General features: G+C 59.5%; 436 protein-coding genes, 2 tRNA genes, 2 other RNA genes, 4 pseudogenes and 3 riboswitches (1 of these 447 only partly in view). Of the genes and pseudogenes, 167 read left to right on the forward strand and 277 right to left on the reverse strand.

Annotated elements, in window-relative coordinates; all coding sequences use genetic code 11:
* Positions 1-230 (forward strand): transposase (locus tag QD357_RS02620; protein ID WP_414124014.1); only part of this gene is annotated, 230 nt, incomplete at its 5' end.
* 13 nt (positions 231-243) lie between these two features.
* On the opposite strand, the gene trpS is transcribed toward QD357_RS02620, so the two are convergent.
* Positions 244-1,263, reverse strand: a complete 1,020-nt coding sequence (gene trpS, locus QD357_RS02625; RefSeq protein ID WP_107108221.1) for a tryptophan--tRNA ligase — start codon at positions 1,261-1,263, stop codon at positions 244-246.
* A gap of 308 nt (positions 1,264-1,571) precedes the next feature.
* Entirely contained in the window at positions 1,572-4,190 is a 2,619-nt protein-coding gene (gene cckA / locus QD357_RS02630; RefSeq protein WP_107108222.1) for a cell cycle histidine kinase CckA, read from the reverse strand.
* Between the two features lie 286 nt (positions 4,191-4,476).
* Between cckA and QD357_RS02635 the strand changes: the two genes are divergently transcribed.
* The gene (locus QD357_RS02635) at positions 4,477-5,427 is read left to right on the forward strand and encodes a flagellar biosynthetic protein FliO (RefSeq protein WP_414124015.1); all 951 of its coding nucleotides are present in this window, start codon (positions 4,477-4,479) and stop codon (positions 5,425-5,427) included.
* Between the two features lie 92 nt (positions 5,428-5,519).
* Here QD357_RS02635 and dksA read toward each other — a convergent pair whose 3' ends face one another.
* The gene (dksA, locus tag QD357_RS02640) at positions 5,520-5,939 is read right to left on the reverse strand and encodes an RNA polymerase-binding protein DksA (RefSeq protein ID WP_015340076.1); all 420 of its coding nucleotides are present in this window, start codon (positions 5,937-5,939) and stop codon (positions 5,520-5,522) included.
* 280 nt (positions 5,940-6,219) lie between these two features.
* Here dksA and QD357_RS02645 point away from each other — a divergent pair, with 280 nt between their 5' ends.
* The 4 genes from QD357_RS02645 (at position 6,220) to QD357_RS02660 (ending at position 10,063) form a co-directional block, all read left to right on the forward strand.
* Complete coding sequence (locus QD357_RS02645) at positions 6,220-6,711, forward strand: SixA phosphatase family protein (RefSeq protein WP_107108224.1); 492 nt, start codon at positions 6,220-6,222, stop codon at positions 6,709-6,711.
* Positions 6,712-6,835: 124 nt separating this feature from the next.
* Entirely contained in the window at positions 6,836-8,311 is a 1,476-nt protein-coding gene (locus QD357_RS02650) for a YcjX family protein (RefSeq protein WP_107108529.1), read from the forward strand.
* On the forward strand, positions 8,308-9,396 hold the full coding sequence (locus QD357_RS02655; RefSeq protein ID WP_107108225.1) for a YcjF family protein: 1,089 nt from the start codon (positions 8,308-8,310) through the stop codon (positions 9,394-9,396). The genes QD357_RS02650 and QD357_RS02655 overlap by 4 nt, the downstream gene beginning before the upstream one ends.
* 112 nt (positions 9,397-9,508) lie before the next feature.
* Positions 9,509-10,063, forward strand: coding sequence for a hypothetical protein (locus QD357_RS02660; RefSeq protein ID WP_107108530.1), 555 nt, complete (start codon positions 9,509-9,511; stop codon positions 10,061-10,063).
* 108 nt (positions 10,064-10,171) lie between these two features.
* On the opposite strand, the gene folK is transcribed toward QD357_RS02660, so the two are convergent.
* Genes folK through folP form a run of 3 tightly spaced genes read right to left on the reverse strand, consistent with a single transcriptional unit; the run spans position 10,172 to position 11,839 of the window.
* The gene (folK, locus tag QD357_RS02665; RefSeq protein ID WP_107108226.1) at positions 10,172-10,690 is read right to left on the reverse strand and encodes a 2-amino-4-hydroxy-6-hydroxymethyldihydropteridine diphosphokinase; all 519 of its coding nucleotides are present in this window, start codon (positions 10,688-10,690) and stop codon (positions 10,172-10,174) included.
* A complete protein-coding gene (gene folB, locus QD357_RS02670; RefSeq protein WP_107108531.1) occupies positions 10,683-11,045 on the reverse strand; it encodes a dihydroneopterin aldolase in 363 nt (120 codons plus the stop codon). The genes folK and folB overlap by 8 nt, the downstream gene beginning before the upstream one ends.
* A gap of 5 nt (positions 11,046-11,050) precedes the next feature.
* Positions 11,051-11,839: a dihydropteroate synthase gene (gene folP / locus QD357_RS02675; RefSeq protein WP_210318819.1), complete on the reverse strand. Its 789-nt coding sequence runs from the start codon at positions 11,837-11,839 to the stop codon at positions 11,051-11,053.
* 178 nt (positions 11,840-12,017) lie between these two features.
* Between folP and QD357_RS02680 the strand changes: the two genes are divergently transcribed.
* Positions 12,018-12,638 carry a DUF922 domain-containing Zn-dependent protease gene (locus QD357_RS02680; protein WP_107108532.1) on the forward strand — a complete coding sequence of 207 codons (621 nt, stop codon included), beginning with the start codon at positions 12,018-12,020 and terminating at the stop codon, positions 12,636-12,638.
* 416 nt (positions 12,639-13,054) lie between these two features.
* On the opposite strand, the gene QD357_RS02685 is transcribed toward QD357_RS02680, so the two are convergent.
* Positions 13,055-13,375 (reverse strand): 2Fe-2S iron-sulfur cluster-binding protein, encoded by a 321-nt coding sequence (locus QD357_RS02685; RefSeq protein WP_107108228.1) that lies wholly within the window; start codon positions 13,373-13,375, stop codon positions 13,055-13,057.
* 151 nt (positions 13,376-13,526) lie between these two features.
* Positions 13,527-13,895 carry an Hpt domain-containing protein gene (locus QD357_RS02690; protein ID WP_107108229.1) on the reverse strand — a complete coding sequence of 123 codons (369 nt, stop codon included), beginning with the start codon at positions 13,893-13,895 and terminating at the stop codon, positions 13,527-13,529.
* 491 nt (positions 13,896-14,386) lie between these two features.
* Here QD357_RS02690 and QD357_RS02695 point away from each other — a divergent pair, with 491 nt between their 5' ends.
* Complete coding sequence (locus QD357_RS02695) at positions 14,387-21,355, forward strand: hypothetical protein (protein WP_107108230.1); 6,969 nt, start codon at positions 14,387-14,389, stop codon at positions 21,353-21,355.
* A gap of 136 nt (positions 21,356-21,491) precedes the next feature.
* On the opposite strand, the gene QD357_RS02700 is transcribed toward QD357_RS02695, so the two are convergent.
* The 10 genes from QD357_RS02700 to QD357_RS02745 all read right to left on the reverse strand — a co-directional run bounded on the left by QD357_RS02700 (position 21,492) and on the right by QD357_RS02745 (position 33,784).
* The gene (locus tag QD357_RS02700) at positions 21,492-21,821 is read right to left on the reverse strand and encodes an RcnB family protein (RefSeq protein ID WP_107108231.1); all 330 of its coding nucleotides are present in this window, start codon (positions 21,819-21,821) and stop codon (positions 21,492-21,494) included.
* Between the two features lie 230 nt (positions 21,822-22,051).
* Positions 22,052-23,662, reverse strand: coding sequence for a glycoside hydrolase family 43 protein (locus tag QD357_RS02705; protein ID WP_107108232.1), 1,611 nt, complete (start codon positions 23,660-23,662; stop codon positions 22,052-22,054).
* A gap of 133 nt (positions 23,663-23,795) precedes the next feature.
* Positions 23,796-24,827 carry an L-glyceraldehyde 3-phosphate reductase gene (gene mgrA, locus QD357_RS02710; protein WP_107108233.1) on the reverse strand — a complete coding sequence of 344 codons (1,032 nt, stop codon included), beginning with the start codon at positions 24,825-24,827 and terminating at the stop codon, positions 23,796-23,798.
* 69 nt (positions 24,828-24,896) lie between these two features.
* Positions 24,897-26,030 (reverse strand): Gfo/Idh/MocA family protein, encoded by a 1,134-nt coding sequence (locus QD357_RS02715; protein WP_414124016.1) that lies wholly within the window; start codon positions 26,028-26,030, stop codon positions 24,897-24,899.
* A 10-nt stretch (positions 26,031-26,040) separates the two neighbouring features.
* The gene (locus QD357_RS02720; protein ID WP_107108235.1) at positions 26,041-26,802 is read right to left on the reverse strand and encodes a sugar phosphate isomerase/epimerase family protein; all 762 of its coding nucleotides are present in this window, start codon (positions 26,800-26,802) and stop codon (positions 26,041-26,043) included.
* Between the two features lie 80 nt (positions 26,803-26,882).
* On the reverse strand, positions 26,883-29,345 hold the full coding sequence (locus QD357_RS02725; protein WP_107108236.1) for a beta-mannosidase: 2,463 nt from the start codon (positions 29,343-29,345) through the stop codon (positions 26,883-26,885).
* 56 nt (positions 29,346-29,401) lie between these two features.
* Positions 29,402-30,493, reverse strand: a complete 1,092-nt coding sequence (locus QD357_RS02730) for an ABC transporter ATP-binding protein (RefSeq protein WP_414124017.1) — start codon at positions 30,491-30,493, stop codon at positions 29,402-29,404.
* Between the two features lie 3 nt (positions 30,494-30,496).
* Positions 30,497-31,438 (reverse strand): carbohydrate ABC transporter permease, encoded by a 942-nt coding sequence (locus tag QD357_RS02735; protein ID WP_414124018.1) that lies wholly within the window; start codon positions 31,436-31,438, stop codon positions 30,497-30,499.
* A complete protein-coding gene (locus QD357_RS02740; protein WP_107108239.1) occupies positions 31,431-32,336 on the reverse strand; it encodes a carbohydrate ABC transporter permease in 906 nt (301 codons plus the stop codon). Before QD357_RS02740 ends, QD357_RS02735 begins: the two co-directional genes overlap by 8 nt.
* A gap of 212 nt (positions 32,337-32,548) precedes the next feature.
* Entirely contained in the window at positions 32,549-33,784 is a 1,236-nt protein-coding gene (locus QD357_RS02745) for an ABC transporter substrate-binding protein (RefSeq protein ID WP_414124019.1), read from the reverse strand.
* Positions 33,785-34,232: 448 nt separating this feature from the next.
* Between QD357_RS02745 and QD357_RS02750 the strand changes: the two genes are divergently transcribed.
* A complete protein-coding gene (locus QD357_RS02750) occupies positions 34,233-35,264 on the forward strand; it encodes a LacI family transcriptional regulator (RefSeq protein WP_107108533.1) in 1,032 nt (343 codons plus the stop codon).
* 83 nt (positions 35,265-35,347) lie between these two features.
* Here QD357_RS02750 and gndA read toward each other — a convergent pair whose 3' ends face one another.
* On the reverse strand, positions 35,348-36,775 hold the full coding sequence (gndA, locus tag QD357_RS02755) for an NADP-dependent phosphogluconate dehydrogenase (protein ID WP_107108241.1): 1,428 nt from the start codon (positions 36,773-36,775) through the stop codon (positions 35,348-35,350).
* A gap of 298 nt (positions 36,776-37,073) precedes the next feature.
* On the opposite strand from gndA, the gene QD357_RS02760 reads away from it, so the two are divergent.
* A complete protein-coding gene (locus QD357_RS02760; RefSeq protein ID WP_107108242.1) occupies positions 37,074-37,472 on the forward strand; it encodes an SRPBCC family protein in 399 nt (132 codons plus the stop codon).
* 61 nt (positions 37,473-37,533) lie between these two features.
* Here the strand turns inward: QD357_RS02760 and QD357_RS02765 are convergent, their stop codons facing one another.
* The 7 genes from QD357_RS02765 to QD357_RS02795 all read right to left on the reverse strand — a co-directional run bounded on the left by QD357_RS02765 (position 37,534) and on the right by QD357_RS02795 (position 44,820).
* A complete protein-coding gene (locus QD357_RS02765; protein ID WP_107108243.1) occupies positions 37,534-38,151 on the reverse strand; it encodes an ABC-type transport auxiliary lipoprotein family protein in 618 nt (205 codons plus the stop codon).
* A gap of 38 nt (positions 38,152-38,189) precedes the next feature.
* On the reverse strand, positions 38,190-39,560 hold the full coding sequence (locus QD357_RS02770) for an MlaD family protein (protein ID WP_414124020.1): 1,371 nt from the start codon (positions 39,558-39,560) through the stop codon (positions 38,190-38,192).
* Positions 39,561-39,568: 8 nt separating this feature from the next.
* Positions 39,569-40,432: an ABC transporter ATP-binding protein gene (locus tag QD357_RS02775; RefSeq protein WP_107108245.1), complete on the reverse strand. Its 864-nt coding sequence runs from the start codon at positions 40,430-40,432 to the stop codon at positions 39,569-39,571.
* Between the two features lie 12 nt (positions 40,433-40,444).
* Complete coding sequence (locus QD357_RS02780; protein WP_414124021.1) at positions 40,445-41,605, reverse strand: ABC transporter permease; 1,161 nt, start codon at positions 41,603-41,605, stop codon at positions 40,445-40,447.
* Positions 41,606-41,759: 154 nt separating this feature from the next.
* Positions 41,760-42,980 carry an MFS transporter gene (locus QD357_RS02785; RefSeq protein ID WP_107108247.1) on the reverse strand — a complete coding sequence of 407 codons (1,221 nt, stop codon included), beginning with the start codon at positions 42,978-42,980 and terminating at the stop codon, positions 41,760-41,762.
* A 165-nt stretch (positions 42,981-43,145) separates the two neighbouring features.
* A complete protein-coding gene (locus QD357_RS02790) occupies positions 43,146-43,952 on the reverse strand; it encodes a UDP-2,3-diacylglucosamine diphosphatase (protein ID WP_107108248.1) in 807 nt (268 codons plus the stop codon).
* A 112-nt stretch (positions 43,953-44,064) separates the two neighbouring features.
* Positions 44,065-44,820: a glycerophosphodiester phosphodiesterase gene (locus QD357_RS02795; RefSeq protein ID WP_181316062.1), complete on the reverse strand. Its 756-nt coding sequence runs from the start codon at positions 44,818-44,820 to the stop codon at positions 44,065-44,067.
* A 236-nt stretch (positions 44,821-45,056) separates the two neighbouring features.
* Here QD357_RS02795 and QD357_RS02800 point away from each other — a divergent pair, with 236 nt between their 5' ends.
* Positions 45,057-47,369: an NADP-dependent malic enzyme gene (locus QD357_RS02800; RefSeq protein ID WP_414124022.1), complete on the forward strand. Its 2,313-nt coding sequence runs from the start codon at positions 45,057-45,059 to the stop codon at positions 47,367-47,369.
* Positions 47,370-47,609: 240 nt separating this feature from the next.
* Positions 47,610-48,371: a hypothetical protein gene (locus tag QD357_RS02805; protein WP_107108535.1), complete on the forward strand. Its 762-nt coding sequence runs from the start codon at positions 47,610-47,612 to the stop codon at positions 48,369-48,371.
* Here QD357_RS02805 and QD357_RS02810 read toward each other — a convergent pair.
* The 3 genes from QD357_RS02810 to QD357_RS02820 all read right to left on the reverse strand — a co-directional run bounded on the left by QD357_RS02810 (position 48,331) and on the right by QD357_RS02820 (position 52,810).
* Positions 48,331-50,106, reverse strand: coding sequence for an ankyrin repeat domain-containing protein (locus QD357_RS02810; RefSeq protein WP_107108250.1), 1,776 nt, complete (start codon positions 50,104-50,106; stop codon positions 48,331-48,333). The genes QD357_RS02805 and QD357_RS02810 overlap by 41 nt on opposite strands.
* Before the next feature lie 166 nt (positions 50,107-50,272).
* Positions 50,273-51,100 (reverse strand): TolB family protein, encoded by an 828-nt coding sequence (locus QD357_RS02815; protein ID WP_107108251.1) that lies wholly within the window; start codon positions 51,098-51,100, stop codon positions 50,273-50,275.
* Positions 51,101-51,130: 30 nt separating this feature from the next.
* A complete protein-coding gene (locus QD357_RS02820; protein WP_107108252.1) occupies positions 51,131-52,810 on the reverse strand; it encodes an NAD+ synthase in 1,680 nt (559 codons plus the stop codon).
* Between the two features lie 188 nt (positions 52,811-52,998).
* Here QD357_RS02820 and QD357_RS02825 point away from each other — a divergent pair, with 188 nt between their 5' ends.
* From QD357_RS02825 to QD357_RS02840, 4 genes are all read left to right on the forward strand, one after another.
* Positions 52,999-54,927, forward strand: a complete 1,929-nt coding sequence (locus QD357_RS02825) for an LTA synthase family protein (protein ID WP_414124023.1) — start codon at positions 52,999-53,001, stop codon at positions 54,925-54,927.
* Between the two features lie 81 nt (positions 54,928-55,008).
* Positions 55,009-55,545 carry a DUF1003 domain-containing protein gene (locus QD357_RS02830; RefSeq protein WP_107108254.1) on the forward strand — a complete coding sequence of 179 codons (537 nt, stop codon included), beginning with the start codon at positions 55,009-55,011 and terminating at the stop codon, positions 55,543-55,545.
* A gap of 80 nt (positions 55,546-55,625) precedes the next feature.
* The gene (locus QD357_RS02835; RefSeq protein ID WP_107108255.1) at positions 55,626-55,889 is read left to right on the forward strand and encodes a CopG family ribbon-helix-helix protein; all 264 of its coding nucleotides are present in this window, start codon (positions 55,626-55,628) and stop codon (positions 55,887-55,889) included.
* Positions 55,886-56,209 carry a type II toxin-antitoxin system RelE/ParE family toxin gene (locus QD357_RS02840; RefSeq protein WP_107108256.1) on the forward strand — a complete coding sequence of 108 codons (324 nt, stop codon included), beginning with the start codon at positions 55,886-55,888 and terminating at the stop codon, positions 56,207-56,209. Before QD357_RS02835 ends, QD357_RS02840 begins: the two co-directional genes overlap by 4 nt.
* Positions 56,210-56,232: 23 nt before the next feature.
* On the opposite strand, the pseudogene QD357_RS02845 reads toward QD357_RS02840, so the two are convergent.
* The 5 genes and pseudogenes from QD357_RS02845 to rpiA all read right to left on the reverse strand — a co-directional run.
* A pseudogene (locus QD357_RS02845) lies at positions 56,233-56,655 on the reverse strand (GFA family protein); the annotation flags it as partial.
* Between the two features lie 150 nt (positions 56,656-56,805).
* Positions 56,806-58,179: a class II 3-deoxy-7-phosphoheptulonate synthase gene (locus QD357_RS02850; protein WP_107108258.1), complete on the reverse strand. Its 1,374-nt coding sequence runs from the start codon at positions 58,177-58,179 to the stop codon at positions 56,806-56,808.
* Between the two features lie 149 nt (positions 58,180-58,328).
* Positions 58,329-59,714, reverse strand: coding sequence for a glutathione-disulfide reductase (gene gor, locus QD357_RS02855; RefSeq protein ID WP_107108259.1), 1,386 nt, complete (start codon positions 59,712-59,714; stop codon positions 58,329-58,331).
* A 170-nt stretch (positions 59,715-59,884) separates the two neighbouring features.
* Complete coding sequence (locus QD357_RS02860; RefSeq protein WP_107108260.1) at positions 59,885-60,478, reverse strand: DUF2059 domain-containing protein; 594 nt, start codon at positions 60,476-60,478, stop codon at positions 59,885-59,887.
* A gap of 13 nt (positions 60,479-60,491) precedes the next feature.
* A complete protein-coding gene (gene rpiA / locus QD357_RS02865; protein ID WP_107108261.1) occupies positions 60,492-61,193 on the reverse strand; it encodes a ribose-5-phosphate isomerase RpiA in 702 nt (233 codons plus the stop codon).
* Between the two features lie 195 nt (positions 61,194-61,388).
* On the opposite strand from rpiA, the gene QD357_RS02870 reads away from it, so the two are divergent.
* Together QD357_RS02870 and QD357_RS02875 are read left to right on the forward strand one after the other, a co-directional pair.
* Positions 61,389-62,063 (forward strand): HAD family hydrolase, encoded by a 675-nt coding sequence (locus QD357_RS02870; RefSeq protein ID WP_107108536.1) that lies wholly within the window; start codon positions 61,389-61,391, stop codon positions 62,061-62,063.
* A 205-nt stretch (positions 62,064-62,268) separates the two neighbouring features.
* Positions 62,269-63,438 carry a retroviral-like aspartic protease family protein gene (locus tag QD357_RS02875; RefSeq protein WP_107108262.1) on the forward strand — a complete coding sequence of 390 codons (1,170 nt, stop codon included), beginning with the start codon at positions 62,269-62,271 and terminating at the stop codon, positions 63,436-63,438.
* A 145-nt stretch (positions 63,439-63,583) separates the two neighbouring features.
* On the opposite strand, the gene QD357_RS02880 is transcribed toward QD357_RS02875, so the two are convergent.
* A complete protein-coding gene (locus QD357_RS02880; protein WP_107108263.1) occupies positions 63,584-65,482 on the reverse strand; it encodes a L,D-transpeptidase family protein in 1,899 nt (632 codons plus the stop codon).
* Positions 65,483-65,899: 417 nt separating this feature from the next.
* Between QD357_RS02880 and fumC the strand changes: the two genes are divergently transcribed.
* From fumC to QD357_RS02895, 3 genes are all read left to right on the forward strand, one after another.
* Positions 65,900-67,291: a class II fumarate hydratase gene (gene fumC, locus QD357_RS02885; RefSeq protein ID WP_107108264.1), complete on the forward strand. Its 1,392-nt coding sequence runs from the start codon at positions 65,900-65,902 to the stop codon at positions 67,289-67,291.
* A 361-nt stretch (positions 67,292-67,652) separates the two neighbouring features.
* A complete protein-coding gene (locus QD357_RS02890) occupies positions 67,653-69,260 on the forward strand; it encodes a fumarate hydratase (RefSeq protein ID WP_414124024.1) in 1,608 nt (535 codons plus the stop codon).
* Between the two features lie 193 nt (positions 69,261-69,453).
* Positions 69,454-70,518 carry a GGDEF domain-containing protein gene (locus QD357_RS02895; RefSeq protein ID WP_107108266.1) on the forward strand — a complete coding sequence of 355 codons (1,065 nt, stop codon included), beginning with the start codon at positions 69,454-69,456 and terminating at the stop codon, positions 70,516-70,518.
* Between the two features lie 65 nt (positions 70,519-70,583).
* On the opposite strand, the gene QD357_RS02900 is transcribed toward QD357_RS02895, so the two are convergent.
* Positions 70,584-71,192 (reverse strand): pyridoxamine 5'-phosphate oxidase family protein, encoded by a 609-nt coding sequence (locus QD357_RS02900; protein ID WP_107108267.1) that lies wholly within the window; start codon positions 71,190-71,192, stop codon positions 70,584-70,586.
* A 58-nt stretch (positions 71,193-71,250) separates the two neighbouring features.
* The gene (locus QD357_RS02905) at positions 71,251-72,222 is read right to left on the reverse strand and encodes an alpha/beta hydrolase (RefSeq protein WP_107108268.1); all 972 of its coding nucleotides are present in this window, start codon (positions 72,220-72,222) and stop codon (positions 71,251-71,253) included.
* Between the two features lie 45 nt (positions 72,223-72,267).
* On the opposite strand from QD357_RS02905, the gene QD357_RS02910 reads away from it, so the two are divergent.
* Entirely contained in the window at positions 72,268-72,753 is a 486-nt protein-coding gene (locus QD357_RS02910; protein ID WP_107108269.1) for a MarR family winged helix-turn-helix transcriptional regulator, read from the forward strand.
* On the opposite strand, the gene QD357_RS02915 is transcribed toward QD357_RS02910, so the two are convergent.
* Together QD357_RS02915 and QD357_RS02920 are read right to left on the reverse strand one after the other, a co-directional pair.
* Positions 72,747-73,946: a low temperature requirement protein A gene (locus QD357_RS02915; protein ID WP_107108270.1), complete on the reverse strand. Its 1,200-nt coding sequence runs from the start codon at positions 73,944-73,946 to the stop codon at positions 72,747-72,749. The two genes, QD357_RS02910 and QD357_RS02915, sit on opposite strands and share 7 nt — an antisense overlap.
* Before the next feature lie 25 nt (positions 73,947-73,971).
* Complete coding sequence (locus QD357_RS02920; RefSeq protein ID WP_107108271.1) at positions 73,972-74,346, reverse strand: gamma-butyrobetaine hydroxylase-like domain-containing protein; 375 nt, start codon at positions 74,344-74,346, stop codon at positions 73,972-73,974.
* Between the two features lie 134 nt (positions 74,347-74,480).
* Between QD357_RS02920 and moaA the strand changes: the two genes are divergently transcribed.
* A complete protein-coding gene (gene moaA / locus QD357_RS02925; protein ID WP_107108537.1) occupies positions 74,481-75,530 on the forward strand; it encodes a GTP 3',8-cyclase MoaA in 1,050 nt (349 codons plus the stop codon).
* Between the two features lie 80 nt (positions 75,531-75,610).
* Here the strand turns inward: moaA and QD357_RS02930 are convergent, their stop codons facing one another.
* A complete protein-coding gene (locus QD357_RS02930) occupies positions 75,611-78,160 on the reverse strand; it encodes a methyl-accepting chemotaxis protein (protein WP_414124025.1) in 2,550 nt (849 codons plus the stop codon).
* Positions 78,161-78,493: 333 nt separating this feature from the next.
* Between QD357_RS02930 and QD357_RS02935 the strand changes: the two genes are divergently transcribed.
* The 3 genes from QD357_RS02935 to mobB are packed head-to-tail and all read left to right on the forward strand — an operon-like array spanning position 78,494 to position 80,593.
* Positions 78,494-79,405: a DMT family transporter gene (locus QD357_RS02935; protein WP_414124026.1), complete on the forward strand. Its 912-nt coding sequence runs from the start codon at positions 78,494-78,496 to the stop codon at positions 79,403-79,405.
* A gap of 10 nt (positions 79,406-79,415) precedes the next feature.
* Positions 79,416-80,066 (forward strand): molybdenum cofactor guanylyltransferase MobA, encoded by a 651-nt coding sequence (gene mobA, locus QD357_RS02940; protein ID WP_107108538.1) that lies wholly within the window; start codon positions 79,416-79,418, stop codon positions 80,064-80,066.
* Complete coding sequence (gene mobB / locus QD357_RS02945) at positions 80,063-80,593, forward strand: molybdopterin-guanine dinucleotide biosynthesis protein B (protein WP_107108274.1); 531 nt, start codon at positions 80,063-80,065, stop codon at positions 80,591-80,593. The genes mobA and mobB overlap by 4 nt, the downstream gene beginning before the upstream one ends.
* A 53-nt stretch (positions 80,594-80,646) precedes the next feature.
* On the opposite strand, the gene QD357_RS02950 is transcribed toward mobB, so the two are convergent.
* On the reverse strand, positions 80,647-83,118 hold the full coding sequence (locus QD357_RS02950) for an OmpA family protein (RefSeq protein WP_107108275.1): 2,472 nt from the start codon (positions 83,116-83,118) through the stop codon (positions 80,647-80,649).
* 371 nt (positions 83,119-83,489) lie between these two features.
* Here QD357_RS02950 and QD357_RS02955 point away from each other — a divergent pair, with 371 nt between their 5' ends.
* The 4 genes from QD357_RS02955 (at position 83,490) to QD357_RS02970 (ending at position 86,484) form a co-directional block, all read left to right on the forward strand.
* Positions 83,490-84,272 (forward strand): ABC transporter substrate-binding protein, encoded by a 783-nt coding sequence (locus QD357_RS02955; protein ID WP_107108276.1) that lies wholly within the window; start codon positions 83,490-83,492, stop codon positions 84,270-84,272.
* Between the two features lie 117 nt (positions 84,273-84,389).
* Positions 84,390-85,193 (forward strand): ABC transporter permease, encoded by an 804-nt coding sequence (locus QD357_RS02960; RefSeq protein WP_107108277.1) that lies wholly within the window; start codon positions 84,390-84,392, stop codon positions 85,191-85,193.
* Positions 85,190-86,020 (forward strand): ABC transporter permease, encoded by an 831-nt coding sequence (locus QD357_RS02965; protein WP_107108278.1) that lies wholly within the window; start codon positions 85,190-85,192, stop codon positions 86,018-86,020. Before QD357_RS02960 ends, QD357_RS02965 begins: the two co-directional genes overlap by 4 nt.
* Before the next feature lie 197 nt (positions 86,021-86,217).
* Positions 86,218-86,484: an usg protein gene (locus tag QD357_RS02970; protein WP_104823311.1), complete on the forward strand. Its 267-nt coding sequence runs from the start codon at positions 86,218-86,220 to the stop codon at positions 86,482-86,484.
* Between the two features lie 18 nt (positions 86,485-86,502).
* Here the strand turns inward: QD357_RS02970 and QD357_RS02975 are convergent, their stop codons facing one another.
* Positions 86,503-87,198, reverse strand: coding sequence for a DUF2270 domain-containing protein (locus QD357_RS02975; protein WP_414124090.1), 696 nt, complete (start codon positions 87,196-87,198; stop codon positions 86,503-86,505).
* 177 nt (positions 87,199-87,375) lie between these two features.
* On the opposite strand from QD357_RS02975, the gene QD357_RS02980 reads away from it, so the two are divergent.
* The 4 genes from QD357_RS02980 (at position 87,376) to QD357_RS02995 (ending at position 89,833) form a co-directional block, all read left to right on the forward strand.
* Positions 87,376-88,200, forward strand: coding sequence for a methyltransferase domain-containing protein (locus tag QD357_RS02980; protein ID WP_107108280.1), 825 nt, complete (start codon positions 87,376-87,378; stop codon positions 88,198-88,200).
* A 130-nt stretch (positions 88,201-88,330) separates the two neighbouring features.
* Positions 88,331-89,023, forward strand: a complete 693-nt coding sequence (locus QD357_RS02985; RefSeq protein ID WP_107108281.1) for a glutathione S-transferase family protein — start codon at positions 88,331-88,333, stop codon at positions 89,021-89,023.
* The gene (locus QD357_RS02990) at positions 89,016-89,360 is read left to right on the forward strand and encodes an ArsR/SmtB family transcription factor (RefSeq protein WP_107108282.1); all 345 of its coding nucleotides are present in this window, start codon (positions 89,016-89,018) and stop codon (positions 89,358-89,360) included. Before QD357_RS02985 ends, QD357_RS02990 begins: the two co-directional genes overlap by 8 nt.
* Complete coding sequence (locus QD357_RS02995) at positions 89,357-89,833, forward strand: SRPBCC family protein (RefSeq protein ID WP_107108283.1); 477 nt, start codon at positions 89,357-89,359, stop codon at positions 89,831-89,833. Before QD357_RS02990 ends, QD357_RS02995 begins: the two co-directional genes overlap by 4 nt.
* 87 nt (positions 89,834-89,920) lie before the next feature.
* Here the strand turns inward: QD357_RS02995 and ssuD are convergent, their stop codons facing one another.
* Entirely contained in the window at positions 89,921-91,096 is a 1,176-nt protein-coding gene (gene ssuD, locus QD357_RS03000; protein ID WP_414124027.1) for an FMNH2-dependent alkanesulfonate monooxygenase, read from the reverse strand.
* A 254-nt stretch (positions 91,097-91,350) separates the two neighbouring features.
* Between ssuD and QD357_RS03005 the strand changes: the two genes are divergently transcribed.
* Complete coding sequence (locus QD357_RS03005; RefSeq protein ID WP_107108285.1) at positions 91,351-92,223, forward strand: NAD(P)-dependent oxidoreductase; 873 nt, start codon at positions 91,351-91,353, stop codon at positions 92,221-92,223.
* A gap of 70 nt (positions 92,224-92,293) precedes the next feature.
* Here QD357_RS03005 and QD357_RS03010 read toward each other — a convergent pair whose 3' ends face one another.
* The 3 genes from QD357_RS03010 to QD357_RS03020 form a co-directional block, all read right to left on the reverse strand.
* Positions 92,294-92,782 carry an Lrp/AsnC family transcriptional regulator gene (locus tag QD357_RS03010; protein WP_107108286.1) on the reverse strand — a complete coding sequence of 163 codons (489 nt, stop codon included), beginning with the start codon at positions 92,780-92,782 and terminating at the stop codon, positions 92,294-92,296.
* A 66-nt stretch (positions 92,783-92,848) separates the two neighbouring features.
* Positions 92,849-93,481 carry a uracil-DNA glycosylase family protein gene (locus tag QD357_RS03015; protein ID WP_107108287.1) on the reverse strand — a complete coding sequence of 211 codons (633 nt, stop codon included), beginning with the start codon at positions 93,479-93,481 and terminating at the stop codon, positions 92,849-92,851.
* Positions 93,481-94,047, reverse strand: a complete 567-nt coding sequence (locus QD357_RS03020) for a thermonuclease family protein (protein WP_107108288.1) — start codon at positions 94,045-94,047, stop codon at positions 93,481-93,483. Before QD357_RS03020 ends, QD357_RS03015 begins: the two co-directional genes overlap by 1 nt.
* 123 nt (positions 94,048-94,170) lie before the next feature.
* Here QD357_RS03020 and QD357_RS03025 point away from each other — a divergent pair, with 123 nt between their 5' ends.
* Positions 94,171-95,700, forward strand: a complete 1,530-nt coding sequence (locus tag QD357_RS03025) for a sensor histidine kinase (protein ID WP_107108289.1) — start codon at positions 94,171-94,173, stop codon at positions 95,698-95,700.
* A 19-nt stretch (positions 95,701-95,719) separates the two neighbouring features.
* On the opposite strand, the gene QD357_RS03030 is transcribed toward QD357_RS03025, so the two are convergent.
* Together QD357_RS03030 and cobT are read right to left on the reverse strand one after the other, a co-directional pair.
* Entirely contained in the window at positions 95,720-96,112 is a 393-nt protein-coding gene (locus tag QD357_RS03030; protein WP_107108290.1) for a diacylglycerol kinase, read from the reverse strand.
* A 184-nt stretch (positions 96,113-96,296) separates the two neighbouring features.
* Complete coding sequence (gene cobT, locus QD357_RS03035) at positions 96,297-97,313, reverse strand: nicotinate-nucleotide--dimethylbenzimidazole phosphoribosyltransferase (protein ID WP_414124028.1); 1,017 nt, start codon at positions 97,311-97,313, stop codon at positions 96,297-96,299.
* A 123-nt stretch (positions 97,314-97,436) separates the two neighbouring features.
* Here cobT and QD357_RS03040 point away from each other — a divergent pair, with 123 nt between their 5' ends.
* The 4 genes from QD357_RS03040 to QD357_RS03055 all read left to right on the forward strand — a co-directional run bounded on the left by QD357_RS03040 (position 97,437) and on the right by QD357_RS03055 (position 100,141).
* Positions 97,437-98,219, forward strand: coding sequence for an adenosylcobinamide-GDP ribazoletransferase (locus tag QD357_RS03040; RefSeq protein ID WP_107108292.1), 783 nt, complete (start codon positions 97,437-97,439; stop codon positions 98,217-98,219).
* Positions 98,220-98,238: 19 nt separating this feature from the next.
* The gene (locus QD357_RS03045; protein WP_107108293.1) at positions 98,239-98,460 is read left to right on the forward strand and encodes a DUF1289 domain-containing protein; all 222 of its coding nucleotides are present in this window, start codon (positions 98,239-98,241) and stop codon (positions 98,458-98,460) included.
* A complete protein-coding gene (locus QD357_RS03050) occupies positions 98,457-99,158 on the forward strand; it encodes a TIGR02281 family clan AA aspartic protease (protein WP_107108294.1) in 702 nt (233 codons plus the stop codon). Before QD357_RS03045 ends, QD357_RS03050 begins: the two co-directional genes overlap by 4 nt.
* A gap of 110 nt (positions 99,159-99,268) precedes the next feature.
* Positions 99,269-100,141 (forward strand): DMT family transporter, encoded by an 873-nt coding sequence (locus QD357_RS03055; protein WP_414124029.1) that lies wholly within the window; start codon positions 99,269-99,271, stop codon positions 100,139-100,141.
* Between the two features lie 16 nt (positions 100,142-100,157).
* Here QD357_RS03055 and QD357_RS03060 read toward each other — a convergent pair whose 3' ends face one another.
* From QD357_RS03060 to QD357_RS03095, 8 genes are all read right to left on the reverse strand, one after another.
* On the reverse strand, positions 100,158-100,682 hold the full coding sequence (locus QD357_RS03060) for a GNAT family N-acetyltransferase (RefSeq protein ID WP_107108295.1): 525 nt from the start codon (positions 100,680-100,682) through the stop codon (positions 100,158-100,160).
* 6 nt (positions 100,683-100,688) lie between these two features.
* Entirely contained in the window at positions 100,689-102,017 is a 1,329-nt protein-coding gene (locus QD357_RS03065) for a bifunctional folylpolyglutamate synthase/dihydrofolate synthase (RefSeq protein WP_107108296.1), read from the reverse strand.
* Positions 102,018-102,157: 140 nt separating this feature from the next.
* Positions 102,158-102,919, reverse strand: a complete 762-nt coding sequence (locus tag QD357_RS03070) for an ABC transporter permease (protein WP_107108297.1) — start codon at positions 102,917-102,919, stop codon at positions 102,158-102,160.
* Positions 102,916-103,842: an ABC transporter ATP-binding protein gene (locus tag QD357_RS03075; RefSeq protein ID WP_107108298.1), complete on the reverse strand. Its 927-nt coding sequence runs from the start codon at positions 103,840-103,842 to the stop codon at positions 102,916-102,918. The genes QD357_RS03070 and QD357_RS03075 overlap by 4 nt, the downstream gene beginning before the upstream one ends.
* A gap of 404 nt (positions 103,843-104,246) precedes the next feature.
* Positions 104,247-104,501 carry a hypothetical protein gene (locus QD357_RS03080; RefSeq protein WP_107108299.1) on the reverse strand — a complete coding sequence of 85 codons (255 nt, stop codon included), beginning with the start codon at positions 104,499-104,501 and terminating at the stop codon, positions 104,247-104,249.
* Positions 104,502-104,619: 118 nt separating this feature from the next.
* The gene (locus QD357_RS03085; RefSeq protein ID WP_210318803.1) at positions 104,620-105,063 is read right to left on the reverse strand and encodes a DUF1801 domain-containing protein; all 444 of its coding nucleotides are present in this window, start codon (positions 105,061-105,063) and stop codon (positions 104,620-104,622) included.
* Positions 105,064-105,138: 75 nt separating this feature from the next.
* Positions 105,139-105,606 carry a DUF1801 domain-containing protein gene (locus tag QD357_RS03090; RefSeq protein WP_107108301.1) on the reverse strand — a complete coding sequence of 156 codons (468 nt, stop codon included), beginning with the start codon at positions 105,604-105,606 and terminating at the stop codon, positions 105,139-105,141.
* A gap of 167 nt (positions 105,607-105,773) precedes the next feature.
* A complete protein-coding gene (locus tag QD357_RS03095; protein ID WP_107108302.1) occupies positions 105,774-107,033 on the reverse strand; it encodes an extensin family protein in 1,260 nt (419 codons plus the stop codon).
* A gap of 233 nt (positions 107,034-107,266) precedes the next feature.
* Here QD357_RS03095 and QD357_RS03100 point away from each other — a divergent pair, with 233 nt between their 5' ends.
* The 5 genes from QD357_RS03100 (at position 107,267) to QD357_RS03120 (ending at position 111,802) form a co-directional block, all read left to right on the forward strand.
* Entirely contained in the window at positions 107,267-107,656 is a 390-nt protein-coding gene (locus QD357_RS03100) for an acyl-CoA thioesterase (protein WP_107108303.1), read from the forward strand.
* Between the two features lie 3 nt (positions 107,657-107,659).
* Positions 107,660-108,250 (forward strand): hypothetical protein, encoded by a 591-nt coding sequence (locus QD357_RS03105; protein ID WP_107108304.1) that lies wholly within the window; start codon positions 107,660-107,662, stop codon positions 108,248-108,250.
* A 188-nt stretch (positions 108,251-108,438) separates the two neighbouring features.
* On the forward strand, positions 108,439-110,031 hold the full coding sequence (locus QD357_RS03110) for an SEL1-like repeat protein (protein WP_107108305.1): 1,593 nt from the start codon (positions 108,439-108,441) through the stop codon (positions 110,029-110,031).
* Positions 110,032-110,125: 94 nt separating this feature from the next.
* Positions 110,126-111,307 (forward strand): SEL1-like repeat protein, encoded by a 1,182-nt coding sequence (locus tag QD357_RS03115; protein ID WP_107108306.1) that lies wholly within the window; start codon positions 110,126-110,128, stop codon positions 111,305-111,307.
* A gap of 96 nt (positions 111,308-111,403) precedes the next feature.
* Positions 111,404-111,802 carry a tetratricopeptide repeat protein gene (locus QD357_RS03120; RefSeq protein ID WP_107108307.1) on the forward strand — a complete coding sequence of 133 codons (399 nt, stop codon included), beginning with the start codon at positions 111,404-111,406 and terminating at the stop codon, positions 111,800-111,802.
* A 117-nt stretch (positions 111,803-111,919) separates the two neighbouring features.
* On the opposite strand, the gene QD357_RS03125 is transcribed toward QD357_RS03120, so the two are convergent.
* On the reverse strand, positions 111,920-112,855 hold the full coding sequence (locus QD357_RS03125; RefSeq protein WP_107108540.1) for a phytanoyl-CoA dioxygenase family protein: 936 nt from the start codon (positions 112,853-112,855) through the stop codon (positions 111,920-111,922).
* Positions 112,856-112,960: 105 nt separating this feature from the next.
* The gene (locus tag QD357_RS03130; protein ID WP_107108308.1) at positions 112,961-113,314 is read right to left on the reverse strand and encodes a DMT family protein; all 354 of its coding nucleotides are present in this window, start codon (positions 113,312-113,314) and stop codon (positions 112,961-112,963) included.
* A gap of 234 nt (positions 113,315-113,548) precedes the next feature.
* On the opposite strand from QD357_RS03130, the gene QD357_RS03135 reads away from it, so the two are divergent.
* On the forward strand, positions 113,549-114,061 hold the full coding sequence (locus QD357_RS03135; protein WP_107108309.1) for a hypothetical protein: 513 nt from the start codon (positions 113,549-113,551) through the stop codon (positions 114,059-114,061).
* Between the two features lie 142 nt (positions 114,062-114,203).
* Here the strand turns inward: QD357_RS03135 and QD357_RS03140 are convergent, their stop codons facing one another.
* Positions 114,204-115,454: an MFS transporter gene (locus QD357_RS03140; protein ID WP_107108310.1), complete on the reverse strand. Its 1,251-nt coding sequence runs from the start codon at positions 115,452-115,454 to the stop codon at positions 114,204-114,206.
* Between the two features lie 287 nt (positions 115,455-115,741).
* Here QD357_RS03140 and uvrB point away from each other — a divergent pair, with 287 nt between their 5' ends.
* The 3 genes and pseudogenes from uvrB to QD357_RS03155 all read left to right on the forward strand — a co-directional run.
* On the forward strand, positions 115,742-118,702 hold the full coding sequence (uvrB, locus tag QD357_RS03145; protein WP_414124030.1) for an excinuclease ABC subunit UvrB: 2,961 nt from the start codon (positions 115,742-115,744) through the stop codon (positions 118,700-118,702).
* Positions 118,703-118,836: 134 nt separating this feature from the next.
* Positions 118,837-119,265 carry an arsenate reductase (glutaredoxin) gene (arsC, locus tag QD357_RS03150; protein WP_181316063.1) on the forward strand — a complete coding sequence of 143 codons (429 nt, stop codon included), beginning with the start codon at positions 118,837-118,839 and terminating at the stop codon, positions 119,263-119,265.
* A gap of 42 nt (positions 119,266-119,307) precedes the next feature.
* Positions 119,308-119,492 (forward strand): annotated as a pseudogene (locus tag QD357_RS03155) (hypothetical protein); the annotation flags it as partial.
* 13 nt (positions 119,493-119,505) lie between these two features.
* Here QD357_RS03155 and QD357_RS03160 read toward each other — a convergent pair.
* Positions 119,506-120,573: a HEPN domain-containing protein gene (locus QD357_RS03160; RefSeq protein ID WP_146143994.1), complete on the reverse strand. Its 1,068-nt coding sequence runs from the start codon at positions 120,571-120,573 to the stop codon at positions 119,506-119,508.
* 251 nt (positions 120,574-120,824) lie between these two features.
* Between QD357_RS03160 and QD357_RS03165 the strand changes: the two genes are divergently transcribed.
* A complete protein-coding gene (locus QD357_RS03165) occupies positions 120,825-122,270 on the forward strand; it encodes an adenylate/guanylate cyclase domain-containing protein (RefSeq protein WP_107108313.1) in 1,446 nt (481 codons plus the stop codon).
* A 40-nt stretch (positions 122,271-122,310) separates the two neighbouring features.
* Here QD357_RS03165 and QD357_RS03170 read toward each other — a convergent pair whose 3' ends face one another.
* Positions 122,311-123,054, reverse strand: a complete 744-nt coding sequence (locus QD357_RS03170) for an ROK family protein (RefSeq protein ID WP_414124031.1) — start codon at positions 123,052-123,054, stop codon at positions 122,311-122,313.
* A gap of 158 nt (positions 123,055-123,212) precedes the next feature.
* Between QD357_RS03170 and QD357_RS03175 the strand changes: the two genes are divergently transcribed.
* The 3 genes from QD357_RS03175 to QD357_RS03185 all read left to right on the forward strand — a co-directional run bounded on the left by QD357_RS03175 (position 123,213) and on the right by QD357_RS03185 (position 126,962).
* Positions 123,213-125,621, forward strand: coding sequence for a glucan 1,4-alpha-glucosidase (locus QD357_RS03175; protein WP_107108314.1), 2,409 nt, complete (start codon positions 123,213-123,215; stop codon positions 125,619-125,621).
* A 150-nt stretch (positions 125,622-125,771) separates the two neighbouring features.
* Positions 125,772-126,311 carry an AAA family ATPase gene (locus tag QD357_RS03180; RefSeq protein WP_107108543.1) on the forward strand — a complete coding sequence of 180 codons (540 nt, stop codon included), beginning with the start codon at positions 125,772-125,774 and terminating at the stop codon, positions 126,309-126,311.
* A gap of 438 nt (positions 126,312-126,749) precedes the next feature.
* A complete protein-coding gene (locus QD357_RS03185; RefSeq protein WP_028752932.1) occupies positions 126,750-126,962 on the forward strand; it encodes a cold-shock protein in 213 nt (70 codons plus the stop codon).
* Between the two features lie 210 nt (positions 126,963-127,172).
* On the opposite strand, the gene dusA is transcribed toward QD357_RS03185, so the two are convergent.
* Entirely contained in the window at positions 127,173-128,186 is a 1,014-nt protein-coding gene (dusA, locus tag QD357_RS03190) for a tRNA dihydrouridine(20/20a) synthase DusA (protein WP_107108544.1), read from the reverse strand.
* A 236-nt stretch (positions 128,187-128,422) separates the two neighbouring features.
* Positions 128,423-129,397 carry a DMT family transporter gene (locus QD357_RS03195; RefSeq protein WP_414124032.1) on the reverse strand — a complete coding sequence of 325 codons (975 nt, stop codon included), beginning with the start codon at positions 129,395-129,397 and terminating at the stop codon, positions 128,423-128,425.
* A gap of 228 nt (positions 129,398-129,625) precedes the next feature.
* Between QD357_RS03195 and QD357_RS03200 the strand changes: the two genes are divergently transcribed.
* Together QD357_RS03200 and QD357_RS03205 are read left to right on the forward strand one after the other, a co-directional pair.
* Positions 129,626-130,321, forward strand: a complete 696-nt coding sequence (locus tag QD357_RS03200; RefSeq protein ID WP_107108545.1) for a fumarylacetoacetate hydrolase family protein — start codon at positions 129,626-129,628, stop codon at positions 130,319-130,321.
* Positions 130,322-130,336: 15 nt separating this feature from the next.
* On the forward strand, positions 130,337-130,867 hold the full coding sequence (locus tag QD357_RS03205) for a gamma carbonic anhydrase family protein (protein ID WP_107108316.1): 531 nt from the start codon (positions 130,337-130,339) through the stop codon (positions 130,865-130,867).
* A gap of 50 nt (positions 130,868-130,917) precedes the next feature.
* Here QD357_RS03205 and QD357_RS03210 read toward each other — a convergent pair whose 3' ends face one another.
* The 3 genes from QD357_RS03210 to QD357_RS03220 are packed head-to-tail and all read right to left on the reverse strand — an operon-like array spanning position 130,918 to position 133,017.
* Complete coding sequence (locus tag QD357_RS03210) at positions 130,918-131,316, reverse strand: Fur family transcriptional regulator (RefSeq protein WP_028752927.1); 399 nt, start codon at positions 131,314-131,316, stop codon at positions 130,918-130,920.
* Complete coding sequence (gene znuB / locus QD357_RS03215; protein WP_414124033.1) at positions 131,313-132,140, reverse strand: zinc ABC transporter permease subunit ZnuB; 828 nt, start codon at positions 132,138-132,140, stop codon at positions 131,313-131,315. Before znuB ends, QD357_RS03210 begins: the two co-directional genes overlap by 4 nt.
* Positions 132,133-133,017 (reverse strand): metal ABC transporter ATP-binding protein, encoded by an 885-nt coding sequence (locus tag QD357_RS03220; RefSeq protein WP_107108318.1) that lies wholly within the window; start codon positions 133,015-133,017, stop codon positions 132,133-132,135. Before QD357_RS03220 ends, znuB begins: the two co-directional genes overlap by 8 nt.
* Before the next feature lie 100 nt (positions 133,018-133,117).
* Between QD357_RS03220 and QD357_RS03225 the strand changes: the two genes are divergently transcribed.
* The gene (locus QD357_RS03225; protein WP_107108319.1) at positions 133,118-134,056 is read left to right on the forward strand and encodes a zinc ABC transporter substrate-binding protein; all 939 of its coding nucleotides are present in this window, start codon (positions 133,118-133,120) and stop codon (positions 134,054-134,056) included.
* 132 nt (positions 134,057-134,188) lie between these two features.
* Here QD357_RS03225 and QD357_RS03230 read toward each other — a convergent pair whose 3' ends face one another.
* The 14 genes from QD357_RS03230 to QD357_RS03295 form a co-directional block, all read right to left on the reverse strand.
* The gene (locus tag QD357_RS03230; protein ID WP_183937744.1) at positions 134,189-134,923 is read right to left on the reverse strand and encodes a PAS domain-containing protein; all 735 of its coding nucleotides are present in this window, start codon (positions 134,921-134,923) and stop codon (positions 134,189-134,191) included.
* A gap of 270 nt (positions 134,924-135,193) precedes the next feature.
* Positions 135,194-136,126 (reverse strand): lipid A biosynthesis lauroyl acyltransferase, encoded by a 933-nt coding sequence (locus QD357_RS03235; RefSeq protein WP_107108546.1) that lies wholly within the window; start codon positions 136,124-136,126, stop codon positions 135,194-135,196.
* Positions 136,127-136,131: 5 nt separating this feature from the next.
* Positions 136,132-137,160, reverse strand: coding sequence for a zinc-binding dehydrogenase (locus QD357_RS03240; protein ID WP_107108320.1), 1,029 nt, complete (start codon positions 137,158-137,160; stop codon positions 136,132-136,134).
* A 54-nt stretch (positions 137,161-137,214) separates the two neighbouring features.
* Positions 137,215-138,501 carry a beta-ketoacyl-ACP synthase gene (locus QD357_RS03245; protein ID WP_107108321.1) on the reverse strand — a complete coding sequence of 429 codons (1,287 nt, stop codon included), beginning with the start codon at positions 138,499-138,501 and terminating at the stop codon, positions 137,215-137,217.
* Positions 138,502-138,513: 12 nt separating this feature from the next.
* Complete coding sequence (locus tag QD357_RS03250; protein WP_107108322.1) at positions 138,514-139,719, reverse strand: beta-ketoacyl-ACP synthase; 1,206 nt, start codon at positions 139,717-139,719, stop codon at positions 138,514-138,516.
* Between the two features lie 43 nt (positions 139,720-139,762).
* Positions 139,763-140,236, reverse strand: a complete 474-nt coding sequence (locus QD357_RS03255) for a 3-hydroxyacyl-ACP dehydratase FabZ family protein (protein WP_107108323.1) — start codon at positions 140,234-140,236, stop codon at positions 139,763-139,765.
* 121 nt (positions 140,237-140,357) lie between these two features.
* Positions 140,358-140,642 (reverse strand): acyl carrier protein, encoded by a 285-nt coding sequence (locus QD357_RS03260; RefSeq protein ID WP_003495848.1) that lies wholly within the window; start codon positions 140,640-140,642, stop codon positions 140,358-140,360.
* 184 nt (positions 140,643-140,826) lie between these two features.
* Positions 140,827-141,255: a L,D-transpeptidase gene (locus QD357_RS03265; protein ID WP_107108547.1), complete on the reverse strand. Its 429-nt coding sequence runs from the start codon at positions 141,253-141,255 to the stop codon at positions 140,827-140,829.
* Between the two features lie 122 nt (positions 141,256-141,377).
* Complete coding sequence (gene cbiB, locus QD357_RS03270; RefSeq protein WP_107108324.1) at positions 141,378-142,358, reverse strand: adenosylcobinamide-phosphate synthase CbiB; 981 nt, start codon at positions 142,356-142,358, stop codon at positions 141,378-141,380.
* Positions 142,355-143,353, reverse strand: a complete 999-nt coding sequence (gene cobD / locus QD357_RS03275) for a threonine-phosphate decarboxylase CobD (protein ID WP_107108325.1) — start codon at positions 143,351-143,353, stop codon at positions 142,355-142,357. The genes cbiB and cobD overlap by 4 nt, the downstream gene beginning before the upstream one ends.
* Complete coding sequence (locus QD357_RS03280) at positions 143,350-144,657, reverse strand: cobyrinate a,c-diamide synthase (protein WP_414124034.1); 1,308 nt, start codon at positions 144,655-144,657, stop codon at positions 143,350-143,352. Before QD357_RS03280 ends, cobD begins: the two co-directional genes overlap by 4 nt.
* Positions 144,654-145,502, reverse strand: a complete 849-nt coding sequence (gene cobA / locus QD357_RS03285; protein WP_414124035.1) for a uroporphyrinogen-III C-methyltransferase — start codon at positions 145,500-145,502, stop codon at positions 144,654-144,656. Before cobA ends, QD357_RS03280 begins: the two co-directional genes overlap by 4 nt.
* Positions 145,503-145,809: 307 nt before the next feature.
* The gene (locus tag QD357_RS03290; protein ID WP_107108328.1) at positions 145,810-146,769 is read right to left on the reverse strand and encodes a nucleoside hydrolase; all 960 of its coding nucleotides are present in this window, start codon (positions 146,767-146,769) and stop codon (positions 145,810-145,812) included.
* A 213-nt stretch (positions 146,770-146,982) separates the two neighbouring features.
* On the reverse strand, positions 146,983-147,390 hold the full coding sequence (locus QD357_RS03295) for a cobalamin biosynthesis protein (RefSeq protein ID WP_107108329.1): 408 nt from the start codon (positions 147,388-147,390) through the stop codon (positions 146,983-146,985).
* Between the two features lie 350 nt (positions 147,391-147,740).
* Between QD357_RS03295 and QD357_RS03300 the strand changes: the two genes are divergently transcribed.
* The 3 genes from QD357_RS03300 to QD357_RS03310 all read left to right on the forward strand — a co-directional run bounded on the left by QD357_RS03300 (position 147,741) and on the right by QD357_RS03310 (position 149,802).
* Positions 147,741-148,526, forward strand: a complete 786-nt coding sequence (locus QD357_RS03300) for a TSUP family transporter (protein ID WP_107108330.1) — start codon at positions 147,741-147,743, stop codon at positions 148,524-148,526.
* A 101-nt stretch (positions 148,527-148,627) separates the two neighbouring features.
* Complete coding sequence (locus QD357_RS03305; RefSeq protein ID WP_107108331.1) at positions 148,628-148,993, forward strand: nuclear transport factor 2 family protein; 366 nt, start codon at positions 148,628-148,630, stop codon at positions 148,991-148,993.
* On the forward strand, positions 148,990-149,802 hold the full coding sequence (locus tag QD357_RS03310) for a helix-turn-helix domain-containing protein (RefSeq protein ID WP_107108332.1): 813 nt from the start codon (positions 148,990-148,992) through the stop codon (positions 149,800-149,802). Before QD357_RS03305 ends, QD357_RS03310 begins: the two co-directional genes overlap by 4 nt.
* Positions 149,803-149,817: 15 nt before the next feature.
* On the opposite strand, the gene QD357_RS03315 is transcribed toward QD357_RS03310, so the two are convergent.
* Entirely contained in the window at positions 149,818-150,927 is a 1,110-nt protein-coding gene (locus QD357_RS03315) for a DNA alkylation repair protein (protein ID WP_107108333.1), read from the reverse strand.
* Between the two features lie 9 nt (positions 150,928-150,936).
* Positions 150,937-151,254, reverse strand: a complete 318-nt coding sequence (locus QD357_RS03320; RefSeq protein ID WP_107108334.1) for an antibiotic biosynthesis monooxygenase family protein — start codon at positions 151,252-151,254, stop codon at positions 150,937-150,939.
* A gap of 73 nt (positions 151,255-151,327) precedes the next feature.
* Between QD357_RS03320 and QD357_RS03325 the strand changes: the two genes are divergently transcribed.
* Positions 151,328-152,062, forward strand: a complete 735-nt coding sequence (locus tag QD357_RS03325; protein ID WP_107108335.1) for a helix-turn-helix transcriptional regulator — start codon at positions 151,328-151,330, stop codon at positions 152,060-152,062.
* Here the strand turns inward: QD357_RS03325 and cobO are convergent, their stop codons facing one another.
* The 5 genes from cobO to cobU are packed head-to-tail and all read right to left on the reverse strand — an operon-like array spanning position 152,063 to position 158,659.
* On the reverse strand, positions 152,063-152,707 hold the full coding sequence (cobO, locus tag QD357_RS03330) for a cob(I)yrinic acid a,c-diamide adenosyltransferase (protein ID WP_107108336.1): 645 nt from the start codon (positions 152,705-152,707) through the stop codon (positions 152,063-152,065).
* Positions 152,704-153,303 (reverse strand): dimethylsulfonioproprionate lyase family protein, encoded by a 600-nt coding sequence (locus tag QD357_RS03335; protein ID WP_107108337.1) that lies wholly within the window; start codon positions 153,301-153,303, stop codon positions 152,704-152,706. The genes cobO and QD357_RS03335 overlap by 4 nt, the downstream gene beginning before the upstream one ends.
* Complete coding sequence (gene cobN / locus QD357_RS03340; protein ID WP_414124036.1) at positions 153,300-157,067, reverse strand: cobaltochelatase subunit CobN; 3,768 nt, start codon at positions 157,065-157,067, stop codon at positions 153,300-153,302. Before cobN ends, QD357_RS03335 begins: the two co-directional genes overlap by 4 nt.
* A gap of 9 nt (positions 157,068-157,076) precedes the next feature.
* Entirely contained in the window at positions 157,077-158,126 is a 1,050-nt protein-coding gene (cobW, locus tag QD357_RS03345; protein WP_414124037.1) for a cobalamin biosynthesis protein CobW, read from the reverse strand.
* Positions 158,127-158,131: 5 nt separating this feature from the next.
* A complete protein-coding gene (cobU, locus tag QD357_RS03350; RefSeq protein WP_107108339.1) occupies positions 158,132-158,659 on the reverse strand; it encodes a bifunctional adenosylcobinamide kinase/adenosylcobinamide-phosphate guanylyltransferase in 528 nt (175 codons plus the stop codon).
* 142 nt (positions 158,660-158,801) lie between these two features.
* Positions 158,802-159,198: riboswitch (cobalamin riboswitch) on the reverse strand.
* Between the two features lie 182 nt (positions 159,199-159,380).
* On the opposite strand from cobU, the gene QD357_RS03355 reads away from it, so the two are divergent.
* Positions 159,381-161,177: a chloride channel protein gene (locus QD357_RS03355; RefSeq protein ID WP_414124038.1), complete on the forward strand. Its 1,797-nt coding sequence runs from the start codon at positions 159,381-159,383 to the stop codon at positions 161,175-161,177.
* 118 nt (positions 161,178-161,295) lie between these two features.
* On the opposite strand, the gene QD357_RS03360 is transcribed toward QD357_RS03355, so the two are convergent.
* Positions 161,296-162,750, reverse strand: coding sequence for a cobyric acid synthase (locus QD357_RS03360; protein ID WP_107108341.1), 1,455 nt, complete (start codon positions 162,748-162,750; stop codon positions 161,296-161,298).
* A gap of 235 nt (positions 162,751-162,985) precedes the next feature.
* Between QD357_RS03360 and QD357_RS03365 the strand changes: the two genes are divergently transcribed.
* From QD357_RS03365 to QD357_RS03380, 4 genes are all read left to right on the forward strand, one after another.
* Positions 162,986-163,129: a hypothetical protein gene (locus QD357_RS03365; protein WP_181316064.1), complete on the forward strand. Its 144-nt coding sequence runs from the start codon at positions 162,986-162,988 to the stop codon at positions 163,127-163,129.
* A gap of 841 nt (positions 163,130-163,970) precedes the next feature.
* Positions 163,971-164,969, forward strand: a complete 999-nt coding sequence (locus QD357_RS03370) for an ABC transporter substrate-binding protein (protein WP_107108342.1) — start codon at positions 163,971-163,973, stop codon at positions 164,967-164,969.
* 237 nt (positions 164,970-165,206) lie between these two features.
* Entirely contained in the window at positions 165,207-166,118 is a 912-nt protein-coding gene (locus QD357_RS03375) for an ABC transporter permease (protein ID WP_107108343.1), read from the forward strand.
* The gene (locus QD357_RS03380; RefSeq protein WP_107108344.1) at positions 166,111-167,163 is read left to right on the forward strand and encodes a quaternary amine ABC transporter ATP-binding protein; all 1,053 of its coding nucleotides are present in this window, start codon (positions 166,111-166,113) and stop codon (positions 167,161-167,163) included. Before QD357_RS03375 ends, QD357_RS03380 begins: the two co-directional genes overlap by 8 nt.
* A 147-nt stretch (positions 167,164-167,310) precedes the next feature.
* On the opposite strand, the gene aac(6') is transcribed toward QD357_RS03380, so the two are convergent.
* Positions 167,311-167,754: an aminoglycoside 6'-N-acetyltransferase gene (gene aac(6'), locus QD357_RS03385; protein ID WP_414124091.1), complete on the reverse strand. Its 444-nt coding sequence runs from the start codon at positions 167,752-167,754 to the stop codon at positions 167,311-167,313.
* Positions 167,755-168,076: 322 nt separating this feature from the next.
* Here aac(6') and bmt point away from each other — a divergent pair, with 322 nt between their 5' ends.
* The gene (bmt, locus tag QD357_RS03390) at positions 168,077-169,090 is read left to right on the forward strand and encodes a betaine--homocysteine S-methyltransferase (protein WP_107108346.1); all 1,014 of its coding nucleotides are present in this window, start codon (positions 168,077-168,079) and stop codon (positions 169,088-169,090) included.
* 93 nt (positions 169,091-169,183) lie between these two features.
* On the opposite strand, the gene glf is transcribed toward bmt, so the two are convergent.
* The 3 genes from glf to QD357_RS03405 all read right to left on the reverse strand — a co-directional run bounded on the left by glf (position 169,184) and on the right by QD357_RS03405 (position 172,578).
* Complete coding sequence (glf, locus tag QD357_RS03395) at positions 169,184-170,359, reverse strand: UDP-galactopyranose mutase (RefSeq protein ID WP_107108347.1); 1,176 nt, start codon at positions 170,357-170,359, stop codon at positions 169,184-169,186.
* 85 nt (positions 170,360-170,444) lie between these two features.
* Positions 170,445-171,584, reverse strand: a complete 1,140-nt coding sequence (locus QD357_RS03400) for a DUF707 domain-containing protein (RefSeq protein WP_414124039.1) — start codon at positions 171,582-171,584, stop codon at positions 170,445-170,447.
* Positions 171,585-171,606: 22 nt separating this feature from the next.
* Positions 171,607-172,578, reverse strand: coding sequence for a hypothetical protein (locus tag QD357_RS03405; protein WP_107108349.1), 972 nt, complete (start codon positions 172,576-172,578; stop codon positions 171,607-171,609).
* Positions 172,579-172,849: 271 nt separating this feature from the next.
* Between QD357_RS03405 and QD357_RS03410 the strand changes: the two genes are divergently transcribed.
* Positions 172,850-174,061 (forward strand): glycosyltransferase family 2 protein, encoded by a 1,212-nt coding sequence (locus QD357_RS03410; RefSeq protein WP_181316065.1) that lies wholly within the window; start codon positions 172,850-172,852, stop codon positions 174,059-174,061.
* Between the two features lie 6 nt (positions 174,062-174,067).
* On the opposite strand, the gene QD357_RS03415 is transcribed toward QD357_RS03410, so the two are convergent.
* From QD357_RS03415 to QD357_RS03425, 3 genes are all read right to left on the reverse strand, one after another.
* Positions 174,068-174,790, reverse strand: a complete 723-nt coding sequence (locus tag QD357_RS03415; RefSeq protein WP_181316073.1) for a phosphodiester glycosidase family protein — start codon at positions 174,788-174,790, stop codon at positions 174,068-174,070.
* A 96-nt stretch (positions 174,791-174,886) separates the two neighbouring features.
* Entirely contained in the window at positions 174,887-175,579 is a 693-nt protein-coding gene (locus QD357_RS03420) for a 4Fe-4S dicluster domain-containing protein (RefSeq protein WP_107108351.1), read from the reverse strand.
* A gap of 101 nt (positions 175,580-175,680) precedes the next feature.
* Positions 175,681-177,258, reverse strand: coding sequence for a trimethylamine methyltransferase family protein (locus tag QD357_RS03425; protein ID WP_028752248.1), 1,578 nt, complete (start codon positions 177,256-177,258; stop codon positions 175,681-175,683).
* Between the two features lie 273 nt (positions 177,259-177,531).
* Between QD357_RS03425 and QD357_RS03430 the strand changes: the two genes are divergently transcribed.
* Positions 177,532-178,233, forward strand: a complete 702-nt coding sequence (locus tag QD357_RS03430; RefSeq protein WP_107108550.1) for a corrinoid protein — start codon at positions 177,532-177,534, stop codon at positions 178,231-178,233.
* Positions 178,234-178,296: 63 nt separating this feature from the next.
* On the opposite strand, the gene QD357_RS03435 is transcribed toward QD357_RS03430, so the two are convergent.
* On the reverse strand, positions 178,297-178,458 hold the full coding sequence (locus QD357_RS03435) for an entericidin A/B family lipoprotein (RefSeq protein ID WP_107108352.1): 162 nt from the start codon (positions 178,456-178,458) through the stop codon (positions 178,297-178,299).
* Between the two features lie 18 nt (positions 178,459-178,476).
* Here QD357_RS03435 and QD357_RS03440 point away from each other — a divergent pair, with 18 nt between their 5' ends.
* The 6 genes from QD357_RS03440 to QD357_RS03465 all read left to right on the forward strand — a co-directional run bounded on the left by QD357_RS03440 (position 178,477) and on the right by QD357_RS03465 (position 184,616).
* Positions 178,477-179,115 (forward strand): DUF1638 domain-containing protein, encoded by a 639-nt coding sequence (locus QD357_RS03440; RefSeq protein WP_107108353.1) that lies wholly within the window; start codon positions 178,477-178,479, stop codon positions 179,113-179,115.
* A 229-nt stretch (positions 179,116-179,344) separates the two neighbouring features.
* Positions 179,345-179,647 (forward strand): virulence factor, encoded by a 303-nt coding sequence (locus QD357_RS03445; protein ID WP_107108355.1) that lies wholly within the window; start codon positions 179,345-179,347, stop codon positions 179,645-179,647.
* Positions 179,640-180,218, forward strand: a complete 579-nt coding sequence (locus tag QD357_RS03450) for a methylenetetrahydrofolate reductase C-terminal domain-containing protein (RefSeq protein ID WP_107108356.1) — start codon at positions 179,640-179,642, stop codon at positions 180,216-180,218. Before QD357_RS03445 ends, QD357_RS03450 begins: the two co-directional genes overlap by 8 nt.
* Before the next feature lie 4 nt (positions 180,219-180,222).
* Complete coding sequence (locus QD357_RS03455) at positions 180,223-181,329, forward strand: methylenetetrahydrofolate reductase (RefSeq protein ID WP_107108357.1); 1,107 nt, start codon at positions 180,223-180,225, stop codon at positions 181,327-181,329.
* 104 nt (positions 181,330-181,433) lie between these two features.
* Positions 181,434-182,402: a methyltetrahydrofolate cobalamin methyltransferase gene (locus tag QD357_RS03460; RefSeq protein WP_107108358.1), complete on the forward strand. Its 969-nt coding sequence runs from the start codon at positions 181,434-181,436 to the stop codon at positions 182,400-182,402.
* 180 nt (positions 182,403-182,582) lie between these two features.
* Complete coding sequence (locus QD357_RS03465) at positions 182,583-184,616, forward strand: ASKHA domain-containing protein (protein WP_107108359.1); 2,034 nt, start codon at positions 182,583-182,585, stop codon at positions 184,614-184,616.
* A gap of 18 nt (positions 184,617-184,634) precedes the next feature.
* On the opposite strand, the gene QD357_RS03470 is transcribed toward QD357_RS03465, so the two are convergent.
* On the reverse strand, positions 184,635-185,576 hold the full coding sequence (locus QD357_RS03470) for a LysR family transcriptional regulator (protein ID WP_181316066.1): 942 nt from the start codon (positions 185,574-185,576) through the stop codon (positions 184,635-184,637).
* A 78-nt stretch (positions 185,577-185,654) separates the two neighbouring features.
* Here QD357_RS03470 and QD357_RS03475 point away from each other — a divergent pair, with 78 nt between their 5' ends.
* The 3 genes from QD357_RS03475 (at position 185,655) to QD357_RS03485 (ending at position 187,503) form a co-directional block, all read left to right on the forward strand.
* Entirely contained in the window at positions 185,655-185,900 is a 246-nt protein-coding gene (locus QD357_RS03475) for a hypothetical protein (RefSeq protein WP_107108361.1), read from the forward strand.
* Positions 185,901-185,974: 74 nt separating this feature from the next.
* Positions 185,975-186,181, forward strand: coding sequence for a hypothetical protein (locus QD357_RS03480; RefSeq protein ID WP_107108362.1), 207 nt, complete (start codon positions 185,975-185,977; stop codon positions 186,179-186,181).
* A 287-nt stretch (positions 186,182-186,468) separates the two neighbouring features.
* Complete coding sequence (locus QD357_RS03485; protein ID WP_414124040.1) at positions 186,469-187,503, forward strand: GlxA family transcriptional regulator; 1,035 nt, start codon at positions 186,469-186,471, stop codon at positions 187,501-187,503.
* Positions 187,504-187,522: 19 nt separating this feature from the next.
* Here QD357_RS03485 and QD357_RS03490 read toward each other — a convergent pair whose 3' ends face one another.
* From QD357_RS03490 to QD357_RS03530, 9 genes are all read right to left on the reverse strand, one after another.
* Positions 187,523-188,854, reverse strand: a complete 1,332-nt coding sequence (locus QD357_RS03490) for a diguanylate cyclase (protein WP_107108364.1) — start codon at positions 188,852-188,854, stop codon at positions 187,523-187,525.
* Between the two features lie 203 nt (positions 188,855-189,057).
* Positions 189,058-189,879, reverse strand: coding sequence for a response regulator (locus tag QD357_RS03495; RefSeq protein WP_107108365.1), 822 nt, complete (start codon positions 189,877-189,879; stop codon positions 189,058-189,060).
* Positions 189,880-190,057: 178 nt separating this feature from the next.
* The gene (locus QD357_RS03500; RefSeq protein ID WP_107108366.1) at positions 190,058-192,688 is read right to left on the reverse strand and encodes a mechanosensitive ion channel family protein; all 2,631 of its coding nucleotides are present in this window, start codon (positions 192,686-192,688) and stop codon (positions 190,058-190,060) included.
* Positions 192,689-192,861: 173 nt separating this feature from the next.
* Entirely contained in the window at positions 192,862-193,422 is a 561-nt protein-coding gene (locus QD357_RS03505; protein WP_107108367.1) for a DUF924 family protein, read from the reverse strand.
* Between the two features lie 74 nt (positions 193,423-193,496).
* A complete protein-coding gene (locus tag QD357_RS03510) occupies positions 193,497-194,507 on the reverse strand; it encodes a FecCD family ABC transporter permease (protein ID WP_107108551.1) in 1,011 nt (336 codons plus the stop codon).
* Positions 194,508-194,567: 60 nt separating this feature from the next.
* Positions 194,568-195,527, reverse strand: coding sequence for an ABC transporter substrate-binding protein (locus tag QD357_RS03515; protein ID WP_107108368.1), 960 nt, complete (start codon positions 195,525-195,527; stop codon positions 194,568-194,570).
* Positions 195,528-195,540: 13 nt separating this feature from the next.
* Positions 195,541-196,320: an ABC transporter ATP-binding protein gene (locus tag QD357_RS03520; RefSeq protein ID WP_414124041.1), complete on the reverse strand. Its 780-nt coding sequence runs from the start codon at positions 196,318-196,320 to the stop codon at positions 195,541-195,543.
* 9 nt (positions 196,321-196,329) lie between these two features.
* Positions 196,330-196,743 carry a DUF1636 family protein gene (locus tag QD357_RS03525; protein WP_107108552.1) on the reverse strand — a complete coding sequence of 138 codons (414 nt, stop codon included), beginning with the start codon at positions 196,741-196,743 and terminating at the stop codon, positions 196,330-196,332.
* A 107-nt stretch (positions 196,744-196,850) separates the two neighbouring features.
* A riboswitch (cobalamin riboswitch) is annotated at positions 196,851-197,068 on the reverse strand.
* A gap of 223 nt (positions 197,069-197,291) precedes the next feature.
* Entirely contained in the window at positions 197,292-198,707 is a 1,416-nt protein-coding gene (locus QD357_RS03530) for an FAD/NAD(P)-binding protein (protein ID WP_107108370.1), read from the reverse strand.
* A 652-nt stretch (positions 198,708-199,359) separates the two neighbouring features.
* Here QD357_RS03530 and QD357_RS03535 point away from each other — a divergent pair.
* Positions 199,360-200,577 carry an SfnB family sulfur acquisition oxidoreductase gene (locus tag QD357_RS03535; protein ID WP_414124042.1) on the forward strand — a complete coding sequence of 406 codons (1,218 nt, stop codon included), beginning with the start codon at positions 199,360-199,362 and terminating at the stop codon, positions 200,575-200,577.
* 32 nt (positions 200,578-200,609) lie between these two features.
* The gene (locus tag QD357_RS03540) at positions 200,610-201,470 is read left to right on the forward strand and encodes a protein-L-isoaspartate O-methyltransferase family protein (RefSeq protein ID WP_245407470.1); all 861 of its coding nucleotides are present in this window, start codon (positions 200,610-200,612) and stop codon (positions 201,468-201,470) included.
* Between the two features lie 5 nt (positions 201,471-201,475).
* On the opposite strand, the gene QD357_RS03545 is transcribed toward QD357_RS03540, so the two are convergent.
* Both QD357_RS03545 and QD357_RS03550 read right to left on the reverse strand, forming a co-directional pair.
* On the reverse strand, positions 201,476-201,946 hold the full coding sequence (locus QD357_RS03545) for an RrF2 family transcriptional regulator (RefSeq protein WP_104823420.1): 471 nt from the start codon (positions 201,944-201,946) through the stop codon (positions 201,476-201,478).
* Between the two features lie 203 nt (positions 201,947-202,149).
* A complete protein-coding gene (locus QD357_RS03550) occupies positions 202,150-203,613 on the reverse strand; it encodes an FAD/NAD(P)-binding protein (protein WP_107108374.1) in 1,464 nt (487 codons plus the stop codon).
* Between the two features lie 896 nt (positions 203,614-204,509).
* Here QD357_RS03550 and QD357_RS03555 point away from each other — a divergent pair.
* A complete protein-coding gene (locus tag QD357_RS03555) occupies positions 204,510-204,776 on the forward strand; it encodes a hypothetical protein (protein WP_107108375.1) in 267 nt (88 codons plus the stop codon).
* Positions 204,777-204,791: 15 nt separating this feature from the next.
* Here the strand turns inward: QD357_RS03555 and QD357_RS03560 are convergent, their stop codons facing one another.
* The 9 genes from QD357_RS03560 to QD357_RS03600 all read right to left on the reverse strand — a co-directional run bounded on the left by QD357_RS03560 (position 204,792) and on the right by QD357_RS03600 (position 213,910).
* Positions 204,792-205,076, reverse strand: coding sequence for a CopG family transcriptional regulator (locus QD357_RS03560; RefSeq protein WP_107108376.1), 285 nt, complete (start codon positions 205,074-205,076; stop codon positions 204,792-204,794).
* Positions 205,077-206,013: 937 nt separating this feature from the next.
* Positions 206,014-206,089: transfer RNA gene (locus tag QD357_RS03565), tRNA-Lys, on the reverse strand.
* Positions 206,090-206,214: 125 nt separating this feature from the next.
* On the reverse strand, positions 206,215-207,132 hold the full coding sequence (locus tag QD357_RS03570) for a PhzF family phenazine biosynthesis protein (RefSeq protein WP_107108377.1): 918 nt from the start codon (positions 207,130-207,132) through the stop codon (positions 206,215-206,217).
* Between the two features lie 82 nt (positions 207,133-207,214).
* The gene (locus QD357_RS03575) at positions 207,215-207,961 is read right to left on the reverse strand and encodes a DNA mismatch repair protein MutT (RefSeq protein WP_107108378.1); all 747 of its coding nucleotides are present in this window, start codon (positions 207,959-207,961) and stop codon (positions 207,215-207,217) included.
* A complete protein-coding gene (locus QD357_RS03580) occupies positions 207,958-209,070 on the reverse strand; it encodes an endonuclease/exonuclease/phosphatase family protein (protein WP_107108379.1) in 1,113 nt (370 codons plus the stop codon). The genes QD357_RS03575 and QD357_RS03580 overlap by 4 nt, the downstream gene beginning before the upstream one ends.
* 47 nt (positions 209,071-209,117) lie before the next feature.
* A complete protein-coding gene (locus QD357_RS03585; RefSeq protein WP_107108380.1) occupies positions 209,118-210,113 on the reverse strand; it encodes an isopenicillin N synthase family dioxygenase in 996 nt (331 codons plus the stop codon).
* A gap of 86 nt (positions 210,114-210,199) precedes the next feature.
* Complete coding sequence (locus QD357_RS03590) at positions 210,200-211,231, reverse strand: ABC transporter ATP-binding protein (protein WP_107108381.1); 1,032 nt, start codon at positions 211,229-211,231, stop codon at positions 210,200-210,202.
* Positions 211,219-212,913 (reverse strand): ABC transporter permease, encoded by a 1,695-nt coding sequence (locus QD357_RS03595; RefSeq protein WP_107108382.1) that lies wholly within the window; start codon positions 212,911-212,913, stop codon positions 211,219-211,221. The genes QD357_RS03590 and QD357_RS03595 overlap by 13 nt, the downstream gene beginning before the upstream one ends.
* 16 nt (positions 212,914-212,929) lie before the next feature.
* Positions 212,930-213,910 (reverse strand): ABC transporter substrate-binding protein, encoded by a 981-nt coding sequence (locus tag QD357_RS03600; RefSeq protein ID WP_107108383.1) that lies wholly within the window; start codon positions 213,908-213,910, stop codon positions 212,930-212,932.
* 174 nt (positions 213,911-214,084) lie between these two features.
* On the opposite strand from QD357_RS03600, the gene QD357_RS03605 reads away from it, so the two are divergent.
* The gene (locus tag QD357_RS03605) at positions 214,085-215,143 is read left to right on the forward strand and encodes an aldo/keto reductase (protein WP_107108384.1); all 1,059 of its coding nucleotides are present in this window, start codon (positions 214,085-214,087) and stop codon (positions 215,141-215,143) included.
* A 215-nt stretch (positions 215,144-215,358) separates the two neighbouring features.
* On the opposite strand, the gene QD357_RS03610 is transcribed toward QD357_RS03605, so the two are convergent.
* From QD357_RS03610 to QD357_RS03620, 3 genes are all read right to left on the reverse strand, one after another.
* On the reverse strand, positions 215,359-216,588 hold the full coding sequence (locus QD357_RS03610) for a PLP-dependent aminotransferase family protein (RefSeq protein ID WP_107108385.1): 1,230 nt from the start codon (positions 216,586-216,588) through the stop codon (positions 215,359-215,361).
* Between the two features lie 86 nt (positions 216,589-216,674).
* Positions 216,675-217,088: a type II toxin-antitoxin system VapC family toxin gene (locus QD357_RS03615; protein ID WP_107108386.1), complete on the reverse strand. Its 414-nt coding sequence runs from the start codon at positions 217,086-217,088 to the stop codon at positions 216,675-216,677.
* Between the two features lie 3 nt (positions 217,089-217,091).
* A complete protein-coding gene (locus tag QD357_RS03620; protein WP_107108387.1) occupies positions 217,092-217,352 on the reverse strand; it encodes a type II toxin-antitoxin system Phd/YefM family antitoxin in 261 nt (86 codons plus the stop codon).
* Positions 217,353-217,528: 176 nt separating this feature from the next.
* On the opposite strand from QD357_RS03620, the gene QD357_RS03625 reads away from it, so the two are divergent.
* Positions 217,529-218,137: a class I SAM-dependent DNA methyltransferase gene (locus tag QD357_RS03625; RefSeq protein ID WP_107108388.1), complete on the forward strand. Its 609-nt coding sequence runs from the start codon at positions 217,529-217,531 to the stop codon at positions 218,135-218,137.
* 81 nt (positions 218,138-218,218) lie between these two features.
* On the opposite strand, the gene ilvC is transcribed toward QD357_RS03625, so the two are convergent.
* Both ilvC and QD357_RS03635 read right to left on the reverse strand, forming a co-directional pair.
* Entirely contained in the window at positions 218,219-219,238 is a 1,020-nt protein-coding gene (gene ilvC, locus QD357_RS03630) for a ketol-acid reductoisomerase (RefSeq protein ID WP_107108389.1), read from the reverse strand.
* Positions 219,239-219,282: 44 nt separating this feature from the next.
* Positions 219,283-219,933 (reverse strand): TetR/AcrR family transcriptional regulator C-terminal domain-containing protein, encoded by a 651-nt coding sequence (locus tag QD357_RS03635; protein WP_107108553.1) that lies wholly within the window; start codon positions 219,931-219,933, stop codon positions 219,283-219,285.
* Positions 219,934-220,108: 175 nt separating this feature from the next.
* Between QD357_RS03635 and QD357_RS03640 the strand changes: the two genes are divergently transcribed.
* A complete protein-coding gene (locus QD357_RS03640; RefSeq protein ID WP_245407471.1) occupies positions 220,109-220,588 on the forward strand; it encodes a hypothetical protein in 480 nt (159 codons plus the stop codon).
* 25 nt (positions 220,589-220,613) lie between these two features.
* On the opposite strand, the gene QD357_RS03645 is transcribed toward QD357_RS03640, so the two are convergent.
* Positions 220,614-221,522, reverse strand: a complete 909-nt coding sequence (locus QD357_RS03645) for an AraC family transcriptional regulator (RefSeq protein WP_107108390.1) — start codon at positions 221,520-221,522, stop codon at positions 220,614-220,616.
* Positions 221,523-221,720: 198 nt separating this feature from the next.
* Between QD357_RS03645 and QD357_RS03650 the strand changes: the two genes are divergently transcribed.
* Positions 221,721-222,764 (forward strand): NAD(P)-dependent alcohol dehydrogenase, encoded by a 1,044-nt coding sequence (locus QD357_RS03650; protein WP_107108391.1) that lies wholly within the window; start codon positions 221,721-221,723, stop codon positions 222,762-222,764.
* Positions 222,765-222,917: 153 nt separating this feature from the next.
* On the opposite strand, the gene QD357_RS03655 is transcribed toward QD357_RS03650, so the two are convergent.
* Complete coding sequence (locus QD357_RS03655; RefSeq protein ID WP_414124092.1) at positions 222,918-224,180, reverse strand: NAD(P)/FAD-dependent oxidoreductase; 1,263 nt, start codon at positions 224,178-224,180, stop codon at positions 222,918-222,920.
* 298 nt (positions 224,181-224,478) lie between these two features.
* Between QD357_RS03655 and QD357_RS03660 the strand changes: the two genes are divergently transcribed.
* Complete coding sequence (locus QD357_RS03660) at positions 224,479-225,588, forward strand: sulfite oxidase (RefSeq protein WP_107108556.1); 1,110 nt, start codon at positions 224,479-224,481, stop codon at positions 225,586-225,588.
* Positions 225,589-225,695: 107 nt separating this feature from the next.
* On the opposite strand, the gene QD357_RS03665 is transcribed toward QD357_RS03660, so the two are convergent.
* Complete coding sequence (locus tag QD357_RS03665) at positions 225,696-226,160, reverse strand: Lrp/AsnC family transcriptional regulator (RefSeq protein WP_107108392.1); 465 nt, start codon at positions 226,158-226,160, stop codon at positions 225,696-225,698.
* Positions 226,161-226,320: 160 nt separating this feature from the next.
* Between QD357_RS03665 and QD357_RS03670 the strand changes: the two genes are divergently transcribed.
* From QD357_RS03670 to QD357_RS03690, 5 genes are all read left to right on the forward strand, one after another.
* A complete protein-coding gene (locus QD357_RS03670) occupies positions 226,321-227,040 on the forward strand; it encodes an aspartate/glutamate racemase family protein (RefSeq protein ID WP_107108393.1) in 720 nt (239 codons plus the stop codon).
* A 73-nt stretch (positions 227,041-227,113) separates the two neighbouring features.
* Positions 227,114-228,043 (forward strand): GNAT family N-acetyltransferase, encoded by a 930-nt coding sequence (locus QD357_RS03675; RefSeq protein WP_414124043.1) that lies wholly within the window; start codon positions 227,114-227,116, stop codon positions 228,041-228,043.
* A 76-nt stretch (positions 228,044-228,119) separates the two neighbouring features.
* On the forward strand, positions 228,120-228,626 hold the full coding sequence (locus tag QD357_RS03680; RefSeq protein WP_107108394.1) for a GNAT family N-acetyltransferase: 507 nt from the start codon (positions 228,120-228,122) through the stop codon (positions 228,624-228,626).
* Positions 228,627-228,715: 89 nt separating this feature from the next.
* Complete coding sequence (locus QD357_RS03685; protein WP_107108395.1) at positions 228,716-229,333, forward strand: TetR/AcrR family transcriptional regulator; 618 nt, start codon at positions 228,716-228,718, stop codon at positions 229,331-229,333.
* A gap of 55 nt (positions 229,334-229,388) precedes the next feature.
* On the forward strand, positions 229,389-230,603 hold the full coding sequence (locus QD357_RS03690; protein ID WP_107108396.1) for an MFS transporter: 1,215 nt from the start codon (positions 229,389-229,391) through the stop codon (positions 230,601-230,603).
* On the opposite strand, the gene QD357_RS03695 is transcribed toward QD357_RS03690, so the two are convergent.
* Both QD357_RS03695 and QD357_RS03700 read right to left on the reverse strand, forming a co-directional pair.
* Positions 230,604-231,851, reverse strand: a complete 1,248-nt coding sequence (locus tag QD357_RS03695; protein WP_414124044.1) for an FAD-dependent oxidoreductase — start codon at positions 231,849-231,851, stop codon at positions 230,604-230,606.
* Positions 231,852-231,860: 9 nt separating this feature from the next.
* Positions 231,861-232,277, reverse strand: coding sequence for a winged helix-turn-helix transcriptional regulator (locus QD357_RS03700; RefSeq protein ID WP_107108398.1), 417 nt, complete (start codon positions 232,275-232,277; stop codon positions 231,861-231,863).
* Positions 232,278-232,414: 137 nt separating this feature from the next.
* Between QD357_RS03700 and QD357_RS03705 the strand changes: the two genes are divergently transcribed.
* A complete protein-coding gene (locus tag QD357_RS03705; protein WP_107108399.1) occupies positions 232,415-233,302 on the forward strand; it encodes an SDR family oxidoreductase in 888 nt (295 codons plus the stop codon).
* A 251-nt stretch (positions 233,303-233,553) separates the two neighbouring features.
* Here the strand turns inward: QD357_RS03705 and QD357_RS03710 are convergent, their stop codons facing one another.
* A complete protein-coding gene (locus QD357_RS03710) occupies positions 233,554-234,306 on the reverse strand; it encodes a pyridoxine 5'-phosphate synthase (protein WP_107108558.1) in 753 nt (250 codons plus the stop codon).
* Between the two features lie 424 nt (positions 234,307-234,730).
* Between QD357_RS03710 and QD357_RS03715 the strand changes: the two are divergent.
* Positions 234,731-235,195: pseudogene (locus tag QD357_RS03715) on the forward strand (MerR family transcriptional regulator); the annotation flags it as partial.
* 87 nt (positions 235,196-235,282) lie between these two features.
* Here QD357_RS03715 and QD357_RS03720 read toward each other — a convergent pair.
* The gene (locus QD357_RS03720) at positions 235,283-236,410 is read right to left on the reverse strand and encodes an ATP-dependent DNA helicase (protein ID WP_107108401.1); all 1,128 of its coding nucleotides are present in this window, start codon (positions 236,408-236,410) and stop codon (positions 235,283-235,285) included.
* A 149-nt stretch (positions 236,411-236,559) separates the two neighbouring features.
* Between QD357_RS03720 and QD357_RS03725 the strand changes: the two genes are divergently transcribed.
* From QD357_RS03725 to QD357_RS03735, 3 genes are read left to right on the forward strand one after another with little or no spacing between them, the layout of a single operon-like run.
* On the forward strand, positions 236,560-236,940 hold the full coding sequence (locus tag QD357_RS03725) for a hypothetical protein (protein ID WP_104823502.1): 381 nt from the start codon (positions 236,560-236,562) through the stop codon (positions 236,938-236,940).
* Positions 236,924-237,478, forward strand: a complete 555-nt coding sequence (locus QD357_RS03730) for an RNA polymerase sigma factor (protein ID WP_107108402.1) — start codon at positions 236,924-236,926, stop codon at positions 237,476-237,478. The genes QD357_RS03725 and QD357_RS03730 overlap by 17 nt, the downstream gene beginning before the upstream one ends.
* A complete protein-coding gene (locus QD357_RS03735) occupies positions 237,475-238,272 on the forward strand; it encodes an anti-sigma factor family protein (RefSeq protein WP_107108403.1) in 798 nt (265 codons plus the stop codon). The genes QD357_RS03730 and QD357_RS03735 overlap by 4 nt, the downstream gene beginning before the upstream one ends.
* Positions 238,273-238,378: 106 nt before the next feature.
* On the opposite strand, the gene QD357_RS03740 is transcribed toward QD357_RS03735, so the two are convergent.
* From QD357_RS03740 to nthA, 3 genes are read right to left on the reverse strand one after another with little or no spacing between them, the layout of a single operon-like run.
* Positions 238,379-238,750 (reverse strand): nitrile hydratase accessory protein, encoded by a 372-nt coding sequence (locus QD357_RS03740; RefSeq protein WP_107108404.1) that lies wholly within the window; start codon positions 238,748-238,750, stop codon positions 238,379-238,381.
* The gene (nthB, locus tag QD357_RS03745) at positions 238,737-239,396 is read right to left on the reverse strand and encodes a nitrile hydratase subunit beta (RefSeq protein ID WP_107108405.1); all 660 of its coding nucleotides are present in this window, start codon (positions 239,394-239,396) and stop codon (positions 238,737-238,739) included. Before nthB ends, QD357_RS03740 begins: the two co-directional genes overlap by 14 nt.
* A complete protein-coding gene (nthA, locus tag QD357_RS03750) occupies positions 239,393-240,022 on the reverse strand; it encodes a nitrile hydratase subunit alpha (RefSeq protein ID WP_107108406.1) in 630 nt (209 codons plus the stop codon). Before nthA ends, nthB begins: the two co-directional genes overlap by 4 nt.
* A 137-nt stretch (positions 240,023-240,159) precedes the next feature.
* Here nthA and QD357_RS03755 point away from each other — a divergent pair, with 137 nt between their 5' ends.
* Together QD357_RS03755 and QD357_RS03760 are read left to right on the forward strand one after the other, a co-directional pair.
* Complete coding sequence (locus QD357_RS03755; protein WP_414124045.1) at positions 240,160-241,449, forward strand: SDR family oxidoreductase; 1,290 nt, start codon at positions 240,160-240,162, stop codon at positions 241,447-241,449.
* A gap of 2 nt (positions 241,450-241,451) precedes the next feature.
* A complete protein-coding gene (locus QD357_RS03760) occupies positions 241,452-241,928 on the forward strand; it encodes a DUF2269 family protein (protein ID WP_107108559.1) in 477 nt (158 codons plus the stop codon).
* Here the strand turns inward: QD357_RS03760 and QD357_RS03765 are convergent.
* A complete protein-coding gene (locus tag QD357_RS03765; RefSeq protein ID WP_107108408.1) occupies positions 241,920-242,513 on the reverse strand; it encodes a LysE family translocator in 594 nt (197 codons plus the stop codon). The two genes, QD357_RS03760 and QD357_RS03765, sit on opposite strands and share 9 nt — an antisense overlap.
* A 204-nt stretch (positions 242,514-242,717) precedes the next feature.
* Between QD357_RS03765 and QD357_RS03770 the strand changes: the two genes are divergently transcribed.
* Positions 242,718-243,563 carry an aldo/keto reductase gene (locus QD357_RS03770; RefSeq protein WP_107108409.1) on the forward strand — a complete coding sequence of 282 codons (846 nt, stop codon included), beginning with the start codon at positions 242,718-242,720 and terminating at the stop codon, positions 243,561-243,563.
* Here QD357_RS03770 and QD357_RS03775 read toward each other — a convergent pair.
* The 3 genes from QD357_RS03775 to QD357_RS03785 form a co-directional block, all read right to left on the reverse strand.
* Complete coding sequence (locus tag QD357_RS03775; RefSeq protein ID WP_107108560.1) at positions 243,560-244,534, reverse strand: capsular biosynthesis protein; 975 nt, start codon at positions 244,532-244,534, stop codon at positions 243,560-243,562. The genes QD357_RS03770 and QD357_RS03775 overlap by 4 nt on opposite strands.
* 155 nt (positions 244,535-244,689) lie before the next feature.
* Complete coding sequence (ilvN, locus tag QD357_RS03780) at positions 244,690-245,262, reverse strand: acetolactate synthase small subunit (RefSeq protein ID WP_107108410.1); 573 nt, start codon at positions 245,260-245,262, stop codon at positions 244,690-244,692.
* A 117-nt stretch (positions 245,263-245,379) separates the two neighbouring features.
* Positions 245,380-247,173 carry an acetolactate synthase 3 large subunit gene (locus QD357_RS03785; protein WP_107108411.1) on the reverse strand — a complete coding sequence of 598 codons (1,794 nt, stop codon included), beginning with the start codon at positions 247,171-247,173 and terminating at the stop codon, positions 245,380-245,382.
* A gap of 327 nt (positions 247,174-247,500) precedes the next feature.
* On the opposite strand from QD357_RS03785, the gene QD357_RS03790 reads away from it, so the two are divergent.
* Positions 247,501-249,549: an ATP-binding protein gene (locus QD357_RS03790; protein WP_107108412.1), complete on the forward strand. Its 2,049-nt coding sequence runs from the start codon at positions 247,501-247,503 to the stop codon at positions 249,547-249,549.
* Positions 249,550-249,555: 6 nt separating this feature from the next.
* Here the strand turns inward: QD357_RS03790 and miaA are convergent, their stop codons facing one another.
* The gene (miaA, locus tag QD357_RS03795) at positions 249,556-250,452 is read right to left on the reverse strand and encodes a tRNA (adenosine(37)-N6)-dimethylallyltransferase MiaA (RefSeq protein WP_107108561.1); all 897 of its coding nucleotides are present in this window, start codon (positions 250,450-250,452) and stop codon (positions 249,556-249,558) included.
* Here miaA and serB point away from each other — a divergent pair.
* Genes serB through QD357_RS03810 form a run of 3 tightly spaced genes read left to right on the forward strand, consistent with a single transcriptional unit; the run spans position 250,451 to position 252,510 of the window.
* Complete coding sequence (serB, locus tag QD357_RS03800) at positions 250,451-251,341, forward strand: phosphoserine phosphatase SerB (RefSeq protein WP_107108413.1); 891 nt, start codon at positions 250,451-250,453, stop codon at positions 251,339-251,341. The two genes, miaA and serB, sit on opposite strands and share 2 nt — an antisense overlap.
* Positions 251,342-251,371: 30 nt before the next feature.
* On the forward strand, positions 251,372-251,935 hold the full coding sequence (locus QD357_RS03805; RefSeq protein WP_107108414.1) for a GNAT family N-acetyltransferase: 564 nt from the start codon (positions 251,372-251,374) through the stop codon (positions 251,933-251,935).
* Positions 251,932-252,510, forward strand: a complete 579-nt coding sequence (locus tag QD357_RS03810) for a GNAT family N-acetyltransferase (RefSeq protein WP_107108415.1) — start codon at positions 251,932-251,934, stop codon at positions 252,508-252,510. Before QD357_RS03805 ends, QD357_RS03810 begins: the two co-directional genes overlap by 4 nt.
* A gap of 6 nt (positions 252,511-252,516) precedes the next feature.
* Here the strand turns inward: QD357_RS03810 and QD357_RS03815 are convergent, their stop codons facing one another.
* The 5 genes from QD357_RS03815 to QD357_RS03835 form a co-directional block, all read right to left on the reverse strand.
* Entirely contained in the window at positions 252,517-254,469 is a 1,953-nt protein-coding gene (locus QD357_RS03815) for a Do family serine endopeptidase (RefSeq protein WP_107108416.1), read from the reverse strand.
* Between the two features lie 196 nt (positions 254,470-254,665).
* A complete protein-coding gene (hflC, locus tag QD357_RS03820) occupies positions 254,666-255,601 on the reverse strand; it encodes a protease modulator HflC (protein WP_107108418.1) in 936 nt (311 codons plus the stop codon).
* On the reverse strand, positions 255,601-256,725 hold the full coding sequence (gene hflK, locus QD357_RS03825; protein ID WP_107108419.1) for an FtsH protease activity modulator HflK: 1,125 nt from the start codon (positions 256,723-256,725) through the stop codon (positions 255,601-255,603). The genes hflC and hflK overlap by 1 nt, the downstream gene beginning before the upstream one ends.
* A 161-nt stretch (positions 256,726-256,886) precedes the next feature.
* Positions 256,887-257,405: a dihydrofolate reductase gene (locus QD357_RS03830; protein WP_107108420.1), complete on the reverse strand. Its 519-nt coding sequence runs from the start codon at positions 257,403-257,405 to the stop codon at positions 256,887-256,889.
* Between the two features lie 14 nt (positions 257,406-257,419).
* The gene (locus QD357_RS03835; RefSeq protein ID WP_107108562.1) at positions 257,420-258,214 is read right to left on the reverse strand and encodes a thymidylate synthase; all 795 of its coding nucleotides are present in this window, start codon (positions 258,212-258,214) and stop codon (positions 257,420-257,422) included.
* Between the two features lie 147 nt (positions 258,215-258,361).
* Here QD357_RS03835 and ssrA point away from each other — a divergent pair.
* From ssrA to QD357_RS03855, 4 genes are all read left to right on the forward strand, one after another.
* Positions 258,362-258,733: a transfer-messenger RNA gene (ssrA, locus tag QD357_RS03840) on the forward strand.
* 120 nt (positions 258,734-258,853) lie between these two features.
* Positions 258,854-259,360 carry an SspB family protein gene (locus QD357_RS03845; RefSeq protein WP_107108421.1) on the forward strand — a complete coding sequence of 169 codons (507 nt, stop codon included), beginning with the start codon at positions 258,854-258,856 and terminating at the stop codon, positions 259,358-259,360.
* Between the two features lie 52 nt (positions 259,361-259,412).
* The gene (locus QD357_RS03850; protein WP_107108422.1) at positions 259,413-259,607 is read left to right on the forward strand and encodes a DUF4169 family protein; all 195 of its coding nucleotides are present in this window, start codon (positions 259,413-259,415) and stop codon (positions 259,605-259,607) included.
* Between the two features lie 110 nt (positions 259,608-259,717).
* Positions 259,718-259,930: a ribbon-helix-helix domain-containing protein gene (locus QD357_RS03855; RefSeq protein ID WP_107108563.1), complete on the forward strand. Its 213-nt coding sequence runs from the start codon at positions 259,718-259,720 to the stop codon at positions 259,928-259,930.
* A gap of 108 nt (positions 259,931-260,038) precedes the next feature.
* Here the strand turns inward: QD357_RS03855 and QD357_RS03860 are convergent, their stop codons facing one another.
* From QD357_RS03860 to QD357_RS03870, 3 genes are all read right to left on the reverse strand, one after another.
* Positions 260,039-263,746: an AsmA family protein gene (locus QD357_RS03860; protein WP_107108423.1), complete on the reverse strand. Its 3,708-nt coding sequence runs from the start codon at positions 263,744-263,746 to the stop codon at positions 260,039-260,041.
* A 252-nt stretch (positions 263,747-263,998) separates the two neighbouring features.
* The gene (locus QD357_RS03865) at positions 263,999-265,411 is read right to left on the reverse strand and encodes an FAD-binding oxidoreductase (protein WP_107108424.1); all 1,413 of its coding nucleotides are present in this window, start codon (positions 265,409-265,411) and stop codon (positions 263,999-264,001) included.
* Between the two features lie 143 nt (positions 265,412-265,554).
* The gene (locus QD357_RS03870) at positions 265,555-266,334 is read right to left on the reverse strand and encodes a hypothetical protein (RefSeq protein ID WP_107108425.1); all 780 of its coding nucleotides are present in this window, start codon (positions 266,332-266,334) and stop codon (positions 265,555-265,557) included.
* A 306-nt stretch (positions 266,335-266,640) separates the two neighbouring features.
* Between QD357_RS03870 and QD357_RS03875 the strand changes: the two genes are divergently transcribed.
* The 4 genes from QD357_RS03875 (at position 266,641) to QD357_RS03890 (ending at position 269,507) form a co-directional block, all read left to right on the forward strand.
* Positions 266,641-267,414 carry a transporter substrate-binding domain-containing protein gene (locus tag QD357_RS03875; RefSeq protein ID WP_414124093.1) on the forward strand — a complete coding sequence of 258 codons (774 nt, stop codon included), beginning with the start codon at positions 266,641-266,643 and terminating at the stop codon, positions 267,412-267,414.
* Positions 267,415-267,476: 62 nt separating this feature from the next.
* Entirely contained in the window at positions 267,477-268,148 is a 672-nt protein-coding gene (locus QD357_RS03880) for an amino acid ABC transporter permease (RefSeq protein ID WP_107108427.1), read from the forward strand.
* A complete protein-coding gene (locus QD357_RS03885; RefSeq protein ID WP_107108428.1) occupies positions 268,145-268,804 on the forward strand; it encodes an amino acid ABC transporter permease in 660 nt (219 codons plus the stop codon). The genes QD357_RS03880 and QD357_RS03885 overlap by 4 nt, the downstream gene beginning before the upstream one ends.
* A complete protein-coding gene (locus tag QD357_RS03890; protein ID WP_107108429.1) occupies positions 268,782-269,507 on the forward strand; it encodes an amino acid ABC transporter ATP-binding protein in 726 nt (241 codons plus the stop codon). Before QD357_RS03885 ends, QD357_RS03890 begins: the two co-directional genes overlap by 23 nt.
* A 20-nt stretch (positions 269,508-269,527) precedes the next feature.
* On the opposite strand, the gene QD357_RS03895 is transcribed toward QD357_RS03890, so the two are convergent.
* Positions 269,528-270,430 carry an AraC family transcriptional regulator gene (locus QD357_RS03895; RefSeq protein ID WP_414124046.1) on the reverse strand — a complete coding sequence of 301 codons (903 nt, stop codon included), beginning with the start codon at positions 270,428-270,430 and terminating at the stop codon, positions 269,528-269,530.
* Positions 270,431-270,444: 14 nt separating this feature from the next.
* On the opposite strand from QD357_RS03895, the gene QD357_RS03900 reads away from it, so the two are divergent.
* Positions 270,445-270,852 carry a DUF2000 family protein gene (locus QD357_RS03900; RefSeq protein ID WP_107108431.1) on the forward strand — a complete coding sequence of 136 codons (408 nt, stop codon included), beginning with the start codon at positions 270,445-270,447 and terminating at the stop codon, positions 270,850-270,852.
* A 71-nt stretch (positions 270,853-270,923) separates the two neighbouring features.
* Here the strand turns inward: QD357_RS03900 and QD357_RS03905 are convergent, their stop codons facing one another.
* Positions 270,924-271,592 (reverse strand): OmpA family protein, encoded by a 669-nt coding sequence (locus QD357_RS03905; protein WP_107108432.1) that lies wholly within the window; start codon positions 271,590-271,592, stop codon positions 270,924-270,926.
* Positions 271,593-271,795: 203 nt separating this feature from the next.
* Positions 271,796-272,809: a flagellin gene (locus QD357_RS03910; protein WP_107108433.1), complete on the reverse strand. Its 1,014-nt coding sequence runs from the start codon at positions 272,807-272,809 to the stop codon at positions 271,796-271,798.
* A 456-nt stretch (positions 272,810-273,265) separates the two neighbouring features.
* Between QD357_RS03910 and QD357_RS03915 the strand changes: the two genes are divergently transcribed.
* A complete protein-coding gene (locus tag QD357_RS03915) occupies positions 273,266-275,728 on the forward strand; it encodes an ATP-dependent helicase (protein ID WP_414124047.1) in 2,463 nt (820 codons plus the stop codon).
* 68 nt (positions 275,729-275,796) lie between these two features.
* Here QD357_RS03915 and QD357_RS03920 read toward each other — a convergent pair whose 3' ends face one another.
* Positions 275,797-276,666, reverse strand: a complete 870-nt coding sequence (locus QD357_RS03920; protein WP_107108564.1) for an amino acid ABC transporter substrate-binding protein — start codon at positions 276,664-276,666, stop codon at positions 275,797-275,799.
* 418 nt (positions 276,667-277,084) lie between these two features.
* Between QD357_RS03920 and pncA the strand changes: the two genes are divergently transcribed.
* Entirely contained in the window at positions 277,085-277,708 is a 624-nt protein-coding gene (gene pncA, locus QD357_RS03925; protein ID WP_107108435.1) for a bifunctional nicotinamidase/pyrazinamidase, read from the forward strand.
* An 81-nt stretch (positions 277,709-277,789) separates the two neighbouring features.
* Positions 277,790-278,875 carry a glycosyltransferase family 4 protein gene (locus tag QD357_RS03930; RefSeq protein ID WP_414124048.1) on the forward strand — a complete coding sequence of 362 codons (1,086 nt, stop codon included), beginning with the start codon at positions 277,790-277,792 and terminating at the stop codon, positions 278,873-278,875.
* On the opposite strand, the gene QD357_RS03935 is transcribed toward QD357_RS03930, so the two are convergent.
* On the reverse strand, positions 278,876-280,273 hold the full coding sequence (locus QD357_RS03935; RefSeq protein WP_107108437.1) for a hypothetical protein: 1,398 nt from the start codon (positions 280,271-280,273) through the stop codon (positions 278,876-278,878).
* A gap of 183 nt (positions 280,274-280,456) precedes the next feature.
* Between QD357_RS03935 and panC the strand changes: the two genes are divergently transcribed.
* The 3 genes from panC (at position 280,457) to QD357_RS03950 (ending at position 282,994) form a co-directional block, all read left to right on the forward strand.
* Positions 280,457-281,332: a pantoate--beta-alanine ligase gene (gene panC, locus QD357_RS03940; RefSeq protein ID WP_107108438.1), complete on the forward strand. Its 876-nt coding sequence runs from the start codon at positions 280,457-280,459 to the stop codon at positions 281,330-281,332.
* A 1-nt stretch (position 281,333) separates the two neighbouring features.
* Entirely contained in the window at positions 281,334-282,155 is an 822-nt protein-coding gene (gene panB, locus QD357_RS03945) for a 3-methyl-2-oxobutanoate hydroxymethyltransferase (RefSeq protein ID WP_107108439.1), read from the forward strand.
* 83 nt (positions 282,156-282,238) lie between these two features.
* Positions 282,239-282,994, forward strand: coding sequence for an aminoglycoside phosphotransferase family protein (locus QD357_RS03950; RefSeq protein WP_107108440.1), 756 nt, complete (start codon positions 282,239-282,241; stop codon positions 282,992-282,994).
* A 1-nt stretch (position 282,995) separates the two neighbouring features.
* On the opposite strand, the gene QD357_RS03955 is transcribed toward QD357_RS03950, so the two are convergent.
* Positions 282,996-283,265, reverse strand: coding sequence for a DUF2164 domain-containing protein (locus tag QD357_RS03955; RefSeq protein WP_107108441.1), 270 nt, complete (start codon positions 283,263-283,265; stop codon positions 282,996-282,998).
* 140 nt (positions 283,266-283,405) lie between these two features.
* Here QD357_RS03955 and QD357_RS03960 point away from each other — a divergent pair, with 140 nt between their 5' ends.
* Entirely contained in the window at positions 283,406-284,128 is a 723-nt protein-coding gene (locus tag QD357_RS03960) for an AzlC family ABC transporter permease (RefSeq protein ID WP_107108442.1), read from the forward strand.
* A 2-nt stretch (positions 284,129-284,130) separates the two neighbouring features.
* Complete coding sequence (locus tag QD357_RS03965; RefSeq protein WP_107108443.1) at positions 284,131-284,442, forward strand: AzlD family protein; 312 nt, start codon at positions 284,131-284,133, stop codon at positions 284,440-284,442.
* Positions 284,443-284,495: 53 nt separating this feature from the next.
* Here the strand turns inward: QD357_RS03965 and QD357_RS03970 are convergent, their stop codons facing one another.
* Positions 284,496-286,331 (reverse strand): aminopeptidase P family protein, encoded by a 1,836-nt coding sequence (locus QD357_RS03970; protein WP_414124049.1) that lies wholly within the window; start codon positions 286,329-286,331, stop codon positions 284,496-284,498.
* A gap of 338 nt (positions 286,332-286,669) precedes the next feature.
* Between QD357_RS03970 and QD357_RS03975 the strand changes: the two genes are divergently transcribed.
* Entirely contained in the window at positions 286,670-286,810 is a 141-nt protein-coding gene (locus tag QD357_RS03975) for a hypothetical protein (protein ID WP_181316075.1), read from the forward strand.
* Between the two features lie 239 nt (positions 286,811-287,049).
* On the opposite strand, the gene QD357_RS03980 is transcribed toward QD357_RS03975, so the two are convergent.
* The 4 genes from QD357_RS03980 to QD357_RS03995 all read right to left on the reverse strand — a co-directional run bounded on the left by QD357_RS03980 (position 287,050) and on the right by QD357_RS03995 (position 290,147).
* Complete coding sequence (locus QD357_RS03980) at positions 287,050-287,928, reverse strand: 50S ribosomal protein L11 methyltransferase (protein ID WP_107108445.1); 879 nt, start codon at positions 287,926-287,928, stop codon at positions 287,050-287,052.
* A gap of 20 nt (positions 287,929-287,948) precedes the next feature.
* The gene (locus tag QD357_RS03985; protein WP_414124050.1) at positions 287,949-289,097 is read right to left on the reverse strand and encodes an FAD-dependent oxidoreductase; all 1,149 of its coding nucleotides are present in this window, start codon (positions 289,095-289,097) and stop codon (positions 287,949-287,951) included.
* A 9-nt stretch (positions 289,098-289,106) separates the two neighbouring features.
* Positions 289,107-289,709, reverse strand: coding sequence for an SCO family protein (locus tag QD357_RS03990; RefSeq protein WP_107108447.1), 603 nt, complete (start codon positions 289,707-289,709; stop codon positions 289,107-289,109).
* A 174-nt stretch (positions 289,710-289,883) separates the two neighbouring features.
* On the reverse strand, positions 289,884-290,147 hold the full coding sequence (locus QD357_RS03995) for a hypothetical protein (protein WP_146143995.1): 264 nt from the start codon (positions 290,145-290,147) through the stop codon (positions 289,884-289,886).
* On the opposite strand from QD357_RS03995, the gene QD357_RS04000 reads away from it, so the two are divergent.
* A complete protein-coding gene (locus QD357_RS04000; protein ID WP_414124051.1) occupies positions 290,127-290,591 on the forward strand; it encodes a chemotaxis protein CheW in 465 nt (154 codons plus the stop codon). The genes QD357_RS03995 and QD357_RS04000 overlap by 21 nt on opposite strands.
* 265 nt (positions 290,592-290,856) lie before the next feature.
* Here the strand turns inward: QD357_RS04000 and QD357_RS04005 are convergent, their stop codons facing one another.
* The 5 genes from QD357_RS04005 to QD357_RS04025 all read right to left on the reverse strand — a co-directional run bounded on the left by QD357_RS04005 (position 290,857) and on the right by QD357_RS04025 (position 294,618).
* Positions 290,857-291,351 (reverse strand): CreA family protein, encoded by a 495-nt coding sequence (locus QD357_RS04005; protein WP_107108448.1) that lies wholly within the window; start codon positions 291,349-291,351, stop codon positions 290,857-290,859.
* Positions 291,352-291,461: 110 nt separating this feature from the next.
* Complete coding sequence (locus QD357_RS04010; RefSeq protein ID WP_107108449.1) at positions 291,462-291,908, reverse strand: SRPBCC family protein; 447 nt, start codon at positions 291,906-291,908, stop codon at positions 291,462-291,464.
* A gap of 51 nt (positions 291,909-291,959) precedes the next feature.
* Positions 291,960-292,283, reverse strand: coding sequence for an ArsR/SmtB family transcription factor (locus QD357_RS04015; RefSeq protein ID WP_107108450.1), 324 nt, complete (start codon positions 292,281-292,283; stop codon positions 291,960-291,962).
* Between the two features lie 118 nt (positions 292,284-292,401).
* Entirely contained in the window at positions 292,402-293,391 is a 990-nt protein-coding gene (locus tag QD357_RS04020; RefSeq protein ID WP_107108451.1) for an NAD-dependent epimerase/dehydratase family protein, read from the reverse strand.
* Between the two features lie 15 nt (positions 293,392-293,406).
* The gene (locus tag QD357_RS04025; RefSeq protein ID WP_107108452.1) at positions 293,407-294,618 is read right to left on the reverse strand and encodes a glycosyltransferase family 4 protein; all 1,212 of its coding nucleotides are present in this window, start codon (positions 294,616-294,618) and stop codon (positions 293,407-293,409) included.
* Positions 294,619-295,001: 383 nt separating this feature from the next.
* Here QD357_RS04025 and QD357_RS04030 point away from each other — a divergent pair, with 383 nt between their 5' ends.
* On the forward strand, positions 295,002-295,538 hold the full coding sequence (locus tag QD357_RS04030) for a GNAT family N-acetyltransferase (protein WP_107108453.1): 537 nt from the start codon (positions 295,002-295,004) through the stop codon (positions 295,536-295,538).
* 9 nt (positions 295,539-295,547) lie between these two features.
* Here the strand turns inward: QD357_RS04030 and QD357_RS04035 are convergent, their stop codons facing one another.
* Genes QD357_RS04035 through ligA form a run of 3 tightly spaced genes read right to left on the reverse strand, consistent with a single transcriptional unit; the run spans position 295,548 to position 298,429 of the window.
* A complete protein-coding gene (locus QD357_RS04035) occupies positions 295,548-295,925 on the reverse strand; it encodes a helix-turn-helix domain-containing protein (protein ID WP_107108454.1) in 378 nt (125 codons plus the stop codon).
* On the reverse strand, positions 295,925-296,221 hold the full coding sequence (locus QD357_RS04040; protein WP_107108455.1) for a type II toxin-antitoxin system HigB family toxin: 297 nt from the start codon (positions 296,219-296,221) through the stop codon (positions 295,925-295,927). The genes QD357_RS04035 and QD357_RS04040 overlap by 1 nt, the downstream gene beginning before the upstream one ends.
* Positions 296,222-296,275: 54 nt before the next feature.
* Positions 296,276-298,429, reverse strand: a complete 2,154-nt coding sequence (ligA, locus tag QD357_RS04045; RefSeq protein WP_107108456.1) for an NAD-dependent DNA ligase LigA — start codon at positions 298,427-298,429, stop codon at positions 296,276-296,278.
* Positions 298,430-298,652: 223 nt separating this feature from the next.
* On the opposite strand from ligA, the gene QD357_RS04050 reads away from it, so the two are divergent.
* Positions 298,653-299,459 carry a class I SAM-dependent methyltransferase gene (locus QD357_RS04050; protein WP_245407473.1) on the forward strand — a complete coding sequence of 269 codons (807 nt, stop codon included), beginning with the start codon at positions 298,653-298,655 and terminating at the stop codon, positions 299,457-299,459.
* Between the two features lie 81 nt (positions 299,460-299,540).
* On the opposite strand, the gene recN is transcribed toward QD357_RS04050, so the two are convergent.
* From recN to aqpZ, 8 genes are all read right to left on the reverse strand, one after another.
* Entirely contained in the window at positions 299,541-301,214 is a 1,674-nt protein-coding gene (gene recN / locus QD357_RS04055; RefSeq protein WP_107108458.1) for a DNA repair protein RecN, read from the reverse strand.
* Positions 301,215-301,226: 12 nt separating this feature from the next.
* Complete coding sequence (locus QD357_RS04060; protein ID WP_181316068.1) at positions 301,227-302,096, reverse strand: outer membrane protein assembly factor BamD; 870 nt, start codon at positions 302,094-302,096, stop codon at positions 301,227-301,229.
* Positions 302,097-302,385: 289 nt separating this feature from the next.
* A complete protein-coding gene (gene lpxC, locus QD357_RS04065) occupies positions 302,386-303,342 on the reverse strand; it encodes a UDP-3-O-acyl-N-acetylglucosamine deacetylase (RefSeq protein WP_414124052.1) in 957 nt (318 codons plus the stop codon).
* 330 nt (positions 303,343-303,672) lie between these two features.
* On the reverse strand, positions 303,673-305,424 hold the full coding sequence (gene ftsZ / locus QD357_RS04070; protein WP_107108461.1) for a cell division protein FtsZ: 1,752 nt from the start codon (positions 305,422-305,424) through the stop codon (positions 303,673-303,675).
* A 110-nt stretch (positions 305,425-305,534) separates the two neighbouring features.
* Positions 305,535-306,866, reverse strand: coding sequence for a cell division protein FtsA (gene ftsA, locus QD357_RS04075; protein ID WP_414124053.1), 1,332 nt, complete (start codon positions 306,864-306,866; stop codon positions 305,535-305,537).
* Positions 306,863-307,795 (reverse strand): cell division protein FtsQ/DivIB, encoded by a 933-nt coding sequence (locus QD357_RS04080; RefSeq protein ID WP_107108462.1) that lies wholly within the window; start codon positions 307,793-307,795, stop codon positions 306,863-306,865. The genes ftsA and QD357_RS04080 overlap by 4 nt, the downstream gene beginning before the upstream one ends.
* The gene (locus QD357_RS04085) at positions 307,783-308,709 is read right to left on the reverse strand and encodes a D-alanine--D-alanine ligase (RefSeq protein ID WP_107108463.1); all 927 of its coding nucleotides are present in this window, start codon (positions 308,707-308,709) and stop codon (positions 307,783-307,785) included. The genes QD357_RS04080 and QD357_RS04085 overlap by 13 nt, the downstream gene beginning before the upstream one ends.
* A gap of 298 nt (positions 308,710-309,007) precedes the next feature.
* Positions 309,008-309,694: an aquaporin Z gene (gene aqpZ, locus QD357_RS04090; RefSeq protein WP_414124054.1), complete on the reverse strand. Its 687-nt coding sequence runs from the start codon at positions 309,692-309,694 to the stop codon at positions 309,008-309,010.
* A 260-nt stretch (positions 309,695-309,954) separates the two neighbouring features.
* On the opposite strand from aqpZ, the gene QD357_RS04095 reads away from it, so the two are divergent.
* On the forward strand, positions 309,955-311,286 hold the full coding sequence (locus QD357_RS04095) for an MFS transporter (protein WP_107108465.1): 1,332 nt from the start codon (positions 309,955-309,957) through the stop codon (positions 311,284-311,286).
* 92 nt (positions 311,287-311,378) lie between these two features.
* On the opposite strand, the gene murB is transcribed toward QD357_RS04095, so the two are convergent.
* From murB to QD357_RS04180, 17 genes are all read right to left on the reverse strand, one after another.
* Positions 311,379-312,353, reverse strand: a complete 975-nt coding sequence (murB, locus tag QD357_RS04100) for a UDP-N-acetylmuramate dehydrogenase (RefSeq protein WP_107108466.1) — start codon at positions 312,351-312,353, stop codon at positions 311,379-311,381.
* The gene (murC, locus tag QD357_RS04105) at positions 312,350-313,765 is read right to left on the reverse strand and encodes a UDP-N-acetylmuramate--L-alanine ligase (RefSeq protein WP_107108467.1); all 1,416 of its coding nucleotides are present in this window, start codon (positions 313,763-313,765) and stop codon (positions 312,350-312,352) included. The genes murB and murC overlap by 4 nt, the downstream gene beginning before the upstream one ends.
* Positions 313,762-314,883, reverse strand: a complete 1,122-nt coding sequence (gene murG, locus QD357_RS04110) for an undecaprenyldiphospho-muramoylpentapeptide beta-N-acetylglucosaminyltransferase (RefSeq protein WP_414124055.1) — start codon at positions 314,881-314,883, stop codon at positions 313,762-313,764. Before murG ends, murC begins: the two co-directional genes overlap by 4 nt.
* A gap of 177 nt (positions 314,884-315,060) precedes the next feature.
* Positions 315,061-316,215 carry a putative lipid II flippase FtsW gene (gene ftsW, locus QD357_RS04115; RefSeq protein WP_107108469.1) on the reverse strand — a complete coding sequence of 385 codons (1,155 nt, stop codon included), beginning with the start codon at positions 316,213-316,215 and terminating at the stop codon, positions 315,061-315,063.
* Between the two features lies 1 nt (position 316,216).
* Complete coding sequence (gene murD, locus QD357_RS04120) at positions 316,217-317,629, reverse strand: UDP-N-acetylmuramoyl-L-alanine--D-glutamate ligase (RefSeq protein ID WP_107108470.1); 1,413 nt, start codon at positions 317,627-317,629, stop codon at positions 316,217-316,219.
* Between the two features lie 7 nt (positions 317,630-317,636).
* Positions 317,637-318,758, reverse strand: a complete 1,122-nt coding sequence (gene mraY / locus QD357_RS04125) for a phospho-N-acetylmuramoyl-pentapeptide-transferase (RefSeq protein ID WP_107108471.1) — start codon at positions 318,756-318,758, stop codon at positions 317,637-317,639.
* Between the two features lie 11 nt (positions 318,759-318,769).
* Positions 318,770-320,230 (reverse strand): UDP-N-acetylmuramoylalanyl-D-glutamyl-2,6-diaminopimelate--D-alanyl-D-alanine ligase, encoded by a 1,461-nt coding sequence (locus QD357_RS04130; RefSeq protein ID WP_107108472.1) that lies wholly within the window; start codon positions 320,228-320,230, stop codon positions 318,770-318,772.
* Entirely contained in the window at positions 320,227-321,690 is a 1,464-nt protein-coding gene (locus tag QD357_RS04135) for a UDP-N-acetylmuramoyl-L-alanyl-D-glutamate--2,6-diaminopimelate ligase (protein WP_414124056.1), read from the reverse strand. The genes QD357_RS04130 and QD357_RS04135 overlap by 4 nt, the downstream gene beginning before the upstream one ends.
* Positions 321,691-321,754: 64 nt before the next feature.
* A complete protein-coding gene (locus tag QD357_RS04140; RefSeq protein WP_107108474.1) occupies positions 321,755-323,506 on the reverse strand; it encodes a peptidoglycan D,D-transpeptidase FtsI family protein in 1,752 nt (583 codons plus the stop codon).
* Positions 323,506-324,039, reverse strand: coding sequence for a hypothetical protein (locus QD357_RS04145; RefSeq protein ID WP_107108475.1), 534 nt, complete (start codon positions 324,037-324,039; stop codon positions 323,506-323,508). The genes QD357_RS04140 and QD357_RS04145 overlap by 1 nt, the downstream gene beginning before the upstream one ends.
* Position 324,040: 1 nt before the next feature.
* Positions 324,041-325,066: a 16S rRNA (cytosine(1402)-N(4))-methyltransferase RsmH gene (rsmH, locus tag QD357_RS04150; protein WP_107108476.1), complete on the reverse strand. Its 1,026-nt coding sequence runs from the start codon at positions 325,064-325,066 to the stop codon at positions 324,041-324,043.
* Between the two features lie 14 nt (positions 325,067-325,080).
* Entirely contained in the window at positions 325,081-325,521 is a 441-nt protein-coding gene (gene mraZ / locus QD357_RS04155) for a division/cell wall cluster transcriptional repressor MraZ (RefSeq protein WP_107108477.1), read from the reverse strand.
* 431 nt (positions 325,522-325,952) lie between these two features.
* An RNA gene (gene rnpB / locus QD357_RS04160) (RNase P RNA component class A) lies at positions 325,953-326,352 on the reverse strand.
* A 67-nt stretch (positions 326,353-326,419) separates the two neighbouring features.
* Positions 326,420-327,613, reverse strand: coding sequence for an NAD(P)/FAD-dependent oxidoreductase (locus tag QD357_RS04165; RefSeq protein WP_414124057.1), 1,194 nt, complete (start codon positions 327,611-327,613; stop codon positions 326,420-326,422).
* 82 nt (positions 327,614-327,695) lie between these two features.
* The gene (locus QD357_RS04170) at positions 327,696-328,253 is read right to left on the reverse strand and encodes a lytic transglycosylase domain-containing protein (protein ID WP_107108479.1); all 558 of its coding nucleotides are present in this window, start codon (positions 328,251-328,253) and stop codon (positions 327,696-327,698) included.
* A gap of 267 nt (positions 328,254-328,520) precedes the next feature.
* Positions 328,521-329,282, reverse strand: coding sequence for an N-acetylmuramoyl-L-alanine amidase (locus QD357_RS04175; RefSeq protein WP_107108480.1), 762 nt, complete (start codon positions 329,280-329,282; stop codon positions 328,521-328,523).
* On the reverse strand, positions 329,279-329,986 hold the full coding sequence (locus QD357_RS04180) for a J domain-containing protein (RefSeq protein WP_107108481.1): 708 nt from the start codon (positions 329,984-329,986) through the stop codon (positions 329,279-329,281). The genes QD357_RS04175 and QD357_RS04180 overlap by 4 nt, the downstream gene beginning before the upstream one ends.
* Positions 329,987-330,272: 286 nt before the next feature.
* On the opposite strand from QD357_RS04180, the gene QD357_RS04185 reads away from it, so the two are divergent.
* The 3 genes from QD357_RS04185 to QD357_RS04195 all read left to right on the forward strand — a co-directional run bounded on the left by QD357_RS04185 (position 330,273) and on the right by QD357_RS04195 (position 333,451).
* Positions 330,273-331,484, forward strand: coding sequence for a pyrophosphate--fructose-6-phosphate 1-phosphotransferase (locus tag QD357_RS04185; protein WP_107108482.1), 1,212 nt, complete (start codon positions 330,273-330,275; stop codon positions 331,482-331,484).
* 59 nt (positions 331,485-331,543) lie between these two features.
* Positions 331,544-332,179: a LysE family translocator gene (locus tag QD357_RS04190; protein WP_107108483.1), complete on the forward strand. Its 636-nt coding sequence runs from the start codon at positions 331,544-331,546 to the stop codon at positions 332,177-332,179.
* 309 nt (positions 332,180-332,488) lie between these two features.
* Positions 332,489-333,451, forward strand: a complete 963-nt coding sequence (locus QD357_RS04195) for a transglycosylase SLT domain-containing protein (RefSeq protein WP_414124058.1) — start codon at positions 332,489-332,491, stop codon at positions 333,449-333,451.
* A gap of 10 nt (positions 333,452-333,461) precedes the next feature.
* Here the strand turns inward: QD357_RS04195 and QD357_RS04200 are convergent, their stop codons facing one another.
* On the reverse strand, positions 333,462-334,874 hold the full coding sequence (locus tag QD357_RS04200; RefSeq protein ID WP_107108485.1) for a serine hydrolase domain-containing protein: 1,413 nt from the start codon (positions 334,872-334,874) through the stop codon (positions 333,462-333,464).
* A 190-nt stretch (positions 334,875-335,064) separates the two neighbouring features.
* Here QD357_RS04200 and QD357_RS04205 point away from each other — a divergent pair, with 190 nt between their 5' ends.
* The 5 genes from QD357_RS04205 (at position 335,065) to QD357_RS04225 (ending at position 340,389) form a co-directional block, all read left to right on the forward strand.
* A complete protein-coding gene (locus QD357_RS04205; protein ID WP_414124059.1) occupies positions 335,065-336,312 on the forward strand; it encodes a DUF3419 family protein in 1,248 nt (415 codons plus the stop codon).
* Positions 336,309-336,983, forward strand: a complete 675-nt coding sequence (locus tag QD357_RS04210; RefSeq protein WP_414124060.1) for a class I SAM-dependent methyltransferase — start codon at positions 336,309-336,311, stop codon at positions 336,981-336,983. The genes QD357_RS04205 and QD357_RS04210 overlap by 4 nt, the downstream gene beginning before the upstream one ends.
* 219 nt (positions 336,984-337,202) lie before the next feature.
* Complete coding sequence (locus QD357_RS04215; RefSeq protein ID WP_107108488.1) at positions 337,203-337,994, forward strand: GH25 family lysozyme; 792 nt, start codon at positions 337,203-337,205, stop codon at positions 337,992-337,994.
* Positions 337,995-338,073: 79 nt separating this feature from the next.
* Positions 338,074-339,318, forward strand: a complete 1,245-nt coding sequence (locus tag QD357_RS04220) for a lytic murein transglycosylase (RefSeq protein ID WP_107108489.1) — start codon at positions 338,074-338,076, stop codon at positions 339,316-339,318.
* A 126-nt stretch (positions 339,319-339,444) separates the two neighbouring features.
* The gene (locus QD357_RS04225; RefSeq protein WP_107108490.1) at positions 339,445-340,389 is read left to right on the forward strand and encodes a DMT family transporter; all 945 of its coding nucleotides are present in this window, start codon (positions 339,445-339,447) and stop codon (positions 340,387-340,389) included.
* Between the two features lie 445 nt (positions 340,390-340,834).
* On the opposite strand, the gene metF is transcribed toward QD357_RS04225, so the two are convergent.
* The 4 genes from metF to QD357_RS04245 all read right to left on the reverse strand — a co-directional run bounded on the left by metF (position 340,835) and on the right by QD357_RS04245 (position 345,483).
* A complete protein-coding gene (gene metF / locus QD357_RS04230; protein ID WP_107108491.1) occupies positions 340,835-341,737 on the reverse strand; it encodes a methylenetetrahydrofolate reductase [NAD(P)H] in 903 nt (300 codons plus the stop codon).
* A 1-nt stretch (position 341,738) separates the two neighbouring features.
* Positions 341,739-342,764: a metalloregulator ArsR/SmtB family transcription factor gene (locus tag QD357_RS04235; protein ID WP_414124061.1), complete on the reverse strand. Its 1,026-nt coding sequence runs from the start codon at positions 342,762-342,764 to the stop codon at positions 341,739-341,741.
* Positions 342,765-342,957: 193 nt separating this feature from the next.
* A complete protein-coding gene (ettA, locus tag QD357_RS04240; RefSeq protein WP_107108493.1) occupies positions 342,958-344,607 on the reverse strand; it encodes an energy-dependent translational throttle protein EttA in 1,650 nt (549 codons plus the stop codon).
* A 126-nt stretch (positions 344,608-344,733) separates the two neighbouring features.
* Positions 344,734-345,483, reverse strand: a complete 750-nt coding sequence (locus QD357_RS04245) for a ribonuclease T2 family protein (RefSeq protein WP_107108494.1) — start codon at positions 345,481-345,483, stop codon at positions 344,734-344,736.
* A gap of 168 nt (positions 345,484-345,651) precedes the next feature.
* Here QD357_RS04245 and QD357_RS04250 point away from each other — a divergent pair, with 168 nt between their 5' ends.
* The 4 genes and pseudogenes from QD357_RS04250 to QD357_RS04265 all read left to right on the forward strand — a co-directional run bounded on the left by QD357_RS04250 (position 345,652) and on the right by QD357_RS04265 (position 349,714).
* Complete coding sequence (locus tag QD357_RS04250; RefSeq protein ID WP_107108495.1) at positions 345,652-346,584, forward strand: alpha/beta fold hydrolase; 933 nt, start codon at positions 345,652-345,654, stop codon at positions 346,582-346,584.
* 19 nt (positions 346,585-346,603) lie between these two features.
* Positions 346,604-346,751 (forward strand): annotated as a pseudogene (locus QD357_RS04255) (EamA/RhaT family transporter); the annotation flags it as partial.
* A gap of 102 nt (positions 346,752-346,853) precedes the next feature.
* A complete protein-coding gene (locus QD357_RS04260; RefSeq protein ID WP_107108496.1) occupies positions 346,854-348,059 on the forward strand; it encodes a CaiB/BaiF CoA transferase family protein in 1,206 nt (401 codons plus the stop codon).
* Positions 348,056-349,714 carry a thiamine pyrophosphate-binding protein gene (locus QD357_RS04265; protein ID WP_107108497.1) on the forward strand — a complete coding sequence of 553 codons (1,659 nt, stop codon included), beginning with the start codon at positions 348,056-348,058 and terminating at the stop codon, positions 349,712-349,714. The genes QD357_RS04260 and QD357_RS04265 overlap by 4 nt, the downstream gene beginning before the upstream one ends.
* An 86-nt stretch (positions 349,715-349,800) precedes the next feature.
* Here the strand turns inward: QD357_RS04265 and QD357_RS04270 are convergent, their stop codons facing one another.
* From QD357_RS04270 to QD357_RS04280, 3 genes are all read right to left on the reverse strand, one after another.
* Positions 349,801-350,145 carry a RidA family protein gene (locus QD357_RS04270; protein ID WP_107108498.1) on the reverse strand — a complete coding sequence of 115 codons (345 nt, stop codon included), beginning with the start codon at positions 350,143-350,145 and terminating at the stop codon, positions 349,801-349,803.
* A gap of 93 nt (positions 350,146-350,238) precedes the next feature.
* A complete protein-coding gene (locus tag QD357_RS04275; protein WP_107108499.1) occupies positions 350,239-350,577 on the reverse strand; it encodes a TIGR01244 family sulfur transferase in 339 nt (112 codons plus the stop codon).
* A gap of 74 nt (positions 350,578-350,651) precedes the next feature.
* Positions 350,652-351,491, reverse strand: a complete 840-nt coding sequence (locus QD357_RS04280; RefSeq protein WP_107108500.1) for a DUF4432 family protein — start codon at positions 351,489-351,491, stop codon at positions 350,652-350,654.
* 229 nt (positions 351,492-351,720) lie between these two features.
* Between QD357_RS04280 and QD357_RS04285 the strand changes: the two genes are divergently transcribed.
* Positions 351,721-353,193, forward strand: coding sequence for a L,D-transpeptidase (locus QD357_RS04285; protein ID WP_107108501.1), 1,473 nt, complete (start codon positions 351,721-351,723; stop codon positions 353,191-353,193).
* A 69-nt stretch (positions 353,194-353,262) separates the two neighbouring features.
* Here the strand turns inward: QD357_RS04285 and QD357_RS04290 are convergent, their stop codons facing one another.
* The 6 genes from QD357_RS04290 to QD357_RS04315 all read right to left on the reverse strand — a co-directional run bounded on the left by QD357_RS04290 (position 353,263) and on the right by QD357_RS04315 (position 360,929).
* The gene (locus QD357_RS04290) at positions 353,263-353,979 is read right to left on the reverse strand and encodes a ParA family protein (protein WP_414124062.1); all 717 of its coding nucleotides are present in this window, start codon (positions 353,977-353,979) and stop codon (positions 353,263-353,265) included.
* 264 nt (positions 353,980-354,243) lie between these two features.
* Positions 354,244-355,392 (reverse strand): iron-containing alcohol dehydrogenase, encoded by a 1,149-nt coding sequence (locus QD357_RS04295; RefSeq protein WP_107108503.1) that lies wholly within the window; start codon positions 355,390-355,392, stop codon positions 354,244-354,246.
* Positions 355,389-356,774, reverse strand: a complete 1,386-nt coding sequence (locus QD357_RS04300; protein WP_107108504.1) for an aldehyde dehydrogenase family protein — start codon at positions 356,772-356,774, stop codon at positions 355,389-355,391. The genes QD357_RS04295 and QD357_RS04300 overlap by 4 nt, the downstream gene beginning before the upstream one ends.
* Before the next feature lie 162 nt (positions 356,775-356,936).
* Positions 356,937-358,307, reverse strand: a complete 1,371-nt coding sequence (locus tag QD357_RS04305) for a glutamine synthetase family protein (protein WP_107108505.1) — start codon at positions 358,305-358,307, stop codon at positions 356,937-356,939.
* A 149-nt stretch (positions 358,308-358,456) separates the two neighbouring features.
* Positions 358,457-360,028 carry an amino acid permease gene (locus QD357_RS04310; protein ID WP_107108506.1) on the reverse strand — a complete coding sequence of 524 codons (1,572 nt, stop codon included), beginning with the start codon at positions 360,026-360,028 and terminating at the stop codon, positions 358,457-358,459.
* Positions 360,029-360,158: 130 nt separating this feature from the next.
* A complete protein-coding gene (locus QD357_RS04315) occupies positions 360,159-360,929 on the reverse strand; it encodes an N-formylglutamate amidohydrolase (RefSeq protein ID WP_181316071.1) in 771 nt (256 codons plus the stop codon).
* A 175-nt stretch (positions 360,930-361,104) separates the two neighbouring features.
* Between QD357_RS04315 and QD357_RS04320 the strand changes: the two genes are divergently transcribed.
* From QD357_RS04320 to QD357_RS04350, 7 genes are all read left to right on the forward strand, one after another.
* Positions 361,105-361,977 (forward strand): MurR/RpiR family transcriptional regulator, encoded by an 873-nt coding sequence (locus QD357_RS04320; protein ID WP_107108508.1) that lies wholly within the window; start codon positions 361,105-361,107, stop codon positions 361,975-361,977.
* Between the two features lie 188 nt (positions 361,978-362,165).
* Entirely contained in the window at positions 362,166-363,269 is a 1,104-nt protein-coding gene (locus tag QD357_RS04325) for an ABC transporter substrate-binding protein (RefSeq protein WP_414124063.1), read from the forward strand.
* Between the two features lie 72 nt (positions 363,270-363,341).
* A complete protein-coding gene (locus QD357_RS04330; RefSeq protein WP_107108510.1) occupies positions 363,342-364,235 on the forward strand; it encodes an ABC transporter permease in 894 nt (297 codons plus the stop codon).
* Complete coding sequence (locus tag QD357_RS04335) at positions 364,232-365,020, forward strand: ABC transporter permease (protein WP_107108511.1); 789 nt, start codon at positions 364,232-364,234, stop codon at positions 365,018-365,020. The genes QD357_RS04330 and QD357_RS04335 overlap by 4 nt, the downstream gene beginning before the upstream one ends.
* A gap of 11 nt (positions 365,021-365,031) precedes the next feature.
* Positions 365,032-366,093, forward strand: coding sequence for an ABC transporter ATP-binding protein (locus QD357_RS04340; RefSeq protein WP_107108512.1), 1,062 nt, complete (start codon positions 365,032-365,034; stop codon positions 366,091-366,093).
* Positions 366,094-366,195: 102 nt separating this feature from the next.
* A riboswitch (FMN riboswitch) is annotated at positions 366,196-366,342 on the forward strand.
* Between the two features lie 90 nt (positions 366,343-366,432).
* Entirely contained in the window at positions 366,433-366,909 is a 477-nt protein-coding gene (locus QD357_RS04345; RefSeq protein WP_107108513.1) for a 6,7-dimethyl-8-ribityllumazine synthase, read from the forward strand.
* A 59-nt stretch (positions 366,910-366,968) separates the two neighbouring features.
* Positions 366,969-367,319 carry a VOC family protein gene (locus QD357_RS04350; RefSeq protein WP_107108514.1) on the forward strand — a complete coding sequence of 117 codons (351 nt, stop codon included), beginning with the start codon at positions 366,969-366,971 and terminating at the stop codon, positions 367,317-367,319.
* 5 nt (positions 367,320-367,324) lie between these two features.
* Here QD357_RS04350 and phnF read toward each other — a convergent pair whose 3' ends face one another.
* From phnF to QD357_RS04385, 7 genes are all read right to left on the reverse strand, one after another.
* Complete coding sequence (phnF, locus tag QD357_RS04355; protein ID WP_107108515.1) at positions 367,325-368,053, reverse strand: phosphonate metabolism transcriptional regulator PhnF; 729 nt, start codon at positions 368,051-368,053, stop codon at positions 367,325-367,327.
* Between the two features lies 1 nt (position 368,054).
* The gene (locus QD357_RS04360) at positions 368,055-368,741 is read right to left on the reverse strand and encodes a class I SAM-dependent methyltransferase (RefSeq protein WP_107108516.1); all 687 of its coding nucleotides are present in this window, start codon (positions 368,739-368,741) and stop codon (positions 368,055-368,057) included.
* 160 nt (positions 368,742-368,901) lie between these two features.
* On the reverse strand, positions 368,902-369,906 hold the full coding sequence (locus tag QD357_RS04365; protein ID WP_107108517.1) for an ABC transporter ATP-binding protein: 1,005 nt from the start codon (positions 369,904-369,906) through the stop codon (positions 368,902-368,904).
* A gap of 13 nt (positions 369,907-369,919) precedes the next feature.
* Positions 369,920-370,984 (reverse strand): Gfo/Idh/MocA family protein, encoded by a 1,065-nt coding sequence (locus tag QD357_RS04370; RefSeq protein WP_107108518.1) that lies wholly within the window; start codon positions 370,982-370,984, stop codon positions 369,920-369,922.
* Positions 370,981-371,820 (reverse strand): carbohydrate ABC transporter permease, encoded by an 840-nt coding sequence (locus tag QD357_RS04375; RefSeq protein ID WP_107108519.1) that lies wholly within the window; start codon positions 371,818-371,820, stop codon positions 370,981-370,983. Before QD357_RS04375 ends, QD357_RS04370 begins: the two co-directional genes overlap by 4 nt.
* Positions 371,821-371,832: 12 nt before the next feature.
* Positions 371,833-372,786 carry a carbohydrate ABC transporter permease gene (locus tag QD357_RS04380; protein WP_183937740.1) on the reverse strand — a complete coding sequence of 318 codons (954 nt, stop codon included), beginning with the start codon at positions 372,784-372,786 and terminating at the stop codon, positions 371,833-371,835.
* A gap of 309 nt (positions 372,787-373,095) precedes the next feature.
* Positions 373,096-374,355: an ABC transporter substrate-binding protein gene (locus QD357_RS04385; RefSeq protein ID WP_183937738.1), complete on the reverse strand. Its 1,260-nt coding sequence runs from the start codon at positions 374,353-374,355 to the stop codon at positions 373,096-373,098.
* Positions 374,356-374,901: 546 nt separating this feature from the next.
* Here QD357_RS04385 and QD357_RS04390 point away from each other — a divergent pair.
* Positions 374,902-375,786 carry an N-acetylglucosamine kinase gene (locus QD357_RS04390; protein ID WP_183937736.1) on the forward strand — a complete coding sequence of 295 codons (885 nt, stop codon included), beginning with the start codon at positions 374,902-374,904 and terminating at the stop codon, positions 375,784-375,786.
* Complete coding sequence (locus QD357_RS04395; protein ID WP_183937734.1) at positions 375,783-376,547, forward strand: GntR family transcriptional regulator; 765 nt, start codon at positions 375,783-375,785, stop codon at positions 376,545-376,547. The genes QD357_RS04390 and QD357_RS04395 overlap by 4 nt, the downstream gene beginning before the upstream one ends.
* Positions 376,548-376,625: 78 nt before the next feature.
* Here the strand turns inward: QD357_RS04395 and metH are convergent, their stop codons facing one another.
* Entirely contained in the window at positions 376,626-380,402 is a 3,777-nt protein-coding gene (gene metH, locus QD357_RS04400; RefSeq protein WP_183937732.1) for a methionine synthase, read from the reverse strand.
* Positions 380,403-380,672: 270 nt separating this feature from the next.
* On the opposite strand from metH, the gene QD357_RS04405 reads away from it, so the two are divergent.
* The gene (locus QD357_RS04405; protein WP_183937730.1) at positions 380,673-381,929 is read left to right on the forward strand and encodes an AGE family epimerase/isomerase; all 1,257 of its coding nucleotides are present in this window, start codon (positions 380,673-380,675) and stop codon (positions 381,927-381,929) included.
* A 43-nt stretch (positions 381,930-381,972) separates the two neighbouring features.
* Here the strand turns inward: QD357_RS04405 and QD357_RS04410 are convergent, their stop codons facing one another.
* Complete coding sequence (locus tag QD357_RS04410; protein ID WP_183937728.1) at positions 381,973-382,461, reverse strand: heme-degrading domain-containing protein; 489 nt, start codon at positions 382,459-382,461, stop codon at positions 381,973-381,975.
* Positions 382,462-382,667: 206 nt separating this feature from the next.
* On the opposite strand from QD357_RS04410, the gene QD357_RS04415 reads away from it, so the two are divergent.
* From QD357_RS04415 to QD357_RS04430, 4 genes are all read left to right on the forward strand, one after another.
* Positions 382,668-383,642, forward strand: coding sequence for a polysaccharide lyase (locus QD357_RS04415; protein WP_183937726.1), 975 nt, complete (start codon positions 382,668-382,670; stop codon positions 383,640-383,642).
* Between the two features lie 134 nt (positions 383,643-383,776).
* Positions 383,777-384,073, forward strand: coding sequence for a hypothetical protein (locus tag QD357_RS04420; protein WP_183937717.1), 297 nt, complete (start codon positions 383,777-383,779; stop codon positions 384,071-384,073).
* The gene (locus QD357_RS04425; RefSeq protein ID WP_183937715.1) at positions 384,070-384,216 is read left to right on the forward strand and encodes a hypothetical protein; all 147 of its coding nucleotides are present in this window, start codon (positions 384,070-384,072) and stop codon (positions 384,214-384,216) included. The genes QD357_RS04420 and QD357_RS04425 overlap by 4 nt, the downstream gene beginning before the upstream one ends.
* Positions 384,217-384,374: 158 nt before the next feature.
* Positions 384,375-384,581, forward strand: a complete 207-nt coding sequence (locus QD357_RS04430) for a hypothetical protein (RefSeq protein ID WP_183937713.1) — start codon at positions 384,375-384,377, stop codon at positions 384,579-384,581.
* Between the two features lie 148 nt (positions 384,582-384,729).
* On the opposite strand, the gene QD357_RS04435 is transcribed toward QD357_RS04430, so the two are convergent.
* The 20 genes from QD357_RS04435 to QD357_RS04530 all read right to left on the reverse strand — a co-directional run bounded on the left by QD357_RS04435 (position 384,730) and on the right by QD357_RS04530 (position 407,261).
* Complete coding sequence (locus QD357_RS04435; RefSeq protein WP_183937711.1) at positions 384,730-385,590, reverse strand: sugar phosphate isomerase/epimerase family protein; 861 nt, start codon at positions 385,588-385,590, stop codon at positions 384,730-384,732.
* Between the two features lie 67 nt (positions 385,591-385,657).
* Positions 385,658-386,581 carry an ArsR/SmtB family transcription factor gene (locus QD357_RS04440; protein WP_183937710.1) on the reverse strand — a complete coding sequence of 308 codons (924 nt, stop codon included), beginning with the start codon at positions 386,579-386,581 and terminating at the stop codon, positions 385,658-385,660.
* 137 nt (positions 386,582-386,718) lie between these two features.
* The gene (locus tag QD357_RS04445) at positions 386,719-387,543 is read right to left on the reverse strand and encodes a carbohydrate ABC transporter permease (RefSeq protein WP_183937708.1); all 825 of its coding nucleotides are present in this window, start codon (positions 387,541-387,543) and stop codon (positions 386,719-386,721) included.
* Positions 387,543-388,424: a carbohydrate ABC transporter permease gene (locus QD357_RS04450; protein WP_183937706.1), complete on the reverse strand. Its 882-nt coding sequence runs from the start codon at positions 388,422-388,424 to the stop codon at positions 387,543-387,545. The genes QD357_RS04445 and QD357_RS04450 overlap by 1 nt, the downstream gene beginning before the upstream one ends.
* Positions 388,425-388,489: 65 nt before the next feature.
* Positions 388,490-389,758 (reverse strand): ABC transporter substrate-binding protein, encoded by a 1,269-nt coding sequence (locus QD357_RS04455; protein WP_183937705.1) that lies wholly within the window; start codon positions 389,756-389,758, stop codon positions 388,490-388,492.
* A 164-nt stretch (positions 389,759-389,922) separates the two neighbouring features.
* On the reverse strand, positions 389,923-391,059 hold the full coding sequence (locus tag QD357_RS04460; protein WP_183937703.1) for an ABC transporter ATP-binding protein: 1,137 nt from the start codon (positions 391,057-391,059) through the stop codon (positions 389,923-389,925).
* Positions 391,060-391,133: 74 nt separating this feature from the next.
* Entirely contained in the window at positions 391,134-392,654 is a 1,521-nt protein-coding gene (locus tag QD357_RS04465) for an alpha-N-arabinofuranosidase (RefSeq protein ID WP_183937701.1), read from the reverse strand.
* A gap of 105 nt (positions 392,655-392,759) precedes the next feature.
* Positions 392,760-393,845 carry an NAD(P)H-dependent flavin oxidoreductase gene (locus QD357_RS04470; RefSeq protein WP_183937700.1) on the reverse strand — a complete coding sequence of 362 codons (1,086 nt, stop codon included), beginning with the start codon at positions 393,843-393,845 and terminating at the stop codon, positions 392,760-392,762.
* A 292-nt stretch (positions 393,846-394,137) separates the two neighbouring features.
* Positions 394,138-394,467: a hypothetical protein gene (locus tag QD357_RS04475; RefSeq protein ID WP_183937698.1), complete on the reverse strand. Its 330-nt coding sequence runs from the start codon at positions 394,465-394,467 to the stop codon at positions 394,138-394,140.
* 71 nt (positions 394,468-394,538) lie between these two features.
* Entirely contained in the window at positions 394,539-394,790 is a 252-nt protein-coding gene (locus tag QD357_RS04480) for a hypothetical protein (RefSeq protein ID WP_183937696.1), read from the reverse strand.
* A gap of 27 nt (positions 394,791-394,817) precedes the next feature.
* Entirely contained in the window at positions 394,818-395,135 is a 318-nt protein-coding gene (locus QD357_RS04485; RefSeq protein ID WP_183937694.1) for a cell wall anchor protein, read from the reverse strand.
* A 60-nt stretch (positions 395,136-395,195) separates the two neighbouring features.
* Positions 395,196-395,828: a hypothetical protein gene (locus QD357_RS04490; RefSeq protein ID WP_414124066.1), complete on the reverse strand. Its 633-nt coding sequence runs from the start codon at positions 395,826-395,828 to the stop codon at positions 395,196-395,198.
* A gap of 138 nt (positions 395,829-395,966) precedes the next feature.
* Positions 395,967-396,620, reverse strand: coding sequence for a DUF4376 domain-containing protein (locus tag QD357_RS04495; RefSeq protein WP_414124067.1), 654 nt, complete (start codon positions 396,618-396,620; stop codon positions 395,967-395,969).
* Positions 396,607-397,059 (reverse strand): hypothetical protein, encoded by a 453-nt coding sequence (locus tag QD357_RS04500; protein ID WP_183937689.1) that lies wholly within the window; start codon positions 397,057-397,059, stop codon positions 396,607-396,609. Before QD357_RS04500 ends, QD357_RS04495 begins: the two co-directional genes overlap by 14 nt.
* Complete coding sequence (locus tag QD357_RS04505; protein WP_183937687.1) at positions 397,049-397,480, reverse strand: hypothetical protein; 432 nt, start codon at positions 397,478-397,480, stop codon at positions 397,049-397,051. Before QD357_RS04505 ends, QD357_RS04500 begins: the two co-directional genes overlap by 11 nt.
* A 4-nt stretch (positions 397,481-397,484) precedes the next feature.
* The gene (locus QD357_RS04510; protein ID WP_414124068.1) at positions 397,485-402,950 is read right to left on the reverse strand and encodes a phage tail protein; all 5,466 of its coding nucleotides are present in this window, start codon (positions 402,948-402,950) and stop codon (positions 397,485-397,487) included.
* 104 nt (positions 402,951-403,054) lie between these two features.
* Positions 403,055-403,483: a DUF6950 family protein gene (locus tag QD357_RS04515; protein WP_414124069.1), complete on the reverse strand. Its 429-nt coding sequence runs from the start codon at positions 403,481-403,483 to the stop codon at positions 403,055-403,057.
* Positions 403,480-404,100: a hypothetical protein gene (locus QD357_RS04520; RefSeq protein WP_107108567.1), complete on the reverse strand. Its 621-nt coding sequence runs from the start codon at positions 404,098-404,100 to the stop codon at positions 403,480-403,482. The genes QD357_RS04515 and QD357_RS04520 overlap by 4 nt, the downstream gene beginning before the upstream one ends.
* Positions 404,101-404,103: 3 nt before the next feature.
* Entirely contained in the window at positions 404,104-404,748 is a 645-nt protein-coding gene (locus QD357_RS04525) for a hypothetical protein (protein ID WP_107108568.1), read from the reverse strand.
* Positions 404,748-407,261, reverse strand: coding sequence for a hypothetical protein (locus tag QD357_RS04530; RefSeq protein WP_210203684.1), 2,514 nt, complete (start codon positions 407,259-407,261; stop codon positions 404,748-404,750). The genes QD357_RS04525 and QD357_RS04530 overlap by 1 nt, the downstream gene beginning before the upstream one ends.
* Before the next feature lie 61 nt (positions 407,262-407,322).
* Between QD357_RS04530 and QD357_RS04535 the strand changes: the two genes are divergently transcribed.
* Positions 407,323-407,877, forward strand: coding sequence for a hypothetical protein (locus QD357_RS04535; RefSeq protein WP_107108570.1), 555 nt, complete (start codon positions 407,323-407,325; stop codon positions 407,875-407,877).
* Between the two features lie 29 nt (positions 407,878-407,906).
* Here the strand turns inward: QD357_RS04535 and QD357_RS04540 are convergent, their stop codons facing one another.
* Positions 407,907-408,110 carry a hypothetical protein gene (locus QD357_RS04540; protein WP_146143996.1) on the reverse strand — a complete coding sequence of 68 codons (204 nt, stop codon included), beginning with the start codon at positions 408,108-408,110 and terminating at the stop codon, positions 407,907-407,909.
* 110 nt (positions 408,111-408,220) lie between these two features.
* Here QD357_RS04540 and QD357_RS04545 point away from each other — a divergent pair, with 110 nt between their 5' ends.
* A complete protein-coding gene (locus QD357_RS04545) occupies positions 408,221-408,544 on the forward strand; it encodes a hypothetical protein (protein WP_107108571.1) in 324 nt (107 codons plus the stop codon).
* A gap of 91 nt (positions 408,545-408,635) precedes the next feature.
* A complete protein-coding gene (locus QD357_RS04550; RefSeq protein ID WP_107108572.1) occupies positions 408,636-409,313 on the forward strand; it encodes a transposase in 678 nt (225 codons plus the stop codon).
* 206 nt (positions 409,314-409,519) lie between these two features.
* On the opposite strand, the gene QD357_RS04555 is transcribed toward QD357_RS04550, so the two are convergent.
* The 13 genes from QD357_RS04555 to QD357_RS04615 form a co-directional block, all read right to left on the reverse strand.
* Positions 409,520-409,825 carry a hypothetical protein gene (locus tag QD357_RS04555; RefSeq protein ID WP_107108573.1) on the reverse strand — a complete coding sequence of 102 codons (306 nt, stop codon included), beginning with the start codon at positions 409,823-409,825 and terminating at the stop codon, positions 409,520-409,522.
* A gap of 23 nt (positions 409,826-409,848) precedes the next feature.
* On the reverse strand, positions 409,849-410,250 hold the full coding sequence (locus tag QD357_RS04560; protein ID WP_107108574.1) for a hypothetical protein: 402 nt from the start codon (positions 410,248-410,250) through the stop codon (positions 409,849-409,851).
* An 81-nt stretch (positions 410,251-410,331) separates the two neighbouring features.
* Entirely contained in the window at positions 410,332-410,817 is a 486-nt protein-coding gene (locus QD357_RS04565) for a hypothetical protein (RefSeq protein WP_107108575.1), read from the reverse strand.
* A 3-nt stretch (positions 410,818-410,820) separates the two neighbouring features.
* On the reverse strand, positions 410,821-411,252 hold the full coding sequence (locus QD357_RS04570) for a phage tail terminator-like protein (RefSeq protein ID WP_107108576.1): 432 nt from the start codon (positions 411,250-411,252) through the stop codon (positions 410,821-410,823).
* A gap of 36 nt (positions 411,253-411,288) precedes the next feature.
* Positions 411,289-411,708: a hypothetical protein gene (locus QD357_RS04575; RefSeq protein ID WP_107108577.1), complete on the reverse strand. Its 420-nt coding sequence runs from the start codon at positions 411,706-411,708 to the stop codon at positions 411,289-411,291.
* Between the two features lie 249 nt (positions 411,709-411,957).
* Entirely contained in the window at positions 411,958-412,314 is a 357-nt protein-coding gene (locus QD357_RS04580; RefSeq protein WP_107108578.1) for a hypothetical protein, read from the reverse strand.
* Complete coding sequence (locus tag QD357_RS04585; protein ID WP_107108579.1) at positions 412,314-412,811, reverse strand: DnaT-like ssDNA-binding protein; 498 nt, start codon at positions 412,809-412,811, stop codon at positions 412,314-412,316. The genes QD357_RS04580 and QD357_RS04585 overlap by 1 nt, the downstream gene beginning before the upstream one ends.
* Before the next feature lie 69 nt (positions 412,812-412,880).
* Positions 412,881-413,852: a DUF2184 domain-containing protein gene (locus tag QD357_RS04590; RefSeq protein ID WP_414124070.1), complete on the reverse strand. Its 972-nt coding sequence runs from the start codon at positions 413,850-413,852 to the stop codon at positions 412,881-412,883.
* Positions 413,853-413,855: 3 nt separating this feature from the next.
* On the reverse strand, positions 413,856-414,326 hold the full coding sequence (locus QD357_RS04595) for a DUF2190 family protein (protein WP_107108581.1): 471 nt from the start codon (positions 414,324-414,326) through the stop codon (positions 413,856-413,858).
* A 27-nt stretch (positions 414,327-414,353) separates the two neighbouring features.
* Positions 414,354-415,469: a DUF2213 domain-containing protein gene (locus tag QD357_RS04600; RefSeq protein WP_107108582.1), complete on the reverse strand. Its 1,116-nt coding sequence runs from the start codon at positions 415,467-415,469 to the stop codon at positions 414,354-414,356.
* 49 nt (positions 415,470-415,518) lie between these two features.
* A complete protein-coding gene (locus QD357_RS04605; RefSeq protein WP_414124071.1) occupies positions 415,519-416,919 on the reverse strand; it encodes a DUF1073 domain-containing protein in 1,401 nt (466 codons plus the stop codon).
* 46 nt (positions 416,920-416,965) lie between these two features.
* On the reverse strand, positions 416,966-418,450 hold the full coding sequence (terL, locus tag QD357_RS04610; RefSeq protein ID WP_181316076.1) for a phage terminase large subunit: 1,485 nt from the start codon (positions 418,448-418,450) through the stop codon (positions 416,966-416,968).
* Positions 418,407-418,754 (reverse strand): hypothetical protein, encoded by a 348-nt coding sequence (locus QD357_RS04615; protein ID WP_107108833.1) that lies wholly within the window; start codon positions 418,752-418,754, stop codon positions 418,407-418,409. The genes terL and QD357_RS04615 overlap by 44 nt, the downstream gene beginning before the upstream one ends.
* Positions 418,755-419,046: 292 nt before the next feature.
* On the opposite strand from QD357_RS04615, the gene QD357_RS04620 reads away from it, so the two are divergent.
* Positions 419,047-419,739, forward strand: coding sequence for a class I SAM-dependent methyltransferase (locus QD357_RS04620; RefSeq protein ID WP_107108584.1), 693 nt, complete (start codon positions 419,047-419,049; stop codon positions 419,737-419,739).
* A 53-nt stretch (positions 419,740-419,792) separates the two neighbouring features.
* Here QD357_RS04620 and QD357_RS04625 read toward each other — a convergent pair whose 3' ends face one another.
* The 5 genes from QD357_RS04625 to QD357_RS04645 all read right to left on the reverse strand — a co-directional run bounded on the left by QD357_RS04625 (position 419,793) and on the right by QD357_RS04645 (position 421,726).
* Positions 419,793-420,458, reverse strand: coding sequence for a DUF6362 family protein (locus QD357_RS04625; protein WP_414124072.1), 666 nt, complete (start codon positions 420,456-420,458; stop codon positions 419,793-419,795).
* Positions 420,433-420,849: a hypothetical protein gene (locus QD357_RS04630; protein WP_107108586.1), complete on the reverse strand. Its 417-nt coding sequence runs from the start codon at positions 420,847-420,849 to the stop codon at positions 420,433-420,435. The genes QD357_RS04625 and QD357_RS04630 overlap by 26 nt, the downstream gene beginning before the upstream one ends.
* A gap of 55 nt (positions 420,850-420,904) precedes the next feature.
* The gene (locus QD357_RS04635; RefSeq protein WP_107108587.1) at positions 420,905-421,195 is read right to left on the reverse strand and encodes a hypothetical protein; all 291 of its coding nucleotides are present in this window, start codon (positions 421,193-421,195) and stop codon (positions 420,905-420,907) included.
* Positions 421,196-421,283: 88 nt separating this feature from the next.
* Positions 421,284-421,535 (reverse strand): hypothetical protein, encoded by a 252-nt coding sequence (locus tag QD357_RS04640; protein ID WP_107108588.1) that lies wholly within the window; start codon positions 421,533-421,535, stop codon positions 421,284-421,286.
* Positions 421,532-421,726, reverse strand: coding sequence for a hypothetical protein (locus QD357_RS04645; protein WP_181316077.1), 195 nt, complete (start codon positions 421,724-421,726; stop codon positions 421,532-421,534). The genes QD357_RS04640 and QD357_RS04645 overlap by 4 nt, the downstream gene beginning before the upstream one ends.
* 158 nt (positions 421,727-421,884) lie before the next feature.
* Between QD357_RS04645 and QD357_RS04650 the strand changes: the two genes are divergently transcribed.
* Entirely contained in the window at positions 421,885-422,676 is a 792-nt protein-coding gene (locus QD357_RS04650; RefSeq protein ID WP_107108589.1) for a S24 family peptidase, read from the forward strand.
* Between the two features lie 252 nt (positions 422,677-422,928).
* Positions 422,929-423,684, forward strand: coding sequence for a hypothetical protein (locus QD357_RS04655; RefSeq protein ID WP_414124073.1), 756 nt, complete (start codon positions 422,929-422,931; stop codon positions 423,682-423,684).
* Between the two features lie 80 nt (positions 423,685-423,764).
* On the opposite strand, the gene QD357_RS04660 is transcribed toward QD357_RS04655, so the two are convergent.
* Both QD357_RS04660 and QD357_RS04665 read right to left on the reverse strand, forming a co-directional pair.
* Positions 423,765-424,235, reverse strand: coding sequence for an MEKHLA domain-containing protein (locus QD357_RS04660; RefSeq protein WP_414124094.1), 471 nt, complete (start codon positions 424,233-424,235; stop codon positions 423,765-423,767).
* Between the two features lie 755 nt (positions 424,236-424,990).
* Positions 424,991-425,066: transfer RNA gene (locus QD357_RS04665), tRNA-Ile, on the reverse strand.
* 164 nt (positions 425,067-425,230) lie between these two features.
* Here QD357_RS04665 and QD357_RS04670 point away from each other — a divergent pair.
* Positions 425,231-425,971: an SIMPL domain-containing protein gene (locus QD357_RS04670; protein WP_107108593.1), complete on the forward strand. Its 741-nt coding sequence runs from the start codon at positions 425,231-425,233 to the stop codon at positions 425,969-425,971.
* Between the two features lie 129 nt (positions 425,972-426,100).
* Here the strand turns inward: QD357_RS04670 and QD357_RS04675 are convergent, their stop codons facing one another.
* From QD357_RS04675 to QD357_RS04685, 3 genes are all read right to left on the reverse strand, one after another.
* The gene (locus tag QD357_RS04675) at positions 426,101-426,439 is read right to left on the reverse strand and encodes a hypothetical protein (protein ID WP_107108594.1); all 339 of its coding nucleotides are present in this window, start codon (positions 426,437-426,439) and stop codon (positions 426,101-426,103) included.
* A 312-nt stretch (positions 426,440-426,751) separates the two neighbouring features.
* Positions 426,752-427,189, reverse strand: coding sequence for a secondary thiamine-phosphate synthase enzyme YjbQ (locus QD357_RS04680; RefSeq protein ID WP_107108836.1), 438 nt, complete (start codon positions 427,187-427,189; stop codon positions 426,752-426,754).
* 87 nt (positions 427,190-427,276) lie between these two features.
* Complete coding sequence (locus QD357_RS04685; RefSeq protein WP_107108595.1) at positions 427,277-427,630, reverse strand: DUF1428 domain-containing protein; 354 nt, start codon at positions 427,628-427,630, stop codon at positions 427,277-427,279.
* Between the two features lie 178 nt (positions 427,631-427,808).
* Here QD357_RS04685 and QD357_RS04690 point away from each other — a divergent pair, with 178 nt between their 5' ends.
* Positions 427,809-428,201 carry a GNAT family N-acetyltransferase gene (locus tag QD357_RS04690; RefSeq protein WP_107108837.1) on the forward strand — a complete coding sequence of 131 codons (393 nt, stop codon included), beginning with the start codon at positions 427,809-427,811 and terminating at the stop codon, positions 428,199-428,201.
* A 13-nt stretch (positions 428,202-428,214) separates the two neighbouring features.
* Here the strand turns inward: QD357_RS04690 and QD357_RS04695 are convergent, their stop codons facing one another.
* The 11 genes from QD357_RS04695 to QD357_RS04745 form a co-directional block, all read right to left on the reverse strand.
* Complete coding sequence (locus tag QD357_RS04695) at positions 428,215-429,141, reverse strand: LysR substrate-binding domain-containing protein (protein WP_107108596.1); 927 nt, start codon at positions 429,139-429,141, stop codon at positions 428,215-428,217.
* 293 nt (positions 429,142-429,434) lie between these two features.
* Complete coding sequence (locus tag QD357_RS04700) at positions 429,435-430,664, reverse strand: MFS transporter (protein WP_414124074.1); 1,230 nt, start codon at positions 430,662-430,664, stop codon at positions 429,435-429,437.
* 149 nt (positions 430,665-430,813) lie between these two features.
* Positions 430,814-431,506, reverse strand: a complete 693-nt coding sequence (locus QD357_RS04705; protein WP_107108599.1) for a B3/4 domain-containing protein — start codon at positions 431,504-431,506, stop codon at positions 430,814-430,816.
* Positions 431,507-431,589: 83 nt separating this feature from the next.
* The gene (locus QD357_RS04710; protein ID WP_107108600.1) at positions 431,590-432,399 is read right to left on the reverse strand and encodes an AraC family transcriptional regulator; all 810 of its coding nucleotides are present in this window, start codon (positions 432,397-432,399) and stop codon (positions 431,590-431,592) included.
* Positions 432,396-433,052 (reverse strand): glutathione S-transferase family protein, encoded by a 657-nt coding sequence (locus QD357_RS04715; RefSeq protein WP_107108601.1) that lies wholly within the window; start codon positions 433,050-433,052, stop codon positions 432,396-432,398. The genes QD357_RS04710 and QD357_RS04715 overlap by 4 nt, the downstream gene beginning before the upstream one ends.
* Positions 433,053-433,195: 143 nt before the next feature.
* Positions 433,196-433,489, reverse strand: a complete 294-nt coding sequence (locus tag QD357_RS04720; RefSeq protein ID WP_107108602.1) for a GYD domain-containing protein — start codon at positions 433,487-433,489, stop codon at positions 433,196-433,198.
* A 254-nt stretch (positions 433,490-433,743) separates the two neighbouring features.
* Complete coding sequence (locus QD357_RS04725; protein WP_107108603.1) at positions 433,744-434,709, reverse strand: DMT family transporter; 966 nt, start codon at positions 434,707-434,709, stop codon at positions 433,744-433,746.
* A 131-nt stretch (positions 434,710-434,840) separates the two neighbouring features.
* Positions 434,841-436,511: a DUF930 domain-containing protein gene (locus QD357_RS04730; protein WP_107108604.1), complete on the reverse strand. Its 1,671-nt coding sequence runs from the start codon at positions 436,509-436,511 to the stop codon at positions 434,841-434,843.
* 367 nt (positions 436,512-436,878) lie between these two features.
* Positions 436,879-438,942: an RNA polymerase sigma factor RpoD gene (gene rpoD / locus QD357_RS04735; RefSeq protein WP_107108605.1), complete on the reverse strand. Its 2,064-nt coding sequence runs from the start codon at positions 438,940-438,942 to the stop codon at positions 436,879-436,881.
* Positions 438,943-439,386: 444 nt separating this feature from the next.
* A complete protein-coding gene (tdh, locus tag QD357_RS04740; protein ID WP_107108606.1) occupies positions 439,387-440,424 on the reverse strand; it encodes an L-threonine 3-dehydrogenase in 1,038 nt (345 codons plus the stop codon).
* A gap of 21 nt (positions 440,425-440,445) precedes the next feature.
* The gene (locus tag QD357_RS04745; RefSeq protein WP_107108607.1) at positions 440,446-441,633 is read right to left on the reverse strand and encodes a glycine C-acetyltransferase; all 1,188 of its coding nucleotides are present in this window, start codon (positions 441,631-441,633) and stop codon (positions 440,446-440,448) included.
* Between the two features lie 168 nt (positions 441,634-441,801).
* On the opposite strand from QD357_RS04745, the gene QD357_RS04750 reads away from it, so the two are divergent.
* Together QD357_RS04750 and QD357_RS04755 are read left to right on the forward strand one after the other, a co-directional pair.
* Positions 441,802-442,047, forward strand: a complete 246-nt coding sequence (locus tag QD357_RS04750) for a type II toxin-antitoxin system VapB family antitoxin (RefSeq protein ID WP_107108608.1) — start codon at positions 441,802-441,804, stop codon at positions 442,045-442,047.
* Positions 442,047-442,469, forward strand: a complete 423-nt coding sequence (locus tag QD357_RS04755; RefSeq protein ID WP_107108609.1) for a type II toxin-antitoxin system VapC family toxin — start codon at positions 442,047-442,049, stop codon at positions 442,467-442,469. Before QD357_RS04750 ends, QD357_RS04755 begins: the two co-directional genes overlap by 1 nt.
* A gap of 17 nt (positions 442,470-442,486) precedes the next feature.
* Here the strand turns inward: QD357_RS04755 and recQ are convergent, their stop codons facing one another.
* A complete protein-coding gene (recQ, locus tag QD357_RS04760) occupies positions 442,487-444,367 on the reverse strand; it encodes a DNA helicase RecQ (RefSeq protein ID WP_107108610.1) in 1,881 nt (626 codons plus the stop codon).
* Between the two features lie 6 nt (positions 444,368-444,373).
* Positions 444,374-446,365 (reverse strand): DNA primase, encoded by a 1,992-nt coding sequence (gene dnaG, locus QD357_RS04765; protein ID WP_414124075.1) that lies wholly within the window; start codon positions 446,363-446,365, stop codon positions 444,374-444,376.
* A 570-nt stretch (positions 446,366-446,935) separates the two neighbouring features.
* Between dnaG and QD357_RS04770 the strand changes: the two genes are divergently transcribed.
* Positions 446,936-447,178, forward strand: coding sequence for a hypothetical protein (locus tag QD357_RS04770; RefSeq protein ID WP_414124076.1), 243 nt, complete (start codon positions 446,936-446,938; stop codon positions 447,176-447,178).
* Between the two features lie 344 nt (positions 447,179-447,522).
* Positions 447,523-448,425: a hypothetical protein gene (locus QD357_RS04775; RefSeq protein WP_414124077.1), complete on the forward strand. Its 903-nt coding sequence runs from the start codon at positions 447,523-447,525 to the stop codon at positions 448,423-448,425.
* Here QD357_RS04775 and QD357_RS04780 read toward each other — a convergent pair.
* Both QD357_RS04780 and QD357_RS04785 read right to left on the reverse strand, forming a co-directional pair.
* Entirely contained in the window at positions 448,406-448,858 is a 453-nt protein-coding gene (locus tag QD357_RS04780; protein ID WP_107108613.1) for a GatB/YqeY domain-containing protein, read from the reverse strand. The two genes, QD357_RS04775 and QD357_RS04780, sit on opposite strands and share 20 nt — an antisense overlap.
* A gap of 91 nt (positions 448,859-448,949) precedes the next feature.
* Positions 448,950-449,111, reverse strand: a complete 162-nt coding sequence (locus QD357_RS04785; RefSeq protein ID WP_414124078.1) for a hypothetical protein — start codon at positions 449,109-449,111, stop codon at positions 448,950-448,952.
* A 55-nt stretch (positions 449,112-449,166) separates the two neighbouring features.
* Here QD357_RS04785 and carA point away from each other — a divergent pair, with 55 nt between their 5' ends.
* Positions 449,167-450,375, forward strand: coding sequence for a glutamine-hydrolyzing carbamoyl-phosphate synthase small subunit (carA, locus tag QD357_RS04790; protein WP_107108839.1), 1,209 nt, complete (start codon positions 449,167-449,169; stop codon positions 450,373-450,375).
* Between the two features lie 201 nt (positions 450,376-450,576).
* On the opposite strand, the gene QD357_RS04795 is transcribed toward carA, so the two are convergent.
* The 4 genes from QD357_RS04795 to QD357_RS04810 form a co-directional block, all read right to left on the reverse strand.
* A complete protein-coding gene (locus QD357_RS04795) occupies positions 450,577-451,149 on the reverse strand; it encodes an EVE domain-containing protein (protein ID WP_107108614.1) in 573 nt (190 codons plus the stop codon).
* 96 nt (positions 451,150-451,245) lie between these two features.
* Positions 451,246-452,643: an MATE family efflux transporter gene (locus QD357_RS04800; protein WP_107108615.1), complete on the reverse strand. Its 1,398-nt coding sequence runs from the start codon at positions 452,641-452,643 to the stop codon at positions 451,246-451,248.
* A 145-nt stretch (positions 452,644-452,788) separates the two neighbouring features.
* Positions 452,789-454,045, reverse strand: a complete 1,257-nt coding sequence (locus QD357_RS04805) for a TCR/Tet family MFS transporter (RefSeq protein ID WP_107108616.1) — start codon at positions 454,043-454,045, stop codon at positions 452,789-452,791.
* Positions 454,046-454,207: 162 nt separating this feature from the next.
* A complete protein-coding gene (locus QD357_RS04810; RefSeq protein ID WP_107108617.1) occupies positions 454,208-455,119 on the reverse strand; it encodes a LysR family transcriptional regulator in 912 nt (303 codons plus the stop codon).
* Positions 455,120-455,236: 117 nt separating this feature from the next.
* Between QD357_RS04810 and QD357_RS04815 the strand changes: the two genes are divergently transcribed.
* Positions 455,237-456,229, forward strand: a complete 993-nt coding sequence (locus QD357_RS04815; RefSeq protein WP_414124079.1) for an aldo/keto reductase — start codon at positions 455,237-455,239, stop codon at positions 456,227-456,229.
* Between the two features lie 19 nt (positions 456,230-456,248).
* Here the strand turns inward: QD357_RS04815 and QD357_RS04820 are convergent, their stop codons facing one another.
* On the reverse strand, positions 456,249-457,184 hold the full coding sequence (locus tag QD357_RS04820; protein ID WP_107108619.1) for a neutral zinc metallopeptidase: 936 nt from the start codon (positions 457,182-457,184) through the stop codon (positions 456,249-456,251).
* A gap of 79 nt (positions 457,185-457,263) precedes the next feature.
* Positions 457,264-457,758 carry a DUF2306 domain-containing protein gene (locus tag QD357_RS04825; RefSeq protein ID WP_107108840.1) on the reverse strand — a complete coding sequence of 165 codons (495 nt, stop codon included), beginning with the start codon at positions 457,756-457,758 and terminating at the stop codon, positions 457,264-457,266.
* 85 nt (positions 457,759-457,843) lie between these two features.
* Between QD357_RS04825 and QD357_RS04830 the strand changes: the two genes are divergently transcribed.
* Positions 457,844-458,668, forward strand: a complete 825-nt coding sequence (locus QD357_RS04830; RefSeq protein WP_107108620.1) for a LytTR family DNA-binding domain-containing protein — start codon at positions 457,844-457,846, stop codon at positions 458,666-458,668.
* A gap of 171 nt (positions 458,669-458,839) precedes the next feature.
* On the forward strand, positions 458,840-461,373 hold the 5' portion of the coding sequence (gene carB / locus QD357_RS04835) for a carbamoyl-phosphate synthase large subunit (RefSeq protein ID WP_107108621.1). 952 nt of this gene lie beyond the right edge of the window; the window shows 2,534 of its 3,486 coding nt (coding positions 1-2,534); it begins with the start codon at positions 458,840-458,842; its stop codon lies off the right edge, out of view.

Genomic DNA, 461,373 nt, shown 5'->3' on the forward strand with positions numbered 1-461,373 from the left:
CCCTACGGCTTTTCCTCATCCAGCGAGGAACCTGTCCCGTCATTCCCAACAACCCGACCCGTAAACGAATCCAGCCGTTCGATCCCCAGGCCTATAAACGCAGAAACATCATCGAACGCATGTTCTGCCGTCTCAAGGACTGGCGCAGGGTCGCTACGCGCTACGACAAGCTCGCCACAAACTTCGCCGCAACATGCTATATCGCCGCAATCATCATTTGGTGGATCTGATTGCGTCTCGACCCTAGGTCAAGGAGAACAGACCTAGAGCGGCGCGCAGTTCCGTAAGGGTTGCTTCCGTCCGCTCCCTTGCCCTGAGCGTACCCTGTCGCAGCACACCCAGGGCGTAGCCAGGATCAGCGGCATAGCGAGCACGGCGCTCACGGATCGGGGCGAGCAGAGCTTGCAGAATATCTTCAAGCCGTCGTTTCACGACCATGTCGCCAAGGCCGCCCTTTCGATAATGCTCCTTCAGCTCCTCGGCGAAATCCCTATCCTCGGCAAAGGCATCGAGATAGGTGAAGACGACATTGCCCTCGACCTTTCCCGGATCAGCAGCGCGCAGATGGGCGGGATCGGTGTACATCTGTCGCACGGCTTGCCGAATATCGTCCGGCGACGCGGATAGCGGGATAGCGTTGCCTTGCGACTTGCTCATTTTGGCTTTGCCATCGATGCCTGGCAGACGACCGACGATCGGGATCATCGCCTCGGCTTCCAGAAGAACTTCGTGGCCAACCTGCCGGTTGAGGCGACGCACGATTTCGTTGGTTTGCTCGATCAACGGGGCTTGATCTTCGCCTACCGGGACGATCGTCGCCTTGAAGGCGGTGATGTCAGCCGCTTGAGCGACGGGATAGCAAAGAAACCCCGCCGGAATATCGCGTTCAAAACCGCGGAGCTGGATCTCTGTCTTGATTGTGGGGTTGCGCTCCAGCCGCCCGACGGCGACGAAGTTAAGATAGAGCACCGTCAGATCGGCCAACGCCGGCAACGCGGATTGCAGGCAAAACGTCGTCTCGGTCGGGTCGATCCCGACGGCAAGATAGTCGTAGACAACCTCCAGCACGTTACGGCGAATCTTCTCCGGATCATGCGCGTTGTCGGTCAGAGCCTGCATATCCGCCAGAAGCAGGAATTGCTGGTGAGTGTGCTGGAGGGCCACGCGGTTCCTGAGAGAACCGACATAGTGACCGAGATGGAGAGGACCCGTGGTCCGGTCGCCCGTGAGAATGACCGGGCGATTGTCGATAGGTAAAGACATTTGGTTGCTCCACAGAGGAGCCGCCGCGATCGGGGAGAGTGCCGGGAAATGACCATGCCTGCCGGATCACGGCGGCAAGGGTCGATTTCAAGAAATGACGACTGCCGCTCCTAGAAGGAGCGCCACCACATCCGGAGGCCGGTGTTCGCGAGATCGGTCATGTCGGTTTGATGCCATGGATCGAGCAAAGATGGCAATGGGAAACATCTGACTTGTGCCCCCCCCCCCCAGCGTTCAAATCTTGCGCGCGCCTTAGTTAGCAAGACGATAAAGCGCATCGAAACAGCGCTTTCTACAGCTTCCCTCACCTAGCGATCCAACGTCTCCCTGACGACAACGGCAAGCTGCTTCAGCGAGAATGGCTTCGGCAGGAAACCGAACTTGGCGTCGGCCGGCAGATTGCGAGCAAAGGCATCTTCGGCATAGCCGGACACGAAGATGAACTTCATGTCGGGATATTTCTTACGCAATTCGCGCAACAGCGACGGCCCGTCCATCTCCGGCATGACGACGTCGGACACGACGACATCCACCTGGCCGTCGAGTTCATCCATGATGTCGAGCGCTTCGACGCCGGACCCCGCCTCATAGACGGTATAGCCGCGTGTCTCGAGCATGCGCTTGCCACCCCGACGCACCGCCTCCTCGTCTTCGACGAGCAGAACGACGGCCGACTTGCCGGTGAGATCGGCAGGTTCTTCCGGCGGCGGGACGACGGCGGCGACACTTTGATCCATCGCCGAGACGTCGCGGCTCTCCGACACCTGACCTTCGATCACCGTCGGGATTTCGACGATGTGGCGCGGCAGGAAGATGCGGAAGGTCGTACCCTTGCCGACTTCGGATTCCGGATGGATGTAGCCGCCCGATTGCTTGATGATACCGTAGACCATGGCAAGGCCAAGTCCGGTGCCTTTGCCCACTTCCTTTGTTGTGAAGAATGGCTCGAAGATCTTGTCCATGATATCGGGCGCAATGCCCGTACCGGTGTCGCTGACCTCAACCAACACCATTTCCTCATGCGGCAGATAGGCGTAGTTGAAGCCGGCCACTTCCGTTGCCGACAAATTGCGGGTGCGCAGCGTCAGCGTGCCGCCGCCCGGCATGGCGTCGCGCGCATTGACGCAGAGGTTGATCAGCACCTGCTCGAACTGTGACAGGTCGGTCTTCACCGGCCAGAGATCGCGGCCATAGTCGACATCCAGCTTGACATGCGTGCCAGACAGCAGCCGGTCCACCAGCATGCGCAGATCGCCGATCACATCCGTCAGATTGAGGATCGTCGGCCGCATCGTCTGCTTGCGCGAGAAGGCCAGCAACTGCCGTACCAGTACGGCCGCACGGTTGGCGTTGCGCTTGATCTCCATGAGATCGGCGAAGCTCGCGTCCGATGGCCTTGCCTGCAGCAGCAGATGGTCCGATGACAACAGGATCGCCGTCAGCACATTGTTGAAATCATGCGCGATGCCGCCGGCGAGTGTACCGACCGCATTCAGCTTCTGCGTCTGCGCCATCTGCGTTTCCAGCGCCTTCTGCTCGGTCACTTCGACGGCATAAACGATGGCCGCTTCTTCAGGCGCTTCGTCGGTCTGATCGATGACGGCATTGATATAGAAGCGGAAATGCCGCGTGTCGTCTTTCGGATTACGCGAATCGATCGGCGGGATATCGCCCTGCCGGTCCTTGGCGGCGGCAAGCGCCTGCTCCAGCCGCGGCCGGTCAGCTTCATAGACGATGTTCTCGAGGGCGGCGCCACGCTCGATATCGTCGCGCGAAACGAGATCGGAGAAGAGCTTCAGGAAAGGTGCGTTGGTGCGCAGAATGTGACCCGCGCCATCCACGGAGGCAATCGCCATCGGCGTGTTGTTAAAGAAGCGGCTGAAGCGCATCGCCGCGACGGAGGCGGATTGATCGTTATCGCCGCCGTTCTGCCGGGTCAGCACGATGGTGCGGCTTTCACCCGGGGCGCCGTCGCGCATCGACGTGACACTGTGAACGATCTGCACCGGTAGGCTCTGGCCGTTGGCGCGGCGCAGGTCGAGATCGAGCGTCACCGTCTTTTTGAGGCCGGGTTCGGCCTGGACGGACTGGATCAGCGTCAGGCCCTCGCCGGCCACGAGATCGCCGATGGTCATCGAACCCGGCGTGAATTTGGTCAGATCGAAGCCCAGCCATTCGGCAAGCGTCGCGTTCAGATAGAAAATCTCGCCCTTGCGGCCGGCCGAAAAGAAGCCTGCCGGCGCGTGATCGAGATAGTCGATGGCGTTCTGCAGTTCCTTGAAGAAGCGTTCCTGATCGTCCCGCTCAGACGTGATGTCGGTGATCTGCCAGATATGCAGCGCCTTGCCGCGCCCCTGCTCCGGCGGCAGCACACGCGCTTTCAAGCGATACCAATGCGCGCCGTTACCATTGCCTTCCCCGGGGCCGAGCGGCTTCAGGAGCCGGAACTCTTCCGAACCCTCCTTGCCCTCGCGCAACCCATTGGCAAGACGATAGAGCGCTTCATTGGATTCGCGATTACGCGACAGCAGCGTTTCCAGCGACTGCACCTCGGTCGCCTTGGCCGCGCCAGTCAACTGACCATAAGCGCCGTTGGCATAGATGATGCGGCCCTTTTCGTCGGTGATCAGCGTGCCATCCGGATGGCTGTTCAGGAATGAACGCGCTAGGCTGTCGGACTGCGTCTGCGGCATGACCTCGACGAAGCCGATAATCGACGAGACGAGAAAGAAAATGCCGACCATGGCGAGAATGCCGAGCCCGCCAAGCACGGTTTCGTTGTCGAGCTGGTCCTTGAAGATAACAAAAGCGGCGGCGGCGGCCACCAGCACTAGGGCGAGCAGAATGATGCGCAGCACGGTGCCCGAACGAACCCCGCGATCCACCAGCGGCACGCTATACTCGTCGGACTGACGCTGCTTCGTCATAAACCCCTCGTCTCCGCCCTCTTCCTTCTCCCGTCAGGCACTTGACGGATCGCGGATTCGGACCTTTCGAATCTTCTTTAGCAATTTGCGGCATCAGCAAAAAGCTTTGCGGGGCTAGAAAGGCCTGTATTCACAAGGAAGAGCGCTGGACAAAGAACGATCTATCTTGTTTCCAGAGCGGACCTGTCCATATGATCGCCTCATATCGATACAAAGGTGAAGACGTTGGGCCGGTCGTTTTTGCGGCAAGGCTGCGACATCGGGGATAATTACGGAGTATCTCGAAATGTGGGACGAAATCGCCGGGGCCTATGGCAGTCGCTTCTTCCTCGCAGCCGGTGGGGTCGGCATTGCCCTTCTCCTATTGATCTGCATCCTCTGGATCTTCCGAAACCGCGCTCCCTCGCCTTTCGTGCGCGGCGGCAAGAACCGCCAGCCTCGCCTGCAGGTGCTTGACGCCGCCGCCGTCGACGCCCGCCGCCGCCTCGTGCTGGTACGCCGCGATGGCATCGAGCACCTTATCATGATCGGCGGCCCGACCGATATCGTCATCGAGTCAGGGATTTCCGATGCCGCCAAGGCGGGCATGCCGGCACCGACCCCGGTCGGAACGCCGCTGGCCTACGAACGCCGGCTGGAACCGGCGCAGGAAGCGCCGCGCCTCGATCATGCACCGGCGGCAGCTTCGGAACAGCCGATCCCACAGAGAGCTTCAGTCGAAGCCTATATGCCGCCGGAACCCAGCCCTGCCGTAGAACCGGCTCCTCTTCGTGCCGCACCGGCAATCGAACGCCCGCAACCTCCCGTAACACCGCAGCAGCACATGCCACAGTCGGCGGCGATGCTTGGCGAAGCGGAAGTAGCCAATATTCTCGATGCAGCTCGTCAGCACGTATTGCCACAGCAGCAGCCGGCGCGTGTCGCTGCAGCCGCGCCGCAGCCCGTCCTCCAGCCGATGGCTCCTACCGTTGCTTCGGCGGCGCCAGTGGTGGCACCGCCGCCGGTGCGCGAACCCGGCGCCGATTTCCAGAGCATTTTGGAAGCGGAAATGTCTAATAATCTCACGGCGGAACGGATCATACCGAATGTGCCGCCACAACGGCAGATACAGCAGCCAGTCGCCGCCCCGGCGCAGCGCCGCGATCCGGAACTCCCGCCGATGACCGGCGCGGATAGTGCGCTTCAGAAAGAGGTCGCACGTATTTTCGGCGAAATGAGCGTCAACCGCKACAAGTGAGGCGCCGACGGGCGTTCTGGTGGCATGAAAAAGGCACGGCGGATATCTCTGCCGTGCCTTAATTTTGCGTTCCAATCGGAGTGGTCTGAAACCTATTCGTCGCGATAAACCTTCTCGCGGCGCTCGTGACGTTCCTGTGCTTCGATCGACAGGGTCGCGATCGGGCGGGCGTCCAGACGCTTGAGACCGATCGGTTCGCCGGTTTCCTCGCAGTAACCGTAGGTCCCGTCTTCGATACGCTGCAACGCGGCGTCGATTTTTGAGATAAGCTTACGCTGACGGTCGCGAGCCCGAAGTTCGATGGCTCTGTCAGTTTCGGAAGAAGCCCGGTCAGCAAGATCGGGATGGTTTGCGCTTTCTTCGGCCAAATGGTCGAGGGTTTCGCGCGCTTCTCTTAGGATATCATTTTTCCAGGCGACTAACTTCGCTCGAAAATAAGCTCGCTGATTCAGATTCATGAACTCCTCGTCTTCCGAGGGCACATAATTGCTAAGATCGATCTTCTCACTCAACGCGATTCTCCTGAAGAACATCTCATATGGCGCGCTGTATAGCCCAACCGGTAGTAACGATTCAAGCCAAATAGACGTGGTAAACGGATTTTTAAATTTGTCATAAAAGTTGGCTAAAGGTTTATTTTTCCATTATATATTCGCGATGACGTAAATGTGATAGAACCATAACCTTCGCGTGAATGACCGCCAACCCCTCCGTATTGCCGTTCGCCCCGCAGTTGACGGCATATAGGATCAGGCGGTACGTCAAAGGCAAATCGAGCACGGGAATTCCGCTATGACCCGCATCACGCCTCCACCGTCCCGGATTTACCTGTTGCGTCATGCCAAGGCTCTGCGGCCAACACCTGGTCAGAAGGATTTCGACCGCGCGCTTAGCAGTGATGGCTATGCCGCCGCTGAAATTGTCGCCAAAAAAGCCGTCGACAAAGGCTACAAGCCGGAACTCGTCATCTCCTCGACAGCTTTGCGATGCCGCCAAACCGCCGACGCTATTCGCCACGCCATGAGCCCCTCTACCAAGTTCCGTTACGTCGACGCGCTATATGACGCCACAACAGACATCTATCTCGAAATCATCTCATCGCAGGTGACCGAGGACTCCGTCATGTTGGTCGGCCATAACCCGATCATTGAAAGTACGCTGGAAGCACTGATTGGCCATCACGCCTTGGTCTCCGCGATTCCCAAAGGCTTTCCGACCGCCGGACTCGCCGTTGTCGACTCGACGCCGTCGGGCTGGGTCCTCACGGATTTCGTCAAAAAATAGGTTCGGCAGAAAAATATCAGGTGGAGCAATGATTTTGCGGCCCTGATCCGCAAAGCGCGGTCTCTTTTCGGGCCTCCTATTGCTTCCTATATTGACGATCACGCTGTCATTCTGGGATCCCGCCTTGCCGCCAAGCCTGACCTCCTTCACAGACGACGCCCTGATCGCATTCGACAATCTCGTCGACCGCACGACTGGCCTCGTCAATCCGACAATAAGACTCGGCGTCACCGGCCTTTCCCGTTCCGGCAAGACCGTTTTCATTTCCTCCCTGGTGCACAATCTGCTGAACGGCGGTCGCCTGCCGCTGTTCGAGGCGGTGCAATCCGGCCGGGTCTCCGCCGTTCGCCTTGAGCCGCAGCCGGACGATGCAGTCCCGCGCTTTCAATATGAGGATCACATCCGCGCACTGGTGAAGGAACGCATCTGGCCGGATTCGACGCGCGCCATCTCGGAACTGCGGATCACGCTGGATTATCAGAGCGCCAGCGGCTGGAACCGACTATTTTCGCCCGGCCGCCTTTCCATCGACATCGTCGACTATCCCGGCGAGTGGCTGCTCGACCTGCCATTGCTCGGCAAGGATTTCCGCGCCTTCAGCGAGGAGACGCTGACGCTCGCGAAAACCGGCATTCGGGCGGAGCTGTCGCGTGCCTGGCTGGCGATGACGCAGTCGACCGATGCTTCAGCTTCCGCTGACGAGATGATTGCGCGCGAACTCGCCACCGCTTTCTCTGCCTATCTCAAAGCCTGCAAATCCGACGAACGTTCGTTGTCGACGTTGCCGCCCGGCCGTTTCCTGTTGCCGGGTGACCTCGACGGTTCGCCGGCCCTGACCTTCGCGCCGCTGGTGCCTCCGCCCGAAGGCAAAGCGCAGAAGGGGTCGCTCTGGGCAATGATGGAGCGCCGCTACGAGGCCTATAAGTCCGTCGTAGTGAAACCCTTCTTCCGCGAGCACTTCGCCCGCCTCGACCGGCAGATCGTTCTTGTCGACGCATTGCAGGCCATCAATCGTGGCCCGGAAGCGGTTCAGGATCTGGAACGCGCGCTGACGGATGTGCTTGCCTGCTTCCGCCCCGGCGCCAATTCCTTCTTCTCCTCCCTGCTTGGCCGCCGCATCGACCGCGTTCTGGTTGCCGCTACCAAGGCCGATCATCTTCATCACGAAAGTCACGATCGGCTGGAGGCGCTGACACGCCGCCTGGTGGAACGCGCCATCGAACGGATCGGCATGGCCGGGGCCGGCATCGAGGTCATGGCAATCGCGTCTGTCCGCGCCACGCGCGAAGCGACGGTCAAACGCGACGGTCAAACGCTTCCTGTTATCGTCGGCACGCCGATGGATCGCGAGGCGATCGGCGGCGAGACCTTCGACGGCAGTCGCAAAACGGCGGTCTTCCCGGGTGACCTTCCGGAAAATCCGCAATGGCTGTTCGATGCGTTTGAACCCGGTGCGACAAATGTCCATCTGCCCGAGGTGAGCGTCGTCCGCTTCCGCCCGCCGGAACTGGACGAGACCGGCGCCGGCATCAAACTCTCCGTGCCGCACATCCGCCTCGACCGCGCCATGCAGTTCCTGTTCGGAGATCGCCTCGCATGACGAAGCCGACCGCAGACGATCCCAAAGGCCTTTCGCGCCGTCCCGCTGCCTTTTCAGTCGAGCCGGAAATGTCGAAGGACGATTCGGCTACTAAAACAGTTGCGGAGCCGCCGCGCCGCAAGCCACAGAGTTTCGATACGGAAGTCGTCCTGACGCCGGATGAGGAAGATCCTTTCCTCAACCCTGCTCTTACCGCCTCCGATGTTGATATCGCAGTAGCCAAGCCGCGCCGCCGCGGTTTTTCCTTCGGCAAAATTGCCGCCGGCGCCTTCGGCATTCTCGTGTCTCTCGCCTTCGGTCTGTGGACCGACCAGTTGATTCGCGATCTCTTCAGTCGCGCCGACTGGTTGGGTTATACCGCCCTCGCGGTGCTCGGCGTCGGCATTCTCGCCGTCCTCGCCATCGTCATTCGCGAGACCGCCGGCATGATGCGACTTGCGGCGGTGCAGACGATCAAAGCGGAGGCCGAAGCCGCTATCGTTGAGACGCGCCCCGCGCGCGCAAAGGCACTCGTCCAACGCCTCTGCACGCTTTTAGAGGCCAATCCGGAAACGGCGAAGGGCCGCGCGACCTTAAAAGCGGCAGAAAACGATATCATCGACGCGCCGCAATTGATCGACCTTGCCGAACGGGAACTGCTCGGTCCGCTTGATCGACGCGCCCGCGCACTGATTCTCGGCGCCTCCAAACGAGTTTCGGTCGTCACGGCCGTTAGCCCCCGTGCGCTGGTCGACATTCTCTACGTGCTCTATGAATCGGCCAAGCTGGTGCGCGCCATGGCGGAGCTTTACGGCGGCAGGCCCGGCACGCTCGGCATGATCCGGCTGATGCGCGACGTGCTCGCTCACCTTGCAGTTACCGGCTCCATTGCCGTGGGTGACAGCGTCGTACAGCAGCTAATCGGCCACGGTTTGGCCTCGAAACTCTCGGCCCGGCTGGGCGAAGGCGTCGTCAATGGCATGATGACGGCGCGCATCGGCATCGCTGCGATGGATCTCTGCCGGCCACTGTCGTTCAAGGCGTTGAAACGGCCGGGAATCGGCGATTTCGCCGGAGATCTGGCGCCCAACATCACCGGCCGCTGAATGCTGCAAACGCCTGCGAAAGCGCCTTTTGCCTCCATAAGAAACCAAGCATTAACCATTCTGAGGCAAAAGTGGAAACCAGTTTCCAGTTCCTCTTCGTTAGGGAATGTCCATGTTTTCGCGCCAGTTTCTTCTTGTTTGCGGCCTTGCCGCCGCGGCTCTCTCTGCAGGTGCCTGGGTGCAGTCCGCCGATGCGGCATCCCGTGACAAGGCCTTCTTTCAGTCCGTCGCCGGCTCATGGCGAGGCCCAGGCGAGATCGTCGCCGGCAAGTACAAAGGCACGAAATTCACCTGCAATCTGACCGGGCAGCCGCTCAGCGGCAACAGCGCCGGCGTCAAGCTCGACGGAACCTGCCGCGTCGGCGTCTTCCAGCAGCCGATGACGGCGGAAATCACCCAGAGCGGTGGCAGCTATAGCGGCAAATTCCTGGACGGCGCGGCCGGCAAGGGCCTGGATGTTACCTCGGGCACGGTCAACGACGGCACCGTGGTCCTTGGTCTCAATCGCCAGAAGCTCAACGGTGCCATGATTGCCCGCGTCGCGGACAACAAGACAATGAATGTAACGATTTCCGTCAAGGTCAATGATCAGATGGTGCCTGTCATCGGTGTGACGCTGCAGCGGGCCGCTGATCTCGATCAGATGGCTGTTGGGTCAATCCAGTAACGCTTATGCACTAACAGCAAATGACGCCTCCGCCTGAAATTCAGGTCGGAGGCGTTTATTTTTTGAGCGCTGACTGGATATGCCTTGGCACATGAGATGGCACGGGCGTTACGCCGTTTTCCACCAATCGCGGTTTTCGTCCGCCACTTCTATTCCCTGCACATCCGCTTCGCCCAGCCAATCCGCCACCTTGCGTCCGCTGATCAAGAGATCGGCCCCAAAATCCGCAAGCGGCATCAGCACGAAGCCGCGCTCGGTCATGCGCGGATGCGGGATCGTCAATAGCGGTTCGACCCGAACGATATTACCGTAGGTCAGGATGTCGATATCGATCGTCCGCGGCCCCCAGCGTTCGATACGCACCCGCTTCATGTCACGCTCGATACCAAGGCAAACATCGAGCAGCACCTCCGGCGACAGTGTCGTATCGACCGCTGCACAGGAATTGTAGAAGAAGGATTGGTCCGTTTTTCCCCAGGGAGGCGTGCGGTAAAGGCGGGAAACCGCAGCGACGCGGCAGTCCGCCCGCGCATCGAGCATGCGCAACGCGCGCGCCATGGCTCGAACGGGATTGTCGAGGTTGCCGCCAAGACCGAGAGTGGCGCGCGTCAGTCCGACTTCAGGCAAAATGCTCAACGCTCACCTGCACATAATCGAGAACGCCGGGAACCGGCGCATTGGGTTTGCGCACCGTGATCTTCGCCCTCCGCACGCTCGGAAAGCGCCGGGACAATTCCTTCGCGACATCGAGAGCCAGCGCCTCGATCAGATAGCGACGGCGCCCCGTGACGATCTCTTCGATAACGCTGAAGGCAATGCCGTAATTGACGGTGTCCTCGATCGAATCCTGCGCCAATGCCTCACCGGCATCGACATCGAGCTCGGCATCGACGAAAAAACGCTGGCCAAGAAATTCTTCTTCGTCGTGCACGCCATGGCGGGCGAAGAAGGCGCAGTTCTGAAGGGTGATGGTGTAGATCATATCGCTCATGGCGTCCTGCCGCCTAATTTCGCCCGTGTCTTGAGGATAGCATCGGCAACCGCCAGGGCATCCCTGTTGATTGCGACATTGTGTACCCGAAAAATTGCCGCACCTTGCAAACGCAATATAGCACTGGTCGCAGCGGTCCCCACATCCCGATCCGGCGCTTCCCGTCCGGTAACGGCGCCCACGAATCGTTTGCGCGAGGTGCCGGTCATCAAAGGCAGTTCGAAGCGGAGCAGTGCCGTGAAGCGCGCCATCAGCTCCAGATTTTCCTCGACATCCTTGGCGAAACCGAAGCCGGGATCGAGAACGATACTCTGCCTGTTCACGCCGGCCGCTGCTGCGATATCGAGCGATCGGCTGAGAAACAGCACCTGGTCGTCGATGACGTCAGGAAGCTTTGTCCGTTCGCGACCGGTATGCATGATGCAAAGCCCGGCGCCCGTCTGCGCCGCCAGCGTTGCAATTTCCGGCTCGCGCTGCAGGCCGAAGACATCGTTGACGATGTGCGCGCCGGCACTGATCGCCAGTCTTGCGGTATCGGCACGATAGGTATCGATGGAGATCAGCGCATCCGTCTTGCCGCGCAGCGCTTCGATGACCGGCAGAACGCGCCCTTGCTCCTCGGTGGCGCTGACTGCCTCGACATCCGGCTTGGTCGATTCCCCGCCGATATCAATGATGGCTGCCCCTTCCTCCACGCAGGCAAGCGCATGTGCGACCGCCGCGTCGACCGCCTCATAGTGTCCGCCGTCGGAAAAAGAATCCGGCGTCACGTTGACGATCGCCATGATGGCGCTCCGTTCGCCGACATCGAGGCTGCGCCCATGCGCGACATGCCAGCTATGGCTGCGAAGCTCTGTCACGATCCGTCCATCCCATTGAAAATGAAAAAACCTCGCGCCGGATATTGCGCTTGCAGTGGCTATGCCGCAAGCTCCGTCGAAGTTCAACCTGGTAGCAGCACGAATGCCGTTTGCACGCCGACAGATCCGTGTCTCGCTTATCCTATTGCTTCTGTGCGGCATTTCCACCGGCGCCGACGCGGAGGTGGTCGCCCGCAAATCCGTCTCCTATTTCGATATCAAGGGCGACAGCGCCGATGCGCTCGATGCGTCATTGAATGCGCACGGGCCGGTTACGATGGGCTCCAGCAGCCGCCATCCCGGCGCAACCAAGGTTCGCTTCGGCGGCAGTGCAACATACGCAGAGCGGAACGGCCGCTGCTATATCTCCGACGTCAGGATTACGGTCGACACCGAAATCATTCTGCCGCGCTGGCGCGACCGTCGGCATGCGAGCCGGCAACTGTCGATGATTTGGGATACGCTCTCGGCGGATATCCGCCGCCACGAGGACCGGCACGCGGAGATTGCGCGCGAACATGCGCGGCGGATGGAACAGTCGATCCTTGCCCTGCCTTCCGCCAAGGATTGTGACACGCTTCAGGACAAGGCAAACGCGGTCACCACGCAGGAAACACAGTTGCATGATGAGGATCAGGCCCGATTCGACAAAATCGAGGCGATCAATTTTCAGAGCCGCATCCAGAGGCTGATGACCTATCGCAGCCAGCAAACTGGTGAATGACGGGTCGCTAAGACACTTTTTTCGCGAAAATTGCGTCCTGACCACAGCAATCTGTGTGAAAACTGTCACTATACCTGTGAATCATTCACAACTTCTCATTTTTGAACTTTACGAGAATCTGAAATAGGTTTTTCCTATCAAATATCGGGGTGATCCGCTTCGGCGGCTTATCATCGGAAGCCGGAGGGGTTTTCGCAAAGACCGATCAAAGTTCTTGCGTTGACGGGTTATTCGTCCCGCCGCGCCGTCGAGTTGACGTGTAACGCGTGCGTCCAGTGTTCTCCTGGCGCGTCCTGAAGCCGCAGGTGTTTCCTCCCTTGCCTGTTGGTGATGCGCCCGCCTTGCCTCGCTCGCTGCGACAAGCTGAGCGGGGCTTCTTTTTGTTGACGCATCCCAAATCTGCTGGGAGGTAGGCCTCAGGCTTGGCGCTCCGGAACATGCACGACGAGGCCGTCAAGCGCCTTCGTCAGCTTGATCTGACAGGAGAGACGCGAACTCGGGCGGACATCGAAGGCGAAATCCAACATGTCTTCTTCCATCGCTTCCGGGCCGCCGACCTTCTCGGCCCACTCCTCGTCGACATAGACATGACAGGTGGCGCATGCACAGGCGCCGCCGCATTCCGCTTCGATGCCTGGTACGGAATTGCGTACGGCATTTTCCATCACGGTGGAGCCCTCGTCGGCGTCGAGATCAAAACGGGTGCCGTCGAAAGCGACGATGGTCAATTTGGTCATGTGATTGAATTCCGGTATTCGTGAGTGAAGGGAGGATCCGGAATTTTTCTTCCAACAATTCCCGGGGGCAGTCAACAATTGCGCCGCCGAAACGGCAGAAACCGTTTGGCGGCGCAATGGCAAAGATCAAGTGATCGCGCGCGGCGTCAGCTCAACGCGACAACTTCAGAATGAAGTTCTCAGCCTCGATGACGCAGGCCGTGACAGCAGCCATGCGCGCGGCATCACCGACATCGCTTTCGAGCGCATTGGCGGCATCGGCCACCTTGAACGCACCGACGGCACTTGCCGCGCCCTTCAACCGATGCGATGCGGCCGCTGCACGCTTGCGATCGCCGCAGCCGATTTCCTGCAGACAGGACCGCGCCTGCCGGGCAAACATCTGAAGCACTTCCACTTCGAGCGCCTTGTCGCCCATCGTCTGCTTCGCCAGGTGAACCAGATCGATCGCCCGCTCTCGCGACGGCGCCGCACCCCGCGAATTGTCCGGAGCTTCGAACGCGATATTCAATGCTGCCATGTGCCAAGTCTCCCGTCTTATATCTATAACTGTCTCTGGGATCTGCCGTATGGTTGCGGCCAGCCGATGGCGATCCAGTTAAATTTTGGCACAGGTGGGGCCTAAATCTGCCGACATGGTTAATGCGCGTTAAACATGGCTAAATTATTAGGTTTTCAGCAAGTTGCGCAGATGAAAAGTGTTAACAATGACTTAATGGGACAAGACTCCAGCCGTGGAATTAATTGTCACGCATGGGGGAATGTGTCACTACGGTACTGGCAAATTGGGTTCATGGCACATGCCTTTGCCCAAGGGGTGGATAGTGGTAATGTTTTAATACCATTCGTTTGAAAAAGCGGATATCCACTATGAAATGTAATGGGAAATCCACCTCCGGCGTCAGTCGAGGCGGGTGACCTAACGGGAGGCAGGTTCGTCTTTTCCGGACGTTGGCGGATTTCCGGAGAAGACACGGCAGGCCCGATCGAGTTGTAACGAGGCGTAACCGTATGGCGAACAAAAAGTACATCGAGTCGATCGAAGACAAGGCCTTTCAGGCTTTGGATGAAGCTTTGCAGATCGATTTCAGTGACGAGACCTTGGAGCCTCGCAACGGTTCAACGCCTGACACCCCGGAGACAAGAGTGTCTGAGCCATCGAATCCGCCTGCAAGACAGACCCAGGATGATGCGGCACGCAAGGCAGCCGCCGCGCGGAGCGCCGCAGCGGCCCGGCCGACCGAAGTGCCGAAGAGCCCGATCTTTGCTCCGGCCAATGACGCCAACCGCGTCAGCCCGGCCAGCATCCTGAAATCCCTCGATGGCGGTTCGCAGAGCCGCGCCGTCCGTAACGCGACGATCTTCTCGCTGTTCTGGATCATCGGCGGCATCGGCCTCGCTTTTCTGCTTTACGGCTCGCAGCTCCTGAACATCCGCACGGTCGCCGATCTCGCCGCCCTTCCCGGCGTCATCGCATGCATCATCGGCATCATCGTTCCCGTCCTTCTCTTCTATGCTTTCGGCATGATGATTTCGCGGGCCCAGGATATGCGCAATGCGGCCCGCTCGATGGCGGAAGTCGCGCTGCGCCTCGCCGAGCCGGAAACCGTTGCTTCCGAACGCATCATGACCGTCGGTCAGGCGGTGCGCCGCGAAGTCTCGGCCATGAACGAAGGCATCGAGCGGACGATCGCACGCGCCACTGAGCTTGAGACGCTGGTTCATACCGAAGTCAATGCGCTGGAGCGCAGCTACGCCGATAACGAACTGCGCGTGCGCGGCCTCGTGCATGAACTCGGCTCGGAACGCGACGCCATCGTCAACCACGCCGAACGCATCCGCTCGTCGATCGTTGGTGTTCACGACCAGATCAAGGAAGATCTGTCGCTGGCGACCGAGGAAATTGCCGTGCGCCTGTCGACCTCGGGCGAAGCTTTCGCTTCCATGATCGATACGCGCGCAGCGACGCTGATGGAGAAAACCGATACCGCCGTAGAGACGCTCGGCACCCTGCTCGCCGCCAAGACCGACAGCCTGTTGCAGAATCTCAATGCGTCCGGCTTTGCGCTGAGCCAGGAATTCGATACGCGTCTTGAATCGCTGTCATCGACGCTGGCGGAACGCGGCAAGGAGCTGTTGGGCCAGTTCGAAACCCGCGCCTCCACGCTCGATGCCAACACCGACAAGCTGAACACCGCGCTCAACGAACGCGCCCGTCAATTGAACGAGACTCTGGTCGCCCGCACGCGTGAAATCAGCGAAAGCCTGACCGGCAGCGAACGCTCGATCACCGGCACACTCGACAATGTGCTCTCCAAGCTCAACAGCGCCCTTGATGAAAAGGGCGCAAGCTTCCGCCAGAGCCTGCAGTCGACTGCCGACGACACTATTATGGACATCGACCTGCGCACCGGCTTCTTCGAAGAGCGTATGCAGTCGACCGTGGCGCAGATTTCGACGGCCTTCGACGAACGCGTCTCGGAGTTCACCTCCGCTTTCGACAAGCGTGCCGGCTCGCTGGACAGCAAATTGTCGGAAAGCCTGACACGGATCAACGAAACGCTGAGCGGCGGCTCGGATGCCATCGACGGCATCCTGAATTCCAGCATCGAGCGCCTCGGTTCTTCGCTGACCGACCAGTCCTTTGCGCTGGCAACGACGCTCGCCACCAGCCAGGAAGTGCTGGAAAGCGCGATCGGCTCCAAGGCCCTCGAGATCGCCTCCGCTCTCGAGGGCGCAACGAACGGAATTACCTCGGCCCTCGCCTCCGGAACCAACGAGCTGAACTCCGCCCTTTCCTCTCATGCGGGCACCTTCACCTCCGCCGTCCAAGGCGTAACGCGTGACGTCTCCGCCGCGTTGAAGAGCGGAACCGAGGAACTGACATCCGCTTTCGCCGGCCGCTCCAACGAACTCAACGATACGCTTGCGGCACATTCGGGCGAATTCACCAAGGCGCTGCAGACGGCGACGTCGGATATCTCCTCCGCCCTCAACAAGGGCACGAGCGAGCTCACCAACACCTTCCTCGGCCGCGCCAGCGAGATCAACAATACGCTTTCGGCCCGCACCGGCGAAATCACGCAGGCGCTTGGTTCGGCGCACGAGCGCATCGACGCCGTCATGGCCGAGCGCAGCGCCTCCCTCTTTGGCGCGCTCTCGGACAACCAGTCACGTTTCGAGCAGACTCTGACTGACCGCTCCGAGGGTATCATCAATGCCGTCACCGGCAGCCATGAGCATCTGACCGCAGCCCTCGACGAGCGCACCTCGATGCTGGCCATTTCGCTGGCCGAAAACCAGCTTCGTCTTGAAAATACGCTCGCAAGCCGCGCCGATGCGATTACCAGCACCGTTGCCGAAACCCACAGCAAGCTCGCCGATACCCTGGACGACAAGGTGATGGCGCTCGCCATCGCCCTCTCCGATGGCCAGTCGCGCATCGAAGACACGTTCACGGGCCGGGCCGAAAGCCTGACCAGCGCGCTGGCGGAGACGCACGACAAGCTCACCGACACGCTCGACGACAAGACGATGGCGCTGGCCATCGCTCTCTCCGACAGCCAGGCACGCCTGGAAGACACGTTGTCCGGTCGCGTCGAGGGCTTCACCGGCGCGATTGCCGATACGCACAACGCACTGGCCAGCACCCTGGATGACAAGACGAGAGCACTGGCCGCGGCACTCAGCAATAGCCAGTCCCGTCTCGAAGAAACGCTCTCTGGTCGTGTCGAAGGCCTGACGAGCGCGATTGCCGATACGCATAGCAAACTCGCCGACACGCTCGACGACAAGACGATGGCGCTTGCCGTTGCGCTCTCCGAGAGCCAGGCCCGCCTGGAAGATACTCTTTCTGGCCACGCCGAAGGCGTCGCAGATACGCTGGACGGCAAGACCAAGGCTCTGGCGGCAGCATTGACGACCGGCCAGTCGCGCCTCGAGGAAACGCTGTCCAATCGCGCCGAAGCGATCACCAACGCCTTCACGGGCAGCCACAGCAGCCTTGCCGACGCGCTGGACGAAAAGGCGATGGCCTTGGCCATTTCGCTTTCCGACACGCAATCGCGGCTTGAAGATGCCCTTTCCAGCCGATTGGACGCGCTCTCCGATACGGTCGCTGGCACGCACGACAAGATCGTCAGCAGCCTCGACGACAAGACGCTGGCGCTTGCCATCGCGTTGTCAGACAATCAGGCTCGCATCGAGGAAACGCTGGCAAACAGCGCCGAGGCGATTGCCCACTCCGTTACCAGCGGCCATGCGGCGCTGACCGATGCGCTCGACGACAAGAGCATGGCATTCGCCATCACGCTCGCCGAAAATCAGAGCCGTTTCGAGAGTGCTTTGGAATCCCGTTCCAACGCCCTGCTCGATAGCGTCGCCGGTGCGGAATCCCGCGTCGCCGGTGCCTTTGGCGACAAGGCCGATGCCATCCGCGCCGCTTATACCGAAAATCAGGATCGTCTCGACCGCTCGCTCAGCGCTCATACCGAAGCGCTCTCCGGCCTGCTCGGCAGCAGCAGCGACCGCCTCGAAACCGTCGTTGGCGGTTCGGCCGAGCGCATCGAAAGCGCGCTCAACACCACGACGCGCCAGCTCGAAAACACGCTGGGCATCGGCCTGTCGCAGATGGACGAAAACCTTGCCTCCGCCTATGAGCGGATGCGCAACACCCTCGAGGACCGCAGCAACGCCATCAGCCTGACGCTGCGTGATGCCCATGCGCAGCTCGACAATACGCTGACTGAACAGGCAACCGCGATCGGCACCTCGATCGCCACCAGCGCCAGCATGCTGGAAATGTCGCTGGAAGATCGCGAAGCTTCGCTGCGCCAGACCATCGACGCCAGTGCAAGAGCGCTCGAGGACCGGCTGCATGGCGGCGCGGGCGATATTGCCGGTCGCATTCAGCAGGCAGCCGGCGACATCACGCGCTCGGCCGAGACATTCTCTTCCAACCTCAACCAGTCCATCGACGGCATGACCAGCCGCTTCGCCGAGACCGGTTCGCGCGTTGAAGCCAGCCTGTCCGCCCTCGAAAACCGTATCCATGATGGCGTCGGCGGCGTTGCAGCGCAGGTCGATGCTGCCGGTAACCGACTGTCCGACACGCTTTCGAGCGGCGTCACGCAGATCGACCGTAGCGGCGGCGACGCTGCGGCCCGCATTGCAGCCGCGCTCGACAATCGCCTGGCAACCATGGCGGAAGCGATCGATAGCCGCACGGCCAATCTGAGCCAGGCGCTCGAAAGCGGCAGCGCCCACATCGAAGAGCGCCTATCGACCATGGACCGCGCTCTGAATGTCGGCCTCGAAGCCGTCAACCGCACCATCGAAGGCAAGGCCACGAACCTCGCCACGACGTTGCGCACTGCCGTTGCCGATGCCGCTCAGGGCATGGACAGCGAGGCGACGCGCACGGCCGACCTGCTTGCCCGCACCGGCCAGCAATTCGCCGACGATCTCGGCAACCGCAGCGATGCCTTTACCCGCTCCATGAACGAGCGTTCCGAAGAGATCGTCACGCGCGTCTCCGAAACGCATAACCGTCTGGCGAGCCAGGCGGCTGCAGTCGCTCAGACATTCTCAGAAGCCGGCAACGCGATCGTCAACAAGGTTGCAGAGGCTGAGGGCCTCGTCGGCAACCAGGTCAACGCCATTTCGCAGGCGCTGTCGTCCGCAGAGCAGTCGCTGGAAGCACGCGGCGCCGCCATCCGCAACACGCTCGCCGGTGGCAGCGAACAGATCGCCTCCACCATGGCGCAGGTCGAGCGCTCGCTCGACGAGCGCAGCAATGCGATCCGCACCAGCCTTGAAGATCGTGCTCGCGAGATCAACTCGACGCTTGCCGATGTCGACAAGGCTCTGGAAGCCCGCGGCACGTCGATCCGTTCTTCGCTGGACGAGCGCACGCGTGAGCTGAACTCCATGCTCGCCGGCCGCTCCAGCGAGTTGTCGCGCCTGATCGATGAGAAGGCCCGCCCGATCGTCGACCGCTACGCTGCGACCGGCCAGGAAGCCGCAGCGCTCATCTCGGCCGCCGCTCAGGAAAGCAGCGATCGTTTGCGCGCCGAAAACGCCGCTCTGATCAACGCGATCGCCTCGCGTACCAATGATACGCTGGCAGCAATCTCGGCTCGCACCGAACATGCCGCCAACGCAGTCAGCGCGCTGGAGAACAACCTTCTTGCCAGCGTCAACGGCATCATCGAGCGACTGGCGGAGAACAACTCCGCGATCGCCGGCATGCTGACGAGTGCCGCCGAGGAATTCGCCACCATCGACGGCCGCCTCAACGCGACATCGGCCCGGTTCGCCGACTCCGCATCGAAGGCGGGCGAAATGGTGTCTGCCTCGACGCGGCTTCTCGAAGGCAAGGTCGACAAGCTCTCGGATGTTTCCGGCAAGACGCTGTCGCAGGTCGGCGGCATCATCGGCCGCTTCGACGAGCATTCCAAGGTTCTGTCGCAGGCCTCCCAGCTCTTGGGTGCTGCACAGTCGAACCTCGTCTCGACGCTGGAAGAACGCGAAACGGCGTTGCAGAACCTGTCCATTGGCCTGGTGCAGCGCTCAGAGGAGATCGAAAACACCATGCGCGCCCTCGGCAGCATGGTGGAAAGCGCCTTCGACCGCGCCGAACAGCGCTCCAACCAGGTCACCGGCAATCTGCGCCAGGGCGTTCAATCCTCCTTCGCCGATATCGGCCGTGTGCTCTCCGACGCGGAAACCCGCGCCGAACAGGCTGCGGAAAGCATGCGCAGCGCGCTTCAGAAGGCGGGCGAAGAAGCCAACCAGACGATAGACGGTACCTTCGCCAACGCCGAGCGTCGCTCGGGCGAGCTGACGAACCGTCTCCGCGGCGGTCTCTCCGCTTCGATCGCCGACATCGAGCATATGCTGACAGAAGCCAGCAAAACTTCGGACGGCGCAGCCCAGCAGTTGCGCGAGACACTGCGCGTCGCCGTCGACGATGCCGTCGGCCGCTTCTCGGGCGCCACCGACGAGATCCGCCGCTCGGCAGGCGACATCCGCAGGGAACTCGACCTGACCCGCAGCGAACTGAAGCGCGGCGCCTTCGACCTGCCGGAAGAGGCCAAGGAAAGCGCTGCCGCCATGCGCCGCGCCGTTGCCGAACAGATCAAGGCACTGCAGGACATTTCGCAGATCGTCGGCCGCTCGACGCAGCAGTTGGAAATCTCCGAGCCTTCGGCCCGTGCGCTGGCCGATGCGCAGCCGGCTCAGCGTCCTCGTCCGGCGGCACCTGCCCCGGCAGCGCCGGCTCCGGTTGCGGCAACTCCCCGGCCCCAGCAGCCTGCCCCGCAGGCGCCCGTTCAGCCGATAGCACAGCAACCGGCGCCGCAGCAGTCGATACCGCAGCAGCCGGTGCCTCAGCCACAGCAGCCGCCGATCGAGGCTTTGGGCCTCCGTGGCACCATCACCGAGCGTCCGGTTGCGCCGCAGCCGCGCCCGATCGAGACGCCGGCTCCGGCCCGCCAGGAAACGGCGGCTGGCGGCGGCTGGATCAGCGATCTTCTGCGCGGCGCGTCGCGCGACGACCTTGCCGACCTGCCGCCGGCCCGCCAGGCTGCACCACGCCCGCAGACGGAGGCAGCACCGGTCGCGCGTAATCCGCGGCATGTGGTCGAATCGCTGAACTCGCTTTCGGTCGATATCGCCCGGGCCATCGACCACGATGCTTCTGTCGATCTGTGGCGGCGTTATCAGCGCGGCGAGCGGGATGTCTTTACTCGCCGCCTCTACACGCTGAAGGGCCAGCAGACCTTTGACGAGATCAAGCGCAAATACGACCGCGAGCCGGAATTCCGCACCGCCGTCGATCGCTATATCGCCGATTTCGAAAAGCTGCTTGCGGACGTCGCCCGTACCGACCGTGACCGCAGCGTCACGCAGTCCTACCTGACCTCCGACACCGGCAAGGTCTACACCATGCTGGCGCATGCGGCGGGACGTTTGAGCTGATAGCTCGGATAATGCGCAAACAAAAATCCCCGGTCATCGAGCCGGGGATTTTTGATTCAAGCCGAAATACGGGGAAAATGCGTCACAAAAAGAGCGGCCCGCCGGGCCGCCTTTTCATTCCGATGTCAGACTGAGTTCAGTGAGCGACCTGCACTTTGGAGATCAAACCGCTGGTGATACCGACAAGCAGGAAGCTGTTGTGGATGCGAACCCAATGATAGCCGCGTGGCGGAGCCGACAGGTGATAACGGCGATAATCGACGCTGGCCGCGCGGCTGCGATCGGAAGCGGATAGCCGACGCCCCTTCACCCAATCGCCCTTGCGGACGACAACTTTCTTCTTGGCGCCATTTTTCTCAACGACGACAGCCTGCTTGTTCTCCGGCGCCGCACTGGCTTCGGACGCCATCGCCAGCGGGGTTGCCAGAACCGAAGCGGCGAGCAGGACGGAGAAGAGCTTTTTCATCGAATGTTTCCTCAATTTATTTTCTTATTATCTGCGGGCAGAGTTATCCTGCAAGAGGTGAAGCGAATCTGAAGAGATTGTTACAATTTTGTAATAGAAATTATGCGTTTGCGAGCATTTGTTAATCGAACAAATACGTAAGTTTAGTGACAGGCGGCAGCTCAAAAACAATCCCGCCCGCCCTTGCGAACAAAGGCAGGCAGGTGAGCGATCGACAAATCGAAAACAGTTCACAGCTCGTCGTAGTTAAACCAATCGAAATCAGCCGTCTTTGCCCGGCCTGACGTATCGAAGGCAAACATGCCGGTGAAGGCGCCCGTAAAGGAACCATGTTCGCCACGGCCGCCCTCGTCGGAAATGACGCCAGCGTCGAGGACCGGGCCGATAGCCAGCCATGCTCCCATGCCCTCGGCCTGCCAGAAAAACTGCAGGTCGTTGTCGTGGACCTCCATGGCAAGCTGGATACGTCCATTCGGAACGGAGACGCCGCCTCCGATCGGGAAGCTCAGCCGACCATTCGGGTAATCGCCGCCGCAGGTCATGATCGTGACGGAACGGCCAAGTTTTTCGTGCAGGGTGACGACAATCGCGTGCAGCTTGAACCGGTTATAGTAGTGCGTCAGGCCAGCGACCTGCTGATAGGTGTCGGGCTGAAACTCGATGACCGTTTCGGCGCGGAAGCTGTGATGCTCCTGCCGGCGGGCAACGAGTGCCTGTTCGAACCAGGAGCCGATGCTTTCTCGCGCAAATAGACGCAGGTGACCGGGCCGTTCCGTCAGGCTGAAGATGCGTTCCGGCTGCGGCGTACGCAACCACTGGAAATCCTTCGGTAGCTCGGCGCCATCGAAATTGTAGCCGCTGCGGCGCGGCTTCTCGATGGGCAGCGCGTGGCGTAGGCCCTGCACCTCGACATCGGGAACCACCGTGCCGTTTTCGAGGTAGAGCCACTCATCTTCCTTCCAGACGCATTTCTGCAGGCTGGTTTCGCGCCCGAGCGTGCAGCGGCGATGCGGCGGTAGCGGCCGGCCCGAGAGATGCGTGTGATAGAACTGGCCATCTGATGTTTCGACATATTGGCCATGCCCTGCCCGCTGCAATGCCGCTTCCGGATGATCCTTCGAGGTGATGAGATGCTTGTTCGGATGCAGCTCGTAGGGTCCATCGATATTGCGCGAACGCGCCATGGTGACGGCATGGTCATAGCCCGTGCCGCCTTCGGCCGTCGTCAGATAGTACCAACCGTTCCGCTTGAAGAGATGCGGTCCCTCGACCAAACCGAGTTCGGTGCCGGCAAAGATATTCTTGATCGGCCCCTTCAGCGATTTCGTCTGCGCATCCCATTCCTGCAGCAGAATACCGTCGAAGGCCGGCGTCTTCGGCGAGCCGCCATAGCTCTCGGTGCGGTGGTTCCACTGCATGTTGACGAACCATTTGCGGCCGTCATCATCATGGAAGAGCGAGGGATCGAAGCCCGATGAGTTGACGTAGGACCGCTCGGACCATTCGCCCTCGATCGTCGGCGACGTCACGATGTAGTTATGCGCATCCTTGAAATTGCCATCGTAGCGTTTGACGTCGGTATAGACCAGCCAGAACAGGCCATCGGCATAGGAAAGGCATGGCGCCCAGATGCCGCAGCTATCCGGCTCGCCGCGCATGTCGAGCTGCGAGGCCCGCTCCAGCGGCCGGCGCACCAGCGTCCAATTCACCAGATCGCGCGAATGATGGATCTGCACGCCCGGATACCATTCGAAGGTCGAGGTGGCGATGTAGTAATCCTCGCCCACGCGGCAGATGGATGGATCGGGGTTGAAGCCCGGCAAAATCGGGTTGCGGATCATGGAACCATCTCCTCCAGAGAACATGCAATATGCGCCGTTCGCACAGCTATGGATACGCCACCGGCAACGGCCTGCCGATCACGACGCAGACAAAGAAAAACGCCCGGAAGCTGGTTCCGGGCGTCCTGAATGCTTATTCGCGCTCGGCCGACTTGGCCCAGAGATTGATGTCAGCCTCGCGGGCGTAGACATCGATCTCTTTGAGCTCTCCTGCGGTAAATTCGAGATTGTCGAGCGCCTTGACGCAATCGACGATCTGCGACGAGCGGCTGGCGCCGATCAGTGCGGAGGTAACGCGGCCGCCGCGCAGAACCCACGCGATCGCCATTTGCGCCAGCGTCTGGCCACGCTTCTCCGCGATCTCGTTGAGCTTGCGGATATTGTCGATGATCGACGGACGGATGAAGTCGCGCTTCAGGAAATGGTTCTGGGCAGCGCGGCTGTCCTCGGGAATGCCGCCCAGATATTTCGTGGTCAACATCCCCTGTGCAAGCGGCGAGAAGACAATCGAGCCGATGCCGAGGTCTTCCAGCACGTCCACAAGGCCGTCATCCTCGACCCAGCGATTGAGCATGGAATAGCTCGGCTGGTGGATCAGGCAGGGCGTGCCGAGATCCTTCAAAATGGCTGCGGCTTCGCGGGTGCGCTGCGAATTGTAGGAGGAGATACCGACATAAAGCGCCCTGCCCGAACGAACGATATGATCGAGCGCACCGCAGGTCTCTTCCAGCGGCGTATCCGGATCGAAGCGATGCGAATAGAAGATATCGACATAGTCGAGACCCATGCGCTTCAGGCTCTGGTCGCAGGAAGCGATCAGGTATTTGCGGCTGCCCCATTCGCCATAGGGACCCGGCCACATGTCGTAGCCGGCCTTGGAGGAAATGATCAGCTCGTCGCGCAGGCCGGCGAAATCGGTGCGCAGAATTTCGCCAAAGGCGGTTTCGGCGCTGCCGGGAGGCGGACCGTAATTGTTGGCGAGGTCGAAATGGGTGATGCCGAGATCGAAAGCGGTGCGGCACATGTCGACCTTGCGATCATGCGGGGTATCACCGCCGAAATTGTGCCAGAGCCCTAGCGAAACCGCCGGCAGCTTCAGACCGGAGCGGCCTGTTCTGTTGTATTTCATGTTCGCATAGCGATCGGATGCCGGTTGCCAAGCCATAGTTCCAATTCCTCTGTGATGAAAAACGCGCGGGCTAATTACCCGCGCGCAAACTAGCTTTTCCCGCGCTCACTTCAAGAGCTCCTGCGCCTCTTCGATGCCAAGTGCGGCCGGCTGCGTGCAGGTCGTGGTCAGATCGATGAAACGGTTCTCCGCACCCGATTTCAGGATCGAGGTCATGACATCGACACCGTGCAGCGTACGGTCGAGCGAGCAGCGGGCATCGCGGCCCTCGATCAGTGCTGCCGCCATGTCGGCAAGGCCTGCCGTGCGGTAGTTGGCTCGTGCGCCGTTCGGGCTCTCCTGATTGATAATGCCGAAAGGATGCGCCCATTCATCGATTGGCTTGATGTCCTTGCTGCGGCCGCTGGCTTCGACCGTGCCGCCGAAGAAGTTTGGATCGGGCACGTAGAGCGAACCTTCGGTGCCGTAGAGTTCCATATTGGCATGGCGATGCGACCAGACATCCCAGCTTGCCGTCAATGTCACCGTTGCGCCGCTGACGAATTCCAGCAGCGCCTGGATCGTCGTCGGCGTCTTCACCGGGATGACCTCGCCGCTGCGCGGCTCGCTGGTGATGGTACGGGTTTCCGACGCCATCGACGTCATGGCGCCGACACGCTTGACCGGGCCGATCAGGTTGATGAGGTTGGCGACGTAATAGGGGCCGAGATCAAGGATCGGACCGCCGCCCGGCAGGAAGAAAAAGTCCGGGTTCGGATGCCACATTTCCATGCCCGGGCTCATGACATAGCAGGCGCCCGAGGTAATACGGCCGATGCCGCCGTCGTCGATGAACTTGCGAGCGAGCTGATGGGCGCCGCCGAGGAAGGTGTCTGKAGCGCAGCCGACGGCAAGCCCCTTTTCCTTGGCGATACGGCGCAGCTCTTCGCCCTGCTCCAGCGTCAGCACCAGCGGCTTTTCGGAGTAGACGTGCTTTCCGGCCTCCAGGATGCGCTTGGAAACCGGGAAATGCGCATCCGGGATCGTCAGGTTGACGATGACGTCGAGCTCGTCATTGGCGAGCAGTTCGTCGATCGTTTGCGCCTTCACCTGATATTCCTCGGCGCGCAGGCGCGCCGCGTCCATGTTGATATCAGCGCAGGCGAGCACTTTCAGGCCCTTGAAGAGCGGAGAAAGCTTGAAATAGGTGGTTGAGATATTGCCGCATCCGATGATGCCGACGCCAAGTTCCTTAGTCATGTGGAATGCCTCAGTAGGTCTTGAAGGATGCGATGGAACGGGTGATCAAGCGATCGATATCGCTCGGATTGTCGTGCTCGAGCACATAGTGCTTTGCCTTGGTGCCGGCGAGCGCCTTAATCAGCTTCGGCCACGGGACAGTGCCGTGACCGAGGTCGGCCCAGCCGTCTTCATCCTTGTTTTCGCCAGCCGGGGCGATGTCCTTGACGTGGACGGAGGAAATGCGCGAGCCGAGCTTTTCGATCCATGCGAAGGGATCTGCGCCGCCGCGGACGACCCAGGCAATATCAGCTTCCCAGGAGATATCCGGAGCGCCTTCGAAGATCTGTTCGATCGGCAGCGAGCCATCGGCCTGTTTGACGAATTCGAAGTCGTGATTGTGCCAACCGAACTCGAAGCCGGCATCCTTGTAGGGCTTGCTCATCTCATGCAGACGCTTGCCGAAAGCGAGCCAGCCGGCAGCATCCTTCGGGCGCTGATCGGCGGCCAAGTGCGGCGCATAGATCGAATCCATGCCGAGGACCTTGGCAACGGTCAGCGATTTCTGCACCTGCCCATCAAGGAAATCCGGGCTGAAATGGCCGCTCGCCATGGCCAGGCCGTTCTTGTCGAGCTCGGCACGCAGGCTCTTCAAACCAGCTTCGTCCAGATCGGAATAGATGCCGCCAAAACCTTCGACTTCCGCATAACCGGCCTTGCCGAGCTTTGCGAGGATATCCGAATAAGGCTGAAAATTGCGGGCGCTATAAAGCTGGAATCCAAGTTTCGTCATCGATATTTCCTCCAATGGCCTCGCGGCCGTCTGTTTTGGGCCTGCGGCCCGTAAGTCGCCACCGAAAGGCGGCTGGTATCTCAGTCCACCGATTGGCTGGACTGCAAATCGTAGAAGCGGAAGTCGGGAACGCTGCCGGCAAGCGGTTTAGCCGGCGTGAAGACGATGCGGCGGCTCTCACCGGCGGCAAGATCGAAGGCGTTGTCGGAGTAACGCCCTTCCGTCTCGCTTTCGATCATCACGAACAGCGCCAATCCCTTCGCCGTCACGGTGAGCTGCAACGTGCCGTCCTCCTCGATCTCCTCCCGTTGCACGGTAAGACCTGCGGGTTGAAGCTCCAAAGCCTTGTAGGTGCCGTGAACATAGTGCCCCTCGCCGCCCATTCCGTTCGATGCGGTGAAATGCCACGCCAACAGGCAATCGGCCGGCACCTGAGATACGTCGATCGACAGCGCGGTGACGGCCGCATCCGGCGTGCAGACCGCATGAGCCTTCGTCAGCGGCACGCGCTCGCCATCGAGCTTGAGCAGCGACACGGCAATGTCGACGGTGACATCGGCATTGGTGTCATTGACGAGCGAGAAGCGGATGGTCTGGTTGTCCTCGGAGGGAATGGCTGCGACCGAAACCGGCTGGAAGAAGCGGCGCACGAGATAATGCATCGCCTTCCAACGCCCGCCGTAATCGAGGCTCGACCAGGAAGCCACCGGCCAAGTGTCATTGAGCTGCCAATAGATGGTGCCCATGCAATGCGGCTTGAGCGACCGCCAATATTCCACCGCCGTCTTGATGGCGAGGCCCTGCTGCACCTGGCTCAGGTAGACGAAATTCGGAAAGTCCTTCGGGAAGCGGAAATAGCGGAACATCGTGCCGGCGATGCGCTCGTTGCCGCCGGCATTCTTCTGGTGCAGTTCCATCACCGGCGACGCGATATTCATATCCTTGGCGGCGGCATAGGTCTTGATGACAGGCAGCGACGTGTAGGACTGGAAACCGAATTCCGAGCAGAAGCGCGGGCGCACGGAACGGTAATTGTCGAAGGACTTGTTCTCGTGCCAGACCGACCAGTAATGCATGTCGCCGGAGCCGTCGGCATGCCAGGCGTCGCCGAAATTGAGATAGCCGGACGCCGGGCTCGACGGCCACCAGATCGCGTCCGGCGCAGCTTTCTTCATCGCCTGCTCGATCGTCCGATTCAGGCGATCGTAGGAAACAAGATAGCGGTCGCGATCCCTGCGGGATTCCTCGAACCAGGTGAGCGCCCCCACGAGCTCATTGTCGCCGCACCAGAGCACGATCGACGGGTGCGTCGCCAGGCGCTTGACCTGATAGCCGACCTCCGCTTCAACATTCCCCAGGAAATCGCCGGTCGAGGGATAAAGATTGCAGGCGAACATGAAGTCCTGCCAGATCATCAGACCCAGGCGGTCGCAGATATCGTAGAACCAGTCATGTTCGTAAAAACCGCCGCCCCAAATGCGGATGATGTTCATGTTGGCTGCAGCGGCCGACTGCAACAGGTCCTCGGTCAAAGCAGGGCTTGAACGTGAAAACAGCGCATCTGCCGGAATCCAGTTGGCGCCGCGGGCGAAGATTTCGCGTCCGTTGACCTTGAGTGCAAAACGGCTGCCCGCTTCATCCTCGTCCGTGATCAGCTCGACGGTGCGCAGACCGATCTGCCGGGTCACCGTCTCGGAATTGGTCTCGACGGAGAGCATGTAAAGAGCCTGTTCGCCGCTGCCAGCCGGCCACCAGAGCTTTGGCTTGTCGATATGGAGGACATGCGTCACCGAGGTCTCGCCGGCATTGACGCCGATGTCGAGCCGCACACGTTCATCGCCGAGCGAGAAATAGACTTGGGCTACGCCGATGCCCCTTGCGAACAGCGCCACAGTCACCATCAGGTCGACCGAGCCGTCGGTATTGTGCACCTGGCGGGTCACTACATTCTCGATGCGGGCAGTCTCGAGCTTCTTCAGCGCAACCGTGCCGTAGAGGCCGAGCGGTGCGACAGCGATATTCCAGTCCCAGCCGAAATGGCATTGCGGCTTGCGCAGCATGTTGCCGTTCGGGATTGGCGAATTGGCGGTGCTGTAGGGAATGTAGAACGGCTGCTTTGCCTGAAGTTCCGCACCCGCCTTGATGCTCGAATGCAGCACGATGCGGACGGTATTCTGGCCCGTCTTCAGTGCCTTGGAGACATCTGGGCGGTAGCGCTGGAAGCAATTGTCGCCTTCGAGGACGAGCGTATCGTTGACATAAACGCTCGCGACCGTGTCCAGATAGTCGATGTCGAGATACCAGTCGCCTTCTGCATCATCGAGCGTAAAGCTACGTTCGACTTGCCAATCTTGCTTTGCGACCCACTGCACCACCTCTTCGTTGCGGCCGAAATAGGGATCCGGAATGACGTCTGCGGCATGAAGGGCGGTATGGACGTCGCCCGGCACGGGCATGGAGATGGAATGATCGCTGTCCGGCGAGGTGAGCCGCCACTGACCAGCCAGATCGACAAAAAAAGTGCCATTAAGTGAAGACGACATCGGACCTCCAGAACCGCTGCATATGGAGGCGACAAAAGCCGCCTCCATTCATGTGATTATATTCTGAGCTCTGTCTCAGCGTCGAAGAGCGAGGCGAGCGACATATCGAAGCCGAGCTTCACACGCGCACCCGCGCTGAAGCGCCGCGCCCCGTTGATACGCACCGACATGGTGTGGCCAGCGTGCTTGAGCCAAAGCAGGTTATCGGCACCCATCGGCTCTTCGATATCGACGGTCGCATTGTGCACCTCCGTATCGGGACCCAGATCCTCGTTCACCTTGATGTGCTCGGGCCGAACCCCGAGAATGACCTTACGGCCCGGCTCCAATGCCTCGCCGGCATCATAGCCAGCGAGCGAGAAAATCACATCATTGGTGGCGAAGGCTATCTTGCCCTCGCGGCTCACCAGCTCGCCATGCAGGAAATTCATCGACGGCGATCCGATGAAGCCGGCAACGAAGAGATTGCGCGGCCTGTTGTAGATCGTTGCCGGATCGTCGAGCTGCTGGATGATGCCGCTCTTCATGATGGCGATGCGGTCGGCAAGCGTCAGCGCCTCGATCTGGTCGTGGGTGACATAGATCATCGTGTTMTTCAGCGACTGGTGCAGACGCTTGATTTCGACGCGCAGTTCCGAACGCAGCTTGGCATCGAGGTTCGACAAGGGCTCATCGAACAGGAACACGTCGACATCGCGCACCAGGGCACGGCCGATCGCTACGCGCTGGCGCTGGCCACCCGAAAGCTCGGCCGGCTTGCGCTTCAAGAGCGGCTGGATCTGCAAGATCTCAGCGGCCCGCGCGATGCGCTTGTCGATCTCCGCCTGCGGCAGCTTGGCGACGCGCAGCCCAAAGGAAAGGTTCTTTTCAACCGTCATCTGCGGATAGAGCGCATAGGATTGGAACACCATGCCGATGCCGCGATCCTTGGGCTCTTCCCAGGTGACGTTCTTGCCCTTGATGAAGATCTTGCCTTCGGTGATGTCCAGCAGGCCGGCGATGCAGTTGAGCAATGTCGACTTGCCACAGCCGGACGAGCCGAGCAGCACGAGGAATTCGCCGTCGTTGATCTCGAGGTTGAGGTTTTTCAGAACCGTGACCGCGCCGAAATCAAGCGACAGGTCTTTGATGGAAACGCTGCTGGTCATGGATCACCCCTTCACGGCGCCGGCGGCAATGCCGCKAACGAAAAGCCGTCCCGACACGAAATAAACGACCAATGGAACAAGACCCGTCAGGATCGTTGCAGCCATGTTGACGTTGTATTCCTTCACACCCTGGACAGAATTGACGATATTGTTGAGCTGCACAGTCATCGGGTAATACTCCGGCCTGGTGAAGACGACGCCGAACAGGAAGTCGTTCCAGATGCCCGTAATCTGCAGGATCATGGCAACGACGAAGATCGGCAGCGACATGGGCAGCATGATCTGCAGGAAAATCTGCCAGAAACCCGCCCCGTCGATACGCGCAGCCTTGAAAAGCTCCACGGGCAGCGATGCGAAATAATTGCGGAACAGCAAGGTCAGGATCGGCATGCCGAAGATGCAGTGCACCAGGATCAGTCCGCTGAGCGTGCCGTAGATCCCGATTTCGCGCAGCACGATGACGATCGGATAGATCATCACCTGATAGGGGATGAACGCGCCGACGATGAGGATCGCGAAGAAGAAATCCGCGCCCTTGAACCGCCAGTTGGCAAGCGCATAACCATTGACTGAAGCGACTGCGATCGAAAAGATCGTGGACGGCACGGTGATGCGTACGGAATTCCAGAACCCGCGGGAAAGACCGTCGCAATTGAGACCGGTGCAAGCCGTTGCCCAGGCTTTCACCCAGGGTTCGAACGTGATCTCCAGCGGCGGTGCGAAGATGTTGCCAAGCCGGATTTCCGGCATGCCCTTCAGGGATGTAACGATCATCACATAAAGCGGCAGCAGATAGTAGGTGGCGGCAACGAAGAGCGTGCCGTAGAGCATGATGTTGCGGCCGGAAATCGCGCGGCGCGGCTTTGCACCCTGCGGTTCCGAGAGCGCCTTGTCAGTCGCAACGGCGCCGCTGTTCGCATTCTTAAGAGTGATTGTATCAGACACGGTTGCGCCCTCCGCCGAATTCCAGATAGGCCCAGGGGATAATGACGATAGCGACGGTCACCAGCATCATGGTGGAGGCTGCAAACCCCTGACCGAGGTTCTGCGCCTGGAACATGTAGTCGTAGACGTATTTCGCCGGGACTTCCGAAGCGATGCCAGGTCCGCCGCTCGTTTGCGCGACGACAAGGTCGTAGACCTTGACGATACCGCTGGCGATGATGACCAGCGTGGTGATGAAGACCGGGCGCATCATCGGAATGACAATGAACAGATAGGTCTTCCACATGGGGATCCCATCGACGCGCGCTGCTTTCCAGATGTCTTCATCGATGCCGCGCAGGCCGGCGAGCATCAAGCACATCACAAGGCCCGTTCCCTGCCAGAGCGCAGCGATCAGCACGCCGTAGATGACGATGCTCGGCGTATAGAGCGGATCGAAGGTGAAGGTGGTCCAACCGAGCGAACGCACCACCGACTGGATGCCGAATTCGGGATTGAGCAGCCACTGCCAGACGAGGCCGGTGACGATGAAGGAGAGGGCGAAGGGATAAAGGAAAATCGTGCGGAAGGTATTTTCGAACCGGATCTTCTGGTCCATCAGCGCAGCCAGCACGAAGCCGATGACGAGACTGAAGATCAACGAAAAGATGCCGTAAACCGCGAGATTTTCAATGGACACGACCCACCGAGGTGCTGCCCACAGGCGGTAGTATTGATCCAGTCCGACGAAGCTGAGACGTGGCAGCAGCTTCGAATTGGTGAAGGAATAAACGACCGTCCAGATCGTGCCGCCCAAAAAGATGACGACAGCCGTAAGGATCATTGGAATGGATGCAATCTTCGAATTCAGATTGCGCAGATATTGATTTGGCCGGCCGGCTTTCGCTTGACCCGTCATTGTGCCTCCTCCTGAAGCGCGACTGCTTCGGTGATCAGGAACTGGTCAATGACCGCAGCTCCTGCCGCTCCCTCCTCATCGGCGGTCGACCGTCACATCCGTGTGGGCCGGCCGCCTATAAGAAGCGCTGTAATTAGCCGGGTAACATGATGCGTCCCGACCGTGATACCGACCCACAAGGGGCCGGTATCACTACAGCGAGAAGATTGGGATCAATCGGCCGCAGAGATGATCTCGACGAAGCGCTTCTGCGCCGCTTCCGGCGTCATCGAAGGACTGGCGAAGAACTCGGAGAACAGATCTTCTTTCTGCTTCTGCGTATCGGCAGAGAGAAGTTGGTCCGTACCCTGGATCACATTGCCCTTCTTCAGAATCTCCAGGCCCTTCTTCATGCAGTCGTTCGCCGCTGCGAGGTCCACATCGCCACGCACGGGCAACGAGCCCTTCTTGAGATTGAAGGCAACCTGGGTCTTCGGATCGAGAAGCGTCTTGGCGAGAGCTTCCTGAGCCTTCGACTTCGCCTCGTCCTTCAGCAGCGGGAAGTAGAATGCGTCACCGCCCGTCGAGATGATTTCGTTGACACCGAGACCCGGAAGGCAGGTGTAGTCCGTGCCGGCCTTTTGCCCTGCGAGGGCAAATTCGCCCTGCGCCCAGTCGCCCATGATCTGGCCGCCGGCCTTGCCGGTGATGACCATGTTCGTCGCCTGGTTCCAATCCTGAACGTTGGAGCCCTTGGACATCTTGCGGGCGTCGTCGGCGGCCTTGAAGACCTTCGCGATTTCCGGACCGGCCGCTACTTTGGCATCCCTGTCGCCGAATACTTTCTGGTAGGTGTCCTTGCCGGCGATCGCGACCATCAGCACGTCGAAGGCACCGGTTGCCTGCCAGGGCTGACCGCCTACAGCGAGCGGAACGATGCCTGCCTTCTCCAGCGCGGGAGCGGCGGCGACAAATTMATCCCAATTCTTCGGAACCGGAACGCCGGCCTTCTTGAAGGCGGCATTCGAAAGCCAGAGCCACTGCCAGGAGTGAATATTGACCGGTGCGCAATAGATCTTGCCGTTGATCGTGCAGGAATCGAGCAGGCTCGACGGACGGATAATGTCCTTCCAATGCTCCTGCGTTGCGACATCGGTCAGATCGCGCATGAGACCGGCCTGCACAAGCTCCTCGGCCTGACGTCCATGGTTGAATTGGGTGGCACCCATCGGGTCGCCGCCGGTGATGCGGCTGACCATGATCGGACGCGCAGTGCTGCCCGAGCCGGCAATCGCACCATCGACCCAGTGATTGCCGGTCGCGTCGAACGCCTTTGCCAATTCGGCCACGGCGGCAGCTTCACCACCGGACGTCCACCAATGCGTTACTTCAAGGTCAGTTGCCTTGGCCGCACCAAGCGGCAACGCGACGGAAGCAGCCAGTGCAACGGCCATCAAACGAATATTCATGAGTTCTCCTCCCTCACTGAAACGTTACCGGAAAAACGTAGTCTAATCATTTTCAACGCGCAACCGCCCGCCCGCAAAATTTTTCAGCAAGCTCAAATATACCACTTAAGATTACATTCCTTCTCCTAAATAAGCCAAAGTGCCCGACTATTCATCTCATCATTTCCGGGTGACGAAGCAATTTAATTTATTGATTATATTTCGTTATTTTCATCATCATTCACCAGCTCCTTTCAATTGCCTTTCGCACTTGCAAAATTTTCGGCAGGACCTGTGGATTCAACTGCCGGGTATACCGGCTCTATCGACGTCAGAAAAAGCGCTCGACTTTTCTACTGTATCGTTACAGATTTTCGAGACGAGGGAGGAGTGACCACATCGCGCATATGCTTGCAGCGCTACGGCAGGCAATATAAGCGGATGGTCGCGGGAGGCAGCATTGCAGGACATGGACAGTAAGAAGATTTCCGGCGGCGGCACGCAATCCGCCCACGAGCGACCGACGCTCAAGACGATCGCCTTCATGACCGGGCTCGGAATAACCACCGTCTCACGCGCCTTGAAAGATGCTCCTGACATCGGCGCCGAGACCAAGGAGCGCGTGCGCATGGTCGCCCGGCAATTGGGGTATCAGCCCAATCGTGCCGGCGTGCGTCTCAGGACCGGGAAGACCAACGTTATCGCCCTGGTACTCAGCATCGACGAAGAAATCATGGGCTTCACCAGTCAGATGGTCTTCGGCATTTCCGAGGTTCTGGCCGGTACGCAATATCATCTTGTCATTACGCCGCACTCGCATAGCAAGGACCCGCTGGTCCCCGTGCGCTATATTCTGGACACCGGCTCGGCCGATGGCGTCATCATCTCACGCACGGAGCCGGACGATCCGCGTGTGGAACTCATGCACGAGCGCGGGATGCCTTTCGCGACACATGGGCGCACGAATATGGGAATTTCCCACCCTTTTCACGACTTCGACAACGAGGCTTTTGCGCGCGAGGCGGTGCGTGCCCTGGTCGCCAAGGGGCGGCGGCGGATCGCGCTTTTGCAGCCGCCGGGCAAACTCACCTATTACCTGCACACCCAGATCGGCTTTCAAACGGGACTGCGCGAATGCAACGCCCAGGAGGTTCCGCTGAGAGCCAGTACCGACACGACGCTTTCCGAAATCAAGGATACGGTCGAGGAACTGATGCGTTCCCCCCATGCGCCTGACGGCTTCGTCTGTTCCAGCAGCGCCGGCGCCATCGCCGTCAATGCCGGCCTCGAAGCGGCAGGTTTCCGTCTCGGCCACGATATCGATATGGTCGCCAAGCAATCGACGGATGTGCTGAGCTGGATACGCCCGGAAATCATCTCGATCCTCGAAGATTTTCGCCAAGCCGGTCGGGAACTGGGTAAGGCGGTCATTGCGCGCATAGACGGCGTCGAGCCCGAGTTGCTGCAAAGTATCAGCCCGCCTGTCTGGCCAAAGAGCTAACGAAGCTGACCTTCACAAGAAAAAGGCCCGCCGAAAATGTCCGGCGGGCCTTTCCTTTAGTCTCTTCAATCCGAAGCGGCGGATCAGCCGTTCGCGCCGCTGCCCCACGGGCCGTGATGGATGTCCTTGCCATCGACGCGGTCAAAACCATGGGCGCCGAAGAAGTCGCGTTGCGCCTGAATGAGGTTCGCAGTGCCGCGAGCTTGGCGGTAGGCGTCGAAATAGGTCAGCGCCGAAGCCAGAGCCGGAACCGGCAGGCCGGAAGCCGTGGCCGCAGAAACAATGCGGCGCAGCGACGGGATCGATTCCTTGACCATGGCGGCGAAGGCCGGCGTCACGATGAGGTTGGCGGCATCCGGCGCCTTGGTGAAGGCGCTGGTGATTTCATCGAGGAACTGCGAACGGATGATGCAGCCCGCGCGCCAGATCTTGGCGATGACCGGCATCGGCAGCGACCAGTTGAACTCCTTCGAGGCTTCCGCCATCACGGCAAAGCCCTGTGCATAGGCACCGATCTTGGCGGCAAAGAGTGCCAGCTCCAGATCCTTCAGCAAATCGGGACCAAAGCCGATCGGGAACTTATAATCCGGCGTGCCGAAAATCTCCTGGGCGGCTTCGCGCTGCCCCTTGATGGCCGACAGGCTACGAGCTGCGACAGCGGCTTCGATAGCGGTTGCCGGGATGCCCATGTTCTGAGCCTCGATGGCAGACCATTTGCCGGTGCCCTTCTGGCCCGCCTTGTCGAGGATGACGTCGGGCATGGCATTGCCGGTCGCCGGGTCCTTGGCGGCCAGAACCTTCTCGGTGATCTCGATCAGGTAGGAGTTCAGCCGGCCCTTGTTCCATTCGCCGAAGATGCCACTGATCTCTGCGGCGCTCTTGCCGAGGCCGTCGCGCAGGATGCCGTAGATCTCGGCGATCATCTGCATGTCGGCATATTCGATGCCGTTATGGATCGTCTTGACGAAATGACCGGCGCCGTCATTGCCCAGCCAGGCGACGCACGGATCGTCCTTGTACTTCGCGGCGATCGAAGTCAGCACCTTCTCGACGCGCTTGTAGGATTCTTCCGTGCCGCCGACCATGATCGACGGACCATGACGCGCGCCTTCCTCACCACCCGAAACACCCATGCCGATGAAGGTCAGGCCGGTATCCTTCAGACGGTCGAAGCGCGAAATCGTATCGCGGAAATTGGCGTTGCCAGCGTCGATCATGATGTCGCCCTTGTCGAGATACGGCTGCAACGCCGCCATCTGCTGGTCGACCGGCTCGCCGGCCTTGATCATGATGATGATCGGCCGCGGCGGACGGATCGCTTCGACGAACTCCTCGATCGTCTTGCAGGGAATGATCTTGTCTTTCAGCGCACCGGCGTTCGCATAGAACTCATCCGTCACCTGCGGCGTGCGGTTGAACACCGCGATTTTATTGCCCTTTTCGGCAATGTTGAGCGCCAGATTCGATCCCATGACAGCGAGACCGATCAGTCCGATTTCTGCCTTTTCCACGACAATCCTCCAATGGGCTGCGTACTGCGCTGCACGGCCTGAACACGGGCAAAGGACGCAATAACACTTTGAAATGACACATAACCCGAAAAAACTGACTCCGATTTTCAGGCTCTGCGTTAGCCGATGTTGTTGCACTCCGGGCGTGAAACGGCAAGCCTTTGCCGGCCTCGAATCGTCTCCATTGCAGGACCGTGCAAGAATGCCCCAGGATTCTTCAAGAACCGGCCTTTCCATTGAGCCGGTCCGTGCCCAATTCGGTAATTCACAAAGGACAAATATACAGGAGGAGGTATCCATGTCGACCATGACCGCAAAGATCGTTCATATCTCCATCGATCGCCCTTGGAAGGAAGTTTACGGCTTTGCCGGCCGTCCGGAAAACATGCCGCTCTGGGCCTCCGGACTCGCATCGGGTTTGGAGCAGGATGGCGAGGATTGGGTTGCCAAGGGCATTCTCGGCACCGTCCGCGTCAGCTTCGCGCCTCGCAACGAATTCGGCGTCATCGATCATACGGTAACAATCGAATCCGGCTTGAAGGTTCAAAACGCGCTCCGCGTCGTGCCGAATGGCGATGGCTGCGAGGTCATGTTCACGCTGCTAAGATTGCCGGGAATGACCGACGAGCAATTCACCGCAGACGCAGCGCACATCGAGAAGGACCTTGGCACGTTGAAGTCCCTGATGGAGCGATAGACGGCTCGGTCCTTTAGCAACTTCGGTACGAAAACTGCTTCGAACCTTACCTGGATTTGCTCTAAATCGAGCGCAGCGTCCAATCGACGAGTTCGGCCGTCACGCCGGCAAAGGCCGTGTCGAGCCCTCGAACGAAATCCGGATTGCTGCCGCCGCTGACCGGCACGACCTTGCGAAAGACATTCTGCGCCTTGACCGTGCCCGAGCGGTCGTTGAGAATCTTAACCGAGATTTCGACAGCAGCCGATTTCTGGCCCGCCGCCGTATCGATCTCAAAGGACCTGATATCCGTGACGATCTGATAGTCGATCGCCAGCCCCTGCCCCGGCACGCCGACGCCGCCGAGCTTGCCGGTGTTTTCGAAGGCTTCGACCAGCTTCGACTGCACTATCCGGCTCAGCTTGTCGCTCCACTGCGACTTGCCGAGATACTGAATCTCCCGGGGCGAAACGCGGATCACGATCTGATTGCTGTCGAGCGGCTGCAGCGCGGTCGGCAGCGGGATCAGAATCTGCCGGCGCTTCATCGACGGGCCGCTCGCCTTGACCGCGGCCGTGAGATCATACGTGTCATTGACGGCGGCTGAACCGCAACCGCTAAGTAAAGCTGCAAGCAGCGGCAGAACGATCGCTGCCTTTCGATTCACTTGAAAACGCTCACCCGAAACGCAACCAACCATAGTCAGCCTATCCCTTGCAGCCCAAAAATTGCTTTTCATTAACGCCTCGCCCGGCCGTCATATTGCTTGACGGTATCGCCGCCGAAAATCAGGCGCTGCGGATTGCGGTCGAAGTTAGTGATTGTATTGTTAAGGTTATTAACCGTGCCTCGCATATCGTTGACGAGAGACTGCACGTCGCGCAGGCCGCCGCTCGAGAACTTCTGCAGGTTGTCGGCGATCGGCCCGATCCGGGCGTTGAGATTGTCCGCCATCGTCTTGAAGGATTGGAGCGTGTCCCTTGCCTCCGCAAACAGCGACTTCGTATCGCCGGAGCCGAGCAGCGAGTCGACCTTGGTGAGAATGCCGTCGACCTTGTTGGAGGCGGAATTCAGCTTGTTGGAAATATCCTTGGCATTGGCAATCGTCTGATCGATATCCTGCTGATGAGCCGCAACCGAATTGGCAACATCGCGGATAGATATCACGGCCTTTCTGGCGTCCTTGGTCACCTCGGCGATATCGTCCATCGAACCCTTCACCTTGTTGGGATCGATCTGCGCTATGATCGCATCGACGCGGTCCAGGGTCTTTTGTGCATTCTCGCCGAAGGTCGTATAGGTATCGGCGGTCTTCTTGAAGGATGCGATCGTCCCCTTCAGATCGGTCGTCGCGTCAGCCACATTGGCGGTGATCTTGTCGGCATTGTTGACGACGTCATTGATCTTGTTCGCATCGACGGCGCGCACCAGCTTCTCGATCGCATCCAGCGTCGATTCGACACGAGGCGATACGCTCTTGATGGTATCGGAGAGCTGTCCGACGCTGGCGAGGAACTTGTCGATATTGTCGGAATTGTCAGCCAGCGCCTTTGAGAACTTCTGCGCGTTGCGCACCGTATCGGTCAGCGGCCCTCGGGAGTCGGAGATGAAGCCCTGGACGTCGCCAATTGTGTCGTTGGCGCGGTTCAGGATCTTGTCGGCGGTAGCAAGCAGGTTTGTCACGCTCGACTGGTCGGCGAGCAATACTGCCCGCTTACCGGTTTCGATCGACCGCTTGAGGATGTTCTCGTCGCCATTGCGACCGCCGGAAAGCTCGATATAGGCCGCACCCGTCAGGCCCTGGATTTCCAGAATGGCCTTGGTGGACGTATAGACCGGCGCGTCGGCGCGCACTTCGGTAAAGGCCAGCGAATAGTTCGGATCATCGGCATCGATCGAAAGCCCCTGCACGGAGCCGACCTGAATGCCATTGAAGCGGACGGGCGAGCCGACGCTGAGGCCGTTTGCCGAACCAGGAATGCGAACGACCAGCTCGGCCATCGGACCGCCGCGGCCATATTCCGCCATCCAATAGACAAAGCCGAAGGCGGCTGCGATGACCAGCAGCGTGAAGAACCCGACGATCGTGTAGTTGGCTTTGGTTTCCATTGTTCCAGTTACTTCTTGCGGCTGTTGGCGCCAGCGCCATTGTCGTCGTTGCGATTCCCTATGTCCTCCCGCGGCACGATTGATCGCGCACGTTTGCCCCGGAAATAGGACTGCACCCAAGGGTCGTCGCAGGCCAGCATGTCTTCAACCGTTCCCTCCACCAATACCCGCTTCTGTCCGAGAACGGCAATACGGTCGCAAACGGAAAACAGGCTGTCGAGGTCGTGAGTCACCATATAGACCGTCAGGCCGAGCGTGTCGCGCAACTTGGCGATCAGCTCGTCGAATTCCGCTGCACCGATCGGATCAAGGCCGGATGTCGGCTCGTCCAGGAAAACGAGATCTGGGTCGAGGGCCAGGGCCCTGGCAAGGGCGGCGCGTTTGATCATGCCGCCGGAAAGCTCGGACGGATATTTATCGGCAGCATCGGCGGCCAGGCCAACCATGCGGATCTTCAGATGTGCCAGCTCGTCCATCAGGGCCTGCGGCAGATCGAGATATTCCCGCATCGGTACCTGGATGTTCTCCTTCACCGTCAGCGAGGAAAACAGCGCGCCCTGCTGGAACAGCACGCCCAGGCGCATATCCAGCCTGTTGCGCTCCGGCTCCGAGAGCTTGTCATAGTCTTCGCCGAGGATCTCGATCTTGCCGGAACGGCGCGGCAGCAACCGCAGCACTGTGCGCAGCAGCACCGACTTACCTGCGCCGGAAGCGCCGACGAAACCCAGGATTTCGCCGCGATAGATATTGAGGTTCAACTTGTCGAGCACTACTTTCGATCCGAAAGCGACGGTCACGTCCTGCGCGGAGAGTACGATATCTCTGCCCTGCTCATCCTTGTCCAACGGGATTTCCGAGTGAAGCGCGCTCATCCTTGCCGGCCCTCAGAAATCGATCGCTGCGTAGAACATCGCAAACAGCCCGTCCATCAGGATCACCACGAAAATCGATTTCACAACGGACTGCGTCACATGCTGGCCAAGCGATTCGGCGCTGCCACCCACCTTCAGCCCTTCGACCGCAGCAACGATGCCAATGACCAGCGCCATGAACGGCGCCTTGATCATGCCCGAGATGACGGTGGAGAGACTGATCGCCTCGTGCAGGCGCGAAACGAAAGTGGCGAAGGTGATGCCGGAATAGGCCCAGGCGACCACAGCCGCGCCGCCAAGCGAGGCGAAATTGGCAAGGATGGTCAACAGCGGCAACGCGACGGTCAATGCCACCAGCCGGGGGAAGATCAGAACGCCGACCGGGTTCAGACCCATGACCTTCAGGGCGTCGACCTCTTCGCGCATCTTCATCGAGCCGATTTCGGCAGTAATGGCGCTGCCTGAACGGCCGGCGATCATGATGGCGGTCAGCAGCACGCCGATTTCGCGCAATTGCAGGATACCGACGAGATCGACGACGAAGATTTCGGCGCCGAAATAGCGAAGCTGGAATGCGCCTTGCTGCGCGATGATCGCACCGATCAGAAAGGACATCAGCAGGATGATCGGCACGGCGCGCACCGCCATATGGTCGATCTGATTGACGATCGAAGCCGGCGAAACACCGCTGCCGCGCCCGAACTTGAGCTGCGCGCCGCGCACCGCCGAACCGAGTATGTACATGGCCGCGACGAGATTGCCCCATATCTCGTAAACGCTTTCGCCGATCGGTGCGAAAATCCGTTCCGCGAGCGATTTCTTTGGCTTGGGCTCCGCCGCCTCCTGGTTCGGGTCTTCGGTAAAGGCGGTAAGCAGCTCATCGATATGGGGATTGGAGCCGTCGATGCTGACCGTAACGCCGTGCGCTTCCTGGCTCTCCTTCAGGCGACGGATCAGCAGCGCCCCCGCGGTGTCGACATCGGAGAGATCAGAGAGATCGATCACCACATGATCGCCGCCATGCTGTTTCGTAAGCTGATCGATCTGCCGCAACACGCCGTGCACATTGGCACTACGCCAATTGCCTTCCAGCCGATAGCGATGCCCGTTGCCATCAGGCTCGTCATCGATCCTCGGTGCATCGGGGCTTTGTTCGGCTGCTTTCAAACTCATGCGTCTTTCAGATCTTGCGTCACAATCGCCGACTCAGGAATCCCAGCTCGACGGTAATGGTTAATATCCGAGTGCATAGGCGATTTCCATGCCGCGCCGATGTCAAAATATGCCATAGCATTTTGATATCCAAATGAATTCGTTTTGCCCGCCTTCAGGAGGCCTCGCCCGCCCTTTCGCCAAACCCGGAACTGTGGGGCTGAAGATTGCGGGCAAGCACCACCATGGCGAGGCCGAAAGCTGCAACACCGGCCATGACATAATAGCTGGAAACACCGAGCCACGCGTAGAGATAGCCGGAAGCAAGCGTCATAAGCCCGAGAAACATGCCGTTATAAAAGAAATAAGAGCCCTGGGCGGAAGCCTCCTGGGCTTCCTGCACCGAGGCGACGATACGGCGCTGAATGCCGGTATGGACGCAGGCATAGGTGCAGGAATGAAAGCACTGCAGCACGAAATAGCCGATGAAACCGAAGTTGATCGGAAACAATATCCAGCGCAGGACACACATGCTTGAGCCGAAGAAAATCAGCGTCCAGGCGCTGAAACGACGGCTCAGCATCTTCGACATGAAGAAGACCATGACCTCCGCCGCGACCCCTATGCTCCAGAGGACGGCGATCTGCGTGCCGGAAAAACCGAGCGTCCGCCAATAGATCGACGCGAAGGTATACAGCACGGCATGGCTGGACTGCTGCACCGACACACCGATCATGGTGATCAACAACTGCGGTGAGCGCAGCCCGCCGCCGGTCGGCGCCTGCAGGTTGATCGGCTGATTGCGCCGGCGTGTCGGTCCAATGCGCGGACAGAAGAAGGCCATCACCGTCGTCAGGAAAAAGCCGCCGACCATGCTGGGCAGAACCATGCTGCCACCCCATTTCTGGATCATCTGACCGCCGATAAGGGTCGAGAAGATGAAAGCAATCGATCCCCATACGCGCATCGAGCCATAATCGAAACGCCAGCGCCGCACGCCGGAAATGGCGATCGATTCCACGACGGGTAAGTAAGGCGCGTATGTCGCCCCCTGAATGCCGTAGACCAGCAGAACCGGCCAGAAATCGCTTGTCCAGTAAAGCGCGATCGCCGTCAGCAGCGACAGTGCGCCCGACCAGAACAACACATTCGCACGTTCCTCGACGCGATCGGCCAGGATGCCGACAATGGGCACGACAAGAACGCGAACCACCATCGGTACAGCGAGGATGAGACCGATCTCGCGGTCACCGAAATTCAGTCCCGCCAGCCAGACGGGGAAAAACGGCAAGGCGATCCCGTTGACGAGCAACGGAGCACAATAGGACAAGGCGGTGCGCAAACGAAAATGCGGAGGAGCGCCCTCGCCCTGGAGAGATTTTGTCGCGGGAATCATGACAGACCTGAAGGGAAACTGATTGCTCCCTATCACTCCATCGTGAATACGACTATGGCGAGAAATAGCCCGATCGAAACGTTTCAGGGAAAATATGAGGCTGCAATCAGATAACGACGATCAAAAAATGTGACGGCGCGTTATCGGATGCGTGAGCGGCGCATATTATGCCGCCCGCACCCCAAGGGTTTCCGACAGATCCTCGATGGCGGCGCCGACCGGCTGTACCTCGGTGATCGTCTGCCAGGTGATCAGCTCGAAAGTGCCGTCTTCATGCTCGGCGATCGCCGTGCAGCTTTCGACCCAGTCGCCGGTGTTGATATACCGGATGCCATCGAAATCCTCGATGATGGCGTGATGGATGTGGCCGCAGATGACGCCGTCGGCATCGTTGCGCTTGGCCTCTTCGACCACAACGCGCTGGAACTCGCCGATGAAGTTGACCGCATGCTTGACCTGAAGCTTCGCCCAGGCCGAGAACGACCAATAGGGCATGTTCAGGCGGCGGCGAACCGCGGCGAGGCCGACATTGATGAGGATCGCCATATCGTAAGCCCAATCGCCGAGATAGGCGAGCAGACGCGCGTTGCGGACGACGACGTCGAATTCGTCGCCGTGCAGGACGAGGTATTTCTTGCCGTCAGCGGTCTCGTGGATCGCCCGCTGCGCCACTTCGATGCCGCCGAAATGCATGCCGGGGAAATCGCGCAGGAATTCGTCGTGATTGCCGGGGATATAGACGATGCGGGTGCCCTTGCGCGCTTTACGCAGCAGCTTCTGCACCACGTCGTTGCAATCCTGCGGCCAGTACCAGGTGCGCTTCAGCCGCCAGCCGTCGACGATGTCGCCGACAAGAAAGATGGTGTCCGCTTCGTGATGGCGCAGAAAATCGATCAGATAGTCCGCCTTGGCTGCTTTCGAGCCGAGGTGCACGTCAGAAATGAATAGCGTTCGAAACCGCCTGACATTCATGTTTTCATTCACGAACTCTATGTCCGTGCCCTATCCTACGTTGGCTATTCCAAAACCAGACTCGTGTTTCAGGATGATGACAAATCCTGTGCGATAGGACTATCGCGCAAGATCAGCCGCGCTTTGCAGCTATGGCGAGATCTGGGCGATCGGTTGTGAAACTTGCGACACCGAGGCGAAACATCGCCTTTGCTGCCTCGCTGGTGTGAGCCGCCCAGCCGTGCACCGTCACGCCGTTTTTCCGAAAGAACTCCGTTACTTCGGCATCGATGGACTCGGCCCGCAAGGCAATCTCGCGGACGCCAAACCGGCCGAGTGCGGCAATGACGCCTCTCCAGCCGATTTGCGCGACCATCAAGGGCGAACAGAGAAAGATAAGGCCCAGAAGTTCGCCGGCATTCAGGCCACGCTCCTCCAGCGCGACGCTGAAAACCTCCAGGCGCGGGAGCGCGAAACTGGTCACCATTGTCCGCTGCAGCATGTCGGTCGCCAACAGCTCGTCCGCAATACGGCCTTCCATGCCTTCATAGGGTTTTCCGTCCGGCCTCGCCTTGATCTCCAAGCGAAGGTCGACCGCGGACGGCCCGAAGATATCGATGGTCTGGGCAAGTGTCGGAATGGTCTCGCCGCCACTGCCGATGACGATATGGCGCATCAGTTCGTCATAGCTGAAATCGGCGATCGCGCCCTTGCCATCCGTCATGCGGTCGATCAACGCGTCGTGATGGATGACAAGCTTGTTGTCACGCGTCTGGTGCACATCGAATTCGACGAGATCGACATCGAGCTTGGCGGTTTCGGAAAAGGCGAGCCGGGTGTTTTCAGGCCACAGATGCGTACCGCCGCGGTGGGAAGCGATGAGGGTCATGAGCGTTCCTCCGTTTTTGCCCTCATAGGCCAGCGCCGTGACCCCCATGTGACGCATTTTCGCCCTTCGCTTACCATCGGGTCCGGAAGTCAGCGTTTGCGGACCGGAAAAACAATTCTGAAAACGACGCGACAAAAAACCTTCTGTCCGCGTCAATTGCATACTGTGCACCCTGGGTGATTGATGTATGCAGGGGGAATCAAACGCGAGCGCGCAAGCAGGAATGGAGGAGCGTAATGGATACGCACGACACATCGAAGGCAGCCAAGAACATGGCGAGTGGCAATCTCGACGACCAGGCTCTCTTCTTTCATCGCTATCCCCGTCCCGGCAAGCTGGAAATCCAGGCGACGAAGCCGCTCGGCAACCAACGCGACCTGGCGCTTGCCTATTCTCCCGGCGTTGCCGCGCCCTGCCTTGCCATCCGCGACAATMCGGAAACGGCCTTCGACTACACCTCGCGCGGCAATCTCGTCGCGGTCATCTCCAACGGTTCGGCCGTCCTCGGTCTCGGCAATATCGGTCCGCTTGCCTCCAAGCCCGTAATGGAAGGCAAGGCTGTACTCTTCAAGAAATTCGCCGGCATCGATGTCTTCGACATCGAAGTTGCCGCACCCACCGTCGATGAGATGGTCAGCGCGATTTCCGCGCTGGAGCCGACCTTCGGCGGCATCAATCTGGAAGACATCAAGGCGCCCGAGTGCTTCGACGTCGAACGTCGTCTGCGCGAAAAGATGGAGATCCCGGTATTCCACGACGATCAGCACGGTACCGCCATCATCGTTGCCGCCGCTATTCTCAACGGGCTTGAATTGGCCGGCAAGAAGATCGAAGACGTCAAGATCGTTGCTTCGGGCGCCGGCGCGGCGGCGCTTGCCTGCCTCAACCTGCTGGTCATCCTCGGCGCCAAGCGTGAAAACATCTGGGTCCACGATATCGAAGGCCTCGTCTATGAAGGCCGTACCGAGCTGATGGACGAATGGAAGTCCGTTTATGCCCAGAAGAGCGATAAGCGCGTGCTTGCCGAGTCGATCCCCGGCGCCGATGTTTTTCTCGGCCTCTCTGCCGCCGGCGTATTGAAGCCTGAGCTGTTGGAGCAGATGGCGGAGAAGCCGCTGATCATGGCGCTCGCCAATCCGACACCAGAAATCATGCCGGATCTCGCCCGTGCCGCCCGACCGGACGCGATGATCTGCACCGGCCGTTCGGACTTTCCGAACCAGGTCAACAACGTCCTCTGTTTCCCCTATATCTTCCGGGGCGCGCTCGACTGCGGCGCCAAGACGATCAACGAGGAAATGAAGATGGCCGCAGTGCGCGCCATCGCGTCGCTTGCCCGCGAGGAGCCGTCCGATGTTGCCGCACGCGCCTATACCGGCGAAACGCCGGTCTTCGGGCCGAATTACCTGATCCCCTCGCCCTTCGACCCGCGTCTGATCCTGCGCATTGCGCCCGCCGTTGCGAGAGCCGCGGCCGAAAGCGGTGTGGCCCTGCGCCCGATTGCCGATTTCGACGCCTATATGGACGAACTCAACCGCTTCGTCTTCCGCTCCGGCTTCATCATGAAGCCGATTTTCGCCGCAGCCAAAACCGCGGAGCGCAAGCGCGTCGTCTTCTCCGAAGGCGAGGATGAGCGCGTGCTGCGCGCTGCCCAGGTTCTTCTTGAAGAAGGCACTGCGGTTCCGATCCTGATCGGACGTCCGTCCGTTATCGAGACCCGCCTGAAGCGCTATGGCTTGAAGATCCGGCCGAATACCGATTTCGCCGTCATCAATCCGGAAGACGATCCGCGCTTCCGCGAATATGTCGAGCTCTATTTCTCGCTGGTCGGCCGCAGCGGTGTCATTCCGGAAGCAGCGCGAACGATCGTGCGCACCAACACCACCGTCATCGGCGCCCTGGCGCTGAAGCGCGGCGAGGCCGATGCGCTGATCTGCGGCCTCGAAGGCCGTTACGAACGCCATCTGCGCGTCGTACGCCAGATCATCGGCAAACGCCCCGATGTTCGCGATTTCTCGGCGCTCAGCCTGCTGATCTCGCAGCGCGGCGCGACCTTCTACACCGACACCTATGTCACCTTTAATCCGAATGCCGAGGAGATCGCCGAGTCGGCGGTGCTGGCAGCCGAAGAAATCAAACGCTTCGGCATTTCGCCGCGGGCCGCTCTCGTTTCGCATTCGAATTTCGGGTCGCGGGAATCGGAAAGCGCGACCAAGATGCGCAATGCCCTGGCGCTTGTCCGCGAAATGGCACCGGAGCTGGAAGTCGACGGCGAAATGCATGGCGACAGCGCCATCTCCGAAAGCCTGCGCCGTCACGTCATGCCGGACAGCACGCTTACCGGCGAAGCAAACCTGCTGGTCTTCCCAAATCTCGACGCCGCCAACATCACCCTCGGCGTGGTCAAGACCATGACCGACGGCCTGCATGTCGGCCCGATCCTTCTCGGCACGGCGCTCCCCGCCCACATCCTGTCGCCGTCCGTCACGTCGCGCGGCGTCGTCAATATGGCGGCCCTTGCTGTGGTCGAGGCTTCCCAGCCGAATTGAGGCAACAACCTTGTCGGACCGTCTTCTGAGGCGGTCCGACGGGCTCATGGCGGTCGGTTTCCGATTGTGTCGAAAATTTGCCTGGCAAAGTCACCAAACGGCGACAAGAGGCGAAGCCATGCTCCGTCTTTGATCATTTCGCAGGAATCCTCCTACCAGAAGTGTATTTCTGATAGGGACGTTGTTAAGCTCCACGCTGTATTCTTTCTCAAAGTCGAACCGCTTTCGAAGAGCAAAATCGTGAACCGCGGCAGAAATTCCTTCTCCTGTCTTTTGTTGTCCCTCTTGGTTGCATCGCCGGCTTCGGCGCAGACGAATACGCTCTGCGACGAACTGCACGGCCGGTTTGCCAATATCACGCAGGTTGTCGGTGCCAGCGCCGAGACACGGCAGCTTTCGCGCGCTATCGCCCAACAGAATCTCATGATCCGGCAGCTAAAGAGCGATATGCGCAATCAGGGCTGTGCTTCCGACAGCAGCGTGGTGATCTTCGGTTCCGGCTCCGGGGATAGTGGCGCCTGCGATGAGATGCAGACGTCGCTGGACCGGATGCAGCAGGACCTTGGTTCACTGATGGATGAGCGCGAGTTGAGCTTGACCCGCGTCGACGCCGAAGGGGCACAACGCCGCCAATTGCTCGCTACCATGCAACGCAATGGCTGCAACGCTCCCGCGTCAGCCGAGCCGGACACTGTTATCAACACCCGGTTGAAGCAGGAGCCTTACACACCTGAAGAGCAGTCGCTGGCGCAACCCGAAAGCTCGGTCACGTCAATCGAGACGCGGAAGCCCCAGCCGGACGCGACGTTGCCGCAACGGCAGATGCCGACGACCTCGGCGCCGGCAGTCACCCAGATTCAACCCAGACAAATGCCGGCGGACCGGCCTTACGATCCCTCGGCAAACAAGGTGCGCCAGGTCGGACCGCAATTCCTCGCGACCGACCAAGGTGGCATCGATCTCAAACATCCGAAAGCGGCCGGTCCGCAGCCGGCACAATAGCCGCTTTGAGCAGCGAGACGATCGCCTCATCGCCCGTTTCCCGCGCCAGATCCCGGTACGAGAGGCCGGATGCATCTCTCACCGAACGATCGGCGCCGCGCTCCAGCAGAAAGCGCATCGCATCGACCTGAGCATTGAGGATGGCAAAGCCGAGCGGCGTCAACCAGTCGCGGTCTGCGCTCGCCTGCCCGTGTGGACGAAAATCGCCGAAGCGGACGTTGATCTGATGAGGATGTTTTTTTAGACGCGCGGCCAATTGCTCAACTTGGCCAAAGGCGGCAGCCGCAAAGACATCGAGCGGCTTCGTCTTCAGGAATTCGACCATCTCCTCCTTGCCGTTGTATTCCGCCCAATCGATCGGCGGTGAATAGTAATAGGGATCGCGGATGGTGGTGTCGGCCCCATGTTCGATCAGCAGCTTCGCCATGTCGATATAGCCATGCAGGGCAGCCTCATGCAGCGGCGTGCGGCTGGTCATGGCGTTGACGTCGAAGCCGAGAGCAAGCATCCGGCGGACCGGCTCGAAGGCATTGTCCCCCGCCGCTTCGTGCAGCATCGCGGGGTAAATCCGCTGCATCGCTTCGGGAATGTCGAGCTCACGCGCTATTCTCTTTATGTGATCTGCAAATATCCCGAGATCGACGGGCATATTACCGGTCATAATCTGGATATAAACCCAGTCCTCCGTCTTGAGCCGAACGGCAACAGCGCCCTTTTGCACAAGGTACAGCGCAAGATCCTTGTCGCCACCGATCCGTGCCCATTCAAAAGGCGTTCGGCCATTGACCGGCTTGTTAACGTCAGCCCCATGCTCGACCAGCAGCCTGACGCGCGCGCCAATGCGTTTCTCGCAGGCCCAAGCCAGTTGATAGTCGAACACCGTCTGCGAATTCGCCACCATCAGACCGTCTTCGCGCACCAGCCAATTGTTCTTGTCGACAGCGGAAAGCCCGTACTCAAGCAGCAATTCCAGGCAGGAATTGTCGGGCTCGAACATCCGGTTATAGAGCGCCTGGCTGTCATTCACCTCCGCGCCGGCGTCGAGCAAAAGGCGCGCGAAAGCCTCGCAGTCGGGATGCGGCGGCTGCCTGACCTTGCCGGCTTCTCCCTCTCCGAAAACACCGGTCAATGCCGTGAAGCGATATTGACCGCCGTCGAGGAAGAAGGCGTTGGGATCCGCTCCACGCTCTATCAGGACCCGCGCCGCCGGCAAGCTGGAGTGGCCAGGCAGGCGAGCATAGGTGGCATAGAGCAAGGGCGACCAATCGTAAGGCCCGCCTTTCCGATCAAGAAGCTGCGGCTGCCGATCGAGCCAGCGCGCCACACCGGCGGCGTCGCCAAGTGCCGCGGCAATGTAGATACTGTCCTCGGCAAGCTCAGGGTTACCCTCCAGCAATTGCCGCGCCTCATCGAAGCGTACCGGATCAGCCGGGATATGAGGGAAGTAGGAAACCGTCGCCAGCGACAGGAATTGGTTGGCGAGCTGATCGCGAGGCGTTTGCTCGCGATTGGCGCTTTCCAGATGCGCTTTGAGTTTTGTCCAGCTTGAGAAGCCATACTCGCGGGCAAGAACAAGCTGGATCTCCTGAAGCCCGACTTCGGCGGCATTGGCGAAATACGGCTGGACACGACTGCGTGCCGCTGCCTCGCCGGAATGAACGGCTTTCAGAAAGGCCTTGGCCTGTTTTTTCAGGGAATCGACGGTGGCATTGCCCGCCAGAGAGCGCGTGGTCACGAAAGACCTCCTTTCATTCACGTCCGGTATCCGCGCCCACAGACTGAAAAGAGGTGTGGCAGTCTTACGTTCTATGCATCAGGTGGGCCTTGCCCTTCCCGCGGATCGGATGCGCCCTGCGAACGATCCGGAACTTATAGCGAGCCATCTGACCTGTCCAGAGAGATCAGGCCGGCTCGTAGCGGACATAGGCGAACTCGTCACCATCCGGTGACCAGTTCGGCACATTGATCGTCCCCTGTCCGCCGAAAAGCTCGAACAGCGTTGTGAGATTGCCGCCATCCATATCCATCAGCCGCAGCCGGACATGGAGATCGCGCGGATGGTCGAAGACATCGGGGTCGTAGGAGATCAGCACGACCTTGTCGTTCTTCGGCGACGGATGGGCGAACCAGTTGCCGTAATTGTCGTTGGTTATCTGCTGCAGCCCGGTACCATCGGGATGGATGCGCCAGATCTGCATCAGGCCGGTGCGGCTGGAGTTGAAATAGATCCATTGCCCATCGGCGGAATAGTCAGGCCCGTCATTGCGGCCTTCGCCATGCGTCAGCCGCGTCTCTTCGCCGCCATCGATAGAGATCGTGTAGATATCGAAGACATCGTCGCGAATGCCGCAATAGGAAAACCGCTGCCCATCGGGCGACCAGCCATGCCAATAAGAGGGCAGATTGCGCGTCACTTGCCGTGGCGTGCCATCCTCGGCGGGCAGGACATAGATGCAGGACTTGCCATGTTCCGTCTTGTCGGAAATGGCGATCAGCGAACCGTCGGGCGATATGCCATGGTCGTTGTTGCAGAGCGTCGCAAAACCGGTATCGACTTGAACGGCCTCGGCCTTGCCATCGAGCGCGAGCCGATAAAGCAGGCCATCGCCATTCAGCAGCAGATAGCGCCCATCCGGCGAAAAATTCGGCGCCTCGACCAGCCGCTCAGTCTGCCAGACGACCCGGCTTTCACCGGTACGGATGTTGTAGATCTCGACCGAACTGCGCATTGGCTCTCCACTTGCCGCGGGGCGTAGCGATCAACGATCGCGGAACCGGTTGGTGATCGGATAGCGTCGATCGCGACCGAAATTCTTCTTGGTAATCTTCACGCCTGGCGCCGACTGGCGGCGCTTGTATTCGGCGAGATAGAGCAGATGCTCGACGCGATGGACAGTGGCAACATCATGCCCACGCGCAACGATCTCCTCGACCGCCATCTCCTTTTCCACCAGGCATTCCAGAATATCGTCGAGCACCGGATAGGGTGGCAGCGAATCCTGGTCCGTCTGGTTAGGCCGCAGCTCGGCGGACGGCGCCTTGTCGATGATGTTGAACGGGATCACCTCACCCGATGGGCCAAGCGCGCCCGGCGGCACATGCAGATTGCGCCAGCGCGACAGCGCATAGACCTGCATCTTGTAGAGGTCCTTGATCGGATTGAAGCCGCCGTTCATGTCGCCATAGAGCGTGGCATAGCCGACCGACATTTCCGACTTGTTGCCCGTGGTCACCACCATCGAGCCGAACTTGTTGGAAATCGCCATGAGAATGGTGCCGCGGGCACGGCTCTGCAGATTTTCCTCGGTGATGCCGCTGTCGGTGCCTTCGAACAGATCCGAAAGCGCTGAGGTGAAGCCGGTCACCGGCTCCTCGATCGGCACGATGTCGTAGCGGCAGCCGAGCGCCTTGGCACAATCGGCCGCATCCTTCAGCGAATCCTGCGAGGTATAACGGTAAGGCAGCATAACGGTGCGCACCCGCTCTTCGCCGAGTGCGTCGACGGCGATGGCGGCGCAGATCGCCGAGTCGATGCCGCCGGAAAGGCCAAGCACGACCGATTTGAAGCCGTTCTTGTTCACGTAGTCGCGGAAGCCCAGCAGGCAGGCGCGGTAATCCGCCTCCTCACCCTCCGGAATATGGGCCATCGGGCCTTCGGCGCAGTGCCAGCCATTGCCGTTCTTCTTCCAGGTCGTCACCGCCAATGCGGTTTCGAACTGGCTCATCTGGAAGGCCAAGGACTTGTCAGCGTTGAAGCCGAAGCTTGCGCCGTCGAAAACCAGTTCGTCTTGACCGCCAACCTGGGCGGCAAAGATGAGCGGCAGGCCTGACTCGATCACCTGCCGTAGCGCAACCTGATGACGGACATCGACCTTGCCGCGATAATAGGGAGAGCCATTCGGAACGAGAAGAATTTCCGCTCCGCTTTCAGCCAGCGTTTCGCAGATGCCGAGATCGTTCCAGATCTCCTCGCAAATGGGAATACCGATGCGAACGCCGCGAAAATTAACCGGTCCCGCAATGGTCCCTTCGTCGAAGACCCGCTTCTCATCGAACTCGCCATAGTTCGGCAGATCAACCTTGTCCCTGACGAAGATAATCTTGCCGCCATCGAGCACGGCCACCGAATTGTAGCGACCGGTCTCGTCCTGACGCGGAAAGCCGATGACGACGCCCGGCCCGCCATCGGCGGTATCGGCCGCAAGGCTCTCCACAGCCTTCCGGCAGGCGCGGATAAAGGCCGGTTTCAACACCAGATCCTCCGGCGGATAACCGGAGATGAACAGCTCCGTCAGCAGCACAAGCTGAGCGCCCTCGCGCGCCGCCTCAGCCCGCGCTTCCCGCGCTTTTGCAAGGTTGCCGGAGACATCGCCGACCGTCGGGTTAAGCTGGGCGACAGCGATGCGGATGGTCTGGGTGATGGGGCTTTGTTCTGTCATGCCATATATTTAGCGAGCGCAACCCCGTTCCGCAACCGCCTTCCGCCCTCTCCATGTGTCAAAGATCGCGGTGCTCGCAAAGGACGTATTTTACCACCGAAAAATACTAAGGGAGCCTTGCGGTTCACCTGCCGTTCATGACAGAGAGGTGACAATTATATAAAGGTTTTATTAAATTGGAGAGACCTTTGGTCGCGCTGGTCCCCAGTTCTGCGTTGGCAGGCAGATTTGCCCCTCTACAAAAGCTTGGTGCCGCGAGCCGACAACAGACGGCTTTACGTCAGCTTCTCAGCCTTATTCTGACCTTCCTGCTCGCACTTTCCACCATCGTCGTGGTCGAATGGGTCGCGCGCGGTGAGCTGACGGATCTCCCCGACTATTTCATGTCGCCGATCCATCCCGGCTTCACCACGGTCGGCATCGTCATGTTGCTGATGCTGGTGCTTGACGCCATGTTCGGCCGGGCGCACCAATCGATCTTGTTGGTTGTGCCCCTCGTCCTGGTTCCGGCCTTTATCTCCAATCAGAAGCAGCATTATCTTTCCGATCCGCTCTATCCTTCGGACTTCCTTTTTGCGCATCAGATCCTGGAACTCATGCCGGTGATCGTGCGCGAGCGGCCGTGGACGGCGGTTGCCGTCGCTCTCGGGATTATCGCCTCGATCGTCGGACTCGCCCTTCTCTGGCGCTATACTTGGCGACATGCGACAGCGCTTTCGCGCAATGCAAGGATCGCGCGGCTGTCCGTCTGCCTGCCATTCATGGCCGTCTTCGTCTCGCAGATGGATCCGACGCAAAATTCCTTCATCAGGGAAAAGCTGCGCATCATCCCCATCGTCTGGGATCAGAAGGAAAACTACGGTTACAACGGCTTCATCATCGCCTTCTCGCTGAACCTGCCGATGGCCGACGTCAAAGCGCCTGCGGGCTATGGGCAAAATGTGATCGATGCCATACCTGCCCGCAACTATGGCTATCTTTCCGGCCCACGCGAAAAACCTGACATCATCATGCTGATGAGCGAGTCTTTCTGGGACCCGACCAGGCTTTCCGGTCTGACCTTTACGCCCGACCCCATGCCGAACATCCGCGTGGCGCAGTCGGGCTATGTCTTCTCCCCCGAATTCGGCGGCATKACCGCCAATGTCGAGTTCGAAGCTCTGACCGGCTTCTCCAACGCTTTCCTGCCCTATGGCAGCATCCCCTATCAGCAATATGTCCGCCGGCCGATGCCGTCGCTGGCCACCTTCTTTCGCGGCGAAGGCTATGCCGCGCGTTCCATCCATCCATTCAGCGGCTGGTTCTGGAACCGCAACGAAGTCTACAAGGCTTTCGGTTTCGAGGAGTTCCGCACCGAGGAGACCATGCCACCCATGGAGAAGCGCGGCCTTTTCGCCTCCGACGACTCGCTGATGAAGGAGATCATGCGCGAGGGCGATGCCATGGAGCGGCCGTTCTTCTTCTTCGCCGTCACACTACAGGGCCACGGCCCGTACGAACCGCATCGCTATGCGGAAAACACGGTCGATATCAAAGGCGATCTGAGCGACGCCGATCGAGACACGCTTGCGACCTATACGCAAGGCGTGCGGGAAGCCGACCAGAGCTTGAAAATGCTGATGGATTGGGCGTCTAAGCGCGACCGTGAGACCATCATCGTCCTCTGGGGCGATCACCTGCCGCCGCTTGGCACGGTCTATCCGGATACGAATTACATGCCCGAGCAGGTGGCGACCCGAAAAGCGCCACTCGACATCATGAAGCGTGAGCACGAAACGCCACTGGTCATCTGGTCGAGCAAAAAGGGCGTGCGCAAGGATGTCGGGACGATCAGCCCGTCGCAACTGCCCTATCACATCCTCAAGACCGCCGGCTACGAGCACCCGTTCTACACCGGCTTTCTCGGCCGCCTGCAGAAGAAATACACCATCGTCGACCGTTACCAATTGGCGACGCGCGACAATCAGGCTTTTCCGGATTGGGCTCGCAAGGAGCAAAATCTCGATCCGCTGATGCGCGAGTATCGCTATCTACAGCATGACGCGATGTTCGGACACGAATATGGGCTCGACCGGTTCTTCCCGTCGCATGTCTTGCTGGCAGACCAAAGCAGCTAGACTGCGACCCTTTTTGCATTGCATTTCCTGCGGGCAGTCGAATACTTGCGGCCAAATTGACCAAGTCTTCGGAGTGTTCCCATGTATAATCTACCCAATTTCGTTCATCAGCATTTCGACAAGACGGCCGAGGAGCTCGGCGAGATCGAAAAACGCGTATTGAAAAAGGCGCATGAGCGGAAAATCGTTTCCACCGATATCAACGCCGCCTTTTCAGCCGAGGCATCCACCGGCGAACGCCTCGCAGACGGTATTGCACGCGTGGGCGGCTCCTGGTCCTTCATTCTGGCGTTCCTCGCCTTCCTCGTCGTCTGGTGCGTCGTCAACACCATCGTGCTCATGACCCGCGCCTTCGACCCCTACCCCTTCATCTTCCTCAACCTCGTCCTCTCCATGCTCGCCGCCATCCAGGCCCCGATCATCATGATGTCGCAGAACCGCCAGGCCGAACGCGACCGCTTCGAAGCTGCGAAGGATTACGAAGTCAATCTCAAGGCGGAATTGGAAGTGCTGTCCCTGCATCAGAAGATCGACTTGCATGTCCTGACAGAGCTGTCGGCGGTGCGAGAGGAAATAGCGAAACTGAACAGGCTCGTCGCACAGAAGAACGGGATTTGATGTCAAAGGCCATACTCAGGATCGGAAATTGACTTTCAGCGATCTTCTTCTATTTTGTAATACAAACGGAGGTGAAATAGATGAAAAATCAAAGAGAGCTTTCCGACCCCATCACCTTGCGGGTTCCCGCTGACATTCTTGCAGAGATTGAGGAGATCGCTGAGGTTTGCGAGCGGACGCGCAGTTGGGTTTTTGTCCGCGCGCTTAAATCATATCTCGCATCCGAAGGTCGTGAAGTATTGGAGATCGCCAAGGCTCGCCGGGAGATGGCGAATGGCGAAGCATACGATCTCGACGATGTCATCAGTGAAGTGGCGAAGGTCGTCAAAGGGGCGGCCGCTTGAAACGAGTTCGCCTTTCGGCTGGCGCCAGAGCATACATCAGGTCGGAGGCGCAATATCTGAAGGATAGAAGTCCGGCTGCAGCTCTCCGTTTTCTCGACGACCTGAATCGGCTCAAAACCAACCTGCTTCTTTTCCCGTTAATGGGCTTTCAGAGCGACGAATTACCGATCCCCGGCGTTCTGAGATTCACTATGGGAGATTATCTGGTCGACTACGAAGTCGCTGGTGATCTGATAGAGATCAGAGCTATTCGCCATGGCCATCAAAGACCTCCGGGTCTCGCGATCGATGATGATTTCGATTTCGAGGGTTCCGAATAAATTGACTGCTCACCCTCTGGTCGGTCCGAAGGCCCTGCCGTCAGCAATCCCGGCCGCCCTTGCTTGTATTGCGGCAATCCATCGCCGATCTCGTAAAAATCGCCCTTGTCGGCACAATAGATATGGTAGGCCAGCTTTAGGTCACTTGGATTATCGAAGAGGCCAGCCATGATCGAGATTTCCCCGGCGTCGTCGGCGACCCAGAAAAGTGCCGAACCGCAGGTTCGGCAGAAGCCCCGACGGGCAAAGGAGCTGGCGCGATACCAGGTGATCGCGTCTTCGCCTTCGATCGTGATGTTGTCGAGGGGAACATTGGTCGCGGCGTAGTAGAGCCCCGTCTGCTTGCGGCACTGCGAGCAGTGACAGGCGACCACCTCCCGCAATGGGCCACGTGTTTTGAAACGCACGCTGCCGCAGAGGCAAGCGCCGGTGTGATCGTCATTCATGCTGATCCCCTCTCTTTTCGCGACAACTTCGACGACGATGTCCGTCGCGTCAAATGCAAAGAAGTGAAGGACGCTTCAGCAGGATTGATTTGCACAAAAAACGGGCCGGTATGAGCCGGCCCGTTTGCAAATGATGATGACAGCTTTCGATCAGCCGTGCGCGCGCATACGCTTCTCGTCCCGGCCGCCCTTCATGCGTTCGGCGAGCAGGAAAGCAAGCTCCAGCGCCTGGTCGGCATTCAAGCGCGGATCGCAATGGGTATGGTAGCGATCCTGCAGATCCTCTGCACCGACGGCGCGAGCGCCGCCTGTGCATTCGGTCACATCCTTGCCGGTCATCTCGATGTGGATGCCGCCAGGATGCGTGCCCTCGGCGCGGTGAATCTGGAAGAAGCTTTCGACTTCCGACAAAATCCGCTCGAACGGCCGGGTCTTGTAGTTGTTGAGCGTGATCGTGTTGCCATGCATCGGATCGCAGGACCAGACGACCTTGCGGCCTTCGCGCTCGACAGCGCGAATGAGACGCGGCAGATTGTCGGCGACCTTGTCATGGCCGAAGCGGCAGATCAGCGTCAGGCGACCTGCTTCATTCTCCGGGTTCAGAATATCGATCAGGTTGATGAGATCGTCCGCCTGCAGCGAAGGACCGCACTTCAGACCGATCGGGTTCTTGATGCCGCGGAAATATTCGACATGGGCGTGATCGGCCTGACGCGTGCGGTCGCCGATCCAGAGCATGTGCCCGGAGGTGGCATACCAGTCGCCGGTGGTGGAATCGACGCGGGTGAAGGCTTCTTCATAGCCGAGCAGCAGCGCCTCGTGGCTGGTGAAGAAATCGGTCTCGCGCAGACTCGCATTGCTCTCGGCAGTGATGCCAATCGCGCGCATGAAATCCATGGTCTCGCCGATGCGATCGGCAAGCTTGCGGTAGCGCTCGCCCTGCGGGCTGTCCTTGACGAAGCCGAGCATCCACTTCTGCACGTTTTCGAGATTGGCGTAGCCGCCCATGGCGAAGGCGCGCAGCAGGTTCAGCGTCGCGGCAGACTGGCGGTAAGCCATCATCTGACGGTCCGGATTGGGAATGCGTGCTTCTTCGGTGAACTCGATGCCGTTGATGATGTCGCCGCGATAGCTCGGCAGCGACACGCCATTCTGCGTTTCGATGTTCGAAGACCGCGGCTTGGCGAACTGACCGGCAATACGGCCGACCTTCACGACGGGCAGTTGCGCACCAAAGGTCAGGACGACGGCCATCTGCAGGAAGGCGCGGAAGAAGTCGCGGATGGTGTCGGCACCATGCTCGGCGAAGCTTTCGGCACAGTCGCCACCCTGAAGCAGAAAACCGTTGCCTTCGGCGACATTGGCAAGATGCGCCTTTAAACGACGAGCTTCACCGGCAAAAACGAGCGGAGGATAGCTTGCAAGCTGCGCTTCGGTAGCCGCCAGCGCTGCCTGATCCGGATATTCCGGCACCTGCTGGATCGGTTTTTGCCGCCAACTATTCGGTGTCCAATTCTGTGCCATCTCACTCACCTGTTTTCGCACTCGGTCTTTGCCAAGTGTCTCGCCGTCATAAATAACGCGCGCTTATAAACCTTTGCCGGCTGCTTGCAAAGGCGAACCATCTATTCAAGATGGTCTTTTGTGCGCGGTTGGAATTGCTGCCTAATTCTTTATACGCGCTCGCCGTTACGGATGCGATAGCTCGGCGTATACATCGTMACCAACTCTTCGGACGCCGTCGGGTGAACGGCCATGGTGCGGTCGAAATCTTCCTTGGTGCAACCGGCCTTCACGGGAATGCCGAGCAACTGCGCCATCTCGCCGGCGTCATGGCCGAGAATATGCGCGCCGATCACTTTGCGGTCGGCGGCATTGACGATCAGCTTCATGATTATCTTCTCGCTGCGGCCCGACAATGTTGCCTTCATCGGCCGGAACTGGGCACGATAAATTTCGAGGTCCCGAAACCGCTTCGCGGCGTCCTCTTCGGTCAGGCCGACCGTGCCGATCTCCGGCTGCGAGAAGACGGCGGTCGGGATCAGTTCATGATCCGGGCGGGTCGGATTGTTCTTGTAGACGGTTTCGATGAAGCACATGGCCTCATGGATCGCCACGGGGGTCAGTTGTACCCGATCTGTGACATCGCCAAGCGCGTAGATGTTCGGCACCGATGTCCGCGAATATTCATCGACGATGATGGCACCGAGTTCGTTGACCGCGACGCCGGCAGCCTCAAGCCCGATATTCTTGGTGTTCGGCGTGCGGCCGAGCGCCAGCATCACCGTGTCCACCGTCAGCCGCTTATCGTTCTTCGTCAGAACGCTCAGGCCATCTTCCGTCTTCGTCACCCGCTCGATGATGTCGTGGCAGAGGATACGGATGCCCTTGGCCTCCATCGCCTCATGCAGGCCCTTGCGCAGGTCCTGATCGAAGCGGGATAGGATCTCGGCGCCGCGATAGATCAATGTCGTCTCGACACCGAGCCCGTGGAAGATGTTGGCGAATTCCACGGCGATATAGCCGCCGCCGGCAATCAGGATCGATTTCGGCAGCTCTTCCAGATGGAACGCCTCATTGGAAGAGATGCAGAGCTCGTGGCCGGGAAGCGCCAGATGCAGGTTCGGCGTACCACCGGTGGCAACGACGATCGTTTCGGCCGTGACGGTTTTGCCAGTCTTCAGCAGGCGGATCGTATGGGCATCGACCAGCTCGGCGCGCGTATCGAAGATCTCGGCCTTGGCATTGTCGAGCCCCTTGCGATAGAGCCCTTCCAGGCGGGCGATTTCCTTGTCCTTCGCTTCGATCAGCTTCTTCCAGTCGAATGTGCTTTCGCCCACCGTCCAGCCGAAACCGGCTGCGTCCTCAAAATGCTCGCTATATTGCGAAGCGTAGACGAAGAGCTTCTTCGGAACGCAGCCGCGGATAACGCAGGTGCCGCCATAGCGGTATTCCTCGGCGATGCCGACCTTCTTTCCGAGGGACGCGGCAACGCGTGCGCCGCGCACGCCGCCGGAACCGCCGCCAATGACGAAAAGATCGAAATCGAAGGAAGACATTCGAATACTCCTGCAGAAATGAAACGGCACGCAACGCACCGACAAAGGATCGGCACTGATATAGGATTTCGAAGGGCAAAAAGAAAAGCCCGGAACGATATCCGGGCTTTGAAATTCGAAGGTCTAGTCCGCGATCCCGAAAAATGTGGAGATCGTGGAAAGGATCAAGCTTACTTCTGCTTCGCTGCCGGCTTCTGTGCTGGAGCCGTCGCCGGTGCCTGCTGAGCGTTGTCGGTGGCGTCCGTCGGCACGGGAGCGATCGGGGCCTTCACAACCTTCTGCAGAGCGTCACTGCTTTGGTTGGCGAGATCCCGCGAGATGCCCTGCCCCCAGATATCGGCAGCCTTGTAAAGCGCGCGCGTTGCGATCGGGCCGTCCTTGAGAAGCTTCTTGCCAGCCGGCGAGTTGTAGAAATCGGCAATCGCTTTCAGTTCGTCGGTGCTAAAAGCCTTCGCATAGGTCACGGCAGCTTCCCGCTCGAGATCGGCGCGGCGCGGCGCCAGAGCAAGTGCGGTTGCATCGACGGACGAATTGATGGCGTCACCGAAGTTCGGGTTCGCCTGGATCATCGTGCTCTTCAATTGCTCGGCGAGATTCGGCAGGATGTTGTCGAACTGGTTCGTGATGCCGAGCGCGGTGATTGCCGCCCGCGCGGCCTTGATCTGCTCTTCCGAGACTTCCTGAGCGCTGGCGGAACCGAGCGCGATTCCCGAAAGAACGATGGTCGCAGCGGCAAAACGGCCAAGACCCGCTATTTTGATCATGAGTTCAGTGCTCCTATGTATTGTTCGCCTGCAACGTGCGTGCGCCGGCAGGACCGGCAATGATCGCAAGTGTCGCCATGTTGATGAAGAGCCCGTGTTCGACAACACCGGGAATCGAATGCAGCTCAATCGACAGCGCCTCTGCATCAGGAATGCGGCCAAAAGATGCGTCGATAATGAAATGCCCACCGTCGGTAAGGAAGTTACCATCGCCCGACTGGCGCAGGCTGAGCGCCCCGGAGAGGCCAAGGCGGGATGCCGCCTTCTCKATCTTGATACGCGTGGAAACGAGGCCGAACGGATTGACCTCGATCGGCAGCGGAAACGCGCCAAGCGTCTCGACGACCTTGCTCTGGTCGGCAATGACGATCATCCGGGCCGATGAAGCTGCGACGATTTTTTCCCGCAGCAAAGCACCGCCGCCGCCCTTGATCAGCCGCAGCGCGCCGTCCAGTTCATCGGCACCGTCGATGGTAAGGTCAAGCTCGGGAAGCTCATCGAGCGACTTCAGCGGCACGCCGAGTTCGACGCAGAGCTTTGCCGTACGCTCGGAGGTCGGAACGCCCTCGATCACGAGGCCAGCCTCAACCTTCTCGGCAAGCAACCGAACGAATTCTTCCGCCGTGCTGCCCGTGCCAATCCCGAGCCGCATGCCGCTTTCGACATGGGCCAGAGCCGCTCTAGCAGCTTCGATCTTCAATTGGCGGGCGTCCATGCGCCACCTGCTCCCGATTGTTACGTTGGAGTGCTGTTTACACGGCTCTCCCCGCAAACGAAAGCCAAAATAACGGCGCCTCATAGAAATCCGCGACCATATTCGGCAGGGCTTAAAGAGGCTTTGGTTGCAATTGCCAGCCTGATCTTTTAACTCGAAAAGACCTGCTTCTTCTTACCCAAAGGCTGATTGCTCGTGAAATCTCCCCTTGTCGTATTCGATCTCGACGGCACATTGATCGACACCGCGCCCGATCTCATCGCGAGCCTCAACCATACGATCGCCAGCCTCGATCTCGCTCCAGTCAATTACGAAAACCTGACGCATCTCGTCGGGCACGGCGCGCAAGCCATGATCGAACGGGCCTGCCGCCTGCGCGGCCATCCGCTCGAATCCGGCGATCTGCCGCCGCTGCTGCAGCGCTTCATCGCTTTTTATACCGACACCATGCCCGGCGACAGCAAGCCTTTCCCCGGCATCGTCAACGCCATGGATGCGCTGAAGGCCGCAGGCTTTGGTCTGGCGGTCTGCACGAACAAGCTGGAAAAACTGGCGGTGACGCTGATCGAGCGGCTGAACCTGACGCATTATTTCGACGTCATCACCGGCGGCGACACCTTCACCGTCCGCAAGCCGGATGCACAGCATCTGATCGGCACCATCGAGCGCGCCGGCGGAACACTTTCCCGCACAGTCATGGTCGGCGACAGCGCCAACGACATATTGGTCGCCCACAATGCCGGTGTGCCTTCGATCGCCGTGCCCTTCGGCTATTCCGATGTCGGCGTCGAAACATTGGGACCGAGCCGGGTCATCACGCATTACGACGAATTGACACCCGACCTCGTTCGCGGACTGCTGGCTGCATAGAGCAGCGAAACGTCAGATCGTAAAATCGCCAGCGCTGTCTTTTTTCTTAGAGTTGTAGCGGGTCTTGCGTAATTCGCGCTCCTGCGCCACAACTCATTCACGCCTCAGCTCAAACGAAACGATCGGCCGGTTTTGCAACAGATGATCCGGCTTGGTGTGCGTCGAAGATGAAGTGTACAACGCATCTCGACAGCGGAGCGCACGCTTGCTCATAGCAGACCCAGAAGACCGCAATGCCGGTAGACTGCCCTCTCGCAAAGGGCCTTTCGCACCCATCTTCCGCACCGTTCTAATTTGCATCGCGCTCTGCGCCGGCATTGCATCTTACATCTATGGCGATCGCATTATTGGTTACGCCGAGAAGGTGGTAGCAGCGAAGCCGGATCCGGCGTTGCTGGCCGTCTATAAGCAGTACGATATCGATCCGCTGCCGAATGTCGTTGCCGGTCGTAACCCGATGTCCACCTATCTTGACATGCTGCGTCGCGAGCCATGTGATTGGAACGCGCTCTACCAATTCGGCACGGAATTACAGGCACAGGGTTATCGCCACGAGGCTGCGATCGTGCTTGTGGCGTTTTCCAATAAGTGCACCCCCTCCAATGTTGCCCTTCAGAGTGCGGCGAGCATTCTTCTTAATCTGAGCGAATTCGACCAAGCGCTGAAGGTCGCCAATGACTTGATCACGATGACGCCGGGCGTGCCGGATTACCATTTCCTGCGAGCGCAAATCCGGCAAAGAGCAAAGAAATATCGCGACGCCATCGGCGACTACTATTCAGTTATCGGCCTCACAGAGAACGTGGCAAACCTGAACAGCCTCACCTATGAGGGCATTTCCGACAGCTACCGTGCGCTCGGCGACTATTGCGCGGCGATCACTCCGCTGGAGAGCTGGATCTCGATCAACCCTGATCGGAACGACACCCCTGTCGTGCGTGGCATCATCAAGAACTATGCCGCACAAGGAAAATGTACGTCCACCTATGCGACAGGCAGCGATCGTTTCCCAACGCAGGGCAAGAACGTCATCGTTGCCAAAGTGTCGATCAATGGCGTCAGTGGCAATTTCATAGTCGACACCGGCGCCGGATTCGTCAGCGTCACCAAGGCGTTCGCGTCCCGCGCCAACCTGCAAGTCGATTCCGCCAACGACATCTTGCTGCAGACGGCCAACGGCGTATCGCAAGGCACGCGAACGTCTGCGGCTCTGGTGAAAATTGGACGCGTCGAGGCTAATGACGTCGCCACCGTCGTCTTCAACGACGATATGGCACTTGGCGGTGCCATCGACGGTCTGCTCGGCCGTTCGTTCCTCTCGCGCTTTGACGTCACCTTCGGCGCCCATGAATGGCGGATCGAAACAAAGGAATAGCGCCAGCCAGCCTTTTTTTTATTTACCTCGGCTTTACACGAAACCTCTTCGCGTGCATCCACGCGAGGATTGCAGGTCCAAGCACTTAAATGACAAAAGGCGGTCCAATGGACCGCCTCTCGGTATTCTTAAAGTTCATCCGCAATCAAATCTGTGCGGTGCGCGCCTTGGTCGTCGCGTCGAGCGCCTTCTGCGTTGCCGCATCGCGATCGTAGACGTCGTTGAAATACTGCACGACGCCATCCTTGTTCGGCCAAGCCGTGAAGTAGGCGATGTAGATCGGGAACTTCTGCGGCACGGGCACGGCTTTGTTCTGGCCGGTGGCGATCTGCTTTGCGATATCATCGACCGTCGTGTTCAGCACGGCAGCAGCCATGGCACGCGGATCTGCAAGACGGACGCAGCCGTGGCTGAGCGCGCGCATATCCTTCTTGAAGAAGCTCTTCTGCGGTGTGTCATGCATGTAGATCGCATGCGAATTCGGGAAAAGGATCTTCAGCTCGCCCAGCGCATTGTCGCTGCTCGGCGGCTGGCGGACGGAGACGTTCTTCGTCGAGCCATACCAGTCAACGCTGGTGGACGCGACGGCATGGCCACCAACTTCGACCTGGTAACCCATGCGATCGAGATAGTTCGGATCGGCGCGCAGCTTCGGCAGCATTTCGTTGATGATGATCGACTGCGGAACGCCCCAGAACGGGTTGAACTCGACCGTCTGGACCTGATCTTCGAAGAAGAAGGTCTGATGCTCCTTGCCGCCCACGACGACGCGCATCGACAGTTGTTCGTGATTGTTGTTGTGGTAGTAGACCATGAAGGCCGGCTGGTTGATGAAGACGTAGCGCGGGCCGAGTTCAGTCGGCAGCCAACGCAACTGCTCCATGGCGATGACCAGTTTCTGGATCTTCGAGTCGTTGTTTTCGCCAACCATGGCGCGAACGGAAGACTGGCCGATGACGCCATCAGACGTCAGGCCCTTTTCCTTCTGGAAGTCTTCGACGAGCGTGACGAGCTCCGGCGTATAGTCCGGCGTGCCCTTGTAGGCAGCGAGCGTCACGGCGTTCTTGACCTTCAGCGCATCCGAGCCGCGATGCTGGATAGCCTTGACGATGTTGGCCATTTCCGGCGAACTGCCGCCCGGCTTTAGGGTGCCGCTCAACGAGATGGAGATGTGCGTGCTGTCATTGCCGCTTTCGGCGCGAAGCTTGGCAAGCTCAGCCTTCAGCTCCCCGAACTCCTGGTTCGAAGGGCTACGGCTGTTGAGATAGGCGGCGACATCCGGGCTTGCACGCAGCAGGCCGAGAACCGGCGTCAGATTGACGTCCTTGCGCTTGAAATCGTGATAACCGGAGATCTTGTTCGGGTCGAGACGGCCGCGGATCGTGTCCTGAACGAACATCAGCACCTTGCCGGAAAGTGCAAGTTCGAATTGCATCAACGCGCGGTCACGCATCGTCGGATCGACGCTTGCCGGATCGAAGCTCGGCGCTTGGACAGCATAGTCGGCAGGATCAAGGCCAACGGAGCCGGCATCGGCCAGAACAGCCATGGCAGCCTTCGCCTTGTCACCGACTGCGTTGTCGGCAACCCAAACGAGCGGCTTGCTCTGATCGGCATAGTAAGCCTCGAGCGCCTTGGCGACGTCATTCGTCGCCATCACGCGAGCTTCGGTCAGATAGCGACGCTGCGAAGCGCTGGTGTCGACCGCAACCGGCGTAGCGGATGCGTCGGCGACCGCGCCAGTTACCACCGGATCGGCAAAGCGGTTCGATGCCACGAGGCGCATGGGATCGGGTTTGTAGGTATAATATTTAGGCGCACTGACGCTGGGCAGCGGCTCTTTTGCCTGTACTGGCGCATCGGCGCCAAGACCAGTCGGTGCCTGATTGGCCGTGACCGGGGCGGAGATTTGCGTGCTCTGCTGGCGTCCCTGCCCGCCGCGAATGAAGTCCATGAGAGACATTGCATTTGCGGACGTCGCGCCGGCGGCGATGCAGCAGGAAAGAGCCAGAACGGATGCTGCGGCTTTGGTGACAAGTTTCATTCTCTAATCAGTCCCTGTATCAAGCGGTAGTTTCGAGACAGATGGTGCTGTTTTCCAATCAACTCGGCCGCGATGTTCCAAACACCGTTTAACCATTAGAATTAAAACGGCCAGACCCCGTCTTTCGTTCAATGCCTCAACTTTGTGTGAAAAAGCGAAAGCGAACTTCGCGGTTTAGTTCACACAAAATTATGAAATTATTAGTTAATTTTTTATTGAATTTTCGCGCGGTTTTTGAGTGGCAATAAAGACGCTCTGAAGAATATCTATCGAGCGTGTTAAAAAGAACACGGCCTTCCTTATCGTGTCAAAAACATGATAGAAACACTCATAAAATCTCCTTCCGCTGTTTCCTTGCGCATTGTTCGGACCTATATGACAGCTATCCTTTTCAACGGAAAAGCAGGACCAGGGACAATGACCTCCACCCGCACCGAAACCGACACTTTTGGCCCGATCGAAGTGGCAAGCGACCGCTATTGGGGCGCGCAGGCACAGCGCTCGCTCGGCAACTTCAAGATCGGCTGGGAGAAGCAGCCTCTGTCGATCGTACGTGCCCTCGGTATTGTGAAGCAGGCCGCCGCCCGCGCCAATGTGGAGCTTAGCCAGTTGGATCCCGCTCTCGGTAAAGTGATCGCCGAGGCGGCGCAGGAAGTGATCGACGGCAAGCTCAACGAGCATTTCCCGCTGGTCGTCTGGCAAACAGGCTCCGGCACGCAGTCGAACATGAATGCCAATGAGGTGATCTCGAACCGCGCGATTGAAATGCTGGGCGGCGTCATGGGCTCGAAGAAGCCGGTGCATCCGAACGATCACGTCAATATGAGCCAGTCGTCGAACGACACCTACCCGACAGCGATGCATATCGCCTGCGCCGAGCAGATCGTCCATCATCTGCTGCCGGCTCTGCGGCATCTGCATGCCGCCTTGGAAAAGAAGGTTTCGGACTTCGCCCACATCATCAAGATCGGCCGCACCCACACGCAGGACGCCACGCCACTGACGCTTGGCCAGGAGTTTTCCGGCTATGCCGCCCAGGTTGCGTCTTCGATCAAGCGGATCGAACTGACACTGCCGGGCCTTTGCGAACTCGCACAGGGCGGCACGGCCGTCGGAACGGGCCTCAACGCGCCGATCGGCTTTGCGGAAAAGGTGGCGAACGAGATCGCCGAGATCACCGGCCTGCCCTTTGTCACCGCGCCGAACAAGTTCGAGGCCTTAGCCGCCCATGATTCGATGGTCTTCAGCCATGGCGCCATCAATGCCGCTGCCGCCGCTCTCTTCAAGATCGCCAACGATATCCGCCTGCTCGGCTCCGGCCCCCGCTCCGGCCTTGGCGAGCTGGCTTTGCCGGAAAACGAGCCTGGCTCGTCGATCATGCCGGGCAAAGTCAATCCAACGCAGTGCGAGGCGCTAACGCAGGTCTGCATTCACATCTTCGGCAACAATACCGCGCTGACCTTTGCCGACAGCCAGGGTCATTTCGAGCTGAACGTCTACAATCCGATGATGGCCTATAACTTCCTGCAGTCGGTCCAACTGCTCGGCGACGCCGCCGTTTCCTTCACCGACAATTGCGTCGTCGGCATCGAGGCGCGCGAGGACAATATCAAGGCCGGCCTGGAGCGTTCACTGATGCTGGTGACAGCGCTCGCTCCGAAAATCGGCTACGACAATGCCGCCAAGATTGCCAAGACGGCCCATAAGAATGGTACGACGTTGAAGGAGGAGGCTTTGGCGAGCGGTCTGGTCTCGGCAGAAGATTATGATGCAATTGTTCGTCCGGAAACGATGATTGGGCCGAAGTGAATTCCCCGTTTATTGATCGTCAGGCAGGTTTCCGGCTGACGCAATGGTCTGCCGGCCCCCTCACCCCAACCCTATCCCGCTCATGCGGGGCGAGGGAGTTTACCTCGTTAAACTATGAATTTCCCAACGCCATTGTCTTGCACGGCCGTCCCCTCTGCCCGCATGCGGGCAGAGGGCTAGGGTGAGGGGGCCGGCACAAGATTTCCCCACCGGAAAATCCACCCGACCCGCGTATGCCCTATGACAACCTCCCTTTTGAAATTTCGAGATAGCATCCAACCAATTGCATTTGACCCTTGCCGGATTTAGACCGTTCGCAAACGTCTCCTCCGCCACATCAAGGCATTGAAAGGTCCCCCGCATGGCTGACGATCTCTTTCCCCTCGGCGACGACGCCACTCCCTATCGCAAGATTTCCGGCGACTACGTCTCCGTAGACACGTTCAAGGGCCAGGAAATCCTGACTGTGGACCCGGAAGGCATCCGCCTGCTCGCCGAGACGGCTTTCGCGGATATCAATCACCTGCTGCGCCCCGGTCACCTGAAGCAGTTGGCCTCGATCCTAGAAGACCCCGAAGCCACCGATAACGACCGCTTCGTTGCCTATGATCTGCTGAAAAACGCCAATATCGCCGCCGGCGGTGTGCTGCCCATGTGCCAGGACACCGGCACCGCGATCATCATGGGCAAGAAAGGCCGTCGCGTCTGGACCGAAGGCGGCKACAGCGCGGCTCTGGCAAAGGGCGTGCTCGACGCCTACGAGAAGAAGAACCTGCGCTATTCGCAGCTCGCGCCCATCAAGATGTTCGAGGAAAAGAACACCAAGAACAATCTCCCCGCCCAGATCGACATCTACGAAGAAGGCACCGACGCCTACGAATTCCTCTTCGTCGCCAAGGGCGGCGGCTCGGCCAACAAAACCTTCCTCTATCAGGGCACGCCGTCGCTGCTCACCCACGATCGCATGCTGGATTTCCTCAAGGAAAAGATCCTGACGCTCGGCACGGCTGCCTGTCCCCCCTACCATCTGGCGATCGTCATCGGCGGCACGTCGGCGGAGATGAACCTCAAAACGGTCAAGCTTGCCTCGACGCGCTATCTCGACTGTCTTCCCGCGGAAGGCTCCGAAAGCGGGCACGCCTTCCGGGATATCGAAATGGAAAAGGAAATCCATAAGCTGACGCAGAGCCTCGGCGTCGGTGCGCAGTTCGGCGGCAAATATTTCTGCCACGACGTCCGCGTCATCCGCCTGCCCCGTCATGGCGCTTCTCTGCCGATCGGCCTTGGCGTCTCCTGTTCCGCCGATCGTCAGGCCAAGGGCAAGATCACGCGCGACGGTATCTTCATCGAGCAGCTCGAAACCGATCCGTCGAAATACATGCCCGAAATCGACGAGGCCAAGCTTTCCGAATCGATGGTCCGCATCGACCTCAACAAGCCGATGGCCGAGATCCTGGCGGAACTGTCGCAGCATCCGGTCAAGACCCGCCTCTCGCTGACCGGCACGATCATCGTCGCCCGCGACCTTGCGCACGCAAAGATCCGCGAGCGCCTGGAAAAGGGTCAGGGCATGCCGGACTATCTGAAGAATCACCCGGTTTACTACGCTGGCCCTGCCAAGACGCCCGCCGGCTACGCCTCCGGTTCCTTCGGCCCGACGACGGCCGGGCGTATGGACAGCTACGTGGACCAGTTCCAGTCCTTCGGCGGCTCCATGGTAATGCTCGCCAAGGGTAACCGCTCGCGCGCCGTGCGCGAGGCCTGCAAGGCACATGGCGGTTTCTATCTCGGCTCGATCGGTGGCCCGGCCGCCCGTCTCGCTCAGGACTGCATCAAAAAGGTCGAGGTGTTGGAATATCCCGAGCTCGGCATGGAAGCAGTCTGGAAAATCGAAGTTGAAGACTTCCCGGCCTTTATAGTTATCGATAACAAGGGCAACGATTTCTTCCAAGAACTCAATCTCGGCTGACCTTTATCACTAATCACATAAAAGAAGGCGCCATCTTGGCGCCTTCTTTTTGCAAGCATTTCTTCTTCACAGTAAAGTTATTTCTCTGTCCGATTTCATGTAAGATTTTATATTCATTGCCTTAATCTTTTTCAAAGAATCTTAGGCTAAGTAAAAACAGTGCTTTCATGAAATCATTTAATGGAGTTCGCCGATGAGTACGGTGGTTGCGCCCAAGGCGCAAGTTCCCGACGTGGCAGGACAGATTACCTATGCCATGCGATCCATGGGGGTCGCGCCGATCCCGCGCAATTACGAACTTTTCTATGAAGCCTATATTGGTTCCAATCCTGCCTTGACCCGCGAGCTTGCCGCGCTTGGCAGCAACGCCACGCAGGAAGAATTGGACGCACTCGGCGCCCAGCACTTCGCCCACCATGCCGGCCGGATTTTCGACGACGCTCACACCCGCCTGATCACGGAGCTCGATGCTGTACTGCGCACGCTGCGGCAAGAACAGACTTCACTCGAAAGCTACAATCGGCTGCTGGGCGAAACGTGCGAACGTATCACGTCCAAGAACAACAACAGCGTCGACCTGCTACGCAGCGCCATCGACATGCTGGCGGAAGCGACCGGCGACACCATGGCGCACGGCGAAAAGACCGTCGAGAATGTCGCCCAGCGCAGCCACGAAATGGACCAGGTGCGCAAGGAGTTGGACGAATACAAGCGTATCGCCAATACCGACTCTCTGACGCGACTCTCCAATCGCCGCGCCTTCGATGATCGCCTGGCCACCATCTTCGACAATCAGATGGCCCGCCCCGTCACTGCGCTAGTGCTGGCCGATATCGATTACTTCAAGAAGATCAACGACACCTACGGTCATCCGGTCGGCGACAAGATCCTCGCGACCGTCGCCTCTCTCATCCGTGCCAATGTCCGCCGCGACGCCTTCGTCGCCCGTACCGGCGGCGAGGAATTCGCGCTGATCCTGGAAGGCACGCGGGAAGAGGTCATGGCGGTCTGCGAACGTATCCGCCGTGCACTCGAGGCAACGCCGTTCAAGAACTCCCGCACCGGAGTCAACTACGGGCCGATCACTCTTTCGCTCGGCATCTGCATGGCCTCGGAAGCCGGAGATCCCGGCGAACTCTACAGCAAGACCGACATTGCGCTCTATAGCGCCAAGAACGCCGGCCGTAACTGTAGCAGTATCTACCAAGACGGTATGCAGAAAGACTTCACGAAAAGCTGGCTAATCTACAAAAGCTAGAGCTGAAATCAGAACTAGAGCCAATCCGCCGGCGCCGCTCTTCCTGGCGCGCCGGCGGATTTTTATTACCACATGCTTTTGGCGGCTCGCGCCGGCCATTCGCGGTCATAGGTCTCTTGATCGAAATCGCCCTTCGCCGCCTTCAGCAACATGCCGGGCGTCGGCAGGCTCGCCGGATCGATAAATGTCTCCGTCTTCCAGAGTTCGGCACGCATCACGGCCCGCGCGCATTGGAAATAGACCTCGTCGATGGTGATCACCACGACGCTGCGCGGATGCTTGCCCTCCATCTCGAAGCTCGCCAGCAGGCTTTCCTCGATGGAGACGACCGCACGGCCATTGAGGCGCATCGTGGTGTTCGAGCTGGGAATCAGGAACATCAGCGCTATGCGGGGATCCCTGACGATATTGGCCAGTGAATCGACACGATTGTTGCCGCGCCAGTCGGGAAGCAAAAGCGTCTTGTCATCCTGCACGCGCACGACACCGCCCAAGTCACCGCGCGGTGAGCAATCCAACCCTTCCGTGCCTACCGTCGCCAGCGCCATGAAGGGCGATGCTTCGATCATCCGGCGATAAAGTGGCGTCAACGCAGTGGTCACCTTGGCGATCGATGCTTCGCTCGTGCCGCCATAGAGCTCATTCAATTCTTCAACGGAAGTGATGATCCGCATGTTACCTCACGTCATTTTGATCCGGATACCGGCGGGTTAGACGCAAGGCGTGACGCTGCTATGACACGCGCCTCACCGAGGTCCGAAGTAAGGATATAACCGTTTCACCGTCGGTTTCGAACGCATTTTCTTGAAGTGACGCCGGCGCTTCCGCCAGGAACTCGCCGATCGCGGCCAGCACGGGAGCGGCGCTGACGATACGGCGATGACCGAAGCCGTTTGCCCAGAAAAGGCGAACATGATCGCCCGCGGTGGCATAGGCGCGGGCATGATCGGCGCTGACTTCCTTGTCGTCTTCCGCATGGATGATCAGCACGGGCCTGCCGAGATCGTGAACGCTGCGTCCGGCGGCATAATCCCCGAGCGGCCTGCCGGTGACGCGACCGACCTCCGCCTCAAGCGCTGCCTGTGCCGCGGCATCAAGCTTCATCATCCCGCCGAAATCCGTGAACAGCCAGCCCATCGCGCTCGGTGCGCCGATCAGCACTAGGCGACCCGGCAGAACCGGGGCGATGCCCGGCAGAAAGCCGGCCGCGGCCAGTGCGATAGAAGCTCCGCCGAAGGAATGGCCGATCATGGCATCGAAGGCGCCAAATCGCTCCGCCGCCGCAGCGATAGCCGAAACGGCGAGGCGTACATTGAGGAAGCGCCCTGGCGAGCGGCCATGGCCCGGCAGATCGAGCGAGATCACTTCGGCACCGGTATTTGCGAGAAAGACGGCGAGTTCCGACATGTATTCGCTGCTCGATCCCCAGCCATGGACCACAAGAAAGCGCTTACGCTCGCCCTTGGCACCACCGTTTAAGCGATGGCTCATCGCCTGTCCGCCTTGGAAAGACAGCATGATCTGCTCGGCGGAATTCAGACGCGCTCTGCCCTGTGCGTGCGCAGCCTCCGCCTTGGCGCCTTGCGGCCGGCGCGACGCCGTCAGGCAGAAAAGCTTGAAAGCGGCCTTGCCGGCAAGTCGCGGCGAAATCCTGCCAAGGCTGGATAGGCCCAGCCGGGTGACCTTAAGCGCAAAGGATGGCATAGTGGGAATCCAATAATGTTCAATCATGAACAATAAAGTACAACGATGAATAAAAATCAATCCCTGCCCTGGGACCATCCGCGTTTTCGTAGCTGGATTGCCGTTGCCCGCGCCTGCCAGCTCATGCAGCAGTCGCTCGGTCGGGCGCTCGCCCATCTCGATATCAAGCCGCCGCATCTCGACATTCTCGTCAATCTCTTCCGCTTCGAAGGCATCTCGCAACAGGAATTGGCCCGCAAGCTGCTGGTCGGCCGCTCCAACATGAGCATGCTATTGCCGCAAATGGAGAAACGCGGCCTGATCGAACGTCGGGGCGACAAGCACGACAAGCGCGTATTGCGGCTTTATCTGACCGGCGAAGGCCGGCGCGTGACAGAAGAAGCGATGGCCATCCAGACCGACCTCATCGACCGCATGCTCTCGGACGCGCCGCTCAACGAATGCGAAATCATGACGGCGCACATGGAGCGGATCGTCAGCCTGTTGCTGCAGGACGAGCGCGAGCCGCTGGAAACAATCGGCGATCAGTGATTGCTTGACCGGCGGCCCAACGGCACTGTACGGTTCAGCGAGGCGAATTCCCATATTGCCACGACGAGAAGTACGGCCGTGGCGAGGATGCCGAGTTGGTAGACATCGATCTGGGAGAGCGCGAGAACCAGTAGCGCTAGCCCCGCAAGACCGGCAATGTGCGACAGCGGAGGTCGGCCGGTCGTCGCCCCTTTGAACCAGAGATTACCGATCAGGAACACCGCCGGCCCGCCAAGGATCGCCGCTCCCGCATTCATGTCGGCCGGGTCATGGGGATGGGAGAATAAGAACTCATGGCCGACGACGCTCAGAATGATGCCGGCCAGAATTGGAATATGCGCATAGGTAAAAGCCTGTCGCGCCAGGCTGCCGGGTGTCTCATCCCGTTCGATACGCTGGGCGGCGCGTTCATGGCCGAATCGGAAATAGATCCACCACATGGCGACCGTGCCGACGAAGACGGTGACGAATACCGCAACGATCAGCGGCGAAAGCGGCTGTTCGGCAAATGTCTTGCCCGCCTGCAGGATCGCCTCGCCGAGGCAGATGATGATGAAGAGCGCACAGCGCTCGGCGAGATGTGCACCGGAAACATCCCAATCCGCAGCGGTCGACTTGCCAAGGCCAGGCACGGCGAAGCCGAAGGCGGGTGCGGCATATTCGATCGCGAGTGCTGCGAGCCATAGCGCCACCCGCGTCTCGCCTTCCGTTACGGCGCCGGAAACCCAGAAGATGCCAGACAGTATCAGCCAGCAGGTGATACGGACGAAATTCCGATGATTGGCAGGGCTGACGTCCTTGAGGGCATAGACGGTAAACAGCGAGCGGCCAACCTGCATGAACACATAGGCGCCGACGAAGAAAACGGCCTTCTCACCAAAGGCATCCGGAATAGAAGCTGAGAGAACCAGCCCGGCGAACATCAGCACGAAAAGCATGATGCGCACCGGCATACGATCGGGATCGAGCCAGTTCGTCACCCAGACGGTGAATATCCATACCCACCAGACGGCAAAAATCAGCATGCCTGCTTCGAGAGCGCCGAGGGGCGTGAAATGATCGCCGAGCGCATGCGAAAGCTGGGAGATGGAGAAGACGAAGACCAGATCGAAAAACAACTCGACGAAAGAGACCCTGCTTTCGTTTTTGCTGCCTTTGGCGCGCAACCAGCTTCCCGGATCCCCACCTGCCATGCCGGCCCCCTTGCTACTGACAGTGCTAGTGCGGCTTACCCGCCACGTCGCGGCTCAAGCCCTTTTCCTTCAGTTCAGCCTCATAGGCAGCGAAAAGCTCGGAAGCTTTTTCGCCAAGTTCGCGAAGATAGGCCCAGGTAAAAATGCCGCTGTCATGCATATCGTCGAAACCGATGCGGACGGCATAGTTGCCGGTCGGCGTCATGGACATGATGCCGACATTGCGTTTGCCGGGCACGGTGATCTTTTGCCCCGGCCCATGTCCCTGCACCTCGGCCGATGGCGACAGCACGCGCAACATTTCCGCCGACAGATCGAAGCTCGCGCCGTCATTGAAGCTCACCACCAAGTGATGGCGGTCCTTCGACACTCTCAATTCGGTTGGCCAGACGTCGCTCATCGATTTTCCCATGCGTTTCAATGCGTCCAGGAGAAGTAGGCCGCCAGTCGCTCACGCGCAAGTGCATTCGAAAATGCATTTCCCTTGACGCAACAATCGCCTATGCACACATTAACATGACAACGGAGGTTTTCGTGAACAGCATTGTCGGTACGATAGGCAACGGATCGCCGCTGGTGGCGGATGCGTCACCGATGATCGACCCCTTCGGGCGGGCGGTCACCTATCTGCGCGTCTCCGTGACCGACCGCTGCGATTTCCGCTGCACCTATTGCATGGCGGAACACATGACCTTCCTGCCGAAGAAAGACCTGTTGACGCTGGAGGAGCTGAACCGGCTCTGTTCCGCCTTCATTGCCAAAGGCGTCCGTAAGATTCGACTGACCGGCGGCGAGCCGTTGGTGCGCAAGAACATCATGTTTCTGGTGCGCGAGCTCGGCAAGCGCGTTCAAAACGGTGGGCTCGAGGAGCTCACGCTGACCACCAATGGTTCGCAGCTCTCCCGCTATGCCGAGGAACTCTATGATTGCGGCGTGCGTCGCATCAATGTCTCGCTCGACACGCTCGACCCGGACAAATTCCACGCCATCACCCGCTGGGGCGATTTCGCCAAGGTGATGGAAGGGATTGACGCCACCCAGAAGGCCGGCCTGAAGATCAAGCTCAATGCGGTGGCGCTCAAGGACTTCAACGAGGTGGAGATACCCGAGTTGCTGCGTTTCGCCCATGGCCGCGGCATGGACCTGACCGTCATCGAGACGATGCCGATGGGCGAGATCGAGGAGGACCGCACAGACCGGTACTTGCCGCTCTCCAAAGTGCGCGCCGATCTCGAACAGCAATTCACGCTGACCGATATCCCCTACAAGACCGGCGGTCCGGCCCGTTATGTCGAAGTTGCCGAAACCGGCGGCCGTCTCGGCTTCATCACGCCGCTGACCCATAATTTCTGCGAGAGCTGCAATCGTGTCCGCCTGACCTGCACCGGCACACTTTACATGTGCCTCGGCCAGAACGATGCCGCCGACCTGCGCACGGCGCTACGCGCCACCGAAGATGATGCGCTTGTCTATGCCGCCATCGATGAAGCCATCACCCGCAAGCCGAAGGGTCACGATTTCATCATCGACCGCACCCATAACAGGCCGGCTGTTGCCCGCCATATGAGCGTAACGGGCGGCTGAATCCATCCGATACAAAGATGAAGCGCCGGACAGGACATCCGGCGCTTCAATCGTTTATCGTTATCGTCTCAAATATGACTTCAGGCGGCGCGATACCGGTCCATGCCGTTATGGTGGCCTTCATACGCCCCGTCGCCATCGCCGGTGCGGAAACGATCGATCTTGTCGGAGAGCATGTCGACGCGTTGGCGCAGGCCATGGATTTCGGCGTTGTTTTCTTCCACCATCGCCGCATTTCTTTGGGTGATCAGCTCGACCTCGCCGACCGCCCGCGTCACCTCTTCGATGCCCGTCGACTGCTCGGCCGTTGCGGAGGAAATGTCGGCCACAAGCTTCTGGACGCCGGTCACATGCCCGATGATTTCGCAGAGCGCAGCGCCGGTCTGCTCGACCAGATAGACGCCATTCTGCACCTGCGAGGAGCTTGCCGAAATCAGGCCCTTGATCTCCTTCGCCGCGTTGGCGCAGCGCTGCGCCAGTTCCCGCACCTCTTGGGCAACGACGGCGAAACCTCGACCGGCCTCTCCGGCGCGAGCCGCTTCGACACCGGCATTCAGTGCCAGCAGGTTGGTCTGGAACGCGATCTCGTCGATGACGCCGATGATCGTAACAATCTTTTCGGACGAACGATTGATCTCACTCATGGCGCCAACGGCCTTGGCGACGACTTCGCCGGATTGGGTTGCATAGGCCTGGGTCTCGTTGACCGAGACCGCCGTCTGCTTCGCGCGGTCGGCGGTGGAGCGCACGACCTCGCTCAGACGGTGGAGAGCCCGCGAGCTTTCCTCAAGGGCCGCCGCCTGCTGCTCGGTGCGGCGTGCGAGATCGTMGGCAGAAGCGGCGAGATTACCTGTGCCGCCCTTGATCTCCTCGGCCGTGTAACGGACATCCGTCAGCGTCTCGCGTAGGGCTTCGACAGCGTGATTATAGGTGAAGGCCATTTCGACGAAATCAGCGGAAAGGTCCTCGCGCATGCTCTCTTCCAGATTGCCGTCGGCAAGCTTGGCAAGAACATCGGCCAGCGCATTCAGCGCCTGCTTCTGTTCAGCTTCAATGCGGGCGCGATCGGCGGTGCGCCGTGCGTTTTCCTCCGCCGACAAAGCGCGGGCGCTTTCGGCCTCCCGCTCCAGCCGGACATTTTCCAAGGCGGCATCGCGGAAGACGGTAACGGAGCGCACCATATCGCCGATCTCGTCGCCACGATTGCGGCCGTCGATCGCCACTTCCAGGTCGCCGCTGGCAAGCCTCGTCATGATTTCCGTAACCCGCTTCAGCGGTCCACGCAGCGTCTCGACCAGCATCAGACCGCCGACGATGGCCAGCAGCGTGCCGAGGATCATGGCAATGACGGAAACATTGGCGGAGCGCTCGCTGTCTTCCTTGCCGATCTCCTGCGCTTGGGCAACGAAGCTGCGCAGCGACGTCATCGCATCCGCCAGCAGCGTGTTGGAATCGACCCGCGTCTTTTTCCAGTCGGACGCGGTCTGCAGTAGATCCGCCGAACCCTTGGTCACGCTATCGATCAGAGGCTGAGTATGGCTAGCAAAATCGCGCATGGTGGCATTGGTCGGGCCGAGCGCCGAGATCTTCGCTCCGACGTCGTGCAGATCCTTCAAATCGGCGACAACGGCATCCCGCGAGGCGCCGTCCCGCACATTCTCCATCCGGGCGGCATGCAGCGTCAGGTGATCGATCATGACAAGCGCCTGGTCGACATGATCCAACAACTCTTTCTGGCTGTCGATGATCTTGTCGAGGCTGACGAAGCGGTCCGCAGCCGTGTCGCTGTTCTTGGCCGATTGCAGGGTCATATCCCCTTCGATCTTCACGAAGCTCTGCAGGATCGGTCCCATGGCCTCGACCTTCTGGTCGGCCGTGTCGCTGCCCTTTAGGACAGCGTCGAGTTTATTGGCTGCATCGGCCGCGCTGTCGACCAGCGCGGCACCGCGCTTGGAAACCAGGGCTTTCGACGTGGCGACCTGCTTGAGGATCGCATCGGTATAGGTACGGGCATCCGTGATTTCCTCATTGGAATCGGTGGCCATCTGCACCTGGATGCGCAACTTGCTCATCTTGTCCGACAGGCCCTTGAAGGCCGCGGCATCATAAAGCAGTTCCTTGGCAAAGGTTTCCTTGTCGCCAAATTCCTTGCGGATGATGTCGATCTGTTTTCCGGCTGCCTTGCCGCTGGCATCGATGCCCGACACGGCCTTCTGGATCGCATCGACATCGCTGTCCTGCTTTTGCTTGATATTCCAGAGAGCGGTCGTCTGATTGCGCATCTGGTCGGCCAGAGCGCTGACGGCGGAAATCTTGGCGCGCTGATTATTGCTGAGCAGGCCACCCAGGCGCTGCACGCCCGCGGCCTGCGCATCGATCTTGTCAGTCAGCGCCTTACGCGTCTCATCGGATGGCGACGTGGTGAACTCCTGCAGAGCAGCCTGCAAATTCTCGAAATCGCTGATGTTTTCGATCGTCGCCCGAGTCACGGTCATATGGCCGTTGAGGATATTGGCCGTGTGATAGCCGACCAGGCCGATACCGGCGATCAGCACCACCAGCGGTATGACGAAGATAAGAACCTTGGTCACGATACGGCGGCTTTGCAGAAGACGATCAATGAAGAACATGCCACGCCCCAATGAAATTGGTTGGTATCCGGCGTAGGCGGGACAGTCATTCCCTGCTGCGCTGCGGTAGATGCTTCTGCCTCATGCAAAACTGAGCCGAGCGTCCGGAAATTAGATTGAATAAGGATTAATCGCGAACCTAAAAGATTGTACCATCTGCCAAAAATCAGCAATTCTGTCCCATTTTCGCGATTTCGGCATAATGGTTGGCGCGGTCAGCTCACATTTTCATTGCAACGCACCATCGAATTTGATCATCCCCTACACCGTGAACGATTCCCATTTGCGGAAAACCGCAGTAGAGCGAGCTCATATATCTAGGGAATCGCTTTTATGCCGCTGACGAAGAATACGCAGGGCGCGCTATACATGGCCGCAGCAATGGCCGGTTTTTCCTGCAGCGACGCACTTTCCAAATCAGTCATCGTGGTGATGAACGCCGGTGAGATCATGTTTCTCCGCGGGCTTTTTACCAGCGTCTTCGTCTATCTACTCGCATGGCAGATGGGCGCCTTGCGCTCCTGGAAAGTTATTCTGCAGCCGATGATCGCGCTGCGCGTCGTCTGCGAAGCGATCGCGGCCATAACCTACATCACCGCGCTCGGCATGATGCCGATTGCCAACGCCTCCGCCATCCTGCAGGCCCTGCCGCTCGCCGTCACCCTAGGCGCGGCCCTGTTCCTGAAGGAGCCGGTCGGCTGGCGGCGCTGGACGGCGATCACCGTCGGCTTTGTCGGCGTGCTCATCATCATTCGCCCCGGCCCCGATGGCTTCACGACGGCTGCCCTGCTCGTTGTCGCCAGCATGTTCGCCACCGCCGCCCGCGATCTGGCGACGCGTTGCGTCAGCAAGGATGTGCCGTCGCTGATGGTGACGGTCATAACCGCGATTTCGATCTCCATCTTCGGCGCTTTGTCGATCACCCCGCTCGGCGGCTGGCAGCCAATCAGCTTCACGCCGTTCTCGCACATCCTGCTCGCGTCGATCCTGGTGCTCGTCGGCTATCAATCGGTGATCCAGGCGATGCGCACGGGCGAGATCTCCTTCGTCGCACCGTTCCGTTATCTAAGCCTCATTTGGTCCGCATTGCTCGGCTTGCTGTTCTTCGGCGAGACGCCGGATGCCTGGACCATGATCGGCTCCGCCATTGTCATCGCCTCGGGTCTCTATACATTCTATCGGGAGAGCAAACGGCAAGCGGCCGAGCGTGTCGCCCAGGAATCCGAGCCGCGTGTGCCCGCCTGAGGTCGCCAGCATGCCCGGCTTCATCACAAATCCCGCCGATATCCCGCCCTATCTGCTCGCCGGCGGCCGCTCCAGCCGCATGGGCGCGAATAAGGCGCTTGTCCTTCTCGGCGGCGAAAGCCTTCTGGCGCGCATAGCGACTCGCATTGGACAGCAGCAGAGAAAATCGATCGTGCTCAATGCTGATGCCGATTGGTCGGATACGGTAGGGCTGCCGCTTCTTCCCGATACCCTCCCCGGCAAGCTCGGCCCGCTTGCCGGCGTGCTCACCGCCATGCGTGATGCGGCGAAAAAGCACCCGCAGGCTTCGCATATCGCCACCGTGCCGATCGACAGCCCATTCTTTCCGAGCGATCTCGTCGCGCGGCTGGCCAAAACGATTGAAGGCCGAGACGAAATCGCGATAGCTGCGTCGTCGGGCCGCGATCATCCCGTGTTCGGCCTATGGCCCGTCTCGATTGCCGACGATCTCGAAACCTGGATTCTTGGTGATGATAAGCGGCGCGTCAGGGATTTTCTCGCCCGCCATATTGTCCGAAAGGTCGACTTTGCTATGATCCAAACGCCGATCGGTCCCCTCGATCCATTCTTCAACGTCAACACGCCCGATGACCTGATCGCCGCAGAAACATGGCTCGCGGCATTGGAGCAGACACCATGACAACGATGCGACCCAAAATCTTCGGCATCGCCGGCTGGAAGAACTCCGGCAAGACCGGCCTTGCGGTGCGGCTTGTCACCGAGTTCACCCGCCGCGGCTACAAGATTTCGACGATCAAACATGCTCACCACGACTTCGACATCGACAAGGTCGGCGCCGACAGCTTTCGTCATCGCGAAGCCGGAGCGCATGAAGTCACCATCGTCTCCGGCACGCGCTACGCCATCATGCACGAACTGCGCGGCGAGCCGGAACCAAGCTTCGAGGAAATCCTGGCGCGGCTCGCCCCTTGCGACCTCGTCCTGATCGAAGGCTACAAGCGCGAGCCGATCCCCAAGATCGAAGCCCGTCGCCTGGAGGCCGCCAACCGAGCGCCCTTGGCGCCGCAGGATCCGCATATCGTCGCCATAGCCGCTGATCATCCAGTGGAAGACACTGGCGCGCTGACCGTTTTCGATCTCGACGATACGCTTGCGATCGCCGATTTCATCGCCGCGACGGTTGGCCTCAGCGAACCGGCAAAATGAAAAGGCCGCCGGACAAAGATCCGACGGCCTCACGCGTTTGAGACAGGAAAAGCTTACTGAGTTGAAGCGACCGGACGTACCAGCGCCGTAACACGGCGGATGGTAACGCGACGGTTTTCCTGCTCGGGCCCCTGCGTATTCACCTTGAGATATTGCTCGCCGTAACCCTGGGTCACCAGGTTTTCCGGCGGAATGCCGTAGACATCGCTGAGGACGTTGGCGACGGATTCGGCACGCTGGTCGGAAAGAACCAGGTTGCTTTGCGCAGTGCCGACGGCATCCGTATGACCTTCGATCAGGAAGGTCTCGGTTGGGTCCTTCTTGACGATCTTGCCCATGGCGTCGGCAACGCCGCGCAGCGAACTTGCCTGCGACATCGGGATTTCCGCACTACCCGTCGCAAAGGTGATCGTATCGAGGTCGATACGGCGCACCTTGTCGCGGATGCGGGCGGAATAACGCACTTCGTTCAGCGAATAGACCCGCTCGACCGGCTCGACCGGCGGTTCGCGCAAGAAGCCGTAATAGTCCGCCTGGCGGTCCGTGCCAGTATCGATGATGTACTGGTTCACCGGAATGCGCAGGCGCATCGGCGGCAATTCGTCACCGGGATCGCGGAAGTAGTCGTCCTGGTCCGGCTGATCCTCCAGTTCCGGCGAATAGAACAGCACATATTCGCGGCCGCGCGCGTCGATGCGCGAGCGCTGAATGACGTCGCCATAGCGATTGCGCACCGTGATAATGCGATCGCCATCCGGCCGGTCGATCGTTTCGCGATAACGGTCGCGCGGAAGCTGCTCATAGGTCGGACGTTCGCCGTCGCGAACGAAGCGCTCGCTGTCATCGTGACGGACCACAAAGTTGTTGTCGATATTCAGGATGACGCGATTGTCCTGAGTGCCATTCGGCTGAACGGCGACACCTTCCGGCGCCGCGAAATCCGGCCGGCGATCAAGCCGTCGGCCCTGCTCGCTGGTAATGGCTTCGATCCTCACAGGCTGTTGCTGCTGTCCGCCGAGCGCGCGTTGCGCTTCGGCATCGGAGGTCGGTGGCTTGGCATAGGCCGGCTGCGGTTGCACCGGGGCGTTCTGCCCTTGTTGCGTCTGAGGCTGGGCCTGACCTTGAACCGGCGCCTGACCCGCCTGACCGCCGGCGGCTTGGCCACCCTGACGAAGGCCGCGCCGTGCCGTGTCCTTATCGCTATCCAGCACGGCAGCGCCGTTCTGCACCGGCAGAATGACGGTTTCGTTGGTGGCCGCAGGATTTTCCGCGATCTTCTTTCGGCGCTCGAGTTCCTGAGGCGAGACCGGTGCGGCGGCGGGAGCTGCTGTCTGGGCGCCCTGCTGTACGGCACCATTGGCCGGTGCCTGCGCGGCGTTACCCTGGGCGGGAGCACCGGTTTCGACGTTCGGCTGCGCTTGTTTGCCAGTCTGCGGAGCGGCCTGATTCTGCGGCTGAGCCTGCAGTCCCTGGCTTTTCTGAACCGGCTGCTGTTCGGGAGCGGCAGCAGGCTGCTGTCCGGTCTGCTGCTCATTCAGCGGCAGCTTGTGGCCCGGCTTCTGTCCCTGCTGCGTGCCGGGCTCGACCTGCGTTCCCGGCTGAGCCTGGGTATTCGGCTGGGCCTGCGCTGCGGAAGGAGCTTGTTTCAGGGCTGGCGCTGCCTGCTGCTCAGTGGAAGGAGCCTGCTTCGGGGCTGGCGTTGCCTGCTGTTCGGCCGGTTGCTGTGCCGGCGCTGCCGATTGATCTTGCTTCTTCTGATGCTTCTTTGGCTCGGGCTGGCCTTGTGTCTCCGGCTGAGCCTGTTGGCTCTGAGACTGTTGCGTGGCCGGGGCCGGTTGCTGTGCGGGCGCGGCCTGCTTTTCCGCTGGTTGCTGAGCAGGCACCGCCGGCTTTTCTGCCGGCTGCTGAGCGGGTGCCGCCTGCTTTTCCGCCGGCTGCTGTGCCGGTTCAGCCGCCTGCCCCTGCGACTTCTGATGCTTCTTCAGTTCGGGCTGGGCTTGCGGTTGCGCTTCAGGGGCAGCCTGTTGCTGAGCGGCCTTCGTCTGCGGCGTTGCCTCCGGCTGCACCGCTGGCTGTTGCTCCGCATTCTGCTTAGGCTTCTTTTGCTCCGGCTGAGCCTGCTGGGTTTCCGGTGCGGCCGCCTTGGGCTGCTGCGTTTCCTGTTGCTGCTGCTTGCCCGGCTTCGCCTGTTCAGGCTGAGCTTCGGGCTGCGCTTCTTTCATCTTGTGTTGCGGCTCTGCCCCGCCCTGCTGTGCCGGCTTCTGGCCTTGCGGTTCTCCCTGCTCGGCAGCACCTGGCTTCTTGTGCTTGCGCAGTTCTTCCTCGGATTGTCCGTCCGGAGCCGGCTGCTCCTGGGCAACTTCGAAACTTGCATTGCCGTCGATGGCCGCCGATTTGGCGGCATCATTGCTCAACGGTGCGATGGGCTGTTCGCGCAGCGCTGTGGCGGCGGCGGGCTCAAATGCCAGTGTTAAGGACAGCAGCGGAAATGCTGCACTGGCAAATAGTCTGGATCGCTTTCCCATAGTTGGGGTCTCCTTTTATTATCATTATCCGCCGAGGTGCGGATCCCAGCCCATGGAGCTGATGCCCGATGATCCCGGCCAATTTTCGGTGCCCATAGGGCTGAATCGCGGCAGGCAGTGATATGTTCCGAACAATTAGGCACGCAAAATTAACCCCGCCTGAACGCGCCGGAAGGCTTCCGTTCAGCTTTGCGGGATCACGCAAGCGCTTTGGAGATCGTGTGTGCGACGCAATGCGGCTTTGTAATTCCAGTTGCAATTTGTGAAAAAAAAGTACGAATATCCGCAGCAGGCGGGCCACGCACCCGCTCCATTCTGGCCGGTCGCCAATGAAGAAAAATAGCCGCCGGTCGTCAACAGAGAGGATCAAAATGCGCATCTCCACTCGTCTTTTCGCCGCTGCGTCGCTTGCCGCGATGTCGCTTTTCGCCGGGGCAGCACTCGCTGACGGCGATTCGATCGTTATCGGCACCGATGCCACCTATCCGCCGTTCGAATCCCTCGACTCAGCCGGCAAATTCGTCGGCTTCGACATCGATATAGCCAATGCGCTTTGCGATCAGATGAAGGTCAAATGTACCTTCGTGAACCAGGATTTCGACGGCATCATCCCGGCCCTGCAGGCCAAGAAGTTCGACGCCATCGTATCGTCCATGTCGATCACGCCGGAGCGTGAAAAGACGATCGACTTCACCAACAAATACTACAACACCCCACCGGCGATCGCCGTGCCGAAGGATTCGACCGTGACCGCCGCAACCGATGAGGCCCTGAAGGGCAAGACCATCGGCGCGCAGTCCTCGACCACGCACGCAAACTACGCCACCGCACATCTGAAGGATGCCGAGCTGAAGCTCTATCCGTCGCCGGACGAATACAAGCTCGACCTCGCCAACGGCCGTATCGACGCTGTCATCGACGACGTCGTGGTTCTTTCCGAATGGGTTAAGTCCGACTCCGGCAATTGCTGCAAGATGCTCGGCACGCTGAAGACCGATCCGCAAATCAACGGCGTTGGCGCCGGCATCGGCCTCCGCAAGGGCGACACCGCGCTGAAGGACAAGCTCAACGCTGCGATCGCTGCGATCCGCGCTGACGGCACCTACAAGAAGATCCAGGACAAGTATTTCGACTTCGACGTCTACGGCGAGTGATCGCCGTCGATTCCTTGGGAAAAGACGACGGCGGAAGCTTGCTCTTCCGCCGTTTTTGTTTGACAACTAATAGAATTATAAGAGAGACGCGGCAAAAGCTGCGAGGGGAAATACGGTATGGGCGGATTGTTTTCCGCGTTTGGTTCCTTGTGGACCTGGATGAGTGACGCCTTCGATCCACTGTGCGGCCCCGTGGGGCTATTCACCCTGTTCGGCCAGAACACTGTTATCGCCTGCGGAGACACCGGCTGGGGCGACGAGATCGCGGGCGGCCTCAAAATCACGATAACGGTGGCCGTCCTGACATTGCCGCTCGGCTTGATCGTCGGCTTCCTGGTGGCGCTCGCGCAGCAATCCGAAGAAAAGTCCCTGCGGCTCGCTGCCGGCGTATTCACCACCATCTTCCGCGGCCTGCCGGAGCTTCTGACGCTCTTCATCATCTATTACGGCATCCAGATTCTGCTGCAAACGGCACTCGCCTACGTCGGCTACACCGGGCAGGTCGAAATCAATGCCTTCGTCGCCGGCATGGTCGCGCTTTCGATCGTCTTTTCCGCCTATTGTTCGGAAGTTCTGCTGTCAGCCTTTAGAGCGATTCCCAAGGGACAGTATGAAGCGGGCGATGCTCTCGGCTTTCACCGCGCCCGCACGATGCGTCTTATCATCCTGCCGCAATTGATCCGCATCTCGCTTCCCAATCTTGGAAACCTCTGGATGAACCTGCTGAAGGACACATCCTACGTTTCCGTCATCGGACTCGCTGACATCATCCGCCAGACGGGCCTTGCCGTACGCGCGACCAAGGAACCGTTCTTCTTCTACCTGGTTGCCTGCGGCCTTTATCTGGTGCTCGCCATCATCTCTTCGGCCGGGTTGCTTTATCTCGATCGCTGGGCCAAACGCGCGGAGTTTCGCCGATGAGCTATGCTGAAGTCTTGATCCCGGCGCGCCCGGCGCCACCGGAGACGATGAAGCGCCTCTCCAAGGCCCGCCTCGCCGGTTATTTCTTCCTGGCGCTCTGGGCACTGCTCGGCATCGCGCTCATCACGATGATGATCACCAATTGGGACAACGCGAAATTCTTCAAGTTCGGTCCGCGCTTTCTTCACGGCCTCTGGATTACAGTGAAGCTCGTCGGCCTTTCCTTCATCCTCGGTGCGATCCTCTCCATTCCGCTCGCCTTCGCGAGAATGTCGAAGAACAGGATTCTCAAAGGCCTGACCTATTGCTATGTCTATCTCTTCCGCGGCACGCCGCTGCTGGCGCAGATCTTCATGGTCTATTACGGCTTTCCGCAGGCGCGCGGCTTCATTGACAGCATCGGTCTCTGGTGGTTCTTCCGCGATCCCTTCAATTGCGGTCTGTTTGCCATGACGCTGAACACGGCGGCCTATCAGACCGAAATTGTCCGTGGCGCCATCCAGAGCGTCCATCACGGCCAAAGCGAGGCTGCGGCGTCGCTCGGCCTTCACAAGCTCGTCACCTTCTACAAGATCATCTTGCCGCAGGCGTTGATCGTGGCGTTGCGCCCTTACGGCAACGAGATCATCCTCCTGATCAAGAGCTCCGCGACCGTCTCGATCATCACCGTCTACGATCTGATGGGCGAGACACGCTATGCCTTCTCACAAACCTACGACTACCAGACCTATCTCTGGGCGGCGATCTTCTATCTTTCCATCGTCGAGCTGATGCGCAACGGTTGGGCGCACATAGAAGCCTATCTGACGCGCCATCTAAGACGTTGATCCTCACCCGGACGGCGTCACCCTTTCGCCGTCTGCGCTTGGCAGCACTCACCTGATAAGGCTGCTATCATATTGATCTTCGTGACAAAATTTCTTTTTTGCAACACTTTTGTAAAGCTTGGGTTTACCATGAGGTGTTTCCATTTTCCTGTGACCTCCGAGTCACGAAGAACAGTGGGAACAGAAAGAGAGACCTCATGCACAACGACATGCAAAAGCAGTTGCAAGGCTATGGGCTGACCACGGCGCAGATCCTCTATCGCCTGCCCGATCATCCGCAATTTCTACAGACCTACATCTGGCAGGACTATGATCTCGCTCCGAATTTCCCGGAAATGCGCGGCTTCCTGAAATTCTGGCAGGAGAAGCTCGACGGGCCGTTACATTCGGTGCGCTACGTTCACCGCCGGCTGATCTCGGCGACCGAGTGGCGGGCGGTGAAGGGAGAGTTCATCCTGCATTAGTCTGGGCTTTGCCAACGATCAGACATGTGCTTCGCCATGGGTGAAATCGCCGTCATCCGGCCCGCGGCGTAATGTGCCATAGAGAATGACGGCGTAGAACACAGCGACGATTGCGATCACCGGCCAACCGGGGATCGGTCCAAGCGCGGCGTTGTCGGCAATATAGCTCCACGAATGCACAAAATCTTGCGGCACACCTTCCGCCTGTAGCTTGGGCGTCGAAATCTTCAATACCCACGCCAACAGCAGAATCGCATACATCCAGCAATAATTCCGCCGCAGGCGCCGCTGCATTGCTTCGAAATAGCTGAGCAGAAACCGTGGTGCACGCAGGCTTTTGGCAATCGACAGTGCCCAATCGGGATTGAGCTCGGCTTCGGGCGCCAGGATCTGCGCAAAATAGCTCCGCTCCAGTTGCCGTATCCGCGCCCGGTAGACATCGAAGAAGCGATAGCGCCGCGCCTCGATCATCAGCAGCAATGTGATCAGCATCATGCCGAACAACAGCACGCCATGATGCGACGTCGGCGATGAGAGCGATACGGAAAGCAAAGCCGCGACGACGGTAATTGCCCAATTCGAGGTCCGGTCGATGCGGTCGCGCCAACTCGTCATCCGCCCAAGCTCGCCACGGTAATAATGGGTCAACGTGTTGGTGATCTCTCCCGTCGTCGTCGGCATGGGCGGCGATTTCCGATCCGTGGCACTGTCCATGAGATGGGGCGTGGTGAGCTCGGTGGCCATGGTTTTTTCCTCCTTTTTTCTTCTTTCGCGCAACGGCCTTATGGCCCGACCCTGCTGCGAACGAATATTTTGCTCCTTCAACGCGGCCATTGCAAAAGCCTTTCAAGCACCTTAATGCCTCCCTAACGAATGAAGGACCGAACACTCATGGCAAAGAAAAAGATCGACGAAGATGCGCTGGCGGAAGCCTACAACCGCGCCCTTGCGCTCGAAAAAGCCGGCGATATCGACGCTGCGGTCAAGGCCTATGAGGATGTGCTGGCGATCGATCCCGAGGACCACGGCGGCGCAGCCGTGCGCATCGCCTCGATGGGCCGCGGCGAAACGCCGGTGAAAGCGCCGGATGCTTATGTCGAAACCCTCTTCGATCAGCATGCTGAAGTCTTTGAGGACGTGCTTGTCGAGCAGCTTGGCTACCATGTTCCCGTTCTCGTGCGGCAGCGGCTGCAGGCACTCGGCCTCGGCCCCTTCAAGCGCATGCTCGATCTCGGCTGCGGCACCGGCCTGACCGGCGGCACGCTACGCGACATCGTCGAGGACATCACCGGCATCGATATTTCCGAAAACATGGTCGAAGTCGCCCATGAGAAGGATCTCTATGAGACGCTAATCGTCGCCGAAGTCGAGGATTTCCTCGACGACAATGACGAGGAGGCGTTCGATCTGATCACCGCCACCGATGTGCTGCCCTATCTCGGCGCGTTGGAGCCTCTGTTCTTCGGCGCCGCCGAAAACATGACACAGGGCGGCCTCTTCATCTTTTCATCGGAAACCCTGCCCGAGAGCGCAATGGCAGGCCGCCCTTACATGGTCGGTCCGCATCAGCGCTTTGCCCATGCGGAAAGCTACGTGCGCGAACGGCTAACCGCGACCGGCTTCGAACTGATCGAAATCACCGACATCAATGTCCGCATGGAAGACGGCCACCCGACGCCGGGCCATCTGGTGATTGCGCGTCTCGTTGCGGCGTGATCTGACTTATTGAAACCGGCCCGAATAGTTATCCAATTGGATAACTATTCATTGCACTCGATCGCGCGATCTGTTACTTAGCCATTTAGGTAAGTTTCAGCATAAGCCCCGATGCAGGAAAGGTCGTTGCATGTCTCTCATCCTCTATCAGCATCCCCTCGCCTCCTTCTGCCATAAGGTCTTGATCGCGCTTTATGAGAACGGTACGCCCTTCGAGAGCCAGATCATCGATCTCGCCAACGAGGAGTCGCGCGCATCGCTGCTGCGCCTCTGGCCGATCGGCAAATTCCCTGTGCTGCGCGACGAGGCGCTCGACAGCACCATTCCTGAAACCAGTATCATCATCGAATATCTCGACCGACACTATCCCGGCCCGACGCCACTATTGCCGCTCGATCCGACGGATGCGCTCTGCGTCCGCCTCTGGGATCGTTTCTTCGATCTCTATGTGCAGGAACCAATGCAGGCGATCGTCGCCGATATTCGTCGTCCGGAAGAGGAGCGGGATCCCAGAGCCGTCGCGCAGGCGCAGGCGTTGTTGCGCACCGCCTACGGTATGATCGAGCAGCAACTGGGCGAAAAACGTTGGATCGCGGGTGACGCGTTGACAATGGCGGATTGCGCCGCGGCCCCGGCATTGTTCTACGCCGAAACACTCGTCCCCTTCGACGACCAGCAGGTCCGGCTGCAGCAATATTACCAACGCCTACTCGATCGTCCGTCTTTCGCGCGCGTGCTCGAAGAGGCGATACCCTACTTCCATTTCTATCCCTATAGCCAAAAGCTGCCCGCCCGTTTCCGTCCGGAACAGCCGCATGCTTGACGATCCTCTTGCGCTCGATCGCATGTTCCAGGCCCTATCGGATCAAAGCCGGCGCGGCATGATCGACCGTCTCGGCCGCGGTCCCGCCTCGGTAATGGAATTAGCCCAGCCGTTCGCCATGGCACTGCCGACCGTGATGAAACATCTGCACGTATTGGAGACGAGCGGTCTGGTGCATTCGGAAAAGATCGGCCGGGTGCGGACCTACCAACTCCGGAAGGAGGCGTTGGATTCGGTCGAGCGCTGGATCGCCGAGCGCAAAGCGGGATGGAACAGGACCTTCGACCGGCTCGACCAATTCCTAGCCGACAATTCCGAGGAGACAGCGGTGAAATGACCGGGAGAACGACGGAACATACGACACTGACCATAGAGCGCCACTTCAAGGCGCCGCTGTCACGCGTCTTCGGCGCATGGGCGGTGGCTGAGAACAAGCGCCAGTGGTTCGCTTGCCATGGGGATTGGACACCACTGGAATTCCAGCTCGACTTCCGTCCCGGCGGCAATGAAAGCAACCGCGTGGCTTCGACGGACGGCGTGATACACGCCTATCAGGGCCGCTACATCGATATCGTACCGAACGAACGCATTATCTACGTCTTTGACATGATGCTCGACGACAAGCGCATCTCGGTGTCGCTGGCCACTGTTACCTTCGCTCCGGCGCCCGGCAGCACGATAATGCTGTTCACCGAGCAGGTGGTTTTTCTCGATGGCTACGGCGACAATGGCTCGCGGCTGATGGGTACGGAAATCGGCTTTGACAACCTTCGACTCTATGTCGAGGGTGATGAAAGCAGGCCGAACTAGCCTGCTCGCGCATCCCCCAGGATCGTCGCCGGCAACTGGCCTTCACCTCGGCCAGCGCCGGATCACCGTGCCGATTGCTTGGTCGCGTTACGAGCCGGAAACGACCTTCAGATTGCCGCCATGGCTGCCGCCGGCAAAAATATGCTTCGCCCCGAATTCATTGCGGAAGCCGGCTCGCTGTTCCTCGCGGGATAACCCAAGCTCCGGAAACAGCAGTTCAGCGACGCGATAGGCCTCTTCCAGATGCGGATAGCCGGAGCCGATCACGGTTTCGATGCCGATATCCTGATACTCGCGCAGCCTTGCCGCCACGGTCTTCGGCGACCCGACCAGGGCCGTGCCGGCACCGGCGCGCACGAGGCCGACGCCCGCCCAAAGGTTTGGCGAAACCTCCAGCTTGTMGCGGCGGCCGCTATGAAGAGCCGCCATGCGCCTCTGACCAACGGAGTCGGATTGATTGACGAATTGCTCCTGCGCTTCCCGGATCGTCTCATCGTCGAGCTTGGAGATCAGTCGGTCGGCGGCCGCCCACGCCTCCTCGTCCGTCTCGCGGACAATGAAGTGCAGGCGGATACCGAAGCTGACTTCACGACCCTTACGGGCGGCGGCGGCGCGTACCTTCTTCACTTTCTCGGCCACTTGCGCCGGCGGCTCGCCCCAAGTCAGATATTTGTCGACGCGGCCGACCGAAAATTCGATGCCGGCATCCGAGGAGCCGCCGAAATAAAGTGGCGGACGCGGCGCCTGTACCGGCGGCAATCCCAGCCTTGCGTTGGTCGCCTTGATATACTTGCCATCGAACGTCGAGCTACCCTTCTCCAGCAGCTCTTCCCACACGGTAAAGAACTCGTCGGCATGGGCATAGCGCTCATCATGCTCGAGATGGATACCGTCACCGGCCAATTCGGCGGGGCTGCCGCCAACCACGATGTTGAGCAGCACGCGACCGTTGGAAACGCGATCGAGCGTCGAGGCGAGACGAGCATAATAGGCCGGCGACGCCGTGCCCGGACGGATGGCGACCAGGAACTTCAGCTTCTGTGTGTGCGCAGACAGGGCCGCCGCGGTGACGAAGGACTCCTCGCAGGAGACGCCGGTCGGCAGCAACACGCCGGAAAAGCCGAGCCGATCGACCGCCTGGGCGATCTGCGTCAAATAGCCAATTTCCGGCCCACGATTGAGATCGTTCGAGCCGAGATAGGTGCCGTCGCCCGAGGTCGGAATGAACCACAGGAAGTCGATGGGTTTGGCGGTTGCGGTCATGATATGTCGTGTCTCCTGGACGCGTTTGATCGGGAGCCCACCTGCGGAGGCCTGTATCGGAATATTGGCATAGACTACCGATTATATCGACAATATGGATTTTCATTTATGGTCGGCTTGGCGGAATATTTTTCCCGGCGCTGCCCACTCCATCACGTTTCGGCCGCGAGCCATGTCGGTGACAAATCGGCCTTTCGCCCCCTTCGCCTTTCCGCTAAGCCTTCAGGCAAAATTTTTGGAAGGAGTCTTCGCGAATGGCAAAGGTCGCTTTTATCGGCATGGGCGTCATGGGCTATCCCATGGCGGGGCATCTGAAGGTCAAGGGCGGTCATGACGTCACCGTCTATAACCGTACCGTCGCCAAGGCGGAGGCCTGGGCCAAACAATTCGACGGCAAGTTTGCCTCGACACCTGCTGCTGCGGCCGAAGGCGCGGATTTCGTATTCACCTGCGTCGGCAATGACGAGGACCTGCGTTCGGTAACGATCGGCAAGGATGGCGTTCTCTCCGGTATGAAGGCGGGCGCCGTCCTGATCGACAATACGACGGCAAGCGCCGAAGTCGCCCGCGAACTCTATGCCGCAGCCAAGGAAAAAGGCGTGGACTTCATCGACGCCCCCGTCTCCGGCGGTCAGGCCGGCGCGGAAAACGGCGTGCTGACCGTCATGTGCGGTGGCGATGAGGCGGTCTTCGAAAGAGCAAAGCCCGTGATTGACGCCTATGCCCGCATGGTCGGCCTCATGGGTGCCGTCGGCGCAGGCCAGCTCACCAAGATGATCAACCAGATCTGCATCGCCGGCATCGTTCAGGGCCTCGCCGAAGGCATCCATTTCGGCAAGCAGGCGGGCCTGGATATCGAAAAGGTGGTGGAGGTCATCTCCAAGGGCGCGGCCGGTTCCTGGCAGATGGAAAACCGTCACAAGACGATGAATGTCGGCAAATACGACTTCGGCTTTGCCGTCGACTGGATGCGCAAGGACCTCGACATTGTGCTGGCGGAAGCGCGCCGCAACAAGGCCAAACTGCCGCTGACCGCCCTGGTCGATCAGTTCTACGGCGACGTCCAGGCCATGGGCGGCAACCGCTGGGACACGTCGTCGCTGCTGGCACGCTTGGATAAGAAGTGAAACGACTTGGCGTCGGAAGCGATGATACCAACCGGGAAATATCGCTTCCGCGCTATGCTACCAGCCGAACTTAATCGTCGCTCGACTTCGCGTTCTCCAGGAGCATGTAATCCAGCGGCAGTTCCGTCGAATACTTGATCTGTTCCATGGCGAATGCCGAGGATACGTCGCGAATTTCGATCTTGGCGATCATGCGCTTGTAGAACGCGTCATAGGCGGCAATATCCGGCACGACGACGCGCAGCAGATAATCGACATCGCCGCTCATGCGATAGAATTCCACCACTTCCGGGAAGTCGGCGATCACTTCGGAAAAGCGCTTCAGCCACTCGATCGAGTGACTGTTGGTGCGGATCGAGACGAAAACGGTGACCTTGGTGTTGACCTTTTCGGGGTCCAGCAGAGCGACGCGACGGCGGATGACGCCATCCTCTTCCATCTTCTGGATACGGCGCCAGCATGGTGTCGTCGACAGTCCGACCTTTTTGGCGAGATCGGCCACGGCCAGAGTGGAATCCTCCTGCAGCAGGCGCAGGATTTTGCGGTCAAGACGGTCCATTTCGAGTGCCCTTTCGAATTATATTCTCTCTATAGCGCATTTTTGCCAGAGGAAAAGAAACTTGTTTCACAAAACAAGGATTTTCACACGTTCTCGCAAAACGGGCAGCAGCTCCGCTTCGAACCAAGGATTGCGTTTTAGCCAGCCGCTGTTGCGCCAACTCGGATGCGGCAATGGCAAAACGGCCGGCGATTGGTTGGTGAGGAGATAACGCCGCCACTCCGAAACGGTTTCCGTCATCGACGCCATTCGCGCCGGGCCGAGATGCCATGCCTGGGCATATTGGCCGATCGTAAGGACGAGCTCGATTTGCGGCATCGCGTCGATAGTCTTTTGACGCCAGAGCGGCGCGCATTCCTTGCGCGGCGGCAAATCGCTGCCTGCATCGTCGTAGCCGGGAAAGCAGAACCCCATCGGCACAATGGCGAAATGATCAGGATTGTAGAAACTATCGCGATCGACGCCCAACCATTGCCGCAGCCGGTCGCCGGAAGCGTCATTAAATGGCAAGCCGCTCTCATGCACCCGCAGCCCCGGTGCCTGCCCGGCAATCAGAATACGCGCGGTCGCCGACAATACGGCAACCGGCCTCGGCTCATGCGGCAATCGGTCGGCCTCCCCGCGCAGTGGCGTGTCCCGGCAGACGCGGCAAGCGGCGATGGCCTTGTCCAGCGCCTGCAACTCTTCCTGCCGCGCCATCAGCGATCCCATCCAATAAATCGTCGAAAATAGTCGCCCAACCCGGCCAGCGGATCACCGCCGCCCGCCATCCGCTCCTCGCGCCGATAGTCGCGCGGCCGCTCGAAATCGCCGGCCCACAGCCCCGCCTTCGCCTGCCGCGCCTCAGCTTCCTCGGCAGCATAACCGCCGTACGAAACCGCCATGCCGCTGCGCACCATCGCGCCATTGATGTCGACGTCGCCGGCTTTACAGGTCACCAGCGGCCGGCCGTACCGATCATGTTCGCTTCCCCGACATTCTGCCGCGCCCGTCTTCATTAATTTATCAAGCGCCTTGCGAGCCTCTTCACCGCAGGCCCAATTCACGTCGGCGCGCTGACATTGCTGCCGATATTCCGGCGCATCGATACCGAGCAGACGAAAACGATCACCATCGCGGGCGAGCGTATCGCCATCAACGACATAAAAACTTCCAGTTTGAATGAGTTCCGGGCGATTGTTCATCTTCAACGCCAGCAAACCGAGCAGTGCCAGCAACGCGAATGTGGTCACGCCGTCACGAAAAAGCCGGCCAGACCGCGTCACGCTTTTGCCTCCTTAAAGAACAAACCCTTGGCAAAGATGGCAAACAAATCATTTCTGAGCAGCATCTTCTTAAGGTTTGGCCGCTAGTCTGTAACCCTTGGCAGGCCAAACTTCAACGTAGCTATGAGCACCGGCGTCAGCACATCGACAGATAAAATCATCGTCGACCGATCGCGCAGTCACCGTAACCGGGCTGTATCGAAAGCGGTGCGGCAGACGCGCGAGCGCCTGCAATCCGGCCACAGCAGCAGCTTCGACCGAGAAGTCATGATGATGCATGTCGACACCCTCCTGCAGGGTGCCTCGGTCATGCCGATCTTCGTCGTCCTCGTCGCCGCGATCGGCGTCTATCTCGCAGGCGACGCGCATATCTTTATCTGGGCCATCCCGACCCTCTCGGCACATGCCGTCAACATGCTGCTCGGCCGGCGCGCAAAAAAACGCGAAATGACCGCCGAGAGTGCCAGAAAATGGCGCCAATTGCTATTGCTCGGCCAACTCCTCATCGGCTTTTGCTGGGCATACTTCGCCATGCAGACCTGCCCGACCTGCGGCGGCGACGGTTTTGCGCTCTATAAAGGCGCGACGCTGCTGGTGGGGATCTGCGTCACGGCGATGGCGAATTTCATGCTGCCGCGCGCCGTGCCCTTCTCCTTCGGGCCGGCCATCGTGGTGCTTGCCGTCAGAGCGGTGCTGACGCGCAATCCGATCGATGTTGCCCTCACCGCCGCCGTCGCCGTCGCCGTCATCTTCTTCACCTTCATTACCAACCGCATGTTTCAGTCGAACCTCAAGATCCTCTCCTTCCAGTCGGAAAAGGACGATCTGATTGCCGAGCTGGAAGTCGCGAAATCCATGTCGGATGAAGCACGTCGGCGCGCAGAAGAGGCAAACCTCGCTAAATCGCGCTTCCTGGCCTCGATGTCGCATGAACTCAGAACACCGCTCAACGCCATCCTCGGCTTCTCCGAAGTCATGTCGGCGGAGGTGATGGGACCGCTGAACAACGCCACCTATCGCGAATACACCACTGACATCCATCGCTCCGGGCAGCACCTTCTCAACCTGATCAATGAGATCCTCGACCTCTCCCGCATCGAGGCCGGCAAATATGAGCTGAACGAGGAAGCAATTTCGCTGCTGGATGTGGCGGAGGATTGCATCGGCATGGTGCAGTTGCGCGCGCGTGGCAAGAACATCTCCATCGCGTCGCAGTTCGAGCCGCAACTTCCCTCGGTCTGGGCGGATGAGAAATCCATGCGCCAGGTGATCCTCAATCTTCTCTCGAATGCGGTAAAATTCACCCCGCAAGGCGGAGAGATCAGCGTCAAAGTCGGTTGGACTGCCGGCGGCGGTCAATATGTGGCGATCAGGGACAACGGTCCGGGCATTCCCGAAGAAGAGATACCGGTGGTTCTTTCCGCTTTCGGCCAGGGCTCGATCGCCATCAAAAGCGCCGAACAAGGCACCGGCCTCGGCTTGCCGATCGTTCAGGCGATCCTCGCCAAACATGACGGCCAGTTCATGCTGAAGTCCAAGCTGCGCGAAGGCACGGAGGTCATCGCCATTCTGCCAGCCAAACGAGTGCTGCAAAGCCTGCCAGCCGTCGAGGACGCGCCCTTGGTCGAACGCCGCAAGAAGAGCTTCGCGTGACGCTCAGCCCATAAATTTGCTAGCGGAAAAACAGATGGCTGGCGATCGTATAGAGAAGATAGAGGCCGGAAGCKACCAGCATGCAGAGGACGGCAAAGGAGCCGAGATCTTTGGCATGCTTGCCGACGTTGGAAATCTCCGGTGAAATCCGGTCGATGACTTCTTCCACTGCCGTATTCATCGCCTCTACGGCAAAAACGCCGAGAAACAGCACGACGGCAATCATGAGTTCCGCAAGCGTTGCGCCAACCGCGACGAGCAGGATCAATCCAACGGCTGCGAACAGCAGTTCCTGCCGGAAGGCCGATTCCTGCAGCAGGCGCTGAAAGCCACCCCAGGAATAACCGGCAGCGGCAAAGAAATGCCGGATACCCGTTTCCTTGGTTACCGCTGATTTCGAAAACTCGGCCATCCCTGCCCCGCTGCAATGTCCAAACCGCAATTTAGCAGCCTTGCGAATACCGTCTCGCCATTCCCAAGGCAAGCCGGCAACCGACTCGGCCAGAAAAATCATTACAGTTTTATGACATAGATCGAAAGTCGGTCGGAATTTTGGAGGCGGAACGCTTAATTACGCGTTCCGCCGTTTTCGTTCGTCAGTGCTTGTTGGCGACGCCGGCGCTTTCGAAGGTCGCCATGCCGGAATGGCAGGCAGCGGCAGCCTTGACGATGCCGGCGGCAAGCGCTGCACCCGTGCCTTCGCCAAGCMGCATGCCAAGCGCCAGCAGCGGCGTCTTGCCGAGCTTGTCGATGGCTTTGATGTGCCCCGGTTCGGCCGAAACGTGGCCGATCAAGCAATGGTCGAGAGCCGACGGATTGGCGGCCTTGAGGATCGAAGCAGCAGCAGTTGCGACATAGCCATCGATAATGACGGGGATACGCTCCATGCGGGCGGCGAGGATGGCGCCAGCCATGGCAGCGATCTCGCGGCCGCCGAGGCGGCGCAGCACTTCCAACGGATCGGAAAGATGGTCGCGGTGCAGCGCCACAGCCCGTTCGACGGCGTCGACCTTGCGCTTCAGCATCTCGCCTTCCGAACCCGTTCCGGGTCCAACCCATTCCGCCGCCGAGCCGCCGTAGAGCGCATAGTGGATGGCAGCCGCGATCGTCGTGTTGCCGATGCCCATTTCGCCGACGCAGAGCAGATCCGTGCCGCCGGCAATCGCCTCCATGCCGAAGGCCATGGTCGCGGCGCAATCGCGTTCGCTGAGAGCCGGCTCTTCGGTAATGTCGGCGGTCGGGAAATCCAGTGCCAGATCGAAGACCTTCAGGCCGAGATCATAGGCCACACAGATCTGGTTGATGGCTGCGCCGCCAGCGGCGAAATTCTCCACCATCTGCCGTGTTACGGCTGGCGGAAACGGCGTGATGCCCTGCTTGGTGACGCCATGATTGCCGGCAAAGATCGCCACGAGCGGCCGGTTGACGGCCGGCGCACGGCCGGTCCAGGCAGCGAGCCAAAAAGCAATCTCTTCCAGACGGCCAAGAGCACCCGGCGGCTTGGTGAGCTGTGCGTCACGCTCGCGCGCAGCGACAAGCGCCCGGGAATCCGGACCCGGAAGGTCGCGCAGCAGCGTGCGGAAATCGTCGAATGGCAGGCCGGTAACGCTCATGAATGCCGTTCCTTGTCTTTTGGTCTCAAATCAGGTTCTTTGCGTGCGACTCTATTAGTCTTCGGCACCGGCGCGAACAACTCCAAAAACGTCCGATGCTGTCGCAGGAATAGCGGGGAGAGGATGAATATTCGGGAATACACAGGCGATACCGCGCGCGCCGTCGCTTTTTTGAGCCGTATTCCCGTGCCGCCGTCTTTCTTTGAGAACTATGACGGCAAGCTTACCCGCGTCTCGCGGACCTTTCCCCTCGCCGGCCTGCTGATTGCCCTGCCCGCAGCAATAGTCTTCGGCACCCTGCTTGCTTTCCACGCCGATCCGCTGATGGCGGCGCTGCTGGCGCTTACAGTTCAGACGATGACGACAGGCGCTCTGCATGAGGATGGCCTGAGCGACATGGCGGATGGTCTTGGCGGCGGCAAGGATCGCGACAAGGCGCTCGCCATCATGAAGGATAGCCGGATCGGCACTTATGGCGCGGTAGCGCTGATTCTCTCTTTCGGACTGCGCGCAGCAGCCCTTGCCGCCATCGCTCGCGGCCTTACACCCTTTGCCGCAGCCCCTGTTCTGCCGGCCACCGCCGCGCTCAGCCGGGGCGCCATGGTCTGGCATTGGTATATTCTGCCTGCCGCCAAGCCGGATGGAATTGCCGCCTCGGCCGGCAAACCGGACTACGGCGCAATGCAGGTGGCACTCATCACCGCGCTGGTACTTTCGGCTTTTCTGCTCTGGCCGGGCCTCAGGCTTCCCGCCTTCATCCTGTACCTTTTGGTCGCCGCAGCCGCGACATTTCTACTCACCCGCCGCGTGCGTGAAAGGCTTTCCGGCCACACCGGCGACACCATCGGTGCGACGCAGCAGATTTGCGAGATCGCCGCCTTCTGTACCCTTGCCATGTGCGTTTGAAGCATCGATATATGCCACTATGCTAACACCCTGCATTCTTGTCTGCTCCATCGATATGAACACCGGCTTTTGCTTCGGCTGCGGACGCACGCGCGAAGAAATCGGCGCATGGATGAACTACAGCGACGATCAGCGACGAGAGATCATGCAGGTCCTGCCGGAACGCCTCGCAACCGTCGAACGCAAGCCGCGTCGGGAAACCCGTCGCCAGCGGTTGGCGCGGGAGCGCAACCCCGTATGAACCGGCTGAACGTTGCCCTCGCCATCATTGGCATCGGTCTCGCGCTTCTCGTCTTCAACAATAGCAGCGGCACGACCTTCGGCATGAACAATGACGACTTTGCCGGCGTCGTCTACCTAGTGCCGCTTGCCCTAGTCATGGGCGCAGGCATTTGGGCGAGCCGCCATACGGCCAGCCAGTCGCTACGCAATCTGCTGATCTGGCTGGTCATCATCATGGCGCTGGCGACCGCCTATATTTACCGCCGCGATGCGCAGCAGGTCGGTGACCGGCTGATGGCCGGCCTTGTGCCCGGACACGCAGTCGTCGTCACGACCAGCGAAGGCGGTCAGGAAGTCATTCTCCACAAGCTGATGAACGGTCATTTCGAGGCGCAAGTGATGATCAACGGCCAGCCGATCGACATGCTCGTCGATACCGGCGCCAGCGCCATCGCATTGTCACAGAAGGACGCCGAGCGCGTCGGCATCATCCCCGAAAACCTTACCTATTCAATGACGGTCATCACGGCCAACGGCCGGGCCAGAGCTGCTCCCGTCCAACTCGGCTCCGTCGCCATCGGCCCGATCCAGCGCCGCGATGTCCAAGCGACCGTCGCCGAAGAGGGCAAGCTCGACCAGAGTCTGCTCGGCATGAGCTTCCTGGAAACACTGGGCTCTATGCAGATGCAGACGGACGAGCTGCGGTTGCGGGATTGAGGGCTTTGAGGGCTTGCGCGGCATACTTCGACGAGGCCCGAAGCATCACGCACCCATTGAACGCTAGGCATGATGCATATGCCATCACAGATCTCGAAAGTTCGACCGTCATGTCGCCAACCAAAACCAACACGACGACGGAGCTTTTGCTCCTGCTCCTGCTCGCGACCTTGTGGGGCGCCTCCTATACTTTCATCAGGATCGGCGTAGCGACGATTCCGCCGATCACCCTGATCGCCGCGCGCACGCTCATCGCCGGCTGCGTACTGTTTGCAATCGTGCTCTGGCGCGGGTTAGAGCTTCCGCACGATCCCGCCACATGGCGGCGCTTCCTCATTCAGGCCTGTTTGAACAGCGTCATTCCCTTCACCCTGATCGCCTGGGCCGAGCGAACGGTGGATGCCGGTCTGGCGACCATACTGAATTCCACCACACCGATCTTCACCTTCCTGCTGGCGGCGACCCTGCTGCGCAATGAGCGCGTCACCGCACGCAAGCTCTTTGGTATCGCGGTCGGATTGACGGGCATCTGCTTCATCATCGGCGTCGACGCGTTGAACGGTTTCGGCCAGCAATTGCCGGCACAACTTGCCGTGATCGCGGCATCGATTTGCTATGGCGGTGCCGCTCTGTTCGGCCGCAATTTCAAGGGCCTCGATCCGATGATGCCTGCAGTCGGCTCGCTTCTTTGCGGCGCCGTCATCCTTATTCCGATCAGCCTCGTTGTGGATCAGCCATGGACGCTTGCGCCTTCGACGGCGTCGATCGCCGCTCTCTTCGCGCTTGCGATCCTGTCGACTGCCCTTGCCTTCTCGATCTATTTCCGGCTGATCCAGACCCTTGGTTCGATCGGCACGACGGCGCAAGCCTACCTGCGCGTCGGCGAGCCCTTGACCCCGACCGCCGGCATCGGGCTGGTCTGCGTCATCATCGGCGTAATGGCCATGACGATGACACCCCTAAGGAAAGCCGCGCAGGGATGAACGGGCCGGCTCGAAGCTAGATCAACAACGACAAATCGTCCCAAACGAAGATGATGTTGTCCGAGCGCCAAATCGGGCCGGGATCGATATAGCGTCCTGCCATCCGTCCGCCCAGCGACCAGTAAAACGCGATTGCCGGTTCGTTGCCGGCAACGACGCCCAGGGCGGCGCCGGGATAGTGGAGATCGGCAAGATGCCGCGCCAGTTCCCGCATCAAACGACGGCCGAGGCCCTGACGTTTCAGGGAGGGATCGATGTAGAGAGATCGTATTTCCCCGCGCCCTTCGAAGAAGACATACGACGGTGCACCAACCGCGCCGATGCCAACCAGCCGATCGCCTTGCTCTGCAAGCAGCACCAATTGATCACGGCCGGGCTCGGCCAATGTCGCCGCCCATCTGGCTTGCCGATGGGCCTCATCGAGCCTGCGAAAAGCCTCGGGGGATGCCAACGTCCGATAGGTTTCTCGCCATACGGTGACATGCAGATTGGCCATCGCTGCCGCATCTTCGGGAAGAGCCGATCGAATATTGACGTCCATCCTCGATCAGCCGCCTTTCAATAAGACGCTTCGCAGCGCTCCCACAAGATAGAGCGACCCGGTCACGAGAACCCAGCCGTTATTCTGCGCCGCCATCGCCGCGGCGCGGTCCAACGCCTTTCGCACATCAGGCTCGGAGTCGCACGCCATTCCCATGGAGGTTGCCACTGCCTCCAGCTCATTGGCCGGATGAAACCGGCCGGCCCCACCCGCTTCCGTGAACAGTGCATAGGCAGCGTAGCGAGACAGCACGGTCAAGAACCCAGTGGCATCCTTGTCGGACCCCAGCGCAACAATAGCGATACACCCGCCGCTGAACTCGCTATCGCGGCTGATATCCCGCAAAACGGCCTCGATATTGAATGGAACATGCGCGCCATCCATCACCATCGGTACCGTTCGCGGAGCCGCGTTCGGAGCTGCGGGCAGTTCGAAGGCAAACCGCTCCATTCGTCCCGGCAGATGCGCGCTATCCCTGACCGCCTGATCAAGCAGCCGTGCACTGACTGGAATGTCTGGTTGAGCACCGTCGCGCACGCATTCACCACGCTGTCCCAAATAATCCAGAACTAGGCCGGCCAATGCAGCATTCCGGTCCTCTATCGTTGCATCATCGGGAAAATCAGTGCGCAATACGGGACAACCAAGCTCGTCTGCGCGCTGCTGCACAACCTGGCCCGCAGCATCGGAGACAGGAAGTGTCGTCGCGAGCGCCGCGCCGGGCTTCAATATACCCACCTTCTCGCGGGCGATCGCCTCGCGTGTGCTGCCGAGGATCTCCGTATGCTCGAGCTCGATATTGGTGACGACGGCGACCTCGCCAAAGACGATATTGGTGGAGTCCAGCCGGCCGCCAAGCCCGACTTCCACAACCACCCAATCCAGACCGGCGTCTCGGAATGCAAGAAAGGCGGCAGCCGTGATCACGTCGAACCATGTGGCGTCTTCGCCGGCCGTCGCTTCCCGCTTTGCAGACTCGTAGCAATCCAGCGTCTGTTCCACTGCGCTCGCCAGCGCATCGTCTTCGACCGCTCGGCCCAAAACGCTGATCCGCTCGTTCACACGGTCGACATGCGGCGAGCCATAACGACCGACCTTCCATCCTACATGCAGCAAGGCAGCCTCGATGAGTGCAGAAACGGACCCCTTGCCTTTGGTCCCGCCGACATGAATGGCGCGGAAACTTTTGTGGGGGTTACCTAGCCTCTGCATGAGATCGAGGATCGGGTCGAGACCGACACGCATCTCTCCGCGCGGCTTACGCTCCCAATTGGTCAGCAGATCGAGGCGCGAGAGGACATCAGATAGTGAACGGGGCTGGGGGATTGTGGGCATGGAACACCTGCAGCAAGGCTCGCATTGGTCGCCCAGGCGCGCGGCTTGCCATCTTGTTTCGCCAGTGACGTGGACATCAAATCTATGAACCGCGGAGATGGCGATTGCAACCCATGTGCTTGCGGGAAAGCGCCTATCAATCAGTTCCTTAACCGATATCCCGTTTTGAAAATCCACCCGAGGGTCGCCAGGCAGATCAAGAGGAAAAACGTGATCATCGCAAGGCTCAGCACCGGGTTGACGTCGGCGATGCCAAAGAAGCTCCAACGGAAACCACTGACGAGATAAAGAACAGGATTGAGGTGACTGACGGCCTGCCAGAAGGGCGGCAGCATGTTGATGGAATAGAAGCTGCCGCCAAGGAAGGTCAGCGGCGGCACGACCAGCATGGGAATAAGGTTGAGCTGCTCGAAATTCCCCGCCCAAATGCCGATCATGAAGCCGAACAGGCTGAAGGTCACCGCCGTCAGCACGAAGAACAGGATCATCATGAATGGATGTTCGATGGTGATGTGCACAAAGAAGTTCGCCGTCAGCAGGATGATCAGCCCGATCAGCATCCCCTTGGTCGCAGCAGCGCCGACGTAGCCAAGAACGATTTCCGTCATGGCGACGGGTGCGGAAAGAACCTCGTAGATCGTGCCGGTGAACTTCGGGAAATAGATGCCGAAGGAACCGTTGCTGATGCACTGGCTAAGCAGCGTCAGCATGATCAGGCCCGGTGTGATGAAAGCCCCGTAGGATACGCCCTCCACCAGTTGGATGCGCGAGCCGATCGCGGCGCCGAAGACGATGAAATAGAGCGAGGTGGAAATGACCGGCGAGACGACGCTCTGCAGCAGCGTGCGGCGCGTGCGGGCCATCTCGAACGCATAGATGGATTTGATCGCCTCGAAGTTCATTTGTCTTCTCCCACCAGCGATACGAAGATGTCTTCGAGCGAGCTCTGCCGCGTCGACAGGTCTTTGAAATGAATACCCGCGGCCGCCAGACGCGACAGCAAGGCGGCAATGCTCGACTGCTCGTGTTCGGCATCGTAGTCGTAGATCAACGTCGTGCCATTCGGCCCCAGCGACAGGCCATTGCCATCGAGATGATGCGGAACGGCATCCAGTGGCTGCAAGAGATCGAGGATGAGCTGTTTGCGGCCGAGCTTGGCCATCAAGGCCTTCTTCTCTTCCACCAACAGTAGCTTGCCGCCATTGATGACGCCGACACGGTCGGCGATCTCCTCGGCTTCCTCGATGTAATGCGTCGTCAGGATGATGGTGACGCCGGAAGCCCGCAGCCGCTCGACGACGTGCCACATATCTTTGCGCAGCGTCACATCGACGCCCGCCGTCGGCTCGTCCAGGAAAAGGATCTCGGGCTCGTGCGACAGCGCCTTGGCGATCAGGACGCGCCGCTTCATGCCTCCGGAGAGCTGACGCAGCATATTGTCTCTCTTATCCCAGAGCGACAGGTCACGCAGCACCTGCTCGATATGCGCGGGATTCGGTTTCTTGCCGTGCAGGCCGCGTGAAAAGCTGACTGTGTTCCACACGGTTTCGAACTGATCGGTCGTCAGCTCCTGCGGCACAAGGCCGATCATGGTGCGCGTGGCGCGGAACTCCTTGACGACATCGTGACCGCCGACGGTCACCGTGCCGCCGCTCGGATTGGTGATTCCGCAGACAATGGAGATCATCGTCGTCTTGCCCGCGCCATTCGGCCCGAGCAGCGCCAGAATCTCGCCTTTCTCGACGTCGAGATCAACGCCCTTCAGTGCCTGAAACCCATTAGAATAGGTTTTGGTAAGATTACGGATGGAAATGATCGGGGCCATGATGGAGGCGAAGTCCGGCTTTTCTGGTTAGTTTTGCGGCGTTTGCCCGCTATATAGCCGTGTCTGAGGCTTTTATCACCCAGCCGAAATGAAACACTGTGTTCGCCCAAAGGAAAGAACCAGACAACAGGCTGTCATTAAACCGTGACCTTCCTCGGGCATATCTTCCCTAGGTGAGCAACGACTGTCGCACTCCGCCCAACGCCTCTTGGCGACAGCGTCGGCGCCGATGATATTTGCAGATTGATTGCCTTAGCATTCATATTGCATGCGCCATTGCGACATAGAATTCTTTTTCTGGAGCCAGCAAAGATCCCCTGTCGTTGCTGTGCGCCACTCCAGCCGGCCCTGCGCCGGCTTTTCTTTTGCCGGCGATCGATCCCCAACTACCAGGCGCCCACCAACTACCAGGCACCGTTGACGCCGCAGCCTGCCGGCGGCAGGGTCTTGTTTTCGAAGCGCGCCTTCAACATCTCGCAGCCCTTTTCACGTATCGGGCCTGGCATCATCGAGTTAAGGCCGATGCCGACCTCATCGAACGGATCGTTGGCATAGGCAACATAGGCATACCAGCGCCCGCCGATGACAAGAACGATCGCAATGAGAGCGGCGACCAAGGCCTTCCCCAGGCCTCTCTTCCTTCTCGGCGCTTCTTCCATAAACAACTCCCCCACTTTGGCTGGCACGGTTATAGGGAACTACAAGAATGCAGGTAAATGCAACTTCTTGCCCACAGGATTCCGCAGTGAGCCATTGCGATTTTTCTCGCAACGCTCCTCAAGCGCTTTTTGATTTTTTCTGAGAGCGGGCCGGACGAGCGGCACGCGCCGCCGTATTCAGTGCCACCGCCGCGCGAATGAGTGCCTTCAATGCCTCTTCATCGATCTTGTCGCCCTCGTGGAAATCGATGGCACGCCTAGTATTGCCTTCCATGCTGGAGTTGAAAAGGCCTGATGGGTCCTCCAACGAGGCGCCCTTAGCGAAGGTCATCTTCACGACATTCTTGTAGGTCTCGCCGGTGCAGATGATTCCATCATGCGACCATACCGGGACCCCTCTCCACTTCCACTCCTCGACCACTTCGGGGTCCGCTTGCTGAATGAGAGTTCGGACCCGAGCGAGCGTTTCGCCCCGCCAATCACTCAGCTCCTTGATTCTTCCATCTATCAGAAGAGAGGGAGAGTCCTCTGCCGTTCCTTCCTTCGGATCACTCTTCGCCATGCTTGTCGTCGCTTTCTTAATGGATATCGTCCCCCTGTCATTTGAGCATACAACACGCTTATGCCGCAGTGCCCATCACATTCGTTCGCCGGATAATTGGCTGGCTTGCTTTATCCAGGCAGCAAGCTGAGCTTCGTCAAGCTGATCGCCCTCGTGGATGTTGAGATAGCGCGTGTCGTTGCTCTTGGAATCGCCGGGAGGGACGGGAGCGAGCGACGTGCCACGGAAGAAGGCAACTTTAATGTATTTCGTGAAGCAATGGATACCGAGGAACCAGCCTTGGCCTTCCATCCCATAGAGCGGCGAGTTCCATTTGACCGCCTTCTGCACACCCGGAACGGTGCGCTCGATGAGCGCATCGAGACGGCGGCCGACGTCGCTTTTCCAGTCCGGCATGGCGGCAATATAGGCCTGTACGGGGGCGTCACCCTCACCCTTAGCGATCTGCGGATTGCCACCTGCAAGAAGAGTGGCGCCAGCGTTGCTCGGCTTGGCCGTCTTCTCCGCGACTTTCTTTGACCTGATGGACGTCTTCTCAGTCATTGCGTTCACTCCATCGATAGACGGACAACTATCAAGATTGCTTGATTTTGTAACGGCGACCTGCTCGGCGTAGTGGCAAACACGCTCGAGATAACAGCTTCTGCGACAACTAGCCTCCCAACCAACGCATTGCCACTATTTGCAGTTCCCGCAAGGTAAGATCTGCATCACAGGCTGCAGTAACGCCGCCCGCCCCTGCGATCCCTCAGATCGAAGTGGAAATGGTTCCAGTGTTCGGCGTTGCTGCCGGGGCCGAGCACAGTGTCGAAATAGTTGCAGCTATCGCTGCGCACCGCCTTCAGAAGCCGGCCCTCACGGAAGGAGAACAGCCCCTTCTTGCGGACATCGATGACGTGTCCGTTTTTCAGGACGAAGGTGCCGACGTCGATGGCATTGCCATGGGCATGTTCCGACATCGGATTGTAGCGTTGCCGGCTATTGTTCATCCGGCGGCAGGAATAACCGCCGAGTGGCACGATCGTGCCGATACCCGTCCAGTAGCGCGTACGGGCCGCCGGGGCCAATTCGTTCTTCACCCATTTTGCAAAGGCAAGCGTTACCTGACAGTTCAATGTCACCGCCGGCTTGACGGCGATATTGCCAGAAAGTCCGCTCAGCGAAACCGGGTAAGGAACCTGGCAGGCCGGGCCATCGGAAATCGGCGGCTTGTCGTTGTAGACGACGCCCATGCGCTGCAATTCCTGCCGGCAGGCGATTTCCGAAGCAGGCATGGCACCGCCGGGCGACGATTGCGGCACTTCCTCCTGCTGTTCGATCCGTGGCATTGGGTTGCCGACACGCGGCAACATGGCGACCTGCACGTTGGGTTGCTGCCGGCGGATCGGCGACTGATTGAGTTCAGCCTGAGCGCTCGGGCGTTGAATAATGGAGCGATTGGCCTGCACGGGCGTATCCGAGCCGATCCCGTCGACGACAGGCTGATCGGTTTCGCCCTCAGCAATATTCTGCCCTTCCTCCTGCGCCAGTCCAACGACCGGTCCGGACTGCGCTTCCTCGCTTGGTCCAACGCCAAGTTCCGCATCCATATTGACGCCCTGAGAGGCCGCATCCGACTGCTGTGCTAAGCCCTGTTCGACGTCCGTGGTCGTCACAGCCTCATTGGCACCAGCCATCGGCAAGCGGCCCTGTTTGGCGGCGGCAGAGGCAGGCATCTTCGCGGCACTCTGCCGGCTGCCGGAGAGATTGTAGGTATTGGCGTAATTGGCTGAGGCGGAGTTAACCGGAGCTTGGTCACCTTGGTAGGTGAACTGCCGCTGCGCCATGCTGCGATGTGGCTTGATCGAGCCGACACGGGCGCTGCTGTCGATGTTCGACGGCGGTACGAGGCTATCAGCCGTGCAGGCGACCAGCGCCGACGACATGAGCAGCGGCAGGACAGCCCGCCGTAGAAAGGACAAATACGCCATACTCCAGATCCGCTCCTGCTGCCCCAGCCACGGTCGGCAACTATTACGAATCTTAAATAAAAACGGTGAATGAATGCTTACCGCCCCACGAAAGCGGGACATTCGCGATGGTCAGAAAAAGCGTGAGGCATTCGAAAGAGCTGTTGTCGAGCGCAGACGAAGCCTTCCCCATCGAGATTCGATTGCGTAGGCTGAACGCCGGAATCAAAGTCTTTGTCGATTGGAGCGAATGAATGAACGACAGCGTCAAGCCAAGAGGCGAATTGACCTTGCGCACGCTGGCCATGCCCGCCGACGCCAATCCTGCCGGCGACATCTTCGGCGGCTGGGTCATGGCGCAGATGGACTTGGCGAGCGGCATTCGCGCCGCCGAGCGCGCGCGCGGGCGCGTCGTCACCGCCGCCGTCAAGGAAATGGCTTTCGAACTGCCGGTGAAGATCGGCGATACGCTGAGCGTCTATACCTATATCGAACGCGTGGGCCGAACCTCGATCACGCTCATCGTCGAAGCCTGGGCCCATCGCTCGCGTTACGCCAAGCTGGAGAAGGTCACGGCCGGTACGTTCATCATGGTGGCGCTTGATGAGAACGGCGCGCCGAAGCCGGTTCCCGCGGAGAGCTGATGGATGGAGGCTGCGCGGACGCCCGAGGTCTACGTCTATATCAGGACGGTCATGAGCATGGTCATCGGCCTCGCTCTTGCCCAGCTCCTGACACGCCTCGCCGGTTTCGTGCAATCGCCTGGCAAGCACCGCGTCTATCTGGTTCATCTCGGCTGGGTACTATCGATGTTCCTGTTCATCATCCATTTCTGGTGGTGGGAATATCGGCTGCAGTCCGTCGCGGAAATCAATTTCGGCGTCTATCTTTTCCTGATCTGCTTCTGCTGCCTGTTCTACTTCCTCTGCGTGCTGCTGAATCCTCCCTCGATTGAGGATTATGGCGGTTTCGAAGAATATTTCATCTCACGTCGCCGCTGGTTTTTCGGCCTGCTCGCGGTCACCTACGCCGTCGACCTCATCGACACATTATTGAAGGGCGAGACCTATTTCCGGTCGCTCGGCTGGGAGTATCCGACCCGCAACGTCGTTTACATCGTCCTCTGCATTATCGCCGCCATCACCGCCAATCGCCGTTTCCAGGCGGTGTTCGTGTCGATCGGGCTGATCTACCAGATTAGCTGGATTTTTCGGCTGTACGATGTGCTCCCGGGATAGAAGCAACCAGCCATGCAGGGAGCGATACCCATATTTTGCTGCATTCCAAGCATGAGAACGGCAACGGTGCCGACCGGACCGATATCGGTAAAACGACTGCCATCTCCATGCTGTACACCCATTGACCAGAACTATCCCGCATTGTTCAGTGCGGCCGAATATTAGCTTGCGGACGGGAGGGCGCGCTTTTGAAGATCAACAGCTTTGCATTTGGATTGGCGCTCGCTCTTTCGCTCGCTCCCTTTGCCTATGCCGATGATCCCGCGCCAAGCCCCGACGACACGACGATCGCGCTGAAATATTGGGTACAATACGCAAAAGATGGCAATCCGGCCGCCCAATATGGCCTCGGCTATCTCTACGCCAACGGCCAGGGCGTCGAGCATGACGATGCGCAGGCTGTCGATTGGTATCGAAAGGCGGCAGCGCAGGGCAACGCCAAGGCTGAATACGCCCTTGCCTACATGTATTCCAACGGTCGCGGCGCCGACAAGGATCTGGCACAGGCAAATGCCTGGTACCGCAGAGCCGCCGAACAGGGCAATGCAGACGCGCAATATGCCCTCGGCTATTCCCTCGCCAACGGCCGCGGTTTGGATATCGACAACGCACAGGCGGTCGGCTGGTACCAGAAATCCGCCGCGCTCGGCCAACCGCAGGCCCAGTATGCGCTCGGCTACATGTATTCACACGGCATCGGCGTCCGCGAGGACGATACGATGGCGCTCGCCTGGTATCGCAAGTCGGCCGATCAGGGACGCGGCGATGCACAATATGCGCTCGGCTATATGTATGATAACGGCCTTGGCACGGCCGCCGACCTAAGCCAGGCGATAGAGTGGTATCAAAAATCAGCAGATCAGAGCGATTCCCAAGGCGAATATGCGCTCGGCTATGCCTATGCCAACGGCCGAGGCGTCGATCAGGACGATGCCCAGGCCTATTCCTGGTATAGGAAATCCGCCGAGCAGGGCCGCGCGGACGCGCAATACGCGCTTGGTTACGGCTTCGCCAACGGCCTCGGCGTTCCCCAGGACGATAAGCAGGCGCTGCAATGGTACCGCAAATCGGCGGATCAAGGCCGTGCCGATGCGCAATATGCCGTCGGCTACTCCTACGCTAATGGTCAGGGCGTTCCGGTCAATGATGATATCGCGGTCGAATGGTATCGCAAGGCGGCCGACCAGGGAGATGCCCAAGGCGAATACGCTCTCGCCTTCATGCATGCCGGCGGCCGCGGCATCGCCAAGGATTATGGCAAGGCATTGCAATGGTACCGCAAGTCCGCCGATCAGGGCCGTGCCGATGCGCAATATGCACTCGGCTATATGTATGACAACGGTCAGGGCACAGCTTCGGACAAGAACGAGGCGGCGGCCTGGTACCGCAAATCGGCCGACCAGGGCAATTCGGAAGGGCAATATGCCCTTGCCTACCTCTATCACAGCGGCGACGGTGTTCCCAAAGACGACGGCCAGGCCGTCGACCTCTTCCGCAAGGCCGCCGAGCAAGGCGACGCCCGCGCCCAGTATGGCCTGGGATATATGTACTACAATGGCTACGGCGTGGCGAAGGATACCAACCAAGCCTCCGATTGGTTCCACAAGGCAGCAGATCAGGGCCTGCCGGAAGCGCAACATGGCCTGAGCTACATGGCAGCCGATGGGGGCGGTCTGATCAAGGATGTTGGCCCGGAGGGTCAAGAGCCCGTCAAAACGAATGGCCAGAGCGACGAGCCAGGCTGGGTCCTTCTCAAGGTGCTGACGACGCTGTTGCCATAGTCCTATAACTCCTGCGTGCAGCAGCGCCTTGCGCGCTCGCCCGTGGCGTTGTTTAGTATTCACATAAATGAGATCACAGGTTGAGGAGTCTAACGTGCGTTTCAAGAGGGCGGCCATCGGATTGCTTTTTGCGCTGGCATCCATCGGCATCGCGCATGCCGATCGAGGACAGGACGCCTATAACCGAGGCGACTACAAGGCGGCGCTGGACTACTGGCGCCCGCTCGCGAGCAAAGGCGACGCCGCGGCGCAATTGAAACTCGGCGAAATGTACGAGGAAGGCGATGGCGTCGAGAAGGATCTCACCCAGGCGCTCAACTGGTATCGCAAGGCTGCCGATCAGGGCAATGCCGAGGCGCAGTTCAACGTCGGGACGATGTATGACGAGGGCGAAGGTGTCGCAACGGACGACGCCCAGGCCGTCGTCTGGTATCGCAAGGCCGCGGAACAAGGCTATCGCGATGCGCAATACAATCTCGCTTTGATGTACGACAATGGCGAAGGCGCGGCTCAGGACAGAGCGCAAGCTTTTGTCTGGTACAGCAAGGCAGCCAAGCAGGGCGATGCAGATGCACAGTTCAATATCGGCGTCATGTACGACAACGGTGACGGCGTAAACCAGGACAAGGGCGAGGCCGTCGCCTGGTATCGCAAATCCGCCGACCAGGGTAACGCCGACGCGCAATACAATCTTGCCATCATGTACGACGAGGGCGACGGGGTGCCCCGCGACGATGCCCAGGCTTTAGCTTGGTACCGCAAGTCCGCTGACCAGGGAAAAATCGAGGCGGAATACAATCTCGCCGTCATGTATCGCGACGGTGAAGGCGTCCCCAAAAACGGCAATCAAGCCGTCTTTTGGTTCCGCAAGGCGGCCGATCAAGGCGACGCAGAGGCGCAATATAATCTCGGCGCCATGTATGCCGATGGCGACGGAATTGCTGAAGACGACGTTGAGGCCCTTGCCTGGTTCCGCAAGGCGGCGGATCAAAATGACGTCGAAGCTGAGTACAATCTCGGCGTGATGTATCGCGACGGCGAAGGCGTTGCCAAAGACGGTCTCCAGGCCGTCGACTGGTTCGAAAAGGCGGCCGCGCAGAACTATGCCGACGCTGCCTACAACCTCGGCGTCATGTATCGTGACGGCGATGGCGTGCCGGCGAATTGGGCAAAATCCTTCGAATGGTTCCGCAAGGCAAAGACCATGGGTCACAACGACAATGAGCCCGATGACAATGAGGAAAAGCCGCTGCAGAAAAAGACCATCCGGATTTGAAATGACCGGATGAACGAAGTCTCTGCCAGCCTTGCGCTGACAAGCAGCTATGCTTAGGTCTTGCCGGAACGGGAATCATGGATGGGAGATCGCCGGATGCGGCTCAGACAGATAGGCCTCGGACTGACGCTGGCACTTTCGATCGCTTTCCAAGCCCATGCCGAAGACGGGCAAGCCGCCTTTGACAAGGGCGACTATGCCAGCGCCCTCGCCCAATGGCAGCCTTTGGCAATCAAAGGCGATGCAGCGTCGCAGGATGGCCTCGGCAGTCTTTATGCGCTCGGAAAGGGCGTGCCGCAGGACTATACCCAGGCGATCGCGTGGTTCACCAAAGCCGCCAATCAAGGCCTGCCCAAGGCACAATTCCATCTCGGCTACGCTTATCTCCGCGGCGATGGTGTAACCAGAGACCGTAACACGGCGATAGGCTGGTTCCAGAAAGCCGCTGCCCAGGGCTATGCGCCGGCACGGGGTATTCTCGATCAGATGAATTGAGCCGGAGCGCTCGCATCTAGAGCGGTTCAGCGTTTCACGGAATCGCTTTCCCGCTCTATCCCTTTGTTTTGACGCATTCCGGACGGAAAACCGCTGCGCACTTTTCTTGGAAGTGCTCTAGAGCATATCCCCCAAGCTCCAGTGATTGCCCCAGCGGGCGTCGATTTCGTCCTCGACATTCTGATAGCGGATGTCGGTCGAGAGGCGCAGGCGGCCCTTCGGATCGCGATTGGTCGTGGACGCATGGATCATATAGGGGCTGTGCAGCACGATATCGCCGGCCTCGTAGTCGGCAGCGAGCCAGCGCGTCTTGAAGCGCTCCGCCATGTCGGGCAGGTCTTTGGAAACCCAGCCGCCTTCGGTCATGTTCTTGTTGAAGGCGCTGACGCGTTCCTCCGGCGAGAGCGACGCGCTTTTGGCCGCGAACTCCTTCTCCATATCGGTGCCGATCCGGTGCGATCCCTCGAGATAGACGAGGCCGCCCATATCGACCGGGGTGTCGCCGATCGGAATCCAGGCTGTGACGATACGGCTCGTGCCGCCGCGCAGATAGACGAGATCGTAGTGCGCAGGGGTCACGACGCTGGTGTTCGGCCGGGTGAAGCGCATGATCTTGCGCTTGTGCAGATAGGAGATGCCCTGCAGGAATTCGTCCATGAACGAAGCCAGCCGCGGCTGGGTGCAGAAGCCCTCATAGGCCACCGAGCGCACCAAGGCCATTAGCCTCCGGTCGGCCTGCGCCTTGTCAGCCTCCCCCTCCGCAGCGAGGCCGACCATCGGGTCCGAGCCGGGCTGCAGAAGCCCGGTGTCCATCAGATGCGCAAACACCCAGGCGCGGAAATCGAGTACGTCTTGCCGCTTCAGAAATCCCTTGAGCCAGAGATAGCCATGCTGCTGATATTGCTCGCGCAGTGTCGCAATATCAGTCGCGGCGTCGGTCGGTTCGAGATAGCCGAAACGATCCGGCGCCATCGACAAGATCTTGCCGTTCGCCTCCAGCGGCGCCAGCCCCCGCGCCGTTTCATCCAATACCGAACGCAACGAACCCGACATCTCTTCCTCCCGAAACATGCCATTCGCCGGCAGTTCCGCGAAGGCCGAACCGCCAGACGAATCATAGGATGAATGGCGAGCGCTGCCTAGCGGCTTATGCCCGCTTCATCCCCGGAAAATGAAGGAGGCGCCGACGGCGATCAGCGCAAAACCGATGGCGTGGCCCCAGGTCAGATTCTCGCCCAGCCAGAGGACCGAGAAGCCCGAGAACACGATCAGCGTGATCACCTCCTGAATGGTCTTCAACTGCGCCGTCGAATAGTAGCCGGAGCCGATGCGGTTGGCGGGTACGGCCAGGCAATATTCGAAGAAGGCTATAGCCCAACTGCCGAGAACGGCGATCGCGATGGCCGTGCTCTTGTGCTTGAGATGGCCGTACCAGGCGAAGGTCATGAAAATATTGGAAGCAAACAGCATGACGACCGGCCAGATGGCGGCCGGGTTGAGAATAGAGGGCATGGCAAATCCTTTGGGCATAACGAATCGCTCGCACCATGGCCCGGCAGTCCCTGAAAATTCAAGAGCGGAGTGCCGCGCCTAAACGCGGCAGTGAGGTGAATAGGGAAATGGGGCGAATTGGCGGTGGCTGGAAGCGTCGTGCGTTCACAAGAATGTGGGGATTGCTACGTCGGCCGGAGACATGGAAGACTGCGCACATAGTCTCCTGTCCTATCCGCCAAGGAATCGACCTCTGTGATCAAGACATCCGCTGCACTTCCCTCCTCGCTCCCGCCGTCGCTTCGCATGGGATTGTTGGCCGTCGCCTTCGTTCTGCCGCTCTCTCCTCTGCCTATGGCATCCGCGCAAGCCCAAAGCGGGCCTGGCTCCTGCTGGTCGCTGCTGCAGAGCAAGTTCGGTCCGCAGATCGAGAAGTCGGTGAACGAGGCCGACCCTTGCAAGAAACTGCCGGGCGTCGATCACAAGGAGAAATTCGAGGTCAAATCTCTTGATCTCTGCAGCGCAGCCAGTGGCGTGCAGATCAACGCCCGCGCCGATCTCGCCTGCAAATCGCACGGCATCGTCCAGGCAACCGTCAAAGGGCAGTTGGAAGCCTCGGTGACGGTCGACGTCGGGGCCTGCAAGATTACCGATTCACATGTCAGCGTCAGCGGGCCGATCGGCGACCTGATATCCTCCGTTGGCGGAATACAGGAGCTTGCCCGCGGCTTTGCGCAGGCGAAGATTTCCGAGATCTGCGGCAAATAGAGCACTTCCAGGAAAAGTGCGAAGCGGTTTTCTGTCCGGAAAGAGATAGAGCGGGAAAGCGATTCCGTGAAACGCTGAACCGCTCTAGGCTGGAGGCCGGCGGTGATGAGCCGCCGGCCATGCTCCKACGAGGGCGCGGCGATCAGATCGGCATCGCGCTCTGGGGTTCCTCCGTCCCCTTCCCGCCGAAGCGGATACCCTTCTTCTCGAAACCAAACCCGGAGAACAACGCCACGATGACCGCGACGATGATCAACACGATCATCAACGCAAAGGCGTAGTCTCCGTTCCAACGCGCCGCCAGGCCAGCCTGGATCGTTGCATTGCCGGATGCGAGCAGGTTGCCAAGCTGATAGGCGAAACCGGGGAAGGTGCCCCGCACTTCGTCGGGCGACAGTTCGTTGAGATGCACCGGCACGATGCCCCAGGCGCCTTGCACGAAGAACTGCATCAGGAAGGCGCCGATGGCGAGCAGCACTGGCCCAGGCGCATACACCCATAGCGGGGCAATCGGGATTGCCAACGCCGCGGCGATGACGATCGCCCGCCGCCGGCCGATGCGCTGCGACAGGGCTCCGAAGAACAAGCCGCCAATGATCGCGCCGATATTGTAGACGATAGCGATGGCACCGACTGTGTAGCTGCTATATTGCCGCTGCACTTCGAGGAAGGTCGGATAGAGATCCTGCGTGCCGTGGCTGAAGAAATTGAACGCGGTCATCAGAACCACCGCCCACAGGAACAGCGGTAAGTTCTCGCGCAGCACGGTGGCGAACGCCCGTTGCGGCTTTCCCTGCCGCTGCAGGAAAGCCGGCGATTCCTCGACGTTGCGGCGGATATAGAGCACCAGCAGCGCCGGCAGGGCGCCGACCATGAACATGCCGCGCCAGCCGATGATCGGGAACAGCAGGAAGAACACGATCGACGCCAGCAGATAGCCGGAGGGATAGCCGGCCTGCAGAATGCCGGAGATGATGCCGCGCGAGTCTTCGGGCACCGTTTCCATCGTCAGCGATGCGCCGACGCCCCATTCACCGCCCATGGCGATGCCGAAGAGCGCCCGCAATATCAGAAACATCGTCAGCCCGGTCGAAAAGCCGGTGAGGAACTCGAAGATCGAATAAAGCAGCACATCCACCATCAGCGTTATTCGCCGGCCGAAGCGATCGGCGGCTAGCCCGAAGATCAGCGCCCCGATCGGCCGCATGGCAAGCGTCAGGAAGATCGCCACGGAGACCGTCGGAACGTCGGTATGGAACTCATCGGCGATATGTTTGAGAACGAAGACCAATATGAAGAAATCGAAAGCATCCAGCGTCCAGCCGAGATAGGCGGCAATGACGGTGTTGCGTTGCTGTGGAGACAAAGAGCGTAAACTATCCAATGCTGACATCATGGTCCTCCGACCGGATGGCGGCGGCGAGGCGGGCAATTCCGGATGCCGTCGAAGCAAGGGGGGACCCGGCATTTCGCCGGGCAGGTTTGACGCTGCGGCGGGCTTTTCCTCCGGCGCTCACGCAACGAGCCGGCGGATGTCTGGGGCAGCGTCCCGCCAACGTCTCGGCCGCCTTTGGGTTCCATCACATTTTGCGTGATGAGGAGCCGAAAAATCGACGATCCGTTTCCCTTTTGTACTCTTTCCCCCTTCACATCGGCGGTGACTCCCTCCATATTCCGCCCATGGCAAAATCACCGAAAAACTCCCCCGCCCCGACCGGTTTCGAAGAGGCGCCGCAGGCCTCGTTTGAAGGTGCGCCGCTCAGCGGCAGCGTCGCTGATTGGGTCAAGCAGCTCGAAGCGGAGGCCGAGGCCACCAGCGTCGAAAGCCAGCGCGAGATCGCTTCCAAGGCGGGCAAGCATCGGAAGAAGGTCGAGATCGCGGCGTCGAAATCGGCGCGCGGCACCTCCATGGGCGGTTCCACCGACCCCAAAACACGAGCCGCCGCCGGGCTCAATCCGGTGGCCGGCATGGATACGACGCTCGAGGACGCCGTCAATGCCGGCACGGCCGTCACCGCCACGGTCGAGGCACTGTCGGCGCTGATCGAAAGCGGCAATCCGCTGCACAAGAACGGCAAGATCTGGACACCGCACCGCCCTGCCCGGCCGGAAAAATCCGAAGGCGGCATCAGCATCCGCATGGCCTCGGAATACCAGCCGGCCGGCGACCAGCCGACCGCGATCCGCGATCTMGTGGAGGGCCTGGAAAACGGCGACCGCAGCCAGGTGCTGCTCGGCGTCACCGGCTCCGGCAAGACCTTCACCATGGCCAAGGTGATCGAAGCGACGCAGCGCCCGGCCGTCATCCTGGCGCCGAACAAAACGCTGGCGGCGCAGCTCTATTCGGAATTCAAGAACTTCTTCCCGGACAACGCGGTCGAATATTTCGTCTCCTACTACGACTACTACCAGCCGGAAGCCTATGTGCCGCGCTCGGACACCTATATCGAGAAGGAATCCTCGATCAACGAGCAGATCGACCGCATGCGCCACTCGGCGACGCGTTCGCTGCTGGAGCGCGACGACTGCATCATCGTCGCCTCGGTCTCCTGCATCTATGGTATCGGCTCGGTCGAGACCTACACGGCCATGACCTTCCAGATGAATGTCGGCGACCGACTGGACCAGCGCCAGCTCCTGGCCGACCTCGTGGCGCAGCAATACAAGCGCCGCGACATGGATTTCATCCGCGGCTCCTTCCGTGTCCGCGGCGATACGATCGAAATCTTCCCGGCCCACTTGGAGGATGCCGCCTGGCGCATCTCCATGTTCGGCGACGAGATCGACGCCATCACCGAATTCGATCCGCTGACCGGCCAGAAGACCGGCGACCTGAAGTCGGTGAAGATCTACGCCAATTCGCACTATGTCACGCCGCGCCCGACGCTGAACGGCGCCATCAAGTCGATCAAGGAGGAGTTGAGGCTCCGCCTCGCCGAGCTGGAAAAGGCCGGCCGCCTGCTGGAAGCGCAGCGCCTGGAGCAGCGCACGCGCTACGACGTCGAGATGCTGGAAGCCACCGGCTCCTGCCAGGGCATCGAGAACTATTCGCGCTACCTCACCGGCCGCAACCCCGGCGAGCCGCCGCCGACGCTGTTCGAATACATCCCCGACAACGCCATTATCTTCATCGACGAAAGCCACGTCACCGTGCCGCAGATCGGCGGCATGTATCGCGGCGACTTCCGGCGCAAGGCGACACTGGCCGAATACGGCTTCCGCCTGCCCTCCTGCATGGACAACCGGCCGCTGCGCTTCGAGGAATGGGACGCCATGCGCCCCGACACGATCGCCGTGTCTGCAACGCCGGGCGGCTGGGAAATGGAGCAATCCGGCGGTGTCTTCGCCGAGCAGGTCATCCGCCCGACCGGCCTGATCGACCCGCCGGTGGAGGTCCGCTCCGCCCGCACGCAGGTCGACGACGTGCTCGGCGAAATCCGCGAGACCGCCGCCAAGGGCTACCGCACCCTCTGCACCGTGCTGACCAAGCGCATGGCCGAGGACCTGACCGAATATCTGCATGAACAGGGCGTGCGCGTCCGCTACATGCACTCCGACATCGACACGCTGGAGCGCATTGAGATCATCCGCGATCTTCGCTTGGGTGCTTTCGACGTGCTCGTCGGCATCAACCTGCTGCGCGAAGGTCTCGACATCCCCGAATGCGGCTTCGTCGCGATCCTCGATGCCGACAAGGAAGGCTTCCTGCGCTCGGAAACCTCGCTGATCCAGACGATCGGCCGCGCGGCGCGCAACGTCGACGGCAAGGTCATCCTCTATGCCGACAATGTCACCGGCTCGATGCACCGCGCAATGGAGGAAACCAGCCGCCGCCGCGAAAAGCAGATGGTCTATAACGAGGAAAACGGCATCACGCCGGAATCCGTGAAGGCGAAAATCTCCGATATTCTCGACAGCGTCTACGAGAAGGACCACGTCCGCGCTGACATCGGCGGCGTCTCCGGCAAGGGCTTTGCCGATGGCGGCCACCTCGTCGGCAACAACCTGCAGACCCACCTCAACGCGCTGGAAAAAGCCATGCGCGACGCCGCCGCCGACCTCGACTTCGAAAAGGCCGCGCGACTGCGCGACGAAATCAAACGCCTCAAGGCCGCCGAACTCGCCGTCATGGACGACCCGATGGCGCGCGAAGAGGCGAAGAGCATCGAAGGCGGCAAAAGCGGCCGCCCCAATCCTTCGAGGCTCCGGTCTTCAACCTCCGCACCTCAGGATGAGGACGGAGCGAGCGCCGCATCCGGAGGCAGCCCTCATGGTGAGGCGGGAGTGCAACGACCCTCGAACCATCCTGGCGAAACCGGCGCGAGGGCCTCAACAGGTAGCCCTCATGGTGAGGAGGCCCGCAGGGCCGTCTCGAACCACGAGGGCGGGTCACAGCGCTCCTACTTCGCCAAGCCCAACCTCGACGAAATGGGGCCCGGCAGCGACGCCGGCACGCCCCTCTTCCGCAAAAATACGCTCGACGAGATGACCGTCGGCAGGACGGAGAAGCCTGTACTCKGCAAGATGCCGGACAAGCCGATCATTCGGGCAAAGCCGGGCGTCGGGTCCTATGAGGATGCGGTGGATGAGAAGCAGCGGAAGGGTCGCACCAAAGGGAAGACCGGGCGGCCTGGGAAGTAGGCGGCTTCAGTTTTCCAGTCGCAACTTGCCCGCAGCACGGAAATCCTGGGCGCATTGCTGGCGTTAATGCTCGTTAGCTGGCTGTTGATGGAAGCCCGCAATCCTCAAACTCTTACAGAAACGGAACTCGCCCCATGACCATGGACGTCACGATCTATCACAACCCGGCGTGCGGCACGTCGCGCAATACGCTGGCGATGATCCGGAATGCGGGCATCGAACCGACTGTCATCGACTATCTGAAAAATCCGCCGACCCGCGAACAGCTCGTCAAGATGATTGCGGATGCGGGTTTGAGTGTCCGCGAGGCAATTCGCGAGAAGGGCACGCCCTACGCCGAACTCGGCCTCGACGATCCGGGCCTGACCGACGATCAGTTGCTCGATGCCATGTTGAAGGACTCGATCCTGATCAACCGCCCATTTGTCATCACGCCGATCGGTACCCGTCTTTCCCGGCCTTCCGAGATCGTTCTGGATATCCTGCCCGACACCCACAAAGGCGCCTTCACCAAGGAGGACGGCGAGCAGGTTCTCGATGCCCAGGGCAAACGCCTTATCTGAACGTGTGCCGCTTCCTGTCGCGCTGCCCGTCGACGCCGATACGCCCTCTTCCGCAAGAACACGCTGGACGAAATGACCGTCGACAGGGCGGAGAAGCCGGTGCTCGGCAAGGTGCCGGACAAGCCGATTATCCCAGCGAAGCCGTGTGTCGGGTCCTATGAGGATGCGGTGGCTGAGAAGTAAAGGACGGGGTGGACGAAGGGGAGACGGGGCGGCCTGGAAGGTGATTATCGTCCGAACTCAACGAGCTATCCCTTCCAGAACCTCTCTAAAATTTGGTTCACGCCAGCCTCGTCTTATGATCTCCTGAACAGACGCTAAAAGGATACGAAAACCAAAATCAGCAGTATCTATGAATCGAGAAGTCATTTCATCAACCGACTTGTCTAGCATTTCATTTTGCAGGGGATGAATTACCTCAAGGCCGCCATGCACAAAAGCACTTCGTATGTCATACAACTCACGCATCTTTTTCTTTAAAATTTTGAACTCCGCCTCACTGAGGTCTAACAAGAGCTGAATTCTCGAAACAAGTGTTCTAAAATTTTCGCCGATCTTGGTATCAAAAAGCGTCTCCAGTCCGTAGAATATCCAAATCACGTTTGTTGGTGAGATGCCTGCTTTACACAAATGAAGCATTGCAAAAACAACTCTTTCCATTCTGTTTTTTGGCAGCAACTTCATTTCCGATCTGATGGAATAAAACCACACGATCACTTCACTTAAATTCAGAAAACCTACCTTTGGCCAGCTATCGCTTCTGGCATCCAATATCGAACTCTCGAAGAGAACATTTGACAAATTTATTTGCTCAGCAAATCGGTCTTCCGGCTGGATAATTTTTGTGCCGTAGAAGTTGCAAGCTCCGGGCGCGGCCAAGTTCACAATAAGAAAGAAATCGTGCAGAAAATACTCGGAAATAGCCACCAACGATGGTGTTTTGGAGAGACGGTCACCATTAAGCTGAAATAAAAATGTGACCTCTACGGAAGCCAATGAAAATTGATGAGCAATCTCAGAAGCTTCTGGCGTACCTTTTACTTTCTCCAATCGTTGCATTACATCAAAATCGTTTTGAAGTCGTGCAATAACTGGACCCCAGTCAACGCTGAGATTGACGGTACAATCACCACAATTGAATTCCCTCTGATCAAGCATTGATCTTGCAGATTGCCAGCAAGCAATGCGGGAGGCGTCTGTTCGCTCCCAATCATCATCAGCAAAGTTCGTAGTCAAATGATGACCAAGATCGATTCTTACTCGGTGGAAAGAAGGCCTAAAGTTAGCTATCTCTGCGGCAGTGGTCATCCGGCATCCTACCAATATTACTCATCGAACGTTTCGCGTGATTATTACGTCCGCGCTTACAAATTCACCATCTCAGCGTCTAAAATTCCTCCCCGTACCCTGGCCGTTCAACGCTCGGCGATTGCTCAGGCCGACTTGTTCTCCTTTTGACCACGCGGACGCACGTTCCATTCTCTGCTATAGTCTCAAACCACCAAAACACCTCCAAAGCCACGGCCAAACCTGATCGGTAGCTGAAGCGCAGGTGCCATATGACTGACGTTCAGGAACGGCTCCTTGAAAGCAAGATCGCTGAGATCGAGCAGGCCCGGCCCTGGAGTCCGCGGGTCATCTCCAAATTCGAAACGCTGATCCGCAGCGGCGACGACTTGTCTCTTTTCCGCGTCAATCCCCTCGCCTTCGCTCGCGACCGCGCCATCGCGGTGGCGGAAAGCATTGATCTGTTTCTCCATGCGACCCGAAGCGGATTGTTCGAAATGAGCTGGGATGTGGTGTGTCCCCAATCCGGCATGGTGCTCGACAGTTTCGGTGCCTTGCGGACGTTGAAGACCCACTATGTCTGCGGCCTCTGCGATGTCAGCGGCGAAACCAACCTCGACGATTTCATCGAGGTTACCTTCACGGTGTCGCCGCACCTCCGCCGGCTGACGTTTCATGATCCCGCCTCGCTGTCGGTCGAGGATTTTCATTGGAAGGCGCGATTCCTGAGCGACGCGCGGATGCCCGGCCAACAGGTCCGCTTTCTCGACGTCCTGCAGGGTCTGGTTCGCGGCCTCTCCTTCCTGCCGCCGGGCTCGATCACAACGTTAAGGGCGGAGCTCGGTCCCGGCGCCCTGGCGGGCATCAATGTCCAGACGCAGGCGAGTTTCGCGCTGCCGGTCGCAGGCGAGCCCGTGACAGTGCCGACGCACCTGCGGATCGGATATGACGGGCAGCGCTTTTCCGCTTCGCTGCCGGCGGTGCCGCCGGGTCCTGTCATCATCGACGTGCAGAATTCCGGCGCCTCACGCGGCTCGCTGCTGCTGATCAATTGGCCACCTGAAATCCTGGCGCAGACGGTCAAGCCGGCTCTCGACTTCGATCCCTACATGTCGGGCGGCATGCTGCTGGCCCGACAGACGTTTCGGCGCCTATTCCGATCGGAAAATGTCGATGAGAAGGAAGGTCTGGGTATCCGTCAGGTGACCCTGCTGTTCACGGATCTCAAGGGATCGACCGCCATGTATGAGCGGCTCGGCGATCTCAATGCCTATGCGCTGGTTCGCGAGCATTTCGCATTGCTCGGCGCGACGGTGCAGGAGCATTCGGGCGCGATCGTCAAGACGATCGGCGACGCCGTGATGGCTGCTTTCTCCCGCCCGGCGGATGCCGTCTCGGCCGCGCTGCACATTCTGGGGGTCATCGAGCGCTACAATGCTCAGCATGGCGACCCTAGCCTCATCCTGAAGATCGGAGCCCATTGCGGCCCCTCGATCGCCGTGAGTTTGAACGAAAACCTCGATTATTTCGGCCAGACGGTCAATGTTGCCGCACGCGTCCAGTCGCTGGCGGGCGCGGGAGAGATTTGCATTTCCGAAGCACTGTTTTCGGCGCCGGGCGTCAGCCAACTTCTCGCCGGCCAAAGATTGGTTGCCTTCGAGGCTCCTCTCCGGGGCGTCGAGGGAACTGCCTGCGTGTATCGGGTGATGCCCAATTAGACATCGCAGAGGCCATCACGTTCGCCTGCCCCACTCCCCCTCAGATGCGCAGACTCTCATCCAACCAGACCCGGAAACCGCCGCGAAAGGCATTGTCGTTGCTGCCGCGTCGGCATTTCGGGGGCAGTTCCTTGAGCTTTTCGACATTGCCGCCGCCGATGACGATGTAGTTTGGCAGCAGGGCCTTGTCCAAGCGCTCGACGACGTCGAAGACTGATTTTCGCCATTTGCCCTTGCCCCGACGCTCTAGGCCGCGTTCGCCGACATAGTCCTCGAAGGTCGCCTTGCGGTAGGGCATATGCGCCAGTTCCAGGGGCATGCAGACGCTCTCGGCAATCATGGCCGAGCCAAGGCCGGTACCAAGGCCGAGGAAGAGCATGCGGCCCGCCTCGTAGCTGCCGATCGCCTGCATCAGCGCGTCGTTGACCATCCGCACGGGCTTGCCGAGGGCTGTTTCGAAATCGAAATCCTTCCATCCCGGCCCGAGGTTGAACGGATCGGCGGCGGCGCGGTGGGCGATCACGGGTCCGGGGTATCCCATGGTGACGAGGTCATAGTGCCAGTCGGCCGTGAGGTCGCGCAGCGCCTCCACCATCTTGGCCGCCGTCAGTTTGGCCCCCGATTCGACCGCGCGTCGCTCGCTGCCGCTGCTGAGTTCCACCTTCACATGCGACCCGCCGATATCGACGGCAAGCACAATGCGGCTCGCCGGCGCGGCATGCGCCTTCGGCTTGCTATGGCTGCGTGTCTGCTCCGCTGCGGGTGCTTCCGTCATGTCATCCATGTCTAGCGCTCCTCTCCGGGCCATGCCCTCGATCGTTCTCCCGCCCCTATCGGGCGCAAGTTCGGCGCCGGCTGTCAAGCCCAGGCGTATTGCGGATCGCTCAATTTCAATCCAGGATGGCCCGCCGAAGAGGAGCGCATACGACGGAGGATCGACACTTGGCCTTTCCGACACTGCCACCCGGTTCCATAGTCCCGCCCGGTGCCCCGGGCATCGAGCCCCGCTGGACCTCGAGCGATAAGAGTGCGGTCGGCACTGCCGTCAGCACGGCGAGCAGCGTCTGGTTCACGGCGAGCCACGGCATCCTCAACGAGATCTACGCGCCGCGGCTCGATATGGCCTGCGTCCGTGATTTCGGTTTCATCGTGACGGCTGACGGCTATTTTTCCGAGGAGAAGCGCGACGCCGATCATCGCGTGCAGGCAATCGAGGACGGCGTCCCGGCGTTTCGCCTCGTCAACACTGCTCGCGACGGTCGTTATCGCATCACCAAGACCATATTTTCGGACCCAGAGCGTGAAGTGGTGCTGCAGAATGTCCACTTTCAGGCGCTCATCGGCCAGCTCTCCGACTATCGGCTGCATGCCCTCGTGGCGCCGCATCTGGTCAATGGCGGCTCGGATAACACCGGCTGGTACGCCGATTTCAAAGGCAGGCCGATGCTCTTTGCCGAGGGTTCCGGCCGGGTGCTCGCGGTCGCCGCCTCGGTGCCCTGGCTGGCGCGTTCGGTCGGCTATGTCGGCTTCTCCGATGGCTGGCAGATGCTGTCGCGCGGCGAGAGCCTGAAGGAGGAGTACCGCTGCGCCACCAGCGGCAACATCGCGCTGTCGGGGACGCTCGATATCCAGGCAAACGAGGGGCGCGCGCTGATCGCCATCGGCTTCGGTACGCAGCCGGAGGAAGCCGCCTTTCGTGCCGTCCTCAGCCTGGACCAGGGCGTCAAGCCGGCGCTGAAGCATTATCGCAGCGGCTGGCGAGAATGGCAGGCAAGCCTGCTTGCCCTCGATGAGCCCCATGATCCCAACCAGCTAAACCGATACCGCGTCAGTACCGGCGTGCTCGCCACCCACCGCGACGATGCCTCCGGTGCCATCATCGCCAGCCTCTCCATCCCGTGGGGGTTCAACAAGAGCGACGATGATCTCGGCGGCTATCACCTGGTCTGGACACGCGATCTCGTGGAAACCGCCGGCGCGCTGCTTGCCGCCGGCGCCAAGGCCGATGCACGCTCCGTGCTCGACTATCTCGCGGCGATTCAGGAGGCGGACGGCCATTGGGTGCAGAACGCCTGGCTCGACGGCCGGCCCTACTGGTACGGCATCCAGATGGACGAGACGGCCTTTCCCATCCTGCTCTACGACATGCTGCTGCGCGCCGGCGCGATCGACGCCTCGGAGAGCGGCCGGTACCTACCGATGATCGAGGCCGCCGCGGCCTATATCGTCAAAAACGGTCCCGCCACCCAGCAAGATCGCTGGGAAGAGGACGCCGGCTACTCGCCCTTCACGCTCGCCGTCGAGATCGCCGGGCTTCTCGCGGCCGCCGATGCGGTGGAAGCGGCCGGCCGGCTGGCGGCAGCGCAATATCTGCGCGAGGTGGCCGACGGCTGGAACGAGCGCATCGAGGAATGGACCTACGCCACCGATACGGACCTGTCGCGCAGCCTCGGCATCGAGGGCTATTATGTGCGCATCGCATCGGCCACGGACGGCAGCTCGTCACTGAGGCGTGACTTCATCCCGATCCGCAATCGCGACGACGGGAATGAAGTCGTGGAGGCGGACTTGCTTCTCAGCCCGGACGCGCTGGCACTGGTGCGCTTCGGCCTCCGGGCCGCCGACGATCCACGCATCGTCGGCACCGTCGCGGCGATCGATTCGGAATTGCGGCGCGAGCTTCCCGCCGGCCCCTACTGGTACCGCTACAATGACGACGGCTATGGCGAGCGCACCGGCGGCGCGCCCTTCGCCGGCAGCGGTATCGGGAGACTCTGGCCGCTGCTGACCGGCGAGCGCGCCCATTATGAACTCTCCGCCGGGCGACCGGATGAGGCGCGACGCCTGCTGGCAGCCCTGGAGGCCTCGGCAAGCGAGGGCGGGCTCCTGCCCGAACAGATCTGGGACAGCGCAGACGTGCCGGAACGTGAACTGTTCCTCGGTCGCCCCTCCGGCAGCGCCATGCCGCTCGTCTGGGCCCATGCGGAACACATCAAGCTGCTGCGCTCGATCCGCGACGGTGTGATCTTCGACATGCCACCGCAAACCTTTGCCCGCTACGTCGCCACAAAGCCGGCCCCCGCGCCCTTCGCCTGGCGCCCGACCAACAAGCGCGCTCAAATGCCGGCAGGCCGCGCCCTGCGCATCGAACTGCCCGGGTCCGCCCTGGTGCACTGGTCCACCGACGGCTGGGCAAACTTCACCGACACCCCGTCTCGCGACGCCGGCTTTGGCACCTACGTCTGTGACCTGCCGACGAAGACGCTCGGCCCCAGCACTGTCGTTTTTACGATCTTCTGGACGGATACGCAGCGGTGGGAAGGCACGGATTTCAAGATCGAAGTAGTTTGAGACCGGCCCMGCGTGCGCAAAGCTGCGGCGCAATTCGCGAACATGCCGCCACAAGGGATTGTCGCCGACAGGCGCGAGCCCGTTGATCGTTTGACAACACCGCTTATTCCGGCCAATGGAAGCCATCCCAATTTCCCGACCGGTGTCCTCATGTTGCCTTTGCACTCCCTTGGCGAGCGCGTTGTCGTTGTCGGCCCTTCTAATGCTGGGAAGTCAACATTGGCCGTCGCCCTCGCTAAAAAGCTTGGTTTTCCGGCCGTGCATCTCGATCAACTTCATCATCTGCCCCATACGGATTGGCAGCCGCGCCCGGAAGCAGAGTTTGCCGCGCTGCACGATGCGGCAATTCTTGGCGAGCAGTGGGTTATGGAAGGCAACTATTCGCGCCTGATGCCGCAGCGTCTGGCCCGCGCTACCGGCGCCATTCTCATAACGTCAAATCACTGGCTACGCTTTTCCCGCTATCTCAAGCGCACGCTGATCAACCGCTCGGACCGTGCGGGACATCTCGAAGGTGCCCAGGACAGCATCAAATGGGAAATGATTCACTGGATCCTTGTGAAAACCCGCAACAGCGGCGTCAAATACGCAAAAATTCTCCAAGAATCCGGCCTGCCGGTTGTCGAATGCCACTCAGCGGAGGCGCTCAACAACCTCTATCGGGTTTGGGATTTGCCAGCGCGGCGATAGCTCTGTCGTTATTTAAGTGACTCGTCGCAAATAAATTGTCCTCGAAGCGACGCCATTAATCGGTATCCGGGTAATTTTCGCCTCATCGTAGTATCAAAGTGAAACAATGACGCCCCTCGCCGGCACATGCATCACCTCTCCAACCCCTTGAAATCTCCCCCCTATCCGGGCTCATTCCCGCTTTGCCCCAATATTGCCCCTTGCCTTTTGTCGTAAATCCTGTCACCCATATGCGCGCTCGGGCATTTGCATGCCGGTGACTGGACTGATTTGGCAATGCCGACTACGCGAGGCAGCCTACAGAGGTTTATCCTCTGCGTAGACGTTCTTTCCCCGTACGTGAACTTCTCGACTGGCTTTCGCATGGCGCGGAGGCAAAGCCGTCCGGGAAGGTTTCCCGGACAGAATATTCAGACTGAAGGGAAAAGGACTATCCCAATGGCCACCAAGGGCATCGTAAAATTCTTCAACCAGGACAAGGGTTTTGGTTTCATCACCCCGGACGGCGGCGCTAAGGACGTATTCGTCCATATTTCCGCTCTCCAGGCTTCCGGCATCCAGTCGCTCCGCGAAGGCCAGCAGGTCACCTTCGACACCGAGCCGGATCGCATGGGCAAGGGCCCGAAGGCTGTCAACATCAAGGCTTCCTAAGTCTTAGTTGATTACCTGGATAAGGTTTCGAACGGCGCGGTGAAAACCGCGCCGTTTTTGCGTTTCCCCCTTCTCCCCGCCGGGGAGAAGGTGCCCGAAGGGCGGATGAGGGGGCCGCAGCGCGCAAGCGAGGCGGGCCTTGAGCTGTAAGCGAGCGCGGCGAATGCGGAGCCCTATCTCGCCCGCCGGGGGCGAGATAGGGCTCCGTGCCTAAGCGCTCACCCGCTCGCCCTCACCGGCGAAATCCACCGCGGCAAATGCGGCAGCGATCACCTCCGGCCCAGCCCCGGGCTTATTGGCGTCCGTGGAGAGGATCTGACGGTAGCGGCGGGAGCCCGGCAGGCCGGTGAAGAGGCCGACCATGTGGCGGGCGACATGCTGCAGGCGTCCGCCTTGCTCGATGTGGCGCTCCGTATAAGCCATCATCCGGTCGCGCAGGTCATTCCAATCCGGCTCGACGGACGGTTCGCCGTAGAAACGATGATCGACATCGGCAAGGATGGCGGCGTTCTGATAGGCGGTGCGGCCGAGCATGACGCCGTCGACATGGGCAAGATGCGCTTCGGCTTGATCCAACGTCTGGATGCCGCCGTTGATGCCGATGAAAACATCGGGCCAACGCTGCTTCATCCGGTAGACGATCTCGTAATCCAGCGGCGGGATCTCGCGGTTTTCCTTCGGCGATAGGCCCTTCAGCCAGGCCTTGCGGGCATGGATCCAGACGGCATCAGCGCCGGCATCGAGCACGCGAGTAATGAGTTCCGGCAGCGCCTGTTCCGGCTCCTGCTCATCGACGCCAATTCGGCATTTTACCGTCACCGGAGCCTTGGAAACCCTTTTCATCGACGCAATGCAATCCGCCACCGTCTCCGGCGTCAGCATCAGGCAGGCGCCGAAGGTGCCCGACTGCACGCGGTCCGAAGGACAGCCGACATTGAGGTTGATCTCGTCATAATCATAAGCCTCGGCAATCCGCACCGCCTCCGCAAGCTTGGCGGGATTGGAGCCGCCGACTTGCAGCGCCACGGGATGCTCGCTGGCGTCACGACCTAGCAACCGGTCGCGCGGCCCATGGATGATCGCATCCGCCACCACCATCTCGGTATAGAGCAGCGCATGCCGGCTGATCTGCCGATGCAGATACCTGCAATGCCTATCCGTCCAGTCGATCATCGGGGCCACGGCAAAAACGGGCTTCCGCCTATAGAGGCTACCTGCCTGCATTCCGGGCTTTTCTGCCGATTCAGTCATGTCTTGCTTACTCGCATAATTTTCTTCGCCCGTTCCAAGCGTCTATTGCTGCGTCGAAGCGATCCTAAAAGGCGCGCGGCAACAAGTTGGGCACGATTTCGAGGGGCGATATACAGCACAGATAGGAATAAAGCGAGACGGCGTCAAAGTTGGCGCTCTGCCGCAAAAAAAGCGTCGCGCTGACATGACCAGCAATGCGACCCTGAGCCTCAGGGCTTTGCCGCCGCCACAGGTTCGGCCTTCGGCTTCAGTAGAGTGACGAGCAACAGACCGACGACGATGATCGCAGCACCCTCAAGGTGATAGGATTGCAACTGCTCGCCGAGAAGCAGATAGGCGAGCACGGCGGTAAAGATTGTCTGGAGGTAGAGCATCAGACCAGCCCGGGCCGCCCCCAACGCCTCGACGCTGCGATTGAAGAGGTAATAGGTCATGGCGCCGCCGGGGATCGCCACATAGGCGAGTGCGATCAGCCCGTTGACATTGAGCGTCGAGCGCTCGTCGGAGCCAAGTTCCCAGAGGTAGAAAGGCAGTGCCGTGAGCACCGCGGCGCCCAAAAGCAGCACGAGCAGCGGAAGGCGCTCTATATCGAATTTCGCACGGCGAAGCAGGACGGTGTAGAGACTGAAGCAGAAGGAGCCGGCGACGATCCAAAGCTCCCCGGGGTTGATATCGAGACGCATCAATGCCGCCGGGCTGCCCTTGATGACGATGACCACGATGCCGAGGAAGGCGAGGATCGATCCCGTCACCTGCCAGGTTCCCATCGGCTCGCCGAGAAGGAGGCGGGCTAGAACCATGGTAAGAATGGGGATCAGAGCCATGATGATGCCGGCCGTCGTGGCATCCGCATGTTCCAGGCCGGTGAAGAGCAGGCCCTGGCAGATCGCGAGCCCGATGCCGCCAATGCACAGCAACTCCAGCGGACGAGCCTTGGCGAGCGCAAACATGGCGCCAAAATGCCGGCGCACGATCGGCAACAGGATGGCGCAGGCAATCAGCACCCGCCAGAAGCAGAGCGCCCAAGGCGGCATTTCGTGAGAGACCCATTTCGCGGCGATATAGACGCCGGACGACAGCAGCCAACAAAGGACCGCTACAGAATAGGCGACCGCAAGCGAATTGCCCACCGCCTGTTCCGTCCTGACGTGATCTGTGTGGACCCCCAAGACATTTATCGCCATCGCTCAGTTATGCCACAGTTCCTTCCGTCTGCACAGATGAGCGGCTTTGCCGGGGGTTACCGCGGATCCGCAGTCGCGTCGGTGAACACGAAGAACCCTTCTACCAACGCTTTACACCGAAACCTTTCCGTTGGTTGGTTTTCCCCTCTACTCCATTAGTGTTAGGTTGCCGTGGAGTCGGAGGGCATGGATCTTCTGGCAGCAGACGAACTATGTGAAGAGATTGTCATGACCGAACAGTTTGCCACCGTCATCCCCCTGCCCGCGCCAGTGCTGTTGCCGATCAATGGCGAAACCGCATCTTTCCCCGTGCGCCGCGTCTATTGCGTCGGCCGCAACTATGCCGACCATGCGATCGAGATGGGCCACGACCCAAGCCGCGAGCCTCCCTTCTTCTTCCAGAAAAACCCGAACAATCTGCTGCCGAATAGCGATTTCCCCTATCCGCCGCTGTCTTCGGATGTGCATCACGAGGTGGAACTGGTGGTTGCGCTGAAAAGTGGCGGCTCCGATATCCCGGCTGAAAGGGCGCTGGACTGCATCTACGGCTATGCCGTCGGCATCGATTTCACCCGCCGCGACCTACAGGGCGAAGCCAAGAAGCTCGGCCGCCCCTGGGAGGTCAGCAAGGCCTTCGAAAGCTCCGCCCCCGTTTCCGCTATCGCCCCGGCAACACAGGTCGGTCATCCCGATAAGGGCGGCATCTGGCTGATGCGCAACGGCGAGTCGGTGCAGAGGGGCGACCTGTCGCAGATGATCTGGAAAGTACCGGAAATCATCACCGAACTCTCGAAGCTGTTCACGCTGGCGCCCGGCGATGTCATCATGACCGGCACGCCGGCCGGCGTCGGACCGGTGGCCCGCGGCGACAGGATAAGCTGCGCCGTCGATGGCGTTGCGACACTGATGCTGAACGTCGTTTGATCGAGGAGAAATAAGATGCCGCTCTATGCCCTTTCCGGCCTGGTGCCGAAGACGCCCGATCCCGGCCGCTATTGGATCGCGCCCGACGCAAACGTGATCGGCAAAGTGGAGATCGGCGAGGATGTCGGCATCTGGTTCGGCGCAGTCCTGCGCGGCGACAACGAGCTCATTGTCATCGGCAAAGGCACCAACATCCAGGAAGGGACGATGGTGCACACCGATCCCAGCTTCCCGGCAACGATCGGCGAAGGCTGCACCATCGGTCATCATGCCATCATCCACGGCTGCACCATCGGCGACAATTCGCTGATCGGCATGGGCGCAACCATATTGAACGGCGCGAAGATCGGCAGGAATTGCCTTGTGGGTGCCAATGCACTGGTAACGGAAGGCAAGGAATTTCCGGATGGCTCCTTGATCGTCGGCGCCCCCGCCAAGGCGATCCGCACGTTGGACGAGGCTGCCATCGAAGGCCTGCGCCGTTCGGCCCGCAATTATGTTGCCAATTGGCAGCGTTTTGCCCGCGACCTCAAGAGGCTGGACTAGGCCGCATCTTCCAAAATGCGCGGAGCTTGGATTAAGAGCCGCGCTGACATTTAAGCAGCGCAACTCGCGCAGTGACCGCGAATCTCGATGGTCGATTTTTCGGCCTTGAACTTCTGCGATTTCAGCCAATCCATCAGCCGGTGATCCACTTCATGATCGTGGAATTCGATCACCTGGCCGCAACTTTCGCAGATGGCGAAGGCGACGAGGCCGTGGCTGTGGCAGTTCTCATCCGGATGGGCGCAAGCGACGAAGGAATTGATGCTCTCTAGGCGATGGACGACGCCATATTCCAGCAGCTTGTCCAGCGCCCGGTAGACCTGCAGCGGCGCACGGAAACCATGGTCGCGCAGCTTGTCGAGGATGGTATAGGCGCTGAGCGGCGCTTCCGCCTTGGTCAGGACATCGAAAACGAGCGACTGGTTCTTGGTGAGTGTCGGAGTGGTCATGATCCCTGTCCTCCCTGTTGCGCCGCCGGCGCGCCAGCCCTGCGGGCAAGGGGCAGCAGACTGATGATAAACAGAACGAGCGCCGCCACGACGATCGACGGGCCTGACGGCGTGTCGTAACGCAGCGAGCCGAACAACCCGCCGACGACAGCGACGGCGCCGATCAGCGAAGCAAAGACAGCCATCATCTCGGGCGTCGCGGCAAAGCGGCGGGCCGTGGCGGCGGGGATGATCAGCAGCGCCGTGATCAGCAGGATACCGACGATCTTCATGGCGATGGCGATAACGACGGCCATCAGCAGCATGAAAAACAGCTTCGCCCGTTCCGGCTGCAGGCCCTCAGCCTCGGCCAGCTCCGGATTGACGGTGGAGGCGAGCAGCGGCCTCCAAAGCCAGGTGATCGCCGCCAATACCAGAATGCCGCCGCCCCAGATCAAAGCGATATCCGAACGATTGACGGCCAGAATGTCGCCAAACAGGAAAGCGATGAGATCGATCCTTACCCAGCTCATGAAAGCGACGATGACGAGGCCGATCGCCAGCGTCGCATGCGACAGAATGCCGAGCAACGCATCCGCCGACAGCGCCTGCCGGCGCTGAAGGAACAGGAGCAAGATCGACACCGCCGCCGCGACCGCGAAGACGGAAAGCGTTAGATTGAGCTGGAAGAGCAGCGACAGCGCTACGCCGAGCAGCGCCGAATGCGAGATCGTGTCGCCGAAATAGGCCATGCGCCGCCAGATGATGAAGCAGCCGAGCGGCCCGGTGGTCAGCGCCAGCCCGACGCCCGCGACGACGGCGCGCAGGAAGAAATCGTCAAACATGGCGTTCTCCTGCCGCCTGATGATCATGATCGTGGTCGTGGCGCTCGTGCCCGTGATCGTGATGTCCGTGGTCGTGATGACCGTCATCGGCGTGGCAATCATCGGTGATCGAGCCGTCGGCATGCTGCACGCGGCCATCAGGCAGATGCGTATGGTCGTGATGATGGCTGTAGATCGCCAGCGATTGCGCCGCCCGCGTGCCGAACAGTCTCACATATTCCGGGCTCTGTGTGACTGCCTGCGGTGTGCCGCGGCAGCAGACATGACCATTGAGGCAAACGACCGTATCCGTCGCAGCCATGACGACGTGCAGATCATGCGAGATCAGCAGAATGCCACAGCCTTCGGAATTGCGGATCGATTTGATGAGATCGTAAAGTGCTATCTCGCCGCTGAAATCGACGCCTTGTACCGGCTCATCCAGCACCAGCAGGTCCGGCTTGCGGGCAATGGCGCGCGCCAGCAAAGCCCGCTGGAACTCGCCACCGGAAAGATGCTGCACCTCGGCCTTGGCAAGATGGGCGATGCCCACCGCCTCCAAAGCCGCCTTCAACTCCGCTTCAGGCAAAGGCCCGGTCAACGTCATCAAACGGTGCACGCTCAGCGGCAGGGTCCAGTCAATGGCGAGTTTCTGCGGGACATAACCAACCTTGAGCCCGGCGATACGTTCGACGCTGCCTTCATCCGGTTTCAGCACGCCGATCGCGGTCTTGGCACTGGTGGATTTGCCGGAACCATTCGGGCCGATCAGGGTGACGATTTCGCCGCGGCTCACGGAAAAATCGACGCCACGCACCAGCCAGCGACCGTCGCGACGGACGCCGACGTCATGGAGCGACACGAGAGACCGGCTCTTATTGTCCACGGAAGAAAGCATGAAATTTCCACTTGCGCTGTTGCGTCCTGCTATCGCACACGTTATAGCATAACGCAATTGATGTAATAACATAACAGAACCCATTCAAGAGCAGTATCGCATGAGCCTGGCAAAGACCATCCTCCCCCTAGCCGCTTCCTTATTCTTCGCCTCCCCTGCATTCGCCAGCGATCCGCCGGAGGTAGTTGTATCGATCAAGCCGGTTCATTCTCTCGTTGCCGCGATCATGCAAGGCGTCGGCACGCCGGACCTGATCGTCGAAGGCGCGGCCTCGCCGCACACCTATGCGCTGAAGCCTTCKAACGCGCGGGCGCTCGAAGGCGCCAAAGTGGTTTTCTGGGTCGGTCCCGGCATGGAAGCTTTCCTGGAGAAGCCGCTTTCGGCCCTCGGCTCGAACGCCCTGGTGGTCGAACTCGATAAGGCGCCGGGCATCACCAAACTGAAATTCCGCCAGGGCGGCGCTTTCGAAGCGGATGACGACGGCGACGAACCGGCGGCAGACGCCGGAGATTCGCACGATCATGGAGCGTTCGACACCCATCTCTGGCTCGATCCGCACAATGCCAAGGCAATGACGGCTGAGATCACCACGACATTGGTCGCAGCCGATCCCGCCAATGCCCTGACCTATGAAGCGAACCAGAAGGCGCTGGACGACAAGTTGGATGCGCTCGACACGGAAATCGCTTCGACCATCGCACCGGTCAAGAACAAGCCCTTCATCGTCTTCCACGATGCCTATCAATATTTCGAGCGCCGTTATGGCGTGCATGTCGCGGGTTCGATCACGGTAAGCCCGGAAAGCATCCCCGGCGCGCAGCGGGTGGCGGAAATCCATAGCAAGGTCGCCGATCTCGGCGCAACTTGCGTCTTCGCCGAACCGCAATTCGAGCCGAAGCTGGTCAATGTCGTCATCGAGGGCACATCCGCCAAATCAGGCGTGCTCGATCCGGAAGCGGCAACGCTGCCGCAAGGACCGGATCTCTATTTCGACCTGATGCGCGGCATCGCCAAGTCCCTGAAGACCTGCCTCTCCTGAAGTGGGCCACGCGTCGACGAAGCCATGTCTCGCCCTCAAGGCTTTCGACGATAAAGGGGAAAAGACAACAGTATGATGCCCGCACATTGCGGGCGTGATCATACGGTTGTTGTTGGAACCAGAAACGACCGATCAGGCCACCAGCATGTTCGCTGAGACAGCACCGACCTCATGCACGACAACCAGCGCCCCGATCACTTCGCCCCTCGGCTTGGTGGCGCGCAGCGGCGTCATTCGGCAATGCAAGGTCTTGTTGACATCCGTCGGACGATAGGCCGGATAGTGGCAATTGACCGTCTCGCCGGCAAAACAGGCATCCAGCTTGCTCTTGAAGCAGCCTTCGAACAATTCAGAACCGATGAATTCGGAAAGATGCCGGCCGACCAGTTCGATCGGCTTCGACTTCAGGTATTCGGAATTGGCCGCATTGCTGTAGAGATAGCGATAGTCGCGCGTGATGACGGCGACACGATCCGGCAGGCTGTCGAGAATGACGTCGTTCAGAACATTGTCCTCGTCGAACCCGGCGCCCTCGCCTTCCTGCTCGTTCTTTCCCGTGGAAAATGCCATCAGCACTTCGGCCGCAGCCTCGCTGGCACCGCCGAAATAGCGATCGATCAGCGACGATAGCGACGCTGAGTTGCGCATCACCCGTGAGCGGTCATCCGATTCCTCGCGGATCAGATTGCTCATAAATTGCAATTGCATATACATTTCGAGAAGGCTGGTGGCTTTATAAGCCAGGATCGCTGTAACGAGCGGCTCCAACTCGCGATCGAGCGAACCGACAAGTTCATCATCACCCAGCTTGATTGCCCTTTGAATCTGGGTGCATTTCATGGAGAAGGCATGAAAGAGTGCCAGCAAAATTGCCCTCCTGCCCTTGCCCACAGTTCAGCCTCGGGCCTCATCCCGACACTACTATGAACGAGGATATGCAGCCTGGCGCCCGCTATCTCACCAAGCTTTCTTGCAAATGCAATAACATGACTTACCCTCACATTCAATCCTGGCGAACTGAAGTTCTCGGAAAAGGCGAATTTTTCGAAAGGCAGGGCTTACCGAAGGTCAAATTTTGAGCCTTTTCGGACTTTAGATGGCTCATTCTGCTACGAATTGTTTTATTTAAGTGATTTCTTAGAAAAGGGTCTTCTTGATATTCCAGCGGTCATGATACCAGAGCCATTGCTCGGGATATTCCCTCACCCAGCTCTCTACCTTGTCGTTCAGAAGCTGTGCCGTAGCCGGCAGATCGAGATTGCCGCGCTCATCGCGGGGCATCTCCAGCCTCGGTTCTATTTCCAGCCGATAGCGATTATCGGGCAACCGAATGCAACGAGCCGGATAGACCTCGCAATTGAACTGACGAACCAGTTTCGGCAGCAAGGGATTGGTCTTGACGTCGCGACCGAAGAACTTCGTCCTCAGTCCCTTGCGAAACTTCTGATCGACCAGCACGCCAACCCCGCCGCCGGCTTCCAATTGCCTAGCTAGGGTGAAAGACGATCCTGCATGCGAGGGTACGAGATTGCCCATGCGCTTGGCGCGAAAGTCGAAAACCTTATCTGCCACATAGGGATTGTTCGGCGGTCGAAAGAGCACAGTGACCTTCAGCCCGAAGGCTGCACCGGCGACCGGCAGCAATTCGAAATTCCCCGTATGTCCGGTAAAGACGATGAATGGCCGCGGATTTTCCCTGAGGTCGAGAAAGATCGGAATGCCGGATACCTCGATGCGGCCCGGCTCCTCGCTGAACGGATCAAAATCGAACAGCCKATCGAGAAAGACATACTCCGCCGCCAGCCGCCCCATATTGCCCCAGCTTGCCAGGGCGATCTCGGCGATCTCCGCCTCGCTCTTTTCAGGAAAAGCGTTGCGTAGATTGGTCAGCATCAGCTTGTGCCGGCGCATGCGCGGCCCGATTTTCCGGGTCAGCCAGTCGGCGAATCTGATGCCGCCATCGGCGGGAAATAGCTTCAGGAAATTCAGGAAACCGAAGATGATCTGCGCGATCAACCATTGGCGGAAATGCCGGACGGCAAGCACGATCCGGGTGATGACGAGCTTCACGCCGGTCAATCCATCTTGAGGATGATCTTGCCGAAGATCTGGCGCGATTCCATCCGCTCCAGCGCCCGGTCTATATCGCTGAAGCTTACTTCGGTGTCGATGACCGGATGCACCAGCCCGCGCGCCATCTTCTGCATGGCATTCGCCATATTCTCCATGCGGCAGCCGAAGGAGCCGAGCAGCTTTAGCTGCTGCTGGAACAGCATCATCAGGTTCATGTCGGTGGAAACACCCGAGGTCGAGCCGCAGGTGACCAGACGCCCACCACGCTTCATGCACAGCATCGAGCCGGCCCAGGTGTCCTTGCCGACATGTTCGAAGACGACGTCGACGCCCTTCTTCTTGGTCAGCTTGCGCACCACGCCTTCGAAGCGATCCGTGCGGTAATTGATGACATGGTCTGCACCAAGCGCCTTGGCCTTCTCGATCTTGTCGTCGGAACCGACGGTAGTGATGACCGTGCAGCCGATCTTTTTGGCAAGCTGGATTGCCGCCGTGCCGATACCGGAGCCGCCGGCATGGACGAGGATCGTTTCGCCCGGCTCCAGCTTAGCGTTGTCGAACAGCATATGCTCGACCGTGCCGAAGGTGACGGGTGCCAGTGCCGCGCCGATTGCGTCAACCCCGGGAGGCGCCGGAACCAGCAGGCGTGCCGGCAGATTGACCTTCTCCTGCGCGAAACCGTCGAGATGGAAACCATGCACGCCGCCGACATGTTCGCAGAGATTGTCACGGCCTTCGCTGCAGTGACGGCAGAGACCGCAGGTGCGCGCACCGTAGATCGAGACGAGCTGGCCTGGCAGCACGTTGGCGACACCCGGTCCGATCGCTTCGACGACACCGGCTGCTTCCGCGCCGATCACGAGCGGCATCTTGCGCTTGGCGAACGCCATACCGCGCCAACCCCAGACATCGATGTGATTGAGGGCGACCGCCTTGACGCGCAGGGTCACCTCACCCGCGCCCGGAGCGTCTGGCTCCGGCAGATCGGTGATCTCAAGTTTGCGGTCGTCGATCAATTGCAAAGCGCGCATGGCAAAATCCCCCGCCCCTCGGGCGCAGTAATGTCTTTTTGTTCGAAGGTCCGATTAAGCCGGTTCAAGCGCCATGACAAGGCTGGCGTTCTGTCCGCCGAACCCGAAGGAGTTCGAAAGAATGGCGCCTACCTGCTTTTCGCGCTTCTTGTTCGGCACGACGTCGAGAATGATCGACGGATCGGGATTGTTATAGTTGATGGTCGGCGGCAGCGTGCCGGTCAGCATGGTCTGCAGCGAGAACACTGCTTCGACCGCGCCGGCGGCGGTCAGCGTATGGCCGATCATCGACTTGTTCGACGATACCGGGATCATCGGCAGTCGATCGCCGAAAACGGCGGACATCGCCCCGTATTCCATCTTGTCGTTTTCCGGCGTCGACGTGCCGTGCGCGTTGATATAGCCGATATCGGTCTCGGCCATACCCGCATCGGCAAGAGCCGCGCGGATCGTCGCGATCGCCGGGCCGCCGTCCGGCGACGAGCGGGTGCGATGGAAGGAATCCGCCTTGTCGCCGGCGCCCTTCATGATGCCGAGGATCTTAGCGCCACGGGCAACTGCGGATTCTAGTGATTCTAACACCAGCGTTGCGGCACCTTCCGCGATCACGAAGCCGTCGCGGTCCTTGCTGAAGGGTTTGGATGCCTTGGTCGGCGGGTCGTTCTGTGTCGACAGCGCCGACAGCAGCGAAAAGCGGATCAACGCCTCGGCACTGAGCGATCCATCGGTMGCAACCGTCAGCGCCCGCGTGGTGCGGCCCTGGCGGATTGCCTCGATGCCGAGCTGGATCGCGGTGACACCAGATGCGCAGGCGGTCGACAGGGTTACCGGCAGGCCGCGCGTGCCGAAGCGGTCGGCAAGACGCTCTGAAATGGCGCCGAACAGGGCCGCCTCGTGGAAAACCGGATCGGGACGCTCATGCATCGCCGCGAGAAAACGCTCATAGGCATCGCCCGGATGATCTGCCGGCGGCGAACGGTCGGCCAACTCGAAGCGCGCGCTCCATTCCGGCTCGATCGGCGGTGCGGCGAGGAACAGCGGCCCGTTGAAATCACCGGAAATGCCGGCCTGCGCGAGCGCCTCGATCGTGGTCTCGCGAGCAAAGGCATAGGAGCGCTCGACGGCGTTCGGTGCAGGGATCTCGATGAAATCCACCGTACCGGCAATGCGTGTCGAAAGGCCGTCGGTCGGGAAGCGCGTGATGCCGTGGATACCGGACGTGCCCGAAGAAAGCGCGTTCCAATTATCCTGCAGCCCTTGGCCGAGCGACGTGATGATGCCCATGCCGGTGACGGCGACGATCGGGCGGCCGAGATGATCCTTATAGGCGGATGCGGTCATGATCCTAACTCCTCACGCTTCGGCGGAAATTACGGCGACGCCTTCGCCGCGCGCATGCCCGACGGTCGTCACGACTGCTTTGCGCGCGCCGGCATTCATCGGCTTTTCATGCGTTGCGTCGAACGGCGGCACCTTGGCCTTGTTGGCGACCGCTAGAGCGGCAAAAGCAAGCCCGAGCGGAAACTGGCTTTCAAGCCCGTGGCCGGAAACCCCGGCATAACCGCGAATGGCCGATGCCGGCAACTGCGTTTCCAGTACGGCCTTCTCGCGCGTCGCGAGATCCGGGATTGCCGTCGTTCCGCTGAAGATGACAGTGCTTTCGGCCTCAGCATCCTTGGCAGGCGCCAGCAGGCGCTCCAGCCGCGCCTCGAACTTGCCGCCATCGCGATTGCCGCGATCGCCTTCGATGGCGTCGATGGTTGCATAGATGCGCGCGCCGCGGCCTTCGGCATGGGCGCGCGATTCAAGCACGAGGAAAGCGCTGAGCGAACCCATGATCATGCCGCCGCCGTCTTCCGGCTTGCGGGACCAAAGCGGATGCCAGTCGCCGATCGCATGCGCATTCACGGCTTCGATGAGCAACATCATGTCCTGGCGTTCGGCCGAAAACGCGCCGCCGACCAATGCATGGCTCGATTCGCCCGACTTGATACGATGGAATGCAGTTTCGACGGCCGAGATACCGGAAGCTTCCTCGCCCATGAAGGTGCGCGACGAACCCGTGACCTTGTGGACGATGGAGATATTGCCGGCGAGCAGATTTGAAAGCTGAGCCAGGAACAGCGTCGGACGGAGCTCGGTCGTCAGCTTCTCGTTCAGAAGTAATTCGCGATCGTTGCGCTTCAGGCCTTCGTCAACGATCAAGGTATCGACATTGATATCGCGCTCGCCGCCGCCCGCCGCAACGATCATGTCCATGCTGCCGCAAGCATCGAGATCGTCCTTGAAGCCTGCATCATCCAGTGCCAGACCGGCTGTGAAGACGCCGATGCGCTGCCAGTTTTCCATCTGGCGCTGATCGCCACGCTTCGGGATCTGCTGCGACCAGTCGATCTCCGGCAGCGGATGCACGGGATAGGGCTTGAATTTCTCGGTTTCGACGATGGTCGGCGGCGCCTTGTCCGATGTCAGCAGGGCGACATGCGCTTCCTTGCCGACACCCTGACAGGTAACGATGCCGATACCCGTGATCACCACATCATTCTGAGCCTTGCTCATTCATCAATCCTCTTAGAATGCGGCGCCATGCAAGCCGGAAACGTCAGCCATTGGCGGCGATGGCGTCGAGAAGCCCGACCTCACCTGCCCGCTTGCGCACGATATCGGCGAGCGGCACCTCATTAAACGGCATGGTGCGCAGCTTCAACTGCGCATCGCAGATCTTCTTGCCGGCGATCGTGATCCGCGCTTTTGTCACTGCAAAGCCCGAGCCGTCATGCTCCAATTCCGCCTCAATGTCGAGTTCGGCTTCCGGTTCGACGAAGGTGCGCATCTTGGCGCCGTCGACCGACATCAGGAATGGCATATAGGCGAATTTCGTTGCCGCAAGCACCAGCATGCCCGACGCCTGCGCCATGGTCTCGATCAGAAGGACACCGGGAACGAGCGGCATGCCCGGAAAGTGACCTTCGAAAACGGGGCTCTTCGCCGGGACGACCGAATGCGCCTTCAAAAGGCCCTTGGACAGATCGACCGAATCGACCCGGTCAATCATCTGGAAATATTCCAGCAGCATCAATGCCTCCGATCCGACCCGGTGAGCAATATGGCGCGGGCAGGATACGATAGTTAAGAATGAAACCGCCCGGCCGCCATATTCAGGGGCGGCTGGGCGTCAAAAAAAGCAAGAACGTTGCTCAGCCCTTGGCGGCGCGCAATTCGTCGATCTTGGCACAGAGATTCTTGAGGACAAAATATTCCTCGGTCGAAACCTTGCCTTCGTTGACTTCCTGCGTCCACTGTTCCAGCGGAATCTTGATGCCGAATTCCTTGTCGATGGCAAAAACGATGTCCAGGAAGTCGAGGCTGTCGATGCCGAGGTCGTCGATCGTGTGGCTCTCTGGGGTGATCGTTTCACGGTCGATTTCGCTTGTTTCAGCGATGATGTCGGCAACTTTGTCGAATGTAGCAGTCACGCCCATACCTCTTGAAATGATAATTCAACCCTCCTCATAGGGAAATCCATTCCAAAAGCCAATGGTTTCCACCTGAGACTCCAGTAATTTGACGGAGCACTGTTGCCTAAACAGCAAAAATACTTCCATTGCGCAATTGCAGGAATAGAGCGCGACATGCGAGCAAGATACGGCGGTATTGCGGCGGCGATCACTCGCTGATGATGATCCGGGTGTTTCTCAACCCTACCTGCGACGCCATCGAGAAGAAGGTGGCAGCATTTCGCGGTTCCAGACGTACGCAGCCGTGCGAAGCGGGCTGGCCAAGATGCCTCAGCTCATAGGTGCCATGCACCGCGTAGCCGCCATTGAAGAAGACCGCATAGGGCATCGGCGCATTGTCGTATTTCTTCGAGCGATGATCGCGCGACAGCCACTTCGCCGTATAGGAGCCGGTCGGAGTGACATAACCTCTGCGCGCCGTCGATACTCTCCAGCGATACTTGAAAACACCATCTTCGGAAACGGTCATGGTCTGCGACCGAAGATCAACATTGGCGAGAAGAGTTCCAGCCTGCGCTGTTGCGACATGAAACTGCAGGCATAAACATGCGGCAACGGCTGCCACTATCCGTTTCATCTTGCGCCCCTCCATCGTTTGCTTCTTTTTGAAACAATTCCGATGAAAGGAAGAACTATCAGCTCTCTGATTATACTAGATTAATACAGATAGTGAGCAATTCGTTAACGTGGATCGACCATTCACAACAGCAACAGGAAGGCCGCGAAGGCGACGAGCGTCAGCATCGTGCATGCCGAATAGAAGATCGAGATGCCGCTATCGACATCGTTGACGGTGGCGATATCACGGCCAGAACCGTTGATCATCGGCTCGCGCACGACCTCGCCGCCATAGACGCGCGGCCCGGCAAGCTGGATATCCAAAGCACCGGCCATCGCCGCCTCCGGCCGGCCGGAATTAGGTGAGCGGTGCAGTCCGCCATCACGAACCGCAACTCGGATCGTATTGCCGAGTGCCGAAAGCCCCTTCTTGGCGAGCGCACCGGCGGCGATCAGCAGGATCGACAGCCGCGCCGCCGGCCAGTTGGCGACGTCGTCGAGGCGCGCGGCGGCCCAGCCGAAATCGATATAGGTCTCGGATTTATGGCCGATCATCGAATCGGCGGTATTCAGCATCTTGTAGACAAACAGGCCCGGCAGGCCAAAAACGGCATACCAAAGCGCCGGCGCCACGACGCCATCGGAAAAATTCTCGGCTAGGCTCTCGATCGCAGCGCGGCAGACGCCGGGCTCGTCCAGAGTCTCAGGATCGCGGCCGACAATGCGCGATACGGCGCGGCGTCCGCCGTCCAACCCCTCGCTGCGCAACGCCTTCGATACCTCGCCGACGTGATCGGCCAGGCTCTTCTGCGCTAGGAAGATCGCCACCAGGCCCGCTTCGACCAGTATACCGAACCAACCGAAAAAGGCGAGCAGCCCATGCACGGCTGAGCCCGCAATGACCGCGCCGAAAAGCAGCGCGATGATCGACATCACGCCATTACGACGCCGCGCCATGCCCGGCAGATCCCTGACGTTGAAATGGCGGTCGAAAAAGGAAATCGCCTTGCCGAACAGCACGACGGGATGCGGCAGACGCTGCCACAGCCAATCTGGATCGCCCATGATGCGATCCAACAGCAATGCCAGAACGAGGATAAGCAAATGTTCGTCGATGATCATATCGAATAAGCCTCAAGTGCCCCGGCAAGCCTGCGATCTGCCGCCTCGTCTGGAGCAAGGCCAAAGCGCAGCCAATTCGGCGCATAGTCGAACTTGCGGACAAGAATATGATGGCGGCAAAGATGTGCATATATGTCGCTTGCGCGATCATCGGCAACAAGCGTGAACAGCCCCGTGCCGCCAGCCACCTGAAGCTTGGCTTGGCGAAGTACTGCATCCAGCGCCGACCTTCGATCGAGAATGCGGTTGCGAATGGTAGTCGTGTCACCGGCCATCAAGGAGGCGGCCAATGAAAGCGCCGGTCCGGAAACAGCCCACGGGCCGAGCCAATCCTCGAAACGCTCAAGAATCGGGGCCTGCGCGATGACAAAACCGAGGCGCAGCCCGGCTAAGCCGAAGAATTTGCCGAAGGAGCGGAAAATGATGAGGTTCGACATGGAGGAAGCGTAAGGCGCCAGGCTGCTTTCCGGCTCCATATCCCCGAATGCCTCGTCGACCAACAGCATGCCATCGCGCTGCTGCAGCTCATCATGCAGTTCCCGTAACAAATCGACAGATAGCGCTCGGCCATCCGGATTGTTAGGATTGACGGCGATGACCAACCGCTGTCCGGGAGTGAGATCACCGATGCCAGTAATCTTTGCAGCGGGCATACCGGCCAGTGCAAAGGCGCGGGCATATTCCCCATAGGTCGGCGACAGGATCGCCGCGCTGCCTGCCGCTCCGAGCCGCGGCAGTAGCTGGATCACCGATTGCGTGCCCGGGACGGGCAAAGGCAGGATATCGCCGCTGCGATAATAGGTCCTCGCGGCCTCCCTCGCCCGTTCCACCAGATGCTGATCCGGCAGCCGATGCCAGGCTGAAACGGAGATATCAGGCAATGCGATCGGATTGGGATTGATCCCGGTCGACAGATCGAGCCAGTCCTCCGGGCACCCGCCATAAAGACGAGCCGCCGCCGTGACGCCGCCGCCGTGTACGATCCTGTTCGTCATGCGGCGTCACCGGCAAGATCGATCAGGTGCATGTAGGAACCGGCGACATTGCCGCGCTGCAGGCCGGCCGTACCGAGATCGGTCCCAAGCGCGTCTTTAACCGTAAACAGCCGATCCGCCGCACCTTCGGAAACGATGGTCGAATAGTGAAATTCATGCGCGGTCATCGGCCGATCGAAGAATGAACCGTCAAGCGGCACGACGCGCCGGTAACCGAGATGCCGCTGGCGTTTCTCATAGCTGGTGACGACAGGCAGCAGCCCGAGCATTTCATGACGCATGCCGGTGGCATCCACCAATCCGTCGCCCAGCACCATGTAGCCGCCGCACTCGCCATAGATTCGCACGCCTCGCGCGGCGGCTGCCTTGATTGCCTCTTGGAAGCGGGACGCCGTCGCAAGCCTCCCCGCATGCAATTCCGGATAACCACCGGGCAGATAGATGGCGTCGGCATCATCAGCCGGAGCTTCATCGGCGAGCGGCGAGAAAAACGAAATCTCCGCTCCGCGGCGCCGCCAACCGAGCAACATATGCTCGTAGCAGAAGGCGAAGGCGATATCGCGCGCCACGGCAATGCGCTGTCCAAACGGCATCAGCCGAGCGATGTTGGCGACCGACGGCCGAACGATATTCAGATGTGCCGCGCGCAGCAGCAGCCCGAAATCGCATGCCTCGGACACAGTCTCCGCCGCATGTTCGATAAATTCCTCAAGCCCGGCATGTTCTCCTGCCTGTACCAGCCCAAGATGCCGCTCCGGTAGCGTCAGCCCCTTGTCGCCGCGAATGACGGCGGCCACGGGAACGCGCACGGCCTCCAAGGCTCGGCGCAGCATCGCCTCATGCCGGTMGCTGCCGACACGGTTGAGGACGACGCCGGCGATACGGACGTCGGCGCGGAAATTGGCAAAGCCGCTGACGAGCGCGGCAATCGACTGCGACATCCGCGAGGCGTCGACGACGAGCACGACGGAAAGCCCAAGGAAGGCGGCAAGATCGGCCGGCGTGCCCGAACCATCCGCCGCGCCGTCGAACAACCCCATCATGGCTTCGATGACCAGCATCCGCCCGCCGGCCCGATGAAGTGCCGAATTGGCCGAGATCAACTCGGGACGCATGGCCCAGGGATCGAAATTGAGGCAGGGCGAACCGCTGGCGGCGGCGAGGAAGGCGGGATCGATATAGTCAGGACCGGCCTTGCCCGGAGCCACCGCAATCCCTCTTTTCCGCAACGCGCGCAAAAGGCCGAGCGTGACCGTGGTCTTGCCCGAACCGGAGGACGGCGCGGCGATCAGCAAGCCGCTCATGCCGGCACCTTGTGACCCGCCCCCGCCCGCACGTCCGTTTCCGGCAGAAGCTTACGGCCGGATAGAGCGCCCAGCCAGTCGAGGGAAGGTCGCAGCTTGACCACTTTGCCGACAACGACGATCGCCGGCGGCTCCATGCCGGATGCGGCGACATCGGCTTCGGCCTGCCCGAGCGTCGTCTCCAGCACCTGCTGCGCCGGCGTCGCGGCATTGCAGACGAAGGCAACCGGCTCGTCGGCCGAGCGACCAGCGGCGATGAGATTGGCGCTGATCTGCGCGATATGCTTCATCGCCATATACATGACGATGACGGGCGAACCCTTGCCGATCGCTTCCCAATTGATCGCGTCCGGCACGACGCCAGAGGAATCGTKGCCGGTGAGGAAAGTGACGGCATGATTGACGTCGCGATGGGTGACGGGAATGCCGGCATAGGCAAGGCCGCCGATACCGGCGGTAATACCGGGCACGATGCGGAACGGAATCCCGTGTTCGACCAGCGTCAGCGCTTCTTCGCCGCCCCGCCCGAACACGAAGGGATCGCCGCCCTTCAGCCGCAGTACCCGCTTGCCCGCCCGCGCCAGCTCGACAAGACGCAGGGATATATCCCGCTGCTTGGCCGACGGCTTGCCGCCACGCTTGCCCGCATATTCCAGTATCGCACTGGGATGGGCGAGTTTCAGGCAGTCCTCGTTGACGAGCGCGTCGTGCACGATGATATCGGCATCGGCCAGTCCCTTCGCCGCCAGCAGGGTCAAAAGCCCAGCATCGCCCGGCCCGGCGCCGACAAGCCAGACGGAGCCCGGCTCAAGCGCCGGCAGATTGGAAAATGCGGTATCGTTCATCCCACCTGTCCTATGCCCGGATGGCCAAAATTGCAATCTTGAGAATGGGATAAGGCCGCTCCGGCTCAAGTCTCATTTCCCTCCCCGAATGATAGGGCAGATCGGGTCTCGGCAGCAGCAACGATGCGCTATTCAATTGCCCCAGGGCGACGAAGACGTCGGAAGGAAGAGCCGATACATTGTCGGAAATCTCTGACTCAAATTGTCAGGGCGCCAGCGCAACAATTTGATAATATTATAAAATAGATAATTCTTCGAATAAGAAGCATTCGAAGAGGGCAGCACAGCCGCCCTCTCCGAATTTGCGTCAATGGTTTGCCTTGCCGAGAATCACGTCGCGGATCAGGTCGATAACCGCTTGCGAGCGGATGCCGGTGCAGACGATTTGGCTCGGCAGATTGTCCCATTCATTCGGCGGAAAATGCCGGCCGTCGGGCTTTACGATCGTTTGGCCGTCGGCAATACCGCCGCAGACGACGCGCACCGAACCCTCTATGGTATCGAACAGTTCCGGCGCCACGACATAGACGCAGGCACAGCTATCGTGCACCATCATGCCGTCATCCACCGCATGGCTGTAGAAATCGATGTAGGACTGCGACAGGTCGGAGAGCAACTGCACGGACGGACCGCCGGCCTTTGCCATGTCGGCGAGATAGCTGCGGCTCATCGTCGTGACCGCGGTTACGTCGAGCCCGACGACCACGACTTTCCAGGCCGCAGTCATGACGACGTCAGCGGCTTCCGGATCACCGTGGATATTGGCTTCCGCCACCGGCGTGATATTGCCCGGAACATAGAAATTGCCGCCCATGATGACGACGTCTTTCACCAGCTTGGTGATCTCCGGATCGTGCTTCAGGGCCAGCGCCAGATTGGTCATGCGGCCGACAGCGACGAGCGTCACCTCGCCCGGATTGGCGCGCACGGTATCGATGATAAACTGATGAGCCGGACGCGGATCGGCCGGCAGATCGATCGTTGCCGGCACTTCGATATCGCCGAGACCATTGTGGCCATGCACGAAGGTAGGCCAATCCCGCTCCTTTCGCGACGGATCGAACGTGACGCTGGCGCCGCGGGCAACCGGGCACGGAATGTTCCACTCGCGCTTCAGAAACAGCGCATTGCGCGTCGTCGTGTCGACGGAAGCATTGCCGAACACGGTGGTGATGCCGAGAAGATCGATATCCGGATGGCGGTGCAGAAAGAGAAGCGCCATGGCGTCGTCGACGCCAGGGTCCGTGTCGTAAATGACCTTGTGCATGATTTTTCCTTGTTATCCTTTTGATCAGCTTGATCTTGTCCAAAGACTGCCCTGCAGTTCTTGGGATCATGCTCCGAAGTCGCCGGGACGCATGTGGGCAGCGGCCGGCGAAATGCCCCACCATAGCCGCAGTCGCCATTTCTGCAATATCGGATGCAATCTCGCGCGATTTCGTCACAGATTGCGAGAAATCGCGGCCGGGGAACCAAAAAATCAACCGATTTTCGCAATTGCGGCGGTGGCAAAGCCGGATTTGATTTTCGGTAGAACAAGCTCAGCGATCGGTCCAGCCGCCGCCAGCGCAGCCGCCTCGGCAACCCCATGGCAGCCGACGCGGGCAAAGACGAACTCGGATGGGTTCTTCAGGCGAGGCGTTTCGCGCTCCAGTGTTGCGGCGTCGAAAAAACGCAGCGGCAGTTGAAGATGAGCAGCCGTCTCCAGGATCGCCGGCTCGTTACTCCGCGTGTCGAGAGAGGCGATCGCAAGGACCTGAGCGACCTCTATCCCGCTCTCCCGCAACGCCCGTTCGGCAAGCAAGCGCACATCGTTCCAGTCCGTACCGCGCTCGCAGCCGAGGCCGAGGATGTAACGGCGGGCATTAGGTTGAGGATGTGATGTCATATGGGACCTCAGCGACGGCGATTATAGTCAAGCACGTCCTGTCTCGCTGCACCTTTGTGCCTGGTCCCTCTCCCTGCAATGCGAGGAGAGGGAGCACCCATGGCCCGCAATGCTGGTGATTTAGCAGCGAGGCCGAATGTTTGCTCCGTCGTCCCCTCTCCCCGTTTCAACGGGGAGAGGGTTAGGGTGAGGGCCAGGCACAGAGGCACGGCAAAAACGCACTCACCTGACCGTCTACAGAACCATCCCCCTGCCCGTCAATTTCACTTGGTGTGTCCCTGTAGCAATTGCCCTGAAGCAATTGCAGTGCCAGAAGACATACGAAATCACACGCCTTCGAGTTCCTCGCCTTGCAAGACATCACCCTACATCTGCTGCTTCTGCTCTTCGCCGCCGCCTTCTTCGCCGGTTTTGTCGATTCCATCGCCGGTGGCGGCGGGCTGATTACCGTGCCTGCCATGCTGCTGGCCGGCATTCCGCCATTGCAGACGCTCGGCACCAACAAGGTGCAATCGATCTGCGGCGCCGCCTCCGCGACCATCGCCTATGCCCGCCAGGGCCATGTGCAGCTTCGCACGCAATTGCCGATGGCGCTGATGGCGGTTATCGGCGGCATGCTGGGCGCAGCGCTGGCGACGATCATGCCAGGCGACGTGCTGCGCATCATCCTGCCGTTCCTGTTGATCGCCATCGCGCTTTATTTCGCCTTCAAGCCTAATCTCAACGATATCGAAAAACATGGCCGCATGAGTGCCGCGCTTTTCGGCTTCACCTTCGTGCCGCTGATCGGCTTTTACGATGGCGCCTTCGGCCCCGGTACCGGCTCGTTCTTCATGCTCGCTTTCGTCACGCTTGTCGGCTTCGGCATGCTGAAAGCGACGGCTCATACGAAGCTATTGAATTTCGGTTCCAACCTCGGCAGCTTGATCGTCTTCATCTTCTCCGGCGCCATTCTCTGGAAGGTCGGCCTGACCATGGGGCTCGGACAGTTCCTCGGCGCTCAACTTGGTTCAAGGCTTGCCATGCGTATCGGCGCGAAACTGATCAAGCCGCTACTGGTGATCGTCTGCATCGCCTTCGCCATCAAGCTGCTGGCCGACCCGACCAATCCCGTTCGCGTCTGGCTAGGGTTCTAAAACAGGCTGCTTTGATTACCTGCCACGTAATTGATAGTGGTGAAGGGCTCACCCATGATCGCCTTGTCTGAATGTTCAGGCGATCCAAAGGAGTTGACCCGATGACCGATGCGACAACCATTGCCGAACGCTATCTCGCTGTCTGGAACGAGACCGATGCCGAACGGCGCCGCGCCCTCATCACCGAGGCTTGGACGGAATCCTGCACTTACGTCGATCCACTTATGCGCGGCGAAGGCCATGAGCAGATCGACGCACTGGTCGCCGCCGTACACACCCGCCTTCCCGGCCTCCGCTTCACGCTGGCAGGTCCAGCCGACCGCCACGGTGACAACCTTCGTTTCTCCTGGAACCTTGGCGCGGAAGGTGACGAGCCTTTGATCAAGGGCACGGACTTCGCCATTCTCGACGGCGAGCGGCTGAAAACGGTTCACGGCTTTCTTGATCAGGCCCCGGCCGCCCTATGATGGTGCCCGGCCGCTCTCTCGGCGATTACCTGCGCGAATGGCGGCAGCGCCGCCATTTGAGCCAGCTCGAATTCGCCCTCGAAGCGGAGATATCGCAACGGCATCTCAGCTTCATCGAAAGCGGACGCGCACTTCCAAGCCGCGAGATGCTGATCCATCTTGCGGAACGGCTCGGCGTGCCGCTCCGCGAACGCAATCCGATGCTGCTGGCCGCTGGCTTCGCGCCGGTCTTCCCGGAGCGCTCGCTGGAAGACCCGGCGCTGGCTCCCGCGCGCCGCGCAATCGATATCATTCTCAAGGGCCACGAACCCTTTCCCGCCCTTGCGATCGACAGGCATTGGACCTTGGTCGCCGCGAACGACGCGGTCGCGCCCCTGCTCTCCGGGGTCGCCGACGTTGCGTTGCTCAAGCCACCGGTGAATGTCCTGAGGCTCAGCCTGCATCCTGACGGCCTTGCGCCGCATATTTTCAATCTCCCGGAATGGCGCGCGCATCTGCTGGAGAGGCTGCGCCAGCAGATCATTGCGACCGGCGATCCGGTGCTCTCCGATTTGCTGAAGGAACTCTCGGCCTATCCCGCACCGGCAGCCCATAGGCCAAGCTCGCCTGATCGCGATTATGCCGGTATCGCCGTACCTCTGGAGCTTATCACCGACGCCGGACGCCTCTCTTTCATTTCGACAACCACCATCTTCGGCACGCCCGTCGATATCACCCTTGCGGAGCTGGCAATCGAATCCCTTTTTCCCGCAGATCAAGCAACGGCCGAGGCGTTAAAAGAGATGGCGGCGGTCGCGCGGAGTAGCTGAAACCGGTCTCAGCCGCTAATCCAACACGAACTCCCCGACTTTCATCGCCACGCCATTGACCATCGCGTCGATCCGATGGAGCCCTGGATAATGCTTGCGCGTCGTCAGGTCATCCAGACGCAATGCCTTGGAGAATTGCGCCGTTTCGCCGGGCGCCAATGAAACCGATGTCAGCTTGAAGACCTTCGGCCTGGCCGAGCCGTTGGCCTTGACGAAATGCACGGCAAAATCGACCAGCAGCGATTGCGCTGCGTCTCCGTCGTTGACGAGGGAAAAGCCGATACGGACGATATTGCCCATCTGCGCCTTCGCCGGAATTATCTCCGCGCTGCCGACACGAATGCCTTCGGCGGCAGAATAACCCATGGCGCCGATCGCATCCGCTTCGCCACGTTTGACGGCGGAGCGCAGCGCATGGCGGATGAGGCGCTGACGTTCCTTAGGCGCATCCACGCTCCAGCGCCGTACCGTGTCGATGAGAATGCCCGGATGATCCTTGCCAATATCGTTGAGATTGTTGGCGACGGAACGGCGGACGTAAAGCTCGGGATCGTCCTTCAGCAATTCCAGCAGCTCGAGCACCGGCGTCGGATCGGCTTGGAAGGCGCGGAGTCGTTGTGCCCATGGAAGGCGTGGGCGAGTGCCTTCCGACACCAGCCGCCGGACATGCACATTGGCGTCGCCGCTCCAGATGCGTAGCCGCTCCAACGTCTCATCCTGCCTCTTGTCGAGGAAGGTGCGGATGGAGAATTCGGCGGTGAAGCGCTTGGTCAGCTCATATTGCGCCCGCATGGATGGCTCGAAATGATCGATGCCGTTGTCGGCGACGAAGATCGTGTGCGGCAGATACAGAAACGGCGTCATGCCGAAATTGTCGCTGCCATCCATTTCCGGCCCCAGCGACCGAATGAGAATATCGACCGCCTCGGGATAATCTCCGGGCAAGAACGCCTTCAGCGTGCGCGCAATCGCCCGCCCGCGGTCCATCAGCTCCAGCGGCTCATATCCATCCAATGTCGCGGCGATGAAACCTTTCCGGTCGAATGGCGGATGCACCGCACCGATCATATCGGCGATGCGGGCCGGCACTTCTGCGCCGAAATGATCCTTCAGGCGTTCAGCCATGCCTATTCCTCAAAAGCTCCGCAGTTGTTCGAAATGCAGCACGCTGGTGCCGGCATTGGCGGAATCGATCTGCATGTGATCGAAATAGTCGAGGCAATCCTTGCTCGCATGCACCTTCGGCATGGCGGCCGCCGCATCGGCATGGGAGCGCCACCAAATGACGTCGACATAGCTGCCGTCACGGCCGCGCACCAGTTCGCGGTTGAGATAGCCGGGCTGCTGCTTCAAAAAACGATCCTGCATTCTCGCAGCCGCCTCCAAAAGTGCGCCTTCGGATACGTCGGAGCGTAGCCTGAACGGCGCCCATTCCATGACTTTTCCCGTCATCGTCTTTTCCTCGAGCTGAGTTGGATGGGCGTGGTCTATTGCTTAATAGGACAGATAACGACATATTTCAGCCATGGCGCGCACGGCAGATGGAACAAGGCTGAACAGGCTGGAGGAGCTGAAAGGGCTGCTTCGCGAACGCGAGCACGCGACCGCCGCCGAGCTTGCAGCCGAGATGGGCGTCAGCCTGCGCACCCTCAATCGCGATATAGCATTATTGCGCCAGAACGGCCTGCCGATCGATGCCGACCGCGGCCGTGGTGGCGGCATGCAACTGCACCGTAGCTGGTCGCTCGGTAGGCTGCATCTCGATCATCTCGAAACCATCGATCTGCTGCTCAGCATCACCATCGCCGAAAAAGTCGGCTCGCCCTTGCTGTTGCAACATCTCACATCGATCAAACGCAAGGTCTCCGCCACCTTCGCCGAAGGCTATCAGGGCCGCATCCGCGACTTACGGCGCCGCATTATCGTCGGTGCGCCGGCAACGCTCAACGTCGTCAACAGCTATGTGCCGCCCAGCCGCGCCAATCTTGCGCTGATATCGCAAGCCTTCTTCGAGCAACGGCAGGTGATCATCGATTACGAGGCCGGCGACGGCGTTGTCACTAGCCGCCGGATCGAGCCGCAATTCCTCTATTTCAATGCGCCGGTCTGGTATCTCATCACCTGGGATCACCTGCGTGACGACATCAGAACCTTCCGCGTCGATCGCATCCGCTCAGCCGAACTCCAGCCGACAACCTTTCGCGTCGGCGATCCGAAGATCTACATCGCCTCCGCCGACCGAAGTGCATCGCTGCTATGATCAGAATTCCACACCCGGCTGTCCCTTGATGCCGGAACGGAACGGATGCTTGATCAGCTCCATCTCCGTGACGAGATCGGCGATCTCGATCAATTCTTCCTTGGCGTTGCGGCCGGTCAAGACGACATGCGTCATATGCGGCTTCTCCGTGGTCAGGAAGTTGAGGACATCGTTGATGTCGAGATAGTCGTAGCGCAGCGCGATGTTGATCTCATCGAGAAGCACCATCGAGTTGCGTTCGTCGCGGATCAACTCCTTGGCCTTCTCCCAGGCAGCGCTGGCGGCAGCCACGTCACGGGCGCGATCCTGCGTCTCCCAGGTGAACCCCTCGCCCATGGTGTGAAACTGGCAGATATCGGAGAAATGCTTTTCGATGAGATCGCGCTCGCCGGTCCACATCGCGCCCTTGATGAACTGCACCACCGCACACGGCTTCCCATGGGCGATGTGACGGAAAATCATCCCGAAGGCGGCCGACGACTTGCCCTTGCCCTTGCCGGTATGGACGATGATCAGCCCTTTCTCGTCCGTTTTCTTCGACATGATCTTGTCACGCGCGACCTTCTTCTTGGCCATTTTCTCCGCATGGCGGGCTTCATCGTTCTTCGGTGCTTCAGTGCCCGTTTCGGTCGTCTCTTCGCTCATTCGGTCCTCCCTGGAATTGTCGATTTCTGCGCCAGTGGTCCGCCTCGCCAAAGGTAAAGCGCCACCAGCAGTGTTTCCTCGGTTCGCATCGCATGGCGAATATCCGAGGGATGATGAATGATTTCGCCCGTCCAGCGCGGCAGGAAGGCTTGGCTATCCTTCCTCCACAGAGAACCGTCGGCCAGCGGAATATAGATTTCCTCAGCGATATGATGGTGATCCGGATAGTACACATCCGGTCCAAGCAGCAGAAAGCCGCCGGCCATATCATCGCTGACAAAATGGCCGCGCGTCCCAAAAAGCTCGACCCAGCCATATCTCTGCAGAAAATCGGCGCCGAAGTCGGCGATGCTATAGGTTTGCGCCCAATGCAGCATGCTTGCCGCCCCCGCAAGGCTGGAAAACAGCTCACCTTCTGCGGCGTCGGCTGGCCGGTGGACTATATTCAGATAATTTACGACCGGCAGACTGTGAGCCGCAAGCGGCCGCTCCTCCATCCGCCAATCAAAACCTTCGACGAAACGCTTCAATAGCGGATCGCTCCGCGAAGCGACGTAACGATGGAAAGCCTCGAGAAGATCGCCGACCACGCTCAAGCGACGATCTCCTTATCCCCAGTCAAAGTCTCCAGATCGAACCGTGCCGAATTGCTGCGTGGCGTCCAGAGACGACGATCGATCGCTTCGAGCAGACGTTCTTTCATCTCCTGCAAAGCGGCCGGATTCTTCTCAGCCATGAAATCGCGCACCAGGGGATCGACAACAAAGGCCTGATAGACCGCCTCGAAATGATGATTGCGAACGGCGCCCGTCGTCGCAGCAAAGGCGAAGAGATAGTCGACCGTTGCTGAAATTTCGAAGGCACCCTTATAGCCGTGGCGCATGACGCCATCGATCCACTTCGGATTGACGACGCGGCCGCGTACGACACGGCCGATCTCCTCTTCCAGCGAGCGGATGACCGGCTTTTCCGGCCGTGAATGGTCGTTGTGATAAATCGACGGTCGGGCGCCTGCAAGCTGCTCCGCTGCAGCCGCCATGCCGCCTTCAAATTGGTAATAATCGTCGCTGTCCAGCAGGTCGTGCTCTCGATTGTCCTGATTCTGCACGACCGCCTGGATCGAACGCAGCCGCTCCTCGAACACGCCGCGCTCGGCTTTCCCGTCCTCACMTGCGCCGTAGGCATAGCTGCCCCAGACGAGATAGGCCTCCGCCAGATCGGCGCGCCTCTCCCAACCTTTTTCGTCAATCAGCGCCTGCAATCCGGCACCATAGGCACCCGGCTTCGAGCCGAAGACGCGGTAACCAGCTCGCCGGCTGGCCGATGCCTCGTCCAATCCCGCTGCCGCCAATCGCTTGATCTCGCCCCGCATGCGTGCCGCGATGGGATTGTCTGCCGCATCCTCATCCAACGCCCCAACCGCGCGGACCGCCCTGTCGAACAGCGCGATCTGCTCCGGAAAGGCATCGCGGAAGAAGCCGGAAATGCGCAGCGTCACATCGACACGCGGCCGCCCGAGTTTTGCCGGCGCGATGATTTCATAGCCGGTAACCCTCCGCGAGGTCATGTCCCAGACCGGCTTGACGCCGATCAAGGCCAGCGCCTGGGCAATATCGTCACCGCCGGTGCGCATATTCGACGTGCCCCAGGCCGTGAGCCCGAAGGAAACCGGCCACTCACCATGATCTTGCACATAGCGACGGATTAGCAGCTCGGCCGATTTCTTGCCCAACTCGTAGGCCGCCGGCGTCGGGACGGCGCGGCTGTCGACGGAATAGAAATTCCGACCCGTCGGCAAAACATCCGGCCTGCCGCGCGTCGGCGCACCCGATGGACCTGGCGACACGAACCGGCCGTCGAGGCCCTTCATAAGAGCAGCAATTTCGGCGTCGCCACAGGCAAGTATCGAAGGCTTGAGGCGGGATTCGATTTCGGCGAGGACGGCGTGGGTTTGCGGCCAGTCTTGAGGACACGCAATTTCGCCGGCGACAAAGCTCGCGGCCAGGAGTTCGATGCGCTCGACCGTATCGCCCTGGGTGCGCCAGGGAGCGTCGGAAATGTCGGCGAGGATATCGGGGCGGTGGCCAGTCCATGCCGCGGCCATATCGCAATCCAAAGGATCGAACGACACGGGCTGTCCGAACGCATCCCGCGCGATTGCCCGCTGCAGGCTCTGATCGCCGCCCTCGCCCAAGCCCCGCGGTACGCGCGCCAGCGCCACCGTCAAATCCGTCAGCAGCCTTCCGGAAGGCGAAACGCCGAAGATGTGTAATCCGTCCCGGATCTGCATTTCCTTGAGATCGCAGAGATAGGCGTCGAGTTTCTTGAGCGCCTCATCCTCACCCTCGCCCTTGGCAATCCCGGCATCCTGATCGAGGCCGATATCGGTGACGAGATCGAGAATCTGTTTGCGCAGCAACCGGATGCGTCGGGGATCGCCGCCGGAGGCCTCGTAATATTCGTCCACCAGCGCTTCCAGATCCTTGAGCGGGCCGTAACTTTCGGCGCGGGTCAAAGGCGGGGTCAGGTGGTCGATAATCACGGCACTCGTGCGGCGCTTGGCCTGCGTGCCCTCGCCGGGGTCGTTGACAATGAAGGGATAGAGATGCGGCAACGGCCCGAGGATCGCTTCGGGATAGCAGGCCTCTGACAGCGCCAGGGCCTTACCCGGCAACCATTCGAGATTGCCGTGCTTGCCCATATGAATGACGGCATGCGCGCCGAAGGACTGACGCAGGAATGCATAGAAAGCGAGATAGCCATGCGGCGGCACGAGATCCGGCGAATGATAGCTTTCCTTCGGATCGATGTTGTAGCCGCGCGCGGGCTGGATGCCCACCAGCACGTCGCCGAAGCGGGTGAAGGGCAGCGCAAAGGCGCCCTCTCGAACATAGGGATCGCTCCCCGGGTCGCCCCAACGGACGGCTATCTCTTCCTGAATCTGAATGGGAAGAGACGAGAGAAAATCCTTGTATTCCCTTATGGAAAGCCTTTCGCGCACGATCCTGCCATCATGACCCGAATTGGTCGGGCCATCCATCAGGTGCTGCATCAGCGCGTCGCCATCGGCAGGCAGATCGGCAGCCGGATAACCCGCCGCCCGCATCGCTTTCAGCACTTCCATCGTACCCGCCGGCGTATCGAGTCCGACGCCGTTGCCGAGCCGTCCGTCGCGGTTCGGATAATTGGCCATGACCAGCGCCACGCGCCGATTTTGCGGCGGCGCTTTGCGCAGATGCGCCCAATTGGCCGCCAATCGGGCGGTGTAGCGCATGCGGTCCGCTGCCGGCTCGCTGGCAACAATATTGGCCTCGACACGTTCATCATAACGCGCCGCCGCCTTGAAGGAGACGGCACGGGCAAGCACGCGCCCATCCACCTCCGGCAGCGCGACATTCATGCCGAGATCGCGCGCGGAAAGCCCCTGCGACGAGGCTTCCCAAGCCTCCATGGAGGAAGCCGAAAAGATCGCCTGCAGCACGACCGCATCACTCGCCTCCAACACGGTCGGCTGGCGATCAGCCCCTGGTGCCGAAACGGCAAAACCGGTGGTATTGATGACGACAGCCGGCTTCAACTCGGCGAAAACGCTTTCGAGAATGCCGACTGAAACGAGATCCTTGAGACTATAGGCAAACACCGGCAGCGGCCGCATGCCCTCGGCGATCAGCGCCTCGATCATGGCTTCGACCGGCTTGGTTTCACCGCTCTGAACGAGAGCGCGGTAGAAGGAAACAGCGACCGTCGGAGGTTCGAGTCCCTCCGGGACTACCACCGTGGAGGCATTTCTCCACTCCTCGATCCCGATCACGCCCCTGCCCGGCCACCAGATCCCCGCCTTCATCAACGGAGCGGCGGGCGCCGGTTTTTCGGCGCCCAACAGCATCGCTCCGGAATAGCCGAGAAAATCACGGGAATTGGCGTCGCCGCCTTCGATTAGATAGGACCACAGCGCATTGAGATCCTCGAGTGCAACATTGGAAAATGGCGTCAGCCCCGGATCAGGCTTCGAATCCCCCGGCAAAACCGCGATGAAAGCGCCATTGCGAACGGCGCTGGCATGCAGCGCCTCCAGCGCATAGTGAAAATAGCTGGCACCACCAAGCGCCCGGACGATGATCAGCTTCGCATGCCGCGCCGTCCGTTCGATATAGGTGTCGACGGACATGGGATGCTTGAGGCTCATCAGGCTTGCGAGCCGCAAGGAATGCGCGGCTCCCCCCTGCCCATAGGCCGCGGCTATCGCCGCAAGCTCGGTATCGGCCGCCGACAGAAACAGGATATCGCCTGGCGACTGACCGAGATCAATCGCCTCCTCGCCGTCGCTGATCGTTCCTTTTTGAGCTAGGAGGAGATGCATGGCTTCGCCTTAGGCCAACGTTTCTATCGCCTCGCGCACGATCCCTTCATCCATCTCATGCAGGCCAATCACCACAAGCCGTGTCTGGCGCTGTTCGCCCGGCGTCCACGCCCGGTCGAAATAGTGGTCGATGCGGCTGCCGACGGCCTGAATCTGCAAGCGCATCGGCTTGCCGGGCACATCAATGAAACCCTTGAGGCGCAGGACATCGTGTTCGGCAATCACGCCCTTCAGCTTCTCGATAAAGGCAGCCGGATCGGCGATCGGGCCGAGGTCGACGACGAAGCTGTCGAATTCGTCGTGATCATGCGGCGCGCCGTCCTCGTGCTCCAGCTCGTGATGCGATTTGCGGTTGGCGATGTCGCCTTCGGTGCCGATGCCGAGACCGAGGAGGATGGCGGCCGGAACCTCACCATTTTTCGCTTCGATGATCGTCGGCTTGCGGGCGGTGCGGGAGGCAACTTCGGTACGGACGCGGCCAAGGCCGGCGACGTCGATCAGGTCGGTCTTGTTGAGGACGATGAGATCGGCGCAGGTCAATTGATCCTCGAACAGCTCCTCGATCGGGCTTTCGTGATMGAGCGTTTCATCTTCGACACGGCGAGCTTCGACCGCATCGTGGTCATCGGCGAAACGGCCGGCGGCGACGGCGGCACTGTCGACCACGGTGATCACGCCGTCGACAGTGACCTGGGTGCGGATATCCGGCCAGTTGAAGGCAGCGACCAGCGGCTGCGGCAGAGCGAGACCCGAAGTCTCGATGACGATATGGTCAGGACGCGCCTCGCGCTCCAAAAGCTTGGTCATGGTCGGGATAAAATCATCTGCCACAGTGCAGCAGATGCAGCCATTGGTCAGCTCGATGATATCGTCCTCGGTGCAATTCTCCGCGCCGCAGCCCTTCAGCACGTCACCGTCAACGCCGAGATCGCCGAACTCGTTGATAATCAAAGCGATCTTCTTCCCGCCGGTGTTCTGCAAAAGATTGCGGATCATCGTCGTTTTGCCGGCGCCAAGGAAACCGGTGATGACGGTGGCGGGAATTTTTTCCTGGTTCATGCGGATCAACCTTTCATTTTCAGCGGCAGCCCCGCCGCGATAAAATAGACTTCGGCGCTCGCCGCCGCGATCATCTGGTGCAACCGGCCGGCATGATCGCGGAATTCGCGCGCCATACGGTTTTCAGGCACGATGCCAAGCCCGACCTCGTTGGAAACGAGGACAAGACGCGACTTTGCGCCCGGTAGGAATTCGGTGAGAGCGGAAAATTCCGCCGGGATGTTGCGCTCGGCCATCATCAGATTGGTGACCCAAAGCGTCAGGCAATCAACGAGAACAGCGCGCCCCTCGCTATCGATCGCCGCCAGCCGGGCAGTCAGATCGAACGGCTCCTCATGCGTCGTCCAAAGGAGATCGCCGCGATCGGCGCGATGCTGAGCGATGCGGTCGCGCATTTCATCGTCCCAAGCCTGGCCTGTCGCCACATAGTGACGTTCGAGACCGGTGTCCGAGACCAGCGATTCGGCGAATCGGGATTTGCCAGAGCGTGCACCGCCGAGAACGAAGACGACGCGGGACGATGGGGATGACATGACCTATCCCCGTCCCAACAGGAAAACAGTGGCCAGCGCGACGCGGCTGGAACCGAAAAGCGGGCGCCTGCGCGCCGAGAACTCATTTCGCGCCATGACAACCTCCGTGCTGGCAGCCGAGACATCCGTCCCTAGGTTGGGCCTTGCGCCCGGCACGTATGGCAGGTCTCCTGGCTCGCGGATGAGGCACAGCGAGGGCGGACCGAAACCGGTCGCCCCCGATCCTGCACCAGCGGATCTTTCTCGCCTTCCCGGCAAACATCATGAAAAAGCGGACGATTCGTAGATTTAGAGGCGTCCAGCCCTGGTTGATCATGATGCCACGCCAGTGGCTTTTCCGGCTCAAAGCTGCTTTCACCTGTCCGCACCATGCGGACCATCAGCGAAATACCACCAAGAACCGGATGAAAGACCCTGACCGCTCTACAGTCGCGGGGTCGGCTATGATGAGAGCGCCCGAGTTGGGTCCGCTCCTTCACATTCCCTTTTCATCCCATGCGGCAGATTGCCGCTCGGGAACCATTCGTTATGCCCGTAATGATTAGGCTTTCGGCCCCGGCAAGTCAATCAAGGCTGGTCGGCACGACATCGGCTGTTCCAATGGCGAAATATTGCCTAAAAGTCGCAGCCTGCGATGCTCTTTTTGCCGTATTTCTTTGATGTTAGGAGTTTATAGAAGCCAAGCACATAGCTTTGAGCACAAAACTGTCGTCTGTTCCCCATGTTGCAGAAATTCCAACCGCGCCGCTTCGGCGTCATCTCGGCTCTATTCGATCTCGGTCGCTTCAGGGCATTGCTGCGTCGTGGCGAATTGGGGCTCGTTTTCGCCGGCGCGCTGGCGGGAATAGCCTCCGGTTGCGCCGTGATAGGGATGAGCTTCATCTCACGCAAGCTTCACAGCGCCATCTACGGCATAACCGATTACGAGCGCCTCAGTTCTGCAGCGGTCGCGATACCCGACAAGTCGGTGCTGCTGATCGCCCCCATAGCCGGCGGCATTATCCTCGGCGCTCTGCTCTATCTATTGTCGCGCACGCGCAAGAAGCCGATGGTCGACCCGATTGAAGCCAATGCGCTGCATGGCGGCCGCATGTCGCTCACCGACAGTATCCTCGTCGCGGTGCAGAATCTCATCTCGAACGGATTCGGCGCCTCGGTCGGGCTTGAAGCAGGTTACACACAGCTTGCCGCCGGCATTGCGTCGAAATTCGGCTATAAGATGCAGATGCGCCGCGCGGACCTGCGCATGCTCGTCGGCTGCGGCGCTGCCGGCGCCATCGCAGCCGCGTTCAATGCGCCGCTGACCGGCGCCTTCTACGCCTTCGAGCTGATCATCGGCAGCTATTCCATCCTCACGCTGACGCCCGTCGTCGTCTCAGCGCTGATCTCGACCATGATCGCAAGACTGCTCGCCGGTGACGACTTCGCCATCGACATCGATCATTTCGGCGCGATCGTCCCCGCCGACTATCTTCCGGCTGTCCTGCTCGGTGCGTTCTGCGCCGGCATAGGCATCCTGATCATGCAGGGCGTCGCCTGGGTCGAAGAGTTTGCGCGCAAGAGTTCGATTGCACCGCCCTTTCGCCCTGCGCTCGGCGGCCTCGTCGTCGGCCTGTTGGCGCTGATCTCGCCGCAGGTTCTGTCGGCCGGCCACGGTGCACTGCATCTCAACCTGTCGACGAATGTCACCCTGGGCGCGCTGGCCGGGCTCTTCATCCTGAAATCACTGGCCTCAGCCGTGTCTATCGGTTCCGGCTTCAGGGGCGGCTTGTTCTTTGCATCGCTGTTCATGGGCGGGCTGCTCGGCAAGATCTTCGCCTATTGCGCCCCCTATTTCGATCACGCCACGCTGACGCCGGCCGTCTATGCCGTGGTCGGCATGAGTTCGCTTGCCGTCGCCATCATCGGCGGACCGTTGACCATGACCTTCCTGGCGTTGGAGATCACCGGGGATTTTCCGATCACCGCGCTGGTGTTAGCCGCCGTCATCACCTCGTCGCTGGTGGTGCGGACCACCTTCGGCTATTCCTTCGCCACATGGCGCTTCCATCTGCGCGGCGAAAGCATCCGCAGCGCCCATGATGTCGGCTGGATTCGTAATCTGACGGTCGTCCGCATGATGCGTCCGGATGTGCACACTGCGCCTGTCGACATGAGCATCGAGGAATTTCGTCAGCGTTTTCCGATCGGCTCGGCACAGCGGGTCATCCTAATCGACAAGGACGAGAAATATGCCGGCATGGTGCTGATGCCCGACATATATGCGAGCCCCGTCGAGAAGGACGACGAGGAACACGGCCTTTCCGATTTCATCCGCCATCGCAACGACTTCCTGCAGCCGCAGATGAACGCCAAGCAGGCCGCTGCCCTTTTCGATCAGACGGAAAGCGAAGCGCTGGTGGTGATCAACGACCTGATCGAACGCAAGGTGATTGGCCTGCTCACCGAAAGCTATACGCTGCGCCGCTACAGCGAAGAACTCGACCGCCGTCGCCGCGAAATGTCAGGCKAGCTTTAGGTTTCGCCTGGACGCTTCTAGAGCGGTTCAGCGTTTCACGGAAACGCTTTCCCGCTCTATCCCTTTGTTTCTTCGCATTCCGGGCGGGAAACCGCTACGCACTTTTCCTGGAACTGCTCTACTGCACCAGGCTGTCGAGCCATGCCGGATCGAGCACCGCTTCCAGCTCTGTCGCAACCTCGTCCAGAGCCGCCTCGACTCCGGCGCGGTAATCCACCCGCTCACCGGTCAAACCGAAGCTTGCAAGCAGCTTTGCCCGATAGGCATCGCTGGTGAAAAGCCCGTGGAGATAGGTGCCCATGACCAGGCCGTCGCTGGAGAGCGCGCCATCGGGCCGGCCGTCGATCATGGTCGAGGGCCGGTCGCAATCGACGCCGCGCGTCACGCCGAGATGGATCTCATAGCCCGAAAGCGGCGCGTCGTACTCCCTGGAAAAAGCCACGCTGTTCCGAAGGGTCTTTTCCGGCGCCATTTCGGTCTCGACATCCAGCAAACCAAGCCCGGGCGTCGCCGTCACCGATCCCTCTATGCCGAGCGGATCGTGCACCATGCGGCCGAGCATCTGGTAACCGCCGCAAATGCCGATAACGCGACCTCCGCGACGGACATGCGCAGCTAAATCCTTATCCCAGCCCTGCGCCCGCAGGTCCATGAGATCACCCACGGTCGATTTCGAGCCCGGCAGGACCACGAGCCCCGCATCCGTAGGCAACCGCTCACCTGGGCGAACGAAGACCAGATCGACATCCGGCTCGGCGCGTAGCGGATCGAGATCGTCGAAATTGGCGATGCGTGACAGCACGGGCACGGCGACCTTCAACGCTCCGTCGGTGCCGCGAGCAAGCCGTTCCAATACGACCGAATCCTCGGCCGGCAGCCGGCCCGCTGCCTTCAGCCAGGGTACGACGCCATAACAGGGCCAACCGGTGAAGCCCCCAATGGCATCCACGCCTTCGCCGAACAGCGAGATATCACCGCGAAACTTATTGATCAGGTAACCGCGGATCATCCGCCGGTCTTCTTCAGGCAGGATATGATGCGTGCCGACCAGCGAAGCGATCACGCCGCCACGATCGATATCGCCGACCAGCACGACCGGGACATTGGCGCGAGTGGCAAAACCCATATTGGCGATATCGCCGCGCCTGAGATTAATCTCGGCTGGCGAACCGGCGCCCTCGACAATCACCAGATCGGTTCCGGCGCGCATGGTCGCAAAGCTTTCCAAGACGGCGCCGAGCAGTTGCGGTTTGAGCGCCTGGTAGTCCCTGCCCTTCGCCTGTCCCCAGACCTTGCCCTGCACGATGATCTGGCTGCCGGTCTCCGATTGCGGCTTCAACAGCACCGGATTCATATGCACCGAGGACGGTACGCGCGCGGCCAGCGATTGCAGCCACTGCGCCCGGCCGATCTCGCCGCCGTCTTCGGCCACCGCAGCGTTGTTCGACATGTTCTGAGGCTTGAACGGGCGCACCCGAACACCCCTGTTGGCGAACAGCCGGCAGAGCCCGGCGACCAATACCGTTTTTCCGACATCGGAGCCGGTCCCCTGCAGCATGATCGCCTTCGTCATCCGTTATTGCTCCGATATGGTGCTTCTACTGGGAATGCTGGATTTTGCCTTGAATCCGCCGCGATGATTAACGGCGGAAAACCGGTTATATGCGGCAAAAACGCACCACTTCCAAAAATGCTCTATTTGCGACAATCGATGACGACTTCTTCCATTGTTCCTGATGCCGAAGAGGATTATCTCCATCACCAATTCAAACAACGAAAGCCGGTCGATCCGGCCCGAGGAAACCCCGATGCTCTTCATCTTCAACAACAAGAATTCCATTCAGATCGCCTGGAACTCGAAGGTGCCGTCGCGCCACCCCGACAACCGCCTGCAGCAGCTCGATACCCGCTTCGGCCTAGTCGGCTTCATCCGCACCTATAGCGCCGGTTGATTACTCGTCAAGCCGCAAGTCCATCGTACAGCAAAGCCGCCATGCCGCTGCATTGGCGGCTTTGCTGTTTCCGCCATTCAGGTGCACGCGAGCGCCCTATCCGTCCGCACCCGAGCGGTTACTTTAGTCGATTCTGCTCAAGACCGTTAGCGTAAGCCCCAAAACGCGAAAACCGCGCGATCGCGGGGATCGACGCGGTTTGCCAAAAAAACGCCGGCTCGCTTGCATTTCACACTGCAAGGCTCGCTTCCTCCGGTACGCACTACCTGATCCGGAGAGGCGGAAGTGTCTCCCGCCGCGTTCCGATTGATAGCCGGACATCGTTACCGGAGGGTTATTAAGTGCTTAAATAAGGATGAATCCGGAAATTTTTCGAACTTTTTTTCGACTTATTTCAAGAAGCTGAAAACGGCGCGAATGGAATACAAAAAGTCTTTGCCGGACGCGGCATTTTAGCGATCATCAATCTCTACCAGCTCACGGGGCATGATGGCGCGTCTTCCATGCCCATTTTACAGCCATGAATGGCAGAAAATAGGCTAATTCAAGCGCTTATATAAGCTTTTCGACAAGGCGTGGTAAGTCCGCGTAGTCGACGGCAGGTTGATTTCTTCACCTAAATCCTTAGGCTGCATCTTGTCGGTGCAGAAAAAGCGCGGCTGCGAGAGGTTCCGTAGCCGCAAAAAGAGCAAACGCACGACAGCAAAACAGGGGACCGGACAGGCGTCGTCAGCGGCGGGTGAACGGTTATGGTGCGACCACGCTGACGGGGGATCGGCAAGGCATCATGTCTGCTGGAGTCGATTCCGGTAACTTAACAAGAACTGGGAGACGTTATCCAATGAAGAAGCTCATTGCTTCCGCCATCTTCGCATTTGGTGCCTATGCTTTGGCTGGCTCGGCACAGGCTGCGGAATGCGGCGACGTGTCGATCGCCGAAATGAACTGGGCATCGGCCGGCGTCGCCGCTCAGGTCGACAAGATCATCCTGCAGAACGGCTATGGCTGCAATGTGACGCTGGTCACCGGCGACACACAGCCGACGTTCGCCTCCATGGACGAAAAGGGCGCACCGGACGTCGCGCCGGAACTCTGGGTCAATGCCGTGCGCACAGCGCTCGACAAGGCTGTTTCCGAAGGCCGCCTGATCGAGGCAGCACCCCTTCTCAGCGACGGCGGCGTCGAAGGCTGGTGGATTCCGAAATTTCTCGCCGACGCCCATCCGGATATCAAGACCGTTCAGGACGCGCTGAAGCATCCGGAACTTTTCCCCGCTCCGGAAGATTCCTCGAAGGGCGCGGTCTACAATTGCCCGTCGGGCTGGAACTGCCAGATTTCCACGGCCAACCTCTATAAGGCCCTCGGCGCCGAGAAGCTCGGCTTCACGCTGGTGGATACGGGCTCGGCCGCCGGTCTCGACGGCTCGATCGCCAATGCCTTCGAAAAGAAGAGCGGCTGGCTCGGCTACTACTGGGCTCCGACCGCGATCCTCGGCAAGTACGAGATGGTGCGCCTGAGCTTCGACGTGCCGCACGACAAGAAGGAATGGGACGCCTGCACCTCGCAGCAGGATTGCGCCAATCCGAAGGTCAATTCCTATCCGGTTTCTGACGTCTACACTGTTGTGACCAAGTCTTTCGCCTCCAAGGCAAGCGTTGCCATGGACTACGTCAAGACCCGCAAATGGGACAACGGCACGGTCGGCAAGGTTCTCGCCTGGATGACAGACAATCAGGGCACGAACGAAGACGGCGCAAAATACTTCCTGAAGACCTACCCCGACATGTGGACCAAGTGGGTTTCTCCGGATGTCGCCACCAAGGTCAAGGCTTCGCTCTGACGCGAAACGACGGAACTGGCGGCGAGTAAGCCGCCAGTTCCCCGCATTCGCTGCCGCCGTGTTGACGCCCATACCGACGGAGCGGCGGGGCCTTAGGTCGCAACAAGCGCAGAATGGCGACTGGGAATGGTATAAAAAATAAGAAGCAGCCTGACGAACCGGTMGCAGTGCTGCCTACCATCCACGCGTGAAGGCCACACGCTGAGCTGGGCAAAACCGGACAAGAAGGGGAATTTCATGGCTATTCAATGCAGTTTCTTGCCGGATGTTCTATGCAATTTTCCGGCGATCAACGAGACCCTCATTCGCGCCGCGCGCAAGAACATCGACGACGGCTTCAGAGGAATAGTGCGCGCCTACGGCAATGTTATCGACGCCGTGGTTCAGCCGCTGCAATGGTTTCTGAACTATCTGGAATGGCTTTTTACAAATACGCCCTGGTTCATCGTGCTCCTCGTCATGATGGCCGTCGTCTACGCTGCCAGTCGCAATCTCAAGATCGTCGCCGGCACGGCCATTTCCATGATCCTGATCGGTGTCTGCGGCCTGTGGGGCGACACGATGGTCACCCTCGCCATGGTGACCGTCTGTACCCTCATTGCCATCGTCATCGGCCTGCCGATCGGCATATTGATGGCCCGTTCCGACCGGCTGCAATCGATCATCAATCCCATTCTCGACGTGATGCAGACGATGCCGAGCTTCGTCTATCTCATTCCCGTCGTCATGATTTTCGGCATCGGCAAGGTCCCCGGTCTTATCGCCGTCGTGATTTACGCCATTCCGCCGATGATCCGGCTGACCAACCTCGGCATCCGCCTCGTCGACAAGGAAGTGCTGGAGGCAGCCGATGCCTTCGGTTCGTCGCACCGGCAGAAACTGTTCAATGTGCAGATCCCGTTGGCACTCCCCACCATCATGGCCGGCATCAATCAAACCATCATGATGTCACTCGCCATGGTCGTCGTCGCGTCCATGGTCGGCGTCGGTGGACTCGGCAGGAATACGCTGCAGGCGATCAACAGCCAGTTCTTCACCGTCGGCTTCCTCAACGGCTTCGCCCTGGTCGCGATCGCCATTATTTTCGACCGCACGAGCCAGGCCTATGGCAGACGGCTCCAGAAGCACTCGGAGGTCATCCATGGCTAGTCACGCGATCCAGATCAAAAACCTCTACAAGATCTTCGGGCCGCGCGGGCGCGACTATGTGGACGCAGTGAAGAACGGCATAGGCAAGGCCGAGCTCAACGAGACGCATGGCCACGTTCTCGGCCTGCAGGACATCAATATCGACATGCCAGCCGGTGCCATCACCGTGGTCATGGGCCTCTCTGGTTCCGGCAAGTCGACGCTGATCCGTCACATCAATAGGCTCATCGAGCCGACCGCCGGCGAAGTGCTCTATGACGGCGTCGATGTCTGTAATATGGGCGAAAACGCACTGCGTGAGTTTCGCCGCCACAAGACGGCGATGGTGTTCCAGAAATTCGCCCTGCTGCCGCACCGCACGGTGATGGAAAACACCATCTACGGCCTGGACATCCAGGGCGTGGCCCGGGCCGAAAGCCAGAAGAAAGGTCGCTACTGGATCGAGCGTGTCGGCCTGAAGGGGTTCGAGAACCATTATCCGAACCAGCTTTCCGGCGGCATGCAGCAGCGCGTCGGCCTTGCGCGTGCGCTCACCAACGATGCCGATATCCTGCTGATGGACGAGGCCTATTCGGCACTCGACCCGTTGATCCGCGTCGACATGCAGACCGTGCTTCTCGACCTGCAAAAGGAGTTGAAGAAAACCGTCGTCTTCATCACCCACGATCTCGACGAAGCACTGCGCCTCGGCGACAAGATCGCCATCCTGCGCGACGGCAAGGTCGTGCAGCAGGGCAGCGGCCAGGAAATCGTGTTGAAGCCAGCCGACGACTACATCACCGCCTTCGTCAAGGAAGTGAACCGCGGCCGCGTCATTCAGGCTCAGACGATCATGAAGCCGATTGCCGGCGAGCCGCATGGCGTGCGCATATCCGGCGACATGACGCTGGAGATCGCAGCTAAACAGATGACCGACAGCGGACAGACCGCTGCCGTCGTCACCGATCCCGGCGGCCGGCTGATCGGCACGATCGACCTGCAAGGCATCATTGCCGCCATGGTGACGCCGACGACACATGAAACGGCCGAGATGGCGGCCGCGTAAAAAACGCCCCACCGCAAAGCGAAAAAGCGCCCTGCCAGCCCCTAACTGAAATGTGGAATACTTTCTGTAACAAATATCTGTCGCGAAACTCTAACTTTTGGGAGCGAGTTTCGCGACAAGCCATCCTCGTGGAAGGGCAATACCGGCCTACAGTGGCTTTCGGAAGAACACGACGCGCTGTGTCTCCTCAAATCCTAAAGCGGTATGGAGCGCATGGCTGGCTGAATTCTCAAGCAGCGCGTCTGAGCCAAACTCAACACATCCAAGCGACTTCCCCCAATCAGCAACGGCATTGCAAAGCAATCGTGCGATACCCTTTCGCCTGTCAACGGGCCGGACATAAATCCCTTCGAGGAATAGAACGGGCGAGCTGCTGCATCCATTCACATAATCATATCGCAAAGTGGCCTCAGCAAACCCGACAGCTTCTTTCGCAGCGTTTCGAGCGATGAAGGCGACGGCTTCTCCACTTTCTGAAAGAAACGCCCGGCCCAACTCAGCTCGATGATCTTCAAGCGAGTGATGCGGCCACAGAGCAACGCGAAGCTGCGCCCATGGCTCAACATCTTTTATAGTCCCAACCTCAATCATCGATTCCATATTGCGGTTCTCTTCTTGTCTCAAAAACCCCAATTAAAGCGACAGTTTTGCAGCAGGTGAGTGCGCAGAATGCTTCACGAAGATATTTCCAGCAAGATAAACCGCCCCAAACACCCATGCCACAGGGGGATTCGGCACCAGTATCTACTTGGATTCCACATTTCGGTTGGGGGCTGGCCCCCTGCCCTGGGCGCTTTTTTCTTTTAGACCGCCTTATCGAGCAACCTCTGCCTTTATCCCGGGATTGTACTCATATAAAGAAATGTTTATATCTGCATTTCAATCCGGTTTATCTGACATTTGAGGAGACGCCATGACCGTCACAGCCAATCCCTTGACCGATCTTCTAGCCGAAAAGGGCGTACTGCTCGCTGATGGCGCGACCGGCACCAATCTTTTCGCCATGGGCCTGGAGGCCGGTGAAGCTCCGGAGCTCTGGAACGAACAGCATCCCGACCGCATCACCAAGCTGCATCAGGATTTCGTCGACGCCGGCGCCGACATCATTCTCACCAACACCTTCGGCGGCACCCGCCACCGTTTGAAGCTGCACCATGCGCAGGACCGCGTTCACAGCTTGAACAAGACGGCTGCCGAAATTGCCCGCGCTGTCGCCGACAAGGCTGGCCGCAAAGTCATCGTCGCCGGCTCGGTCGGCCCGACCGGCGAATTGCTGATGCCGCTTGGCGCACTGACCTATGAGGACGCCGTGGCCGCTTTCGCCGAGCAGATCGAAGGTCTGAAAGCCGGTGGCGTCGATGTCGCCTGGATCGAAACCATGTCATCGCCGGAAGAAATCCGCGCCGCCGCGGAAGCCGCCGTCAAGGTCGGCCTGCCCTACACCTATACCGGCTCCTTCGATACCGCCGGCAAGACGATGATGGGTCTTCATCCGAGAGACATTCACGGCGTTGCCAAGGATGTGGGTCAAGGTCCGCTCGCCGTCGGCGCCAATTGCGGCGTCGGCGCATCGGATATCCTCTCAAGCCTGCTCGACATGACCGATGCCGATCCGGCTTCGGTCGTGATCGTCAAAGGCAACTGCGGCATTCCGGAATATCGCGGCGCCGAGATCCACTATTCCGGCACGCCGCCGCTCATGGCCGATTACGCCCGCCTCGCCCGCGACGCCGGCGCCAAGATCATCGGCGGCTGCTGCGGCACTTCCTGCGGCCACCTTGCCGCCATGCGCGAAGCGCTCGACAGCTACACGCCCGGCCCGCGCCCGACGCTGGAAACGATCATCGATCGGATTGGCCCGCTGCGCAACAAGACGGCCAACGAAGGCGGGGCCGCCCCGACCCGCGAGCGCCGTCGCCGCGGATAAAAACAATTGGGCGGGATGACCTTTGAATGGTCATCCCGCCCTCACCTCAAATGGCGCTGAAGGTCCATTGACCCTTCGAGCTCAGCCCAAAGCCTATTTTTCGCCGCCCAGGATACGGCCCTCGGTGAAATGCGGCACGACGCGGCTCTCGAACGCCTTCAGGGCCGCGCCGATTGCCTGGTGCATGTCGAGATATCGATAGGTGCCGAGCCGTCCTCCGAAATGGACGTTGACTTCCGCTTCCGCACGCACCCGATATCGCAGGAAGACATCCTTGTCCTGCCGGGTGTCGATCGGATAGTACGGCTCATCCTTTCGCTGCGCCGAGCGCGAATATTCCCTTACGATGACAGTCTTTTCGGTCTGATAGCTTCTTTCCGGATTGAAGTGGCGAAACTCCAGGATGCGCGTAAAGGGGATCGTCTCATCGGCATAGTTCATGACCGCCATGCCCTGGAAATCGCCGGTGTTGACGGTCTCCTTTTCGAAATCGATCGTGCGCCAGCCCAATTCCCCTTCCGAATAGTCGAAATACCGATCGATCGGACCCGTATAGACAATCGGCAGGCCCGGCGGCAGCGAGGATTTCAGCGAAAAGAAATCGACGCCAAGGGCGATATTGATCTTCGGGTGGTTCAGCATCCGCTCGAAGATCGCCGCATAGCCGTCGACCGGCAGGCCCTCGTATTTGTCGTTGAAATATCTGTTGTCGTAGGTGTAGCGGACGGGCAGCCGCGTGATGATATGCTCCGGCAGATCGCGGGGGTCGGTCTGCCACTGCTTTGCGGTATAGCCGCGGATGAATGCCTCGTATAGGGGCCGGCCGATCAGGGAAATTGCCTTCTCTTCCAAGTTCGCGGGATTGCGCCCAGCCATCTCGGCCGCCTGATCCGCGATCAGCGTCCGCGCTTCAGCCGGAGAAAGTCGCCGGTTGAAGAACTGCGAGATGGTGCCGAGATTGATCGGCATCGCATAGACCTGATCCCGATACGTCGAATAAACCCGGTGCTTGTAGTCGGTAAAACCGGTGAACCTGTTCAGATAGGTCCAAACGGTTTCGTTTGGCGTATGGAAAAGATGCGCCCCGTAACGGTGGACTTCAATTCCGGTCTCGCTGTCGAATTCACTGTAGGCATTACCGCCGATGTGACTGCGGCGATCGATCAGTAGAACGTTCTTTTGCAGTTCGTTCGCAACCCGTTCGGCAATGGTCGCACCATAGAAACCTGCGCCGACGATCAGCAGGTCAACGTTGGAAAAATCGATCATGAAACTTTCAGGTCCCTCGGGATTGGAAGAGAAATCGGCTTGCTGGCTTGCCCCTCGACACATCGCCATCCGCAAGCCGCATGCATCAATTTACGCCTGGAATCGGCTTGTAACTAAACCCGTAGCTTCTCCAGAGCGCCGCTTGCTCGGCAATGGCGGACCGCACGTCATAGCTCGCGCCGATCGGCCTCGTGTGAACGATTCCAACCGCGTCGATGATGCCCATGCGCGTTGCAGGCCGTCCGAGGAATGAGGGCCACAAATGGTCCAGACCATAACCCGAGACCGCATCCTTGATGCTGCCGACGCAGATGCGGAGAGCGCGGCGCGAAAAGACCGGGCACATGATTTCGACGAAGGGTTCGAAGCGGACGTCGCCGCCTTGGCGTTGAGCGGTGATCGGATGATTGATGTGGCAGCCGGGTTCCTGGCGCAGCGATGGCTGAGCCAGATCCAGCCCGTATTTGCGCGACAGATGGAACATCTTGTTCAAATCCGGTCCGCTGCACAGCAGATCGTCGTCAGGCAACCAGATGCGATCGTAATTCCAAAGCGGGCTATCTTCATAAAACAGATCGAAGATCGGCTTGAATTTCCGCTGGTTCGGCGCATGAGTCAGATATTCAGGCGAAACCGACGGGTCGGGAATTTCGTTTCCGTACCAACTGACGCACAGATCCCAGGTGCGGGTATTGTCATTGAGCCCTTCGAACCAGCGCGGATGCAGCGATGAACCATTGGCGCGAACGACGACGAGATTGGCCCGGCGTGCGCCCACGGGCGGCTGTTTGATGAATCTCGCCCGACGCTCCATGTGCGGTGGCGTTGCCGATACCGGATGCGGCGGATGATCGACAAGGTTCAGAATGTAGATGGCGTCGACGCCGGCAAGAACGGCGCGGCCGGCAAGCGCCACGACCGCTGAATTCACGACGCGAGCCGCGTTGAATACGATCGCTGGCATCCCTTGACTGTCGAGGATGCAGAGCTTTCCATCAGCCACATACCAATGATCCAGCGATCCATGAAAGGCATTGCCGACCAATCCCTCGGGAGCAAGCACTAGAAACGGCAACAATTCCCGCCCGTCCAGATCGCCCAATTGCCAGGATGTACCGGAAAGCATCTCTGCCTGCAAATATGGAGCATCGGACCACTGCGCGGCAATTGCCACACGCTCCGCCTGCGTAAGAGTTTGCAGATTGCTCGCTGCAAATGACGTCATAGACTGCCCCTTATTCCTGGATTCAATGGCGCGCGCTGGCCGAAAGCCGCTGAACCTTTACAGTTTCCCTGAGCTCCGAAATTTCGATCCGCAGCTTCTCGACCTTATCGCTCAGTTCTTCGACCTGAACCGATATGATGTCGTCGTTCGGATCGACCGTTGACGGCGCCGCCTTCGGATATCCAAGCTCCATGGGAGCCTGCCGCGGCAAGGGCTGTTCCAGCGTAACCTTTGGAGCCACCGGCACGTCGAATTCCGCGCCGAAGAAATGCAGCCACATGCGCTCAAGCATATATCCGTAGACGGGCATGCCTAACGTCGCCTGATATGTAATTTCCAGGCTCTTCCGCGGCCATTTGGCGATGAGGTTGTTACGAACGGCGAAGATCGCACCGTAGGTGAACACTCCAAAAGAATGCGCCCGCGCTTTGTCCGCCAACTCATCGAGTCCGCATTTCCGCAGGAAATCGCTGGCAACGTTTTCTCCTTCCGGCGGGTTGCCGTGGAACGCGCAATAATCACGGCTGGTGCCCAAAGCGCCTTCGTCGACGAAATCCGGCGGACCCCAACTAGACAAAGAGAAACGTTCCGGACGAACACGCAGACGACCGCCCAGGCGTCGTTCGTAGTCCGCGAGCAAGGACGCCGGTGGAATATTGTGATCGGCCTGCCATTGCCAGGTCAGCGGCTGCAGGCTGTCCCATTGCCGCCAGTTTTCCAGCAGCGGCAGGAAATCCGGACTATGGGTAAAGGGATCGCCTTGCGAGAAGACCGTGAAGGAATCGGCGTCCCGCGGTACCGTCAGCATATGGTGGATGTATGTTTCGGACTCCCGCCCAACATTCTGCCTGTCGATGATGTGATCGGCTCTGTCAATGATGAGCGGATCGCTGATCGGCTCGCCCTTGTTGTAGATGTAGACCTCGAAATCGTCGGGAATGTTCAGGACCCAATCGAGAGACTCTTTATAGCGGGCAATAACAATTGAGTTCATATGACATCTCCAGGCACCGGCAGCCGCCAACGGCGGCATAGATGAAATCGCGCCTCGATTAATCGCCCCGCGCTGCCGACCCTGCCGTATCAAGTTCGACGAACCACCTTGGCAGAGGGATAAAAATCAAAGCTTGCACCGGGCTGGAGGCCGTATGTCGCTTCACACTCGCCTGGAATGAGCGTGAATTCTCCAGCCCCGCGAAAGCAACCTCTCCTATCCAACGGCAAAGCTCGCGATCCGAATCGCGCCGATGCCTCTGGAGAAGTCGATGTCCTCTATTGAATCCCCCGTCCTTTCGATCTGCGTTCCGACCTACAATCGCCAGTTCATGCTGGAGCGCAATGTAAGCTTCCATCTGGACGCGTTTCGCCGGCTCGGCATTCCCTTTGAGATCGTGATTGTCGATGACTGCTCGACGGACAATACCGCTGGCTATGTCCAATCCATCTCGCATCACCCGGAAGTCAGCGCCTACCGCCGCGCAAGCAATTCCGGTTTTCTCAGCAACTATGCCTTCGCCATGCAGCGTGCCCGCGGTCAATACGCAGTTTTCCTCGGGGACGACGACTTGCTCATTCCGGAAAAGGTCGTCGAATACATCCGCTTGATGGCGGAGGACCAGCGGATCGGCATGGTGCAAGCGCCGTGGATGCTTGTCGATGGACGGCCGGGCGGCGGCGACATGCAGCCCTTTTATCACCTGTCCTATCCGACGCGTCATTCGAAGGGCGATTTCCATTCGATGCTGGAATTCATCCTCGAGCGACACGTCTTCCCTGAGTTCATGATCATCCGGCGCGACGTCCTGGCCAAGTCTATCTCCAGCCCGACGCCCTTCATCTTCTGGGCATTTCTTTATACGACGCGCGCGCTCGACAAGGCCGACATTCTCTTCATGCCGGAACCCTTCGCACGCGTAACGGCGGTCTCCGACGACCCGCGCCTGCAGCAGGGTAACAAGGAATGCATGTTCCAGTGGGACACCTACAGAGGCGGCCTGGAATATCTCGCCTCTCAGGCCCTTCGCGACGGCAAGCTTCCCGCCGATTACCGGACGTCTCTGGTGCAGCGCATCACGCAATTCATGCTGCAGCGCCAGGCCGTCGCCATGCGCCTGCATGTCAACGCGCAGAATTGGGTCGAGGCCTACATCATGTATCATCGCATGGCGGCCTATCACGCCGCGCCGCTTCCGCCGGAATCCTATGATCAGATCCGCAAGCTCGCCGGTATCGCGACAGCCGCAACGGAAGCGATCGCATTCAACGGCGAACCGGTCATCATCGAGCCGATCATCGACGACACGACGATCAATCTTCTGTCGCCAGCGATCCGGGAACGTTTGAGCCGGGAAGCGCCGCAGCTCGATAGGTCCGACAAGCCAAGGGCGTTCCTTCGCTTCACGCAGAACTTTCCGCCCAATCCCGGTCCGAGAGACGGGCTGTTCGATATTCTCACTTATATCGAACAGTTCGTTTGAGGCTCCTCAGCCCGGCAGCAGCTCCGTCACCGCGATGATCGGGCCGAGCGGGAATAATTCATCCCGCCTCTGCCATTCCGGTATATCGAGGCTGGAGATGCTGCCATCGAGGAAGAGTGCATTGGCGCAGCCGAGATCGTCACGGAACAAAGTCGCAAAATCGTGGAAGCGGACAGCGCCGTCAGATACGGCGAAGATGACCTTGCCATCGGCTGACACGCCGACGCCGTTGCGCGTCTTGAAACTGGTGCTGTCGGCGAGGAACGACGGATGCAGCTTGCCGTCGATCACCAGCATCGGGCCGGATTGCGTCGCGTAGAAAGGCTTGATGCCGGAAGCCTGGAAGGCTTTGCTCTCCATGATGCCGGCATGGCCCGGCTGAAGATAGAAGACGCCGTTCGGCAGTAGATGAAAATTGCCCCACCCCTTGTTGGTGTTGATCTCTCTCTGTTGCTTGCCGTCTTCGACATAGAGGCCGACCGGCGATTGGTCATCCCGGTACATGCCGCCATTCATCGCAAATCGGATGTAGATGCGGTCCTGGCGAAGATCGTTTTCCAGCGCTCGGAACGAGCCATAGGGCTTGCCGCTGCGGTCGTTCTGGTAGAGCCGGATACCGTCGGTGGCGGGATCGAAGGTGCAGACGGTATAGCTGTCGCCAAGATGCTGAACCTTGCGGCAGGCCTCATCAGCAAACGCCGTGGTGGCGCAGGTGAGGATGGCGAACATGGTCAGCAACCGAATCAAACGCTTGGGCTCCGCAGCGAATTTCGAAGCTTTAAGGGCGCAATCAAAATGCGGCAAAAGAAGGAAATTCCTTCCTTTTTAAGACCGAAGTGCCGCCATGTGAAAAGCGAGCTGCGCCTGCGGATAGCGATAGGCCGATCCCACTGGGCAGGCATTGCGCGCCAGGCAGCCGCTAATTATGCAACCGGTTTTCCCTGCATCCGTCCGGAGATGCGACCGACAGGCGGCTACGTCGAAACCGACCGATGTGACGGCCTCGACGGGACAGGCGGTCAGGCAAGGCTTTTCGTCGCAATGATCGCAGGGATGTGCAGCCATCGTCCCTGCCCCATCCACTTCGATTATGTCGGCAAACCCGAGCGCACCGCGATAACCGTGCCACAAGCCATAGTCCGGATGGATCAGGATGCCGAGCGGCGAAGCCTTCAAACCTTCCGCCTGCATTGCCCATCGCTGGAACGGCTGCCACGGCGGATCGGAGGGGAAATAGGCTGTCGCATTGAATACCGCGGCTAGAGGCCTTATGATCGCCTTCGACCACTCGTCCAGCGGATCGGTATGATCCGCATTTTCGGGCGATTGCCGCCATCGGGAAAACGGCTCCCAGATGGAACCGCCGATATTGCCGAGCAGGATCACGCTTCGCGCCGGCGTCCCGTCGGCCAATGCCGGTCCCTCGCCTTCGCCGAAGGAAATGATCCCACGAACAAAAACTCCGTGCGGCGCAAGCGCCGCACGGAGTTCGCTGACAATCGCGGAGCCGCCACTCATCGCGGCCCCTTATATTGATAGTGCGGCCGCCAGACCTCTTTCTGAATCAGATCGGCGACGCGAACCGCACCGCCTTGCTCCCTGGCGGCCTCGGGCTCTCTTCAGGTGAAAGCGTCCGGCATCGAATCCTTGCGCTTCTGGATATAGGCCAGCAGCGCCTCATCGATCGCCGGATCAAGCGGCGGTGCTTCGTAATGGTCGAGCCAGGAGCGGCAAAGCGCATTGGCGCGTTCCTCGATGCGCTTCTGACCTTCGATTTCCCACTGTTCGAAGGAATTGTTGTCAGCCAGCGCCGAACGGTAGAAGGCCGTCTGGAAGTTGGCCTGCGTATGGCCGCAGCCGAGATAGTGGCTGCCGGGGCCGACTTCGCGGATGGCATCCATCGCCTGGCCGTTTTCTGAGAGATCGACGCCCTCGGCCATCTTCTGCATCATGCCGAGCTGATCCTGATCGATCATGAACTTCTCGTAGGAGCTGACGAGGCCGCCTTCGAGCCAGCCAGCGGCATGCAGCACGAAATTCGTGCCGGCAAGCAGCGTCATGTTCAGCGTGCTGGCCGATTCATGAGCCGCCTGCGCATCCGGCACCTTGGAAGCGCAGAGCGAACCGCCGGTACGGAAAGGCAGTCCGAGACGACGGGCAAGCTGGGCCGAGCCGTAGGACACCAACGACGGCTCCGGGGTGCCGAAGGTCGGCGCGCCCGACTGCATGGAGATGGAGGCGGCGAAGGTGCCGTAAAGCACCGGCGATCCCTTGCGAATCAACTGCGTGAAGGATGCACCGGCCAGAACCTCGGCCAGGATCTGCGTCAGCGTGCCGGCAACCGTCACCGGGCTCATCGCGCCGGAGAGAATGAACGGCGATACGACGGAGGCCTGGTTATGCCGCGCGTAGACCTTCAATGCACCGAGCATGGTCTCGTCGAACACCATCGGCGAATTGGCGTTGATCAGGTTCAGCGTGACGCAATTGTTTTCGACGAACTCGTCACCGAAAACGATCTTCGCCATGGCGATCGTGTCTTCGGCACGTTCCGGCGCGGTCACCGAACCCATGAACGGCTTGTCCGAATATTTGATATGGCTGTAGACCATATCGAGATGGCGCTTGTTGACCGGGATGTCGACCGGCTCGCAGACCGTGCCGCCGGACGAATGGATCGACGGCGCCATATAGGCGAGCTTCACGAAATTACGGAAATCCTCGATCGTCGCATAACGACGATTGCCTTCGAGATCGCGAACGAAGGGAGGGCCGTAAACCGGCGCGAAGATCGTTGCCTTGCCGCCGACCTGGGCGTTGCGGGCGCTGTTGCGCGCATGCCAGGTGAATTCCTTCGGCGCGGTCTTCAGGAGTTCGCGGCAAAGCCCTTTCGGGAAATGCACCCGCTGCCCCTTAACGTCGGCACCAGCTTCCTTCCAGAGTTCCAGTGCTTCCGCATCGTCGCGAAACTCGATGCCGATTTCTTCGAGCACGGTGTCAGCATTGCGCTCAATGAGCTGCAGGCCTTCCTCGTCCAGGACCTCGTAGACACCGATCTTGCGCTGGATATACGGGAGCGACGGACCTGGCCCGCCACCGCTGCGTGATGCGCGCCGCGCAGCCGCACCCCTGCCCTCGCCGCGCGAACGCCGTCCGCCACCATCACCTGCGGCCGGTTGCTCAATCATATCATCCATGATGCTTCCTCACTCTTGCGCATGAATACGTCTGTACAATTTGCCCCATGCTACCCGATTCCGTCGCACGGACATTCCTTTATGCGCCAGTGACTAGCATAGGACAGACATGGCCGGCGTGAAATTGCTTCATATCCATCTGTTCCTTCCGTCGCGATTTATCTGCGTCACGTCGCTTTCGAAAAGGGTTTTGTTAGGCTTCCGGTCTATCGATAAAGACAGCATTGTTTTATAGAAGCCCCTGATGCATCGCACGAAAACGGGATGGAGCGCATGTCTGACGAAGAAATCATTCTCTCGGAACTCTCGGACGAGGAACTTGTGCAGCAGATGCACGACGACCTCTATGACGGACTGAAGGAGGAAATCGAGGAAGCGACAAATATCCTCCTCGAACGCGGCTGGGCACCTTATGACGTCCTGACCCAGGCGCTTGTCGAAGGCATGCGTATCGTCGGTATCGACTTCCGCGACGGCATTCTCTTCGTTCCCGAAGTGCTGCTTTCCGCCAATGCCATGAAGGCTGGCATGTTTATCCTGCGGCCGTTGCTGGCGCAGACCGGTGCTCCGAAGCTCGGCAAGATGGTGATCGGCACCGTCAAGGGCGACATTCACGACATCGGCAAGAACCTCGTCGGCATGATGATGGAAGGCGCCGGCTTCGATGTCGTCGACCTTGGCATCAACAACCCGGTCGAAAACTATCTCGACGCCATCGAGCGCGAACAGCCGGATATTCTCGGCATGTCGGCGCTGCTGACGACCACCATGCCGTACATGAAGGTCGTTATCGACACGCTCAAGGAAAAGGGCATGCGGGATGATTATGTCGTCCTCGTCGGCGGTGCGCCGTTGAACGAAGAGTTCGGCAAAGCGGTCGGTGCTGATGCCTACTGCCGTGACGCGGCCGTGGCGGTCGAAACCGCCAAGGACTTCATGAAGCGCAAGCACAACAGCCACGCTGCCAGCGCCTGATCGCGACGAATGCCAAGGCGGCGGCATCCATTAGGGTTGCCGCCGGCCGATCGGCACCCCAAATCAGTTGACGACGGCCCTCTTTACGCTGTGACCGGCGCTCTCGGTTGCGTTGACGGCATTGGCGGTGTCCCTGCCCACGCCGCGAATTGTGTTGGCACATGAAGCGAGTACCATAAGGACTGCACAGGCGGCGGCGATTTTGGTGAGTGTCGGTGCTGTCATGATCGGAGCCCTTTCGGAATGGATATTGATCGGCAAGAGGCGGAGACAAACACGCCGCCCAATGAACGCACAATCGCGCAAAAAGTTCATGTGATCGCGTGCGGTGCAATCGCGCGCGAAATACTCGCGATCGCCAGAATCAATAACCTCGATCATATCGACCTGCACTGTCTTCCCGCGATCTACCATTCCTATCCACAGAAGATTGCCCCTGCCCTCAAAGAGGCGATTGCGGATGCCCGCTCACGCGGCTTCGAGAAGATTTTCATCGGCTATGCCGATTGCGGCACCGGCGGCGATATCGACAAAATCTGCGAAAAAGAAGGCATCGAACGCCTTTCCGGCCCGCACTGCTATTCCTTCTTCAGCGGCAACGAAGCCTTTTCCACTCGCGAGGATGACATTACCTCGTTTTTCCTCACCGATTTCCTGGCGCGTCAGTTCGAATCCTTCGTCATCGTGCCGCTCGGCCTCGACCGGCATCCAGAGCTGAAGGAAATGTATTTCGGCAATTACCGCAAGGTCGTCTATCTCTCGCAGGAAGAGGATTCGGCACTGCAGGAAAAGGCAAAAGCGGCAGCGACCTATCTCGGCCTCGACTACGAATATCGCTTCACCGGCTATGGCGATCTCGCCCGCGAATTGAAGGCTGTCTGATTACGACATTGCCCAACGCCGCCCCACTTGCGGTTGCCGCCGGACCCGGCCATGTTGAAAGCCCCGAATCCCAGCGAAAAACAAGACGATGTCACTTAGAGGTGACCAGAAGTGTCGGTTATGCGCAGATGGTTTCGACATCGCGTCGTTTTTTGGCATGGGCCGCGTCGTCGCAAGCGCAGTCCCCAGATCGGCGGACGTGCATTCTTGTTCAAAGAGGAGAATTTGCATGGCAGATCGCATTGTCGTCTACTGGCGGGACATTCCTGCCCAGATCATCATCAAGAAAGGACGGCAATCGGCCAAGCGTGAATTGTCGCTGCGCTTCACGGAAGCGATCGACATGTGCGCCATGCGCACCGGCGCTGCCGAGACTGACGACTACTTGGCCGAATGGCGCAAGGCCGATCCCGTGCCAGTCTCCGACGATCTTGAAGCAGAGGCCGACAAGGCCGCCAGCGAACTCGAAGCCGCCTATGATCGCGAGCGCCTGGTAGCGTTGGTGAAGGCCGGAGGACGTGACAATGGCTGATACCGTCCAGAAACCAGGCAACGCCGCGGCGGGTGCGAAGGCAGCCACCGGCGCCTATACGCCATCGGGTGTTTCGCCGAACCGCCGCGCTCGTCGCAAATACACTGTCCGTCTCTGGGCCGTGCGTCATTCGCGTTTCCTCGAGTGGTTCTATCACCGCTTCGCCGACGCCTTCCTCCTGCTGCATCCGCTCTGGAAGTCCATCGGCTATGCGCGCGTCGAACGGCCGATCACCTTCGTCGAGCGCAACGTGAAGGGCTTTCTCTTCGATTGCCGCATGTGCGGCCAGTGCGCCTTATCGTCGACCGGCATGTCCTGTCCGATGAACTGTCCGAAGCAGTTGCGCAACGGCCCTTGCGGCGGCGTGCGCGCCAATGGCAATTGCGAAGTCGAGCCCGATATGCCTTGCGTTTGGGTGCAGGCCTGGAACGGCTCGCGCAATATGAACGGGGGCGATGCGATCTTGAATGTGCAGAAGCCGGTAAACCAGTCGCTGCGGGAAACATCCTCGTGGCTGCGCGTGACCGCTGAAGCTGCGGCAGCGCGCGAAGCGAAGAAGAAGGAAGCCTGATCGAATGGCGCATATTGATGAAAACCCGCTTGGCGCGCATCTGCCGCTCGATCCCCTGCCGGGCCACTCGTCGCTTGGGCGGCTTGAGCGTGTGCTGCGCCGCGGCGAGTTCGCCGTCACKGCCGAGCTGAACCCGCCCGACAGCGCCAATGCGGAAGATGTCTACGAGCGCGCCTCCATTTTCGATGGCTGGGTGGACGGCATCAACGCCGTCGATGCCTCCGGCGCCAATTGCCATATGTCCTCGGTCGGCATCTGCGCGCTGCTGACGCGCATGGGCTATGCCCCGATCATGCAGATCGCCTGCCGCGACAAGAACCGCATCGCCATCCAGGGCGACGTGCTGGGCGCTGCTGCCATGGGCGTCTGCAACATCATGTGCCTGACCGGTGACGGCGTGCAGGCCGGCGACCAGCCGGGCGCCAAGCCGGTTTTCGATCTCGACTGCATGTCGCTGCTCGAAACCGTTCGCATGATGCGCGACAACGCCAAGTTCCTCTCCGGCCGCAAGTTGACGTCACCGCCGAAAGTCTTTCTTGGCGCTGCCATCAACCCCTTTGCGCCGCCCTACGACTTCAGGCCCTATCGCCTGGCGAAGAAGATCGAAGCCGGCGCGCAGTTCGTTCAAAGCCAATATTGCTACGACGTGCCGATGTTCCGCGACTACATGAAAAAGGTCCGCGATCTCGGCCTGCATGAGAAGTGCTTCGTCATGGTCGGTGTCGGACCGCTGGCTTCCGCCAAGACCGCTCGCTGGATGCGCTCGAACGTGCCGGGCGTGCATATTCCGGACGAGGTGATCAAGCGCATCGAAGGCGCTCAGGATCAGAAAAAGGAAGGCAAGCAGCTCTGCATCGACATCATCAACGAGGTGAAGGAGATCGAGGGCGTTTCCGGCATCCACGTCATGGCCTACCGCCAGGAAGAATATGTCGCCGAGATGGTGCACGATTCGGGTGTCCTGAAAGGCCGCCAGCCCTGGAAGCACGAGGCGAGCCGCACCGACGCGCTCGTCGCCGAGCGGCTGGAGCATATCCGCGGCGGCATGGAGGAGAACCAGCAGCAAATGGCCGAAGCCGCCGCCCATCATCCGCCGCACCTGGCGCATTGAACCAGAATGTTCTTAACAGGCCCGCGGGAAGCCGGCCTGACTTGTAACCGAATTCATCGCACGATAGACCACCTCTATCGGGCCAACTGACCAGAGGATCAGACATGACGCGCACCATCGTTGCTTCAGCCACTCGCGAAATCATCATTGGTTTCGACCAACCCTTTTGCGTGATCGGCGAACGCATCAACCCGACGGGGCGCAAGAAGCTGGCCGCCGAGATGATCGAAGGCAATTTCGAGACGGTCATCAAGGATGCGCTGGAACAGGTAGCCGCCGGCGCGACCATGCTCGACGTCAACGCCGGCGTCACCTCGGTCAATCCGAACGAGACCGAGCCGGGCCTGCTGGTGAAGACGCTGGAAATCGTCCAGGGCCTCGTCGACGTGCCGCTGTCGATCGACAGCTCGGTAACCGCCGCTATCGAGGCTGGCCTGAAGGTCGCCAAGGGTCGTCCGCTGGTCAATTCCGTGACCGGCGAAGAAGAGAAGCTCGAAGCCATCCTGCCGCTGGTGAAGAAATACGACGTACCCGTGGTCGCCATCTCCAATGACGAGACCGGCATTTCCATGGACCCCGACGTACGTTTCGCCGTCGCCAAGAAGATCGTAGAGCGCGCGATGGACCACGGCATCAAGCCGCATGACATCGTCGTCGATCCGCTCGTCATGCCGATCGGCGCGCTGGGCGACGCCGGCCGTCAGGTCTTCGCGCTGCTGCACCGCCTGCGCAACGAGCTGAAGGTCAACACGACCTGCGGCCTCTCCAACATCTCCTTCGGCCTGCCGCATCGCCATGGCATCAATGCCGGCTTCATCCCGATGGTAATCGGCGCCGGCATGACCTCGGCGATCATGAACCCCTGCCGCCCGCAGGAAATGGAAGCCGTCCGCGCCGCCAACGTTCTGAACGGCACCGACGCTAACTGCACCAACTGGATCATGACCTATCGCGACTACAAGCCGGCCGAGGGTGGCGCAGTAGCTGCCGCTGCCACGACAGCGCCGGCAGCCGGCGGCGGACGCCGTGGTGGACGCGCGGCCCGCACTGGAGCAGGCGCTTCGAGGGAGTAAAACCCCTCATCCGTCTTTTCGCGATTTCGCTTCGCGCAAATCGCTCAAATCCACCTTCTCCCCGTTACACGGGGCGAAGGCGCTTCGCTACTCCGTCGTCCCCTCTCCCGTTCATGGGGAGAGGCTAGGGTGAGGGACAACCGGGGCCTCCGTAGGGAAATTGTCCGAAAGCCGAGTCCAATGACCAACTTAGACCCCCTCGTCCTCTTCATGCCCTCCGGCAAGCGCGGCCGTTTCGCGGTCGGCACACCGGTGCTGGAGGCGGCGCGACAGCTTGGCGTCTATGTCGAGAGCGTCTGCGGTGGTCGCGCGACATGCGGACGCTGCCAGGTGTCGGTGCAGGAAGGCAATTTCGCCAAGCACAAGATCGTCTCTGCCAATGATCACCTCTCGCCGATCGGGCCCAAGGAAAAGCGCTACGCCGAAGTCCGCGACTTGCCGGACGGACGTCGCCTCTCCTGTTCAGCCCTGATCCAGGGCGATCTGGTCATCGACGTGCCGCAGGATACGGTGATCAATGCGCAGGTGGTCCGCAAGGCCGCCGACGAGCGCGTCATTGCCCGCGATACGGCCGTGCATATGTGCTACGTCGAGGTCGAAGAGCCGGATATGCACAAACCGTCAGGCGATCTCGACCGGCTGAAAGCCGCATTGGCCGCCGACTGGAAATACGACAATCTCGAAATCGATTTTCATATCATCCCGCAGGTACAATCGATCCTGCGCAAGGGCGAGTGGAAGGTTACGGCCGCGATCCACAGGGATCGTGAGAGCGACCGTCCGCGCCTGATCGCACTTTATCCGGGCCTGAAGAATGAGGCCTACGGCATTGCCTGCGATATCGGCTCGACGACAATTGCCATGCATCTCTCTTCGCTGCTGTCGGGCCGCACAGTGGCATCCGCGGGCGCATCCAACCCGCAGATCCGCTTCGGCGAAGACCTGATGAGCCGCGTCTCCTATGTGATGATGAATCCGGACGGCCGCGGTGCCATGACCAACGCCGTGCGCGAGGCGCTGAACGGGCTGATCGACAAGGTCTGCGCCGATGGCGGTGCATCGCGCCAGGACATTCTGGACGCCGTCTTCGTCGGCAATCCGATTATGCACCACCTTTTCCTCGGTATCGATCCGACCGAGCTCGGCGGCGCCCCCTTTGCGCTTGCCGTCTCTGGCGCGGTGCATCTGACAGCAGCCGAAATCGGCCTGCCGATGAATGCCGGCACGCGCGTCTACATGTTGCCCTGCATCGCCGGCCATGTCGGCGCCGATGCCGCCGCCGCGACGCTGGCCGAAGGGCCGCACCGGCAAGACGAAATGATGCTGCTGGTCGATATCGGCACCAACGCCGAAATCGTGCTMGGCAATAGCAATCGTGTCGTCGCAGCCTCCTCGCCGACCGGCCCGGCCTTCGAAGGCGCCGAGATTTCCAGCGGCCAGCGCGCCGCTCCCGGCGCCATCGAGCGCGTGCGCATCGATCCCGTCACCCTTGAGCCGCGCTACCGCGTCATCGGCATCGAACCATGGTCAGACGAACCCGGTTTTGCGGAAGCCGCCGCCACAGTCGGCGTMACCGGCATTTGCGGCTCGGCCATCATCGAGGTAGTCGCCGAGATGTTCCTGACCGGCATCATTTCCGAAGACGGCGTTGTCGACGGCAGCATGGCGGAACGCTCGCCACGCATCCTGCAAAACGGCCGTACCTTCTCCTATCTGCTGCGCGATGGCGAACCCCGCATTACGGTGACGCAGAATGATATTCGCGCCATTCAGCTCGCCAAGGCCGCGCTTTATGCCGGCGTCAAGCTGCTGATGGACAAGCAGGGCATCACCCATGTCGACCGCATCGGCCTTGCCGGCGCCTTCGGCACCTTCATTGATCCGAAATATGCCATGGTGTTGGGTCTGATTCCGGACTGCGCCCTTGACAAGGTGAAGGCGGTCGGCAACGCCGCCGGCACCGGCGCTCGCATGGCCCTCCTCAACCGCGGCCACCGCCGCGAGATCGAGGAAACCGTCAGCAAAATCGAGAAGATAGAGACGGCGCTTGAATCAAAATTTCAGGAGCATTTTGTCTACGCGATGGCGCTGCCAAACAAGGTCGATGCCTTCCCCGAACTGTCGAAAGTGGTGACGTTGCCGGAACGCAAGCAGCTTGCCGACGATGCCGCTGGCGAAGGCGGCGGCCGCAGACGTCGCCGCAGCCGCGAGTAATAGGTGAAAGGCTGCGGCTCACGCAGCCATTTTCCGCCCGATCTCTACGAACGCCTGCCGGATGCTATCGGCCACCGCCTTCATCGGTCCTGTCATCTGCGATGCCGTCAGCAAACGAATGTCGAAGGATGTGAGTTCCGGCAGCCCCTCATTCGGCCCAAGGATTTCCATATCCTCCGTGATGTAGGAACGTGGAAACGGCGCAACGGCCAGATCCGAGACGATAGCGGCGCGCTGCGCCATCGTGTGGGCGCTGAGATAGGAAACGCGATAAGGCCGCTTCTGCCGCTCGAGCTGCGCCAGGGCCTCCGATCTCCAGATACAGCCATCTTCCCAAATCGAGATCGGCAACGGATCGCGGCGATAGGCCGTACCGCACTTTGCGCCGGCCCAGACCAAGCGCTCGGTGTAGATCACCTCGCCCTCCGTCGGGAAAGGCCGCGTCGCGCAGTTGATCAGCGCCAGATCCAGCCGCTGCTCCTCGATACGCTTCTTCAATTGGAGGCTCATGTCGACTGTAACATCGACCATGATGCCCGGATAACTCTCCGAAAAACTCCTCAGAATGCTCGGCAGCAGGCGCTCACCGATATCGTCGGGCGCGCCGAGCCGCACGACACCGCTGAGTTCGGGCATGATGAAGCGTGACACGGCCTCATTGGAAAGAGCCAGGATGTTGCGTGCATAGGAGAGCAGCATTTCGCCATGCTGCGTCAGGCTGACAGAGCGTGCATCGCGCAGGAACAGCGTCACGCCAAGCTGCTCTTCCAGCTTCTTGATCTGCATTGAGACAGCGGACGGCGTGCGAAAAACCGCATCGGCAGCGGTCGAAAAATTGCCGGTTTCAGCGATGGCGACGAAGGTGCGCAGAACTTCATTGTCGAGCAGCGGTATGGGCCGGCGGAGCGGTACGGTCATAACGGCATCCTTCAATTTTTCTGATTTTAAACACCATATCATTTCATTTGTCTGAATGTCAACGAAGCACCATATTAGGCCTAACGAAATTGATAGAGACGGCCGAAAGGAGCAAGAACCATGACTAGCACAGCACTTCGCGAGGCATCTCGCTTGTTCAACCTTATGCGCGCCCGAGACATTCAGCGCACGGCGCAACACACGCTCGATGAAATCGCAACGCATTTCCCGGCGCATCTGATCGACGACGTCAACGCCCGCGGCCTGCCCCCGGATCGCGTGATCTCCGCCCTCGAACGGAAGCCTGCCAGCGCACGATCGTTCAAGAATGCTAATGGCATCTATAAGATCTATTCGTTTGATTGATGGGCGAAGTACCCCCATATTAGCTCGTAAAGGTCGCGACCTTTCGGGCATCTGAAAACCGAAGGAACCTTGAAATGACGACGATCACCTATAGACATTCCGATAGGACGCGGAGCCCGCTTCCGTCGGCTGGCACTTTTGTGCAACTCATCACTCGGATTACCGATCGCTGGCAGCAATGGCGCTCCGAGCGCGAGCTCGAATCTCTCCCGGACGACATGCGCAAGGACCTCGGCTGGCCGGCCGTCGACGAAGCCAAGAATTCCAGGGCCGGTCGATGATCGTGACATGCTGTAAATTCTGAAGGCGACACTCAACCAAACCGGGTGTCGCCTTTCGAACATTTATGCATCTCAGCGCGTATTTGGTTTTTATTTCGATTGTTGCTGACATATATATTTAGTTGCTTCACGAAATTGCTTACCCGCTTCGCCTGCTTTCTTCGCAGCGGCAATTTTAGTGGGATTGCACAAATATCTCTTTGCGGCCGCTATTATCCATGCCAATGTCGCTATTGGACCATCGAGCCGACGCATTTGACGCAAGGAATACAGGATGGTCCTGGAGGATGGATTTTCCTGATATKAGCAAGACTCCGATTAAGACGCGTTCCCTCGTTTTCTTCCTCGTTCCCCACTTTACCATGCTGCCGTTTTCGGCTGCGGTTGAGACGCTGCGGATTGCGAACCGCATGCTCGGTTACCCAGCCTACACGTGGCGACTGGCCTCGACCGACGGCCAGAAGGTTTATTCCTCCAGCGGCATCGGCCTCGAAGTCAATACATCGCTCGCCGACGAGCGTCGCAATCTCGGCGGTGAGAACAGGCCGAACATGGTGCTCGTCTGTTCGGGAATCTACGTCGAGGAGTTCCTCAACAAGTCTGTCAATGCTTGGCTGCGCGAGACCTACAATCGTGGCGTGGCCGTCGGCAGCCTCTGCACGGGCGCGCATGTGCTGGCCCAGGCCGGCCTCCTGAACGGCAAGCGCTGCGCCATTCACTGGGAAAATCTCCCCGGCTTTGCCGAGAACTTCCCGCAGGCCGAAGTCTATGCCGATCTCTATGAGGTCGACAGCAATCTCTATACCTGCGCCGGCGGTACCGCTTCGCTCGACATGATGCTMAACCTGATCGGACAGGATTTCGGCGAAAACCTTGTCAATCGCGTCTGTGAGCAGCAACTTACCGACCGTGTCCGCAGCCCGCATGACCGCCAGCGCTTGCCGCTGCGCGCCCGCCTCGGTGTTCAGAACGCCAAGGTGCTGTCGATCATCGAGCTGATGGAAAGCAATCTCGCCGAGCCGCTGTCGCTGCTCGAAATCGCCGACGATGCCGGCCTCTCGCGCCGTCAGATCGAGCGCCTCTTCCGCCAGGAAATGGGCCGCTCGCCCGCGCGCTATTATCTGGAGATCCGCCTCGACCGTGCCCGTCACCTGCTGGTGCAGTCGTCGATGCCGGTCGTGGAGGTGGCGGTTGCCTGCGGGTTCGTTTCCGCCTCGCACTTCTCCAAGTGTTATCGCGAACTCTACAACCGCTCGCCCCAGCAGGAGCGCGCCGAGCGCAAGCTCACCCTGTCGAGCAACCGCAGTGGCGTCGTTGTCTAAGGCTGGCTGATGGAGGCGGCTATTCGGCCGCTTCCTCCGTCATCTTGGCGTCGGAATAGACCTGATTGCGGCCCTTGTGCTTGGCCATGTAAAGAAACTGGTCGGCCGCGTTGAGATAATTCTCGAATGCCTCACGACCTGCAATTTCGGCGACACCGATCGACACGGTCACCGAGAGTTCTTCGTCGTCCGCATTCACCTTCAAATTGGAGAGATTGACGCGCACCTCGTCGCACAGCGCCGTTGCTGCGCGTGAATCCATTTCGGTGAATAGGATAGCGAACTCCTCGCCGCCGAGACGGGACAGCAGGTTCTCGCTGCCTTCGAACAGCGAATGAAGCCGGCCGGCAACGGCCTTCAACACCTGGTCGCCGATCTCGTGGCCATAGGTGTCGTTCAGATGCTTGAAATGATCGATATCGAGGATCGCGACCGAGGTCGGCCGATGATGGCGCAGGCATTCGTGGACGATCCGCGGACCATGATCGTAAAAATAGCGTCTGTTATAGAGCCCTGTCAGATAGTCGCTCGCGGCGGCAGCGCGCAATTGCTTGAGCTGCATCAGGGTTTCGACATTGTGCGCTATGCGGCACTGCAGCTCTTCGGCCACAAACGGACGATAGATGAAATCGGTGGCGCCGGCCTTCAGGAACATCGCCGATAATAGGCGGTCGTTCGAAGAGGAGATGCCGATGACCCTCATCCGATCCGAACCATAGCGATGGCGAATACGCCGGGTCAGCTCGTAACCATCCATGTCGGGCATATGATGATCGGTCACCACCACTTCTATGTCGCCGTAGTCATCAAGCGCCGCCAACGCTTCGACACCGGTGCCGGCTTCGGCCACCTTGAACTGCTGCGCCTCTAGGAGCTCCACCAGCACGCGCCGCGCCGACGGGAGATCATCCACTACCAGCACCCGCGTGCCGCGGTTGGAGATGGCCCGCCGTACGGTGGAAACGAGATTGTCGAGGGCGAATTCATTGTCCTTCAGGACGTAATCGACAATGCTGCGCTCCATGATGCGGTTGCGCGTATCCATGTCGAAGGACGCAGTGAAAACGACGGTGGGAATATGGTGAGTGATGGCAACATCCAGCGCCTCCCCATGGGGTGCATCCGGCAGATTGAGGTCGACCACAGCCATGGTGAAGCTGCGCCCATCTACCGCCAACGCTTCATTCAGCGCCTTCAATGAGGCGCAATGGACAACATTGAGGCCGAGTTCGGTTTGGAACCGGTGGGACAGGACCGAAGAAAACATGCGCGAATCTTCAACCAGAAGTATGCTCTGGCTGCCGCGGCGACGGTTACGGCCATCGCTGAGGAAATCCACGCGGAACACCATTTGACTTCAAGTCCTCCCAGACCACACGGCGCGCACCGATCGCTGTTGCCTATCGCGAGCGAAAATGGCGCCGTCCTTCAACTCCATCGTGAACAGGATTCGTGAAGAAAGTGGAACCAGAGATTGCAGAAATCTTGTACTGAAGATGAATTATCCTCATATTTTACTTTTCTGAAACTCGGTCGGCTCCTTCTTCCGGCATGTCACGCACTCAATCGCATCGACTGGATCTGCAGCAAGGTGTCGAGGTTCTGGTTCACGCGGCAATAGAACTCTTCATCAATGAACGGCCGCAGAATGAAATCATTGCCGCCGGCCTTGAGAAAGCGCGCCGATAGCAACCTGTTGGTAGACGACGAGACACCGATGATGCGCAGCTCATGCGAACCGATGCTGGCCCGGATACGGCGCGTCAGTTCGAAGCCGTCGATGTCGGGCATGTTGTAATCGGTGACCATCAGACCGATGTCGCGATTGGCCTTCAGGATCTCCAGTGCCTTTGTGCCGTTCTCGGCGACGCTGACGCGGAAATTATAGCGCTTCAGACGGCTGGACAGCAAAGCACGCGCCGTGGCGCTGTCGTCGACGATCAGTACGTGATGACGATGATTGGTCAGGAAGCGGCAAATCGACTCAGCCAGCAGATCGACGGCGAAGATATTGTCCTTGAGAATATAGTCGACGATATCCTTGGCGATCAGCTCGTCGCGCATGCCTTCGTGGAACGTGCCGGTGAAAACGATCGTCGGGATGCTGAGATCGATCAGATATTCCAGCGCCTCGCCTTTTTCTGCTCCCGGCAGATTGATGTTGGAAATCGCCAGCCGGATCGGCTCGGACGACTTGTCATAGGCAAACTGCAATTCTTCGAAGTTCCGGCAGATTTCGATGTCGATGTCGAAGAGTTCCTTCAGCTTCGCGCTGATCATCGACGTAAAGACATTCGAATCCTCGGCGAGAAGAATACGCGCTCCAGCAAGCGAGCCGCCGGAATACTGCATTCCCGAAATACCCAAAAATGGCATGATTAAACCTGCTAATAGAAATCGGCCCCGTCCCAATTTTCTACAGCAAAGCACTTGAATATTTATTAAGTCGACTGGTTTCCCATAAATGAAAGGCGACCATCGGGCCGCCTTCTCATTTATTATACTCTGGACGTTCGGATATCAGGCGCAACGCCGCATTATCCTCGTGACCACATCACTGGGCGGATGCCTTGCCGCGACGGCGAACGCCGCTCCTGACCTCCAGCGGCTGCGGCAGTTCCTCTTCGGCCGGCGGAGCAATGTCTTTGATGAGATCTTCTGGAACGACTTCCGGCCCGTCTGCGGAATCGGCCAGATTGGTGGTCGCCAACAGATCGGTCTGTCTGCCTCGCTTGCTGTCGCGGACGATGTGCAGTTCCTGATGCGGATAGGGAATGGCAATCCCCTCTTCGCGAAAACGCTTCAGGATATCGATGCGCAGATTGTTGCGGATCTCCATGCCGTCGGAGAGATCGGAGAGGTAGAAACGCATCTCGAAATCGAGCGAAGACGGACCGATGCGCAGGAATTCGACATGCGGCTCGGGATTCCTGAGCACCTTCGGGATGCCGCGCACCAGCTCCAGCAGAATGTCCATAACTCTCTGCGGATCGGCATCGAAACTGACGGAAACCGGAATTTCCGAGCGCGCCAAGCGGTTACGGTGCGTCCAATTGCCGACCGAGCCGTTGATCAGCTCCGAATTCGGCACGATGATCGACTGCTTGCGGAAAGTTTCGATCTCGGTGGCGCGCACAGAGATGCGCTTGACGATGCCTTCCGACGTACCCGAGACGATCCAGTCGCCGACCTTGAAGGGCCGCTCAACCAGCAGGATCAGGCCTGAGACGAAGTTCGACACGATATTCTGCAGGCCGAAACCGATACCGACCGAGAGCGCGCTGGCGACGAGCGCCAGGCTCGACAGGTCGATGCCGGCAGCCGAAATGGCGATGATAGACGCCACCGCTACGCCGAGATAGCCGATGCCGGTCTTCACCGAGTTGCGGACACCCAAGTCCACCTGCCCCCGCGCCATGACATTGCTGTCCAGCCAGCGCTGGAACCAGCGCGTCACGAGATAACCGCCGGCAAAGAGCAGAACGCCTGCGAAGATGCCGACCAGAGAAATCGAGATGTTGCCGATGCGGATTTCGGTGAACAGTCGATAGGCGATCAGCTCCAGATCCTGGATATGGAATCCCCAGGACAGCAGGATCAGCGGAATGCCGGTCATAAGCGCGACGGCGTAGGTCGCAAGGCCCGCCCCCAGACCAGCCTGATCGAGCGCGACGTCGCCGAGCGCGAAACGGCTTTCGAGGAAGCGCCCGATGATCGTTTCGGCAAAAACGCCCTGCCTCGACACCGACTTACCGAGCTGGAAGCCGAGATACATGGTCGCCAGAACGGCGCTGGTGACGATCAACTGCGTTGCGATGAAGCGCGCCAGACCGACATAGCCGATAAAAGCCGTGAAGATCAGCAATGTACCGAGCACCCGAAGGATGATCGCCATGCCATGCGGCCAACGCCGGCCAGGAGCATCGGGATTGCCGTTCTTTGCGAGGATCGGCGAACCGAAGGAGGCGGCAATCAGGATGAGGCCGATCAACAGCGCCGCAAAGAAGCTCTTCGCCACGGTGACGACGACAGGCGAACCCATGGATTCGCTGATGCGGTCGAAAACATAATCAAGACCATTGACGACGGCCATGGCCTGCATGCACCAGCTTAGCGAACGAGCGCCTTTGTTGGACAGCTTGACGAGCCGCCAATGCGGCCTGAAGGGCGCAAAAACGGCATTGGCCAGGCGGCCGACGAAATAGACCAGCCCGATGAAGCCGAAGAGAGCCGCCAGGACCGGCGCAATATCCGGCCGCAGCACATTGAAATTCGACAGGAAGAAAAAGGACGTAACGAGAAACGCGACCAGCGACAGCGTGCGGATCAGCGTTGACCAGAAGGCGACCGAGAGGCGGCTGATATAGGGCGGATTTTCGATATTTTCGTCCCGCACATAATATCTGCGGAACAACCGATAGCCACCGGACAGGAAAAGCAGCGCCGCACCAAGCGATAGGAAGAGGGCGGTGAGGAGCGAACCGAGCTTGGCCTTCACGACGAAGCCGATCCAGCTTGTTACGGCAGTGCTGAACTCCGCGCCCTCGTTGACAAAGGCCGTTCCCGCATCCTCGAATGTGGTGGCGGAAACGCCCGTACGCTTGAACAGTGTCTCGGCAAACAACTTGCGGCGCATTTCGACGAGCTGCATCACAAGCCGGTTGCTCGCAGCAACAAGATTATCGGCGTCGACGGTCACGGCGCTGATCTGCGAACGTTCGGCGTTAAGACGGTCACGCTCCTGGGTGACGATCGCTGCTTCCGGCGGCTGCCCCTCCTTGGGCGGCGCACCGAGTTGCGTCAGGCGCGCGTCGATCTCTGTAGCGCGCGGCTTCAACCGCGCGGAAATCGCCGCTACGGAGCGATTGAGCTCATCCGCCCGGCCGGAAAGGGCCACCAGCGCACTGTCATCTGCCCCCTCCTCTTTGGATTCCCCTTCGATCGAGGCAAAGTCCTTCTTGGCCTTGGCAAGATCGGCAACGGCAGTTTCCAACAAACCATTGGCGAGCTGCGTCGGCTGCGGCGCTTGAGCTGCGGGCTGCAGTTCCGATTGCTGCGCGGGCTGTGCCTGTTGCTGATTTTGGGCAAAAGCGTGCCCGCCCGTCAAAGAGCCGGCAACAGTGGCTGCGCTCAGTGCCAGAAGCAGCACGGGCAAAAAACGGAAACGGTGTGTCAGCAGGCGCAAGCAAAGCTCCTCGTCGCAGATTAAGTCGCTGGCGGCTGAGCAAACGGATTCGCCGCACGAAACAATGGAAGAACGGGGTCTTCCCATACAGTGATTGCGAATTTCATATTCCCTACGCGTACGCCTTGTAAGGCAAAGAAAGGCGACACAAAGGCATTTACACCTTTATTCCCTCAGAATCCCGCTTCTGGCTGGGCAAGATAGTCTTTCTCCGCCTCCGTCGACGTCCTGCCAAGGAAGACATTGCGATGCGGGAAGCGGCCATAGGCGGCGATGACGGCACGATGCCGAAGCGCATAGTCGATCTGCTCTTCAAGGCCGAGCGAGCGGAAAAGCGCAACGGCTTGGTCTTGTTCGGCAAGGTCCTCGGCATGCTCGAACGGCATATAGAGGAATATCCGCCGTTCCGCCGGCATCCCTTGATCCGCGCCGACCTCCAAAGCCTCTTTCGCCTCCTGCAATGCCAAACCATCCGTCGCAAAGGCCAGCGGCGTGCCGCGATAGATGTTGCGGGCGAACTGATCGAGGACGATGACCGCCGCAAGCCGGCTTTCGGGCGTTGTCCTCCAAAGATCGGGGACGCCGGCTGCCAATGCCAGATGCGTGTCGCGAAACCGACGGCGCATTTCTTCGTCGAGAGCAACGGTCGAGCGGAACCAATCCTCGCTCGTGCATTCCTCGAACCAGAAGCTCAGCACCTCCTCTGGCGTACAAACAATCGGATATACGGCCATTCTCTTCCTCCGGCATGCCCGTCGGGAAATAGGTCCACGAGCGGCGGCCGGCAATGGGGAACACCACGCGTTGCTCAGCTTTTTCGTAGGATCAGAATGAAGGCGATGCCGCCTGCCAGACCGGTGACGATGCCGATCGGCATGTCCTCCGGCGCCATGATAAGCCGCGCGGCCATATCGGCCCAGACCAATGTCAGTGCTCCGAAGGCGGCGCTCAGCGGTACGACGCGGACGTTGTCGCCACCGGCAAGCAGCCGGACGAAATGCGGCACCATCAGTCCGATAAAGCCGATCGCTCCCGAAAAGGCGACCATGACGCCCGTCAGCAGCGCCGTAACGATGAACAGCAGGAAGCGGAATTGCGATACGGCGATGCCGAGCGTCGCTGCCGTCTCATCGCCCATAGCAAGCGCGTTCAGCTCCCGTGATTTCAGCATCAGCACGCAAAGGCAGACGAGGAACACGCCGGCCGGATAGATCAGATGCTGCCACTGCGCCAGCCCCAAGCCGCCKAGCATCCAGAAGACAACGGTATTGGCCGCCCTGGGGTCGCCGAGAAAAATCAGGAGATTGCCGAGCGCGGTAAAGACAAAGGCGACGGCGACACCCGACAACACCAGCCGGTCGGCCGAATGCGAACGCGTCAGCCGCGTTACCAGCGCCACCGCGGCAATCGCAAGAAGCGCGCCGGCGAAGGAAAATAACGGGACAGTCAACAGCCCGAAGATGAGCCCCGTGTGCAGGAGTGCCAATATAGCGCCGAAAGCCGCACCTGAGGAAACGCCGAGAAGATGTGGATCAGCCAGCGGATTTCGCGTCAAAGCCTGCAGCACCGCTCCGGTGACCGCAAGCCCGGCCCCCACGAGCAACGCCAGGATGACGCGCGGAAAACGGACGTCCCAAACGATGCTTTCCTGTCCGCCTGACCAGGTGACGGGAAACAACCCGGCATGCAGCTTGTTGCCGACGATCGACCATACGGTCGCAAACGGGATCGGCGCCGCGCCAAACGAGACGCCGGCCGTGATCGACATGGCGAAGAAAGCAGCAAGGAGCAGGATCATAATGGGAAGGCCGAGGCGCATGCGAAAATCCAGGAAGCGATCCGTCCAGTAATCGACTGGACGGATCGGCATTGTCGTTGGTTACATCGCCTCGGGATGGAATGCCTTCGCCAGCGCGGCGATGGCTTCGATGTTGCGCGGTCCCGGCGTGGCCTCCACATAGGGCAGCACGACGAAACGGTCGTTCTTCACCGCATCGATATTCTTGAAGGCCGGATTGTTCTTCAGAAATGCGATCTTCTGGGCTGCGGTGACCTGGCCATAATCGACGATGACGATGACTTCGGGGTTCTTCTCGATCACCGGCTCCCAGGAGACCTCCGTCCAGCTCTTTTCGACATCGTCCATGACATTGCTGCCGCCAGCCGCTTCGATCATTGCCGTCGGGATGCCGTAGCGGCCCGAGGTGAAGGGCTTTTCCTCGCCGGAATCATAGACGAAGACGCGGGTCGGCTTGTCGACATGACTGATTTTCGACCGGATATCGCTAAGCTGCTTGCGATAGCTGGCAACCAAGGCCTCGGCCCTATCCTCGACGCGGAAAATCTTGCCGAGATTCAGCAGGTCGACGAACATGTCGTCCATCGTCGGCTTGTTCTTCTGCATGACGAAAATGCAGGATTCGGTGAGCTCATAGACCTTGATGCCGAAGGGCGCCATGGTCTCGGGTGTCACCTCACCGCCCACTTTCATGCCATAGTTCCAGCCGGCGAAATAAAAGTCGGCATTGGCTCCGAGCAACACTTCCTTGGTCGGATATTTCGGCGATAGCTCCGGCATTTCCTGAATGCCGTCCCTGAGCTTCTCATCCAGCGTCTTCCAGCCGGAAACGCCAGTATATCCGACCATACGATCCCTGAGCTTCAGAGCCAGCATCATCTCCGTAAGATTGACGTCGTTCGAAACGGCGCGCGCCGGCGCCTTGTCGAAGGTGACATCGCGATTGCAGCTACGCACGGTGACGGGCTCAGCCAGAGCAGCGCCGGCAAAGAGTGTGCCGAGTAGCAAGCCGGTGGCGGACAAGGACATGCGGAAAGACATAAACGGCTCCAAATTATCGAAGAGAAAAACTAAAACGATGGGATGCGTCGCCCGCGACCTGACGGCTCGCTTCGACACGGAATGCGGATGAGATGCGCTCGGCGGTCAGAACTTCGGCAGGCAAGCCGTGACCGCTCAGACGGCCGGAATCGAGCACAGCAACATGCGTCGCGAAATCGGCGGCGAGATTGATGTCGTGCAGAGTGGTGATGATCGTCAGGCCAAGGCCTTTCAACAGCGCCAATATTTCGAGCTGATGGCGGATATCGAGATGATTGGTCGGCTCGTCGAGAATGATCAGCTCCGGCTCCTGCGCCAGCGCGCGGGCAATCAATACCCGCTGTTTCTCGCCACCCGAAAGCGACGCGAATTGCCGGAGCGCCAGATGCTTGAGGTCCAGGCGGAGAAGCGCCGCCGCCGTTGCCGCATGATTCTCTTCGCTCCAACGCGCCATGCCTTTGCGATGGGGAATGCGGCCCATCATCACCACGTCACGAACGCTGAAGGGAAAATCACCCGGCGTCTCCTGCAGGACGACGGCGATACGCCGCGCCGCTTCGCGCGGGCCGATCGACCAGAGATCGGTGCCGTCGAGGCGCACCAGACCCTGTTGCGGCCGGATACCACGATAGAGGCAGCGCAGCAGGGTCGATTTGCCCGCCCCGTTCGGACCGATAATCGCCAGCCGATCTCCGGTTTTCACGGACAGGCTGATGTCCCGGATGATTGGCTTTCCCCTATACGGGCCCCAGGTGACGCCGTCAGCTTCCAATCGCAAGCATTTTTCCAGCATGACCCGCTCCTATTGCAAAAGCGTCGCGTGACGCTCGGCTGAAAGGATGGCTGCCGGAATGCGCGCCAATGTCTTGCCGCCCAACATTTTCGGGCGATCGCCTTCCCGTGTCAGGCCATCGGGCCGATCGCGATAAAGCTCCGCGAAGGAGACGAGCGCGCCGATATCGGCCTCGCCCGAGATGTCACCGAAGAGGTAGGTCGCCTTTGCCGACGTCTGGAAGGCGACGGTGCATGGCCGGTCGCAGCCAGCCATGCAGACACTGCCCTCCAGACTGAAATCGTCGGAAAGTGTCGCACCGGCCTCGGCAATAGCCGCCTGCAAATGTTTCAGCAGATCGAGACCGGGATGGCATGGCGCGCCGACGTGGCGGCAACTCGTGCACACGGTGATCCGATGCGTCTGCTCTTTCGCTTTGTCCATGAAAAGCCTCCCGGAGATTTCGCCGGAGGCAAAGTCAAGATAGGGCTTGCGGACGCGAATGCGCCCCCGCCCAACCACTGAATTTCCATCGGAACACCCCGTCCGTTGCGGTTGACGTTATCGATGGCAGGTCTCCTGGCTCACGGGTMACAGCCCATTCGCACCTTCCCGGCATGAAGCCAGTGGTATATCGCGAACGCGCTCTCCGCTTACAGTTGCGGGGGCAGCCACGGTTTTGGCCCCTGATGGGTAATCCGCACCGTGTTCCCTTTTCAGCCGCCCTCCGGATGATTCCGGCGGCAGCACCATCGGCGTCGTTCATCTCACAGAAAATCGAAACGAGCAATGGCGATATGATCAATGTCTGCACTACCCTAAGTCCCGGCTGCATGATCGAAGTAATTTCGTTATGTTATTACGTTACTAATTTCAACAACAAAAATCAGATGCGGCGACGGGTTCCAAAGCTCTTATTCATTGGAGGCTATGGCGAACGTGGACGCTATCTCGCCCCGAGCTTATTGAAGGGCCGGCAAGATCAATCCTGGTCACACAGCCTTGCACTGCGGATAGAACCGCGCAGCCACCCCATCCGCAGCCGCATAGGCCTGCGTGACGATCTCGGGCACGAGATCGATATCCGGCAAGCTCCCGAGTCCCAGCGGGCCGATGGCAAAAAGCCCCTCGGTCGCTTGTCCATCCACGGAAAGCGCACCCGTCGCTTCGACAGCCAGACCGAGACCAAGTTCGTCCGGTGTGGCGAGGCCCGCCTCGATCAGGCTCCACATTAATGGCGTGTCGAGATCAGGCTCCTGGCAGCGGCAATCGATCACCTCGTCAGCATAGATCTGTTCCACGCCTTGCTGACCCGCGGGCTTCAGCATCAATCCGGTCGGCGTGCGCCGGAGGAACTGCCCGCGGCGCGACAGCGTATTGCCCTCCGCCAGCTCTTGCTTCAGCCGGACATAGAGAGCCTCCGGCAGGCGGTTACGGTGGCTATCGTAAAGAGCGCGCAGATGGCGATTGAATTGCTGCTTCTGTCCCGCAGGCAGCGAACGCCAGAGCGAGCGCGCATGTTTGCGCAGGCCGTTCATGACGGATTGCCAGCTTTGCCCGTTCGCCTCGGCGTTCTCGCAAGCCCGCCGGATGAAACGCACGATGTCGCTGAGACTGCCGGGCATGGCTTCTGCGGGAAAGACCGGATCGGCATTGCTGCGGGTGTGGCTCTGCGGCAGGAAGCCATGTCTCGAAACGATGGTGATCTGGCCGTCGTAGCCGTTGTCGCGCATCTGCAACAGCCGGTCGACGACGCGCAGACCGCTGCCGAGCAATACCGTATGCGGGCGTGACACCAGGCGGCGCGCGCGGACCGTCGTCGGCGTCGCCACGGGTTCACCGCTCTGCGGCTCATGATCGGCAATGCCGTAACCGGTCGCCAGGATCACCGTATCGAACGGTGGATTGGCAGCGCCGGCGCTCTCGACCATAAAGCGGTCACCATGGCTGCGGCAAAGGCCGGTCACCGTCTCGCCGCTGACTTGCACGGTTATATCCCGCCGCGACGACAGCGCCTCGGAAAAGCGCTGGTAGACATAGTCGCTGAAAATGCTCTTGGGGACGAATATCTGCAAAAACCCTGGTATTGCAGCCGGCACGGCACTGCGGAACGTCGCATTGCTACAGAGCCAATCGTTGAAATCATCGGGATCGCCAGCAGAAACCGAGAGATCGCGGACACGGCTGTTCAGGATTTCGCTGCTATGGCCGGACGCCAGAGCCTGACCGCCGCTGACGCTGGAATTGGGATCGAAAAGCTGCAGATGAAACGGCGTCCGCACCGTTTTCATCAAGGCAATTGCCATCATCATACCGGAAAAGCCGCGGCCGATGACGGCGATACGCGGTATTGCATAGGCTTGTGCCGAGGCGTTGGCCCTGGCGGAAAAAAGTCCCTGAACCGTCATATCAACTCCTGGGGCAAAGAGGTGGTCGATCATGCTTTTCTAAGGGCATACTGATACTTTGCCTGTGAACCGCACACAGCGCGCGGCCACCGAACGCTTGGCCGCTAGAGCGCCGCGCATCCGTAAACGCACAATGGCCGCTCTGGTTCTTTTGAACCCAGGGCGTCTGAAAACGAGAGGCTCTGGGCGGGTTCCCACGCAACCAGGAACCAATTTCACTTCGTCAACCTTCACATATCGAGCCTTTCGGCGGCCCGACGAGGTAATTGTTGCTATTGTCTACTTATTTAGTCGTATATGAAAGCGCGAAAATGCGCCGGTAGCAAGCGCTTTCTTGCGACCGACGTCTTTGAAGGTGGATCACATTTACGACATGGCCTCGCACAAGACGCTGTGCACCTGTGGTTTCGCCGACCTGGCCCGCTGATCCCAGACCCTTTTGGTGAACGCGGAAAATAGCTGATAGCCCTGCTGCCAGCGGCGGCTGCACTGAGCCGCCCGCTTACAATTTCTCCATTCGATGCCTATTATGGCGGGTAGCGAAATCTGGATAAGCAAAGAAAAACCATTGTAGAGTAGATCTATAGAAATTACGATCATACCGCTTTCGCACCGCTAAGTCACTGATATGCCAACCCTGATGGGGTCATGAATGGGAACTGTTTCACAGTTGCACGAGCGGGTCAGGCCGCTCGCACACCGCATTCAAAGCGATGAGGAAGCGCTGGAGATCGCGCGATCGCTGGCCGCCCGGTTCTCTCAGCAGGCAAGCGACCGCGACATCAACCGCGTATTGCCCTACGAAGAACTGGAGGCCCTGTCGCAATCCGGCCTGCTCGGCATCACCACTCCGTCCGAACATGACGGCCTCGATATCTCCAACTCAGTTCTTGCCGAAATCATCGCTATCCTGGCCGAAGCCGATCCTTCGATCGCACAAATTCCGCAAAACCATTTCTACATTCTGGAAGCGCTGCGCATCGACGGCAGCGAAGAGCAGAAGAACTTCTTCTTCTCCAGGGCGCTGGCCGGTGACCGTTTCGGCAATGCATTCTCCGAACTCGGCACGGCAACGGCCGGTCAATACAATACGCGCTTGACATCGGACGGACTTGGCTTTCGCGTCAACGGCCGCAAATTCTATTCCACCGGCGTGCTTTTTGCCGACTGGATCGCCATTTTTGCGCTGAATGCGCAGGACGACCTCACAATGTCACTCGTTCCGCGCGGCACCGAAGGCATCCAGATCATCGACGACTGGGACGGTTTCGGCCAGCGCACATCCGGCAGCGGCACGACCATCCTGCACAATGTCTATGTCAACGCGGACGCTGTCGTCCTGCATCACAAAGGCTTCGAGCGGGCAACGACCATCGGTTCGGTTGGCCAAATCATCCATGCCGGCATCGATCTCGGCATCGCCCGGGCCGCCTTCGCCGAGACCGTGGAGTTTGTGAAAACGCATGCCCGTCCCTGGACGGACAGCGGCGTCGAGCGAGCGGCCGACGATCCGCTGACCATCGCGAGAATAGGCCAGATCGCCATTCGCATCGAGGCGGCCGCCGCGATGCTGKAACGCGCCGGCAAGAAGATCGATATAGCCCAGATCAACCCAACCGAAGACGATGTGATCGAGGCAACGCTTGCCGTAGCCGCTGCGAAAACCCTGACGACGGAAATCGCCATCGAGGCCTCGAATACGCTGTTCGAGCTCGCTGGCACCTCCTCCACGCGCATCGGCCTCAATCTCGACCGCCACTGGCGCAATGCCCGGACCCATACGCTGCACGACCCGGTACGCTGGAAATATCACATCGTCGGCAACTACCATCTCAACGGCGTGATCCCGCCGAAGAACTGGACGCTCTGACGAATTTTGTAGCAGAAAAATGGGGGGAGCCCGTGACTGCAAATCGCCGTGCCAGTTTGGATGAGATACGAGCTTTCCACGCGAAAATGATGGTTGCCGCCAGCAATTCCCTGGATGAAAGGCTAGAGCGGATTTTTGAGCTTGTGCCGCGCGAAACCTTCCTGGGGCCGGGGCCCTGGCTGATAACGGTCAATCGGCGATATGTCGAAACGCCCAGCGCCGATCCCGCCTTTCTCTATCAAAATGCGCTCGTCGCTTTGGACAGAACAAAGGGCATCAACAATGGGGAACCCTTCCTGCACGCGGCCTGGATCGGCTTTGCCTCTCCGAAGTCCGGCGAGACAGTCATCCATATTGGCGCGGGAACGGGATACTACACCGCACTTCTGTCGATGCTGGTGCTGCCGAACGGTCATGTTCATGCATTCGAAATTGAAGAAGACCTAGCCAGTCGTGCGCGCGAAAATCTGAGGCCATTCGAGGGAATTTCCCTGATACAAGGCGACGCAACCACTCTGGCGCTGCCGGACGCCGATCTCATCTACATGAATGCCGGAGCAATCGCCCCACCGGCATCGTGGCTCAAAGCATTGCGGCCGGGCGGCCGCATCATCTTTCCCTGGCAGGCCAACAAGAAGGCTGGGATTGCTGTCCTGATCACGCGCACGGAGACTGGCTATACGGCACGGCCCTTGATGCCGTCATGGTTCATCCCCTGCGTCGGCGCCTCTGATCTTGCCGAATGCAGCAAGTCCCCAAGCGTTGACGACGCCTGGTCGATCAGGAGGGTTTGGTTGACCGAGGATCGCGCGCCTGATGAATCCGCCGTCGCGATCTACAAGGATCTGTGGTTCTCAAAAGCTGGAGACGACGAACAATCAGGGAATGGCTGAAAGGGTCAGCCGATATTCGAAGCGCGATAGTCTTCCTGCTCTTCGATCTCGATTCCCGGCCCGCCGCCGGCAACGAATTGTTCGAGCGTCATATTGTCGAGGATCGCCGCAATCGCATCACGGACTTCCGTCATCGAGCGGCGCACATGACAGCGCTCCGGATCGGCGCAATCGTCGCAGGCTTCATAGGCTGTACGGCTGGCACAGCGGATCGGCGCGAGCGGACCGTCGAGCGTGCGGATGACATGGCCGATGCGGATGTCGGAGGCAGGGCGCGACAGCGAATAGCCACCACCCGGTCCCTTCTTGGAGCGCAGCACGCCGGCATTGCGCAGTTCCAACAGGATAGTGTCGAGGAATTTCTTCGGGATATTGTTGCGGGATGCGATGTCGTTGATAAACGCAGTCTCGCCCGGCCCCAGACGTGCCAGGTCCACGAGAGCCTTCAACCCGTATTTTCCTTTTTTCGTGAGCATCGCTATCCGCTTTACTGCAAAATCGATTGTTGGAAGTCCGGCATGGTTCGATCGAGACTCAACCGGCTCTGTTCCGTCATTGACCACGGAAGTAACGCCGTCGCCTCCTCCGAACAAGACAATAACTCACAAATTGTATAGTTTATATGAGTAAATTTAGGCAAATGTATCGTCAAAGCAACGATTCTGCGTTTTTTATGCCTTTATGCAGCGCTGTTGTCGAGTTTTAGCTTGTTATGCTTGTGCTTGGTGTGGTCCGCAACTGCCGATACCACCTGCTCGGAGACGAAGACGGCATGCTCGATCACTTCAGGCAAGCCCATCAATTCGCCGAAAGTACCCCGGGCGAGAGGTCCTGAAATGAACAGCGATGGTGCCAACTTGCCGTCCACGCCGAGCGCTCGCGATGCCGTGTCGCAGGCAAGGCCGAGCCCTGCGGCATCGATAGCGAGATAGCCCGTATCCGCAAGCGCGCCGATCCAGCCTTGCGAGCCCAAAATGCCGCGATGGCCCGGCCCGGTCGTCACCACGACCGCGTCGAATTGGCGATTAAGGCTCTTATCCGATCGACCGAGCCGGAGCGTACATTCAATCACCTCGCCCCTCGCCTCTACGGATGCGACGGAGGCGGCGAACACCTCCAGCCTGCCGGCGCGAATCGCCTCTTCACTGACGGCCTCCACCTGCGGCGCAACACGGAAACGGTGCACATCCCAAAAGGGCCGCAAATGCCGCACGACGCGACGCCGCTCGTTGACCGGCAATGCCCGCCACAAATCCTGCCCCTGCGCGCGCACCTGATCGATGACCGCATGCCAACTCCACCCCTCGCCTTCCGCCGTGCGAATGGCGGCGCGCACCCGCCTCAGAAGATGAAGTGCCGTCCGCGACGGGTGACTGACGAAATCGCCGAACAGCTCCTGCTTGACCGGCGCATGCCCGCGCGACCGCAGCCCACGTCGCGAGATTGCGGTGATCGGTCCTTTGTGACCGCGCAGCTCGAGGGAGGCGATGACGTCAGCAGAAGTCAGGCCGTTACCGACCACCAGCACGCGGTCGGCGGCCCTGATAGCATCGAGTGCATCCGGCCGCGTTGGGTCCGCAACAAAACGCGGATGGCCGGCAAGCGCATTTTGCAACGACCGCGGCGGCAGCGGCGACGGATGGCTCGTGGCGATGACAAGGATATCCGCCTCCAAGCGCCGCCCCGCCTCGCCCGTAACCACCCAGCGGCCGTCTAGGCGCCGGACATCCGTAGCCTGCTCAGCAACATGAGTGATGGCGCCGCTATCGATAAAAGGCTGCACCATACTGCCGATATAACGACCAAAAAGCCCGCGCCGCGGAAACAGACCGCCATTCGCCGCGACAGCCGTCTCGTCGCCCTCCAGCGCATTGCTTTCCTGAAGCCAACGCTGGAAATGCTCGATGTCGTCGGGAAGCAGGCTCATCTTTGCCGCCGGCACATTGATGCGATGGGCAGGGTCGCGGGTATCATAGGCAAGCCCGGCCCCGAGTCTGGCGCGCGGTTCGAAAATGAAGAGCTGACCGGGCTGCAGCGCTTGCGATTGCAGTAAGTGAAAGGCAACCGCCGCCCCGGAAACGCCGCCGCCAATGATTGCGATGACAGGCCGATCACGCGACTGATCGTGAGAACAAGTGGTCATCGTCAAATCCTTCCAGATCGCTCGACTGCGCGGGACACCTCGCCGCCATCAACCGCGCATGTCCCAAGGCATAGGAATATACTCTATAAAATTTATTGACAATACGACGCCGACGGCAGCTCGATGGTTTTCCAATGGGCCGCTAGCATTCATCAAGCCGAGAAGAGCTGTGCAAACAAGCACTTGGTTGTGCCTCGCACAATAGCTCTATTGCACCGCAAGATGTGAAAATCTTGGCATACACGGAACAAAGGCACATACTGCCGATTGTTCTGGTACGTGTTCTCTGGGAGGAGAAACATCATGGAACTGCTCCACCTGCTGACCCCCTTCGACTATATGCTGGTTCTGGTTCTCGCAGCCATTTTGGTATTCAGCGTGATGGAAGGCGGCGGGCATAAAAGGCATTAATTAAGCCCCAAACCGAATGGCGGAATCCAGAGGCCAGCGATGGCGAATTGGTATAGCTGTGCGTCCGCCGCTCATCCCCGTTTCTCAACTCCAATTTCATAAGTCGGTCCTGCTCCGAAAGCGATCCGTCGATCGCACCGGTGGTACATACCAATGCGGGGAACTTCCTTTAACGCCGGCAGTTAGATTCAGAGATCTATGAGTTCGGCCATGGCCACGCACGAAAGCCACCTTGCGCTCATTCTTTATGCCGGAGCAGTCATCGCGATGGGATGCATCTTGATCGTCGCGACGCTAATTGCGCCGGACCCCGATTATTCGAACCGCCTCCCGGCATCGCCTTATGCAATAAATCATGTGCAATGAAGTTGCGGCGATGGCGCTGACCATGCTCAGAGCGTGCACAGCCACGGAAGACGTCTGCAACGAAATCTGATAGCATAACCGTCGTCTTCTGGATCGGCCATTTCACGATGGAGGGTCACATGGTCCGCACCCCTGCACTATCGTTCGCCTTCCTCATGCTCGCGCTGTCGACACTCAGTGCGGCAACCGTCGATCCAGCCACTGTGACCTGCAAAGAGTATAATTCGGATAGTCACCAAGGCATGCAGGACATAATCTCAGCAGTGTATGATGCCACCAGAGGCGACCCAAAGCTTGGCACGCTCAAGGAAAGCAAATTGGGCGAAACCATCGACAAAGCCTGCGCTGCGAATCCAGACGCGAAGGTGATCGACGCGCTGCACTGATCAGTGGTTCGTTGCTCAGGCAGAGCCATCCACCGGGCTATCCAGCTCCCGCATCGGCAGATATGAGTTCGTCTTCAGCCATTCCTTGAGGATGTAGCGGATCATGTCGTTTCGCGTCATACCGAGTTCGTCGGCGATGCTGGCAATCACGTCTTCTACATCGCCATCCAAGGCCACCGAGGCGGAATTTCTGAGCATCAACGCAGTTCGCCGCAATATGATCTGAAGTTCTGCACGCGACATATCCGCGACGCGGTTGGCGGCGTCTTCAAGCAAACCGGCATACTCGCGTGTCGTCATCCGGGCCCTCCTTTCGCAACGACGTATCGCGCCGTTAGCGAAACAGAACCCAGGCCCGCGAGGATTGTTCCCAACCGACGGCTCAGCGTCAACCGTGCTCAAGAGGCTTGCAGCCGGTGAATGGCTCAAATTCATCAACGGCGTCACGGAGAATGTGCGGCTCTAACCGCAGTCAACTGAGCGCGGAGCATCCTTCGGTGCACTTCTGCTTCGCAGCTCAGCCAATTCTTCTCATTTGGGGAAGGCTCTTAAGGGAAGGATATCGCCCTGGGCTCAATCAGACGGGACCAATCAGTCCACTTACTGAAGCATCTTCGCAATGTGCGGCGGCTGTGGCACTGGGCTCTCGTGGCGCACTGAAGTGACCCCGGTAATAACAGCAACTGCTGCAACCACTATATAAATAATGGTCCCTTTAGGCTTTCGGTCCGAGAGGCAATGCCTTGTCGACTCTAGCGAGCGCGAATGTTCAGACATCTTTTTCCTTTGGCGTTGACGGACATATACTTAGTCGATCAGTAGCGCCTAATGAATGGATAGAATCGCGTGCCTCCTTTGCAAGGGACGAATAGCAGTCGGTTCTGCCTGACTGCGGAGATGGAGGTGTTGGCAGATAGACTCACCGCAATAGTCGCTTGTCCGCTCTCCAAACGGAAGTATCGAATCGAGTCGCTTTGGCGATTAGGATCTTAGGCGGCTGGGGATCGCTATTGAGGAGAGTACCCAGCGCATGTGGGCGGCTGCGGCTCCCTGCATGAGCGCAAAATTCCCTTAGATCAATGTCAACATTTTGATCACGACGCAGGAGGCCGATGTTCGGGATTATTTCGGGACGTTGCGTTCTGCAGAAGGGATTTTGATGCTTCATGGCTCCCGCTCGAATGGCGGAAGCTAATAAGCATTTTCAGCGATGTTCCTGACAAATCAAGAAGATAAATGGTGGGTGATGTAGGGCTCGAACCTACGACCCGCTGATTAAGAGTCAGCTGCTCTACCAACTGAGCTAATCACCCGTAACCGCTCGCTCGCGGTGTGACCGGGCATATAAATAGGATCGGTTTGATTGTCCAGCGGCCAGATGAATTTTCTTTGGTTAATCGTCAAAAAAATTTCGAAGAGCCCCAAAAACCTTACAAAATCAAAGCTCAAGAATTCCGGTCGCGACGCGTATGGCCTGACCGCCGATGCGGGCGTTGGCGATTTCGCCGCCGTCGATGTCGATATGGAGATGGATGAAGGAAGGGCGGCCCATCTCGACTCCTTGTTCGACGATGACCGGATGGTGGCCATCCGGCAGGCGGTCGAAGTGGTTGATGGCGCCGGAGAGCGCGGCCACCGCCGAGCCTGTTGCCGGGTCCTCGAGAATGCCCATCCCGACCGGGAACATGCGGGCATGGAACTTGGCCGTGTGATTGAGCGCGCCGCGACAGTAGATGAAGGCCGAGGCGAGCGCACCGTCGACGAAGGGGACGGTCTTTTCCCAAAGCTGCGGATCGAACTCCATCCGCTCGGCCGAGCCGACATCGTGCACCGGCACCAGCAGGAACGGCACGCCGGCGCTCCAGATCGACGGCACATGATTCTCGAAACCGATCTCGGTGATCTTCAAGCTGAGTGCATTGGCGATATCGGCCCTGTCGAGAGGCAGCATGATCTGCTGTGACTTCCGCGGCAGGTCGAATTCGGCGAAACTCGCGCTCCTCTGCCGCAATCTCACAGCGCAGCGCACCGGCCCCACTCGCTCATCAAGAACCGAAACCAGATCGACGTCGCCGCCATGGCTGGCATGCGTCCGCTCGGCCAGCGCAATCGCCGTGCCAACGGTCGGGTGGCCGGCGAAAGGCAGCTCGCGGCCGGGCGTGAAGATGCGCAGGCTTGCCGTATGCGCCGGATTTTGCGGCGGTAGAACGAACACCGTCTCGGAGAGATTCATTTCCTTGGCGATCGCCTGCATCGCCTCGTCATCCAATCCCTCGGCGTCGAAGATGACTGCCAGCGGATTGCCCGCGAGTTTGCTGTCGGTGAATACATCATAGACACTGAAGCTGCGGGCCACCCCTGCCTCCATTACGTGACTCTAGACTGTAGAACCCTGCTCAACCATACATAACGGCAACGCATTTGAGCGCAAGCTAAAGCTATTCCTGACGACCGAAGAACCACGCAAGAATTGGCGGCATTGCCGCGCTGTAACGATGCGCCGCAGGATCGGCCGAACGAATGGCAACCGCGTCGTCGATTTCCTTTTCGTGGTCCACCAGCATATGCGCACGGATCCGCGTGAGCATCTCTTCCGCTGTCCAGGGAAACCGGAAGATGCGGAACAGCGTGACGGAAAGATTCTCATGCGTGGCGTAATAGCCCGGCTCTGCGACGGCATCGCCAAGATCGAGGCCGGTTTCCTCCATGACTTCGCGCCGCATGTTGCCCTCGATATCGCAGTGCCCGTCGACAATATCGTTTTCATCCATCGAACCCGCAGCGCAATAGACCTGGCCGGGATTGGCGGTATGCTCCGCCATACGGATGGCGATGATCGCGCCGTCGGAGGAGACGGCGACCGGAAAAGCAAAGACGTGGAAACCGCCGCTGCGCTCCGCTTGTTTGCGCCACCACATGAATGTGGAGAACGGCGTAACATAGGCCTCGCCCTTCACGGCCTGCTCGCTGACCGACAAACGATGCTGGAAGACCATCCGCCCATCGAAAAGTGCCGGATTGGCGGCGATCTCCTTCTCCCAGTTTTCCTGCGCCGCCTTGGCATTGCTGAGATGAAAGGGATGGTCGCCGGCAACAACGGCGAGATTAACGTGCGCGACCGGGAATACGGTCTTTTCCGGTGGCCAGGCGGCCACATCGTTTCGCAATTTGAAAGCGTGGGTCATAGTAGATCCAATGTCATKACTACGGGGCAATGATCGGAGGCCTTCGGCCTATCCCAACCGGTGCGTGGATAACGTTCTACCTCTTGTCCGGGCGGAAATATGGTACGGAAAGGCTGACCGGAGCGAACGACGTCGGGCAAGCGCGCCGCATTGGCACGCGCCAAGGCCGGAGACAGCCAGATATAGTCGAGCTGGCAAAGCCACTGCTCCTGCGGCCCGCGGGCGTGATACAGCGTCCAGCGATCCAAGGCATCGCGCCGACGCATGACGTTTTCAGCGAAACCGTCCTTACTGAAGACATCGAGCGCGCTGCTCTCTTCATCGCGATGCTTGAAGCGATAGCCGGTATGGCGTGTGCCGATGACGTCGACGCGCTCCTGATAGTCATTCATATCGCCGCAGATGGCGAAATTCTTCTTGGCCGTATGACCGGCGCCAAAACGGTTTTCGATGATGCGGCGTACGCCAAGCGTCTCGGCGCGGCGGACCGGCATGGTCGAATCGCGACCATCGACACCTTCCCGCCCTGGCCCCATCGATTTCAGATGCACGACATAGAGAGAAAGCGGAACGCCACCGATGGTCAAATCAAGCTCCAGGCAATCGCGCTTGAAGATCTTGTCGTCCACATGCAGGCCAAGTTCCGCCAGTTCATCGCTGAAAAGGCCGAAATCTCGATAAGTCACCATGGCGTGACTTTTGATATCCCTGAGCACGATCGGCTGCCCGTCACGCGTCTCCTCGCGCATCATCACGGCAACATCGATACCCCTGGCGTCATTGCCCTCGATCAGGAATTTCTGCCGGTAGCCATTGCCGACCATGCGGTAGAGATAGCCGTATTCGAAGGCCTGCAGCGCCGCCATGCTGTCGACTTCCTGCAGGCAAATGATGTCGGCATCCGCATCGGCTATCGCAAGCGCCGTCATCTGCCTCGTATCGTCGGTAGCGGCCACCACGCGCGCTGCTTCCAGTTGCTGGTAGATGATCTCGTTCTGCACATCGAACAGCTTCAACACACGGTCCTGGCGCAACTGATTGCGGAAACCGGTGTAATCGAAACGGGTCAGCAGGTTTTCGACATTGAAGGTKGCAAGGCGCAGGGACATCTGGCATTCCGGTTTGTGTAGATATGAGCCGGCTTAGCTCGCCCAAATCAATTGGGCTTGGCCGTGACGGTCGATTTGAACTTGCCCATGAGATAGGGGCCGGAGAGAACGGGGGCATATTTCGGCTCCTCGCCCGGCGGAAGGCACGACGGCAGACAGGCGATCTCGGCAAACCAGTTCGGCTGGTGAAAGAACGCCAGCGACTGCCGTCGTTGCATGCCGCCTTCTTCGGGTGGCGGATTGACGACGCGGTGCACCGTCGAAACCCAGCGATCATTGGTCCACAGCGCCATCAGGTCACCGATATTGATGACAAAAGAGCCGGGTACCGGAGGCACCGGCGTCCATTGACCGTCCGGCGCGATGATCTCCAGCCCCTTGGAGCCCGGCTGCGGCAGCAGGATCGTCAGGCTGCCGTAATCGGTATGAGCCCCGGCACGCAACTGGCCCGGCTGTGGCGGGACACGCTGCTCGGGATAATTCAGCGCCCTGAGCGCGCTAATCGGTGCGTCGACGTAGCCGTCGAAGAAGTGCTCGTCGAGACCGAGTGCGATGGCAAAGACGCGCATGATCCGCGCTGCCAAATCCTCCATCGAACGGTAATAGGCCTTCCACGCCTCTGCAAAGCCTTCCGGGCCGTCCGGCCAGATGGTGGCGGCATAGCAGAAGCCGAGCGCTTCCGGGTCGGTCATGCCGGCCGGCACGGCAGGCGGCCCGCCATTGAAACTCTCCTTGAGATCGGGCGGCGTGTCGATATTGCGCGATTTCGAGAGTGCTTCGGTGCCCGGTCCGAGATAGCCATAGGGGTAGCCGGGATACGGCGCTTTTGCCCGTTGCTTGACATCGGCGGGCCGATCAAAAAAAGCCCGCGTCTTTGCCCATATGGCTCCGATCACAGCCTCATCGACACCATGGTTGGCAATCGCCAGAAAGCCGGTCGAACGGCAGATCTCGTCGACCTCTGCACCAAGCCGCCTCTTCTCCCCTTCGCCGGCCGCCTCGAAGGCGCCGAGATCGAAGATCGGGAAGTTGTGATCGGACATGGCGCGACTCCCATTCGTGACATCGGGCAACTCAAGCACAGGTAAAAGCGGCGAACAACCGTATTGTCTTCTGCTCACGACACCGATCATAGCCGCCATGCCGACCGAACGGCGACCGCATAGATATCGCCCGGTTTCACCGCCTCGCGGCTATAGGCCCGGAGCACCTGACCATCCGGCAGCGACAGCCGCAATGCATAGCGCTCGCCTTCGTAAAGGACGGATTCCACCCTGCAAGAGATGCCCTCAGCATCGGCGACAACATCCTCGGGCCGAATAAGGATATTGGCATGCAAGGTCTTGTCCTCCTGCTCCCTCCAAATCATCTTCAGCGCCGGCCAATCGATAAGCCGCGGCTTACCATCCGGAATGGCGAGCGACAGAATCGCACCCTGCCCCACCAATCCGCCGACCAGCCGTCCCTCCGGCCGTGCATAGATTTCCGCCGGGGCTGCGACCTGCAGCAGCCGTCCCTCGGACATGACGGCGACATCCGTCGCCAGTGCCATCGCCTCGCTCTGGTCGTGGGTGACATAGACCATGGTGGCGCCGGAGCGCTGATGGAATTCGCGGAAGGTCTCCTCCATCTCCTTCTTGAGATGACGATCGAGATTGGCAAGCGGCTCATCCAGCAGCACGACATCCGGCGATGTCACCAGGCAGCGCGCCAGCGCCACGCGCTGACGCTGGCCGCCGGAAAGATCCGCAGGCCGCCGTTCGGCGTAGTCGTCCAGGCGTACGGTCGACAAAGCCTCGCGCACCTTCTGACGGTAGCGCTCGCCGGAAATGCCGCGCACTTTCAGCGGATAGCCGACATTGGCGGCAACGTTCATATGCGGCCAAAGGGCGTAGGATTGGAACACCATCGCCATGTTGCGCCGCTCCGGCGGCAACATGTTCGCGGCATCGGCCAGCAGACGTTCGCCGAGATGGATCGAACCATCCGTCGGCTGCTCGAAGCCTGCGATCATTCTCAGTACCGTCGTTTTGCCGCAGCCGGACGGCCCGAGCAGCGCCAGGAAACCACCTTCTCGGACCTCCAGCGACAGCGCCTTGACCGCCGGGCGGCCACCCGTGCCGAAATCCTTGCTGACGTGATTGAGAATCAGCTTCGCCACGGCACCACTCCCTTCGGCAGGCGCTTGGCCAGAATTTCCAGCACCAGCATCATGGTGACCACCATGGCGATGACGATGACCGACATGGCGGAGGCGAGATCGGCGCTGCCGCCGTCATCGAGATTGTAGATGACGACGCCGAGCGTCTGCGTGCCTGCCGACCAGAGCAAAGCGGAAACGGTCAGCTCGTTGCAGGCGATGAGAAAGACCAGGATGACCGAAGCGCCCGCCGCCGGCGCGATCAGCGGTACGATGATATCGGCCAGGCGGCGGAAGAAACCGGCGCCCGAGAGACGTGCTGCCTCCTCCAGCGCCGGATCGAGCTGCAGAAAAGCGCTCATCACCGGCTTGAGGCTGACGGCGAAATAGGCCGAGAAATAGGCGAGCAGAATGATCCAGATCGTGCCGTAAAGCGTGATGTTGAGAACCGGCAGCGGCGCTGCGAAAACCAGGATGAAGCAAACGGCGACGATAATTCCTGGCAGCGAATAGGGAATTTCGATCAGCGCGCCGACGATCCGGCTCAGCATATCCTTGCGCCGCGTCAGGGAGTAAGCCGCCAGCACAGTCACCGCGAGGAGACCAAGCGCCGTCATGCTGGAAAGGAACAAGGAATTGGAGAAAGCAACGCGCGTCACCGCCTGCCGAAACAGGATTTCGGTGAAGGCATGCAGCGAGGCCGTCTTGACGGTCAGAGGCACGCCATAGGCCGGTACCAGCGCGCCGGCGACCAGCGCGAAGAACGGCGCGACCAGCATGATGAACAGGATCGCCCAAAGCAGCGGCACGGCCGCAAGACGCCAACGGCCGAGCGCGAAGGCGGCGGAGGCACCGGAAAGGCCGATGACGCGGTAATCCCGCCCCTTCAACGCCCTGCCCTGTACAGCAAGCCCGGCAACCGAAATCACCGCGATCATCGTCGACAGCACGGCGATATCACCGAATGTGCGCGGGCCAAAACTGGAGAATTTGGTGAAGATCAGCGTCGACAAGGTGAAGATCGAAGCTGGAATGCCGAGGATCGCCGGGATACCGAAATTGCCGACAGAAGAGACAAAGGCGATGGCGGCGCCGGCAATGACACCGGGCAGTGACAACGGCAGAATGATGTCGCGGAACACGCGAAATCCGGAAGCACCCGAAAGCCTGGCCGCCTCGACACCATCGCGCGGCAGCGCCATCAGGCCGGCCCGGAGCGCGAGATAGACCAGCGGCGCGTGCTGTACACCATAAAGCAGTGCAATGCCGCCGACGGAATAAAGCGGCCGCGGCGAGCCGAGCGGCGGTGCAATGTGCAGCGCCTTCAACAAGGGGCTGGATGGGCCGGACATCTGCACCCAGGCAAGTGCCGTCACCTGCGGCGGGATCATCATCGGCAGGACGAAAAGAAAGCCGAGCGGCCCCCTACCCGGAATGTCGGTCAATGTCAGCAGGAAGGCAAAGAGGCAGCCGAGCATCACAGAAATGACCGTACCGAACACGGCGGTCTCGACCGTATACCAAGTCGAACGCCAAAGAGCGGGATCGGTGATCAGTTCATGGGCCCCGCCGCGCAGCAGCGCCCCGATGCCAACCTCCGCCAGCCGCGCCAGGGGCAGCACGCTCAAGAGCATCACGATGACAACGACAAAAGGAAACAGCCAGGTCGGCTGGCTGTTTCCCCTACGCACATATCCGTACATCGACCGTCCGATTGGATCACTTCGATCCGTAGTAGGAAGAGAAGGTCTTCAGATCCTGGTCGGTGTTCTTCAGAGCTTCGGCCGCATTCAACGGCAAAACTTTGATGCTGTCACGCGCCGGGAAACCGGCGGGCAGCGACATGCCGTTGCGGGCGGGAATATAGCCGAGCTTCAGGAAGCCTTGCTGGCCTTTTTCCGACAGAGCGTAATCGACGAACTTCTTGGCGGCGTCTACATGCTTGGCGCTGGCGAGGATGCCGACCGGCTCGGTCACGGCCGAAACGCCTTCGGTCGGGAAAACGAACTCCAGGGGCGCACCCTTGGCCTTTTCGCGGATCGGCATGTAGTCGACGACCATGCCGTAAGCCTTCTCGCCGGAAGCAACGGCCTTGAGCACCGCGCCATTGCCGCCGGAAGCGATTGCGCCATTGGCAGCAAGGTTCTTGTAATAATCCCAGCCGAGGCTACCGACGCCGGTAAGCGTCTGCGCGTGAATGAGAGCCGCACCCGAAGCGAGCGGGCTAGGCATGGCAACAAGGCCCTTGGCCCCCGGCTTGGTCAGATCCTGCCAGCTCGTCGGCTTCATCGAGGCGGCCGTGTTGTAGACGATGCCGGTCGTGATCAGCTTGGTGGAATAATAATAGCCGTCGGCATCGTAGAGCGACGGATCGTAATTTGCGGCTTCGGGCGACTTATAGGCCAGCAGCTTTCCGGCTTCCTTCAAACGCTCCAGCGTCACCGTATCGGCGATCAGAAGAACGTCGGCGACCGGAGCACCAGCCTGGATTTCCGCCTGCAGCTTGGCAATGATCTGCGGGGTACCGTCGCGAACCCAATCGACCTTGATGCCGGGATTGGCAGCCATGAAGCCATCGACGGTTGCCTGTGCATCTTCGTTCGGCTGGCTGGTGTAGAGCACGAGGTCGGCGGCCGCAGCCGAGCCGGAGAAAAGGGCGACGGCCAACAGGCCGGCGAGAGCGGAAACAAACGTCTTCATGAAGCGTCCTCGGCTGAGTGATGAGAAGGGTTCCTTAGCGAGGCCGGTTAACATGATTGTGACAATCCGCAATCGCGAGCCGAACCGTTCATACTATCATTCGACCTTGACCATAAGCGCCCTGCACTATCTCCTAGCGCGCGAGTTTCAGCTTCGGTTTTTGGAGGATAATCTATGGAATACCGTCTGCTTGGCCGCTCCGGCCTCAAAGTTTCGACCATTACCATGGGCACGATGACCTTCGGCGGTGTCGGCTGGGCAAAGACTGTCGGCGATCTCGGCGTCAGCGAGGCTAAGCGGCTTGTCGACATGTGCCTCGATGCCGGCGTTAACCTGATCGACACGGCCGATGTCTACTCGCAAGGGGCTTCTGAAGAAATCCTCGGCGAGATCATCGGCGGCCCGCGCAAGAACGGCGTATTGATMGCCACCAAGGCCCGCTTCCCGATGGGTCCCGGCGTCAACGATGCCGGCTCCTCGCGCCAGCACCTGATCCAGGCCTGCGAAGCCAGCCTGAAGCGGATGAAGACCGACGTCATCGATCTCTACCAGTTGCATGAATGGGACGGCCAGACGCCGCTCGAAGAAACGATGGAGGCGCTTGATACACTCATCCGCCAAGGCAAGGTGCGTTACATCGGCTGCTCGAATTTTTCCGGCTGGCACATCATGAAGGCGCTCGGCGTCAGCGAGCGCGACAAGCGCGAACGCTTCGTCAGCCAGCAGATCCACTACACGCTCGAAGCGCGTGACGCGGAATATGAGCTGCTGCCGGTCAGCATCGATCAAGGGCTCGGCGTCCTCGTCTGGAGCCCGATCGCCGGCGGTCTTCTCTCCGGCAAGCATCGCCGCAACCAGGCGACGCCGGAGGGTACGCGCCAGTTCGCCGGCTGGACCGAACCGCCAATCCGCGACGAGAACCGCCTGTGGAACATCGTCGATACGCTGGTGGAGATTGCCGACGGTCGTGGCGTCTCGGCGGCGCAGGTGGCGCTGGCCTGGCTGATCGGCCGCAAGGGTGTCACATCCGTCATCATCGGCGGCCGCACGGACGCGCAATTCAAGGACAATCTCGCCAGCGCCGAACTGAAGCTGACGCAAGAAGAACGCAAGCGCCTCGACGACGTCAGCCTGCCGCGGTTGCTCTATCCCTACTGGCACCAGCGCAATACCGCCAGCGACCGGCTCAGCGAAGCCGACCTATCGCTGATTGCGCCACATTTGGCGAAGTAAGCAAAACACAACACCTTCTCTCTCGCGGAGAGAAGGTGGGCTCGAGCGATAGAGTGAAACGAAATCGCGAGAGGCCGGATGAGGGGGACACCTCGCATCGCGAGGTGAGTCTTGAGCGGCAAGCGAAAGACATCCCTTACGGTGCAACGCCCCCTCAACCTGAGCTTCGCTCGACCTTCTCCCCGCTGGGGAGAAGGTAAAAATTGAAGTAAAGACTAAGCCGCCATTGCTCCAATCTCGTCGGCAATCAATTTGCCGAGCCGCGATATTCCCTCATCGATCATCTGCTCGTTGGCGCAGGAGAAGCTGACGCGGAAAGTGTTCGGGCCGGAGCCATCGGCAAAGAAGGCCTGACCCGGCACGAAGGCGACCTTTGCCGTCTCCAGCGATTTTGCAAGCAGCTTGGCGCCGTCCATGCCCTTCGGCAGAGTGATCCAGACGAACATACCGCCCTCGGGCTTCGTCCAGCTCGTACCCTCAGGCATGTATTTCGCAAGCGCCGCCAGCATGCAGTCGCGGCGGTGGCTGTAGGTCTTGCGGACCTTGGCAACCTGCGCATCGAAGCCGCGTTCGGCGACCTGATGGATGGCGATCTGGTTGATGGTCGAGGAATGCAGATCGGCCGCCTGCTTCATCAGCACCAATTTGCGAATGACTGGCGCGTTCGCAACGACGAAACCAACACGAAGACCCGGGGCCAAGGTCTTGGAAAAACTGCCACAATAGATCGTCCGCGTATCGTTGATATTGCCTTTGCGGGCAATTTCCAGCGCCAGGATCGGCGGGATCGCTTCGCCGTCATAACGCAGCGACTGATAGGCCGCATCTTCGATGATGGCGATATCCATCTCGTCGGCGAGATCGATCAGCTTTTCGCGGGAGTCCAGATCGACGGTTTCGCCAGTCGGATTGGCAAAATCGGCGGAGAGATAGGCGAACTTCACCTTGCCGCCCGCCTGCTCGGCAGCCGCGCGGTAGGAGGCCGGCGTGCGGTTACCGTTCGGGGTGAGCTGATCATAGGTCGGCTCATAGGCATTGAAGGCCTGCAGCGCACCGAGATAGGTCGGTGCGGTGACGAGTGCCGTGTCCTTCGGCGACAGGAAGAGCTTACCGAGATAATCGAGACCTTGTTGCGAACCGGAAACGATGAAGACGTTTTCGAGCTCGCAGGGAACGCCAAGCGCCACCATCTGGCTGACCAGCCATTCGCGCAGCGGCTTGTAGCCTTCGCTGACCGAATATTGCAGGGCGGCGTTGACAGCCGGACCGGAAAAGATGTCGGCATAAGCCTGCTTGAATTCCTGATCCGGAAACAGCGCCGGATCGGGAATGCCGCCGGCGAACGAGATGATGTCTGGACGCTCCAGCAGCTTCAACAGTTCGCGGATTTCGGAGGCGCGCATACGGCTCGAACGCGTCGCAAAGATATTTTCCCAATTCAACATGGGGTTTCCTCGTAATTTTTGGTCTTTGCACCACAAGACCACGCAACAAACGATAAGTCAATAATGCTGACCTATTTTGTGCGCTCTCAAGAAGATTTATAGTCGAAAGGGTTGAGAACAGTGACGGGAAAGCTCGAGAAATCGACGATATCCCGTGAAACGATAGTGAGATTATGAACCGATGCGGTCGCCGCGATCATTGCATCGGCAATCAGCGTCGGCGATTTGCGATGCATGAATTGCGCCCATCGGATCATGCATTCCGCATCTAAGGAAATGACCCGAATTCCAAGCTTTAGACTATCCAGCCAACGCGTGAGTTCGCTCGCTTTCTGCGGATCGGTTTCCCTAGTCAGTTCAATGCCGCGCTGGATCTCACCGATAGTAACGGCTGAAATTGCAAGATCGCTATCCCCAACGGTGCCGATCCAAGCAAGTACCGCACCATGGGGTTTCATCCTGCGTAGTTCGGAGACCACGTTCGTATCGAGCAGGTACAAGTATCAACCCTCGCTCAGACTGATATCTCGCCATACCCATTCCTTGCGAGACGGAACATCGAGTTCGAATCTCGGTTCGGGCGCTAGGAGGACTTCTTTAGCAGACGGCTTAGCGCGCCTGTTCAATGCCTCCCATTCAGAAACGGAAATAAGCACTGCTTTGGGCTCGCCTCTTTTTGACACGAGCTGCGGTCCCTCCTCCAAAGAGGCATCAAGCATCTCGCTAAATTTCGCTTTCGCGTCTTGAACTGGCCACTGCCGCATAACACGCTCCTTCTGACTAGTTTTAAGACTAGTTACTTTTATAGCCCGTTCAAGCTCTAATTTCACCTGCAATCCCGCTATTCTGACAATTGGGCCTTGATGTGAGCGCAAAGGGCAGCAGTATTCGAGATAGAAATTACTGCGATTAGTATGCCCCCAACCGAGCAGAAATCCTTATGACGAACGACGACCGCACATCCTCTTTTTACGACGAGAACGCCGCCACCTATGCAGTGCGCGACCGCAGCCTGCCACAGCGTCGGCTCGATGCCTTTCTGAATGCCCTTCCCGCCGGCGCGTCGATTCTCGAGCTTGGTTGCGGCGGCGGTCAGGACGCGGCCTATATGATCGCGCAGGGTTTTAACGTCACCGCCATGGATGGTTCGGCGGAAATGGCCAGGCAGGCTGAAAAGTTGCTCGGAAAGCCGGTGATCGTTCGCAAGTTCGAAGAACTGGAGGACGATCAAGCCTATGACGGCATTTGGGCCGAAGCATCCCTGCTGCATGTGCAACGATCGGATCTTCCAGGGATATTCAACCGCGTCCACAAAGCCCTGAAAAACGGCGGCATATTTCACGCTAGTTTCAAAGCGGGAGACACCGAGGGTTACGACAGCTTCGGCCGATATTACAACTATCTCTCGGCCGACTGGCTGAACGACCTGCTGATCTCGACCGGCTGGAAAGAGATTTCACTCAACGAAACCGACGGTAGCGGCTACGATGGTAAGCCGACGAAATGGCTGCGGATGAGAGCCAGCAAAAGCATTCCATCGGCTACTTGAGCCGTAAACATCTTGAAACGTTCAGGGCCGGGGAAGTCTCCCTCCCCGGCCTTTCTCATTGCGGTATAGACCCGAAGAAGCTTAGTTGACGCTCTTGTCGACCAGCTTGTTCTTGCCGATCCAGGGCATCATGCCGCGCAGCTTGGCGCCGACTTCTTCGATCTGGTGGCTGTCGTTGTTGCGGCGGATACCCTTGAAGCGGGCAGCGCCCGAACGGTATTCCTGCATCCACTCGGAGGTGAACTTGCCGGTCTGGATGTCCTTCAGGACGCGCTTCATCTCCGCCTTGGTTTCTTCGGTGATGATGCGCGGACCGGTGACGTATTCGCCCCACTCGGCCGTGTTCGAGATCGAGTAGTTCATGTTGGCGATGCCGCCTTCATAGATCAGGTCGACGATCAGCTTTACTTCGTGCAGGCACTCGAAATAGGCCATTTCCGGCGCGTAGCCAGCTTCGACCAGCGTTTCGAAGCCGGCGCGGATGAGCTCGACGAGACCGCCGCAGAGAACGACCTGTTCGCCGAAGAGGTCGGTTTCGCACTCTTCGCGGAAGTTGGTTTCGATGATGCCCGAACGGCCGCCGCCGACGCCGCAGGCGTAGGAGAGAGCGAGTTCAAGGGCATTGCCGGAAGCGTTCTGGTGAACTGCAACGAGGCAAGGAACGCCGCCGCCCTTCTGGTATTCGCCGCGAACCGTATGGCCCGGGCCCTTCGGAGCGATCATGACGACGTCGACCGAACCCTTCGGCTCGATGAGGCCGAAGTGAACGTTCAGGCCGTGTGCGAAAGCGATCGCAGCACCGTCGCGGATGTTCGGAGCGATTTCAGACTTGTAGATGTCGGCCTGCAGTTCGTCCGGGGTCGCCATCATCATCAGGTCAGCCCAGGCAGCAGCTTCGGCAACGGTCATGACCTTGAAGCCATCGGCTTCAGCCTTCTTGACGGTCGGCGAACCGGCCTTCAGCGCGATCACAAGGTTCTGTGCGCCGCTGTCCTTCAGGTTCAGCGCATGAGCGCGGCCCTGGGAGCCGTAGCCGATGACGGCGACCTTCTTCGACTTGATGAGGTTGAGATCGGCATCACGATCGTAATAGACGCGCATTGTTTGTCCTTCCCTTTGCTTGTCTGGGTGCAGATTTCGAATTGTCAGACGGTCGCTGCTGCTTCCGCCAAAACTTTTTCCGTACCGTAAAGCCTGAGAAAGGCGCTGACCGCCTTCTCCGCTTGACGGCTGGTATCCTTCAAACCGGGCTCGCCGAGCAGCATGCGCACATGCAGATCGGAAACGATGAGCCCGTAGAATGTGTGATATGCCTCGTCGGCATCGGTAAAGCGCAGCAGTCCTGCCCGCTTCCCGGCATCGATCAGCCCGCTGGCACGCCGATCGATCTGGCGGCGGCCACGCTCGAGCAGAAGCTTGCCGAGTTTGGAGCCGTCGCGGTTGGATTGACCGATCGCCAGACGGTTCAATGCGAGCGAAACATCGCCCGCCAGAACCTCCAGCAGATCGCGGGCGAAAATGACGAGATGGTCATGCAGGCTTGCCACGGTCAGCCGTTCGCCGTTGCGCTCGAAGGTGCGCACCTTGTTCGCCTGATAGGCAATCATCGCCGATAGCAGACCATCGCGATCGCCGAACCATTTATAGAGACTTTCCTTGGAGCAATTGGCCGCGCGCGCGACACCAGAGGTCGTCAGCGCCTTTTCGCCGCCATCGACGAGCAAACGCAGCGCCTGTTCCAGAACGGCGTTCTGGCGCGGCGAAAACTCGCTCGTCTGTCCTGCTTCGCTGAGCACGATGGCCACTCCCAAATGCGTACCGTACGGTACGGTTCGCGGTCGTTATGACTGAGGGCGAGGCAAGCGTCAAGCGCAAATCGTTGCTGCACTGCGCCAAAAGAGAGCGCTTGTCAGGGTGGGTTCGCGGCGGCTAGAGCTTGCCAGATATCCGCTTCTCCGCTGGAACCTCCTGATGACAAACAAGTATCCGCTTCCTTCCGAGACATCGGCCAGCTTCACGTACAAAAGCAAACTGCGCGCACTTGTCCGCTTTGCAGGAATTTGCCTTACAGTCGGGATGCTTCCCTTGCCCGTCTCTGCTCACTCAACGGCAAAGCCAGTCTCCAGTCTGGCCGGGCACTATTGCGGGAAGCTTCTGTCCAGCGGCAGGTTGGTGGATGTCGAGACCTCCCTGCAGATCGACAAGCAAGGTCACATCTCGGGGACTTACCGCTTCGATGACGACGGAACCACGACGACCGGATCATTGTCAGAGGTCGGGACAACGACCAGCAGAGAGCGGACGCTGCGCTGGTTCGACAAATATGGAATGGGATTACTGACGATCCGCTTCGATCGAAGCCATCACCATTTCGAAGGATTGTGGGCGCCACAAGATACCACCCCCAACTACACCTGGAGCGGCGGCGACTGCGCCGCTCCTATCAGTTGATCGCAGCCCGGCAATAGAACGGAGCCTATTCCGCTGCCACTGCACTGCGCATGGCCTCGACATCCTTCAAGGGCGGCAGGCCATAGAGGCGGCTATATTCGCGGCTGAACTGCGAAGGGCTCTGATAGCCGACGCGATGGCCGGCCGATCCGACGTCGAGCTGCTCGACAATCATCAGCCGACGCGCTTCATGAAGGCGAAGCTGCTTCTGATATTGCATCGGCGACATCGCGGTCACTGCCTTGAAATGATGATGCAGCGACGAAACGCTCATGCCGACGCGCTCGGCCAGATCTTCGATGCGTAACGGATAGGCGAAATTACCCCGTATCCAGGCAACGGCACGCGCCACCCTGTTGCTCTGGCTCTCGGCCATGGCGACCTGCAGCAGCCGAGGGCCGTTCGGACCGGTCAGCAGGCGATAAAGGATCTCCTGCTCGATCAATGGCGCCATGGCCGGAATATCCTCAGGCCGGTCTAGCAGTCTGAGCAACCGCAGTGAGGCATCGAGCAATTCCGGCGATGCCGCATTGACCGCGAGCCCGCGCATAGGTTCCGCCGTCAACGCCTGGCGCGGAATATTGACGCGCGATAACAGCTCCTTCAGGCGCTCACTGTCGAGCGCCATGCCAAAACAAAGATAAGGCGTATCACTGCGGACATTGGTCACCTGCGTCGATACAGGCAGATCGAGGGCGGTCAAAATATACTCGCCGACGCCGTAGTGGTACGTATCGGTACCGACCGTCAGGCTCTTGCGTCCCTGGACCACAACGGCATAGCAGGGCCGATAGGCCCCATGTTGCCACACGGTGACCGCCGACTGGCGATATAGGTTGAGCCCCTCAATCGGCGTGCGGTGTTCTCCGTCCCCCGTGGCGAAACGTGCAACGATGGAGGCGAGCTCCTGATTGGGATTGAAAGCGAGTGTCATGCGCAACCGATTGTTTTGAGAGCGTGTCTACGCTTATCTAGGTGACCCTCTCTCCCTGAAAAAGAGCCGCTGCCAATTTAGATTCGCAGGATCGTACATAAAGCTTGCAGGATCGCTCTAACGCTGTCGCCCGGTCCCGATGCATAGTCCAGCGTCCCAATTCCACCCCCAACCCATCACAAAGATAAGGAATCTCCCATGCCTATCGCAAAGGGTTACGCAGCGACCGACGCGTCCAAGCCGCTCACGCCGTTCACCTTCGAACGCCGTGATCCGAACGAGGACGATATCGTCATCGCGATCAAATTCTCCGGCATCTGCCATTCCGACATTCATCAGGCTCGCAACGAATGGGGCAACGCTAAATATCCGATGGTACCGGGTCACGAGATCGCCGGCATCGTCACGGCCGTTGGTTCAAAGGTAACGAAGTTCAAGGTCGGCGACCGTGTCGGTGTCGGCTGCTTCGTCAATTCCTGCACGACTTGTGCCACCCGCGATCTCGATCTTGAACATTACATGCCGGGCATCGTTCAGACCTACAACGACGTCGAAGCCGACGGCGAAACGCCGACTTATGGCGGCTATTCGGATTCGATCGTCGTCAAGGAAGGCTATGTCCTTTCCATCCCCGACAATCTTCCGCTCGACGCGGCAGCCCCGCTGCTGTGCGCCGGCATCACGCTTTATTCGCCGCTGCACCACTGGAAGGCCGGCCCCGGCAAGAAGGTTGCGATCGTCGGCATGGGCGGCCTCGGCCATATGGGCGTCAAGATCGCCCATGCGATGGGCGCTGACGTCACCGTTCTCAGCCAGACGCTGTCGAAGAAAGAAGACGGTCTCCGCCTCGGCGCTGATCACTACTACGCGACGAGCGACGCCGAGACATTCAAGACGCTTGCCGGCACGTTCGACCTCCTCATCATGACGGTTGGTATCGCTGTCGACTGGAACGCCTATCTCAGCCTGCTGAAGGTTGATGGCAATATGGTCGTCGTCGGTGCGCCCGAACATGCCGTTCCGGTGCATGCCTTCTCGCTCATCCCCGGCCGCCGCAGCCTTTCCGGCTCGATGATCGGCTCGATCAAGGAAACCCAGGAAATGCTCGATTTCTGCGGAGAGCACAACATTGCCTCGGAGATCGAGGTGATCAATATCGATCAGGTCAACGAAGCCTATGAGCGCGTTCTGAAGAGCGACGTCCGCTACCGCTTCGTCATCGACATCGCCTCGCTGGCCTAAAGCTCGTCGCGATCTTTCAGATTCGCTCCCACGCTTTAGCTCCTTGCTTTGCATGTCGTTTTCGCAAAACCGCCGCATACTTTTGCGCGACATGCATTAAGCGCTATGGCACAAGACTTACAGAAAAGGGCAGCCACCGTGGCTGCCCTTTTTTCATTCCTCGCGCATGGTTTCCCTCTGGGTAATCAGCCGGGCGCTGTGCTGTCGGCTGATGTAGATCCACAGCCAGCTCCAGGCGACTGCAATACGCCAGCGCACGCCGATCAGGAAGTAGATGTGGGCGAGTCCCCAKACCCACCAGGCGAGCCATCCCCTGAGCTTGATCCAACCGAAATCGATGATCGCCGCACTCTTGCCGATCGTGGCGAGACTGCCCTGGTGACGATAGTGAAATGGGCCCGGCGCCGGCTGGCCCGATAGCTTTGCCCATATCACCTTGGCGACATAGGCACCCTGCTGCTTGGCGGCCGGCGCGATCCCCGGCACGGGGCTGCCGTCATCGCGCATGACTGCCGCCGTATCGCCGATGACGAAGACATCCGCCTTGCCAGGTGCTCTCAACTCCTTGTCGACCACGACACGGCCGGCGCGGTCGGAAGGAGCGCCTAGCCATGCCGCCGCAGGTGAAGCCTGCACGCCGGCGGCCCAGACGATCGTCCGGCTCGGCACGAAGGTTTCCCCGATCGTCACCCCCTCCGCGGTGCAGGATGTCACTGGTTTTCCAGTGCGGACTTCGATGCCCAATTTTTCCAACGCCTTGTGGGCATAGGAAGACAGCACTTGGTCAAAGCTTGCGAGAACGCGCGGGCCCGCTTCGACAAGAATGATCCTGGCCTTGGTGGTGTCGATGTTGCGAAACTCCTTCGGGAGAGTCGTTCTCGCCAGCTCGGCAATAATACCGGCAAGCTCGACACCGGTCGGCCCGGCACCGACGATGGTGAAGGTCAGCAGAGCATCCCGGATAGCGGGATCGCTCTCCAGTTCCGCCTGTTCGAAGGCCAGCAAAACGCGGCGGCGGATCGTTGTTGCATCCTCCAGCGTCTTCAGCCCCGGCGCCACCGGTTCCCATTMGTCATGCCCGAAATAGGCGTGAGTCGCCCCCGTAGCCAGCACGAGCGTATCATATGCGATCGTGGTGCCACCTTTCAGCATCACCACATGTGCCTGGCTGTCGACGCCGACGACTTCTGCCAGCAGTGTCGTCACCTCCGGCCGATCGCGAAAAAAGCTTCGGATCGGCCAAGCAATCTCGGAGGTGGCAAGCAAGGTGGTGGCGACTTGATAGAGCAGCGGCTGGAACAGGTGATGGTTACGCCGGTCGATCAGCGTGATGCGGACCGGAGCTCCCTTGAGATCGTTGACGAGCTGCAAGCCGCCAAACCCACCCCCAACGACGACAACGTGATGATCTTGCACGACGACACCCCGCATCTATTTATCCTCGCAACCGTAGGGTTGAGGACGATAGCCGGCAACCATCTTTTATGCATGGCACCTGTGCGGGGACGCGAACCGAATGACCGGAATTTGGTAGCAGATGCCACCAGCGGCAGCTTTCGGCCCTTTGCTGCCGTTCGAGGTCGATCCGAGGAACGTGCGGTATGTGCTAGAATGCGGCCGAAGGCGGAATGAGACTGCGAGGGGCGGTGTGATCGAACCGGAATGCGCGCGACCGAGTGCCAACGTTGTACTCTTGGAAGGGGAGACGAGGAAGATGCCGACACCAGAGCAACCCAGTCTAATAGTTCGACAGAAATCCCCACAGAACATCGAGTTTCCGTTTGCGTCGCTCTCGGATTGGCTAATCCCAACCGAGCTGTTCTTCGTGCGAAACCATTTCCCGTCGCCGGACCTCGATGCGCGAGACTGGAGATTGCGCGTTGGCGGGGCGGTGGAGCGGCCGATCGAACTTGACCTCGACAGCATCAAGGCGATGCGGAGCACGACTTTCACCGCCGTCGTGGAGTGCGCAGGGAACGGGCGGGTCTACTACGAGCCGCCGAAAGAGGGGTTGCAGTGGCAGAACGGAGCCGTCGGCAATGCCGCGTGGACAGGTGTTCTTCTGCGCGAGATTTTGGAAATGGCGGGCGTTAAGCGAACCGCATGTGAGGTTCTGCTCGTAGGCGCCGACAGCGGCGTCGTCGACACGAACAAGAAAACGGCTTCTCCCGGCCCCATCGCTTTTGCGCGCAGTTTACCGCTTGAGAAGGCTATCGCTCACAGCACGATCCTTGCCTATTCGATGAACGAGGAGCCTTTGACGCGCGATCACGGCTACCCGCTACGCGCGGTCGTGGGTGGCTGGTTCGGCATGGCTTGGGTCAAGTGGATCACGCATATCACGGTTGTGGAGCAACCGTTCCTTGGCTACTGGCAGGCGCGTGACTATTTCCGTTGGGAGCACAGCCTCGGGGAACCCAGGCTGGTCCCCCTTGCGGAGATGGAGGTCAAAGCGCAGATCGCGCGTCCCGTGCAGGGGGCGCATCTCATCGCCGGCCAACCGTATCGGATTTTCGGAGCCGCCTGGAGCGGAGAGGCTGTTATCCGGCAGCTGCAGGTCTGCACCGGAGATGGCAGGGGCTGGCGCGAGGGAAGGCTCCTCGAAACAGAACGTCCCTATGCATGGCGCTTGTGGGAGTACATGTGGACCCCTGAAGAAGTGGGGCGATATAAACTGCGATGTCGCGCGATCGATGGGGCGGGGCGCGTGCAGCCCGACCTCCCACGTTCCGACTGCGAGAGCTACGCGGCCAATTGGATCGTTCCGGTGGAGGTTACGGTCGTTCCCAAGCCACAGACGTACGAGGAGGAATTCGTAATCTAATCACCCGCATGGGGCGGAATGGCGGCTTCTGGCGCCAAGTTGCCGTCAATGATACTTCGGAAAACTTAGTAGCACTCGCTACATCGTTCTTCCGCAACGAGATCGCTTCACTCGGCATAACTAACCGGGATCGTCACGCCGCTTTTCAACACTTCCATTGAGATCGACGCCGAAACGTCGAAGAGTTCTACTCGACGCACGATCTTCTTGTAGATGACATCATAGTGTTCGACCCGTGGCAGCACGATTTTCAGGATATAGTCGTGATTGCCGGTCAGCCGGTGCGCCTCGACAATCTCGGGAATGTCGCTGATCGCCTTGCGAAAGGTTTCGATCCATTCGTCGGCGTGATGCGCTGTCTTGATCAGCGCGTAGAGCGTCGTCGGCACCCCCATCTTCTCTCGATTGAGCACGACGATGCGTCTGGCGATATGGCCGCTTTCCTCCAGCCGCTGGATGCGCCGGGAGCAGGCTGAGACCGACAGCGCCACGCGGTCGGCAAGATCGGTCACCGAAATGCCGGCATCGGTCTGCAAAAGATCGAGAATCTTTCGGTCGCGTTCGTCAAGCATGTGCAGCCATCTCCGTAATGACGCGGTATTTTTGCGCATAATACGATATAAGCGCAAAACTTTGCAGATAAAATCGGAGGCACGACAAAGATTGCAAACACGCGGCGCGTGAAATGCCTCAATATTCTGCTATTCATAATCAAGAACGGAGAGCAGCAGTATGCGCACCATCGGCCTTATCGGCGGCATGAGTTTCGAGAGTTCCGCGGTTTATTATCGTCTTATCAATGAGATGGTGCGCGACAGACTGGGCGGCCTCGCCTCGGCCGAGGTGCTGCTGTATTCCGTCAATTTCGAAGAAATCGTCGCCTTGCAGAAGGCCGGTCGTTGGGACGATGCCGCTGCTCGTCTTGGCGATGCCGCGCAGCGTCTGCAGACCGCCGGCGCCGAATGCGTGTTGATCTGCACCAACACCATGCACCTGATCGCCCCGGAAGTTGCCGCACGAGTCTCCATTCCGCTGATCCACATCATCGACGAGACGGCGGCTGCGTTGAAGGACGCCGGCCGCGTCAAGCCGCTACTGCTGGCCACGCGCTACACGATGGAACACGGCTTCTACACCGATCGCATGGCTCGCAACGGTGTCTCCATAATGGTGCCGGATGCTGAAGACCGTACGGTTACCCACGATATCATCTTCAACGAACTCTGTGCCGGCATCGTCAAGGACGAGTCGCGCCGGAAACTGATGGCAATCATCGAACGCGCCAAGGCCAAAGGTGCGGACAGCGTCATTCTCGGCTGCACGGAGATCTGCCTGATTCTCGATCCGAATGCGCTTATTTTGCCGGGCTTCGACACCACGACAATCCACGCAGAGAAGGCAGTCGATTTCGCTCTCGACGGGGAAAAGACGAGCGCCAGCAAGGCCGCATGATCAAGCCAAATTTACTTGACTGAGTCCAATAAATGATGGACATCGTCTTCTATATTTTAGGGAGACGATGTCCATGCTTGTTACGACGGAACTCGCGACCATCGATGCAGTCCGCGACTTTAATCGCTTTTATACAAATTTCCTCGGCGTTCTGAACAAAGCCTATCTCKACAGCCCTTATGCCCTGACGGATGTCCGCGTTCTCTTCGAAATCGGCTCGCGCGGCGGCGTCGCCGCCTCGACACTGACGCGTGACCTGCATCTCGATCCCGCCTATCTCAGCCGCATTCTGAAGCGCTTTCGCGAAGACGGCTTGATCGAGACCAAACCCGATCCGGACGATCTGCGCAGCCAGATCATCACGGTCACCGATAAGGGACAGCAGCAATTCCATGAATTCGTGCGCCGCTCCCGCGCCGAGATCGCCGGGCATTTCGACGCGCTGGCGATCGGCGAGCCCGAACGCGTCGTCGACGCGATGCGAACGATCCGAACCGTACTCAACTCCACCGCTAATGCCATGCCTCCGGCCATTATCCGCGCCCACCGCGCCGGCGATATCGGCTGGATCGTCCAGAGCCAGGCACGCTTCTACTGCGAGGAATTCGGTTGGGATCTGCGTTTCGAAGGCCTGGTCGCCGAGGTTGCCGGGAAATTCCTCTCCAATTTCAATCCGCAAAAGGACCAATGCTGGATCGTCGAGCGGGGCGGACTGAATGTGGGTTCCGTCATGGTCGCCGATGGCGGCGACGGCATCGCGAAGCTTCGGCTGCTCTATGTCGACAAAACAGCACGAGGCCTCGGCCTCGGCAAACTGCTGGTCGGTGAATGCATCCGTTTTGCCCGCAGTGCCGGCTACCGTCAGCTTTCGCTCTGGACCAACGATATCCTCGATGCCGCTCGGGGCATCTATATCCAGTCTGGCTTCCGGCTCGTCTCGGAAGAAAAACATCGCATGTTCGGCCCGGAGTTGAACGGCCAGACCTGGGTGCTGGATCTCTGAGCTGAGGCGTGCATAGACACGCTGTGGCTTCACCTCTATCCTCGGTACACGCCAGATTTGCATCGAGTTACCTGCCATGACCTCACGCAGCGAAATCCGGATAGAACCTATCGCCGTCAAACACATCGAAGGTTTTCACAAGGCGCTCGATACTGTTGCGCGCGAGCGAGAATATCTGACGATGCTTCAAGCCTTTCCACTGGGGCAGACGCGCGTCTTCGTGCTCGGCATGATAGAGAAAGGTAATCCACAATTCGTCGCCCTAGCGGACGGAGAGGTGGTCGGCTGGTGCGATATCAGCCGCCATACTTTTCCCTCCCACGCCCACGCCGGCTCGCTCGGCATGGGCATCATCCCAGCCTATCGCGGCCAGGGCCTGGGGCATCGTTCGATAGATGCGGCTCTGCGGGCCGCGCGTGACGTGGGAATAGAACGTGTCGAACTCAGCGTGCATGCCGACAATGGCAGAGCCATAGCGCTCTATGAGAAGGTCGGCTTTGTCCGTGAAGGCCTGGCGCGCAAATCCGTTCTCATAGATGGACGCTACAAGGACGCGATCCACATGGCGCTACTTTACGAGTAGCGGAACTGAAATCAACGATTTCGGTGGCAATTATGTTGCGTCGCAAAATTCTGCTTGATTTGGAAACGATCATTTCCTAAACAAGCAACATGACGACAGACACACTGGATATTTCCCCGAAGCCTCGCGGTCGCCCGCGAGAATTCGATTTGGACGCAGCGCTCGATGAGGCGTTGCGGGTATTTTCCGAGCGCGGCTACTATGCCGCTTCGATCAGTGAGCTGACCGAGGCCATGGGCCTGACCGCGGGCAGCGTCTATAAGGCGTTCAAAGATAAGCGCGGCGTGTTCGTAGCCGCTTTCGATCGCTATCGTCGCGTGCGTCTCCAACTGATCGACGAGTGTCTTGCCAAGGCGCCCAATGGTTATGAAAAGCTGCACTCCTTGGTGGCATTCTTCGCCGAGGCTTCATGCGGCGAGATCGGCCGCAGAGGCTGCCTCGTAGTTGGTAGCGCGACCGAGCTTGCGCTTTTCGATGAGGAAGTCGCCAGCCGTGTCGGCGTGGCTTTCGATTTCGACGAGCGACGCATTCGGGACCTCATCCTTCTAGGTCAGACGGATGGGTCCGTGGCAAGGCATATCGATCCGGACAGCACCGCCTGCGCCTTACTTGCCCTTACGAAAGGCATGCGCGTGATTGGAAAGACCGGCCGCAAAACCGAACAAATGCTCGCCGTCGCCGAGACGGCCATGAAACTGCTGAACTGATTTTTCACACGAATATTCGGGGAAGCGTTCCCCCGCCCGCATCAAGGATCAAGATATGTCTGCAACCGCCGCAGCGAGACGCGAGAGCGCTCCGCTCCCCGAGAAGACCATTTCGCCATTGATGACTTTCATGTTCGCTGCCGCCTGCGGGCTGGTGGCCGCCAATCTCTATTACGGCCAGCCGCTGGCTGGCCCGATCAGCCAGGCGCTCGGCTTCACGCCGGCAGCGACCGGTCTGATCGTGACGCTGACGCAGATCGGCTATGGCCTCGGCCTGCTGCTGATCGTACCGCTCGGTGACCTCTTGGAAAACCGAAGGCTAGTGCTGACCTTGATCGGCCTTTCGGCCGTGGCGCTCGTCGGCGCCGCCTTCGCTTGGTCGCCATCGCTATTCCTGCTTGCCTCCCTTTGCATCGGCCTCGCCTCGGTGGCCGTACAGGTGCTGGTGCCTTTCGCTGCCCACATGGCGCCGGATGCCAGCCGCGGCGCAGTTGTCGGCAATGTCATGAGCGGCCTGCTTTGCGGCATCATGCTGGCCCGGCCAGCGGCGAGCTTCCTGTCGGAACTCTCCTCCTGGCATACGGTCTACATCCTCTCAGCCTGCGTCATGATCGGGCTTGCCATCATTCTTCGCATCGCCCTGCCGACCCGCGTTCCGCACACCAAGCTGCACTACGGCCAACTGCTCTCTTCAATGGGCCATCTCGCGCTGCATACGCCGGTGCTGCAACGCCGCGCGCTCTATCAGGCCTGCATGTTCGGTGCCTTCAGCCTGTTCTGGACAACGACGCCGCTGCTGCTGGCAAGCCCTGCCTTCGGCCTGACGCAGAACGGTATTGCCCTCTTCGCACTGGCTGGCGCCGCAGGCGCGGTCGCTTCGCCGATTGCCGGTCGTATCGCCGATCGCGGCTGGACGAAGCTTGCCACCACCTTCGCCCTGGTGCTCGCCATCATCGCTTTCCTCATTGGCCACGCTTCCGGTAGCGGCTCGCTGCTGGCGCTCGTCACATTGACACTCTCCGGCATCCTGCTCGATTTCGGCGTGCAGACCAATCTCGTGCTCGGCCAGCGCGCCATCTTTGCGCTGAGCGCCGAACATCGCAGCCGCCTGAATGGTCTTTACATGGCGACATTCTTTGCCGGCGGCGCGTTCGGCTCGGCAATCGGCGGCTGGGCCTATGCCACCGGCGGCTGGAATCTCGCCTCATGGATTGGCGTCTGCTTCCCGGTGGTGGCGCTGCTCATCTTCCTGACCGAACGGCAGAAATGATCAGGATGGCTGCGGAACGACACTCCGCAGCCAATCGCATTCGCTGAGGCCGGCCGAAGCAAAGGGATCGATCAAAGTGCCGGAGACAATCGAGGCCAAGATCTGCGGCCCCGGCGGCACCTTGGCGATGGTGGCAACCAGTCGATCCCGGACCCAGGCCAGTGCTGTCGAATCCGACTGGTAGAACGGCGTAAACACCAGCGATAGCAACTGAAACAGCCGCACATGCATCCGCCGCGCGTTGGTATAGTCGGCAAGCGCTGCACCGATATCCTCGTTGCCCGCCAACGCATGTGCAAGCGCCGCCACATCCAGCAGCGCCATATTGGCGCCCTGCCCGAGTTGCGGGCTCGTCGAATGTGCGGAGTCGCCGACGAAGACTGTACGGCCGCAATAGGGCATGGCCACGGTTCGATGGGTGTAGCGCGCCAGCGTCAACTGATCCCAATCGATAATCTGATCKAGCAGCGGCTGGCATTCCGGCCAATAGCCGCGGACCGCCGACTTCCAGCGATCGAGCCCCTGCCTGCGCACCTCATCGGCATCCGCGATCTTCAAACTCCAGAACAACGCCGCCTGCTTCGGCAGGTCCGGCCTCCGCTGTCCAATCGGCAACACGCCGATCATCACTTGCGCCTGGTCGTAGCGCTGCGTCAGCGCCTTCTCATCCACCAACCCATCCGGACAATCCAGCGTCGCCCAGAAGGCGCCATAGGCGAGATTGCGCGTCCGTGGTGCGACCGGCGACGCAGCGATCAATTCAGAACGCGCACCGCTCGCGTCGATGACAAGATCATACGGCCCCACCCGCTCTCCACCCTCGATAATGAGATAGGTCTGACTGCCCTCTTCCAACGTGCCAGTCACCCGCCGTCCGGTAAAGACAAGGTGTCGCCGTGCGGAGACTTCGTCGTAGAGCGTATCGAACAGCGCGGCGCGATGAACAGCCAGCCCATACCGCCCGCCGGCCAGCCTGTCATAACGCACGTCAAGAACGATGCAGCCACGCTTCGTCTCGGTGCCGAACAGCCGGTCGATGCGATTGCCGGCGGCGTGGATGGCGGGGCCGAGGCCGAGCGATTCCAGCACGGTCAGGCCGGTCGGCTGCAGCATCAGGGCGGATCCGACCGGCGCAGGATTGTCGAACCGCTMGACAATCTCCGTCGTATGGCCGGCGCGGGAAAGAAGCAAGGCGGCAGCAAGGCCCGCAGGTCCGGCGCCCACGATCGCAATTTTCAGGGATTTCACCGGATGCGCTCAGTCTTGCGATTGATCGAAATGAGCTCTTGCGACGCGCACGGCCTCTTGATTGGCCTCAGCCCAGTTCAGAAGCTGCGCCAAAGGCTCGTAGAGCGAATAGCCAAGATCGGTCATGCGGTATTCAACGCTCGGCGGCTTGGTCGGGAAAACCTCACGACCAATATAGCCATCGCGCTGGAGTTCGCGCAGCGTCTGCGTCAGCATCCGCTGGGAAATATCGGGCACCATGCGGCGCAGCTCGCCAAAGCGATAGGGTCGCTGCGCCAGGGCCTCCAGCAACAGCACCGACCATTTGCCGCCGATCTGCGAGATCAAATCCCGCACCGGGCAATCCGTAAACGTGACCTTGCTGATATCGACGGCACGCAACGGTGCCTTCGTGCTACGCAGATTGACGACAGTGCTGGCGCTCAAGACAGTTCCCTTTTGGTAACGTAGAGCCAAAAAACTGCCTCCTTTACAGATCGAAGTCAAACGCCAATGTAGAGCTAGTCTCTTTTTGAGAGCGACAAACCTCTGCAAGTCCGCGGCGGTCAAACAAGGAAAACCATATGAGCAGCACTCTTCTCGTCACCGGCGCCGCGGGTCAGCTTGGCCAGCGCGTCATCCATCACCTGCTGGAGACATACAAGGTCGCCCCCGGCCGCATCATTGCCGCGACCCGCAGCCCTGAGAAGCTTGCCGACCTCGCCGCCAAGGGCGTCGTCACCCGCAAGGCCGATTTCGATGATGCCGCCAGCTTGTCCGCTGCCTTCGCCGGCGTCGATCGCCTGCTGATCATCAGCACCGACGCGCTCGCCGTCCCCGGCCAGCGCCTCAAGCAGCACACGGCTGCCGTGGAGGCCGCGAAAGCCGCTGGCGTCAAGCACATCCTCTATACCTCGATGCCAGCCCCGGAAAACTCCCTCGTCATCTTCGCGCCCGATCACCTCGGCACGGAAAATGCCATCAAGGCAAGCGGCATCGGCTACACGATCCTGCGCGACGCCTGGTACTTCGACAACCACCTGCACGGCCTGCCCCACAGCCTCGAAGTCGGCAAGTGGTACACCTCGAGCGCCGGTGGCCGCGTCAGCAATATCAGCCGCGAAGACTGCGCACTGGCCATCGCCGCCGCTTTGGCTTCCGACACGACGGAAAATGCCACCTACACGCTGACGGGCTCGACCGCCGTCACCATCGAGGACATCGCAAGCGTCGTTAGCAAGATCACCGGCCGGCCGCTGGAAGTCGTGCAGGTCAACGACGAACAGTTCGCCGCTGGCCTTACCGGCGCCGGCCTGCCGAAATTCGTCGTCGACATGCTCGTCTCCGCCGACGCCAACATCCGCGCTGGCAATTTCAATATCCTCACGAACGACTTCAATAAGCTGACCGGCAAGGAGCCGCAGACGCTGCGCAGCTTCGTCGAGGAACATAAGGCCGCGTTGCTCGGCTAAGTCTATGGGATGGTCAGGCGAGGCCGTCTTTGCCGCACCTTCACGCATGGCCCCTCACCCCAGCCCTCTCCCCGCAACGCGGGGCGAGGGAGTTTTCATGCCTCAAGCATGAACTCTAACCGAGTGATGTAATCAATGGCTTGCGCTGTCGTCCCTTCTCCCCGCAATGCGGGGAGAAGGCTAGGATGAGGGGCCAGGCAAAAGGGCGCGGCAAAAGACGAGCGCGCCTGATCAGCCGCAGATCCCGCCGATCAAACCGCCTGCCCGCATGCCCGACAAAACCGCCGCACCGTCTCCGCCATGCCATATTCCAGCGCATCGGCGGTCAGCCCATGCCCGATGGAAGCTTCTGCGAGCCCAGGGATGCGCTTGAGGAGTGCCGGCAGGTTGGCAACCGTCAGGTCGTGGCCGGCATTGACAGCAAGGCCGTTGGCAAATGCCGCGTCCGCAGTCTTGCCGAGACCATCGAGAATGACGGCAGCCCGCTCCGGTGCGTCATAGCAGCCGCCATAGGGACCGGTGTAAAGCTCGATGCGGTCAGCACCAACCTCCTTGGCAATCTTTACGGCCTCGGCATCGCCGTCCCCATCCGCAAACAAGGAAACGCGGCAGCCGATCTTCTTGTATTTGGCAACGACCTCGGCCAACAGATCGCGATTTTTACGGAAATCCCAGCCGTGGTCGGACGTCGCCTGTGAGGGATCGTCGGGCACCAGCGTCACCTGCTCCGGCTCCACGGATGCGCAGAGATCGAAGAACTCGTCGGTCGGATAGCCTTCGATATTGAACTCCGCCTCCGGAAATTCGTCGTCGATCAATGCCCGGATATCGGGCAGGTCGGAGAAGCGGATGTGCCGCTGATCGGGCCGCGGATGCACCGTCAGGCCGCTGGCACCGGCGGCAAGAGCGATCCGTCCCAAGCCGGTGACACTCGGCCAGGGAAGGTCGCGCCGGTTACGCAACATGGCAATAGCATTGAGGTTCACGGAGAGCTTGGCGGGCATGATCGAAATCCATGATTTATAAAGAGGATAATACATCCGTTTTATGCGATTGCACGCCGCAAGACCAACGAGATTCGAATATCGATTCATGCAAAAGATTGATGGTCCTCCCCTCTTTTGCCGTCTCACCCGTCCGACGATACCCCCTTCGGGCAACTTATAATTTCCCCGAAACCCGATAGCGTCATTGTATCGGGCGCCTGATTTGATTCGTCCGGGAATGAGGGGGCCAAAAGTTCGCCCACGGTAAATTTGTCCTTATGAAACCTAAGAATTTTCATCGGCGACATCTGCGTTTGTTGGTCGCGTCATTGTGAAAGCGAGTTGGGCGTAGCTTCGGCCTCCTCCGTCAGACAAAAAAATAGGCACTCAATCGTGGCGTGGGGCGCCGCGATCAAAAGGGGATGGAAATATGGAGGGACTCATGTCTGACGGTTCCAAACGTCCGTTTGCTGCCGCCAATCTTGTTTCTCGGGCGCGCGCCAAGTACCGGTTCCTGCCTGAGACGGCAATTCCGTCTGACCTGCCGGAGGGGTCGGTTGCCATTGCGGATATGGCCAGCGCTTTCGGCGTGACGCACAGGACGCTGCACTTCTACGAGGAAAAGCGGCTGATCTCGGCCGATCGCCACGGGCTGATGCGCATCTACGGCATCGACGATGTGCTGCGCATGGCCGTCATCACGGTTTGCCGCGAAGCCGGCATGTCGATCGCCGTCATTCAGGAGATCATGGAAAAGCTTGACGAGGCGGAAACATCTGATGGTGCCGAGGCTATCTTCCGCACGGCCCTCAACCACCGCAAACGCGAACTGATCGTTGAGATGTCCCAATTGAACCGGCAGATGCAGAAAGTCACCGATCTCCTTGACTATGACAGCACCCCAGAACTCCGCTATTCTCATGGCGAAGACATCTGACCTCTAGCGTCTGGCGCAGAGGTTACCCCACCTAATCACGAAGTGAGCAAGTAAGCTTCACCGGACAATCGTCAGCGTCTCGGCGGCGCGCGTGATCGCCGTATAGAGCCAGCGCTCGCGCGTATCGCGAAACGCCCAGCTTTCGTCGAACAACACGACGTTATTCCACTGCGAACCCTGCGCCTTATGCACGGTAAGCGCATAGCCGTAATCGAATTCATCATAGCGCTTGCGGGTCGACCAGGGGATTTCGCCTTCGACATCCTCGAAGGCTTGCTTCAGCAGCTTGATCTTCGCCGCACCCCGATCCATGTCGTCATCTTCCGGCCGCACCAGCAGATTGATGCCCGGCTTCGTGGTTTCCCTGGACGACGTCATCACCTGCCAGAGCGAACCATTGAGCAGGCCCTTGGCGGGGTCGTTGCGCAGGCAGACCAGCTTGTCGCCGGATTGCGGATATTCGGCCGTAAAACCCTTGAGCTCGCGCAGTCGCTGATTGTAACGTCGGCGGGTACGGTTGGTGCCGACCAACACCTGATCCGCCTCGAGTACCAGTGGCTGCGTCACCTCATTCTTCGAAATCACCTTCGCCGTGCCGTAGTCGCCGTGCATGATCTCCTTGCCCTCACGCACATGCATGGCGAGTTGGATGATCGGATTGTCACGGGCCTGGCGGTGAATGTCCGTCAGCAGATAGTCCGGCTCTTCGTTGGTGAAGAAACCACCGCCTGAGACCGGCGGCAACTGACCGGGATCGCCAAGCACGAGAATCGGCGTGCCGAAACTCATCAGGTCCTTGCCGAGCGCTTCGTCCACCATCGAACATTCGTCGACGATGATCAGCGCTGCCTTGGCGACAGGGCTCTGCCGGTTGATGGTGAACATTGGAGCGATCGACGTCTTGCCGGTCTCTTCGTCCTCGACAGCCTCTTCGCCGCGCGGGCGATAGATCAGCGAATGGATGGTCTTGGCGTTGCTGGCGCCGCGCGAGCGCAGCACCTGCGCCGCCTTGCCGGTGAAGGCAGCAAACAGCACCTCGCCATCGACATGCTCGGCAAAATGCCGCGCAAGCGTCGTCTTACCCGTACCGGCATAGCCGAACAGGCGAAACAGCGGCGAGCGCCGTTCCTTCAGCCATTTGGCAACGGCCTTGAGCGCTTCGTCTTGTTGTGGCGCGAATTGCATGGGCCGACTTGGCAGGATTCGGCCGGCAGAAGCAAGCAGTAAAAAACCCAGAATTGTTGGGAATAAAATCGTGGCAATTCGCGTCTCATGTTCGGCAACGCAAAACGTGGGGCCTAGACCATAGGTCTACCATTCCGAGGAGAAACATCATGAAAGCCGCGAAATTCTTGCCGATCCTGGTCATGGCATCGGCCGTAGCGACGTCGGCCTTTGCCGCAGCCCCGGTAAAAACCGGCGAGAGCGCCAAGGGCAAGGTTCTCACAGGCGAAAACGGCATGACGCTCTACACCTTCAAGAATGACAAGAAGGGTGTCTCCAATTGCAACGACGACTGCGCCAAGGCATGGCCGCCGCTGATGGCCGATAGCAAAGCCAAGGCAGAAGGCGCATATTCGATCATCACCCGCAAAGACGGGAAGAAGCAATGGGCGAAGGACGGCATGCCGCTCTATTTCTTTATGAAGGATACCAAGGCCGGTGAAGTTGCCGGCGATGGCTTCAAGGGTGTGTGGGATGCCGCACGGCCCTGATCGGACCGACAGGGATGCGGGGGGAGCTCTCCCCGCGCCCGACAGCTTCGAGGCGGAGGTGCTGGCGCTCCTCCCCTCGTTAAGGCGCTATTCGCGCAGCCTCACCCGATCCGACGCCGATGGCGAAGACCTTCTTCAGGACTGCGTGGAAAAGGTGCTGGCGCGGCGCAGCCAGTGGCGCGGGCTGAACCTGCGCGGCTGGGTGCTCACCATCATGACCAATCTCTACCGCAACGGCCTGCGCCAGCAAGGTCGTCGCAATTTCGTCGATCTTGACGACAGCACCGATCTGCCGGCCGCCGAGACCAGCAGCGATCCTTTGGAGCGCTCGCGATTGGAAGCGGCGCTGAACAGCCTCGGGGAGGATTATCGCGCCGTACTGATGCTGGTCGTCGTCGAAGGCTACAGCTATCAGGACGTCGCCACCACACTGGATATTCCGATCGGCACCGTGATGTCGCGCCTGTCTCGAGCGCGCCGGAAAATGAGCAGTCTGATGAATGCCGAGAATGTCATTACGCTTCGGAGACCGAAATGAGCGAACGTAACCCGACCGTGACCGAAGCGGATCTCCACGCCTTTGCCGACGGATTGCTGCCGGCGGACGATCACGCCCGGCTGGAAGCCTGGCTTACCGAAAATCCGGAGGAAGCGGACCTGATTTCCGCCTGGCAGGCGCAGAATGCCGACATCAAGGCATTGTTTGCGCCATATGCAATCTCGAAGGAAGGCGACCGCGAGCTGGTATCACCGCCCATCACGGCGTCTGTGCCTGCAACATCACCACGGCTTCGCTGGCTGCCGATGGCTGCGGCCTCTCTGGCGATCTTCCTGGTTGGCGCTGCCGCCGGCCATTTCGGCCCGCCGCTTCTGACACAGCCGGACCTTCGCGTGACGGCTATCGAAGCCCTGCCACGACAGGCGCAATCGGCCTTCGTCGTCTACGCAAGCGATGTCCGCCATCCGGTCGAGGTCGGCGCGGATCAGGAAGCGCATCTCGCCACCTGGCTCGGTAAGCGCATGAATATCGCCGGTCTCAAGGTGCCGAGCCTGCAGACGCTCGGTTTCCAGCTTGTCGGCGGCCGGCTGCTGCCTATCAACGGCACGCCCGGTGCACTCTTCATGTATGAGAACGCCACCGGCCAGCGCCTGACCGTGCTCATCGGCAGCAACAAGGAAAACACCACAACCAGTTTCCGCTTTACCAGCGTCGGCACGGTCGAGACCTTCTATTGGATAGACGGCAAGCTCGGCTATGCCGTCACCGGCGAAATTTCGCGCGACATGCTGAGGCAGGTGGCGGACGAATGCTACAAGCAGTTTTCGTCTTAGTGCATGTCGCGCAAAAGTGTGCGGCGGTTTTGCGAAAACGACATGCACAAACAAAGAGCTAAAGCGTGGGAGCGTATCTGAAAGATCGCGACGAGCTTTAGGCCCCTCAGCGTTCCGGATCGTTCTCAAGCAAGATCGGCTTGCCGTGCGGCGTCGCTTCCGCCGCGCGCTGCCAGCTTCTTTGCAGGTCGAGGATCGCGCCGGCGTCGGCGATGCCGCGGCTGACCAGCAGGCCGGACAATGCCGCCACCCAGCAGTCGAAATAGTCGCTGCCGTCTTCGGCCCTGCCCGGCCTGTGCAATTCGGCGGAAAGCTGCTCCGCCCATTCGCCCCAACTGAACAAGCCCTTCTCATACAGATGCACGGTCATGGCGAAGGCCTCCGCCGCCCAGGGTTCGGGGAAGACCGGCTCACCATCGGTGGATTTTGGCAGTTGCGGCGATTGCGCCAGGGGCGAGGCGATTTCACACGCACTCAAGGTAACTCTCCCAGGCATCGATGGAGACGGTAAGCGTTGGATCGGCGCCCTCGCCCCAAATTTCCGGGGCGTCGAAAACGACCGTGTAGATCCATTGCGGATTTTCGCCCTTGCCGTGGGCGTTGTCGTCGGGGAAGACGAACGAGCCCTGCACGGCCTCGACTACGCCCGATTTGGCGCGCGCATAGCGTGGCAAACGCGTATGTCCTGTCGGATTGATATTCTTCGTCCGCACGCGATCGCCGACCGCAAAAAGCGGCGCTGCATCGACCGGCCGATCGCAAGGGCCGCCCTTGGCGAGCGCACCGGCAACCATATCGGCCTTCAGGATGCGTTTCGGAACAACTCCCTGCCCCGACGAATGGCCGGTTCGCAGCTCCTCCTGCGTTACAAAACCATGCCGTTTCAGCAGCGTCTCGAGCCCGCGCGTCCAGATCTCATAATAGCTGGCGGCAAGATATTCGGCCGGAGGGATGTTTTCGCGCGCATGCCGGCTTTCATCGATGCTCCAGGCGCCGAAGGCACCGCAGGAGAGCGTGACGCCAAGCGCCCGCTTTTCCCATTCCGTGTGGAAGACCGGTTCGTTCGGTTCCGGCGCGACCGGCCCGAAACCCATCTGCCCGCCGAGATCGTGCGGCCCGTTCATAGCGTCACCTCCGGAGCCTTGGCGATCGCGGTACCGATCATCGCGTCACGGCTAACGAGGTCGGCAAGATCAGCCTCATTCATGCCCTCGGTGCCATCAGGACGTTCCGGGATGACGAGATAGCGCAGCTCCGCCGTCGAATCCCAGACGCGAATCGTCTTCCCCTCAGGCAGCGTCAGACCGAATTCGGCCAACACACCGCGTGGATCGATGACGGCGCGGGAGCGATACGCCGGCGCCTTGTACCAGACCAGCGGCAGCCCGAGCACCGACCAGGGATAGCAGGAGCAGAGCGTGCAAACGATGAGATTATGCGTTTCAGGCGTATTGAACACCGCCCGCATATGCTCGCCCTGCCGCCCTGTGAAACCCAGGCTGGCAATCGCCGCCGTCGCGTCACGCTTCAACCATTCGGCAAATTCCGGATCGCTCCAGGCTTTCGCCACCACCTGCGCCCCATTGCGCGGCCCCACCTTGGTCTCATAGGTCTCGACGATGACATCGATCGCTGCCGGATCGATCAGCCCCTTTTCCGTGAGCAGCGTCTCCAGCGCCTTCACGCGCGCCTGCATGTCGGAATAGTGGTTGTCATGATCATGGTGATGGTGGTCGTCATGATCGTGCATGATGTATCTCCCCGTCGAATAGGCCAGAAATCTAAGCCTTTGCTATCGAGGCGCCAAGCGCCTTCTCCACGGTTGCAACCGCGATCAGATGCCGCAACCCTCTCGCATTGTTAGCGCGTTTAGCTAGTCTGCCCAGCATGAAGATTTTGATTCTTGGCGCAACTGGTTTCATCGGCTCTGTGATCGCGGCGCGATTGCGCAAAGACGGGCATATGGTCACAGGTCTTGCTCGCAATCCTGACCGGGCGCGCATAAAACACCCTTCGATTGACTGGATCAAAGCCGATCTGGCTGAAATGACCGATCCATCGGACTGGCGTGCAGCGCTAAGCAGCCACCGGATCGTCATCAACTGCGCCGGAGCCCTTCAAGACGGGCTTTCCGACGATCTCGCCGCCACGCAGGAAAAAGCGATGCTGGCGCTCTATGCCGCAGCCGCACAGTCGGCAATCGAGCTCGTCGTGCAGATTTCCGCGCGCACGGAAGGCGGTGGTCGGGACCAACCATTCCTGGCGACAAAGCGCAATGCTGACAAGGCGCTGGCGGCAAACGGTCTCAACCATATTATCCTGCGGCCGGCGCTCGTCCTCGGCCGCAATGCGCATGGCGGCACGGCATTGCTACGCGCGCTTGCCGCCATACCCTATCTCCTGCCTCTCATTCATGCACAAAGCCCTGTCGAAACCGTCTCGGTCGACGATGTCGCAGCGATCGTTTCGGCTGCAATTGCCGGCGAACTCCAATCCGGCACCGACATCGATCTTGCCGCCAGTGAAGCACTGACACTCCGCCAACTCGTCATCCTTCATCGAAACTGGCTCGGCCTGCCGCCAGCGCAGGTCGTGCCGATACCGGCCAGCTTCGCAAAGCCGGTGACGTGGATGGCCGACATCGCCGGCAAGCTCGGATGGCGCTCGCCGCTCCGATCGACTGCGATGGCCGTGATGTCAGAAGGCGTTCTCAGTCGAAGAGATGGGCAACACCTCCCAAGCCGACGCCTGGCGACAGCAGCCGAAACGCTGGAGGCCAATCCTTCCGGCGTTCAGGATTTGTGGTTTGCCCGCCTCTATTTGTTAAAGCCGCTGATGATCTCTGGCCTGGCGCTCTTCTGGATGCTGTCGGGCATCATCCCGATACTGGCCCCGACAGGCGCAAGCCGGCACCTCCTGCCCTTTATGCCGGATGGCTTGGCAATGGCGTTGACCCTGATCACCTGTTTTCTCGATATAGCCCTCGGCGCATTTGTTCTCGTGCGGCCTTTCGCGCGGTCGGCATTGTTCGGAATGCTTGCCGTTACGCTCGGCTATCTTGCCGGCGGCACCTTGCTCGAACCATCGCTTTGGCTCGATCCTCTCGGGCCACTCGTCAAAGCGCTGCCGTCGATCCTGCTGACATTTGCCACGCTTGCGGTGTTGGAGKAGCGCTGATGCTGGGAGAGGAGCTTCTTCGCCTCGTGCATGTCATCGGCGCTACCGTGCTTTTCGGCACCGGCGCCGGCATCGCATTCTTCATGGTGATGGCGCATCGCACGGGCGACCCCAAGGTGATCGCACATGTTGCCGGCACAGTCGTCATCGCCGACACGATCTTTACGGCAACGGCCGTCATCCTACAGCCGGTCACCGGCTATCTGCTTGCACAATCGATCGGCTGGTCACTCGAAGAAGGATGGATCGCTCTGTCCCTGCTGCTCTATGTGCTGACCGGAGTTTTCTGGCTGCCGGTCGTCTGGATACAGCTCCGCCTGCGCGATCTCGCCCGGACGGCATCCGCGACCGAAACGCCGCTGCCGGCAGCCTACCACCGCCTCTATCACATCTGGTTTGCTTGCGGCTTCCCCGCCTTTTTCGCTGTCATCGGCATCCTCTGGCTGATGCTCAACAAGCCATCCATATCGCTATTTTAACATCGGCCAGAGGCTGAGCACCAGCAGGACAGCCATGGTGATGTTGAACCACTTGAGGCGAACGGGGTCGGAAAGCCAGTCGCGCAGGGCCGAGCCGAAACCTGCCCAGGTCGAAACGCTGGGAATGTTGACCGCCGCAAAGGCAAAGCCGACAAGCAGCACGCTGATCAGGTAGAGCTGCGGATTGGTGTAGGTCGCCATGGCCGTGACCGCCATCACCCAGGCCTTGGCATTGACCCATTGAAAGGCGGCGGCACTCAGGAAGCTCATCGGCTCGACACCGCTTTCCTTCTCGCTGAGGCTGCGCGACGTCGCGATCTTCCAGGCGATCCAGACGAGATAGGCTCCGCCGGCGAATTTCAGGCCGGTATAGAGCACCGGAACGGTATGCAGCACTGCCCCGAGCCCCAGCCCGACGCCCAGCAGCAGCGACAGAAAACCGACGCCGATGCCGAGCATATGCGGGATCGTGCGGCGGAAACCGAAGTTCACGCCCGATGCGAACAGCATCATATTGTTCGGCCCAGGCGTGATCGACGTCGTGAAAGCAAACAACAGAAGAGCCAGGAATGTATTCAGCGGCATGAAGTCCCTCCGAACGCCGCTCTTTGGTCAGCAGGAAGCGTCCATCTCGCGATGCGCATCACTCATAGCGGCGCCTATGCTGCGCGACCCTAATTCGCCCTGGAATCGAATGCCATGACAGGATTGTCACGGTGACATGAATGGCCTGATTGAATTCCCGATGAATGCCCTTATCCTTCGCCTCTCAAGCAGCGAGGACAGGCCATGCGCGACCCCATTCCTACCGTCACTCTCCCCTCCGGCATCACGGTTCCCGCACTCGGCCAAGGCACATGGAACATGGGCGAAAAAGCCGCCCGGACCAGTGACGAGATCGCCAGCCTGAAGGCCGGGCTCGATCTTGGCATGACGCTGATCGACACCGCCGAAATGTATGGCGAAGGCGGCGCGGAGGAAATCGTCGGCGAGGCGATCGCGGGACGGCGCGACGAGGTGTTCGTCGTCAGCAAGGTCTATCCTCACAACGCAAGTAGCAAGGGGACTATTCAAGCCTGCGACCGCAGCCTGAAGCGAATGAAAATCGACCGCATCGACCTTTATCTGCTGCATTGGCGCGGAGAGTATCCGCTGGCCGAAACGGTGGCTGCCTTCGAAGCCCTGAAAGCCGCAGGCAAGATCGGCGCCTGGGGCGTATCGAATTTCGACGTCGACGACATGGAGGAACTGCTCGCGGTTCCCGATGGCGGCAATGTCGCCGCCAATCAGGTGCTCTACAATCTCGGCCGACGCGGCGTCGAATACGATCTGCTACCGTGGTGCCAGGAGCGCAACATCCCGATTATGGCCTATTCACCGATCGAACAGGGCCGGCTGGCGCATCATCCGAATCTGATCCACATCGCCAAGACCTATCAGGCAACGCCGGCGCAGGTTGCGCTCGCCTTTCTGCTGGAGCGCGACGGCGTGATCGCCATTCCCAAAACCTCCAATCCGCAACGCGTTGCAGAAAACCGCGACGCCGTCTCGCTCGACATCACCGATGAGGATTGGGCCACCCTCGACGCCGCCTTCCCGCCACCGGCGCGAAAGAAGCCGCTGGAGATGCTTTAACTACCGACCTCTGCGCGCTGCTGCGCGACGATCAGCTCGATCGCCTGGAAAACATCGATCACCCGCCAGTCCGCGGGATTGCGATAGGTCGGATAAAGCGAAAAGGCGGCAGCGGCGATTTGATCGACGGTCCGCCGCCTGGTTCGTCTGTCGGCGAGAACGGCTTTCGTGTAGACGCCGAATTGATCTTCCGTCACACCCCATCCGGCATAAAACGGCGCCGCATAGCAGCGAACCGGGATGCCGCGCAGAAGCGCATCGAAACCGAACTGGCTGGAGACGGTCCAGACCTCGTCCACGACATCAAGAATCGATGCGACCGATACAGCATCATCAAGAAATACCGCACCACCTTTGCCGGCGGCTTCCGTGGTCAGATATCCCTTGCGGTGGCCGGCCATGACATCCGGATGCGTCCGGATCAGACATTGCGCATCGCTTGCCAAAGCGTCGGCAAGCATCCGCTCGAACGAGGCGCGCGAGCCGAGCGCCTTGCCGACCGAGATATCGCCGACGACCTGATCGACAAGCAGGATGCGACGCTTCGTCGTCCGCTCGATCGCGGGCGACCTGTGCGGCAGATGATTGTATTTGGAGAGCCGATTGCGGACGATCTGTTCGCGGATGGCCCTGCCCAGTTCTCCGGCATCTTCCGCGCCGGCGATCAGGCGTTCAAGGCGCGAGGGCCGGCTTGCGTCTACGGGGAGACCGAGATCGTCGACCACGATCGAAAGAGGGATTGCACCGGCCTTGCCGAGGCCTACCGAGCGCAGAAAACCGTCTTCGAGATTCCAGTGTGGCAATCCCCGCAACCGCGAGATCGCTGCCGCCGTCTTTGCGGGTGCGCGGCCGCCCCAGGAAAGCACGCCGCCGATGCCGGGCGATAGCGTAGACGCGATCTTCTGCGACCCGAAATATTGGCCAAGCCAAGGAAAAGCATTGCGGACATAAAAGGTGGCGCCGAGACTCATCCCTGCCGGAGGATGCCAGCTCTTCTCGCCGATATCAGGCGGACTCTCCGCGGCAGAAAACGTCACCGACATGACCTCATTGATGACGCAACCTATCCGCCCCGAGCGCCGCGCAAGCTACGCGACGCTGATAGACCGGTGAACGGCAGGCTTCCTTACATTCCCTGGGAGCCGCGGTTCATGGCGGCAATGCCGGTGCGGCAAACTTCGATCAGGCCGAGCGGCTTGATAATGGCGATGAACTGATCGATCTTCGATGACTTGCCGGTGATCTCGAGAATGAAATGCTCGACCGTCGCATCCACCACTTTGGCATGGAAGGCATCGGCCAGCCGCAGCGTTTCGGCGCGGGTCTCGCCGCTTCCGACAACCTTCAGCAGCGCCACTTCGCGCTCGATCGGCCGCTCCTGGCCGAGTTCGCGGGCGCGCACCGTCAGGTCGACGACGCGATGAACCGGCACGATGCGTTCAAGCTGCGCCTTGATCTGTTCCAGCACCTGCGGCGTGCCGCGCGTGACGATGGTAATGCGCGACAGATGGGCCTGATGCTCGGTCTCCGAAACGGTCAGGCTTTCGATGTTATAGCCGCGACCGGAGAAGAGGCCGATGACGCGGGCGAGAACGCCGGGCTCGTTGTCGACCAGCACCGAAAGCGTATGGCTCTCGGCCGCCGCGGTTTCCGGCGAAATGAAATAGGCGGAGCCCGTGGGTTGAAGGTGTGCGGTCATTGTCCTTGTTCCGTTTCCTCGGTTCTTATGGTCAGGATGCCAGCGCGATCCTGACTGAATGGTGATTGGTCCAGCGGCCGGGGGACACGGCAAACCTACCGTGTCCCGGCTTTCCGATCAAACGAGCTGCCGACCCTTGGCGTCGATGGCGTTGGCGACGACTTCGTCGGTCGCTTCATCCGGCAGCAGCATCTCGTTATGTGCCTTGCCCGACGGAATCATCGGGAAGCAGTTGGCGAGATTGGCAACGCGGCAATCGAAAATGACCGGCTTCTTGACGTCGATCATTTCCTGGATCGCCGCGTCGAGATCGCCGGGCTTTTCACAGCGCAGGCCGACGGCACCATAGGCTTCAGCGAGCTTCACGAAATCGGGCATGGCCTCGGTGTAGGAGTGCGACAGGCGGTTGCCGTGCAGCAACTGCTGCCATTGGCGCACCATGCCCATATATTGGTTGTTCAAGATAAAGATCTTGATCGGCGCATTGTGCTGGATCGCCGCCGACATTTCCTGAATGCACATCTGGATCGAGGCATCGCCGGCAATGTCGATGACGAGGCTTTCCGGATGGGCGATCTGTACGCCGAGAGCGGCCGGCAGGCCGTAACCCATGGTGCCGAGGCCGCCCGATGTCATCCAGCGGTTCGGTTGCTCGAAGCCGTAAAACTGCGCCGCCCACATCTGATGCTGACCGACTTCCGTGGTGATGTAGGTATCGCGGTCCTTGGTCAGCGCGTAGAGACGCTGGATCGCATATTGCGGCATGATGACATCGTCATGCGGCTTGTAGGCGAAGGAATTGCGCGCACGCCAATGTGTGATATTCGTCCACCAATCGTTAAGACGATCCGCCGCCGGCTTGTGAGGCAGCGCCCGCCACAGGCGAACCATATCTTCCAGAACATTGCCGACATCGCCGAGGATGCCGATATCGACGTGAACGTTCTTGTTGATCGAGGACGGATCGATGTCGATGTGGATTTTCTTCGAATTCGGCGAAAAGGCATTCAGGCGGCCGGTAATGCGGTCGTCGAAGCGCGCGCCGATGCAGACCATCACGTCGCAATCATGCATCGCCATATTGGCTTCGTAAGAACCATGCATGCCGAGCATGCCGAGCCAGCTTTTACCGGATGCCGGATAGGCGCCGAGGCCCATCAGCGTCGAGGTGATCGGGAAGCCCGTCAGCTCGACCAGCTCACGCAGCAGTTTCGAAGCCTCCGGACCGGAGTTTACGACGCCGCCACCGGAATAGATGATCGGCCGCTTCGCATTTGCCATCAGTTCGATAGCCTGCTTGATCCGGTTGAGATCGCCCTGAACCTTCGGCTGATAGCTCTTCTGGACATCATGCGCTTCCGGCGGCGTATAGGTGCCGGTGGCGAACTGAACATCCTTCGGAATGTCGACGACGACGGGACCCGGACGGCCGGACTGGGCAATGCGGAACGCTTCGTGGATGACCGCAGCGAGCTTGTTGACATCCTTGACCAGCCAATTGTGCTTGGTGCAGGGCCGCGTGATGCCGACCGTATCGCATTCCTGGAAGGCGTCAGAACCGATCAGGGACGTGGGAACCTGGCCGCTCAGGCAAACCAGCGGGATCGAATCCATCAGTGCGTCCTGCAGCGGCGTGACGGCATTCGTCGCGCCCGGACCCGAAGTGACCAGCATGACGCCGACCTTACCGGTCGAGCGGGCATAGCCTTCCGCTGCGTGGCCTGCGCCCTGCTCGTGGCGCACGAGGATGTGCTGGATATCGTCCTGCTGAAAAATTTCGTCGTAGATCGGCAGAACAGCGCCGCCCGGATAACCGAATACGTGCTTGACGCCGTTGTCCCTGAGCGCCTGCAGCACGATCTCCGCGCCTGTCATCTGATTGCTGCTCGCCTGATTATCTGTGCCGGTCATACGTTTGTTCCGCTATCTGCTGAGGTTTGGAAAAATGAAAACTCGATTTCGGGCATAAAAAAAGGCTCCTTCGGGAGCCTGCTGTCTAGCGCATGGGTGGCTATCGCCGGATGGTTACACCATCCTGCCCATGCGCTGTCCCACCACGATAAGAACCGTCAAGTTTTTCATGGGCGGAAGTGATAGACAGAAAATTTCTAAGCGTCAACGCATTCCGCAATAAAAAATCGCGGCCTTTCCCAATCCTCTTAAAATCTGGGGGAGCGCGAAAGGGTTTTGTTAAGCCACCCTCCCTATGCTTCACGGCTTAACGCTGGGAGTAACCGTTTGCTCAACAATGATTTGCAGACGTCCGGCAAGGCTGGGGACCTTGATCGTCGCGATAGTATGAAGCCAGGGAATCGCTTCCTCGGCCGTGTTGTCGCGTGCAGTGGTTCCAGGGCGACCATCGCTGCGATCGCCGAAGATGGCGGCACCGATCTGACCGAGCTTTGGTCCGTCGGCAAACTGATCTCGATCAGCGTAGGTGCCAATCGTGTCGCTGCCCTCGTCTACGCCATGAACACCGGCAATACAGGCTGGGGCGAAGGACAAGACAATCTTTTCCGCATCGAAGTGGAATTGCTGGGCGAAGTCCGCGTCGGGCCAAGCGGCCGCGAGGAATTTTCCAGTGGCATCTCCGCCTATCCCTATCTCGGCGCTGTTGCTCACCGCATCCGCGCCAGCGATCTCATGCGCATTTTCGATGCCGGTAAGGACAGCAGTTGTGTMATCGGCAAGCTGACGCAGGATGAGAGCATCGACGCCGCCATCCATATTCCTTCGATGCTGGCCAAGCATTTCGCCGTGGTCGGCTCCACTGGTGTCGGCAAATCGACCGCCGTCTCGTTGCTGCTGCATAAGGCGATCACTTCCGATCCCAAACTGCGCGTGCTGATCCTTGATCCGCATAATGAATTCGCCGCCGCCTTTCCCAAGCATTCCGTCGTCGTCGATACCGATACGCTCGACCTGCCCTTCTGGCTGATGCGGCTCGATGAATTCGCCGAGGTCGTTTTCCGCGGCCGGCCGCCGATCCCCGACGAACTCGACATGCTGCGCGATATTATTCCGGAGGCAAAGCGCGCCTTTCGCGGCAGCGACTCGCCGCTGATGCGCCGTCAGACGGAAAAGAGCTCGGTGACGGCAGATACGCCGGTTCCCTACCGCATGGCCGATCTGTTGGCCTTGATCGATGAGCGCATCGGCCGGCTCGAAGGCCGGCAAGAAAAGCCGCATCTGCGCTCTCTGAAGATGCGCGTCATCTCGGCGATCAACGATCCGCGTTATCATTTCATGTTCTCCAACAACACGATCAGCGACACGATCATGGAGACGATCGCGCAGATCTTTCGTATTCCTGGCGACGACAGGCCGATCTGCACCTTCCAGCTCGCAGGGATTCCATCCGAAGTCGTCAACTCCGTCGCCTCCGTCCTTTGCCGCATGGCCTTCGAGCTCGCGCTTTGGAGCGAGGGCGCGATCCATATGTTGGTCGTCTGCGAAGAGGCGCATCGCTATATCCCCGCCGACCCGAATCTCGGCTTCTTTCCGACGCGGCAGGCAATTGCCCGCATCGCCAAGGAGGGCCGCAAATACGGCGTGTCGCTCGGCATCATCACGCAGCGTCCGGGCGAACTCGACCAGACGATCCTGTCGCAGTGCTCGACGCTGTTCGCCATGCGCCTTGCAAACGACCGCGACCAGGACATCATACGTTCGGCAATCCCCAACTCTTCGATTTCGACGACGAGCTTCCTGTCTTCGATCGGCAACGGCGAAGCCATCGCCTTCGGCGAAGCCATCGCGGTCCCCATGCGCATGCGCTTTTCCCGCGTCGAAGAAAGCTTGCTGCCGAAGGCCAGTGGCAGCATCGCAAGAACGAGCGAGGAATCACCCGATACGGTCGACCTGCGCACCATCATCAGCCGCATGCGATCGATCTCCGGTCCCGATATCTCCGCCTTTCAGCAGAGCTACACAACCCTGAGCGATGCGGCGAAAGATTTCGACGAGGATATTGGCGATGACGATGCTGATCAGCCTACCCCAGCATCCGAGCCGCAGCCGGTGCGAATTGCGGCGCCGTCGATAGAGCCTTATCGGCCCGACATGCTGCCGCGCACGCCGGCGGCTTCAACTTTTGGCTCGGCTCCTCAGACATCGATCGATAGCAGACTTGCCGAGCTGCGCCGCGAGTTCCGAGGCGGCGACAATGCAAGCGGTCAGCCCGCATCGGCGAACGAGCCCCCGCAGCCTGCGCGGCGCGAAGGCGGCCTGTCCCTGCGCGACAGTATTCTGAGAAAGCCACTGAGCAGCCTCTACAACAAGGACTGATGCGGACTACGGACTAATGCGCTCCCAGCTTTCGTCCATCTGATTGCGAAACCAGGTCATCTGCCGTTTTGCATATTGCCGCGTCGCGGCGGCACCGGTCTCAAGAACCTCCTCGCGCGTCATCTCGCCTCGCAGCATCGCAGCGATCTGCGACACGCCGATCGCCTTCATGATGGGCATCTCTTCCGGCAGCTTCAACGCCAACAGAGCCCGCACTTCATCTTCGGCGCCCATGGCGAGCATCTTCTCGAAACGGCCGTTGATGCGCTGATGCAATACCGCGCGATCCGGCAGCACGACGATCTTTCGCGCACGATCGGCATCGACGATGACAGGACCGCTCTTGCCCTGAAACGTTGTGATGGATTGTCCCGTCGCCTCCATGACTTCCAGAGCGCGAACAATACGCTGGCCATCCTGGGGATTGAAGCTTGCCGCTACGGCTGGATCGCGAACAACGAGCGCCTCATGCAGCGCCTCAGGTCCCTGCGTCAACAGCCGTTCCCGTAGGCGGCTGCGAATATCGGCGGGGATATCGGGCATATTGGAAAGCCCGCCGGTCAGAGCCTTGAAATAGAGCCCGGTGCCACCKACAAAAACGGGCATCCGTTTCTCATCGCGTAATTGCGCCACCAGGGCTGTAGCCTCGCGCAGCCAGGCGCCCGTGGAATAGGCTTGCCCCGCCGGTACATGGCCATAGAGATGGTGAGGAATGCCCTGCATATCCTCCTCAGATGGCCGGGCCGTCAGCACGCGCAATGTGTCATAGACCTGCATGCTGTCGGCATTAACGACCACACCATCGTGCTCGCGGGCCAATTCCACCGCAAGCGCGGACTTGCCGCTGGCGGTCGGCCCGGTTATCAGGATCGCGTCGATATCGCTTATAAGGTTTCTGATCATGGCCTTCGTTGCCACGCTTATTGCCAATCCGTCAAACCCCGTTCTCGTCCCGGCAATCGCCGAGCAGGCGGCGGACGCCGTCCAGGCAGCGGGACTCTATTGGCTGGCCGACGGTATCGCCTGCGACATTGCGCTGCGCGACGGCACCGATCTGCAGGCGGCGGAAGCCAATATTCTCGCAGTCATCGCCGGCGCGCCGATCGATCTGGTCATCCAGGAAGCCGAGACGCGCCGAAAGAAGTTGCTGATCGCCGACATGGATTCCACCATGATCGGCCAGGAATGCATCGACGAACTGGCCGCTGAAGTCGGATTGAAGGAGAAGGTCGCAGACATCACCGCCCGCGCGATGAACGGCGAGATCGCCTTCGAGCCGGCCCTGCGAGAGCGGGTGGCCCTGCTGAAAGGTCTGCCGATCTCTGTCGTTGACGACGTCATCGCCAAACACATCACCCTCACCCCCGGCGGCGCGGAGCTGATCGCCACCATGAAAGCCAAGGGCTACTACGCCGCCCTCGTCTCCGGTGGCTTCACCCTCTTTACGAGCCGCATCGCGGCCACCCTGGATTTCGATGAGAACCACGCCAACGTCCTGCTGGAAAACAACGGCGTGCTGACCGGCCTTGTCGCCGAACCCATTCTCGGCATGCAAGCCAAGGTCGACGCGCTCAACACCATTGCCAAAAAGCTTGGTATCTCCACCGCCGACGCCATTGCCGTCGGCGATGGCGCCAATGATCTCGGCATGCTGCAACTCGCTGGCTCCGGCGTCGCCCTGCACGCTAAGCCAACGGTGGCTGCCCAGGCCAAGATGCGCATCGACCACGGCGACCTGACCGCCCTGCTCTACATTCAGGGCTACCGGAAAACTGATTTCGTCAAGGCGTAGCATCAAAACGCTGACGATTGGAGGCGATCCATGATCATTGCCGAAACTGAGCGTCTTATCATCCGCAACTGGCGCGACGGCGATCGCGATCTTGCCTTCGAGATCAACTCCGATGAGACGGTCATGGAGTTCTTTCCGTTTCGCCGCAATCGGGCGGAAGCGGATGCATTTTTGGAGCGGGTCCAATCCATGATCGCCGACACAGGGTTTGGCTTCTATGCCCTGGAACTCAAGGCAAGCGGCGAGGCGATCGGCTTTTGTGGACTGGCACAAACGAACCATCTGGAGCCGTTCGTGCCGGCGGGTACCGTCGAGATCGGCTGGCGGCTGGCTGCGCGGTATTGGGGCAAGGGGCTGGTCAGCGAAGCGGCGCGGGCACTGCTCGCCTACGGTTTCGAAACCCACGGCCTCGATCAGATCGTTTCCTTCGCAGTTCATAACAATATCCGCTCGACATCGGTCATGGAGAGGATCGGCATGCATCGGGTCGAAGGCGGGGATTTCGAGCACCCTGGCGTTTCTGATGCCTACCCTCACCTGCAGCGTCATGTGCTCTATCGCTTAACCGCAGCCGAGTGGCGCGCCCGGCAATGACGATCATCGAGACGCCGCGGCTCATCCTGCGCCCATGCCAGGAGAGTGATCGCGACCTCTTTTATGAACTGAGTTCCGATCCCGATGTCCTCGAATTCTTTCCCTTCCGCCGCAGCCGGGAAGACGCCGATGCCGTCTTCGACATCATCGGCACACTGATACCGGAAGCCGGTTTCGATCTTCTCGTACTGACATTGAAACAGAGCGGCGAGCCGATCGGCTTCTCCGGATTGTCGAAGCCAAAGCTTGAACCATTCTTACCTGAAAATGCCGTCGAGATCGGCTGGCGACTTTCAGCCCAGCACTGGCGTCAGGGCTATGCCAGCGAGGCCGGAACCGCCTTGTTGCGCTACGGTTTCGAGACGCTCAAACTCGACGAAATCGTGTCCATTGCCGTGCACAACAATCATCGCGCGTTGGCGGTGATGCAACGGATCGGCATGCATCGCGATCCGGCCGGAGATTTCGATCATCCGGATATTCCCGCCACTCATCCGCAGCTAAAGCAGCATGTGCTCTATCGCTTGAGCGCTATGGAATGGCGCCGCCAACAGGAGCAGGCCGCCCCGAATTGATGCGGCCTACTCCAGCGCCACAGCAATGAAGCGCAGATCGCCATTCGGAGAGGCGATCATCATCTGCGCATTGCGGCGACCTTCCCGCTTCAGCGATGCAACCTTTTCCGAAGCAGCGGTCGGCGTCTGCACGAATTCCTGAGCCACTTCGACGACAACTTCTCCCGGCTTCAGCCCCTTCTCCGCTGCGGCCGAACCCGGTGCAACCTCCGTGATCACCACGCCGTCGACACTGTCGGCAATGCCAAAGCTCTTGCGGTTTTCGGCGTTCAGCGTCGCGAGTTTCATGCCGAGCACCTCCTGGGTAGCCTGCGGCTGCGGCGCTTGCTGCTGCTGACCGTTGTCCTGGTCCTGCCCATCCGCTCCGTCGTCATCGCCTTCATCTCCCTCGTCGGGATTGATGACGCCGTCGTTGCCGCCGCCCTTGTCGTTGGGCGCAAGCCGGGGCGCCTTGTCGCCGCCGCCCTTATCGCCCTGATTGCTGTCGCCGCTGCTAGCTGCGGCCGCCTGGTCGCTGTCTTCGAGCCGGCCGAGCGTGACCTTCACAGTCTGCTGTTTGCCGTCGCGCATGATGACAACGTCGACTTCCTTGCCGACGGGGCTTTCAGCGACCACACGCGGCAGATCGCGCATCTCGTCAACGTCCTTGCCATCGAATTTCAGGATGACATCGCCGGCCTTGATCGAACCGTTATCGACCGGCCCGCCCTTGATGACGCCTGCCACCAGCGCGCCCTTGGCGCTTTCGAGGCCGAGGCTGTTGGCAACATCGTCGGTGACCGGCTGGATGCGCACGCCGAGCCAGCCGCGACGGGTCTCGCCGAAATCCATGAGCTGCTTGACGACACCCTCGGCCAGTTCGGAGGGCACGGCGAAGCCAATACCGATGGAGCCGCCGCTCGGCGAGATGATCGCCGTGTTGATGCCGATCACTTCGCCCTTCATGTTGAAGAGCGGGCCGCCGGAATTGCCCTTGTTGATCGCCGCATCCGTCTGGATGAAATTGTCATAGGGACCGGCATTGATATTGCGGCCACGGGCAGAGACGATACCCACAGTCACAGAGCCGCCCAGACCGAAAGGATTGCCGATCGCCATCACCCAGTCGCCGATCCGCATCTTGCCGGAATCGCCGAATTTGACCGCGATCAGCGGATGCTTCGGTTCCACCTTGAGCACGGAAAGATCGGTCTTCGTGTCGGTGCCGATCAGCCGCGCCTTCAGCTTGGTGCCGTTCGGGAAGATCGCCTCGATATCGTCGGCACCTTCGATGACGTGATTGTTGGTGACGATGTAGCCGGATGGATCGATGACGAAACCGGAACCGAGCGAGCTGACCTTGCGGTTGCTGTTTTCGTTGTTCCGGTTCTTGAAGAAGTCGTTGAAGAACTCCTGGAACGGCGAATTGTCCGGCACCTTGGGGGTCGCCGGGCCATCGCCCTCATCCTTGACCTTTTGGGAGGTCGAAATGTTGACCACCGCATCCAGCAGACCGGATGCCAGATCGGCAACCGAGGCGGGGCCGGCATTCATTGCCGGATTGCCCGTGACCGGCAACGTCGCGCTGTTAGGCGTCACGGTCGGGTTCTCGGTCGTCGTTACAGTCGAGCCGCTCAAGGGAGCCTGCGCCGGGTTGGTCGCCGTAGCCGGGGTCTGACTATTGGAGGTCGCGGGCGCCTGCGTGCCCGACGCGGTGTTGCCGGTGGTTGCGCCGGCGGAGCCCGTGGCGGGAGCCTGGCCCGTTTCTCCGGTGGGTGCCGGTGCGGTTGTCGCGGAATTGCCCGGAGCCAGTGCGCCTGCAGCAGCGCCGCTATTGGGCGTCATCGTATCGGTTGAAGGCGTCTGCGTCGTCTGCGCATACGCCCGCTCGACGCCTGCTAGGGTGGGACCGGCAATCAGCGCCACACTGGCCAAGAGCGCGAACGAACGTCTGAAAGGCAGGCGATTGGTCGAGGCCATCAGGCATCCTCATCGAGAAAGGGAAGTCTTGTATAAGCATCAACATAAGGCGGAATGATGAAGCGTGAAATCACCTTTTTGCGATATCCCCGCGCGTCCATCCGGCCTTGCGATTCATGGTAAAATTGATGCCATCCGACATAAGACAAGGGGCCGCCAGAAGGCAGCCCCTCGGATTTCAGCGAGTTGTCGCGCACTATTTCGCGGGTGACGGCGCAGCCAGCGCCGGCGCACCTGCCGCAGGAGCAGAACCGACCGAGCTGTCGAAATACTTGAAGAATTCCGACTGGTTCGGCGGCAGGACCAGCGTCTTGCCGCCCGAAGCGAGCGCCGTGCGATAGGCAGCCAACGAGCGATAGAATTCGTAGAAGCTCGGATCGCGCGAGGAGGCATCAGCGAAGATGCCGTTACGCTCGGCCTCGCCCTGACCGCGTAGGACTTCAGAATCCTTCTGTGCATCCGCCACGATCTCGACGACCTGACGATCGGCGATGGCTCGACGGCGCTGACCTTCTTCATTACCCCGGGCACGGATCAGCTCGGCTTCCGCCAGACGTTCAGCCTTCATGCGGTCGTAGGTCTGCTGCGACACTTCCTGGGTCAGGTCGGTGCGGCGGATACGAACATCTTCGATGTTCAGGCCGAGGGACTCGGCATCGCGGTGCAGGTCGTCACGCACTTCCGTCATCATCGAAGCACGCTCGTTGGACAGAGCAGCTTCGAAACCACGCAGACCGTAGACACGACGCAGCGACGCGTCGAGGCGGGTCCTGAGACGCGATTCCGCTGCATCGCGATCGCCCGACACCGTCTCGCGGAATTTTCGCGCATCGGTGATCCGGTAGACGACAAAAGCATCGACCTCATAGAACTTGCCGCCCGAAACCTGGACACGGATATTGTCCAGATCGAAACGCAGCTCCTGATCCTGGATATATTGCACCCGATCGGCATCCATGAAGGCAAAGGGCAGCTTGAAATAGAGACCCGGCTCTGTCTTCACGGCACGGATCTGGCCGAAGCGCAGAACGATCGCCTGTTCGCGGGCATTGACCACGAAAATGGAGGAATAAACGATCAGCAGCACCACCGCGAGCGCGATGAGAATGGTTGGCAAACGGCTGGACGTCATTATTTGGCCTCCGGCTGAGGTGCGGCCGCGGGCTTGGCCGACTGGGTCGTGGACTGCTTGCCGAGGTCGTTCAGCGGCAGGTAGGGCACGACGCCCTGCTTGTCGTCGATGATAATGCTGTTCGAATTGCCGATAACGGACTCCATGGTTTCGAGGAACAGCCGCTTGCGGGTCACTTCCGGCGCCTTGACGTATTCGTCGTAGATGGAGATGAAGCGCTGCGCCTCACCCTGAGCTTCTTTGACGACACGGCTCTTATAGGCAGCCGCCTCTTCACGAATCTGGGCCGCACGGCCGCGCGCCGCGCCAAGCTGCTGGTTGGCGTATTGATTGGCCTCTTGCACCTGCTGGTCTTCGTTCTGCTCGGCGCGCTGCACCTCGTCGAACGCGTCGGCCACTTCACGCGGCGGCGATGCATCTTCGATCGGCACGGCATTGATGGAAATMCCCGAGCCGTAACGGTCCATCGTGTCTTGAATGATGTTTCTCACCTCGATCGCGATTTCCTGGCGGTTGTCGCGATAGATATCCTGGGCCGGACGGCGGCCGACAACCTCACGCATGGCGCTTTCCGCAACTTGCTGCAGCGTCTCGTCAGGAGTTTCGAGGTTGAAGAGATAGGCTTGCGGATTGGTGACGGTGTAGAGCACCGAGAACTGCACGTTAACGATATTCTGATCGCCCGTCAGCATCAGGCCGGCGTTCGAACCCGAGCTCGAACGGCCACCGATATTGCGCTGCTGTTCGGTAACCTTGACGATCTCAACGCGATCCATCGGCCAGAAATGGAAATGCAGGCCCGGCATGGATACTTCGGCGCGCGGCTGGCCGAAGCGCAGCTCGACGCCGCGCTCATCCGGCTGAACCGTATAGACGCACTGGATGAGCCAGAAAATGACGATGATCGCCGCGACGATGACAAAGGCGCCGCCATTGAAGCCGCCGGGAACAAGCCCCTTCAAGCGATCCTGACCACGGCGAATGATGTCTTCAAGATCGGGCGGTCCACCGCTGCCGCTTCCCCGCGGCCGGTTCGGTCCCTGCCCCCAAGGCCCCTGATTATTTCCACCGCCGCCACCGCCGCCCCACGGGCCGCCGCCGCCATTCTGATTGCTCCAGGGCATCAAAACCTCTTTGTTTATGGACTCCCAGTATCGCGCAGACTTTGAAATTCGCAGGCAGCGGCGATTGTCTCCCGTTATAGGTATCGGCGCATCTGCTTTCAACGCAACTTCAGGAAGTTCGTCGGATTTATTGGAAAATAGTTGATTTTTGTGGACAGCTTTTATGCTTTGCGCCTGAAATAGCTGACAAAGCGCGTCGGATAATTGTCCTTCTCGCCGGCCGGTACGGCAAGCTCGCTTTCAACCTGCCAGAGAGCCGGATCGACCGCCGGAAAGGATGTGTCGCCGTCCACCTCGGCCTCCACATGGGTGATCAGCAGGCGGTCGGCCAAACCAATCGCCTGTCGATAGATTTCACCACCGCCAAGGATGCAGATCTCACCGACACCCATCTCCGCAGCGAGGCGGCTCGCGACATCGATGGCCTCGCCAAGCGAATGCACCACCGTCACATCCTCCACAGCAAAGCCGGGATCGCGGCTGATCACCACGTTCGGCCGGCCGGGCAGCGGCTTGCCGATCGACTGGAACGTCTTGCGCCCCATGATGACCGGTTTACCAAGCGTCATCGCCTTGAACCGCTTAAGATCGGACGACAGCCGCCACGGCATGTCCCCGTCACGGCCGATGATGCCGTTGCGTGATACGGCAACAAGAATGGTTTTTACCGGTTCAGCCATCCTTCCCTCCCCAGTCAGACGGCAATCGGCGCCTTGATATTGGCGTCGGCCTCATAGCCTTCCAACGTGAAATCCTCGAAATTGAAATCGAAGATATTCTTCACCGCCGGATTAAGGCGCATGGTCGGCAGTTTTTTCGGGGTGCGGGTCAGTTGCAGCCTGGCTTGCTCGAAATGGTCGGAATAGATGTGCGTATCACCGAGCGTATGCACGAAGTCGCCAGGCTTCAGCCCCGTCACCTGCGCCACCATCAACGTCAGCAGCGCATAGGAGGCGATGTTGAAAGGCACGCCGAGGAAGGTGTCGCCCGAGCGCTGGTAAAGCTGGCAGGACAGCTTGCCGTCGGCGACGTAGAACTGGAAGAGGCAATGGCACGGCGGCAGCGCCATTTCGTCCACCTCGGCCGGGTTCCAGGCCGAAACAATATGGCGGCGGGAGTTCGGGTTGGTCTTCAGCCCTTCGATCAGGTTGGCGATCTGGTCGATGTGGCCTCCGTCTGGAGCCGGCCAGGAACGCCATTGATGGCCATAAACCGGTCCGAGATCGCCGTTTTCGTCGGCCCACTCATCCCAGATCGAAACGCCGTTCTCCTTGAGATAACGGATATTCGTCTCGCCCTTCAGGAACCACAGCAGCTCATAGATGATCGAGCGCAGATGCAGCTTCTTGGTGGTGAGCACCGGAAAACCCTCGGAAAGGTCAAAGCGCATCTGGTAGCCGAAGACCGAGCGCGTGCCCTTGCCGGTGCGGTCGCCACGGTCGATGCCGGTGTCTATCACATGCTTCAAGAGATCGAGATATTGCTTCATCGCACCCGCCGCCGATTCCATTTCTCTTGAATTTAATGGCAAGTCGGCGCGAAACCAACTGCGGGCCGACTTAATCCCTGCATTTCTCGTGTCTGGCGGACGTTTATCGCGGCAAACCTGTGTTTCGGCGACGCATTTATGACAAATCCCCTTCCCTTCGCCCAAGGAAAACACTATATCAGCCGTGCCGGTCTTCGGGCCGGCTATGGCGATAAATGAGCGGTGTAATAAACCTATTGGACCCGGGGGCGGTACCCGGCGCCTCCACCAAAAACCGGCCAGGCCAAATTGGCTTCAGACCGGCTTTTGATGGGGGCGAAACAGGATCGACAAGGGTGTAAAGATCGACTTTTCGCTCGGCATTGTACCACCGTTATCGGGCTAAAATTGTAGTTGCAAACGACAACTATGCGGAAGCTCGTCTCGCTGCTTAATCGCGGTGTGACACTTCAAATAAAGTCCTAAGGGGTCGCACTCTTAGGCGGGGTTCGAAGGCACCTGGCAACAGAAGCCTTCACCTTCTCCCTCTCTTCGATATTATGTATGATCAGGCTGATGACTCGCGCACGGGGGTTTCCCGTCAGCGCTGGGCGTGGCATAAGCCTTAGAAAAAACATGGCCAACGAAAGACAGGAAAGTATGGGGCAGGATCATATCCGCTACGACATTTTGGCACAGGACGCCCTGCGTGGAGTCATCCGCAAGGTGTTGACCGAGGTCGGCACCACCGGCCGTCTGCCCGGTGACCATCATTTCTTTATCACCTTTCTGACCGGCGCGGCCGGCGTGCGCATTTCGCAGCACCTGAAGTCGAAATATCCGGAGCAGATGACCATCGTCATCCAGCACCAGTTCTGGGACCTGAAGGTTACCGAGAGCCAGTTCGAGATCGGCCTCTCCTTCTCCGACGTTCCGGAAAAGCTGGTCATCCCGTTCAACGCGATCCGGGGCTTCTACGATCCATCCGTGAATTTCGAGCTGGAATTCGACGTGCCGCTCGCCGAAGACGAGGAAGTGACTTCCGGCGAGATCACCGCCTATCCGGTACCGGCCGAGGGCAGCGAGGAGCCTGCGGCCGCCAAGGACGGCGAGGAGAAGAAGCCAGGATCGGTCGTCTCCCTCGACGCGTTCCGCAAGAAGCAATAGCATCCGGGGAAGCAGGCGCTTCCCCTTTTTGCATCGACCGTGGGGGACATCGATGAGTGCCGAAATCGTCAATCTACGTCAGTTCCGCAAGAAGCAGACACGCTTCGAGAAAGAAAAGCAGGCGGAGCAAAATCGCGTTACCTTCGGCCGCACCAAGGCGGAGAAGAACCTGACCAAGGCTCTCAACGACAAAGCGGCAAAAGCGCATGAGGCCGGCCATATCGAGCCGTCCAAGACAGATGATTGAAGTGCCGAGCTGAAAGTCGAATTCCTTCCGAAATCATTCGCTTACCCCAGCATTTTGAATCATTTTTAGAATTACCTCTTCCGTTTCCGAACTTTTTGATCGATCCGCCGATGATCCGCAAACATTCCGCCACCCTGCATGGCCATCGCACCAGCTTTTCCCTTGAAGACGCCTTCTGGACCGAGCTGAAGGCGATCGCCAATGCGCGCGAAACGTCTCTTGCAGCGCTGATCTCCGAAATCGACGATGGGCGCGATCCCGAGAGCAACCTTTCTTCGGCGCTTCGGCTCTATGTTTTGAAATGGCTGAAGGATCGCCGCTGAAGCGCGTGCGTTAAACGAGGCGCTTAATCACCTCATTCTCCACTCGACAGCCTCCCCGCTCCCTACGACGAAGGCAAGCGGATTTCGTATGGTCGATGGCGACGGATGCTACCGGGCGATGCCGGGAAGATTGTTGAAGTTCAGCGGCCCACCAGTCTGCGGCACCTGTCCATTGAGAACGGGCACTTGCTGCGCTTCCGCCTTCGCGCGGGCTTCCGCATTGGCCTTCGCCTTGGCTGCATCTTCAGCCTGCTTTTCCGCGGCCGCCTGACGCGCCAGCCCCCTCAAACGCTGCTCTTCGGCGCGACGCTGCTGATCGATTGCCGCATCGCGCTGACGCTGGGCTTCGCGCGCAGTGGCAGTATATTTGTAAAGCGCCACCTCACGCCGCAACCGCTGCTTTTCCAACACGCTTGCCTGAAGCCGCTCGACACGCTGACGCTCGCGCTCGAATGCGCGCAGCGACAAGAAGCTGGTGATATCCGTCACATCCATCGTCCGCCCCGGCGTCGCCAACGGACCGGCGAAATTGAGACGCAGTGCCGGTTCGGCGCCGCTCAGCGCCTCGTTGCCGGCATTGAAATCAATGCCGAGCGAGCCGCGGATGCGTTCGTCCGCCAGGCTGATCTCGGCATTACCCGAAAGCTTCGCCAGCTCATTGCCGGTGCTGATATTGGCAGCGCGAATGACACCAGTCGAAATATTGAACGGTATGCTCATGGCCGGCAGCGCCGCCTCGCCATTGTTGAGCAATGTCTGCACGATCGGCAGCACTTTGTCGGCCGTGATATCACCCTGGATCTGGTCCGTCGCCGACAACAACGGCGGTAAGACGGAGAGATTGAGCCCGCGGACATGCGTATCGCCAAGCTTGATCTCACCCGAGCCGCTGGCGTTGGCGGCCAGTTCCCCCAGGCTCTTGCCGCTGGCTTCCATGCTCAGCCCCAAGCCAAAGCGGCCATTGGCAAGCGGCGCGCCATCGCGTTGCCAGGCGACGGCGGCAAGGTCGGCGTTGGTCAGGTTGAGCTTCGTCTGCATCAGCCCCGTACCGTCGGAATTCGCAAACATCAAATTGCCGCCAAGCGTGCCGCCGTTCCAGGCACCGGCAATGTCGTTCAGCCGCAGCTCCTCGCCCTTATAGGCGGCATTCGTGCTGAAACCCGAGATCGGGCCGAAGATACCCGGCCACAACTGCTTGGCCGAAAGCTTGACGTTGAGATCAAGCCCGCTGAACATCGGCAGCCCAAGCTTGGCTTTGGTGAGGTTGCCTGTCGTCGCATCCGTGATCGGCCCATAGATCGCCTCGCCGAGCCAGCCAAGATCGGCCTTGTCGAGCGTCAGCTCGCCGGTCGCCTTGATATTCGGTGCCTTGCGGTCGAAGGTGAGCGCGCCCGAAACATTGTTGTCGGCAAGCTGGCCCTTCATATCGGAAAAAACGACCTTGTCGGCATCGAGCGCAGCGTTTGCCTGGAATTTGACCGGCAAGCCCGTGCCCATTTGCGGTATGCCGATGCCGTTCATGACGAAATAGGGATCGATATCCGCACTCTCGAGCGATAGCGCGATCTTGCCGTTAAGGAAGGTGGCTGGACGCACGTCGACCTTGCCATTCGCGGTAAACGACGTCTTGTCGGTGGCAAAGGTCAGCGCCGCATCCGCCGGATCGGCGCCGTTTGCCGTCACCTTCAGCGTCAGGCGGCCATTGGCATCGGCTTCGACGGGCAACGGATCGAGGCCCGCCTGTCCGAACAGAATCGAGGTCACGGAATTCTCGAGCGTCGCCTCCAGCGTCGTCGTCCCTTTTCCGGTCAGCGCCAACAGGTCGGACATGCGGTAGTCGAGATTGACGCGGCTGCCGTTGGAGACGCCGGCAAGCGTTACCGCCAGTCCATCGGCCTGGTCCCCGCCAAGCGTCAGCGCGCCGCGAAGGGCCGTATTCCCATACCAGGCAGCGTTTCGCACAAGCCGGTCCATCGCCGGATGATGCGGCAGATGCTGGCTCAGCATATCGAAGAAGGGACCGGGATCGGCCGCCTTGAAGGTGATTTCGCCAGAACCCTTGTAGTCCAGTAGCGAACCGTTGGCACGGCCGGTTGCGGTAATCTCGGCCCCGGCGACATTGCGCACGGCAAGCTTGTCGAGCGTCAGCGCGCCATCGGCGATCGAAAACGACGTCTCGACATTATCGGCCTGCACGCCGAAAGCCGCAAATTGATCCGCTTTCAGATGCGCCGTAATCCGGTGATCGAGCAATGTTTCGCCGGCATCCTGGCCGGTAAACAGGCTTGTGAGTGCCCTTAGCGCATCGAGATCAAGCGCATCGCCACTAAGATCGACGGCGAGCCTCGGCGCTTGATTATCGGTCGGCGCCTGCCGGTCGAGCTGGCCCTTAAGCGTTGCAGAGCCGACGGCGATTTCAAGATTTTCGAAACGCTGCTCCTCGTGGCGCAGGCTGACATCGGCGGAAAAACCGGCCTGACGCAACTGCCGGATCGCCGGATCGACCGAACCCACCAGCCAGGATGCCAGGCCGGATGGCTGGTTGGAAGCGACGACGATATTGCCGCTGAAATTTGGATCGCCCTGCAGCATCAAATTGCCCCTGGCCTCGACCTGGGTGCGACCCGGCAGCATGCCGATCGCATGATCGATCTTCCAGCCGGTTCCGGCCGGCTCCAGGTCAAGCTGCACGTCGCGGATGGTCGTGTCGCCGGCAACAATTGCCGGCAGGCGGAAAGTCGCCTTGCCAGGCACCTGCGGCACAGGGATTTCGGCGGCAATGGCAATMAGGCTGTTCAATCGCTGGCGCGCCGAAATGGTGGGATTGCGGTTGGTCTTGCCGTTGGTGCCTTGAGTATTGCCGAGGCGGTTGACATCGATCTGCTGGCCGTCGGCCGTCAGCAGGAACTCCGGCTTGGTGCCGGTGTCCAGCGTCGCCTCCCCGGTCACCACATAGGGATCGTCCGCCGCCCCCACCTCGAGGCGATATTCCGGAATCCGTATGCGCTCATTGGTAAGCTCGAAGCGACCCTTGACGCGAGGCTGAACCTGCTCGTCGGCGGGCTTATGTGTCTGCTTGTCCTCAATCCCCGCCGTGAACATGCCGATATAGTCCGGCTTGCTGCGGACCAGCTTCAACTCGCCGTCGAGATCGACGTTGATGGGATGGCGGTCCGGCAGCAATCTGGTGCGGACGCGCAAGACGCCGTAATCGTCAGGCTGGCTGCTGGAGATGCTGAAATTGCCATGCTCGCCGTCGAGCGCCGCATCGCCATCGATTCGCCAGGGGCCTGCTAGCGACCGGGCGGACATTTGCGCGTTGAGGCCGGTAATGTGCCGGGTGCGGCCGGATTGCTCATCGATGAACTGGATATCGCCACCATCGACATGCACGCCTTCGAGCACCACCGACTTGGCGGGGATTTCCGGCTGGCTGCCACGCATCCAGTCGAGCGTCCCATCCTTCAGCAGTCGCAGACGCACTTTCGGCTCGGAAATGCGCATATCGAAAATCAGAGCTTCGCCGGAGAGAAATGGCGCCAGCTCGGCATCCATGGAGAATTGGGCGATCTGCACCAGCGGTGTTCCGTCGGCTTCCTGGCCGACGCGGACATCATGCAATGTCACGGAAGGAAAAGGCAGAAGGCGAGCGTCGACGGTGCCATGAACGGTCACCTTCTTGCCGATGATCCGACTCGCCTGATCCTCGAAATTCTTGCGAAAATCGGTCCAGTCTATGAAGAGCGGAGCAAGCAGCGCCACGAACAGCACTACTACGAGCACTCCCCCCAGAAAAACCAGGACCCTACCTAACAATGCACACCGTCTCCATTCAGCATTCCAATTACGATATCAAGGCGCCACATAGCGAGGCGGACACGCAAAAGACATTCCAGATCTTCAGCCTAAGCCTGCTTCCTTATCCGAAAACTGCTTCGCAATTTTTGGACCATGCTGCAAATCTAGGGCATCTTCACCGCTTTCCATGACGCCATATGAAAACGGGATGGTCTAGCCTAACGCCATTCACGCCGGGGGCAAGCCAAGATCTTGGCAATATTCCATTTTTCAATGAACATGGAATATCTTGCCGGGGTTGAAAATCGCGTCGGGATCGAGCGCCTGTTTGACCTGGCGCATCAGATCGACGGCGCCGCCAAGCTCCTGCTCGAGAAACGACATCTTGCCCTGCCCGACCCCATGCTCGCCGGTGCAGGTGCCCTCCATCGCAAGCGCCCGTGCGTTCAGGCGCGCAACGAAGGCCTCGACGACAGCGATACCTTCCGGCGTCTTGTCATCGAAGAGCACCAGGACGTGGAAATTGCCATCGCCGGCATGACCGACGATCGGCGCCAGCAACCCATGCTCCTCGATATCAGCCTGAGTTGCCGCCACGCATTCGGCAAGTTTCGAGATCGGCACGCAGACATCCGTCGACAATGCCGCCAGTTCCGGCGCCAGAGCCCGCGACGCCCAATAGGCGTCATGACGCGCTTTCCATAGCTTGTTGCGCTCTTCGAGATTGCTGGTCCAGGCGAATTCACCGCCACCGCATTCGGCTGCGATCTCGGCGAATTGCGCTGACTGCAGCGCGACCGTCTCGTCCGTACCGTGAAACTCCAGGAACAAGGTCGGCTGCTCGTCATAGGTCAAGCCGGAATAACGATTGCAGGCCCGCATCTGGACAGCGTCCAGGAGTTCGATGCGAGCGACAGGAACGCCCATCTGGATGGTCATGATGACCGCATCGCATGCTGCCTTCACGCTCGGAAAGGCGCAGGCACCGCCGGCGATCTTCTGCGGAATGCCTTGCAGGCGCAACGTCACCGAGGTCAGGACCCCCAGCGTTCCCTCGGCACCGACGAAGAGTCTGGTCAGGTCATAGCCGGCGGAGGATTTTCTGGCGCGGCGGGCGGTGCGGATCTCCTCGCCATTGGCGGTGACCGCGGTTACGGCAAGCACATTGTCCTTCATTGTCCCGTAGCGCACCGCATTCGTGCCCGAGGCACGCGTCGAGGCCATGCCGCCGATCGAGGCATTGGCGCCGGGATCGATCGGGAAAAACAGGCCGGTATCGCGCAGATAATTGTTGAGCTGCTCGCGGGTCACGCCAGGCTCGACCGTGCAATCGAGATCTTCGGCATTCACTTCAAGCACACGATTCATCCGGCTGAAATCGATCGAAATTCCGCCCTGCGGCGCGTTCACCTGCCCCTCCAGCGAAGACCCCGTGCCGAAGGCGATCACCGGCACCTTGTGTGCGGCGCAAGCCTTGACGACCGCTTGCACATCCTCACTCGTCTCAGCGAAAACCACGGCGTCGGGTAGCTGGGCCGGGATATAGGTGGTCGTGTGGGCATGCTGGGCTCGAAAGCTCTCGCCGGTCTGGAAACGCTCGCCGAAGGCCTGCTTCAGGATGCCGAGCACGGCAGCAATGCCCGCCTCGTTGCGTATCCCCGCCTTCGCATCAGCCAGAGCCATCTTTCCGATCTCCCTTCGCAAGTCCTAAAGGGATGTTAACCCTTTTCGCGGTTCTATGGGACATCAGGGCGGCGCTGTCCAGTCACGAAAACAACCCGCGTTTCCGCAAAGCGGCTATATCAGCGACGTCAAATCGATCCGCTTCAATTGCTCCCAGCGAGCGGCCGCATCTGTAGATCGAAACTCGACTTCACCACATTGTTGGAAACGATCGCGAGCGTGCTTTTTCCCTGCTGGCAGAGGTCGCTCGCAAGACGATATTCGTAGCCGTTGTTGAGAAACGAAAACTGTCCGGCCATCACGCCGGCCTTGCAGAGATCGGCACCTCCCGCCGGCGCTGCAGCCAAGGGCGCATAGTGGCCGCCGATCTGGATGGCGTTCGATGTCTTCTTGTCGACGCCGATATAGTTCAGGTCGCAAGAAGTCGTGATGCCCGCAACACTGCTCGCGCCGTCTGCATTGCAGGCGCTGTAGATATAGACGTAGTTTTTGTCCGATTCGAACGCGACGCCATTGTTGAACTTCACGTCGCTGGCCTTGCCGTTGAGCTGCGACGGAGTGCCGTCCTGGGATATGCTGAGATTGCCGCCATTGTATTTGAACGCATAGCCGGAAACATGGCTCGGCGAACCGTCCGCCTCATGGCCGTTGACCTCATTGCCGCTATAGATATCCGCCTTGTCGTGCTTATCGTTGAGCACCACCAGCTTCACATCCTTGCAGTCATAATCGCCCCCACAGCGGTCGACGATAAAGGCTTCATGTCCTTCGACTTGCAGGGAAAAGGCGGGACTGCTTGCAAGAAGAGCGGCTGACGATGCAGCGACGGCGAGCGCATGGCGCGGCCTAAAACCAGCACGAAAATTCGCCAGTGCGATACCGGCCTCGCGACCCCTGCCCGCCATCATGCCCATCAAAGCCATCGCATCGATCTCCCTCGCCTGCATGGGTTGTATGGGGCAACAGCCGGCCTGTCCAGCGAGGGATATCGAAGGAAACGAAATACGGCCAGGCGTTGTCATCGATAGGCGATGGCAGATTAGGCGAAGTGTAAGATCTGCAATTTTTTTGAGCATAATTCGATTTACGCAGCACAAAGCGCCCGCAAAAACTGCGCGCTTGACGAGAAATTATGCTCTCCCGCGACTGGCACATGACTTGCGTTTTGCCCGGCAGCTTTGACATAGCCACGATTGGAAGGACATTCGATGAAGCGCAGACAATTGCTCATGGCACTCGGTATGGCGATGCTGACGATGGGGTCACTTTMGAGCCCGCACGCAGCCCGGGCAGACGCCTTGAGCGACATTACTTCGCGGGGCACGCTCCGTGTCGCCGTTCCTCAGGATTTTCCTCCTTTCGGCAGCGTCGGGGCGGATATGGCGCCCATGGGCTACGATATCGACATGGCAAACCTGATCGGCGAAAAGCTCGGCGTGAAAATCGAACTTGTGCCGGTCACCAGCGCCAATCGCATCCCCTACCTTCAGACGAACAAGGTCGACCTCGTCATTTCGAGCCTCGGCAAGAATGCCGAGCGCCAGGCCGTGATCGACTTCACCGATGCCTACGCACCCTTCTTCAACGGCGTCTTCGGTCCCGCCGACGTGACGGCTGCCAAGCCGGAAGATCTTTCCGGCAAGACGATCGGAGTTACTCGTGGCGCCATCGAGGATCTGGCGCTGACGAAAGTCGCGCCGCAGGACGCGACGATCAAGCGCTACGAAGACAACAACGGCACCATCTCCGCCTTCCTCTCGGGCCAGGTTGACCTGATCGCTACCGGCAATGTTGTCGCCGCGGCCATTCTCGCCAAGAACCCGCCAAAGAAGCCGGAGATGAAATTCCTCATCACGAACTCGCCCTGCTTCATCGGCTTGAACAAAAACGAGCCCGCCCTGCAGAAAAAGGTCAACGACATTATCGCCGCCGCCAAGGCCGATGGAACATTGACCAAGATATCGCAGAAGTGGCTGGGCGCCGACCTCCCCGCCGGCTTCTGATCCACGAAGTACCGGCCTTGCCATCTCCATATGGCAAGGCCGGCCGAGCGAGGCACTCTCTTATGCGCTATCACTTCGATTTCGGCTGGCTTGCCGAATACTATCCCGTTCTGATCAAGGGAATTCTCATCACCATAGAGCTGACTATCGTCGGTGCGGTCGTTGGTATCGCCGTTGGCATCGCTTGTGCCTGGGCGCGTGCGCTGGGTCCGCGCTGGCTCAAGCCCTTCGTCGCGGCCTATGTCGAGCTGATCCGCAATACGCCGTTCCTGATCCAGCTTTTTTTCATCTTCTTCGGCCTGCCCGCCGCCGGCATTCACATGAACGAGATCGCCGCCGCCAACCTCGCGATGGTCGTCAATCTCGGCGCCTATAGTTGCGAGATCATTCGTGCCGGCATTCAGGCGACGCCACGCGGTCAGTTCGAGGCGGGAGCCAGCCTCGCTATGACGCCATTCGAGACCTTCCGTCACGTTATCCTCGTCCCCTCGCTCCAGCGCATCTGGCCGGCGCTGTCGTCACAGGTCGTCATCGTCATGCTCGGCTCCTCCGTCGTCTCGCAGATTGCCGCCGAAGACCTGACGTTTGCCGCAAATTTCATCCAGTCGCGCTCCTTCCGCGCCTTCGAAGCCTATTTCGTTTCCACGGCAATCTATCTGGTTCTCGCAGTCATCCTACGGCAGTTGCTTGCTGCCGCCGGCAGGCTGATCTTCCCGCGCAGGGTTCGCCAATGATCCAATTCACCACCTGGGACGTTCTGCGCGGCCTGCTTCTCGCCACACGCTGGACCATTCTGCTCTCGCTCGTTTCCTTCATCGGCGGCGGTGCCGTCGGCGCAATCCTGCTATTCCTGCGCATCGGCAAAAACCGAGCAGCGCGTATCGCGGTCAAGTATTTCGTCGAACTCTTTCAAGGCACGCCCCTGCTGATGCAGCTCTTTCTGGCCTTCTTCGGCCTCGGCCTCTTCGGCATCGATGTGCCGGCGTGGCTGGCCGCCGGCGTTGCCCTGATCCTCTGGTCTGCAGCCTTTCTCACCGAGATATGGCGTGGCTGCGTCGAGGCCGTGGCGAAAGGCCAATGGGAAGCCTCCGCCAGCCTCGGCATGGGCTACATCCAGCAGATGCGCTACGTCATCCTGCCGCAAGCGCTTCGCATTGCCGTGCCGCCGACGGTCGGTTTCTCCGTGCAGGTGGTCAAAGGCACCGCTCTGACCTCGATCATCGGCTTCGTCGAACTTTCGAAGGCCGGCACGGTCATCACCAACGCGACGTTCCAGCCGTTTACCGTCTACGGCTTCGTCGCCCTCATCTATTTCGCCCTATGCTGGCCGCTGTCGAAGAGCAGCCAAATCCTGGAAAGGAAACTCAATGTCGCTCATCGAGGTCACTGAAGTCCGCAAGAGCTTTGGGGCGAACGAGGTACTGAAAGGCATCAACCTCGATGTCGAGCCCGGCGAAGTGATCGCCATCATCGGCAAAAGCGGCTCGGGCAAATCGACGCTGCTGCGCTGCATCAATGGGCTGGAAACGATCGACGACGGCGCAATCTCGGTGGCCGGCGCGCAGCTCCTGCCCGATGATGTGCATCTGAAGGCATTGCGGCTGAAGGTCGGCATGATCTTCCAACAGTTCAATCTCTTTCCGCATCTGAGTGCCGGTCGCAACGTCATGCTGTCGCAAATGGTCGTGAAGAAGGCCACCAAGAACGATGCCGAGGCGATGGCCCGGCGCATGCTCGATCGTGTCGGACTCGGACACAAGTTCGACGCCTATCCCGACGAACTCTCGGGCGGTCAGCAGCAACGCGTCGCCATTGCCAGGGCGCTCGCCATGCAGCCGATCGCGCTCCTTTGCGATGAGATCACCTCGGCGCTCGATCCCGAACTGGTGGCTGAAGTTCTCGCGGTTGTCCGCGAACTTGCCGGTGAAGGGATGACGCTGTTGATGGTGACACACGAAATGAAGTTCGCTCGCGACGTCTGCTCGCGCGTCGTCTTCATGCACCAGGGCCGCGTCCATGAAATCGGCCCGCCGGGCGATGTCTTCGCCAATCCGCAAACACCGGAGCTCAAACAATTCCTCGGCATGCATTGAGAATTGCCGGAGGGTTCCGGCTAGCCTCGCGGCGGCACCCCTGCGGTCTCCAGCATGCCAACCCAAGCGCCCGGCGCCATGCCGAATGCCTTCTTGAAATGCCGGGTCAGATGGCTTTGGTCCGCGAACCCGGTGGCGGCTGCGACTTCGGCGATCGGTTCGCCATCGGCGATCATCGCCTTGGCCCGCTGCAGCCGCCGCATCAGCAGGAAGCGATGCGGGCTGGTGGCGAAAGCAGCACGGAAATGACGTGAGAGCGCAAAGCGGTCGAGGCCGGTGATGCGCTCCAGTTCCTCCGAGCGGACGCCACGCATGGCATGCGCTTCCAGATAATCGCGCGCTGTCTTCACTTGGCTCCAGGCAACGCTTCCCAACGGCTTTTGCGGCAGGCGCGCATGTGAGGCGAGCCCTGCAGCAACCCGTGAGACGAAATCATCGACGAAGAGTTCATCCAGCTCGCGGTCGAGTTCGCCAAGTGCTGCCAGCAGCAGGCCGGCGAGACGATCATCCTCGACCACGGGATCATCGACAAAGGGCAGGCCGATGCGCGCCGCTTCGAGACATTGCATCAGCATCGACGGTTCGAGATAGAGCATGCGGTAGAGCAATCCGTCGTCGGTCGCGGCACCGCCATCATGCAGCTCGTCCGGATGCAGGACGATCACCCGGCCCGGCAGGCTGTAGCGCCGCTCGCCGCGATAGCTGAAGGCCTGCACGCCGCGGATGGTGACGCCGAGCGCATAGGTATCGTGCCGGTGCGGCTCGAACGCGTCGCCACGAAATTGCGCCTGAATGCGCTCGATACCGGGATAAGCGGGTGCGGATACGATGCGGTTTGCTTCCGGCATCGTGCACGAACGTTCAAGACCTTCGAAGATATGGCCGGCAACATCCTCGCGCAAAAGCTCATTCCCAGACTGCATAAGAGAGATCACCAATGTTCAATACCAAAATCGCGATCATTCTGCGAAGCAATCTTGCATCCTGGCAAAAACTGAACGTGACCGCCTTCCTATCGAGCGGCATTGTCGGTCAGTTTCCTGACGTCATCGGCGAGCCCTATCGAGACCGCGCCGGCAACCTCTACAACGCGCTATCGATCCAGCCGATGATCGTCCTATCCGCCGACGAAGAGATGATGAGCACGATTCATCGCCGGTCGCTGGAGCGAAATGTCACCTCCTCGATCTTCATCGAGGAAATGTTTTCGACCGGTCATGATGTCGCCAATCGCGCCGTCTTCTCCGAATTTGCGCCCGAGGACGCCAAAGTGGTCGGCATAGCATTGCGCGCGGACAAGAAGATCGTCGACAAGATCACCAAGGGCGCGACGATGCATTCGTGAATGGGTTGCAGTGAAAACAAAACGGCCGGGTCGCAAAACCCGGCCGTTTTGTTGGAATAGCCAATGTCAGATCAGCCGTTCTGGGTGATCGGCGCGATCTGGATTTCGACGCGGCGGTTCTGCGAACGACCGGCCTCGCTGGCGTTGGTGGCGACCGGCTGGCTCGGGCCGAAGCCGACGGCGGACATGCGGCGCTGGTCGATGCCCTGGCTGCCGAGGTAGCTCGCAACCGAATCGGCGCGGCGTTCGGACAGATCCTGGTTATGCTGCAGGCTGCCGGTCGAATCCGTATGGCCGTTGACGTCGATCAGCGTCCGGTTGAACTTGCGAAGCACGATCGCGACCGAATTCAGCGTCGAGAAGAATTCCGGCTTGATCGCATCCTGGTCGATGTCGAAGGTAATGGCCGACGGCATGTTGAGGATGATGCGGTCGCCGACGCGCGTCACCGAGACGCCCGTGCCCTGCAACTGCGCACGCAGCTCAGATTCCTGCTGGTCCATATAGTTGCCGATGCCGGCACCTGCGAGCGCGCCTACGCCGGCGCCGATCAGCGCCGCATTGCGGCGCGATGCCGGCGAGTGGCCGATGAGGAGGCCGGCAACCGCACCGACGCCAGCGCCGATCGCGGCACCGCCCGCCGTGTTGGATACTTTCTGCTCGCCCGTATAGGGGTCAGTTGTCGTACATGCATTGAGAAAGGCTGCCGAGACGGCAAGGATGGCAAATTTCTTGATCATAGAATCGTCGCTCTCCGGTTCGATGGTCCGCAGGAGATATGAAGCATTGCGGCAATATGATGAAGCGGAATCTTCGCCTACCCACTGCCGATCTGCCGGCACCTTGTTCCGGAGCGTTTTCTCCCCAATTTATGGCTTGCAGGGAACAGGATTCGCTTCGCCGATCCCTCTCTATTCCCGTTGAAATCCAAAGCGTTACGTGATTAGAGGTTCTGGAAGAGCTGTCTCAACGTATCGAAGCTCGCATTGGCAATCGACAACGATTGCAGCCCCAATTGCTGCTGCGTCTGCAGCGCCAATACCCTGCTTGATTGCTTCTCCATATCGGCATCGACCAGCTTGCCGACGCCGCTGGTGAGCGAATCACTGAGATTGCTGGCAAATTGGCTTTGCAGACTGACACGCGATTCCAACGAGCCGAAAGCCGATCCAATAGTGTTCAGTTGATTCAGCATGGCGGTGACCGTGTTGACCATGTCGGTCAAAGCGCCCTGCGTCGTATTGGCGTCGAGCGAGATTTGCACCTGCCCGCTAGTGTCGCCGTTTTGGCTGCTGATCAGCACATAGTTTTGGGCCGCTCCCGCTTCCGTCGCAAAAGCGGTGGAGGTAAGCACGCCATAGCCGCCGGTGCCACTTGACTGATCGTCGATCAAGTATCGTGCATCCGCCGATACGATGGTGCCGCTGGTGGAGCTGACACCCTCATAATTCAGCATGCCGATCGAAACCGTGCCATCGGTATGATGGATGAGGGAGCCCGGGATCTCATGCGGCTCGGTCGGATCCTCACCGTCCTGGAGCACGACCCAGTTGACTCCGTTGAAGCTCGTGGACTGGCCGACGCTGCGAAGCTGGTCCTTGAGTTCGCTGATCTCGTCGTTGAGTTTGGTCTTATCGACGCTGCCCTCGTAGGCCGTCACCAATTTCGACCTGATCTGAGTGACGATGTCGATGGCGCTGTTGACGCCCGTGGAAGCGGTACTGACAGTGGCCGTGGCAAGCCCAAGTGCGTCCTGCACGGCTGAGACGGCGCCGATATCTGTGCGCGTCAGTGTCGAGATCGTCCAATAGGTGGCGTTGTCCTTAGCAGTCTGCACACGCAGACCGGACGACATCTGGCGCTGTGCGACATTCAGATTCGCCTGTGTGTTTCGAAGGACTTCAAGGGCTGTATTGACAGGGGAACTCACCCTTATGAAGGTCGAAAAAATACTCACGACACATGAACTCCGGACGCAACGATACGCAACAAGTACAAGGAGACATTGGAACCATGCCGCGGGCGCTCATGCGCGCGGGCCGACCAAGGTCGGCGAAGGTTGAGCCCGGCAAAAAACAGCGCCTGAAACTCGAGCGGTTACAGGTGCCTATGATTAGCAATCACGCTTAATAAAGCGATAATTGAAACAGACAATTTACCATAAATCGCCCCTCGACCCGAAAATGGTTATCTCGTTCAGGTTGCGATCATTCCACCGCCCTGAGCTTGGCCGCCCTTCGCGCGCAATGCGGAGGCCAACATCTCTTCGCGCAACCGCCGCCCCTCCTGCGACGGCGATTTCGGGCTGCCAAACGGTTATTGAACGGCCGGAACACTCAGAAATGTGCACTTTTTGTTCTATTTACCGGCCGTTTCTTTTGCCTTTCAGGGCAGAATCATTACATTGAGCCGCATGACTATCGGACATGACGACATTCCCTTCTTTGACGAGGAGCCGGAGCACCTGGCCCCGCGTCGGCCTGCCCCTGCCCCCAGCGCCGGTGGCGGTATTGCGGCCCGCGCCATGGCTGCGCGCGATAGCGGCCGCCGGCCCGACTATCTCGCTGGCCTCAACCCGGAGCAGGCGGAAGCGGTCGAGACGCTGGATGGGCCTGTGCTGGTGCTCGCGGGCGCCGGCACTGGCAAAACGCGGGTGCTGACGACCCGCATCGCTCATATCCTGTCCACCAACCGCGCCTTCCCCTCGCAGATCCTCGCCGTCACCTTCACCAACAAGGCCGCCMGCGAGATGAAGGAGCGTATCGCCCTGCTCGTCGGCGGCGCTGTCGAGGGCATGCCGTGGCTCGGCACGTTCCATTCGATCGGCGTCAAGCTGCTGCGCCGTCACTCCGAGCTGGTCGGCCTCTCCTCGAGCTTCACCATTCTCGACACCGACGATGTCGTGCGTTTGCTCAAGCAATTGATCCAAGCCGAGGGCCTAGACGACAAACGTTGGCCGGCTAAGCAATTTGCGGGGATGATCGACACTTGGAAGAACAAGGGCCTCAGCCCGGCCGACATTCCGGAAGGCGATGCACGCGCCTTTGCCAACGGCAAGGGCCGCGAACTCTATGCCGCCTATCAGGCCCGCCTGAAGACGCTGAACGCCTGCGACTTCGGCGACCTTTTGCTGCATCCGATCAACATGTTCCGGCAGAATCCTGATATATTGAAGGATTATCACCAGCGCTTCCGCTACATCCTCGTCGACGAATATCAGGACACCAACACGGCGCAATATATGTGGCTGCGTCTGCTGGCGCAGCGGCCGAAGGGCGAACTGCAAAACGTCTGCTGCGTCGGCGACGACGACCAGTCGATCTACGGCTGGCGCGGCGCTGAGGTGGACAATATCCTGCGCTTCGAAAAGGATTTTCCCGGCGCCAAGGTGATCAAGCTTGAGCGCAACTATCGCTCCACCGAACATATTCTCGGGGCTGCCGCGCATCTCATCGCCCATAACGAGGGTCGCCTCGGCAAGACGCTGTTCACCGACCGCTCCGACCCCGACGATATCAAAGTGCAAGTGCACGCCTCCTGGGATTCGGAGGAAGAAGCGCGTGCGATCGGTGAAGAGATCGAGCAGCTTCAGCGCAACAAGCATAATCTCAATGATATGGCGATCCTCGTGCGCGCCTCTTTCCAGATGCGCGAATTCGAAGATCGTTTCGTCACGCTGGGCCTGAACTATCGTGTCGTCGGCGGCCCTCGCTTCTACGAGCGCCTCGAAATCCGCGACGCCATGGCCTATTTCCGCCTCGTCTGCCAGCCGGCCGACGATCTTGCCTTCGAGCGCATCATCAATACGCCCAAGCGCGGCCTCGGCGACACCACCGTTCGTGCTTTGCACGATTATGCCCGTGAGCGCGACATTCCGATGCTGGCGGCAGCGGCCGATATCATCGAGACGGACGAGATGAAGCCGAAGGCGCGCAAGGCGCTGTTCGACGTCGTGCAGTCCTTCCGTCGCTGGCAGGGCCTGCTTGAAAACACACCGCATACGGAGCTTGCCGAGCAGATTCTCGAAGAATCCGGCTACACCGACATGTGGAAGAACGACAAATCGGCGGAAGCACCCGGACGGTTGGAAAACCTGAAGGAACTCATCCGCTCGATGGATAGTTTCGAATCCATGCGCGGCTTCCTCGAACACGTCGCCCTCGTCATGGACACTGAACAGAACGAGAATCTAGACGCAGTCTCGATCATGACGCTGCACTCCGCCAAGGGTCTGGAATTCGACACCGTTTTCCTGCCCGGCTGGGAGGAAGGCCTTTTCCCGCACCAGCGCTCGCTTGACGAAAGCGGCCGCGCCGGTCTGGAGGAAGAACGCCGCCTCGCCTATGTCGGCCTCACCCGCGCCAAGCGCCGCTGCCACATATGGTTCGTCTCCAACCGCCGCATCCACGGCCTCTGGCAATCGACCATCCCTTCGCGCTTTCTCGACGAACTGCCGGAAACCCATGTCGAAGTCGCGGAAGTGGAGCAATCCTATGGCGGTTACGGCCGCGGCGGCTACGGCCAGTCCCGTTTCGACAAGGCCGATCCCTTCGCCAACTCCTATTCTACCCCCGGCTGGAAACGCGCCCAGGCCAACAAGACCGACGCCACCCGCGACAACTGGGGCTCCCGCTCCGGCCACGCCGTCGAACGCATCGGCTACGGCGAAAGCGGCCCCAAAACCCGCACCATCGACGGCGAACTCGTCGCCAAATCCACCTCCGCCGAACCCTCCCGTTTTTCCATCGGCGACCGCGTCTTCCACATCAAGTTCGGCAACGGCAATGTCTCGGAGATCGAAGGCAACAAGCTGACGATCGATTTCGATCGCGCCGGGCAGAAACGAGTGTTGGATGGTTTTGTGGAGCGGGTTTGAGGGTTGTTGCAGGCATCTGCCGCATCAATCATCTGCTTCGTCAACGCAATACACTTTGCCCCGCCGACCTAGGGTACATGCTCCATCATGATTTGCGTGTGCAACATCGGCGCTTCGCTTCCAAAGTAAGTCTTCAGTAGCGGCAGAAAATCGTCTGATAGATAAAAATCCGTGAGCGCACGGTCGACCACTAGGCGGAAGTCGGCATCGTCGCGCCTCAGAGCGATTGCATATGGTTCGTGCGTGAACAGGCGATCGCCGACTTCGAGCAAGGACGGATCGTGCGCGCGCTGGGCCAAGCTCATCAACAGCACCCGATCGGCAAAATAGGCGTCGATCTTATGTTCCTCCAGCGCCTTAAGTCCGTCTTCGTGCGTGTCGAAATCGGCGATCCGAGTTTTCGACGTCTCGATGCTGCGCGCCTCGCGCAATATTGCATCCGTCGTGGTGTTTGCGCGCACACCAATGACGCTGGTGGATGCGGCACGCTGGCTGACGGAACGAACGGCGGGCGTGTCGAGAAATAGCGCGTGCAGATAGTCGGGCGAGTCCTTGCGCAACAGGGCGCTCGCCCCGGTCAGGAAGATTGGCTGTGAGAAATCAACGAGTTTCCGCCTCTCCAGATTGACGGTGATAGCCCCACAAAGCAGGTCGATCTGACCGTTCTTGACAGCGTCGAAACCATTGGCCAGCGTCATTTCTACATATTCGCGCTTTAACTGCGGAACCGCATGCTCGATTTCGTCGGCGACCTTGCCGCAGAGGTCGATGGCATATCCCGTCGGCTTTTCATTCGGCTTGCTGGAGGAAAACGGTGCCTCGTCGGCGATGTAGCCGATGCGCAGGGTTGTATGCTGGTGAAGCGTGTCGAGCGTCCCGGCGCTGGCTCCGCAGACCGAAAAGAAAACGGCAAGGCCCGTCAGCAGCAACCTTCTCATGCGCTTGGCCAGACCTGTATGCGGGGGCAACGGCACCAGCATTATCCTCGTCTCCGAAAAACGGATGATCGCAAGAGCTGAAAAAGCAGATTATGGCTTCGCGTTCATTTGTCAATCGCGGACACCTCAGCGACGTTGGTGGGAAAAACACCTCTGTTTCCCGAGATTCACCAGATGTCTTCGATGTCCGGCATGTCGCCGCGGACCGTCAGCAGCCTCGACATCTGGCGCGTCGCCACATACCGCCCCGATTGTCCGGCGCACTTCAAGCATTCCCGGGGACCGCCCAAGCCACAAGCCCGCATAGCCCCTCGAAAACCATCGCGCCCCACCTTATATTCAGTGTGAGCATAAAAAGCTTGATCCCCAGCGCAACGCTTGGCATCGTTGCAATGCAACAAAGATGGAAAGACTGGCCATGAAAGCACTGCTGCTGATCGACATCCAGAACGGTTTCTGCCCCGGCGGCAATCTGCCGGTGCCCGATGGGAATCGGGTGGTGCCCGTCGCCAACAGGCTGATCGACAGCGACAAATACGATATGGTCCTCGCTTCGCAAGACTGGCATCCCGCCGGCCACGGCAGCTTTGCCTCCGCCCATCCCGGCAAGAAGCCCTTCGAAATGGGCATACTCTCCGGCAAGCGGCAAATGATGTGGCCGGATCATTGCGTCCAAAATACCGAAGACGCCATGCTTCATCCCGAACTGAATGCCGACGGAATCGACTTCATCCAACAGAAGGGTCAGAATCCTGCTGTCGATAGCTATTCCGCCTTCCGCGACAATGATCACACGGCTTTCACCGGTCTTGCCACGCATCTGCTCGCCGAGGGCGTTACCCAGCTCGACCTCTGCGGGCTCGCGACCGATTACTGCGTGAAATTCTCGGCTCTGGACGCCGTTGAAATGCTGCCGGGTGTAAAGGTCCGCTTCATCGAGGATGCTAGCCGTGGCATCGATCCTGCCGGCGTTGAGGCTGCGATCGACGAAATGCGGACACGCGGCGTTGCCATCATCGACAGCAAAGAAGCGCTTGCCTAAAATTMCTCCTATCGAGCTAAACCTTCCCTAAAGAAAATAGCGCAAACTATTCCCGGTATTGAAGATATTGGGACATTTCGCGTGCAGTCGATCACCATCAACGGTCGTTTCCTCAGCCAGCCTTTGTCGGGCGTGCAACGTTTCGCCCGCGAGCTGACACTGGCGCTGGATCGCAAGATCGCCTCCGGCGCCGTTCCGGCGGCGCTGAAGGGCATCAACTGGCGGCTCGCCGTGCCGCGCGATACGCCCGTCGATATCGGGCTCTCGGCCATCTCGGTCGACGCCTTCAGCTCCGGTCCCGGCCATGTCTGGGAGCAGAYGGCGCTGCTCGCCCGTTCCCGCGGCGGCCGGCTGATCGGCTTCGGCGGCAGCGGCCCGCTGTTGCATCGCCGCCAGGCCGTGGTCATCCATGACGTCACGATCTTCCGTCATCCCCAATCCTTCAAGCGCAGCTATCGCCTGCTGCACGGCGCGCTCGGCTCGGTTCTAACCCGCACCGCAAAGATCGGCACCGTGTCGGAATTCTCGCGCAAGGAATTGGCCTCCGTCTTCCATGTTCCTACCGACGGCATCGATGTCGTCTACAATGCCGTCGATCATTTCGCCGCCATCGAGCCGGACGAGTCGATCATCCGGCGCCTGGGCCTTAAAACGAACGGCTTCTTCCTGCTGGTCGGGACGATGAAGCCGAACAAGAACCTCGATTTCGCCATCCGCGCCTTCGAAGCTCTGCGCGATCCCGATCAGAAGCTGGTGGTCGTCGGCGGCACCGCGCCGACCGTGTTCAAATCGGATGGCCCCGAATCGAACGATCACATGCTCTTTCCCGGCCGCCTGAGCGATGCGGAAGTCGCCGCTCTCGAACGCCATGCCACCGCTTTCGTCTTCCCAAGCCTCTATGAAGGTTTCGGCATTCCGCCACTGGAGGCGATGACGCAGGGCTGCCCGGTGCTCGCCGCCGATATCCCCGCAGTACGCGAAGCCTCCGGCACCGCCGCACTCTATTTCGATCCAACGCAACAGGATGAGCTGGTTGCGGCCATGCGCCGGATCGCTGGCGACGAAGCATTGCGTGAAGACCTGCGGCAAAGGGGCCGCGAGAATGTCGCCCGTTTCTCCTGGGACCGCAGCGCCGACCGCGTGCTGTCCATGCTGGAAGATCTTTAGTTACGACACGGCCTGCCGGCGGAACATCTTGACGAAATAGCTGTAAAGGCCAAGCAGACAAAAGGCCGCCCCGCCGGCCATTCCGGCGCCGACTGAAATCCACAGCGAATAGTCGAAGCCGGCTGTTGCCAGCACCGGCACGGCGAGCCCGACTGCTGAAAGCACGACCGGCTGCCAAACAAAATCGAAGGGCAGCGCCATCAGCACTTTCACGCCGATCACCATCGCGATCAGAGCCCCGATCATCGCTCCGGCCATCAGCGCGCCGTCACTGAAGGAAACGAGATAACCGCCCGCGAGTGCGCCGACGTTGAGCAACACGCAATCCACCACGGCCAGCAGAAAGATCGCCAGCAGCCGATGGCGCAGATGCGCCGGCGTTGGCAGCATGTTGAGCGTCAAAGCCCGGCAGACTGACAGGCCGGTGACCAATGGCGCCGCGTGAAGAAAGCCATCGCGCAGGCTCAGAGCGATGACGAAATGACCGACCGGCTGCAGCAGGGCAAAGATCCCCGCCGCCGTCATCAAGGTGAAACCCGTGAGCAGCGAATAGTAGCCGCCGAGCTGCCGCCGGAACGCCACTGTTGCGCCCTCGCGGTCGTAGGTTGCGACCACATCGGGATATTGGATGGCCTGCAGAGCCGAGACGATGAGCACGAAAGGCCGCTGCAGCAAGTCAAGCGCCAGCAGCGCCCCCGCCGCACCGCCCGCGCCCAAAGCCGCCGTCAGGATCGATTTCAACCCAAGCGGCGCCAAAAGCCCGATAACCGAGGCACCGGCCGCAACGCTGCCATAGACAAAATGCTTTCGCATCAGCGGCAGTTGGAGATCCGCTGCCTCTCTCAGGCTGTTGCGGGTCAGGAACATTGCTAGTCCGCTATAGGCGACGTAACCTGCGAGCAGGCCGGCGACCGCATAGGCAAAACTCGGCATGATCGCCGCGCCAGCCAGCGTGCCAACCGCCAGAATGGTGGCCCGCGAACCCTGCAGCCGCGAAAAAGCGCGAAACTCCTGGCGGAAACGCAGCATAGTCAGATGCAGGTCGCTGCCACCCTGAAAGATCGCCACCAGACCGCCAAGCACCGCGATCTCCTTCGGTACTGCGAAGAAGGTCGATGCAAGGGCAGCCAGGATGCAGATCACGGAGCAAGCGGCAAATTCGACGGTTAAAGCCGTACGCTCCGCTGCCTCGCTACCCGGCGCCTGGCCCGGATAGAAACGGCTGCAGGCGAAACGCACCCATTCGAAACAGAAGATCGCCGCGAACTGGCTGATGGAAATGAACAACGAATAGGCGGCATAATCCGCCGGCGACAGCAAATGCGCGACCGCGATCAGCAGCCCGAAAGCCACCGCCGCCTGATAAAAATATGCCGCCAATGCTATGATCTTTGCCATGCCGGCAGCTAACAGCAAAAAGCTGAGAAAAGCGCTAAGCTATATGCGCAACATATAATGGACTTGGGCCGCAGGGGCCTCCCGTGAATTGCCTTTTTGCACCGCACACGTTAGAAGAACCCGCGAAATCAAAGGGGAGACGGAAGGGCGTTGGGCGGCGCCGGTCCGTGGAGGAGTGTCAGCATGGAAACCATCAGCACAATAGCCGCATTGCGCGAGCGCCTTTCCGCTTATCGCAAAGCCGGAAAAAGCATCGGCCTGGTGCCGACCATGGGCTATCTGCACGCCGGCCACATGGAACTGGTTGCCCGCGCCAGGGCCGAAAACGACATTGTTGTCGTGTCGATCTTCGTCAATCCGCTGCAATTCGGCGCCAACGAGGATCTTACAAAATATCCGCGCGATCTTGAGCGCGACAGCACCATGCTGCGCGATGGCAAGGTCCATTTCCTCTTCGCTCCAACCGTGGCTGATATGTATCCGCGACGGATGGAAACGCTGGTCGATGTGCCGAAGCTCGGGATGGAATTGGAGGGCGCGGTTCGCCCGGGCCATTTCTCCGGCGTTGCCACGGTCGTCACCAAGCTTTTCAACATCGTCCAACCCGATAGCGCTTACTTCGGCGAGAAAGACTATCAGCAGGTGGTGATCATCCGCCGCATGGTGGACGATCTGGCCCAGCCGGTCCGCGTCGTGCCGGTACCGACCGTGCGCGATGCCGATGGCTTGGCGCTGTCTTCGCGCAACGTCTATCTCTCGAAGAAAGAACGCGCCGCCGCGGTCATCGTGCCGAAAGCATTGGCCGAGGCCGAGCGGCTCTACGCAGAAGGTGCCGACGATCCAGCCGCTTTCGAGGCGGCACTGCGCGCCTTCATCGCCAACGAGCCGCTGGCGACACCCGAAGTCGCTGCTGTTTGCCATCCCGAAACCCTGGAGCCGCTGACGAGACTGCAGGGACAGCCTATCCTCGTTGCCCTCTTCGTCCGCATCGGCGCTACCCGCCTGCTCGACAACCGCGTCATTGGCCTCAAGCAGGCCGTCAGCGACAAGGCCGCCTGAGATGAGCACGATCGGACAGACAAAGCGTACCACACCCACCCAGATCGAGGCGATGAAGGGCACGCGCCCGATCGTCAGCCTCACGGCCTACACGACACCGATCGCCCGGCTTCTCGACCCGCATTGCGACCTGCTTCTGGTCGGCGATTCCCTCGGCATGGTCCTTTACGGCATGGAAACGACGGTCGGGGTTACGCTGGAGATGATGATCGCCCATGGCCAAGGCGTCATGCGCGGCGCTCAAAAGGCCTGTGTTATCGTCGACCTGCCTTTCGGCTCTTATCAGGAATCGAAGGAACAGGCTTTTCGCAATTCGGCACGCATTTTGAAAGAAACAGGCTGCAACGGCGTCAAGCTGGAGGGTGGCGAGGAGATGGCCGAGACGGTCGCATTCCTGACCAGCCGCGGCGTTCCGGTCTTCGGCCATGTCGGCCTAATGCCGCAAAAGGTCAATACGAGCGGCGGCTATCGCTCGCTCGGCCGCTCCGACGAAGAAGCTGACAAAATCCGGCGCGATGCCAAGGTGATTGCGCAAGCCGGCGCCTTTGCRCTTCTCGTCGAGGGCACTGTGGAGCCCCTCGCCCGTGAAATCACCGCCTCGATCGATATCCCGACCGTCGGCATCGGCGCGTCGCCGGCCTGCGATGGCCAGATTCTAGTATCGGACGATATGTTCGGCCTTTTCAGCGATTTCAAGCCGCGCTTCGTGAAGCATTTTGCCGAGCTGGCGCCGACCATTTCCAAGGCGGCAGAAGCCTATGCAGAGGAAGTGAAGGCAAGGACGTTTCCGGGTCCGGAACATACGTTCCAGGTGAAAAAGTAGCGGGACACGCTACTTGTCGTCCATTGTTCCCAGCTCTTCCGATAGAACGCCTACGAGGCGACAATCGAAACGAGGCCAGTTCAATGATCGGTGTGGAACGTGGAAACCTCCTTGGTGCTGGCAAAGAGGCGGAAGTCTATGAGAGCGGCACGCTGGTTCTAAAGCTATACAAGACGCCCTCATCCAAGGCGTCAGCATTTCGAGAGGCGGCAATCCTCGCAATCCTCGAAGATCTGGGCGTCAACGCTCCGAGGGTGCAGGAAGTCGGCGAAATTGAAGGCCGCTGGGGCCTGACCATGACACGAGCCGAAGGCGGGACATTCGGCGAAGCAATCACCCTGCGGCCGCTGAAGACGCCAGCCTATCTGGATGCTCTGGCGGCCATACATTGCAAAATCCACGAGCATAGCGGCGTCAGACTTCCAAGTCTGAAATCGCGCTTGTCTCACAATATTGAGCGAGCGGCGCAGTTGCAGGAGATCCAACGGCAGCATCTCTTGTCCGGGCTTCGTCGCATGCCAGATGGCGACAGGCTTTGTCACGGAGACTTTCACCCTTGGAATGTGCTTGGATCTCTTGAGCGCGCAGGTACGGTCGATTGGCTTGACGCCTGCAGCGGAGACCCATTTGCAGATGTCTGCCGAAGCTACGTTCTCATACATCACTATGATCGCGACCTGGCCGCAGCTTATGTCGATGCCTATGCGGGTATAAGCGGCGGGAGCCGTGCGGCCATTCTCATCTGGCTTCCTTATGTTGCAGCAGCCCGATTGTCCGAGGGCGTTCCCGATGAGGTCGAGAGTTTGATGAGGATGGTCGAGGGCAGCGCACTGCGCTAAGTCACCGCCTCCCCGGTTGCGAATGGCTTACTGCTTCTCTTTCCAGCAAATAGATCGCCTCGCCAAAATCCTCCATCTTCGTCATCAGCGCCGCATGGGCGTCGCGCAGGCCCTGATTGTAGAAATGCGGCCCGATTTCGGTCGTGAAGAAATCGAGCAGGAATTCCGCCGGCAGCGCGCCGAGCGTCTGGTCGAGTTCATCGGAGAAATATTGCTGAAGGCGGGCGACGATCGCGGCTTTTTCCTCTTTCGGAAAGGCAATCTCTTTCATCTATGATACCCCGGTGTTTTACGAGCAAATCCAATCGGCTAGATCAACGAAATCAATTGTCCTATCAAGGAAATTGAATTGCCGACACTCCGCCCGCAGCTTACAGCTCCATCAGTTTTCCATAAAGGACAGAGCGGGCCATGAGTCGCGGGGATTTTTTTGAAGGCTTGAAAGCGGGCATCCCCATCGGCCTCGCGGCGGCGCCCTTCGGCGCATTGTTCGGTGCTCTGGCGAGCGACCAGGGCATGTCGCTCGGCGAACTCACCCTGATGAGCGGCACCGTCTATGCCGGCGCCAGCCAGATGGTGGGCATTGAGCTATTCGGCCATAATGTCCAGGCGTGGCTGATCGTTCTGTCGATCCTGGCGGTCAATTTCCGTCATGTGCTCTATTCGGCCGCGATCGCCCGTTACATCAGGCGCTTCTCGCCCGTCGAAAAATTCTTCACTTTCTTCCTGCTGGTCGATCCGCAATTTGCCGAAACCATCAAGCGCGCCGAAAGCGGCAAGCCGGTCACCTTTGCCTGGTACTTCGGTTTCGCAGCGATGATCTACGTTCCCTGGGTGGTGATCAGCCTCGTCGGCGGCATGCTTGGCAGCCTGGTCGGCGATCCCAAGACGATCGGCCTCGATATTTTGCTGCCAATCTATTTCCTCGGCATCGTCATCGGCTTCCGCAAACGCGACAATTTCCTGCCCGTGGTTATCGCCAGCACCGCCGCCTCGGCCATTGCCTATCGCTATGTCGGTTCGCCCTGGCATGTCAGCATCGGCGCCTTTGCAGGCGTTGCCCTCGCCGCCATGCTGCCGCCGCTCAGATCGAACCGCAAGCCCGACCTCGCCACCGAAAATCACGAGGTCTGACCATGACCGATTTCAATCCGCACATGGTCCTGCTGATTTTCGCTGCCGCTGTCGTCACCTTCCTCACGCGCATCGGCGGCTACATCCTCATTACCAAGATGACCCGCATCCCTCCCCGCGTCGAGGCCGCGCTGAACGCGGTACCGGCCGCCGTCCTCACCACGCTCGTCGCACCCGCCTTTTTCATCGGCGGCTGGGATACGAAGGTGGCGATGGCCGTGGCGCTATTGGTGGGCTTGCGCTTCTCGCCGACATTCATGCTCATCGCCGGCTGGGTGGTCGTGATGGTCTGGAGACATTTCCTCGGCATCTAGCCCGAAGGAAAGCGATGCCTATCCTGCCCTTTACGGGCAGAATAGGCCACTCCTCAGCGACTGAGTTCCAGGGTCGCATTTTCCAGCCAAGCACGGATCTCCTTGTCGTGGATCAGCGGCATCAGCGCTTCGCGGGTTCTGACGTGATAATCGTTCAGCCATTGTAATTCGTCGCGGGTCAGCAGTTCCGGCAGGACGAGGCTACGGTCGATCGGGCAGAAAGTCAGCGTTTCAAAGCCGAGCATCGGCATGTCGCCACCTTCAATCTCCTCCGCATCGCGAATGTAGATCAGATTCTCGATGCGGATGCCGAAATGGCCTGGGCGGTAATAGCCCGGCTCGTTCGACAGGATCATGCCGGGCAGCAGCTCCTGCGTCGATAGCMGCGAGATGCGCTGCGGGCCCTCATGTACCGAAAGATACGAGCCGACGCCATGGCCGGTGCCATGGGCAAAATCCACACCGGATTTCCAGAGCGCGATACGTGCCAGCGGATCGAGATCGCAACCGCGCGAGCCCTTGGGGAAGCGCGCCGTGCTGATGGCGATCATGCCCTTCAACACCAGCGTGAACAGGCGCTTCTGCTCCTCGGAAACAGCACCGATGCCCACGGTGCGGGTAATGTCGGTCGTGCCGTTGATATATTGAGCACCGGAATCGATCAAAAACAGCTCGCCGGCCTGGATCAGCCGATCGCTCGCCGTCGTGACGCGATAGTGCATGATCGCCGCATGTTCACCTGCGCCAGCGATGGTATCGAAGGAGATATCCTTGAGCGGGTTCTGCATGCTCTGACCGACGCGCACGCGGCTTGCCTCCAGCCGTTCGGCAGCGGCGATTTCCGTGATCGTGCCTGGCTTACTGGTCTCCAGCCAATAGAGGAATTCGACCATAGCTGCGCCGTCCTGCAGATGGGCAGCGGCCGAGCCGTTGATTTCGGCKGCATTCTTGCGCGCCCGCGGCAGCCGGGCCGGATCGGTGCCCTCCACCACCTCTCCGCCCTCGCGACGGATGAGGTCGGTCAGCGCATAGGAAGCGAGATCGGGATCGACGAGAATGCGCCCGCCATTTGCGGAGGCGGTAGCCAGTTGCTTGGCGAGATCGGAAGGCGGCAATTGTCTGCAGATCTGCGCTAGATAGGCCTCCGCCTCGACCTTGGTCTTGCGCTTGTCAAGGACGAGCTCCGCTTCGCCCTCGGCATAGATGATGGCGCGGGCCAGAGGATGCGGCGTGTGCGGCACATCGTTGCCGCGAATATTGAAGATCCAGGCGACCGAAGACGGATCGGTGATCAGCGCGGCCTTGAGCTTCTTGGCCTTCAGATCGGCCGCGATGGCTGCCAGCTTGTCCTTGGCGAGAACACCAGCCTGCGCAATATCCTGAATGATGACGGCGCCCAGCGGTTCGGCCGGCCGGTCGCTCCAGAGCTTGTCGAGCGGATTATGCGGCAGGAAGACAAGCTTGCCTCCGATTTCCGCCAGTGCCTTTTCCAGCCGCCGCACCTCCGCGCCGGTGTGCAGCCACGGATCGATGCCGAGCCTGAAGCCCTTGGGCGCATGGCGCGGCAGCCAGACATGCGGCGGCTCGTCGACCAGATCGCCACCGGTAAAGACCGATCCGTCCACCTGCTCGGCAAGCTGCGTCACATAGCGGCCATCGACGAAAACCACGGCCTGCGACTGTGTCACAAGCGCAACACCCGCAGAGCCAGTGAATCCGGTCAACCAGGCCAGACGCTCCGAGCACTTGGGCACATACTCGCCCTGATACTCATCGGCACGGGGTACGAGGAAGCCGTCAATGCCGAGATCGCTGAAGGCGGCCCGCAGACCGGTGACGCGCTCGCGGCCGAATTGCGGGGTGGAAGTGACGTCGAAAGACTGGAACATGGCTTAATCCGAATATGACCCGAGAATCCGCGAAACTGAGCGGCGACAGCATGTTAGAGCATGAGCCCGAGAAGTGTGAAACGATTTTCAGGCCCGATTGCGCACTATTGATCCGAAGAGAACTCCGACCGACGCCCTCAAGGTAAGAGAATCGGACGTTAACGAATTCGCCCATTTCGTGAGCAGGCAGGTTGAATTGTGACATCATCACGACGCGAATTATGCATCAACTGCATAGCTCCCATGAAGCATGCCCCCTGCCACGCAAAAAGGCGAGTCGCTATATGGAGCGCATCAAACGGGGTTCACGACGAACCCACTCAAAAAGGACTATGAAAATGCCTATCTCTCGCTCCGTATATGTTAGCCCGGCGCTGGCAGGCGAGCGTCGCACCGTACGTCACTCCATCGGCGCGCTTCGTCAGCTCGAAGTCGAAACGTCGAAGGCAATCGGCGCAAACCGTGGCGGTCGCCACTAACAGTTACAAGACTACGCGTTCGTATTGGATCGCGGTCCGGAACTCCTCCTCCCTCCCCGGATTGCGACCTGAACGGTAGAGCCCGCTTGAGCACTCCTCCACACGCTCGCGGGCAGGATCGGTCAGATACCGGTCTGCAGGGCGGTGCTTCGGCACCGCCTTTTGCGTTTTAGGTCTCCCACAATAAGGTCTGCTCTCCCCGCGTGCGGGGAGAGGGTTAGGGTAAGCGGCGAAGGATTTTAAGGCCGGTCGAGATGGATGGTGACCCAGCCATTGCGCCAGATGGTGCGCACATGGCGCATCCTTACACCGTTATAGGCGGCCAGCACCTTCCAACGCTGCTGGGCGAGGATGCCGGAAAGAATCACCGAACCGCCGGGCGCGAGATGGGCAACCAGTTGCGGCGCCATTTTGATCAGCGGCCGAGCAAGAATATTGGCGATGATCAGGTCGAAAGGCCCGTGGCGGGAAAAGGCCGTGGAATGAAAGCCGGGCGCCGTCTCCAGCGCGATACCGGAGGCTATGCCGTTGCCGCGAACATTTTCACGGGCAACACGAACCGCAACCGGATCGATATCGGTGGCGAGAACCGGAATATTGCGCAACTTGCGCACGCCGATCGCCAGGACGCCGCTACCCGTGCCGAGATCGAGCGCGTTGCGCACCCGGCGGCTGGCGAGCACTTTTTCGATCGTCTCCAGGCAACCCGCCGTCGTACCGTGATGGCCCGTGCCGAAGGCTTGGCCGGCATCGATCTCGATGGCGATATCGCTGGGCTTCACCTTGTCGCGATCATGCGAGCCATGCACCAGGAAGCGCCCTGCCCKAACCGGCTTAAGCCCCTCCAGCGACTTTGCGATCCAATCGACATCGGGAATGACTTCCCTTTGGATGACGAGTTCCGGAAAAGCTGGCTTCAACACGCCTGCAAATCGGGCGTGCACGTCCTCTTCGTCGTCTGCATAGAGATAGATCGAAGCTTCCCAGATATCCTTCTTCTCATCGATCTCGGTGGTGGCGATCGGCAATTCTTCGTCTTCGAACATCGGCGTCATCAGATCGAGAATCTGTTCGGCCTTTTTCTCGGTCGTCGTTACGTACAGGCGGATTTCACTCAAGTCTTCGTTCTCTCTTGCTCTTATTCGGCCCAGTCGATCCAGGGCGGCTTCGGCGTGTCATAGCCAGCGATATTGTGAAGCAGCTCGTGCCGCACCGGTCCGAAACGCAGAAGCAGCGGCGCGAACAGATTGCGTGCAGCAATCGCCAGCGGATTTTTCATGGTGATTAGGCGGGTCAGGCCATAGGTCTGCTTCAGCACCCGTTTCACGGCTGGAATTCTGAGCGCCGAATACTCCTCTTCGCGGCCTTCCGCAATGAGCCAGGCAAGCCAGCAGGCATCCTCTATGCCGAGATTCATGCCGCGCGCACCAGCCGGGGAATGAATATGCGCCGCATCGCCCGCCAGAAACACGTTACCCCTGGCCATCGGCTCGACATGGCGGAAATTGATACGGAACTGCGAGACCCAGGTCTTTTCGACAACCGCATCGGGATGAACAATGCGGCTTTCGAAATCCTCCAATGTCGAGATGTAGCGCAGTACATCGGAGGACACGGGCAAACGCCCGACCATGCCGGGATCGCAAAGCGTGATCTCGGCGAAATGCGTGTCCACCGGTCTCGCATACCGAAAATCGGCGAGATAGAAATAAGCCTCCAGCGCCTCACCGGGAAAACCGGCGCCAAGCGCTTTGCGAACGGCCGAGTGGGCGCCATCGGCGCCGATCAGTATATCGGGACGAACCGTCTCCGTGGCCCCGTCCGCGCGCCGCAGCATCACCTCCGGCCTGTTAACATCGGCGATGGTTTCCACCAGKATCGCGGTCTGCCACTCCGGTGCAATGCCGTGGGCCGCGAGCGCCTCGATCAGCAACCGCTCGGTCACGCCTTGCGCCAGGCCATGAATCGCGCCGAAGCGTCCCGGCATCCGTCGCGTGTCGACATCGGCAAGGACCTTGGTTCCAGAGCGGATACGGAAATGTGCAATGGGTTGAGCGGCCGCAAGGATGCGCTCGGTAACGCCGGAAGGCGAGAGCAGCGTCAATGTGCGGGCATTGATGCCGAGAGCCCGGCTCTCTTCCAAAGGCGCAGGCCCTTGGCCGTCATCGACGATACGCGGAATGAAACCACGGCGGGCAAGCTCCAGGGCTGCAGTCAAGCCAGCCGGACCGGCACCCGCGATCAGGACGGATCTGGATTTCCTCTCTCCTCCGGCTCCGTCCGCCATCGGTACTCCCTAGCCCTTCTTGATCAGGTTTTGCAACTTCTTGACCGCTACATCCGGGTCTTCCTGATAGGCGATTGTGCCGGCAAAGCGGCCGGCGGAATCGAGCAGGAAGACCGAGGCGGTATGATCCATGGTGTAGTCGCCGTTCGGATCTTTTTCGTCGAGCGGCACCTTCTTGGCATAGACCCTGAAGCCCTTGACCATATCCATCACCTTGTCGGGGTCACCCGAAATGCCGGTGATACGGCTGGAAACGTTGGAGACATATTCCTTTATGATCGCGGGCGTATCGCGTGCCGGATCGACGGTCACGAAATAGGCGTTGAGCTTCGTCCCGTCGGGATCGACCTTCTGCATCCAGCCGTTCAGCTCGAACAAGGTCGTCGGGCAGACATCGGGACAATGCGTATAGCCGAAGAAAAGCGCCGTCGGCTTTCCACGAAACGCCTGCTCGCTGACCGGCTGGCCATTCTGCGCAACCAGCGTGAACGGCACGCCGTATGGTCCCTCGCTGGCAGCTTCTGGCGACTTGGTAACGCCGAAGCTCAACCAACCCAACAGCCCGGCCACGATCACCACGGCTATCCAGACAACAATCCGCACGCTCTTCATCGCTGCTTTTCCTCACCACGCCGGCCGAGGCTCGATAAGCGGGCCGCGCAGGCGATTATTTCAAGGGTTTAGCGGGTTGAAGTGGAGGACGCAATTCAAGAAGATGTTTTTGGGGGCTGCTGAGTAAGGTGAATGCCCCGGTCCGGGCGCAAAGATGCGGAATCCATCGTCGCGTTAAAGCAATTCTAACCACTCCGCGCGAACATCAAAATACAAAGGGGCGAAGTCCGACTCGCCGGCCGCCGAATATGCGGCAAATCGATTTTCTTCCAGAAGGGCATGACGCCCGCCGGAGAGCGAAGCGCGTTTTAAGCGCCAAAGCCACCGGATGCTGTCGCAGCCATCAGCCGCTCCAGCCGATCCTTTTTCAATCGCTACCGCCGCCTGCCGCCGGCGCCAAACGGGAAGTCCTTGACCATGACGAATGCTATCAAACAATCGGGCGCCTATCTGGAGATCGTCTCCTTCCACCTCGGCGATCAGGAATTCTGCATTGACATCATGGCCATCCGCGAAATCCGCGGCTGGGCGCCGGTGACGCCGATGCCGCACACGCCGCCCTACGTGCTTGGCCTCATCAATTTGCGTGGCGCGGTGATCCCGGTCATCGATATGGCCTGCCGCCTCGGCATGAAGATGACCGAGCCGTCCGAACGCTCCGCCATCATCGTCACCGATATCGCCGGCAAGCTMGTCGGCCTGCTGGTCGAACAGGTCTCCGATATGATGAGCATCAAGAGCGAAGATCTGCAGCCGCCGCCGGAAATCATTCCGGAAGCGCAGCGCGCCTTCTGCCGCGGCATCGTCGCGCTGGAGAAGACCATGGTCTGCTTCCTGAACCTCKACACGGTGATTGCGGACGAGCTCGCGCAAGCGGCTTGATTTCCAGACAGCATCGCAAACGAAAATCGCCCTGGAGCAAGCGCTCCAGGGCGATTGTGTTTGAAGGACCGTCGTCGGCAGGGGTGTTGCCGGTGCGCCGGTCGCGCAGGCCGTGAACAGATGGAAGTGGCACTTCCACGTTCGCCCTAGAACTGCACCAAAATGGCGCAATCCGAAAGCKACCGAGAGGCATTCAGTAACCAAAGAGCAGGACTTTTTTTGGTACAAACCCCTTGACGGTTCTCAATGCGGTATCCCGGTAATCTTATTTGGGTTTGCCATTCTTCCAGGTAACATTCTGGCCGAACAACGGAATGGTCGAAATTGCCATTTTCGCCGAACCATCGGTCAATTCGCGTGAATGGATGAGATAGACCAGCGTGTCGTTCTTCTTGTCGTAGATTCGGTCGACCACCAGCTTCTTCCAAATCAGCGACAAGCCGGCGCGAAACACCTCTTCGCCACCCTCCGACAGGCTGATATTGCCGATCTCGATCGGCCCCGTCTGACGGCAGGCAATGGAGTTGTTGGAAGGGTCTTCGAACCAATTGCCGTTCCTCAGCCGGTCGATGACGCTCCGGTCGAAATAGGTGACGTGGCAGGTTACGCCGGATACTTCCGGATCCGGTACGGCATCGACCAGAATGTCGTTGCCGGTCCAATCCACCCCAACCTTGCCGACAATCTCAGCCGAAGCGGAAACAGGCGCCAGCGCCAGGAACGACGCGGCAATAGCGGCATGCAATTTCAGTGACGTCATCGAGCACCCTCCAACATCGCCGCCGATCGAGCCGCGGCCCCGCTAAGGTAAGGTGGCKATCGGGGGATGCAAGGGAGGCCGGGGCGCTCCGTAAGCGCCCCTGCTGTCGCTCATCTGATTTCCTTCAACACGACCTCGCCTGTCTCCAGGAGCGATTTGAGGTTGGAGAGGATTTTCGGCCAGCCGCCGGATACGGCACCGATGAACTTCGCATTTTCCAGCTCCATCGTGTGGGTGACGGTGAGCTTCACCACATCCTCCACCTGCTCGATATCCATGACGCAACGCGACCAGCCTTCCGCCTTCAGTTCAGGCATGAATTCGTTGCGCCATTTGATGGCGAGCCGCTTCGGCGGATCGAACTCCGCGATCTCGCCGGTGTCCGTGATACGACCGTCCGGATAGACCATCTTCCATGGCGAACCGACCTTCCAATCGGTCTCATGCTGGATGTTGAACCAGTATTTCTTGATGAACTCCGGCGTCGTCAGCGCTGACCAAAGCTTGTCGGGTGTGGTGCGGATGAAGGTCACATAAACAAAGCTGCTACCGGTCATGATATTTCTCCTCTTGTAAGGTGATTTCCTAGTGACGGTATCTGGCGGCCGCTACTCGCCGCTATCACCCTCCAGCGCTTTCTTGAGGGCGGAAAGAGCGCTTAATTGGCGGCGCTCGAATTTGTTGATCCAGCGTTCGGCGATGTGGTTGATCGGAACGGGATTGATAAAATGCAGCTTCTCCCGGCCCTGCCGCTGCGCGGATACCAGGTTCGCCTCTGCCAATATGGCAAGATGTTTCGCCACGGCTTGGCGCGTCATCTCCAAGCCCTGGCAGAGTTCGCCGAGCGTCTGGCCATTCTGCTCATACAGTCGGTCCAGCAATTGCCGCCGGCTTGCATCCGCCAAAGCTCGAAAAACCGCATCGTCGTTCATGCAAACACGGAACCATTTAGTTGCCTATTGGTGATCTTATAGGCAACTATTTGGTTGCATGTCAAGTGACATGAACTGATGTCGCGGCGAAAACCTGCGTGAGAGGAGAGGTCGCGCGTCAGATAGCGATGTCGTACTGCTCCTGCTCCATACGCAGATGATTGAGCATTCGCGCAATTCCCTCCTCCAGGCTGACGCGCGGCGCGAGCCCATAGGAACGCTGCAGAGCCGTATCGCCGCAGCGATAGAAGACGCCTTCAGGGCGATCGCAGAGGCCGTTCACGACAGGATTCCAGCCAATTTGCCGAGCAATGGTCTCCGCCAGCTCCATAAAGGAGGTAGCCAGGCCGGTCGAAAGGTTGAGGCTTGCGCCATCCGGCAATAGTTCCTTGGTTTGCCAGATGAAATCGACGCAATCATCAATATGGATGAAGTCCCGGCATTGCCGGCCCGACCCCCAGACGAAAACTTCCGGCGCGCCTCTTTCGTTAAGCAAGCGGCGACAAATGGCCGGGAATGGATAGGCCAGATCCTGATCTTCGCCATAGCCGCTGAACGGCCGATATGCGACCGCCCGATGGCCGTAGCGTTCGACATAGAGCTTCATCAGATATTCGCCGGTCAGTTTCGCCCAGCCATAGCTGAGATCCGGCACGCCAATGGCGGCCTCGAAAGAAATCATATCTTCCGAAAGCAGCCGGTGGTTAGCGACCGTCTGCAGCGAGACGGGATAGGCCGCACTGGAGCTGAAGAACACGACGCAGCCAGGCTTGGCGCGTGCCGCCCATTTCCACAATTCCGTATCYACCGCCAGATCCTCGGCAACGTCCAGCGTGCGCGCCTCCAGCGTCACGCGGCCTCCGACCAGYGCGGCAAGGTGGAAAACATAGTCGAAACGTTCCGCAGGGCGGAGAAAGAAAGTGCGACAATCCTCCTCGAAAAACGTAAAGCGCGATCCRGGAAAGCGCTGCCAGAGATCGGGATGCCGTGCCCCCGTCCCTTCCACCAATTGATCGACRCACACRACATCCAAMCCCTCGGTCAAAAGCCGCTTGATCAGATGCCTCCCCACAAAACCACAGCCYCCCGTTACCAACGCCCGCGCCATGTCATTGCCCCCTTTTCAATGAGCGAARAAGCCGCTCCTGCCTGTATAGATATCGACCATGCGCCGACCCCATTCTGCTTTGCTGGGTGCAATCCGCTGGCCAAGYGCTAACGCGCCTTCGCATAATTTCTGCATCAGTCTGTCGTCATCMGTGCTCGCGAGGCGTTCCGCCAGCGAGCCGGCATCGCCGCTTTTAAAGACCAGTCCCGCGCCGTGCCGCTCTACTTCGGCGGCTATCAGCGCATTGCTGCTGACGATGACGGGAATGCCGGACATCAGCGCCTCGGCGGCCACCAGTCCGTAGGGTTCGGGCATGCGGGACGGCATGATGAAGACGCGCGCTTCCCCGGCCAGCGTCGTCACCTCCTCGTCGGCCARCCAACCCGGCACCCAACAATGCGGCAACGCCCGCTGCATCTCGTCGAGCAGCGGTCCACGGCCGATCAGCGTCGCCGTTCGCCCGGTCTTGTTCAATGCGTCGGCGAGCGTGCGAACACCCTTTTCCCAGCACATACGCCCCAAGAAGACGGTGCGGTGATTGCGCCAAGCCTCCACGGGCGTTGGCGTCAATGGCTCCGTCGGTGTGCGCAAGGTCAGAAAATGCTGCAACGGGCCGGAATTCAAATAGGGTTCCATGCTCTCATGCGCCAACACGATGCCGACGCGGCTCCAGAACTCCTCGCCGACGCCGCGTTGGGTCAGCGTGCGGCGGAAGCGCCAGAGTTTGTGGAGATAATTTCGCTTGTCGCAATTGGTCGTCAGACATCCTGCCGACAGCGGGCGGACATCGCAGACCGTTCCGCTCTGGAAATTGATCAGCCCTCCGTTCGGACAAGTCAGGAAGAAATCATGCGCCGTGATGATGACCTTRGCCTTGTGTTTGGCGAGTGCGTAGAAGATCGACGGCGAGAGAATTTGCGACCAGCCGTGCACATGCACGACRGTCTCCTCGTCCGTTTCCTTCAGCAGACCGTCCAGCGCCTCGTAGGCACGCTTGTTGTAATTCTTCTCGAAGACATCGGTGAAAGTAGGCCCGTCGCGAAGGGGTCGTTCGCCGAGCGCGACCGTGCGGATGCCGGCAAAGCGCGGCTTCAGTCCTTCGCCGTCATCGCCGACCAGGATGGCGCAATTCAGCCCTGCTTGCCTGCTCGCATCAATGCATTGCAACGCCACCTTTGTCGCACCGCCGCGAATGATTGAGACGTCGTTGACAAGTATCAAACGCATTGAACCCGGCGCCCACTAACCCATATTGCGCGGGACCGGACGAAAGGGATTCGCCTTTTACATCATGCCCCTGATGGTATTCAGCGGCCTGCGCGACGCCAATTCAATTCATCCTTTCGCATTAAGGCGAGTGGTCGACACGGTATGCGGGAAATACCATGCAAATCGGTTGTTAAAGGCAACCCATTGACTTCCGCGCAAAGCACCGGAAGTTGTTGCCATGATCGCAAACCGCACCACCGTGATGCATACTCTCACCACCTCACCCCTTGCAGGGCGAGCGGGAGCGGCGTCGCGTTGAGCTGATTGCGGTCCCTTTCAACCCTGCCGAGGCGAGCAGGGTTTGAAGGCTCTGCTCTCCTCTTGAACCTTAAGGAGAGCACATGAATTCCGAACAACAAGATTCAGACGAACGACGATCCCGAAAACCGGGCACAGTGGAAATCCGCGCCGCACGGCTGTCCGATGCCGAAGCGGTAGCCTTTATTGCCAATCTGCCCGGATATCGCGCCGGCACACTACGCCTACCCTTCCAGAGCATCGAAGAAACCCGGCAGTGGATGGAAAAAACCCTACCCGGCTCGATCAATCTCGTCGCCGTGCTCGACGGGCAAGTCGTCGGCAATGCCGGCCTGCGCCGCCATTCCGGCCGGCAGATCCACACCGGCCACCTCGGCATGGGCGTCCACGACGATTTCACCGGCCGGGGCATCGGCTCGGCGTTGCTCACCGCCCTCATCGACGCCGCCGACAATTGGCTGGCGATCAAACGCTTGGAACTGACGGTCTATGTCGACAATGGACGGGCGATCCGGCTTTACGAGAAATTCGGTTTCGAAACCGAGGGACGGCTCAAAGCCTTTGCGTTTCGCAACGGTGAATATGTGGATGCATTCACGATGGCGCGCGTGAGGATGTAGCCCTCACACTCATGCAACCAAGGCATAGGGCCGCACGAGGCAATCGGCGGGAATGCCCCACTCTTCCTTAAGTTTGAAAATCATATCAAGCGTCAATGCCCGCTTCCGGCCAAGGATTTCCGAGGCACGGGAGCGGGAGCCCAGAAGCTCAGCTAGATCAGACTGACTCCGACCCGTCATTTCCATGAATGCCCGCAGAAGCTCAACCGGTTCTGGATCTTCGACCGTGAAATGCCGGTTTTCATAGGCTTCGATTAAATCCGTCAGCACGTCGAAACGATCCGCTTCCGCTGTTCCATCCTCCGGTGGATTGTCGAAATAAGGAGCGATCTCCGCAAGAGCCCATTCAAGATCCGCATCTGTCTTGATCGGTTTGATATCCCTCATCACACTGTCTCCGGATCAATTCTGTCATAGTCCGCATGAGTGCCGACAAATTTGATCAGCACGCGCCTATGCTTGTAGACGATATGAACAACCAATCGGTATTTGTTGCCGGCAATATCGAAGATCACGCGGTTGTCACCGATAAAATCCACGTTAGCACCAAACATCTTTTTGATGTCAGCCGGCCCGCTCCATTCGGTTTTGCTGACGACCGAATACCATGTTGCAAGGGGAACTCTCGCTTGCGGGTGGCGCTCCCAAAATCTACGAAGCGTCGTTTTTGCAACGATATTCATTGACAACAATTATTCCCAAAACGGGAACAAATCAACCTCGCAATCAAAACCACGTTAGCCCCCAATCAGCGCCAGCCACTCATCCTCGGTCATGACCTGCACATTGAATTCCCGTGCCTTGTCGAGCTTCGATCCCGCACCGGGTCCGGCGACGACAATGTCGGTCTTTTTCGAAACTGAGCCGGAAACCTTGGCACCGAGGCTCTCGGCCTTGGCCTTGGCTTCATCGCGGGTAAATTTCTCGAGTGAACCGGTGAAAACCACCGTCTTGCCGACAACAGGGCTGCCCGATGTGGTCGGTTGTTCCGCCTCTTGCGGCCGCACCTCTTCGAGCAGCTTCGAGATCACGGCGATGTTGCGCGGCTCCTTGTAGAATTCGACGATAGCGCGCGCCACGACCTCACCGATGCCCTCGATATTGTTGAGGTCGTTCCATGCGTCTCCCGAAAGAGGCGCCGCCTCCTTCATTGCCACCTCGAAGGCTTCATAGCTGCCATAGGAGCGCGCCAGGAGCTTCGCCGTCGTCTCGCCGACATGGCGGATACCGAGCGCGAAGATGAAGCGGTGCAGAGCGATATCGCGCCGCTCGTTGATCGCCGCATAGAGCTTGGAAACGCTGACCTTACCGAAGCCATCGATATTCTCCAGCTTGGCAAGCGAAGACTGCTGACGCTTTTCCAGCGTGAAGATGTCAGGCGCGGTGCGCACCTGCAGCGCCGCATCCTCGTTCTCAAAGAAGAAATCGATCTGCTTCGAACCCAGGCCCTCGATATCGAAAGCATTGCGTGACACGAAATGCTTCAAATGCTCCGTTGCCTGCGCCCGGCAAATGAAGCCGCCTGTGCAGCGCGTTACTGCATCGACCTTACCGGTCTTCTCGTTGATGTCACGCACCGCATGGCTGCCGCAGACCGGGCACACCTTGGGAAATTCGTAAGGAAGGCTTGACGTTTCCCGCTTCTCCAGCACGACATCGACGATCTGCGGAATGACATCGCCGGCGCGCTGCACGATCACCATGTCGCCAACCCGGATGTCGCGGCTATCGCGGATCGGCTCACCCTTGTTGCCGATGCCCTTGATGTAATCGGCATTGTGCAGCGTCGCATTGGTCACCACGACGCCGCCGACTGTGATCGGCTCCAGCCGCGCGACCGGCGTCAGTGCCCCCGTGCGGCCCACCTGTATGTCGATGCCCATCAGCCGGGTGAATGCCTGCTCCGCCGGAAACTTATGTGCCGTCGCCCAGCGCGGCGAGCGCGACCGGAAACCGAGTCGAGCCTGCAACTCCAGACTGTCGACCTTATAGACGACGCCGTCGATATCATAATCGAGATCCGGACGCTGAAGGCCGATCTCATCATAATGCGCGAGGATGTCGGCGACCGAATTCAGCCGCTTCATCAGCGGATTGACCGGAAAACCCCATTTCCCGAATGTCTGCACCATACCGAACTGCGTGTCGGCCGGCATGTCTGACATCTCGCCCCAAGCATAGGCGAAGAATTTCAGCTTGCGGCTGGCCGTCACCTTCGCATCGAGCTGGCGCAGCGAGCCGGCCGCCGTATTGCGCGGGTTGACATATGTCTGCTTGCCCTCCGCTTCCATTTGCGCGTTCAGCGCCAGGAAATCGCTCTTGGCCATATAGACCTCGCCGCGCACTTCCACGACCGCAGGCGCGCCGGCGGGCAAGGTCTGCGGGATTTCCTTGATGGTGCGGATATTGGCGGTGACGTTTTCGCCGGTCGTGCCGTCGCCGCGGGTTGCCGCGCTCACCATCCGGCCGTTCTCATAGCGGATCGACATGGAAAGCCCGTCGATCTTCGGCTCGGCAGTAAAGGCAATCGATTGATCGGGCAGCCKGCCAAGGAAACGATAGACGCCGGCGACGAAATCCTGCACGTCTTCCTGCGAGAAGGTGTTGTCGAGCGAGAGCATCGGCCTTGCATGCACGACAGGCGCAAAGGTTTCCGACGGCGCGGCACCCACCCGCCGTGACGGGCTGTCGGCGCGAACCAACGCTGGGAAGCGTGCCTCGATGGCATCATTGCGCCGCTTCAGCGCATCATATTCCGCATCTGAAATCCGAGGCGCGTCCTGGCCATGATAGAGCGCGTCATTGCGCGCAATCTCCGCTGCCAGATAGGCGAGCGCCGCGGCCGCTTCTTCTTCGGTCAAATCCTCGACGGGCGTCTGTTCGGTGCTCATGAATCTACTCCCCGATTTCGGAGATGTTTTAGAGCACTTCCAAGAAAAGTGCGAAGCGGTTTTTCCATCCGCGGCGCGTAAATACAAAGAGAAAAATCCGGAATTCGGCGGCAGAGGTGAACAACCGTGACGGTGGCGTCTAAGGCAACTTTGCGGCAATTGCTGTCATCGTATCGATTGGTCTATGGTTCGGCGCGAACGGAATTACTGGGTGGACCAGTCCATGGCAGAGGCAAGCATCGATAGTTTGAGCCCACGGCAATTACATGCCAAGGCCTGGGCTGGCGAATACGAACTTATTGATCGGCAGCTCTCTCCGCTCGGTTTAAGAGCCATGAAAGAGTTGCATCTCGCTCCAGCCAGTACGGTGATCGATGTTGGCTGCGGGACAGGGCAGACGATCTTACAGTTGGCGGACCGGGTCGGTGACGAAGGATTGATCTACGGCGTTGATATTGCGGAAGAGCTTCTGAGTGTCGCCAATCAACGCACGAGCCACCTCAAGTGTGTTCAGCTTATCAACGCTGATGCCCAAGCTTTAGAGCTTCCCTCCAACAGTGCGGATGCGATTTTCTCTCGTTTCGGCGTGATGGCATTTGATGATCCAATCCTTGCCTTCTCGAATTTTCATCGCTTACTGAAACCCAATGGAAGGATCGCATTCTGCTGTTGGCGCGCTTTCTGCGATAACGAATTGGATAGGTTTCCATTACTTGCAGCGGGATTTCGATCGCCATCGGATGAAACGCCGTTCAGTTTTTCCGACGCTGCGTACGTCCGCAACGTCCTTGCTTCTGCCGGATTCAAGAATATCGAGATCGCATCCTACGACGAAGCGGTGACAAGCGGTGACGTGGATGCAATGACGCGCGTCCTTCTAAGCGTTGGCCCGCTGGGAAAGATCGCCCGCGAAAATCCCGCCGTAAAGTCGGCGGCCGAGCCAAAGTTACGAGAAGGACTCCGTAGCCTTGGCAATGGGACGAGCGTAGCGTTGGTCGCCTCGGTATGGATAGTGTCGGCGGTGGCCTAATCGGCTAAGGAATCTCCAGCCGACTATCTCACGATGGCCGCTTCGGGCCGAAAATAGCCATCGCTGGTATCTGTGCAGCAATCAGCCATTGCCCGCCAACAGCCGCTTGGCGGCCGCCCTCGCCTCCTCCGTGACCGAAGCGCCGGCGAGCATGCGGGCGATTTCCTCGGTGCGGTCTTTGTGGGCCATGGTGGCGACGCGGGTGGAGATCTTCTCGGAACCGTCCGAGACCGGGCCCTTGGAGATCAGCAGATGCGTTGCGGCGCGCGCCGCGACCTGCGGAGCATGGGTGACGGAAAGCACCTGCACACGCTCGGAAAGGCGCTTCAGCCGCTGACCGATGGCATCGGCGACCGCGCCGCCGACACCGGTGTCGATTTCGTCGAAAACCAAGGTCGGCGCCGAACCGCGATCGGCAAGCGCCACCTTCAGCGCCAGCAGAAAACGAGAAAGCTCGCCACCCGAGGCCACCTTCATGATCGGTCCCGGCCGCGTGCCCGGATTGGTCTGCACATGGAATTCAATGACATCGATACCTTCGGCTGTCGCCTCGTCGGCATTAGTGGTGATCTCCACCATGAAGCGCGCCCGCTCCAGCTTGAGCGCCGGCAGCTCGGCCATGACAGCGTCGGCAAGCGCCTCGCCGGCGTTATGACGCTTGTCGGAAAGGCTGCGCGCGGCAGCATCATAGTCCGCCTTGGCAACGGCCAGCTCGGCATCCAGCCGTGTCAGCCTCTCTTCGCCAGCATCCAGATCGGCGAGTTCGGCGACCATCTTTTCGGCCAGCGCCGGCAGGCCGGTCACCGGCACGGAATATTTGCGCGAGGCAGCGCGCAGCGCAAACAGCCGCTCCTCGACGCGCTCCAGCTCCCTCGGATCATATTCAGTCTTGCGGAGCGCCGCCTCCACTTCCATCTGCGCATTGGAGAGCTGATCCAGCGCCGCGTCGAGCAGCGCCACGGTGTCTTCTAATAGGCCCGGCGCCTCATGGCTCTTGCGCTCCAACCGCCGTACCAGCGAGGCGATGTGTGGCACCGGCGAAGCATTGCCATTGAGGAACTCGGACGCTTCAGAGATGTCGCCGGCGATGCGCTCCGCCTTCATCATCCGCGAGCGGCGATCCGCCAGCTCGTCCTCTTCGCCGTCCTGCGGCGACAGCTTTTCCAGCTCCTCGACCGAAGCCCGGAGATAATCGGCCTCGCGCGCAGCTTTTTCCACCTGCTCCCGCTGCTTCTTCAGCGTCCGCTCGGTATCGCGCCAGATCTTATAGAGCCGCCCGACAGCCTGTGTTTCCTCTGCAATGCCCGCGAAGGCGTCGAGAAGCATGCGGTGCGCGTCGGTATCGACCAGGGCGCGGTCGTCGTGCTGTCCATGGATTTCAACAAGAAGCTGCCCCGCCTGGCGCATCAACTGGACGCTGAGTGGCTGGTCGTTGACGAAAGCCTTGGTACGGCCGTCCGCGGACTGAATACGGCGGAAAATCAGGTCGCCGTCATCGTCGATGCCATTTTCGCGTAAAAGCTTGCGGGCGGCATGCTGCATGCCGACGTCGAAGACCGCCGTCACCTGACCGCGATCCTCTCCATGACGCACGAGATCGCCATCGCCGCGCCCACCGAGGGCCAGCGAGAGACTGTCAAGCAGAATGGATTTGCCCGCACCCGTCTCGCCGGTTAGCACCGAAAGCCCAGTTTCGAAGGCAAGATCCAGCCGCTCGATCAGAACGATATCGCGGATCGAAAGCTGGACCAGCATGTGCGCTCAATCTCACGTCCCAAGAAGAAGTTTCTTGCCCGCTCTCGAAATCCAGGAGCCTTCGTTTTCACGGGGCTCGACACCACTGGTCCTCAGAAGCTTATAGGAATCTGCGTACCAGCGGCTGTCCGGATAGTTGTGGCCGAGAACGGCGGCTGCCGTCTGCGCTTCCTGAACGATGCCCATGGCGTAATAGGCTTCGACCAAGCGTGCCAGCGCCTCTTCAATCTGGTTCGTCGTCGGATATTGCTCAACGACGATACGGAAGCGGGCGATGGCTGCAAGGTAATCCTTGCGCTCAAGATAATAGCGGCCGACCTGCATTTCCTTGCCGGCGAGCTGGTCGCGGGCAAAGCGGATCTTCGCCTGCCCGTCGCTGACATATTGCGAGTTCGGATAGTTGCTGACGAGCTTGTTCATCGCTTCGATCGTCTGCTGCGCGGCGCGCTGATCCTGCGTCACGTCGACGATCTGCTTGGCATAGGACGAACCGACGAGATACTGAACGTAGTCAGCATCTTCGGAGCCGGGATACTGCTTGAGGTAGCTATTGCCCGTCTGGACGGCGTCGTCATATTGGCCGGTGCGATATTTGACGAAGGTGCTCATCACCAGTGCTTTGCGCGCCCATTCGGAGAAGGGCTGCTGCTTGTTGATGGCATCGAACTTCTTGCCGGCTTCCGTCATATTGCCGGCCTTGATATTGGCCAGACCCTGATTGTAGAGGGTTTCCGGAGGATCGCTCTCGACACCAAGCTTGGTGATGTCGATATCCTTGTCGGTATTACAACCCGTTACCACCGCACCGGTACCGGCCAGGAGAAGCGATACGAGCAAAGCCCGTGCTGTAATCTTCATGCTTTCAGACCCTGCAAAACCCATCGGATGACTTGTCCCAATAGCCGTCGTTGCGGAAACGGCGTTCTCTCGCTGGCGTTTCTAGCCGCAAAAGCACCATGAGGGCAACGCAATGATGATGCATTAACGCATTTTTGTGGCAAAGACTGCGCAACGGCAGGCTTTAACCGCTGTATTGACAAGAGATTTCGCTTCCTGGCTACCCGAACGCGACCCTCTGGCCGGCTTTGAAAGCGCCACTGACGAATCTCCCGTCAAAAAAAGAGCCGCCCCCTTTCGGGAGCGGCGACTATGCCACCTGGGTTTCTGGAGGTCACGCAGACCAGGGGGCGAATTCGGGAGCATTCACGGCAACGAATTCGCGGCTATGTGCGCGCTGACGCGGTGCGGAAGTCTCTACGACATCGTAGGCCGAAGGATCGCTCAGCAGCGCCTTCAATGCATTGGCGTTCATGCGATGGCCGCCGCGATAGGAGCGGTAGCAGCCGATGAACTGAGCACCGGCCAGCGCCAGATCGCCAACGGCATCCAACGCCTTGTGACGGACGAATTCGTCCTTGGCGTAGCGCAGGCCTTCGACGTTGATCACCGTGTTGTCGTCGGAGATGACGACGGAATTTTCGAGAGAAGAGCCGAGAGCATGACCCGAAGCCCAGAGACGCTCGACATCACGCATGAAGCCGAAGGTGCGCGCCCGCGACAGTTCGGACTTGAAGGTCTTGGCAGTCAGATCGCCTTCCCACTTCTGTCGGCCGATCAGCGGGCATTCGAAATCGATCTCGACTTCGAAGCGCGTGCCGTCATAGGGCCGGAACTCGCACCAGGAACCGCCTGCCTCGATTCGCACCGGCTTGGTGACGCGGATATAGCGGCGCTTGACGCCGAGCGAGACGATACCGACCTGCTCGATCGCTTCGATGAAAGGATAGGCGCTGCCGTCCATGATCGGCATTTCCGCACCGGAGGCTTCGACGATGACATTGTCCAGGCCGATCGCATAGATCGCTGCCATGACATGCTCGACCGTCGCGACGGAACGCGCCGGAGAGAAACCGAGAACTGTGCAAAGATCGGTATTGCCAACCTGCGAAGAAACGGCACGCAGCTCCGTCACATCGCCATTGTCATGCATGCGCTGGAAGATGACACCCGTATCAGCCTCGGCTGGATAAAGCGTAATCGACACATTGGCGCCAGAATGAACGCCGATACCCGAGAGTGTCACAKGGCTTGCAATGGTGGTCTGAAAACCTAGCAATCCGATTGCCATATAAAATCTGCCTTCGTCTATCTGTTCCAGACCGGGCGGTCATCTTTGGATCCTGCCCTCATCGCTGGTTCAGTCTGTTACCTACTCTGCGAAATCCACATGCAATGATTGCTGGATGCGATTCCGCTGACTCGCTTGCTACCTAAATACGCGCGCGGGCACCGCATTCCAAATCACTGTTTCTTTCGCTTTGTTACGAAACCAGACGATTGAATTTGCTAGGTAATTTTAGAATTAAAGAGAGGCCGAAAATAAAGAAATCCGGGACCGTTAAGCCCCGGATTCGATAAACATGGTTAGTATCCTATTAAAAGGATGCCTAATACCGGATCAGTTCGATTGCCGGCGTAGGAAAGCCGGAATTTCAAGCTGGTCGTCTTCCTGGCTTGCCATGCGCGCCTGCGGAACCTGACGGCCCTGATCGTCGAGCTGGCCACGACGCGGTGCGTAGAGGCTTGCTTCCGGCGACAGCGGCCGGCGCTGCTGCGAAGCGGCATTCGGAGCCGAAGCCGTCATGTCGTTGAAAGCTGCGTCCTCTTCGCGGCGGCCGAGCGAGTTGGTGATTCGCTTCAGCAAGCCCATCGGACCGCGCTCTTCAGTAGCCTGAGCGGCGACCGGCTGAGCACGATGTTCCATCTCGGCCTTAACGACCGGAGGGAAATCCTCGACCTTCGGCATACGGACCTGCTCCGGAGCCTGACGGATGATGGGCTCCTGGCGCACCGGCTGCTGCATCTGCATGGGAGCCGGCTGCTGCATCACAGGCTGCTGATGCATGACCGGGGCCGGCTGCTGCTGAACCGGAGCCTGACGTACCGGCTGTGCCTCAGGTGCTGCGAAGATGCGGCTCTGGGGACGGAAGCTTTCCTCCTGAGCGACCGGCTGCTGTTGCATGACCGGCTGCTGCTGGCGGACAGAATGGATTTCCAATTCGCGCTCCATTTCGGCTTCCGCCATACGGATGGTCTGCGCGATTGGATCGACAACGGCCTTAGGTGCCTGCGCGACATGGGCAGGCTGAGCTGCGGCCGCTGCCGGAGCAACGGCCGCGGAGGGACGGACAGCCGGCTTTGCGACCGGACGGAATTCCATGGCCTTGTCGGCCGCTTCGTTCATCGCACGATCGATGCCTGTTGCGACGACGGAAACGCGGATGATGCCTTCGAGCGATTCGTCGAAGGTGGCGCCCAAGATGATGTTGGCGTCCGGATCGACTTCTTCGCGGATGCGGGTCGCAGCTTCGTCGACTTCGAACAGGGTGAGGTCACGACCGCCGGTGATCGAGATCAGCAGGCCCTGCGCGCCCTTCATCGAGGTTTCGTCGAGCAGCGGGTTGGCAATGGCGGCCTCAGCAGCCTGCATTGCGCGGCCCTGACCCGAAGCCTCGCCGGTGCCCATCATGGCGCGGCCCATTTCGCGCATGACCGAACGGACGTCGGCGAAGTCGAGGTTGATGAGACCTTCCTTCACCATCAGATCGGTGATGCAGGCAACGCCCGAATAGAGAACCTGGTCGGCCATCGAGAACGCGTCCGCAAAGGTCGTCTTGTCGTTGGCGATACGGAACAGGTTCTGGTTCGGAATGACGATCAGCGTGTCGACCGACTTCTGCAGTTCCTGGATGCCCATTTCGGCAAGCCGCATGCGGCGGCCGCCTTCGAAATGGAACGGCTTGGTGACGACGCCGACGGTCAGGATGCCCTTGTTGCGGGCGGCCTGTGCAACGACCGGCGCAGCACCCGTGCCGGTGCCGCCGCCCATGCCGGCGGTGACGAAGCACATGTGGGTACCGTTCAGGTGATCGATGATCTCGTCAATGCACTCTTCAGCAGCCGCGCGGCCGACTTCCGGCTGCGAACCTGCGCCGAGGCCTTCGGTCACGTTAACGCCGAGCTGGATGATCCGCTCTGCCTTCGTCATCGTCAAAGCCTGTGCATCCGTATTGGCGACGACGAAATCGACGCCCTGCAAGCCTGCCGTGATCATGTTGTTGACGGCATTGCCGCCACCACCACCGACACCGAACACGGTAATCCGCGGCTTCAGCTCGGTGATATCTGGCTTATGCAGCTTGATAGTCATGGTACCCGTTCCTTCTCTTTATGGCCGCATCGCCACGCCGGCCAATTCACTATATTTCACTTGCCTGACCCCTGCCCGGAAAGCGCTTGCCGCGATCCGGGATCAGGCACTCAAAAACTCTCCTTCAGCCATTGGCCAACGCGGCCGATACGGCTGTTGTTACCCCCAAGCGACGAGAGCAGACCGCTGCCCGCCGCATGTGTCTCCATGTCCGCAACCTGCGGATAGATCATCAGTCCCACCGCCGTCGAAAAGGCGGGCCCCTTGGCCGCGGTCGGCAAGCCGGATACGCCCATCGGGCGGCCGATGCGGACGTTGCGGGCAAGAATGCGCCGCGCCACATCCGGCAGACCGGTCAACTGGCTGGCTCCGCCGGTGAGTACGACACGCTTGCCGACGATCGGGCTGAAGCCGGAGCGCTGAATGCGATCGCGGATCAGCTCCAGCGTMTCTTCGATGCGTGCCTTGACGATGCGCGACACCAGCGCCTTCGGCACCTGCGTCGGCTGGTCGCGTTCATCCTCGCCGATCGGCGGGATGGAAATCAGTTCGCGCTCTTCCGAAGAATTCGCGAGCGCCGAAGCATGAACCACCTTCAGCCGCTCGGCATCCTCGATGCGGGTCGAAAGACCGCGTGCAAGGTCGGTGGTGACATGATGGCCGCCGAGACTGACGGCGTCGGTGTGCACCAGCTTGCCTTCGGCAAAGACCGAGATCGTCGTCGTGCCGCCACCCATATCGATTGCGGCGCAGCCGAGTTCGACTTCGTCGTCGACGAGAGCGGCGAGACCGCTGGCATAAGGCGTTGCCACCATGCCCTCGACCGAAAGATGCGCGCGGTTGATGCAGAGTTCGAGGTTGCGAAGGGCCGCGCGTTCCGCCGTGACCACATGCATATCGACGCCCAGTGCATCGCCGAACATCGCCAGAGGATCGCGGATGCCGCGTTCGCCGTCCAGCGAGTAGCCCGTAGCCAGCGAATGCAGCACGGCGCGTTCCTGACGGAGCGACTGCTGGCAAGCGGCGGCAAGCACTTTCTTCAGATCGTTTGCTTCGACTTCCTGGCCGCCCAAATCGATGGTGGCCGTGTAGATGTCGCTGCCGAGACGACCGGCGGAAACATTGACGATCAGGCTGTCGACGGTAAGGCCGGCCATGCGTTCGGCGGCGTCGACGGAGAGACGGACGACATTTTCCAGTGCGTCGAGATCGGCGATCACACCGGTCTTGATGCCGCGCGAACGCTGATGGCCGATGCCGATGATCTCGATATTATGCGTGCGGTTCGGGAGAACCTGGCTTTCCTCGCGCGGCGTCAGCCGGCCGATCATGCAGACGACCTTCGTCGAGCCGATATCGAGGACGGATACGATGTGCGACCGCTTGGAGGACAGCGGCTTCAGGCGCGGCAGACCGAAATGGGACGAACTGAATAAGCTCATGTATCCTGCCCTGCTTTCTTCAAAGCCTTGGTTCTGGCATCCAACGCCGCCTGGCGGCGAAGCGCTGCGTCCGGGGTCAATTCAATGGCGGTACGATCGTCAAGACGAAGGTCGACGGCAGCAATATCGCGCTGCAGAAGGTTCTGGTCCTTGTCGAGCTTGGTGAGCCGCGCGAGCGCACCATCGATATTGTCTTCCGGCAATTTGATGATCACGCCATTGTCGAGGTAGAGATCCCAACGACGACCGGCGACGCGCACGAATGCCTTCACATGACCACGAACGTCAGGCCAGTTGGCAAACTCGTCATCGATGGACGCTGCGGCCGTTTCCGCATCACGACCGACGAAAAGCGGCAGCTTGGCGAATTTGTTGTCGCGCAGCGGCGCAATCACGCTGCCGTCCTTCTGGATCAGCGAAAGTTCGGAGCCGTGCTGCCAGATGGCATAAGCCTTGCGCTCCGTGAGCTTCACTTCGATCGCCTTCGGATAGACCTTGCGGACTTCGACGCTCTGCACCCAAGGCAGGCTTGCGATCTTCTGGCGAGCCGCGTCGGCGTCGAGCGCCACCAGCGACGTCGTGCCGTCGAGACCAAGAAGCTGCAGGATCTCGATTTCCGAAGTCTGATCGTTGCCGGAGACCTTCACATCTTCGATGGCGAAGCCGGCAGCCGATGTCGTCGCCTGGGCGACATCCTGCGTGTGACCACCAATCGACATGCCGTAAAGGCCTGTCGCAGCAAAAAGAGCGAGAGCGGAAACCGTACCCGTATGGGCCGGAATATTGACACGCCCGGAGCTGAGGCTCACGAGGAAACGCACAACGCGGCGCAGCGGACGCGGCAGCACGAACGCATCTTCGACATCGTCGATCGCGAGCGGAACGCGGTGGCGGGACCGCCTCATATTTTTGACCGTCAGCGCAAACAAGACGCGTCCTCCACCATCCACCGGAGAAATTCGCCAAAAGAGTAGCCGGCGTGAGCGGCCATTTCGGGCACCAGCGAGGTAGGCGTCATGCCCGGTTGGGTATTGATTTCCAACCAGACAAGCTCACCCTCTTCGGAAAAGCGATCGTCATAACGGAAGTCAGATCGACTGACGCCACGGCAGCCGATAGCTTGATGCGCCCTTAGCGCTAATGTTTGTATCTTTTGGTAAAGATTCGGTGAAATTCTGGCAGGGATGACGTGTTTTGATCCACCATCCGCGTATTTGGAATCGTAGTCGTAGAAGCTATGCCCCTGCGGGACAATCTCGGTTACGCCGAGCGCCGTATCGCCCATGACGCCACACGTCAGCTCCCGACCGTAGATGTAACGCTCGACCATCACCTCATCGCCGTAGCGCCACTCGGAAGAGGTAATGACCTGCGGCGGATGCGTTTGATCTTCCTTGACGATCACGACACCGAAGCTCGAACCTTCACGCACCGGCTTCACGACATAAGGCGGCCGCATCGGATGCTCGCCAGTAATGGCGAAGCGGTTCATCACACGCGAATCAGCCACCGGAATGCCGGCGCCATCAGCCACCTTCTTGGCGCGTGACTTATCCATAGCAAGCGCCGAGGCCAGCACGCCGGAATGCGTATAAGGGATCTGCAGATATTCAAGAATGCCCTGAATGGTGCCGTCTTCGCCGAACGGACCATGCAGCGCATTGAAAACGACATCGGGCTTCAAATCGGCAAGGCGCGCAGACACATCGCGCTCCACATCGATACGTGTGACTTGGAAGCCTTCGGCTTCGAGGGCGTCAGCGCATGCCTTCCCCGAAGACAGGCTAACCGGCCTCTCCGAGGAAAATCCGCCCAAAAGGACAGCCACATGCTTGCCACCCATCAATACCCCCAATTCACCATCTGCAATCGACATTTGCTCGATACGCTGAGCAGCGATTCTCGCCACATCTTGTAGGCTCCATTAGAACAACATTAAGGTTAATGAAGCGTTTACTTTCGTTAACTTTCGACCGCTCTCATGGCGGTCAATTTTCACGAATCAAATCGACTTGAAGAATTCTGCCATTGGAATCAGAGAGTTGCTACATTTGAATATCCACCTTTAGAAAATTTTAAACAAATAGGCCCGCACCKGGGTCTCCGGCGCGGGCCATCGCAAGGCTTATTGGGTCCCTGAATCAGTCGCGATCGCCKAGCAGTTTCCAGACGATACCACCAAGCGCGCCACCAACGATCGGGGCCACCCAGAACAGCCAAAGCTGCTGCAGCGCCCAGCCGCCGACKAACAAAGCCTGGCCGGTGGAACGGGCCGGATTGACCGAGGTATTGGTGATCGGGATCGAGATCAGGTGGATCAGCGTCAGTGCGAGACCAATGGCGATCKGCGCGAACCCGGCCGGCACCCGGCTGCTGGTCGAACCGAGAATCACGATCAGGAAGAACAGGGTCAACACGCTTTCAGCAATGAGCGCCGATACCAGCGAATAGCCGCCCGGTGAATGCTCGCCATAACCATTGGCCGCAAAGCCGCCGAGCTGGAAATCAGCCTTGCCGCTTGCGATCAGGTAAAGAACGGCAGCAGCGACGATCGCGCCGACGACCTGAGCGATGATGTAAGGAATGAGTTGCGAGCCGGGGAAGCGACCGGCAACCGTGAGCCCGACCGAAACTGCCGGATTGAAATGGCCACCCGACACACCGCTAACCGCAAAGGCCATGGTGAGTACGGTCAACCCAAACGCGAAAGCAACACCTAGAAAGCCAATACCGAGGCTCGGGAAAGCTGCCGCAAAGATTGCACTTCCGCAGCCGCCAAATACTAGCCAAAACGTTCCCAAAAATTCCGCAATCAATTTTTTCTGCATAAATTTATCTCCACCGCTCTCAACCAGAGCGAAAGTAGGACATTTACGAGAAAGAGATTCTGGTCAAGACTTTGCCGGGTAAACATCTATCAGAACGGGAAACGTGCTGTCATTCCGTTCTCAAAGCGGCGATTGCAGCAAAGGATTGGCGTATAGGTGTCGGTTTCTTGCTTCTTAAACGCTTGCGCCGAACGAAAATTGCGCTAAGGACAGAGATTGTCTGTTAAGACAACTTTAACATCATCAAAATTGGTGGGACCATGACTGACGCGATATCTCCTTTATCGCCGACACCCTCGTCATCAAACAGCGTTGTTGCGAATTCCCCGGCACGCGTTCTGATCGCGAGCCTTATCGGTACAACGATCGAGTTTTTCGACTTTTACGTTTATGCGACGGCGGCTGTTATCGTCTTCCCGAAGCTGTTTTTCCCTGCCAGCGATCCGACCTCGGCAACGCTGCAGTCCTTTGCAACCTTCTCGATCGCCTTCTTCGCACGCCCGATCGGCGCAATGATCTTCGGTCACTTCGGAGACCGGGTCGGCCGCAAGGCAACGCTTGTTGCGGCTCTGATGACCATGGGTCTCTCGACGGTCGTGATCGGCATGTTGCCGACCTATGAGTCGATCGGCGTTCTCGCGCCGATACTGCTGGCGCTTTGCCGCCTCGGTCAGGGTCTTGGTCTCGGCGGCGAATGGGGTGGCGCGGTATTGCTGGCGACGGAAAACGCTCCAGAAGGCAAGCGAAGCTGGTATGCGATGTTCCCGCAACTCGGCGCTCCGATCGGCTTTATCTTCTCCGCCGGCCTTTTCCTGATTCTGCGCGAAAGCATGGCTGATGCGGACTTCCTAAACTATGGTTGGCGCGTTCCCTTCCTGATCAGCATCGTGCTCGTTGCCGTCGGCCTCTATGTCCGCCTGAAGATCACGGAAACCCCGGAATTCCAGCGCGCAATCGAGAAGGAGGAACGCGTTTCGGTTCCGATCGCGGTCATCTTCCGCTCGCATCTCCGCAGCCTGATTCTCGGCACCATTATCGCTGTTGCGACTTTCGTGCTGTTCTATCTGATGACGGCCTTCACCCTGAGCTGGGGCACCAGGCCTCCGGGTACCGGACCGCTGCCGGCAGGTCTCGGCTACTCGCAGGGCCAGTTCCTCGTCGTCCAGCTCGTCGGCGTCGTGTTCTTCGGCCTGATGATACCGGTCTCCGGCCTGTTGTCGGATCGTTATTCGCGCAAGCTGGTTCTGATACTGACGACGATCGGCATTTTCATTTTCGGCCTGTTCTATGCATCGCTGCTGACGGCCGGCCTTGCCGGTGCCTTCGCCTGCTCGATCATTGGTCTCGCCCTGATGGGCTTCACCTACGGCCCGATCGGTGCCGCGCTGGCAGCACCTTTCCCGACCACCGTGCGCTACACCGGCGCATCGATGACCTTCAATCTTGCTGGCATTGTCGGTGCGTCCCTGGCTCCCTACATCGCCACATCGCTCGCGACGACCTACGGCCTGGTTTATGTCGGCTACTATCTGGCGGGCGCAGCACTGCTCTCGCTGATCGGCATCTTGCTTTCGGGCAATGACGAAGTCTGAAGACTTCACGATAACCAATTGAAAAGGCCGGGCAAAAAACCGGCCTTTTTGTTGAATCATTTTATGAAGTTTGAGCCGATTGCAGCGTAAACCTACTCTGTGGTGACACCCTGGAAGGGGCGAACTTCCCGGCCGGGCATGAAGCAACCGAGGCGCTTGATTTCCCATTCCAGCTTGATGCCGGACTTCTCGAAAACCTCGCGGCGCACCTGCTCGCCAAGATATTCAAGATCGTAGCCGGTCGCCTGCCCCATATTGATCATGAAATTGCAATGCAGCGACGACATCTGGGCGCCGCCGATAACCAGGCCGCGGCAGCCGGCTTCATCGATCAGCTTCCAGGCGGAATGCCCTTCTGGGTTCTTGAATGTCGAACCACCGGTCTTTTCGCGAATGGGCTGCACAGTCTCGCGATGCGCCCGCACGGCATCCATCTCGGCCCGGATCTGAGCCTTATCCTCGGGATATCCCTCGAAAAGAACATGCGTGAAGATCAGGTCGTCCGATGCCGTCGAATGGCGATAGGTGTAGCCCATCTCGGCATTGGTCAGCACATGTTTCTTGCCCTTGCGGTCGACCGCATGCACCTCGACGACGCGATCACGCGTCTCGGAGCCGTTGGCGCCGGCATTCATACGCGCCGCGCCACCGATGCCGCCGGGAATGCCGTAGTAAAAATGAAAACCGCCGATACCGTTGTCCATAGCCATCGCGGCAACATGCTTATCCGGGCAAATGGCGCCTGCCATGATGCGATTCTCACCGGCAAGCTCGACCGAGCCGAAGCCCTTCGCCGACAGGCGCAGAACGACGCCGGGAATGCCGCCGTCGCGCACCAGGATGTTCGAACCGACGCCCACCACCGTCAACGGCACTTCGGCCGGCAGGACCTTCAGGAAAGCGATCAGATCGTCCGTATCATGCGGCTGGAACATCAGCTCCGCCAGCCCGCCGGCGCGAAACCATGTGACGCGATCCATCGGCGCGTCCGGCGTTAACCGGCCACGAATATCCTTTACGCTGTCGCCGAGCGACGCCAGAAGCTTTTCCCCATTCACCTGTTTCATGCGGACTTACCCGAGAGGCCTTCCAATTCCTTTGGCAATGAAGCTGCCCAATACGTGATGCTCCCAGCCCCCAAGAGAACCACAAAATCACCTGGCCGCGCAATCTCCGCGACCATTTGCGCAAGCTCCTCTTGCGACGGCAGATAGCGCGCATCGCGATGGCCGCCCGCCTTGATGCGCGACACCAGAGCCTGCGAATCCGCGCCTTCGATCGGGTCCTCACCGGCTGCATAGACCGGCGCCAGGAAAATGCTGTCGGCATCGTTGAAGCAGGCAGCGAATTCCTCAAACAGACTCGACAGACGCGTGTAACGATGTGGCTGGTGAACGGCGATGATGCGGCCCTGGCAGGCCTCGCGCGCCGCCCTAAGCACGGCCTTGATCTCCACCGGATGATGGCCGTAATCGTCGAAGACCTTCACGCCGTTCCATTCGCCCGTGAGCGTGAAGCGACGCTTGACGCCACCGAAGGAGGCGAGCCCCCTGGCGATCGCCTCATTGGAGATGCCAAGCCGGTTGGCGACGGCGATCGCCGCAGTCGCATTGGAAATATTGTGCCGGCCGGGCATCGGCATGACGAGATCCTTGATCTCGAAAACCTTCCCCGTTCGGCGCCTGCGAATTTGGATATCGAACAGCGAGCGCGTACCGTCGATGCGCACATTCATGAAGCGCACATCCGCCTGCGGATTTTCGCCGTAGGTGATGACCTTGCGGTCTTCGATGCGGCCGACCAGCGACTGCACTTCCGGATGATCGAGGCACATGACACCGAAACCGTAGAACGGCACATTCTCGACGAACTGCCGGAAGGCGGCACGTACCGCGTCGAAATTGCCGTAGTGATCCAGATGCTCCGGATCGATATTGGTAACGACGGCAACGTCGGCGGGCAGCTTCAGGAAGGTGCCATCCGATTCATCGGCCTCCACCACCATCCACTCGCCCTCGCCCATGCGGGCATTCGTGCCGTAGGCGTTGATGATGCCGCCGTTGATGACGGTCGGGTCAAGTCCGCCGGCTTCGAGCAGGGTTGCGACCAGCGAGGTGGTCGTCGTCTTGCCATGCGTGCCGCCAATAGCGATAGCATTGCGGAAGCGCATCAGCTCGGCCAGCATTTCGGCGCGACGCACAACCGGCAGCAGCTTTTCGCGGGCGGCGGCGAGTTCCGGATTGCTCTTCTTGATGGCGGTGGAAACCACTACGACTTCCGCGTCGCCGAGATTCTCTGCCTTGTGACCGATATGGACCGCGATGCCCTTTTCGCGCAGCCGCTGCACGTTGGCGCTCTCCGACTGGTCCGACCCCTGCACGCGATGGCCGAGATTGTGCAGCACTTCAGCGATGCCGCTCATCCCGATACCGCCGATACCGATAAAATGTACGAGGCCGATAGCCTTCGGCAGCTTCATACGCCCGCCCCCTTGAATTCCTGAATTGAACGTTTCGCGGCAATAGCCTCAACCATATCGGCGAGCAAGCTCGCGGCATCCGGTTTGCCGGCCTGTTTGGCCGCAGCCGCCATCTTCGCCAGTTTCTCCGGCATCGTCATCGCGCCGCGCAGGATCGTCGAGAGCTTTTCCGGCGTAAGTTCGGCTTGCGCGATGACCTTGACGCCACCCGTTGCCGCAAGGGCCGCCGCATTGGCAGCCTGGTCGTGGTCCAGGGCATAGGGATAGGGCACCAGGATCGCCGGGCGACCGATGACGGCGAGTTCCGATACAGTTGACGCGCCGGAGCGGCAGAGGACGAGATGAGCGGCACCTATGCGCTMGGCCATGTCGGTGAAGAACGGCGCGACATCGGCGCCCATCTCCAGCCTCCTGGCGCAGCTATTGACCGTCTCCATATCCTCGGGGCGCACCTGTTGCGTAATCCGCAGGCGCTTGCGCAGCGGCTCCTCCAACAGGCTGATCGCTGTCGGCACTGCCTTGGAGAAATATTGAGCACCCTGGCTGCCGCCGAAGACGACCAGATTGAAAGGATCATCCGGGCCAGATGGCACATAGGGCCGCTTGGCCGCTTCGATCACGGCCGGACGCACGGGGTTGCCGGTCGTCACCGTCTTCTCCGGAAACGCGCCACCCTTCTCCAGAAAACCACCGGCGATCGCCTGAACGCGGGCGGCAAGCGCCTTGTTCGCGCGTCCCATCACGGCGTTCTGCTCATGGAGCATCGCCGGCACGCCCATACGAGTGGCGGCAAGCAGCGGCGGCACGGTCGGATAACCACCGAAACCAACGACGCAAAGCGGCTTGATATTGCGGATCAGCTTGCGAGCGGCGCGCATGCCCATCCACAGCGTCCAAAGCGACTTTGCGACCTTGATCGGATTCTTCGAACCGATCGTTGCCGACGGCACCACATGAATCTCATCCGCCGGAAACTTGCCGGCATAACGTTCCGCGCGGCTGTCGGTGACGAGGTGCACGGAATAACCGCGCTCCCTGAGCTTATAGGCCAGCGCTTCGGCCGGAAATACGTGGCCGCCGGTTCCGCCGGCGGCAAGCAGAATAATACCTTTACTCATGATCTTCGCTCCCGCGAACAGCCCCTGCGCGGGGCATCTCCCTAATATAGGAAGCCGCCATGCCCGCGTCACTGAAGCGCGTCAAGCTTCCTTCATAGACCCCCGTCTTCGCGAAAGCGAACGAAGAATAAGCGTAATCCGGGAGATGGGAACGAAGCGCAGATAGGTCCAAAACGATCACTCCGCCGGCAATCCATGCGTCACGCGAAAGAGGCTGCGGTCCTGCGCTCTCTTTTCCGGCCGATGACGCGTCAGGGCCAGAATAAAGCCCGCCGTCACACAGATGGCGGTCATCGACGAGCCGCCATAGGAGATCAGCGGCAGGGTCATGCCCTTGGCCGGCAGCAATTGCAGGTTCACGCCGACATTGATGATCGACTGAATACCGATCTGCAGCACCAGGCCGGCAACGGCAAAACGGTTGAAATCGTTCTTTTCCTTATAGGCATGCGACAGGCCGCGCAGCACCAGAAAGGCGAAGATGCAGACGAGCACCATGCAGAAGACGACACCAAATTCCTCGGCTGCCACCGAGAAGATGAAGTCGGTATGGGCGTCCGGAATGATGCGCTTGACGATGCCTTCACCCGGCCCCACACCGAACCAATTGCCGTGAATGATCGCTTCCTTGGCGGTATCGACCTGGAACGTGTCGCCTTCGCCGGTCAAGAACTTGTCGACGCGAAGTGCTACGTGGGGAAAGACGTAATAGGCCGTCACGAAGCCGCCGACGCCGAGGCCGCCGAGCACCCCGATCCACAGCCAGGGCATGCCGGCCATGAAGAACATGCCACCCCAGACGGCGGTGGTAAGGATCGTCTGCCCAAGGTCGGGCTGAGCAACGAGGAGTGCGGCGACGATGCCGAAGAGGATGATAGCGAAGAGATTGCCCGGAATTTCCGGCTGGCGCGCATGCTCGGCAAACAGCCAGGCGCAGACGACGACGAAGGCCGGCTTCATGAATTCCGACGGCTGGATGGAGAGCGCTGCGATGTTGACCCAACGCCGCGACCCCTTGACCTCGACACCGAAGAACAATGCGAACAGCATCATCGCCAGCGAAACGATCAGCAGGATGACCGCAGTGCGCCGCACCTGCCTCGGTGTCATAAAGGAAATGCCGATCATCGCTGCGATCGCCGGAACAAGGAAAAGGGCGTGGCGCTTGACGAAGTGGAAAGGCTCGAGCCCAATGCGTTCCGCCACTGCGGGCGAAGCCGCAAAAGAAAGCATGAAGCCAATGCCAATCAACAGGATGAAAAGAGAGAGAAATACACGGTCGATGGTCCAGAACCATTCGGCCAAGGCCCCACGCTCAACGCGGCTTACCATATCAATCGCCTCCTGTTGCTGAACTGACCAACATGGTGACGCCTTCGACCGCAGCCACGTGGCTGACGAAGGCATCACCCCTGACCTCGAAATTCTTGTACTGATCGAAGCTTGCGCAAGCCGGTGACAACATCACCGCCGCCGTCTCATGTTCGCCCTTGTCGGCATCGGCTGCCGCATGTGCGACCGCGCGCTCCAAAGTGCCCGATATTTCGTAGGGCACCTGCTCGCCGAGCGTCGCTGCGAAGGCGGGTGCCGCTTCGCCGATGAGATAGGCCTTCGCGATGCGCGGGAAGAGCGGCGCCAGCGTCGTGATACCGCCCTCTTTCGGCAAGCCGCCGGCGATCCAATAGATATGATCGTAGCTCGAAAGCGCCGGTGCGGCGGCATCCGCATTGGTGGCCTTTGAATCGTTGACGAACACGACACGGCCGCGCCGGCCGACCGGCTGCATGCGATGCTTGAGGCCGGGAAAGGATTTGAGCCCGGCGCGAATATCGTCAGCGGAAATGCCGACGGCCAGACATGCGGCAATCGCGGCCGCTGCGTTTTGTGCATTGTGGCCGCCGCGCAGCGTCTGGATGCCGTCGAGATCGGCGATCTCCGAGGTCGCGCCGGTCGATGCCTGGATGATGCGGCTGCCTTCGGCATAAAGCCCGTCAGCCAGCACATGCCGGCGCGAGATGCGGGTAACCTTGCCACCCGCCCGTTCGACGCGATCGGCAATCAGCGAAGAATAGCTGTCGTCGACGCCGATGACGGCAACGCCGCTGCCGGCCACCAGCCGTTCCTTGATATCGGCATAATGCTGCATCGTACCGTGCCGATCGAGATGATCGGGCGTCAGATTGAGCAGAATGCCGGCGGAAGGATTGAGGGTCGGGGCAAGATCGATCTGGTAGGAAGAGCATTCGACGACGTAGTAGCGCTCCGCCTTCGGCGGCTCCAGCGTCAGGATGGCTGTTCCAATATTGCCGCCAAGCTGCGTATCGCGACCGCTCGATTGCAGGATATGGGCAATCAATGCCGTCGTCGTCGATTTGCCGTTGGTGCCGGTGATGGCAATGAAAGGGCAATCCGGTGCATGTGCCCGCCGCTCTCGGACGAAGAGCTCGACGTCGCCGATGACTTCGACGCCGGCTGCGTGAGCGAGATCGACGGTCCAATGCGGCCTCGGATGCGTMAGTGGTACGCCGGGCGACAGCACGAATGCCGAGAGCCCATTCCAATCGATCGTTCTGAGATCGGCGACCGGGATACCTTCGGCCGCAGCCTTCACCACGCTATCGGGATTGTCGTCCCAGGCGGTCACCTCGGCACCACCGGCGACAAGCGCCCGCGCGGTGGCAAAACCCGAGCCGCCGAGGCCGAACAATGCGACCTTCTTCCCCTTKAGCGTGGTGACAGGGATCATCGCCGCCTCACCGGAGCTTGAGAGTGGAGAGGCCGATCATCGCCAGGATGACCGCAACGATCCAGAAACGGACCACGACTTGGCTCTCCGTCCAGCCCTTCTTCTCGAAGTGATGGTGAATCGGCGCCATCAGAAAGACGCGGCGGCCGGTCATCTTGAAGAAGCCGACCTGGATGATGACCGAAAGCGCCTCCAGCACGAACAGGCCGCCGATGATCGCCATGACGATCTCATGCTTGGTGGCAACTGCCACCGAACCGATCATGCCGCCAAGTGCCAGAGAGCCGGTGTCACCCATGAAAATAGCCGCCGGAGGTGCATTGAACCAGAGGAAGCCGAGACCGGCACCGATGACAGCACCGAGCACCACAGCCAATTCACCGGTGCCGGGCACGAAGTTGATCGCCAGGTAATCGGCGAAGACAAAGTTGCCGGCGAGATAGGCGATGACGCCGAAAGAGGCGGCCGCAATCATGACCGGCACGATGGCAAGCCCATCAAGACCGTCGGTCAGGTTTACGGCATTACCCGCGGCGACGATAACGAAAGCGCCGAAGAGGACGAAAAACATGCCGAGATTGAGCATGAAACTCTTGAAGAAAGGGAACGCGATCGATGAACCGAAGGTCGACCCGGCGGTACCCGAGGAGAGCGCCGTGCTCATCATGAAGTAGACGGCAATGGCGGCGATGACGAATTCGATACCGAGGCGCGCGCGACCGGAAAAGCCTTTGTCGCTCTGCTTGGTGACCTTGAGATAGTCATCATAGAAGCCGATGGCGCCGAAGCCCAATGTAACCAGCAGCGTCGCGACCACGTAGACATTGGCAAGATCGGCCCACAGCATTGACGACACAACGATGCCGGCCAAAATCATCAGGCCGCCCATGGTCGGCGTGCCTGCCTTCTTGAAATGGGTCTGCGGACCATCGGCACGAATCGGCTGCCCCTTGCCCTGACGTACACGCAGGGAGGAGATGATTCGCGGCCCGAAGAGGAAGACGATCAACGCCGAAGTGAACAAAGCGCCGCCGGTGCGGAACGTGATGTATCTGAACAGATTGAGAAATCTGAAATGAGTACTGAAAAAATGAACGTGGTCCGACAGTTCGGCAAGCCAGATCAGCATAAGAGCCCTTTCTAAAGCCCCTGATGGGAGTGGGGCTCCGTGTCGGAAAATGCTGGAAACTTGTCAAGCAAAGCTGCCACGATCTTCCCGAATCCTATCCCCAACGACGATTTCACCATCAAAACGTCGCCAGGGGCGACCGAGTTGAGCACGAATTCCGAGAGCTCCTCCGTATTCTCACGGTATTCGACATGGACACTTTCCGGCAGCGCATCCCTCAACGCCGCCATCTCCGGACCTGCCAGCCAGACATGCTCGATGCCGGCGGCCAGTAGCGGACCAGCAAGATTGGCATGCACTCTCTGGGCATAATCCCCCATTTCCAACATGTCACCGAGAATGGCGACCCGCCTGCCCGCTCTCGCGCCGACATTGGCATCCGGCGAAGATGTCGCCAGCAGCGCAATGGCCGCGCGCATCGATGCGGGGTTGGCGTTGTAACTTTCGTCGATCAGCGTGAAGTAGCCATTAGCGATCGCGCGCTTGTGGCGCTGCCCCCTGCCCTTTTCCGCCTGCAGGGTCGCCAGCGCATCGACCGCCTTGTCGAGATCGGCCTCGACCAGCATCACCGCACCGAGGACCGCCAGCGCGTTTTCCGCGATATGCCGCCCGGGCGCACCAATCGCCACTTCCATCGTCTCGCCGCCGATCGTCAGCCAGAGCGTCGAATTCTCTTCCGACGCATTGAATTCCGCGAGCCGTACATCCGCCTTGGCATGCTGGCCGAAACTATGCACATGCTCGACGCCGGCGGCCAGTGCGGCGCGCTCCAGCAAATCGAACTGATCGTTGTCGCGGTTGAGGATGACATGACCGCCCGGCACGACGCCGTCGAAAATCTCCGCCTTGGCAGCGGCGATCTCGGTGATGTTCTTGAAATTGCCGAGATGCGCGGGCGCAATCGTGGTGATGATCGCCACATGCGGCTGCACCATCTTGGTCAGCGGACGGATCTCCTCCGGATGGTTCATGCCAATCTCGAAAACGCCGAAATCCGTATCCTGAGGCATGCGCGCCAAACTCAGCGGCACGCCCCAATGATTGTTGAACGAGGCGACGGAAGCATGCACCGTACCGGACGGCGAAAGCGTCCGGCGCAGCATCTCTTTTGTGGTGGTTTTGCCAACCGAACCTGTGACGGCGATGATGCGCGCCTGCGTGCGCTCGCGGGCGGCAACGCCGAGCCTGGCGAGCCCGGCCAAAACGTCATCGACGACGATCTTCGGCACGGTCAGCCGGCCCATAGCCGGCAGCCGCGCCTCGCTGATCACGATCAGCGCCGCACCGTTCGCCATCGCCAGGTTGGCATAATCATGGCCGTCGACGCGATCGCCCTTGATGGCGAAGAAAGCTTCGCCCGGCTTGATCGAACGGCTGTCGATAGAAATCCCCGTAACGCCCTCAGGCAGCGCTCCGAAGGAGCGGCCCGCAATGGCGGCGATCATGTCTTCAGTTGTCCATAGCCAGCTCAAGACTTTACCTCCTCCAGTGCTTTGCGCAGTTCAGCATGGTCGGAGAAGGGCAGCGTGACGCTGCCGATCGTCTGACCTTCCTCATGCCCCTTGCCCGCGACGATCAGCGTATCGCCGGATTTCAGCATGCCGACCGCCTCACAGATCGCCTTGGCACGATCGCCGATCTCGGTGGCGCAGGGTGCTGCGGCCATGATCTCGGCGCGGATCGCCGCCGGTTCTTCGGAGCGCGGATTGTCGTCGGTGACGACAACAACATCGGCCAGGCGGCAGGCGATTTCGCCCATGATCGGCCGCTTGCCGCGATCGCGGTCGCCGCCGCAACCGAAGACGACGATGACGCGGCCAGTGGTGAACGGCCGCACCGAATTCAGCACATTTTCCAAGGCATCCGGCTTATGCGCATAGTCCACATAGGCAAGTGCGCCGTMGTGGGTATGACCGACAAGCTCCAATCGCCCGGAAGCGCCAGCGAGCTTCTCTAACGCCGCCATGGCAACCGGCGCGGCAACGCCGGTAGAAATGGCAAGCCCTGCGGAAACGAGCGCATTGGCGACCTGAAAGTCGCCGGCGAGCGGAATATGGATTTCGAAAATATCGTCATCCACATGCACTTCCGCGATCTGCTTGTGACGGAAATGCTCGACACGCTTCAGCGCGAGGAAATCGCCCTTGCGGCCTACGGTGCGTATGTCATGACCGGCGTCGCGCGCAGCCGCGATCGCCTGTTCCGACCAAGGATCGTCGGCAAAGATCACCGCCGGCGAGCCTTTCGGCAGCAGGTCCCTGAACAGCCGCATCTTGGCGGCCATGTAATCCTCGACCGTCGGATGATAGTCCATATGGTCGCGGCCAAGATTGGTGAAGGCAGCAGCGGCAAGCCTGACACCATCGAGGCGGAATTGATCGAGGCCATGGCTGGAGGCTTCCATTGCCGCATGGGTGACGCCCTCGTCCGCAAGCTCGGCAAGCAACTGGTGCAGCGACACCGGATCGGGCGTCGTCAGCGAACCGTAGTCGTTGCGCGTCGGCGACATGACGCCGGTCGTTCCGATCATCGCCGCCGGATGGCCGGCATGCGCCCAAATCTGACGGGTAAAGGAAGCGACCGAGGTTTTGCCGGCGGTGCCGGTGACGGCGACCATCGTCTGAGGCTGCTTGCCATAAAAGCGCGAAGCAGCGACGGCGAGGAAACGGCGCGGCGCCGTTACGGTCAGCAGCGGCACGCCGGTTGCGACAGCGCCTTGGCCTGCGACAACGACAGACGCACCACGCGAAACGGCATCGGCAATGAAACTTGCGCCGTCAGCCTTGGTGCCGGCAACAGCTACGAAAGCCATACCGGGCGCAACCTTACGGCTATCAGCGGAAAGGCCTGTTATCTTAAGATCGCCAAGTGCCCCGCCGATTTGTTCGTTGAGTTCCGGAAACGCATTTCCGGCAATATCCCGCAAGTTCATCGAATATACTTTTCGTTCTTGATCAGTCCGCCCCTCGCGAATCGACCCGTGTATTCTTTCACGCTTAATAAGACACCAGCAAGGCGGAGTTACCGTTTCCGAAACTGGGTTGTATTCCAAGGATCGGCGCTGCCCGCGCGATGATATCGCGAGCGATCGGCGCCGCGGTGTATGCGGAGATCGTACCGCCATGTTCACCGGTCTTCGGCTCGTCGCAGAAGGTCATGATGACATATTGCGGATTGTCGATCGGGAAGGCAGCCAGGAAGGTGTTGAAGTTCAGCGTGTGCGAATAGTGACCATTGACGACCTTGTCGGCCGTGCCGGTTTTACTGCCGACGTCGTAGCCGGGGACGCGAGCGGCACGGCCCGATCCCTTGGAGCCGTTGAAATCGAGCAGGAAGCGGATATCGTCGCTGGTGCTCTTCTTGACGACAATCTTGGCGATCGCATCGGCCTGCTCGCGGGTGCGCGGCAGGAAGGTCGGCTCGATCAGCTTGCCGCCATTGACGAGAGCCGCGCCGGCGACTGCCGTCTGTAGCGGCGTGGTGGAGACACCGTGGCCGAAGGAGATGGTGATCGAATTGATCTTCTTCCACACACGCGGCTGCGTCGGCATCTTCACTTCCGGCAGCTCGGTGTTCAACTTGCTGAGCAGCCCCATCCGCGTCAGGAATTCCTTGTGCGCGTCGATACCGACTATGTCGGCGATCTTCGCCGTGCCGATGTTGGACGAATATTGGAAGATTTCCGGAACGGTCAGCACGCGATGCTGGCCGTGGAAGTCGTGAATGGTGAAGCCGCCGATGCGGATCGGATTGGTGGCGTCGAAGGCGTCGCGCAGCGTCACCTTGCCAGCATCGAGCGCCATCGCCATCGTGAAAGTCTTGAAGGTTGATCCCATTTCGAACGTGCCGTTCGTCATGCGGTTGAGCCAGCCTTCCGCAGCGCCTTCGTTCGGATAGTTCGGATCGAAGTCGGGTGCCGACGCCATGGCCAGCACTTCGCCGGTACGGGCGTCGAGCACAGCGGCACCTGCACCCTTTGCCTGGAAATTATTGACGGCATTGACGACCGCGTCATGAACGATGTCCTGCACGCGCAGATCGATCGACAGCTTCACCGGCTGCAGCGGCTGGTCCGTGGTCATGCCGGCAGCCGCGAGATCGGCGAGCCCCTGGTCGTCGATGTATTTCTCCATGCCGGTGACGCCGCGGTTGTCGATGTTGACGTAGCCGAGAATATGGGCGGCGGTCGAGCCGCCGGGATAGAAGCGGCGCTTTTCCGGACGGAAACCGATGCCGGGAATGCCGAGCGCCAGGATCTGGCTCTGCTGTTTCGGCGTCAACTGGCGGCGAAGCCAGGCGAAATGCGAGGTTTTGACGGCAAGCTTCTTATAAGTGCCCTTGGTGTCGAGATCGGGCAGCACAGTGCGCAATTGCTCGACCGCTTCATCGGGATCGATGATCTTGTTCGGCTCGGCGAACAGCGACACGGTGCGGATATCGGTTGCCAGCAGGGCGCCGTTGCGGTCGACGATATCGGGGCGCGATGCCATCAGCCGGTCCGGCGGCAGGATGCTCGACGTCGTATCCGGGGGCGTCATGGCGAACTGGGCAAGACGGCCACCGATGATGCAGTAGACGACGGTAAAGCTCGCGACCAACAGAACAACGCGGCTCTTGGCTTGATTGGACTTGCGCTTGCGGGCACCCTCGAAAGTCGAGCCGCCGAAACCGTCGTTCGGGCGGTTATTGCCGTCGGTGGAGAAATGCGCCTTGCTTTTCAAGACCATGATGCGCGAAAGAAAAGACATCACTCGTCCACCGATCCCGTTGCGATATTGTCGACTTCTTGTTTTTTGTGCTTCACCAGCGACGGCGCCTTGGCGACCGGACGCGGCGCAGGAGCGGCGGCGACATCGGCAATCGCCTTTCGGATTTGCGCGTCCGTCGTGTCGCCGCTCTTAGATGCCACGCTGGCGCTAGACTTCCCGCCGCCAGTCTTTGCGTTACCGGGCTTGGTGACATCCTTGGCATCGGCGACGGTTTCCGGAACCTGCGAGCGGAGCATCGGCAATTCGCTCGGCTGCACGATCGCAGTAGATAGCGTCGGCTGCAGCTTGAGTTCATTGCTGTAGTTGTTGACCAATCGCTCCAAGCGGTTTGGCTGCACCACCAGCGCCCAGTCCGCCTTCAGAAGTTCGATCGTGTCCGTTTCCAGCTTGATTTCCGATTCGAGGCGACGAACCTCCTCGAGCTTCAGCTCGGCCCGATGCTTGATCGTGTAGGTGACGGTGGCCATCGCTGTCATGACGCCAATCAGAATGATGTCAAAAGTCTTCAGCATATCAACCTCCGAGCTTTCCGAGACTGGCGAGATTGGGCAGATCGAAGATCGAGAGATCGGCAGCCTCGGCCGGCACTGCGGTACGAAGACCCGCACGCAGCTTGGCCGAACGCGCCCGCGGATTGGCTTCCGCCTCCGCATCGCCAGCGGAAATCATCGACTTACCAATCGGATCGAAGGTCGCCAGCCGCTCATGAACCATCGGCATATGGCGGGAACCGGCGGCGCGGCCGGAGCGATCGGCGAAGAACTTCTTGACGATCCGGTCTTCCAGCGAATGAAAGGTAACGACAACCAGGCGCCCGCCCGGCTTCAGCGCCCGCTCGGCAGCAAACAGCGCCTGCGCCAACTCGCCGAGCTCGTCGTTGACAAAGATGCGCAGCGCCTGGAAAACACGGGTCGCCGGATGGATCTTGTCCTTGGCCTTCCGCGGCGTGACGATTTCGATCAGTCCGGCGAGATCGCGGGTCGTGACGAATGGCGTTTCCGCCCGGCGCTTTTCGATCGCATGCGCAATGCGCGGCGCCTGCTTCTCCTCACCGAGGAAGGCGAAGATGCGAATGAGATCGGCCAGCTTGGCGCGATTGACGACATCGGCCGCAGACACGCCGCTTGCCGACATGCGCATGTCGAGCGGACCGTTCTTGTTGAACGAGAAGCCACGCTCGGCCTCATCGAGCTGCATGGACGAGACGCCAATATCGAGCACGACACCATCGAGCCCACCTTGCGGCGCGTGATCGGCAAGCTGCGAAAACTGCGAATGAATAAGAGAAAGATGACCCGTATGAGCGGCAACCATCGCTTGCCCTGCCGCGATCGCCGTCGGATCGCGGTCGAGCGCAATCACATCCGCGCCAGCAGCCAGAATAGCCGAAGTATAGCCGCCCGCACCGAACGTGCCATCCAGAATGAGTTTGCCGGGGGCCGGCGCCAATGCTTCGAGCACCTCCGCAAGAAGAACCGGAATGTGACGAACCGGTCCGCCACCGGCATCAGTCGAGCCTCCGCCAGGATTCGCCGCCATTCCGTTTCCCCGTTCTATTCCGAGCGCCGGCCCGCCAGCTTGCGCTCCTCTCGTGCCCGCGCCTGCAAGGCTTGAAAAGCCTCCGGCTGCCACAATTGAAAATGATCCGCTCGCCCGACGAAGGTCACCTCGTTGGCGATACCGGTGAAGCCGCGGATGAAATCCGTGACCATCAGCCGCCCTTCCGCATCGAGCTTCATGAAGACCCCGCCCCCGTGAATCAGGAGCGACATCTGGTTCGCCGCCGGCGAAAAAGGATCGTCCGCCGCAATCTGCCGCTCGAACCGATCGAGCAGATCGAGACCGCCGACGCTGATCGCCGGAAACACAAAATCCTGGAAACAATAAAGCTCCTGGATATTGCGCTCCGCGAGCACGGAACGAAACGCCGCCGGCACGGATACCCGGCCCTTGGCATCGATCCTGTTGGTCGCATTCGATAGGAAGCGGTTCATGACGCGAAACACCCGTTTCCCATGACATACGGGCGATCATTCGCCCGCAGACATAGCCAAAATCGGACACAGCTTCGCAAGCCGAAAGAGAGAATACTCTTCCGACACCCCTAGAAAAGGAGAGATCATGGCTTTGCGATGAACGGGCTCTGATTTGCCCTTGTGCAGTGTGCTTTTGGGATACCATGGGACCATATGGGCGTCAATGGGATGAGGCCACCGAGACGTGGCCACAGCCTGAATATTCATATCCCGTTAAGTTTAACGAAAGGTTATGATCACCCTGAACCGAGGCGCCAAAGCGGATTGTTTTCGCAGACGAAAACGCCTCTATCCGGCACGCTTGGAAGGCTGGAAACCAAGGCTTTTGACCGCCCGATAAATTGTTTCCACAGGGCCGAAAGAGGAGCACTGGGATTAGCGAGGGATAATTTGCCAGTTGGCCTGTAAGCCGGGTTCTGTATGGCTCCGGCCGAGGCCGGAACGTGGCAGCCATTCATCTGGGACGACGCTTGCGCGCCGCCTCGTGCAACCCACCCGGATGACAGGCCCGGAAACGGGCTGGACCGCTTTCGCGATCCGCGTCATCCCTATTCGGTTTTGCTCCCGGTGGGGTTTACCGTGCCGCCGCTGTTGCCAGAGGCGCGGTGGGCTCTTACCCCACCCTTTCACCCTTACCCGATCCGAAGACCCGGCGGTTTGCTTTCTGTGGCACTTTCCCTGAGGTTACCCCCGCCGGACGTTATCCGGCACCGTGTTTCCGTGGAGCCCGGACTTTCCTCACCCCACCGCCTTTCGGCATTGGTGAGGCGCGGCTGCCCGGCCAACTGGCAGGGCTCCATTAGCCGAGAGCGTCGGCAATTGCCATCGAAATATGCGGCTTTATTCCCGTTCGGGCCTAAGCACGGAAATGTGCAGAGAAATCCGTGCGGTAGCCGTCGTCCTTGATTCGGCCTTCGAGCAGCAGCTMAGCGCCGAGCCTGCCGATCTCGTCCGAACTCTTCGCCGCCGTGCCGCAGCCGCCAGTCAGCACCGCTACGCGCGGCGACGACGTGTAGCCGATCATGGGATATTTGGTCGGCGAGTAGGAAACAGCACAGGAATTGGTGAAGGCCGACGATCCTGTGACGCCCGGAACCAGTTCGTGGAAGACCCGAGTCAGATGATCGCGTGCCTTGTCGCGGCCGGCGGTTTGAAACCACCGACGCAGATCCGGCTCGCTTTCGAATTGGAGATCGTCCGGATCGCCGCCGATCTTGATGTAATATTTTCCGTCCGGATAGCGGATCGGCGGCAGCAGATAGATGCTGTCGGTATGATCAGGCCTCGAGGATATCAGCGACGGCATGGATGAAAGCACCTCGGCTTCCGCCTCGCCCACCTCGAAGAAAGTCACCGTGCGACCATAAACCTTCATCTCAACCGGCTGCGGCAAGAGACTCTCGGCAATGGAGAAACCGCCTGCGGCGAGCAGGACTTTCTCCGCCCGGAACGTCTCGCCTTCCGCCGTCTTGACGACCGCCAGACCACCCTCGTCTCGGATCGAGACAACCGTCTGTTTGATGATCCGAGCCCCGGCTTTCTCCGCCAGCAACGACTGCGCCTTCACCAGCCGCCGCGGGCTAATATGTCCGGCCCCATGCGGCTCGTAAACGCCCTCGCTGCCTTCGGCGAAAGAGAAGAAGGGAAATTTCGCCTTCAACCCAGCATCGTCCAGAAGCTCGGTCCGCACACCGAGCCGAGCTGCCGCATCGGCGACATCGCCGACATAGGCATCAGCGCCACCCCGTTTCGGCCCGACCACCAAGCAACCGACTGGAGCATAGAACTGAATGCCGCTGTCGCGCTCGATCTCGGCATAGCGGGCGATCGAGCGGTTGGCGAGCCGTGCCCAGTCAGCATCGGGATCGATGGTGCGGGTGATCCGGCCTTCGTCGTAATGACTGCCGAAAACGCCCTGATGCTTCGCACGATCCCCCGGCTCGTCCGGGCCAATGACGGCTATGCCGTCCACCTGTTTGGCGAGATGACGGGCGGCAGCCGCCCCCATCATTCCCCGACCGACGACGATGAACCGGAAATCCGCTGCCATGTTATGTCCCTCGCAAATGATCGCAAACTCGATAACATGGAAAGCGGCTCCGCCCTACCCGCAATCCTTATGAAGGCGGCGATTAATCAAGCAGGGCCAGCACCTTACCGCAATATTGCTGCGATACCGGATTCATGCGCGTCGCCGCATGACCGGCATTGTATTTGAGGATGGTGTTGCAGGTCGGCCCACCGCCAAGCTGCTGCGCCATGGCGAGGTACTTCATGCCGAACTTGATGTTCGTCTCGGGATCGTAAAGGCCCTTGGCACTGCCGGAATAGCCCATCAACTTCGCTGTCGTGGGCTTGATCTGCATCAGGCCGATCTCGCCGGCGCTACCGCGCCGTTTTGGATTGAAATTGCTTTCGATCTGAACGACCGCAGTCGCCAACTCGACCGGCACGCCGTTCTGCTTGGCATATTTTGCAATCAAGGCCGAATAGGGATTTTGTGTCGTGGAAGAATTTTCCGCATCATGCAATGCGGTAGGGACACCCGGCAGCGGATAGCCGGTCGTACGTGTGATGGTATGTAGAGGAATGGTCTGAGTTTTCCCGCCATGCGGGTCGGCAAAGGCGCAATCATATCCTGTCAGCAACACGCTCGCGCATGTTGCCGCCGCAACAATCAGATTTTTCATGTAGTCTTTTGTCTCCGGGCGCGGGATCGCGGACAGCACTAAGCCATCAGTCCGGCGGGAGGCAAAAAGAGCCGCCGGAGTGCACGGTCCCCGTTTAGTCTTTACGGCCGCGCGACACACAAACTAATTTGCGCGACCGCCGTTCAGCGAGCGTGGTTAGACCAGCGCAATGCGGAGATAATAGGGAAATGATGTGGCGTTGCAGCACGTTACGCATTTTGCGCGTAACGGTGTCTCGGCGGCCGCAAAATGAAGGTCCGCCTCCCCTTAGGAAAAGCGAGGCAGTGCGGAGAGCAAACGATGCAGCGTGTCGATGGTCGAAAAATCGGCGATTCCGTCCACCCGCTCCTGACGGAAATGACGCTGGAAAGCCTCGACGTCTCCCTCCAGTTTCGTGGAGAATTCACCTGTAATTTCCGTTCCATAACCGTAGAGCGACAGCATGGATTGCAAAGCCTCGATCGGCTGACCGACATCGCCCCTTTGAAAGAACCGCCCGCCGGTGATCGGTGCCGGTTCGACCCAGTGTCCGACGCCCGCAGCGGCCAGTCGTGCCCATGGGAATTTCTCGCCTGGATCGACCTTGCGAACAGGGGCGACATCGGAGTGTGCAAGCACACGCTCAGGTGAAACTGCCCAGCGTTGGCCGCAATCACGACACAGTTCGATGACCGCCTCGATCTGTGCATCGGGAAAATCCGGCAATCCGCCGGGATGGCCGGCATTGGCGATTTCGATGCCGATCGACTGCGAGTTGATGTCTGCCTCGTTGTGCCAGACGCTCTTGCCGGCATGCCAGGCACGACGTTCTTCCGGCACGAGCTGCATCACGCGCCCGTCCTCAAAGACGAAGTAATGGCTCGACACCTGGCTCTCGTCGCGACAGAGCCAATCAAGCGCGCCTTCGGCCGTGCCCATGCCAGTATAGTGCAGAAGGATCATGTCCGGCTTGCGCCCATCCCGCCGCTCGCCATGGTTCGGCGACGGCTGCACGATGGCGCCGGAAAAATCTGCCGCGAAGGAACTCATGCGGCGCGGCGTTCTTTCTCGATTTCGGCGTAGGCCGCGTTGAGCGCTGCCATGCGCTCATTGGCGATAAGATGGAATTCCTCCGGCACGCCGCGCGAAACGAGACGGTCGGGGTGATTCTCATAGACCAGGCCATGATAGCGCCGGCGGATGGTCGTGAAATCATCCTGAGGCGAGACGCCGAGCACCTTGTAAGGATCACGGCCGGCGCTGACATGCCGAGCCATGATCTGCTCGAACCGCTGCTCGCTCATATGGAATATCTGCGCAATGTGCTGCAGGAAGGCCATTTCCTTCTCGTGGATCAGGCCGTCTGCCTTGGCGATATGGAAGAGACCGTCAAGCACGTCTTCCAGCACCGGGCAATTCTTTGAACAAGTGACACAGAGCGACGACAGCTTCTCCGCATAGGCCTCGTAGCCGGCAACGTCCTGGCGTGCCAGATTATAAAGACGTGCAACGTTCTTTGCCTGATCCGGCGGAAATTCGAAGATCTCGCGGAAGGCATTGACCTCGTTCTCTGTCACGATGCCATCGGCCTTCGCCATCTTGGCGGAAAGCGCGATGATGGCGACGGAAAAGGCCACCTTGCGACGGGTCTCCGGATCGCCTTCGAAAAGCGTCCGGATGGCTTCGACCACCGCCGACAGGGCATTGCCAGCGGTGCCACCAACAGCATTCAGCAATTTTTCCCAAAACGACATGACGGTCTCAACTACCCCTTCTGAATAGGAAACACGTTGATCAAATAATGGTTGCGATTGCAAGGAGTCCATTGGTCGCACAGCCGAAAACACTTTTCACATTTTGGTAATGATGGCGTGTTTGAAACCGCCATTTGCGATGCCGCACAATCACGCCGCTCGCTGCCCGGATGAAAAGACAAGCGCGCATTTCTTAAATTCTTTACTTTACAGCCATGCCCGCCTGTCGCATCCATTCCGACGGCAATCACCGAAATGAAGCAGCCCTGCTGCAAGGAGGATCCCCATGGCCAAACAGAAAGTCGCAATGCTCACCGCCGGCGGATTGGCGCCCTGTCTCTCTTCTGCTGTCGGCGGCCTGATCCAGCGCTACAGCGACGTGGCGCCCGATCTCGACATTATAGCCTATCGTTCCGGCTATCAGGGCGTTCTATTGGCCGACCGCATCGAGGTGACCCCCAACATGCGTGAGCGCGCGCACCTATTGCACCGCTACGGCGGCTCACCGATCGGCAACAGCCGCGTCAAACTCACCAACGCCGCCGACTGCGTCAAGCGCGGCCTCGTCAAGGAAGGTGAAAATCCGCTGCGCGTCGCCGCCGAGCGCCTCGCCTCGGACGGCGTCACCATTCTCCACACGATCGGCGGCGACGACACCAACACGACAGCGGCCGATCTTGCCGCCTATCTCGGCGCCAACGGCTACAACCTGACCGTGGTCGGCCTGCCGAAGACCGTCGACAATGACGTCGTGCCGATCCGCCAGTCTCTCGGCGCCTGGACGGCCGCCGAAGTCGGCGCACATTTCTTCGACAATGTCAGTAACGAACAGACCGCCGCTCCGCGCACCCTCGTCATCCATGAAGTCATGGGCAGAAGCTGCGGCTGGCTGACGGCTGCGACGGCCCGCGCCTATATTCAGAAGACCAGTGCCAATGAATATGTCGACGGCTTCATGATGAATGCCGCCATGAAGAGCATCGACGGCCTCTATCTGCCGGAAATGGCGTTCGACATTGAAGCGGAAGCTGACCGCCTGAAGGCCATCATGGACAAGACCGGCCAGGTGACGCTGTTCGTTTCGGAAGGTGCTGCTCTCGAGGCCATCGTCGCCGAGCGCGAAGCTGCCGGCGAAACCATCAAGCGCGATGCCTTCGGTCATGTGAAGATCGACACTATCAATGTCGGCAACTGGTTCCAGAAGCAATTCGCGACCCTCCTCGGCGCTGAACGCTCGCTGGTGCAGAAGTCGGGCTACTTTGCCCGTTCGGCCGCCGCCAACGGCGATGACCTGCGCCTCATCCAAGGCATGGTCGATCTCGCGGTCGAAAGCGCCTTGAATAAGGTCTCCGGTGTCACCGGTCACGACGAAGGCCAGGGCGGCAAGCTGCGCACCATCGAATTCCCGCGCATCAAGGGCGGCAAGCCCTTCGATATGTCGTTGCCGTGGTTCGCCGAGGTCATGGATCACATCGGGCAAAAATACACGCAATCCTAATTGACGGATTGCAAATCCAATGTCTTTGCTGGCGGCGAATAGGAATAGAGGAGGATTCCATGTCCATCGAAACCTGGCTCGCTTTCGCCGCCGCATCCTGCATCATGCTGGCAATCCCCGGTCCGACCATTCTCCTTGTGATCTCATATGCACTTGGACATGGTCGTAAGACGGCGCTGGCGACGGTAACCGGCGTAACGCTTGGCGATTTCACGGCGATGACTGCCTCGCTCGCCGGTCTCGGCGCTCTTCTCGCCGCCTCGGCGACTCTATTCACGATTCTGAAGCTGATCGGCGCAGCCTACCTGATGTTTCTGGGAATCAAACTCTGGCGCGCTCCGATCGTGACCGGTCCGATGGGCGATAATGACAATCTTCCCGAGGAAAAACCGCTGAAGATTTTGCTGCACGCTTACGTTGTTACCGCCTTGAACCCGAAAAGCATCGTCTTCTTCATTGCCTTTGTGCCGCAGTTTCTCGACCTGTCGAAGCCCTTCCTTCAGCAAACCCTTATTCTGGAGGCGACTTTCCTCACTCTGGCGGCGCTGAACTCACTGCTCTACGTTTTCATTGCCGACATGGCGCGCGGCTTTATCCGCAAGGCAAGCGTGCAACGCGCTGTCAACCGGACGGGCGGAACCCTGTTGATAGCCGCCGGCGCCGTGACCGCCGGGTATCGCCGAATGGCCGCTTGATGCTGTCCAGGGTTGCGGGGCGATCACGGATAGGTTAATGGGGGATTCATAAATTTATCAACCCTGTGGCTGATTTGCGCCGCAGGGCGGTTTGGTTTTTTCGAAAGTGACAGAATGGTAGCGATCGGATTTCCCAGCCTAAAGCGCAGCGTTGCCTTTTCGGCAATGATGTGCGGCGTCCTTGCAGGGTGCGCAAGCACTCAGCAACAAACGTCCCAGGCAGAACTCCCGTCGGCACAAACCAACGTGCCGCATCCGAATACAAACCCGGCTACGGTCGGTGTTGCGTCGTCCGCAGGCGGCGTAGCTGTGGCTTCCACCACACCGGCAACAGGCCAGCAGGCTCAGCCGCAGCAGCAGGCAGTACTGATGAAATCGGACCGGGTTGTCGCCGGTTCGGTCGATCAGAATCAGATCCAGGCAGCCCAGAACCGTATGGGCGCTCCGGTGGCGACTGCGCCGAACGCGGCGAACCAGGGTACGGTCGCCATTGCGGCCGTGACCGGTGCGCCCGCGCCGAACACAACTGCGGCCGCCGCCTACGCAGCCTCCGACGAACCCGTGGTCCCCGCTGTCGTCGCCATCCCGATCCCGAACCCGGCCCGTCCGGGCGATACCGCGCTACTGCCGGTGTCAGGCTCCGTGGCCCAGGGTCAAGCGATCATTCCGATGACATCGGACGTGGCGGCCATTCAGTCCGTCGTTCCGACACCTCGTCCCGGCGAAGACGCGCCGATCATGGCGCCGGCCGAAGTCGCTTATGCTGCGCCCATGCCGATCGCCGGTATGACTTATGCGGACAACCGCATGCATTACGATTTCAACTTCGATTCCAGCGGCCCGACGGTCGTTTCGGCGGTGCTGACGCCTCAGAATTACGATTCCGATGTGCCGGCAGCCGAGAAGAGCTACGTTTCGAAGCTCATCGAGAAATATGCCAAGCTTTACCAAATTCCGGAATCTCTGATCCATCGCGTCGTTCATCGCGAAAGCCGTTACAATCCGAAGGCCTATAACCGGGCCGGTTATTTCGGGCTGATGCAGATCAGATATAACACGGCCAAGTCGATGGGTTACGACGGCCCGCCGACAGGCCTGCTCGATGCCGAGACCAACATCAAATATGCCGCAAAATATCTGCGCGGCGCCTGGATGGTGGCTGACAACAAGGCCGAGAACAAAGAAGTCAACGCCGTTCAGCTCTATGCGCGCGGCTATTATTATGATGCCAAGCGCAAGGGCCTGTCGGACGTCGCCCAAGGCAATTACTGATTATCCCAGATCAGTCCGCTAGCGCCGGTTGGGCCATCTCCTGACCGGTGCTGGTTATGTCCAGAATCTTCTTCAGCAGAATTTGCGGCTTGTAGTCCAGCCAACCTGGCGTCAGCCCCATGCGCACCAGCACGACATTGGCTGAGGGCACGATGGCAACGCTCTGGCCGTCGTGTCCAAGCATCCAGAATGTATCCGCCGGCAGGCCGAACTGCGCATTCGAGCCACCCGGACCGGCAAGCCAGGCTTGAACCTGCGTATAGATGCCTTCCGATGACTTCGTCGGGGTGCGCATTGCGCCGACAAAACCTTCCGGCAGCAGGCGCTGGCCCTTCCAGACACCATCCTGTAGCAGGAATTGCCCGAAGCGCGCCCAGTCGCGCGCCGTCGCATAAAGATAAGAGCTGCCGACAAAAGTGCCACGCTCATCGGCTTCCAATACGGCGCTGGACATGCCGAGCGGCCCGAACAGCGCTTCACGCGGATAGGAGATCGCGGTGGTCTCATTCGGAAGCTTGTTCATCCAAAGCCTTGAGAGCAGCGTCGCCGTGCCGCTGGAATAGTTGAATCTTTCGCCGACTGGAGCCTCTTGAGGTGCGTTGGCGGCAACCCTCGTCGAGTCAGGCTCGAGGTAGAGCATGCGCGTCACGTCGGAGACGGCACCATATCCTTCGTTGAAGGCCAGGCCGCTCTCCATGCCGAGGAGATCGCTGAGCTTGATGTTCTTGCGCGCATCATTGCTCCATTGCGGGAAAAGGTTCTGATCGTCGAAGGACATGCGGCCTGAAAGCATCAGACGGCCGATGATGGCCGCATTGACCGTTTTGGTCATCGACCAGCCGACCAATGGCGTGCCCTTGTCGAACCCGTCGCCATAGGCCTCCGCAACGATACGACCGTTCTTGACGACGACGATGGCGCGCATGGCGGGACCGGCAAAATCCTGATTGGCAAGGAGCTTCGAAAGCGCGAGCCCGGCTTCATCCTGGCCCTGCGCGACCTTATCGCCATCAGGCCAAAGAGAATCGTTTTTGGGCGCCCTCACCTTATTGAGGAATACCGCGCTGCGCGCCGCCGGCAGATCACCGTCCGGCACGGTCGTACAACCGAGCGCGCCACGGTAGAGCGCATAGTTTGGCGCAAACATGCCCAGGAAGCGGGCGGTGACCACGCCTTCCTCACGATTGACCGAAACCTGGACAAGCTTCAGCGCCGGATTACCGGGCGCCTGCACGTCATCCGTCATTATGCGTTCTGGATCGCGCTTGGCGATAAAGGTATTCGAGCAGACGATCTTGGCCGCGTAACCGTCGCCGACTCTAAGCAATTCCGGCGGCCAGACCCAAAGCCAAGCGGCACTGCCCGCGACAATGATCAGCAGCAAAAGAACAAGAGCCCCGATCACGCTCGATATCAAACGCATGTCACACACCCTCCGAAGGTTTGCGGAGACAATCAGGAAATGCAGCAATATGAAAGACCTATCGTCATCATAGCTTTGCAAATATCAGCGTGACGGTTCTATGGCCTGATCTGCCAACAGCCCACGTCATCAGACTGTAGCATTGCCGGGTTACACGCGCTGAACCTGACAAATCGGTGACAAGACTCAGATGACGGAATTTGCCCCGGAGGCCGGTCTCCACAAGAATCGGAAACTCAAAGACGCTCTGCTGCAACACAAGGCTCTGTCGAAAGCCGGCTTTTCCGAGCGTCTGTTCGGCATGCTGTTTTCCGGCCTCGTCTATCCGCAGATCTGGGAAGATCCGGATATCGACATGGAGGCGATGGAGCTTCAGCCGCACCACCGCATCGTCACCATCGGCTCGGGCGGCTGCAACATGCTCGCCTATCTTTCGCAGAACCCGGCTTCCATCGATGTCGTCGACCTCAATCGTCACCACATCGCGCTGAACAAGCTCAAGCTCGCCGCCTTCCGGCTGCTGCCAGGCCATACCGATCTGGTGCGCTTCTTCGGCACGCCCAACGTCGGCGCCAACAGCCAGGCATACGACCAGTTCATCGCGCCGCGCCTGGATCCGGCGACCGCCGCTTACTGGGATGGCCGCGACATGTATGGTCGCCGCCGCGTGACCGTCTTCAATCGCAACATCTACAAGACCGGCCTGCTCGGCCGCTTCATTGGCGCCGCCCATGTGCTGGCCCGCCTGCACGGCGTCCGCCTCGCCAAGATGACGGAAGCACGCACGGTTCGCGAACAGCGGCAGTTTTTCGACGACGAGATTGCGCCGATCTTCGACAAGCCGATGGTGCGCTGGCTGCTCGGCCGCAAGAGCTCGCTTTTCGGCCTCGGCATTCCGCCGCAGCAATATGATGAGCTTGCAAGCCTCGCCGGTGACGATTCCATATCGGGCGTCCTGAAGCATCGCCTGGAAAAGCTGGCATGCCACTTCCCGATGCGCGAGAACTATTTCGCCTGGCAGGCCTTCGCGCGGCGTTATGCTGGCCCGCATCAGGGTMCGCTGCCAACCTATCTGCGCCCCGAGCACTACGCCGCCATTCGCGCCAATGCCGACCGCGTCGACGTGCATCATGCCAACTTCACCGAACTTCTGGCCTCCAAGCCCGCCGCTTCGCGTGACCGCTATATCCTGCTCGATGCGCAGGATTGGATGACCGACGAACAGCTCAACGACCTCTGGGCGGAAATCACCCGCACGGCTCGCGAAGGCGCTCGCGTTATTTTCCGCACCGCTGCAGAAAAGAGCATCATCGAAGGCCGCCTCTCCCCCGCCATTCGCGAGCAGTGGGTCTACTTTGAAGAGCGCTCGCACGAGCTTAACGTCCGTGACCGCTCGGCGATCTACGGCGGCTTCCACATCTACGGGAAAAAAGCGTGAGCCAGGCGGATACAGGTCTCCAGACAAGCTCGAAGAACCATGCCGGACTGATGGACGGCATGTACCGCTACCAGCGGCACATCTACGACCTGACCCGCAAATATTATCTCTTCGGCCGCGACCGCACCATCATGCACCTCAACGTGCCTTTTGGCGGCTCGCTTCTCGAAGTCGGCTGTGGCACTGGCCGCAACATGTTGCTGGCCCATCGCCGCTTTCCGTCGGCCAAGCTCTATGGCCTCGACATCTCCCAGGAGATGCTGATCTCGGCTCGCAATAATTTTCGGGGCTTGAAACAGGTGCCGGACTTCCGCGTCGCCGATGCCACCGCCTTCTCGGCTGCGGATTTCGGTGCCGACGGTTTCGACCGCGTGATGATTTCCTACGCGCTGTCGATGATCCCGGACTGGAAGAGCGCGATCGATGCCTCGCTGGATGCGGTCATTCCCGGCGGCGAACTGCACATCGTCGATTTTGGCCAGCAAGAGCGCCTGCCAGGTTGGTTCCGCACCATGCTGAAGGGCTGGCTGAAAAAGTTCCACGTCACGCCGCKAGCCGACCTCCGCACAGCGATGGAAGAGCGGGTTCAGGCGCGTGGCGCGAAGCTGGTATTCGAAGAAATCGGGCGGGGTTACGCCTGGAGAGCCGTCGTTATTAAGCCGGCCGCCTAGCCAAAAGAGCGGAATTCGACATGAAATCCGTTCATACGGCATTCCAAGTATAAGAATTTACTTGAAGATAACGCATTTTTTACGTTGATATGGTTAAAAAGTGGCAAGGCCGGCTGACAACAGCTTGGTCCTTTGCCTCTTTTGGGATTTTTGGGGACCACATATCACGGAAGCCAAGTCTTGGGGCAGCAAGATTACTCGCGCCATAACAGGATATCCATGCGCAGGCTTCTGTCATGCTTACTGCCGCTCGCCCTTTTTCTGAATAGCTGCACCATGGGTTATGACAGCTTTCAGACCGCATCGATACCGAAGACACGTTTCAAGGATACCAAGCCGCAGGATTTCGGCCGCGACCATCCGGAGCGCCATCCCATCCATGGCATCGACATCTCGAAATGGCAGGGCGATATCAACTGGCAGTCGGTGAAGGGCTCAGGCATTGCCTTCGTCTTCATCAAGGCGACCGAAGGCAAGGATAGGATCGATGACCGCTTCAACGAATATTGGCGGGAAGCCAATACGGCCGGCATTCCCTACGCGCCCTATCACTTCTACTATTTCTGCTCGACGGCGGACGACCAGGCCGACTGGTTCATTCACAATGTCCCGAAGAATGCGATGATGCTGCCGCCGGTGCTCGACGTCGAATGGAACGCCGAATCCAAGACCTGCCGCACACGGCCCGATCCGCAGACGGTGCGCACCGAGATCAAGCGCTTCATGGACCGTCTGGAAGCCTATTACGGCAAGCGCCCGATCATCTACACGTCGGTCGACTTCCACCGCGATAATCTTGCCGGTTATTTCAAGGACTATCACTTCTGGGTCCGCTCGGTCGCCAAGCATCCGATGGTGACCTATGCCGACCGCCCCTGGGCCTTTTGGCAATACACCTCGACGGGTCTGATCCCGGGCATCAAGGGTCCAACGGACATCAATGTTTTTGCCGGTTCCGAACAGAATTGGCACAACTGGGTGGCGGCAGTAGAGAAGGAAGGAAATTCTTGAGATTGCCTGAACTTCTCTCTTGCTTCTGTCACAATCTTCTGTGAAAGCGACCCTATTCTATCAAAAAAGAGGATCGCCTATGGACCCCTACACCATTCGACGTAGCGCACTCGCGTTGGTCTTCGCTTCAGCCATGGCAAGTGTGGCAATGGCGCAGAACGCGACTCCAGCCGCGGCGCCGAATGCAGGTGGAACCAGCGCTCCACAGGCACCTTGCGGCGGGGACCTCTCGTCCTTTCTAGCCGGCGTCAAGGCCGAGGCGATCGCCGCTGGCGCCGACGCTGCGGCCGCGGACAAGACGCTCGCCGGTGCTCAGATCGACCAAAAGGTCCTCTCCATGGACCGCGGTCAGGGCGTTTTCCGCCAGACCTTCCTCGAATTCTCGCAGCGCACCGTCAGCCAGGCCCGCCTCGACATTGGCCGCCAGAAGATCAAGCAATATGCGGACGTCTTCGCCAAGGCCGAGCAGGACTACGGCGTGCCGCCCGGCGTCATCACTGCCTATTGGGCAATGGAAACTGATTTCGGCGCCGTCCAGGGCAATTTCAACACCCGCAATGCGCTTGTGACGCTCTCGCACGACTGCCGGCGCCCCGAGTTTTTCCGCCCGCGCCTGATCTCATACATTGAGATGGTACAGCACGGTGATGCCGACCCAGATACAACGACAGGCGCTTGGGCTGGCGAAATTGGCCAGACGCAGATGCTGCCGCCCTCGATCATCTCTTACGGTGTCGATGGCGATGGCGACGGCCACGTCAATTTGAAGACAAGCGCACCAGATGTCATTCTCACGACGGCACGATACATCCAAAGCCTGGGCTTCCAGCGAGGCCAGCCCTGGCTGCAGGAGGTCACACTGCCGGATAATCTGCCCTGGGAGAAATCCGGCATTGGGGGCACGCTCACGGCCGCCGACTGGTTCCAGCTCGGCGTCAAGCCGCGCGACGGTAATACAAATTTCGGTTCGCTGCCGGCCGCTCTCATCCTGCCGCAGGGTCGTAAAGGCCCGGCTTTCCTGACCTATCCGAACTACAACGCCTATCTCCAATGGAACCAGTCGTTTATTTACACGACGTCCGCGGCGTATTTCGCCACCCGTTTTGCTGGCGCCCCGACCTATAACAAGGGCACGCCGGAAGCGGGCCTGAACGATGTCGATATGAAAGCGCTTCAGACCAAGCTCACGGCACGCGGCTACGATGTCGGCAAGATCGACGGCATTCTCGGCTCAGGCACGCGCGTCGCTGTCCAAAAGGAACAGTTCCGCCTCGGCCTTCCTGCCGACGGTTGGGCGACGCAATCATTGCTGAACGCGCTTTAAGCGCTACTTGCCTGCTATAAAAGGCGGCCGTTGGCCGCCTTTTTCGTCTGTTCTTCCGGGCATCCGATCAAGGCTCGGCAAGAAACGGGTGGAAAGCGCCTCTCCTTTCGCCAAGATAGATCCCAAATGGCGGAGGCGCACCCGGTGAACACTACCAATCGCATGAACGCACTCACCTGGAGCCTGCTGCTGTTGCTCGGGTTGATCTGGGGCGGCTCCTTTTTCTTTGCGCGCATCGCCGTGCACTATGTACCACCATTTACGCTGGTCTTCCTACGCCTATCGCTGGCGGCGATAGCGCTGCATGTCTACATCGCCGGTCGCTTCAGGATCTATGATGTGCTGCGAGCACATTGGCGGCAGTTCCTGTTGCTGGGTCTGATCAACAACGCCGTGCCGCACGCGCTGATCTTCATCGGCCAAACCCAGATGGGTGCCGGGCTCGCCTCCATTCTGAACGCAACAACTCCGATCTGGACCGTGTTGATCGGCAACCACTTCACCACCGACGAGCGGCTGACATCCGCCAAACTTGCCGGCTGTCTGACGGGCCTTGTCGGCACGATCGTGCTGCTTGGCCCAAGCGTGACAAGCGGCGCTGAAGTTCCGCTCTGGGCGCTGCTGTTGCCGATCCTTGCTGCAGTCTCCTATGGCTTCGCTGCAATCTATGCCAAACGGTTCAAAGGCATGGCGTCGCCCGTTATTGCAGCGGGTCAATTGACCTGCTCCGCGGCCCTCATACTGCCGGTCGCCCTTTTGCTTGATCAACCCTGGACCCTAGCAACGCCGCCTATCAGCGCCCTCGTCGCCATTCTCGGCATGGCGCTGGTGTCGACCGCCTTCGCCTATATCCTCTATTTCCGCATCATGGCACTCGCCGGCGCCACCAACGCCTCGCTGGTCACCCTGCTCGTGCCGCCGAGCGCCATCCTGCTCGGCTTTCTCTTCCTCGGTGAACGACTGGGATTTACGGAAATTGCCGGCATGCTGCTGATCGGCACAGGCCTGCTTATTTTGGACGGACGTCTCTACGCACGCATGCGACCGAGTGCGGGAACGAGCGGTCTATAGCGACCCGATTCATGGCTCGGTAGAAGACATCCGCCTTAACCTTATTCACAGCTAAATTAACGATGCATTAAATTTCGTGAACGGCGCATCGTTTCATTTTAATTATCAAAAACAATAGCTTGCAGCGAGATTGCGATTCGAAACCTGCACAACCTACCGCGTCGCAGCATCGAATTTGCTTTCCAAACGACACATTTTTGACATAGGCTCTAACGGTTGACTAAGGAGGAAGACATGGGATTGACGCGATCCATCAACGTCCTAGTGGTCAGTGCAGCATTCCTATTCGTTGTGACGATGCTTTTCATCTGACGACATAGCGAACAGTGCAGGAAACCGAACTCCTGAAAGCTAACAAAACACTTAGTCCATTTAAAAAGCGCATGTCGCGACCGACATGCGCTTTTTCATGCCCGCTTCCCAGATATCACCCGGCCAAATCCCGTCAGGCAGCGGCGCCGGCGCGCGCATCCGTCTTGCGCGGAATGCCCAATCGGTCGAGAACGGCGCTGACGAGCGGAGAGCGGTTCATCGTATAGAGATGAAACTCATGGATGCCGCGACGAACCAGGTCTTCGATCTGCTCCGCGGCGACATCTGCAGCGACATCGGCGCGTTTATCGGCATCCTCGTCGAGGCCGTCGAAACGTTCGTCCAACCAGGAAGGGATGAGGGTGCCGCAGGCGCCGGCAAACCGCTTCAACTGCGTCAGATTCTGGATCGGCATGATACCCGGGACGACCGGAATCTTGATGCCGGCAGCACGCACACGGTCATGATAGCGTTCAAAGGCGTCATTATCGAAGAAGAACTGGGTGAGCGCCCTGTTAGCGCCATTGTCCGCTTTGCGCTTCAGCATATCGATATCGGCTGCGGTATCGCGGCTCTCCGGATGTTTTTCCGGATAGGCGGAAACGGAAATATCGAAATCGCCACGCTCGCGCAAAGCCGACACCAGTTCGGCCGCATTGGCATAGCCGCCGGGATGCGGCTGGTAAGCGGCGCCGACGCCGCCCGGCGGATCACCGCGCAGCGCTACGAAACGGCGGACGCCGGTCGAGAGCAAATCGTCGATAACCCGGTGCGTATCCTCGCGCGTTGCGCCTACGCATGTCAGATGCGAAGCGGTCGTGAACGGCGTCTCGTGGATCATCCGGCGCACGGCAGACAATGTCGGAGCTTTGGTCGAACCGCCGGCGCCATAGGTGACCGAGACGAAATCCGGCTCCCACTCGCTCAGGTCGGCCACCGTATTCCAAAGTTGCGTCTCGGCTTCCTCCGATTTCGGCGGGAAGAATTCGAAGGAAATACGGATGCCACGCTGGCCGTTTTCAGTCTTTGAAGACATATCAAGCTCTCCCGGCGAGAATGGGGGAGGATTGACGATCCTGCCCGGCGGCGATCAGCAGCCGCGGGTCGCGCGCCAGCCAGATCGTGACCGTGAGCGCTTGACCGCCTTCCCTCCCCGAATGAAGGTCCAGCACCTGCTCGACATCAAGTCCCGCCAATTTCAACCATTCCGATATGGCCTGATGCGAGAAACCGAGTCTCAGATGCGCATGTTCGTCGCGTAGATATTCCAGCCCGTGCGGGGCGAGATCGATGATCACCAGCCTGCCGCCGGGCCTCAGCATTCGCGCCGCCTCGTTGATGGCAATCTCCGGCTGATCCAGAAAATGCAGTACCTGATGGATGGTGATCAGATCGAAATCCTGCGCTTCGAGCGGCAGGTTGAAAATGTCGCCATGCCGCACCGAAGCGGCAGTAATGTTCGATCGATCGAGATTGGCGCGCGCGACGGCCAGCATGTCGCGGCTCGCATCGATGCCGACCGCGCGGCGATAGTGACCCGCCAGCAATTGCAGCATCCGGCCCGTACCAGTGCCGAGATCCAGGAAAGAGTCGATCTGCTGCGGACCGATCAACTCCATCAAGGCCTTGTCGACATCCTCATCGGCCACATGCAGGCGGCGCAGTTCATCCCACTCCGCGGCATTGCGGCTGAAATAGGCCTGTGCCCGTTCCGCGCGGATACGCTTGACGGCAGAAAGCCGCTCGCCATCACGCAGCAACACCGGATCGCTTTCAGCCGCATGCCGGAGAAGCGTGCGCACGAGAACGACCGCCTTGCCCTCCTGCTTCAAGCGGAAATAGGCCCAGGCGCCCTCCTGATAGCGGTCGATGAGGCCGGCCTCGCCGAGCAACTTCAGGTGGCGCGAAATACGCGGCTGCGATTGGCCGAGAATTTMGGTAAGATCGGTGACGGTGAGATCGCCAGCAGCAAGAAGCGCCAGCAGACGCAACCGCGTCGGCTCGCCTGCCGCCTTCAGCACGTCCACCAGATCATCCAAACCGAATTTTACGAAATCCGTCATTCGACACCCAATCAAGATATAAAGATATCTTTATGTGATTTGGATGCGCTCCGCAAGACCCAATTGCGGATTAAGCGAACTCGACGTCGGAAATCTGTTAGTTTTTGTCGGCTAGGGAATATGTGCCTCCTGCCCTACGGCAAAGAAAAACCCCGGACATGCCGGGGTTTTCCATGACGGAAAGACAGCAAACTTATCGTGTCAGGCGCTTGTGCGCCTGGCTGCCCGGATTGAGAGCATCGGGGCCGAGGCGGCGGATCTTGTCCTGCTCGTAATCTTCGAAATTGCCTTCGAACCATTCGACATGGCCTTCGCCTTCAAAGGCCAGGATATGCGTGGCCAGACGGTCGAGGAACATGCGATCATGGCTGATGATGATGGCGCAGCCGGCGAAGTTTTCGAGCGCGCTTTCCAGCGCCCCCAGCGTTTCCGTATCGAGGTCGTTGGTCGGTTCGTCGAGCAGAAGCACGTTGCCGCCAGCCTTCAGCATCTTGGCCAGGTGAACGCGGTTGCGCTGACCGCCGGAGAGATTGCCGACCTTCTGCTGCTGGTCGCCGCCCTTGAAGTTGAAGGCGCCGCAATAGGCGCGCGAGTTCATGTCGAACTTGCCGAGCTTGATGATTTCGGCGCCGCCGGAGATTTCCTCCCATACGGTCTTGTTGCCGTCAAGCGCGTCGCGGCTCTGGTCGACATAGCTGAGATGCACCGTCTCGCCGATGCGGATCGAGCCGGAATCCGGCTTTTCCCGCCCGGTGATCATCTTGAACAGGGTGGTCTTGCCGGCGCCGTTCGGGCCGATGATGCCGACGATGCCGCCCGGCGGCAGCTTGATCGACAGATCGTTGACCAGCGTGCGGCCTTCGAAGCCCTTGGTGATGCCCTCCATCTCGATCACCACCTGGCCAAGACGCTCGCTGACCGGAATGATGATCTGCGCATCACCGGGACGCTGATTTTCAGCAGCATCGACCAGTTGTTCGTAAGCGTTGATACGCGCCTTGGACTTGGCCTGACGGGCCTTGGGGCTGGAGGCAATCCATTCCTGTTCGCGGCTGATCGCCTTCTGGCGGCCGGCTTCTTCGCGGGCTTCCTGCAGCATGCGCTTGGCCTTGGCCTGCAGATAGGCGGAGTAGTTGCCTTCGTAAGGAATGCCACGGCCGCGGTCGAGTTCGAGAATCCAGCCGGTAACATTGTCGAGGAAGTAGCGGTCGTGGGTGATCATCATCACGGCACCCGGATAGTCGCGCAGGTGCTTTTCCAGCCAGGCGATGGTCTCGGCGTCGAGATGGTTGGTCGGTTCGTCGAGCAGCAGCAGGTCCGGCTGCGAGAGAAGCAGGCGGCAAAGCGCGATACGGCGGCGCTCACCGCCGGAAAGGCTGGTGACTTCGGCATCGCGCGGCGGGCAGCACAATGCTTCCATCGCCATCTCGACCTGGCTTTCCAGATCCCAGAGATTCTGGCTGTCGATGATGTCCTGGAGCCTGGCGCCCTCGTCCGCCGTCTCGTCGGAATAGTTCATCATCAATTCGTTGTAGCGATTGAGGATTTCGGTTTTCTTGGCAACGCCTTCCATGACGTTTTCGAACACCGTCTTGTTGGGATCGAGCTGAGGCTCCTGCGCCAGGTAGCCGATGGTGGCGCCTTCGGCCAACCAGGCTTCGCCGGTATATTCCTTGTCGAGGCCGGCCATGATGCGCAGCACGGTCGACTTACCGGCACCGTTCGGGCCGAGAATACCGATCTTGGCGTCGGGATAAAAAGAGAGATGAATATTTTCGAGAATCTTCTTGGCGCCATAGGCCTTATTCAGACCGGCCATATGATAGATGAACTGACGTGCCATAGCTTGGGTTACTCCACGGGCGGATAACATTGCGAATTGTGCCGCTATGTAGGCGAAACCCCGCCCTCGGGCAACGGCGAAACCTTGTCCGAGGGCATTTATCCGCGTCGAGCCACTTGCTGGATGTCAGAAACCTGCCGCGTCCACCACGCCTTGATCGCAGCCGAACGATGTTCTGCCGGCGCTCTGGATCAGTTGCTCAAGCCGCGGCTCGCCGTCTGGCGATGGCTGGATGGCGTCTTCCGAGAGGCCGATCGTCAGTTCCGAGATCACGCGCACCTTGCCGACCTGGCGGCAGCTCATCTTCACACGATCGCTGGCACCCGCGCCAAAGCTCTTGTCGAAAGCCGCCTTGATGGCGTCTGCACTGAGCGTCTTGCCGATATTCTGCGCGAAAAGATCGCGCACGGCGGAAGCATTGAGTTCGTTGATTAGGCCCACCGCAGTCCCGAAATAATCATCGGCGCTGAGCTTGGTGCAACTGCCGTGCTTGATCCACTCATGCCGCTCCAGACCGGATTGCGTGCCGGGCATGACTTTATCCAGCGATGCCTTGGTTTCTGCCGAAAGTTGAACAGCCGGCAGGTCTTTCCAATCGCTGCTGCGATCGGACTGCTTCAGATCATCGGAAACATCGCAATATTCCTGCCGCATCGGCCAGAGACCGTGGAGCGAAAAGTTCTTGGCGTCGAAATTATTCGATGATTGATTTCGGCATTCTGCCTTCTTTTGGTTCGTCGCACAGAACGCAGGTTCCCAACTTGCCGCCAGAATAAATCGCGTCCGCCCATGGCTATTTTCCTCGGCCACGGCACTCGTCGCCATCACCACCGCCGTCAGAACAGCAACTGCAAACCCTTGAAGCCAAGGCCTCATTTCATACCTCCAAAACAGAACAATATGAGAACAAATAAGCAGTTTGATCGGCGGCACGCAACCCTGAATCGCAAAGCCACGAAGATTTATTTCTGTGAGCTTCACTCGCCGCGCATTGCAATCGTGGTAGCTATGACCTTTCGTCCGCATGGGGAGGAAACGCGCATCATGTTTGCCGAAAAGAGGCGTCTGAATAGTCCGACGAGTGCGACGCTCGCCTATCATCATGTGCCGGCCGAGGGCAGCGCGCGTGGCGTGCTTCTCATCAGCCACGGCCTTGCCGAACATTCCCGTCGCTATGAACGCTTCGCTGGAGCAATGGCGGCGCACCGCTTTCACGTCTACGCTCACGATCATCGCGGACACGGCGAGACAACGGCTGCCGACGCGCCACTCGGCCGCTTCGCAAGGCGCAACGGCGTCGATGCAGTCATTGCCGATGTGCTGGCGATGCGCGAGCTTGCCGCCGCCGCCCATCCCGGCCTGCCAGTCATCCTCTTCGGCCACTCCATGGGTGGGTTGATCAGCCTCAACGCGGCGGTGACGCATCCCGATAAATTCGACGCCGTCACCGTTTGGAACTCGAATTTCAATGCCGGGCTTGCCGGGCGCGCGGCCCAGGTCATCCTGAAGGCGGAACGCATGCTAAAAGGTTCCGATGTCCCTAGTGGACTGTTGCCGAAGTTGACCTTCGGCGCCTGGGGCCAATCTGTCGCCAATCGCCGTACCGAATTCGACTGGCTGTCACGTATTCCGGAAGAGGTGGATAAGTACATTGCCGACCCGCTCTGCGGCTTCGATGCCTCGGTCTCGCTATGGCTGGATATTTTCGAACTGACCTTCCGTGCACCGCAAAAGGACCACCTCGATCGGCTTCGGCGCGACATGCCGATCCATCTCATCGGCGGCGGGCATGACCCCGCGACGAACAATGGAAAGGCGATTTCATGGCTGTCAAACCATTTGAAAAGAGCCGGATTCTCGCATATCACCACGACTATCTATCAGGACATGCGGCATGAGACTCTGAACGAAATCGGCGCAGCCGCCGCCATTTCGGATTTTGCGAACTGGTGTCAACAGGTGACCGCAAAAGCCTGATTCCCATAGGAATGTTCGAATGAGTGCCACCGACAGTTCCCCTGCCCCGTTTGCATCAATCGGAGCTGACATTCGGCCTGTTGATGATGTTCCTGTCGGTCGTCCTGTCACCGATCATCGACATCTTCTCGAAGCTTGCCGCAATCACCATTCCGCCAGCGGAGGTCCCGCCGCTTTTATATTCTCTGGCGCGAGCGCGCTTTGATTCCAAGCCCGTATCCGATACATCTGAGAGCACTTTCGCGCTCTAGCCGCCTATCTGGACCGACATGACCGATCATAGGACCAAGAAACCGCCCCTTTCCGGCATTCGCGTCATCGAGCTGGCCCGCGTTCTCGCCGGCCCCTGGGCGGGGCAGATGCTGGCCGATCTCGGCGCCGACGTCATCAAGGTCGAGAACCCGGAGGGAGGCGACGATACGCGCCAATGGGGTCCGCCTTTCGTCGAGGGCAAGGATGGGGAAAACCTTTCGGCCGCCTATTATCACTCCGCCAACCGCGGCAAACGGTCTGTTGTCGCCGATCTCAAGACGGAAGAGGGCCAGGCCCTTGTTCGGCGGCTGGTCATGACCGCCGATGTGCTGATCGAGAATTTCAAGCTGGGCGGCCTGGTCAAATATGGGCTCGACTACGAGAGCCTGAGGAAGATCAATCCCAAACTGGTTTATTGTTCGATCACCGGCTTCGGCCAGACCGGTCCCTATGCCGGCCTCGCAGGTTATGACTATATCGTCCAGGGGATGTCTGGCTTCATGTCGATCACCGGCGAGCCGGATGGCCAGCCGATGAAAGCAGGGGTCGCGATCGCGGATATCTTCACCGGCATCTACGCCGTCTCTGCGATAGAAGCGGCCCTGATCCACGCGCTGAAGACCGGCGAAGGCCAGCTTGTCGATATGGCGTTGCTCGACGTGCAATCCGCCGTGCTCGCCAATCAAAACATGAACTATCTGATTTCGGGCAAGGCTCCCACACGCCTCGGAAACGCTCATCCCAATATCTCGCCCTATGAGGTCGTCCCAACAGCGGACGGCTACCTGATCCTTGCCGTCGGCAATGACGGACAGTTTCGCCGTCTCTGCGCAATTCTCGGCATCGCGGCACATGCGGACGATGAGCGCTATGCTACCAACAAAGCCCGCGTTGCCCATCGCCATGACGTCCGCGCTTTCATCTCGGCGAAAACGCTTTCCTGGAAAAAGGCGGACCTGCTGAAGGCCTGCGAGGACAATGCCGTGCCGGCCGGCGCCATCAACACGATCGAAGACATGTTTGCCGACCCGCAGATCCAGGCTMGAGGCCTACGGATCGATCTCGAGGATGCCGCCGGCACCGTCATTCCGAGCGTGCGGACACCGGTCGTCCTGTCGGAAACGCCGCTGACGTATACGCGGCCTAGCCCGCGTCTTGGGGAGCATCAGGAGGAGGTTCTCGCCGAATTGGCGGAACTGGAGGAAGGAAAGGCAAAACCATGAAGCGCACCGGCGGCCAGCTTATCGTCGAAGCCCTGAAGGCAAACGGCGTTCAGCGCATCTCCTGCGTTCCCGGCGAAAGCTTTCTTGCCGTGCTCGATGCGCTGCATGACAGCGATATCGACGTGCTCGTCTGCCGCCAGGAGGGTGGTGCGGCGATGATGGCGGATGCCTGGGGCCGGCTGACGGGTGAGCCCGGCATCTGCATGGTCACCCGCGGTCCGGGTGCGACCAATGCCTCGGCCGGCCTGCATATTGCCCGGCAGGATTCAATCCCGATGATCCTCTTCATCGGCCAGGTGCAGCGCGACGCCCGCGAACGCGAAGCCTTCCAGGAGGTGGAATTCCGCCGCGCCTTCACCGAATTCGCCAAATGGGTCGGCGAGATCGACGATGCCGCCCGCATTCCGGAATTCGTCACCCGCGCCTTCACCGTGGCCACATCAGGCCGGCCCGGCCCAGTCGTGCTGACCCTGCCCGAAGACATGCTGCGCGATGAGGTGGAAGCTCCGCATGCCAAGCGCTACATGCCGGTGGCGGCCCATCCGAGCCGCAGCCAGATCGACGATCTCTATCTTCGTCTGATCGCCGCCGAACGACCAATGGTCATCCTCGGCGGCACACGCTGGGATGAGGATGCGGTCGCTGACATCAGACACTTCGCCGAAAGCTTCAAGCTCCCGGTCGGCTGCTCTTTCCGCCGGCAGATGCTGTTCGATCATCTGCACCCGAATTACGCCGGCGATGTCGGTATTGGCATCAATCCAGCATTGGCAAAAGAGGTCAAGGAAGCCGATCTGCTGATCCTGCTCGGCGGCCGCTTCTCGGAAATGCCGTCCTCCGGCTATACGCTGATGGACATCCCCTACCCGCAACAACAGCTCGTCCACATCCATCCCGATCCGTCCGAACTCGGCCGCGTCTATCGCCCCGATCTGGCAATCTGCGCCAGCCCCGCCGATTTCGTGGCGGCACTCGCCGATCTCGAAGCACCGGCAGAACCGCGTTGGGCCGAGCGGACGGCGCGCATGCATGCCGCTTATCTCGCCTGGTCGACGACGCCGGAGAAGAGCCCGGGCGCCCTGCATATGGGCCGGATCATGGACTGGATCGAGGCCAATACAGCACCTGATACGATCTTCACCAATGGTGCCGGCAATTATGCCACCTGGCTACATCGCTTCCATCGTTTTCGCCGCTTCAACACCCAGGCCGGCCCTGCCTCGGGTTCGATGGGCTATGGCTTGCCGGCGGCGGTTGCCGCCAAGCAGCTCTTTCCGGAGCGCGAGGTGATCTGCTTTGCCGGCGACGGTTGTTTCATGATGCACGGACAGGAATTCGCGACCGCCGTGCAATATCGCCTACCCTTGATCGCACTGGTCATCAACAACGGCATGTACGGCACTATCCGCATGCATCAGGAGCGAGAATATCCCGGCCGCGTCAGTGCAACGACGCTCAGCAATCCGGATTTCGCCGCCTTTGCCCGTGCCTATGGCGGCCATGGCGAGACGGTAAAGACGACGGAAGAATTCGGCCCTGCCTTTGAACGCGCACGCGCCAGCGGCAAGCCGGCGATCATCGAAATTGTGCTCGATCCCGAGGCGATTACGCCGTCCCGTACCTTGACCGAGATTTCGCAAACAAAAAGCCGGTGAGCCCTGAAGCATATTGGCCCTTCTCAAACTGGAGACGGACAATATGCTCCTGCTCACCGGCTTTTCAGAAACGCATCGAATTCAAATCAGTCGATCGCGGCGGTGACGATGAACTCGACCTTATACTTCGGGGCAGCGAGCTTGGCTTCGCTGGTGGCGCGGGCCGGCGTGTTGGCCGGATCGACCCAGGCTTCCCAGGCGGCGTTCATTTCAGCGAAATACGCGATGTCGGAGAGATAGATGATCGTCTGCAGGATCTTCGACTTGTTGCTGCCGGCTGCAGCGAGCAGACGATCAACTTCGGCCAGTGCCGACTTGCACTGATCGGTGACGCTTTCGCCTTCACCAACCTGGCCGGCGAGGTAGACGGTGTTGCCGTGGATGACAGCGCCGCTCATGCGGGCTCCGACGTCGATACGCTTGATGCTCATGCTTCTCTCCTGATGTTGTGCAGTGACGGGTAACAAACCGGGCGCTGCCCATCGGCAACGCCCTCAATCTCTCGCATATTTGGTCGCGGTCGCTCAGCCGCGAATATGGTGCGTCTTCTGATAGATCGCGGTCGAGCGTGCGCCGGAGCGGCAATAGCCGAGCATCGGCCGCGGGAATTCATCGAGCGCGTCGACCATGCCCTGCACGGCCTCTTCGGTCACGCCCATCGGCCCAACGGGCACATGCGCGATTTCGAGACCGAGCTCCTTGGCGCGGGCTTCGATGACGGAAAACGGCGTCTGATTCGGGCTCTCATTATCAGGGCGATGGCAGACGATCGAGTTGAAACCCATGGCCTTGATCTGATCGAGATCCTCCAGGGTGATCTGGCCGGAAACCGAGTATTCGTCATCGATCGGGCGGATATCCATGGTTCATTTCCTCTGTGAAACCGAGGGCCTTGGTCTACGCCGCGATAGAGCGAGCGTCAACCGATTCAAGCCTTTCAGACGAAGGCAAAGTTGAGTGCGAAACTCCTGGCTTCCCCGGGCTGAAGAATATTGAATTCACCGGCCTCCTCCAGCTCGCCGCGCGATGTCAAACGATGCGAAACGGGCTCGATGCCGAGGACATGTGCCGGCGCGCGTTGGTTGCGCCAGACCTGCATAAACGGCAGCGTATCCGTGCCGAACCGAACCCGCAGCGATTTACCGCCGATAGAAGCGATCGGCCCGAGACACACTTCGGACCAGTCCTCGCCCTTCGCCGTTGCCGGCGCGCAGAAAAGACCGCCCAATTCCTCGCCGAAGGTCCAGGGGAAACCGCCATTCTCGAGCATCTGGCCGGAGAGGCGAACGCCGTCATCGAACCATTTGCCGCCGACATTCATATGATACATCAGAAACACCGGCATCGCCTCAATGCTGGTATTGACGACACGGTCGTTAAGCGAAACCTCGCCTGTCGCGCCGTCGATACGCCAATGACGCTCCAGCCGCGCCGCGCGGCGTTCGGCGGTGATGATGTCGATATCGGCGCGGCACTCCGCATTGCCATTCTCGAACCGGGTCCACAGGACCTTCGCGGGATGTGAGGAGATCGAGCCGTGCAGCGGATAGCGCTTGCCCTCGAAAGCGCCTGACATGGGTTCCGGATGTCGGATATGATCCGGACCGCAGGTGAAGAGAAAGCCCTCCAGCGAATGATCGATGCGCGGGTCACCATCATCCGGAATGGCGCGTCCCGGCGCGAGATTGTTGCCGTCGACGATGCAGGCGCCGATGTCCAGCACAGAGCTTTCATCCAGCGTTAGTTTCGGTCCCTTGGCTGCGGCAAAATCCATCATCTCCTGCAATCCTCCCTTGTCGGCTTTCGATCGCCCGTCCCCCCTCAAAAATCGTTTCGAAATGAGACAGGACGAGAATTAGCGGTGGTTTGTCTTATTGAACGTTAATTTGACGCCTTGATCACACAAATTTTTATCTTTTATTCAGCATGATACATTCAAATTCCACACTGGCGTCAAATTTGCCATGTGTGTGTCGGCTCAGCCATCACCCGAGGATTCGACAGAAGTGAACCGGTTCCTGAAATTCAGCCTTACTCTGGCTCTGACAGCCGCGACATCTGCTCTCGCGTTGACCAATGCGCAGGCGCAATATTATCGCAGCGGGAACGATGTCGTCCTAGTGACCCCTGACGGGCGAATCCTCGATCAATATCCTGAACAAGGCGTCGTGACCGTCGCCCGCGACGGGCGCGGCCATCGCGTGTTGATCGACCGCTACGGCAACGTCGTCGCCACCGAGATGCGCGCCAGCACTTATTACCCCCGCGCGCCCCGTCGTGACGTCTCCAACGACGACGGCTCCGGCGACGGCAACCGCTATGGCGACACGAAGCTTCTTTCCAACAATGGCGGCTATCGCGACTATCGTCAGTATCGCAGCGACGATTACGGGAACAATGACGGCTATGTCGACAATGGCTATGGCCAGCAGCAGGATCGCGGCGTCATCACCAGCGGCATTCCGCGCGACGGCGAAATCCAGAGCCAGCCGCTAGACAACCAGCCGCTGCCGGACGCGAACGACCAATCCCAGAATCCGAGCGGCAACGACTACGCATCGATCGATCCACAGCAGCAGGCACCTGCCATCGAACGCAAGCCGCCGGCCGAGCCCGTCATCACACTGAAGGGCAAGTCGAAGATGGAGATCACGGCGCTTGAGGTCTTCCTCTCCCGCCAGGGCATTTCGCCGGGCGCGATCGATGGCCGCATGGGTGCCAATGTCACGAAGGCGATCTACGCCTACCAGCAGATGACCGGTCAGACGCTGAACCCGAACGACACGGATTCGATCCTCGAACAACTGCGTTTGTCGGGCGGCATGCCGATCATCAACTATACGATCACGCCCGCCGATGCCGCCGGTCCCTATGTCGCGTCGATCCCTGAAGACTATGCCGAAAAGGCGCTGATGCCCTCGCTCGGCTACACGTCGACCACGGAAATGCTGGCCGAACGCTTCCATATGGATGAGGGCTATCTGAAGGAGCTCAATCCCGGCGTCGACTTCACGGTCCCCGGCAGCACAATCAAAGTGGTCAACACCGGCTCAGGCAAGACCGGCGCCGTCGCCAAGATTCTGGCCGACAAAGGCCGTAAGCAGGTTTTCGCCTATGATGCCAGCGGCGCCCTGATTGCCGCCTATCCCGCCAGCATCGGTTCGACCGATACGCCGTCACCGTCCGGCACCGTCACTGTCGAGCGTGTCGCCTTCAATCCGGGCTATACGTACAATCCGAAGATTAACTTCAAGCAGGGTGCCAACGACAAGATCCTCGACATTCCGCCCGGCCCCAACGGTCCGGTTGGCGTTGTCTGGATGGCGCTCTCCAAGCCGACATACGGCATTCACGGCACCCCTGACCCGTCGAAGATCGGCAAGTCGCAGAGCCATGGCTGCGTGCGCCTGACCAACTGGGATGCCACCGAACTCGCCAAAATGGTCAAGCCCGGCGTGGTTGTTGAATTCGTCGATTAAAATCGCATTTGAGCAAATAAGAAAGGCCGCCGAATGGCTCATTCGGCGGCCTTTCTGTTGGGGAAGCGCTTAGGCCGCGTTGCGGATCGCTTCCAAGCCGGCGTTGCGGGCCGAAGCCGTCAGCCGCACCGGCGGGAGCCGTATCATTTCCTCGGCAAAGATGCGGGCATTTTCCTGGGCCTTGTCGAGATTGCTGACGCGGTTCGGATCCATAGTGTAGAGCGTGCCGCCGCAATCGAAGATATCACGGAAAGCCGAGCGTTCGATGATCGGCGTCTCGAGAACCGTGACACTCCGCTCGGACAGCAGCGCCTTCACCACCTGCAGCGCCCGGGTCGTCACCATCGAATTGACGCGTGTCAGCACGACGGAATGATTGATGCGAATGCCGGCTCTCTGTTCCAGATACTGCAGCAGCTCCAGCACCTGGGCCCCGCCCCGCGCATCCATCGCACAGCCCTGGATCGGAATGAGCACATGATCGGAGAGACCAAGCGCCGTTGCCAGCAGCGGCGTGCGAGCGCCGGGCAGATCGAGGATGAAATAGTCCGTCCCGCTGTTTTCGGAAAGATGCACGGGCAAGGATGCGCTGGTCACGAAATCGATGACCGAGATATTGGGAACACGGCTGCCGGAAATTTCGTACCAGTGCGAAATCCAATGTTGCGGATCAGCGTCGAGAATGGTGACGCGATAACCGCGTCGCGCCAGTTCGGTAGATAACAGCAAAACCGCCGTCGTCTTCCCCGCCCCACCCTTCGTATTTGCAAATGTGATAACTGGCATAGTCGGTCTCCGGCAAGATGGCGGTGAGCACGAACATCGCTCTTTTCAGCACCATCTGACTCATCGGTGCAGTTAACGTATTGTTTCGAGATATGGTTAACAAAGCCCTAACGGCGCTTGTCAGGCATTAAGATATCGCGTCGACGAAGCCCAACCGGCTGCGCCATTTGCCGGCGAAGATTGCGATCGCCAACCTGCGAGATCGGCATAAAAAAATCGTGCCGCAATCATCTCGCGGCACGATCGGAAGCTGAGGCAATATTCTTAGAAGCAGTCGCTGAACAGCGCCTTGGTGTTTTCCAGCGTCATCGCCACAGGATTGCCGCCGGCGCTCGGATCTTCGATCGCCATGGCCGAGAGCTCATCKATGCGATCGGGCGCAATGCCCATAGCCGAGAGGCTTTCGGGAACGCCGAGTTCGGCGCGCAGCTTCAGCACATAGTCATAGAAGCCGTCGAAACCGCCGGAGATGCCGAGATAGGCAGCGGCACGAGCGATCTTGTCTTCAATGGCCTTACGGTTGAAGCGCAGGACGGCCGGCATGACGACGGCATTGGTCATGCCGTGATGCGTGTTGTAAACGGCGCCGATCGGGTGCGACAGCGCATGAATGGCGCCCAAGCCCTTCTGGAAGGCGACGGCACCCATGGCGGCGGCGCTCATCATGTTGGCGCGGGCTTCGAGGTCGGTGCCTTCCCTATAGGCGCGCGGCAGGAATTCCTTGACGAGCCGCATGCCTTCCAGCGCGATACCGGCCGACATCGGGTGATAGAAGGGCGAGGAATAGGCTTCCAGGCAATGGGCGAAGGCATCCATGCCGGTGCCGGCGGTGATGATCTTCGGCATGCCGACGGTCAGCTCCGGATCGGCGATGACGACGCCCGGCAGGAACTTCGGGTGGAAGATGATCTTCTTCACATGCGTTGCGGAATTGGTGATGACGCTGGCGCGACCGACTTCGGAGCCCGTGCCGGCAGTCGTCGGCACGGCAACGATCGGAGCGATGCCCTCGACATTGGCACGGGTCCACCAGTCGCCGATATCCTCGAAATCCCAGACAGGCCGCGTCTGACCGGCCATGAAGGCAACGCATTTGCCAAGATCGAGGCCCGAGCCGCCGCCGAAGGCGACGACACCATCATGGCCACCATCCTTGAAGGCCTTCACGCCAGCTTCGAGGTTCTTCTCGTTCGGGTTTGGATCGACATCGGCGAAGATGGCGCGACCGAGGCCTGCATCTTCGAGAATATCCAGCGCCGTCTTGGTGATTGCCATCGAGGCAAGCCCGCGGTCGGTGATCAGAAGCGGCTTCTTGATCCCCAGGCTTTTGCAGGCATCCGCCAGTTCCGTGATCCGGCCGCGGCCGAGCTTGACGGCGGTGGGATAGCTCCAATTGGCTGAGATATTGCTCATGCTGTTACCTTCTTCAAATGGTAGGATTTGGGGCGCGTCAGGTTGTGAAAACCGATCACGGAGAGCGAGCCGCCACGGCCCGTTTCCTTGACACCGGTCCAGCACAATGCCGGATCGAGATAGTCGGCGCGGTTCATGAAGACGGTGCCGGTTTCGATGTCGCGGCCGATGCGCGAGGCACGCTCGACATCCTTGGTCCAGAGCGAGGCCGTCAGGCCATAAGGGCTGTCGTTCATCAGTTCCAATGCTTCCGCATCGCTCTTCACCTTCATGATACCGACGGCGGGGCCGAAGGTTTCTTCGCGCATGAAGGCCATGGAGTGATTGACGTCGACGAGGATCTGCGGCGCGAGATAGGCGCCGCCGTCATCGGCAGGGAAAAGCTTGGGATCGACCAGCGCCTTGGCGCCCTTGGCGACGGCATCGGCGATCTGCTCGCGCACCACCTTGGCAAAACGCTTGTTTGCCATCGGGCCAAGCGTGGTTTCCGGATCGAGCGGATTGCCGAGCTTGTAGTTCGACACCCAGGCAACCGACTTCTCGACGAAGGCATCATAGAGTGATTCATGCACATAGATGCGCTCGATGCCGCAGCAGCATTGGCCGGAATTGTAGGTGGCGCCGTCCATCAGCGTATCGACGGCAGCGTCGAGATCGGCATCTTCCATGACATAGCCCGGATCCTTGCCGCCAAGTTCGAGGCCAAGGTTGGTGAAGGTGCCTGCAGCAGCGCGTTCGATCGATCGCCCGCCTTGGACCGAGCCGGTGAAGTTGACGAAGTTGAAACTGCCGGCCGCGATCAGAGTCGACGTCGTATCATGATCGAGATAGACGTTCTGGAAGACGTCAGCGGGAACGCCGACCTCGACGAAGGCCTGAACCAGCCGCTCGCCGACCAGAAGCGTCTGGCTGGCATGTTTCAGAATGACAGTATTGCCGGCCATCAGCGCCGGAGCGACCGTGTTGATCGCGGTCATATAGGGATAGTTCCAGGGCGCGATGACGAACACGACGCCATGCGGTTCGCGCTCGATACGACGTGCGAAATTCGCGCTGTCTTCCACCACCATCGGCGACAGCGCATCTGCTGCGATCGAGGCCACATAATTTGAGCGCTCATTGAAGCCGCGATATTCGCCGCCGTATTTGATCGGGCGACCCATCTGCCATGCGAGTTCCGGCACGACGACATCAGCCATCTCGTTGAGACGCGCAGCCCCCTTCAATACGAGCTGAACGCGCTCTTCCAGCGGACGGCGCGCCCAATCCTTCTGCGCCTTGCGGGCGCGGGCCACCACGTCTTTGGCCGCATCCAGCGACAGCGCCGGACGCTCCGCATAAACCTCCCCGTTTACCGGGGACACGCATGTGATCATGGTCATGATCGAAATCCTGTTTCTATAGTCACGAATATAGTCTCGGCTGACGGCCGAGAGACTACCCCAAGAGCTTACGTCGCCGAAAGAAGCGATTTACCGCAGCCACCTTCCCTTGCCCGCGCCTGACGACGAAAATCAGGCAGGGAACAAAAAACACAGCAAGGCTTACGCTCTTTCGAATCCTCTCGCCACCTCCCAGTCGGTGATGCGGCGATCATATTCTTCCTGCTCCCATTCGGCAGCGCGGGTGTAGTGATCGATGACATCGTCGCCGAAGGCTGCGCGCAGCATCTCAGAGCGGTTCAGCGCCACCGCAGCGTCTCGCAGCGTGCGCGGAATTTCACGAACCTCGCGGGCACCATAGGCGTCTCCCACGAAAGGCGCCTCCAGTTCAAGCTTGTTCTCGATGCCGTCGAGACCGGCGGCGATCAGCGCCGCAAAGGCGAGATAGGGATTKAGGTCGGAGCCGCCGACGCGGCATTCGATGCGGATTCCCTTGGTTTCGGCACCGCAGAGACGATAGCCCGCCGTGCGGTTGTCGGTGCTCCAGATCGCCTTCGTCGGCGCGAAGGTGCCGGCCACGAAACGCTTGTAGGAATTGATGTAGGGCGCAAGGAAATAGGTGATCTCGCTGGCATGCGTCAAAAGGCCGGCGACATAATGCTTCATCAGCGGCGTCATGCCATGCTCTTGTTCCTTGTCGAAGAACAGCGGCGTCTTGCCGTCGGCGCTCCACAGCGACTGGTGGATATGCGACGAGCTGCCGGCGGCATTGTAGTTCCACTTCGCCAGGAAGGTGATGGCCTTGCCCTTCGACCAGGCGATCTCCTTGCAGCCGTTTTTGATGATCGTATGGCGGTCCGCCATGGTCAGCGCGTCTGCATAACGGACGTTGATTTCCTCCTGTCCCGCCGAAGCCTCGCCCTTGGAATTCTCGACCGGAATGTCGGCGCCCTGCAAGCCCTTGCGGATCGCCCGCATCACATCCTCTTCCTTGGTGGTCTGGAAGATGTGGTAGTCCTCATTGTAGCCACTGGCGAGATGCAGGTTGCGATAGCCGGACTCGCGGGCACTGTCATAGCTCTGGTCGAACAGGAAGAATTCCAGTTCGGAGGCCATGAAGGCCTTCATGCCCATCGCTTCAAGCCGCCTGATCTGCTTCTTGAGGATGGCACGCGGCGAATGCGCCACTTCTTCGTGAGTGTGATGATCGAGCACGTCGCAAAGCACCAGCGCCGTGCCCTCGAGCCAGGGAATGCGGCGAAGCGTGGCGAGATCGGGCTTCATCGTATAGTCGCCATAGCCCTTCTCCCAGCTCGTCGACTTGTAGCCGGAGACGGTCTCCATCTCGAGGTCGGTCGCCTGGAGATAGTTGCAGCTATGCGTTTCCTTCCAGGCACTTTCCACGAAGAATTCCGCCTGGAAGCGTTTGCCCATCAAGCGACCCTGCATGTCCACTTGACATGCCAGAACCGTATCGATGCGCCCTTCGGCCACATCTTTCTTGAGGTCGTCGAACGTATAGCTAGTGCTCATGAGTGATCCGCCTGAACAATGAATTGGGGTGTCGGAGAACAAACGGCGGCCTCATGGCTGCGAGCAACTCGACGCCGTGCCTTTCGCTTGTACCGGTGAAGGGGCCGCATGCAGGCGGCCCCGCCATGTGAGAAATGCAGCTCCGGTGCTTAGCCTTCGCCGACGGCCGCTTCTGCCGCTGCTATTTCAGCCTTGCGCTTGCTGATCGCATCGCCGATCGGCGGTCCCTTGAAGCGGCGCTTCTCGAAGCCGAACCAAACGATTGCGGTCAGGACAAGGAAGCCGACGGTGATGATGCCTGCCCAGTCATTCGGCGGCTGAATGCCGAGAACGAAAATCACGATCATCGAGATGATGCTCAGCACCGCAAAAAGCTTGAACAGACCCTCGCCGAGGTTCCACGGACCCATCTTGTCCCACTTCGACGTGCCCCAAGCGAAGAGGCCGAGCGTGATCGGGATCGCGAAGGAGAAGAAGAGGAAGATGACGGTGCACGACACGACGATGGTGTAAACCGGCGTATCGCCGATCGATACCAGCGACGACCCCCAGACGAACAGCACCGAAAGGATCGAGCCGGTCCAGATCGCGGAAACCGGCGTGCGGTGTTTCGGGCTGACCTTGGAGAGTGCCTTCGATGCCGGCAGACCGCCGTCACGCGAGAACGCAAAGATCATACGCGATACCGAGGTGACCGTTGCAAGGCCGCATAGCCACTGGCTGATGAAGATCAGGAAATAGAGGATGTCCTTGACGATGGGATTCACTTGAGCATCCATCGCCCAGAAGAACACGTTCCAGCCCTGCTTTGCTGCATCGTCCATGTTCGGAAGCATCAGAACGAATGCACACAGCATGATGTAGCCGAACAATGCCGACCAAAGCACGGAGGCTACCATGCCGCGCGGAACGGAATGTGCTGCCTTGACCGTTTCTTCGGAGGTGTGCGCCGATGCGTCATAGCCGGTGATCGTGTAGATCGGCAGCAGGAGGCCGAGGGCGAAGACCCAGAAGGTGGAAACCTGCGGCCAGACCGGCGCGCCGGTTGCCGATCCGTCGGCGGCAATCGTCGCTATGCCCGAATAGTTCGTGAAGGTGAACAGCCGCGCGAAATCATAGGACGGTGCGGCGATCAGGCATACGGCCGCAAGTGCGATCGAGGTTGCGAAGATCAGATAGCCCGAGAAGTCGGTCAGCTTCGCCGTCAACCCGATACCCATATGGTTCACCAGCGCCTGAAGGCCGGTGATGACCACGAGGAACACGATACGGATCAATGTCGTATCGACCATGCCGAAGTAGCCGCCGAAAGCGCCGATGAAAAAATAATAGGTGCCGACATTGATCGCGCCGAGAACGGTGACCAAGCCGAGCAGGTTGAACCAAGCGGTCAGCCAGCCCGTAAAACGGTTACCGAGGATCGATCCCCAGTGATAGAGCCCGCCCGCAGTCGGATAGGCCGAGCTGATCTGCGCCATCGCCACGGCAAAGACCAGAGAGATGAAGCACCCGACCGGCCAACCGATGCCGATCGCGGCACCGCCTGCGCCCGAAGTTGCCTGGGCGAGCGAATTAATGCCGCCCGAAAGAATGCAAATGATGGAAAAGGATACGGCAAAGTTCGAGAACGAACTCATGCGCCGTTCCAACTCCTGGGCATAGCCCATGGAGTGCAGAATATGCACGTCCTGTTTCTTGTCTAACTCTGAGTAATCAGACATGTATGTCATTCCCCCTAAAACCCGGTCGCCCACGGAATTGCGGGCCACCATGTGCCACTTGCGCCGCTGGCTTTTTGCCATACGGCCCGATTGCAGTTGAACTGCTCCCCGGGGTCTTTTCTTTCTATGCTCAGGCTTCCAGACTGCTCTGGATAAGCCCTGTCAGATAGTCGGCCACGACCCCTTGGCCGACGTCATCTCCGATGAGGTCGTTGCGGACCTCGATCATAACGTTATGCAAACCGTTGGCGAGCCCATGCAGCTTGAGCGTATGGGTCACGCCGTCTTCCGGTCCGTAAGGCTGATTGCGTTCAGTACGATAGAGCGGCGCCCCCGCCGCCCCATCAAGCATGCGATCCGCCAGCCAGCGGTCTTCATCGTGCAGAATGCCGAGCTCCACTGCCCGCTGCTTGCCGTTGTAAACAGGCGTAAAACTGTGAACCGTGACGATCACGGTTTTTTGCTCCCGCGCCGCCCGCTCTTTCAGGAGAGCGCGAATGCGGTCATGGAACGGCACATAAAGCGCTTCGGTGCGTGCCTGCCGATCAGCGGCTTGCAGATGCTGGTTGCCGGGGATCGTGTAGATCTCGCTGATTTCCGGCATCGCGCCCGCGCTTTCCGGCGGACGATTGCAATCGTAGACCAGGCGCGAGAAGCGTTGGTAAACCAGCGTCGCATCGAGGCTGACAGACATCTTCCTGGCGACTGCCAGTGCACCCGGATCCCAGGCGATATGGCTGGAAAGCGCTTCGGCCGAAAGGCCTAGATCGCCAAAATATTCGGGCAGCGTGCGCGAGGCATGTTCACAAATGATCAAAACCGCGCTTTTTCCATCCGGTCGCTCGACCGCGACGCAATCGCCATCAGCTTTTGTCAAAATGCCTTGCCCGGCAAGCATCAAAGGCGCCCTACCCTCTTAATAAAATCTTTATAAGAAAAGAATTCTTCAGGTTTTGGCGGCTGTCAACTGGAAACTGAAATTATTTCTTCATTTGTGACATTGACTCGAAATGTGACAGCGTAGTTATATTCATTTCAGGAGCTTGGCATTAGACCAGCCCGGGGAGCAAAATCGAGTGAGCAATGCGTCGAAAACAGTTTCGGACGTAATCAATGACCAATTTGAAGCGCTGACACGCGCCGAGAAGCAGCTCGCCAAGAGCCTGCTCGACAACTATCCCGTTTCGGGGTTGGGCAGCATTACGACGGTAGCCGAAAATGCGCGGGTATCCACGCCGACCGTGGCGCGCATGGTGCAGAAACTTGGTTTCAAAGGCTATCCGGACTTTCAGTCGCGCCTCCATCAGGAGGTCGAGGCGACCATCTCGAATCCGCTTACGAAGCATGACCGCTGGGCGTCCAATGCTCCCGGTACGCATATTCTCAATCGCTTTGCAGACGCCATCATGGGCAATCTCCGTCAGACCCTGACGGACATCGACGCGGCAACTTTCGATAACGTGGCTACGCTGTTGTCGGAGCCCAAGCGCGGGCTTTATTTCGTTGGTGGACGCATCACCGGCGCGCTTGCCGAATATTTCTTCACCCACATGCAGGTCATCCGCCCGAACACGACCTTGCTGTCCTCCAATTCCAGTTCCTGGCCGCAATATGTTCTGAACATGAATCCCGGCGACCTGCTCGTGATCTTCGATATCAGACGCTACGAGCAGGAAATGGTCAGCCTTGCCGCCGCCGCGCGCCGTCGCGGGGCCGAGATCATCGTCTTCACCGACCAATGGGCGAGCCCCGCCGTCAAATACGCAAAACACACATTCCGCGTACAAATCGAGGCGCCTTCCGCCTGGGATTCCTCCGTCGTCACCCTCTTCATCATCGAAGCCCTGATCGAAGCCGTACAAAGCTCGACCTGGGACGAGACGAGTGAACGTATGAAAACGCTTGAAGGCCTGTTCGAACAAACAAGGCTGTTCCGCAAACTAGGTTAGGAGGAAAGGAAAGTATAAAAACACAACCTGGGGATCGGCCAGCAAGACAGAGCCTGTCATCATCGGCGGATAAAAGTAAATCCCCGGTGTTTTCAGGAGACGCAACCCACTGGAACCCGTCACACAACCTTCATGCAACGTCATTAACAGCAACGCCAGACACTGAAAACCCAAAAGGAGGAATACCAGTGATCTCGACAATTCATCGTCTTCTGACGCTCTCCACTGCAATGCTCGTAGCTTCGACTGCCATTGCTGCTGCTGAACCGAGCGCAGACCTTATCGCCGCCGCCAAGAAGGAAGGCACGCTTACCACCATCGCTCTGCCCCACAACTGGTGCGGTTACGGCGATCTGATCGCTGCCTTCAAGGCGAAATACGGCATCGATGTCAACGAACTGAACCCGGACGCTGGGTCGGGCGATGAAGTTGAAGCCATTCGCGCCAACAAGGGCAACACCGGCCCGCAGGCTCCCGACGTGATCGACGTTGGTCTCTCCTTCGGCCCGACCGCCAAGAAGGAAGGCCTGCTGCAGCCCTACAAGGTTTCCACCTGGGATTCCATTCCGGACAGCGCCAAGGATGCTGACGGTTTCTGGTACGGCGACTACTACGGCGTTCTCTCCTTCGTCACCAACAAGGACGTTGTGAAGAACCCGCCGAAGGACTGGGCTGACCTGCAGAAGTCGGACTACGCCAACACCGTTTCGCTCGCTGGCGACCCGCGCACGTCGAACCAGGCCGTTCAGGCCGTTTACGCCGCTGGCCTGGCTGCCGGTGAAAAGGATGCCACCAAGATCGGTGCCGCTGGCCTCGACTACTTCGCAAAGCTGAACAAGGCTGGCAACTTCGTTCCGGTCATCGGCAAGTCCGCTTCGCTCGCACAGGGCGCAACCCCGATCGTCGTCGCTTGGGACTATAACGGCCTCGCATGGCGCGACAGCCTGAACGGCAACCCGCCGGTTGACGTTACGGTTCCGGCTTCGGGCGTCATCGCCGGCGTTTACGTTCAGGCGATCTCGGCTTTTGCTCCGCATCCGAACGCTGCCAAGCTCTGGATGGAGTTCCTCTATTCCGACGAAGGTCAGATTGGCTGGCTGAAGGGCTATTGCCACCCGATCCGCTTCAACGACCTGGCGAAGAACAAGAAAGTTCCGCAGGAACTTCTCGACAAGCTGCCGCCGGCTGCCGCCTATGAAAAGGCTGTCTTCCCGACGCTCGACGAACAGGCCGCTGGCAAGACCGCCATCACCACCAAGTGGGATTCGGTCGTCGGTTCGAACGTAAAGTAATCAGACCTGACATGGCCTCCCCGCCTCAGCGGGGAGGTTTTCCTTTTTTTGACGCCGCGGATCGGGCCAATCATGAGCATCGTCACGACATCAACGATCAATTCCACTCCCATGATCAATAAACGCATGGTTGTCGATTGGCTGGGCATAGCGCCCTTCCTGATCTTCGCGCTGCTGTTTCTAATTCTCCCCACGATCTATCTGATCGCAGGCGCCTTTCTGACGCCCGATGGCAGCTTGACGCTAAAGAACATCGGCGATCTGTTCACAGAGTCCATCTGGGACTCCTACTGGATCAGCATCAAGGTATCGCTGGCATCCTCTCTTGGCGGCGCCTTGATCGGCTTTTATCTGGCCTGGGCGCTCGTCATGGGCGGCCTGCCGGCTTGGCTGCGCCATACGTTTTTGACCTTTTCCGGTGTCGCCTCGAATTTCGCCGGCGTACCTCTGGCTTTTGCATTCATCGCCACGATCGGTCGCCTGGGCCTCGTCACGCTGCTGCTGAAAAACTGGCTTGGCTTCGACATTTTTCATGCAGGCTTCAATCTCTACAGCTTCGTCGGCTTGACCATCACCTATATGTACTTCCAGATTCCGCTGATGGTGCTGATCATCACGCCGGCACTGGACGGTATGAAAAAGGAATGGCGTGAAGCCGCATCCATCCTCGGAGCGACCACTGGACAATATTGGCTTATGGTGGCGCTCCCCATTCTCTGGCCGAGTCTGCTTGGCACGACGCTGCTGCTGTTTGCCAACGCCTTCGGCGCCATCGCAACGGCCATCGCACTGACGGGCAGCTCGCTGAACATCATACCGATCCAGCTCTATGCCCAGATCCGTGGCGACGTCCTGCACAACGCCAATCTCGGTTATGCGATGGCTCTCGGCATGATCGTCATCACTGGCATTTCCAACGTCATCTACATCATCATGCGCATGCGCGCGGAACGGTGGCAGAAATGAAGCTGCAAAAATTCTTTGCCTGGATCGCGGTCGTCATCGGCGCCATCTATTTCATCGTTCCGCTCATCGGTACGCTGGAATTCTCGCTGCGCATGCGACGCGACGCCTATAGTTTCGACGCCTATGCATCGGTCTTTTCGGACGCTCACTTCCTGTACGCGTTCGGCTATTCGATGCTCATGGCCTTGCTGACCATCATCTTCGGCATGCTGATCGTCGTGCCCACGGCTTATTGGGTGCGCCTCCGTTTGCCGCAGATACGCCCGATCGTCGAATTCATCACCTTGATGCCGCTGGTCATTCCCGCCATCGTCATCGTCTTCGGCTATCTGCGCCTCTATAATTCGTCGTCGATCCTACCTTTGACGGGCTTCGAGCAGTCGACGAACTTCCTTCTGGTCTGCTCCTATATTGTCCTCTCCCTCCCCTATATGTATCGTTCAGTCGATACGGCGATGCGCACGATCGATGTCGGCACCCTGACGGAAGCCGCCGAAAGTCTTGGCGCTAAGTGGACGACCATTATGTTCCGCTGCATTTTTCCCAATGTTATGAGCGGCGTCCTTTCCGGCGCCTTCATCACGCTGGCGATCGTCATGGGCGAATTCACGATGGCATCCCTGCTCAATCGTCCGGCTTTCGGCCCATACATGCAGCTTGTCGGCGCCAACCAGGCTTATCAGTCTTCGGCGCTGGCTATCATCGCGCTCGCTGTCACCTGGCTCAGCATGGGCTTGCTGCAGCTCGTTTCCCGCTTCTCAAAACTGGCTCCGGTTAAGGCGTAAGGCTTCGCACCATGGCTTTTCTCGAACTCACCCACATCAAGAAGTCCTTCGGCGACGTTCACGTCGTTCACGATTTCAATATGCAGATCGAGAAAGGAGAGTTCATCTCCTTCCTCGGACCCTCTGGCTGCGGCAAGACGACCGTGCTGCGCATGATCGCCGGTTTCGAAAACCCGACGGCCGGAACGCTGACGATCAATGGCAAAGACCAGCGAGCGCTGAAACCGAACCAGCGCAACATCGGCATGGTCTTTCAGGCTTACGCCCTGTTTCCGAACATGACGGTGCATGACAACGTCGCTTTCGGCCTCAAGGTCGCCGGCATGGCGAAATCCGACATCGACAAGCGCGTCAAGGAGATGCTGAGCCTCATCAAGCTCGATCATCTTGCCACCCGCTTCCCCTATCAGATGTCCGGCGGTCAGCAGCAGCGCGTGGCGCTCGCCCGCGCCATCGCCGTCAAGCCCCAAGTGCTCCTGCTCGATGAGCCGCTCTCGGCGCTGGACGCTAAGATCCGCATATCGCTGCGCGAAGAAATCCGTGCGATCCAGCAGCAGCTTGGCATCACCACTGTCTTCGTGACGCACGATCAGGAAGAGGCGCTGTCGATCTCCGACCGCATCGTCGTCATGAATGCCGGCCGCGCCGATCAGATCGGCACGCCCTTTGAAATCTACAATACGCCGGCCACCCGCTTCGTGGCCTCCTTCGTCGGCACGCTGAACCTCATTGAAGGCAAGGTCGTCGATCCCGACAACAGCCGCATCACGATCGGCGATCAGAACGTCACATTGAAGCAATCGGTCACCGCCTATAAGCCCGGCGACACCGTATCGCTTGCTTTACGTCCGGAAGCCGGCTCGCTGGCGGAATCGGCCAAGGGCGACACCGCACTGACGGGCGAAGTCTCCTCGGCGCACTTCCTGGGTTCGGTCATCCGCACCCGCATGAACGTGGCCGGCAACACCATTTCCTTCGACATGTTCAACAGCCCGGGCATGATGCCTCCGAGCGTCGGCGAGAAGGTCACGCTACGGTTTGCCTCCTCCGATCTGCTTGTCATCCAGGATTGATCGCCTCCCTGCGCGGCAGGGAAGTTTGGAAAATTATTCGCGAACGCCGGGCCAAAAGCCCGGCGTTTTTCTTTGATTTCTGTTGCACCGCATTTATAGTCCAGCCGTTCTCAGGGCGGGGTGCAATTCCCCACCGGCGGTATGGAGACTGGTCTCCGAGCCCGCGAGCGCCTTCCGGTTGCCGGAAGGGTCAGCAGATCCGGTGAGAGGCCGGAGCCGACGGTATAGTCCGGATGGAAGAGAGCAAGCTGGGTCGACAGCTCCTTCGCATAAGGGGCTTCTGCGACCTTGCGTGTTCGCCCAAGGGATATTGAGTTAAACCCTTGAAAGGCAAAGTTAATGACCATTTCCATTTCGACACAGCCGGGCCGCATAGCGTTGATCCGGGCTCGCTGGCATGCCGACATCGTCGATCAGTGCGTCGATTCCTTCGTTGCCGAATGGCAGAAGACCGAAGGCGCCTCCCCGATCGACATTTTTGATGTGCCGGGTGCCCTGGAAATCCCGCTGCATGCGCAGACGCTCGCGCGCAACGGCCGCTATAGCGCGATCATCGCAACCGCCTTCGTCGTCGACGGCGGCATCTACCGCCACGATTTCGTTGCCGATACCGTTCTCGATGCGATGATGCGTGTGCAACTGGATACCGGCGTTCCGATTCTTTCGACCGTGCTGACGCCCCACCATTTCCAGGAAACGGAAGCGCATATTCATTTCTTCAAGCAGCATTTCGTCATCAAGGGTCAGGAAGTGGCAAACGCTTGCCGCCAGATCCTGAGCGAACGCGCCAAACTGCTGCCATCGGTGACGGTCTGAGTTAAGATGATGGAGGCGCGGCAAAGGCCCGCCTCCATTTCTCGGGCAAGGAGCATCACATGACCGTCCTGCGAATTGTGCCCAATCTGCATGCCGCCGATCCCGCAAGCGCCCGTGTCTTCTATGGCGACCTGCTCGGCTTGGATATCGTCATGGACCACGGCTGGATCATGACCTTCGCCTCCAAAGCCCAGACTGTCCCACAGATCAGCATAGCCAGCGAAGGCGGCTCAGGCACGACCGTTCCAGATCTTTCGATCGAGGTCGACGATGTCGATCAGGTCTATCAGCGCGCCCGATCGATGCAGTTCGATATCGTCTACGAACTGAACGACGAACCCTGGGGCGTCCGGCGCTTTTATGTCCGCGACCCCTTGGGCAAGATCGTGAATATTCTGTCCCACCGATAGGCAGTTCATCCCAAATCGACGTTGAAGGTCACCCGTTCCGCCGACCATAGTGTCTCAGCATAGGCTATGGGTACGCCGTCGCTATCGACATCCACTTTGAGGATGACCAATACCGGTGTCGACTTCGGCTGCCGCAACAGCCGTGCCTCCTCGGCACTTGGCATGCGCGCCTCGATCTCGGTCGACAGGCGTACATAGTCGTGGACACCGTAGCTGGCGAGCGCCGCGCTGATGGTCTCGTATTGCAACCTCGCCTTATCGAAATCAGGAAAGCGGTCAGCCGGATAATAACTGTCGCCGAGTTCGACGGGAACACCGTCTGCCGTCATCACGCCGCGGCGATGGATGACGGGTGCGCCGGACGCCAGCTTCAGCCGTGCCGCTACACGCTCCGACGCTGCAACGACCTCGTGGATCAATAGCTCGCCGCCAGGCTCGAAACCCTGCTCGATCAGATTCTTGGAGAACCGTGTCTTCTTCGACAGCGTATAATCGAGAGCCCCTCGGTGCACGAAGGTTCCCCGTCCTTGCTCGGCGCGCACCAGTCCCCGCTGCTCCAGATGGCCGAGCGCCTGACGGACGGTGAAGCGGCTGACGCCGAAGCGTTCCATAAGCTCCGGTTCGGTCGGCAATTTGGCGCCCGGAGCAAAGGTCCCGGCGGCGATATCCGCCGCCAGGATTTCGCCGATCTGATGCCAGAGAGCGCTGCCGCTCTTGCGGTCGATCGTCTCCATGTCACACGCGCTTTTCAAGCCGGAACAACAGCTTGTATTCGGCGGGATAGGCGAGAGCATCGAGAATGCTCGGATAATATTTGCGATCCTTCGAGCCGCTGACGAAACCGTCATAGCCGAAACGCCTGACGGAGACATTGAAGCCTGCGGCAACGAAGGCGTCGATATAGTCCTGGGGAGAGCGATCCTGTACCGGCGCATTGCTGTTGCCGCCGATCAGCTCGCGCCATTTCGGCCAGAGGGGCATCTCGTTGTGGCAGCCGGTGACCGCATAATAGATGCCACCATTGCGCATGACCTCGAACATCTGCTCCGCGTGCCGCTTCAATTCCGGCAGCAGATAGACCACCTCATAGCTGAACGCGACATCGAAGCTGTCGACAAAAGGCGAAAGATCGGTGGTGACATGAAATTCCAACGGCATATTGCCCTTGGCCGCGACAGCCGCCGCAACCGATTCCGAGGCGATGTCGATGCCGACGCCGCGGCGAAACGGCCGCATCGCGTGAAGCAGCCGCAGGAAGCCGCCACGATTGCAGCCAAAATCCAGTACCGTCTTCGACGAAAAGTCCCGCTCCGGTACGGTCTCGATGAAATGCCGCCAAAGCGGACTATGCGACTCCGCCATCGCGATGTCGCCGTTCGGTTCGGTATGCCACGTTGCGTAGGTGGTTGCTGCGTTTGTCATCATGCGCTCGCTGTTGGAGTGGACTGAGCGAGCAATAACGCAGCCCTGTGACAGGCATGTGAATTCGTCCGGACGACTGGACTATTGGAAGCTATCGCTGGACAAATAAAAAAAGGCCCTGCCGAAGCAGAGCCCTCTTCAATTCGCTAAGAGCCAAGGCCTACGCGCGGATAGCCTGATCATTCTCGTCGAAGCGATGCATGTGTCCCGTGTCCGGTGTGGCATAGACCGTTTCGTCCGGCTCATATTTGTGTTCGCCGAAGAGGCGCGCGGTCAGAAGGCCGGTTTGATCGGATTCGAGATAGATGATCGTGTCGGCGCCGAGGTGTTCGACATGGATGACCTTGGCCGCCCATGTGCCTTGCTCGCGTGACAACGTGATATGCTCCGGACGGATGCCGACGGTTTTCGCGCCGCTCTGTTCGAGCTTTTCCGCAGGGATGAAATTCATCTGCGGCGAACCGATGAAGCCGGCAACGAAGACATTCGCAGGGCGGTTATAAAGCTCCATCGGCGAACCGATCTGCTCGATCGCACCGGCGTTCATCACGACGATCTTGTCAGCCAGCGTCATGGCCTCCACCTGATCGTGGGTGACATAAATCATCGTCGCCTTGAGGCTGCGATGCAGGCGGGCGATTTCGAGGCGGGTCTGGACGCGCAATGCCGCATCGAGGTTCGACAGCGGCTCGTCGAAGAGGAAGAGCTCCGGTTCGCGCACGATGGCGCGGCCGATGGCGACACGCTGACGCTGACCGCCGGAGAGCTCCGCCGGGCGGCGGGCGAGATAAGGCGCGAGGGAAAGCATGCTCGACGCCTTCTCCACACGGTTATCGATCTCATCCTTGGCGGTGCCGGCCTGCTTCAGGCCAAGGCCCATATTGTCCTTCACCGTCAGATGCGGATAGAGCGCATAGGACTGGAACACCATGGAAATGCCGCGCTTGGCGGGCGGCGTTACCGTCACGTCGGTGCCGTTGATCAGCACCGCGCCCGAGGTCACGTCCTCCAGGCCGGCGATGCTGCGCAGAAGGGTCGACTTGCCGCAGCCGGAAGGGCCGACGAAAATGACGAACTCGCCATCCTTCACCTCGAGGTCGATGCCCTTCAGCACATCATGCGTACCATAGGCCTTGCGAATGGATTTCAGTTGAAGCGATCCCACAGTCTCTTATCCCTTACAAATAAACGGGCTTGCCGGTACGCACGCTCTCGTCGGCGGCGAGGCAAATGCGCAGCGATTGAACGGCATCGGCCATATGGCGGCTGAGGTCGATATCCTCACGGATGGCCTTCAGCATGAAGGCTTGTTCGCGATCGCACAGCTCCTGATGACCCGGCTCGCCATCCATGCGCAGATCCTGGTCCGGACGGATGAACTTGCCGTTCGGGCCGGTCTCGGCGGTATGTAGCCGGATGACGGAGGTCTTGGTGTGCGTATCGATGTCGTCGGACTTGGCGTTGGGGTCCATGACGATCGATACCGCGCCATTCGGCGACATCACATCCTTCACAAAGAAGGCGGTTTCGGAAATCATCGGCCCCCAGCCGGCCTCATACCAGCCGACCGAACCGTCTTCGTAGATCACCTGCAGATGGCCGTAATTGTACATGTCCGGCGCGATCTCGTCCGATAGGCGCAGACCCATGCCGCGCACCTCGACGGGCTTGGCGTCCGTGATCTGGCACATGACGTCGACATAATGCACGCCGCAATCGACGATCGGCGGCGTCGTGCGCATCAGCGCCTTATGCGTCTCCCAGGTCGGCCCACTCGACTGCTGGTTCAGGTTCATACGGAAGACATAAGGACCGCCGAACTTGCGTGCTTCCGCAATCAGCCGTGTCCAGGACGGATGATGACGCAGAATATAGCCGATCACCAGCTTGCGGCCGGCTTTCTTGGCTGCGGCCACAACACGCTCCGCATCCTCGACAGTCGTCGCCAGCGGCTTTTCCACGAAGACGTCGCAGCCCGCCTCGAAAGCCATGACCGCATAGTCCGCGTGGCTGTCGGAATAGGTGTTGATCGAGCAGAGATCGGGCTTCAACTCCTTTAGCGCCGTCTCGAAATCCGGATGGATCGTGTAACCCTGCAGCTCGTCGGCCAGCTTCGGCATCGAGCGATTGACCAGGCCAACGATCTCGAAACCGGGATTGTTGTGATAGGCGAGCGCATGGCTGCGGCCCATATTGCCAAGGCCGGCGACCAAGACGCGGATCGGCTTATGAGATGAGCTCACTTGACTGCTCCGGAGGTAATGCCGCGAATGAGTTGGCGTGAGAAGATGACATAGAGGATGAGGATGGGCAGGATGGCGAGCGTCAGCGCCGCCAGGACCGCATTCCAGTTGGTCACGAATTGGCCGATGAAGATCTGCGAGCCCAACGTCACCGTCTTTGTCGCCTCGCTCGGCGCCAGGATCAGCGGGAACCACAGGTCGTTCCAGATCGGGATCATGGTGAAGACGGCGACCGTTGCCATGGCCGGACGAATGAGCGGCACCACGAGACGGAAGAAAATCGCATATTCGCTAAGCCCGTCGATGCGGCCCGCATTCTTCAGGTCATCGGAGACGGTCCGCATGAATTCAGACAGTATGAAGATGGCGAGCGGCAGGCCCTGGGCCGTATAGACAAGGATCAGCGAGGTCAGCGTATTGACCAAGCCGGCGGCGACCATGCCCTGCAGGATCGCGACCGTACCGAGGCGGATCGGGATCATAATGCCGATTGCGAGATAAAGCCCCATGATCGTATTGCCGCGGAAACGGTATTCCGACAGTGCGAAGGCGGCCATGGCGCCGAACAGCAGCGTCAAGACGATCGAGACAATCGTCACGATGAAGCTGTTCTCGAAATAGGTCAGGAAATCCCCCTGCTTAAGAACGGTCTGATAACCGATCAGGCTGAAGCTGGAGGGCGTCGGGATGCTCAAGGGCGCACGGAAGATCGAGGCGCGGTCCTTGAAGGAATTGATGATGGTCAGGAACACCGGGAAAACGGCAAGCAACGTGTAGGCGATCAACGCCAGATGCACGAGGCTGGAGCGGGCAAGGGAAGTGCGTGCCTTGGACATGGTCGCCTCTCCTCAGAACTGGTAGCGGCGGATGCGCCGCTGGACGATGAAAAGATAGAACGAGACGCCGGCGAGAATGATCAGGAACATCACTGTCGCGATCGTCGCGCCCATGGAGCGGTCGCCGAGCTGTAGCTGGAAGCCGAAGAAGACGCGGTAGAGCAGCGTGCCGAGAATATCGGTGGAACCATCCGGCCCCGCCAGCGCGCCCTGCACAGTATAGACAAGATCGAATGCGTTGAAATTGCCAACGAAGGTCAGGATCGAGATGATGCCGATCGCCGGCAGCACCAACGGCAGCTTGATCTTCCAGAACTGGCTCCAGCCGGTAACACCATCGCACTCGGCCGCCTCGATGACTTCTTCAGGAATGTTCAGCAGCGCGGCATAGATCAGCATCATCGGGATGCCGACATATTGCCAGACCGAAATCAGCGCGACGGTGATCAGAGCCGTTCCCGGTTTGCCGAGCCAGGGGGCAAAGAACGACTTAAGGCCGACAAGGCCCATCAAATCGGGCGCCACACCCCAGAGCGGCGATAATATCAGCTTCCAGATGAAACCGACGATAACGAAGGAAAGCAGCGTCGGCAGAAACATGGCGGTGCGATAAAAGGCGACGAACCGCAGCTTCGGTAGCGACAGCAGCGCCGCGAGCGCAACACCAATCGGGTTCTGCACGCACATATGGATGACGAAGAAGATCAAATTGTTGCGCAGCGCATTCCAGAAGTCATGCGACCAGCGTTCATCCCCGAACAACACTTTGAAATTGTTGAGACCCACGAAGGTCGACTGGTTGTCGACGACATTATACAGCGACAGCCGCAATGTCTCGATCAGAGGCAGGATCATCACCGCGGTGTAGACGATGAAGGCCGGAAGAAGAAAAACGAAGATATGCCAACGTCTTTGACGCTTGATTGGGACCGCATCGAAAGCGGCTGATATATCGGCTTCGCTCATGGCTCTCTGCCTGCTTTTTTTATGGCTGCGTATCGGGGCGGCAGCGCAAATGTTCAAATTCGCCCGCTGTTCCGGCTCTCCAGACAAATATGGAGAAACAATATCGGGCGCGGCACGACGTAGTGTCGCGGCAACAACCGGTCCGGCGGCTCATCGGCATACGAAATAATGAAGGCATGTCATATACTTACCCGTCAAAAGCGGGAAAGCGGCAACCGATGACTCTATCCTTCGTCTATTCGCATGCACCGGCTGTGGAATAAGGTGAGGAGCGATGAGGCCCCTCACCCATATTGCGTCAAAGCAGGATTACTTGCCCGGCTTGAACCAGCTATCGAGGCCCTTCTGCAGCTTCGTGGCAGCCTGTTCCGGCGTGTCCGTGCCATTGATCACGTTTGCAGATGCCGTCCAGGTTTCGTTTTCCAGGTTCGGCGTGCCGCGCGACAGGATCTGGTAGGTCGAACGAACGGTCGACTTATGATTGTCGCGCCAGGAGACGAATTCCTGGGCGAGCGGATCACTCATCTTTACCGGGTGCGAATTCAGGCTGAAGAAGCCCGGCAGCGCGTTGGCGTAGATGTTGGCGAACTCGTCGGAAGCAACCCAGCTCAGGAACTTCTTGGCTTCTTCTGCATGCTTGCTCTTGGCGTTCAGGCCAACGCCGATATCCGGATGGTCGGAGATGTAGGCCGTGTCACCAGCCTTTGCGACCGGCGGCGGGAAGGCACCCATCTTGAACTGAGCCTGCGTGTTGAACAGCGCGATTTCCCACGAACCAGCCGGATAGATGGCAGCCTTGCCGAGCGTGAAGAGGTTCTGGCTGTCCGAGTAGCTCTGGGCTTCGAAGCCGTCGCCGAGGTAAGGCTTCCACTTGGCGAGTTCCTTGTAAGGATCAACCCACGGGGCATCCGTCAGCTTTTGCTTGCCGGAGATCAGAGCCAGGCGGCCGTCCTCACCCTTCCAGTAGTTCGGGCCGATGTTCTGGTAGCCCATGGTTGCGGCTTCCCAGAGGTCCTTCGTGCCCATAGCCATCGGAATGTATGTGCCGTCAGCCTTGAGCTTGTCCAGCACTGCGAAGAATTCGTCGCGAGTTGCCGGAACCTTCAAACCGAGCTTGTCGAAGGCATCCTTGTTGTAGATGAAGCCGTGAATGACCGAAGCCATCGGTACGCAGAAGGTCGACTTGCCGTCATCGGTGGTCCAGGCGGCCTTGGCGACCGGCGAGAAGTTGTCCATACCCTTCAGCGCCGTCAGGTCGGTCAACTGCTTTTTCTTGAAGAGATCCAGCGAGGCGTCGAAGGGGCGGCAGGTGATGATGTCGCCCGCAGAGCCAGCTTCAAGCTTGGCGTTCAGCGATGCGTTGTACTCGGTCGGAGCCGTCGGCGAGAAGACGATCTTGATGCCGGGGTTCTTGGCTTCGAATGCCGGGATGATCTTCTCCTGCCAAATCTGCAGGTCGTCGTTGCGCCAGCTTTCAACCGTCAGCGTCACGTCCGCCGCATGCGCGAAGCCGACCGAGGTCAGCAGGCTGGATGCGAGGAGCAAGCCTTTCAGAACATTCTTTTTCATTTCCCTCTCCTGTTTAAGCGCCCGGAATCAGGCACTGTTCTCGATCTGAAAATCCGCCGGCCATCTGAGAAAACAGCCAACGCTCCACAAGGACCGCCAACATTGCCGGTCCCAAATGCACAAGGGCGCGCAAGGCACTGTGCCTGGTCGGCCCGACCAATCGTGACCCGCCGGACGACCGGCCAAGGACACACAAACTCAACACACGAGAAATCATGACGAACGCCGTCGCGCAGATCCTTTTGATCCACGCGACTCCTGACAACGGCAGAGGTCCGCCACCTTCTGCTGGCCGCCGGCTATTGTTATTCTGCCGGTTCTGCCGATGCCTGCTCGAACTGTTCCCTTGAAAGAATTAAGGCCAAAAAAATACCAATTGTCCAGCCGAAATTTAACTTTCGTGAGTGAGAAAAAGCGATAAAAAATTTTATCTTTATTTTTCAAATAGATAAAAACGCGAAAAAAGCAGCGCATTACCTATTGGTAAATGGTATTTTTTTGGTATTGTAGAAAAAAACGGGGAACGAGCGGTATCCGGAGGGTGTGATGACGGAGTTTGCGATCGGTATCGACGGCGGGGGGACGAGCTGCCGCGCTGCTGTGACAGATAGGATGGGCAAAGTTCTCGGCAGCGGCAAGGCGGGGGCTGCCAATATCCTTTCCGATCTCGAAAACTCTCTGGTCAACATCGTCGCATCGGCCCGACAGGCCCTCAGCGAAGCCGGACTTGATCCGGAATTGGTTTATACGCTGCCCGCCGTTGTCGGCACCGCCGGCGCCAATGTCGGTGATTATGGCAAGCGCATTGAAAAAGCCCTGCCCTTTGCCAACAGTCATGTCGTCACTGATGCGATGATTGCGCTTCAGGGCGCGCTTGGCGATGCCGATGGGATCATCGGCGCGTTCGGCACCGGTTCCGTCTACAATGCTCGCCGCAATGGCAAGGTCTGGGGTATCGGCGGCTGGGGCTTTGTCATCGGCGACCAGGCCAGTGGTGCTCGTCTCGGCCGCGATCTGCTGGAACGCTCGCTTCTGGCGCATGACAAGGTGCACCCACCCTCGCCGATCACCGAAAAGGTCATGGCTGAATTCGACGGCGATCCCGAACGCGTCGTCGAATTCGCACATGTTTCCAAACCGAAGGATTTCGCGCGTTACGCGCCGATGGTCTTCGAACATGCCGAAGCGGGCGATGTAGTCGCTGTCGGCATCGTTAAGGCCGCGGCGAACGCTATCGCTGAAAGTCTCGACACGCTGCTCTGGCCCGAGTGCTCATCGATCTGCCTGCTTGGCGGTCTATCGAAGGCATATCATCCCTGGCTCGAATCACGGCATAAAGCGCTTTTGACGGAACCGAAAGGCGACGTATTGCGCGGCGCGGTCGAACTGGCGGCCAAGCTCCTGCAAAAAGAAATGGGGAGCACGCAATGACGGAGGATCTGAGCCATATCTTCTCGCCGGAACGCCTGCTCGCCGGCGGCACCGGCCCGCTCTATGTGAAGCTGCGCCGCGCGCTTGAAGAGGCGGTCAAGGTCGGAACGCTGAAACATGGCGACGCCCTGCCCCCGGAACGCGACATAGCCGAATACGCAGCAGTCAGCCGCGTGACGGTACGCAAGGCGATCGACGATCTCGTGGCGGAGGGCATCCTCGTCCGTCGGCATGGCTCCGGCACTTTCGTCGCCAAACCAGTCTCCAAAGTCGAACAGCGCCTATCGCAGCTAACGTCCTTCACCGAAGACATGGCGCGGCGCGGCATGACGGCACGCTCCGAATGGCTGCATAAAGGCGTGCACACCCCATCACCCGATGAAATGATGATCCTCGGCCTTGCCGCCGGCACCAAGGTCTCCCGCCTCAGCCGTTTGCGCATCGCCGACGACCAGCCGCTCGCCATCGAACATGCCAGCGTCTCCGGCGAGTTCCTGCCTGACCCATCGATAGTGACTGCGTCGCTCTATGCCGAACTCGAAAAGCGCCAAGTCCGTCCGGTTCGTGCCGTCCAGCGCATCTCCGCAACCAACATGAAAGAGGCCGACGCCGGTCTGCTCGGCGTCCCCGTCGGGGCTGCAGGCCTATCGATCGAACGTATCTCCTACCTCGGCTCCGGCCGCGCGGTGGAATTCACCCGTTCGCTTTATCGAGGCGACGCCTATGACTTTGTTGCGGAGCTGACGATCGGGTCGACGTAACGGCGAATTCACCAGAGCCGGGCAATCCAGTCGGAACGATCGGCAAGCCCGTCGACCTCCGCCTTCAAAATCAGATCGTCATGCCGCGTCTTCCACCGCCGCATCGCGCTTTTCCGGCACATAATTGAGCACCGGTCCGAGCCAGCGTTCCACTTCGGCAACCGGCATGCCTTTGCGAACCGCATAGTCTTCCACCTGGTCCCGCTCGACCTTGGCGACACCGAAATAATAGGAGTCGGGATGGCCGATATAGAGGCCGGAGACGGAGGAACCAGGCCACATGGCGTAGCTTTCAGTGAGCTTCACCCCGGTCGCAGCTTCGGCATCGAGCAAACGGAATAAGGTTTCCTTCTCCGTATGGTCGGGCTGGGCGGGATAGCCCGGCGCCGGCCGGATGCCGGCATAGGATTCCGACAGCAGCTCGTCGCCGCTAAGGTCTTCATCCTTGGCATAGCCCCAGAACTCACGCCGCACCCGCTCATGCATCCGCTCGGCAAAAGCCTCGGCGAAACGATCGGCGAGCGCTTTCACGAGAATTGAGGAATAATCGTCATTGGCACGCTCAAAGCGTTCGGCAATGGCAATTTCCTCGATACCGGCCGTGACGACGAAACCGCCGACGTAATCGCTGACGCCGCTCGAAGCCGGCGCGACGAAATCCGAGAGCGCCACGTTGGGGCGGCCATCCCGCTTCGACAATTGCTGGCGCAGCGTATAGAAGGTCGCGAGTTCGTCGGTGCGGCTCTCGTCGGTGAACAACCTGATATCATCGCCAACCGTGCCCGCCGGCCAGAAGCCGATAACGGCGCGTGGGCGGAACCAGTTTTCCGCAATGATCTTTTCCAGCATGGCCTGCGCATCGGCATAAAGCTGCCGCGCCGCCTCCCCCTGTTTATCGTCTTCGAGGATCGCCGGGAAGCGCCCCTTCAACTCCCAGGTCTGGAAGAACGGCGTCCAGTCGATGTAGGTGGCAAGCTCCGCCAGATCATAATTTTCGAACACCTTCGTTCCGAAGAACTGCGGCGCCACCGGCTTGTAACTCGCCCAACCCATCTTCTCGGCATTCTCGCGCGCCCTTGCGATCGGCAGGCGCACTTTCTCCGCCTCGCTGCGGGCATGCGCCGCGGCGACCTTGGCATATTCGGCGCGAACCGTGTCGACATAGCCCTGCTTGGCCTCCGGCGACAACAGCGCCGAGACGACGCCAACGGCACGGCTGGCGTCGGTGACATAGACCGTTTGCCCCTTCTCATAGCGCGGATGGATTTTCACGGCCGTATGCACGCGGCTGGTGGTGGCGCCGCCGATCAACAGTGGAATATCGAACCCTTGCCGCTCCATTTCCGAGGCGACATGCACCATCTCGTCCAGGGATGGAGTAATCAGGCCGGAGAGGCCGATAATATCGACTTTTTCGGCGATTGCCGTTTCCAGAATCTTCGTCGCCGGCACCATGACGCCGAGATCGATGATTTCGTAGTTGTTGCAGGCGAGCACGACGCCGACGATGTTCTTGCCAATATCATGCACATCGCCCTTGACGGTCGCCATCAGCACCTTGCCCGCCGCCTGACGCTCTCCGCCGCCGCCATTGGCAAGCTTTTCCGCCTCCATATAGGGCAACAACACGGCAACGGCCTGCTTCATGACACGGGCCGACTTCACGACCTGGGGCAGGAACATCTTGCCCGAGCCGAACAGGTCGCCGACGACATTCATGCCGGCCATCAGCGGCCCTTCGATGACATGCAGCGGTCGCTCGGCCTTTTGCCGCGCCTCTTCGGTGTCGGCCTCGATATAATCGGTGATGCCGTTGACCAGTGCGTGCTCCAGCCGCTTCTCGACCGGCCATTCGCGCCAGGCGACATCCTGCACTTTGGCTTCCCGGTTGCCGGCACCACGAAAACGCTCAGCTATTTCGAGCAGCCGCTCCGTACCGTCAGGCCGGCGGTTAAGCACCACATCCTCACAGGCCTCCCGCAGCTCAGGATCGATATTGTCGTAAACTGCGAGCTGGCCGGCATTGACGATGCCCATGTCCATGCCCGCTTGAATGGCATGGTAGAGGAACACGGCATGCATCGCCTCGCGCACTGGCTCGTTGCCGCGGAAGGAGAAGGAGAGGTTCGACACGCCGCCTGAGATATGCACCAGTGGCATCGTCTCGCGGATCGTCCGCGTCGCCTCGATGAAGTCGACGCCGTAATTGTTGTGCTCCTCAATGCCGGTCGCGACCGCAAAGATATTCGGGTCAAAGATGATGTCTTCCGGCGGCAATCCCGCCTCTTCCGTCAAAAGCTTGTAAGCGCGCGCGCAGATCTCGACCTTCCGCTGATAACTGTCGGCTTGCCCCTGCTCGTCGAACGCCATGACGACGACKGCCGCACCGTAATGGCGCAGCAGTCGGGCTTGCTTGAGGAAATTCTCCTCGCCCTCTTTCAGCGAGATCGAGTTGACGATCGGCTTGCCCTGCACGCATTTCAGACCCGCTTCGATGATCGAGAATTTCGAGCTGTCGATCATGACGGGCACGCGGGCGATGTCCGGCTCGGCGGCGATCAGGTTGAGGAACTCGACCATCGCCTTTTCGGAATCGATCAGGCCCTCATCCATGTTGATATCGATCACCTGCGCGCCGTTTTCGACTTGGTCGCGAGCAACGGCTAGCGCCGCCGTATAGTCGGCATTGGTGATCAATTTGCGGAATTTTGCCGAGCCGGTAACGTTGGTGCGCTCGCCGACATTGACGAAGGGAATGTCTTTGGTCAGCTCGAACGGCTCTAGGCCGGAGAGCGACATGAATGGGCGGTGTGCGGCAAGCTGGCGAGGCTGATATTTCGAAACCGCTTGCGCAATCGCGGCGATATGCTCCGGCGTCGAGCCGCAGCAGCCGCCAACGATGTTGACGAGGCCATCGCGCGCAAAACCTTCGACCTGCGCGGCCATCATCTCAGGCGTTTCGTCATATTGGCCGAACTCGTTCGGCAGGCCGGCATTGGGGTAGGCACAGACGAAGGTATCGGCAACGGCCGAAAGCTCCTGCAGATGCGGCCGCATGGCGTTGGCGCCAAGTGCACAATTGAGCCCGATGGTGAAGGGGCTGGCATGGCGTACCGAATTCCAGAAGGCCGATGGCGTCTGGCCGGAGAGAGTCCGGCCGGAAAGATCGGTGATCGTTCCCGAGATCATCACCGGCATGCGGACGCCCTTTGCTTCGAACCGCTCCTCGCAGGCAAAAATCGCGGCCTTGGCGTTCAGCGTATCGAAGATTGTTTCGATCAGGATGATATCGGCGCCGCCATCGATCAGCCCGTCGATCTGCTCACCATAGGCTAGTCGCAAATCGTCGAAGCTCACCGCGCGATAGCCGGGATTGTTGACATCAGGGGAAATCGAAGCAGTGCGGTTGGTCGGGCCGATGGCACCAGCGACAAAACGGCGCCTGCCATCCTCATGTTCGGCACGGATCGCCGCCCGGCGGGCAACTGCTGCGCCCTCCTTATTGAGATCGTAGACCGCGCCTTCCATCTGATAATCGGCCTGGGCAATGCGGGTCGAAGAGAAGGTATTGGTTTCCAGAATATCCGCACCGGCCTTGGCGTAGCGATAATGAATTTCCTCGATCGCGTTAGGCTGAGTGAGAATGAGAAGGTCGTTATTGCCCTTCTGATGACAGGCGCAGCCGATGAACCGATCACCGCGAAAATGATCCTCGTCGAAGCCGAGCCCTTGGATTTGTGTGCCCATAGCGCCGTCAAGCACAAGGATTCGCTCGCTCGCTGCCTGCTTCAGGGCGGCGAACACTTCACTGCCATCACGTTTCGCTGATTCCGAGCCAAAAAGATTGTCAAACATAAGCGAACTCCACTGGCCTGATTGCGACTTCGCATTCAGATCACATAAAGATATCTTTATGTCAACATATCTATACCTCGAAGAGGCCCCGCGCAAGGATAGTGCTGCTTTGGCTTGCCGTGTCCCCGAAAAATATCGATGCGATCGGCCTCTATCCTCTACAGGCATGGACAACGCAGGGCAGCCGACACAGTTTCATTCCTTAAAGCCATGACAGCGCTTTCAGGCAGCGCTATAGGGCTTATGGCAAAAGAGTCTTGGGAGGCGAGCATGAGCATACAGCGTGAAACGGCGGCACTCGGCAATTGGAGCTCGCGAGCCTACCACCGCCGCTGGCTGCTTGATCAGGTAAGCGGGCTTTTCGATTTCTTCCAGTATCGTGCCATCAATCCCAAGGGGGGATTCTACGATATGGACGATGCCGGCAGGCCGCTCGATGCGATCAATCCTGTCCGCGGCATTCATTCGACCGCGCGCATGGTTCATTGCTTCTCCATCGGTTCGCTCCTCGGCCGTCCCGGCTCCGAGGATATCGTTGATCACGGCATGAACTATCTCTGGAAGCATCACCGCGATGCCACCCATGGCGGCTATGTCTGGTCGCTCAACAATGACGGCCCCGTCGATGCCACCAAGCAAGGCTATGGCCATGCCTTCGTGCTGCTCGCCGCCTCCTCCGCCAAGACCATCGGCCATCCGCTTGCCGACGGCATGCTCGCCGATGCTACCGAAATTCTGAACACGAAATTCTGGGAAGAAAAACACGGTGCCATCGCCGAGGAATTCAACCAGGATTGGTCGCCGATCGACGGCGGCAGCTATCGCGGCCAGAATTCCAACATGCACCTGACGGAAGCACTGATGGCCGCCTTCGAAGCAACCGGTGACAAAGCGTACCTCGACAAAGCCGAAAGCATCGCCGATCTCGTCATCCGCCGCTCGGCGGGTTCTGTCGGTTGGCGCGTCGCCGAGCATTTTACCGCCAATTGGGCGCTCGATAAGGACTATCGCGGCAATGAAATGTTCCGCCCCTCGGGTACGACGCCCGGCCATTGGTTGGAATGGGCGCGCCTCATCCTGCAACTCTGGTCGCTCGGCGGCAAGCAGCACAACTGGATGCCGGACGCCGCCAAAGGTCTGTTCTCCCAATCAATGTCACTAGGTTGGGACAGCGATAAAGGCGGCTTCTTCTATACGCTCGACTGGGCTGACGTGCCGGCCAAACGCAACAAGCTCTGGTGGCCGGCCTGCGAGGCAGCCGGTGCGGCGCACTATCTCAACGAACACATGCCGAGCGATTTCCACGAGGAGAGCTATCGTAAGATCTGGGGCACTATCGGCCGCTGCTTTATCGACCATAGGAACGGCGGCTGGCATGAGGAGCTGACGGAAGACTTGATGCCCGCTCATACGATTTTCCCGGGCAAGGGCGATATTTACCATGCTTTGCAGGCTTGCCTCATCCCCCTCTTCCCGGCAACGGGCAGCCTGACCAAAGTCATCGCCGAGGCTGGCGGGAATATCTGAGATCGATCGCGGCGTCCGCTAAGCGTGACGCCGCAATCATCTTTTACGACAGGCTGAGATTGTGCAGTTCGTGGCCAAGCGTGAGCGCCAGGGCCTCCACGACCAGATTGTGATCTTCACGCTGCGGAAGTCCCGACACGGTGACGGCGCCAATGCAGCCTGTGCCGTGGACGAAGATCGGAAAGCTGCCGCCGGATGCGGCATAGTCGGCGCTTGAAAGCCCGTTGTCCTCGATCCTCTTGCCCTGCTGTTCCAGCCGCAGAGTGCTCGCATAACTGCTGCGGAAATAGCGCAACACCATGTTGCGCTTGCGGCGGATCCAGTTGGAATTATCCGGCGTCGAACCGGGCAGCGCGATGTAGAAAACCGGCATGGAATGCAGCGTGATGTCAATCGCGACACCCAAATTGCGTTCGCTGGCAAGATCGTGCAGCAACTTGCCGAGCACCCAGGCGGTCGAAAGATCGAAAGCATCGAAGCGCAGCGTCTCCTCCTGCAGCGCGATGCGGCTGAGGTCGTGTTCGATCGTCATGAAAATCCTTCCTCCAAAATTGGCCGGCTTATCAAACGCGAACGAGATGATTTGTCTACCTATCTCTTCGGCATGTCGAAACCGAGCCGCCACTTTTGGCCAAACTGCCAGCGATCACTTACCGAATGCCGCCTCCTCTTGCCCATGGAAGGCGAACAGGTCATTGATAGTGCACCAAGATCATCGCGCCGAAGGAGCCCGCTGTCATGAACGCAAAATATGCACTGCCCGCCATCCTGGCCTGCACTTGCACCTGCGCCATGACGCCCCCCGCTATGGCCGAGGATCCAGCTCAATTGGTTCTGCACGATGGTTTCGACGGTACGGACTTCGCGCCGTCGGGCCATCTCTACTATCGCGACAATTCAGAACAGAAGGCTGGTAAGATCGAATTTCAATCGGAAGTAAAACGCACCGGCACCGGGGCACTGAAGCTCAGCGTCAAGCCACTCTGCGACGCGGGCAAGTCGAACTGCAGCGAAAGAGCAGAGATCTGGGAGCGCACCAAATATCGGGTCCCTTATAACCAAGGCGTTTGGTATGGCTTCGCGGTCAAATTCGCCGACCCCATTCCCTCCGGTGATCATCGCTATCTCATTGCGCAGTGGAAGCGAGAGATCGGGCCGAAGGCAAAGGGGGATTTCAGCCCTTTCCTGGCACTGCGACTGAACAACGGCAAACTCTTCGCCACCGTCGAAACCAACTATGTGGCTCCGCCGACGACCGCGGTCAGCGACGCGACCAAGAAATGTGACGACAGTCAGACGCCTGTCTGGTTCCGCTCGGACACCAACCAGATGCGAGCCCTGGTCGCCACCGATAGCAGTTGGGGTAAGGAGGACGGCAAGGAATTCACCGGCTGCACCAGCGCCATCACCATCACCGACCACGGCAACAAATTGCCGACGCCGGATTCCGGCTGGATCGACTTCGCCATCTACAGCAAGCCCGGCCCTGACGGCACCGGCCATATCGAAATCTTCGCCAATGATAAATGGATTGTCACCGTCAAGGGACATATCGGTCATGCCGACAAGGGCTTAGGCAAAAACCAGTATTTCAAGTTTGGCCCCTATCGCGCCGCCGACACGACGGAATGGACGCTCTACTATGACGATTTTCGCCGTTCGCCCCGCTGTGCCGATGTCCTGTCGGATGCGAAGCTCTGCCCATTGAAATGACCGATTTTCGCACACTTCCTCGTCCATGATATCGCCGCGAAAAGTTAGTTGCCACCGGTCCAGATTTTCGTAAGATTTGGGTGAACTTTTTTGCCTCTCATTGGTTATTTGCCTCAGCAGAGGAGACCACTGAAATGCTCACCACTCATCGCGATTGCAAACACCATGTGGAGAAGAATGCCATTCCTTCACTTGGCGAAATCGAGGGGCGTGTCGCAGTCCTCGAAGTCGTAGCCCAATCCGCTTTGACGCACGTCTTTTTCGAAGGTCATGTCGATGTCGACGCGACCTTACTTTCTGAGATTCGCAGGGCCATGCATCGCAAATGCCGGGAACTGAAACTCGATGGCGAAGATACAGCCTCCGCACTATCCTATGCAGAGGAATTGATCGAAGCAGCAGTCGAAGCGTCGCAGCCGGTCCACCAATGATGCCCTCGCGGCCAAGACTGATCCTTTTGATCATGGTGGCGCTCGCCCTTGCGCTGGGTGTGCTCCTGTTCGCCGTACCGCATAACGGCAAGGATCAGGTTGAAAACCCGGCGCCACACGCACCGGATCAGACGCCGCAATAGTCCCCTTCGAGCCAGCACCTGTGCCAATACGAAACTGTATCTGTATCAAATCAGGCAGGCGTTAACGCCGGCGAGAGAAGCCGATTGCAAACTTTCGGAATCAAAGCAGTCTTGCTCCGCTCCCGCTCAAGTTCGAGCTTCCAACCACGGTGTAGCGAATGTCTATGATGGTCAACTCGCCCCTATATTCCGATGATGTCGATATCCTCGCCGGCGCGCTCTATGCCTGGTGTGCCGAACACAGGATCAAACTGCAAAGCCAGGAAGGACTGTCGGCGGCCAATGTCGCGATCAGCCTCTATGATGCTGGCTATCAGACGCAGGACCAACTGCTCGGCGCCTTGCACAATTACGAATTTCATTGAAATCGTAGCGCCGGCTCAGCCCTCTGTTAGCGTCTCATCGGCAGAAGACGGCCTCGCCGCAACCCGTGGACAAGTCGGAAGCGCTAGATTTCGGCTGGCGTGAGCATGCTTGCAGCGAATGTAGCTCGCCGCTGTAATCATGGTGCGGTCACGCCGCCGCAGCGGCCTTCCGCAACACGCCCGCGATACAATCCCGCTCCTCCAATATCCCCGACCATTCATCCTCATAAAACGAGGAGTCGTAGATCAGCGTGAATGGGCCTTTATAGCCGGCGGCATTGGAGAGTTCGACGCAGCGAACATAGTCCTCGGTATCGAGGCCGGTTTCCGAATAATGCGCCTTGGCATGGCAGAGTTCGGCACGACCCATGATCTCAGCGAGATCGCCATATTTGCCCACGCCCGTCCAATTGCCGAAATCGCCGTTGAGGCCAAGCTTGCCATCAAGCGCGTCAAGCACACGATGGACCTCGACCGGCCCCGGCAACAGCGAGAACCAGTTTTCGATGACAAGGCGGATACCAGTGCCGGCAATCCGTTCGGCCAGCCAACGAAGATGTTTTTCCGCCCCGCTCAGTGCTTCGTCGGTCGGCCGCGCCTTACCGGCGATCACGCGCATATTCTCGGCACCGAGGGTCACAGCGACCTCAATCCAGCTCGCCATCCATTCCACGTCGCGCTTGGCCGTCTCGGGATCACTGAGGTCGCCGTCTTCAATCAATAGCGTCTGCACCTTGACCCCTGCCCTGTCGAAGGCATTCCGCAGGCCGGCGATATAGTCGGGCGAGCGGCTCGGCAGATGAAACGAGCAAATTTCCATGCGGAAGATACCGCGTTCGGCAAACTGTTTCGGAAGATCGATCAGCTCTACCGAGCCTTCACCATAGGTCGGCTGGCGCGCTGGAGTGTCCGCGCCGCCGGGCTTGTAGGGATAGGTGCCGCCGAGTGCGCGATGCAGTGACCATGTGGAAACGGCAAAACGATCTGCCAAATCAGCCGTGAAAGCCATTGAATCTCCTCCTAATTACCCGCAGCGGACTTCCCGATTTGACGAAGCCCAAGCTTTCGGCAGCAAATCAGAAATAGAGCGACATGACGATGTCCTGATCAAAATCGCCGAAACCCTTGCCGAAAATATTGAGGCCACCGGGATTGCCGGCCGTCTCATCGATGCCGATGCGAAAGCGGATCGAATGATGATCGTGCAACCCAAGCGACGTGATCGTTTGCATCGAGACCATGGTCCCGTCGATCCAAGTGCCCTGGTCGTCGATGCTCCAAGTCTTCAGCTTGCCGTATTGCGAACCACTGAGTTTCCACCAGCTTGGCGAATAGAGCCCGCGCCTGTCGCCAAAATCGCCTGGGGATGTCCAGTGGCCGGCCTTGATGCCATTGACCCAGATGGAGATATCAGATGGCCAGTTGGAATTGGTGGCTGGCGTCTCGGAACTGAGTTCGGCGGAGAATTCCACCTTGCGGATACGACGCCCGTTCACCTTGGCATTGTTCGGGAACTTATATTCGACATAACCGCGCGTGAACCAGAGAAGCGCCGCCTGCATGCGCTGCGGATCGAGGAATACGCCCGGCACATCGAGCATGCCGATGACATTGTGGACCGAGCACAGACCGCAGGGCGGCCCAACTTCGAACTCCGTGAACAGGCCGATCGGCATGCTGACGGCGACGACGTCCTCACGCAGGCTGGTAGAACGATTTTCGAAGCGAATGAGAATTTCGCCATAAACGCTGGAACAAATCTTCTGGTTGCCCTTGCTCGCTTTCATCGTATGGGTCTCGATTAGTCCGGCCTTCTCGAGCGATTTGATGTTGATGGCGGCAGTCGACTGCGGCAGCTTCATATGCGCCGCAATGTCATTGACGTTCAAAGGCCCTTTGAGACGGAGAAGATTGAGAATTTCGATACGCGTTGCCGACCCCAGGGCCTCGACGACCTCCGTATCCTTCATCGGATCGACTGTTAGAAGCTTAGTCTCCATATCGAACTGTCATATCTCCACGTCATAGCAATCTTTGGCTCATACCACGCTCTTCGGTTGCTTTCCTCTCACTTTTTCAGGGTACCGGCCCGCGGTTCGGGAGAGATACCGCGGGCCGGTCGGGAAAACGCAGCCGCTCACCCCTTGATGCCCGAAGACAGCATCAAAGCCTGCGTCACCCGTTTCTGGAACAGGAGATAGGCGACGGCAACAGGCATAGCGGCAAGGATCGCCACGGCCATGTCCCGGGCATATTTGATGCCAAAAGCATCGTCGACCTGAGTGATGCCGACCGTGACCGTCATGGTGTTTTCGGAATTCGACACCAGGAAGGGCCACAAGAAGGCGTTCCATGCCATGATATAGGTGATAATCGCCAGCGCCGTCGTGATCCCCCAATTCAGCGGCAGGTAAAGCCGGAAGAGAATCTGGAACTCGCCGCAACCATCGAGCTTTGCCGCCTCACGCAGCTCCTTCGGCACGGAATCGAAGAACTGCTTGTAGACGATGACGACAACCGGCACGATGAGCTGCGGCAGGACGATGCCGCTCAGTGTATTGATCAGCCCCAGCTTCTGCATCAGCACGAATTGCGAAATGATCAGCGCCTGCGACGGCACCATGAAGCTTGCCAGAATAACGAAATAGAGCACTCGCCGCCCGGCGAACACGATCTGCGAGAGCGCATAGGCGCACATCATACTGATCAAAATGACGATTACAGTGACGCTGATCGATGTCACCAGCGAGTTCATGTACCAGGTCGGTAGATTGGTCTGGAACAGCGCGAAATAATAGGACGAGAAATCGAACACGCGTGGAATGAAAGTCGTGCTGGCAATGACGTCCTGCTCCGGCTTCATCGACGTTACGATCGCCCAGTAAATTGGAAAGGCCCAGAGACCGGCTATGAAAAGCGTCAAGATCAATAGCAGCGAGTTACCAATCGCGCGTCCTGGCATCAGCTTGCCCTCCTCACTCTCAGAAGCTGGTATTGCAGCACTGACACGACGACGATGATTAGGAACAATATGACCGCGATCGCGGAAGCAGCGCCGCCATGGCTGAGGCGGAAGCCCTCGCGATAGACGAGCAGCAGCAGCACATAGGTGGAATTGAACGGCCCGCCTTCGGTGAGCAGATAGATCTGATCGAAGATTTTCAGTTGCAGGATGAGCTGCAGCGTCAGCACAAGGGTCGTTACCGGCCAGATCAGAGGCCAAGTTATGCGGCGAAATGCCTGGGAGCGAGACGCACCATCGAGGGCGGCGGCTTCATAGTAGTCCTTGGGAATGTTCTTGAGCGCAGCGATGAAAAGCAGCAAGTTGAAGCCGTTCGTCCACCAGATGGTGACAAAAGCAACCATCGGCATTGCCCAGATGGGATCACGAAAAACGCTGACGGGATGGCCGGTGAAAAGTTGGATCACGTTTTGCGCGATGCCGAATTGCTGGTCCAGCACCCATTTCCAGATCGTCGTGACAACAGAGACTGGTAGAATATATGGAATGAAGAACAGCACGAGCACCAGGCTCTGCAAGCGGCCTTCCAACCGAACGACCATCAGCGCCAGTGCAAGCCCAATCACCGTGTTCGGTACGGCGCTCAAAAGGACGAAATAGCCGGTGTTCCACATCGACGTGTAGAACAGCTTCTGACTGAAGAGTTTGACGTAGTTGTCGAAGCCCACCCACTGGCCGTCGCCGATCAGCGGGGCATTCGTGAAGCTCAGCGCAAACATCTTATAGACGGGATAGGCAAATACGATCAGGTAGACGATCACGAAGGGCGCAACCATCAACACGGCGGTCAAGCCCTTCTTTCGTCCTTCGTTCGCAAACATGGCGTCTCCTCTTGCCGGCCGGACGCCGACCGGAATGACTCCGGTCGGCTTTGCGCTTTGGGCCCCTACTGCTGGCTCTGCAGCTCTTCACGCATCTGATCGATGGCATCCTTCGGATCGAGCTGACCGTTGATTGCCGGAATGATGAAGTTCTGCGCGGCCTCGTAGATCGGTCCAGCAACACCGGCGAGCGGCGAGATCGGATCGTAGACGGCGGTATCGGCGAGCTTTGAATAGACAGCGTTCGGCTGCATATTCTTGAAGTCGGCGCTTGCGGTCACAGGCTTATAAGCCGGGATGTGGCCGGCACTCGCCCAGGAGATGCTGTTCTCGTTCATCCAACGGATGACTTCGAGCACGGTCTTGACCTTTTCCTCGGAGATCGGCTTTACGGTGCTGTTCGGGATCGCGAAGGAGTGGGAGTCGACCCAGGTCGCCTGCTGCCCCATCAGGTTCGGAATTTCGATCGCACCCCATTGAAAGCCGAGTTGACCTTTCTTTTCCAGGTCAACCATGGTCGGTACTTCCCAGACGCCGTTGATATGCATCGCAGCCTTGCCGGAGGTGAAGAGCGCAATCGACGCCTCATAGGAGATAAGCTGCGGGGAATAACCTGTTTTGACCCAATTCGTTATCGTATCCAGCGCCTTCAGGCTGGCATCTCCCGGCATGATTTCTTTGCCGTCCATGAACTTCGCGCCCTGCTGAGCGACGAGTGTATAGAAGATGCGCCAGATAGAGGCGCCCTGATCACTGTTGATCGACAACGGATATTGGACCTTGCCGAGCGCCTTGATCTTGCCCAGCACCGCATTGAAATTGTCGAGTCCGTCCAGCCCCTTCGGCAGGCCGTCATCGCCGAGCAGGCCGGCCTGCTTCAATATGTCCTTGTTGTAGTAGAGAATGATCGAATGGACATCGAAGGGAATGCCGTAAGTCTTGCCGTCAGAGGTCGCTGAGTTCCAAGCGGCGTCGACATAATTCTCCTTCTTGATACCCGCTGCCGAAAGCTCGTCGGCGGTAAACGGGCGCAGAATGCCGGTCGGCACGGCCAATGGATAGCGCGAGATATGGTAAGTCATGATATCGGGTTGCTGGCCGACGGCGGCGGCCGTTTGCACCTTGGTGTAGAAGGGTACGCCCCATTCGAGAGTCGTCGCGTTGATCTTGATGTCAGGATGGGTATCGTTGAATTTTTGGATCAGCGCCTTCATCCGCACGCCATCGCCGCCGCTCAGAAAATCCCACCAGGTGATTTCCGTCTGCGCGAAAGCCGCCGTTGCCGGCAGCAAGGTCAAAGCGGCCGCCATGGCCAATTTCAAAAGTCGTCTCATGTCTGTCTCCTCCAACACAGGGGCATGATTGCCATTGAACCCGGCTCGCTCCACCGAGCCGGAAAATCCATCGGAAACACCCGGCATCCTCTTGCCGGCCGTATTCCGCACCTCTAACTGCCTGCTCACTCAAAGTTTTTTGGTATGTATCAAAAAAATCGATACTAACGAATGCGCTTGCCGTTTTCACTGAATGCAAGCAGCGTCTCCGGCGTCATCGTCAGCTCCACCGGCTCGCCCGGTTTCGGGCGGTGATCGCTGCGGCACTCAATCGTGAGTTCAGTGCCGGTACGGGTCAGTGCATGCAGGTATGCGATGCCGCCGAGCTCCTCGACGAACTCCGCCTTCACCTGCAAGGCGACTGACCGAACCTCGCCGTCCAGCACCAATTGCTCAGGCCGGACGCCGATGAAAACCTTGGCTCCCATCTGCGGCAAAGCCCCCTTCAAAGCCAGGACGACCGAGGTTTCAGGCTGGTCATCAAGCGCGATAACCAAACGACCGTCGGCGTTGCCGGTAACCTTGCCGGAGAGGAAATTCATCCCCGGCGAGCCTATAAAACCGGCGACAAACATATTGTCGGGATTGCGATAGAGATCGAGCGGAGCCCCGGTCTGCTGCACCACGCCGGACTTCAGGACCACGATCTTGTCGGCAAGTGTCATCGCTTCGACTTGGTCGTGGGTCACATAGACCATGGTCGCGCCGATCTGGCGATGCAGCCGGGCGATCTCCATCCGCATCTTCACGCGCAGTTCCGCATCGAGATTCGACAGCGGCTCGTCGAACAGAAAAACCCGAGGCTCGCGGACAATGGCGCGACCGATGGCAACACGCTGACGCTGACCGCCGGAAAGCTGGCTGGGTTTGCTTTTGAGATAATCGGTGAGACGCAGGATCTCGGCAGCCGACCGCACCTTCTCGGCAATCTCAGCCTTAGGCCGGCCCGCCACCGACAGGCTGAAGGCCATATTGTCGAAGACGGTCAGATGCGGATAAAGCGCATAGGATTGGAAGACCATGGCGACGCCGCGCGTGGAAGCTTCCTTATGTGTGACATCCCTGCCCTCGATCTCGATTCGCCCGCCTGTCGTTTCCTCCAGTCCGGCGATCATGCGCAACAAGGTCGATTTCCCACAGCCGGAGGGACCGACGAAGACGGCGAACTCCCCCTGTTCTATTTTGATATCAACACCGTGGATGACCTTCAGCGCACCGAAGGACTTGCTGACATCGGTCAACTGGATTCCTAAATTCTGGACTTTGGCATTCTGAACGTCGGCAGTCTGAATTCCCACCATGAGCCTGATCCTCCCGTGATCAACTCTACCTCCGGGCGGCGGCCTCTTTCGCCACCGCCCAGCGGATCCGCCTGTTAGGCCAATGCGACCGACAACAGGATGAAGTGGTAGGATTTTGGCGGCAGCTTGCCGGCAACAGCGCCCTCGTCCGTCAAAACGAGACCGGAGCCTTCCTTCGGTACGACAGTGTGCTGCGCATCGACGGTATTCCGGGCCCTGAGATCTTCACCGGCCATAACCGTGTGCTTCTCGACCTTGACGTTCTTAAACCCTTGAAGCGCAACAGAAAGATCGAGTGACTGATCAACGCTGCGATTGACGGCAAAAACAGCGATGCTCTTGCCACCCTCATGCAGCACCGCCGATATGTCGAGATAGGGTACATCTTGAGCGACTTCGCAATCATAGGTCGGGCCCGACGCCGAGACATTCAACGCCGTGCCGCGTCCGTACTTGGAAGCAAGCTGCAACGGATAATAGATAGTCTGACGCCAAGCGGGGCCATCGGTACGCGTCAGAATTGGTGCGATGACGTTCACGAGCTGAGCCATGCAAGCGATCTTGACGCGATCGGAACGGCGAATGAACACGTTGAGGAGCGAGGCGACGAACAACGCGTCCTCTAGGTTATAGACCTCTTCAAGCAGCGCCGGCGCTTCCGGCCAGTTCCAACTGGCGATACGCTCGCCGTCCTCCTTGCGATCGTGATACCAAACGTTCCATTCGTCGAAGCAGATCTTCACATCGCGCTTCGAGCGCTTCTTTGCCTTGATATAATCGATGATACCGCCGACAGTGACGATGTAGCGGTCGAGATCCATCGCCTTGGCGAAGTAGTTGAGCGTGTCCTGCTTCTCGTTGCCGAAATATTTGTGCAACGAGATATAATCGACGCTCTCATAGGCCTGATCGAGAACGGTAGCTTCCCATTCGGGATAGCTCTTCATCTTGTCGTTGGAGGAGCCGCAAGCCACCGTCTCGAGGGTTTTATCGAAGTATTTAAATGCCTTGCTGACCTCATTGGCGAGATGCCCATATTCAGCAGCACTTTTATGACCAACCTGCCAGGGACCATCCAACTCGTTGCCGAGGCACCAGATACGGACATTGTGCGGGTCCTTGTAGCCATGCTTGGCGCGCAGATCGCTCCAATAGGTGCCGCTCGGATGGTTGCAATATTCGAGGAAATTGCGGGCGTCATCAAGGCCGCGCGAGCCGAGGTTCATGGCAAGCATCATCTCGGTCTTGGCGAGCTTCGCCCAGTCGGAGAATTCGTTGACGCCGACCTGGTTGGTCTCGCGCGTCCGCCATGCAAGATCGAGGCGCACTGGCCGCTCATCACGCGGACCGATACCATCCTCCCAACGATAGGCCGAGACGAAATTGCCGCCCGGATAGCGCACGATCGGCATATCAAGATCGCGGACATACTCCAGAACATCCTGACGAAACCCGTTCTTATCCGCCGTCCTGTGCCCCGGCTCATAAATTCCGGTATAGACCGCCCGACCCATGTGCTCCAAAAACGAGCCGAAAACCCGCTTATCGACGTTGGAAACAGTAAAATCCTTGTTGATGACGGCTGCAGCTTTCATCGTGCTCCCTCGCTTATTGCTGTTGGTTGACTGCGAGGTTATGATGAAAGATTTTATTATTCAAGTTTTTTGTTTTATATCGTGATTTTTGATTTACTTGGTAGTTCAGCTCCTTGCCAGCCGTTCCATAAGCGCGATTGCGTCCTTCCCTAAAAGAGCGGTCAACTCAGCCGACGGAAGCGATTGCGCCAGTTTCGCGGCCTGGCCTGACCAGAGATTGGTGAAATCACCGGAACCAGCCGCTTCGGCCTTGGCGCGCAACGGCGCCAAAGCGCCGCCGGCCGTGGGAAATGCCGGCACAAGATCAGAGAGTGGCCCCAGCTCGCGCATAACGCGGTTCATCACGCCCCTCGCGGGCCGGCCGGTGAAAACATTCGTCAAAGCGGTATTGTCATCGCCTGCGTGTTCCAGAGCCGCGCGATGAACCAACGGAATTTTCGCTTCAGGCGTAAACAGGTAGCTAGTGCCGAGCTGTGTTGCGGAAGCGCCAAGTGCGAAAGCAGCTGCGATTCCACGCGCGTCTGCAATTCCGCCAGCGGCAATGACGGGGACCGCGACAGCATCAACAATCTGCGGCACCAGCGCCATCGTGCCGACCTGCGTCGCCATATCCTGCGTCAGGAAATTGCCTCGATGGCCACCCGCTTCGAAACCCATGGCGATGACAGCATGGACACCGCGTTCGACAAGCCACCGCGCCTCCGCCACCGTGGTCGCCGAGGAGATGATCTTCGCTTCGGTTGCCTGTACCCGTTGGACCAGCTTCTCATCAGGCATTCCGAAATGAAAGCTGACGACCTCGGGCCGGTAGGCCTCCACGATCTCACAGAAGGAGGTGTCGAACGGCGCGCGGCCGCCAGCCGGAACCGGTGCGACAGGATCAAGCCCCGCCTCGACATAATAGGGAGCAAGCCGCGCTTGCCAGGCCATCTGTCGTGCGGGATCGTCTTCAGGCATGGTATGAGCGAAGAAGTTCACGTTGATCGGCTTTTTCGTCGCCGCTCGTATCATATCCAGAGCCGCACCGAGTTGCTCGGCATTGTATTGCGCACTCGGCAGGGATCCGAGCCCGCCGGCCTCGCTTACCGCAATTACCATCTCTGGCGTCGTCGCGCCTGCCATGGGCGCCTGGATGATGGGAATGTCGATGTGAAATAGGTCAAGGATCCGGGTATCTGGCCATCGGCTCATCGCAAGCACCTTTCGTCTTCGGTGTCCCCAGCCATCATTATCAGCCTAACAGAGGCGGCGATAATGATTAGTGCGGATGAACCCATGCGTTTGTCGACGGACCGAAAATCTCATGCTGCGAACTGGATTAGCCTGTCTCGACAAAACACTGCTGAGAAAGGCTACAAAAACCAGAAACGCAAAAAATGCCCTCTCCTGTTCGGGAGAGGGAGATAGGAAAAACGGCACACTGCAAAACCGACGCATCCACCAGGGGACTGAAATGCGACGATATGGAACATGATAGTGGCGGTCAGGGAGCGGCCCTTCCACCTCTAATCCATCGGCCAATCGAATCGAGGATCAGGTCGGCGATCCACATGGCGCAGACGCCGACCACGAAGGCAGTCGCATTCATGGCAGCAGCGTCCTTTTGCGGCAGCGGCCAATTGATAGCGCGTAAATAGTAAAGCGCGGGCTCTGTCAGATAGGCCGCAGCCAGCGCCCCGCAAATGGGCGACGCGATAATTTCTCTGGTGGTATATTGACGACGGGACAAGCCGCGCAAAATGCCGCCGGAGAGGCCCGCGATGACGACGCCGGCCTTGATGCCCAATGCATCGAGAAATTCGTTCACCGTCATGATCTATCCCTGTAAGCCCTTGCTGGGAAGCTACCACCTCCCGCCAAGTAATATGGCTAGGAGGGGCGCTATTATTTAACGACGGGCGGCTGAGGCTTCACCAAACCAGAAAGCCCGTCGCGGGTAATATTGACCACGATCTTGAGCCCACCGAGGGCGGCGACGATGTAGGCCGTGTAGCTCGGGCTGAAAAAGGATCGCGAACATTCCAAAGTGCCATCGCCCAACTGTGTGCAACCCGTCGCCAGGAGAATAGCGACAAACAGCGCGGACAAGGTAATCAGTATGTTCAAAATATTGTGCAAAGCATTGGTATTAAACATGAAATTTCCTTTATGAAGATGTGAAAATTACTGCGCCTGTCGAGCAATGTTGAGAGCAGCATCGATTGTCGCGTAAGCCTGCGCCACCTGTGCCACGACATCCGCGGCCGTTTCACGCTCGGGATTGACGCAAAGGTTTCGGACGCCGACGTAAGCCGCGGCTTCCTTGTCGATCATAGATTGTTTGACCGTACCGATTTCCGCAATTGACGTGAAAGCGGCGTATGCGGTTTCCAATGCTTGACAAGCCTTCGGGAGATTTTGCTGGATCGCGATATTGAGCGATGCCGTCTGACAGCCGGACAAAGCAAATCCGATCGCCGCCGCTAAGAGCGGAGCACGCATGTGATAATCCTTTGCTAGGAGAAATGATTGTATCGAGCCGTCGCAGTCTCGCGACGCCGATTACCGCGCCGCTTCGATCGCCGCGGCGAAGGACTTGGCATAGTCCGCAATGTCAGTGGCTCGATCACTGCCATTGATAATTTTGCGGGCGCCGGTCCAATCGGTGACAGTGGCGTTGAAGTGATCGGCCAGCTTCTTGCCTGTAAAACGGCCATTGATCATGCCGTCGAACAGGATCTCGACAGCCTTGGCGGGATCGAGGGCCTTGTCGGGCTCCTCAGAAAGGCTGTACTTCGCATAGTTGTCGTAACCGGTAATCTGTACCAAGCCTCGCCCACGATAGCGCCATCCATCACCGCTCGCCTCATCGCCATTGCCCATACGGCTTGCATACGCGCGATTGGCGATACGTTGCGGCTGCCGGGCATAGATCACCGCTTGCGCTGCCGTGAAGTATTTCGGAAATGTCACCTTGAGACCAGCGGCAGAGTAGTTGAGGTTCTCCACGACGGCGCACATCGTATTGTCTGTTTCGTGATAGGCCGTCGCCAGCATGTAGGAGAGCCAGCGTACATCGCATAGGCTTTCCTCCCAGGCATCGAGGATGGCCTCCATGCCGTTCGCCTGATTTTGCGACAGCCGTCCGCGGAACAGCGAGGAGCGCAATGCCGCGAAGAATTTCGCACGATCCATGAATGATCCTTTGGCTAGTGTTAAATTCGGCATCGAAGCATTGGAGATCGAGAGGATATTCTCCAACGCAGGCAATTTAGCCGCGTATTTATTTCCGTCGCTGGTTAGAAACTTTTATCCATGTAAGGGCCTCCTCCCTTATGCCGCAACTACTGGCCAAGGGAAGGCGTCGACATCAGCCGCCGTCTTAATCGTGCCTACGGTGATTGCCTCAACAACCGCATCCTCAGCCGCAAAACTAGCCTGCACATGGGCGCCGACTGCATTGGCGACGGCCCTCACCTGCGCGGCCGTCAGATTGACGAAGCCGTTCGCAGTCTTGAAATTTACGGTGATGGTAGGGTTGGCCTGTACATAGGCATAGGCCCCGGCGATGAGTGCTTGGCTCTGACGATCGGTGGAAACCGCCATATCGCCAAACACGATGCCGCCAGTCTCAACAGCATAACGTTTGGTCGCCGCATAGGCCTGCAAATCGACCGAGACTGGTTCGGGCKACCAGCCAGCCACGATAGACATCAAGCTTGGCGGTGCTTCCGGCCAATCGCTGGCGGCATCCACCAATGTGATTTCCTGCTTACTGAGCTGTTCGATGATCGCATCCTTTTCAGAGGCCGGCAGCTCGACGGTAATCTTGGCAGCCAGCGCCAGCCAATAGTCTTTAACATTGTAGATCTGCTGTCKACCGAGCCAGAAGGCGGCCGACGCCATCCACCGATCGGTCTTGTTCTCGGCGCGCGCCGACAACAGCGCCTCGATCATCGGTTCATACATGCTGTCAATGCGATACATAGGCAGTCCTTTCCTGTGTTTGGGCTTGGGCAAAAGCGCGCACTTCGCGCCAATCGATAATGGCAGCGGCGCGGATTTCGGGAGCTGTGGTCGCGGCGGCAAGGGCAGACTTTGCCGATCGGCGGACGCATTCGATCATCTGCGATCCGCTTGCCCAATGCTGATCTCGTGTGAGGATCTCGACTGCTTTCTCGAAACGGCTTACGGCGTCGCCGGCCGCTTCCGCTGTGATGTGCAGTGTCTCGCCCTCGGGTACGTTCGCGCCCTGCTGCAAGTCGGCAACAATCAACAGGGCTTCTTGCCGTTTGAGCCTATAAATGGCGTCTTGACCGGGCACGAGAGTGATAAACAACCCGCGAGCATCAGCGGCTTGCGCTTCGATATCTGCCGCTATCTGTGCCCTGAGCTGATCAAGGTCGGCACGACGATCAAACCGCATGGATTGTCACCTTGAAATCTCGATAGGCGGCCGGTGCCTGGAAAGAAAATTCGTGATCGCCGGGCATATCAGTGACAAATTCGAAGACATTGTCCTCTACGGCGACAATCCGGCCGCTGTGAATGACGGAGGTCCCGACTGGCAGGGCAAAGCGCACTTCGTCTACGCCGTCGGCTTTGATGCTGAGGTCCGGCACTTCAACGGCGGTGCCTTTGGAAATAATAGTGCCGTCTAGGACATAACAGTGCGCGTCGATATCACGCCAGTATTGGTCCGCCTGCACTTCCACCGCCTTGAAGCCAGCGCCATAGAGGCCCGCATAGTGCGGCAGCAGGCTTAAGGCACAGTCGCCGCTCTGGCGGATCGCGCCGTCAGGGCCATAGACGATGTAATGGATCGTTCTGTCTTCTAACGCGGTCACGGAATTACCTCTTGAGAGATGTTGCGGTGATGTTGCTTTCGTTCCAGCCGATGGTGTTGCCGGGGCAATAGATCTGCAGGATGTAGGTGTGGTTGCCGGCGCCGGGGGCATCATAGAGGCCAGAGACTGCGACCAGGCCGGCCGTATACGTGGTCTGTGTGGTGCTGCCATTGCTGCCACCTGTGCCAGAGACGACAGTCTGAACCACGCCGAGATAGTAGGTCTGGCTGAAGATCGCCGTTCCGTCGCGGAAGATGTTGACGCCGATCGGCTGGGAGTTCTGGCTACCGCCATTCTGGTTGTACTGGCCAAGTGTCATAGCGTCGATCACGACACGGCCATCGCCGGCAACATTGACGACACAGCTCACCAGATTGACGGTGCCGCCAGCACCGATCGTCTGTGTGCCGGCCGTACGCCCGACGCCCACCCCGGTGACTGCACCACCGGAGATGTTGGACGTGCCCACCTGCAGCGTGCCGATGACAGCCGAGCTGATGTTGACTGCGCCCAGATTTGCAGTGAGTGCGTCCAGGCTGTTGACCGAGATCTTGTTTGCGGTGACCGCACCATCCACGATCAGCTCCGCGCTCACAGCACGGCGCATAACAGGCCGCGACCAGTAGCACGAGGTCCCTGTTCCGGCCGTCTTAGCAACCTGCAGGTCCATGGCGAGCGCGGTTATACCGGAAGGGATAGTGTACTTGCCCTGAAGGCGCACCCACGCGTTTTTGGTGCCCGTTCCAGTGATCAGTACAGGCGATATCACACCTGTAGGCGAACGCGCGTAGGCATAGACATTGGCCAAGTTCGCATCGGTGTTATTCACCCAAACATCAAAGGCGTAGGTTTCTCCCGGTGAGACCGCCACGAAGTTTGAATAGGCGCAGTCTCGCCCAAGCGACTGCAACAGATAGCCTGAGGCGTCGCCCTGGCTGTTGTCGAGATAAAAGTTCTGTAGGCTTTGCGTCGTCCAGCCGGCGATACTTCCCGCCTGCCAGCCGTTGTCCGCCATGTTAGAAAAGTCGGTCAGCACGAGTTGCTTGGCAGTGATCGCGCCAGCAGCGATCTGAGATGCGCCGATCGTGTTGGCAGCAAGCTTGTCACCGGTGATCGTGCCGGCCGCTACCGTGGCCGCCGTCACCGCGCCGGCCGCAATCTTGCCGGCCGTCACCGCATTGGCTGCGATCGCATCTGCGGTCACAGCATTGGTGGCGATCTTGGCGGCAGTTATCGCTCCCGCAACGATCCCGCCACTGTTTATCGTGACTACGCCGCCGTCACTCCATTGCGTTGCCTCGCTTGCTCCAGCGGGCGCTCTGCAAAGCATCGGCTTGTTGACGAACATAAAACTGTCCGTCTGACCGGTATTGGTATCGAGCTTCCGAAGATGAATTCCTGCCGCAACTGTGCCAGCGGGAGCGATACCGATAACTCGGAGGCGGGTCCATAAATCGGGATTATGGGAATCGCCATAGACCGCGTTGTTCTGTGCGGGGCCAGTGTATCCAATCGCCGTTCCGTCGCTTGCTACCCAGATAATTCGTAGTTCCACGGTGCATCGATGCGCGGATATGTAAGCGGAGCACTCAAATGTCTCCCCCGGTTGGCATGGGACCGAATATTTCAAGTTGCCTGCGCCACTTGGGTAGTCAAGACGCTGCCACATTACATCTTGGTAAAATCCGGTAGGTCCGCTGCCTTGATAGAGCATCAACGTGGGGCAATTGTATCCAACCCAGCCCCCAACGTCTCCCGGCTGCCGAATAGCGAAAACGACGCCGGGGATTGTACCGCTCGCGTACGATATGGCCCAGCAATCCAAACCCATTGAGAAGCTTGCGTTCTGCAGCAGGTTCTTGCCGGAGCCGACCGCAAGCGCATCCGTGGTAACAGCATTGGAAGCGATCTTGTCTGCAGTCACCGCGTCAGCCGCGATCTGCGAGGCCGAAACCGCGCCGGCTGCGATCGTACCTGCCGTGACTGCGTTCGCGGCAATGGTTCCGGCCGTTACGGCATTCGCCGCGATCTTGTCTGCCGTGATGGCGTTTGCGGCAACCTTGGAGGCAGTGACCGCACCGTCTTCGATCATGACCGCGCCGGTAGCCTTGCGTAGAACCGGCTTCGCAACGTCGTAAGACCCACTGTTGTTCGCCGTGCCAGGGCGCGCGGTGAGCTGAAGATTGAACCTTGCCGGAATACCATTGTTCGCCACGGTGGCGGGAATGTTCACCAGCGCCTGCACCTTCGTCCAAACTGTCGGAACATCCGCCGCGAGCGCAAAATACACCTGCGGCCATACAGTGTTGGCACCCAAGCGATCTGAGACCGATAAGTAAGAGCCGAACGGCGCTGTGGGCGCACCGTTCTTCCGGATGTAGAACTCGACATAGTAACTATCCCCGGCCGAGCAGGGCATTGAGCCTGTTGTGGCCTGCCCAGGGTCGAAGATGGCGTAGTCGATCCCGCCGTTCGCGTCCGGAATGCGGATATAGTTCGGAGCGGGGTCTCCGGATGTGCCAACAACCCGGCTTGGTGCGATCATACCGCCCAGCAGCCAACCGTCCGTGCCGGCCGCTCCTTGATCGAAGAACGGGTTGGTGACCATGTTGGCGAAATCGCCGATTGAAACCGACCTAGCCGTCACTGCACTTGCAGCGAGCTGTGTTGCGCTGATCGCGCCGGCAGCAATTTGCCCGGCCGTGATGCTATTGGCAGCAATCTTGTCGGCGGTGATAGTGCCGGCCGCGATCGTGTTGGCTGTGACCGATCCGGCCGCGAGCTTCGGCGTAGAGATCGTGCCATCGGAAATCTGCGTTCCAACGATCTGACCAGTGATATCGCCGGCCGCCGTCGCCGATGTCCAGGCGCTACCGGTATAACGGTAGAGCTTGCCATCTGTCGTTAGATAGACCGTTCGGCCTTCGATGTTGCCCGTCGTCGGCAAGCTGGCGACAATTTCCACCGGCCGAATATCGGAAGCGAACTTTGTCGTATCCACCGCATTTGCCGCAAGCTTCGCGGCACTCACGGAGCCATCAGCAAGCTTGCTCGCATCGACTGCCAGAGCTGCCAGCTTGTTGTTCGTGATCGCGCCGTCGGCAATTTGCGAAGCGTTCAGCGTCCCGTTGACGTCGCCGGCAGCGACAGCAGCCGTCCATGCGCCGCTGTAGTAGCGATAAAGCTTGCCGTCCGTCGTCAAATAAACCTGTCGGCCTTCGACATTGCCTATGGTTGGCAAAGAAGAGACGACTTCGACAGCCTTAATGCTACTCGCGAGGCTCGTTGCATCGACCGCACCCTGAGCGATCTTTGCCGCGGTTACAGCGCCATCCGCGAGCTTCGTAGAGATCACCGCGCCGCTTGCCAGCACGTCGGCGGTAACGGCAGCTACCTGCATCTTCGCCGCCGAAACCGCCTCGTCAGCGAGCTTCAGATTGGTGACCGCCTCGTCCATAATCTTTTCGGCGGTCACCGCCGCATCGGCGATCTTGGAGGCGGTGATCGCGTTGTCGAGAACGTCGCCCGATTGGATCAGGACATTCGGCGTCTTCACACTCAGCCAAGCCGACCAATCCGTGGCGCGGTTGGACTTGGGAATGTAACGCCCCCTCGCCTCGTAGTCGGTGTTCGACAGCATCCATTGTCCCGAGATTATCCAGGAGAATGGCGAAGCATAGCGAGTGCTATCGCTGTCGAAGACGATATCGCCGGTTTCCTTTAAGCGGACTTGCACCCACACACGCTCGACATCGTCCATGTCCGCCGCGCAACTGATCTTGATCGCCGGCCGACGATCGATACCGCCGGCGTCTTTCACAGTCGCCGGCTCGACGGTCCAGCCGACCATTGGCTGTGAGGGCGGCGTAATGGGGCCGATCCAACCTGTAGCAGTGGGCAATTGCAAACCGCTGTGCCAGTCGTAGTCGGCAGGATCGACTTCCTTCAGCGTGACAACGATGAGGAAATTCGGCTGTGGCTCGACCTTGACGACAAGGAATTTCTTTTCGTCATAGCCATTTCGCACCGAAGTCCAGGAAACGACATCGTTCGGCTCCAGCGGATAGGCGTCCGGCGGCAGCGATACCTGGTGCACGCGGAAGCGCCGGTAGTCCTGGATCATCGCCAGGCCGACACGTTGCACCTGATTGGCGAAGGGAACTGTCGGCAACTGGATCTGTGCCGGCAGACGGCGATTGCCGTCCTGAGCTTCCAGATCGGCATTGTAACGGCCGGGCGCATCCTTCGTCGCCCACTTCTCGGTGGGCTCCGGATAGGTCGCCTCGATGGCGTTGTAGGTGTCCGAAAGCGACGGAAACGGCTGGAAATCCTGCTCCTCCGTCACGACGATATCATCGTCGGAGAAAGAATAGACAGCGCCGCCAGGCGTGCTGATAAGCACCTTGAAGATGCCGCCGACTTCGGCCATGCGGCCGTTGCAGCCTTTCAAGAGTTCGGAGATCACGTCGAGCGGCTGTTGATCGCATTGCACTTCGTAGCCGGCGCGGAAGGCGGGTTCGCTAGTGCCGTCACCGAGTGCAACTGGAGCATCGCAAGCGTTTGCCGCCGCCATCCAGTTCGCGGCGGGCAGACAGAAGGCAGCGATATTCTGGCCACCACAGACCCATTCCGACCCACGGTAGACGCCGCGCGCCAGATTGTAGATCATCGTGGCCGGGTTGCTCGTCGGCTCCCAGCTAGCCGGATTATCCCAGCGATGGGTGCCATTGCCGCCGACGGACGAATCCTTGCGGATATCGTAGAGCGGCACCGGATGCGGCTGGTACAGGCCGGCGGGAATGCCGGAGAACAGATTGGTATTATAACGTGCAGTCAGGATGACGACCTGACAGCCAAGGCCAATCATCGTCGGCTTCCATGGGCGATCGGGATTGGAACCGAATTTCGCAGTCAGGAAGGCGTCGGCGCTGGACTGTGTTCCGTCGAGAAATTTGATCCAGAGATAGTCCTTGCCTTTCACACGATACTGCAGAACGGGAAAACCGCGACCATCGGGATGCGGCTCTTCCCAGAGCACGCCGACCTGCTGATCATCGATCCAGACGCTGGTCAGCCCGCGTTCGCCGGCATAGTTGGGCAGGTTGCCGACTTCGATGACATCGGTGAAATAGGCGTTCGGCGTCTTGCCATCCTCGCCCCAAGAGCCGGCATATTTGCGACGGCCGGCGGTGGCGTAGCTGCCCATGATGAAGGACATGGGGTGGTCATCGCCCATGCTGATTTCCAGCTTGGCGCCGGCCTGTTGCGGCTGGTCTTTCTTAGCCAGCGCCTTTTCGACCAGCGACAGGCCGACATTGATGGCAACCGTAAGCACCAGCTTGCCGATGACACCGACCGAACCGATGAATTGGGAAATCGCGGCGATCGCCGCAGTGATCGGATCGGCATGCGCCGCATCCGCCATCAGCCAGAAGCTGAGGACGCTCAGGATCAAAATCAAAATTTTCATGGACCGGGCGACCTCGAAAGACGCATGGAAAAAGCGCGCCGCCGGTTGGTCGGCAGCGGCATATCACCGATAGGTGATAAAGAAAAAGCGGTGGCGTCGCCGGCTCAGCCGACCCTGAAGGCCCGCTTGGCGTCGAGCAKATCGACGGTGCCGAGGCCGGTTTCGCGCAGCACGAAAATGCGCTCGCCATTGACAACGCCGAGGGCGTAGCCGAAGGGGCCTTCATGCGGGATGGCAGCGATGTCGCCGATATGGGCCTGGCTCGGATGGATCTCCGGCAGCATGCTGGCGACGAGATCGGCGAGATTGTCGAAACCGGCCACCTTCATGGTCTTCAGCGCGCCGGCGGCGGTCGAGTATTCGCCGCGAAACTGGGCAGCGCAATCGATGCCGGTGATCGCCAGCACCAGATTGCCGGCAAGGCCCGGACCGCAATCATGGCTGCCCCAGGCAAAGGGAGTGCGCTTCAGCCGATCGATCTCGGCGACAAAGCGAGCACGCCAGTTCTTGAGCCTGACAAGATCATCAATCACTTCTGCCCCCAAGGTATCTGCCAATTGGCGACGGTGCTGGAATAAAGGCCGAACTCATCGCCGCTGCGGCGCTTCTGGCCCTCATAGGAGGATTTCGCCGGATTGGTGCGTTCCAGCATGGCGATGGCGGCGGAGATGGCGGAGATCTCGATATCGCCGTCCTGCCCCACCGCCGGCGTCTTGATCGGCGCGCCATCGGCAATGCCGAGAAAGGCGATTTCCGGCACCGCACTCGGCAGACGCGTGCCGGTATCGAACGACATATCGTGGATTTCGATCGGCGCCAGCCGCAGATCGTAGCCGCGCACGAGCTGCTGCACGGCGGGCGCGATCTGGCCGACGGTGATGGTCACGGTCTGGATCGTCAGGTCGGCGGTGCGGGGGATCGGGCTCACCTTCAGATTGAGGCCGCCATAATAGGTCCGCGCCTCCGGCAGACCGGTGACGCCTGAAGTGACCGTGATGTTGATGTCGTCGTCGCCGGTCCAGAGGCCAACGGAAGCGGGCGCGCCGCTCGCCAGGTCCTTGCCGGTGATCCATACGAAGCGACGGGGCACGAGCCCCTTGTCGCGCGCGCCGGTCAGCGCCGCGAAGAAGGCGGAGGTGATGTTCTTCATCGTCTATTTCTTCTGAATGACCTTGAAGGTGGCGCCCGAGGTGATCGGGCCGCTCGCGGCGCCGGGATTGTGGCTGCCCGGCGTGATCAGACATTTGCAGGCTGGCAGCAGCAGGATCACGCCGAGACCGGCGGCAAAGCCCGCCGGCAGATGCGGGAAGACGCCGAAGACGGGCGTAATCCCCTGCCCGTCGGCGCTTGCCGTTTCCGAGACTTCGAGAAAGGCGTAGCGGCCGCCATAGCCGACCTGCATCTTGTCGCCGACGGTCAGCCGATATCCCGACGGCAGGCCCTTGAGGCTGAGCGAAGCATTATCGCCCCCGAGCGCCGCAATGCTGACGCTCGCGGCCCCGATCTTCGTCCCGTCCGGATCGGCCTGCGGATATTTCGACAGCGGATCATAAAGAAAAAGCGCCTCCTGGGCGCCGTGTAGTTTGCGGATGCGGGCGGCGATCTGTTTCGCCTCCGCATTGTACATGTCGGCCAGCGTCACCGTGCCGGTCCAGAGCGGCGGCGCCAGCTCCGCCTGCCAGACCCTGCCATCGCCGGAGCCGGAAAGCTCGTCGTTACGCTGAATGTCCCAGACGATGCTGGAAATCTTCAGAAGATCGGCAAAGGCCGGCAGGCTGTAGGGATAGGAAACGGCCATCAGCGCCTCCGGGGATTGCGGTTGATTTGCGCGACGCGATCGGGAAGCTGCTGATTGAAATCGTTCAGCCCCTGACGCGTCGAACTCTGCGCTTCCGATTGCGCGACATTCTTCACATAGGCCTTCAGATTGCCATCCTCATCGACGGAAACGCCGACCGTGACATGCACACCGGAAGCGGAGCCCGAGGCATCGTTCTGATTATCAGCCCAGAGGCGACGGACGGGAACGGGAGCATCCGGCTGCGCCCGTACCAATTTCGGGCCGCCCTCGCCGACCACGCCGCCATCGGCATAGCCGCGCCGGCCAAGCCGCATGGCCTCGACGACGCCGACGCCGCCCGCCCGGGCGATATCCTTCTGGCTCCAGACGACCTCGCCGGCATGAACGATGCCGGCCGGCTCATGCTTGCCGCCGGGGCCGGTATAGCCGCCATCGGCCCAAAGGCCGGGAATGCCACTCGCAACGGCTGCCGCCGCCTGCGGCGATCGCGCCAGAATACCGAGATCCAGCCCACCGCCTCCGCCGAAGAGCCCGCCAAGAATACCTCCACCACCGAACAGCCCGCCGCCCGCGGCGGCGCTGTTGACCTTGAACAGGCTGTTGAGCACATCGTTCAGCAACCTGTCGGAAATCTTGGTGAGCACGGAAATCGCCGCCTTCCCCAGGGATTTCCAGAGCCCCTCGCCATTGCGCAAGCCGCTGACCGGCGTCGAGGCGAAATCGCCGGCAAGCTCGCGAGCATATTTCAGCTGCTCATTGTAACGAATGATATTGGCCGAGGCCGAATTCATATCGACCGGCAGGCCATATTGCTTCTGTGTCGAAGCAACAGTCTGATCGATGGTCGAGCGGCCCATTTGATCCTGCTGGAACTGGATATCGCGCGCGAGCTTCTGCAGCGCCTGCGCCTCGGCGACACGCCGATAGGCATCAGCCTGATCGTTGGCCGCCTTGGTCAATTGCGGCATTTGCACCAACTGCGCTGCACCACTTTTCTGAAGATCGTCCTGACTTTGCTTCAGCGTGACGACCTTCGATGTCACATTGTCCGTTGCGGCAGCGGATTGGGTGGAGGTCTGTGTAGTAAGCTTGGTTTGTCCAGCGTAAGCTGCCGAGGATTTTGTCGCGTTATCAATGGCCTTTGCTGATCTCCCAATAGCAACGTCATTATCGGTCCGTCCTGCAACTCGATTCGCCTCTACGCTAACGGTAGATTGATCGGCAATTTTTGCGCCAGAATTCGTTGTCGCAGCCGAACTGGACAAACTTGCCAACCCTGGAATAAGCAATCGCGTGATGGCGGCCATTCCATTAACAAATCCTGAGGAACTATTTGCCCATTCAACTAACTTTGAAGCGACTATTTGCGTCGCAGCATTCGATGCCCCAACGTTGTTAATGTTTGTCGCATCAACCGAAGTTCCCGGTGCACCTCCGTTAGTCATATAGCTTACAACCGCAGCTTTAGCTTCCGTACTCGTCTCTTGAATCTTTTCCAATCTCTGCGAAATCAAGCTGGCGTAATTATTTTCCCAAGAGTTTTGTAACGCCTCCAAGTCGGGCGCCACGTCCAGATTTTCCGGCTTCGCTCGGGCTGCTGCAATACCCTCGATAACTTTTTTCACATCCTCCGGAACGGCGTCCATGTGCTGTAATCCGTTGATCAACTTTTCCAACGGCGCCGCAAACTCATAATAACTCGCACCAGGAGTATTCCGCTGAATTCTCGCGTCCGCAACAATATTATAGTTTTCTTTCATAAAGTTATCTAGAATTTTCTCTGATTCTTGGTATTTTTCGTTTATAGATATTCTACTTTTATATATAGTATTTGCCACACTAAGCATTTTCTCAGCGTCTTCGGCGTCTTTCTTAAATTGCGGCATAGAATCGCCGCTCAGCGTGCTTCTATCTTTCTTTTCATCCCGGTCTTTTTTTATTTCCTCAAATGCCGTGGCTTGTTTATTGAGATCGGTCTCGCGCAACAGCCGAGTCAATATGTTATCGCCTTGAGTGGCAGCAAGTTTTGCTTTCGCATCACTAACAAACGGCCCAACAAGCTGCAGAAACCAATGTATTGCTTCACCAACTTCCTGGATTTCGCTCTTGCGAAGGGGTTCACCTGCCCCCGAGGCGCGTTCACGAATAAAATCGAAGTTAGAATATCCCGTAGGATGACTAAAATCTAACATGCTTCTATTAGCACCGCTGGCTGATGCTTGTGTGGTTGGCGGCGCGCTATTAATGAGTTGCGCAACTGCGAAAGTAGTCGTGGCATTTGCTGCCACTTTGCCGTTCGCTGCCGCAAGTTTTATAACTTCTGCGTTTGCTTTGCCGATCGTTCCGCCAGCGACCCGAACCTTGCCATTCATATCGTCGATGGCTCGCGCTGCTGCGCTTGTTTTCTTTTCCGCCCGTGTGGCCTCCGCATTCCATACGCTAAGATCGTTTGCTGCGGAGCGTACTTGGGATGCATCAATGACAATACCAAGTCTTGCAATGTCTAACATAGGCTTGCCCTCCCCTGAATAGCAGAGTATCGTCTCTAGGTTGTCTCATTGGGAAAATTTCGTGCTGTATCTTTTATCTACGGCTGCAGACGCAGCCGCTGTGTGCCCACACCTCAGCTATTTGAAGCGGGCTTCAATCATCGCGAGCGCTTTGCTTGCAACGTCGGCCTTGAGCGGCTGCAACTTTTTTGATCCACCGCTCGTTACCGCATGCGAAGAAAATCTAAAAGGCGCGCTCGTAAAACCCTCAAGCTATCGGCGCCATGATTTCAACATCACTTCAATGCCAGTCACACGATCCGAATTGGATAATTATTTTGAAGGCACGCCATTAAAGGCATTGCGCAAAGAGGCTCTTGAGCGTTTTGACGACGGAACTGAGCGACCGGTACGCTATATGCTAAATTTACAATTTTCCGCTGACGACGAAAACGCCGAAACTGTGACAACAAAGCTCGCGTGCGAGTATTTCTCTTTTGACGGCAAACAGTCCAGCGTCGTTCCGTTCGTAACAGGGTTAAAACCCTTAGATATTTCCGAGTTTTCGCGACTAACGTCCAAATCACTTACGGGTATCGCCGAAGAGAACCTTCGAAAGGCGGCGGAAGGTCTATAGTAGTCCAGCCAACTATGTTTACCTTCTCCCTATGCGGCAGCGCCCACCGCTACTTTGTCAAGTGCTCCTCGTGAAGCTGTGGCGTTCCCAGTTACAACAGCAAATGCTTTTGCTAAAGCTCCCGTTCCCTTCTGTGCATTCCAAGTAGCCACTGTCATACTGGCGAGATTGGTGTTCGCGGCCTTAATACTTGAGCTATCAGCCGTTAAAGTCAGCGTTGCAATGTCCGTCATGGGCTTTCCTTTTCCGGGAAACTTGTCTTATATCCACTAAAATCAATCAGGAGATGAAAATGCGCTGTACCTTTGCGGCTATTTGTATGTGTTTGTGGAGTAATAGTGTAATGGCAGACGATAGTACGCGGACTGAATTGTCCAATACGGTTGTCAATGCGGCACTGACTGCCATAGCTCATGCTTACGTATGCCGTACCGCCTTGGGTTTGGATTATTACGATGCAGTTCGTGGAGGGGCAGAAAGAGCGATCGAAAGTGTGATCGACGACACGAAGGTTTCAGAAAAGCTCAACAGCCTTGAAGAAGAAATGAAAAATAGACCTAAATTTACCAAATTAAAGCCAAGCAAAGATAAATGCATTGAGGTATTATCGAATGGCAAGAACGATATACTCATAAAACTCGATAAATATCAAAAATATAAATATTGAATGTCGCTCTTCATTAATTGAACTAAGAATTATGCAAGAATTACGGTGACAGTGCATTCAAATACACTTCCAGATTTGACCAAAGCAACCAATGGCCCGTCTCGCTCGTATCGTCATCCCTGACACTCCACATCACGTCACCCAACGCGGCAACAGGCGGGCTCAAACCTTCTTTTGCGATGACGACTATGCGCTCTATCGCGATCTCCTAGCTCATTATTGTCGCGCCGCCGGTGTCGAGGTCTGGAGCTGGATATTGATGCCCAACCATGTGCACCTCATTCTCGTGCCGGCGGATGCCGACGGCATTCGCCGGGCTCTATCTCGCGTGCATCGCGTCTACGCCGGCCGTATTCATGCAAGGCTGCGCCGGACCGGCCATTTCTGGCAGGGCCGCTTCGGTTGTGTCGCCATGGATGAAGAGCATCTGGCAGCAGCGCTCCGCTACGTCGCCCTCAATCCGGTGCGCGCTCGCCTTGTCGAACGGGCTGCCGATTGGCGAAGGTCGAGTGTCGCGGCCCAACTTGGACTGATTGAGGATAACGGCGTCACGACCATAACACCGGTTCGTGCTCGCTTTCCCGATTTCGCCGCCCTCCTCGCTGCCGGAGAAGAAGAGATGGCGTTTGCCGCGCTTCGCCGCGCCGAAAGCATCGGCCGCCCCATTGGCAATACCGACTTTTTCGACTGGCTCGAAGACCTCACCGACGCCACCCTCAAGCCGGCTCGTCGCGGCCGCAAAGCTAAGGCCCTCATGGGCGAGAATTAGTGCTCTGTCACCGTAATTCTGTCACCGTAATTCGAGCCGAATACTTACGGGACGCCCACACGGCACATTTCAAAATGCACTTATGTCGGTAATGACGCTTCTAACGTTTTGGAACCAGATGTATCAGTGGATGGTATGACATGGGCGGATTTGCATTGATCGTGTCGTCGGCAAAATCGCAGAAAAATTGTTGGAAGAGCAAAAGCTTACCCCGCCTCCCGCGCCCTGATCGCCTCCGTCTCCTCCTCCACCGCCTGGCAATAGCGCCCGTCCATCGCCTTCAGCACGGCGATGTCCTCGCGGCGCAGAAGGTTGCCGGTCAGGTGCAGCCAGGCAAGCATTTCCTGATGAGAGAGCGGTGCGGGGCCGGAAAAGCCGGGGGCCTGCGCCGAACGCAGGTCCCAGAACCAGTCCCAGAGCGCATAGCCGGCCTCCGGCACCTCGGCCTCCGGGCTTACAAGCTCGAAGGCCTCGTTACGCTCGCGCCGGGTCTCGCCGTTCGCATCGCGCACGCAATCATAGCGTGCGACGATCCTTACGGCTTCGGAGAGCCCTTCGGCAAGCTCTTCATAAAATTTGCGCGGTCCTCCGAGGCGCCGGCCACCTGATCATAGATCCAGCCGGCTTCCTCGACGACTTCGCGAGCCTTCTCGAAGGAGAGTGCCGGCTGCTCGCCCTTCCACTGCTGCTCGCCCCAGCTCCAGGAAGCGATGGCGGCGGCGGCCTTGTCGAGATATTCGGCCTCGACCTTGCTGGTCGTCAGCTTCTTCTTGCGGCTGGCAAGGAAACGGTCGCTATGCTGGCGAACGATCTTCTTCACCTCGTTGCTCTCGGCCGAGCGGATCATGAAGGAGATGCCGAGCGGCTCCTCGGTGGCCGGATGCAGGAGCCGCAGTTCGAAGAGATCTTCGGAATTGACGAGACTGGAGATATCCAAGGAAACACCTTATCGGTTGGGACATTTGAAAGTGGCCGCGCGCCGCAGGAGAGCGACGCGCAAGATTCCGTAAGATGGCGCTTACGGCGTAGTGACAGGATCGACGCGGATCGGAAGCTGGTTGAGCCCGATCTTGAACTTCTCCAGATCGAAATCGTCGGAGCCGCCGCCCGGATAGAGCGGGCCGGAAACGACGCCGCGCGAATAGAAGACCGTGTTGGTCTTGCCCTGCGGCGCGTCGTTGCGCTCGACCTTGATCGCCATGTTGTTGATATTAGGCGGATCGCCGAAGGTGCGCAGGATGATCTGGCCGGGATCATCGGCGATGGAGGCGACTTCGAGCTCCGGATCGCCGGCGTTGGAAACGCCCTTCTGCTTCTGCTGCACCGGCTCATCCAGCGTATTGTAATTGTTGATGGTGGAGTCGGAGCCGAAATCGCCGACCTTGCCGACCTTGCCCACCTGCACCCAGGTCAGCGCGGCATAGGCGCTGGCCGTGAGATCGCTATTCTGGGGCGTCTCGCATACGTAGACCTTGGAGCCCTTCTTGGTACTTTTATTCGCCATGGATCATCTCTCCGGTTCAAAGGCGGTGTAGGGAATGGTGACCGGTATCTGCACGCGGTCATCCTCTTGGATCGGGCCTGCGGCCCACGGCTCGCTACTGATCGTGATCTTCACGCCAGAGGCGAACAGCGTCTTGTTGTTGAAATGGTCGATGAGCCGGCCGGCGGCATCGAGCGGCTTGATCAGCCCGCCGCCGGCCTGCCAATAGACGGAAACCTGCAGAAGCCCGCGCTTCTGCTGCGGATCGTCGCCGAGCGTCACCTGCCGAGTGCGGTTGGGCAGGAAGCTGACGGCCAGATATTTATCCGGCTTAATTTGCCCTGCCGGCGGAAAGGCAATGCCCGGCTGCGCCACCGGCAGCGGCGGCGTAAAAGTCAGCGCCGCCAAGTGGTCCAGCAGCGCAGCCAGAATGAGTGCGTCCGTTCCCGTCGCCATGAATCCCGCCTGATTGTGAGTTGAAGGAGTTTTGCGTTACGCGGTCTCGCGCACGGCCTGCTCGACGGTGTCGGACCAGCGCTGGGCGGCAAGCCGCACCATGCCGGCGCCCGCCTTGCCGTCGACCCCATATTCGACAGCAGCCGCATAGGGCGCGGTAAACCCCATATAGATCCTGCCGCCTAACGGCACGCCGAGGATCGCCAGATTGACCGGCCCGGCATCGAAGCCGTAGCTGCCCGCAGGCGCTGTGTCGGAGGATTGCCCTGACCGCAAGACCGGTATCTCTGAAGCAGAGGCCTGGAACGAATGCACCAGCGCGCCGCTGTCATCCGGTGTGCCCTCGATAACGGCCTCAGCAAGCCGGGTCGCGGAGGTGTGAACAACATCCTCCATCCGCCGTTTGGTCTTTTCAACCCAGGCGGAAACGGCATCGGAGAAATTGGAAGAAGCCATCGTATCAGCCCTCTGAAATGATTCGGCTTTGGCGGCACGCGCTTACACCCGACGACGGAGTGCGCCGTTCGAAATCCAGCAAGGTCGAAGCGCCATAGCGCACGCGGATCGCGGAAACGCCACTTTCCCGGGCAGCCCTCTGCCTCCCCTGCCGCTCGCTCTCTGACAACGACATCAATCGGTCCAGCGCCAGGAGAAACCGGAAAACCAACCAAAGAACGAGCGCGGCGCGGAAGCGGGCAAAGGCGCTCACTGGCGCACCTGTAGCTGCCAGAGCACTGTAATCCCGCCCGGCGACAGCGGCAGCACATCGAAGATCGCATGCTCAACGCCGGCGATCAGCAATCTGTCCTCGAGCATCGGCGCAATCGAAAGCCCGGCCGTAGACAGATAGATCATCCTATCGCCGCGCTGGATCAGCGTATTGCTAATGTGCGCCTGCGTATAATCGAGATCGACCAGCACGCAGGCAAAATCCTGGCTCGTCTGGAAGGGATCGTAATCCGCACCTGAATTGGTGATGCGCCTAAGCAGAGCCTGCTGGCCGAATTTGGCGATCAGCCGCTCGGCCGTTGTGCGGGTTTTGGCATAGTCGAAAGCGGCCATCACACCACCAGGATGCCCGGCAGAACCGGACGCAAGAAGGGATAGAGCAGACCGTCGAGAATGGTCATAACCGGCCTTGCCGAAGAAATGATGTCGGCTGGCGAACCGGCCGCGACATATTCCGTCTCCAGCGGCCCGACCTTTTCGCGTTTGACGGTCTGCGCTGCAGTGACCACGGGGGTCAGGCTGCCAGGTTCGGCGAGCTCGACAGCGGCCGCCTCATAGGCAGCGTAAGTAATCGGCAACGGCACGACATCTTCGGGAACAGCCTCGCCATTGGCCGTCCTGGCCACCTTCCGCGGCCAGGACAGAGCCTGGTCATAACCACCAGCGCGAAGGCCGGGAAAACGCGACTCGTACAAGCCGTCCACGACCTGCGATCCGCGCACTAGGGCAGCCGTGCGCTCACTGTCTCCGGTGGCAGCCCAGGCTGCGTTGTCCCGATCGACAAAATAGGTATTGGCAGCATCGAGCGTGCCGTAGAAAGCTGCAGACATGAGAACTCCAGCGGTAAATGAGGCGGCGCAGCCCCTCTCCCCGCCGAGGCGGAGAGAGGGAAATCAAAGTCACGACGCAGCCGTGATCTCGTCGCCATAGGCCATCGCGGCCGGCAGGCGTACTTCCGTGCCGCCGGTGCGGGCGATGATGCCGGTTTCGAAGCTCATGATCGATTTCTGGCGTGGCTGCAGCACACGCCGCGGCATCGGCAGATGGAAGCGCAGGACTTCCGGATCGCGGCGATAGACGACCATGCGGCCACCGCCATCCTGGGATGCCGTCGCAAGCTCGCGCAGCGGCTGGATATCCAGCGGCTGGCCGGTCTCCGCCGTGTAGACATTGCCCTGACGCAAGAATTCCAGCACGGTGATATAGCCGTCGCCATCGGCAAGCCGCTTGGTGGCAATCAGGCGGAAGGCTTCCGGCGGCAGGCGCAGACTATCCACCCATTCCACTTCGCCGGTGCTTTCGCGCACGCCGCCGATGAGATCGTTGACATCGCGCAGGATCTGATCGGCCGTCTTGGCGGACCACAAGGTCGAAGAGCCCGTGCCATCCGCGGCAACATCGACGCGCGAGACATTGGGATCGTTGACAAAACCCGTCCAACCCTTTTCCGCGGAGCCGACCATGGCAACGGAGTTGAGCAGACGTTCGATCTTGTCCGCAGCAAAGATGGCGTTGGAGGCGTTGAGATCGAGATTGTAGAGCGCCGCCTGATTGACCTCCTCCAGATTCCATTCCCAGCCGGAGCCGACCATTGCGAAATCGTGACTGGCGCTGTCACGCGTCGATTGGTTGAAGGGCATATCCGTGCCGGCGCCGGAGAGGAACTTCGCTTCGCCCGCGCTATCGACGGTGAAGAAGGTCGTACCGGCAGCCCATTCGTTGCCCTCGGTGACGACAGGTACATGCAGGCCGTAATTGAGTGTGGGGTAGCGACGCTGATAGATGCGCGTCTCGATGTTGCGGCCCTGCGCAATGACGAAGGAATAGGCTGCCTGGGCATCGGCGAAATGCTGTCGAACGAACTGGTTCATGGATTAAGCGCTCCTGTGCTTGAGCGAGATTTCGACGATGTCACCATTGCCGCCGCTCGTATCGAAGAAACAATCGGGAATGGGACCGACGATGCCGGTGCCAGCGGCGTTGACATAGGCATTGGTGACCGGGTTGTAATAGACGGCGTCGCCGTCAGCGACCGCACCGCCCGCCCGCACATACATCTGGCCCGAGGTCAGAAAGGCGCCGGTGATGAACTGCGCATAGCCGTCCACCTGGGTCGCGCCGGGCAGCACGGTCGGCGTCAGCACAGCGATACCGAGAAACTTGCCACCTGCGGCATAGGGCGCAACGCCATGATCGGCGAGACCGCGCTGGGCCGGCTGGCCGAACTTGATACCGGCGGCATTTTCCACCGTACGGCTGATCTTGTTGGATTTTTCCTCCGAAGCGATCTGCCCGTGCAGGCCCTTCTGAGGAGCGTTTCCATAGGTGGTCTGATAAGTCGCCATTGAAGCGTCTCCTTTTCGTTGACCTGGTTAGATGGGATTGGCCGGCAGGTGAGCGGACCGCAGGTCACGCACCATGGCGGCATAGGCACTGAACGCCGCGGACATCGACGTCTGCTCGGTAGTAATGCCGTCCTTGACCACGGCCGCGAAAGGATCCGGCGTCTCACGGATGGCCTCGGCTAGCATGTCGAAACGAGCGTCGATATAGGCGTCCGATCTGCCCTCGACCGCCGCTTCGCCGACCTTGGCGAGGACGACCGCCTTGCGGATCGCCGTGTCGGAAAGACCTGCCGTTTTCACGTTGCCGACGATCGCCTTGGCAAGCCCGATGAGATCGGCGCGGGCCTCGGCTCGCCGTTCGATCTCAGCATCGGACAACAGCCCTGCCTTGACGGCATCGAGTTCGGCATCGCGAATGGCAATGGCCTTCTGGCTTGCGATGTCGGCGTCCGCGAGCCGTTGCTGCAACGTCGCAATAAGCTCCGCAGCCTGGTCGCTGACCTCGATGCCGACGCCATCGACGGTGATTGTCTTTGTGATCATCATTCCTTCCTTATTCAAATGGTGATCGGAATTGGAGCGTGGGGCTGCGAGAGGAGCGCAGCCCCACGGTGCTGCCACATCGCCGATGCGGACTTTCGATCCCGCACGGCCACGGCGCACAATGGCGATATGATTGATGCGAATATTCTTTTGGACGGCGTCATAGGCTTCGCCGGCAGGCGTCACGCCCGCGGTAAAGTCGAGATCGCAGACATAGCCGGCTGACAGCTCCTGCTTGCCGCTCTCGATGTCCTGAATGGCCGCCTCGTCACTGACCATGAGTGGCACGCGAATGAAGATGCCCTCGCCGGCGATCTCATCGCCGGTCTGGCCGACGGAGTAGGTCTTCCAGTTTGCCGACGTGACCATTTCCGGCGGATGCTCATTTGTCACCGGTCGGTGAGCAGCACTCTTCAGCGTATCCTGGGAAAAGACTTCCGCACCCGGCCGATAGACCCGCACGGTGCGCATTTCCGGCCTGCCGACCTCCGCACCGAGATAGTTCTGAATACCCGTGCGAGCGATCCGGGCGTCGGCGACAAGATAGCCGTCGCCAGTCCGCCGCGTTCCCGCGACGGTGACAATGTCTGTAAAATTCATGATTGGATGTCCCTTGGTCGGAATCGACTTTGGCAGATGGTTCCGCCGCCTATGACAAGGCGGGGTTCGCTGCGGAGGCGGCAGATGCCGGGCTTTGTTCCTGGCTCTGACGTGTGGTTTCTTCGGATATGCCTTCTTGCAGACCCCCGCCAAAAGCCTCGATCGCCGCCTCCAGTCCCGGCAGCGACCCGTCCTCGACAAAGGTGTTCACCAGTGCCTCCGACAATGCTTGCCGCGGGATGATTTCTTGACCGGAAGACGAACCAAACAAGGCCCGCGCGGCATCGGCCTTAGTCTTGAAAATCTCGGCCTTCTCCTTCTCGCTCATCTGCTCCAACGGCGCCCAAGTAGCGTAGATCTCGGGATMGCGGGCGCCCGTAGCGGAGCGAATAAGGCATTCGTCCAGTCGTGACATGGCGGGTGTGAAATCGAGCTCCTGAATCGCCTGGATGCGATCGTGATAGTTCTTCATGTCGCCATCGCCGGTCGCGTTGAGACCGGCGGGAGATTGGCCAAGCAGGCGCGTGACCGGAATATCGGCGGCACCGGAGACGATCTGCATGAAAGCCATGAGGATGTCCGTCAGTCCCGCCAGCGGCGCGCTCTTGCTATCGTACTCTTCCTCACTGTCGAGGATCAGCGTCCCGTTGACGCCCTTGATGGTGTTGGCCAGCGTATAGCGGCGCAGTACAGCATCCTCGTAAGCCTGATTGCCGATATTGGCCGAGAATTGCGGTACCTTGATAATGTCGATCTTCGCCTCGAAAATGAGACTGGCGATGTTGGCCGCCGTGCTGTCGGCATTCTTGATGGCATCGAAGGTCGCCGTGAGCACGCTCTCGCCCCAGCCATGACCGGCCTGCCCCAGTGTGCCACCAAAATCCTCGTCCGGCGCCATGGCGCCGTTGAAGATCACCAGTCTCGACGGGTGGATGGCAACCTGCGATCCGTTCGCGCCCATCAGTGTGTAGAATTTCGGACTGCCATACCATTCCGACGTCGGGTCGCGCTCGATCTCCCCCGCGGCAAGTTGACGACGTGTCAATACGGTCAGATGCTTCAGCCCGCCCTTGCCGACGCGCTCTGCATCGAGCGGCTGCGAAGGATCTGCGTCGCCGGTGCCGATGAACAAAGCAGCGCCACCGAAGAGCCGCCCTTTCTTAGCGGCTTCCAGAACTTTGCCGCGCAGGTTCAACCGGCGCTCCTCGGCCTCGATCGCCCCGATCTGATCACTCTCGGCCTGCCAGTTGCGCCATTTGCGGCAACTGTCCAGGGCCGGGATATCGACGATCTTGCGCGGCAGCCACGAACCGCGATAGGCGGCAATAATCTGTTCGTCGGTCAGGATCGGCTGGGCATAGAAGACCGATGCCGCCTTGTCGCGCTCCGTCCCCATGCGAGACGCAAGGTTCATCAGCCCATCGCGAACCATCGAGAGTACGTGTCCCATGGATTATCCTTTGGCATCTATGTGAAGGAGAGACCCTTGCAGGGCCTTAGAAATTCTTGAAGCTGAAGGAGGAGCCTAAGGCCAGCTCGTTCAGCGCGTCGGCCAAGGCATCCACCTGATCGTCGAACTGCGCATTCGGAAAGGCGCAGACCTCATCGAGAAATGCCTCGTTCCAATCGCCACGCAACAATTTGACATTTCCAGCCTCCGCCTGCGCAGAAGCCGGCTTGGCGCGCGTCGCCTTGTCACCAGTGATAGACATGACCTTAATGGGAAAGCCGGCAAGCAACTTGATCTTCGTCTCCGCATCGGCTTTGCCGGCGGCGCCAGGGTCCTGTGGCATGCGGATCATCACCGCCGGCCCATCCTGCGTCGCCATGTTCTTCAGATTGCGCTCGACCTCTGCCGGCGACCAGCGGCCACGGGTGACAGTCTCCACATAGAAGATGCCGTTGGCTTGCGCCATGCGCAGGCCGACAGTCCAATCCGGCTGGCGACCGGGACGCTCCTTCGAGGCCGCAAAATCCCAGGCGCGGCAACGCTTCGCGCCCGCCGGTACGGCATCGACGATTTCGAAATCGCCACGCTGAAACAAACCGCCCGAGCGTGGCGACGGCCGCTGCTGAAACTGGCCGGCGACAGCATAGGAGCCGAGCGGTACCTTGTCCCGCTCGACCACCGAACGCGGAAACCGCTCGGGAAAGAGCAATTCGCCCTCCTCCGTCCGCGGATCTTCGAAACCGATCGACGTTCGGCATCGGCGCTCCGGCTCGAATTCCATCGGCAGCATCAGATGCTCATAACCGAGCCCAAGCGCCAGGATCGCGCCCGAGACATCCGCCTCGTGCAGCCGCTGCATGATCACGACAATCGCCGAGCGCTGCGGGTCGTTGAGCCGCGTCGGCACGGATTCGCGGAAGGTGCGGATGGTCGACAGCCGCTCCGCTTCGGATTCCGCGCCATCGACCGAATGCGGATCGTCGATGATCACCCGATCGCCGCGCCCACCGGTCAGTCTTGAAAATGGCACACCCTGGCGAAAGCCGGTGTGCGTATTGGCAAAGGCCATTTCGCCCGTCCGCGTCAGCTTCACCCGGTCGCCCCAAAGCGTCTGATACCATTCCGAGGCGACGAGATCGCGCATGCGCCTATTGTCGCGTTTGGCATAATGTTCCGAATAGGACGAGCCGAGATAGCGCATCTCCGGCATGTTCTTCGGCCCCCATTCCCAAGCCGGCCAGAAAACACCGCAGAGCAGCGACTTCATCGTGCCTGGCGGCACATTGATCAGCAATCGCGTGATCTCGCCAGATGTCACCGACTCGAGATGTCGGCAGATGGCATCGATATGCCAACCATAGACATAGTCGACGGAAGGCTCGACGACATGCCAGGCTTCGCGGACGAAACCGACAAGCGACTGACAGCGCGCCCGAATACCCTCGGCGTTCTCGGCAATCTGCCGGGCTAGTTCCGTCCGCTCCGCCTCAGCCTTCCGTCTCGTCCGCTCCTCGCGTATCGCGGCCATCATCGCCGCCGGGTCCGGCAAGCGGACCGAAGAGGGATTCAAGTGTCGCAAGCTGCTCATCCGTGGCGTTGGTTAAGTCGATCGTGAAACTCTGGCCGCCCTTGGCGCCGCTGCTCTGGCGTTCACTCGGTTTCTGATGAACATAGGATGCGGCGATCTTCGCCATTTCATCCCGCCGTTTCTGATCCGCCTCGTCATCGCGCATGACCTTCAGCATATAGTCGAGCGGCGTATCGCCGGCAGACGCGGTTTTTCGCGGGCGCGCACGCGGCTTGCGCGGCACGACAGGCTTGTCGGCAGTGGACATGCTTTGGAATTCCGATGGAACGTTGAAAGGAAACTCGCGGCTGACAACGGAGCCGCTTGCGGTCAACAGTGCGTCGCTGCAACTGTTCTCATCATGCCAAAATCAATACCCTAATTCGGCGCAGTTGGCGACACCCTTGATCGATAAGACGGCTGCAAGGATTGCGAAATCTTTGATCGCGTCACAGATAATCACTTGAAATTACACTAAGATATCGCACTCTGTCGTCCGACGATCAGAGCAAGATTGCTCCCCTTTTTCCTTCAAAAGGCTTCTGCGCCAGACAAAGCGAATGACCAACAAGCAAGATCATAATCATGCGAAGATCGCCGCGGCACGGGATTTCATTTCTGCCAATCTCCCCATCGTACCCGTCCCTTCAATTCCAGAGATTCGCTTGCACAAGGCCGGACCGCAAAGCGGCTTGTGGCGGCTTGCCGAGCAGGATCAGGAGTTTGGTTCACCCTATTGGGCGCATCATTGGGGTGGAGGATTGGTGCTGGCGCGATATCTTCTCGACCGACCTGACGCCGTCGCCGGCCGCCGCGTACTCGACCTCGGCGCCGGATCCGGCATTGTCGGCATTGCAGCGGCAAAGGCGGGTGCGGCGGAGGTAATCGCGGCCGACGTCGATCCCTATGCTATCGCTGCGACAGGGCTGAATGCCGCCATCAATGGGATGACGGTTCTGCCTGTTCTCACCGATCTGACGACAGGCGAGCCTCCCGCCACGGACATTATCTGCGTCGGCGATCTCTTCTATGAAGCCGCGCTTGCCGAGCGTGTTACCTCATTTCTTGACCCTTGCCTGGCAAGAGGCATCAAGGTCCTGATCGGCGATCCCTGGCGTGCCTATCTGCCGCAGTCGCGGCTGCGGTTGCTGGCGGAATATGCTGTGCCGGATTTTGGCACCACCACCAGCTCGAGGCCGAGCGGGGTCTTTGCATTTGAAACGCAAAACGCCCCGGCAAAGCCGAGGCGATGAAGATCAATCTTGACGACGAAAGCCCTGGGGTTGAATCAGGGCCGATAGCGAACTTAAGCTTTCATCTTCGCACGCCGCCGGTTCTCTCGTTCCAGCCGTTTCGCCAGCGCCGCCAGTTCCGGGCTGGCCGCATCGAAGACCGGCTTTGAATCGTCCGGCAGCCAATGCATCTCGTACTTGACGGGCGGAGTTTTCACGCGCTCAAAACTCCCTGCCGAATTCGGCATCATCGGGGATATGCGTGACCAATCAGGCTCCTGTAGCGACGACGAAATCGCGAGCAGCGTATTGGCGACACTTTGAAATTCGCTCTGAATGCGCCGTTCCGCCGTTCGCCTCACCCGCCCAGTCTTCCCGCAGAAATCGCGGAAGGAACCGACAATATGAGGCGCAGCAAGGCAGACCGACCATCGGGAAAGCAGGATGCGACGTTCCTGATCCCTGACATGGGTCAGCAGCCAGTCCTGCAGCACCTCTTCGGCGCGGCTGATAGCCGCTGCATTCGGACGATAACGGATGCGGGTATCGGCGTGGTCAGTCGGTTCGGGAAGAACATCCGGCCAAAGCGTGCGCACCCGATCCGGGCGGACGCCGCGCACGTCGAGATGAATCATCGTATCGGCAGCCTCGACGAAGCGGGCACGAACGACGAGGCTTAGATCGGCGATCTCGGCCGCACGCTCGGAAAGATCGTCAAACTGCAAGGCGCTGTGGTGCATCAAGTCGCTTCTCCAATTCCCGATAGATCAAAATCCGAAGTGTGGCGCGCACCGGCCATGGACGCCGCGCCACTGCGTCGGCGCGCAAAGCGCCAAGCGCGATATCGTCGAAGGCGGCAAGCAGATCACCCGGTCGGTGCAGCGCCCAATCCTGGCGCTGTACAAGGATGTCGGAAACGGCTCCGATCGTGTCCGACCATAGTTCATCGCGGTTGTTGCCGGTCTGGCGAATACAGCGCAATACGAAGACCAGATGCCCATCGCCGTACTGCCCTCGAATTTCCTGCATCGTGCCGCGGGCGTGGCTTTGTGCCGGCGCACGGCGGCGATGGACGGGCACGAGCTTGATGCCGAGGCCGTCAAGAAGAGTGTCGAGCCTGCCTTTGCTCATGAAGATATCGCCTCCCCTCCAAAAAAATTGAATGCAATCAATGGCAATCGCTTGGTCACGCTACCTTCCCGTTTGCCGCGCCGGCGTCGGCAAAGGGATGCCTCGGCTTGAACAGGGCTTCCGCCTTTGACATCCTCTCCACCCTCGCCCCATCGCGCAGCATCGGCGTGTTGAGATAGGCAACCATCGCCTCGCCGGCTGCCGCCTTGGCCGCATCCTGGGTCGGGAAGACGATGGGCTCGCCGCGATGATCCCTAAGGACTTCGTTCGTGGCGCGGTGGACCTTGCGTATCCAGCCGAGGTGACCGCAGGCGACAGCTTCAGTACCGATTTGAAATTCATTCATGGAAACCTCCTCTGGCGCATCGGCCAGGTCTTTCGAATTAAGTTTTGAAAGTGGTCCAAATGCCTGGCAGCAGGCGGTTCGCGCTGTATCAGCGGGTGCGGAATCTCGAGCGCAATCCGAATGGCCAAAGTCCTCGACGTCCAACCGGATTGGTCTCTGGCTGAAGCTCATCCTTGATCATCTGGAAATGGATCAGATCCCCCTCCGGCGCGCCGCTGGCATCATCCTCCGGACCGGCAAGCCTCGAAGATGAAATGATTGGCTCCAGAGCGGCAAGAACGCAGAGGAAGAAAAGTGCGGCGCCGAGACAGGCAAGAAGACCTTGAATCATCTCGCTCATACCGTCTTCTCCATACCGGGCTCGCTCCCGACCGAACCGGGATCGGATATCTCCGTTGGCTCGACATGCTCATCGCAAGTCTCACAATGCCGCTCGATCACCTCCCCGATCGACAGCGCCCTGCCACAGCCGGGGCAGCCCCAGAAGAAGTCGAAATAACCCACCTTTATGCCCTTCATAGTCGAGATCATACGATCACCCCCAAAATCATCCTTCGCCGGACGCCGTTCGCCTCAGCACTTCGGCCTACAGCGAATTTCGTCGCCGGCATCTTGATGCACACAAAATATGTTGTTATTAATGTCGATGTCAACATGATTTATGTTAATTATTTTGCGAGTGTTGGATCATGCAGAAATCCATGGGCGAACGACTGAAGGCGGCGCGCGAAGCCGCAAACTATCCCTCGGCGACGAAGGCGGCGGAGGCACTCGGCATTGGCCTGTCCACCTACCGAGCGCACGAAAACGGCCAGAACGAATTCGGTCCTGAGATCGCCGACCGCTATGCCAAGAAGTTCGGCACTACCGCTGGTTATCTCCTGACCGGCGAAGGGCCAAGGAAGGTGGAGCGACCGGGGCCACGCATGGTGGTCACCTCCTTCGATCCCGATGAACAGTACAATGAAGGGTTTGCCGAAGGCGGCGAAGACCTGAGCTACAGTCGGGAACATTGGCAGCCGAAGATCGAAGGCGCGACGCCGGAGGTGGACGTCAAACTCGGCGCCGGCAGCGGCATCGTCGGCGAAGTCATCAACCTGCCGGTCGGCGCAGGCAATGTCGCCGGCCACAAGATCGTGGCGGAATGGCTGATTCCCTCGGGCTATTTGCGCAACGAAGCAAAGGCATCACCGAACCATACCATCATCATGGAAGTGATCGGCGATTCCATGCAGCCCACCTACATGCCCGGCGATCGCGTCGTCGTCGATCTCTCGCAGAACCAGATGGCGACCGATACGGTCTATGCCATCAGCGACGGCTATTCCGAACCGCAGATCAAACGCCTCCAGCGCGTTCCCTTCACCCAGCCCAGCCAAGTGAAGATCATCTCCGACAACCCTGCGCTGGAGACCTTTACGGTTGAATTGGCGCGGCTGACGATCATCGGGCGCATCTGCGGGCATATTGCCAGGAAGTAAGCGCCCCCTCGTCTTAAGCCTCATCAACCGTCCAGCCCAGCCTGACCGATTCCGGCCGGTCACTTCAACTCAAGCCAGTTAAACATCTTTCGTGTTTTTCTGCAATTATAAGACACAAATTATGTTGACACATATCGTGCCATATGACAGCTTGCCTTTCGTGAGCCGATCGGCCGAAACGGAATGAGCCCAGGCAAGTCCAGAAGATCTTGCGTGAAGTCAGCGAAACCGGATCGGCGGTCGGATGAACAGATGGTGCATCTCTCGGGTGCAGAAAGGGAAGACGCCACGCATGCCTTCGAGATCCGATGTCATGACTACCGCCTGGACGCTCTATCGCCGCGACACGCGGTTGCTCCGGCCTTCGACTGCGGCCGCCCGGCGCAGATGGTTTGCCCGCTCGCTTTCGACGGCTTGGACATGGGCACGCCAACAAGCAACCGATGCGACCAAAACCGAAGATCAGAACCGCGCCGAGCGAATTGCAGGCTTGAGACTGGAACTGTTGCGCATCGACGCCCGGCCTTTTGGAATGTCGATTGCGAAGGATCGGGCAATGCTGGCGGAAGAGATCCATCATCTGTCAGCAAAATCGTGTTCGTCGGTTGCACAAATGGCCGCCTGATGATGCCTGCTGATGTTTTCTCCTGTGAATATTCATTCGACGAACTCACCATTAACCTCTGCGATCGTTGGGAGACGGGCCTGCTTCTCTACGGCCGCGCCGAATTGACATCGGCAGGGGATGGTTATGACGGTGAGTTTTATGTCTCGGCGATCCGATTGGATGGCGGTGCGCGCCTGGCACGGCCACATCCGCTCGGCAACGCAGGCGGCTTCGAGGCCGAACTGTTCCGCCGCATCGCTGCCGTGATCGAAAACGACAAGACGCTCGCTGGCCGTCAGGCCGCCGAGCTGTTCGCCATCGAGTACGGACAGTCTACGGAGACCGATTACGATATATTTCGCAAAATTGAGCAGGAGAGGATATTGGAGCCGGTGGCTTGATATCCTGCCGACGTCCCTTGAAGAAGAGTGCGGAATTACGGCCTGAACTTCCGTTAGTGCGCGACGGGGAATCTGTTGGCCTACACGTTTTTCCATTTCGAAAACGTCGCCGCCTGCCCCCGCCGATTTCCCTCGCGGTCGATGAGTTGCCAGACAATGCCGTCTTCCATCCAGAAGCGCCGTCCCKACTTCGTGATCCGCAACCCGCGATACCCCGAAATGAAACCGTCCCGCGTAACCGCATCCAACAATTGCTGACGCTCGGCCCGGTTGGGCAGCTCCGCCGAAAGACGCGACGGCAAAGTGATGAACTCATCCCAGGGATATTCGAAACAAGCCTGGCCAGCTTTATTCGCATAAATAAAACGCGGATCGGCGTCGGTATTATGCGCCACGACCACGAAGGGGGCTTCATTGTAAAGCCAGCTCGGCCCCAGCCCCTCGCCGATGAGAGGCGCCCCGACGATACGCGCATAACTTCCGGTGAGTAGATCGAAGAACTCAGGATCGACCGACAAATCGGCGGCATTGTGTTCTGGGCTAACGGCCATGGATATCTTTCCTGTTGAGCACATCCGGCTTTTCTTTAGGCCGGATGTGCGGGAAACCAAACAGGAAATCTCGCTGATACCTGTGACTTGGCCTGGTGCATAGGTTCAAAAGATGGTGAGCCCGAAGGCAAACCATAACCAGCGAAAATCAATGATTTAGACGAAAGCGGGACCGGAAAACCTTCCGCAGATAATCTCGACCGCCCGCTTGACTATTGATAGTCGTCGTCTCGCGACGAGGACCGCCGCCCTTCAAGCCTATCCAGAATTTGGTTTAGCTCGTCCGCACATGCCTTCATCGGTTCATCTTCGGCACATTTGATATCTATTTTAACGTCGCCGCTCTCGATGCGAAAACGAGCGGCCTTGGACATCATCGGACGATGCCCCATCATGCCCCTATGCCAATCGCCCCTCATCGCGTCGTCATCGGGCCGGCGCTGCCCCATTGTTGGCGGTTGCGGCGAGTTTGCTGGCGGTGCAGTTTCGCTCTGGGTCGGCTGTTGAGCTGGCTGCTGGGCCGGCTGTGTCGGCGTCGCTGTGTTCGGCGCCTGTTGGGCGAAACCGACGCCAGCCGAAAACAATACCGTCAGCGCAGCGATAGATAGGATCGTTCTCATTCCGTGGTCCTCCTCTAGACTGTGTGAAGAACACGCGAACTGGAGGATGGTTGCCGGGATGTACGAAAATTTGAAGTCACGTAGCCTAGGGGCTCCGAAAAGCACCATTGGTAGCTGCAGCCAGAAGAAAAAAGATGGTGGGCCCGGAGGGACTCGAACCCCCAACCAAGCGGTTATGAGCCGCCGGCTCTAACCATTGAGCTACAGGCCCGGCACGAGTAAAAATGATCGTGCATACAGCACCGGAGCAATGGTTCCCCGGAAGCCGACTTGGCTCTAGCCCAATTCGTCTTTCCCCACAAGGGACTGCCGCAATACCTTCACAATCAATCCGCAAAAGCGAACCTCAAGGAAACACCAACCAAGGAATGAGCCATGCCCCTGACGAAAACCAGAGATTTTATTTTTGCCGCTTTTCTCGGCACGACTCTTCTCGTGCCTGCCACCCATAGTTTCGCCGAGGATGCGAGACCGCGCGAGGCGACCATCACGGTCACCGGCGAGGGGCATTCCGCAATCGCGCCGGATATGGCCGTTGTCACGCTCTCGGTCGTCAAACAGGCAAAAGCTGCCCAGGACGCGCTCGATCAGAACAACAAGGCAATGGGCGCGGTGCTGGCGACGCTGAAGGACAGAGGCATTGCGGAGCGCGATCTTCAGACTTCGGGCTTCTCGATCCAGCCGCAATATGTCTATCAGAACGATAAGAACGGCCAGTCCCTGCCGCCGACGCTGACCGGCTATCAGGTGATCAACGGGCTGACGGTGCGCGTGCGGGATCTCTCCAAGCTCGGCGCCCTCCTCGATCAGGCCGTCAATCTCGGCATCAACCAGGGCGGCGATATTCAGTTTACCAACGACAAGCCGGATGCGGCGCTGGAAGAGGCCCGGAAGAACGCCGTGGCCGATGCGGCGGCKAAAGCAAAAACCTTGACCGATGCGGCGGGCGTCAAGCTCGGCCACGTCCTTGCGATCAACGAGGGCGCCATCGTCATGCCGCCGCAGCCACTTATGCGTCAATCCATGGCGATGGCTGCCGAGAAGGCGGTGCCGGTGGCGAGCGGCGAAAACACCTATAACGCCTCGGTCAGCATCACCTACTCAATCCAGCAATAGCTTCAAAACAAAACCGCCCTTCGCTCAGGTCCTAGGGGACCGAACAAAGGGCGGTTTCATGGCCCCCGCCGATAAAAGCGAAAGCGTCAAGCGGTGGTCGTTGGACGCAACTAGGCGTCCGTAGTGATATCAGCGGCCGATCAACGGGCAGCCGCGAACATTGGCGAACATCATCGTGTCCGGGCCACGGCGGCCAAAACCATCGACGATGACGCGGCGCGGCGTTACGTCGACCACGCGAGCGCGGTGCAGGCCGTAGCTACGGGCAACATCCATGGCTTCGCGCGGGTCACAGCCACGGCGCTCGTAGCGCGGCGGCGGGATATCGTAATCCGGCGGTGGCGGCCGGTGCCGGCCCGGGCCGATATAGATGTCGACGCCCTGGGCGGCAGCATATCCCGTAGTCCCCGACAGCGCGGTAACGGTGATCGCGGCAGCGATCCCCAACTTTGCCAGCAATTGTTTCATTTATCCTCCATAGAGCAAATGGCTTTCCCTCATGTGCTTGCCGCCGCTCCTGAGGGAATATCTTGGGAGTAACGGCATGATACTGAACAAGTTCAGAATCAACCGTTCATGCGCTATTCAGGTACAATGAAAGCAAAAGCGAGGCCAGTGGCCGAGTCGCCGCACAGCAGAAAATAACAGCCGCCCTCTTTCATGAGGACGACTCTCCTAATCTTTGAAACAGCGCTGCGGCTGTCCGCCATCAACCGCGAATCACCCATTCAGATTGCATTCAGCACAAATTACGATCGGCTTACGGGAATTTTCGCAGCGTCAGGCAGAAAGATGCAGCACGATTTCGCGTCGGTGCGGACGGTCGCGATGCTCGAAAAGATAGATGCCCTGCCATGTGCCAAGCGCCAGACGACCGCGCGTCACAGGGATGCCGACCGACACCTGCGTCAGCGCCGTCTTGATATGCGCCGGCATATCGTCGGGCCCTTCCGTCGTATGTACGATCCACCGCATTGAAGGGTCGGAAGACGGCGGCACGAGCCGGCGGAAGAAAGCATTGAGATCTGTCTGCACGTCAGGATCGGCATTCTCCTGAATAAGGAGGGAACAGGAGGTGTGACGGACGAAGACGGTCAACAGACCGTCACTGGATGCCGAGCCTGCCGAAGTTGCCGCGCGGACGAATTCCGCCGCCTGGCCCGTGAACTCGTAAAGTCCCTGGCCATGGGTCGACAGGGTGATGACGGTCTGCGGCATGGCATCTCCGGTAGTGATCGCAGCGATGCGCTTGAGGTCGGCCGCAGCGGTCGGAAAGTCAAGCCCGGCCGCCGGGATCAAGAGAGATTAGAGCTGCAGAAAAATATCGAAGCCGCCATAGATCATGCGCTTGCCATCAAAAGGCATATTCGCCATCTCATCCCTCAGCCGCGGATCGGCTATGACCTTTTCCATCACAGTGTCGCGATGCTGGCGAGATTCATAGGTGATCCAGGAAAAGATCACGATCTCGTCTTCCTTGGCCATAACGGAACGGGGAAAGGATGTCAGCTCGCCATAGGGCACGTCGTCCCCAACGGACTCCACGTAGCTCAGCGCTCCGTATTCCTTCCAGACATCGCCGGACTTCCGCGCCAATGTCTTGTAGAGCTCGATCTTGTCTTTCGGAACGGCGATAACAAACCCATCCACATAGGGCATGGCAATCTCCTCTGTTCTGTTTCCACCCCCAAAGACGATTGACTATAGCGCGATCCGACATGGGATGCACTTTCCCATTGCAATTACTCGGATATCGCTTGCCTTATGAGCCCGTTACGGTCGTTCTCCCTGCGGATAAGCTTGGCATTGAAGTTTCATCAATAACGAGAGGATGGTCATGACGATCGAATTCAGGATCGATCCCTATCCTGACAACAACGCACTCAACGCCTTGTGGGCGACGGCTTGGAACGAAGTCGCCGTGCGCGATTTCTCATCGGTTCTGTCGAGAAGCCTCGCCCATATGGGCGCTTTCGACGGAGCGCGCCTGGTAGGATTCGTCAACGTAGCCTCAGATGGTGGCATACACGCCTTTATCCTCGACACCTGCGTCGCCCCGGAATTCCGTCGACAGGGAATAGCGACCAGGCTTGTCGAAATGGCAACGAATGTTGCGCGCGAACGCGGCGCGGAATGGCTACATGTCGATTTCGAACCGCATCTCACCGACCTCTATCGGAGGCTGGGCTTTGCAGCGACGGAGGCCGGCTTGATCAGGCTACGCGATTGACGGCGATCGCCTTTCAAGCAATTGCGTTGACCTGCGATGTCAACCACGTACGGAACAATGCCGCCGATGGATTTTGCAAGGCGTTCGGCGGGTACAGCAGGTTGTAGCTGACGGCTGCCGGCTGAACCTCCACGAAACAACGCACCAACTGCCCCTCCGCAATGTCCTTCGCGACAAGAGAACTGCGAACCAGCGCAAAGCCAAGGCCGTCTCGGCATGCTCCAAGCATATCGGCAAAGGATTCGAAGAGAGGTCCATTCTCGACCGCCTGGCCGATATCAAAATCGGCCATTCCGCCCGCAACATCATGATCAAGCACTTGTTCGTACCAGCGTTGCCAATCGAGCACCGTATGTCGCATGCCGGTGTAACGCAGCAGGGGCGCGGCTTTTATGGCGTAGCGCTTCGGCAGCCGCTCGGACAGTGTTGGCGAGCTGACGACAAACTCCTCATCCATCAGCAATTCATCGAGAACGAGACCGGCTTCGGCTCGCCCGAGCCAGATCGCAAGATCGACGCCATTAGGCCCGAAATCGGGCCGCTGGTAGCCGACGACCATCTTCAGCTCGATGTCGGGATAGCGCTGGCAGAAATCGCCGAGCCGCGAAGCGAGCCACTGACTGGAAAATTCCGGCGTTACCGACAGCGTCAGGGTGCGAACCGACACGCTCGCCCGCGCCTGATACAGCGCTGTCTCCAATTGAGAGATCGTGTCGACGATTGCCGGATGAAGACGCGCACCCAGCGGCGTCAACCTTGCGCCTGAGCGTCCTCGATCGAAAAGCTTACCGCCGATCCAGCCTTCGAGCTGTGAAAGCTGATGGCTGACCGCAGTCTGCGTCAGTCCCATGCGTTCGGCCGCACGACCAAAGCCGCCGGTTTCGACGATGGCGCAAAATGTCTGCAACACGGCCAACGGCGGAAGCGGTCTTTTTCCCATGAAAATCCTTCATGCTTGATCGACGAAGGCTTCATTATACATCGCAAATACGTAGGCGCATTCCTCTATGTCATAAGAACATGGAGCTTATAATAGATGAGAAACATTCATATATTCACTCCGATGCGTCGCGCCCAAAAGTGGCTCGGCCGAATGCTCCGGGCATTTGCTTCTGTGCGAAAGCAGCTCGCCGACAAGGAGGCCGGACGCCAAAGTATCCTGTCAATCAGTGCCCACCTTCAGCGAGATGCCGGGCTGGATAAAATCCCGGACGATCCATGAGCGAAGCCGCCTCACCCCTTGAGTGTCTTCACCTTGGTCAAATCGGGAAAAATCCGCATCCAGAGCAGTACGACCGCGATTGTGCCGATGCCGCCGACGATACCGGTAAGAACCGGGCCGAGCGCGCTGGCGAGCATGCCGGATTCAAATTCGCCGAGTTGGTTGGACGTGCCGATGAACAGGGAATTCACGGCATTGACGCGGCCGCGCATATTGTCCGGCGTCAGGAGCTGCACCAGCGAACTGCGCACGACGACGCTGACCGTATCCGACGCGCMKACGATAAGCAGCGCTGCGACGGAAAGGATGATGTTGGTCGAAAGCGCGAAGACGACGGTGGCAACGCCAAAAACGAAAACTGCGAGCAGCATTTTCTTGCCAGCATCCGTCTGCAGAGGCCGACGCGCCAGCCAGATCGACATGACCAAAGCACCGATTGCAGGTGCGGCACGCAGAAGTCCGAGCCCCCATGGTCCGGCATGCAGGATATCCCGCGCGAACATCGGCAATAGCGCCGTGGCGCCGCCGAGCAGCACGGCGAAAAGATCGAGCGAGATCGTGCCCATCATTACCGGCCTACTCCGGATAAAGGAGACGCCGGCAAAGACCGAACTCAATGTCACGGGCTCGCGTGACGACGGCTGCTTTCGTTCGACGCGGATCGAAATGACATTGAGGCTCGCGATGACATACAGCACGGCGGATACCGCGAAAGGCGCGATCGGACTGACGCCATAGAGCAGGCCACCGAGCGATGGACCGATGATGAAGGCGGTCTGCATCATCGACGTGGAGGTCGCGATCGCCATCTGTAACATCAATGGCGGCACGATATTGGGCAACAGAGCGGCCATGGTAGGGCGTTCGAAGGCGGTGGCGGCGCCCATGACGGCGACTGCAGCGAGGATGCCAGCCGGGCCGATCCAATGCTGCCAGACGGCGACGGCAAGCACCAGCGCGGTCAAGGCTTCGACCAACTGGCAGACCAGGCCGATGCGCCGGCGGTCGAACCGGTCGGCAACATGACCGACGATGAAGGTCAGGATGACCATCGGCAAAAATTGGCAGAAGCCGACCAGGCCAAGGAAGAAGGCGCTATGCGTCTGATCGTAGATCATCCAACCCATGGCGACCGTGACCGACTGGAAACCGATCGAGGAAAAGACGCGAGAGGCAGCGAAGGAACGATATCCGGGATGGCCGAGCACGCTTGCCCGGTCTTGGCTTTGCAGGGTGTCCATATGTCTTTCTTCAGCTCCGGACGCCGCGCCCAGAGCAAGATTTATGAGCAATATGAAATATCTATTGGGTTCCCCTGCTCTGCCCGAATGCCGCGCTTGTCAACCGCATTTTTGTTTCTGATCGGCCATTTGCCGGCAAATACTAAGATCTACAGATCAAATCGTGGTGAAGAGCAACTGAGCACCTTTGTCCTGGCTTGGACCGACCACACGGCGGCGAGTTCTGCCGCAAGGGTCGCGATCAATTTCGGCACATCACTGCTGGCCGCCTCGTGCATAGCCTCGGCGACGATCAGCACGGATCGCGTATCCTCGCGAACGGCGGAAAGACCGCTTTGACGGTTGGTCCAGCGCCGCGCATGCGCCTGACCGGCACCATCGGCAAAGATCACCTCGCGCAGCTCTGGATGCTCTGTTTCGCCGGCGAAGGTCAGATAGGTCTCTCTGCCCGTCGCGTGCCTGACTTCGAGATCGCCGGAAATTTTCGCAAGATCGAAGACGGCAATGGGAATGGCGAAAGCGATCGAGATGGCGTTGCAGAGATCGACGAGCGGATGCAACTGCGGCAGCGATTTTTCCTGGCGGAATCGCCTGAGCAAAGCCTCGGAAGCACAGCGATATTGCGTCGGCTTCAGCCCCATTTTCGAGAAGGTGCGCCGCCAGGCTTGGATCTCCGGCATCTCACCTTCCGGACTGCCCGCCAGCCGTTCCTCGGCGATCGCATGGAACGTCGCGAGACGATCGGTGACGCCCACATTCGCGGTGACTCCTTCCACGAAGAGTGCGCCGGCGACCAGATCGGGGAATTCGTTCCACATCTCATTCGAATGGTGGAAATACATGGCTTTTCCTTCTGCGGTTCTGATTTGGAGCAGAAGAAAAACCCGAAGCCGGCGGCCGGTCTTGAACGAAATTGCAGATGCCTTCAGCGCTTCGTGTCGGCGTAGATGCGTGGCGAGACGCCGAAATTGCGCACGAAGATCCGAGTCATATGGCTTTGATCGGCAAATCCGCTGGCAAAAGCCGCTTCCGCCAGGGGCATGCCAGCGGCGATCAGCCCCCGTGCCCGAAGGATGCGACGCTGAAGCAGGTAGGCGTGCGGTGTCAGCCCCGTTGCCTTGGCAAAACCGCGCAGGAGCTGGAAACGGCTGAGCCCGCTTGCCTCGGCGAGATCGGCCAGCGTCACCGATGCTGCCGGATCGTCATCGATGAGATCGCGGGCACGCCTGATTGCGGCGGGAACATTGGTACCCTCATCCGCTTGCCGCTGTTCGCGCATCACGTCCGCGACAATCGATAACAACAGTCCATCTCGCCGCAACGCAGCTTCCGGGCCATCCTGGCCGGTCACCGTCGAAAACAGTGCTTTGAACCGCACCGCAGCTTGTCCGTTTCGAAGGACGGGAGAAGGAAACTCCCCCTCGCCGCTGCCCCCTTCGCCGATATCGCCCAGAAGATCTCCCACCAGCCGCGGATCGAAATAGAGCATCGACCACGCTCGGCTCTCCCCAACCGGCATGCCGTCATGCACCTCGTTCGGATTGAGAGTGATGATGTCGCCGGCTTCAGCCCGTACCACGCCACGCCCGCTCAGCGACACCTGCGCGCCGCGCTCGATGACGCCGATGCCGAACTGATCATGCGTATGCTTGGGAAAGCTATGTCCGGTCTCCGCCGCCACGGCTTCAACACCAGCAACGGAAGAGCGAAGCATCCTGAACTGGCTGGACCTCATGCGCGCCGCCCGCCCGGCTTGCTGAAACCCGTCATCCCAACACTCGGCCGGGCAACGATACACGACCACCATGCCGCCAGCTTCGGATGATGCTCGATCATTTCCCGCCCCTCCGGCGCCATGAGAAAATAGTCGAACATTGGTGCCACATAGAGATCGGCAAGCGTCAACTCCGGGCCGCACAACCAGGGACCGTCGCCGATCAGATCGGAAAGAGCGGCAAGGCCGATGGCAGCTTTGGCAAGGCTCGCCGCAATCCGCTCTTCATCGGCGGCGATGCCCTTTGCCGGCTTCGAGACCCGTTCCACGCAAACGCCCCAGACCAGATGAGGATAGAGATATCCGTCGGCAATGCTGACGATCTGGTTCATCCGTGCCCGCTGACGAGGCGCAACAGGCTGAAGGCGCGGCCCATCGAATGCCTCATCGACATAGCGTGTGATCGCAGCCGTTTCATAGAGCCGAAAATCACCGTGCTCGAAGGCCGGAATGCGGCCGAATGGATGCCGCTCCAGATAGGATGCCGACGGCCCGCCCTCAGCGAAAATGTCGATCGGCACCCTCTCGTGCTCGACGCCTTTCTCGAGAAGCGCAAGCCGCGCAATTCGCACGTAGACGCTATAGTCTGCGCCAAAGAGGCAGGGCTTTTCCATGTCTCAACGCCATTCTGTTCATCCGCCGACATCTTTTCGAAGTCGGCCGCTGCGGTCAATGGCGACACGGCTGGCCACATCTTCCATATACCCGGTCAGCCGCCGCTGACCGGGTTTCAACAGTGACAAAATCGCCCCCAACACTATCCCAAGGACGCCATGATTTCGCGATAAGCGGCCTCGGGAAAAGCCTTCAGCGTGCGCGAGCGCACGTTGCCGCCCATCCCAAGCGTCAAGGCGAAGCGCGCCATCACCGCGTCATCGGGCGCCTCGCAGACGGCGACCATGTCGTGATCGCCCATGGTCAGGAAAAATTGCTTAAACGAACCGCCCATATCCTGGAGCTGCTTCTTGGCAGCATCCAGCCGCCGCGGCGATTCCTTTACGCTACGCACTCCTTGGTCGGTCCAATTGAGCAGAACGATATAAGTGGTCATCCCACACCTCCTCCGCTGCGTCGCGCATCCATTGAGACGAGCAGGCAGATGACGCAGTAACGGTTTGATCCACGCGTAAGCCCTGGAAAAACCATCCCAGTTTTCGGAATTACGCGCCGCCACCCCGGCGTTTCGGGCCCCGTCCCGTCAATACAGGTCGCGCTTAACAACCATAGGCTTGTCACCTCATGGCGACAATAAACCTAATCCCCACTCATTCGGGTGACGCGCGATGGGATCGCAGGCGAGCCACATCATCTATCTGATGTCTCAGCCGCAAAGGCGCCTTGGGTGTTGGCCGCAACAACGGCCGCCGGCAAGGGTGTGCCGCGTTTGCGCTCACGCGCCAGCGTCAGCAGGCCGGAAAAGATGATGAGGACGATACCGAGCGCCATCGCTAGATCGATGCTGTCATTGAACAGCAGATAACCGAAACCGATCGCCCAAATCATTTGGCTGTATTGCGGCGGCGCGACGAGATTGGCGGGAGCCAACTGCGCCGCGCTCATCAGCAGAACGGTGCCAACAGCGCCGAGAAGGCCGTAGCTCGCGAGGAGTATCCATTGCCACGCCGCTGGCCACGTCATCTCCTGCAGCATCAGCAATCCACTGACGATGAGCGTGCCGAACAACACCGCACCATAAAGCGAGATGCGCTTCTCCTTCGAGCCGAGTGCGCGATTGATGATGATCGAGACGGCCCCGCTCAAGCCGCCGATCGCCGCGCAGAGATGGCCGATCGAAAGCTCGCGAAAGCCCGGCCGCAGCACGATGAGCACGCCGACAAAACCGAGGATGACCGCGGTCCAACGCTGCCAGCGCACATCCTCCTTGAGGAAGACGACAGAAAGAATAGTGACGAAGGACGGCAGGAGGAAGAGCAGCGCGAAAGCCTCTGCCATCGGCAGCTTGGTGAAAGCTATGATCGAACATATGGTGCCGATCGCGCCACAGGCGAAACGCAGCATCCACAACGGCCGGTTCGTCGTCTTGACGACATCCATCCAACCATCCCCGCGCCCCTTCAGGAATGGAATGGCCGCAAAGCCAAACAGCGAGCCGATGAAGGCCACTTCATAGGACGGCAGCGTCCCATGCAATAGCTTGATCGACGCGTCACTGAACGCATAAACGGCATAGGATGCGAATGCCACGAGGACGCCACGCAGCGTTGAATGGCCAGCGGCCATGGATTTGGAATCGGCTGTGATCGATGTCATTAGAATTGTGCGATGCAAAGGGAGGACATTGAATCAGATAGATACAGTGAATTGTATGATGAAATTGGCCGAATTTCGATCGGGCATGGGAATAAACTATTGTTTCAAGCTGACGAGGCGAGTGTTGTCATTCAATTGCTGGGAACGCCCAGTTTCTCCAGCCGACTGACGGGGATGCGACCTTTGATGGCATAGGAGAAAGCGACAACTTTCAAGGCATCGTCATCAACCTGACATTTGAATTGGACCTGTTGCCATCCCTTGGGTGTTTGAACGGCAACGCCATCGCCATAGATGCCAGTATAGATGTACATATTAGGTGAGAGCGCAGAATTGATGAAATTGAGACCATAGGCATTCAAATCATGCCAGTACTGCTGCTTTTGCTCGTTGTTGCAAAGCATCCGCACACGGTCGCGCCGCGGGAGTTTTTTCCAGGCGTCCAACTCGTCCTTTGACATGCGCGCTATTTCCGTGCCGGAGTAGAAGCGCTTGGCCTGGATGACTTTGCCCTGTTGGCCGCCGGTTTTGTCCACCGGCTTTTGTTGCGTCTGCGACGGATCGGATGTCGATGCCTGTTGTGTACCGTCCGCCGGCGACCGCTGCTGCGGTCGAGGTTGAGGCTCGGGAACGAATGTGGTTCCAGCCGTTGGGTCGCTAGCGGCGCCGGAGATCGATTGATCCTGCGATTGTTGCTGTGGCTGTGCGCCGCCGGTCGTCGGAACGGCGACATCCGGGGCGACCTTGGGATCGGCCGCGGCCTGCTGTTGGGCATTCTGATCTACCTGCCCTTCGGCGGTCTTCGCTTGTCCCGCAATGGGATCAGACGCCGCTCCGTCTTTTTGATCCGCCTGCGTTCCTGCTTGATCCGTCGAAGGTTTATCCGGCTCCGCAACCTGGGTATCGGACGCCTGGTCCGTCGCCAGCTCCTGCGGCGTCGGCATTGACGCTGGATCACTGGAATTCGGATCGGTCGCAGATGTTGCAGCATCTGGCTTGGCGGCCTTCGCCTCCGCGTCGGTCTTTGCCGCCTCCTGTGCCTGTTGCTGCTGTGAAGCGGCATCGCTTGGGGACGGCGTCACATCTGTCTTCGGCTGCACGTTGGCCTCCGCCGCAGCTTGCGCGGCCGAAGCATCCAGCGCCGGTTGATCAGCAGTTTGCTGTTGCGGCTGGGTGTTCGCGTCCCTGGTCGGCGGTGTCTGGTCCTGCTTCTGCGCCTCTGTTGCCGGATCGGAGTTGGGCGGCGTCTGGTCTTGCTGCCGCGCCTGCGTCTGGTCTTGCGGCTTCGCCTGATCATCAGCCGGTGTCGGCGACGGCGTATCACTCGGCTGCGGCTGCGCGTCAGCTTGCTGCGTGGCCGGTGACGGCTGATCGGCCTTTACATCGGCAGGCTTATCCGCCTGCGCCGGCTCTTGCGATTTGGCGTTCTGGTCTTGCGCATTCGGATCGGGAGCCTTCTCGGTCTTCGTCTTGCTCTCGTCGCTCAGCTTGTCGGCGGTCTGCTCGCCCTCTGTTTTATCGGCAGATGCTGCCTTTTCCTTCGAAGTATCCTTCTGATCAGGCCTGGGCGTCGGCGTCGGCACGCGGCCGGATCGCTGCTCCTGTGGCTTCGCAGCATTTTGTGCCTGCTCCTTGGGCTGCGGCACCATCTCGACATTGATGCTGTCTTCCGGCTGCGGTATCGGCATCGCCACCACCGGCAGCAAGAAAAGCGCCGCGAAAAACAGGATATGCAGCAGGATCGAAGGGATCAGTCCCCATCGACGCTCATCCGGCTTCCGCTGTTCGGCGACGCGCTCCATCGGTCAGCGGCCGCAAGGCTGACGACGCAGGGCAGACGGAGAAGCGCTCAACAATTTCATCCAAACCTTACCGAACAAACGACATCCCACGATGCCCAGATTCCCGACATATGGTGTTAAACATCAAGGCCAGAAAGAGGCAGCCGGAAAATTGCAGGCTGTCAGTCTGACCACAGCTCCGCAGTGCCCGGAAAACAAACCTGCGTGATCCCAGGCAAAGCCTCGAGGAAGCCCCCCGACAAGGTAACATACAACGTCGCACCTTTAGAAGAACGCGCCGGGAAACGGCGGTGCCGGCATCTCACAAAACGAAAAACCCGGCTCGCTTCCGCGAACCGGGTTCTGATCTCGTAACAGCGCAAATCCCTCAGCTATCGAGGAACGAGCGCAGCTTTCTGGAGCGGCTCGGATGCTTCAGCTTGCGCAACGCCTTGGCTTCGATCTGACGGATACGTTCGCGGGTAACCGAGAACTGCTGGCCGACTTCTTCGAGCGTATGGTCGGTGTTCATGCCGATGCCGAAGCGCATGCGCAGCACGCGCTCTTCGCGCGGCGTCAGCGATGCCAGAACGCGGGTCGTCGTCTCGCGCAGATTCGCCTGAATGGCGGCGTCGATCGGCAGCAGCGCATTCTTGTCCTCGATGAAATCGCCGAGATGGGAATCTTCTTCGTCACCCACCGGGGTTTCGAGCGAGATCGGCTCCTTGGCAATCTTCAGCACCTTGCGCACTTTTTCAAGCGGCATGGCAAGCTTTTCGGCCAGTTCTTCCGGCGTCGGCTCGCGGCCGATTTCATGCAGCATCTGGCGCGAGGTACGAACGATCTTGTTGATCGTTTCGATCATATGCACCGGAATGCGGATCGTGCGCGCCTGGTCCGCGATCGAGCGGGTGATCGCCTGACGAATCCACCATGTGGCGTAGGTCGAGAACTTGTAGCCGCGGCGATATTCGAACTTATCGACCGCCTTCATCAGGCCGATATTGCCTTCCTGAATGAGGTCGAGGAACTGCAGACCGCGGTTGGTGTATTTCTTGGCGATGGAGATGACGAGGCGCAGGTTCGCTTCGACCATTTCCTTCTTGGCGATACGCGCTTCGCGCTCGCCCTTCTGAACCATGTGAACGATGCGGCGGAATTCCGAGATCGAAATGCCGGTTTCGGTCGCAAGGTTCTGAATTTCCTGGCGGATGTCGCGGATCGTGGTGTTTTCGCTCTTGGCGAATTCCTTCCAGCCGCGAGCGGCCAGATTGCCGATCGACTTCATCCAGTTCGGGTCGAGCTCGGCGCCCTGATACTGCTCCAGGAAGCTATCGCGCTTGACGCCGTAGGATTCGGCAAGACGCAGCAGGCGGCCTTCGTTCTGCACAAGGCGCTTGTTGATGTCGTAGAGCTGCTCGACGAGAGCGTCGATACGGTTCTGGTTCAGCGACAGAGACTTGACCGACTTGACTAGCTCATCCTTGAGTTCCTTGTAGCGGCGCTCCTGTGCGGAAGACAGCGTGCCGGAAGCCGACAGGCGCTGCTCGACCTGCTGGTCCTGCAGCTTGCGTAGCTTCTTGTAGGTCTCGGCGATCGTATCGAGCGTCAGCATGACCTGCGGACGAAGCTCAGCTTCCATCGCGGCGAGCGAGAGGCTGGATTCGTCCTCGTCCTCTTCCTCCTCCTCGATCGGCATGCCTTCGCCGCCGACATCGGTGATGTCGTCGTCGCCGGAGGAACGGCCACGGCGGGCCTTTTCCTTCTCTTCAGCGGCCTTGCGGTCCGCCTCGATCTTTTCCGGGCTCTGGAACTGCGGCGCAGCCTTGGCCTCGGGACCGGAATAGGTCGTTTCGAGGTCGATGATTTCGCGGAGCAGCGTGGTGCCTTCGTTGAGTTCGTCGCGCCAGATGATCAGCGCCTGGAACGTCAACGGGCTCTCACAAAGACCGCCGATCATGGTTTCGCGGCCGGCCTCGATGCGCTTGGCTATCGCGATTTCGCCTTCGCGCGACAGCAGTTCGACGGAACCCATCTCGCGCAGATACATGCGCACGGGATCGTCGGTGCGATCGGTCGGCTCTTTCTTCTTGGTGGTTGCAAGCGCTGAACCGCCGGAAGGCGCAAGCTCGCCGCCTTCGCCATCCTCGTCGCTGCTGGAATCGTCGTCGTCGCCGCCACTGGCTGCCGCGCCCGCCTCTTCGACATCCTCGTCTTCGATGACGTTGATGCCCATATCGGAGAGCATAGCCATCGTGTCTTCGATCTGCTCCGACGTCACTTCTTCGGACGGCAGAACGGCGTTAAGCTCGTCCATCGTCACATAGCCGCGCTTCTTCGCGGCCTTGATCATCTTTTTGACCGCGTCGTCGGAAAGATCGAGAAGCGGGCCATCCGAGGCGCCGTCGCGTTCGACTTCAGCTTCTTCGTTCTCTTTGACCTTGGTTGCCATCTCTATATCGTCGCTTTCCCTGACGCTTAAACTACACGCGGTGAATGACCGCTCTGGCCCGGCGCGCTTCGCGCCAGCCCCGAATCACCGACAAACACCTAACGGAATGACCTTTAATGCCTGATTAACCACGATCGCCGGCTCCGAACAGCAAAGCTGGATTGCGTTTGGAATTCCGGCCATGGTATATGTGATCCGCCTGACCCAGTTCACCGTTTTTCCGAGGACAAACGGTGATTCCTACAATTTTTGTTCTCGTCAAGCTTTTCCAGCAAAAAAGCCTGTTAAAATCGTGAAAAAGCCTTATCCACAGGCCCAACACGCCCAGAAACGATTGCTTCCCGTATTTAGGAAGTCCCCGTGCGATGACAAGGGCAGGTCTATGAAACCACCCGTATTTCCGCAGTTCGCGGCAATATTGATGCGATCGGGCCACAATTTTGCTCAAATCCAGTCCATCACCACCTTGCCGGAGTTACCGGAACGCATGGCTTCGAAGCCATCGCGGAAATCATCGATTCCGATACGGTGGGTAATGACCGGCGAGACGTCGAGCCCGCCCTGAACGAAGGCGATCATCTTATACCAGGTCTCGAACATCTCGCGGCCGTAGATGCCTTTCAGATTGAGCATCTTGAAAATCACCTTGTTCCAGTCGATCTCGAAGCCGGCCGGCGCGATGCCAAGAATGGCGATCTTGCCGCCATTGTTCATCTTGTCGATCATGTCGCGGAAGGCGGGGGCTGCACCCGACATTTCCAGACCGACATCGAAACCTTCGGTCATGCCGATAGACTTCATCACATCGGCAAGATTTTCTTTTGAAGCATCGACAACATGCTCGATACCGAGCTTGCGGGCGAGCGCCAGCCGGTTGGGATTGATATCGGTGATGACCACCTTGCGGGCGCCGGAACGCTTGGCGACCATGGCGCCCATGATGCCGATCGGCCCCGCGCCGGTGACCAGCACATCCTCGCCCACCAGATCGAAGGAAAGTGCAGTGTGTACCGCATTGCCGAAAGGATCGAAGATCGCCGCCACCTCATCCGGGATATCGTCGGGGATCGGCACCACGTTGCTTTCCGGAATGCAGACGAATTCACCGAAGGAGCCCGGACGGTTGACGCCGACACCCTGCGTATTGCGGCAGAGATGCCCCCTGCCCGCCCGGCAGTTGCGGCACTTGCCGCAAACGATATGTCCCTCGCCGGAAACGCGCTCGCCGACGTGATATTTCGTGACCGCCGAGCCGATCTCGGCAATTTCGCCACAGAATTCATGACCGACGACCATCGGCACCGGAATGGTCTTCTGCGCCCATTGGTCCCAATTCCAAATATGCACATCCGTGCCGCAGATCGCCGATTTTTTGACCCGGATCAGCACATCATTCGGCCCAACCTCGGGAACCGGAACATGCTCCATCCATAGCCCGACTTCCGGCTTCGATTTGACCAGCGCCTTCATCATGTTCGACATGAGCTGTCGTCTCCATCCGATTCAAATGATTCCGAGTTCACGTCCCGCCTCAGCGAAAGCGGCAATCGCGCGCTCGACATCGGCTTTCGAATGCGCCGCCGACATCTGCGTGCGGATGCGCGCCTGGCCCTTCGGCACGACCGGGAAGGAGAAGCCGATGACGTAGACGCCCTTTTTCAGCATCAGCGCCGCCATCTCCTGCGCCAGCTTCGCATCGCCGAGCATGACGGGAATGATCGGGTGATCGGCGCCCGCCAAAGTGAAACCGAGCTTGGTCATTTCACTACGGAAAAACTCCGTATTACCACGGAGTCGGTCGCGCAGATCGCTGCCGTTTTGGATCAGCTCGAAGACCTTCAACGAGGCGGCCGCGATAACCGGAGCCAGGGTATTGGAGAAAAGATAGGGGCGCGAACGCTGGCGCAGCCAATCGACGATCTCAGCCTTGGCCGAAGTGTAGCCTCCCGATGCACCGCCGAGCGCCTTGCCAAGCGTACCGGTGATAATATCGACCCTGCCCTCGACACCGCAATGTTCCGGCGAGCCGCGACCGTGATCGCCGACAAAGCCGACGGCATGGCTGTCATCGACCATGACCATTGCGCCATATTTTTCGGCAAGATCGCAGACGCCCTCGAGATTGGCGATGATGCCATCCATGGAGAAAACGCCATCGGTAGCGATCAGCTTGAATCGGCTGCCCTCCGCCTTCTTCAGCTCCTCCTCCAAAGCCGCCATGTCATTGTTGGCGTAGCGAAAGCGTTTCGCCTTGGAGAGGCGCACGCCGTCGATGATCGAGGCGTGGTTCAGCGCGTCGGAGATGATGGCGTCCTCCTCCGACAACAGCGTCTCGAACAGTCCGCCATTGGCATCGAAGCAGGAGGAATAGAGGATGGTATCCTCCATGCCCAAAAAGGCCGATATCCTTGCCTCGAGCTGCTTATGCTCCTCCTGCGTCCCGCAGATGAAGCGCACCGAGGCCATGCCATAACCATAGCGATCAAGTGCCTTCTTCGCAGCCTCGGCCAGTTCCTCGTTGTCGGCGAGCCCGAGATAGTTGTTGGCACAGAAGTTCAGCACCCGCTCGCCGCCAGCCACGGCGATCTCGCCCGCCTGCTTGGATGTGATGATCCGCTCGGACTTATAGAGGCCTGCCTCCTTCAGACTGGCGATTTCGGATTGAAGATGGGAGATGAAGGCAGATGTCATGATGAACGCGCTTTCTCGAAAAGAGATGGAACCATCTAACGACGACATCATCGAATTAGCACATCTGCACACACCATGTCGCGAGGAAGGCGTCAGCGCGACGGTCAAAAGTGTCGCTGGCTTGAATATCGCCGCCGTGATATACAGATATACATGGGAGATATATCGATGGCACTTTATATTCGCGATGCGGAAGTAGACTCCTTAGCTAACGAAATTCAGAAATTGACCAAGGCGCCCACGAAAACGGAGGCGGTTCGCCAAGCGCTGAAACATGAGCTTGCACGCGCAAGGAAGGAGCTTCCGCTGCGCGATCGACTGGCCCGCGCCAAAGCAATGGCCGATGCACTAGGCCCCAATGATCCAAATTTCGATATGAAAGCGTTCACTGATGAAATGTGGGGCGATGACTGATGTTTATCGACGCATCGGCAATTGTCGCAATACTTGGCGAGGAGCCAGGCTATGAGGAAATTGAAAAAAGCCTGGCGAAGGTCAACAGCGATTTCTATGTATCGCCACTCGTGAAGTTCGAGGCAACCTTAGCCCTCGCCCGTCGTAAAACCCCGGTCCCCGGGCAAAAACCATCACCATCTCTCCTTCGACGGGCCGGACAAGCTATTGATACATTTATCGAGGATATCGGGGCGCAGGAGATCGAAATCTCATCGGACATTGGCAAAGCCGCACTGGAAGCAAGCGCTCGATATGGCAAGGCGGTAGGTCACAAAGCCGATCTCAATTTTGGCGATTGTTTCGCTTATGCTTGCGCCAAAGCCCTGAATGTGGGCTTGCTCTACAAGGGAAATGATCTCGCTTTCACTGATATCGGGTAAAGGAAAGCCCCTGCCGCTCATCCCTCTTCGAACGCCCGGATAACCTTCAAGAACGCATCTCCGTAGCGTTCCAACTTTGACTGCCCTACGCCCGAAATTTCCAGGAGGGCATCGCGGCTTGTCGGCCGCTCCGTAGCAAAGGCAATCAGTGTCGTATCCGGGAAAACGACGTAGGGCGGCACGCCGAGCGCCTTAGCGATCCTGGCGCGCTCGCTTCTCAACGCCTCGAACAGCGGCTGAGCCTCGCTCGACAGGCTTGACTGCCGCTTCTCGATCCGCGCCGCCTTCTTGGCGCGACGCCCCGCCTCCGGCCTGTCCTTGCGGAAGAAAACCTGGCGCTCGTGCTTGAAGACCGCCCGCGCCTCCGGCTCGAGCTTCATCGCGCCGAAAGCGGCGTGATCGATGCTGACGAAGCCGCTTGCCAGCAATTGGCGGAAGACAGACTGCCAGGTGCGGGCGGGAATATCTTTGCCGGCCCCGAAAACCGGCATGTTCACATGACCGAAACGCTCGGTCTTCTCATTGACCGTCCCCATCAGCACATCGATGACATGGCCGGTGCCGAAGCGCTCGCCGGTGCGGTAGACCGCGGCGAGCGCCTTGATCGCCGCTTCCGTGCCATCCCAAGTCTCGACCGGTTTCAGGCAGGTGTCGCAATTGCCGCAGCCGCCGCCATGCCCCTCGCCAAAATGCGCAAGGATCGCCTGTCGCCGGCAGCCGGCCGTCTCACAGATCGCAAGCAATGCGTTGAGCTTGGCACGCTCGACGCGTTTGATCTCTTCCGCAGCATTGCCCTCATCGATCATCCGCCGCCGCTGGATGACGTCAGCCATGCCATAGGCCATCCAGACTTCGGACGGTAGGCCGTCGCGTCCCGCGCGCCCGGTCTCCTGATAATAGGCCTCGACGGAACCGGGCAGATCGAGATGGGCGACATAGCGGACATTCGGCTTGTCGATGCCCATGCCGAAGGCGACCGTCGCCACCAGGCAAAGATCCTCTTCCTTCAAGAAGGCATCCTGATTGGCATCGCGCACCGACCGATCCGTGCCGGCATGATAGGCAAGCGCGCGAACGCCCTGCCCGTTCAACCACTCCGCCGTATCCTCGACCTTGGCCCGCGACAGGCAATAGACAATGCCGCTATCGCCGCGATGACCATCGAGGAAACGCAGCAATTGCTGACGCGGCTGATCACGCTCGACGATCTCATAGGTGATATTCGGGCGATCGAAGCTGGTGGTGAACACCTTGGCGTTATCGAGCGCCAGCCTCTCGATGATATCGTCGCGCGTGTGCGGATCGGCCGTCGCCGTCAACGCGATGCGCGGCACATCGGGAAAGAGTTCCGCAAGCTTGCCGAGATCACGGTATTCCGGCCGGAAATCATGTCCCCATTGCGAGACGCAATGCGCCTCGTCGATCGCGAACAAGGCAATCTTCGCCTTGGCGATCATCTGGCTGAAGCCGTCGGTCAAGATGCGTTCGGGCGTGACATAGAGCAGATCGAGCCTGCCCCCGGAGATGGCGCGATAGACATCACTTGCCTCATCCCGCGATAAGGACGAGTTCAGCGCCGCCGCCCGGATGCCGAGCTGTTTCATCGCCTCGACCTGATCGCGCATCAGGGCGATCAATGGCGAAACGATGATGCCGAGGCCATCGCGGCACAACGCCGGAATCTGGAAACAAAGCGATTTGCCGGCGCCGGTCGGAAACAGCACGACCGCATCGCCACCGGAAACCACATGCTCGACCACCTGCTGCTGCTTGCCGCGAAAGGCGGAATAGCCATAGACCCGCTTGAGGATATCGAGCGGCGCCGCTCCCGAATTGTCTCTCCCGAACAGCGCATCATCGGCGGAAAACCGCGGCTCCTGTCGATCTGGCAGTGACATCTATCCCTATTTCCCCGCTGCCCCTTTGATGCGACCGGAAAGCACGCCAAAGCCATCAATGATCGCTTCCTGGTTTTCGAGGCGCAAAGCCTCGAGCTGCACTTCCTGCAAAGCGCGCATCAACTGCTCGATAAGGTCGCCGTCACCCTCTTCCGTTGCCTCGGCGATCGCGCTTTGCAGCTCGATCTTGTGCCAACGCAACGCMTTCGACCGCTTGTGAAGCGCAAGCGCCTGGCGATATCCCTCGCGCGCATCTTCCGTGGCGGCTTCCTCGGTCGCCGTCCAAAGCCGGGCATTGCGCACCTGCTGGTCGAGGCTCTTCAGCAATGCGGCAAAACCCTGCTCCTCCAACTGCTCGAGCAGCCGCTCGCGATTGAGCTGCGGGCCGGCCATGGCTGCTGCCGTGCCGAGCATGGCGGACCACAGACGCTGCAATTCGCGGCTTTCGTAATCGATCGCAGCGATCTCATCATATTCGTCCTGCAGCAACGCCGGATGATTGACGATGGTCAACGCCAACACGCTCTCGCGCAGCCCCGGTATGTCCTGATGACCCTTGATCATGCCTGAACGCGTCAAGCGATCCGACGCCGTTATATTGGCGACCTGCTGCCGATCACGGGTCGACCCGCCGCGGCCACCGAAATTGCGGCCATTGCCTTCGCGGGAAAAACCGCGCCCCTGCTGATTGCCGCCGCGCTGGAACTGCGGCTGGAACAGCCCGTTCAGCCGGTCGCGCATGTCCTGCTGATAATGCCGGCGGACATTCTCGTCCGATATGACCGAAACCATCTGCTTCAGCCGCGCCTCAAGTTCGGCGCGCGCCTCCGGTGTGTCGAAGGTGCCACTGCCCGCTTCGCGACTCCAGATCATTTCCGCCAGCGGCTTTGCCTGCGCCATGACCTTGTCGAAAGGTGCGCGGCCATCGTGGCGGACGAGATCATCGGGATCCTTGCCGTCGGGCAGCAAGGCGAAGCGCACGGTACGGCCCGGCTTGATATGTGGCAGCGCCAGATCGGCGGCACGATTGGCGGCGCGAATGCCGGCGCCGTCGCCATCGAAGCAGAGCACCGGCTGGGGCGTCATCTTCCACAGGAGTTCGAGCTGGTTTTCCGTCAGCGCCGTGCCGAGCGGCGCAACCGCGTTCTCGACGCCAGCCTGATGCAGCGCGATGACGTCCATATAGCCTTCGACGGCGATGATCGTCCCTGCACCGTCGTTCCCCTGGGCGGCACGGCGCGCACGCGTGAAATTGTAAAGCACATTGCCCTTGTGAAAGAGTTCGGTCTCGTTGGAATTGAGATATTTGGCCGGCGCATCCGGCGACATGGCACGGCCGCCGAAGGCGATCACCTTTTCACGCGAAGACAGGATCGGGAACATGATACGATCACGGAAGCGGTCGTAGGAGACCGGCACATTCTCGTGCACGACAAGGCCGCAAGCTTCCATCTGCTCTTTCAAGACGCCTTTGCCGGCTAAAAACTCCTTGAGTGCATTGCGGCTGTCCGGCGAATAGCCGAGGCGGAAGGTCTCGATGGTGCGGCCGGTCAGGCCGCGATCGCGCAGATAGGCGCGCGCCCTTGCACCGTTTGCCGCCTGGAGCTGATCCTGAAAGAACTGCGTTGCCATTTCCATGACATCGAGCAGCGATGTGCGCTCCTTTTCGCGCTTTGCCTCCATGGGATCGGCGACCGGCATGGGAAGGCCCGCCATGTCGGCGATCTGCTGCACCGCTTCGGGGAAGCTGAGCCCCTCGATCTCGGTCAGAAAACGGAAATGATCGCCCGTGACGCCGCAACCGAAGCAGTGATAACGGCCCTTGCGGTCCTCGCAGTGGAAGCTCGGTGACTTTTCGCCATGGAACGGGCAGCAGGCCCAATAATCGCCGCGCGGCACATTGGTCTTGCGCCGATCCCAGGTCACACGTCGACCGATCACGTCCGAAATGGGAACGCGGTCGCGAATCTCATCGAGAAACGTATTGGAAAATCGCATGACTACCTCTGGCTTGCCCCCATATAATCAGGAACGGAGCGCATTGCCACGAGAACCCTCCGCCACGCCCGCTATTCACAGCCTTCTCGCTGGATAGTCGAATTCAACTTTTCCGATCACAACTCCGTGAAAGCTTCGGCACAATTCATGTCCGTGCCCCTGGTTGGGAGGCGGTTTTCGGCATCGTCAGAGGCAGGATCAGGTCCAGCTTTTCCCGCCTATATGTGCATCGCAAAAACCCGGCACCACAGCTAGACCGTGCCGAAAACTTCGCAAAAGCAAAGAGTTACTGATTATAAGGATGAGCAGTTAAGGGCGAAAAACGACGCAAGCGGCAACCGTTGCCGAAGGTCGAAAGGCGCGCGTTCTTCCCTGCCGGTGGCGCATTTGAGGCATAGTTCGTAAGCCAAACATTATTTTTTTGTAATTTGATTGTTGGTGTGCAGCGCAATAGCTTTCTTCTCACGGGACGAGACAAGCCGGCGAACAAATGCTTCGCGACGCGACATGCCTAGACGCCCCGACGGACAGGAAGCCAGAGGTACAGGTTTCCAGTTTGGGAGAATTCAAATGCGCGTTCTGCTCGTACCCTTTGCTGCCGCTGCCCTCTTCGCCACAGCTAACTATAGCTCGGCTACGACAACGCAGGGTGTAGCACCGGCGGTGACGACGAACGTGCTTTATACCGGGGCCGATTATCAGGTACCCGTTGATATGAAAGTTCCGGCCCTCAAAGCCGGCATCAAGGTTCAGATATCCTGGTTGCAGCCGCAAGGCATGGATTCGCCAGAGCAAGTCAGGATCATCAAGTAAAGTTCACCCATACCCAGGTGAGGCACCATCCCTACCCCCGGCGCCGCCTCACCTGGGTGCCTTTGCAAAAGACGTTTGATTTTTGGGCCCCACCCTGCGTCATCAAACGCCTGCAAAGCGCAAGAAGGCAGGAGCTCCCCCAGCTCCTGCCTTCTCTATTTGCGGTCAAGGGTGGCGCAAAGCGCGCTAAATTCGACGCCGTTTCGGCGATTGCCCCCAGCTCATCAAAGCTCTAGCCGGAGCGGATATATTAGCAATACTCCATTTACGCCATGACATCCAAATTCAATTGACAATTGACACCGCCGCGCCGATGAATTCCCCGGCTCATTGGAAATCTTCATATGTCATTCGTTGCGGAAGAACTTGCCTCTGATCTTCGTTTCTTCACAATTGTTCTCGGCTGCTCGCGCGAGATGGTTGCCGCATACGTTGGCAATCCACGCATGAGCTCTGTTTTTGCTTCCCAGCAACGTTGGCTGATGGCCCAAGCCGGCCTCGGACTGCATTACGGCGGAATAGACGGAGAGCCGCCGGGCTTCTATGCCCGCCGCTTTGTGGATTACGTTCTCAAACATGAGATCGCCAGCCACAATACGGCGCTGAGCTTCATCCAGGAAATGCTCGCCTATCGCTATATGCGCCATCTGCCCGACTCACCCGACAAGCGCCTGCGCCCGATCGAGCCGACCGAAGCGGCGGTCGAACAGCTCGCGAAATGGTTTTATATCCACCTCATGGTGCTCGACAGCCTGGATGGCAGCCAGCGGATTGCGACTTTTGTCGAACGACCGGAACTCGTTGCAGTGCTGCAGCCGACAGTCGCATCCAGAATCATTGCCAGCGACCGAGTTCGCCATCCCGGCGAGACCTTCGATCTCTTCACCTGGGCAAATTCCGGCGGCGTCATCATGGATTATCTGATCTCCCGCATCGGAACGATGGATCCGACGGCGGCGAGAATGGATATCGGTCCGATTTCGTTCAGCGAGATCTGCGAACGCTTCCTGATCTCCAGAACGCATGTGAAACGGATGATGAGCAAGGCATCGGCGATGGGAAGCGTGGGCTGGGTCGGCAGTCCGGGCAAGAGCCACTTCTGGCTCTCCCGCGGCTTCATTCAGGAATATTGGGACTACCAGGCCGAAAAATTCGCCATCATCGGCAATGTCTGGGAAGAAACCGTCGGCGCGCAGCCCGAGCCCGCACCGACGGAGCAACAAAGACTTACTTCAGCAGCTCTTTGAGGATCGCCGAAGCCTTGGCGAAATCCATCTGCCCGGCATAGCGCTCGCGCAGGGCGGCGACGCACTTGCCCATGTCCTTCAGACCCTGCGCACCCAGTTCCGCCACGACGGCGACGCAGATCTCGCGCACCTTCTCGTCGGAAAGCTGCTCAGGCATGAAGCCCTGGATAACAGCGATTTCCTCGCGTTCCTTGTCGGCCAGTTCCGGACGTCCGCCATCCATGTAGATCTTCACCGACTCTTCGCGCTGCTTGATCATCTTGGCGAGCAACTGCAGAATCTCGTCGTCGCTTGCCTGTTCCTTGCCGAGACCACGATTGGCAATGTCCTTGTCCTTGATCGCGGCGAGGATGAGGCGCACGGTCGAAAGCCTCGCCGCGTCCTTGGCCTTCATGGCATCTTTCTGGGCGTTGGAAAGCGTTTCGCGGATCATGTCTTAAACTCCTTAAGCAAGCCGGCGACGATCGCCTAGCCTCTCATTTCACGTTGCCAGTCTCATAGACCATCAGCGGCGATCAATGCAATTACATCAGGTTTGCTCGAAAGCCGGCGAATTCCTTGGCGGGAAACGAACGGGGCGCATTGACCGACACGCCTTGTTTGGCTATGTCCAGCACCTGCACATTAGATCGATATGAAGGTCTCAAGCCGCGACGCAGGTCGCCGGCTGCAATCGGCACAAACATGGCGGAAGCCCACGGTCTTTTCAAGGCCGCGCACGACGCCGGAAACGGGATGACAATGACCGCGACAGCCCCATGGACAACTGAAAAGCCGAGTGCCCTGCTCGTTCTCGCCGACGGCACCGTAATCGAAGGCAAGGGTATCGGCGCGACCGGCAAGGTCCAAGCCGAAGTCTGCTTCAACACGGCGCTGACCGGCTACGAGGAAATCCTGACCGACCCCTCCTATCTCGGCCAGATCGTTACCTTCACCTTCCCCCATATCGGCAATGTCGGCACCAATGACGAAGACATCGAAGATCTGACGCCTGCCGCCCGGCATGGCGCCGTCGGCGTCGTCTTCAAGGCCGATATCACCGATCCCTCGAACTACCGCGCCGCAAAGCATCTCGACCAGTGGCTGAAGGCTCGCGGCATCATCGGCATGTGCGGCATCGACACCCGCGCGCTGACCGCCTGGATCCGCGAAAACGGCATGCCCAACGGCGTCATCGCCCATGATCCGAACGGCGTCTTCGATATCGAGCAATTGAAGGCGGATGCGAAGTCCTGGAGCGGCCTGGAAGGCCTCGACCTCGCCAAGGTCGCCACGTCAGGCCAATCGTCGCAATGGTCCCAGACGCCTTGGATTTGGAACGAAGGCTACGGCGAACTCAACGCCGACGATGCCAAATATCACGTCGTCTGCCTCGATTACGGCGTCAAGCGCAATATCCTGCGCCTCTTCTCAGGCCTCGATTGCAAGGTCACCGTATTGCCGGCGACCGCATCCACCGATGATGTCTTGGCTTTGAAGCCCGACGGTATTTTCCTGTCGAACGGTCCGGGCGACCCGGCGGCAACCGGCGAATATGCCGTGCCTGTCATCAAGGACCTGCTGAAGACCGAAATCCCGTTGTTCGGCATCTGCCTCGGTCACCAGATGCTCGGCCTCGCGCTCGGCGCCAAGACGGCGAAGATGCATCAGGGTCACCACGGCGCCAACCATCCGGTCAAGGATCACACGACGGGCAAGGTCGAGATCGTCTCGATGAACCATGGCTTCGCAGTCGACTCGAGCTCGCTCCCACAAGGCGTTGAGGAGACTCACGTTTCGCTGTTCGACGGCAGCAATTGCGGCCTGCGCGTTTCCGGCAAGCCGGTCTTCTCCGTGCAGCATCACCCGGAAGCCTCTCCGGGCCCCCAGGACAGCCACTACCTCTTCCGCCGCTTCGTCAATCTGGTGCGCGAGAAGAAGGGCGAACCGGCTTTGGCCGAGCGCGCCTGAGCGCATCAGCCGCCTAACACATAAGAAAGCCTCGGATTCGCGATCAATCCGAGGCTTTTTTTTACGCGTCAAGTTGGGAGGTATAGAGCACTTCCAGGAAAAGTGCGCAGCGGTTTTCCGTCCGGAATGCGCAAAAACAAAGGGATAGAGCGGGAAAGCGATTCCGTGAAACGCTGAACCGCTCTATGTCTTCACATCGGCTTACGCCTGCAGGCGACGCTGCTTTACGACTTCCAGTTCGCTCATCATGATCTCCTGCAGGAATTCGAAATCGGACTGTCCAAAGTCGACGAGCCCGAATCTCAATCTGTAGCCCCAGTTCTTATCCTGGGTAAAATCCAGCCAACCCAGCAAGGGACGAAGCGGCTGCTCGGGCGCATCGAGCCAATCGACATCGCGCCGATAGGCTTTTCCGCAATCCATCTGCGCCTGATAAACCCCGCCCTCGCGGACATAGCCGATGGCCGTGAAGCTTTGGAAACCGTCCCGGTCTCCCATCGTCAGCGATGGCGAATAATAGACGATGCCGTCACCCGGCTTGATGCGCTTCAGCGGACCCGGCTTGCCGTGGCAAACCTGCATGAAGCCATGTTCGCGCCCGAGGCGAACGTGCTCCGTGGAAGCCACTGCCAGCCAATAGGATTTCTCGGCAGGCTTGGGTTCTCCGCGAGACACGTTGGCATGCGGCAGGAGGCGCACCGGTGCACCCTGACTGATCGATTCTTCCCGCGGGAACAGCGCGGCATCGTTACGATTGCTTGCCTTGAAAATCATGATCGTCTCCCGTCGTTGGTATGGCACCAATATAGACGACCATGCTGTCAATTTTTGTCAGCAGTCTTGCCCGCTCCGGCGTCAAATTGACCGGCGTCAGCCAGCCAATTTCTCCGAGCGCACCAGGATGTAGAACCGCGTGCAGAGCATCGTTGCGGCCGAGGCCAGCCCCAGAAGAAAGCCGAACCAGATACCGATCCCACCGAAGCCAAGCGGGAAGGCAAGCAGCCATGCCAGGAAGAAACCGATCGGCCAATAGGCGATCAGCGCCATGATCATCGGCACGCGCGCGTCCTTCAAACCGCGCAGCAGACCGCTGGCGATTGCCTGCAGTCCATCCACAAGCTGGAACAGGCCGGCCACGACGATCAGCGGCGCCGCATAGGCGAGCACCTGCGGCGCTTCTGCCGACTTGACGTCAAGGAACCAGCTTCCCAGCCACGCCGGCGCCGTCGCGAACAGGATGCTGCCGCAGAGCGCAATGCAGCTCGAAACGATAAGCGCCACGATTGCCGCGCGCTTTAGGCCGAGATGATCACCCTGCCCGTGCGCAACACCGACCCGCACGGTCGCCGCCTGGCTGAGGCCGAGCGGGATCATGAAGGCGATCGACGCCCACTGCAGCGCGATACCATGCGCGGCGAGCTCAATCGTACCGATCTGCCCCATCAACAGCGAAGCGGCCGTAAACAGGCTGACCTCGGCCAGAACCGTGATGCTGATTGGAAAGCCAAGGCGAACGACTTCCCAGAGCGCATGCCAATCCGGCCGCCAAAGACGGACGAAGATTTCGTAGCGGCGCGTCTCTTCGCGGCTCTGCACATAGCCGAGAATGAACAGGAACCCCGCCGTCTGCACCGCAACGGAGACGATCGCCGCACCATGCAGCCCGAGCGCCGGCATGCCGAAATGGCCGAGCACCAGGCAGTAGGCAAGCACCGCATTCATCACCAGCATGGCAATGGTGACCTTGAGGATGATGCCGGCGCGGCCAATGGCGCTCACGAGTGCGCGAATGACGTTGTAAAGCAGCCCCGGCAGCACGGCGAAGTGGCCGATCGCAATATAGCCGCTCGCAAGCCTCGCGACATCCGGCTTTTGCCCAGCCGCAAGAAGGATCTGCTCCGAATAAAGAAAGGCCGGCTGCGCCACCAGCCAATAGGCCGTGACGACCCATAGGCCCATGCGCAATGCACGGCGCACCGAAGCCACATCGCCCCTACCATAGGCCTGAGCCACCAGCGGTACGACGGCGATGGAAAAGCCCGAACCGAAAATCAGGATCGTGAAGAGAAACTGCGCAGAGAGCACCATGGCTGCCAGTTGCTCGGCACCGAGACGGCCGACGATCATCACATCCGTTGTGTTGATGCCAAGCTGCGCCAGTTGCGCGCCGATCAGCGGTATGCCGAGCGCCAGGGTGGCGCGGACATGCGCAGACCACGAATTATTATTGTCGTGCGCGAAGGGGCGCGCAGCTACCGGCGTATCCATCTTGAAAACTCGATTTAAGAAAGCGCAAACCGCCTACCCAGGGGTGCGCAAGCCCATCGGCTTAGCGCAACTTGACCCGAAAAGCCAGTCGGCAAAACCCCGATGCTGAAGAATTCATCATATCATCAAAATATCTGATGAATATTTAGGCCACTTCCTGAACGGCCGGTTCCACCGCGGCTTTCGATTCGTTCTTGTGCACCTTGGCAACAAAGACGAACACTGCGGCCGCAATCAGCAACGCGGACATGATGAATGGAGCGCCCGCGAAAGCCACGGGCGCCGATGGTGCGGTAAAATAGCGAAACAGGTAGGGAAACAGCACCGGTCCGATGATCGCAGTAATGCTGGTCAGGCTGCCGAGAGCGCCTTGCAGCTCGCCCTGTGCCGATGGGGGCACCTTGCTTGCTGCAATGGAGCGCAGCGGCGCGTCTGCAACGTTTTCGATCACCGTGACTACGATCACCGCATAGACCATCCAGCCCTGCCACGCGAAGGCATATCCCAGCAAGCCGATGCCGGAAAAGACGAGCCCGAACACCACGGTCTTCCATTCGCCGAGCACCGGCACGATGCGAGGCATAGCAAAACCCATCACCAGCGCCATGCCAATGCCATAGGTGCCGAGCGAAAGGCCGATTTCCAGCGAGGTCCATCCATAACGATAGGAGCTGACGAAGGACCAGACCGCCGGAAAGACACCATGCGCCAACCAGTTGAAGAACATGACGACGAAGACCCAACCAAGGCCCTGATAGCGGCGCACTTGCCGCAATGCGCCGAGCGGACTGGCACGCCAAAATTCGAACCGGCGGCGGTTCCTCGCTTCCAGCGTTTCCGGAAGGAGGAAATAGGCGCCGATAAAGTTCAGGAGCGACAGCGCTGCCGCACCATAAAAGGGAGCGCGCGGGCCGAATTCACCGAGGAAACCGCCGATCACAGGTCCGAGCACGAAGCCGACGCCGAAGGCCATGCCGATCAACCCGAAATTCTTAGCCCGGTTCTCGTCATTGCTGATGTCGGCGATGTAGGCGGAGCACGTCGAGAAGCTTGCTCCGCTAATACCGGCTAGGATGCGGCCGGCGAACAATATCCAGTAGCTGCCGGCGATCGCGCAGATGAAATTGTCGATCGCGAAGGTCAGCACGGAAGCGAGCAGGATCGGACGACGGCCGAAACGGTCGCTCAGATTACCAATCAGCGGCGAGAACAGGAATTGCATGGCAGCATAGGCAAGCAACAGCCAGCCGCCATCCGTGGCCGCCTCGCTKACCGAAGCGCCCGTCAGTTCCTCGAGGTATTTCGGCATGACCGGCATGATGATGGCAATGCCGATGACATCGAGGAAGAGGATGACAAAGACGAGGAAAAGGCCGCGACGTACAAATTTCTGATCGATCATGGAGTTTGCCTATTGGTGGCCCCATCTCCATKAAGAGACAGAACGTGAACGAAAAATCAAAGCGTCCCCATACCGAAAGATTTTGCCGGAAACAATCCGTGAACGCTTCAATCTTCTTGATTTGCCGCCCGATTTTTTTGATCTTCGGCGCAAAGACGGCGCCTATCCTCCGTTCACGCGCCGCTGCTCCAATTTCAGAAAATCGACGAAGGCTCGAAGCGGCGCCGGCATATGGCGACGGCTTGCGTAATAGAGGAACGGGCCGGGAAAGGCAGTATCCCACTCTTCAAGAACAGGAACCAGCTCACCGCTTGCGATCTGCGGCGCGATGAACTCCCTGAAGGTTCGGATGATGCCGAGACCCTCCACGGCAGCGCAGCGTTCGATATCGACTGAATTGGTGGCGAGAACCATGGGCGGCGAAATGACGATCGTCTCGCCTTCCCTTTCGAACTCCCAAGGAAAGGCCGAACTGCTGAGGAAACGGTGACGGACACAGCGATGGTCGAGAATGTCGCGCGGGTGACGAGGCGTGCCATTCGCCGCAAGATAGGCCGGCGAAGCGGCGGTAGCATAGCATTGCTGCCGTGGCCCGATCGGCACGGCGATCATATCCCGTTCCAGCCGCTCGTCGTAACGAATGCCGGCATCATAACCCGCCGCCAGCACATCGATAAAACTGTCTTCGGCGACGATTTCGACCGAGATACCCGGATAGGCTTTCAGGAAGCGATTGATGATCCCCGGTATGATCACGATGGCGGCCACCGTGGGCACATTGAGCCGCAGCGTCCCGCCGGGAGTATCGCGGAATGTGTTGATATCGTCGAGTGCTGTGGCGATCTCGCCCATCGCTGGTCCCAGCCGCTCGATCAGCCGCTCGCCGGCCTCTGTCAGCGTGACGCTACGGGTGGTACGGTTGAGCAGGCGCACACCGAGCCGCTCCTCGAGCCGCCGCAACGCCTCGCTCAATGATGACGCTGAGACATGGCGCTTACGCGCAGCCTCCCGAAAACTGCGCTCACGGGCGACGGCAGCAAAGGCATCGAGATCGGCAAGCGGCAAATCACTCATTATACAAAATTCCAAACGGCCCGTTTCAATTTAACCGGATTATCGCACAGCAGGCGATGGAGTAAACCGATCTCGAAGACGCCTCTCGGAGAGCGCCGCTGATGAAGGAGAACTGAAATGCAGATGCGTCAATTGGGCAAGACCGGTCCCGAAGTATCCGCCATCGGCCTCGGCTGCATGGGTATGTCCGGCATGTACGGACCATCCGACCGCGCCGAGAGCATCGCCACCATTCACGCCGCCTTCGACGCCGGCATCAACCTGCTGGATACCGGCGATTTCTATGGCATGGGCCACAATGAAATGCTGATCGGCGAGGCGATCAAAGGGGTGAAGCGCGACGATTTCCTGATCAGCGTCAAGTTCGGCGCATTGCGCGATCCCGCCGGCGCCTGGTCAGGCTATGATGCGCGTCCAGCCGCAATCCGCAACTTCCTCGCCTATACGCTGCAGCGCCTCGGCGTCGAGTATATCGATATCTACCGCCCTGCCCGCCTCGATCCGAACGTGCCGATCGAGGAGCAGATCGGGGCAATGGCCGATCTGATCAAGCAGGGTTATGTCAGGCATATCGGCCTTTCCGAAGTCGGAGCCGACACCATCCGCCGCGCCGCTGCCGTGCATCCGATCGTAGATCTGCAAATCGAATATTCGCTGATCTCGCGCGGCATCGAGGACCAAATCCTGCCAACCTGCCGCGAACTCGGCATCGGCATCACCGCCTATGGCGTCCTCTCCCGCGGCCTGATCAGCGGCCACTGGCAGAAGGATGCGGCGCAGAAGGGTGATTTCCGTGCCTTCAGCCCGCGCTTCCAGGCCGGAAACGTTGAGAAGAACCTGGAGCTGGTGGAAGCACTGCGCCAGATCGCCGACGCCAAGGGCGTCAGCGTTGCGCAGATCGCCATTGCCTGGGTCGACGCCCAAGGCGAGGACATCATCCCCCTCATCGGCGCCCGCCGCCGCGATCGCCTGACCGAGGCCCTCGGCTCGCTATCCGTCGAATTGTCCGAAGCGGATTTCGCAGCGATCGAACGCGCAATCCCGAAGGGCGCCGCCGCTGGCGGCCGCTATGCGGAGGCGCAATTGGCGCACATGGACAGCGAGAAGTAGGAAGGGTCACCTTCTCCTTTTAAACCGGATTGTTCAGCGTATCGCAGTCGCTGAGCTTGCCGGATTGGAAACCCTGCTTGAACCATTTTACACGCTGTGCCGACGTGCCGTGGTTGAAGCTATCCGGAACGACATAACCCTGGCTGCGCTTCTGCAGCGTATCGTCGCCGATCTGCTGCGCGGCATTCAACGCCTCTTCGAGGTCGCCTTCCTGCAGAATGCCTTTCTGCTGGGTGAACTTGCCCCAGACGCCGGCGAAGCAATCGGCTTGCAGCTCGATCCGCACCGACATCTTGTTGGCGTCCACCTCGCTCATGGTTTGGCGGGCCTGATTGAACTTCGGCAGGATACCAAGCAAGTCCTGGACATGATGGCCGACTTCATGCGCGATCACATAGGCCTGCGCGAAATCGCCGGCTGCGCCGAATTGATCCTTCATCTGCTGGAAGAAGGCCATGTCGAGATAGACCTTCTGGTCGCTCGGGCAATAGAAAGGACCGGTCGCAGCCGATGCCGTGCCGCAGGCTGACGGGAAACGGCCGGAGAACAGCACCAGCTTCGGATCGGTGTAGGTCTTGCCCATCGACTTGAAGATGCCGGTCCATGTGTCTTCGGTATCGGCGAGCACTGTTGCCACGAACTGCTTCATCTCGTCGTTGGCCGGCGGGGCGTTGCCGCCGCGGGAATCGCTCTGCTGGTAACCTGGACCACCGTCCAAAGCGCCGCTCTGCTGCAGGAGCCCGATGACGTCGACGCCCATGGCCCTCAGTACAAGGAAAATCACCACCAGAATGATGATGGTGCTGATGCTCAAACCGCCGCCGCGCCGCATGCCGCCGCCGGGAAAGCCCATGCCGCCACCGCCGAGGGGACCACCTCCCGAACCGCCATCCATCGGCGATGAGCCACGCTCATCCTCGATATTGTCGGATTGCCGACGTCCCTTCCAATCCATAGCGCACCTCCCGGCGATGCCTAAAAACTAAAGTCCCTTAGGCATTTATATATCCAGGAAGATGGACAAAGCCAGTTGGCTATCGGGTTAAACGACGGCGGCGCCACATTTCTTTCGACGTCAGCCACAAAAGCGCGACGCCTATACCGGCCGCGACCAGGAGCGGGGCGAGTTCATCGCCATCGAAAGCCACTTCGTTCATGATGCGGCCCGGAAGCAAGGCAAAAGCTCCTGCACCGACAACGCCGCCGAAATAAAGACTTCTAACGATACGCTTGTGCGCTTCGATATTGTGCTTGAGGGCATTGACGATAGCGCCCCAGCAACTAAGCAAAGTGTATACCGAAAGCAGGTGAATGGGGCTGAAGCCGTAAAACATGTTGATCTGATGAATGAAGAAGCTCGACAGCGCCACAATCACCATCAAGGCCAACCATATCTTGCCAAGCAGACGGTGCCTCGGCGTCCCCTTCGGTCTGACGAGAAGATAGGCGCCGAGCAGGGCGGCGGGAACGACCGCCACGACATGGATCTGGATCGCGATCGGGGCATCGATAAGCGGCTCAAGAGTCATCATCTGTATCCGGTTGAGTTTATCGAGCCTTTCCGCGATATTGCTGTTCTCTCAATCGAAATTGCGCAAAAGAACGGAAATCTTCGTGGATCACACCTTTCTGCAATCCACGCTTCGTGAATTGCAGGTCATCCAGCGTTCACCGCGCTTCTGGGCGACTTTTGTCACGATCGTCCTGATCTTTGCCGTGACCGGCCCGTACGGCACCCTTGATCGGCTGATGCCCGGAGCGCGGCTCGGCTACTGGCTTGCCCTTCACGCCATGGCCTGGTCGTGCGCGGTCGTCTTCTCCGTCGCCGCCGAAATCCTGCTACGCAGGGCTATAGCGAGCATGTTCGCCCGGATGATGATCGGATCCGTCGTCGCGGCATTGCCGATTGGCTTCGGTATCACGCTCGTTGAGCTCGCATTCTTCGGAACAGCGCCCAGCCTGACCGCCAGCCTGCATCACTCGCTCGACTCCATACCGCTTTGCGTCCTCTTCTGTGTTCTCACCTATCTGACCATGCACCGGCAGATACTGATGGTGGCCGAGGGATTGGATGCCACGGAGGCGAAAGCTACGCTCACCGCCGCGGCAGAGATTCGAACGCTGGCTTCCCAGCCGCCGATTCTATTGCGCTTGAAACCGGAAAACCGGGGTGCATTGGTAAGGCTTACCGTTCGCGATCACTATACCGAGGTTGTGACAACACGCGGTCGGGAGCTCATCCTGCTGCGTTTCGGCGATGCGCTCACGGAAATCGGCAATACGGAGGGCATACGCCTGCACCGATCCCATTGGATCGCGACGGAACACGTCGACCGGCTGAAACGCGACAACGGCAAGCTTTTCGTCATCGCACGTGACGGCGTTGAGATGCCCGTCAGCCGCTCCTATGTCGAAGCTGTCCAACGTCGTTTTGGCTAATGGCGGCAAAGGCTGTAGAATTCATGTCGATTCCGCGATTTATGGGGTTCCGTTTGCAAATACATTTGCCTATAAGCCGCTTCTAGCCTGAAAAGACTTGCCCATGCGCCCCGGCCGGTGATCTCCCACCCTGGCCGGTTTTTCGCGCAACGAAAAAACGGATGAGAGCCCATGCCGAAGCGCCAAGATATCAAATCGATCCTCATCATCGGTGCAGGACCGATCGTCATTGGCCAAGCTTGCGAGTTCGATTATTCCGGCACGCAGGCCTGCAAGGCGCTTAGGGAGGAAGGCTACCGCGTCATCCTCGTCAACTCCAACCCGGCGACGATCATGACCGATCCGGGCCTGGCGGACGCGACCTATGTCGAGCCGATCACGCCGGAAGTGGTCGCCAAGATCATCGCCAAGGAACGCCCGGATGCGCTGCTGCCGACCATGGGCGGCCAGACGGCCCTCAACACGGCGCTTTCGCTGAAGCGCATGGGCGTGCTCGACCGCTACAATGTCGAGATGATCGGCGCGAAGCCGGCCGCGATCGACATGGCCGAAGACCGCGCCCTCTTCCGCGAAGCCATGGCCCGCATCGGCCTCGAAACCCCGCGCTCGATGCTGGCGAACGCCACCGACATCAAGGATGCCGACCGCAAGACGCATGAAGCCGAGCGCACCAAGCTGAAGGCGCAGCTTTCCGGCGATGGGCTCGATAAGGCGCTGGACGAGCTGGAAAACCAGTGGAACCTCGGCGAAAGCGACCGCAAGCAGCGCTATATGAACCACGCCATGGCGGTTGCCGCCCAGGCGCTCGATCATGTCGGCCTACCCGCCATCATCCGTCCTTCCTTCACGCTCGGCGGCACCGGCGGCGGCATCGCCTACAACCGCTCGGAATTCTTCGAGATCGTCGGCGGCGGCCTCGATGCCTCCCCGACCACCGAAGTCCTGATCGAGGAATCGGTGTTGGGCTGGAAGGAATTCGAGATGGAAGTCGTCCGCGACAAGGCGGACAATTGCATCATCATCTGCTCGATCGAAAACATCGACCCGATGGGCGTTCATACCGGCGATTCGATCACCGTTGCTCCGGCACTGACGCTGACCGACAAAGAATACCAGATCATGCGCAACGCCTCGATCGCGGTTCTGCGCGAGATCGGCGTGGAAACCGGCGGCTCGAACGTGCAGTTCGCCGTCAATCCGCAGGACGGCCGCCTCGTCGTCATCGAAATGAACCCGCGCGTGTCGCGCTCGTCGGCCCTCGCATCGAAGGCCACCGGCTTCCCCATTGCCAAGGTCGCGGCCAAGCTGGCGATCGGCTATACGCTCGATGAACTGGAAAACGACATCACCGGCGGTGCGACGCCGGCATCGTTCGAACCCTCGATCGACTACGTCGTCACGAAAATTCCACGCTTCGCCTTCGAGAAATTCCCGGGCGCCTCGCCGGTGCTGACCACCGCGATGAAGTCGGTCGGCGAAGTCATGGCGATCGGCCGCACCTTCGCGGAATCGCTGCAGAAGGCGCTTCGCGGCTTGGAAACAGGCCTCACCGGCCTCGATGAGATCGAAATTCCCGGCACCGAAGAGGGCGAAGGCAGCCAGAATGCGATCCGCGCCGCCATCGGCACGCCCACTCCCGACCGCCTGCGCATGGTCGCCCAGGCACTGCGCCTCGGCATGTCGCCCGAAGAGGTGCACGAAGGCTGCAAGATCGACCCGTGGTTCATCGCCCAGTTCAAGGCGATCGTCGACATGGAAGCCCGCATCCGCGAGCATGGCCTGCCGGAAGATGCGTCCAACCTGCGTATGCTGAAGGCGATGGGCTTCTCGGACGCGCGTCTCGCGACGCTGACCGGTAAACGCCCGAAGGAAGTTGCAGAACTGCGCAACGGGCTGAATGTCCGCCCGGTCTTCAAGCGCATCGACACCTGCGCCGCCGAGTTCGCCTCGCCGACCGCCTATATGTATTCGACCTATGAGACGCCCTTTGTCGGCGCCGCCCGCACGGAAGCGCAGGTTTCCGATCGCAAGAAGGTCGTCATCCTCGGCGGCGGTCCGAACCGTATCGGCCAGGGCATCGAATTCGACTATTGCTGCTGCCACGCCGCCTTCGCGTTGAAGGATGCCGGCTACGAAGCGATCATGATCAACTGCAATCCGGAAACCGTCTCGACCGACTACGATACGTCGGACCGTCTCTATTTCGAGCCGCTGACCGCCGAAGACGTGATCGAAATCCTGCGCGCGGAGCAGGAAAAGGGCGAAGTGGTCGGCGTCATCGTCCAGTTCGGCGGCCAGACGCCGCTGAAGCTCGCCGAAGCGCTGGAAAAGAACGGCATCCCGATTCTCGGCACCGCGCCGGACGCAATCGACCTCGCCGAAGACCGCGACCGCTTCCAGAAGCTGCTGATGAAGCTCGACCTCAATCAGCCGAACAACGGCATCGCCTATTCAGTCGAGCAGGCCCGCCTCGTCGCCGCTGAAATCGGCTTCCCGCTGGTGGTACGCCCGTCCTACGTCCTCGGCGGCCGCGCCATGCAGATCATTCATTCGGAAGGCATGCTGCAGACCTATCTTCTCGACACGGTGCCGGAACTGGTGCCGGAAGACATCAAGGCCCGCTATCCGAACGACAAGACCGGCCAGATCAACACCCTGCTCGGCAAAAACCCGTTGCTGTTCGACAGCTATCTCGCCAACGCCAT

This window comes from Rhizobium sp. BR 317 (assembly GCF_047445835.1).
Classification (GTDB): domain Bacteria; phylum Pseudomonadota; class Alphaproteobacteria; order Rhizobiales; family Rhizobiaceae; genus Rhizobium; species Rhizobium paranaense.

Coding starts and splice junctions, on each gene's coding strand:
- trpS (WP_107108221.1), bottom strand. CDS start 1,263: ATGTCTTTACCTATCGACAATCGCCCGGTCATTCTCACGGGCGACCGG.
- cckA (WP_107108222.1), bottom strand. CDS start 4,190: ATGACGAAGCAGCGTCAGTCCGACGAGTATAGCGTGCCGCTGGTGGAT.
- QD357_RS02645 (WP_107108224.1), top strand. CDS start 6,220: ATGACCCGCATCACGCCTCCACCGTCCCGGATTTACCTGTTGCGTCAT.
- QD357_RS02655 (WP_107108225.1), top strand. CDS start 8,308: ATGACGAAGCCGACCGCAGACGATCCCAAAGGCCTTTCGCGCCGTCCC.
- QD357_RS02660 (WP_107108530.1), top strand. CDS start 9,509: ATGTTTTCGCGCCAGTTTCTTCTTGTTTGCGGCCTTGCCGCCGCGGCT.
- folB (WP_107108531.1), bottom strand. CDS start 11,045: ATGATCTACACCATCACCCTTCAGAACTGCGCCTTCTTCGCCCGCCAT.
- folP (WP_210318819.1), bottom strand. CDS start 11,839: ATGGCGATCGTCAACGTGACGCCGGATTCTTTTTCCGACGGCGGACAC.
- QD357_RS02680 (WP_107108532.1), top strand. CDS start 12,018: ATGCCGTTTGCACGCCGACAGATCCGTGTCTCGCTTATCCTATTGCTT.
- QD357_RS02685 (WP_107108228.1), bottom strand. CDS start 13,375: ATGACCAAATTGACCATCGTCGCTTTCGACGGCACCCGTTTTGATCTC.
- QD357_RS02690 (WP_107108229.1), bottom strand. CDS start 13,895: ATGGCAGCATTGAATATCGCGTTCGAAGCTCCGGACAATTCGCGGGGT.
- QD357_RS02695 (WP_107108230.1), top strand. CDS start 14,387: ATGGCGAACAAAAAGTACATCGAGTCGATCGAAGACAAGGCCTTTCAG.
- QD357_RS02700 (WP_107108231.1), bottom strand. CDS start 21,821: ATGAAAAAGCTCTTCTCCGTCCTGCTCGCCGCTTCGGTTCTGGCAACC.
- QD357_RS02705 (WP_107108232.1), bottom strand. CDS start 23,662: ATGATCCGCAACCCGATTTTGCCGGGCTTCAACCCCGATCCATCCATC.
- mgrA (WP_107108233.1), bottom strand. CDS start 24,827: ATGGCTTGGCAACCGGCATCCGATCGCTATGCGAACATGAAATACAAC.
- QD357_RS02720 (WP_107108235.1), bottom strand. CDS start 26,802: ATGACGAAACTTGGATTCCAGCTTTATAGCGCCCGCAATTTTCAGCCT.
- QD357_RS02725 (WP_107108236.1), bottom strand. CDS start 29,345: ATGTCGTCTTCACTTAATGGCACTTTTTTTGTCGATCTGGCTGGTCAG.
- QD357_RS02740 (WP_107108239.1), bottom strand. CDS start 32,336: ATGACGGGTCAAGCGAAAGCCGGCCGGCCAAATCAATATCTGCGCAAT.
- QD357_RS02750 (WP_107108533.1), top strand. CDS start 34,233: ATGGACAGTAAGAAGATTTCCGGCGGCGGCACGCAATCCGCCCACGAG.
- QD357_RS02760 (WP_107108242.1), top strand. CDS start 37,074: ATGTCGACCATGACCGCAAAGATCGTTCATATCTCCATCGATCGCCCT.
- QD357_RS02765 (WP_107108243.1), bottom strand. CDS start 38,151: ATGGTTGGTTGCGTTTCGGGTGAGCGTTTTCAAGTGAATCGAAAGGCA.
- QD357_RS02770 (WP_414124020.1), bottom strand. CDS start 39,560: ATGGAAACCAAAGCCAACTACACGATCGTCGGGTTCTTCACGCTGCTG.
- QD357_RS02775 (WP_107108245.1), bottom strand. CDS start 40,432: ATGAGCGCGCTTCACTCGGAAATCCCGTTGGACAAGGATGAGCAGGGC.
- QD357_RS02780 (WP_414124021.1), bottom strand. CDS start 41,605: ATGAGTTTGAAAGCAGCCGAACAAAGCCCCGATGCACCGAGGATCGAT.
- QD357_RS02785 (WP_107108247.1), bottom strand. CDS start 42,980: ATGATTCCCGCGACAAAATCTCTCCAGGGCGAGGGCGCTCCTCCGCAT.
- QD357_RS02790 (WP_107108248.1), bottom strand. CDS start 43,952: ATGAATGTCAGGCGGTTTCGAACGCTATTCATTTCTGACGTGCACCTC.
- QD357_RS02795 (WP_181316062.1), bottom strand. CDS start 44,820: ATGACCCTCATCGCTTCCCACCGCGGCGGTACGCATCTGTGGCCTGAA.
- QD357_RS02815 (WP_107108251.1), bottom strand. CDS start 51,100: ATGCGCAGTTCGGTCGAGATCTACAACATCCGTACCGGTGAAAGCCGG.
- QD357_RS02820 (WP_107108252.1), bottom strand. CDS start 52,810: ATGACAGAACAAAGCCCCATCACCCAGACCATCCGCATCGCTGTCGCC.
- QD357_RS02830 (WP_107108254.1), top strand. CDS start 55,009: ATGTATAATCTACCCAATTTCGTTCATCAGCATTTCGACAAGACGGCC.
- QD357_RS02835 (WP_107108255.1), top strand. CDS start 55,626: ATGAAAAATCAAAGAGAGCTTTCCGACCCCATCACCTTGCGGGTTCCC.
- QD357_RS02850 (WP_107108258.1), bottom strand. CDS start 58,179: ATGGCACAGAATTGGACACCGAATAGTTGGCGGCAAAAACCGATCCAG.
- QD357_RS02860 (WP_107108260.1), bottom strand. CDS start 60,478: ATGATCAAAATAGCGGGTCTTGGCCGTTTTGCCGCTGCGACCATCGTT.
- QD357_RS02880 (WP_107108263.1), bottom strand. CDS start 65,482: ATGAAACTTGTCACCAAAGCCGCAGCATCCGTTCTGGCTCTTTCCTGC.
- fumC (WP_107108264.1), top strand. CDS start 65,900: ATGACCTCCACCCGCACCGAAACCGACACTTTTGGCCCGATCGAAGTG.
- QD357_RS02895 (WP_107108266.1), top strand. CDS start 69,454: ATGAGTACGGTGGTTGCGCCCAAGGCGCAAGTTCCCGACGTGGCAGGA.
- QD357_RS02900 (WP_107108267.1), bottom strand. CDS start 71,192: ATGCGGATCATCACTTCCGTTGAAGAATTGAATGAGCTCTATGGCGGC.
- QD357_RS02905 (WP_107108268.1), bottom strand. CDS start 72,222: ATGCCATCCTTTGCGCTTAAGGTCACCCGGCTGGGCCTATCCAGCCTT.
- QD357_RS02910 (WP_107108269.1), top strand. CDS start 72,268: ATGAATAAAAATCAATCCCTGCCCTGGGACCATCCGCGTTTTCGTAGC.
- QD357_RS02915 (WP_107108270.1), bottom strand. CDS start 73,946: ATGGCAGGTGGGGATCCGGGAAGCTGGTTGCGCGCCAAAGGCAGCAAA.
- QD357_RS02920 (WP_107108271.1), bottom strand. CDS start 74,346: ATGAGCGACGTCTGGCCAACCGAATTGAGAGTGTCGAAGGACCGCCAT.
- QD357_RS02935 (WP_414124026.1), top strand. CDS start 78,494: ATGCCGCTGACGAAGAATACGCAGGGCGCGCTATACATGGCCGCAGCA.
- mobA (WP_107108538.1), top strand. CDS start 79,416: ATGCCCGGCTTCATCACAAATCCCGCCGATATCCCGCCCTATCTGCTC.
- mobB (WP_107108274.1), top strand. CDS start 80,063: ATGACAACGATGCGACCCAAAATCTTCGGCATCGCCGGCTGGAAGAAC.
- QD357_RS02950 (WP_107108275.1), bottom strand. CDS start 83,118: ATGGGAAAGCGATCCAGACTATTTGCCAGTGCAGCATTTCCGCTGCTG.
- QD357_RS02955 (WP_107108276.1), top strand. CDS start 83,490: ATGCGCATCTCCACTCGTCTTTTCGCCGCTGCGTCGCTTGCCGCGATG.
- QD357_RS02960 (WP_107108277.1), top strand. CDS start 84,390: ATGGGCGGATTGTTTTCCGCGTTTGGTTCCTTGTGGACCTGGATGAGT.
- QD357_RS02965 (WP_107108278.1), top strand. CDS start 85,190: ATGAGCTATGCTGAAGTCTTGATCCCGGCGCGCCCGGCGCCACCGGAG.
- QD357_RS02970 (WP_104823311.1), top strand. CDS start 86,218: ATGCACAACGACATGCAAAAGCAGTTGCAAGGCTATGGGCTGACCACG.
- QD357_RS02975 (WP_414124090.1), bottom strand. CDS start 87,198: ATGGACAGTGCCACGGATCGGAAATCGCCGCCCATGCCGACGACGACG.
- QD357_RS02980 (WP_107108280.1), top strand. CDS start 87,376: ATGGCAAAGAAAAAGATCGACGAAGATGCGCTGGCGGAAGCCTACAAC.
- QD357_RS02985 (WP_107108281.1), top strand. CDS start 88,331: ATGTCTCTCATCCTCTATCAGCATCCCCTCGCCTCCTTCTGCCATAAG.
- QD357_RS02990 (WP_107108282.1), top strand. CDS start 89,016: ATGCTTGACGATCCTCTTGCGCTCGATCGCATGTTCCAGGCCCTATCG.
- QD357_RS02995 (WP_107108283.1), top strand. CDS start 89,357: ATGACCGGGAGAACGACGGAACATACGACACTGACCATAGAGCGCCAC.
- QD357_RS03005 (WP_107108285.1), top strand. CDS start 91,351: ATGGCAAAGGTCGCTTTTATCGGCATGGGCGTCATGGGCTATCCCATG.
- QD357_RS03010 (WP_107108286.1), bottom strand. CDS start 92,782: ATGGACCGTCTTGACCGCAAAATCCTGCGCCTGCTGCAGGAGGATTCC.
- QD357_RS03015 (WP_107108287.1), bottom strand. CDS start 93,481: ATGGCGCGGCAGGAAGAGTTGCAGGCGCTGGACAAGGCCATCGCCGCT.
- QD357_RS03025 (WP_107108289.1), top strand. CDS start 94,171: ATGAGCACCGGCGTCAGCACATCGACAGATAAAATCATCGTCGACCGA.
- QD357_RS03040 (WP_107108292.1), top strand. CDS start 97,437: ATGAATATTCGGGAATACACAGGCGATACCGCGCGCGCCGTCGCTTTT.
- QD357_RS03045 (WP_107108293.1), top strand. CDS start 98,239: ATGCTAACACCCTGCATTCTTGTCTGCTCCATCGATATGAACACCGGC.
- QD357_RS03050 (WP_107108294.1), top strand. CDS start 98,457: ATGAACCGGCTGAACGTTGCCCTCGCCATCATTGGCATCGGTCTCGCG.
- QD357_RS03055 (WP_414124029.1), top strand. CDS start 99,269: ATGTCGCCAACCAAAACCAACACGACGACGGAGCTTTTGCTCCTGCTC.
- QD357_RS03060 (WP_107108295.1), bottom strand. CDS start 100,682: ATGGACGTCAATATTCGATCGGCTCTTCCCGAAGATGCGGCAGCGATG.
- QD357_RS03065 (WP_107108296.1), bottom strand. CDS start 102,017: ATGCCCACAATCCCCCAGCCCCGTTCACTATCTGATGTCCTCTCGCGC.
- QD357_RS03070 (WP_107108297.1), bottom strand. CDS start 102,919: ATGAACTTCGAGGCGATCAAATCCATCTATGCGTTCGAGATGGCCCGC.
- QD357_RS03075 (WP_107108298.1), bottom strand. CDS start 103,842: ATGGCCCCGATCATTTCCATCCGTAATCTTACCAAAACCTATTCTAAT.
- QD357_RS03080 (WP_107108299.1), bottom strand. CDS start 104,501: ATGGAAGAAGCGCCGAGAAGGAAGAGAGGCCTGGGGAAGGCCTTGGTC.
- QD357_RS03085 (WP_210318803.1), bottom strand. CDS start 105,063: ATGGCGAAGAGTGATCCGAAGGAAGGAACGGCAGAGGACTCTCCCTCT.
- QD357_RS03090 (WP_107108301.1), bottom strand. CDS start 105,606: ATGACTGAGAAGACGTCCATCAGGTCAAAGAAAGTCGCGGAGAAGACG.
- QD357_RS03095 (WP_107108302.1), bottom strand. CDS start 107,033: ATGGCGTATTTGTCCTTTCTACGGCGGGCTGTCCTGCCGCTGCTCATG.
- QD357_RS03100 (WP_107108303.1), top strand. CDS start 107,267: ATGAACGACAGCGTCAAGCCAAGAGGCGAATTGACCTTGCGCACGCTG.
- QD357_RS03105 (WP_107108304.1), top strand. CDS start 107,660: ATGGAGGCTGCGCGGACGCCCGAGGTCTACGTCTATATCAGGACGGTC.
- QD357_RS03120 (WP_107108307.1), top strand. CDS start 111,404: ATGCGGCTCAGACAGATAGGCCTCGGACTGACGCTGGCACTTTCGATC.
- QD357_RS03125 (WP_107108540.1), bottom strand. CDS start 112,855: ATGTCGGGTTCGTTGCGTTCGGTATTGGATGAAACGGCGCGGGGGCTG.
- QD357_RS03130 (WP_107108308.1), bottom strand. CDS start 113,314: ATGCCCTCTATTCTCAACCCGGCCGCCATCTGGCCGGTCGTCATGCTG.
- QD357_RS03140 (WP_107108310.1), bottom strand. CDS start 115,454: ATGTCAGCATTGGATAGTTTACGCTCTTTGTCTCCACAGCAACGCAAC.
- arsC (WP_181316063.1), top strand. CDS start 118,837: ATGACCATGGACGTCACGATCTATCACAACCCGGCGTGCGGCACGTCG.
- QD357_RS03160 (WP_146143994.1), bottom strand. CDS start 120,573: ATGACCACTGCCGCAGAGATAGCTAACTTTAGGCCTTCTTTCCACCGA.
- QD357_RS03165 (WP_107108313.1), top strand. CDS start 120,825: ATGACTGACGTTCAGGAACGGCTCCTTGAAAGCAAGATCGCTGAGATC.
- QD357_RS03170 (WP_414124031.1), bottom strand. CDS start 123,054: ATGGATGACATGACGGAAGCACCCGCAGCGGAGCAGACACGCAGCCAT.
- QD357_RS03180 (WP_107108543.1), top strand. CDS start 125,772: ATGTTGCCTTTGCACTCCCTTGGCGAGCGCGTTGTCGTTGTCGGCCCT.
- QD357_RS03185 (WP_028752932.1), top strand. CDS start 126,750: ATGGCCACCAAGGGCATCGTAAAATTCTTCAACCAGGACAAGGGTTTT.
- dusA (WP_107108544.1), bottom strand. CDS start 128,186: ATGCAGGCAGGTAGCCTCTATAGGCGGAAGCCCGTTTTTGCCGTGGCC.
- QD357_RS03195 (WP_414124032.1), bottom strand. CDS start 129,397: ATGGCGATAAATGTCTTGGGGGTCCACACAGATCACGTCAGGACGGAA.
- QD357_RS03200 (WP_107108545.1), top strand. CDS start 129,626: ATGACCGAACAGTTTGCCACCGTCATCCCCCTGCCCGCGCCAGTGCTG.
- QD357_RS03205 (WP_107108316.1), top strand. CDS start 130,337: ATGCCGCTCTATGCCCTTTCCGGCCTGGTGCCGAAGACGCCCGATCCC.
- QD357_RS03210 (WP_028752927.1), bottom strand. CDS start 131,316: ATGACCACTCCGACACTCACCAAGAACCAGTCGCTCGTTTTCGATGTC.
- znuB (WP_414124033.1), bottom strand. CDS start 132,140: ATGTTTGACGATTTCTTCCTGCGCGCCGTCGTCGCGGGCGTCGGGCTG.
- QD357_RS03220 (WP_107108318.1), bottom strand. CDS start 133,017: ATGCTTTCTTCCGTGGACAATAAGAGCCGGTCTCTCGTGTCGCTCCAT.
- QD357_RS03240 (WP_107108320.1), bottom strand. CDS start 137,160: ATGCGCGCTTTGCAATTGATCGACGACCGCAAACTTGAGATCACCGAT.
- QD357_RS03250 (WP_107108322.1), bottom strand. CDS start 139,719: ATGAGCAAGGCTCAGAATGATGTGGTGATCACGGGTATCGGCATCGTT.
- QD357_RS03255 (WP_107108323.1), bottom strand. CDS start 140,236: ATGCTGCTGGAATATTTCCAGATGATTGACCGGGTCGATTCGGTCGAT.
- QD357_RS03260 (WP_003495848.1), bottom strand. CDS start 140,642: ATGGGCGTGACTGCTACATTCGACAAAGTTGCCGACATCATCGCTGAA.
- QD357_RS03265 (WP_107108547.1), bottom strand. CDS start 141,255: ATGAAACGGATAGTGGCAGCCGTTGCCGCATGTTTATGCCTGCAGTTT.
- cbiB (WP_107108324.1), bottom strand. CDS start 142,358: ATGATCATCGACGAACATTTGCTTATCCTCGTTCTGGCATTGCTGTTG.
- cobD (WP_107108325.1), bottom strand. CDS start 143,353: ATGACGAACAGGATCGTACACGGCGGCGGCGTCACGGCGGCGGCTCGT.
- QD357_RS03290 (WP_107108328.1), bottom strand. CDS start 146,769: ATGCACAAGGTCATTTACGACACGGACCCTGGCGTCGACGACGCCATG.
- QD357_RS03295 (WP_107108329.1), bottom strand. CDS start 147,390: ATGACATCACATCCTCAACCTAATGCCCGCCGTTACATCCTCGGCCTC.
- QD357_RS03305 (WP_107108331.1), top strand. CDS start 148,628: ATGACCGATGCGACAACCATTGCCGAACGCTATCTCGCTGTCTGGAAC.
- QD357_RS03310 (WP_107108332.1), top strand. CDS start 148,990: ATGATGGTGCCCGGCCGCTCTCTCGGCGATTACCTGCGCGAATGGCGG.
- QD357_RS03315 (WP_107108333.1), bottom strand. CDS start 150,927: ATGGCTGAACGCCTGAAGGATCATTTCGGCGCAGAAGTGCCGGCCCGC.
- QD357_RS03320 (WP_107108334.1), bottom strand. CDS start 151,254: ATGACGGGAAAAGTCATGGAATGGGCGCCGTTCAGGCTACGCTCCGAC.
- QD357_RS03325 (WP_107108335.1), top strand. CDS start 151,328: ATGGCGCGCACGGCAGATGGAACAAGGCTGAACAGGCTGGAGGAGCTG.
- cobO (WP_107108336.1), bottom strand. CDS start 152,707: ATGAGCGAAGAGACGACCGAAACGGGCACTGAAGCACCGAAGAACGAT.
- cobU (WP_107108339.1), bottom strand. CDS start 158,659: ATGTCATCCCCATCGTCCCGCGTCGTCTTCGTTCTCGGCGGTGCACGC.
- QD357_RS03360 (WP_107108341.1), bottom strand. CDS start 162,750: ATGACGAAGGCGATCATGCTGCAGGGGACCGGCTCCGATGTCGGAAAA.
- QD357_RS03365 (WP_181316064.1), top strand. CDS start 162,986: ATGCTCTTCATCTTCAACAACAAGAATTCCATTCAGATCGCCTGGAAC.
- QD357_RS03370 (WP_107108342.1), top strand. CDS start 163,971: ATGAAGAAGCTCATTGCTTCCGCCATCTTCGCATTTGGTGCCTATGCT.
- QD357_RS03375 (WP_107108343.1), top strand. CDS start 165,207: ATGGCTATTCAATGCAGTTTCTTGCCGGATGTTCTATGCAATTTTCCG.
- QD357_RS03380 (WP_107108344.1), top strand. CDS start 166,111: ATGGCTAGTCACGCGATCCAGATCAAAAACCTCTACAAGATCTTCGGG.
- bmt (WP_107108346.1), top strand. CDS start 168,077: ATGACCGTCACAGCCAATCCCTTGACCGATCTTCTAGCCGAAAAGGGC.
- glf (WP_107108347.1), bottom strand. CDS start 170,359: ATGATCGATTTTTCCAACGTTGACCTGCTGATCGTCGGCGCAGGTTTC.
- QD357_RS03400 (WP_414124039.1), bottom strand. CDS start 171,584: ATGACGTCATTTGCAGCGAGCAATCTGCAAACTCTTACGCAGGCGGAG.
- QD357_RS03405 (WP_107108349.1), bottom strand. CDS start 172,578: ATGAACTCAATTGTTATTGCCCGCTATAAAGAGTCTCTCGATTGGGTC.
- QD357_RS03410 (WP_181316065.1), top strand. CDS start 172,850: ATGTCCTCTATTGAATCCCCCGTCCTTTCGATCTGCGTTCCGACCTAC.
- QD357_RS03415 (WP_181316073.1), bottom strand. CDS start 174,790: ATGTTCGCCATCCTCACCTGCGCCACCACGGCGTTTGCTGATGAGGCC.
- QD357_RS03420 (WP_107108351.1), bottom strand. CDS start 175,579: ATGAGTGGCGGCTCCGCGATTGTCAGCGAACTCCGTGCGGCGCTTGCG.
- QD357_RS03425 (WP_028752248.1), bottom strand. CDS start 177,258: ATGGATGATATGATTGAGCAACCGGCCGCAGGTGATGGTGGCGGACGG.
- QD357_RS03430 (WP_107108550.1), top strand. CDS start 177,532: ATGTCTGACGAAGAAATCATTCTCTCGGAACTCTCGGACGAGGAACTT.
- QD357_RS03435 (WP_107108352.1), bottom strand. CDS start 178,458: ATGACAGCACCGACACTCACCAAAATCGCCGCCGCCTGTGCAGTCCTT.
- QD357_RS03440 (WP_107108353.1), top strand. CDS start 178,477: ATGGATATTGATCGGCAAGAGGCGGAGACAAACACGCCGCCCAATGAA.
- QD357_RS03445 (WP_107108355.1), top strand. CDS start 179,345: ATGGCAGATCGCATTGTCGTCTACTGGCGGGACATTCCTGCCCAGATC.
- QD357_RS03450 (WP_107108356.1), top strand. CDS start 179,640: ATGGCTGATACCGTCCAGAAACCAGGCAACGCCGCGGCGGGTGCGAAG.
- QD357_RS03460 (WP_107108358.1), top strand. CDS start 181,434: ATGACGCGCACCATCGTTGCTTCAGCCACTCGCGAAATCATCATTGGT.
- QD357_RS03470 (WP_181316066.1), bottom strand. CDS start 185,576: ATGATATGGTGTTTAAAATCAGAAAAATTGAAGGATGCCGTTATGACC.
- QD357_RS03475 (WP_107108361.1), top strand. CDS start 185,655: ATGACTAGCACAGCACTTCGCGAGGCATCTCGCTTGTTCAACCTTATG.
- QD357_RS03480 (WP_107108362.1), top strand. CDS start 185,975: ATGACGACGATCACCTATAGACATTCCGATAGGACGCGGAGCCCGCTT.
- QD357_RS03490 (WP_107108364.1), bottom strand. CDS start 188,854: ATGGTGTTCCGCGTGGATTTCCTCAGCGATGGCCGTAACCGTCGCCGC.
- QD357_RS03495 (WP_107108365.1), bottom strand. CDS start 189,879: ATGCCATTTTTGGGTATTTCGGGAATGCAGTATTCCGGCGGCTCGCTT.
- QD357_RS03505 (WP_107108367.1), bottom strand. CDS start 193,422: ATGGCCGTATATCCGATTGTTTGTACGCCAGAGGAGGTGCTGAGCTTC.
- QD357_RS03515 (WP_107108368.1), bottom strand. CDS start 195,527: ATGTCTTTCCGCATGTCCTTGTCCGCCACCGGCTTGCTACTCGGCACA.
- QD357_RS03520 (WP_414124041.1), bottom strand. CDS start 196,320: ATGCTGGAAAAATGCTTGCGATTGGAAGCTGACGGCGTCACCTGGGGC.
- QD357_RS03525 (WP_107108552.1), bottom strand. CDS start 196,743: ATGGACAAAGCGAAAGAGCAGACGCATCGGATCACCGTGTGCACGAGT.
- QD357_RS03530 (WP_107108370.1), bottom strand. CDS start 198,707: ATGACGGTTCAGGGACTTTTTTCCGCCAGGGCCAACGCCTCGGCACAA.
- QD357_RS03545 (WP_104823420.1), bottom strand. CDS start 201,946: ATGCTCACGAAAAAAGGAAAATACGGGTTGAAGGCTCTCGTGGACCTG.
- QD357_RS03550 (WP_107108374.1), bottom strand. CDS start 203,613: ATGACCACTTGTTCTCACGATCAGTCGCGTGATCGGCCTGTCATCGCA.
- QD357_RS03555 (WP_107108375.1), top strand. CDS start 204,510: ATGGTCCGCACCCCTGCACTATCGTTCGCCTTCCTCATGCTCGCGCTG.
- QD357_RS03560 (WP_107108376.1), bottom strand. CDS start 205,076: ATGACGACACGCGAGTATGCCGGTTTGCTTGAAGACGCCGCCAACCGC.
- QD357_RS03575 (WP_107108378.1), bottom strand. CDS start 207,961: ATGACCCACGCTTTCAAATTGCGAAACGATGTGGCCGCCTGGCCACCG.
- QD357_RS03585 (WP_107108380.1), bottom strand. CDS start 210,113: ATGTCCGATCACAACTTCCCGATCTTCGATCTCGGCGCCTTCGAGGCG.
- QD357_RS03595 (WP_107108382.1), bottom strand. CDS start 212,913: ATGTACGGATATGTGCGTAGGGGAAACAGCCAGCCGACCTGGCTGTTT.
- QD357_RS03600 (WP_107108383.1), bottom strand. CDS start 213,910: ATGAAGACGTTTGTTTCCGCTCTCGCCGGCCTGTTGGCCGTCGCCCTT.
- QD357_RS03610 (WP_107108385.1), bottom strand. CDS start 216,588: ATGTTGAATTGGGAAAATATCTTTGCGACGCGTTCGAGCCGTATGCGC.
- QD357_RS03620 (WP_107108387.1), bottom strand. CDS start 217,352: ATGCGGCAGTGGCCAGTTCAAGACGCGAAAGCGAAATTTAGCGAGATG.
- QD357_RS03625 (WP_107108388.1), top strand. CDS start 217,529: ATGACGAACGACGACCGCACATCCTCTTTTTACGACGAGAACGCCGCC.
- ilvC (WP_107108389.1), bottom strand. CDS start 219,238: ATGCGCGTCTATTACGATCGTGATGCCGATCTCAACCTCATCAAGTCG.
- QD357_RS03640 (WP_245407471.1), top strand. CDS start 220,109: ATGACAAACAAGTATCCGCTTCCTTCCGAGACATCGGCCAGCTTCACG.
- QD357_RS03645 (WP_107108390.1), bottom strand. CDS start 221,522: ATGACACTCGCTTTCAATCCCAATCAGGAGCTCGCCTCCATCGTTGCA.
- QD357_RS03650 (WP_107108391.1), top strand. CDS start 221,721: ATGCCTATCGCAAAGGGTTACGCAGCGACCGACGCGTCCAAGCCGCTC.
- QD357_RS03660 (WP_107108556.1), top strand. CDS start 224,479: ATGCCGACACCAGAGCAACCCAGTCTAATAGTTCGACAGAAATCCCCA.
- QD357_RS03665 (WP_107108392.1), bottom strand. CDS start 226,160: ATGCTTGACGAACGCGACCGAAAGATTCTCGATCTTTTGCAGACCGAT.
- QD357_RS03670 (WP_107108393.1), top strand. CDS start 226,321: ATGCGCACCATCGGCCTTATCGGCGGCATGAGTTTCGAGAGTTCCGCG.
- QD357_RS03680 (WP_107108394.1), top strand. CDS start 228,120: ATGACCTCACGCAGCGAAATCCGGATAGAACCTATCGCCGTCAAACAC.
- QD357_RS03685 (WP_107108395.1), top strand. CDS start 228,716: ATGACGACAGACACACTGGATATTTCCCCGAAGCCTCGCGGTCGCCCG.
- QD357_RS03690 (WP_107108396.1), top strand. CDS start 229,389: ATGTCTGCAACCGCCGCAGCGAGACGCGAGAGCGCTCCGCTCCCCGAG.
- QD357_RS03705 (WP_107108399.1), top strand. CDS start 232,415: ATGAGCAGCACTCTTCTCGTCACCGGCGCCGCGGGTCAGCTTGGCCAG.
- QD357_RS03710 (WP_107108558.1), bottom strand. CDS start 234,306: ATGCCCGCCAAGCTCTCCGTGAACCTCAATGCTATTGCCATGTTGCGT.
- QD357_RS03720 (WP_107108401.1), bottom strand. CDS start 236,410: ATGCAATTCGCGCCACAACAAGACGAAGCGCTCAAGGCCGTTGCCAAA.
- QD357_RS03725 (WP_104823502.1), top strand. CDS start 236,560: ATGAAAGCCGCGAAATTCTTGCCGATCCTGGTCATGGCATCGGCCGTA.
- QD357_RS03730 (WP_107108402.1), top strand. CDS start 236,924: ATGCCGCACGGCCCTGATCGGACCGACAGGGATGCGGGGGGAGCTCTC.
- QD357_RS03735 (WP_107108403.1), top strand. CDS start 237,475: ATGAGCGAACGTAACCCGACCGTGACCGAAGCGGATCTCCACGCCTTT.
- nthB (WP_107108405.1), bottom strand. CDS start 239,396: ATGAACGGGCCGCACGATCTCGGCGGGCAGATGGGTTTCGGGCCGGTC.
- nthA (WP_107108406.1), bottom strand. CDS start 240,022: ATGCACGATCATGACGACCACCATCACCATGATCATGACAACCACTAT.
- QD357_RS03765 (WP_107108408.1), bottom strand. CDS start 242,513: ATGCCGCTGAATACATTCCTGGCTCTTCTGTTGTTTGCTTTCACGACG.
- QD357_RS03770 (WP_107108409.1), top strand. CDS start 242,718: ATGCGCGACCCCATTCCTACCGTCACTCTCCCCTCCGGCATCACGGTT.
- QD357_RS03775 (WP_107108560.1), bottom strand. CDS start 244,534: ATGAGTCTCGGCGCCACCTTTTATGTCCGCAATGCTTTTCCTTGGCTT.
- ilvN (WP_107108410.1), bottom strand. CDS start 245,262: ATGACCGCACACCTTCAACCCACGGGCTCCGCCTATTTCATTTCGCCG.
- QD357_RS03785 (WP_107108411.1), bottom strand. CDS start 247,173: ATGACCGGCACAGATAATCAGGCGAGCAGCAATCAGATGACAGGCGCG.
- serB (WP_107108413.1), top strand. CDS start 250,451: ATGGCCTTCGTTGCCACGCTTATTGCCAATCCGTCAAACCCCGTTCTC.
- QD357_RS03805 (WP_107108414.1), top strand. CDS start 251,372: ATGATCATTGCCGAAACTGAGCGTCTTATCATCCGCAACTGGCGCGAC.
- QD357_RS03810 (WP_107108415.1), top strand. CDS start 251,932: ATGACGATCATCGAGACGCCGCGGCTCATCCTGCGCCCATGCCAGGAG.
- QD357_RS03815 (WP_107108416.1), bottom strand. CDS start 254,469: ATGGCCTCGACCAATCGCCTGCCTTTCAGACGTTCGTTCGCGCTCTTG.
- hflC (WP_107108418.1), bottom strand. CDS start 255,601: ATGACGTCCAGCCGTTTGCCAACCATTCTCATCGCGCTCGCGGTGGTG.
- QD357_RS03830 (WP_107108420.1), bottom strand. CDS start 257,405: ATGGCTGAACCGGTAAAAACCATTCTTGTTGCCGTATCACGCAACGGC.
- QD357_RS03835 (WP_107108562.1), bottom strand. CDS start 258,214: ATGAAGCAATATCTCGATCTCTTGAAGCATGTGATAGACACCGGCATC.
- QD357_RS03845 (WP_107108421.1), top strand. CDS start 258,854: ATGGGGCAGGATCATATCCGCTACGACATTTTGGCACAGGACGCCCTG.
- QD357_RS03850 (WP_107108422.1), top strand. CDS start 259,413: ATGAGTGCCGAAATCGTCAATCTACGTCAGTTCCGCAAGAAGCAGACA.
- QD357_RS03855 (WP_107108563.1), top strand. CDS start 259,718: ATGATCCGCAAACATTCCGCCACCCTGCATGGCCATCGCACCAGCTTT.
- QD357_RS03865 (WP_107108424.1), bottom strand. CDS start 265,411: ATGGCTCTGGCTGATGCGAAGGCGGGGATACGCAACGAGGCGGGCATT.
- QD357_RS03870 (WP_107108425.1), bottom strand. CDS start 266,334: ATGGCTTTGATGGGCATGATGGCGGGCAGGGGTCGCGAGGCCGGTATC.
- QD357_RS03880 (WP_107108427.1), top strand. CDS start 267,477: ATGCGCTATCACTTCGATTTCGGCTGGCTTGCCGAATACTATCCCGTT.
- QD357_RS03885 (WP_107108428.1), top strand. CDS start 268,145: ATGATCCAATTCACCACCTGGGACGTTCTGCGCGGCCTGCTTCTCGCC.
- QD357_RS03890 (WP_107108429.1), top strand. CDS start 268,782: ATGTCGCTCATCGAGGTCACTGAAGTCCGCAAGAGCTTTGGGGCGAAC.
- QD357_RS03895 (WP_414124046.1), bottom strand. CDS start 270,430: ATGCAGTCTGGGAATGAGCTTTTGCGCGAGGATGTTGCCGGCCATATC.
- QD357_RS03900 (WP_107108431.1), top strand. CDS start 270,445: ATGTTCAATACCAAAATCGCGATCATTCTGCGAAGCAATCTTGCATCC.
- QD357_RS03905 (WP_107108432.1), bottom strand. CDS start 271,592: ATGATCAAGAAATTTGCCATCCTTGCCGTCTCGGCAGCCTTTCTCAAT.
- QD357_RS03920 (WP_107108564.1), bottom strand. CDS start 276,666: ATGAGAAGGTTGCTGCTGACGGGCCTTGCCGTTTTCTTTTCGGTCTGC.
- pncA (WP_107108435.1), top strand. CDS start 277,085: ATGAAAGCACTGCTGCTGATCGACATCCAGAACGGTTTCTGCCCCGGC.
- QD357_RS03935 (WP_107108437.1), bottom strand. CDS start 280,273: ATGGCAAAGATCATAGCATTGGCGGCATATTTTTATCAGGCGGCGGTG.
- panC (WP_107108438.1), top strand. CDS start 280,457: ATGGAAACCATCAGCACAATAGCCGCATTGCGCGAGCGCCTTTCCGCT.
- QD357_RS03950 (WP_107108440.1), top strand. CDS start 282,239: ATGATCGGTGTGGAACGTGGAAACCTCCTTGGTGCTGGCAAAGAGGCG.
- QD357_RS03955 (WP_107108441.1), bottom strand. CDS start 283,265: ATGAAAGAGATTGCCTTTCCGAAAGAGGAAAAAGCCGCGATCGTCGCC.
- QD357_RS03960 (WP_107108442.1), top strand. CDS start 283,406: ATGAGTCGCGGGGATTTTTTTGAAGGCTTGAAAGCGGGCATCCCCATC.
- QD357_RS03965 (WP_107108443.1), top strand. CDS start 284,131: ATGACCGATTTCAATCCGCACATGGTCCTGCTGATTTTCGCTGCCGCT.
- QD357_RS03975 (WP_181316075.1), top strand. CDS start 286,670: ATGCCTATCTCTCGCTCCGTATATGTTAGCCCGGCGCTGGCAGGCGAG.
- QD357_RS03990 (WP_107108447.1), bottom strand. CDS start 289,709: ATGAAGAGCGTGCGGATTGTTGTCTGGATAGCCGTGGTGATCGTGGCC.
- QD357_RS04005 (WP_107108448.1), bottom strand. CDS start 291,351: ATGACGTCACTGAAATTGCATGCCGCTATTGCCGCGTCGTTCCTGGCG.
- QD357_RS04010 (WP_107108449.1), bottom strand. CDS start 291,908: ATGACCGGTAGCAGCTTTGTTTATGTGACCTTCATCCGCACCACACCC.
- QD357_RS04015 (WP_107108450.1), bottom strand. CDS start 292,283: ATGAACGACGATGCGGTTTTTCGAGCTTTGGCGGATGCAAGCCGGCGG.
- QD357_RS04030 (WP_107108453.1), top strand. CDS start 295,002: ATGAATTCCGAACAACAAGATTCAGACGAACGACGATCCCGAAAACCG.
- QD357_RS04035 (WP_107108454.1), bottom strand. CDS start 295,925: ATGAGGGATATCAAACCGATCAAGACAGATGCGGATCTTGAATGGGCT.
- QD357_RS04040 (WP_107108455.1), bottom strand. CDS start 296,221: ATGAATATCGTTGCAAAAACGACGCTTCGTAGATTTTGGGAGCGCCAC.
- QD357_RS04050 (WP_245407473.1), top strand. CDS start 298,653: ATGGCAGAGGCAAGCATCGATAGTTTGAGCCCACGGCAATTACATGCC.
- recN (WP_107108458.1), bottom strand. CDS start 301,214: ATGCTGGTCCAGCTTTCGATCCGCGATATCGTTCTGATCGAGCGGCTG.
- QD357_RS04060 (WP_181316068.1), bottom strand. CDS start 302,096: ATGGGTTTTGCAGGGTCTGAAAGCATGAAGATTACAGCACGGGCTTTG.
- ftsZ (WP_107108461.1), bottom strand. CDS start 305,424: ATGACTATCAAGCTGCATAAGCCAGATATCACCGAGCTGAAGCCGCGG.
- QD357_RS04085 (WP_107108463.1), bottom strand. CDS start 308,709: ATGGGTGGCAAGCATGTGGCTGTCCTTTTGGGCGGATTTTCCTCGGAG.
- QD357_RS04095 (WP_107108465.1), top strand. CDS start 309,955: ATGACTGACGCGATATCTCCTTTATCGCCGACACCCTCGTCATCAAAC.
- murB (WP_107108466.1), bottom strand. CDS start 312,353: ATGAAACAGGTGAATGGGGAAAAGCTTCTGGCGTCGCTCGGCGACAGC.
- murC (WP_107108467.1), bottom strand. CDS start 313,765: ATGAAGCTGCCGAAGGCTATCGGCCTCGTACATTTTATCGGTATCGGC.
- ftsW (WP_107108469.1), bottom strand. CDS start 316,215: ATGGTAAGCCGCGTTGAGCGTGGGGCCTTGGCCGAATGGTTCTGGACC.
- mraY (WP_107108471.1), bottom strand. CDS start 318,758: ATGCTGATCTGGCTTGCCGAACTGTCGGACCACGTTCATTTTTTCAGT.
- QD357_RS04140 (WP_107108474.1), bottom strand. CDS start 323,506: ATGTCTTTTCTTTCGCGCATCATGGTCTTGAAAAGCAAGGCGCATTTC.
- QD357_RS04145 (WP_107108475.1), bottom strand. CDS start 324,039: ATGCTGAAGACTTTTGACATCATTCTGATTGGCGTCATGACAGCGATG.
- rsmH (WP_107108476.1), bottom strand. CDS start 325,066: ATGGCGGCGAATCCTGGCGGAGGCTCGACTGATGCCGGTGGCGGACCG.
- mraZ (WP_107108477.1), bottom strand. CDS start 325,521: ATGAACCGCTTCCTATCGAATGCGACCAACAGGATCGATGCCAAGGGC.
- QD357_RS04170 (WP_107108479.1), bottom strand. CDS start 328,253: ATGAAAAATCTGATTGTTGCGGCGGCAACATGCGCGAGCGTGTTGCTG.
- QD357_RS04175 (WP_107108480.1), bottom strand. CDS start 329,282: ATGAGTTCCTTCGCGGCAGATTTTTCCGGCGCCATCGTGCAGCCGTCG.
- QD357_RS04180 (WP_107108481.1), bottom strand. CDS start 329,986: ATGTCGTTTTGGGAAAAATTGCTGAATGCTGTTGGTGGCACCGCTGGC.
- QD357_RS04185 (WP_107108482.1), top strand. CDS start 330,273: ATGGCCAAACAGAAAGTCGCAATGCTCACCGCCGGCGGATTGGCGCCC.
- QD357_RS04190 (WP_107108483.1), top strand. CDS start 331,544: ATGTCCATCGAAACCTGGCTCGCTTTCGCCGCCGCATCCTGCATCATG.
- QD357_RS04200 (WP_107108485.1), bottom strand. CDS start 334,874: ATGCGTTTGATATCGAGCGTGATCGGGGCTCTTGTTCTTTTGCTGCTG.
- QD357_RS04215 (WP_107108488.1), top strand. CDS start 337,203: ATGCGCAGGCTTCTGTCATGCTTACTGCCGCTCGCCCTTTTTCTGAAT.
- QD357_RS04220 (WP_107108489.1), top strand. CDS start 338,074: ATGGACCCCTACACCATTCGACGTAGCGCACTCGCGTTGGTCTTCGCT.
- QD357_RS04225 (WP_107108490.1), top strand. CDS start 339,445: ATGGCGGAGGCGCACCCGGTGAACACTACCAATCGCATGAACGCACTC.
- metF (WP_107108491.1), bottom strand. CDS start 341,737: ATGTCTTCAAAGACTGAAAACGGCCAGCGTGGCATCCGTATTTCCTTC.
- ettA (WP_107108493.1), bottom strand. CDS start 344,607: ATGGCACGTCAGTTCATCTATCATATGGCCGGTCTGAATAAGGCCTAT.
- QD357_RS04245 (WP_107108494.1), bottom strand. CDS start 345,483: ATGAGGCCTTGGCTTCAAGGGTTTGCAGTTGCTGTTCTGACGGCGGTG.
- QD357_RS04250 (WP_107108495.1), top strand. CDS start 345,652: ATGTTTGCCGAAAAGAGGCGTCTGAATAGTCCGACGAGTGCGACGCTC.
- QD357_RS04265 (WP_107108497.1), top strand. CDS start 348,056: ATGAAGCGCACCGGCGGCCAGCTTATCGTCGAAGCCCTGAAGGCAAAC.
- QD357_RS04270 (WP_107108498.1), bottom strand. CDS start 350,145: ATGAGCATCAAGCGTATCGACGTCGGAGCCCGCATGAGCGGCGCTGTC.
- QD357_RS04275 (WP_107108499.1), bottom strand. CDS start 350,577: ATGGATATCCGCCCGATCGATGACGAATACTCGGTTTCCGGCCAGATC.
- QD357_RS04280 (WP_107108500.1), bottom strand. CDS start 351,491: ATGATGGATTTTGCCGCAGCCAAGGGACCGAAACTAACGCTGGATGAA.
- QD357_RS04290 (WP_414124062.1), bottom strand. CDS start 353,979: ATGCCAGTTATCACATTTGCAAATACGAAGGGTGGGGCGGGGAAGACG.
- QD357_RS04300 (WP_107108504.1), bottom strand. CDS start 356,774: ATGACCATGATCACATGCGTGTCCCCGGTAAACGGGGAGGTTTATGCG.
- QD357_RS04310 (WP_107108506.1), bottom strand. CDS start 360,028: ATGTCTGATTACTCAGAGTTAGACAAGAAACAGGACGTGCATATTCTG.
- QD357_RS04330 (WP_107108510.1), top strand. CDS start 363,342: ATGAGCATCGTCACGACATCAACGATCAATTCCACTCCCATGATCAAT.
- QD357_RS04335 (WP_107108511.1), top strand. CDS start 364,232: ATGAAGCTGCAAAAATTCTTTGCCTGGATCGCGGTCGTCATCGGCGCC.
- QD357_RS04340 (WP_107108512.1), top strand. CDS start 365,032: ATGGCTTTTCTCGAACTCACCCACATCAAGAAGTCCTTCGGCGACGTT.
- QD357_RS04345 (WP_107108513.1), top strand. CDS start 366,433: ATGACCATTTCCATTTCGACACAGCCGGGCCGCATAGCGTTGATCCGG.
- QD357_RS04350 (WP_107108514.1), top strand. CDS start 366,969: ATGACCGTCCTGCGAATTGTGCCCAATCTGCATGCCGCCGATCCCGCA.
- phnF (WP_107108515.1), bottom strand. CDS start 368,053: ATGGAGACGATCGACCGCAAGAGCGGCAGCGCTCTCTGGCATCAGATC.
- QD357_RS04360 (WP_107108516.1), bottom strand. CDS start 368,741: ATGACAAACGCAGCAACCACCTACGCAACGTGGCATACCGAACCGAAC.
- QD357_RS04375 (WP_107108519.1), bottom strand. CDS start 371,820: ATGTCCAAGGCACGCACTTCCCTTGCCCGCTCCAGCCTCGTGCATCTG.
- QD357_RS04380 (WP_183937740.1), bottom strand. CDS start 372,786: ATGAGCGAAGCCGATATATCAGCCGCTTTCGATGCGGTCCCAATCAAG.
- QD357_RS04385 (WP_183937738.1), bottom strand. CDS start 374,355: ATGAAAAAGAATGTTCTGAAAGGCTTGCTCCTCGCATCCAGCCTGCTG.
- QD357_RS04390 (WP_183937736.1), top strand. CDS start 374,902: ATGACGGAGTTTGCGATCGGTATCGACGGCGGGGGGACGAGCTGCCGC.
- QD357_RS04395 (WP_183937734.1), top strand. CDS start 375,783: ATGACGGAGGATCTGAGCCATATCTTCTCGCCGGAACGCCTGCTCGCC.
- QD357_RS04405 (WP_183937730.1), top strand. CDS start 380,673: ATGAGCATACAGCGTGAAACGGCGGCACTCGGCAATTGGAGCTCGCGA.
- QD357_RS04410 (WP_183937728.1), bottom strand. CDS start 382,461: ATGACGATCGAACACGACCTCAGCCGCATCGCGCTGCAGGAGGAGACG.
- QD357_RS04415 (WP_183937726.1), top strand. CDS start 382,668: ATGAACGCAAAATATGCACTGCCCGCCATCCTGGCCTGCACTTGCACC.
- QD357_RS04420 (WP_183937717.1), top strand. CDS start 383,777: ATGCTCACCACTCATCGCGATTGCAAACACCATGTGGAGAAGAATGCC.
- QD357_RS04425 (WP_183937715.1), top strand. CDS start 384,070: ATGATGCCCTCGCGGCCAAGACTGATCCTTTTGATCATGGTGGCGCTC.
- QD357_RS04430 (WP_183937713.1), top strand. CDS start 384,375: ATGTCTATGATGGTCAACTCGCCCCTATATTCCGATGATGTCGATATC.
- QD357_RS04435 (WP_183937711.1), bottom strand. CDS start 385,590: ATGGCTTTCACGGCTGATTTGGCAGATCGTTTTGCCGTTTCCACATGG.
- QD357_RS04440 (WP_183937710.1), bottom strand. CDS start 386,581: ATGGAGACTAAGCTTCTAACAGTCGATCCGATGAAGGATACGGAGGTC.
- QD357_RS04445 (WP_183937708.1), bottom strand. CDS start 387,543: ATGCCAGGACGCGCGATTGGTAACTCGCTGCTATTGATCTTGACGCTT.
- QD357_RS04450 (WP_183937706.1), bottom strand. CDS start 388,424: ATGTTTGCGAACGAAGGACGAAAGAAGGGCTTGACCGCCGTGTTGATG.
- QD357_RS04455 (WP_183937705.1), bottom strand. CDS start 389,758: ATGAGACGACTTTTGAAATTGGCCATGGCGGCCGCTTTGACCTTGCTG.
- QD357_RS04460 (WP_183937703.1), bottom strand. CDS start 391,059: ATGGTGGGAATTCAGACTGCCGACGTTCAGAATGCCAAAGTCCAGAAT.
- QD357_RS04465 (WP_183937701.1), bottom strand. CDS start 392,654: ATGAAAGCTGCAGCCGTCATCAACAAGGATTTTACTGTTTCCAACGTC.
- QD357_RS04470 (WP_183937700.1), bottom strand. CDS start 393,845: ATGAGCCGATGGCCAGATACCCGGATCCTTGACCTATTTCACATCGAC.
- QD357_RS04475 (WP_183937698.1), bottom strand. CDS start 394,467: ATGACGGTGAACGAATTTCTCGATGCATTGGGCATCAAGGCCGGCGTC.
- QD357_RS04480 (WP_183937696.1), bottom strand. CDS start 394,790: ATGTTTAATACCAATGCTTTGCACAATATTTTGAACATACTGATTACC.
- QD357_RS04485 (WP_183937694.1), bottom strand. CDS start 395,135: ATGCGTGCTCCGCTCTTAGCGGCGGCGATCGGATTTGCTTTGTCCGGC.
- QD357_RS04490 (WP_414124066.1), bottom strand. CDS start 395,828: ATGGATCGTGCGAAATTCTTCGCGGCATTGCGCTCCTCGCTGTTCCGC.
- QD357_RS04500 (WP_183937689.1), bottom strand. CDS start 397,059: ATGCGGTTTGATCGTCGTGCCGACCTTGATCAGCTCAGGGCACAGATA.
- QD357_RS04510 (WP_414124068.1), bottom strand. CDS start 402,950: ATGAAAATTTTGATTTTGATCCTGAGCGTCCTCAGCTTCTGGCTGATG.
- QD357_RS04520 (WP_107108567.1), bottom strand. CDS start 404,100: ATGAAGAACATCACCTCCGCCTTCTTCGCGGCGCTGACCGGCGCGCGC.
- QD357_RS04525 (WP_107108568.1), bottom strand. CDS start 404,748: ATGGCCGTTTCCTATCCCTACAGCCTGCCGGCCTTTGCCGATCTTCTG.
- QD357_RS04530 (WP_210203684.1), bottom strand. CDS start 407,261: ATGTTAGACATTGCAAGACTTGGTATTGTCATTGATGCATCCCAAGTA.
- QD357_RS04540 (WP_146143996.1), bottom strand. CDS start 408,110: ATGACGGACATTGCAACGCTGACTTTAACGGCTGATAGCTCAAGTATT.
- QD357_RS04545 (WP_107108571.1), top strand. CDS start 408,221: ATGGCAGACGATAGTACGCGGACTGAATTGTCCAATACGGTTGTCAAT.
- QD357_RS04550 (WP_107108572.1), top strand. CDS start 408,636: ATGGCCCGTCTCGCTCGTATCGTCATCCCTGACACTCCACATCACGTC.
- QD357_RS04565 (WP_107108575.1), bottom strand. CDS start 410,817: ATGGCGAATAAAAGTACCAAGAAGGGCTCCAAGGTCTACGTATGCGAG.
- QD357_RS04570 (WP_107108576.1), bottom strand. CDS start 411,252: ATGGCGACGGGAACGGACGCACTCATTCTGGCTGCGCTGCTGGACCAC.
- QD357_RS04575 (WP_107108577.1), bottom strand. CDS start 411,708: ATGGCTTCTTCCAATTTCTCCGATGCCGTTTCCGCCTGGGTTGAAAAG.
- QD357_RS04580 (WP_107108578.1), bottom strand. CDS start 412,314: ATGGCCGCTTTCGACTATGCCAAAACCCGCACAACGGCCGAGCGGCTG.
- QD357_RS04585 (WP_107108579.1), bottom strand. CDS start 412,811: ATGTCTGCAGCTTTCTACGGCACGCTCGATGCTGCCAATACCTATTTT.
- QD357_RS04590 (WP_414124070.1), bottom strand. CDS start 413,852: ATGAACCAGTTCGTTCGACAGCATTTCGCCGATGCCCAGGCAGCCTAT.
- QD357_RS04595 (WP_107108581.1), bottom strand. CDS start 414,326: ATGGCGACTTATCAGACCACCTATGGAAACGCTCCTCAGAAGGGCCTG.
- QD357_RS04600 (WP_107108582.1), bottom strand. CDS start 415,469: ATGAATTTTACAGACATTGTCACCGTCGCGGGAACGCGGCGGACTGGC.
- terL (WP_181316076.1), bottom strand. CDS start 418,450: ATGATGGCCGCGATACGCGAGGAGCGGACGAGACGGAAGGCTGAGGCG.
- QD357_RS04615 (WP_107108833.1), bottom strand. CDS start 418,754: ATGTCCACTGCCGACAAGCCTGTCGTGCCGCGCAAGCCGCGTGCGCGC.
- QD357_RS04620 (WP_107108584.1), top strand. CDS start 419,047: ATGACCAACAAGCAAGATCATAATCATGCGAAGATCGCCGCGGCACGG.
- QD357_RS04625 (WP_414124072.1), bottom strand. CDS start 420,458: ATGCACCACAGCGCCTTGCAGTTTGACGATCTTTCCGAGCGTGCGGCC.
- QD357_RS04630 (WP_107108586.1), bottom strand. CDS start 420,849: ATGAGCAAAGGCAGGCTCGACACTCTTCTTGACGGCCTCGGCATCAAG.
- QD357_RS04635 (WP_107108587.1), bottom strand. CDS start 421,195: ATGAATGAATTTCAAATCGGTACTGAAGCTGTCGCCTGCGGTCACCTC.
- QD357_RS04640 (WP_107108588.1), bottom strand. CDS start 421,535: ATGAGCGAGATGATTCAAGGTCTTCTTGCCTGTCTCGGCGCCGCACTT.
- QD357_RS04645 (WP_181316077.1), bottom strand. CDS start 421,726: ATGATCTCGACTATGAAGGGCATAAAGGTGGGTTATTTCGACTTCTTC.
- QD357_RS04650 (WP_107108589.1), top strand. CDS start 421,885: ATGCAGAAATCCATGGGCGAACGACTGAAGGCGGCGCGCGAAGCCGCA.
- QD357_RS04655 (WP_414124073.1), top strand. CDS start 422,929: ATGGTGCATCTCTCGGGTGCAGAAAGGGAAGACGCCACGCATGCCTTC.
- QD357_RS04675 (WP_107108594.1), bottom strand. CDS start 426,439: ATGAAACAATTGCTGGCAAAGTTGGGGATCGCTGCCGCGATCACCGTT.
- QD357_RS04680 (WP_107108836.1), bottom strand. CDS start 427,189: ATGCCGCAGACCGTCATCACCCTGTCGACCCATGGCCAGGGACTTTAC.
- QD357_RS04685 (WP_107108595.1), bottom strand. CDS start 427,630: ATGCCCTATGTGGATGGGTTTGTTATCGCCGTTCCGAAAGACAAGATC.
- QD357_RS04690 (WP_107108837.1), top strand. CDS start 427,809: ATGACGATCGAATTCAGGATCGATCCCTATCCTGACAACAACGCACTC.
- QD357_RS04695 (WP_107108596.1), bottom strand. CDS start 429,141: ATGGGAAAAAGACCGCTTCCGCCGTTGGCCGTGTTGCAGACATTTTGC.
- QD357_RS04705 (WP_107108599.1), bottom strand. CDS start 431,506: ATGTATTTCCACCATTCGAATGAGATGTGGAACGAATTCCCCGATCTG.
- QD357_RS04710 (WP_107108600.1), bottom strand. CDS start 432,399: ATGAGGTCCAGCCAGTTCAGGATGCTTCGCTCTTCCGTTGCTGGTGTT.
- QD357_RS04715 (WP_107108601.1), bottom strand. CDS start 433,052: ATGGAAAAGCCCTGCCTCTTTGGCGCAGACTATAGCGTCTACGTGCGA.
- QD357_RS04720 (WP_107108602.1), bottom strand. CDS start 433,489: ATGACCACTTATATCGTTCTGCTCAATTGGACCGACCAAGGAGTGCGT.
- QD357_RS04725 (WP_107108603.1), bottom strand. CDS start 434,709: ATGACATCGATCACAGCCGATTCCAAATCCATGGCCGCTGGCCATTCA.
- QD357_RS04730 (WP_107108604.1), bottom strand. CDS start 436,511: ATGGAGCGCGTCGCCGAACAGCGGAAGCCGGATGAGCGTCGATGGGGA.
- rpoD (WP_107108605.1), bottom strand. CDS start 438,942: ATGGCAACCAAGGTCAAAGAGAACGAAGAAGCTGAAGTCGAACGCGAC.
- tdh (WP_107108606.1), bottom strand. CDS start 440,424: ATGTCGAACATGATGAAGGCGCTGGTCAAATCGAAGCCGGAAGTCGGG.
- QD357_RS04745 (WP_107108607.1), bottom strand. CDS start 441,633: ATGACATCTGCCTTCATCTCCCATCTTCAATCCGAAATCGCCAGTCTG.
- QD357_RS04750 (WP_107108608.1), top strand. CDS start 441,802: ATGGCACTTTATATTCGCGATGCGGAAGTAGACTCCTTAGCTAACGAA.
- QD357_RS04755 (WP_107108609.1), top strand. CDS start 442,047: ATGTTTATCGACGCATCGGCAATTGTCGCAATACTTGGCGAGGAGCCA.
- recQ (WP_107108610.1), bottom strand. CDS start 444,367: ATGTCACTGCCAGATCGACAGGAGCCGCGGTTTTCCGCCGATGATGCG.
- QD357_RS04770 (WP_414124076.1), top strand. CDS start 446,936: ATGCGCGTTCTGCTCGTACCCTTTGCTGCCGCTGCCCTCTTCGCCACA.
- QD357_RS04775 (WP_414124077.1), top strand. CDS start 447,523: ATGTCATTCGTTGCGGAAGAACTTGCCTCTGATCTTCGTTTCTTCACA.
- QD357_RS04780 (WP_107108613.1), bottom strand. CDS start 448,858: ATGATCCGCGAAACGCTTTCCAACGCCCAGAAAGATGCCATGAAGGCC.
- QD357_RS04785 (WP_414124078.1), bottom strand. CDS start 449,111: ATGTTTGTGCCGATTGCAGCCGGCGACCTGCGTCGCGGCTTGAGACCT.
- carA (WP_107108839.1), top strand. CDS start 449,167: ATGACCGCGACAGCCCCATGGACAACTGAAAAGCCGAGTGCCCTGCTC.
- QD357_RS04795 (WP_107108614.1), bottom strand. CDS start 451,149: ATGATTTTCAAGGCAAGCAATCGTAACGATGCCGCGCTGTTCCCGCGG.
- QD357_RS04800 (WP_107108615.1), bottom strand. CDS start 452,643: ATGGATACGCCGGTAGCTGCGCGCCCCTTCGCGCACGACAATAATAAT.
- QD357_RS04810 (WP_107108617.1), bottom strand. CDS start 455,119: ATGAGTGATTTGCCGCTTGCCGATCTCGATGCCTTTGCTGCCGTCGCC.
- QD357_RS04815 (WP_414124079.1), top strand. CDS start 455,237: ATGCAGATGCGTCAATTGGGCAAGACCGGTCCCGAAGTATCCGCCATC.
- QD357_RS04820 (WP_107108619.1), bottom strand. CDS start 457,184: ATGGATTGGAAGGGACGTCGGCAATCCGACAATATCGAGGATGAGCGT.
- QD357_RS04825 (WP_107108840.1), bottom strand. CDS start 457,758: ATGACTCTTGAGCCGCTTATCGATGCCCCGATCGCGATCCAGATCCAT.